Raw genomic sequence first — 461,373 nt, forward strand, 5'->3', positions numbered from 1 at the left:
TCATCATCTTCACCGCGGTCCAGCATCACCTGCAAGCAGCCCAGCCCCAGCGCGATAAGCCCGATACCGATATAATCGATATTGAGCTTACCGTTCTTCACTTTGCGCTCCCACGGCGGATCCTCAAGCATCTGGTATATGGCCAGAAAGGTCAGCACGCCTACCGGGATGTTAATCAAAAACACCCACCGCCAGCTGTAGTTATCGGTTATCCAGCCCCCAAGGGTCGGGCCGACCACCGGCGCGACGATAATCGCGATGGAGGATAGGCCGAACGCTTTACCGCGATCTTCGGGTTTAAAATAATCGAGCAGTACCGACTGCTGGACAGGCTGCAGACCGCCGCCAAAAAAAACCTGCATGACGCGAAACAAGATCATCTGCCACAGCTCGGTGGTGATGCCGCACAAAAAAGAGCAGACGGTAAACATGGCCACGCAAATCAGGAAGTACTGTTTGCGTCCCCGCACGCGGCTGAGAAACGCCGAAATGGGCAGCACGATACCGTTCGCCACCAGGTAAGAGGTCAACACCCAGGTGGACTCGTCGTAACTGGAGGAGAGGGTACCGGCTACGTGGGGGAGTGCCACGTTGACAATGGTGGTATCCAGGATTTCCATGAACACCGCCAGGGTAACGACGATGGCGACCGCCCAGGGGTTGCTGGACGGCGTCCAGTGACGATCGCCGCTCATTCAAGCGTAACCTTCGGCTCGGCCGACAGCCCCAGCGGCAGCGGCGTGTTGGGATCCAGGCCGCTGTCGATGACGATTTTGACCGGTACCCGCTGAACTATTTTCACGAAATTGCCGGTGGCGTTTTCTGCCGGAAAGGTGGAAAAGCACGAGCCCGAGCCTTGCTGAATACTGTCGACATGGCCGTGCAAGGTCAGATTAGGATAGGCATCCACCGTCACCTCCACCTGATTGCCGGGGCGCATATGTTCAAGCTGGGATTCCTTAAAATTGGCGGTAATCCAGATGTCCGGCGAGACCGCCGAGAACAGCGAGCTGCCCGCCTGAACCAGCGTACCAAGCTGGACGTTGCGCCGGGTAACGAAACCGTCGAACGGCGCGCGGACATCGCTTTAGGAGAGATTCAGTTCGGCGGTTTCCAATTGTGCCTGCGCTTGACTGACCTGGCGTTCGCGCGCTTCGACGTTGGTCTCGACCTGACGCACCTGCAACTGCACCTGGGCGGCCACCTCGACCTGCGCTTGGGCGTTGGCCAGTTCGGCACGGGCCTGCTGTGCTTTGGCCTGGGCCAATTGGGCGGGATATTGCACCTTTGACAGCGCCAACTGCGCCTGCGCCAGACCCAGCTGCGCACGCGCGCGGCGGTGGCGTCGCGCGGGTCGATTTGCACCAGGAGATCCCCCTTACGGACCCGCTGATTATCCTTGATCAGCAATTTCACCACGTAGCCGGAGATTTTCGGCGCGATGGTCACCGCGTTGCCTTCGGTATAGGCGTCATCGGTGGTTTCCTGGTTACGGCTGGAAAGCCAGAACCACAGGCCGGCGATCAGCATCACGACCACCACGATGGCCAGGATAATCAGCGGCTTTTTGCCGGGGCGTTTGCGCTGATTGCCGCCGTCATCATCACCACCCCGGGCGCCGTCATCGTTATCCCGGTTGTCGTCCTGCCGGCGGCCATCCTCTGCGCGGCGCGCCCCGCTGTCCGTGCCGGCGGGAGGGGGAGAAGAGCGGTTGACATCATCGTTATCGTTGGGTCGGGATGTATCGGAAGTGTAATTGGGTTTGTGGCTATCCATAGGCTCCGTCTACTAACGTGGCAAGCGCTGCGCCAGAATAAAAGGAAACTGTGTCATTAAGGGTAAAAGGATTTTCGCTAAACGCCAGTCCGCGCACGACGTGAATTGCCGTTACGCCATTAAATGCTAAAACACAGGGATTAAGCATACGCAGCGGCGCAGAATTAACAAGACAACCGCTAACTATTTCCCTCTGTCAAGTCAACGATGCGGCAAAAAGGTGACAAAAAAATACATCTTCCTGATGATTCTCGTTTTTTGCTAATCGGATATACTAATGCGCAATTCACTGCGCTCCAGCGGTATTGATCGGGTAACGGATAATGCTTTCACTTTTACGTGTCGTTTATATTGGCGTGTCACTTTTGACCCTCGGCAATCTGGTTATCGGTCCCGCTCAGGCGGCGCAGCGCGCCCAGGCCCGCGCCGCCGCGTCACCCGGCCAGACTTGGGCGTGACGTTCCGCCAAATATTCCACGATGGCCAGCGAATCCCACCCCGTCCGCGCGCCATCGATCAACACCGGTACTTTGCCGGTAGGGGAAAAGCCGTGGAAGAGGGAGCCGGCCGCCGGGGGTTCAAAGGGGTGCAGACTCTCCTCGAACGGCAGCGCCAGCGCTTTCATCAGCACCCACGGCCGTAATGACCAGGACGAGTAGTTTTTATTGGCGATATGCAGTTGATACATCCTTGCGTTCTCCCATAGGGGTTAAAAACCGTGCGCCGATGCACAGGTCGATAGCGTTACCCGGAAACGAGGCTTGCGCCAGCCCGGTACCGTGACGGAATCTACGCTGCCTTCCTGGCGTGCGCCCATACGTTGATAAAAACCGGCGGCCAGCGGATCGGCGTCAATTAACAGCCGAGTCGCGCCGGCGCGGTGTGCCGCTTTGATCGACCAGCCGAACAGGGACTTGCCGATCCCCGCTTTTTGCCGCGCGGGTGAGACAAATAAGCGCGCCAGGAAAGCCTCATCCTCTTCCACCTGCAATTGGGCGACCCCCAGCAGTTGGCTATCGCTTTCCGCCACGCAAATCAGCGAATTTTCCATATCAGCCGGCCGAAAGGTCAGCTCTTGTCGGCAGCACTGCATAATCGCATCGTCATATCCCCATAACGCTTTGGATTGCAGACAGAGCTCAGTGAGTTGGGCCAACTCTTCAATGCGTGCTTCTCTGAGCTGATGCATTACTCTTTCCTCTCGTGCTGATGGTAAATCTGCAAAATGAGTTCGGTGGCGCGTCGAGCGTCGTCGTCGTCGGCCAACGGTGGCTCCCCCCCCCCGGCGACGGCCCGCTCGAAATCCGCCAGTATTGCCTGGTGGCGACGGCTGTCGTTGAGCGTTGCGTTGCTGGCGCCGTTATCCGCCACCGGCGGGCGCGGCTGCGCGGGATTGTCGACACCCTCAATCTGCCAGACGTCAATACAGTCGTTGAAAAGGGTAAACGTCCCTTTTTCACAGCACACCTCCAAACGCGGCGGATAGCCGGGCCGCACGCTGGTGAGCGCCATACAGGGGAAGCATCCTGATGATCGTCATTCGCTGATGACCAGCGTGAAACACTTCGCGCTTTATGGCGCGGTGGAAGGGGGCCGGGATTACAACACGGTAGATATGAGCCCGCAAAAAATGTTTCAGGATTACCTGCCCCCTTACAAAGCGGCGCTGGATGCCGGCAGCGGCGGGGTCATGGTGGCGCTAAATTCCATCAACGGGACGCCGGCCACCGTGGATCGCTGGCTGCTGCAGGATGTATTGTGCAAAGCGTGGCATTTTACCGGTATCACGGTCAGCGATCACGGCGCGATCAAGGAGCTCATCAAGCACGGCGTGGCGGCCGATCCTGAGCAGGCGGCGAAAATGGCGATCAACGCCGGCATCAATATGAGCATGAGAGATGAGTATTTTCTGAAATATCTGCCGGGGCTGATTCAGCGCGGCGAGGTGAGCCAGGCGACGCTCGACGACGCGGTGCGCCATGTATTGAACGTCAAATACGACATGGGCCTGTTCCGCGACCCCTATGTGCATCTGGGGCCGGCGGGCAGCGATCCGGCGGATACCAACGCGGAAAGTCGGCTGCACAGGGCCGAGGCGCGTCAGGTGGCGCGCGAGAGTGAAAAACCGCCTCAACACGCTGCCGCTGAAAAAACAGGGACGTTGGCGGTCATTGGCCCGCTGGCGGACAGTAAGCGCGATATCATGGGCAGCTGGTCCGCCGCGGGTCGCGCCGATCAATCCATTACCCTGCTGGAAGGGATCCGCCACGCGGTGGGGGAAGCGCAGGGTATGGCCCACGAAGCCTCCAGCCGCAGTGATATCACCATCCCGAAAAGCCAACGCAGGCTACTGCGCGCGCTCAAGGCCACCGGCAAGCCGCTGGTGGTTGTGCTGCTGAACGGGCGGCCTCTGGCGCTGGTGCGGGAAAACCAGTAGGCGGACGCGCTGCTGGAGGCGTGGTTCCCCGGTACCGAAGGGGGAAACGCCATAGCCGATGTGCTGTTCGGCGATCACAACCCGTCCGGCAAATTGCCCATGTCGTTCCCGCGCTCGGTGGGGCAAATTCCCATTTATTACAATCATCTGCCCACCGGTCGCCCCTACGACCCGCAGAAACCGGAGAAGTATACTTCTCATTATTATGATGAAGCCAACGGCCCGCTGTTTCCGTTCGGCTATGGCCTGAGCTACACCCATTTCACCTTGTCGCCGGTGACGTTGTCGGCGACGCAGTTGGCGCCGGCGGGCAGTCTGACCGCTACGGTCACGTTGACCAACGATGGCGACAGGGACGGCGCCACCGTGGTGCAGCTAGTATTTGCACGATGTCACCGCCTCCATCAGCCGGCCGGTGGCGACGCTACAGGGCTTCCACAAGGTCTTTCTGAAAGCGGGGGCGTCGCAATCCGTCCAATTTACCGTCACGCCGGCCATGCTGCGGTTTTATAATCAGCCAATGCAGCAGGTCACCGAGCCGGGTGAGGTGGACGTTATGATTGGCCTCGATTCCGCTAGAGTGAACCGTGCCCACTTTACGCTGCAATCCCGCTTTACGCTGCAATAAAGCGGACCGGCTGCTGGAACCGGTTCGGCGCCGCATCGAACAGCAGGTGCTGGGCCTGAGCGGCGTCGGTCTGGGCACCGTGGATTTCACGCAGCCCGCCAATGATCCGGGCCTCTGGCGGGTACACGGCGACTTTACCTCGATGCTGTGCGGCGGCATAAGCGCGCTATTGCTGCAAATGTTGCATCCCTCGGCGCTGGCGGGGTCTGGGATCACTCTCATTTTCGCAGCGACATGCTGGGACGGCTGCGGCGCACGGCGCAGTTTATTTCCGTTACCAGCTTCGGCCCCACCGCGGCGGCCGAATGGCTTATCGCGCGCGTGCGCCAAATCCATTTGCAGGTGAATGGCGTGGATCCTTCAGGTACCGCCTACCGGGTAAGCGATCCGGCCTTGCTCACCTGGGTGCATGTGGCGGAAGCGCGCAGCTTCCTGGCGGCGCATCTGCGCTTTCGCAATCCCCGCCTGAGCGGCGCCGACCAAGACGCTTACTATCGCCAGGCGATGAAGGTGGCCTGGGCCCTGGGCGCCCGCGACGTGTCTGCCAGCCGGGCCGAGGTAGAGGCCTATTTGCAGGCGATGCGGCCGCGGCTGGTGTGCGATGACCGCACCCGTGGGGTGACCCGGCTGCTGCTCTATGCGCCCATGCCGAGCCGATTGGCGCAGCCGGCGGGGTGGCTTTTGATGCGCGCCGGCATTGATCTTTTGCCGGACTGGGCTATTGACCAGTTGCACCTCGACGGCCCGGCCCTGCGGCGGGTTCTGGTGACCCCGGCGGTACATTCCCTGGCCCGCGTCCTGCGCTGGTCGGTACGCAGCGGCGCATGGCGCGCCAGCCCGCCTGACGGTTAACGCCGGCTTTCTTGCAAAAAAAGGGCATGGCGGACGGGAATGTCACTTCCTCGCACAGACATTATCGTCCCGGGCCGATAAACTAATCACTTCCACGAGCCGCGGGCAAAAATAGATGCCCCGGGCGATAACGCGTGCCCACAGGTGAATGGATGCCCGCGGGCAAACACAGGCCCGCGGGCAAAAATACCGGCTCAAAGGCATAATAGCGCCCCCGGGTAAAAATCGGTGCTTATGGATAAGCACGCCGATACGGGTGGCACGCAGCGAGGCGAATATGGCATTAACGGAAGTCATCCTGGTCGATGAACGGGACCGGGCGGTGGGCACTATGGAAAAACTGCAGACCCACCGTGAAGGCGCGCTGCACCACGCGGTGACCGTTTACTTGTTTAACCCCGACGGCCAACTGCTGTTGCAGCAGCGCGCGCGGAAGAAATACCACTGCGGCGGTCTTTGGAGCAACACCTGCTGCGGCCACCCCATGCCGGCGGAAGAGAGCGCTGCCGCCGCCCGCAGCCGTCTGTATGAAGAGATGGGGCTGCGGGTGGCGTTGACGCCGGTATTGCAATTGCGCTACCGCCTGCCGCTGCCCAATGGGCTGATTGAACACGAATACGGCCATGTGTTTTGTTTTTTGGCGTCACGCCGTTGGCGCCAACGCCTGATCCCGACGAAGCGATGGCCTGGCGCTGGCAAGCGATGCTGTCGGTGGTGGCGCAACTCGCCAGCGAACCCGAAGTGTTCACGCCCTGGTTCAGATTGACCATGGAGAAAATTCCGGCCCAGTACGCCGCGTTTCTACGCGCCCTGCAAGCCAGCTAATCCGATGCGGCAGAGCCTGTGTGCCAGCGCCTTCGCCGACTTTATGCTTTCCTGTCGGTAGGGTTCCGGCAAAGCTGAGCCCGCTTGCCGCCGAGGCCGTCGGCCGCCTCACCGTCAACCCGTGCCTGCGGGCGCTGGGCAACTGTGGCTGCCGCTGGCGCTGTTGCTCGCCAGCGGCCGGCTGGACGAATTGTCGCTGATGAAAGAGTATACCAACCGCGCGCAGGTGTTTCATCAGGCGTTGGGGGAGCATCTTACGCTGTTATTCGGTACATTAGCCCCGGCGCTGCTTATCGGTATCCCGTTGGGTTTCGTGTGCCACCGCTCGGCCAGGTGGCGTCCCTCGCTGTTCGCCATGCTAAATATCATCCAGACGCTGCCCGCCATCGCGCTGTTCGGTTTACTGATAGCGCCGCTAAGCGGTTTGGCCACCGCTTGGCCTTGGCTGCGCGAATTGGGCATCGGCGGGATCGGCTTGGCGCCGGCGTTGATCGCGCTGGTGCTGTATGCGCTGTTGCCGCTAGTACGCAGCGTGCATGCCGGTCTGGCACAGGTACCGGATAGCGTGGTTGACGTCGCGCGCGGCATGGGGTTGAGCCGCCGGCAGCTTTTTTGGCGGGTGGAAGTGCCGCTGGCGCTGCCGGTCATGCTGTCGGGAGTGAGGGTCATCTCCGTGCAAACGGTGGGCATGGGGATGGTTGCGGCGCTTATTGGCGCCGGCGGATTCGGCGCCCTGATGTTTCAGGGACTGTTGAGCAGCGCGCTGGAGCTGGTGCTGCTGGGGGTGATCCCGGCTATCGCGCTGGCGCTGTTGGTCGATACCCTGTTTAAAGTGATTATCTCGATGTTACAGAAGGTGCGCCTGTGATTGAATTTCAAGGGGTCAGTAAATTTTTCCACGGCAAGCCGACGGTGGAGGATGTGAGTTTCATGCTGCCCGCCGGTGACATCACGGTGCTCATCGCCCCCTCCGGATCCGGCAAATCCACCACTCTGAAGATGATAAACCGTCTGATAGAGCATGATACGGGTAACATTTTGTTTGCCGGCAAGGAGATAGGCCGCTGGCCCGCCGAGCAGCTTCGGCGGCGCATGGGCTACGCGATACAGTCTATCGGGTTATTTCCCCACTGGACCGTGGAGCAGAATATCGCCACCGTGCCGCAACTGCTGAAATGGCCGCGTCAACGCATTCACCAGCGCGTGGGCGAATTGCTGGCGCTGCTGCATCTCGATCCGGAGCAGTTTCGTCACCGCTATCCGCACCAGCTTTCCGGAGGCTGCTGATGGACGAGCCGTTCGGCGCGCTCGATCCGGTGACCCGCAGCGCCCTGCAGGGGGAAATTGCCCGCATCCACCAGATCTCCCGCCGCACCATCGTGCTGGTGATCCACGATATCGATGAGGCGCTGATCCTGGCTGACCGCATCCTGCTGCTGGACGGCGGGCGGATTGTGCGGCAGGGGACGCCGCAACAAATGCTGTTACGCCCGGCAAGCAGGCTGGTGCGAGATTTCTTCGGCGGCGGCGAGAGGGGGATCCGCCTGTTGTCGCTGGGCACCGCCGGTGAGCTTGCCCGTCCGGGGAGTCTCTGCCGGGACCGCCGATTTCGGCCGCGATGTCCCGACGCGCGGCGCTATCCGAATTCATCGCCCGCGCAACCGATCGACTCCCGGTGGTGGACGAACAGGGAGGCGCGCTGGGCGTGCTGCACTTCGCCGACCTCTTGCGCCCGCTTAAGGAAACGGAATGATGACGCGGCGCATTCTGACCGATCCGCTGTTATGGTGTCTGCTGTTGCTGCTGGCGCTGTTGTTTGGCATGCCGCATATGACGCGGCTCTTCGTGGCGCTCTTCCCCGCGCTCGATCGCCCGGTATACCGGCAGGACAGTTTCGCCTCGCTGGCCTTCGCCCACCTGTGGCTGGTGCTGGTGTCCAGTATGATTGCCGTGGTTATCGGCGTTGGCGCCGGCATCTGGGTGACGCGGCCGGCGGGCCGGGCGTTTCGCCCGCTGCTGGAAACCGTGGCGGCAGTGGGGCAAACGTTCCCGCCGGTGCCGGTCATGGGCTTTAGCGCCGAGCCGGCGGTAATCGCGCTGGTCCTCTATGGGCTGCGGCCCATCGTCCAGGCGACGATTGCCGGTATTGAGACGGTGCCGGCGTCCTTACATGATATCGCGACCGGGGCGGGCATGAGCCGCGGGCAAATTTTGCGACGGCTGGAACTGCCGCTGGCGGCGCCCGTTATCATCAGCGGCATTCGGACGTCGGTCATTATCAACATTGGCACTGCCGCGATAGCGTCCACCGTAGGGGTAAAAAGCCTGGGCTCACCGATTATTATCGGCTTGAGCGGCTTCAATATCGCCTATGTGCTACAGGGCGCGCTATTGGTGGCGCTGCTGGCGATCATCAGCGATATGCTGTTTGAACGCTGGCTGCGGGCGCTGGACGTTAGCTATGGACGATGATGATATAGCCCGCCAGCATGACGCCGCCGATGGCGCCGAGTGAGAGCAAGGAAATCACGCCGAAAACGGCGGTTTTGATAAGCTTCATGAGCATCCTTATATGCAGGGCATCAGACATTATAAATATTCGCCGCGGTGATACAAGGTTGACGCTACGGCGCCATCGCAGCCAGGGCTGAATGATGAGGGTAGAGAGGTTACATTCCCTGGGCGAAAGCAAAGGAGCGGGCGCTTGCCGTTAACAAGGAGCGGCGGGTGACGCCGACGCCGCTGGCGATCCGTCTAGCGTCGCCGCACAGCGCCGCGGCGCGCAGCCTAATGGATGAACTTTCCGCCGCCTTAAGCGCGCTGACCGGCGACGATGGCCGCACCTCATTCGATCCGGCGCAGACGTTCGGCGCGGGCGGCTGTTTCGCCATCGCCTACGCCGTGCCCGACGGTACCGCGCTGGGCTGCGGCGCGTTGCAACCGCTGGCGCCTTAGCGGCACTATCGCGACCGGCCGGCATCGCTCTGTTTGGGAAAAGCCCTGCAGTTTTATACAGCACAAAGCTGACGCCGCGCCGCGACTGTGGGACAATGCCGCATTCCCAAGCGATAAGGCCTGAACGATGGCGCTCTCCTTAGCAACCAAAGCGCAAATCCACGATTGGTATAAAGCGCTACAGCAGCATGTTCCCGATTTCATCCCCCGTGAACCGCAGCGGCAGATGATAGCGGAAGTGGCTCGCGCGCTGGCGGGGGATATCGAACGCCATCTGGTGATCGAAGCGCCCACCGGCGTCGGCAAAACGCTGTCGTATCTGATTCCGGGCATCGCCATCGGTCGCGCCGAGCAAAAACCGCTGGTGGTGAGCACCGCCAATGTCGCCCTACAGGATCAAATCTTCAGTAAGGATCTGCCGCTGCTGAGAAAGCTCATACCGGATTTGACCTTTATCGGCGCATTCGGACGTCGGCGCTATGTCTGCCCGCGCAATCTGGCGGCGGATGGCGTCAGTCAGGGCGATCTGCTGCTATTTCTCGATGACCCGCTGGCCCCCGCCAGCGGCGCCGAACATCAGCAATGTGTGGCGCTGCAAACGTCGCTGAATAACGCCAGCTGGGACGGCCTACGCGACCACTATCCCCAGGCCGTGAGCGATCCGCTCTGGGCCAGGCTCAGCACCGATAAAGCGAACTGTCTCGGGCGTAATTGCCACTATTTCCGCGACTGTCCGTTTTATCTGGCGCGCAAAGAGATAGAAAACGCCGATGTGGTGGTGGCCAATCATGCGCTGGTCATGGCGGCGCTGGAAAGCGAGTCGGTGCTGCCGGAGGCGAAAAACATGCTGCTGGTGCTTGATGAAGGCCACCATCTGCCGGACGTGGCGCGGGATGCGCTGGAAATGGACGGCGAGATATCCAGCCGCTTTTTTGCTCACCAGCTAGAGCAGTTTCGGCGGCAAACGGCGCTAATCCTGTCCCAGTTTCGACCCGCGCGCCCGCCGCAGCTCAGTCAGGAGACGCGTCTTCAGGCCCATTGCGACGAGCTGCTGGCGCTTATCGGCCTGTTCGAGCAGCAGGCCGAGGCTTATTTGCCTCACGACAGCGTGCAGGGTGAGCACCGCTTTGCGCTGGGCGTATTGCCGGCGCCGATGAGCGAGGCGGCGGCGCAACTCTGCAAACTGTCGGACAGGCTGCGGATGCTGGCTGAGTTTTTGCTGGCGGACCTGGGCGAAAAAACCGGCAAGCACGATATTGTGCGCCTGCGCCAGGCACTGCTGCAGACCAGCCGTATTCAGGGATTTTGGGAGGCCACCAGCCGGCTGTGGCGGCTGGCCGCGCTCGAGAAGGCTTCAAATGCGCCGATTTCCAAATGGTTGACCCGAAAACAGGGCGACAACGGCGCCCAACTCTTTTTGCACTGCGTCGGCATCCGCGTCAGCGATCAGTTGGAAAAACTGCTGTGGTCAAGGATCCCCCACGTGGTCATCACCTCCGCCACGCTGCGGTCCCTCGAAAGTTTCGCGCGTCTTCAGGAGCTGTCCGGCCTGCATGAGCGCAACGGCGATCGCTTCATCACGCTGGCGTCGCCTTTCGATCACCGCCACCAGGGCCGTCTGGTTATCCCCCGTATGCCGATGGATCCGGTCATGGCGCAGGAAGCGGACCATATCGCCTGGATGGCGCGCTATTTTCGCGCCGAATGGGAAAAGGCGTCGCACCGGGGCATGCTGGTACTGTTCGCCAGCCATCGCGCGCTGCGGCTGTTTTTGGACCAGGTGACCGATCTGCGCCCGCATTTGCTGGTGCAAGGGGATAAGCCCCGTTACCGTCTGGTGGAGGAACATCGCCGGCGCGTTGACCGCGGGCGGACCAGCGCGCTTTTGGGGCTGCAATCTTTCGCCGAAGGGTTGGATCTGAAAGGGGAATGGCTCACCCAGGTACATATTCATAAGGTGGCTTTTCCGCCGGTGGACAGTCCGGTGATATTGACCGAGGGCGAGTGGCTGAAAACTCAGCAGCGCCATCCGTTTGAGGTACAGAGTTTGCCCAGCGCCTCTTTCAATTTGATTCAGCAGGTCGGCCGTCTTATCCGCAGCCACGACTGTCACGGCGAGGTGATCATCTATGATCGGCGGTTATTGACCAAATCCTATGGCGCTCGTCTGCTGGCGGCGCTGCCGGTATTTCCTATTGTCCAGCCGGCGCTGGCCCCTGCGGCGGGGGCCAGTGCGCAACCGGCCACGTCGAGCGACTAAGAGCCGCAAACGCGCGGCCGGATGAATTGTTATTGCCTTAAGAGCAGGATAAAGTCAGTTTTGTAAGGCCTAGGCTTTAGTGTTCAGGAGAGCCACATGTATATTCCTCCCGCGCTCCGACAGACGGATGTCGAGGCGCAGCGCGCCCTTATCGCGGCCCATCCGCTGGCGCAGTTGATAAGCCTCGGCGAACAGGGCTTGCAGGCGGATCCGCTGCCGCTGCTGCTGGACAGTTATCCCGACGGCGCCTGGCGGCTGCGCGGGCATTTGGCGCGTGCCAATCCTCACGGTAAATCTTTGGCGCGCGATGGCACTTGTCTGGTGATTTTTCAAGGGGAGGCCGGCTATATTTCTCCCGGCTGGTATGTGGCCAAGGCGGAGCACGGCAAAGTCGTGCCGACCTGGAATTACCAAACGGTGCATTGCCACGGCCAGGCGCAGGTGATAAACGACCCGGCATGGCTGATGGCGTTGCTGCGGGTGTTGACCGACAACCAGGAGGCGCGGCGACAGGCGCCCTGGCGGGTTGAAGATGTCCCCCCCCCGGGCTTTATCGACACCCTGATAGGCGCTATTGTGGGGATTGAAATTCGCGTGACGCGCACCGAGGCAAAATGGAAATTGAGCCAAAACCGCAGCTGCGCGGACCGCGACGGCGCGATAGCCGGGCTGATGGCCGACGGTAATGGGCCGCTGGCCCGGGAGATGGGGCGCGGTTGACAGGCCTCTCCCCTGCCATGAACAGGTGATGAATGGATTACAACAAAATTATTAAAGAGATCGGGCGCGGCAAACATCACGCCCGGGATCTGGACCGCGAAACGGCCTATACCCTCTATCGCGCCATGTTGGCCGGCGACGTACCGGAGCTGGGGGCTTTGCTCATCGCCATGCGCATCAAGGCAGAAGCCCCCCGAGGAGTTGCTCGGTTTTTATCAGGCGATGCAGGAGCAGGTGATGGGGCTACAGGCCCCCGCATCGCTGCCGCCGCCTATCGTCATTCCCAGTTACAACGGCGCGCGTAAGCAGGCGAATCTGACCCCGCTGCTGGCGCTCGCCCGGCTCGGGTTTCCGGTCGTGGTGCATGGCGTGACCGAGGATCCCGGCCGGGGTGACCAGCGCCGCTATCTTCCGCGAGCTCGGCGTTCACGGCGTTACCTCGCGCGACGAGGCGCAGGCCGCGCTGGCGCAAGCGCCGCGGGTGCTGTTTATTCCGGTGGAGGTGCTCTCGCCGTCGTTGACGCGCCAGCTGAAGCTACGCTGGCGGCTGGGGGTGCGCAACAGCGCCCACACGCTGGCGAAACTGGCGACGCCGTTTCCTTCTCATCCCCATTGGCGGCTGTGCAGCGTTTCCCATCCGGAATACATACCGCGCGTCGCGGGATTTTTCAGCGCTATCAACGCCACTGCCCTGTTGATGAACGGCACCGAAGGCGAAAGCTATGCCAATCCCAAGCGCCTCACGCGTATCTATCATGTTCAAGGGGGCGAGCCGCGGCTGCTGCTGGATCCCGCACTCAATGCGCTGCCGCCGCTGGAAAGCCTGCCGGACAGCCGCGAGGCCGCCGCCACCGCCCGCTGGGTTGAATCCCGTCTGGACGGTCATCGGCCTTTGCCCGAGGCTATCCGTTTGCAGCTCGGGTGTTGTCTGATCGCCACCGGGCAGAGCGCCGACCTGCCGACGGCGCTCCACGACGTGGATAACCGACTGGCCCGCCGTTGAATACCCTTTTTGCCGCTAACCGGAAGCACACCACATGCCACATGCTATCGACTATTTCAACCGCCTGAATCAGGATTATCTGGCGGTGCACCAGGCCAAAGAAGACCTGTTCTGGCAACACTATATGGGCACGGGCGGAGCGGAGGTGTCAGGGCGATTCGCCGCGGCGGAAACTGCCTACAAACGCTTTATCGCCGAGCCAACGCGCCCCGCCGAGTTGCGCCATTTAATCAGCCAGCTGGCGACGGCGCCGTCTTCGCCCGAACGGGATCAGATGTTGCATGGCTTACGCGGCTGGGCGCGTTTTTTTGATTGCAACGTCATCGAAGATCCGCTGGCGCAGGGGTTGATGGATGAGATTATCGCCGCAGAGAACGATCTTTACGCGCGGCGTAAAACGCTCACGCTCAAGCATCTGTTGGCCGAGCAGGACCCACCCGTCGCCGCGACCCTGGGCGAATTGCTGACCAATCAGGCCAATAACGACAGCGAACGCTGCCGGCAAAGTTCGCAGCAGGCGCTACGGGATTTGGAGCAGTGGCTATTGCATAACGGTTTTCCCGAACTGGTCAGCCTGCGTAACCGCTTCGCCCGGCAGATGGGCTACCGCAATTTTTTTGATTATAAGGTAAACAAAACCGAGCAGATGACGCCGGAGCAGCTGTTCGCTATCCTCGACAGCTTCGAGCTGCAGACCCGCGACGGCATGCAGGCCAGCCTGCGGCGGCTGGCGAGCGAAAAGGGCGATGCGGCGCTGGCGCCCTGGAATATTCGCTACGCCAGCGCCGGCGATGTAACCCGGCAGTTGGATCCCTACTTGCCGTTTGCCGATTCGCTACGCAGCTGGGTGGACAGTTTCAAGCGGCTGCATATCGGTTTCAACGGCGCGCGCATGCAGCTGGATCTGCTGGTGCGGCAGGGTAAATATGAAAACGGTTTTATGCACGGCTCGGTGCCGTCGTTTCTGTCGCAGGGCACTTGGGTGCCGGCGCGTATCAATTTTACCAGCCTGGCGCGGCCCGATCAGCTCGGCAGCGGCATTAGCGGCATTGCCACCTTATTCCATGAAGGGGGACATGCTGCCCATTTCGCCAATATCCGCCAGAATGCGCCCTGCTTTTCACAGGAGTTTCCGCCCACTTCAATGGCCTATGCAGAAACGCAATCAATGTTTTGCGACAGTCTGCTTGACGATGCGGACTGGTTGAAACGCTACGCTGTCAACGATCGTGGCGAGGCGGTATCGGACGCGCTTATCCACGACGCTATCGCCGCGCGCCAGCCGATGCGCGCTTTTAACGAGCGCCATATTCTGCTGGTGCCCTATTTTGAGTGGGCGCTGTATCAATGGGATGACGCACAATTAACGCCTGAGGCCATCACCCGTCTGGCGCGGGACAATGAACGGCGCATCCTGGGCATCGACGGCAGTCCACGGCCAACCATGGCGATCCCACATTTGCTGTCGCAGGAGTCCGCCTGCTCCTATCAAGGCTACTTACTGGCGCTGATGGCGGTGGAACAGACCCGGCGTTTCTTTATGCAGCGTGACGGTTACCTGACCGATAATCCGGCGATTGGGCCGAGTTTGGCGCGGCATTATTGGCAACCGGGCAACAGCGTCAGCCATGACGCCACGCTGGTCAGTCTGACCGGCGAAGGCTTTAATCCGGCCTATCTGGCCAACGTCTGCAATCAGACCGTCGAGCAGGCGTGGCGGCAGGCGCAGGACTGCATGGCTCAGGCGCAGACGCGTCCCCAACCGCCGGTGGATTTCGCCTGGCAGGCCGAGATACAGGTCGTGGATGGCGATGAGGTGCTGGCAAGCAATGCCGAGGGAGATGACACGGTGTGCCGGCAATTCGCGCAAGCGATACAGCGGCGCTACGGCTGAGCAAAGGGCCGGGCGCTATGCGCCGCGCTGTTCGAGGGTACCCCGAGCGGTAGCCTTTGCTGGCCGGGTGAGTTGATTCTCGACGGCGAAGCGCGGGCAGTGCAGCGGCCGGCGGTGTCGGCGGTGGTCTGCACCATGCAGGCGCTGTCGCTGCGCGGATCGCGCGGCATATCCGTGAGACGGGAAGCGACCGCGCCCTGACTCAGGGCCACGGCGCAGAGAATAATACCAGCCTTAAAAGAGAGTTTAATACTAATAACTCTATAAACTATATCATAACGGAAGCGTATGATACGCTGGCTGATACGATTTTTCTTAGGAAATTTTTGAACGAGACCATCATTTTTTTGATAACACCGTCCCATTATCTTTACACCTGCCGCGGCGTCCGTAGGCGTCGGGTTAACGACGGTTGCGATCGTCGGGACGCACCAGGTCAAAGCGCTGCTGCGCGGAGATGCCAAAATAGGCGCTAGGACCGCCGCCGCGCAGTACCGGCTCCGCGGCGGCGGTCTGATATACTCCGTCGGCATCCAGTAGCCGGCGATCGATATGCACCGCCACCACTTCCCCTAATACCAGCCAACTGCCGGTTTCGTGGCCGCTGGCGTCCACCAGCGCAATACACTGACTCAGACGACATTCAAAATTGACCGGACTTTGGGCGACGCGATGGGCCTTCACCCGCTCCCTGCTGGTTCCGGTCACATCCGATCACTGATTCCGGTCGCCCGATCAGCGATTCCGATTCTGTCCGATCGCTCATCTTCTGTTCCGCCATACTCTGGAGACTTTTAGCTTCCGGGGGCATGGCATGGCACGTAAAAAGAAGAAAGCGAGAACGGAAATGTGCATCTATATTAATGTGTTACGTATGAAATCCGAGCAGCGTCGCTCGAATCGCACTATCGCAGCAGCGCTCGGCATAGGCTGTACTACCGTGCACGATATCCTCGGCCGATTCACGGTAGCTAACCTGGTCTGGCCATTGCCGGCGGAACTGTCCCCCGTCGACCTCGACCGCTTGCTCTATCCCGGCAAATCCGGAAAAGTTATCAATACCTTACCCAGCTGGCTTGATATCGATACCGAGTTAAGCCGCAAGGGCATGACCAAGCAGCTGCTCTGGATGGAAGATCAGTCCGCCGTGGGCGGTGATGCCCTCGGTTACTCACAGTTTTGTGCACTGTTCCGTGACTGGAAAAAGAAGCAGCGGCGTTCCATGCGCATGGAGCACAAGGCTGGCGAAAAGCTCTTCATCGACTTCTGTGGCCCCACCGTACCTATCGTCAACCCTGCGACCGATAGCGTACGCCAGGTCGCTATCTTCGTCGCTGCCATGGGCGTGTCAGGCTATGCGTATATCGAAGCCTGCGAAGGCCAGGACATGGCATCGTGGCTCAACACCAATAGCCGCTGCCTGCACTTCATGGGTGGGGTTCCGGAGCTGATGATACCTGATAATCTGCGCAGCGCTGTCAGCACCCCTGACCGCTATGAGCCGGTCATAAACCAGAGCTACCAGGCGCTGGCAAATCACTATGAGACAGTGGTGCTACCGGCGCGCCCGAGAAAACCGAAAGACAAGGCGAAGGCAGAATCAACTGTTCAGCTGGTAGAACGCTGGGTTTTGGCCCGGTTGCGTAAACGTAGGTTCTACTCGCTGGCCGAACTCAACCAGGTGATACGAGAACTCAATCATGAGTTGAATCTGCGCCCGATGCGTCATTACGGCGGACAAAGTCGCCTTGAACGCTTCGAGCAGCTGGACAAACCGGCTCTTGGGCCTCTACCGCCCACACAATGGGAATACAGTGAGTATCTCGTTGCCCGAGTGGGACCTGATTACCACATAGACTACGGCAAAAACTGGTACTCGGTGCCGCATCCGCTGGTTGGCGAGCGCGTTGACGTCATCGCCACCCAACGGCTGGTGCAAATCCACCATAAGGGCGTCTGCGTGGCTACGCACCCTCGCAGCGATAACGCCTATAGGCACACGACTCAGGCGGCGCACATGCCGGCTTAACCATAAGGGGCAGAGTCAGTGTACGCCGGAAAGGCTGTGCAGTTGGGCGCTGTCGGTGGGTGTGTGCACACTGAAAGTGGTCGAGTCCATCCAAAAGAGCAAAGCCCATCCGGAGCAGGCTTACCGCTCCGTGCTGGGGCTACTCAATCTGCAACGGCGCTATGAGACGACGCGACTGGAGAAGGCCTGCGCGCTGGCGTTGGAGAAAGGGTGCATTAACCGCTCTTTCATAGCCAACGTATTGAAACACGGTCGTGAAAGTGAGGTCACCCAGGACGGAGCCGGCGTATCAATGCTGGTTCACGAAAACCTCCGAGGTCCGGACAGTTATCACTAAGGAGAATAAATATGGATACACTGTTAATGGCTCTGCGAGAGCTGAAGTTGTCGGCAATGGTCCAGGCGTTGGAGACGCAACGCGAACTCCCGGGGAGTTATGGGGAGCTGGGGTTCGAGGAGCGGTTGTCGCTGATGGTAGAATCGGAAAATTTTCATAGAAAAAACAACTACATATTCCGTATTCGACGGCAATCGCAAATGCGCTTGCAGGCAAAACCGGAAGATATCCGTTATATCCCTAGCCGAGGAGTGACACCGGAACAGATGCGAGATCTGCTAGGGGGACAATATCTGAAATATCAGAAAAGCATACTCATCACGGGGCCGACAGGTACGGGCAAAACCTGGCTCAGTTGTGCGCTTGGTGAGCAGGCATGCCGGCAGCAATATAGCGTGCGTTACTGGCGAGTGGGTCGGTTGCTGGCCCATCTTCACCAGTGTCAGGTAGACGGGACCTATCTAAAACAGCTTAAGCAGTTAGAAAAAATAGAGTTACTGATCTTGGACGACGTGGGCCTAGAATCAATAAGTCCGATGCAGGCAACGATGCTGTTGGAGGTGATGGAAGATCGCTACGAGGCTTTGTTGAATAAATCGAACTTTTAGGTGACTGGCGGCTCTGATCACTACATTCGTTTCAACATCAGGTCCCCATGGCAAAGCAAAAGTTTAAAATTACCAACTGGCCCGCATACAACAATGCGCTCAGGCAGCGGGGGGACCTGACAGTATGGCTTGATGAGTCAGCCATTGCTGCATGGACTGAGAGTACACCACCTGAACATCGTGGCCGGCCGCTTCACTACACCGATATGGCCATTACCACGGTTCTGATGATAAAGCGCGTGTTTAACCTTTCGCTCCGGGCGTTACAGGGTTTCGTTGACTCAATTTTTAAACTGATGGGGCTGTCGCTGCGCTGCCCAGATTACTCTCTGGTCAGCCGGCGAGCAAAAACCGTCGACATCAGCATAAAAACGCCAACCCGCGGCGAAATCTCACACCTGGTCATCGATGGCACCGGCCTGAAAGTCTTCGGCGAAGGCGCATGGAAAGTCAGGCAGCATGGGGCTGAGAGGCGCAGAGTATGGCGCAAGCTTCATCTGGCAGTAGATAGCGTGACACATGAAATTATCTGTGCCGATTTATCGCTAAGCGGTACGACAGATGCGCAGGCGCTGCCCGGGCTGATTAACCAAACCCACCGGAAAATCAGGGAAGCGTCGGCTGACAGTGCTTACGATACGCGTTACTGTCATGATGCTCTGCTGAGGAAAAAAATAAAGCCGCTTATCCCACCGCGAAGTGGTGCGCAATATTGGCCAGCTCGATACTATGAGCGTAACCATGCGGTGGCAAATCAGCATCTGAGCGGCAATAACGATACCTGGAAAAAGAAAGTAGGTTATCACCGGCGTTCACTGGCTGAAACGGCCATGTTCCGGTTTAAAACACTTCTGGGTGGTCATCTGAGTCTGCATGACTATGACGCGCAGGTAGGTGAGGCAATGGCAATGGTTAAAGCACTTAACCGGATCACACTGTTAGGAATGCCAAACAGCGTCCGCATCATGTAACAATCGCCCTGATAGGGAGGAAGTCGTCACAAATTTCGGATTTATTCAACAAAGCGTCGCTACGACAAAAGCAGCAGCATCCTGACTCAGTCAACTGCCGGTGAAAAAATGGTATGGACTGATAGAAAACCCCACGACAGCTGACGCGTTACTCGATCGGTTAGTACATCCCAGCTATAGACTGGAACTTAAAGGCGAATCACTACGCAAAGAGCAAGGAGTAGCCAGCACAGGAAAAATAACTAAACCTGAGTCAGAAGATGAGCGAACACGTGATCGAATATCACTGGAATGGGTGATCGGAAAATATCGGAATAACTGATCGGATGTCGCCGGAACAGCTGATCGGATACGTCGGAATCTGCACTCCCCTTGGACAGGCGTCAGGCCGGCAACGGCAAACTCGTCCTCGCCGGCGGGAAGCGAGGCGGAGGTCTCGTTCATGGTGGCGGCCAGGGGACGCATGACCAGATTCCAGACGAATTCGCCGGTGGCGTGGATATTCGCCACGCTATCTTTCCAGCCGGCGCTGGAAAAGCCGATGATCGGCGGATGATAGTTGAAACAATTGAAAAAGCTGTAGGGTGCCAGATTGCGCTGTCCTTTGGCATTAACCGACGCTATCCAGCCAATGGGCCGCGGGCCGATGATGGCGTTTAACGGGTCGTGCGGCAAACCGTGGCCTTGCGCCGGTTCGTAAAAGTAGTGCGAGCTGCGGGTCATATCGGCATCCTCCAGCCAATGCTTACGCCACCATGCGGCTCACCCGTGCGCAGGCCACATGTCGAATCGTAAAACGTCGATTATAGGCGGCCTGCGGCAGGGCGTGCTTATCCGAGGGTGCCAAGAGCGGGGCCAGACCGCGCAGGTCATTCCCGCTCCTGCGCCTTCGATGCGCCCTCTGCACCGGACGTGTGCCGCGTTGGTGCGGCACGGCCGCCATGCGCTGTCAGCGCTACCTTAGCGCAGCTGGCTATCCTTACTGCCGCGGCGATTGTAGCCGGCATAACTCGCTCGATGTTTATCTTGTTCGCGTTGGCAGGTCAGACACAACTGCACGCCAGGCACCGCAGCACGGCGCGGCTCGGGAATGGGATCGCCGCATTCCTGACAATATTGCGCGCTTACGCCGCCGGTAAGCCCCTGTCGAACGCGCTGTACCGCATCGTTGAGAGTGGCATCAATTTGATCCTGCACGGCACCCTTCGGCGCCCATCCACTTGCCATGGTGTCACCTCCGGCCATTAAGTCAGTGAAAAAATGAGTCAGTATAACAAGGCCGACGATCGTGCCGTCAGCCTTTAGGGTATTACGCAAGCCCGTGCCAACCCGCGTTGGCACTGACGCGGATTTATTCGATGTTAGACTTGATAAACCACAGGAATTTATCCAGGTCACGGGAAGCCGCGGTGAAGATATCAGCCGTATCCTCATCCTCAACTTCGGTGATCGCCTTGCGTACATCGTTAGCGACAATACCATAACGGTCGGCCAGGGCTTTCAAATGATCCTGCACCGTATGGATGGTGGTCGGATAGCTTTTCAGCGGGGTTTTATCATTGGTCACCTGTAACGTACCCAACGCGACCCCGCCCAATTGCACCACGCGTTCGGCAATCGTATCCTGATGGTCAAGAATAGCGGTACGGAAACCGTCCAGCATTTCATGCACGCCAATAAAGTTGTTCCCACGCATATTCCAATGCGCCTGTTTTGTGATTAGCGCCAGATCCACCAGTTCAATCACAATACGGTTAAGCGTGGCGATAGTCGAGGTTTTAACCTGTTCGTCCACATCATTGCGCGTAAAAATGAGTTCAGAAGATTTCGTTTTAACCAGTTTAGCGGTACTCATAATTACTCATCCTCTTATTAGTTCGTAACGGCTCGTTTTTAATTTCATTCAGATAATAATTATAGCAGCGATTTAGAATCTTACTCCCTATCAAAGCTATCGCTGATTTATTATCTTAATTGACTTGGCCGCGGCCGCATCCGCTGCCACGACAGTCTCTCGCCTATTACCGCCGGAAATGACGGTGAGGCAATGACACCCTCTGGCGCCGTCCACGCCGGCGTGATTGGCGCTGCAGGCCCAGCGTACGGCGCTGGCGACGCGCGGTAGTATTACTCGCCGCAACGCTGCCGGCCATGCCATTTATTGCAGGACGCGTCATCCCTATCGGCAACATCAGCTCATCAAGCAAGTTGGACATGTCATCCACAGCGGCAACGTTAGCGCATCAAATATGATGGATATGTCATCGATACCGGCATCTGCCGCCGCATACAGGATGGCGGAGACATTATTTCTACCGACAATATCAGCGCATCAAGCATGCCGACCGTTTGCGCCATGCAGCAGACGGGGGCGCAACAGCAATGCCGGCTGACAGTCAGACCTGTTTATCAGCACTGGCCATGCGCGCGCGTTTTTCGGATGCCGCTACGACGCCGGGGTTTTGCGCTATCGTCCGCGCTAGCGCCGGTAGGCTGCGCTGCCACGCCCTGCCGACGAGGATGCGGGTAGGGAGTAAGGGCATATTCTATCCTCCTACGATTCTTCCCCTTGCGCAACCGCCTCTCACGGGGGCATGATCGCGATAAGGTAGCCAATTTCATAATCAGGGCGCGACTTAGCCGATAGCCAGCGCCATGAGAGCCAAAATTAGCCGATAGCCAGCGCCATAAGGCGCCAAAAAATTTGAGCAAAGGCTGCGGGGAGCGGCATCAAGACGTATCCCCCCAGCTTCGGCCAATGCCCCAGCGCGCGCAGGGCCGCCTCGCGCCGCGAGCAACGGTAATGAGGCTAGGGGCGATGAGGTTATAGCCAGCGGGAATAAAAAGCGGCGGGTTTAATGAAGACATCTTATATTTTCAGTGCAGGTGGCGCTTTTATTCCCCGCTCTTTGGCTCTATTCTTTCCTCGGCAGCGGGATAACGCCCAGGCGGTGGGCGAGATATAACTACCGTTTCGGCACCGCGCCGCCACTATTTCTTAAAGGAAGGGAATATATTTTTGGAAACCCACAGAGTGAAGCTGGGTTGGGAATAATTATTATTTCGTTTTAAGACCTTTTGCGCGCGGCGCAAAGGTGCTTTTTTCTGCCGTTGAGTGCGAAAATAAGCCCGCCGGCAAGGCATGAAATTAAATACTTATTAAATAAGATTTCTTTTTATGCCGTTTCGCCTGTACGGAAGCGTGAAAAAAACGTAAAAAGATAGGAAAAATCATCGGTAAAGGTCTATTTTTTAAACGGTCGATTCGGAATGTTCTGGATATGTTGTAAGGATAAGTAAAGGTCCTTTTGGGACGGCGGTTCAAAACATAAGTAAAATGAATAGGATAGAAGTGTCTGAAAACTTATGTTACACGATACCTTTATTTAGACAACAATTATTAAGCAAAGTTTCATGCTAGGTTTTGGTATATTTTCATGGTTAGGACGTACATTCACATTTGAGGTGGTTATGAAAAAAATTGCATGTCTTTCAGCTTTAGCTTGCGTTTTGGCAGTGGCAGCAGGTTCCGCAACAGCAGGTGAAAGCACCGTTTCCGCCGGTTATGCACAGGGTGACCTGCAGGGCGTAGCGAACAAAGCTAACGGCTTTAACTTAAAATACCGCTACGAGTGGGACAATGACCAGCCGCTGGGCGTAATCTCCTCGTTCACCTATATCGAAAAAAACCGCGCTGAAAGCGGCGATTACGATAAAGGTCAATACTACGGCTTCACCGCTGGTCCGGCTTGGCGCATCAATGATTGGGCCAGCCTGTACGGCGTCGTCGGTCTGGGCTATGGCAAATCCATCTCGAATGCCCAGGACGGTAATCGCCGTGGCAGCAGCAGCGATGTCGGCGTTGCCTATGGTGCCGGTCTGCAGTTCAACCCGATGGAAAACGTTGCGCTTGACGTCTCCTATGAACAAAGCCGTATCCGTTCCACCGACGTCGGTACCTGGATTGCCGGTGTAGGTTACCGCTTCTAAGTCTCATGCGGGCGGCGGCCCTTTGTGGCTTTGCCGCCTGATGGCTGCTCCGGTGGAAGGTTTGATGTTTCACCGGGTGAAGGCGCGCCGTTTTGGCGCGCCTTATGATCGCCGCGCTCCTTGGCAACCGTTTCTCCCTCGAGCCAGACGCCTCTACTTGGCTATACCCGCAATCTGCCTGACTACACCCTTCCTGAAGCGAAGAGCACCCATGCTTGACGCGTCGCTGTCATGCATCACTTAACCGCAGCGTGATTTGACTCCTAACTCCTTCGTGCCTGACATAAGGCCACTGGCGTTTCCCTTTGGTTACCCGTAATGCTCTTTGGGTTTATCGACTCAACCCGCTCGCGGGGCTCGCTGATAAGCGCGTGGCCTAGACCCTTTCGCCTCTGGCGAATTTCCCCCTCCCCCCTGCGTTCGGTCCTCCTTCTCTAGGGTGGGGCTTAGCCATTTTGCGGCCCGGCTTGCGAAACGGCCCTGTTGAGAGTCGTGTCGTCATCCTGTCGCGACAGACCACAGATTAGGCGCCATCTCGCGCCGCTTTATGGCATAATATGGTGAATGTCACACTTTATTAAGAGTCTCTCCTTTGCTGATAAGTAATAACATCACCATGCAATTCGGCAGTAAACCGCTGTTCGAGAACATTTCCGTCAAGTTTGGCGGCGGCAACCGCTACGGCCTCATTGGCGCCAACGGCTGCGGTAAATCTACCCTGATGAAAATTCTGGGCGGCGATTTGACGCCTACCGCCGGCAATGTCAGCCTGGATTCCAACGAGCGCCTCGGTAAATTGCGTCAGGATCAATTCGCTTTCGAACAAAATAGCGTGTTGGATACCGTTATCATGGGCCATGGGGAGTTGTGGGCGGTCAAACAGGAGCGCGATAGCATTTACGCCCTGCCGGAGATGAGCGAAGCGCAGGGATACCGGGTGGCGGATTTGGAAGTGCTGTACGGTGAAATGGATGGCTATCCCGCGGAAGCGCGCGCCGGCGAGCTGCTGCTGGGGGTCGGCATTCCGCTGGAACAGCATTACGGCCCAATGAGCGAAGTGGCGCCCGGCTGGAAGCTGCGCGTGCTGTTGGCGCAGGCGCTGTTTGCCAATCCAGACATTCTGTTGCTTGACGAACCGACCAACAACCTGGATATCAATACCATCCGCTGGCTGGAGCAGGTGTTGAATGAGCACAACAGCACGATGATCATCATCTCCCATGACAGGCATTTCCTGAACATGGTCTGCACCCATATGACGGATTTGGATTATGGCGAGTTGCGCATCTATCCGGGCAACTATGACGAGTATATGACGGCATCGACGCAGGCGCGCGAGCGGCTGGTGGCGGATAATGCCAAGAAAAAAGCCCAGATTGCCGAGCTGCAGTCGTTCGTCAGCCGCTTTAGCGCCAACGCATCCAAATCGCGCCAGGCGACCTCACGCGCCCGGCAGATCGATAAGATCAAGCTTGACGAAATCAAAGCCTCCAGCCGGCAAAATCCGTTTATCCGCTTTGAGCAAGAGAAGAAACTGTTTCGCAATGCTCTACAGGTAGAGCAGGTGACCCAGGGCTTCGAGGCGGCGGCGGCGCTATTTCGCGCCCTGAATATGATGGTGGAGGTGGGTGAGAAAGTGGCGATTCTCGGCGCCAACGGTATCGGTAAGACCACCCGGCTCAGAACGCTGATGGGCGAGCTGGCGCCGCAAAGCGGTGAGATAAAATGGTCGGAAAACGCCAATATCGGCTATTACGCCCAGGATCACGCCGCCGAGTTCGCCGAGATGATGACGGTGTTCGACTGGATGAGCCAGTGGAAACAGGCCGGTGACGATGAGCAGGCGGTGCGCGGCATCCTTGGCCGGCTGCTGTTTGGCCAAGATGATATTAAAAAGCCGGTTGGCGTGCTGTCCGGCGGCGAGAAGGGCCGGATGCTGTTTGGTAAGCTGATGATGCAAAAGCCCAATATCTTGCTGATGGACGAGCCCACCAACCATCTGGATATGGAGTCCATCGAATCGCTGAATGCCGCCCTTGAGCTGTATCAGGGAACGCTGCTGTTTGTCTCTCATGACCGGGAATTCGTCAGTTCGCTGGCAACGCGGATCGTGGAAATCCTGCTGGACAGGGTGGTCGATTTTAGCGGCAACTATGAAGACTACCTGCGCAGTCAGGGTGTGAACTGAATCGGTAATGGCCTTTCCTTGCGCGGCCAAGGTTTGCCTTACCCCGCGCCGGCGTCCCGCACTTGCGGGCGCCGGCCGTTAGCCCAATGAGTTTGCCGTGAAAAAATCCGTTCTGCCCACAGCGGAAAAGACGTCCTTACATCCGCGCAATCGCCACCGTGGCCGCTATGATTTCGCCGCGCTGGTGGTCGCTTGCCCGCCGCTGGCCCCGTTTGTCCGACCGACGCCCGGCGGCACGCCCTCGGTGGATTTCGCCTCGCCGGCGGCGGTGACCCTGCTCAACCGCGCGCTGTTGCCACCATTACGGCCTGCGGCACTGGGATATCCCCGCCAGGTTTCTCTGCCCGCCGGTTCCGGGACGGGCGGATTATCTGCATCACCTGGCGGACCTACTGACGGCCGGCAACGGCGGCAACATTCCGCGCGGTCGGCGCGTGATGCTGCTGGATATCGGCGTCGGCGCCAATTGTATTTACCCCATCATAGGCCATCATGAATACGGCTGGCGCTTTACCGGTTCGGATATCGATCCGCCCTCGCTGCGCTGGGTGTGACACATCGCCGACATGAATCCCTCGCTGGCGGGCGCGTTGCGCCTGCGTCGACAATCCCAACCGGCGGCTATCTTCAACGGTATCATTGGTGCGGCGGAACGATTCGATACCACCTTGTGCAATCCGCCGTTTCACGCATCGGCGCGCGAGGCCGAGGCCAGCACGCGACGTAAGCAGATTCAATTGGCACGGTCGACGCAGCGCCGGCGGGAAAACACCTTCGGTGCGGGGGATCTGGGTGGCGCATCGGGCGACGGTTTCTCGGTGCGCCAGACCGACGCGGCGGCAGCCAATTTTGGCGGTCGGCATAATGAACTATGGTGTCCAGGCGGCGAGCTGGCATTTGTCCGCCGTATGGTCGCGGAAAGCGTCGCCTATGCGCGTCACTGCCTGTGGTTCACGACGTTGTTGTCGAAGAGCAGTTCGTTAGCGCCGCTGTATCGCACTATCGAGCAGGCGGGCGCCAGCGCGGTGCGCACGATGCAAATGGGGCAGGGACAGAAAATCAGCCGTTTTGTCGCCTGGAGTTTTTATGATGCGGTGGGCCAGGCGGAGTGGGCCGCGCGCCGCTGGCGCGACTGATGGCGCGGCGGGGGCTAGGGCGCGCCGCACACCTCGCAATCGGGATGACGCGGTAGCCGCATTTCCCGCAGTTGCAGCGTCATCGCATCCAACATTAGAAGTTTACCCGAGGGCGATTGCCCGTAATCGGTTAGCACCTTGATGGCTTCCATCGCCTATAGCGCGCCGATGATCCCCACCAGCGGCCCCATCACCCCCGCTTCGGCGCAGGTCAGGCTTTCGGCGCCGAATAACCGGCTCAGACAGCGATAGCAGGGTTCATCCGGCCGATAGCGAAAGACGCTGATTTGCCCCTCCATTCGGATCGCCGCGCCGGAAATGAGCGGCAGGCGTTGCGGATAACAGCAGCGGTTGAGCTGTTCGCGCGCCGCAACATTATCGGTGCAATCCAGCGCGATATCGCATTCGGCCAGTGGCGCGGACAGCCCGTCATCGTCCAGCACGTCGTCCACCGTGGTCAGCGTGACGTGCGGATTGACCGCCGCGCTGCCCAGCCCGCCCAGGCTGGCAATCAGCGCACAGCTGGCTTTTAACCGTTCCTGACCGGCGAAATCGAAGCCGCGCAGCATTATCTGGCGATTATAGCGCAGCATTTCCTGATGACTCAATTCCTCCGCCACGCTGCCTCCTTAGCCCTGCAACAAGGCGTTAAGCGGTTCAATCGTCACCCATTCGCCGGCGGCGACGTCGCCGCGCGCCTGCTCCAGCACGATAAAGCAATTGGCGCTGGCGAAAGAGCTAAAGACATGGGATCCCTGCGGCCCGGTGGTTTCGACCGTGAGCTCGCAGGTGTCGTCGAGGCGGTAGCGGCCGCGCTGGAAATCCAGGCGGCCGGGGGTTTTACCGAGCGGCGTGAGCGCGCGCGCAGGCGCGGCGGCGTGCGCCAGTCCCGACGGCCCCCCCCCCCCCAAGACGGGCAATGAGCGACTGCACCAACTGATAAAACGTGATCGCTGCCGATACCGGATTGCCCGGCAGGCCGCAAAACCAGGCCTGGCCCAGGCGTCCAAAGGCAAAGGGTTTACCGGGCTTCATCGCCAGTTTCCAGAAATGAATTTGCCCCAACTCTTCCAGCATGGTTTTGGTATAGTCCGCTTCGCCGACCGACACGCCGCCGCTGGTGATGAGGAGGTCCGCCCGGCTGTCCGCTTGGCGAAACGCTTCGCGCAAGGCGGCGGCGTCATCGGCGATAACGCCCAAATCGATAACCTCGCAGCCCAGTTGTGTGAGCATCAGCCTGATGGCGAAGCGATTGGTATCGTGGATCTCGCCGGCGGCCAGCGGCGCGCCGATAGGCCGCAATTCGTCGGCGGTGGAAAACAGGGCCACGCGCAGGCGGCGGCAAACGCGCACCGAGGCAATGCCCAGGGATGCGAGCAGCGGCAGCTCCGCCACCTGCAACAGCCAGCCCGCCGGCAACACCTCATCTCCCTGGCGAATATCATCGCCCACCCGGCGAATATGCTCGCCGGTGGCCGGGGCAACGCTAAACCGTACGCCCTGTTCATCGACCTGGGCATATTCCTGCATGATCACCGCCTCGGCGCCCGCCGGGGTGGGGGCGCCGGTCATGATGCGCAGCGCGCTGCCCGCAGGCCATTGGCCGGTGAAGGGGACGCCCGCCAGCGCCCGGCAGGAGAGCGCCCGGCGTAAGGTCTGCCAGCCTGACGGCATAGCCATCCAGCGCGGCGTTATCGAACGGCGGGACGTTGACCGGCGACACGATTAGCTCGGCGCTGATACGGCCGCAGGCATTGGTTAACGGCACATTTTCGGTGTCGGCCACAGTGACGGGGTCTACGGCGTCGAGCATAGTGGCCAACGCCTGCTCAAGCGTCAGCAGAGAAGAAGAGGGGGTAACCATGACAACTCCTGTAGGCGGCGAGTATTCCTCGCTAGCCGCCGGGTTTTAAGCTGCCCCTATTATGGCAGAGAACTCGATACCAGAGAACCGAGCCAGCGATGCTGCGCTCAGGCTCAGGTCGTGATGCCCGGCGCGCTGGCAGAGCATCGCGCTCTGAAACAATATCACCTCAGTGATTAATATCACGTATTTCTACTTTACAGCAGCCAAGCGCGTCCATATAGTCAAAATCGATAACATGTTAACGTTTAGCCTAACACTTAATAGCCTGAACCGTTATTGTCCGCGGCCCGTGCCGGAACCCTGGCAGGGCGAGCCCATCATTACGTATCGACAGGGTAACCGTTGCAATGAGCAAAGCAGTGATAGCACTCCACGGTGGCGCCGGCGCACTGTCGCGTCAGACGATGAGCGCTGAAAAAGAACGCGACTACCGCCGGGCGCTTGACGCTATCACCCGCAGCGGCCAAGCGATCCTGGCCGACGGCGGTAGCGCTCTGGACGCCGTTACGGAAGCGGTACGGTTGCTTGAGGAGTGCCCGTTGTTCAACGCCGGCATCGGGGCGGTGTTCACCCATCAGGGCGCCTACGAACTCGACGCCAGCATCATGGACGGCCGCAGCCGCGCGGCGGGCGCCGTCTGCGGGGTCAGGCATATTCGCAATCCCATCTTGGCCGCGCGGGCGGTCATGGAGTACAGCCCCCATGTCATGTTTACCGGCGAGGGCGCGGAACAGTCCGCGTTCAACCGGGGGTTGGCGCGCGTGGAGAACGACTTTTTCTCGACGCCTGAAAGGTATCAGCAACTCCAGCGCGCCCTGGCCGCGGACAGCGGGGCGCTGCTTGATCACGACGGGGCGGCCGCCTCGACGGACCCTATCGACCCGGACCGGAAATTGGGTACCGTCGGGGCCGTGGCCTGCGATAGCCAGGGTAATCTGGCAGCCGCCACCTCCACCGCCGGAATGACCAATAAGCAGGCGGGGCGGGTCGGAGATTCGCCGATCATTGGCGCCGGCTGTTATGTCGATAACGCCACCGTTGCCGTCTCCTGCACCGGCAGCGGCGAAATGTTTATCCGCACCGCCGCGGCGAATGAAGTGGCGGCGCTGGTGGCCTATGCCGGCTTGACGCGGGAGCAGGCGGCCGCGCGGGTAATATTTGATCAAATCTTGCCCTTGGGCGGGTCGGGCGGGCTTATTGCGGTGGACGTCGCCGGTCATGTGGCGCTGCCGTTCAGCAGCGAAGGCATGTATCGCGCGGTCGGCTATGTGGGCCAGGCGCCGGACGTGGGGATTTACCGCTGATGGCGCCGTCAGATGCCGCCGCGACGTTCGCCGCCGACAACGGCGCCCTGGCGCTGCCGGAGGACCGGGTATTATCGGTGCGCAATCTCAGCGTCCAGTTCCAGCGGGAAGGACGGCGTATCGAAGCGGTGCGTAACCTCTATTTCGACGTCAACCGCGGTGAGACGCTGGCTATCGTCGGCGAGTCGGGGTCGGGGAAATCCGTCACGTCGCTGTCGGTCATGCGTTTGGAGGAGCTCGGTGGCGGGCGCATCGAGGGCGGTACGCTGCTGTTCCGCCGGCGCTCGGGGCAGCTGGTGGATCTGCGCCGCGCCTCTGCGCCGACGTTGCGCTCGCTGCGCGGCGCGGATATGGTGATGATTTTCCAAGAGCCGATGACCTCGTTGAATCTGGTGTTCCCGGTCGGGGAACAAATAGCGGAATCCCTACGTATGCACCAGAGCAAGGATCATCGCAGCGCCAGACAAGAAGCCCTGCATATGCTGGATTTGGTGCGGATCCCCGAAGCGCGCAATATTCTCGATCGCTACCCGCATCAGCTTTCGGGTGGGATGCGCCAGCGGGTGATGATTGCCATGGCGCTGTCGTGCCGGCCGGCGCTGCTTATTGCCGATGAGCCCACGACCGCGCTGGATGTCACCATTCAGGCGCAAATCCTGCAATTGATTCGGCTGCTGCTGTAGGAGATGCGCATGGGGGTGATGTTTATTACCCACGATATGGGCGTGGTGGCGGAAATGGCGGATCGGGTGCTGGTGATGTATCAGGGCAATGACGTGGAATCCGCCGCGGCCAGCGAAGTGTTTCACCGGCCGCGCCATCCCTATACGCAGGCGCTGCTGGCCGCCGTGCCGCGGCTGGGTTCGATGGCGGACAGCGATTTCCCGGCGAAATTCCCGCTCCTGCGCGCGGCCACCGCCGTGGCCGTCTGTTCCCGCTAAGGCGCCCGTTGACGCCGCGGCGCACTCCCTTTGGCCGCAGGATACGGTGCGCACCGACGGCGGTCCGACACTGGAGGTGCGCAATCTGGTCACGCGCTTCGATATCCGCGGCGGTATCTTTAACCGCATCCAGCGCCGGGTACACGCGGTGGAAAAGGTCAGCTTTTCCCTCTATCCCGGCGAGACGCTGGGGCTGGTGGGAGCATCCGGCTGCGGTAAATCCACCACCGGCCGCGCGCTATTGCGTCTGGTGGAAAGCCAGGGCGGCGATATCGTGTTTGACGGCCAGTCCATCAACCGCCTGCACGGTAACGCGTTGCAGCATTTGCGGCGCAATATTCAGTTTATTTTCCAAGATCCCTACGCATCACTGGATCCGCGCTTCACGGTAGGCTATTCCATTATGGAGCCGCTGCTGGTACACGGCGTGGCGCAGGGCAAGCAGGCCGAGCTGCGCGTCGCGGCGCTGCTTGAACGTGTCGGCCTGTTGCCTGAGCACGCTGCGCGCTATCCCCACAAATTCTCCGGGGGACAGCGGCAGCGGATTTGTATTGCTCGCGCGCTGGCCCTTAATCCCAAGGTGGTGATTGCCGACGAATCGGTGTCGGCGCTGGATGTCTCCATCCAGGCCCAGATAGTCAATCTGATGCTGGATCTGCAGCGGGAATACGGCATCGCGTTTTTATTTATTTCCCACGATATGGCGGTGGTGGAGTGGGTCAGCCACCGGGTGGCAGTGATGTATTTGGGGCAGATCGTGGAAATCGGTTCGCGCCGGCAGGTCTTCGAGCATCCCAGCCATCCCTATACCCGCAAATTGATGTCCGCGGTACCGGTGGCCGATCCCGACCGCTGTCTCCGCGATCGCGTGTTACAGGCAGACGAAATCCCCAGCCCCATCCGGGCGCTGGATGATGAACCGGTGGTTGCGCCGCTCGAACGGGTGGGCGAGGGACATTATGTCGCCCGCCACGCGATAGGAGGTGCTTACTGACAGATCTTTTCAAGGAGAGAGTAGCGAATGATGCAGCAACATGGTAAGCGTAACTGGCTGATGGCCACGGCGGTGTTAACCACGCTGGTCGCTGCGCCGGCCTGGGCGCCAAAGATGTCGTCGTGGCGGTGAACTCTAATTTCACCACCCTGGATCCCTATGACGCCAACGACACGCTGTCGCAGGCGGTGGCCAAATCGTTTTATCAGGGATTGTTCGACTTCGATAGAGATATGAAGCGGCAAAATGTCCTGGCGGAGAGTTATACCGCCAGCGATGACGGCCTGACCTACACCTTCAAGCTGCGCCAAGGAGTGAAATTCCAGGACGGCACCGATTTCAACGCCGAAGCGGTGAAAGTGAACCTGGATCGCGCCAGCAACCCGGATAACCATCTCAAGCGCTATAACCTAACCTGTTTAAAATGATCGCCAAGACCGAGGTCATTGATCCCTATCAGGTTAAAGTCACCCTGAAAACCCCGTTCTCGGCCTTCATCAATAACCTGGCACACCCGGCGGCGGCCATGATCTCTCCTGCGGCGCTGAAACAATACGGCAAAGAGATCGGTTTCCACCCGGTCGGTACCGGTCCCTATCGGTTCGATACCTGGAATCAAACCGATTTCGTCAAAGTCACGCGCTTCGACGGCTACTGGCAGCAGGGGGAAAACAAGCTAGACAGCATCACTTGGCGCCCGGTGGTGGATAACAACACGCGCGCGGCCATGTTGGCGACCGGCGAAGCGACCTTCGCGTATCCGATTCCCTATGAGCAGGCCAAGGTACTGGACGATAATAGCAAGGTGGAGCTTATCTCCGCGCCGTCGATTGTGCAGCGCTATATCAGCCTCAACGTCACGCAAAAGCCGTTTGATAACGTCAAAGTGCGCCTGGCGTTAAACTACGCCATCAATAAAGACGCGCTGATTAAAGTGGCGTTCTCCGGCTACGCCACGCCGGCGCAGGGGCCGGTGCCGAAAAGCATTGATTTCTCGACGCAATACCAGCCCTGGCCTTATGACGTGGCCAAGGCGCGCGCGTTACTGAAAGAAGCCGGCTATCCCAACGGTTTCTCCACCACGCTGTGGTCTTACAACAGCAGCAGCACCAGCCAGAAAGTGTTGCAGTTCGTGCAACAGCAGTTGAATCAGGTGGGGGTGAAAACCACGGTAACGGCGATGGACGCCGGCCAACGCGTGGCGCAGGTGGAGAGCAAGGGCGTGAAAGAGACCGGCGTGCGGATGTTCTACTCCGGCTGGTCCGCGTCCACCGGCGAGGCGGATTGGGCCATTTCACCGCTGTTCGCCAGCCAGTCGGCGCCGTCGGCGTTATTCAACACCGCGTTTTACAGCAGTCCTAAAGTGGATCAGAATTTGGCCGCCGCGCTGAAAACCACCTCGCGCGAGGAAAAATCCCGGCTGTATAAAGACGCGCAGGATACCCTCTGGGCCGACGCCCCCTGGATTTTCCTGGCGGCCGAAAAGCTGGGGTATGCGCGCAATAAAAACCTGAGCGACTTCTATGTGATGCCGGACGGCTCCTTCGAGTTCTCGCACGCCGATATGAAATAACCCAGGCCGTTATGCTGAATTATTTCATCAAGCGATTGTTAGGGCTCATCCCGACGCTGCTGATTGTGGCGGTGCTGGTGTTCGGGTTTGTCCATCTGTTGCCGGGCGATCTCGCCCGGCTGGCGGCGGGGCCGGAAGCGGATGCGTCGGTGGTGGCTCTGGTGCGCCACGATCTCGGGCTGGATCAACCGCTGCCGACGCAGTTCTGGCGCTTTCTCACCCATGCGGTGCGGGGCGATTTTGGTACCTCGATGGTTTCCAAGCGGCCGGTAAGCAGCGAGATAAGCAGCCGGTTTATGCCCACGCTGTGGCTGACCGTGACCAGTATGGTCTGGTCGGTTATCTTCGGCATGCCGCTGGGCATTCTGTCCGCGGTGTGGCGCAACCGTTGGCCCGATCGATTAGGGATGACGCTTGCGGTATCGGGTATCTCCTTTCCCGCTTTCGCGCTCGGCATGCTATTGATGCAAATTTTCTCGGTGCAGCTGGGCTGGCTACCCACGGTCGGGGCGGACTCGCTGCGCCACTATATCCTGCCGTCGATTACCCTTGGCGCGGCGGTGGCGTCGATTATGGCGTGTTTTACCCGTGCTTCGTTTATCGAGGTGATGCAAGAAGATTATATGCGCACCGCCCGTGCCAAAGGGGTGCGCGAAAGTCTGGTGGTGGTTAAGCACGGCCTGTGCAACGCCATGATCCCGGTGGTGACCATGATGGGTTTACAATTCGGGTTCCTGCTGGGGGGATCGATCGTGGTGGAGGCAGTATTTAACTGGCCCGGCCTGGGTCGTCTGCTGGTGGATTCGGTCACGCTGCGCGATTATCCGGTTATCCAGGCCGAGGTTCTGTTGTTTTCCCTGGAGTTTATCCTCATCAATCTGATGGTGGACATGCTGTATGCCGCCATTAACCCCTCCATTCGCTACAGGTAACGAAACGTGATGCAATTTTGGCGACGCAACGCCGCGCTGGCGGCGGTGGTGACGGGGATATTCGTGGTGCTGCTGGCGCCCTGGCTGGTGCCGTTTGACGCCGAAAACTACTTTGATTACGACCGCCTGAACGAGGGGCCCTCGGCCGTTCATTGGCTGGGGGTGGATTCGCTGGGACGGGATATTTTTAGCCGGATACTGATGGGCGCCCGCATTTCTTTGGCGGCGGGGGTGTTTTCAGTCATCATCGGTATGGCCGCTGGCACCTTTTTCGGCCTGCTGGCCGGCTATTATGAAGGCGCCTGGGACCGCATCATCATGCGTATCTGCGATGTGCTGTTCGCCTTCCCGGGTATTTTGCTGGCGATTGCGGTGGTGGCTATCATGGGCAGCGGCATGTCGAATGTGATTGTCGCGGTGGCCATATTCAGCATCCCGGCTTTCGCCCGTCTGGTGCGCGGCAATACGCTGGTGCTCAAGCACCAGACCTATATCGAATCCGCCCGCAGTATCGGCGTGACGGACACGACCATTCTTCTGCGCCATATTCTGCCGGGCACGCTGTCGTCCATTGTGGTGTTTTTCACGATGCGTATCGGCACGTCGATCATTACCGCCTCCAGCCTGCCCTTCCTGCAGATTCCGACGTATCCGATCAGCTGTTCCGGCGACATCCGATCAGTTATTCCGATATTTTCCGATCACCCATTCCAGTGATATTCGATCACGTGTGCGCTCATCTTCTGACTCGGGTTTAGTCTATTTTTCCTGTGCTGGCTACTCCTTGCTCTTTGCGTAGTGATTCGCCTTTAAATTCCAGTCTATAGCTGGGATGTACTAACCGATCGAGTAACGCGTCAGCTGTCGTGGGGTTTTCTATCAGTCCATACCATTTTTTCACCGGCAGTTGACTGATCAGGATGCTGCTGCTTTTGTCGTAGCGATCTTCCATCACCTCCAACAGCATCGTTGCCTGCATCGGACTTATTGATTCTAGGCCCACGTCGTCCAAGATCAGTAACTCTATTTTTTCTAACTGCTTAAGCTGTTTTAGATAGGTCCCGTCTACCTGACACTGGTGAAGATGGGCCAGCAACCGACCCACTCGCCAGTAACGCACGCTATATTGCTGCCGGCATGCCTGCTCACCAAGCGCACAACTGAGCCAGGTTTTGCCCGTACCTGTCGGCCCCGTGATGAGGATGCTTTTCTGATATTTCAGATATTGTCCCCCTAGCAGATCTCGCATCTGTTCCGGTGTCACTCCTCGGCTAGGGATATAGCGGATATCTTCCGGTTTTGCCTGCAAGCGCATTTGCGATTGCCGTCGCAGACAGTATATGTGGTTGTTTTTACTATGCAAATTTTCCGATTCTACCATCAGCGACAACCGCTCCTCGAACCCCAGCTCCCCATAACTCCCCGGGAGTTCGCGTTGCGTCTCCAACGCCTGGACCATTGCCGACAACTTCAGCTCTCGCAGAGCCATTAACAGTGTATCCATATTTATTCTCCTTAGTGATAACTGTCCGGACCTCGGAGGTTTTCGTGAACCAGCATTGATACGCCGGCTCCGTCCTGGGTGACCTCACTTTCACGACCGTGTTTCAATACGTTGGCTATGAAAGAGCGGTTAATGCATCCTTTCTCCAACGCCAGCGCGCAGGCCTTCTCCAGTCGCGTCGTCTCATAGCGCCGTTGCAGATTGAGTAGCCCCAGCACGGAGCGGTAAGCCTGCTCCGGATGGGCTTTGCTCTTTTGGATGGACTCGACCACTTTCAGTGTGCACACACCCACCGACAGCGCCCAACTGCACAGCCTTTCCGGCGTCCACTGACTCTGCCCCTTATGGTTAGCCGGCATGTGCGCCGCCTGAGTCGTGTGCCTATAGGCGTTATCGCTGCGAGGGTGCGTAGCCACGCAGACGCCCTTATGGTGGATTTGCACCAGCCGTTGGGTGGCGATGACGTCAACGCGCTCGCCAACCAGCGGATGCGGCACCGAGTACCAGTTTTTGCCGTAGTCTATGTGGTAATCAGGTCCCACTCGGGCAACGAGATACTCACTGTATTCCCATTGTGTGGGCGGTAGAGGCCCAAGAGCCGGTTTGTCCAGCTGCTCGAAGCGTTCAAGGCGACTTTGTTCGCCGTAATGACGCATCGGGCGCAGATTCAACTCATGATTGAGTTCTCGTATCACCTGGTTGAGTTCGGCCAGCGAGTAGAACCTACGTTTACGCAACCGGGCCAAAACCCAGCGTTCTACCCTACCAGCTGCACAGTTGATTCTGCCTTCGCCTTGTCTTTCGGTTTTCTCGGGCGCGCCGGTAGCACCACTGTCTCATAGTGATTTGCCAGCGCCTGGTAGCTCTGGTTTATGACCGGCTCATAGCGGTCAGGGGTGCTGACAGCGCTGCGCAGATTATCAGGTATCATCAGCTCCGGAACCCCACCCATGAAGTGCAGGCAGCGGCTATTGGCGTTGAGCCACGATGCCATGTCCTGGCCTTCGCAGGCTTCGATATACGCATAGCCTGACACGCCCATGGCAGCGACGAAGATAGCGACCTGGCGTACGCTACCGGTCGCAGGGTTGACGATAGGTACGGTGGGGCCACAGAAGTCGATGAAGAGCTTTTCGCCAGCCTTGTGCTCCATGCGCATGGAACGCCGCTGCTTCTTTTTCCAGTCACGGAACAGTGCACAAAACTGTGAGTAACCGAGGGCATCACCGCCCACGGCGGACTGATATTCCATCCAGAGCAGCTGCTTGGTCATGCCCTTGCGGCTTAACTCGGTATAGATATCAAGCCAGCTGGGTAAAGTATTGATAACTTTTCCGGATTTGCCGGGATAGAGCAGGCGGTCGAGGTCGACGGGGGACAGTTCCGCCGGCAATGGCCAGACCAGGTTAGCTACCGTGAATCGGCCGAGGATATCGTGCACGGTAGTACAGCCTATGCCGAGCGCTGCTGCGATAGTGCGATTCGAGCGACGCTGCTCGAATTTCATACGTAAGACATTAATATAGATGCACATTTTCGTTCTCGCTTTCTTCTTTTTACGTGCCATGCCCCCGGAAGCTAAAAGTCTCCAGAGTATGGCGGAACAGAAGATGAGCGATCGGACAGAATCGGAATCGCTGATCGGGCGACCGGAATCAGTGATCGGATGAAATCAGAATTAGTGATCGGGTGAAATCGGAATCAGTGATCGGATGTGACCGGAACCAGCACTTCCTCAGCCTCGGGGCACAGCCGCCGACGCCGGAGTGGGGCGCGATGCTTAATGAAGCGCGGGCCGATATGGTCGTTGCGCCCCATGTCGCGCTATTTCCCAGTCTGGCGATATTTCTGACCGTCCTGGCGTTTAATCTGCTGGGGGATGGTTTACGCGATGCGCTGGACTCGCGGCTAAAGGGCTGAGGGACCGCGCGATGACCGCGCCGGCGTCACCCGGCGCGACGCGGGTTATTTGCCGTCCCAGGCATCAATGCGCTCGGCGCGGATTTTCAGCTTCTGCTCATCGCTGGCGGGCCAATAATCCTTCGACAACCCGCCTTCCCAATCGCCGTAACTCGGGTTAGGCAGCACAATGTATTTACGGCCGAAATCGCCCTGATGGCGGTTGACGAAATCCCGACGTTTGCTATTAAGCCGGTGATACGGCTCGCCGCTGAAATCGTTCAGATTGTCCCCGACATAGACGACAATGTCGTAGCCCTGCTGTTCCACCTCGTGGAAGCGGGCGGTTTTGTCGGAACTGCCGCCGGTGGGTTTTAGCAGCAGACTTTGCGGCGTCACGTCGGCAAAGCCCAGTGCTTTCAGATTATCCACGGTGGCGGCGAAATCCGCTTGCGCGCGGTTGGAGACGTAAAACATGCGTCCGCCATGCTGGGCCACGAATTGGGAAAAGGCCACGGCGCCCGGCATGGCTTTGGCTTCGCGCGCCTGGGTCCATTGACTCCAGGTTTTCTCGCTAAACGGTTGCGCGTGTTTAATCTGCCAACCGGCATAAGCGCTGTTGTCGATCATGGTTTCATCCAAATCCACCACCACGGCTTTCTTCATCCACGGCCGCGCCTTGGCTTGTAAAAACGACGTTTGGGCGCTGTTAAACGCTTGATAGGCGAGCGCGCTGATTTCGCCGGATTGCTGCATCCAGTTCACCGCCATGACCGTTTGACTGGTCAATTGCGCCTGGGCCGTCGACGCCGTCGCGGCGGGTGGCTGCCGCGGGGCGCAGCCGCTTATTAGGCAGCCAAGGGCGAGTAGGGCGATACCGCGGGTTAACCTCTGCATTGTCACTCCTGTTGCTTTCCCAACATCATCCACCGCCGCTGCGGGAAGGGTCGCGCCGGCGCAAATAAGCGCATTGTGCAATAAAATCCTTAAATAATTAATAACACGCTAGTTATTAATCACAAATAGTAAAGCCCGCAACGATGGAAAGTCCAGTGTCAGTAAATGTAAAGCCGCCGTTTCGTTGTCGCGGATCCGACGCAACATTTCTACGCTTAACACATCATGTCACCGAGAGAATTCATCATGCGAGGGTTGCTCGTTTTGTTATTTGCCACCGGCCTGCTGGGATTGCCCCTGGCGGCCAACGCCGCCCGCACCCAGGTCACGGAAGTGCTCGGCGGTTTGGAACACCCTTGGTCTTTGGCGTTTCTAAACGATGCCGGCGGGATTCTTATCACCGAACGACCGGGCCGGCTGCGCTATTGGCAGCCCGGTGCGTCGCTGTCGCCTCCGATTAGCGGCGTGCCGGCGGTGTATGCCCACGGGCAGGGAGGGCTGTTCGACGTCCTGCCCGCGCCGGATTTCGCCCAATCCCGGCGGATTTACCTCAGCTTCGCCGAGCAGGGCAAACAGGATGCGGGCACCGCGGTCGGCTATGGTCGTCTGTCGGAAGACAACCGCCATCTCGCCGATTTCAACATCATCTTCCGCCAGGGGCCGAAACTGTCCAGCGGCGAGCATTTCGGCGGCCGGCTGGCGTTTGATCGCCAAGGCATGCTCTATATCAGCTTGGGGGAAAACAATCGCCGCCCTACCGCTCAGTCCCTCAGCAAGCATCAGGGCAAAGTAGTGCGCCTGCACGCCAACGGCGAGGTGCCGGAGGACAATCCCTTTGTGCATCAGGAAAACGCGTGGCCGGAAATCTGGACCTACGACCACCACAACCCGCAGGGGCTGGCCATGAATCCCTGGACCGGCGATATGTGGGAGAATGAACACGGCCCGCGCGACGGAGACGAAATAAACATCCTGCATAAAGGCGCCAATTACGGCTGGCCGATCGCCACTTATGGCATCAATTATTCCGGGTTGAAGATCCCCGAGGCGCGCGGCGGCATCGTCGAGGGGACCGATCAGCCGGTTTGGTTCTGGCAACATTCACCGGCGGTAAGCGGAATGGCGTTTTATCAAAGCGAGCGCTTTCCCGCCTGGCGCCATTCGCTGTTCATCGGCGCGCTAAAAACCAAGGCGCTGTTGCGCCTAAGCCTGAAGGGAAATGATGTGGTGTCGGAGCAGCGCTTGCTAACGGATCGCGCCGAGCGTATCCGCGATGTCCGCGCCGGCCCCGACGGTTACCTCTATGTGCTGACCGATGATCGCAACGGTAAGCTGTTGCGGGTGGGCCTGGAGGAGGACTAAGCCGCGCGCCGGTTTCAATTGAGCGGCAGCATGACCCGCTGTTGATAGGCCGTTCGCTCGCACAACGTCTGATACCAGGCCTCCAAGCGCGGGCGGGGTTGCCGCTTGATGGCCAGGTTGAACCAATTATAGGCCAGGCATCCGAGAGGAATATCGCCAATGCCGAAAGCGTCGCCGGCGAACCACGGCTGCTTCTCCAGCGCGCCGTCGGCGATGGCGAACAGCTTCTCACAGGCCGCGATACCGCGCTCGATGGCCGCCGCGTCGCGTTGTTTGGCGGGCGTGCGCACCAGGCTGACAAACAGCGGTTGCAGCGCGGGGGCCAGTAAAGAGACCCTGTACACGATTCTGTGTAAATGCCTTTTCTCAGAAGTGACCATCCAGGCGGTCACCGAACTCGATAATAAAGCGGCTCATTGCCATGAGCCAGTCCCTCAAAGGCATTGTCCATTTCTGTGAGGCCGCCTGTATCGCCAGCCACACCACCTTTTTCACTGCGTCGTCGGTCGGGAACACCTTGCGCTTTTTGATGGCATGCCGGATCACGCTGTTTAACGACTCGATGGCGTTGGTCGTGTAGATTACCTTGCGGATGTCCGTTGGGTAGGCAAAGAACGTGGCCAGATTGGCCCAGTTTGCCTGCCAGCTTCGACTTATTTGCGGGTAGCGGATGTCCCAGGCACTGGAGAATGCTTCCAGCGCCTGCAAGCCGGCTTCTTCCGTAGGGGCCTGATAGATAGCTTTCAGGTCGCGGGTGACGGCCTTGTAGTCCTTCCAGGAGACGAACCGCAGGCTGTTGCGCACCATACTGTACGATACACAGCTGGAGCCGCGCCTCCGGATACACCGCGTTAATAGCGTCAGGGAAACCTTTCAGCCCGTCTACGCAGGCGATAAGGATATCGTTCAGGCCGCGGTTTTTCAGCTCTGTCAGCACGTTCAGCCAGAACTTTGCGCCTTCATTTTCGGCCAGCCACATACCTAGCAACTCTTTCTGGCCTTCGATGTTGATGCCCAGCGCCAGGAACACAGATTTGTTGATGATGCGGCTGTCATGCCGGACTTTTAGAACGATACAGTCAAGATAAACAATGGGATAGACTGCATCCAGAGGCCGGTTTTGCCATTCGACAACCTGCTCCATGACCGCATCGGTGACCTTTGAGACCAGCGCCGGCGAGACATCGGCGTCATACAGCTCTTTGAACGCGGCGGCGATCTCGCGGGTGGTCATCCCTTTGGCGTACAACGATAAAATCTGGTTATCCATCCCGGTAATCCGGGTCTGGTTCTTCTTCACCAGTTGCGGTTCAAAGGAACCGTCACGATCGCGCGGAGTACGCAGCGCCAGCGGGCCATCGCCAGTGGTAACGGTTTTTGTGGAATAGCCGTTGCGGGCGTTGGTCCCCGGTTTAGGCTGATTTTATCGTAGCCGAGGTGATGGGTCATTTCGGCATTGAGAGCTGCTTCGACGCTGATTTTTTTCAGCAGCCGATCGAAGTGACTGAGATCTTCAGGGGTTTTGAGATTTTTGGCCAGTTCGTTAGCCAGAGCCTGCAACTGTTTTTCGTCCATAAATTAACCTGTTTTTGATGTTGGATTGAACATATCAAAATCAGGCAAATACACAAATTTCTAAACAGGCTTCAGTAAAGACAGCGTCCAGTCCATCCATTTTTCATTGCGCGCCCGCTCCGCGGCATCGCTGAGCAGCCAGACATCCTGACCGTAGCGAGCGGCGAGGTAGCGTACAATGGTATTGGATTCCCACAGGACCAAATCGTTTTCATCATCCTGCAGACAGGGGACCAGCCCGTTGGGATTCAGCGACAAGAAGGGCGCATCCTGATTCTTACCGTATTGGCCCCCGCCGGAATGAAATTAAACACCAGCTGCAGCTCCGCCGCGCACCAGAGTACCTTTTTGACGTTGACCGAATTTTCACGACCCCAAATCGTTAACATAACGCCTCCACAGCGAAATGATGGTTGTTACGCTTTTACTGTCGGCAATTACGGCGGGTAGGCTGCGTTCAGCGATGCGCCCTGCCCAAGCCGCGGCGCCGACGGCCGCGCGCCGATCGCCAGAAAACACGGCAGACGGCGCGGGCGGGTTCTTGGACGCTACGCAGGTGATGATGTCTCGTCCGGCGCGGGGATGCCGCCGGCTTGACTGATTATGTCCATTCGCAATCTATTTGATTGCAAATGGAGTTATTGGTTAATAATTCTTATGCTGTGACGTATTAGCGGCGTTTAATCAATTGCCCGCGCTGGAAGGGTTTTATTTCCTCAATACCGCGTGGTCACTGAAAAAATTGACAATAAAAGGGCTGACAGGCGCGCGCCAATGCGGCAAAGTTAAACGGTTTCGATTAGAGTAAATTTGCTAGAACATGATATAGACATGTGCGCGGCCCCTGCCGGCCATGCGCGCAACATCCGCCACCGGATTACCCGCGGTGACTCTTATTGAATGGATACTCTGGCCTCGTCATGATGAAACCTGTTTTCAGCACTCAATGTTATGCCCTCGCTTTGGGCACCTTACTGGTTCTTGCCATCCCTGTTGCCCACGCCGCTGAGGCCCCGCCCGCCGCGCCGGAAATCAACGCCCGCGCGTATATCCTGATGGATTACCAAAGCGGCAAGGTGCTGGCGGAAGCCAATGCCGATCAGCGCCTAGACCCCGCGAGCCTCACCAAAATCATGTCCAGCTATGTCATTGGACAGGCGATGAAAGCCGGCAAAATTCATCCGGCGGACAAAGTGACGATCGGTAAAGACGCCTGGGCCACCGGCAATCCGGTTCTGCGCGGCTCGTCGCTGATGTTCCTGAAACCGGGCGAACAGGTGACGGTCGATGATCTCAATAAAGGCATTGTTATCCAATCCGGCAATGACGCCAGCATCGCGCTGGCTGACCACGTTGCCGGTAGCCAGGACGCCTTTGTCAGTTTGATGAATCAGTACGCCGCGGCGCTGGGGCTGAAGAACACCCATTTTCTGACGGTACACGGCCTCGATGCGCAAGGGCAGTACAGTACCGTGCGGGACATGACCATTCTCAGTCAGGCGCTGATTCGCAATGCGCCGGACGAGTACGCGCTGTACAAAGAGAAAGAGTTCACCTACAACAAAATCAAACAGCCTAACCGTAATCGTCTGTTGTGGAGCGGTAATTTGGCCGTCGATGGCGTGAAAACCGGTTATACCAGCGGCGCCGGTCACAATCTGGTGGCGTCGGCCACCGATAACGGCATGCGGCTTATTTCCGTGGTGCTGGGCGCTCCGACCGATGGTATTCGCTTTCGCGAGAGTGAGAAGTTGTTGACCTGGGGATTCCGGTTTTATGAAACCGTGATGCCTATTCCAAAAGACCGCCCCTTTACTCAACAGCGGGTGTGGTTTAGCGATCGCAGCCAGGTGAATTTAGGCGTCGCGCAGGATGCGGCGATTACCTTGCCGAAAGGGCAATTGAAAAACCTGAAGGCGTCCTTCACGCTCTCCTCCCCGCATCTGGAAGCGCCGCTGGCCAAGGATCAGGTGGTGGGCACCATCAACTTCAGTCTGGACGGCAATGTCATCGAGCAGCGCCCGCTGGTGGTGATGGAGGAGGTGAAGAAAGGCGGCATTTTCCGCACGCTGTGGGACTGGATCTTACTGAAGATCCACGGTTTGTTCAGCTAAACCCCGCCGCCGCCGATGCGATCTGCCGAAGCTGGCACCGCCGCAGGCGCCTACCGTCAGCGCCCGTCGGCTGATAGCGCCGGCGCTGTGCCGTCGGGCGACGCTGCCGCTTTAGACAGACATCGCCGGCGCAACGCCTCACATGAGCTTATAGACGGTCGCGGTCAGCGCGACGAGCCCAACCGCCCAAACAAAATAATTGCTCGCCAATCCGCGATAGCGCGCCATGGCGAGCACTTTGTTGATGGCGTACATCGGCATCAAGAACAGCAGCATGGCGATAACCGGGCCGCCCAAGGTTTCAATCATCCCGAGAATGCTTGGGTTGATAGTGGCGACCAGCCAAGCGGTTAAGAGCATGAATACAGCGGTTATCTTGCCCATGGCGCCGGCGGAAATTTCCTTGCCGCGCGCCTGCAGGGCCGAGGTCACCAGCCCGCTAAACCCTTCGCGGGCGCCGAGATAGTGCCCCAAAAAGGATTTGGCGATGGCGACAAAAGCGATAATCGGCCCGAGTGAGGCGATAAAGGGATTATCAAAATGGTTGGCCAGATAGGACAGCATAGAAATATTTTGCTCTTTGGCCTCCTGCATGTTTTCCGGCGAAAGGCTTAAAGCGCAGCTAAAAACGAAAAACATCACGGTCAGCACCATCATCACATGGCTACAGGCCAGGATGCGGGAGCATTTCGATTCGGCCGCATCGCCATATTCTTCGCGTTTAGACATGGCGAATGACGAGATGATAGGGGAATGATTAAAGGAAAACACCATGACCGGCACCGCTAACCACAGGGTGCTGAGCAGCCCGCCGCCGTCGGCCTGCGGCTGCACCAGCGGCGCATGAAATATCGCGCCGCTTCAGTACGGGATTAAATAGAACGACAAAAACACCAGCACCGTGACGAAAGGGAACACCAGCACGCTCATTGACTTGACGATAATGTCCTTCCCGAGCCAGATAATCATCATCAGCCCCACTATTAACAGCAGCGCCAGCAAAGCCCGCGGCGGCGTGCTGTAGCCGAGCTGATGCACAATGAAACTCTCGACGGTATTGGTGATAGCGACACTGTAGACTAGCAGGATCGGATAGATGGCGAAGAAATACAGTAGCGTAATGAAGTTACCCATGCGGTTACCGAAATGCTCCTTCACCACATCGGTAATGTCGTTGCATTTACCGTTGCCCGACAGCACGAACCGCGTCATGCCCCGGTGGGCGAAAAAGGTAATGGGAAAGGCGATAAGCGCCATGATAAGCAGCGGCAGCAGCCCGCCGATACCCGCATTAATGGGCAGGAACAAAACGCCGGCGCCGATAGCCGTGCCATAAAGTCCCAACATCCATACCGTATCGGTTTTGCGCCAGGCCGCGTCGAACGGGATAGCCCGCGCGCGGGAAGCTTTTGTTATGTCCATAAATTCTCCGAATAAAACGCAAAGGCTGGCGGGCAATAAATTCTCGCAGCCGCCGTTACTCTGTTTTGAATAATTATATCGAGGTGGTTCAATTATTCGTCTTGGATTTATCGAAAATCTTCGGGGGAATAATAATGCGTTTATTTGCCACTTCCAGCGTTAATGCCATTTTTTTTGACACCGGTCGAATATTTAATTGCAATAACCGATTATGGCATAATATTCTCTGGCATGAGTCAATCATTGAGCGAATGCATTGGCGTTCATGATATAAAAGTTTAAAGGTAGTGCTTATATTTTAATAGGTAAAATTTAGTTTTCTCTTTTTCGTCTCTAGGTTATTTTTTGTTAATTGCGCACGTTACATGTAAAATTTACGTGTCATGAAGAATGGCTAAATAATACGCATAACGGGACTCTATTCCGGGAAATATATCACGTGAAGAAAATACACCCCAGTTATGGTGTTTAATTGCGCAACAAGGGCAATAGCGCATGAAATGACTGGCTTTGTTTTGTCGATAACACACCTTTCGCGGTCGCTATTGACGGGTTAGTGCCTGTGACGCTACCGTTTGGCGCATTTTGCTGGCGATCGCCGTGTCTATTGGTGTAACGCAAACCGATATTGCGACCAAGGAAGTAGCGGCGGCGAGAGTGATAAAAGGATAGGGACGAAGCAAAATAAAAAACCCGAGCGTCTTGAACCTAATAGGCGGGACGCTCGGGCTCCTCAAAATGGGGACATCAAAGAAAAGCAGTGGCATAAAGTAGGACCGGGAGGCGGGGCAAAAGTTCTGCCGCCGCGAGAAATAATTTTTTACTCTCCGTTAAGCCGCCCGCGTAGCCTGACAGCAAATACCCCTAACCCGCTTCTGAGGATGACGCTTGCGTAACGTTGTCGCCACGGCGTCTGGCGGCTGCCGCACTCCTTGCTTGACAAGGTAACTGAACCAGACTGGCGGTAATAGCCGTACCGCGATGGATCGCACCCGCCCAATGCCCCTTGCCTGATTGAACGTCCATGTATTAGGGAAATTTCCGAAAATTGCGCTCGCCGGGCGCTTTGTTGAATAAATCCGAAATTTGTGACGACTTCCTCCCTATCAGGGCGATTGTTACATGATGCGGACGCTGTTTGGCATTCCTAACAGCGTGATCCGGTTAAGCGCTTTGACCATTGCCATAGCCTCACCTACCTGCGCGTCATAGTCATGCAGACTCAGATGACCACCCAGAAGTGTTTTAAACCGGAACATGGCCGTTTCAGCCAGTGAACGCTAGTGATAACCTACTTTCTTTTTCCAGGTATCGTTATTGCCGCTCAGATGCTGATTTGCCACCGCATGGTTACGCTCATGGTATCGAGCTGGCCAATATTGCGCACCACTTCGCGGTGGGATAAGCGGCTTTATTTTTTTCCTCAGCAGAACATCATGACAGTAACGCGTATCGTAAGCACTGTCAGCCGACGCTTCCCTGATTTTCCGGTGGGTTTGGTTAATCAGCCCAGGCAGCGCCTGCGCATCTGTCGTACCGCTTAGCGATAAATCGACACAGATAATTTCATGTGTCGCGCTATCTACTGCCAGATGAAGCTTGCGCCATACTCTGCGCCTCTCAGCCCCATGCTGCCTGACTTTCCATTCGCCTTCGCCGAAGATTTTCAGGCCGGTGCCATTGATGACCAGGTGTGAGATTTCGCCGCGGGTTGGCGTTTTTATGCTGATGTCGACGGTTTTTGCTTGCCGGCTGACCAGAGAGTAATCTGGGCAGCGCAGCGACAGCCCCATCAGTTTAAAAATCGCGTCAACGAAACCCTGTAACGCCCGGAGCGAAAGGTTAAACACGCGCTTTATCATCAGAACCGTGGTAATGGCCATATCGGTGTAGTGAAGCGGCCGGCCACGATGTTCAGGTGGTGTACTCTCAGTCCATGCAGCAATGGCTGACTCATCAAGCCATACTGTCATGTCCCCCCGCTGCCTGAGCGCATTGTTGTATGCGGGCCAGTTGGTGATTTTAAACTTTTGCTTTGCCATGGGGACCTGATGTTGAAACGAATGTAGTGATCAGAGCCGCCAGTCACCTAAAAGTTCGATTTATTCAACAAAGCCCTCGCCGGGGCAAAAGTCCCTCAAAAACGGTGACAGTCCGTTAACCAGTAAATAACCCCCGGGAATGTCGCCGGAAAAAATAGCGCAGGCGTTGATGGCGTTGGGCCATCGGGTTAATAGGGGAAAAGCTCAATCCTTTTATCGTGTTGGCGGGACGTTGCGCTGTCGTCACCGCGATTGACGCCCGCGCCCGGCAGCAAATCACTAATACTTTTGCAGCACGCCGTAACAAAAATATGACCGGATGTACCCGAACGTGTAACCGATATTTTACCTGAAACGCCTTGATATAGTTGAAGTTAACCGTTAAATTTACTTGACCAATTTCACCGGCGGCCAGGCTTGCCTGACCTCCCGCGACGTTACTTGCTGCGACGCGCATATAGGCACATGAATGCCAAAAGTCAGACGGGCGTAACGGCCGTCTGCCGGGATTTCTGCCCCCTCCACCCGGGGGCGCTTGCTTTTTTTCACCGGGAAACAGGCATTATTGCCGCCATCGTGGCGGGTATCTATGAGGGAGGCAACTATGGTGATTCATCAGTATAACGCAGGCATTGCGGTCAGCTCGCTGGTTTTTGTGCTTATTTTCATCAGTCAAAAAACCGCTCTGGTGTCCTTGGCCACATAGGGCCACGGCGGGCAATTCGGCCTGCTGCTGTTTATGCTGCCCGGTATACTCGGCGCACTGCTGGCCGCGGCGGTCTGTTGGCTGCTGTTCAATATCGGCGTCACGACCAGCTACAGCCTGTGGCACCAGCTGACTTATCTGCTGAGCGCCGTGTTCTGGTGCGGTTTTGGCGCGCTGGGCTGCTGCTTCGCCGGGATGCTGATGCACCATCCGGCCCATTGAAGCGCCGGCTGAAACGGCGGCGTGGACCGGGTCAAAGCATCCCACCGGCGGGCGGTAGCCGCCGTCAGGACGGGTACAGGCTCAGATTTTCCTTGGCATAGGCTTCAAAATCGGTGCAGCCGCCAATATGAATTTGATCAACAAAAATTTGCGGCACCGTTTCCACCGGTTTTGGACAGATCGGCCTTGGAGATGCCTTCGGCGTGGATATCAACATAACGGTAGGTGAAGTCATCCCGTTCCGCGGTCAGTTTTTCAGCCAACGATTTAGCGCGAACACAATAAGGACAACCCGGACGACCGAAAATGACTGCAAACATAACCACTCCTCTTACATGAACGAATATCGAAACGGCAAGCGCGACGTACGCCGCTGTTTTGCCGCGATTCACTATGCCTGCCCCGGCGGGTAAAAAAAAGCAGAAATTACCTCTCGATTTCATGGCCGTAGCCAATCTTTGGCGTCAAGCGGGCGCCCGCGGGGCGTGAACCGCGGGCGCAACGCTGCCCTGAGGCAGCCCCAGGCGCCGCCCGAATCTTTTCTCGACCCCCGCCGGCGGGGGGATTATGATGTCGCCAACGCGATATTTTGCCTGGATAAAGTGTGAAACTAGCCATTCTCTCCCGCGATGGGACCCTGTTCTCCTGCCGCCGGCTGCGCTCAGGCCAGAGGCCATAAGGTCGACATTATCGATCCGCTTTCCTGTTATATGAATATCAATAGCGCGGCCCCTTCGATTCACTATCGCGGCCAGCGGCTTAAGTTTTACGATGCCGTCATTCCGCGTATCGGTCCCTTGACGACCTTTTACGGTACCGCGGTGCTGCGCCAGTTCGAGATGCTGGGCAGCTATGCCCTGAACGAGTCCGCCGCCATTACCCGCGCGCGCGACAAACTGCACTCCCTACAGCTGCTGGCGCGCCAGGGCATTGACATGCCTATCACCGGTTTCGCCGACTCGCCGGACGATACCGGCGATTTGATAACGATGGTGGGGGGGCGCGCCGCTGGTGGTCAAACTGGTGGAGGGGACGCAGGGGATAGGCGTGGTGCTGGCAGAGACCCGACAGGCGGCGGAAAGCCTCATCGATGCGTTTCGCGGCCTGAAAGCGCAGTTTCTGGTGCAGGAGTTTATCGCCGAAGCCGATGGGCGCGATGTCCGCTGTCTGGTGATAGGCGATACAGTCGTGGCGGCGATTGAGCGCCAGGCCAAAGCGGGCGATTTTCGTTCCAATTTGCATCGCGGCGGCAGCGCGCGGCCAGTAATCATCAGCGAAGCGGAGCGGGCGATGGCGATTCGCGCGGCGGCAACGCTGGGCCTGAACGTGGCCGGCGTGGATATCCTGCGTGCAAAGCGGGGGCCGTTGATCATGGAGGTGAATGCGTCACCGGGGCTGGAAGGCATAGAAACCGCGAGCGATCTCGATATTGCCACGCTGATGATCGCCTTTATTGAAGCCCGTCTCGCCGCTCGACCCTGCCGGTAAGCTAGAACAACCCGTTTTTCGGATAAAACCGGCGCGCGGGGCGTCGTCGCCGCCGCGCGCCTGGGGATTGCTTAAAAATCAATCGCCTGTTCCCCGGCCGACGCGGTCAGCGGCGGCCGGATTTGCGTCGTCGTCGCCAATCTCCGGTAAGGGAAGGTGAAATTGCTGCATTTGACCATAGCGCTACTATTTATTATTCCGTAAGCTATGCCCCGTTTCATACTAGAGAAGAGGTTGGCCTTATATGGATTCACTTGTCGTACCGGATCTGGATATCCTGAGGCGCTGGCTGGAGAAGCTGAATTTATCATTCTATGAATGTGACTCTTGCCAGGCGTTGCACTTGCCGCATATGCAGAATTTCGACGGTATTTTTGATGCCAAGGTCGATCTGGTTGACAATGTCATCTTGTTTTCCGCTATGGCGGAGGTACGGCCGACGGCCCTTATCGCCCTGGTGGGGGATTTGAGCCAGATCAACGCCAGTTCGCTGACGGTGAAAGCGTTCATCGATATTCAAGACGACAACCCGCCCAAACTTGTGGCCTGCCAGGCCCTGGTCAGCGCTGCCGGGGTGACCCTCGGCCAGTTTCGCCACTTTATGCAGCAGGCGGAGGAGCAGATTTCTATGCTGATTATGGAGGCGCGCGCCAACGATCTGTTATTTATGGGCGAAGAGGACGACAGCGACGCCCATGCCCCTTCAACGCCGGTGATTCATTAAGCCGCCTCTGGTCCGCGCGCCCGGCATTCCTCATGGTTTGCCGCGTCATGGCCGATGGCCACATCGGCCGCGCCAAGGTGTTATCCTGCCGATCGCAAGCGTCGTATGCCTTTATACTGCATAAGGGATATTATGCGCTATTTTATTTGCCTTTCGCCGGCCGGTTACACCCGAAAATGCGGGGAAATGCATAATTAATCATTTAAAGTCGTTTTTTACGCCGAATACTGGCGCGGGAACGCCTGTACGGTTATGCTGGCGATCGGCTTTGTGGACGCCTGACGCGGGAGGTTAGCGCGTGCAACCGCGGCGCTACCTCGTGCAAGCCACCGGCCGTTGTGCGGCGGGTTCACCGCACAGGCCACCCTTGAATGCCGGGATCGCGCTTATTGCCAATCGGCGGGATCGGTGCAGCGACATTAACGCCGCCTTTAGATGAAGGTTTAGGGAGGAAGTAACGGATGTTCACCCAACGTCAAACATGGCTTACTGGTGCGATTGCCGGCTTACTGATGGCCGTTTCCGCCTCTGCGTTCGCGGAGCAGAAAACGCTGCACGTGTATAATTGGTCGGACTATATCGGGCCGAATACGGTGCCTGATTTTGAAAAGAAAACCGGCATCAAGGTGGTCTATGACGTTTTCGATTCCAATGAGGTGCTGGAAGGGAAACTTATGGCTGGCAGCACCGGCTTCGATATCGTTGTGCCCTCCGCCAGTTTCCTGGAGCGCCAGCTGTCGGCCGGGGTATTCCAGCCGCTGGATAAGAGCAAACTGCCCAATTACAAAAACCTCGACCCGGAGTTGCTCAAGCTTATCAGCCGCCACGATCCCGATAATAAATATGCCGTTCCCTATATGTGGGCTACCACCGGCATCGGCTATAACGTCGATAAGGTGAAGGCGGTGCTGAGCAAAGATGCGCCGGTTAACAGCTGGGATCTGGTGTTCAAGCCGGAGAACCTGGAGAAGCTGAAAAGTTGCGGCGTCTCGTTCCTCGACGCCCCTTCCGAGATTTACGCAACGGTGCTCAACTACTTGGGTAAAGACCCCAACAGCGACAACGCTGCTGATTACACCGGGCCGGCCACCGATTTGCTGCTGAAACTGCGGCCGAGCATTTGCTACTTCCACTCCTCGCAGTACATTAACGATCTGGCCAACGGTGATATTTGCGGCGCCATCGGTTGGGCAGGTGATGTTATGCAGGCCACCAACCGGGCCAAGGAAGCGAAAAACGGCGTTAATATCGCCTATTCAATTCCGAAAGAGGGGGCGCAGGCGTTCTTTGACGTGCTGGCTATTCCGGCGGACGCCAAAAACCTCGATGAAGCCTACCAGTTCATCAACTATCTGCTGGAGCCGCAGGTCATTGCCGACGCCAGCAATCAGATTTTCTACGCTAACGGCAATAAAGCGGCCACGGCGCTGGTAAACCCGGAAGTGCGTGACAACCCAGGTATTTACCCGCCGGCGGAGGTGCGCGCTAAACTGTTTACCCTGAAAGTGCAGCCGCCGAAAATCGACCGTGTGATTACCCGCTCCTGGACGAAAGTAAAAAGCGGCAAATAACCCGGCGAATTACGCTACGCTTACCTTAACCGACAGGCGGCTCACCCCCGCCTGTTATGCTTTGTTCGCGGCAATGCGCCGGCCGAGCCGGTCCGCTGTCCCCGCCGATACCGGAGAGTGATGTTAGTGAACGATGCACTACCCCGTCCGCCGTCCAACAGCGCCCGCAAAATGGTGACGCCTTTGCTGGAAATCCGCAATCTGACCAAAAACTTTGACGGACAGATGGCGGTGGATGATGTCAGTCTGACTATCTATAAAGGGGAGATGTTCGCCCTGTTGGGGGCTTCCGGCTGCGGCAAATCCACTCTACTGCGGATACTGGCGGGATTCGAGACGCCGACCCACGGCGCCATTGTTCTTGATGGCCAGGACCTCTCCCATACGCCGCCCTATCAGCGTCCGATCAATATGATGTTCCAATCCTATGCGCTGTTCCCCCACATGACGGTTGAGCAGAATATTGCCTTCGGCCTGAAACAGGACAAGCTGCCGCGCGCGGAGATAAAACAGCGGGTGGATGAGATGTTGGCGATGGTGCATATGCAGGAATACGCGGCGCGTAAACCCCATCAGCTGTCCGGCGGCCAGCGGCAACGGGTGGCGCTGGCGCGCAGCCTGGCCAAACGGCCCAAGTTGCTGCTGCTGGATGAACCGATGGGCGCGCTGGATAAGAAACTGCGCGATCGCATGCAGCTGGAAGTGGTGGATATTCTCGAACGGGTCGGCGTGACCTGCGTCATGGTCACCCACGATCAGGAAGAAGCGATGACCATGGCGGGCCGTATCGCCATCATGAACCGCGGCAAGTTTGTGCAAATCGGCGAGCCGGAGGAAATTTATGAGCACCCCAACAGCCGGTTCAGCGCCGAATTCATCGGCTCGGTAAATATGTTCGAGGGGTTGCTTAAAGCGCGTTCCGACAACGCGCTGATTTTGCAAAGCCCGGGCCTGCTGTCTCCGCTTCGGGTCAATACCGATGTTTCGGTGGTGGACGGCGTGCCGGTTCACGTGGCGCTGCGGCCGGAAAAAATTATGCTGTGCGAGGGCGCGCCGGCGGACGGCTGCAACTTCGCCGTCGGGGAAGTGATCAATATCGCCTACTTGGGGGATTTGTCCATTTACCACGTCCGTCTGAACAGCGGGCAGATTATCAGCGCCCAGCTGACCAATGCCCACCGTTACCGCAAGGGCACGCCCACCTGGGGCGACCAGGTAAACCTGTGCTGGGATGCGGACAGCTGTATTGTGCTTACCGTATAGGGGAGGGGAATTGTATGTCCAACGCCAACCCTAAATCGCCGACCGGCGGCGCGCGGCGCGTGGTGATCCCGGGCCTGTTGACGCGCTTGCAGATGGCCCACGGCCGCAAGGCGGTGATTCTCCTGCCGTACCTGTGGCTGCTGCTGCTGTTTATGTTGCCGTTTTTGATTGTATTTAAAATCAGTCTGGCCGAAATGGCACGCGTCATTCCGCCCTATACCGATCTGGTTGCGTGGCTGGACGGTACGCTGACCGTTTCGCTCAATCTCGCCAATTTCATGCAGCTGCTGGACGATCCGCTCTACATCGAAGCCTATCTGCAATCCCTGCAAGTCGCGGCGGTGTCGACCTTTTTTTGCCTGCTGCTGGGCTATCCCATGGCCTGGGCGGTGGCGCACAGCCGGGCATCGACGCGTAATATTTTGCTGCTGCTGGTGATTTTACCCTCCTGGACCTCGTTTCTGATTCGGGTCTATGCCTGGATGGGCATTTTGAAAAATAACGGCGTGCTGAATAATGTGTTGATGTGGCTTGGGGTTATCGACCAACCGCTGGTCATTTTGCACACCAATCTGGCGGTGTATATTGGCGTGGTATACGCCTATTTGCCCTTTATGATCCTGCCTATCTATACCGCGCTGACCCGCCTGGATTATTCGCTGGTGGAAGCTTCGCTAGACCTGGGCGCGCGGCCGCTGAAAACTTTTTTCCAGGTTATTGTGCCGCTCACCAAAGGCGGCATTATCGCCGGTTCGATGCTGGTCTTCATTCCGGCGGTGGGGGAGTATGTGATCCCCGAGCTGCTCGGCGGGCCCGACAGTATTATGATCGGACGGATCTTGTGGCAGGAGTTTTTCAATAACCGCGATTGGCCGGTGGCTTCGGCGGTGGCGGTGGTGATGTTGGTGCTGCTGATAGCGCCCATCATGTGGTTCCATAAACATCAGAACAAAGCCATGGGGGATCAGCGATGAATCAGTTACCGGTGGTCCGTTCGCCCTGGCGCATCGTGATCTTGCTGGTGGGCTACACCTTTCTCTACGCGCCGATGCTGATGCTGGTGATTTATTCCTTCAACAGCTCGCGGCTGGTCACGGTCTGGGCCGGCTGGTCCACCCAGTGGTACCTCGTGCTGGTGCATGACAACGCGATGATTAGCGCCGTGACGCTGAGTATGACCCTGGCGGCGTCGACCGCCACCATGGCGGCGGTGCTGGGGACCCTGGCGGCGGTGGTGATCGTCCGCTTCGGCCGTTTTCGCGGCGCCGGCGGGTTTGCCTTTATGCTGACCGCGCCGCTGGTGATGCCGGACGTGATAACCGGTCTGTCCCTGCTGCTGCTGTTTGTGGCGCTGGGGCACGCGATAGGCTGGCCCGCCGAGCGCGGTATGTTTACCATCTGGCTGGCGCATGTCACCTTTTGCACCGCGTATGTGGCGGTGGTGGTGAACTCGCGCTTGCGCGAGCTGGATCAGTCGATTGAAGAGGCGGCGATGGATTTGGGCGCGACCCCGGTGAAAGTGTTTTTCATCATTACGCTGCCGATGATCGCCCCGGTCATCATCTCCGGCTGGCTTCTGGCGTTTACCCTGTCCCTTGACGATTTGGTTATCGCCAGTTTCGTCGCCGGTCCCGGCTCCACCACGCTGCCGATGCTGGTTTTCTCCAGCGTGCGCATGGGGGTCAATCCGGAGATTAATGCGTTGGCCACGCTCATCCTGGCGGTGGTGGGGGTGATAGGCCTTATTGCCTGGTGGCTTATGTCCCGGAAGGAAAAACAGCATCAGCGCGATCGTCAACGCGCCGCGCGTGGCTGATAAACGGAATCGTTGCTAATCTTAGGGAGTGCGCCGGCGGCAAACGGCGCGAGCGTGAAGGAGAGAGGCGATGTCGGAGATACTGAGAAACAGCACCACCGTTGGCGCCCGTCCCCGGGTTCGGGTGCCCATCGGCGCGCCGGTGGCGGTGATGATAGCCGGGATCGCGCTGATTACCATTCGTTGTCTGGACGTGGTGGTGCTGTTTAATGCGTTTGGCGTCAACGGGATGCACAGTTTTGTCAGCAACAGCAGCCGCGCTTGGGATCTGACCGGCCTCTTCCTGGCCAGCCTGACCATGGTATTCATCGAAATCCGCTGCGGCTTTGGTGTCTGCGCGCCGTGCCCTGGACCCGCTGGTGCTATTTAGGCTGCCAGATTATAAGCGCCCTCTATCTGTTTTTCGCCACCTGGCGGGGGTTTTATCCGGAAATGTTTATGCTGCCGGGCGACAGCGCCGGGCAAATCAGCTATGAGGTGTTGATGCTGAAATTGCCGGATCTGCTGATTATCGCGCTGCTGTTCGGTGCCCCGTCCAGCCACCGTTTTTTCGCCCGCCGTAGATGATTTGACGCGAGGGCGGTGCTACAATGCGCCCCCGTTCCGCCTGCCAATATCCGAAACCGCCCATGCATTGCGAACTTTTCACCTCCGAACGCTGCCGCTCTTGCCAGTGGCTTGCCATGCCCTATGGCCAGCAGCTCGCGGAAAAACAGCGCCGGCTGGCCGCGCTGTTGCCTGCCGTGCCCGACGACGGTTGGCAGCCGGCGATGGGCTCCGCGCCGCAGGGGATGCGCAATAAAGCCAAAATGGTGGTGAGCGGCAGCGTTGAGCGGCCGCTGCTGGGCATTGCCGATGGCGGGGTGGACTTGTGCGCCTGCCCGCTCTATCCGGCCAGTTTCGCGCCGGTGTTCGCCGTTGTGAAACAGTTTTTCCCGCGCGCGGGGCTGACGCCTTACCATGTGGCGCGTCGGTGCGGCGAACTGAAATTCCTGCTGTTGACCGAGAGCCGCCATGATGGCGCGATGATGCTGCGCTTTGTGCTGCGTTCCGAGGCCAAGCTGGCGCAGTTACGCGCGGCCTTGCCCTGGCTACAGGCGCGCTTGCCGCAGCTGCGGGTCATTTCGGTCAACCTACAGCCGGTACCGATGGCGGTCCTCGAAGGGGAGCGGGAAATCGTGCTGACGCCGGACCGTGCGCTGGAGGAGCGGCTTAACCAGGTGCCGCTGTATATACGGCCGAAGAGCTTCTTCCAGACCAACCCACAGGTCGCCGCCGGCCTGTACGCTACCGCCCGCGATTGGGTCGCCGCGCTGCCGGTGACGCGGTTTTGGAATCTGTTTTGCGGCGTGGGCGGCTTCGGTCTGCACCTTTGCCGTCCCGGCATGCAGCTGACCGGCATAGAAATTAGCGCGGAGGCCATCGCCAGCGCACGCCAGTCGGCACATCAATTAGGGTTGGAGCAGGTCTCGTTTCAGGCGCTGGATCCTGTACTCCAGCTGCCAGGCCGCGACGCTGGTGCGGGATCTCGGCGAGCTGGAGGATTACCGGGTGTGCCGCGTCCGGCTATTCGATATGTTTCCTCATACCGCTCATTATGAAACGCTGGTGCTGCTGGAGCGCCGCGCGGCGACGCCGGTAGCGGCAGGCTAAGTCCGCGGCCGCCCGCCAGTGTCAGAGGCGGTCTGGCCGTATCCCCTTAACGCGGTGCGGCCAGCGCGCCGGCCGCTCCAGCGTGCGCATCAGCAGCGTCAACACACCGTTGACGCACAGATAGATAATCCCCGCCGCGCCGAACACCATCACGTCATAGGTCCGGCCATAAAGCAGCTGACTCTGTCCCATCATGTCCATCAGGGTAATGGTATAGGCCAGCGAGGTGCTTTTGAACACCAGCACCACTTCGTTGGAGTAAGAGGAGAGGGCGCGCTTGATGGCAAACGGCATCAGCAGCCGCAGCGACTGGAACCGACTCATGCCCAGCGCCGCACAGGACTGCCACTGACCATCAGGAATGGCGCGCATCGCGCCGGCAAACAATTGCGTGCTGTAGGCCGCGCTGTTAAGCGCCAGCGCCACCATGGCGCATAACCAGGGCTGTGACAGTAGCGACCAGAGCCAGGGGATGGCGCACAGGGAGGCAGATTACTCCTTTTTTATAAATATAACTTATTTATATTTATTTATATTCACAATAAAAGATCCACAAAATGACATCATCTTGGTGCTAGTAGCCAATTTTATGGCTTTTCATGGGCAATCCCTCTTCCACGGAATCACCACGTAAAGCCTCATTCCGCACGTTACGCCAGTCGATTTCGTCACGTGACTGACGGCTCTGCTGTGGGGTGGCAAGCATTTCTGGACTCTCAGGGGGAACGATGGATTAGCCGGAAGCCCTTTACTGGCGCGGCTTACAGCCATTTTAAGGATTTTGGACTCGTCGCAAAAAAATGAGCGAAAAATGAGTTTTTTGCACTATATTCTGGACTGGATTGGTCGTGGTTTGAGTAAGTTTGAAAGCCGTTTAAACAGTTTCAATTAACGATTTTGTTGATAAACATACTCAATGCATTTATATTTTATATATTTCAACGGCTCTTTTGCTATAGTTTGTTAGGATTGACCCTGTACACGATTCTGTGTAAATGCCTTTTCTCAGAAGTGACCGTCCAGGCGGTCACCGAACTCGATAATAAAGCGGCTCATTGCCATGCGCCAGTCCCTCAAAGGCATTGTCCATTTCTGTGAGGCCGCCTGTATCGCCAGCCACACCACCTTTTTCACTGCGTCGTCGGTCGGGAACACCTTGCGCTTTTTGATGGCATGCCGGATCACGCTGTTTAACGACTCGATGGCGTTGGTCGTGTAGATCACCTTGCGGATGTCCGTTGGGTAGGCAAAGAACGTGGCCAGATTGGCCCAGTTTGCCTGCCAGCTTCGACTTATTTGCGGGTAGCGGATATCCCAGGCACTGGAGAACGCTTCCAGCGCCTGCAAGCCGGCTTCTTCCGTAGGGGCCTGATAGATAGCTTTCAGGTCGCGGGTGACGGCCTTGTAGTCCTTCCAGGAGACGAACCGCAGGCTGTTGCGCACCATATGCACGATACACAGCTGGAGCCGCGCCTCCGGATACACCGCGTTAATAGCGTCAGGGAAACCTTTCAGCCCGTCTACGCAGGCGATAAGGATATCGTTCAGGCCGCGGTTTTTCAGCTCTGTCAGCACGTTCAGCCAGAACTTTGTGCCTTCATTTTCGGCCAGCCACATACCTAGCAACTCTTTCTGGCCTTCGATGTTGATGCCCAGCGCCAGGAACACAGATTTGTTGATGATACGGCTGTCCAGCCGGACTTTTAGAACGATACAGTCAAGATAAACAATGGGATAGACTGCATCCAGAGGCCGGTTTTGCCATTCGAAAACCTGCTCCATGACCGCATCGGTGACCTTTGAGACCAGCGCCGGCGAGACATCGGCGTCATACAGCTCTTTGAACGCGGCGGCGATCTCGCGGGTGGTCATCCCTTTGGCGTGCAACGATAAAATCTGGTTATCCATCCCGGTAATCCGGGTCTGGTTCTTCTTCACCAGTTGCGGTTCAAAGGAACCATCACGATCGCGCGGAGTACGCAGCGCCAGCGGGCCATCGCCAGTGGTAACGGTTTTTGTGGAATAGCCGTTGCGGGCGTTGGTCTCCGGTTTAGGCTGATTTTTATCGTAGCCGAGATGATGGGTCATTTCGGCATTGAGAGTTGCTTCGACGCTGATTTTTTTCAGCAGCCGATCGAAGTGACTGAGATCTTCAGGGGTTTTGAGATTTTTGGCCAGTTCGTTAGCCAGAGCCTGCAACTGTTTTTCGTCCATAAATTAACCTGTTTTTGATGTTGGATTGAACATATCAAAATCAGGCAAATACACAAATTTCTAAACAGGCTTACCACTGAGATTATCGGCTATCGCCTTCACCGCCTTTGGCGTCGCTGCCATCGTCTCGCTGTCGCTGTGGGTGTCGCTTCTGAGTTGGGTGATGCCCGCAACCGAAGTGGTCGCATTCACGATACGCTGCACAAGCCGACTGCCATCGCCAGCAATCTCTCTCGACTCACCATTAGGTACGACAACCCCTGCGCCCGCTTTCGTGCGACAAATCAGCGAGCCACTGCCCGTGCATTGATTCACCACCGTCCAGCTCTTCTGCCACGCGGGGAAAATGACTGCCACGTTGGCCTTCAGATCGCCTGAGAGCACAATACGCGCTTTAGCCGCCTGTAGTGCGCTCAGTGCTACATCGCCTTTTGACAGCCCGGATAGCGTGGCAATACCGTAGTTTTCTGCCGGTACCCACCCCGTCAACGTGCCGTCTGTCACTTCGGGATTATCCAGATTGTTATCGACGCTGTTCAGCCAGAAGCCGCTGTTCTCCGAGTTCGGGATTTTCGCGCCCGCAGGGTAACCGCCGATGGCTTTGGCAAACACCGCATCAAACGGGTAGCCCGCCCCGGCATTGGCCCAGCGCCCCATCGCTGAGAGTTCATTGAGGATACTGTTAAAGTCCTTGCCGCTGGGCGGAATGCCGCCCGAGACTTTGGGCACCATCGTTTCCGGCGGAAAGCCCAGACTCAGCGAGGCCTCGCCGCTGCCGGTTTTGGTGTCCTGCGGAATATCACGCTTGTTGCCGTTCTGCCCGAACGGTATCGCGTGTTTGGTGGGGGTATGGCTGGATTTCATGTAAACTCCCATAAAAAAACCTGTATGTCGCAGGTCATTCAGTAAAATGTGCCCTCATCCATCGGATAGGTGTCTGCCGCAAAGCCCAGATTAGGCGTCGGCGCAATGATAAATCTCACCTCTACCCCGCTCGGTACCGGCATCACTGCCAGCGTTTTCAGTATCGCCAGATCAGACAGCGTTGGCGGAAACTCGAACACAAGGTTCATGGTCATATCCCGCCCGTCGGTGCAATACACCTTGCCCCGGTCGGTAAACAGAATACGCAGAAAGCGGTTAATCGACGGGATAGTGGCATCGGTAATATTGCTAAAGGCTTTCGCCAATATCAGCTTGCGGTAGGCGTCATCGGTTAATCTGACCACCGATGAGGGTTGCAGCAAGGCATAAAACGGTGACACATCGAACGGTTGCGGGTAACCATCAATGGCCGTGATTTCAGCTTCGTCAAAGCCCAGATAATCTGGGGTATCTTCCACCGTCAGATAGCGCGACACGCCGACAATTTTTCCCCAGATATCCAGGCTATAGGTTTGTGCCGTCTCGATATCCCATACCGCCGTTAAAAAAATGTCGGTAAAACGCTCGAGACTAACGGCCTGCTCAAAGGTGGCTATCACAGCGTTTAACGCCTTTGATGCCGCATACTGCGCCTGTATCGTCTTCAGGTAATTCATGCCGTCACCACCTGAATAGCCGTCTCTGACGTCACCGGCACCTGGTCAATACCCAGCGTCACCCCCGACGACCAGTGCTGGCCGTCCAGCGATAACTCTATCACCGCGATATTCAACCTGACCGGGTCAACCGCTGCCACACCGGCATAAAAACGCCCGGCAGGGATAAGTGCCCCGATGGTCGCCGCGGCGTTGATATCGTCCTGCCCGGTAAACGTGGTGATAATCGCCTGCTGAATACGATTATCGGTATCGGCGGGTAGCTCAGTGCGCTGATTTTGCAGCGTCACCCGAAAAGACACCGTGGTGGGCTTTGCCGTCTGCCACTGCAAGGCATACTCGGGATACGGTGGGCTGTAGTCCTCGGTATGTTGAACGGTGTAATCCGTATCGCCGTTCATCTCACAACCGGGGGCCTTGTTGTTGAAAATAGCCTGGGCAATATCGGCCTGTGCACCGCCATAAACACCAATGTAGACTGAATGCGGGGCCACGGAAAACCCCGTTGCACCCATTGTCACCGCCTCGCTCTTGCGATTTGACCAGACATAGGCGTCAGTGACGCCGGGCACCGCCAGCAACGCCGCCTGAAGAGACACATCCAGATTACGTGCATTTAACGCCACCGAGTGACGTCGACGGTGTTCAAAATCGGCGCGGCTCTCCTCAAGGTTGCCCGGCACCCCTGCCGTTGGGTTGCTCACCCCTGACCAGTCCGGTACCGCCTGGTACACACGGTTCAGCGTCTGCGCCGGGCAGGGCAGCGGACCCGGCGTCTGGTTCTGGAACACGACCGCCACACTCCCCGTGGGACCGATGGTGGTCGCCGCCAGGCTGCGATACTGATAGCCCGCCTCATCCTGCGCCACGCTGCCCACCGGCAGCTGCGTACCGGCCAGCCCCGTGCAGATAGCCGTCACCGTGGTACCGGTCGCGCCAAGGCGGTCAATAAAATATAGTCGCCCAATCGCGTCCTGAAACCGGCCACTGGCAAAATCCGGGTTAATCTGGTTAACCAACGCCAGCAGCTGGTCGTTTCTGGCGGTGATAATCGCTGCCTCACTGCTGGCCAGCTGGCCCTGCGGGGTCGTCAGGCTGGTGCTCATCGCACCGCCAAGCGCCGTGGAGAAATAGCTTAGCCGGCCGTTCAGGATATCGACTTCATCCGGTACCAGCAGGCCGGTCTTGGAAAAGGTGACCGCCGGCACTGCGGTGGTATGCGCCGAGGATTTCTCTGTCATAATAGCACCGTGGTTTGGTCAAAGTTGGTATCGATTATCGTCATGACGCCGCCCATACAGCGCTCGCCACCGGAAACGGCCGTGCAGCTTGCGGACGACACATAGGGCAGCTTCATCGCTTCCTGCTGCATTTTGGTGTTGATAAGCTGCGTCCCCGGCCACTGACCCAGGATGCGTGGGTAGTAAGGGATGCCCAGTGTGGTGTCGTACCAGCATTCTCCCAAAAAGGTGCTGCAGACACAGGCAACATCCTGGGCCACCGCGTAAGGGTTATCGGTGACCGCCAGATTGCCGGCACCGTCCAGCATCAGATCCCAGGTCTGCGTGTCGAGTCGCAGTGAACGTGTTTGCATGGCCCTCTCCTATTGGGGTTCTCCCGTCTGCGCCCCGCCCGACTGAACACCACCGTGTACGTGATCGCCAAAGGCAATACCGCCGATGATCGCACCGCCGGCGAGTGAAGCCTGCCCGGTTACCTTCAGGGTATTCGAGCTTTGCACCTCACCGTTCAGCAGGATGCTGTCTGCATTCACCGCAAAGCGTGAGGCATTGGCCTCAATATCTGGCGCGTTCAGTGAAATTTTCCAAGGTGAGGTGACATTGATTTGCTGATCGGCAAACGCAACAAACTGCACCGGCCGGCCGTTGAGTACGCCACCTAGGTAGAGGGCATCCGACAGATTGTGCGTGCGCCGGGAGCCGGGCATTGACGGCTGGCGCGTTGCCTTGACGCCACTGATATCCCGGTCGCAGATAGCCAGAAAACCGATATCACCGACCTTGGGCGGCATGATCACCGCGCTGTCGCCCCCTTGCAGACGCCAGACCGGGACGTTGTAAACCACCCCATGCGCGATGGGTGCACCATCGCCGGCGACCGCCATCACCATCGGGCGAATATCAATGGCACCCTCTTTCACGTTCACCACCTGCCCCAGCGTGATAAACACATGACGGCCTAAAAACTGGCTCAGGATAAACTCCTGCGCATTGCTATCGCCATTCAGATCGGTACCACTCACGTGTAACGGATGCATCTCATTCTCCCGGTAGTCGTAGCAGATCGCAGGCGGTACTCCACTGCCCGCCCTCCACCCATGACGTCAGCGTATGCACTGCGCCAATAACGCTGTATTGCCCGCTGGCATCGGGCAGCGCCGTCTCCAGCGACAGCTTGCGCCCGATGAAGATATCGGCACAGAACAGCGTGGTGATGCTGAGCCCCACGCTGGTAAAAATGGGATAGCCAATCAGCCCTTGCTGTGGTGAAACCCGCAATGCCGGCGCTTTTCTCGGCGTGCCCTTCGGCCAGATCATCACCTGTTCGACGTTGATGTCGATGTCTGCTTCAACGGCTTGGGCCGCCTCCAGCATCTGCCGGGTGATATCCCCCTGAAAATAGGGGTTTGGCAAGGCGCGTTTCACGCCCTGGTTTTCGTATTTCAGCCCAGCTACTGATGCCAGCGACGTAAAGATAGTGTCAATGCCAATGGTGCCTTCGGCACTGAACGGCGGCGCGGCTTTCGCCCGCAAATAAAACATCATGTTAGCGGTGATCATCAGCGGCACGTCTGGGGCCTGATTGTAATCGGCGTAGGCGTCGCTGATGAATCCCTCGAAGATTTGCTGATCAGCGGCCCAGAGGCGGATCCGGTTCGGCGCGGCCCCGTCGATCCAGACGCCCTTATAGCTCAGCACCGCCATGTGCTGTGGCGTCAGTCCCCAGAGATACAGGGTGATCTGCGTGCCGGCAATGCCGCCATAGGCTGCCAGGCTCACATAGCCGCGCACGTTATCGAGGGGCAGTACATTGCCCCGATCGTCAAAGGTCTTGCCTGCGGCAAGGGTGAACTCCACCCTAAGATGGCGTATCTGGTAGCTCATCGCAACGCCTCCGGCGTCAGATAGTAGAGTTTGAAGCGCTGCCCCAGCCCCGCCCATTCCGGATCGGCCTTCCCCTCAAGATCAGCGAAAAACAGCTCACCCGCGAACGGGAGATAGCCATAGCGCACGATTTTGTTGCCATTCAGGCACAACACCCCTGTAGGCACGGGGTATCATTCACGCTCAGATCGAGGTACAACCCCGTACTGCGCTGGTTCAGCCGGATGGCACAGGCCTGATTATTCAGGCTAACGATAAACTGTTGCGCCTTGAGCGGTTTTAAAACAATTTCCAGCATCAGGTTAAACTCCGTGCGAGCCAGTCTACTGCGTGGTCCAGCTTTTGCCGTGGGCTGATGACCACCTCACCCAGCGATTTTCGGACATCGTCAACCGCAGATGACACCGCGCCCGCGACACGCTGAAAGGCCGGGACAATACCTGTCTGCGCTTTTTTGACCTCGTCGAGGGTGGGGCCGGTCGTTGACGGCGTCACGCTCTCCGTCCGGGCGTTGGCCCCCTGCGTCCGGCGGTTATCCGTCGGGCTGGCCTGTGAGGTTTCGCTGCTGACCGTCACGTCGGCCACGTCCTGCACCGCCTGAAAAACCGCCGTTACCGTGAGCAACGTCGGGCCGCCATCGCTGCGGATGCGGTAGTCGTATTGTGTGAGATCGTAGCCGGCGTAGGTCTTGTCGGGGGTATCGATATCATAAACCGCCGCCGTGGTGTGCATCATTTCAAGCGTTGCCAGTACATCCGAGCGGGAGGTCAGCGTCAGATTAGTCAGGTTGGGCAGGCCGCCGGCGAACCCCGTCCAGCCCTCCACGGTAAAGGTCATATGCAGTTCTGCCGGGTGCTGCACCTTGTTGAAGGTGGTATACCCGCCTTTCTCGACAGGCGCCGTCCCCATCGCCGCCTCGCCCCCGACCTCAACCACCACGAATGACGTCGGTGAAAACGGTCGTCGGCCGATATTGTCGCCCGAGGCGTAGTAGATGCCGTACCCCGGCGACAGTACGCTGTTGACGACCGATAGCAAGCCGCCGCCGCGCACCGCATTAAGCACGGTGGCCTGATTCAGTGAAAACGTCATGTCGAGACTCCGAAAGCGTAGTGGGTCACCAGACTGGAGCGGTTAATTTTCGCCCGGGCGTCGTCGGTGACCCCTTTCAGATTGTTGGCCGTGGTGGTGGCGTTCAGTGTACCGATATGAATGGTCTCGTTGACCGTGGATTGCGCGCCCGCAACAGGCTGTCGCGATTGTGCCGCCATGCCGGCACCCGGTTGCGGCAAAGCCTGGGCGATATCTGCCCGGGTAAGATAGCCTGCGCCATTTTCATGACCAATGATGCCTTCCATCAAGGTGATCATCTGTTGGATATTGTCTGGATCAAGACGCGCATTCGCATCCAGCCCCAGTTTACGTGTCAGCGCCTGAATATAGGCGTTCACGTTGTTACCGTCGGCCGACGGCGCGTACTTTTGCACAATCGCCGCTACCGTGTTGATCCCTCGCCCCAAATACCGCTGCAGCTGCCGGTACAGCGCGGCGATGCCCGCCTGCATGGTCGAGAACACCGCAAAACGCCCCTGCTCCCCTGGCTCTTTCGTCGCACCCGCCTGCCCGGCATAGTTCAGATTACCGGGGTTATTGTTGCGAATACCGCGGGGTACGGCCCGGTAGGGCACGCCGGGGTTGTTCTTTGACCAGTTTTCGCGCTTGAGTCTCTCCAGCTCTTGCATCTCTTCGCCGGTGCTGGGCGTATTGTTGGTCGGTATGACGAGCGCCGCCCACGGTGCGATCCGAGTCAGCGCCGTTGCTATTCTCACGCCCACTGCACCTGTCGCCGCGCCCCCGCCTAGCCCTAGCATGGCGGCCACCGCGCGATACACGCCCCAGAGCCAACCCGCAAATTTTAGCCCTATCAGGGTCAAAATAACGTTTTTCCATCCCTCCATCGCCCCGGCTGCGTCGTTTGCCAGGGTGATCAGGCCCTTGAGGGTGTCCAGAAAACCGCGAACCGCGTTCTTGATGTCTTCCGGATGCGCAGCCATCCAGGCAGCCAGTTCATTCAGCCAATCGTTGAATTGCTTGAGGTACGGCGGCAGCGCCGTAAACAGGATATAGCCGGTCTTCTCGAAGGCCTGGCTGATTGCCGCCCACTGTTCCCGAAACCGTTTCGCTGCCGCAATGTCGTCCTCATCCACACCCGAACCGGCTGTAAAGCGCTCAACGTCCTGCAGTGCGTGCCCCGATCCCATCCACTGCTGCGCGGCGTACCCCAGCCCCAACTCACCGCCGTAAGCCTGCTGCTGCGCGGTATTCAGGTGGGGGAAGGCGGCGGTCAGTTTGCGCATAATGTCTTGTGTGCTGTCACGGCTGAGATCAACATTAACGTCGGCCTGGTTAGCCGCCAGCAACAGGCTCTGCAAATGGGGATCGAGCCCTAGCCCTGCCTGTAAACGCGCTTTGGCATCATTGATACGGGAAAAGGCACCAACAATCTCGTTGGCACTGACGCCAAAGACCTCACCGGCTTTTGTCCATCCGTCCAGCGACTTTGCCGACATCCCGAATGCGTCCGCCGCCGTTGCAAGCTGATTCAGATGCTGGGTGAAGCCCGTGACAAAATTTTTCAGGCCATGCAATGACAGAGTGACGCCGGCCAGCGCCAGCACCTGCGAACGAATGCTGGAGAAGAAAGAAGACGCCTTTTTGCCCGCGACCTCCATCCCCTTGGCCGTTTTATCCGCCTGCTTGCCGGTTTTATCCAGCGCCTCGCGGTTTTTTTTCTCGCCGTTGTCGAACGTCTCTACGACGCGCGCCATCACCGCCGTCAGCCGGTCAAGACCGGCAACCACAGCGTGTTCTCCCGCCTGAAACTGCTTGTCATCAATATCCAGTGCAAGGACCAGCTCATCGAGTATCTGCGCCACTATTTACCCTCCTGCATCACCCGCGCGTTATGCGCATCCACCCGGATAATTTCCAGTAAATCCCACAGATCCGGCACGCCAAGCACCGTATCCAGCTCAACCTTCGAGGCCTTGCCTGCGGACATCACGGTACCGAGGGTATGCGGAACGTTGGGGTATTCAACCAGGCCAAAGGGCTTATCCGGATGGCTATAGCGGGGAGGAATATCTAGCGGCCGGCGGGTGCGAAAAAATCCACATGTAACTTGAACACCTCTGCGCGCAGGGTTAACCGGGTCAGCACTTCTTCGATATCGCTTTCGAGGATAGGGCGCACCACCGACTTATCCGCCGGGTTGGGTACCGCCTGAACGCAGGCCATCAACTCATCCAGCAGGGGTTTCGCCTCGTCGGGTGGGATTTTCGCGATGGCTTTCAGCCCCTCCACCGCCATGGCCGCCATCCCCATGCTGCGCAGATCATCCGGGAGGTCGACGCCGCCACGCCCCATAGCCATCAAGGCTCGAATCGCTCACCACTCGGCCTGCGAAGCGGCCATTTCCTTGATGTAGAACATCTTGCCCTGGTCACGACCATCACGTTCAATGGTGATAAATGTCTCTTTACGCGCCATCAGTTAAACGCCTCCGCCGTAATCGATTCCCACTCGATGATCGCTTGACTGGCCTGCAGGATACGCGCCGCGTCCGGCAGGGCTTTCCACTGCTTCAGCACGCCATTCACACATTTGTACTGACGCTTGAGCGCCGGCAGGACCACCGTGGCGTTACAGCGAAAAACCGCCACACTGGCGCGCGATATCGCAGCCCAGGTGTCAAACACGTCACGGCTGGCGGAATCGGGCATAATATGGAACGTCTGGCTGATGTTGCCGCAAATGAAACCGGCGGACAGTTTCCCATCGGCCCCGCGCACGGTTTCAGCGAGGACCAGCGCGTCGGTACCGTATACGTTATCCGCGGCAAAGTCCTGCAGCTGTACACCTGACGGATAGAGATTTATCACGGACAACGTAATGATCGCGTCGGCAGCGGTAATGGTATTATTAGACATTATTGAACCTCCGTAGATGCCAGCATCAGCTTCTGGATACTGCCGCCGTCGCTGTACCACAGTGAGCAGCTCGGGCTGGTTCGTCCGGCGCGCAGGGCCGGCAGCATATCGCCGATATACAGGTAATACCCGGTGGCAAACAGCGTCGCGGACACGTCTTCCCCCACGGCATTGCTGATTTCCAGTTTCTGCGCCGCGGACAGCGTGACCCCGGCGCGAATACCGCCCCAGGCCTTGAACTGTTCGATCACATCGCTCATCGCAGTGGCAACAAGCGCCCGACCGGCGTTGTTATACGGGACGGTTTTGTTCGACTTGAACAACGCCAGCACCGCGCCCTGCAGATTGGCGTTCAACCAGATTTGACCGCAAAAGCTGTCCAGCCACTTGAAATCCCCTGTGATGGTGCCATCGGCCCAGTAGTCTTCGACGATATTGTTGGCCGCGTATTAGCCGTAAAATTGTATCCGTTGGCGATCAGCGCGTCGTATTCCGTCTCGTGCGTCACATCTGCCGCCAGGCCGTTATATTCGCGGAATTTAAACGGAACGCGCCCCGCGAGGCGGACAAAATCCAGTGCCGCGGCATAACTCATCACCGCAGCCGGTTTCTTTACGTCGGTACAAAACACCGGTACGATACTGCCGTAATTATTGAACGTAATGATCGCGTGGGCGATATGCTCTTCACTGCCGGCGACCTTTGCTGTTGCACGGGTCGTCCAGGCCACGTAAAAATACCGCTTGTTCTGGCTGCTGGCCCAGGCAGACAACGCTAAATGCTCGGCGTCTTCACACTCGAATACCGTCGAGAACGACGCCCATTGCGAAGACCTGGCCGTGATGGCGGTAAACATGTCCGGCACCACGGTTTTGCTCGCCCCCTGCGACACTTCAGCACCGGTACTGCGGGTAAGTTTCAACGGCTCGGCAGCCGAGCCTTGTCCGAAGGTGATTGACGTGGTTTCCGGTTGGGTGCCACCCACGGTAATGATGAATGCATGATGCAGGGTGTCATATGTCACGGCAGCTACCGCTGGCGTCAACGCGGTCTGAAGCACCGCGGCAGCGTCGGCAAAACTGGTCACCGCGCTGAAATTCACCTCGATACGGCGGCTTTTGCCGTTTATTGTGAGCGTCAGTGTGCCAGAAATCGCTTTTAACGCCTCAACCGTCATGCCCTTGAATGCGCCACTGCGCAACCAGGCCGCCACCGGTACCCGGTTAAAACACGAAAACAGCAGCTTGCCCGGGGTTTTCGTCGCGTTGTTGTACCCTTGAAAATACATCGCCGCCATGGTGTATTCGTCTGACTCGCCGCCGAAATAAGCCCCGACATCTGCCGCAGAAGAAAACGACAGCACCGCCCCCTGCGGTAGATACGCATTCGTGGTCAGCAGCAGGCCATTAAGGTCAACCACGTTCCCCGCCGCCGCCAATACTCCGGGGTTAATTTTCACATCTTTACTGATTGGAATGGCCATCGAGGGACTCCGTTATGGTCGTTTTGAGGGTCACGCTATCGAAGAAGGCCAGTGGCGCACTGACCACCGGATGAATTTGTGCGACGATATCCAACGTCCAGCGTGGTTCGTATTGCTGCTCACCGTTAATCATCGTAGTCTGGTGTGGCTCGCTGCAATACAGCGGGCAGATCACGTTGCCAGCCCGCCGGAAAACGTCGGTGCCGAGCTCAGAGCGGATCAGCGTGGCAAAAGTCAGCGCATGGCGCGCCGCCGTTTGACCGTAAAAATCCAGTTGACACCGCCACTGCGTGGTGCGGGTTATCTGTTGCGTGCCCGGTCCTGCCGCGACAGGTGCGGTATACGTCACCACGCCCGTGGAAAGGCCGGTCGAATGCAGTGAGGTCATGGTAATGAAGTCCCCGACAGGCATCGACACCGCGTTTTGCTGGCTACGCACGATTTTCACGTCAGTAAAAAGTCCCTGAAGAACATCCCCAAGGGCTTGGTAGAGATCGCTTTCGCTGAGGGAAAGCGCTATGTTTGCAGGCATACAATCACCCTCGTCCAGTCCGGCCAGTTCTCCGGCACAGCAACAACCAACCATTTTTCTTCACCAATCACAAACCGATCGCCGCCCTGTTGACGAGGACGATAAATACCGCACCAGTTGCCGTCGGTATATACCGAGGCAAACACGCCCTGAAGATTCAGGTTATCCAGGTGCCGGATATCGGACTGCGAGACGGCCTGCTTCTGCACCCGCATGACCACCGGCTCAGCGTACGTTGGGGTCTGCGAATAATCCGCCGATGTGACCTGACCGGTGGACCGGTAGATTTTCGCGTCAATAAACGGATTCACTGCTCCCACCGCGCGCAACGCAATGCCGTGTAAATTCATGTATCCCCACGGCATAATCAACACTGTTTAGCATATGGCTGCTGTCGATGAGCGGTTTGTCGAAGCCCTTGCGCTTGATGGTTGATTTAGCCAGCGGCGACGACGTCAGTTCACGAATGGCCTCCTGCAACTGGCCCTTTATTTGCTCACCCATCGCCTCAAGTGCTGCCCGCGTATCCAAATCGTTTTGTTGCATCAAGGACGTGATAGCGCCGCTCCAGGCCGCGCTTTTACTGGCAATCATGGTACGAAAATACGGACGGGGTGACACGGTAATGGTGTGTGCGGGGATCATGACGCTCTGCGCAAAGTTTGCTTTTGACGCTTTCACGAAACGCGTACCCACCTTGCCCGTGCGCGGGTTAGCGCGAAAATGCAGGGTCTGTTCGCGGGCGAGCACCGTGATACTGCCGCCAAACTCATTGACCGCGGCAATCATTGCCACCGGCATTCCCTCCGGGTAGGTCGCCCCTGCCAGAAAACCCACTTTAAGCGTTTTCCCTGTTGCCACGTTTTTCGCCCTCTGCGCCAGCCGTTGCCGAAAAGCATCGCTTCCCCTGATCTTGCCGGCCATATTACAACCCCAGTAGCGCTTTGATGGCGTCGGCGTCTTTGGCGGCCAGGATCTGCCGACCGATGGCACTGGCGTCACTGATATCCGCCACTTTTGGCCGGTAGTTGTCCGCCTTGGCACCGATGGCCTGTCGCGCGGCCGCCGCATCTTTCGCGGTCAGTAGCTGTTTACCGGTCTTCGTGGCATCGGTGATCTGCGCAGTGGTGATGGCAGTACCGCTGCCATCCTGAGGGGTCAGAACCTCTATCGGGTAGCCCCCCATCGACATGGCGCGTTGAGTCATTTCTGTTCTCCTCAAAAATAGTTAGCGCCAGCGGCGCAGGGCGCGATAGTAGTGTGCGGGGTAGCCGCCTGCGTAATAACGCCATGTCCGGTAGGACGCAGTCGCCTACCAGTAATCCGCCCCATACGGGGTTTGCAAGTACCACCAGGACGCGTCGTTACTGCCGCTGCTGTCCACCGACACCGAAACCGAGCCTTCTGACGCACTGGTAATACGCCCAACCAGCCCGTTATCCTCGCCACGCAGCGCGCAAAGATGCGCGACCAGCAGAAACAGTAACTGCTCCCGCTCCTTCAGATCGGCGATAAGACTCGCGTCGGTATTGTCGAGATAAAGCGTCGCTGCCTGATTAAACCGTGCCTGCAGCAGATCATTGCTGGCCGCTGCAAACATCGGATACAGTGCCCAAAACGCCTTACTATCAAACGTCACAACCCCATGGGTTACCCCTTCTGGCGCATCGCCTCATCATCCCGGGCGATGCCCGGTACCGGATTTTCCTGCGACAGCGGCTCCAATCCGAATACGGCTCCGGCCTGCTCCCTCGCCTGCGAGCGGGCACTGTTTTGGCTACTTTGGGCGAAAACCACCCCGTTTTTGATATAGGGTTGTTGGCCGTGTATCGACAACCAGGCATCGAAAAAGGCCTTGTCAACCTGGGTTAAGCCATATCCGCCGGTAACGTGCCCCGCTTCCTGACGATTACCGTTAAGGGTAACGGTCTGCCCTTCTACCTCAAGGACCAGGTCATTGGGCAGTTTGCAGCCCACAGTGACATGTTCAGCCATCGTTTACACTCCCACCATTTATGCAATGGCCTGCGGCTGACGGATGATCGCCCCCCAGGTGCCGGCGGATTTTTTCTGCTCCCAGGCCGAGGGTTTGACCACCACGCTATGCGCCCGCAGTTTTTCCGTAAAAGGCACAATACCCCACATCCTGACCGTCGAGCTTTTCTGCGATAAGCTGAAGGAGCTCACCGGCAGCGGTGGTGTATTCCACAGCGCTGACAGTCGTCAGCTCGGGGAAGTTTTTTGCCAGCAGATCGGAGACATTCACCTTATAGGCGTTCGTCTTGGTCAGGTGCACCTCAGCGGACGGCGACAAGCACAGCTTCATGCTGTCAGTGCGCTCAATCAGGCCTTTGGTCTGCGTCACCAATTGCTTGTAAAGACGCACGATGTCGTCATAGACTGCCTGACCGTCCTTGTCATCCCAACTGACTTTACCATTCACCGTCGCCGGCGTAATGGGTGCCGACAGGCTCGGGTCATTCAGCAGACCGTAGTTCTTCAAGCCGTCAATGCCGTAGAAATACGACTTGTTCTGAAACTTGTTGAGCACCAACGCCGACGCCACATTAAGTTCAGCCGCCCAGCCTATGCGCCCCTCGCCATACATATCCAGCTCGCGCTCACCCCACAGGGTAAAGGTCTGGTAATCTGGTAATGGTAGCTTTGCCGCGGCTCCCAGTTCACATTGGCGCTTACCGTACCGTTATGGCTGTAGTCACCGTAACTGCTGACCTGCCCGGTCGATTCCACAATGGGGAATTGCGCGGTCAGCGTGGTCCAGTCGCCTTTTTTGGTTTCGCCCATGATTTGCGACGCCTTCATTGGCGTTACCATCACGCGGATCAGCTCAGGGTCAACATAGTTAGTGAAGTACGCCGGAATACCGCCGTTGGTCTGGGTCACCATCTGCGGTTGTGCATCCATGGCCAACGCATAGTTACCCGCATAGTCAGCCGGCAGGTACGCCTGCGCACCCGGCAGGATAATGCCGTAATCGCGACGGGCGGTGGCATAGTGTTGCTTGAATTTATTCAGTACTTGCTCCAGGTGCTGATCATGATCAGGTCTTTCGCGGCCGCCTCACTGGCGGCATAAAAAGCGGTTTCGGCAAAGCTGTCCAGGCTGGCACCGGCGGCACCGGTGGCGATCTCACCGGTCGTCAGCGAGGCAAACACCTTCTGCCCGCGCGTGGCCGCCGTGGTGGTCCGCGCCCAGACATCGCCGGCGGTTATCAGAGTGCATTCACGGCCCGACTGGATCAGCATGGCGGCGGCAGCCAGCCACTCAACAATGGCGGCCTGCCCGTCCCGCGGTACAAATCCCGCCGGCGCGCCCGTGCCCTGGTTGGTCGCCACACCGTTAACGACCCAGGCAAAGCGGCCTATCGTCAACCCGACCTGACCCGTGACCAGCGCCCCTTCTCCCGCCACAAAGGACGTATACGGGTTTGCACTGGCAAACACGCCTTCCACGCCCGGCGCCGAATACTGGTTAATACGTGTTGGAAAACTCATCTCAGTAACCTCGTTTCAGTTTGCCCGCACTCGGGAAATCCGCCGCAAAAGACGATGCCGCGGCAGTGTCCATCGCGATACGCGGGGTCGCGACCGCCTGCTTTTGCTCTACGGCGTATTTCACCATACTGCGATACGCGCTGGGGTGGACGCCGTCGGTCTCAATACCGACTTGCGCCAGCGCCGTGCGATAGACCTCTTCTGCCGAATCCATCGCCACCACCTCGCCAATCAGGGGCCGCCCGTCACTTTCTGCCATCCGTACCGCACGGAAATTTTCGGCGGCGGCGCGGGTGGCGCTGTCCGTGGCCTGTTTAATCGCCGCATCCATCGCCGGTTTGCTGACCGTATCGGGTGCGGGTGGCTCGGGGGCATCATCTGCCGCCGGCATCAATGCCGCCCGGATTTTCTCCAGCACCGCTTCCGGCACCTTATCGCTCAGCAGGGCCAGTACCGTATCCAGCGGGTTATCATTATCCAGTGCCGGTGCTGCCTCTTCGGGTTCGACCACCGCTGCCGCGGCTTCCATCAGCTCGGCCAGTTCGGCCGGCTCAATCTCCATATCCTGCGCCAGATGTTCACCAAAGACGGCCTTGACCGCATTGGCAATCGCGTTTGGACGCTGATGGGCACCGACCAGCCGGGTCAAGTCCTTCGGTGACGCATCCTGCGCAAGCCGGGGCCTGAGATAGGCACCCAGCGCGGCGCGCATGGCGACACCCTTACGGTTTAATTTCATGTGTTGTAACTCCTGAGGAAGGGAATCAAAAACCAGTACATCCGACCCCGCCCGGCCATCACCGACCAGGGCCACATGGTTACCGACAATCTGGCGCATCACGCCGTCATAGCGGACACCGTCCGGCGTTTTACCAGGGGTCATGTCGGCAACGTAGGCATACGAAGACGACAGCTCACGTTGCTCACCGGTTTCGATACCGGCGATAGCGGCGTTGTCCCAGATGGACAGGCCATTCACCAGATAGGTGCCGTCAAATTCACTGCTGGCATGAGTGGTACCACAGCGGTATTCACGCGCCGGTGCCCCCGGATAGTCGGGCTGGTGCCGGCACAGCACGGGGATAGTGTTAAAGGTAGGCGCGCCTTGACGCAGCTCGTCCGGATCACGGTACAGCATGTAAAGTTTGTCAGGCTTAAGTCCGAGTACGTCGGATTGCGGGATTTCCCGCCCGTAATAGCCGCACACATTCGCCTTGCTGATGGCGCTGCGCGCCACCTGCAACCTGCCCACTTTGTCAAAGTGCCGTACCGAACGCCGGTCAAAAGCCAGTCGTTCCGTTGTCATTGATTACTCCAGTCCGGGTAAAATCGCCTCCCAGGTGCAGCGGCAGTTGATTTCCTCGCCCGGCATCACCCACTTGCCGTCCAAATACAGCCCTTTGGCCAGATCGAATGTCTGGCCGTCTGCTTTCACATGCGAGGACCTGGGCACCTTGCCGGCATGGGAGTGGCGCCAGCGGCCGTGCGTCATACCGAGCGCACGTTGGCGGGCGCACTGCATGGCCGACGTTGCCTTGTTGTTCTGATCCAAAGCGATAAACGCCGCCCGACGCCGGGCGACGCCATAGCGCTGTTGTAATGCTTTGGTCAGCGTGCCAAGATCACGCCCGTGAGAAACGGACTGCATCACCAGCGTTTCAACCTGGGTAAAATAGTGCTGAGGAATGGAGCGGATCAGATTGACGTTCTCGGTAAGGGTCGCCTGAAGCACGTTATTCATTTCCGACGCCATCTTGAACGGCACCGTGAACCCCGCCTGCTGTAACGCGGTGGCAAGGAAAGCGTCGCTGTTGTTTATCACATCGACGGCGAAACGTTCAGCCAGCTTTGCCGCCAGTACGTCGAATTTTTTACGCCAACGCCTGGACAGCTTGCCCATGGCGTCCCGCATCATGATAGCCGCAGAGGCATCTTGCGCCAGTCCCGTCTGCCGGTATTCCGCGCGCAGCCAATAAAGTGTGCTGCGGTGCAACTCCCGCACCGCCTTATCGAGCTGCCTACGGTACCCGGCTTCAATCCCGGCGTTCGGGCGGATCGACCTCAGGCGCTTTTCGTTCCTGCTCTTCCTTATCGTCGTCGAAAAGCGCTTCATCGTCGTCAATGTCGATATCCCCGCGCAAATCAAGGCGGCTGTACGGACTGTCCGGATCTGCGGCCAGTTTTTCGCGCACCTCGTTATTGGTCATCGCCCCTACGCTTGCGTAAATCTGGTCGGTCTCCGCCTCGATTTTACGCAGCGTCGCCTGTTGCTCCCGGGTCAGTTCATGAAGAGGCTCAAATTCAAAGGTGATATCTGGATCGATATCGCCAAATTCCGACAGCTGGATGATGTCAAGCACCCGTTTCAGGGGTTTACGAAAGAGTTTTTCCTGCAGGGCCGCGATGGTGTCGTAAAACACACGGATTTCTCCTTCACTGGAAGCATTGAGCCCGGTCGGACTGAGGCCGGCGAATTTCACCGAGGGGATCCCGCTGACAAAAAACATGTGCTCCTGGGCTTGCGCCTGCAACGTGTCCAGGCCACTCAGCGGCGTGTTAACCTGGAAGAAATCTTCTTCTTCCTTGTCAAGTATCAGCAGGCCGCGGTTATCCCGCGTCTGGTTAAACAGCTCGGCTCGCTGCGTGTAACCCGGATCGTATTTCCCCTGCAGGGCGGTACCCAGCTTGGTTTTGATGCCGCTTAATGAAAACGCATGCAGAGTATCGCCCACGCTGTCACGGGTGCGCAACCAGTTATTCACATACGGCTCCGCCATTTGCGTCAGTGATAACTCCCCAAAGTTATAGGCGGCCTTCAACATATCGGGAACCGGGCGTGAGACAAAATTCAGCAGGCGACTGGCATGGACCGTCTTCTCCATCACATACCATTCCGTCGGCTGGTAAAAATCATTACTCAACGGATTATCGGCGTTGTACATCCCCGGGTAGGTCCACACCGGGTCCACTACCCGCAAGGCATGCAGGGCACCGCGAGCGATTTTTTTAGCCGAAATAAACAGCGGCGATCGCAACTCTTCCGCCTCTGTCCAGGCCGACAGCCCTGTGGGCGAGCGCATGTCGAGATAAATCTGCCCGCGGCCAAAAAAGCCATCATGCCCCGCCGCCAGCCGAAACGCCTCCTGTACCCGGTAACGGGCCAGGGCGGCGGCAAGCTGCGTCACGCGCGCCGCCTTGCTCTCATCGCCGTCGCCGGCAACAGTGACGTTTATCCACTTGCGCGTCATCTCTTCGGCCATCACGCTGACCATACGGCGGTACTCGGGTAGCTGTGCCATCTGGGAAAGGTAGGGATAGCCCGGAAAACCGCCAATCACCGCATCGGGGTAGCTGCCGTTGAGCATATCGTAGGGGGTGGTGTCCATCGCCAGTACGGCAGGGCGAATAGCCTCTGGGATCACCCCCTTCGGCGGATCGTACGTCTCAAACCGCCGCCGTTGACGCCGTTGATTCTCTTCCAGCATCTGCGCATGTACGCGCATTGATGAAGGCGTTACCGGCACCGCCGGGGGTGCCGCGGTACCTACTGGCGGTTTTTTTGCTTTGAAGGGCTACATGAAACGCTCCTGATCAGTTCGGGGGACACGCTTATCGGGTGGTGCCGGCCGGTGATATACCCATCCAGTGAGTAGCGGATGGCGTCCCAGCAATGGTTGTGTTTATCCACCAACACCGGCAGCACCTCATGGGTTTGCCGGTCAACCTTGTACGAATACAACCGCGCTTCCTGTGCGGTATGCGCACACCGGCTATGAATAACGATATGCTCGAACCCCCGCAGGTAGGCAATCCCGTCCTCGACGCTGCCCGGCCATTTGGCGGCCGCGCTGATACGAAATCCCTGCCGCTCAAGGTAGCTGATGGTCTCCGGTCGGCTGTTGTCGCCTTTAATCAGCCAGTCATGGGCACCGGGCACCTTGTCGTAAAACGCCGGCAGGTGGTTGAGTTCGACGCTCACGCCGTACTGTTCATGCTCAATGTAAAGGGTTCGTCCAAGGATAAAACTGCGTATCAGCGTGCTGGGATCGTTGGCGAAGCCAAAGTCCGCACCGAAAAACAACCGGTCAGCCTGCTGCCACAGGTCGTCAGCGAAGGACTCCACTCTGTATTTGCCGGAAAACACCACCGCGTCGCTTATCGTGCGCGGTTTTCCCAGCCAGATATGCTCATAGGCGTCGTAATCAACCCGTTTCAGGTACTCCATTTCCTGCCGAAGTACCTTGGGGAACCAGGGGTTATCCGTGTAATTGACCTGCACCACCACGGCGCTCTCTGGGGGGGTGACAACAAAGCGCTGATACGTCGGGTCAGATTTTTCGCGGGGGTTAAAGCTGACCCAAATCTCAGACTGGCCCGTTTCATCTTCCTTACGGATGGTGGGAATGAGCACGTCCCATGACGCGGCGCTGACCGTCTGCGCTTCCTCCACCCAACAGATATCAACACCTTCGGTCGATTTGATCCCCTGGATGTCATAGCGCAGGCCTTTGAAAATAAACTCGGCACCGCAACGGCTACGAATGCTTTTCTCTTTGATGTCAAACCAGGCGGATAAACCGAGGGCGGCGATCTTGTCGGTCAACAGCCGGTGCACCGAGTCCTTGATGGTGTTCTGTACTTCACGCGTGCACAGCACCCTTAGCTTCTTTGACGCTGTCAGCACCACCAGGGCGCGAGCGATTTCCCACAACTTACCGCCCCCGCGCCCACCATGAAAAACCTTGTAACGCGCTGGCTGGAAAAGCACCTTGAACTTGGGGGAAAAGTCCAGATTAACCTTCACCCTCTCCACCCTTTTCACTGAACTGCACCACAAACGTCGGGGCCTGCCCGTCCACGCCCGTCAGTTCGTTTTTGACATTGTCTTTGAATGCTTGGACACTGACGTGTTTCCCTAGCAGCTCCAGGTTCTTCAGCTTGTCCGGCCATTTGATTTTTTTCAAAATACCAATGGCATCACGCGCCTCGCCCTTGCCCTCAAACATCTCGGCCAAATCAACGCCGCTCAGATAGCGGCACCAAGTGGCCGGCCATTCAGCCAGGGGCCTGACGCGGAGGTCTTCGTCAAGAATATCCGCCACATCCATGTTGTCGATTTCCAGCAGACGCTGGAGAACATAACAGGCATCGATATTTATCTGCACATTGCGCGCCTGCTTCAGTTCATCAATACGCTGCCGGACCGCCTCTTCCTGCAGCAGGTTATAACCATTCTGGTCAGCGCCGTTCTTGCTGTATCCTGCGCGTACGGCGGCCGGTCCCGCTTTGAGGTCGATAAGGTATTCATGGCAGAACATCTCTTTTCGGGGCGCTAGTTTTTGTGCGTTGGGTTTATCCCGTTTTTCCATCGTCATTATTCCTCGTGTTTTTCATTCTCTGTCACAGGCGTAGTAATAACACCATCGACCTGACTCAACGAGAAAACAATCTGCTCTCTATCTGTGGTCATGATAATCAGCATTCCTTTAGAAAACTGAGGGTAAGTCAGTGATTGAAATATTCGACATCCCAGATGACGAATACCTACATGAATCTCAAAATATTTCGTGGACATAGTGCATTTCCTGCTGTTTTATGTGCCCGCCCTGACGAACTTTGGTGCGGTTGGGGATAATCACAAAGCAATTACACACGGGTCTTCCGATGATTTAACATTCACTTATCTCGCTTAACCATCTGACGAATAGACCATAAAATAATCATGACGGCGAAGACGGTTCCCCAATTCACAGGAATTAGCATCCAGCCTGTATAAGAGGTCAGTAAGTTCCATGCCCACAAAAGCAGCCAGGCAAAGCCTAACTCCACACTGAACACGAATATCGTTAGGCCAGTAAGTACCATAATGGCTTGGCCTGTCGTTAATCCCGAAGGTTTCATTTCTTAATCGCCTCAATCTGCCTCAGCGCGGCCTTATCCTGATTACATATCTCCAATGCCAGTAGCAGCTTCTCGTTGAGTATCACGCTGTCGCCCCACGTCATGTTGTCGGGAATAACCGGCGGTGGGCAGTCATCGAGCAGGGTGGCCGGTATCGGCGCGGGCGGGATGGGCAGGTATCTTGTCTGCGTGCGCACGCAACCGGTTAACAGCGCCAGCAGGCACAGGCAAGCGAGCGCAGCGCTCAGAAGTCATGCCCTCGCGTATCTGTATGATACGCGGCTGAAAGTCCTGCACCGCTTGCTGATGTGCATCCTGTGTCGCTCCGGCTATCTGGTTGAACAGCGCTACTGCCTGTTCATAGTGGGTAAACTGTGCGCGGGCGGCGTCACGCTCGGCGACCATCGATTGATTCGCCTGCTTCAGGCGGGTGATTTCGACGTACTGGAGCCTGACCACGATGGCGAGAGAGGTAATCGTCGAGAGCATCGCGGCGAGCGTGAGGAGTTTCCAGCGCATCGCTTTTTATCCTTTCAGACACAATCGGCGCTCGGCTTCCCGGCGTGTTGTCAGACCGGGGTACTTGCCGCCATTGTTGAACTCTGGCAGACGCTCACACATCTCACGCCATTTTCCCTGCTGCGCCAGTTTATGAAGCGTCGTTTCATGGCGCTAGCCGTTCGTCCCTTTGTAAGTACGCAAGCCGTAGCAACCCGTAGTGAACGCGGCTGAAGTCATGGCGCTAAAGGTGTTGTCCGACATCTCACGCTCCCGGAAATAGGTGTTGATACAGTGCTCCGCATCCAGAATATTGCGCTGCCAGTCTGCCGTTATCTGCTGGTCGGTTTTGTGAATGCCGGGCTTGACGCCGTGGGTATTGCCAATGCCATCGGTTAATCGACCGGCGGGGCAACAATATGGATCCCGGAGGCAGCCTTCTGAATTGCCGATAAGCTTCAGTCCCTCGGTATTGGTGCGCACCTGTCCGTGTGAAACGACCAGAGCAATTATGGCGGTCACGGCACAGACAGGGCCGGCCGCGTGTTTAATGCTCATCGCGTTTCGTCCTGAAACGGTATTCCTTGTGTCGGTAAACCCAGTTCAGCAAGAAAGTAGCCAGCGTACAGGCGATACCGGTAATCAATGCCCATTCACTGAGCGAGAACGCACCCAGCAGGCACGTGACAAGGGCCCAGCTGTAGGCAGAGCCGGTAGTGTATTTTTCCATTGAGGGTATCGGGGTTATTGCGCCACCTCGTCCGGGGTGGCTATCGGTCAGAAAAAAGGCTGCATAGTGGTAGCCATACAATCAGGCATTCGCTGTCAACGTGTCGGCGCCAATGCCAACACAGGATAACGCCTTGATATCTCTGGAGGTGAGGTCTCTGTACCGCCGGATATCGGCGCCAGGGTCAACCAGCACGTCATAACACCCCAGACGCTCGTGCAAGGCGATGATTAAATCCTCAACAAAGAGCGGGTACTTATAGGCTGTAGATACCTTGACGGGGTCTTCCTCCGTCTGCCCCACCTGTTCGGCAGCGAAGTCCAGTACGCCCCGAAGGTGTTGACCGTATTCCCCTTCCAGATGCGCTAGCATCCGGGTACAGGCGTTAAACGATTGGCCTTCAAGTGCTGCCGTCAGCACGTTGCGGCTATAGCTGCGTCGGGCTACCTGGTCACACAGACGCTCAGGGTTATCGTCATTTACGTCTGCCCAGCCGATATCCGTTTCTTTGACCAGATGGTCAAGGTAGCGAAGTGTGCGCGCCGTTTGGGGAGTCTTCGTCATCAGGCCGCTAATGCGGATATCCAACGAGCAGGGAGCGGTTCGACACCTGACCAGCAAGGCCAACCCACGGGGGATAGCCTGAAACACACTGACAATGTGCCGAAAAACCGAGAGCGCCCCGCGCTTAGCAAACGACCAGCACGAGGGCTTGCTGTCAAAGTCCACCGACCGGTTACGAACACTGGCGATACTTCCTGCTAGCGGATTCAGCACCGTACGACCGGGCATGGGGCGAATAGCGGGTGTGATGGACGAATTTGCGCAGATAGCGGATAGCATGTTCGCTCCTTCAGTAAATTCCAACCAACAAAAAGGCCACGCCGGAGCGTAGCCTTGAAAAATGAGTCAAACGTGAATTGGAGCCTGTTTAGAAATTTGTGTATTTGCCTGATTTTGATATGTTCAATCCAACATCAAAAACAGGTTAATTTATGGACGAAAAACAGTTGCAGGTTCTGGCTAACGAACTGGCCAAAAATCTCAAAACCTCTGAAGATCTCAGTCACTTCGATCGGCTGCTGAAAAAAATCAGCGTCGAAACAGCTCTCAATGCCGAAATGACCCATCACCTCGGCTACGATAAAAATCAGCCTAAACCGGGGACCAACGCCCGCAACGGCTATTCCACAAAAACCGTTACCACTGGCGATGGCCCGCTGGCGCTGCGTACTCCGCGCGATCGTGACGGTTCCTTTGAACCGCAACTGGTGAAGAAGAACCAGACCCGGATTACCGGGATGGATAACCAGATTTTATCGTTGTACGCCAAAGGGATGACCACCCGCGAGATCGCCGCCGCGTTCAAAGAGCTGTATGACGCCGATGTCTCGCCGGCGCTGGTCTCAAAGGTCACCGATGCGGTCATGGAGCAGGTTGTCGAATGGCAAAACCGGCCTCTGGATGCAGTCTATCTCATTGTTTATCTTGACTGTATCGTTCTAAAAGTCCGGCAGGACAGCCGCATCATCAACAAATCTGTGTTCCTGGCGCTGGGCATCAACATCGAAGGCCAGAAAGAGTTGCTAGGTATGTGGCTGGCCGAAAATGAAGGCGCAAAGTTCTGGCTGAACGTGCTGACAGAGCTGAAAAACCGCGGCCTGAACGATATCCTTATCGTCTGCGTAGACGGGCTGAAAGGTTTCCCTGACGCTATTAACGCGGTGTATCCGGAGGCGCGGCTCCAGCTGTGTATCGTGCATATGGTGCGCAACAGCCTGCGTTTCGTCTCCTGGAAGGACTACAAGGCCGTCACCTGCGACCTGAAAGCTATCTATCAGGCCCCTACGGAAGAAGCCGGCTTGCAGGCGCTGGAAGCGTTCTCCAGTGCCTGGGACATCCGCTACCCGCAAATAAGTCGAAGCTGGCAGGCAAACTGGGCCAATCTGGCCACGTTCTTTGCCTACCCAACGGACATCCGCAAGGTGTTCTACACGACCAACGCCATAGAGTCGTTAAACAGCGTGATCCGGCATGCCATCAAAAAGCGCAAGGTGTTCTCAACCGACGACGCAGTGAAAAAGGTGGTGTGGCTGGCGATACAGGCGGCCTCACAGAAATGGACAATGCCTTTGAGGGACTGGCGCATGGCAATGAGCCGCTTTATTATCGAGTTCGGTGACCGCCTGGACGGTCACTTCTGAGAAAAGGCATTTACACAGAATCGTGTACAGGGTCGGGTTGATCAGGACTCGAACCTGCAGCTTACGGTTTAACAACTCGTACGCTCTTCCACACTGAGCTACCGACCCTAAAAATCACACCGCCGGATTAAGGTACTTATTACCTTGACGTGCGTCAAGCTTACCCCGGTAAATTTTTCATTAACTACAGGATGATTGCCATGCGCTATAGAGCACAGGGCAGTGTTACATTTTGAGAATGGCAGCAATAATACTGACGGCAGCAGCGACCATTAGCCCGAGCCGGATGGTCATCTGCATGCCAAGCTTCTCAAATTTATCGTTAATTTTATCGAAACGAGCATCAACCTTATCGAATCGAGCATCCATTTCCTTGCGTACATTGGCAATATCTGCCGATAAGTCTTTACGGACGTTGGCGATTTCTGCTGATAAGTCTTTGCGGACATCCTCGAGATCGCGCTTGGTTGCCACGTCAACGGCCTCATGCGATTCGCGCACAGCTTCAGAAAAAGCTTCAGCCTGTTTTGCCGGCACTCCAGCCAGTTCAAGCTTTTTCACAAATTTTAAGGTATCAAACGCGACTTGGCCCATAAGTGACTCCTCTGATTTTAAGCCGAGTGTAACCCAGTAATCTTATTGACGGAAGAATAACCCATGCGCTATAGTCAATCCGCACCTGCAAATTCAGGTGCCGGGATTAGCGTTCCGCTGAGGTTTACCGCGACAATGTGACACGCCGCGAGCGTGTTTTTTATTATCCAAAACATCCGTACGCCTTAACAATGGTGGACTGGATGGGGCAGCCGCAAGGCTGGCCGGTTGGTAAACCCGGTAACGCTAACTCCGTTCAGTTCACCGCCAATCAGAGATTAGCGTCTCTAGGTGGTGAGTAAATTTAGTTTACCGCTGGAGGTCAATATGACCACTACCTTAACTTTTCGTGATACCATTCTTGAAACCATTACCCACAACGGGCAATTCTGGTTTACTTCCGCTGAGCTTGCTAAAGCTCTTGAATATTCAGACGCTAAAAGCGTTTCTATCATATACAGCCGTAACAAAGACGAATTTACAGAACAGATGTCATTGGTTATCAATTTGATAACCAATGGGATAAACAGTAGGTTACGTGAAAAAGCAGTCCGCATCTTCTCACTGCGCGGCGCTCATCTGATAGCGATGTTCGCCAACACGCCGATCGCCAAAGAGTTCCGCAAATGGGTGCTGGATATTCTCGACCGCGAAGTCGGTCAGCCCGTTTACCAGCCTGAAGCCCCTGAACGTTTTACGCGCACCGATACCCGTAACCTTGCGCGTTTAGTCTGGTGGATCACCCAAGGTTTCCGTTTTGGACAGGCATGGACCAATGCCGTTTACTATTCCCTGCGTAATGTGACCGGCACCCCGTCGCCGATGCCTTTTGAAGCGCAGCATATCCCCCTGCTGGCCGAAGAGTGCCGCCGCATTTACTACGTTACCGAAAGCCTTCGGAAGATCACCCTCGAAGCAGAAAAGCAAACTCTCAAACGCATTCTGCGCAAGCGTGAAGACGTCCAAACCGTGCTGGCCGAAATACAGCAATTTTTTGAAAGCAGCCATCAACAGCAACAACAGGGCATCGCTGAGCACATTGACCACTGGTACGAAGACGAAGTTAAACACTTCCTGACGCGCCACTAACCCAGTAATTCCGCCTCGGGATCGCGCCGGGGCTTCATTAATCACATTGACTTGTGAGGAGCTTTAACATGCAAAATTTAATAAACGTACAAGATTTAACCATAAATAACAGTGACGGCATAGACTCGCAGCGGTTGCTAACTATGGTCAACGAAACGCGCAAGGAGTATGGCGAGAAGCCTATTCGTAACAACGACTTTATCAGTCGCGTCAAAGATGAACTTGAAAGCGTGACCTACGAAATTTTCGTAGGTCAAAAAAACGGCGCTGATATTGAAATTATCCATATGACGCTCAAGCAGGCCCTCCGCGTTGCAGCACGTGAATCCAAAGCAGTACGCCGCTCGCTGATTGATAAGCTGGAGCAACAGAGTACGCCGCAAAGCCCCAACGAAATCATTGCGGCTATGGCACTGGCGAACGTCGCCCAGGAGCGCCATCTGAAATCGGTGGAAACGCAAGTCGAGCAGGTTGCCGAGGAAATCGACCATATCAAGCAAGGCACGATCCCCGAGGGATATCAGGGCTACAGCTATCTGCAAGCCACTTACGGCCTCAGTAACGCCAAAAGCAAGCAACTGGTCATGGCGTGGAGCGTCCCGCATAAAAAGGTTCCCCATGTCGCGCCGGACGGTCAGGTCACACAGATGTCCGTTGTTCATGAAAATAATTTTGTTTCTGCACTGAGCAACATGATGTACGAGGCAGAGCAGCGCGGCACCCAATGGTATCACCCGAAAATAGGACGCTTTTCTATTGCCGGATGGGAAGCCGCTGAAAATAACGCTAACCCTTCTGTCTATAACGGCTCAACCAAACCGCTAGCGCATTAATTAAAAGGATAAACACCATGACCAAAATCATTGCCTACAAAGGCTTTAACGCCGACCTGACTTGCCGTGATTATCAGTTCGAGATCGGAAAAACCTACCATCACGAACGGCGTGGTAGAAGTTTGCGGCTCCGGTTTTCATGCCTGTGAATATCCACTCGATGTCTTCGGCTACTGCGGGCCAGTCAATCACCGTTTGCCGAGGTTGAAGTATCCGGCGATATCGCCCATAAAGAGGAGGGAGACAAACTCGCCAGTAGCACAATCACCATCAAGAAGGAACTGTCCCTCCACCAAATGGTTGACCGCGCCGTCAAGTGCATAGCAAGTAAAATTGATAAGTCCGCAGGACAGGTGACCATTGAAGGCAACCGGTCAGTCGCCATCCACACAGGCTACCGATCAGTCGCCACTAACACCGGCGACGGGTCAGCCGCAGACGTTAGCGGCTTCGGATCGGTTGCCGCCTCTATCGGCGCGCAGAGTAAGGCCAAGGCCTCCGAGGGCAGCGCAATCGTACTGTGCTACCGCAATAGTGAGGGCGATATTATCCACATCCGTGCCAGCAAGGTGGGTGATAACGGCGTGAAACCGGATACCTGGTATGTGCTTAATGCAAACAGCGAGTTTAAAGAGGCCGATGATTAACCTCTGGTTCAGTTTTGCACTGAAAGCATCTGCACGTCAGGAAGGGGATAAGTTGACGAGGATGTGCGTCAGCCGCCCCACAGTCTCGGAATAACATCTTTAAACAGGCTTTGTTGAATAAATCGAACTTTTAGGTGACTGGCGGCTCTGATCACTACATTCGTTTCAACATCAGGTCCCCATGGCAAAGCAAAAGTTTAAAATCACCAACTGGCCCGCATATAACAATGCGCTCAGGCAGCGGGGGGACCTGACAGTATGGCTTGATGAGTCAGCCATTGCTGCATGGACTGAGAGTACACCACCTGAACATCGTGGCCGGCCACTTCACTACACCGATATGGCCATTACCACGGTTCTGATGATAAAGCGCGTGTTTAACCTTTCGCTCCGGGCGTTACAGGGTTTCGTTGACTCGATTTTTAAACTGATGGGGCTGTCGCTGCGCTGCCCAGATTACTCTCTGGTCAGCCGGCGAGCAAAAACCGTCGACATCAGCATAAAAACGCCAACCCGCGGCGAAATCTCACACCTGGTCATCGATGGCACCGGCCTGAAAATCTTCGGCGAAGGCGAATGGAAAGTCAGACAGCATGGGGCTGAGAGGCGCAGAGTATGGCGCAAGCTTCATCTGGCAGTAGATAGCGTGACACATGAAATTATCTGTGCCGATTTATCGCTAAGCGGTACGACAGATGCGCAGGCGCTGCCCGGGCTGATTAACTAAACCCACCGGAAAATCAGGGAAGCGTCGGCTGACAGTGCTTACGATACGCGTTACTGTCATGATGCTCTGCTGAGGAAAAAAATAAAGCCGCTTATCCCACCGTGAAGTGGTGCGCAATATTGGCCAGCTCGATACCATGAGCGTAACCATGCGGTGGCAAATCAGCATCTGAGCGGCAATAACGATACCTGGAAAAAGAAAGTAGGTTATCACCGGCGTTCACTGGCTGAAACGGCCATGTTCCGGTTTAAAACACTTCTGGGTGGTCATCTGAGTCTGCATGACTATGACGCGCAGGTAGGTGAGGCAATGGCAATGGTTAAAGCACTTAACCGGATCACACTGTTAGGAATGCCAAACAGCGTCCGCATCATGTAACAATCGCCCTGATAGGGAGGAAGTCGTCACAAATTTCGGATTTATTCAACAAAGCGCTTTAAACAATAAACTCAGGACGCTCGCCAGCAGGAACCATTGCAGCAACGTCCATGCTCGAGGAGGTAGATATTGATAAATAATCTACACGGTAAAAAGGTTCACATAGACATAAGTCACAATCAGGAAGGTGGATTTTCTCTGCTCGTTTCTGATGACGTTATCGGGACTCGAATTGCCGGGGCTAAAGTTGGCGGCTGTAGGACCTTGGAACGATTTACTGTAGATGCCCAGGCGCTGATCGACGCAATAACGGAGCATGCCCATGTTTAAAACATTCTGGACAATGAAAATTGTCAATTGGTTTTTCACTGTTTCATGCGGTGCCTGTCTGGGTCTGGCGCTTATATCGTTCAGTGATACATCGCCACTCTATACAAAAATCAACGACGGCATATTGGCACTGCTAGCACTGCTCGGCGTTCGGCTGACGCTTGAATGTATTGCAGTGCAATTTGTTCAGGCCGAAATATTAAAGAAGATTCTTAACAAACTTGAAAATAAGGACACAAATCATGAATAACATTATTTGTAGCGACAGTATACGGGATATGGTTCTGTTCGATGGCGCCTCATCAAAATTATGCGCAAACGCCGACGACGAAATTATGACGATCAAGCGCGAACTGGCAAAATGGAAAACACTGGCTGAAGGGCAAGAATGGCTGTTAAAAGAGGGCGATGAATTCAAACGTTCGATAATCAGCATCTACGAAAAGGGTCTGAAAAATAAAACACCATCGTCTAAGATCCTTATCGACATTATCGTAGACACCTACGCGGCATTAGGGTATCAGGGAGATAGCCATGAGCCGGTATTATAATCAGACACGCGTTGTGCATAATGGCCTTGAAAAATGGGAATCAATTCACAATGGGCTTACTGTTTCTCGCATTGATGAAAGTCTTATCGTTATTGAATCTAGCGAGATGGGCGTTGCGCACGTTAAATTTGAACTCACCAATGAGCAACGCGACAAGTTAATAGCAATCCTCGCACGGGCATAGCCGCAAGACATAAACAAGTCAGACATCAATATGCGCAAAATAATCAGGCGTAGGAAATTCCGTCTTTACGGCGGACCTTACCACGGAGCTACTGTTATGCTGTATTCCGAAAACACATTAATTTTCACGGCGAAAGGCCAGCATGGAAGATACAAAGGCACCCACCCCGATTTATATTGGGAGGCACTGCGTGTCGGCTAAAAAAGTATTTACCCCGCGCCCTTATCAGGCGCGGATGGCGACACATATTCTCACGCATCCGCGCTGTAATATCTGGGCGGGCATGGGGATGGGGATGGGCAAGACCGTCGCCACATTAACGGCGCTGGACACCCTATTTAAATCGGGCAGCGAAACGCGACCCGCGCTGGTGCTGGCCCCTCTACGCGTTGCGACATCCACCTGGCCGGATGAAGCGCTGAAATGGACGCATCTGCGCAACCTTGTGGTGCAGCCCATCACCGGCACGCCAAAACAGCGGCAAGCGGCGCTGGCGAACAGCAACGCCAATGTATTTACCACCAACTACGATAACGCGCTATGGCTGGTTGAGACGCTGCGCGGGCGCTGGCCATTCGGTACCATTATCGCCGACGAGAGCACCCGGCTTAAATCTTTTCGGCGCTTTGTTGAATAAATCCGAAATTTGTGACGACTTCCTCCCTATCAGGGCGATTGTTACATGATGCGGACGCTGTTTGGCATTCCTAACAGCGTGATCCGGTTAAGCGCTTTGACCATTGCCATAGCCTCACCTACCTGCGCGTCATAGTCATGCAGACTCAGATGACCACCCAGAAGTGTTTTAAACCGGAACATGGCCGTTTCAGTCAGTGAACGCCGGTGATAACCTACTTTCTTTTTCCAGGTATCGTTATTGCCGCTCAGATGCTGATTTGCCACCGCATGGTTACGCTCATGGTATCGAGCTGGCCAATATTGCGCACCACTTCGCGGTGGGATAAGCGGCTTTATTTTTTTCCTCAGCAGAGCATCATGACAGTAACGCGTATCGTAAGCACTGTCAGCCGACGCTTCCCTGATTTTCCGGTGGGTTTGGTTAATCAGCCCGGGCAGCGCCTGCGCATCTGTCGTACCGCTTAGCGATAAATCGGCACAGATAATTTCATGTGTTACGCTATCTACTGCCAGATGAAGCTTGCGCCATACTCTGCGCCTCTCAGCCCCATGCTGCCTGACTTTCCATTCGCCTTCGCCGAAGACTTTCAGGCCGGTGCCATCGATGACCAGGTGTGAGATTTCGCCGCGGGTTGGCGTTTTTATGCTGATGTCGACGGTTTTTGCTCGCCGGCTGACCAGAGAGTAATCTGGGCAGCGCAGCGACAGCCCCATCAGTTTAAAAATTGAGTCAATGAAACCCTGTAACGCCCGGAGCGAAAGGTTAAACACGCGCTTTATCATCAGAACCGTGGTAATGGCCATATCGGTGTAGTGAAGCGGCCGGCCACGATGTTCAGGTGGTGTACTCTCAGTCCATGCAGCAATGGCTGACTCATCAAGCCATACTGTCAGGTCCCCCCGCTGCCTGAGCGCATTGTTGTATGCGGGCCAGTTGGTAATTTTAAACTTTTGCTTTGCCATGGGGACCTGATGTTGAAACGAATGTAGTGATCAGAGCCGCCAGTCACCTAAAAGTTCGATTTATTCAACAAAGCCACCTTGAGCGCCAATTTCAATGACCTTCAGTCGTTGCCGAATATGTTGCATACCGCCATTGCCACATTGCCCATCAGCAACAATTGGCTGGATCAGCTTGACGACGCGCTACCGAAAGACATCCTGTTCCTCGACGCGAGTTTCAACCAATTAACGCGTCTGCCGGACACCCTTGGCGAAAAGCAACCCAGACTGATGTTTCTTAATCTGAGCAATAATTCGCTGACCTTATTGCCGACTTGCCTGCCAGCGGGACTGACCCAAATTTATCTTGGCCATAATCAGCTTACCGCGTTGCCCCCTTGTCTGCCCGAGACGCTGGTTTATCTCCAGGTAAGAAATAATTTATTGCGCACGCTGCCGGCCAGCCTGCCTGAAGGTCTCGCGCGGTTGCAGGCGGAGAACAATCAGCTGGTCTCCCTACCGGAAACATTACCCGCCAGTTTAACTCACCTCAGTCTGACCAATAATCAACTTACCGCATTGCCAAAAACGCTGCTGACGGGCCTGGCGTATCTCAACATAGATAATAATCCGCTGCCCTCTTTTTAGGTCGTGTTGCCTAAACCCAATCGCCGTTGGCGGTTGTGCTTCATGCTAGTTGGCGCGCACGCGTCGGTTACTGGCACCGGCCCTGGCATACGGCGCGCGTTATCTGTTATCATAAAGCGCACTAGCCGGCCCTCATCTTTTCATCGCCCTGCCGGTAAACCGTCGTTCTGCCGCCAGCGCCGTTTTGCCTGAGGCGACATGACGCCGCTATCACGGAGCATTATGAACAAGAAACATACCGGCCTGATGCGCCTGTCGCGAGCCACTGTCTATTCGGTCCAGGGCATTCGCGCCGCCTGGCGCCATGAGGAGGCCTGTCGTCAGGAAATCGTCCTCGGCGCACTCGCCATTGCCGTCGCCTGCTGGCTGGATATTGATGCCATCAGCCGGTTATTATTAATCCTTCCCGTCATCTTGGTGGCGGTGGTGGAATTGCTTAATAGCGCCATCGAAGCGCTAATCGATCGGGTGAGTCCAGAACGGCATCCGCTGGCCGGACGCGCAAAAGATATGGGATCAGCTGCAGTCTTGATGGCGATCGTGCTGGCCGCGACCAGCTGGCTTACCCTGTTATGGCACCATTATGGCTGATTTTGCGGCCTGGCGCGTCAGGAGCGACGGATGAAAATTAATGTTGTCGGCACCAGCGGCAGCGGCAAATCCACCTTTTCCCGCCGTCTGGCGGCGCAGCTGGCGATCCCGTATATAGAAATGGACGCGCTGTTCTGGCAACCGAATTGGACCCCAAGCAGCGATGCTGCGTTTTTTTGCCCGCCTGGAACCGGCTTTGGCGCAGGCGCATTGGGTGCTGGACGGCAACTATCATCGCAGTTGCGGGATAAAATGGCGGCAGGCGCAGATGATAGTTTGGCTGGATTACAGCCTGACGCGCACCCTGTGGCAGGCCACCGCCCGCGCCTGGCGCCGCAGTTGGCGGCAGCAGGAGATTTGGCACGGTACCGGCAACCGGGTAAGTTTTCGGCGATCCTTTCTTAGCCGCGAATCCGTGGTGCTTTGGACGCTAAAAGCCTACCGCAGCAACCGCCGGCGCTACCTGGCGATTCAGCAAGGCCCACGCTATCGGCACGTGCAGTTTGTACCGTTGCGCTCACCGCGCCAAGCGGAGCGCTTTTTAAGTCAGCTGACCGCCAGCGTGAGCGGCCAGCCCTTGAGCGCCGCCGGCGGCGAGACCAGCCAATAGGACAGCGGCGGCGTCAGCGGCAAGGCAAACGGCGTGATGAGCCGCCCCGCAGCCAGCGCCCTTGCGACAAACGCCCGGCGCGCCGGCCTGGCCTTGTTGTCCACCGCTTTGGCCTATGTGCGGTTTTCAATTACAGGCGCGTGCCGGCACGCTGGATTTGATGCTAGTCACCTTTACTCCTTCCGGTCAGCGCCACTCTGCTTAGGGTGGGGGTGCTGCATGAGCGGTTACCGGGCACGGCGCTGGCGGGCATGGTCAACATCCTGCTGGTCCTGTTAGATCGACGGCCGGCAGGCATATTGGCCCGAGGAGGAGGGCAACGGCCCCGACCTGACAACACCGGACGGGGACCGGAACGGCTAGCCCAGTTTTTCAGGAACGGCGGTATCCCGCTTGGGGATGGGGCGTCCCGACCAGTAGCCCGCTAGCACCGAGCCAGACAGGTTGTGCCACACCGAGAACAGCGCGCCGGGCAATGCCGCCAGCGGCGTGAAATAGATCTTGCCCAGTGTCTCCGCCAGGCCCGAGTTCTGCATGCCGACTTCCATGGCCAGGGTACGGCAGGAGGTTTCGTCAAAACCGAACAGCCGGCCGCCCCAATACCCCGCCAGCAGTCCGATGCCGTTATGCAGGATCACCGCCACAATAACGATAAGACCCACCGAGCCGATAAAACTCTGGCTGCCCGCCACTACCGCGCTGATGATCAATAAGATACACACCATTGAGAAGGCCGGTAAAAACGGCTCGACCTTTTTGACCGTGGCGGTAAACAGATGATGGATCACCAGTCCAGCGAAAATCGGTATTACCACGATCTGTAGAATGCTCATCAGCATGCCCGCCACGTCCACCTTGATGTGCGTGTCGACATAGAGGCGCGTAAGCAGCGGCGTGGCGAAAACCCCCACCAGCGTCGACACGGCGGAGATAGTGACCGACAGCGCCACATCCCCCTTCGCTAGATAAATCATGACATTGGATGCGGTGCCGCTGGCGACCAAGATCATCCCCGCAGATAAATCCGGCGGCATACGAAAGAGCCAGGCCAAGACCCAGGCCGCCAGCGGCATGACCAAATAATGCAGGAAGGTGGCGGCGGCCACCGGCGCAGGGCGGGACAGTACGCGTTTAAAATCTGCGAAGCGCAGGGTCACGCCCATGGCGAACATGATAAGCATCAACAGCGTGCTCACCCAGGCGCCGATCGGTGTAAAACTGCCCGGCGTATAATAAGCGACGATGGACAATAAAATAGCCCACAGCGGGAACAGGCGGGTAATTTTGTTCAACATATTCGGGAGGATCCTTAATTGTTTTTTTTAATTGTCTGTGATGTTGCGGTCATGCCAGCGAAGACGCGACCCGTGCCATAGCGGCATTCGTTTTACCGTCTATTGTTACTAGTAGCAATAATTTCACGATAATTCCCCGCCCTGGCCGTTCCCGTCGCCAGCGAAAGCCGCCCTTCGCGGTCTTCATCCTTACGTCATCGCCGCCGAGGCGAAATGCAGCAGAAAATAAACGGTCAAATTAAGCGATAACCCGCGACATTTCGCTGACGGCCGAAGCAGTGATTTTAACTGGCAATACGCTGGCTTTCGGTTTCTAAAGGCGTTTTTCGATGATTGCCGTGATTTTTGAAGCACAAGCACGCCCTGACGCACAGGCGCGTTAGCTCCAGCTTGCCACTGAGCTCAAGCCGTTACTGGCAGAGATGCCGAGGTTTATCGCTATCGAACGTTTCCAGCGTCAGAATCTCCCCGGGAAAAGTCTTTCCCTTTCCTGGTGGGAAAATGAGGAGGCCGTGGCCGGTTGGCAACGTCATCGCATGCATCAGGCGGTCAGGAAGACGGGTAACGGCCGTTACGCGGCTTTTAGACAGGTAGAGAATCTCAGGCGAGCCTGCGCCATTGGCGGCCCGTCGCTAAACACCAAAGCGGGAAAGGTAGCGTAAACAGCAGCAGTAACCATATCAGGCTATAAACCGCATTGACGCCATCATTTTGCAGGTTGATATACAGCTTGATCGGTATCCCCTGCGGGAAATAGGAAAACACCAGCACGATGCCGAATTCACCGACGGCGCGCACCCAGGCGATCGCCCGCCCCGTGGCCAGACCGCGCCGACAGGATGAAATAAGGCTGCGCCCCGTAAACCTGCGCCAGCACAAAAGCCGCGGCATTGTTGGTCAGGGCCAGTCCCACCGTCGCCAGCGCTTCACCCAGAGTACTGTAGGGGCCGTAGGCCGATACCAGCAAAATACCCAGGGCCAGCCACAGCGCCAGCGGCGTGCCCAGCAATATGATGAGCGGCACGGAAACCGCGCTGAGGCCGAGCGACACCGCTACGGCATTCCAGTCGCCGTAGGCCAGATGAAACTTCCCCCACGAGGTCACGCCAATGAGGGTGATAAACGGCAGCGCCAGCAACAGCAGCGCCGGCACGCCGAACCAGCCGGCCGGCGACAACGGGCGTCGGATCATTAGCGGTTACGGATACAGCACGCCGCCTTTCAGCTAGCCATAACCGTTATCCTTCAGCAACTGTTGACCGGCCGCGCTTTGCATAAAGCTGATGAAGCGGCGCCCTGCCTGCGCATCGGGGGCATTTTTCAGCACCGCCGCATAGAACACCAGCGGCTGCGTGTGCAGCACTTTCTCTTTACCCGCCGCATCGCGCACCGGGAAGCTTACCTTGCTATACCATTGCTCGTTCATATCGGGATTACTCAGATTGATTTCGTCCGGCAGCGTGATATAGGGCAGCTTAGCGGAAATCGTCGCGCTCTCATAGCCGGAAGCCGCGTCCACCTGTCCGGCTTCCAGCCGGGTCAGCAATCCGCCTTCAGCAAACACCTGTTGCGGGTTTTGCACGTCGCCGAGGATACGGTGCGCCAAACCGGGCTGATGATAGAAATTTTCCGCCAGCAACAGCGTAAAGACGATGTTTTGCCCCTGCGGATCGCTGACCGGATCGGTGTGGCCAAAACGCAACCCGGGGCTTTGCAGCACTTTCCACCAGGGTTGCGCGTCCGCTTTGCCCTCTTTGGCGGCGGCCAGCGCCGGCGCAAATTTGCCTTTCGGATTGTAGGCTATCACCATGCGGGTACTGGCCACCGGCACGGCGCTGTCAATGAGCCCCGCCTGTTTGAGGATATCCATCGGCCCCGGCGTGATGGAAACAAAGACGTCCGCCACGACTTTTTTCGACACCAGCAGGCGCGCCATGCCGTAAGCACCCTGCCCCCGTCCTTGGTAAGTAAGGTGCTCTTTCTCGGCAAATGCCGGTCCCAGATGCTTATCCATGACCACGCCCATTGATCCCGCATAGGTCACGCGAATTTCATTCGCCGCCTGCGCCTGCAACGAGAGGAAAATGCCCAAGGTCCCTGCAAGTACCGTTTTAATTAGATGTCTTTTCATTGTCTCTGCTTATCGTTATATAAAAAGTTATATAACAATAGCGAATTTAATCCCTTGAAAGCAAGCGGTGTCCGCCGGGATCGCGACGCCTTTCGCGGTCTGAACGCCGTCTCACCTTGCGTCGGGCGATCATCATGCAATAACTCATTGATTGACGGGTCATTGCCCGCTGTTGGGATGCTGCCTACCCTTAAATTATTGTCAATCATCGCATTGTATTTCCATTCTTTCGCCAGGCGGTGTCGTGAGGTAAGCGGAGATGTCACCCGTAAGCGCATCGCCCATGCGCCTTCCGCGCTTGCCGAGCATCGACGGTACGCGCGGCGCCCGTTGAGGCGTCACGGCAGCATTCTCGCGACACGGATCACGGTCGTGATGGCGCGGGGTCGTGGAGAGACAAGGCAACAACCTTTCCGGTAGGAAACAAAGCAAAATGCACTAACGCATAAACGACAAGAAAAACGACAAACCTAGGGTCACCCGCGGTCGACGAGACCACGCCGACCGTCATGATAGGGTGGCAATTGACACTTATCCCTAATGAGAGAAACTATTATGAAAATGACATTTATTGCCGCGACGGCGCTTATTCTGGCAACCTTTTCGTTCCCCCTGCTTGCTGCGCAGGAAGTCACCTCGCCGCCGCCCGGACAGCAGCCGATGGGTACCGTTTCCGCCACGACGTAAAGCAGTAGCGTGACCGATTTACAGCAGCAGCTGGAGGCCAAGGCGGATGAGGCGAACGCCTCCTCCTATCGCATTACTTTCGCTGGCGGCACCGATACCATGAGCGGTACCGCAGAATTGTATAAATGATCCCCACGACCGGGGCGGGGGATGCTTCCCGCTCCGGTAATCCCCTCTCTCGCTGCGGCAAAACGCTCCCTCCTCGACAATCCCCCCCATACGCGGCGGCAAATACATCCCATCAGAGGCAATACCCCCCCCCGCCCGCGACGGCAGAAACCCTTATCAGCGACAATGAAACCTTATCGCCCGCTGCGGCCAGGACCTCTCATCCGCGACACTAAAGCCACCCCACCCGCGGGGGCGGTCACTCCTCATCCGGTACGGCAAAAAACAGGCCGGTGACTGCGCGCGTCATGGCCGCTGCTGATAGTGGAGCAGTGCCACGCGGTGATTACGGTGCACCATATCCGCCTTCGGCAGGCCGGGCGGCAGGTCCTGCCCGCGATCCAGCAACAGCAGCAGCGCCACGTCACCCTTATGGCGCATCCGCGCCAGCCACGCGGGAAAATCCTCCCGGCTCAGATGACGTCCCTGCGCATCGGCGTAAGTCAAACCGTAGGCTAACTCGTCTTTATCGTCATACATGACGATATCGTTGCGCTCCAGCTCCCAGGCCAGCGCCGTCGCTACGCCGACATGATTACTGAGCACATAGCGGCTTTGGTTGAGCGTGGTCTCATGACGGCGGATGAATTCCTGCGGCTGATTCCCATCAATGACGCGTTGGGGAATGATCTGCCCCACCAACAGGCTAAACAGTAGCGGACAAAGCGCCGCCAGCGCCCAACGGTCCCCCTGTGCCCGTCGCGACACCGCGGCAAAACACAGCCAACCGGCGAACGCCAGCGTACCGATGACAATGCGCGGCCACTCGCCGGTGGAGTAAATACGCGCGCACGGCAGCATACCGCTGCCCGCCAGCAACAGGGCGGCGATGGCGCCCAGCGCAAAGACGGTATTGATATTCGCGTTGGCGTTGAAGACCTTACCCCGCAGCGCGTCGGCGCACTCTCGCCCGTGGGCCGCCAGCAGCAACGCCAGCGGCGCCATACACGGCAGGATATAGGTCAGCAGTTTCCCTTTCGCCACGCTGAAGAACAGCAGCGGCATCACCACCCAGCACAGAAGCAAGAAGCGTTCCGGCTGCGTCTGGCGCGCGCACCAGACCGCGGCCAATGCGCCCGGCAGCAGCCCCAGCCAGGGCAACGACCCCAACACCAGCACCGGCAGGTAAAACCAAAGCGGGGCGCTGTGCTGGGCATTTTCCGCGGCGAAGCGCTGAATATGTTCCACCCAAAAAAAGTAGCGCCAGAAATCCGGCTCCAGTCGCGCCAGCCTCAGCGCCCAGGGCAAATTGACAAGCGCCGCCAACAGCGCTGCCAATGCGCCGTACCCTAACGTTGACTTAAACTGCCGGTAGTAAAGCGACACCGGCAGGACCGCGATAGCAGGTACCACCAGGGCGAGAAACCCCTTGGTCATAAAGCCCAGGCCGCATGCGAGGCCGAACACCAGCCAGGCGCAGAATCGCCCCGTCCGGCTGTTGGCGCGCAAGACGAAGACGTGCGCCGCCATGGCGGCGTTAAGCCAGAGGGCGAGCATCGGATCCAGCACGCTGTAGGTGCCGACGCCAAACACCAGCAGCAGCGACAGGAATATGAGCGCCGACAGCACAGACTGACGCAGTTGACGCCGCTGCGTCCACGCCAGACCGAACACCAGCAGCGCGCTTAGCCCGGTACTGAGCACCGAGGCGAATCGCACCGCAAAGTTGGTACTGCCAAACAGCCACTGACCGATGTTATTCATCCAGTATCCCGCCAGCGGTTTCTCAAAGTAGCGCAGCCCCAGTAAATGAGGCACCGTCCAGTCGCCGCTGGCCAACATTTCCCGGCTGATTTCGGCGTAGCGGGTTTCATCGGGCTGCCACAACAGCCTCCCTTCGAGCGGTACCAGATAGGTCAGCACGAAAAACACCGCCAGCAGACCCAGCCAGATCCCGGCCTTATCCCCGAAACTTCCCGGCCGGGCGCTACACAGGGAAGGATGAACGGCCGCCGGCACCGCACCGGTGGCGCAAACGCCGGGTTTTCCCCTGCGCCAGACGATGTCGCCCCGTTCCCCATCCGTCTTGTATTCGCCGCTCATGACGATATCTCGCCGAGCGCGGCCGGTGACGCGCCCACAACCTGCCGGATAACCGCACCGGGTCGATCGCGCAGGATCTGGTAGATGCGGCCGAGATACTCGCCGAGCAGCGCCAGAAGCTGTGCCCCGACGAAGGTGAAGAGAAAGGCGAAAAGCGTAAACACGCCGTCCCCGGCCCAGACCTGGCCCAGCAGCAGCATACCCAGCCCCATGCAGAATTCGGCCAGGGCGACGATACCGCCGATAACGCTAAGCAAACGCAGCGGGGCGGTAACCAGCGTCTCGGCCAGATCGCACAGACGGTGAAAGCCGCTCAGGGTTCTGCCACCTAACGTGCCGTGCTTTCGCAGCGCGTGGCTTATCTCTATATCGGTAATGCGCTCGGTCAATCTGTTCGACAGGATGGGAACGATGCCGCGCTCGCGACTTTGCAGCAGCGCCGTGACGATGGGCCGACGATAGGCGCGCAGTGCACAGCCATAGTCCGCCGTGCTTTTACCGGTGACGCGACGGATAATCCCGTTCACCGCAAAAGAGGCCAGCCGTCTCGGCGGTTGGCACGAATTGCGCCTACGATGTCATAGCCTTCGCTGGCAATGCTCACCATGCGCGGAATCTCTTCCGGCGGCGACTGCAGATCGGCGTCGAGGGTGATGATCACCTCTCCCCGCGCCTGGCTGAAGCCGGCCATGATGGCCGGGTGTTGCCCATAATTACGGTTGAGCAGCACCGCCACAAACCGACTGGCGGGCGCCTGGGCGGCGGCGCGCAACAGCGCGGAGGTGCCATCGCGGCTACCGTCATCCACCAGGATCATTTCGTAGGGCAGCCCAAGCTGGCGACAGGCGGCCTCGGTGCGCAGCAGCAGCGCCGGCAGGTTTTGTGCCTCGTTGAAAAGCGGAATGACGACCGAAACCGAGCTCAAACGCGCGACGTTAGACACCTGCCTGCTCCTGCAATGGCCAAAGGCGCCCAAAGTGCGACGCCCTATTATTTCCGTTGTCGGTCATGAGGGAAGAAAAAGACGGATAGAAGCTCACGGCAGTTACCCTATAAATATCATATTTCCGGGCACTATAAATCCTGACTCCTTAACGAAGAATAAACACCAAAAGGATCCGTTTAATATTGTACAGCGTTTATAGGGATTATTCCCGCCCTGTCGCACATAAAAATAATCCCGCACCACAAGGATATTAAAAAGGATAGTCATTGGCGGATATTGGCGATGGTAGTTCGCCAACCGCGGCCGGCGCCATGAGATATCCGCGGATTAAACGGGGTATAATGGCAATGTCATCTCGCCTATTATTGATGGAAAGCAACATTATTCTGACGTGGTGTTATTTATTACTGTAATTGAATAAAAGAGGTTTAATGATCCCGGGCCAAAACTATTTTTCACCCTCGCTGGTCGCGTTTTCCGTCTTCGTAAACATATCAATCTCCCGCCGGCGGCGTTTACTCTCTTATTCCCACGGGCGCCCCTTGCCCGCGCGGTGCGACCACGGGAGCAGTGACGCGCACGTTCACCCGTGAAGACGCTCCGGCAAGCCTATTTGCCACCGGGCGACGGGAAAACGCCCCCCTCACGGTTGCGGCTAAATTGGAAGCGCTTTGCGGCTGCGGCCAACCCTGCCGCCTGCGGCCTGACTCGGCAGGGGAACGACGCCGGGGGAGCGATGTGGACATCAAGGCCGCGGCACAGCCGGTTTGCCGTCGTGCTCGCCGAAAGGCAGGTCGGGATAATCCAACCAGCGGTCGGCGCGGCGCGCTTCATACTCGGGGTTCATGGGGTAGCGGATCCGGTTCTCCGGCTTGTCGGCCTCCCCCACCACCAGCAGCATCACATCGTCTGCGGTGTTATTAATGAAGGTATGGCAAATTCCGGTACCGGCCGGCAACCCGACCACATCACCCGGCGACAGAGGGTATAGCTCCCCGTTTAGCCAGACGTCGGGATTGCCCGCCAGGACATAGACGAATTCCTCTTCCTGGCTTTCCGCGTGGGGATAGGTGCTGCGCCGCCCGGGGGGCAAACGCTCATGGTGGATGCCGATACGCGTCAGCCCCAGCGCCCGCCCGAGCGGCGCACCGAAGCTGAAACGTTCGTTATCGCCTTCATAGGTGTCGTTGCCATCGTCTTCTAATTCTTGCCAGTGGCGGATAAAGTCGGGTCGTGTCATTGATGATACCGATGAGCTGACGACCCGAATGACGGATCGACAGACTACTGAAGTCGCGGGTTACTTACCAGCACGTAGCGGCCGGCGCCAAGCAGCATAATAATAATGCCGCCCATGAAGTATAGCGCTTCCGTTTCCAGCTTCCAGGCGCCGACCTGCGTACGGGTAAAGAAATCGGCGGTATGCACCAGCAGGGTCGCGACCACTAAATTGACGGCGTAAATCAGCGCGGCGGGACGGGTCATGAAACCAATGAGTATCATCAGTGGCGTCACGATTTCACCGATATAGGCGCCATAGGCGATGAACGCCGGCAACCCGTGCTGTGCCAGTAGGCCGCCGATCCAGCCCACGCCGTGCTGCAATTTGAACGCGCCGTGAAACAGCATGAGGATCCCGAAAGTCAGGCGCAGTAACAACTTGGCGAAGTCAGGATGGTCGGACAGCCTGGAAAAACCGTTATTCAGGGAAGCGAACATGGGAGATACCGCTCATAGGATTTACAGTAAAAAACAATCCTAACGATAAAGAGTATCAATCTCCAATCAAATTCCTTGACTAAGTTCTTCGAATAAATGCGCCGACAGCGGCGCCGATGGGGTAGGTTCGAGACATTATTGCGGACGCTGCTGACGTTTGATGTCTTCCAGTTGACGGGAAATATCCGCCAATTGCTCTTTAATCGAGGTAACGATATCGCCTTCCAGGTAATCAATTTTATCGTGCTGCGCGTACATTTCCAGATTCGATTTTACGTTAACGTTAGAGGCGATTTCCGCTCGATAGCGATCCACTTCCCCCTCCCTTTTCTGGCTCATCATAATCGCCGGCGCGGTATAGGCCGCCTGGAAGGATAAAAATAAATTCAGCAGGATAAAGGGGTACGGATCGAAGCCGCTTTTGCCCATCAGCAAGTTATAACCGGTCCAGCCAATAATGATGATGGTCTGGATAATAATAAAGGTCCAGGTCCCAATCACCGCGGTAATGGTATTGGCCATGCGCTGGCCCAAAGTCCGTGGCGCGATGGCATCTGAAGAAGGCATTAATAACGTTGCATGCTCACTGCGACTGCTCGTCCGTAATTCTTCAAGCTGTTTTTTTGATTTGGCGTCCATGGTGGCATCCCTGGTTAAATGTATTTTATTGATAATATTGATTATTATTTAAAATAAAGTATAAATGACTTCAACAAATTTGCCACTTTTCCGCCGAGGAATTGTATATATATTTGTTTCCGTTGCCTATTATGACATTAAAAATTCACAGGTTATCGGTTATTTTTCTTAAGCCAGCACGAAAACCCGCCGGCGGTTTTTTATGCAGAATTCATGGTAGAGTTGAGCCTAGGTAACCCTTTGCAGAGGTGACGGCAATGGAAAAACGCTGGTCAGATGTAGACCGTTATATCGCGGCAAAACTGATTCCTGACGATCCCGTGTTCAGCCAGACGCTGGCAGCCAACCAGCGCGCCGGGCTGCCGGCGCAGGATGTCGCCCCCAATCAGGGGAAATTTTTGCATATTGTGGCGCTGATGATTCAGGCCCGGCGCATATTGGAAATCGGCACGCTCGGCGGTTACAGCACCCTTTGGCTAGCGCGGGCGCTGCCGCCGTCAGGCCGGATTGTGACGCTTGAGGCCAACGCCCGCCATGCCGAGGTGGCGCGGGACAACCTCCGACGGGCCGGCGTCCTCGACCAGGTCGAACTGCGTACGGGTCCGGCGCTGGCCAGCCTACCGACGCTGACCGGGCCGTTCGATTTGATTTTTATTGATGCGGACAAACCCGCCAATCCCGAATACCTGGCCTGGGCCATTAAACTATCCCGCCCGGGCACGGTCATTATCGGCGACAATGTGGTGCGCGAAGGGGAACTGGTAAATGCGCACAGCAAGGATGAACGGGTCCAGGGCGTGCGGCGATTTTTTGACCGGCTTGGGGAAGATTACCGGCTTATCTCCACCGCGCTACAGACGGTGGGCAGCAAAGGTTGGGACGGTTTCAGCCTGACCTGAGTGCGCTAAGCGCTCCGCACGCGGCGCTTAGATGCCGCCCAGATAAGCTTTGCGCACCTCCTCGTTGCCGAGCAGCGCTTTGCCGGGACCGCTCATGCGAATCTGGCCGTTAACCATCACATAGCCGCGATCGGACAGCGTAAGCGCGTGATGCGCATTTTGCTCCACCAGGAAGAGGGTCATTCCGCCGGCCGCCAGCTCGCGCAAGATCTAGAAAATCTGCTTGACGATAATCGGCGCCAGCCCCAGGCTCGGTTCATCGAGCAGCAGCAGTTTGGGCCGGCTCATCAGCGCGCGGGCGATGGCCAGCATTTGCTGCTCGCCGCCGGACATCGTCATCGCGCGCTGGCCGCGTCGCTCCTTCAGCCGAGGAAACAGCTGATACATTCGCGCCAGATCCAAAGCCTGATAGCGGGTGCCGATGGAGATACTGCCCATCAATAAATTTTCCTCCACCGTCATATCGGGGAATACCCGCCGCCCCTCCGGCGACTGCGCGATGCCGTTGGCGGCCACGTAATGAGCGGATTTACAGCTGATATCTTCCCCTCGATAGAGGATCTGGCCGCCGCCGATACGAGGCTGTCCAAAGATGGACATCAACAGCGTGGATTTGCCGGCGCCGTTGGCGCCGATAAGCGCCACGGTTTCGCCTTCATCGATCCGTAGCGAAACCTTTTGCAGCACCTGGATGGGGCCATAGTTGACGTCCACCTCGCGAAATTCCCGTAAAGGTGTAGTCATAACGTCACCGCCTGTTCATCGGTGCCCAGATAGGCCGCAATAACCCGCGGGTCTTTTTGCACCTCCTGCGGCGGCCCCCGCTGGCGATGACGTCGCCGTGATCCAGCACGATAACCTGATCGGATATGTTCATCACTATGCCCATATCATGTTCAATCAACAATACGGTCATACCGTGATCATCGCGCAGCGTGCGGATAATACGGCTCAGCGCGCACGTTTCCACCGGGTTTAAGCCGGCCGCCGGTTCATCGAGGCAAATCATCTCAGGCCCGGTACACATCGCGCGGGCGATCTCCAGCCGCCGCTGCTGACCATAAGACATCTCGCCCGCCAACCGGTTGGCGCAGCTGACCAAATCCACCACCTCCAGCCAGTAAAAGGCGCGATCCAGCGCCTGGCTTTCCGCGCGGCGATAGGCTGGCGTATTTAATACCCCGGCCAACAGATTGCGGTTAATCTGCATATGCTGCGCCACCAGTAGGTTCTCCACCACCGACATCTCGCGGAACAGGCGGATATTCTGGAAGGTGCGCGCCAGACCGGCGCGATTGACCAGATGGGTGCCGCCGAACATTTTATAAAATAGCCGCCTGCCGAGCCGGGTGGAATGAAACCCGTCCGCCAAGCGCAGTCTCTCCCCCAACACCTTAATGACATTGATGCGCCGCCGCCGGGTGTTAAGCATGATCTGTCCGCCGCTGGCCCGATAGAATCCGGTCAGGCAATTGAAGACGGTGGTCTTGCCGGCGCCGTTCGGGCCGATAAGCGCGGTAATAGAGCCGCGCGCCACGTCCAGATTAACATCATTCAGCGCTTTGATGCCGCCAAATCGCATATGCAAATGCGCCACGCTCAGTATCGTTTCGCTCATGGCGCCACCCCCTTGCGCGGTGTAAACCCGCTGCGGCTGACGCGGATCAGGCCGCGCGGTCGCCAGATCATCATCAGCACCATCAGCACGCCGAACAACAGCACCCGATATTCGGCAAAGCCGCGCAGCAACTCGGGCGCGACCGTCAGTACAAAAGCGGCGATCACCACGCCGATAGTGGATCCCAACCCGCCCAGCACCACAATGGCCAGGATCAGCGCGGATTCAAAGAACGTGAACGAGGTGGGATTAACAAATCCCTGGTAGCTGGCGAAGAACACGCTGGCCAGACCGACGGTGGAGGCGCCGAGCGTAAAGGCGGACAGCTTGACCAGGACATGATTCAGCCCCATCGCGCGGCAGGCGATCTCATCTTCGCGCAGCGCTTCCCAGGCGCGGCCGATGGGCATCCGCGTCAACCGATGCTTGATATACAGGACCAACAGCACTACCAACACCAGCACCGTATAGATAAAAATAAACTTCAAATTCGGGTTATAGCTCATCCCGAAAAACTCATGAATAGGCACGCCGCCCTCCCTGGCGCGGCGGCCAAACTCCAGCCCGAAAAAGGTGGGCGACGGCACCGGGACGCCGTTAGGGCCGCCGGTAAACACCAGCCAGTTATTCAGAACCAACCTGATTATCTCGCCAAATCCCAGCGTCACGATCGCCAGATAATCACCGTGCATCCGCAGCACCGGGAAGCCGAGCAGCGCCCCCGCCGCTGCCGCCATGACGGCGGACAGCGGCAACATCGATCAGAATCCCAGCCCGAGATATTGGTATCCCAGCGCCAACCCGTAGGCGCCGATGGCGTAAAACGCCACATAACCCAAATCCAGCAGGCCGGCCAACCCCACCACGATATTCAACCCCAGACCCAGCAGGACATAAATCAGCCCCAGGATCCCCACCGTCAGCAGGTATTTGGTGGCCACGAAGGGAAACAGTATCGCCAGCAGCAGCAGCGACACTATCCAGCGCAGCCGGCTTTTCGCCTCCGGCGCGCGCACATAAACGCCATCTCTTTCCCCCTCGAAACGGGACAGCCAGCGTTTGCCCGGCGCCGTCTGCCAAAAAAGACTCAGCAACAGCCGCCCGACCACCACGGTCAATACCATTACCGCCAGGCGTAGGCCGTGAAAATCGAAGCGATAACCGTTCAATACCACGCCGACCATCGGGCCGAAAATGATAAGCGCGATTAAACCCGCCAACGCCACCTCCTTCAAAGCGTCCTTTAGCGCCATGTCGCGTTTTCCCGTCGTCGTTGTCATCGCGCCAGCTCCTATACTTTGGCGACCAAGGGCCGGCCCAACAATCCCTGGGGTCGGAAAATGAGGATCACCACCAGGAGAGAAAAGGAAAATACGTCTTTGTAATCGGAATTTACCATGCCGGAGAACTGCGCTTCCGCCACGCCGAGGATCAACCCACCCAGCATCGCCCCCGGTAAGGAGCCAATCCCGCCCAGCACCGCGGCGGTGAAGGCCTTGATGCCGATGATAAAGCCGGCGTAGAAATCGAAGGTGCCGTAGTTCATGGTTATTAATACGCCCGCCAAACCGGCCATGGCGGCGCCGATAACGAACACCGCCGAAATGACCCGATCGGTGTTGATCCCCAGAATGGCGGCCATCTTGCGGTCCTGTTGCGTCGCGCGGCACATCCGGCCGAGGCGGGTATGCCGGATGACCCAATTCAGTACCAGCATCCCTACTAGCGATGCCGCCAGGATAAACACCTTGGTATAGGTCAACTGCACCACGCTGTCGCTCAGTGAAAATTTGACGACGCCATCCAGCAATGTGGGAATGCCCTGCTGGCGGGGCCCTTGGCTGATTTGCGCATAGTTCTGCAATATCAGCGACATACCGATAGCGGAAATCAGCGGCACCAGCCGGGTGGAGTTGCGCAAGGGCCGGTAAGCGATACGTTCGATGACCCAGCCATACACCCCGGTGACCACCAGCGTGCCGAAAATCAGCAGCGGAAACGAGGACACCCCGAAGAAAGAGAGTAGCGCCAGGCCGATGGCGCACAGGTAGGCGGAGATCATATAGACTTCGCCATGGGCGAAATTAATCATGCCGATAATGCCATACACCATGGTATAGCCGATGGCGATAAGACCATATACGGCGCCCAGGGTTAAGCCGTTAAACATCTGCTGCCAAAAAAATGCTTCCATAGATAAGCGGTCCCGTCTGGTCCGACAGAACGCCTCGCGGCGCTCTGCGATTATGGCGCGCCGGGCTTATCATGCCGACGCGCCCCTCGAAGTGCATGCCGCGCGGTTAAGGCAACTGCTGATATTTACCCTGGCTATCCCATTGATAAACGACATAATCAGAGACTTTCAAATCCCCCTTGCTGTCCCAGCTTTTCTGCCCCATCACGGTGTCTACCTAATGGGATTTAAGCCAGTCGCTGGCCTTGGCGGAATCGCTACCGCCGGTGGCTTTGAAGGCGGCGGCAATGGCCTGTAGTGAGGCGTAAGCGTACAGAGTGTACCCCTCAGGCTCGAACTTGCTGGCGCGGAATTTCTCGATGACCGATTTGCCCGCCGGTATCAAACGCGGGTCCTGGCCAAAGGTCATCAGCCCGCCGTCGGTATATTGCGGTCCCCCCCGCCGCGGTCACCAGCTCTTCGGTGACAATGCAATCGCCGGAGAAAAATTTCGCCTTCACGCCCTGTTCACACATTTGACGAACCAACGGCCCGGCGGCTTCGGGATGGCAGCCACCGAAATACACCACCTGCGGGTCTACCGAGCGGATTTTGGTCACCAGGGCATTGAAATCTTTTTCGCCGCGCGATAACCCTTCGTACATGACCTCCTTCACGCCCGCTTTATTCAGCGCGGCCTTAGTGGCATCCGCCAGCCCCTGCCCGTAAGTATCTTTGTCGTGAATGATCGCCACTTTGGTCGCTTTTAATTTGTCGATGATGTAACTGGCGGCGATAGCGCCCTGCTGGTCGTCTCGGCCGCACATGCGAAACAGGTTGCTCATGCCGCGTTCGGTGATCTGCGGGTTGGTGGAACCGGGCGTGATGGCGAGAATGTCGGCATCGTCATACACCTCCGAGGCCGGCATCGTGGACGACGAGCAGAAATGGCCGATGATCGCCGCCACATGGGATTGATCCACCAGCCGGTTGGCAACCGCTACCGCCTGTTTGGGCTCGCAGGCGTCGTCCCCCTGCACCAAGGTAATTTTCTCGCCGTTAATCCTACCGGCGGCATTGATATCCGCCGCGGCCTGACTGGCGCCGCGCCAGTATTGATCCCCGTAGGTCGCGTTGGGACCGGAAAACGGCCCGGCGACGCCGACGGTGATATCGGCGTGGGCCGCAAACGCCGTTCCAAGACAGCCGATGATGAAAGCGGCAAGCGGAGAGGCTATCGGTTTCAATGACATTATCGTGTTCCTTAGTGCTGGGTTATTGGAACGACAAAGGGCGACAATTGGCAACAAACTCTGCAGTAACAACGTTTAACTAATGAAAACAGCTGATGACACGCAACCGCCGGTCACGATTGCTCAGTCAATTCAGCTAAGCAATATCTCTGCCAGGTCGGCGAAGGGTGGCCAGCCGTGGGCAAGCAACAATCTTGGCTCCCCTACCATTGGGGTTTGTTAAGCGTAGAGGGGCGAGCGCACCAATCCGGTGCGTGAGTTCTCATTTTAGGGAAATAATGGAAAATAAAGGTTGGGCGTGATACCCCCTCAAGCGCTTATCGCACGCCGTCATTCCCACCTGCGCTTCAGATGGGGGTGGCTGCATACCTTCAGGGCGACGCTATGACGACCGTGCCCCGTGCAGCCCAACACGCCGCTCCCGGGGTCTGACCTCTGATGCGAAAGCGGTGGGGTACCGCGGGTAAATGTGCGTTTGATGCGAAAGCGATGGGGTCCCGCGCGCAAATGTTGCTTTCTCCTTGCGCGCGGGAGACGACGTGCCCAACTCGGTGACGTTGTACCCGCGGCGTACACGCCCCGGGCGCGGTGACGCTAAATCAGATCGGCGCCCTAGCGCGACATCTGCGCGATGACGCCACCGGCATGATGGCGCCGCACCTGCACGCGGTCGTGCCGCTTTAGGTAAACGCGTCGGTTACCGTTTTGACGAAGCCGCCGGTCGGCAACGGCTAAGCGCGCCGCCGCGCCGACCCAGGTCGCATAAGCGATAAATCAGGGAGATACTGAGCAAAAACCCGCCGCCGACCGTTAGCGACATACGGGTGTCCGGGCTTAACGCCATCCCCAGCAACACACAGCCTAAGAAAGCCATGGTGAAATAATTTACCCATGGGAACAGCACCGATCGGAAAGGATGATCGACCAACGCTTGCCGATGGCGGCGGCGAAAGCGCAGCTGGCTTATCAACACCACGAACCACGGCACCATCCCCGGCAAAACGCTGGCGCTGTATACGTAGACAAAAACTTGCCGCGGATTGGGGATAATATAATTCGGACAGGAGCCCGCCAGTATGATTATCGACACCGTCACGCCCATCGCCGGCACGCCGCTCTGCGAAAGCCGCCCCATCGCCGCCGGCAGTTGGCGGTTATTCGCCAGGGCGTATAACATACGCCCGCAGCTGTACATCCTGCTGTTGCAACCCGATAGCGTCGCCGTCAGGATGACAAAGTTAATAATCCCCGCCGCGGCAGTGATCCCGATTTTCGCGAAGGTCAGTACGAACGGACTGCCGTTGGCGCCGATCTGGTTCCACGGGAACAGCTTGACGATGACAAAGATAGCGCCGACATAGAAGATCAGTATGCGCCAAAGAATATTGCCGATGGCGCGACGCAGCGTCACCTGCGGATCTTTCGCTTCGCCTGCGGTGATGCCCACCAACTCTACGCCTTGATAAGAAGCCACAACAATACACAGCGCGACGAGAAATCCCCGCCAGCCGCCGGTGAAGAAACCGCCGTGGGCGGTCAGATTTGCCAGCCCCACCGGCTGGCCGCCATTGCCGACCTCCAGGAAAATCACCCCCAGTCCCACCAGGATCATGACGATGATGGTGGTGATCTTTATCAAGGCGAACCAGAACTCGATCTCGCCATATAACCGCACCGCCACCACCAGGCCTACCGCCGCCAGCGCCGGGATCCACTGCGGCAAATCGGGAAACCAGAATTGCACATAGACACCAATCGCGGTGATTTCCGAAATCCCCACCGCCATCCACATAAACCAGTAACTCCAGGCGGTCAGGTAACCAAAGAAGGGGCTCATATAACTGTGGGCGTAGACGGCGAAAGAGCCAGTGACCGGCTCCAGATAGAGCATTTCCCCCATGGCGCGCATGATGAAAAACACAAAAATACCGGCGATAATGTAGGCCAGTAGAACCGACGCTCCGGCCCATTGCAGCGTGCTGGCCGCCCCCATGAACAGACCCACGCCGATGGTGCCGCCCAGCGCAATCAATTCTATGTGGCGGGCCTCGAGACCTCGGTTCAGCCCCTGATGTTCTACCGTCATAATCGCTCAATATCACCGCCGTTCCGGCAGTCCCGTTAAAAAATGGCGATAAGAGTAGCCTAAATTGCCGCCCAGCGCAGGTAGCAAAATGCCCGGTAGGCGAAAAAATATCCCTGCCCCCGCGTGGGTGCCGCCAGACGTAGCCTTTACAGCGAGTGGAGATTTAGCTGTTGGGATAGAGTAGTCACAGCGGCACAGCGGACGGTTTCGGCAGGTTAGCCAACGTTGGCGGCGTTATCAGAAGGGGCAAATTACATCGTAAAAAGTAAATAGCACGGGCAGATGGCGACTCATCGGCAGTTGGGGGATGAAAAGAGCCCACCCGTAACGCGAGGGATTCGAGACGCGCCACCCGCAGACAACAGGCCAGAACCCGTCGCCGACGGCAGCTTACGCTACACGATAACATCATAAATAGCCGGGGCTAGAGCGGTCGCCGCCGAAAGCAATCTACGTTCGGCCATCAGCAGCAGGGGACTATCAGACGCTGATGACACAAACCCATCATGTCACCAGACGTCAAGTAAGCTAAGCCGACCCCATAACCCGACGGCGGTAACGTAATGCCTATGGGTGACGAGGGCGAAAGGGGAGTGACGCCCTTCTGGAAGGGAGCGGCGCCATTTTAGAGGGTAATGACGCCGTTAAACCTACACGGCGTCAGTAGGGCGCCCCATCCCCCCAGCTCGCTTTAGGGAGGGTTAGCGAACGCTAACTTCAGGCGCTTGCGGGGTAAGGCGGTAGAGCGATGCCGCCTTGACGTCGTGCTACGCCGTTAACGCATAATCCGGAGCCTGTTTAGAAATTTGTGTATTTGCCTGATTTTGATATGTTCAATCCAACATCAAAAACAGGTTAATTTATGGACGAAAAACAGTTGCAGGCTCTGGCTAACGAACTGGCCAAAAATCTCAAAACCCCTGAAGATCTCAGTCACTTCGATCGGCTGCTGAAAAAAATCAGCGTCGAAGCAGCTCTCAATGCCGAAATGACCCATCACCTCGGCTACGATAAAAATCAGCCTAAACCGGGGACCAACGCCCGCAACGGCTATTCCACAAAAACCGTTACCACTGGCGATGGCCCGCTGGCGCTGCGTACTCCGCGCGATCGTGACGGTTCCTTTGAACCGCAACTGGTGAAGAAGAACCAGACCCGGATTACCGGGATGGATAACCAGATTTTATCGTTGTACGCCAAAGGGATGACCACCCGCGAGATCGCGACCGCGTTCAAAGAGCTGTATGACGCCGATGTCTCGCCGGCGCTGGTCTCAAAGGTCACCGATGCGGTCATGGAGCAGGTTGTCGAATGGCAAAACCGGCCTCTGGATGCAGTCTATCCCATTGTTTATCTTGACTGTATCGTTCTAAAAGTCCGGCAGGACAGCCGCATCATCAACAAATCTGTGTTCCTGGCGCTGGGCATCAACATCGAAGGCCAGAAAGAGTTGCTAGGTATGTGGCTGGCCGAAAATGAAGGCGCAAAGTTCTGGCTGAACGTGCTGACAGAGCTGAAAAACCGCGGCCTGAACGATATCCTTATCGCCTGCGTAGACGGGCTGAAAGGTTTCCCTGACGCTATTAACGCGGTGTATCCGGAGGCGCGGCTCCAGCTGTGTATCGTACATATGGTGCGCAACAGCCTGCGGTTCGTCTCCTGGAAGGACTACAAGGCCGTCACCCGCGACCTGAAAGCTATCTATCAGGCCCCTACGGAAGAAGCCGGCTTGCAGGCGCTGGAAGCGTTCTCCAGTGCCTGGGACATCCGCTACCCGCAAATAAGTCGAAGCTGGCAGGCAAACTGGGCCAATCTGGCCACGTTCTTTGCCTACCCAACGGACATCCGCAAGGTGATCTACACGACCAACGCCATCGAGTCGTTAAACAGCGTGATCCGGCATGCCATCAAAAAGCGCAAGGTGTTCCCGACCGACGACGCAGTGAAAAAGGTGGTGTGGCTGGCGATACAGGCGGCCTCACAGAAATGGACAATGCCTTTGAGGGACTGGCGCATGGCAATGAGCCGCTTTATTATCGAGTTCGGTGACCGCCTGGACGGTCACTTCTGAGAAAAGGCATTTACACAGAATCGTGTACAGGGTCGTCCGCTGGAAGTCTCGGTGTTACAAACGCTGTTCTAAGCGGCAGCCGCCAATGGTGCGGCGGTCCGTCCGGCAACGAGAGCGCTAACTGCAGATTCCGACGTATCCGATCAGCTGTTCCGGCGACATCCGATCAGTTATTCCGATATTTTCCGATCACCCATTCCAGTGATATTCGTTCACGTGTTCGCTCATCTTCTGACTCGGGTTTAGTCTATTTTTCCTGTGCTGGCTACTCCTTGCTCTTTGCGTAGTGATTCGCCTTTAAGTTCCAGTCTATAGCTGGGGTGTACTAACCGATCGAGTAACGCGTCAGCTGTCGTGGGGTTTTCTATCAGTCCATACCATTTTTTCACCGGCAGTTGACTGATCAGGATGCTGCTGCTTTTGTCGTAGCGATCTTCCATCACCTCCAACAGCATCGTTGCCTGCATCGGACTTATTGATTCTAGGCCCACGTCGTCCAAGATCAGTAACTCTATTTTTTCTAACTGATTAAGCTGTTTTAGATAGGTCCCGTCTACCTGACACTGGTGAAGATGGGCCAGCAACCGACCCACTCGCCAGTAACGCACGCTATATTGCTGCCGGCATGCCTGCTCACCAAGCGCACAACTGAGCCAGGTTTTGCCCGTACCTGTTGGCCCCGTGATGAGTATGCTTTTCTGATATTTCAGATATTGTCCCCCTAGCAGATCTCGCATCTGTTCCGGTGTCACTCCTCGGCTAGGGATATAGCGGATATCTTCCGGTTTTGCCTGCAAGCGCATTTGCGATTGCCGTCGCAGACGACATATATGGTTGTTTTTTCTATGCAAATTTTCCGCTTCTACCATCAGCGACAACCGCTCCTCGAACCCCAGCTCCCCATAACTCCCCGGGAGTTCGCGTTGCGTCTCCAACAACGCCTGGACCATTGCCGACAACTTCAGCTCTCGCAGAGCCATTAACAGTGTATCCATATTTATTCTCCTTAGTGATAACTGTCCGGACCTCGGAGGTTTTCGTGAACCAGCATTGATACGCCGGCTCCGTCCTGGGTGACCTCACTTTCACGACCGTGTTTCAATACGTTGGCTATGAAAGAGCGGTTAATGCACCCTTTCTCCAACGCCAGCGCGCAGGCCTTCTCCAGTCGAGTCGTCTCATAGCGCCGTTGCAGATTGAGTAGCCCCAGCACGGAGCGGTAAGCCTGCTCCGGATGGGCTTTGCTCTTTTGGATGGACTCGACCACTTTCAGTGTGCACACACCCACCGACAGCGCCCAACTGCACAGCCTTTCCGGCGTCCACTGACTCTGCCTCTTATGGTTAGCCGGCATGTGCGCCGCCTGAGTCGTGTGCCTATAGGCGTTATCGCTGCGAGGGTGCGTAGCCACGCAGACGCCCTTATGGTGGATTTGCACCAGTCGTTGGGTGGCGATGACGTCAACGCGCTCGGCAACCAGCGGATGCGGCACCGAGTACCAGTTTTTGCCGTAGTCTATGTGGTAATCAGGTCCCACTCGGGCAACGAGATACTCACTGTATTCCCATTGTGTGGGCGGTAGAGGCCCAAGAGCCGGTTTGTCCAGCTGCTCGAAGCGTTCAAGGCGACTTTGTCCGCCGTAATGACGCATAGGGCGCAAATTCAACTCATGATTGAGTTCTCGTATCACCTGGTTGAGTTCGGCCAGCGAGTAGAACCTACGTTTACGCAACCGGGCCAAAACCCAGCGTTCTACCAGCTGCACAGTTGATTCTGCCTTCACCTTGTCTTTCGGTTTTCTCGGGCGCGCCGGTAGCACCACTGTCTCATAGTGATTTGCCAGCGCCTGGTAGCTCTGGTTTATGACCGGCTCATAGCGGTCAGGGGTGCTGACAGCGCTGCGCAGATTATCAGGTATCATCAGCTCCGGAACCCCACCCATGAAGTGCAGGCAGCGGCTATTGGCGTTGAGCCACGATGCCATGTCCTGGCCTTCGCAGGCTTCGATATACGCATAGCCTGACACGCCCATGGCAGCGACGAAGATAGCGACCTGGCGTACGCTACCGGTCGCAGGGTTGACGATAGGTACGGTGGGGCCACAGAAGTCGATGAAGAGCTTTTCGCCAGCCTTGTGCTCCATGCGCATGGAACGCCGCTGCTTCTTTTTCCAGTCACGGAACAGTGCACAAAACTGTGAGTAACCGAGGGCATCACCGCCCACGGCGGACTGATATTCTATCCAGAGCAGCTGCTTGGTCATGCCCTTGCGGCTTAACTCGGTATCGATATCAAGCCAGCTGGGTAAGGTATTGATAACTTTTCCGGATTTGCCGGGATAGAGCAGGCGGTCGAGGTCGACGGGGGACAGTTCCGCCGGCAATGGCCAGACCAGGTTAGCTACCGTGAATCGGCCGAGGATATCGTGCACGGTAGTACAGCCTATGCCGAGCGCTGCTGCGATAGTGCGATTCGAGCGACGTTGCTCGAATTTCATACGTAAGACATTAATATAGATGCACATTTCCGTTCTCGCTTTCTTCTTTTTACGTGCCATGCCCCCGGAAGCTAAAAGTCTCCAGAGTATGGCGGAACAGAAGATGAGCGATCGGACAGAATCGGAATCGCTGATCGGGCGACCGGAATCAGTGATCGGATGAAATCAGAATTAGTGATCGGTTGAAATCGGAATCAGTGATCGGATGTGACCGGAACCAGCACTAACCTCTGCCGGGCACTGGCGTCCGGCGGCAAGAGGTACCCGCCCCCTGCCAGGGCGGGCTCGATGGCGGAAATGGGGTCAGCCGCAGGCTCGGTCGAGGTTGTCGACGGCCGCGCTGTCGCCGTCCGGCCTGTCGGTGCCTCGGGCTTTGCAAGCCAAACGTTGGCGTTATAAATGCTGTTTCAACCATTGTAATTGCAAGCCGATGACGTTCTCAAAATGTTTTCCCTTGAACATATCGAAGTGATAAGCCTGCGGTTCGATATGGCAGGCTTTCGGCGCGGTGATGGCCTGATACAGCGCCAAACCATGTTCCACCGGTATGACCTTATCCCATTCCGCCAGGACGACCAGCGTCGGCTGTGTAAGCTTCTGTGCATTAATTTTAGGCTGATACAATATCACCTCGAGTACGGTCAGATAAGGGACTTTGACGTTCAGCGAGGGATAATCGTGTATTGCATGCTCATAGAAACGTCGCGACTCTTCATCGGTCATCACTTTGATGATGGGAACCATCAGTTCACGCCCGGATTGGTTCTTTTTCTGCTGCATCCGTTCCATGGTGTTCATGAAACGCTCTCTTTCCTCTTCGGCCATATCGCCCGTCACTAGCCGATTGCCGCTGGAGAAGCCCATCAGGCTTATCACGCATTTCACCTCAGGACAGCGCACGGCCACATCGATAACCAGGCAACCGCCCAAAGAAGTGCCCCATAATGCGATACGTTTAGCATCTATACAGGACTGGGTTTTACTCCAGGCTAAGACCGCGATAATATCGTTATTTTGTTGTTCGGGAATGATCCGGCCCTGATCTCCCTCGCTTTCACCGAAACCACGGTAATCAAAGGTAATGGCATGGTAGCCGGCCTGGGTGAATGCTTGGGCATAAATGGGTAATAACAGATCCTGAATGCCATAGAAACCATGGCACAGCAGAACTACCGGTGCCGGCACCTTGCTGTTGGCACGGTATACACTTACAGCCAGTTTTTCATTTTGGCTAACGACATAGTGCCGTTCAGTGTTCATCGTCAAATCTCCTTGTATTACAAACAACATTCAACGTATGGCTATAATGATGATTAAGACGCCATACCCTTCAGAAAACACGACACCTGTCCCTCAACATCAAGCCGCAGACGACGCGCTTGAACGTTGAGGAAATAATGATGCAGCTTAACGCTTTCTGTTGACGCAAGGGGTAATAGTATTGATTCGCAAATCCGAAAAAGCTAATAAATACAATTTCAGATAATTTCAATCATATTAAACGTTAATCAATAGATTAACAGATAATAGTGCTACCAACTCTAGTTAAACACTTATTAATGCTGTCCGTGGTTGACATCATTTTGCAAGTGCCCTGCGGCCGGCGAGCGAAATAAAGAAACAATCGCGAACCGTTTATGTCAACGTTAACCGGTGGCGGCACACATGAAAGGGTAACGACGGATTCCCCCAGGCGCGACAAGATAATTAACCAAGCCTCTACTAACGAAAATAATAGCCGCCGTTATGGCTCATCTGTATGGTTTATGATTTTCCACCAAATAATTATTAAGATATTTATTAGTGGTAAATTTTTGTTAATAAACCGCCGACACACTAAAAATAACATATCCAGTAAGTCAATATCGTTAACGTCGTCACTGGCAATGGCTATTTAACCTGGCGGCAGGGCGTTTTTTTGTTTCGCGCCTGTATTCGCCAGTTGTGGTAAAGCGACAACAGCGGCGCTGCGCGAGTGATACCGCTGGCGATACCAGGCAGGATAGAAACGCCTGTAGCGGCAGCGGCTCGGCAAATAAATAGTCCTGCTGATAAACCACCCGCTTATTGAGCAGATAGTTTTTCTGCCATTCTGTCTCGACGCTTTCAGCAATCACATGCATCCGAAAGCGGTTGGCAAGATCGATGACCACGTCGACCAAATCGGTGGTGCTCTCGTCCTCCGCTATCATCGCGACAAAAGACCGATCGATTTTCAGAAGATTAATATGCATGCTGCCCAAGTATGAAAGCCCCGAATAGCCCGTGCCAAAATCGTCGATAGCGATGATAACACCGAGGGCCCGTAGCGAGGCCAGGACATTACGGGTAACGGCAGGCTTTGTTGAATAAATCGAACTTTTAGGTGACTGGCGGCTCTGATCACTACATTCGTTTCAACATCAGGTCCCCATGGCAAAGCAAAAGTTTAAAATTACCAACTGGCCCGCATATAACAATGCGCTCAGGCAGCGGGGGGACTTGACAGTATGGCTTGATGAGTCAGCCATTGCTGCATGGACTGAGAGTACACCACCTGAACATCGTGGCCGCCGCTTCACTACACCGATATGGCCATTACCACGGTTCTGATGATAAAGCGCGTGTTTAACCTTTCGCTCCGGGCGTTACAGGGTTTCGTTGACTCGATTTTTAAACTGATGGGGCTGTCGCTGCGCTGCCCAGATTACTCTCTGGTCAGCCGGCGAGTAAAAACCGTCGACATCAGCATAAAAACGCCAACCCGCGGCGAAATCTCACACCTGGTCATCGATGGCACCGGCCTGAAAGTCTTCGGCGAAGGCGAATGGAAAGTCAGGCAGCATGGGGCTGAGAGGCGCAGAGTATGGCGCAAGCTTCATCTGGCAGTAGATAGCGTGACACATGAAATTATCTGTGCCGATTTATCGCTAAGCGGTACGATAGATGCGCAGGCGCTGCCCGGGCTGATTAACCAAACCCACCGGAAAATCAGGGAAGCGTCGGCTGACAGTGCTTACGATACGCGTTACTGTCATGATGCTCTGCTGAGGAAAAAAATAAAGCCGCTTATCCCACCGCGAAGTGGTGCGCAATATTGGCCAGCTCGATACCATGAGCGTAACCATGCGGTGGCAAATCAGCATCTGAGCGGCAATAACGATACCTGGAAAAAGAAAGTAGGTTATCACCGGCGTTCACTGGCTGAAACGGCCATGTTCCGGTTTAAAACACTTCTGGGTGGTCATCTGAGTCTGCATGACTATGACGCGCAGGTAGGTGAGGCTATGGCAATGGTTAAAGCACTTAACCGGATCACTCTGTTAGGAATGCCAAACAGCGTCCGCATCATGTAACAATCGCCCTGATAGGGAGGAAGTCGTCACAAATTTCGGATTTATTCAACAAAGCGATTTTGCTGGGTAATAAACAGCAGCAGAACAAGAGAAAAAATAAAGAAAAGAAGAGGAATGACGCCCCATAGGGGCTTTGTTGAATAAATCGAACTTTTAGGTGACTGGCGGCTCTGATCACTACATTCGTTTCAACATCAGGTCCCCATGGCAAAGCAAAAGTTTAAAATCACCAACTGGCCCGCATATAACAATGCGCTCAGGCAGCGGGGGGACCTGACAGTATGGCTTGATGAGTCAGCCATTGCTGCATGGACTGAGAGTACACCACCTGAACATCGTGGCCGGCCGCTTCACTACACCGATATGGCCATTACCACGGTTCTGATGATAAAGCGCGTGTTTAACCTTTCGCTCCGGGCGTTACAGGGTTTCGTTGACTCGATTTTTAAACTGATGGGGCTGTCGCTGCGCTGCCCAGATTACTCTCTGGTCAGCCGGCGAGCAAAAACCGTCGACATCAGCATAAAAACGCCAACCCGCGGCGAAATCTCACACCTGGTCATCGATGCGATGGCACCGGCCTGAAAATCTTCGGCGAAGGCGAATGGAAAGTCAGGCAGCATGGGGCTGAGAGGCGCAGAGTATGGCGCAAGCTTCATCTGGCAGTAGATAGCGCGACACATGAAATTATCTGTGCCGATTTATCGCTAAGCGGTACGACAGATGCGCAGGCGCTGCCCGGGCTGATTAACCAAACCCACCGGAAAATCAGGGAAGCGTCGGCTGACAGTGCTTACGATACGCGTTACTGTCATGATGCTCTGCTGAGGAAAAAAATAAAGCCGCTTATCCCACCGCGAAGTGGTGCGCAATATTGGCCAGCTCGATACCATGAGCGTAACCATGCGGTGGCAAATCAGCATCTGAGCGGCAATAACGATACCTGGAAAAAGAAAGTAGGTTATCACCGGCGTTCACTGGCTGAAACGGCCATGTTCCGGTTTAAAATACTTCTGGGTGGTCATCTGAGTCTGCATGACTATGACGCGCAGGTAGGTGAGGCTATGGCAATGGTCAAAGCGCTTAACCGGATCACGTTGTTAGGAATGCCAAACAGCGTCCGCATCATGTAACAATCGCCCTGATAGGGAGGAAGTCGTCAAAAATTTCGGATTTATTCAACAAAGCGCCCCATAGGATAAAACGGTTGTTATTCATAACCTTTTCCAGCATCACGGTTTCAAATATCCTGCGCATGTTCTTTTTTCCTGATGTCGGTCTTGATGCGCGGGCATATCCCCTGATAAGGATGTCACCACAATGGCATGAAGAAGAAGTATAAGTTAAACCCGCTCTCGTGTCAGCTTCGCCGGATGCGTCATGGCCGCATCGTGGTGCAGGCGTAAAGTTAGCTGGCTAACCAGATGCATTATTCATTTTATGATATGCGCAAATTATAAATTCAATAATTATTTAAGTTGCTTTTAGGTTAATACCCTCCCAACAATAAAATTTGACTTATTGTGAAAATAACATGATACTGAATAGTAAATAATAGATACGTGGTATATTTAGCGGTATAAACATTAGCCAAATCTTTTCATTCTCGCTTACAATATAAAAACTAATAATCAAACAAATTGGTTATTTAAAAGCTATATCGCGTTAAGTGCGCACAACCGCTAACGAGCATGTTTTGCCTGTTGCTAATTTTTTCATGGCAGACAATGCCTGGAAAATATTTTCATGATTATCCTTTTGCGCCTCAATATACCGCCATTATCACTTAAATCAAACGATGAGAAGCAAAATGTTCTCTATAATTAAGCCATTTACGTCTCGGGAAAACGGTTTGATCATTGCAGAAATTCATGATCTCCTGCAGCATGAAATGAATATCGGTCAGCCCATCCGCTTCGCTTATTTTATTTTCAACAAATCGCAGGATGAAAAACCCGTCATCTATTCTAACTACCCAAAGGACTGGGTAGAAAAATACATGAAGAATGAATTATATAAGCAAGATCCCGTTCTGTTAGTCGCTAGCCAAAAGATTATGTCGTTCCCCTGGCACAAGAATTACTTCAAAAAAAACAAACGTCAGAAAAGCAATATTTTCATCCAAAGTTCAGAATACAATATCACCCGTGGCTATACTTTTCCGTTGCACGATTATGAAAATAATCTGGCTATGCTGAGTCTGTATACTGAAAGCGATCCCGACTTGCTGATGAAATGTATCAGCGACCACGAGGACCGTCTTTATCTGCTGTTTCTTTCCATTCATAACCGATTTCTAGCGGAGAAGGCGCAGCAGACCAATAAACTGCATGCTAAAGTGGAGAAAAGGCTTACATCCCGCGAAATCGAGGCGCTGCATTGGGCCAGTATCGGTAAAACCTATCGCGAGATCGCTATCATTATGGGCATTACCGAAAGCACCGTAAAATTCCATATCGGCAACCTCATCGTGAAGCTCGACGTCATTAACGCCAAACATGCCATAAAAAAGGCGACGGACCTGCACCTACTTAATTTCAATGAGTAGCTATCTAAATACATTGTCAATGGCTCAAGAAATAGCGTGGCGGAGTATATTCTTTTTGGCCTAGGATAGCTCATGCCATTGACAATCGATATCTGTCACAAGGCGGTCACGCTTTATCCACGAATAACTCTTTTAAAACGTCGCGATTACAGATAAACGGGCCATTTCTTTAGATAATACTCATCACAATAATGATAACGCCGGATATACTTTATTAAATTGGCCTGACTATCGTCATCGATGGCGAGTCGCAGCAGATAGACCGGTTCGTTTTTTTCAGAATTACCGATGGTTTCTACCTCAGTATTCCAGCCGCTGCGCTTGAGGATGGTGTACATCGATCGACTGCACACGGTGAGTATCCCTGTCATCCCGATGGCGCGCGTGTAGTTAATCATGCCTAAAAACAGCAGATGGCAAAAGGGCAGTTTGGTTTCCGTCAATGACTTAACTCTGTCTTTATCGACAAAAAAGCGGCTCGACTCCAATAGTGTATTGTCGGCTGGCGCAGTGTAATGAAAAAAGTCGCGAAAGGGGCCGGTAATCATGTTAGGGTATTTCATGCTGATAAATCGGACGCTGCAAATCAGTTCACCGTTATAGCACCCAAGCAAGTAGTGAGTGTTTTCATTATCGTACTCATCAAATTCACGTTCTCCTTTACAGGAAACCTTCCAATTCAAACGATCTTTAAACGTTCTTTTGCGCAGAAGATATAATTCTTCCAGCCTGTCATTTATTATGTCTTTGTATTCTACGTTGATCAAATTAAACATAGACCATCCTTTTATCATTATAAATAAAAATGAGCAGAAGATATTTAAAGCATATTTATAGTATCAGTAAAGAAATTGACTAACAACCTGTACTAAAGTTCAGGTTATTAACGCTGTTTCCCATCGCCATAGTTAAATTAATATACCGAAAAAGGAGTAAAAGACCAATCGGAAGGGAATGATAAGAATAATTACACTGATTTCCTCACAGCAAAAAAACACTCGCTGGAGTTACTCCCTTACACTGCAATAGCATTGCAGAGAGAACGCTATTTTCCGTCAGCATAATAGGGATGATGATACGGCAATTTTTCAGAAAGTGAATAAAAAATCACGCAACAACCCCTTACCTCAGATTATTATATCATTTACCTGGGTATAATTTGTTATCGATAAATTTACTTATTCTGATAGTGATTAGACAAATTCATAAACATTAACTAACCTTAATGCTACCTTTCGCCAAAACAGACACAGCACATGGAGAGAATAATGGCTGATTATGATCAATATAAAATGCAAAATCCGGTGACCCAATATTCAAAGGACGGCTTTCCTAAACAACAACAGAATCCGCCCGGCTTGCAAACCGACATGACCCCTGTTCCTGACTGTGGTGAAAAGAGTTATCGCGGCACCGGTCGCCTTGAAGGCCGTAAGGCATTGGTGACCGGCGTCGACTCCGGCATCGGACGCGCGGCGGCTATCGCCTTTGCCCGGGAAGGCGCCGATGTCGCTCTGGCCTATCATCCCAGCGAGCATAAAGACGTCGAGCAGGTCGCCGAATTGGTTAAAGAAGCCGGTCGTAAAGTGGTGCTGCTGCCGGGCGACTTGCGTGACGAATCGGTTAACGTGAAGGTCGTTGAGGATGCGCTGAATCAATTGGACGGCCTGGATATTCTGGCCCTGGTGGCCGGCAAGCAAACCGCCGTGGAAGATATCGCCGACCTCACCACCGAGCAGTTCCGCGAAACGTTTGAAACCAATGTTTTTGACCCTGTACACGATTCTGTGTAAATGCCTTTTCTCAGAAGTGACCGTCCAGGCGGTCACCGAACTCGATAATAAAGCGGCTCATTGCCATGCGCCAGTCCCTCAAAGGCATTGTCCATTTCTGTGAGGCCGCCTGTATCGCCAGCCACACCACCTTTTTCACTGCGTCGTCGGTCGGGAACACCTTGCGCTTTTTGATGGCATGCCGGATCACGCTGTTTAACGACTCGATGGCGTTGGTCGTGTAGATCACCTTGCGGATGTCCGTTGGGTAGGCAAAGAACGTGGCCAGATTGGCCCAGTTTGCCTGCCAGCTTCGACTTATTTGCGGGTAGCGGATGTCCCAGGCACTGGAGAACGCTTCCAGCGCCTGCAAGCCGGCTTCTTCCGTAGGGGCCTGATAGATAGCTTTCAGGTCGCGGGTGACGGCCTTGTAGTCCTTCCAGGAGACGAACCGCAGGCTGTTGCGCACCATATGCACGATACACAGCTGGAGCCGCGCCTCCGGATACACCGCGTTAATAGCGTCAGGGAAACCTTTCAGCTCGTCTACGCAGGCGATAAGGATATCGTTCAGGCCGCGGTTTTTCAGCTCTGTCAGCACGTTCAGCCAGAACTTTGCGCCTTCATTTTCGGCCAGCCACATACCTAGCAACTCTTTCTGGCCTTCGATGTTGATGCCCAGCGCCAGGAACACAGATTTGTTGATAATGCGGCTATCCTGCCGGACTTTTAGAACGATACAGTCAAGATAAACAATGGGATAGACTGCATCCAGAGGCCGGTTTTGCCATTCGACAACCTGCTCCATGACCGCATCGGTGACCTTTGAGACCAGCGCCGGCGAGACATCGGCGTCATACAGCTCTTTGAACGCGGCGGCGATCTCGCGGGTGGTCATCCCTTTGGCGTACAACGATAAAATCTGGTTATCCATCCCGGTAATCCGGGTCTGGTTCTTCTTCACCAGTTGCGGTTCAAAGGAACCGTCACGATCGCGCGGAGTACGCAGCGCCAGCGGGCCATCGCCAGTGGTAACGGTTTTTGTGGAATAGCCGTTGCGGGCGTTGGTCCCCGGTTTAGGCTGATTTTTATCGTAGCCGAGGTGATGGGTCATTTCGGCATTGAGAGCTGCTTCGACGCTAATTTTTTTCAGCAGCCGATCGAAGTAACTGAGATCTTCAGGGGTTTTGAGATTTTTGGCCAGTTCGTTAGCCAGAGCCTGCAACTGTTTTTCGTCCATAAATTAACCTGTTTTTGATGTTGGATTGAACATATCAAAATCAGGCAAATACACAAATTTCTAAACAGGCTCATGTTTTTTCCCTGTTTTGGATGACTAAAGCCGCGCTCCCTCATTTGCCCCCCGGCGCTTCGATTATCACTACATCGTCAATCCAGGCATACCAACCCAGCCCGACGCTGCTGGATTACGCCTCGACCAAAGCCGCCATCCTGAATTATACCCGCGGGTTGGCGAAACAAGTGGCGCAGAAAGGGATTCGCGTTAATTGTGTGGCCCCAGGGCCCATCTGGACTGTCCTGCAGGTGTCCGGGGGACAGCCAACGGATGCGCTCCCCTCTTTCGGTACCTCGACCCCGCTGGGCCGCGCTGGTCAGCCCGCGGAACTGGCGCCTATCTATGTTTACCTTGCCTCGCAGGAATCAAGCTATGTGACGGCGGAGGTACACGGCGTTACCGGGGGCAATCATTTGGGATAAGCGTCTGACTGCAGATTCCGACGTATCCGATCAGCTGTTCCGGCGACATCCGATCGGTTATTCCGATATTTTCCGATCACCCATTCCAGTGATATTCGATCACGTGTCCGCTCATCTTCTGACACGGGTTTAGTCTATTTTTCCTGTGCTGGCTACTCCTTGCTCTTTGCGTAGTGATTCGCCTTTAAGTTCCAGTCTATAGCTGGGGTGTACTAACCGATCGAGTAACGCGTCAGCTATCGTGGGGTTTTCTATCAGTCCATACCATTTTTTCACCGGTAGTTGACTGATCAGGATGCTGCTGCTTTTGTCGTAGCGATCTTCCATCACCTCCAACAGCATCGTTGCCTGCATCGGACTTATTGATTCTAGGCCCACGTCGTCCAAGATCAGTAACTCTATTTTTTCTAACTGCTTAAGCTGTTTTAGATAGGTCCCGTCTACCTGACACTGGTGAAGATGGGCCAGCAACCGACCCACTCGCCAGTAACGCACGCTATATTGCTGCCGGCATGCCTGCTCACCAAGCGCACAACTGAGCCAGGTTTTGCCCGTACCTGTCGGCCCCGTGATGAGTATGCTTTTCTGATATTTCAGATATTGTCCCCCCTAGCAGATCTCGCATCTGTTCCGGTGTCACTCCTCGGCTAGGGATATAGCGGATATTTTCCGGTTTTGCCTGCAAGCGCATTTGCGCTTGCCGTCGCAGACGGCATATATGATTGTTTTTTCTATGCAAATTTTCCGCTTCTACCATCAGCGACAACCGCTCCTCGAACCCCAGCTCCCCATAACTCCCCGGGAGTTCGCGTTGCGTCTCCAACGCCTGGACCATTGCCGACAACTTCAACTCTCGCAGAGCCATTAACAGTGTATCCATATTTATTCTCCTTAGTGATAACTGTCCGGACCTCGTAGGTTTTCGTGAACCAGCATTGATACGCCGGCTCCGTCCTGGGTGACCTCACTTTCACGACCGTGTTTCAATACATTGGCTATGTAAAGAGCGGTTAATGCACCCTTTTCTCCAACGCCAGCGCGCAGGCCTTCTCCAGTCGCGTCGTCTCATAGCGCCGTTGCAGATTGAGTAGCCCCAGCACGGAGCGGTAAGCCTGCTCCGGATGGGCTTTGCTCTTTTGGATGGACTCGACCACTTTCAGTGTGCACACACCCACCGACAGCGCCCAACTGCACAGCCTTTCCGGCGTCCACTGACTCTGCCCCTTATGGTTAAGCCGGCATGTGCGCCGCCTGAGTCGTGTGCCTACAGGCGTTATCGCTGCGAGGGTGCGTAGCCACGCAGACGCCCTTATGGTGGATTTGCACCAGCCGTTGGGTGGCGATGACGTCAACGCGCTCGCCAACCAGCGGATGCGGCACCGAGTACCAGTTTTTGCCGTAGTCTATGTGGTAATCAGGTCCCACTCGAGCAACGAGATACTCACTGTATTCCCATTGTGTGGGCGGTAGAGGCCCAAGAGCCGGTTTGTCCAGCTGCTCGAAGCGTTCAAGGCGACTTTGTCCGCCGTAATGACGCATCGGGCGCAGATTCAACTCATGATTGAGTTCTCGTATCACCTGGTTGAGTTCGGCCAGCGAGTAGAACCTACGTTTACGCAACCGGGCCAAAACCCAGCGTTCTACCAGCTGCACTGTTGATTCTGCCTTCGCCTTGTCTTTCGGTTTTCTCGGGCGCGCCGGTAGCACCACTGTCTCATAGTGATTTGCCAGCGCCTGGTAGCTCTGGTTTATGACCGGCTCATAGCGGTCAGGGGTGCTGACAGCGCTGCGCAGATTATCAGGTATCATCAGCTCCGGAACCCCACCCATGAAGTGCAGGCAGCGGCTATTGGCGTTGAGCCACGATGCCATGTCCTGGCCTTCGCAGGCTTCGATATACGCATAGCCTGACACGCCCATGGCAGCGACGAAGATAGCGACCTGGCGTACGCTACCGGTCGCAGGGTTGACGATAGGTACGGTGGGGCCACAGAAGTCGATGAAGAGCTTTTCGCCAGCCTTGTGCTCCATGCGCATGGAACGCCGCTGCTTCTTTTTCCAGTCACGGAACAGTGCACAAAACTGTGAGTAACCGAGGGCATCACCGTCCACGGCGGACTGATATTCCATCCAGAGCAGCTGCTTGGTCATACCCTTGTGGCTTAACTCGGTATCGATATCAAGCCAGCTGGGTAAAGTATTGATAACTTTTCCGGATTTGCCGGGATAGAGCAGGCGGTCGAGGTCGACGGGGGACAGTTCCGCCGGCAATGGCCAGACCAGGTTAGCTACCGTGAATCGGCCGAGGATATCGTGCACGGTAGTACAGCCTATGCCGAGCGCTGCTGCGATAGTGCGATTCGAGCGACGCTGCTCGAATTTCATACGTAAGACATTAATATAGATGCACATTTCCGTTCTCGCTTTCTTCTTTTTACGTGCCATGCCTCCGGAAGCTAAAAGTCTCCAGAGTATGGCGGAACAGAAAATGAGCGATCGGACAGAATCGGAATCAGTGATCGGATGTGACCGGAACCAGCATCTGACCGGATACAGACCGGCGCGTTCAACGCTTCAAACGCCAAGAGGCCCCAGGTGAGCATCGACGTTCGAGCTTAAGATGGGACATTGCAACGACAGGCTGCTGCACGTTAGGCCATAGGCATTAGACGCTGGATGTCAAGCGTTATTCATGAGGCGTTCAGTGTAAAATGTTCGGCGGAGCGTGTTCTTATTAAGTGCACGACGTTAAGCATTGGGCGCTAAGCGTAGGTGTAAGGGCTGAGTCATGACACTCGGTAAGGTTGCCTACCGCTATGGATCGCTCATAGCGTCGGCCATTCGCATACCTTAGCTTAAGGCGCAGGAGGGATAGTGCGTTGATCGATGACACAACCGGCCGAGCATGACACCCAGCGCTAACGGCGCCGGCGGCCGTCCGCCGCCGAAGAGCTATCCCTGTCCGGGGGATTCCAACCCTACCAGCCCAACTTTGAAATACCCCGCCTTACGCAGGTTATCCATCACCGACATCAGCGTGGCGTAGTCCACGCTCTTATCGGCTTGGAAAAATATCGGCGTGTCTTTATTGCCCTGAGTCTGTTCGTCCAGCGTCTGGGAGAGCGTCGCTATCGTTACCGTCCGATCGCCTATAAACAGCTGTTTATCCGCTTTAACCGATAAATATAAAGGCTTGTCAGGCCGCGGTTGAGGCGCGGCGGTGGAGTTGGGTAAATCCACCCGGATATCTACCGTTGCCAGCGGCGCGGCGACCATAAAGATAATCAGCAGCACCAGCATAACGTCGATAAAAGGCGTAACGTTGATATCGTGCATTTCGCCGTCGGTATCAACATCCTCGTTTAAATGCATCGCCATGACTTATCCAACCCGAAACTTGGTCACCTGTGCGGACACTTGGCTGCCCGCTTCTGCGGCCAGATCCAAATCGCGGCCGAGCAACAGCAGCAGCTGTGCGGCGCAGTCCCCCACCATCGCTTTGTAGCTGGCGATGGTACGGGCAAAGATATTATAAATAACCACTGCCGGAATCGCGGCAAACAGGCCAATGGCCGTCGCCAGCAGCGCTTCGGCAATACCGGGTGCCACTACCGCCAGATTGGTGGTCTGGGTGTGGGCGATGTCGATAAAACTGTTCATGATGCCCCAAACGGTGCCGAACAGGCCGATAAAGGGGGAGATGGCGCCGATAGTGGCGAGAAAGCCGTTACCTTTCCCCATGGCGCGGCTAACGCCGGCAACCCGGCGCTCCAGGCGAAACGCCACGCGCTCTTTAATCCCGTTGTTATCGCTGAGGCGGGCCGACAGGTCGAGTTCGTTGGCGGTTTCGGCCAATAAACGGGCGCTCAAGCTGCGGGGAGAGAAATTGGCCGCCACCGTCGTGGCTTGATCCAGGCTGCGCACGTCTTTTAGCAGCTGCAACTCGCGGCGCACCCGGCGTTTGACCGCCAACAATTCTGCCCCTTTACCGAAAAACAGTGCCCAGGTGACGACCGAGGCCAGCAGCAGGCCAATCATAACGATTTTCACTACGATATCGGCGTGCTGGTACATGCCCCAAACGGAGAGGTCCATCTGCATTAATTGCCGCTGCGCGGGCGTAGCCGACACCGAAGCCGGCAGCGACAACGGGCTGTTGGCCGCGGTCTGATCGGCGGTAGGCGTTGGGGTCGTATCGGCGGCGGCCTCGGCCGAAGCGGCAGTGGCTTGCGGCGCGGCAGTGGTCGGCGCGGCAATGGCGCTACCCGCCACGCCCGCCCCCAAAAGCAGGCTCAGGAAAATGCTGCGCCGTGTCCGGCTAATGCGCCGTCAAATGATAAACTCTGTTGCTTAACAGCCGATTTCACGCTGTGCCTCCACCCAATACTCACCCAAAATTAATTCAGCCAGAATAATAGCAAATGGGATAGGAATTGATAGTGGTTATTATTATTATTTATGCTATGCACCCGTCACCTTCGGGGTAATATCATAGTAAAATTTTCACCCGCGCAATAAAACCCCATGGTGTCTGTGGAACCGCCGTCGAGGTCGAAACCGATATTCGCTGTTGATACCGCGCGGCCATAATAGCGCGGTAGCGCCAAACGGCGAAAACGCCGGCGCAACGTCTGCACCGCGCCCGGCATTAGTGATAACCTGAATCGCATGACACACCTCCCGCCGCCACGTACGATATTTATCATCTCTGCTAGAAGGCAAAGCGCGAATAATGACGTCGAAGAAATTGGAAACGGTGCTGGTCAGCGCCGGCAGAAAACCCTCGTTTACCCATGGGTCGGTAAATCCGGTAATCCAGCGGGCATCCTAGCTGGTTTTTGACTCAGTCCAGCATAAGAAAAAGGCGACGGCGGGACGCGCCAGCGGCGAGCTGTTTTATGGCCGGCGCGGCACGCTTACTCATTTCTCATTGCAGCAAGCGATGGTGGAGTTGGAAGGGGGTGCCGGCTGCGCGCTCTATCCCTGCGGTACCGCAGCGGTCAGCAATGCGATTCCTTCCTTCGTCTCGGCGGGCGATCATATATTGGTGACCAATTCAGCCTATGAACCGACGCAAGACTTCTGCCGGCATATCCTTGGCAAAATGAATATCGCCACCACGTGGTTTGATCCGCTTATCAGTACGGATATCGGCTCTCTGATTCAGGATAATACGCGAGTGGTGATGCTGGAATCCCCCGGTTCGATTACCATGGAAGTGCAGGATATCCCGGCCATCGTGCGCGCGGTGCGGGCCAGAAATCCGGATATAGTCATTATGCTGGATAATACCTGGGCGGCAGGCATATTACTTAAGGCGCTGGATTTGGGCGTCGATATCTCCCTTCAAGCCGGCACTAAATATCTGATCGGCCATTCCGATGCGATGATCGGTACCGCGGTAGCCAACGCGCGCTGCTGGGACCAGTTGCGCGAGCAATCCTATCTGATGGGACAAATGGTTGACGCCGATACCGCGTATATGGCCGCACGGGGGCTGCGTACGCTCGGCATCCGGCTAAAGCAGCATGAGGAAAACGGCCTGCGTGTGGCGCGCTGGCTGGCGCAGCGGCCAGAGGTGGCGGTAGTCAATCACCCGGCGCTGCCGGGCAGCAAAGGGCATGACGTCTTCGTGCGCGACTTCACCGGGGCCAGCGGGCTGTTTTCTTTTGTGCTAAATCAACGATTAAGCGATCAGCAACTGGCAAATTACCTGGACCACTTCACGCATTTCAGCATGGCTTACTCATGGGGCGGTTTCGAGTCGCTGATACTGGCGAATCAGCCGGAAGAACTGGCGGCCATACGACCCGCGGGCGGTGTCGATTTCACCGGCACGCTGGTGCGGCTGCACATCGGGCTGGAAAACGGCGATGATCTCATCGACGATTTGGCCGCCGGCTTCGCCCGCATCGCGCAAGGAGAGCGATAAAATCACGTTTATGCGCCGATTAATCGCCGGTTGACGCTTTGCTGACTAAAATAGATTGAAAAAAGTGTTTGGTTGGGTGATGGATCAAGGACTGGGAACCGGTGTAACGCTAAGCTGTCGATAAAATGTGAGTAAGCAGGTTGAAATGAATCCACTAGAAGAGATTATCCGGGCGCTTTGGCATCAGGATTTTGCCACTTTGGCCGATCCCCGGATGATCTGGGTGGTCTATGGGGTAATGTTTACCACGCTGTTTTTAGAAAATGGATTGCTACCGGCCTCCTTTTTGCCGGGTGATAGTTTACTGCTGCTCTCGGGCGCGATGGTCGCCAAAGGCGTCATGGCGTTTTTTCCCACGCTCATCATTCTCAGCGCGGCGGCGGGTTTCGGCTGCTGGTTCAGCTACCTGCAGGGGCGCTGGCTGGGTGATACGCGCATCGTCAGAAGCTGGTTGCTCCATCTGCCCGCTCACTGTCACCTGCGCGCTTACACCATGTTTAATCGTCACAGGCTGACCGCGCTGCTGGTCGGCCGTTTTCTGGCTTTTGTGCGTACGCTGCTGCCGACGATGGCCGGCATTTCCGGCCTCAGCAATACCCGTTTTCAGCTGTTCAATTGGTTAAGCGCGCTAATCTGGGTCACCGTGCTGGTGACCCTTGGCTATGCTATCAGCCATGTGCCGGTGGTGAAACATCATGAAGATCAGGTGATGATGGCGCTAATCGTCCTGCCCGTGGTGGTGCTGGTCACCGGTCTGATAGGCAGCGTGCTGCTGACTATCCGCCGGCGGCGGGTGAAAAACGCCTAGGCCCGTCATGCAGTAACGCAGGCAAATCTGTTGCGGCCGGCCGTTTTCCCCATCGTCGCGGCGTGAAGAGGATCACCGCCTAACATCACTGCGCACACACAGGCCCTAACGCATCGCCGACGCCGCGGCAGGCTCTTTTTTCTGCTAAAATTAAACTTATCCCATCACTCATGGCCCTCGCCGTCCCGCACGGGCGCGGCGCTTGGACAAAAAGGAGAAAGCATGACAACGCAACCTACGGTCACATTCCACGATGGACATACCATGCCGCAGTTGGGTTTGGAGGTCTGGAAAGCCAGTAACCAGGAAGTGGTCACCGCAATCGAGGCAGTGTTGGAGGCCGGCTATCGCTCCATTGATACCGCGGCTATTTACAAAAACGAAGAGGGTGTCGGTCAGGCGCTGCAGGGCGCCACGGTGGCGCGGGAAGATCTGTTTATTACCACTAAACTGTGGAACGGCTATCAAACCATGGCCCAAAAGGCTATCGGGCAAAGTCTGGCCAAACTACGCCTGGACTATATCGATCTTTATTTAATGCACTGGCCGGTGCCGAGCAAGGATAACTATGTACAGGCCTGGCGCGACATGGTGAAACTGAAGAAAGAAGGGCTGGCGAAAAGCATCGGGGTGTGTAATTTCGAGCCGCACCATCTTCAGCGCCTGCTGGATGAAACCGGCGTGGTGCCGGTGATAAACCAAATTGAGCTGCATCCGCTGTTGCAGCAGCAGGCGTTACGAGATTTCGATGCCCGGTATTAGATTTTGACCGAATCCTGGAGTCCTCTGGCGCAGGGCGGTAAGGGGGTGTTTGACCAGGCGATTATCCGAGAGCTGGCGGACAAATACGGTAAAACGCCGGCGCAGATTGTTATCCGCTGGCATATCGATAACGCCTTGGTGGTGATCCCGAAATCGGTCACGCCGGCGCGGATACGCGCCAACTTCGACGTACTCGACTTCAGCCTGACGCAGGATGATCTAGATACCATTGCCACATTGGACAGCGGCAAACGGCTGGGTTCGCATCCGGATACCATGGCTATGGTCTGAGACCGGAGCCAAATCCAGCGCCGCGAGGGTAGCAGGCCGCGCTAGCTCTCATCGCAGGGATAGTGCTGGTTACCCCTGCCCCGTCTTCACGCACTGGCCGCCTTGTCGACGCGCGCCACGCCCACGGTTTTGCGGTCGCGGCGGCACCTCACGGCCGGTGGCGCACTCTGCGCCGCCGTTAGCCCAGGGCCGCGGGCCGTACGACAAATTGCCCCGCGGCGCCGCGATCGGCCATTTCCAGCGTCTGGCTGTAATAGAGATAAGGAAAGTGCTCCGGCGCCACCTGTGGGAACCAAACCAGCAGTTCCACTTCGTTATCGACCCACACCGTATCTTTCCAACCCTGATCTTCCGGCAATGGCGTGCTGCCATTGACGCGTTTAATCAGAAAAGCCACTCCCTGAATATGGAACTCCTGTGGGGTGTTGGTATGGACTATCCAGCGCTCAAAACTGCCCTGTAAACTTTGAAAGTCGTTACGGTTCATATTCCATAACGCACCGTTGATATCGGGGGTAGCCCCCCCCCCGAGGGAGAATTCGCGGGTGCGGCTAATGCCGCCGTCGATCAGCTGATCGGACAACAAGCGCATCGGCAGATTATCGGTGACCAAGGGTAACAGCCCGGTCGGTTTAAGCGTCAGCACCGTGGTATTGACCAGTATCGATGAGGGTTCAAAAAAGCCGCGTACCCGATCCATCAGACCGGCCGCTTCGCCGGCGGTGATGACCACGTCTTCCCCTTTGGACATATCGATAAGAATTTCACGCCGCTCGCCAGGCGCCAGCGACAGCCAGGTGACCGGCACCGGCGCAGGCAAGAACCCCTGGTCGCCGGCAACGACTTGCATGGCGCGGCCGTCGCTGAGTTGCAACTGATAACGCCGAGCGTTGGAGGCATTGAGCAGCCGCAGACGCACCCAACCGCGCGACACTTCCACAAAGGGGCTCTGCGCGCCGTTCACCAGCAGAGTATCGCCGAGGAAACCGCCGCTGGCGGGTGGGTTGTACACCGGCTGGCCGAAATTATCCAGCCGTTTGTCCTGGATGATAAGCGGGAAGTCATCGACGCCATAATGATTCGGCAGCGGCAGCACTTTGCTTAGCGCATCCTCCACCAGCCATAGCCCCGCCAGGCCGTTATAGACATGCGGCGCCATACGATTAGGGGTATTGGCATGGTACCAACAGGTGGCCGCCGGCTGACGGATCGGCAGCACCGGTGACCAGTCCGCGCCCGGCGACATCATCCGCGCCGCTCATTAGCGTACCGGGCATCTGCAGACCGCTGACGGTCATCGCCACGGGTTCATTCAGCCGATTGTTATAAATAAGCTTGACGTCATCACCGTTGAACACCCGTACCGTCGGGCCGAGATAACCGCCGTTGATGCCCCAGGTGGCGGCGCGTCGGCCGGCGGCAAAGGTCCAGTGCGAACGCTGCAGCGTCAGAAATAACGGCGGCCCGCGGCGTGATTCCAGCAAGGGTGGGATCGGCAGCGCCACGGGCGCATCGGCGGCTCGCGCCCGCAGCGGCAGCGCGCTGGCCGCAAGCGTAACCCCGGTTGCCTGAATAAACCGACGCCGACTGAGTGACATATCTGCTCCATTAGACACGGCAAAGCTTTTCTCGTCATGTCCGGCCTGCGTCAGGCCGGGAAATCATCAACCGTACACCGGGACCGAATTGGCGCCTGGGCCTCTATTCGTCCCGGCCACGGTCTTATTGTTACGGACCCGGCCGGCATTAAGCATTAAGGGGAAAGGCTTTCGCCATTGCAGCACCCGCCGTTCGTCAAGTCGCGACCGACGGTCTGGGGTCGAAAACTTTCAGCGCTCCAGCGTTTCTCGCCTGGCCACTTCCGCGTTCAAATCGTCGAGCTTGTTTTTCATCACTTCCCGACAGTGTCGGGTCAATGCGCGCACCTGCTCACGGCTATAACCGGCCGTTTCAACCGGCGGCAAAATTTCGATGATGACCAAGCCGTTGGACCAGCGATTGAGTTTGATTTTGTTCGAGGTATTGGAAACGCAAATTGGCACAATAGGAACCTCGGCGGCAATCGCGGTGTAGAACGCCCCGGTTTTAAAGGGCAGCAAACCGCGACCGCGGCTTCGGGTCCCTTCTGGAAACATCCAGATGGAAATATTGCGCTTTTTGATACTCTGTACGGTTTCGGTAAGCGTGCTATGGGCGCGGGCGCTGTTATCGCGATCGATAAGCAAATTGCCGGTCAACCAGTAAAGCGGTCCAAACAGCGGGATCCATAGCAGGCTTTTTTTTCCCACCGTTACGGTACGCGGCTGCACGACATAGGCCGCGGTCACCATATCGTAGTTGTTCTGATGATTGGCAATATAAATGCAATTTTGCGGCAGCGTCACGCCTTCAGGATGGCGAACTTCCACCCGGATGCCAAACAGGGGCGACATACGGCCAAACCAGCGGCCGAAGGTGGCGACATGACGAGGGTCTCGCGGGCTGAACAAGCAATAAATCAAGCCAAAAACGCAGATGATTATTGACAACAGCACCACCAAAATGGTGCGAACAATAGCGAGCATAGTTACCCCTTAACCTTCAGCCGTCGCTAGTATACCGGCTTCCTGACAAAATACACGGTTATTCCCCCGGCCGTCGGGCGGTATTAAAAAACACGGAGGATCATCACCTGTCACCACAGAGAAAACCGGCCGGGGGATGCCCGGCCGGCGCAGGTATTACGCCGTTTCCTCTTCGCCGGCGCCGGCCAGCGGATCGTTGATTTCCACCCGATCGATTTGTTGCAGTCCGCGCGGCAACAAAGTTCCCTTACGCCCGCGTTCAGCGCTGAATTTCTGCAAGTCTTCCGGGCGAAGAGTGAGCTTGCGTTTGCCGACATAAAAAGTAACGGAGGCTTTGGTGGACAGCAGATACAGACCGGCGAGACGATCCTTGCCCGCCGCCGCATCCGCGGAGGGGATGGAGATGATTTTATTGCCTTTTCCTTTCAACAGCTGCGGCAGATCGTCGACCGGGAACATCAGCAGACGCCCGGCTTGGGTGAACGCCAACAGCTTATCGGCGGCGCCTTTTATCCATAGCGGCGGCATGACTTTGGCATTTTCCGGCAGCGTCAACAGCGCCTTACCGGCGCGATTGCGCGCCACTAAATCGCTAAAACTGCACACGAAACCGTAGCCGGCATCGGAGGCCATCAGCAATTTCTGATCGTCAGCGCCGGTGAGCATTTGCTCGACCGAGGCGCCCGGCGGTAGCGTTAGTTTACCGGTCAGCGGTTCACCCTGGCCGCGCGCCGACGGTAGACCGGCGGGCTCTAAGGCGTAGCTGCGTCCGGTGGAGTCGATGAACACCACCGGTTGGTTGCTCTTGCCGCGCACCGACGACAGGTAATTGTCGCCGGATCGGTAACCGAGCCCGCTCGGATCGATATCGTGGCCTTTGGCGCTGCGCACCCAGCCCATGATCGACAGGCTCACCGTCACCGGCTCCGACGGAATCAGCTCATTTTCGCTCAGCGCTTTCGCCTCGTCGCGTTCCACCAGCGGCGAGCGGCGCGCATCGCCGTAAGCGGCGGCATCCGCCTCGATTTCTTTTTTCAGCAGGTTGCTCAGCTTGCGTTCCGAGGCCAGGATCGCCTGGATTTTGTCGCGTTCCTTCTCCAACTCATCCTGTTCGCTGCGGAGCTTCATTTCTTCTAATTTGGCCAAGTGGCGGAGTTTTAATTCGAGAATGGCGTCAGCCTGGGTTTCGCTCAGCTCGAATCGCTGCATCAGAACCTGTTTCGGCTCATCCTCGGTGCGGATAATGTGGATAACCTCATCCAGGTTGAGGTAGGCCACCAACAGGCCGGTCAGGATATGCAACCGGCGCAGGACTTTCTCCAGGCGGAAGTTCAGCCGGCGGCGTACGGTGTCGCGACGATAAACCAACCACTCCGACAGAATCTCGTGCAGGTTTTTCACCGCCGGACGGCCGTCCAGCCCGATCATGTTCATATTGACGCGATAGCTGCGTTCCAAATCGGTAGTGGCGAAAAGATGGTTCATGACCTGCGCCAGGTCAACGCGGTTGGAGCGCGGGACGATGACCAGGCGGGTCGGGTTTTCATGGTCCGATTCGTCGCGCAAATCCTCCACCATCGGCAATTTTTTCGCGCGCATCTGACTGGCTATCTGTTCCAGAACCTTAGCGCCGGACACCTGATGCGGCAACGCGCTGATAACCGCCTCGCCCTCCTCGATGGTCCACAGCACGCGCATGCGCACGGAGCCGCGGCCGGTCTGGTAAATCTTGCGTAGATCGTCATGGGGAGTAATGATTTCCGCCTCGGTGGGAAAATCCGGCCCCTTTACATGTTCCAGCAAGTTTTCCAACGTGGCGGAAGGATTGCCCAGCAGCGCAATCGCCGCGGCCGCCACTTCGTTGATGTTATGAGGCGGTATCGCGGTCGCCATCCCGACCGCGATACCGGTCGTGCCGTTCAGCAACACATTCGGCAACCGCGCCGGCAGCATCTTCGGCTCTTCTAGCGTCCCGTCGAAGTTGGGTACGTAATCCACCGTGCCTTGCCCCAATTCGCCGAGCAGTACTTCGGCATAGCGGGACAGGCGCGATTCCGTGTAGCGCATGGCGGCGAAGGATTTGGGATCGTCCGGCGCCCCCCAGTTACCCTGGCCATCCACCATCGGATAGCGATAAGAGAAGGGTTGCGCCATCAGCACCATGGCTTCGTAGCAGGCGCTATCGCCGTGGGGATGATATTTCCCCAGTACGTCGCCGACGGTGCGCGCCGACTTTTTGTATTTCGCGCTGGCGTTCAGCCCCAGTTCCGACATCGCATAAACGATGCGGCGTTGCACCGGCTTGAGCCCGTCGCCGATAAACGGTAGCGCACGATCCATGATGACGTACATGGAATAATTGAGGTACGCGTTTTCGGTAAATTTATGCAGCGCCAGGCGTTCGACACTGTCATGAGTCAGCTCGCTCATTGATTATTGTTTCCTCTGACCGCGGTATGGCCACGTGAGCAGTCACATCCCATACGCCGCGGGTATGGGGTTCGTGAGCATGATACTACCCTATCCGCCCCCTCGCTGTCACAGGACTCGCGCGGGTGCCAATACGTCAGCGTGGCTTAGGCCCCGCTGCGTTCAGTATAATAAGTGGTCGAATCACGGATGCGATAAAATATCACGAGCATCCGGCCCGCGTCTTTGGTTAACTAATGGCGCCCCCGAACGAAAGTGAAACAGAGGAAGCGATGATCACGGTAATTGCAGAAATCAAAGTCAAACCGGGACGAAGAGAAGCGGTTTTAGCCGCTATCGAAGCGCTCAGGCCGAACGTGCTGGCCGAAGACGGATGCGGCGAATACACTTTGCTCACCGACTATAAAGCGCAAGTACCGTGGCGTAAAACCGCTCCCGACTCCATTTTTATGCTGGAACAATGGAAGAGCATTCGGCATTTGGAGCAGCACCAACAAACGGCACATATGGATGCCCATCGCGCCAATATTCGCGATGACGTGATGGATGTCACATTTCATATTTTAGAGAGACGCTCGGGAGCGTAATAGGCGCCATACATATGGGCCGGGCGCGACGACATTATTGTCGTTGATCGCGCCAAAACAAGGGGAAGAGAGGCTGGCGCTAACGGGCGTGCCGTTAGCGCCGGTCGGAATCAAAAGATCAATTTAAAGACACCGGTCAACGTCAGCAGGCCGACGATAAAAATAATGGCAATTATCCACAGAAATATTTTCATTCCCTGTTCCTTCTCGTTAAGTGATTATCGTTTTGACCATAAGTCGATGATATCGTTATTTGAGTATAGAAGAGGAATCAGGATTTACCGTATCGGCCGCAAGAAAATTGTCCGTCGCGCAAGGGACACCGCCTGACAGAAAGCCGTCTTGCGCGGACCGGGACCGGGCGCGCGGGAAAACCCCGCGGCGGCGGCCCGGCCGCTTAGGCATGTTGACGTATACGGGCGTCCAACGCGGCGGCGTCGGCGATGTGCGGCGCGGATCAACATTTTGCCCAGCGTCAGCGCCCGTCGCTGGCAAGCGTGGCGCATTTCGGCGTCTTGAATCCCGTCCAGATCGCTAACGTGGGCCAGCCCCACCGTACGCCGGATAAGCTCTGTGCCGCAGTACCCTATCGCGTCCTGTAACACTTCACGCAAAAACAGCTGTACATAACCGGGCTCCGCCAAGGTGTGGTCACGGCTTTTTTCCGCCGCCAGGCCGTGAAATCCCTCACTGAATGCCTGCCAGACTTCCTGCACATCGCGCAGGCGATGCTCGCGTCCCGCTGCGGCTTCGCGCGGCGGCAAGAGCCCCGGCAAACCGCAGTAATTGAGCAACAAATTACCCACCGCGGTGCCGATATCGAACCCCACGGGACCATAGTAGCCAAATTCAGCATCGATCACCTTTAGGCGCTCGCGGGCGACGAAAAGGGAACCGCTGTGGATATCTCCATGCAGCAGCGCTTCCGCTTTCGTCAAGAAACGGTGTTTGAGCACCGCCACCCTGAGCTTCAGCTCCCGATCGTCGCGCAGCGCGGCCGCTTCCAGTTCGGGCTCATAGGCGTTGCGCTCATGGACCCGATAGGGGTCGGTAAAGAACAGATCTTCCGTTATGCGGCACATTTCAGGGTTGGAAAAACGGGCGACTTCGCTTTTTTTCTCCTCGGGCGGCTGAAAGAAATCAGAGGTGTGAAACAATGTCTGCGCCAGATACTCGCCCAGCTGACGGGCGGCATCAGGATACCACGCCCCCTTCACCAGCTCGTTGCGCCAGATGAGATGATCGGAAAGATCTTCCAGCACCATCGTCGCCTGGAGCGGATCGTGATGTATCACCCGCACCGTGTGCTGCAGGCAATAGCGGCCATGAATCAGCAGCGTTTCCGCTTCGATACGCGCCCGATCGAGCGTCAGCGGCCAGGATTCCCCGACGCAGCGCACGTACGGCAGCGCCTGTTTGACGATGACCCGGCTGACGCCGTCAGCCTGTAAAATTTTGAATACCAGATTGAGATTGCCGTCACCAATCTCCTGCGCGGCAATAAGCGCGCCGGGGTCGCTTACGCCGGCGAACCGGCGGGCATAGGCCACCGCGTCAGCGGCGGTAAGCTGTCATATCGACTTCCCTGATTAGCTGCTAAAAGGCCGTAAAGGCGTAAAACTATTTAGACGTCTATATATCTTGATGGCATGCTGGCAGAATAGTAAACTAGATGCAATAACCAGTAAGGGACAACAGCAATGCTGACGTTTAGCACCACCAGCCTGCGGGTCAGGGAAAATCAATTATGGATTTTGGATCAGCAGGCGTTGCCGCAGCAACAACGCTGGCATCCTGCGCAGACGGTGGCGCAATTGGTGGATCACATCCGCGCGCTGCGCGTGCGCGGCGCGCCGCTTATCGGTCTGTCCGCCAGCCTGCTGTTGGCCTGTAGCGATGCAATCAATTCTGGACTAATTTGCAAACAATTCTGGACTCCCATAACCCCTAAAAAATGGCTATTTTGGACAGTCCAGAATTGTTTGCAAACAGGAAATCAGGCGAAATTACGAATGACCAACTCGCGTCTACTATGACGGTTCTTGCCTAATGAGTATTTTAGGTCAACAACGTCGATATGAAGGTTTTTGAAGATGAGCCTCATTTCTGGGATATCATTAACTGAAATCACCATTCTTCCTGCTATTGAATGAGCAAGGCTATCAATGATGCTGTATTGCTCCAGGCCAAACGCTGCGCCATAGCCTTGAGTCTTCCAGTAAGGTGGATCAAGATAGAACAATGAGTGTGGCCTATCATATTTTTCAATACAAGCCTGCCACCCAAGATGCTCTATGGTTGCATGGGATAAACGCAGGTGAGCCTGTGATAGCTGTTCTTCGATTCTTAAGAGGTTCAATGACTGTGATCGCACAGCCGAAGTACCAAAGTTCTGCCCGCTCACTTTGCCACCAAATGTGAGCTGCTGAAGACAGTAAAAGCGGGCGGCTCGCTGTATATCGGTCAGCGTTTGCGGAGGTATTTCTTTCAGCCAATCAAACAGCTGCCTGCTGCTCAAGGCCCACTTGAACTGGTGGACGAATTCCTCCAAATGGTACTTGACTACCCGATAGAGGTTTATCAAATCCCCGTTGATATCGTTCAACACTTCGACTGTGGATGGATCCTTGCTGAAAAACAGCGCAGCTCCTCCACAGAATGGTTCAACGTAGAATTTGTGCGCAGGAAAGCACGGTAAAATATGTTTAGCCAGCCTCCGCTTTCCTCCCACCCATGGTATGATTGGTGTATTCATCAATATAGTTCCTACATATAAATATAAGTTTTACCGATCAATTATTGGTTATTGATCGTCAAAATAATTATCACTCATGCAGAAATATACAGATACAAACAGAGCCGTAGAGTATAAATATCGCTATTCATTTTTCTGTGTCACTGCTGCTGGTTCCGGTCACATCCGATCACTGATTCCGATTTCACCCGATCACTAATTCTGATTTCATCCGATCACTGATTCCGGTCGCCCGATCAGCGATTCCGATTCTGTCCGATCGCTCATCTTCTGTTCCGCCATACTCTGGAGACTTTTAGCTTCCGGGGGCATGGCACGTAAAAAGAAGAAAGCGAGAACGGAAATGTGCATCTATATTAATGTTTTACGTATGAAATTCGAGCAGCGTCGCTCGAATCGCACTATCGCAGCAGCGCTCGGCATAGGCTGTACTACCGTGCACGATATCCTCGGCCGATTCACGGTAGCTAACCTGGTCTGGCCATTGCCGGCGGAACTGTCCCCCGTCGACCTCGACCGCCTGCTCTATCCCGGCAAATCCGGAAAAGTTATCAATACCTTACCCAGCTGGCTTGATATCGATACCGAGTTAAGCCGCAAGGGCATGACCAAGCAGCTGCTCTGGATGGAATATCAGTCCTCCGTGGGCGGTGATGCCCTCGGTTACTCACAGTTTTGTGCACTGTTCCGTGACTGGAAAAAGAAGCAGCGGCGTTCCATGCGCATGGAGCACAAGGCTGGCGAAAAGCTCTTCATCGACTTCTGTGGCCCCACCGTACCTATCGTCAACCCTGCGACGACCCTGTACACGATTCTGTGTAAATGCCTTTTCTCAGAAGTGACCGTCCAGGCGGTCACCGAACTCGATAATAAAGCGGCTTATTGCCATGCGCCAGTCCCTCAAAGGCATTGTCCATTTCTGTGAGGCCGCCTGTATCGCCAGCCACACCACCTTTTTCACTGCGTCGTCGGTCGGGAACACCTGGCGCTTTTTGATGGCATGCCGGATCACGCTGTTTAACGACTCGATGGCGTTGGTCGTGTAGATCACCTTGCGGATGTCCGTTGGGTAGGCAAAGAACGTGGCCAGATTGGCCCAGTTTGCCTGCCAGCTTCGACTTATTTGCGGGTAGCGGATGTCCCAGGCACTGGAGAACGCTTCCAGCGCCTGCAAGCCGGCTTCTTCCGTAGGGGCCTGATAGATAGCTTTCAGGTCGCGGGTGACGGCCTTGTAGTCCTTCCAGGAGACGAACCGCAGGCTGTTGCGCACCATATGTACGATACACAGCTGGAGCCGCGCCTCCGGATACACCGCGTTAATAGCGTCAGGGAAACCTTTCAGCCCGTCTACGCAGGCGATAAGGATATCGTTCAGGCCGCGGTTTTTCAGCTCTGTCAGCACGTTCAGCCAGAACTTTGCGCCTTCATTTTCGGCCAGCCACATACCTAGCAACTCTTTCTGGCCTTCGATGTTGATGCCCAGCGCCAGGAACACAGATTTGTTGATGATGCGGCTGTCCTGCCGGACTTTTAGAACGATACAGTCAAGATAAACAATGGGATAGACTGCATCCAGAGGCCGGTTTTGCCATTCGACAACCTGCTCCATGACCGCATCGGTGACCTTTGAGACCAGCGCCGGCAAGACATCGGCGTCATACAGCTCTTTGAACACGGCGGCGATCTCGCGGGTGGTCATCCCTTTGGCGTACAACGATAAAATCTGGTTATCCATCCCGGTAATCCGGGTCTGGTTCTTCTTCACCAGTTGCGGTTCAAAGGAACCGTCACGATCGCGCGGAGTACGCAGCGCCAGCGGGCCATCGCCAGTGGTAACGGTTTTTGTGGAATAGCCGTTGCGGGCGTTGGTCCCCGGTTTAGGCTGATTTTTATCGTAGCCGAGGTGATGGGTCATTTCGGCATTGAGAGCTGCTTCGACGCTAATTTTTTTCAGCAGCCGATCGAAGTGACTGAGATCTTCAGGGGTTTTGAGATTTTTGGCCAGTTCGTTAGCCAGAGCCTGCAACTGTTTTTCGTCCATAAATTAACCTGTTTTTGATGTTGGATTGAACATATCAAAATCAGGCAAATACACAAATTTCTAAACAGGCTCGTCGGAATCTGCAGCTGCTCCAAAACTGACCCACTGTGCCAATTTAAGCGCTACCACCTCCTGCGGAAAAATCTCAAGAAAAATGCCCATAGGAGACAATGAAAACCCAAGACAACAGATGCTGGTCAGCACATGCATATTTAGCCTCTCTGCTATGCCAAAAGGCGGCTCAGCTGGACACCTGTCGCGGTTTACGGGAATGACAGTGAAAATTCGCTTTGCCCTCACGTATCGGCGCGTTGAAGCTCCTGAGGGAATTTTAAGTGCTTTTCGCGCTTCTCTCGTCTGCGGCATAGGCCACATCAAACAGAAGTAGGTCGGTTGGTTTTACTTTGGTAGGATGGTGCAGATTTCAATTGACACTGACAAATTGGCACTGATATGCGTCGCCTTCTGCATTGAAGATTATGCATATAGCCGCATTAAACGATCGTTTTTAACGATCGATGTCACTGTATCGATCGCCCGTAGCAATTTGAAACGAACGTGTGACAGTCGTTAAATAGGCGGCGTCTTTGTAAAAATATAAATACACCCACAATGTTTTCATGTAGAGAAAAAATGAATAACAAACATATTGAAGAATGCTTTAATGCTGAAGTGCTTATATCTGGCAAAAAATTTTCATGGCTGAAACTGCTACGCCGTGCTATTAAATGCCCTGAAAGAAGATTTTATTTTTGGCTCAGGGTGTGCCAATTGGCGTCTTGTCGTAAAAATTACCTCATCAATAAATTAACATGTAAAATACACCGAAATTTAAATCGAAAATAGGCTTTGTTGAATAAATCGAACTTTTAGGTGACTGGCGGCTCTGATCACTACATTCGTTTCAACATCAGGTCCCCATGGCAAAGCAAAAGTTTAAAATCACCAACTGGCCCGCATATAACAATGCGCTCAGGCAGCGGGGGGACCTGACAGTATGGCTTGATGAGTCAGCCATTGCTGCATGGACTGAGAGTACACACCTGAACATCGTGGCCGGCCGCTTCACTACACCGATATGGCCATTACCACGGTTCTGATGATAAAGCGCGTGTTTAACCTTTCGCTCCGAGCGTTACAGGGTTTCGTTGACTCGATTTTTAAACTGATGGGGCTGTCGCTGCGCTGCCCAGATTACTCTCTGGTCAGCCGACGAGCAAAAACCGTCGACATCAGCATAAAAACGCCAACCCGCGGCGAAATCTCACACCTGGTCATCGATGGCACCGGTCTGAAAGTCTTCGGCGAAGGCGAATGGAAAGTCAGGCAGCATGGGGCTGAGAGGCGCAGAGTATGGCGCAAGCTTCATCTGGCAGTAGATAGCGTGACACATGAAATTATCTGTGCCGATTTATCGCTAAGCGGTACGACAGATGCACAGGCGCTGCCCGGGCTGATTAACCAAACCCACCGAAAAATCAGGGAAGCGTCGGCTGACAGTGCTTACGATACGCGTTACTGTCATGATGCTCTGCTGAGGAAAAAAATAAAGCCGCTTATCCCACCGCGAAGTGGTGCGCAATATTGGCCAGCTCGATACCATGAGCGTAACCATGCGGTGGCAAATCAGCATCTGAGCGGCAATAACGATACCTGGAAAAAGAAAGTAGTTTATCATCGGCGTTCACTGGCTGAAACGGCCATGTTCCGGTTTAAAACACTTCTGGGTGGTCATCTGAGTCTGCATGACTATGACGCGCAGGTAGGTGAGGCAATGGCAATGGTTAAAGCACTTAACCGGATCACACTGTTAGGAATGCCAAACAGCGTCCGCATCATGTAACAATCGCCCTGATAGGGAGGAAGTCGTCACAAATTTCGGATTTATTCAACAAAGCGGGTTTTAGGTTAAAAAAACAACCCAGCCTTAAACCTAGCTATGTTGCTGGGAAAAATCAAAAAAAGCAGAAAAACTACTAGCGTGTCAAATCATTCAACTCACGGTCGGACAACCCGGTAAACTGTTTCACCGCAGTCCGAGTTAGGCCGCTGTCGGGCATATGTTGGGCAATCTTGAGCGAGGCAAGCTTTTCACCTTCTTGCAGCCCTTCCTGCCGACCTTTCTGCTCACCAAGCTGGATGCCTTCTTGACGTCCGAGTTGGATGCCCTTCTGGATGCCCTTAGCTTCAAGCTGCTCTGCAATGGCCATGATGTCCTCCCGGTAGTCAGTGGTTTTGGCGGCGATATGCTGTAGGAATTGCGATTCATCCGAAGTATTTCCCCATTCTGCAATATAGTACATCAGGCTACGGAACTGCTCTTTCGGTATCGCCCATAGATTGAGTAGACGGGCGATATCAGTGGCTAGTTCTAACATGTCCCGCGTTCGGATGTGCTTCTGTACTAACTCTACAGAGCTACCCGCCGATGAGACAGTATTTCATCATCCGGCATAGCGGTGATATCAACCAGCGGGAATGCTTGCCTGTAGACTGATTCTGCCAGTTCAGGGTCAGCAAAGCAATCGAGCCATTGGGTGCTGTACGGGTAGGGCGATGTGATACCGTGGTAGAACAGGAGTGGAATCACCACCGGCAAAGAGTCATTGCCTTGCTCAAGGTGCCGCTGCATGGCAGCTACCGCATACCGCATCAGGCGAAACGCCATCAGCTTTTCCGGGCGGCTCTGGTGTTCGATGAGGCAGTAGACGTAACCATCATGGCCGGTCGTGGTCTTCATCGAATACAGCATGTCCGAGCATTGGCTCTTTAGGTCGTCTTCGATGAAGCTGCCCGATTCCATCGCTAGTGTGCCGAAATCGCAGCGCTCACGCAGATGGGGTGGCAAATGCACTTCCAGAAAGTCTCTGGCTACAGCAATATCGCCGAGGAACTTTTTGAACAGGGAGTCATGTTGAGATAGTGAGGATTTTGTCATCGGCGCAGTATACCTTGCTCCGGTTACGGTATGCCATCGAAATCCCCGACCCCTCAACGAGCCGGGGCGACCGTCAGTGCCTCTGTGCGAACTGGCCGAGTTCGGACTTATGCCAGCGGGTCAGGGTATCGGTGAGCATGAAGGTGTTGCTCTGGCTGGCTTCAGCAAGCAAGTTATCAATTTCACTCATCACGCTACCCACGTTCTCACGTTTGCGCACAAGCTGCCGGATGGTTCGTCTCTCAGCGTCCACGATGGCAGATTGCTGATGCGATTAGGTGCTTTTATCGAGGCGAGGAATGCAAACTGTACTGCATGGTTATGCAAATTACTGAACGGGGTATTCTGAAATATTCTGAAGGGTAAGGGGCTACTTACGTAACTCCTTGATAAATATGGCTGGGGTACCAGGATTCGAACCTGGGGTGCCGGAATCAGAATCCGGTGCCTTACCGTTTGGCGATACCCCAAAAATATGGTGGCTACGACGGGAATCGAACCTGTGACCCCAGCATTATGAGTGCTGTGCTCTAACCAGCTGAGCTACGTAGCCGTTTTATTACCGTTTTTAGCAACAGACCTTGAATTCGGCAGATCATATTGGCTGGGATACCAGGATTCGAACCTGGGGGGGATCAAAACCCGCTGCCTTACCGCTTGGCTACATCCCATCTAAGCCGTAATTGCAGCGCTTTTCGCCCGTGAAACTAAGCGAGATGGCTGGGGTACCAGGATTCGAACCTGGGCGTGGCGGGATCAAAACCCGCTGCCTTACCGCTTGGCTATACCCCATTTGCTGCTAACCGAAACAATGGTGCGGGAGGCGAGACTTGAACTCGCACACCTTGCGGCGCCAGAACCTAAATCCGGTGCGTCTACCAATTTCGCCACTCCCGCAAAGAAAGTATGGTGGCTACGACGGGATTCGAACCTGTGACCCCAGCATTATGAGTGCTGTGCTCTAACCAGCTGAGCTACGTAGCCAACTTTCCGCATGACCTACATTATTTATTCGGCGCTGCGGGGCAGCATTATGCGGAGTTGATGAACTTCAGTCAACCCCTTTTTTTTCGCTAAACCGGCATTGCGCGGGCCGTTTGTCTGGCTTATGAACAACCTGACGATAAAAGCGGCTAACGCAATGATTTTCCCGCGCTCCCGGGCGTAAATCGCGGGTCGGCATGGGGGCTTTTTGACCAGGGCAACAAGGATGATTAACGAGGGCGGCAGAGCTCCTGTTCGCGGGGGTGATTACCCGCGAGCGAAGCTCAGCACGACACCCGCCTCACCTCATGCAAACGCCAGCGGAAGCCCAGCCTGCCCTACGGCGATGGGGGCCCGTTCGGCTGCCGACCTGCGTCGAGGGGCAAAGGCCCAGGGGACACCTGCCCGCGACCTGCTCGACAGAACGGCGGTGCGGGCGGGTGCCCGTCAATAGGCCGAAGCGTGTACACCCACCGCGCGACCGGAGGGATCGTCCATTTTCTTGAAGGATTCATCCCATTCAATGGCCTTGGCGGAAGAGCAGGCCACGGACGGACCGCCCGGGACGCATTCCGCGGCGCTCGGTAACGGGAACAGCGCTTCAAACATCTCCCGGTACAGATAACCTTCTTTGGAGGTGGGCGTGTTGTACGGAAAACGGAAATGCGCATTGGCCAACTGCCGATCGCTGATTTGCTCCGCGGCGATGACTTTCAGGCTATCGATCCAGCTGTAGCCCACGCCGTCGGAGAACTGCTCTTTTTGCCGCCAGGCGACGCTCTCCGGCAGGTAATCGGCGAAGCACTCGCGCAAAACGTGTTTTTCAATTTTGCCGTTGCCACACATCTTATCCTGCGGGTTGATTCGCATAGCCACGTCCAGGAATTGCTTATCAAGGAAGGGAACACGCGCTTCGACGCCCCAGGCGGACATCGTTTTGTTGGCGCGGGCGCAGTCATACATATGCAGGGCCTGTAGCTTACGCACCAGCTCTTCGTGGAACTCTTTCGCGTTCGGCGCCTTGTGGAAATAGAGGTAGCCACCGAAAACTTCATCGGCGCCTTCGCCGGACAGGACCATTTTGATGCCCATCGCTTTGATCTTGCGCGACATTAAATACATTGGCGTCGAAGCGCGAATGGTGGTGACATCATAGGTTTCGATGTGGTAAATCACGTCGCGAATCGCGTCCAGCCCTTCTTGCACCGTGAAATGGATTTCATGATGCACCGTGCCCAGCGCCGCCACCACTTTACTGGCGGCGCTCAGATCCGGCGAGCCTTCCAGGCCCACGGCGAAGGAGTGCAACTGCGGCCACCAGGCTTCGCTTTTGGCCTGGTCTTCCACCCGGCGGGCGGCGTATTTTTTGGTGATGGCGGAGATAATGGAAGAATCAAGCCCGCCGGACAAGAGTACGCCGTAAGGCACGTCGGACATCAGATGGCTTTTCACCGACTCCTCAAGCGCCGCCTTCAGCGCCGCCTTATCGGTAACGTTGTCCTTCACCCGATCATAGTCGAACCAATCACGCTGATAGTACTGGCGCATTTCGCCGTCCTGGCTCCAGAGATAGTGGCCGGGAGGAAATTCCTGTAGCGTGCGGCAGACCGGAACCAGCGCTTTCATTTCCGATGCGACGTACAGGTTACCGTGCTCGTCATGACCTATATACAGAGGAATGATGCCCATGTGATCGCGGCCGATCAAATAGGCGTCTTTTTCCGTGTCGTACAGGATAAAAGCGAACATGCCGCGCAGTTCATCCAAAAATTCCGGACCTTTTTCCTGATACAGGGCCAGGATCACCTCACAATCGGAACCGGTTTGAAAAGCGTAGCGATCGCCTAGCTGTTCGCGGATAAGCTGATGGTTATAGATCTCGCCATTGACCGCCAGCACATGGGTGTGCGCCGCGTTATAAAGGGGTTGGGCGCCGGTATTGACGTCGACGATAGACAGACGCTCATGGGCCAGTATCGCTTTATCGCCCTCATAGACACCGGACCAGTCGGGGCCGCGATGACGCATCAAGCGGGAGCATTCCAACGCCTGTTTACGCAGTTCGACCGGATCGGTCTTCAGATCCAGCACCCCAAAAATAGAACACATAGCTTTTCCCTCATGATTAATCCCGGCGGTCGCCGCGTCGCCGCTTGCGCCGTCACGTTAGCAACGATTTAGCACCAAAACGGTCTAACAATTCAATATCCATACAGAAATAAACCCTATCAGCCAGATAATATCTAATAAAATGGGCAATAAATTACATAAAAAGCAGCAAAGCAGAAGAAAAAGGCGCGTTCATTGCGAATTCAATAATGGGTTTTTTACCGCCGGCGGTCATGACCCGGGTGCAGCGCGTGACCGCCTTGCCGATCCAGCAGGCCAAACGGGCCCTCTGAACGAGGGAATGGAGAAAGCATCACGGAGCAAACCGGGCAGGGCCGCGTTCGCCGGGCAGGGGCCTCCCAGCCGGGCAGCGCCGGGAAAGAATGGGGAAAACCGGCTACGGGTTGCTTCGCCGGGCGGTCCTTAAGGTAAGGCGCAGCGGTGTTACAGTCTTGGCCAAGAGGCGATGTCCGCACCGCGCCACGTGCCCCGGAGGGGTAGATCAGCGGTGCGCGGGCGAATCGTTTTCCAACAGCCGCTGTAGCAGCACACCGTTAAGCATAGCGCGTTTGACCAGGGCAAACGCGCCGATGGCCGAACTGTGGTCCAGCGCCGAGATGACGACCGGTAAATTTTGCCGGAAGGCTTTCAGCACCTGATTGTCGATACAGCGCTGTACGGCCGGCAGCAAAATTTTGTGGGCTTCGGTGATTTCACCCGCCAGTACCACTTTTTGCGGATTGAACAGATTGATGCTCAGGGCGATTACCTTGCCCAATTGGCGCCCCACTTGTTCGATGACTTCCACCGCCAGCCCGTCGCCGCGGTTGGCGGCCTGGCAAATGGTGTCTATCCGACAGTCGTCCGCCGTCAGTTTGCTGGCATAACCCTGGCTGAGCAACAGACGCACCCGTTGCTCTATCGCGGCATTGGCGGCAATGGTTTCCAGACAGCCAAAATTGCCGCAGTGGCAGCGCTCTCCCAGCGGGTCGACCTGAATATGGCCCATTTCACCGACGTTGCCGTTGCTGCCAAGGAATATCTGGCCATTAATCAAAATCCCCGCGCCGGTACCGCGGTGCAGACGTACCAAAATAGAATCGACGCAGTCCTGGGTTGCACCAAAATAGTGCTCCGCCAGCGCCAAACTGCGTATGTCGTGGCCTACAAACGCGGTAAGATTGAAGCGCTGTTCTAACTGCTCGACCAGGGGCCAATGGTGAACCTGTATATGGGGCATGTAGCGGACAATGCCGGAGAAGGGATCGACCAGCCCCGGTAAAATCACCGAGATAGCGATAAGCTCGCGGATTTTACGTTGCGCCTGTTTGAGAAAGTCGGCGATAGCCTCCATGAGCGCCAGCTCTAAGGTCTGCTGTGTCCGCTGCGGAAGCGGGAAGTACGCCTCCATTAGGGCCTTGCCGCTCAAATCATAGAGCATGATGGTCGCATCGTGCCGGCCGAGGCGCACGCCGATGGCCTGGAAGGCGCGGGTCTCGGCCACGATAGAGATCGCCCGCCTGCCGCCGGTGGACGCTTGCTGATCCACTTCGCGAATCAAGCCGCGTTCCAGCAATTGGCGGGTAATCTTGGTGATACTGGCGGGCGCGAGCTGACTCTGTTCGGCTATCTGGATGCGGGAAATTGGCCCCATTTGATCGATGAGACGGTAGACCGCCGCGCTATTCAACTGTTTAACAAGGTCCATATTGCCTATCGGGGTCTGTCCGCCTGGTGTCATCGCTTACTCGCTTATGGTCAAACTTCGTTGCCGTTAACGATAGTTTTACTGATATTATAATCGCGGGTGAAGGCGGTTAAATTGGCGATTTTGCCCACCGTCAGCGTCCCTAACCTCGCGTCCGCGCCCATTGCCCGTGCCGGGTAAAGGGTGGCCATGCGCAACGCCTCATCCAGCGCGATACCGGCGCATTCGACACTATTGCGCACCGCTTCAATCATGGTAAGCGCCGAGCCGCTGAGGGTACCGTGCTCATCCACGCACAGGCCATCGCGATAGTATATTGTTTTGCCGGCAAAAATGAACCGATCAATATTCTCGGCGCCGGCCGGGGCGGTGGCATCGGTGACCAGCACCAGGCGATCGCCCTTGATGCGTTTGGCGTTACGCACGTTGGCCCAGTTCACGTGCAGGCCGTCGGTAATAATGCCGCAGTAAATTTCGGGGGCGTCGAACAGGGCGCCGATGACCCCCGGTTCGCGTCCGACCAGCGGCGGCATAGCGTTAAACAGATGGGTGGCGAAGCTGACGCCGGCGGCGAAACCCGCCTTGGCCTGATCATAGGTGGCGTTGGAATGACCGATGGAAACGCGGATACCGGCAGCGCTGAGCCGACGGATCACCAGGGGGTCCACCTGCTCGGGGGCCAGGGTCATTTTGCTGATCACATCGCTGTTCGCGCAAAGAAATTCCACCATCTCTTTCGTTGGCGCGCGCATTAATGCCGGGTCATGGGTACCTTTCTTGGCCGGGCTGAGGTACGGGCCTTCCAGATGCAGTCCCAGCGCCTGATGTTTATGCTGCGCCAAAAAAGCGCGCATCACTTCCACCGCCCGACGCATAAATTCATCGGTACTGGTAATCAGGGTCGGCAGGAAACTGGTGCAGCCGGAACGCTGGTTGGCGGCCTGCATCGTTTCCAGCGTTTCGACAGACAACGCCGCCAGGCTGTCGTTAAACTGCACGCCGCCGCAGCCGTTTAGCTGCAGATCGATGAAACCGGGCGCCAGCGCGGCACCGGCCAGATCGCGGCGTTCAATGCCGGCAGGCAGGCTGTCGGCGGGGCAAATGGCGTCGATAACGCCGTCCGCGACCACCAGGGCGTGGTGATCGAGAATCTCGCTGCCGGTATAGATGCGGCCATTGGTTAAAGCATACATAGTCAGCTCCGGGAGGTTAGTCGGCGGTGTTCAGATTGTCTTGTTCCAGTTCACGGAAGTAGTTGACCGTTTTCACCTTTACTTCCTGAGTGGACGGTTCATCGCACACCATCACGGCTTTAGCATGCAACTGTAGACAGGTAATGGTCCACATATGATTGACGTTTCCCTCTACCGCGGCCTGTAGCGCCTGAGCCTTATTATGCCCTATCACCAGAATCATCACTTCTTCCGCATCCAGCAGCGTACCGACACCCACCGTCAGTGCGTAGCGGGGAACTTGCTCAATGTCGTTATCAAAAAAGCGCGAGTTGGCCCGGCGCGTCTCCTGGGTCAGGGTTTTGATGCGCGTGCGCGACGCCAGGGAAGAACCGGGTTCGTTGAAGGCGATGTGCCCGTCATTGCCGACGCCGCCCATGAACAGGTGAATTTTGCCATAGGATTTGATCTTCTCTTCATAACGGCGGCATTCGGCGTCAATATCCGGTGCGTTGCCGTTCAGGAGATTGATGTTTTCCCGTGGAATGTCGATATAATTAAATAAATTATTATACATGAAGGAATGATAGCTTTCGGGATGTTCGGCGGGCAGACCGACATATTCATCCATGTTGAATGTCACCACCTGCTTGAAACTGACCTGGCCCGCTTTATGCATCTCAATCAGGCTTTTATAGGCCTCCAACGGCGTGCTGCCGGTGGGAAGGCCGAGAATAAACGGACGATCGGCGCTGGGATTGAACGCCTTGATACGGTTGACAATGTGACGGGCGGCCCATTGGCCAACTTGAGCGGCGGTATGTAATGGAATCAGTCTCATGTTTTACCTCGTAAAATGTTGCGGGGCAGTGTATGACCGGGGAGTATAACCGCTGGGCGCCGATGCCGAAATCCGACGTATCGTCCCTCTCTTCGGGGCAACTGCACATTGATTTTTTTTGTATTGAAAAATAAGTTTGCGCTAAATAATAGAATAAGTCACAAAATAGAGCGATTCAAGATGAAATTTTGTAGGAAAACGGCTATTATTTTGCGAAGAGAATTAAATCTTTCGCCGGCGGTGCAAACGTGCTGCCGACGATTGCCACAACAAAGGCGGGGTGCCAGCAGACCTGCCGGTAAAAAAAGTCATGCTAATAGGGAGAAAAGATGAATATACTCAGTTACTTGCAGAAAATAGGCCGGGCGCTGATGGTCCCGGTGGCGACACTGCCCGCCGCCGCTATCCTGATGGGGGTGGGCTATTGGATCGACCCGGTTGGCTGGGGGGGCAGCAATGCGTTGGCGGCCTTTTTCATTAAATCCGGCTCGGCGATTATTGAAAATATGTCGGTGCTGTTCGCCATCGGCGTTGCCTATGGCATGTCGAAAGACAAAGATGGCGCCGCGGCGCTTACTGGTTTCGTCGGCTTCTTGGTGGTCACCACCTTGTGCGCGCCGGCCTCGGTGTCAATGATACAGAAAATTCCCTTGGATCACGTCCCGGCGGCGTTCGGCAAAATCAATAACCAGTTCGTCGGCATCCTGGTGGGGATTATTTCCGCCGAGCTTTACAACCGTTTCAGCCACGTCGAGCTCACCAAAGCGTTGTCGTTTTTCAGCGGACGCCGCCTGGTGCCGATCCTGGTGTCGTTCGTGATGATCTTCATCGCCTTTAACCTGATGTACATTTGGCCGTTGATCTTCAATGCGCTGGTGGCGTTCGGCGAGCATATCCAACAGCTGGGTTCGGTGGGAGCAGGTATCTACGCCTTCTTTAACCGGCTCTTGATTCCGGTCGGTCTGCACCACGCTCTGAATTCGGTGTTCTGGTTCGATGTCGCCGGCATTAACGATATTCCCAAATTCATCGGCGGCCAGCAGTCCATCGAAGCCGGTACCGGTATTATCGGTATTACCGGCCGCTATCAGGCGGGCTTCTTCCCCATCATGATGTTCGGTCTGCCCGGCGCGGCGCTGGCGATTTATCACTGCGCCCGGCCAGAGAACCGCAGTAAAGTCGCGGGAATTATGCTTGCCGCGGCTTTCGCCTCGTTTTTTACCGGCATCACCGAACCGCTGGAATTCTCCTTTATGTTCGTTGCGCCGGTGCTGTATTTCCTGCACGCGCTGCTGACCGGTTTGTCGGTATTTATTGCCGCCAGTATGCATTGGATTGCCGGATTCGGCTTTAGCGCCGGGCTGGTGGATATGGTGCTCTCAAGCCGCAACCCGCTGGCGGTACAGTGGTATATGCTTATCCCGCAAGGGCTGGTGTTCTTCGTTGTGTACTATCTGGTGTTTCGTTTCACCATCAAACGCTTCAATTTGCTCACCCCGGGCCGCGAGTTGCAAATGGCCGGCGATGAGGCCGATGGCTACGACGTGAACATTGATGCCGCCGGCGAGGGCAAAGGGGATGAGACGCAAATTCTGGCGCGTCGGTATATCAGCGCCATTGGCGGCTCGGATAATCTGACCGGCATTGATGCCTGTATTACCCGTCTGCGTCTTAGCGTGAAAGATAGCTCGCTGGTCAATGATGCGGTCGCGAAAAATCTTGGCGCTCAGGGTGTGATCCGACTGAATAAAGAAAGTCTACAAATCATCGTCGGCACCCGCGCGGAAATTATCGCTGGCGCCATGCGTACCGTGCTGGCGAGCGGCCCGGTCAGCGCGGCGCGCGCGGTATCGCCCGCGTCGGTCGCGGCCCCCGCGCCCCGCGTGGAATCGGCCCCCGCCGCGGTGAAGCCGGTGGTGGTATCGCTGATATCGCCGATAACCGGTGAAGTGGTTCCGCTGGACCAGGTGCCGGATGAAGCGTTCGCCAGCCGTGCCGTGGGTGAGGGTATTGCCGTACGCCCCACCGATAAACTGGTGCTATCGCCGGCGAACGGCACGCTGGTAAAAGTATTTAATACGCATCACGCTTTCTGCCTGGAAACCGACGGCGGCGCTGAAGTGGTGGTGCATATCGGTATCGATACCGTGGCCCTTAACGGGCAGGGTTTTACTTGCCTGGTGGAAGAGGGCAGTAAGGTGACACAAGGACAGCCTATTCTGGAGCTGGACCTGGCCTACTTGAACGCTAACGCGCGCTCGATGATAAGCCCGGTGGTCGTGAGCAACATGGAGGAGTTCGGCGCCCTGACCGCCACCGCCAATACCACGGTGGTGGCCGGTCAAAGCCGGCTTTTGGATCTCACCGGCAAGTAATCGCGCCCGGTGCTGCCGTTAAGGGGCCAGGCGTTTTCCGTTCTGTCTTTCCCTCGCCGCGCGCGATGCCTTAACCGCACCAACCGGCCGTGCCGGTAAGCCGTAATGGAGAATTTCTCTAACAAACGGTTGTGTCCTGGCGTGGCATGTTGGAACATAAGAGCAATGAATGTCGTGCTGTTGTGTAGAGGAATATCAACATGAGTGAGGCTGAAGCCCGCCCAACTAATTTTATTCGTCAAATTATCGACGAAGATCTGGCTTCGGGGAAGCATACATCGGTGCATACCCGTTTTCCGCCGGAGCCCAATGGCTATTTGCATATCGGCCATGCAAAGTCCATTTGCCTCAATTTCGGCATCGCCCAGGATTATCAGGGCCAATGCAACTTGCGTTTCGACGATACCAATCCCGTGAAAGAGGATAGGGAATATGTCGATTCCATCAAGTACGACGTGCAGTGGTTGGGTTTCAACTGGAGCGGTGACATTCACTACTCCTCCGATTATTTCGACCAGCTGCATGACTATGCGTTGGAGCTTATCGACAAAGGGCTGGCCTATGTCGACCAACTGTCGCCGGACGAAATTCGCGAACATCGCGGCACGCTGACGCGCCCGGGTAAAGATAGCCCCTATCGGGATCGTAGCGTGGAAGAAAACCGCGCGCTCTTCGCCAAAATGCGCAACGGCGAATTTGCCGAGGGCAGCGCCTGCCTGCGGGCGAAAATCGATATGGCGTCGCCGTTTATGGTGATGCGCGACCCGGTGCTGTACCGCATTAAATTCGCCGATCATCATCAGACCGGCAACGCGTGGTGCATTTATCCGATGTATGACTTTACCCACTGCATCTCCGATGCGCTGGAAGGGATAACCCATTCGTTATGCACCCTGGAGTTTCAGGATAATCGCCGGCTGTATGATTGGGTGCTGGAAAATATCACCATTGATGTGCATCCCCGGCAGTATGAATTTTCCCGGCTGAATCTCGAATACGCCATCATGTCCAAGCGTAAGCTGAATCTACTGGTGACGGAAAAAATTGTCGAGGGCTGGGACGATCCGCGTATGCCGACCATTTCCGGCCTGCACCGCCGCGGCTATACGGCGGCCTCGATTCGCGAATTCTGCCGCCGTATCGGCGTGACGAAGCAGGACAATAATGTGGAGATGGCCGCGCTGGAAGCCTGTATTCGCGAAGATTTGAACGAGCGCGCGCCGCGCGCCATGGCGGTGATCGACCCCGTACGGGTGGTCATCGAAAGCCTGCCGGCGGGGCATGAACAGGATATCACGATGCCAAACCATCCCAATAAACCGGAGATGGGGACCCGCCAGGTCGCGTTCAGCCGCGAAATCTATATCGATCGCGCCGATTTTCGTGAAGAAGCCAACAAGCAATACAAGCGTTTAGTGCTGGGTAAGGAAGTTCGCCTGCGCAATGCCTATGTGATTAAGGCTGAGCGCGTGGAAAAAGACGCCCAGGGGCAGATCACCACCATCATCTGCCGCCACGATCCCGATGCGCTAAGTAAAGATCCCGCCGACGGGCGCAAGGTGAAAGGCGTGATCCACTGGGTATCGGCCACCCGCGGCGTCGCGGCGGAGTTTCGTCTATATGACCGGTTGTTTAGCGAGGCCAATCCGGCGGCGGCGGAAGATTTTCTCTCTACGCTGAACCCGGATTCGCTGGTTATCCGTCAGGGCTTTGTCGAAGCCGGCGTGCCGGCAGCCAATGCGGATGAACCTTTCCAGTTTGAGCGCGAAGGCTATTTTTGCGCCGACAGCCGCTACTCCAGCCCCTCCCATCCTGTGTTCAACCGCACCGTGGGGCTGCGCGACACCTGGGCCGCAAAAGCCGGGATGTGATCTTATCCCCCCCGCGCGGTGATCTTTCCGTTTCTGGCGCAGGGGGGAGCGGTTACGCTGCGCCGCTTATTCCTCTTTCTGCCCGCGCTGCAATGCTTTCGGCAAGTTTTCAAGCTTATCCAAGCTATAGGCGTGCGGATTGTGCCTGAGGCGTAGCTGATAATGGTTGGGCTTGTCGGCCCAGATGTAGCTGTTATCTAACGCATCGGCCGGCGGCGCATATTTGCACGGGATCACCTTGTCATCCACCAGTTGCTTAACGCGGGATGTCAACGCCTTGAACGCCGCATGCTTTTTTCTCTCGACGCTAAAATCGATCCAGGAATGCACCCTCCCCTCTGGGGCCCTATGGACGTTAGAGATGAGGGGCTCAGGGCCGTGCAGAGCGGCGTAAACGGTTTTGTCGTAGGGAACGAACGTGATACCCGTTGAGCGAAACGTGGGCAGGCCCTCATGATCGATTTGCGCATATAATGAGGGCCCTATCGCCGCAGGTGCGTGCCGTCAACGGCGAAGGTTTCGGCGGCCGCGGCGGAGCCTGGCTCGCCACTGCCGCGACGGGATCCCGCGGACGCCTGAGGGTCACCGGCGATGAGGGCGATTGCCTAGACGGGTATGCACCGGCCGCGGTATCGCGTTGCGGGTTGCGTAACCGTCGCGGCGGGGAGCCAGATTGCGTGGCCGGGTGCCTAGCGGTCGCGGCGTCGTGTTGGGCGTTTTTGCTGGGGCGCGACGGTGCGGGAGTAAGCAGGGTGGTGACGTTGGCAAGCGCCACATCAATACGCAAGGGGCGCGGGGATGCCGGGGGTGTGCTCCTCGCCGCGGTGGCTGGGCGTAACAATTTTGCTTGCCTTACGCCGTTGGGTTCAGACGTGAGCGGCGCTCGCGCGGCGGGAGACGCTTCCAGCGATGAGACAGCAGGGGTGTCTTGCAGGATAGGTTTCATCATCGGGATACCTGTAGGTCGACCAAAGACGTTAGGAGACAGCGTTACCGCTTCCAGGGAGGGCTCGGCGGGTAAGCGCTGTGAACGGATCCCTGCTCCCCTGTTTTTTTGAGGGCAGGGCCGGGCTAGGGGCTGATAATAATTTATCGGCATATAAGCCCACCGCCCAATAGCCTAAGAAGTTAACTTCTCCGCCGTCATCGGGTAAAAGGCTGATTCAGTACGGGAGAATAGCGGGGCGGTGGTATGACAAAACGGGGAAGTCAGGGGACGATGAAACCGTTAAACGGCGAAACAAACTAAACCCTAGGGCCGTGGCATGATGCCGCTCGTCAAAGAGAGGGACGAGGGCAAGGCGGTGTGGCGAGCGGGAGACATAATGGAACACTGAGACAGCACAAGCCTGTCTTGGCGGCAAGTAAGAAAAAAAGGGGCGTTATGCGGTGTAAAAGCAAGGCGAAAAAAACCGCCGGCGGCGGTTTCTCTTTATACGGTCGTGATTGTATGGCGGTAACGTGACGGCATAGGACGGGTGTCAGAATTTTACGACGTGCGGATCATCTATATCATGCAAGGTTTCATCTTCACGGCAGTCGTCTTCCGCGCAATGGCCATAAAGATAGAGGCTGTGGTTGGTCAGTTTGATATTGTGCTTTTTCGCGATGTCGCGCTGGCGCGCCTCGATAAACTCATCGCGAAATTCGATGACCTTGCCGCAATCCAGGCAAATAAGGTGATCGTGATGGTGTTGCTGGGTGAGCTCGAAAACCGATTTGCCGCCCTCAAAATTGTGGCGGGTGACAATGCCGGCGTCATCGAACTGATTGAGTACGCGGTAAACGGTGGCCAGCCCGATTTCCTCACCCATGTCGATCAGCTTTTTATACAGATCTTCCGCACTGACGTGGTGGCATTTCGGGTCTTGCAACACTTCCAGGATTTTGAGCCTGGGAAGGGTCACTTTCAGGCCGGCCTTCTTTAATGCGATGTTATTGTCAGTCATGCGGGTTTGGTCCTGTTACTTGATAATCAAGTTATAAGCGAACATAGCCTATAACAATCGTCGGCCCGAAAAATGTATCACTGTCTCATTATAGAGCTCGCGGTCAGAAATGAAAAAGAGACTCATTTTCATTATAGCCCACTCAGCGAGTAAGGACTATGTTACCTCTTTAGGTTTAAAAAATCATACAAAGTGTGGTGCCATTGTACTGCTTTGGCGAAAAAAAAAAATTTACAAAATTGTAGCTATCAATTTGAAAGGAATTATTTATCAAGCATACAATGCGGCGTCATGCCGTCCGGGGAGGCCGGACGGCGGTAAGGCGTTAAGCCAAATTCATCTCTTCGCGAACCTGTTTGACCCAGCCGTCGACGCGTTCGGCGGTAAGCTCGGGCTGGCGGTCCTCATCAATGGCCAGACCAATAAAGTGGTCGTCGTCCGCCAGCCCTTTGGACGCCTCGAAATGATAGCCGGCGGTAGGCCAATGGCCGACCAGCGTGGCGCCGTGGGGTTCAATAATGTCCCGCAGGGTGCCCATCGCGTCGCAGAAATACTCCGCGTAATCTTCCTGATCGCCGCAGCCGAGCAGCGCAACTATCTTGCCGCTGAAATCGACATCTTCCAACGTGGGGAAAAAATCATTCCAGTCGCACTGCGCTTCGCCGTAATACCAGGTCGGGATACCCAGCAGCAGCCGGTCGTACTGTTCCAGATCTTCTTTGCTGCTTTTGGCGATGTCAAAAACATCAGCAACATCGGTACCCAGTTGCTTTTGGATCATCTTGGCAATATTTTCGGTATTGCCGGTATCACTGCCAAAGAAAATGCCTACACTCGCCATGAATATCAAAACCTCATAAAAATTAAGGGTATGCCCAATCGTCAACCTTAAGCTGATAAGGGCAATGATAGCAGACCCTCACTTAAGGAGATACCTGCCGGCGGGGACTTTTTGCGTCAATTGCGCCCGCCGTGCCGTGGCCGGCGTGACGTGTACGCCGCAGGTACAAAGGCGCGCCGGCGTGATGCCTGTGCCATAGATGAGCGGCAGGCAGACGCGCGGCCTGCTTCACGGCCAGCGATCGGTCTGCTTACTGCCTGTGCCACAAATGACGCTCCACTGCCGCGGGACCCCTCCTTCAGCCGGCGGGCCGCTGGCGCTCAAGCTCCACCAGCAGGATAAGTTCGATAAGCTCACTGCGGGAAATATCCCGCTGATCGGCCAGTTTATTCAGCGCATCCACCGCCTGCGCATTGATTTTCAACTCCACTCGACGCAGCCCGCGCACTTTATCGCGCCGCAGCTGGTTACGCTTATTGATTCTGAGCTGCTCATCCCGAGAAAGAGGACTGGTTTTCGGCCTTCCCGGGCGGCGTTCATCCGTAAATAAATCCAGCGTAGTGCGGTCCGTTTGTTCTTTTGCCATAGTTGATGAAGGGAATATGCAACCGTAAGCGCCGGGGTCGCCGGCGGCTGGCCTGAGCCCTGGCCGGCGTCCTCCGTAGCGTTAGTTTCACTGGTCCCTGGAGGTAGCCGGCATCCAAAAACCCGTCATCTTACCCCAGTGAAGCGGGTGGCGACAATGGCTAACAACTGCCGCGTCCGGCTTATGCTTCCGTCAGAAAACGCGCGACGGCGCGCACTACCGCCTCCGGTTTTTCGGCATGCACCCAATGGCCGGCGCCGGCCACCACATGGGCGCGGGCGCGGGGAAATTGCTGGCGGAGAGTCTCGTGGTAGCGGTCATCCAGATAGGGGGAATTACCGCCGCGGATAAACAGTATCGGCCCCGGCCAAGGGGGCAGTGTTCGCCAGCCGATAATGTCGGCGTAATTATGCTGGATGCTGTCAAGAGCGAAACGCCATTGTCCCTGATCAAACGATTTCAGTAGAAACTGAATGGTGCCCGGATCGTCAATATCCTGTTCCATCAGCCGCGCGGCGTCGCTGCGCTGCGTTATCCCAGCCTCGCTGACGCGCGCCAGGGCGGCGAAAATGGCGTCATGGCGGCGGACCTGATAGGCCACCGGCGCCATATCGATCACCACCGCCGGCGCAATGCGCGCCGGCGCCAGCGCGCAAAGCGTCATTGCCACCTTGCCGCCCATCGAATGACCGATGACGATACAGCACTCAATAAGCAGCGCGTCCAGTAACGCCAGCACATCCCACGCCATTTCGTCATAGCCCATGGTGGGGGCGCGGGGGACAGGCCGTGGTTGCGCAAATCAATTTGCAGCGTGCGATGATTTTCACCCAGGGGACGGGCCAGTACGCCCAAATTATCCAGACTGCCGAACAAACCGTGGATCAGCACCACCGGCAGACCCTGTTCCGGCTGGCGCGCCGCCTGCAGCCGATAGTTCAATTTCATAGCGCTCCTTTTGCTGCGGATAAAAGCTATAGCCTAGCATGAGTTTGGCGCCGCCAACGCCGCAATGGGAAAAAAAGGTGGGTGCGCGGGCGGGCCGATCGCCCGGGCAGATTCTGACTTTTTCACCGCAACGGCGGTTGGTGCTGTTCGTTGCCCGGGTTTAACTTGTATAATCGGGGCGATTGATTTATGTGGAAATTAACGGATTACAATGAAAACTATTGAAGTCGATGAAGATCTTTATCGCTATATTGCCGGCCATACGCAGCACATTGGCGAAAGTGCCTCTGATATTCTGCGCCGTATGTTGAAGTTCACCCCCGGCGTTGACCAAGCGTCAACTCCCGCACCGGCGGTGACTTCTGGGGCAAAAGCCTCAGAAAAATCGGAATCTGTTCGTCCACTGCCCGAGAGGGTTCGCGCAATGCGTGAATTATTGCTCTCAGACGACTATGCTTTGCAACGCAAGATAGTGGATCGTTTCATGCTGGTGTTGACCACCCTGTACACCTTGTCGCCGCAGGCCTTCGCCGCGTCTACCGAAACACTGCACGGCCGTACCCGCACGTATTTTGCCGGCGACAGGCAAACGCTGCTGCAAAGCGGCCACCAGACCAAACCCAAACAGGTGCCCGGTACGCCTTATTGGGTCATTACCAATACCAATAGCGACCGCAAACGGAGCATGATTGAACATATTATGCTGGCGATGCAGTTCCCAACGGAGCTGATAGAAAAAGTTTGCGGCACTCTTAAATTTAATTGACTAGCAACGGAGAAGTGCCGATGGCCAATCACCCCCGCGCCGGGCAGCCCGCTCGCCAGAGTGATTTAATCAATGTGGCACAATTAACGTCGCAATATTATGTATTGCGGGCCTGAGCCGGGCAACAGCGCCCAGGCGGTAAAGTTTGGCACCTCGGGACATCGCGGCAGCGCCGGGCGCCATAGCTTCAACGAAGCCCACATTCTGGCCATTAGTCAGGCTATCGTCGAAGAGCGCGCCAAGCAGGGTATCAAGGGGCCTTGCTACGTGGGTAAAGATACCCATGCGCTCTCCGAACTGGCGTTTATCTCGGTGCTGGAAGTGCTGACCGCCAACGGCGTGAACGTGATTGTGCAGGCGGATAATGGCTATACGCCGACGCCGTCGATTTCCAATGCCATCCTGAGCCACAATCGCGGCGGCGGCGCGCAGGCCGACGTCATTGTTATCACGCCTTCCCATAATCCGCCAGAGGATGGCGGTATCAAATACAATCCGCCCAACGGCGGGCCGGCCGACACTAATGTCACTCGGGTTATAGAAGAGCGCGCCAATGCGCTTTTGGCGGATAATCTGCACGACGTCAAACGCCTGACGCTCGACAAAGCCTGGCAAAGTGGTCATATCCACGCCAAGGATCTGGTGCAGCCCTATGTTGAGGGATTGGCCAGCGTGGTGGATATGCCGGCCATTCAACGCGCCGGGCTGAAGTTGGGCGTCGATCCGCTGGGCGGCTCCAGCATCGCCTATTGGCAGCGCATTGCCGAGCACTACCGGCTGGATTTGACGTTGGTCAATGAAGAGATCGACCAGACGTTCCGCTTTATGCATCTCGCTCATGACGGCATCGTTCGCATGGACTGTTCGTCGGAATCGGCGATGGCGGGGCTGTTGGCGCTACGCGATAAATTCGATTTGGCCTTCGCCAACGATCCGGACTATGACCGGCACGGTATTGTCACCCCGGCGGGCTTGATGAATCCGAACCATTACCTGGCGGCGGCGATCAACTATCTGTTTCAGCACCGCCCTCAATGGGGCGATGAGGTGGGCGTGGGTAAGACGTTGGTGTCTAGCGCCATGATTGACCGGGTGGTTGACAGTCTCGGCCGCCGGCTGGTGGAAGTGCCGGTAGGCTTCAAGTGGTTTGTGGATGGCCTGTTTGACGGCAGCCTGGGTTTCGGCGGCGAAGAGAGCGCCGGGGCGTCATTTTTGTGTTTTGACCGTCAGCCCTGGTCCACCGACAAAGACGGGATCATCATGTGCCTGCTGGCGGCGGAAATTACCGCCGTGACCGGCAAAAATCCCCAGCAGCATTATGATGAACTGGCGAAGCGCTTTGGCGCGCCCAGCTACAACCGCATTCAGGCGCCGGCCACCCACGCGCAGAAAGCGGTTTTGTCCAAGCTCTCTCCCGAGCAGGTCAGCGCCAGCACGCTGGCGTGCGATGCGATCACCGCGCGCTTGACGGCGGCGCCGGGCAATGGCGCGTCCATTGGCGGGCTGAAGGTAATGACGCAAAACGGCTGGTTCGCGGCCCGTCCTTCCGGCACGGAAGAAGCCTACAAGATCTATTGCGAAAGTTTCCTCGGCGCAGAGCACCGCCAACAGATCGAGAAAGAGGCGGTGGATATCGTGAGCGACGTGCTGGCAGGGGCGAAATAACCCCCCCACCCCGCGGCGGCGGGTCTTGGCTAATGGGGCGTTCAGCGAACCCAACGGCGATGATCGCGCAAAGCGAATGCGGTTCGCGAACTCGGCCGGCGTAAATATTGCCCGCTCAGGCGTGCAGCAAACCAAGCGGGCACGCTTCGCGACCTCGATAAGGTACTCACCACCCGGCCATCCTCCGATGGCCGTTTTTTTTGGCTGCGGTTAACCCGTCCCGGCGGGGGGGGGGCGCCGGCAATATGTTATTGCCCGCCAGCGGAAACGGTGAAATTTGGCTACGCTTTGCCTACCCAAAACTCTCCGCAGGAGCCGAGCATGAGCAGTAAGATCCCCGTCGGTATTAGCGCCTGTCTGATGGGTGAAAAGGTCCGCTTTGACGGCGGCCATAAACGCCTGACGTTTGCTATGGATGACATGGTCTCGTTTGTCGCCTTCACCGCCATCTGCCCCGAAATGGCTATCGGTCTGCCGGCGCCGCATCCGGCGTTAAAGCTGGTAAAAAATCCCAACGACCACATCGCGTTGCGCATCAGCAAAGAGACGAGCCCTGTGGATTACACCGCCAGCATGGAGGCATTCGCGCGCCAACGGGTGCGTCAACTCGCCGATCTCTGCGGCTACATCGTCTGCGCCAAATCGCCGAGCTGCGGTATGGCGCGGGTGCGGGTATATGAAGCTCAGGGGGTGCAGAAAACCGGCGTGGGCCTGTACACCCGGATATTACAGGAGCAAATGCCCTGGCTGCCGGTAGAAGAGGACGGCCGGTTACAGGATGTACAATTGCGTGAGAACTTCGTGGCGCGCATATTCACCCTGTGGGAATTCAACCAGTTGCTGCGCCATCCGGCAACCCGCTGCAACCATACGAATGTGCTGATGCATGCGCAGGGATATTTTTACCGTTACCTCACCCGCGCGCAGCGCAGTGAACTCACCGGCTTGATTGACAGCTATCGCCAGGGGTTGCAGTCGTTGCTGGCGCCCATCACGCTGCTGAAACATTATATGGCCGAATATCCTAATGCCTGGCTCGCGCAGCAGCGCTATTTTGAACCCTATCCCGAAGCGCTGCGGCTGCGTTACGGACATTAACCCTACGGAAGTGTTATGACAACCCATCTGGTCTGGCTGCGCAACGACCTGCGCATGCACGATAATTCTGCGCTTTATGCGGCTTGTCAGGATCCCCGCGCGCGGGTGCTGGCGGTGTTTATCGCCACGCAGCAGCAGTGGCGGGATCACGACATGAGCCCGCGCCAGGCGAAATTTATCCGCCAACATCTGTGTCATCTGGCCGACGACCTGGCGGCGCGCGGCATCGAGTTGCACTACCAGCAATGCGCGGATTTCGCCGCCCAGGTGGAGTGGCTGGCGGCGTTTTGCCAGCGCGAACGGGTGGATCGGCTGTTTTATAACTATCAATATGAATTCAACGAGCGGGAGCGTGACCGGCAACTGGAGCGGCGGATCGGCGACGACACGTTGTGCCAGGGTTTCGATGATGGCGTGCTGCCGCCGCCGGGCAGCGTCCACACCGGCAACCAGCAGATGTACAAGGTCTATACGCCGTTTCGTAACGCCTTTCTGCGCCGGCTTGAGGAGCACGATCCGGCCTGTCTGCCGGCGCCGCGAGCGGGGGCGCCCTGCGGTAACACGGGCGAGATCGCGCCGTTTGATTACCCCACCACGCCCCCCGGGCAAGATTATCCCGCCGGTGAAGCGGCCGCGCGCTCCCGTCTGCGTACCTTTTGTCATCAACATTTGCAGGATTATCACCGCGGCCGCGATATTCCGGCGTTGGACGCCACCAGCCGGCTGTCCGCCTGGCTGACGATCGGCGTGCTATCGCCGCGCCAGTGTTATCAGCGGCTGCGCCAGGCGTCTCCCCAAGCGCTAACGCCGGGGAAGAGCGGCGCCTTCACCTGGCTCAATGAATTGATATGGCGCTATTTTTATCGCCATCTGCTGGTGGCCTGGCCGGCGCTGTCCCGCCATCAGCCGTTCATTCCCTGGACGCGCCATGTCGCCTGGCGGCAGGATGATGACCTGTTCGACGCCTGGTGTGCGGGCCGCACCGGCTATCCCATTGTCGATGCCGCCATGCGGCAACTGGCGCAGACCGGTTGGATGCACAATCGGTTGCGAATGATCAGCGCCAGTTTTCTGGTCAAGGATCTGCTTATCGACTGGCGCCGGGGCGAGCGCTATTTTATGTCGCAGCTTATCGATGGCGATCTGGCGGCCAATAACGGCGGCTGGCAATGGGCAGCCTCCACCGGCACCGACGCCGCGCCTTATTTCCGCATTTTCAACCCCACCACGCAGGGCGAGCGTTTCGACGCCGACGGCGCCTTTATCCGCCGCTGGCTGCCGGCGCTCAAACCGGTGCCGGATAATTATTTGCATCAGCCGCATCGTTGGCCCGACGCGCCGCGCGCCGGACTGGATTATCCGCCGCCGATCGTCGATCATGGCAAAGCGCGCGTACGCGCCCTGGAGGCTTATGAAGCGGCTAAAGCCCGGGGCGGGGCGCGGGACGAACCACGATAAGAGAGGCGAATCGATGCGCAATACCGAGCTTGAAAAACTGATTAATCAAAAACTTAATAGCAGAGCGCTGGAGGATTATGCCCCCAACGGCCTACAGGTGGAGGGCCGCCAGGAAGTAAAACGCATCGTCACCGGCGTCACCGCCTGTCAGGCGCTGCTGGATAGCGCTCTGGCGCACGGCGCCGACGCGGTCATGGTCCACCACGGCTATTTCTGGAAAAACGAGTCACCGGTGGTTAGCGGTATGAAACGCCGGCGGCTGAAAACCTTACTGGCTAACGATATCAATTTGTACGCCTGGCATTTGCCGCTGGATGCCCACGCTGAATTGGGCAATAACGCGCAGCTGGCGGCGGCGCTGGACATTCGGGTGACCGGCAGTCTGGAACCGCTGCTGCCGTATGGGGAGTTCGCGACGCCCCTTAGCGGTGAAGCGCTGCGCCTGCGCCTTGAACAGACGCTAGGACGCAGCGTCCTGCACTGCGGCGACGGCGGGCCGGCGCAGATAAAGCGATTGGCCTGGTGTAGCGGCGGCGGTCAGGGATTTATCGAGATGGCGGCGCAGGCGGGGATGGACGCGTTCATTACCGGCGAGGTATCCGAGCAGACCATCCATATCGCTCGTGAAGAGGGGCTGCATTTTTATGCCGCCGGCCACCACGCCACCGAACGCGGCGGGGTCCGCGCGCTTGGGGAGTGGCTGGCCCAACAGTATGATTTTGATGTCACTTTTATCGACATTCCCAACCCTGTGTAACGGCGTAACCCGACCATTCTCCCATTGACAGCGCTGCCCGGGATGCGCATGCTCATTAACTATTAATGAGCAAGGCTATGAATTCGGCATAGGCTGGTTTCCAGGAGGCGGGGTTGCAACGGGCGCGATGTTATTTGTTGGGAGAACGGGCGGTGGTGCTAGAGTTGGAGCCGCCGATTAGCCTGGAAAGTCAGCGCCGCATTTGGGGGTTGGCGCAGCGTATCGCGCCGCACCCGGACGTCCGCGAAGCCATTCCCGGCATGAACAATTTGACGGTGCTGCTGACCCAACCGCAGCACACGGCGCTGGATGCGATAGATCGCCTACAGCGCTGGTGGGAAGAGAGCGAATCGGCGCTGCCCAAGGCGCGACAAATCACGATTCCGGTCATCTATGGCGGCGCCGCTGGTCCCGATCTGGCGCGGGTGGCGGAGCATACCGGCATGACGCCGCGCCAGGTGGTGGAGTGCCACGCCGGCGCGAACTACGTTGTCTATTTCCTCGGTTTCCAGCCGGGGTTTCCCTACCTCGGCGGATTGCCGGAGGCGCTTGCCACGCCGCGGCACGCTGAGCCGCGTCTGCAGGTGCCCGCCGGATCGGTTGGCATCGGCGGCGGCCAGACCGGCATCTATCCGCTAGAAAGCCCCGGCGGCTGGCAATTGATTGGCCATACCGCCGTGGCGCTATTCACCCCCCAGGCGGCATCGCCGACGTTGTTGCGTCCCGGCGATAACCTGCGCTTCGTGCCGCAAAAGGAGGGGATATGCTGAAGGTGATTCGTGCCGGTATGATGACCGCGGTACAGGACGGCGGCCGCGACGGCTACCGCAACCTGGGTATCAGCCAGGGCGGGGGGCTGGACGCGCCGGCGATGAAGATGGCCAATTTGTTGGTGGGCAATGCCCAGGACGCGGCGGTGCTGGAAATTACCCTGGGCCAGTTTTGCGCCGAGATAACCCGTCCGGGCTGGCTGGCGCTGACCGGCGCCGATTGTCACGCCCGGCTGGATGATAAACCGCTTTGGACCGGCGGGCGCTTTGCGGTGCGGCCGGGTCAGCAGGTGAAACTGGCGCTGCCGAAACACGGTATGCGCAGTTATCTGGCGGTATCGGGCGGTTTTGACGTCCCGCCGGTGCTGCAATCGCGCAGCACCGATATTAAAGCGGCGATAGGCGGTCTGAAGGGGCGATGGGTGCGCGACGGCGATCGGCTGCCGACGCGGCAAATGGGCATTAAGCAACTGCTGTTCGGCAACCGGGTGCGGGCGCTACCGGGGTCGGAGTACCAGGAATTCAGCGCCGAGGCGCGCGAAGCATTCTGGCGTGTGGCCTGGCAGCTCAGTCCGCAGAGTAACCGCATGGGTTATCGGTTGCAGGGCAGCGCGCTTCTGCGCACCGCCGACCGGGAACTGTTTTCGCACGGCGTATTGCCCGGGGTGGTGCAGGTGCCCCCCGGCGGCCAGCCCATCGTCCTGATGGCTGATGCCCAGACCACCGGCGGTTATCCGCGCATCGCCTGTGTTATTGAGGCCGATTTGTACCATCTGGCGCAGATTCGCCTGGGCGAGCCGATCCATTTTGTGCAATGCTCGCTGGATGAAGCACATCTAGCCTGGCAACAGCAAAGGCGCTATCTGGAGCAGTTGGCCTGGCGGCTGGCCCAGGACGACTAACTCAGCAAGGCGCAAGACTCAGCAATAAGGGGGCGGAAGGCGGGGTTATTTGCTCTGGCTGTGGAAGTCCCGCTGGGCATAGCCGGTGTAGAGCTGGCGCGGACGGGCGATTTTCAGACCATCATCGTGCATCTCTTTCCAGTGGGCTATCCAGCCAACGGTACGCGCCATGGCGAAAATGACCGTGAACATGGTCGAGGGGATCCCCATGGCCTTCAAAATGATGCCCGAGTAGAAATCGACGTTGGGATACAGCTTGCGCTCTTTGAAGTACGGGTCATGTAGCGCGATATGTTCAAGCTCCATGGCCACCGCCAGTAAATCATCCGAAAGCTTGAGCTCTTTTAAGACTTCATGGCAGGTTTCCCGCATCACGGTCGCGCGCGGATCGTAATTTTTATACACGCGATGGCCGAACCCCATCAGGCGGAACGAATCGTTTTTATCCTTGGCGCGTTTGATGAACTCAGGGATATGTTCCACTTTGTTGATCTCTTCGAGCATCCGCAGACAGGCCTCGTTGGCGCCACCGTGGGCTGGCCCCCACAGCGAGGCGATGCCCGCCGCGATACGGGCGAACGGATTGGCGCCGGAGGAGCCGGAGGTGCGCACCGTCGAAGTAGAGGCGTTCTGTTCATGATCGGCATGCAAAATGAGAATACGATCCATGGCGCGCTCCAGCACCGGATTGACCTCATAGATTTCGCACGGCGTGGCGAACATCATATGCAGAAAGTTGCCGGCATAGGACAAATCATTGCGCGGGTAGATAAACGGCTGGCCGAGGGAATACTTGTAGCACATAGCGGCCACGGTAGGCATTTTCGACAGCAGGCGGAACGCGGCGATTTCGCGGTGGCGTTCGACGTTGACATCCAGCGAGTCGTGATAGAACGCCGCCAGCGCACCGGTGACCCCGCACATGACCGCCATCGGATGGGAATCGCGCCGAAAACCGTGGAACAGCCGGGTAATCTGTTCATGAATCATGGTATGGCGGGTGACGATAGTGCGGAACTCATCGAATTGCTCACGGGTCGGCGCTTCGTCGTTCAGCAGGATATAGCAGACCTCAAGATAGTTCGACTCCAGCGCCAGCTGGTCGATCGGGAAGCCGCGGTGCAGCAAGACGCCTTTGTCGCCGTCGATATAGGTGATTTTCGATTCACAGGAGGCGGTGGAGGTGAAGCCGGGATCGAAGGTGAAATACCCTTGGCTTCCCAGACTGCGGATGTCGATTTCTTTTTCGCCCATGGTGCCCGTTAGCAAATCCATGGCGATGGGGTCGTGCCCCTCAGGGGTAAAAGTTGCTTTACTTTCAGCCATTATATTCTCCTTAGCGCGTATAAACTCAATCTTTCACCGCAGGCGGCTCATAAGGCCCCGCGTTTATTTTCCGTCCGCCTGGCGTGACGCATGCCGGGCGCAGAGCGCAGTCTGACGCTTTACCCGAAAGGGTGAACGAACGGTTTGCCTTGGTGGGTGAAGATTAATTGAAAATATTATTTGCTATTAATGGGCATCTTAACCTGCGGGTCAAGGCGCTTTTTACACAGTTGCATAAACTGAATCACGGAGGAAGTGTACCGCCACCCGATAAGCGTGTTATAGCATATAAACGGGATCATTTGTAATCAAAATGTTTCTTTATTGTCAATGTAGATGTAGATGTATACCCTAATAGGAAATGTGAGAATCGTGACGGTGCTCACTAATTCGTCCAAATGTTAACAAACTATTTGTATGTTAATTGTAATCATAATGTGAAAGCCATATACTTCAACAAGGTCTCCGGAACTCCCTGTAGTAGGAGCACCCAGCGTTATTTAACGCGTCATTTACGCACAAGGAATTGTGGTTTTAGCACATGACGTCGCATGGTTTATCCCGTTAACGCTGTCTGATCCAGCCAGGACCGGAGGAAGGAATATAATAATAGCTGTGTGGGAAAAACCGTGAAAAAACAAAGTCCTGTCAACTTGGATCTACAAACGATCCGGTTCCCCGTAACTGCAATAGCATCCATTCTTCATCGCGTGTCCGGCGTCATCATGTTTGTGGCTATCGGCATTCTGCTTTGGGTTCTCAGATTATCTCTCTCTTCCCCCGAAGGCTTCATTCAGGCTGCCGCCATGATGGATAGCTTCATCGTTAAATTTATTTTTTGGGGCATATTGACCGCGCTGGCCTACCACACCCTCGGCGGAATTCGTCACATGCTGATGGATTTCGGCTATCTGGAAGAAACGTTGGCGATGGGTAAAACCACCGCAAATGTTACATTTTTGCTAACTGTCGTGCTATCTATTTTGGCTGGAGTCCTCGTATGGTAAGCAATGCTTCGGCATTAGGACGTAACGGAGTACATGAGTGGTTATTGGTTCGTGCATCCGCCATCGTAATTTGCCTTTACATTATTTACCTGCTCGGTTTTATCCTGATTGCAGATACTCTCACCTATGACGTCTGGCGCGGTTTTTTCGCCACTCCCATGACGAAAGTCTTTACCCTGCTAACCCTGTTTTCCATCCTGGTGCACACCTGGATAGGCATGTGGCAGGTATTAACGGATTACATCAAGCCCCTGGCGCTGCGGCTGCAATTGGTCATCGTTATCGTGATTATGGTGTATTTACTTTATGTAACTGTTGTGGTGTGGGGGGCGTAGTCGATGACATTGCCGGTAAGAGAGTTTGACGCCGTGGTTATCGGCGCGGGAGGCGCGGGCATGCGCGCCGCGCTACAGATCTCCCAGATGGGGCTGTCGTGCGCGTTAATTTCCAAAGTGTTTCCAACTCGTTCCCATACGGTATCGGCGCAGGGCGGCATCACCGTCGCGCTCGGCAACAGCCATGAAGACGACTGGCAGTGGCACATGTACGATACGGTAAAAGGGTCCGACTATATCGGCGACCAGGACGCTATCGAGTATATGTGCAAAACCGGCCCGGAAGCGGTGCTGGAGCTAGAACATATGGGGCTGCCGTTTTCCCGTCTTGACAACGGACGTATCTATCAGCGCCCGTTCGGCGGCCAGTCGCTGAATTACGGCGGCGAACAGGCCGCGCGCACCGCCGCCGCCGCCGACCGTACCGGACATGCGCTGCTGCATACCCTTTATCAGCAGAACCTGAAAAACCACACGACCATTTTTTCCGAATGGTATTCCCTTGATCTGGTGAAAAATCAGGATGGGGTGATCGTGGGCTGCACCGCGCTGTGTATTGAAACCGGCGAAGTGGTGTATTTCAAAGCGCGCGCGACCATTCTCGCCACCGGCGGCGCCGGGCGCATCTATCAATCCACCACCAATGCCCATATCAATACCGGCGATGGTGTCGGCATGGCGCTTCGCGCCGGCGTGCCGGTCCAGGATATGGAAATGTGGCAGTTCCATCCCACCGGCATCGCCGGCGCGGGGGTGCTGGTAACCGAGGGTTGCCGCGGTGAAGGCGGTTACCTGCTGAATAAACACGGCGAGCGTTTCATGGAGCGTTATGCGCCCAACGCCAAAGATTTGGCGGGCCGCGACGTGGTGGCGCGTTCGATTATGATTGAAATCCGCGAAGACCGCGGCTGCGAAGGTCCCTGGGGGCCGCACGCGAAATTGAAGCTGGATCATTTGGGGAAAGAAGTTTTGGAATCGCGTCTGCCCGGAATTCTGGAGCTGTCGCGTACCTTCGCCCACGTGGACCCGGTCAAAGAACCGATTCCGGTCATCCCCACCTGCCATTATATGATGGGCGGCATTCCGACCAAGGTAAGCGGCCAGGCGATTACCGTCAACGCCCAGGGCGAGGATGTGGTGATCCCCGGCCTGTTCGCGGTGGGCGAAATCGCCTGCGTGTCGGTACACGGCGCCAACCGGTTGGGCGGCAATTCCCTGCTGGATTTGGTAGTGTTTGGCCGCGCGGCGGGGATGCATTTGCAGGAGTCGCTGCAAGAGCAGGGGCCGTCCCGCGATGCCAGCGGCGGCGACATCGACGCGTCGCTCAGCCGCTATCACCACTGGAACAACAATCGTAGCGGCGAAAATCCGGTTGAGATCCGTAAAGCGTTACAGGCCTGTATGCAAAACAACTTCTCGGTATTCCGTGAAGGCGACGCGATGGCCAAGGGGCTGGCGGAGCTGAAAGAGATCCGCGAGTGTTTGCATCATGCCCGTTTGGATGATACCTCGACGGAATTCAACACCCAGCGCGTAGAGTGCCTGGAGCTGGATAACCTGATGGAAACCGCTTACTCCACCGCGCTCTCGGCAAATTTCCGCACCGAAAGCCGCGGCGCCCACAGCCGTTTCGACTTCCCGGACCGCGACGATGAAAACTGGCTGTGCCACTCGCTGTATCTCCCTGAAAGCGACAGCATGACGCGTCGTAAGGTCAACATGCAACCGACATTACGCCCGGCGTTCCCGCCGAAAGTGCGTACCTACTAAGGTGGAGGATGAATCATGAAGGTTGAATTTTCCATCTATCGCTACAATCCCGATGTCGACGATAAGCCGCGCATGCAGGACTATACCCTCACCGTGGAGGAGGGGCGCGATATGATGCTGCTGGATGCATTAATCCAGCTGAAAGAGCAGGATCCGAGCCTGTCGTTTCGCCGATCCTGCCGTGAAGGGGTTTGCGGCTCCGACGGCGTTAATATGAACGGTAAAAACGGTCTGGCGTGCATTACGCCGTTGTCGATGCTGCGTAAGGGCGACCATAAAATCGTCATCCGCCCGTTGCCCGGCCTGCCCGTCGTCCGCGATCTGGTGGTGGACATGGGGCAGTTCTATGCCCAGTACGAGAAGATCAAGCCCTTCTTGATTAACGACGGCCGCAATCCGCCGGCGCGTGAACATCTGCAATCGCCAGAACAGCGCACCAAGCTGGACGGGCTGTATGAGTGCATTCTCTGCGCCTGCTGCTCCACGTCCTGCCCCTCTTTCTGGTGGAACCCCGATAAATTCATCGGGCCGGCGGGGCTTTTGGCCTCTTATCGTTTCCTAATCGACAACCGCGATACCCATCAGCAGGCGCGGTTGGATGATCTGAACGACGCTTTCAGCGTTTTTCGCTGTCACAGCATTATGAATTGTGTCAGCGTATGCCCCAAGGGACTTAACCCCACCAAGGCTATCGGTCATATCAAGAGTATGTTGGTGAACTACAGCGCCTAACGGGCGCGGCCTGCTCCCCGTCCGCTGCGGCGGGGGCAGCGCAGGAAGCCTTTGAAAACCGGTTAGCGGCCTCGCGGCCAGCCGCTTTTCAAAGGTTCCTTCGGATACGATGACCTCGCAGGGGTGATCTGCCGGCTGAACCGCTTATATGTTATCCGATTACGGGTTAACCATGGCGAAAACTGAAGCTTAACAAGCTTAAGGGATCATGATGCAGAACGGCGCAATGAAGGCCTGGCTGGATTCCTCCTATCTGGCGGGCGCAAACCAGTCCTACATAGAGCAGCTCTATGAAGATTTTTTGACGGATCCCGACTCTGTCGATGTGAGCTGGCGTGCAATTTTTAAACAGCTACCGACCGCGGGCGTCAGTCCCGATCAACTCCATTCCAAAACGCGGGAATACTTCCGCCGCCTGGCCAAGGACGCAACACGCTATACCGCCTCGGTCAACGATCCGGATATCGACTCCAAGCAGGTGAAAGTCCTACAGCTCATCAACGCTTTCCGCTTCCGCGGTCATCAGCACGTCAATCTGGATCCTCTGGAGTTATGGAAACAGGAAACGGTTCCTGATCTGGACCCCGCTTTCCATCACCTCACCGACGTCGACTTCCAGGAAACGTTTAACGTCGGTTCGTTCACCATCGGCCGTGACACCATGAAATTGGCGGATTTGTACGAGGCGCTGAAAAAGACCTACTGCGGCGCTATCGGCGCCGAATATATGCACATCACCAATACCGAAGAGAAACGCTGGATCCAGCAGCACATCGAGTCGGTGGTGGGACAGCCGAGCTTCAGCCGCGAAGAGAAAAAGCGTTTTCTCGCCGAGCTGACCGCGGCGGAAGGGATAGAACGTTATTTGGGGGCCAAATTCCCCGGCGCCAAGCGTTTCTCGCTGGAAGGCGGTGACGCGCTGATCCCCATGCTGAAAGAGATGGTGCGCTATGCCGGCAGCAATGGCACGCGGGAAGTGGTACTGGGGATGGCGCATCGCGGCCGCCTGAACGTGCTGGTCAATGTGCTGGGCAAAAAGCCGCAGGATCTGTTCGACGAGTTCGCCGGCAAGCACAAAGAGCACTTGAGCACCGGTGACGTGAAGTACCATCAGGGCTTCTCCTCCGACGTTGAAACCGAGGGCGGGCTGGTGCATCTGGCGCTGGCGTTCAACCCCTCGCATCTGGAAATCGTCAGCCCGGTGGTGATGGGATCGGTACGGGCGCGTATCGACCGGCTGGATGAACAAAGCAGCAGTATGGTACTGCCCATCACGTTGCACGGTGATGCGGCCATCAGCGGCCAGGGCGTGATGCAGGAAACCCTGAACATGTCCAAGGCGCGCGGCTACGACGTCGGCGGGACGGTGCGCGTCGTGATTAACAACCAGGTCGGTTTCACCACCTCCAATCCGCACGACGCCCGCTCCACGCAATATTGTACCGATATCGCCAAAATGGTGCAGGCGCCGATTTTCCACGTCAACGCCGATGACCCCGAAGCGGTGGCGTTCGTTACCCGCGTGGCGCTGGATTTCCGCAATACCTTCAAGCGCGACGTCATGATTGACCTCGTGTGCTATCGCCGTCACGGCCACAACGAGGCCGATGAACCGAGCGCCACTCAGCCGCTGATGTACCAGAAGATCAAAAAACACCCCACGCCGCGCAAAATCTACGCCGACCGTCTGGAGCGCGACGGCATTATCACCCTCGCCGACGCCACCGAAATGGTTAATGTGTTCCGCGACGCGCTGGATCAGGGCGAGTGCGTGGTGAAAGAGTGGCGGCAGATGAATATGCACTCCTTCGCCTGGCAGCGCTATCTCAGTCATGACTGGGACGAAGAGTACCCCAGCCAGGTGGAGGGTAAGCGTTTGCAGGCGCTGGCGCATCGTATCAGCGAGGTGCCGGCCGGCGTCGAAATGCAGCCGCGGGTTGCCAAGATTTATCACGACCGCGCCGCGATGGCGCGCGGTGAAAAGCCTTTTGATTGGGGCGGCGCCGAAACGCTGGCCTATGCCACGCTGGTGGACGAGGGGATCCCCATTCGTTTATCGGGGGAGGACACCGCTCGTGGTACATTCTTCCACCGCCATGCGGTGGTGTATAACCAAAAAAACGGATCGAGCTATACTCCGCTGGCCCATGTCCACAACGGTCAGGGCAGTTTCCGCGTTTGGGACTCGGTACTATCCGAGGAGGCGGTGTTGGCGTTTGAATACGGTTACGCCACCGCCGAGCCGCGTACCTTGGTGATTTGGGAAGCGCAATTCGGCGACTTCGCCAACGGCGCGCAGGTGGTTATCGATCAATTTATCAGTTCCGGCGAACAGAAATGGGGACGGATGTGCGGTCTGGTGATGCTGCTGCCTCACGGCTATGAAGGGCAGGGGCCGGAGCACTCCTCCGCCCGCCTGGAGCGCTATCTCCAGCTGTGCGCGGAACAAAATATGCAAGTCTGCGTCCCGTCGACGCCGGCGCAGGTCTATCATATGCTGCGGCGTCAGGCGCTGCGCAATATGCGCCGGCCGCTGATTGTCATGTCGCCCAAGTCGCTGCTGCGTCATCCGCTGGCCATCTCCTCCCTGGATGAACTGGCTAACGGCACGTTCCAGCCCGCCATCGGCGAAGTCGACGATCTTGATCCGCAGGGCGTCAAGCGCGTCGTGATGTGCTCCGGCAAAGTCTATTATGATTTGTTGGATCAACGGCGCAAAAACGGGCAGCAGGACGTGGCCATCGTACGCATTGAACAGCTCTATCCGTTCCCGCTGCAGGCGGTTCGGGAGGTGCTAGCCCCCTATGCGCACGTTCAGGATTTCGTCTGGTGCCAGGAGGAGCCTCAGAATCAGGGCGCCTGGTATTGCAGCCAGCACCATTTCCGCGAAGTGATATCCAAGGGCGCCGCGCTGGATTATGCCGGTCGTCCCGCTTCCGCCTCGCCGGCGGTAGGGTATTTGTCCGTGCACCAGACCCAGCAAAAAAATCTGGTCAACGACGCGCTGAACGTTAATTAACAATAAGGATAGAGAATGAGTAGCGTAGATATTCTGGTGCCTGACCTGCCTGAATCGGTCGCGGATGCCACCGTCGCCACCTGGCATAAAAAGCCCGGTGACAGTGTTCAGCGTGATGAAGTGCTGGTCGAGATTGAAACCGACAAGGTGGTGCTGGAAGTTCCGGCGCCCGAAGCCGGCGTTCTGGAAACATTGTTGGAAGACGAAGGCGCTACCGTTACCGCCCGTCAGGTGCTGGGGCGTCTGCGCCCGGGCGATAGCACCGGCCAGGCGACGACCGAGAAATCCCAGAGCCAGGAGGCCACCCCGGCCCAGCGCCACACGGCAGGTCTGGAAGAGGGGAGCAACGACGCGCTAAGCCCGGCCATTCGCCGCCTCATCGCCGAGCACGATGTTAATCCCGAGGCCATCAAAGGCAGCGGCGTAGGCGGACGTCTCACCCGTGAAGATGTTGAAAAACATATCGCCGGGCGGCAGAGCGCTGCGCCGGCCCCGGCCGCCGCTCAGGCTGAAACCGAGGCGCCGGCGCTCGGCAACCGCAGCGAAAAACGCGTACCGATGACCCGCCTGCGTAAGCGCGTGGCCGAACGCTTGCTGGAAGTAAAAAACAGCACCGCTATGCTGACCACCTTTAATGAGGTGAACATGCAGCCGGTGATGGATCTGCGCAAGCAATACGGCGACGCGTTTGAAAAACGTCACGGTATCCGTCTGGGCTTCATGTCCTTCTACATCAAGGCGGTATTGGAGGCGTTAAAACGATTCCCGGAAGTGAATGCCTCCATTGACGGCGAAGATGTGGTTTACCACAACTATTTTGACGTCAGCATCGCGGTGTCTACGCCGCGCGGTCTGGTGACGCCGGTGTTAAAGGATATCGACGCGCTGGGCATGGCTGATATCGAGAAGAAAATCAATGAATTAGCCATTAATGGCCGCGCCGGAAAACTGAAGGTCGAGGAGCTGACCGGCGGTAACTTCACCATTACCAACGGCGGCGTATTTGGCTCGCTGATGTCGACGCCCATCATCAACCCGCCGCAAAGCGCGATCCTGGGCATGCATGCCATCAAGGATCGGCCGATGGCGGTGGGGGGGCAGGTGGTCATTCTGCCAATGATGTATCTGGCGCTTTCCTATGACCACAGGCTTATCGACGGAAAAGAATCCGTAAGCTTCCTGGTTACGGTGAAAGAGATGCTGGAAGACCCCACTCGCCTGTTGTTGGACGTTTAGCGCATGACCGCGGCGGCCCAAAGCCGCCGCCCGAGGTCCACGGCTTTGGTGCCGAATTAGGGCGACGCGCCGCCGCGCCGCTGATACTCTCCAGACGAAGATGGAAATAACATCATGAATTTACATGAATATCAGGCAAAACAGCTATTTGCTCGGTATGGTCTGCCGGCCCCGACGGGATACGCCTGCAATACGCCGCGCGAAGCGGAAGAGTCCGCCTCGAAAATCGGCGCCGGTCCCTGGGTGGTGAAATGCCAGGTACATGCGGGCGGCCGCGGTAAATCCGGCGGCGTCAAAGTGGTGAAATCGAAAGAAGAGATCCGCGCCTTCGCGGAACAGTGGCTTGGCAAGCGTCTGGTGACGTACCAGACGGACGCGCTGGGTCAACCGGTCAATCAGATTCTGGTGGAAGCGGCCACCGACATCGCCAAGGAGCTGTATCTGGGGGCGATCGTCGACCGCGTCACGCGCCGCGTGGTGTTTATGGCGTCCATCGAGGGTGGGGTGGAAATTGAAAAAGTGGCGGAAGAGACGCCGCATTTGATTCACAAAGTGGCGCTGGATCCGCTTACCGGCCCGCAGCCTTATCAGGGCCGCGAACTGGCGTTTAAATTGGGCTTGAGCGGCAAGCAGGTCACCCAGTTCAGTAAAATTTTCATGGGCCTGGCGACGCTGTTTTTAGAGCGCGATCTGGCGCTGGTGGAAATCAACCCGCTGGTGATTACCGGCGCCGGCGATCTTATCTGCCTTGACGGTAAACTGAGCGCCGACGGTAACGCACTGTTTCGCCAGCCGGAACTGCGCGAAATGCGCGATCACAGTCAAGAAGACGAACGTGAAGCGCACGCCACCCAATGGGAGCTGAACTATGTGGCGCTGGACGGCAATATCGGCTGTATGGTGAACGGGGCCGGCCTGGCGATGGGGACGATGGATATCGTCAAACTGCACGGCGGCGAACCGGCCAACTTCCTTGACGTGGGCGGCGGCGCCACCAAGGAGCGCGTGACCGAAGCGTTCAAGATAATCCTGTCGGATGAGAAGGTGAAAGCGGTGCTGGTCAATATTTTCGGCGGTATCGTTCGCTGCGATTTGATTGCCGACGGCATCATCGGCGCGGTATCCGAGGTGGGCGTCAGCGTCCCCGTGGTGGTGCGTCTGGAAGGGAACAATGCCGAACTGGGCGCCAAGCGATTGGCCGACAGCGGGCTGAACATTATCGCCGCCACAAGTCTGACCGACGCGGCTCAACAGGTTGTCGCCGCGGTGGAGGGTAAGTAATGTCTATTTTGATTGATAAAAAAACCAAAGTTATTTGCCAGGGCTTTACCGGCAGCCAGGGGACCTTTCACTCCGAGCAGGCGCTGGCCTACGGCACCAAAATGGTCGGCGGCGTCACGCCCGGCAAAGGCGGTACCGAGCATCTCGGTCTGCCGGTGTTCAATACCGTGCGCGAAGCTGTTGACAAAACCGGCGCCACGGCATCGGTTATCTATGTGCCGGCGCCGTTCTGCAAGGACTCGATCCTTGAGGCGATCGATGCCGGCATCGAGCTGATTATCTGCATTACCGAGGGCATCCCGACGCTAGATATGCTGACGGTGAAAGCCAAGCTTGAGCAAAGCAAGGCGCGCATGATCGGGCCGAACTGCCCGGGCGTTATCACCCCGGGAGAATGCAAAATCGGTATTATGCCGGGGCATATCCATCAGCCTGGCCGGGTGGGTATCGTTTCCCGTTCCGGCACTCTGACCTATGAAGCGGTGAAGCAAACCACCGACACCGGCCTCGGGCAGTCCAGCTCCGTGGGCATCGGCGGCGACCCGATCCCAGGCTCGAACTTTATTGACATCCTGAAGCTGTTTGAAGAGGATCCGCAGACGGAAGCCATCGTGATGATAGGCGAAATCGGCGGCAGCGCGGAGGAAGAGGCCGCCGCTTATATCAAGGATCACGTCACCAAACCGGTGGTCGGCTATATCGCCGGCGTCACGGCGCCGAAGGGCAAACGTATGGGCCATGCCGGCGCAGTTATCGCTGGCGGTAAAGGCACGGCCGATGAAAAATTCGCCGCGCTGGAGGCGGCGGGCGTCAAAACCGTGCGCAGCCTGGCCGATATTGGTGAAGCGTTAAAGCGCATTTTGCCGAACTGATACGGCAGCGCCGGAAGCCGGCGGAAATACCTGCCGCCCGCTGCGGCGACAACAATGCACTAAGCTGCCCACGGGCGGCTTTTTTTTACCCTAACGGCCACGTCTACGGCCGTTGTTCCGCGCATTGCCCCACGGCCTCGTCGTCTAGGCTTAAGCTCGGGCCGGCTATTCGCCGCGAGAGGCAGTGCAGACGATGAAAAAGCGTTTTCCGGCAAAGCGGAAATAACGTCACACCACAATAATGACGAAGTGATGACAGATTTTTTCGCTATTTTAATAAACGCGCGCTATCGCGCGATGAGCCTATTTAATTGCGCAGGCACGTTAGGGACAAGGAGGAACCCTTATTATTTTCACTTTATGTCATCACTGTATTTTATTAATCACACTTTAGCAACATTTCGGTGATATTGCCTTTTTTTGGCTACCAATATTTAACAAAAAGAACCAAACATTGCGTTAAATCAATATTTATCCGCTCATCATATACTGTGCCGGCCGGAATGTTGCGTCAGCGCAATTTCAATCGGGGCGAGCCCGTACCGGATTCTGTGTAAATGCCTTTTCTCAGAAGTGACCGTCCAGGCGGTCACCGAACACGATAATAAATCGGCTCATTGCCATGCGTCAGTCCCTCAAAGGCATTGTCCATTTCTGTGAGGCCGCCTGTATCGCCAGCCACACCATCTTTTTCACTGCGTCGTCGGTCGGGAACACCTTGCGCTTTTTGATGGCATGCCGGATCACGCTGTTTAACGACTCGATGGCGTTGGTCGTGTAGATCACCTTGCGGATGTCCGTTGGGTAGGCAAAGAACGTGGCCAGATTGGCCCAGTTTGCCTGCCAGCTTCGACTTATTTGCGGGTAGCGGATGTCCCAGGCACTGGAGAACGCTTCCAGCGCCTGCTAGCCGGCTTCTTCCGTAGGGGCCTGATAGAATAGCTTTCAGGTCGCGGGTGACGGCCTTGTAGTCCTTCCAGGAGACGAACCGCAGGCTGTTGCGCACCATATGCACGATACACAGCTGGAGCCGCGCCTCCGGATACACCGCGTTAATAGCGTCAGGGAAACCTTTCAGCCCGTCTACGCAGGCGATAAGGATATCGTTCAGGCCGCGGTTTTTCAGCTCTGTCAGCACGTTCAGCCAGAACTTTGCGCCTTCGTTTTCGGCCAGCCACATACCTAGCAACTCTTTCTGGCCTTCGATGTTGATGCCCAGCGCCAGGAACACAGATTTGTTGATGATGCGGCTGTCCTGCCGGACTTTTAGAACGATACAGTCAAGATAAACAATGGGATAGACTGCATCCAGAGGCCGGTTTTGCCATTCTACAACCTGCTCCATGACCGCATCGGTGACCTTTGAGACCAGCGCCGGCGAGACATCGGCGTCATACAGCTCTTTGAACGCGGCGGCGATCTCGCGGGTGGTCATCCCTTTGGCGTACAACGATAAAATCTGGTTATCCATCCCGGTAATCCGGGTCTGGTTCTTCTTCACCAGTTGCGGTTCAAAGGAACCGTCACGATCGCGCGGAGTACGCAGCGCCAGCGGGCCATCGCCAGTGGTAACGGTTTTTGTGGAATAGCCGTTGCGGGCGTTGGTCCCCGGTTTAGGCTGATTTTTATCGTAGCTGAGGTGATGGGTCATTTCGGCATTGAGAGCTGCTTCGACTCTGATTTTTTTCAGCAGCCGATCGAAGTGACTGAGATCTTCAGGGGTTTTGAGATTTTTGGCCAGTTCGTTAGTCAGAGCCTGCAACTGTTTTTCGTCCATAAATTAACCTGTTTTTGATGTTGAATTGAACATATCAAAATCAGGCAAATACACAAATTTCTAAACAGGCTCATCGGGACGCCGTATCGCGCCGGGTTTGATCATTATGCGGTTTTAATACCTCCATCACTAAAAATATATTTATCCTGAGGACATTGAGGGGTACTATACGGGCATTCCCAACCGGTTATGTTGGTATTTCTTTAATCCGTCTGTGGCGCCGCTGACCTTCTTCCCCTCAAGAGTCCGAGGCAGCAGGCGGTTAATGATAACTATAAAGCCTTTATTATTCACCGCGCCTTTCCGGCTGTCCTGCTCATGGGTACGGCCGCAGCGACGCATGTGGGATCCTTCCCTGCGAGGAGCAAGGAGTCATCATGTTTGATGTCGTCGAACTATCACGATTACAGTTTGCTTTAACGGCGATGTACCATTTCCTGTTTGTGCCGCTAACGCTCGGTATGGCGTTTTTGCTGGCCATCATGGAAACGGTGTATGTGCTCTCCGGCAAACAGATCTATAAAGATATGACCAAGTTCTGGGGCAAGTTGTTCGCTATCAACTTCGCCCTCGGCGTCGCTACCGGTCTTACCATGGAGTTCCAGTTCGGTACCAACTGGTCATACTTCTCCCATTATGTCGGCGACATCTTCGGCGCACCGCTGGCCATTGAAGGGTTGATGGCCTTCTTCCTGGAATCCACCTTCGTCGGGTTGTTCTTTTTCGGTTGGGATCGCCTCGGTAAAGTGCAACATATGGCCGTGATCTGGCTGGTGGCGCTCGGCTCCAACCTGTCCGCGCTGTGGATCCTGGTCGCCAACGGCTGGATGCAAAATCCCATCGCGGCGGATTTCAACTACGAAACCATGCGTATGGAGATGGTCAGCTTCGCCGACCTGGTGCTCAATCCGGTGGCGCAGGTGAAATTCTTGCATACCGTGGCCGCGGGTTACTGCACCGGCGCAATGTTCGTCCTTGGCATCAGCTCTTACTATCTGCTGAAGGGGCGCGATATCGCCTTCGCCAAACGCTCGTTCGCCATCGCCGCCTCTTTCGGCATGGCGGCGGTGCTGTCGGTCATCGTGCTGGGGGATGAGTCCGGCTATGAAATGGGCGACGTGCAAAAAACCAAGTTGGCCGCTATCGAGGCGGAATGGAATACCGAGCCGGCGCCGGCCTCCTTCACCCTGTTCGGCCTGCCGAATCAGGAAGACCAGACCAACCATTTCGCGGTACGGATCCCTTACGCGCTGGGCATTATCGCCACCCGTTCCACCGATCGCCAGGTCACTGGCCTGAAAGATCTGATGACGCAGCATGAGGTGCGCATCCGCAACGGCATGAAGGCCTACAGCCTGCTGCAACAGCTGCGCGAAGGCAGCACCGATCCCGCGGTGCGTGCAGCGTTCAACAGCGCTAAACAGGATCTGGGTTACGGGCTGTTGCTTAAACGCTACACCGATGACATCACCCAGGCCAGCGAGCAGCAGATTCGCCAGGCTACCAGCGATTCCATCCCGCGCGTTGCGCCGCTGTATTTTTCTTTCCGTATCATGGTGGGCTGCGGCGTGCTGCTGCTGCTGCTGATCGCCGCCTGTTTCTGGACCGTGCTGCGCAACCGCATCGGTCAACCCCGCTGGCTGCACCGCGCCATGCTTTATGGCATCCCGTTGCCGTGGATCGCCATCGAGTCCGGCTGGTTTATCGCCGAATATGGCCGTCAGCCCTGGGCTATCGGTGAAATCCTGCCGACCGCGGTCGCCAACTCGACGCTGACCGCCGGCGACATCCTGTTCTCAATGGGGCTGATTTGCGGACTGTACACGCTGTTTTTGGTGGCCGAAATGTATCTGATGTTCAAATTCGCGCGTCTGGGGCCGAGCAGCTTGAAAACCGGCAACTACCATTTTGAACAATCGTCCGTTTCCTCGGTGAGCGCACGGTAATACAGGAGCGAATGACTATGTTTGATTACGAAGTATTACGTGTTGTCTGGTGGGTGCTGATTGGCGTACTGCTCATCGGCTTCGCCGTCACCGACGGTTTTGATATGGGTGTCGGCATGTTAATGCGCCTGTTTGGCCGCAACGACGTTGAGCGTCGGGTCATGATCAATACCATCGCCCCGCACTGGGACGGTAACCAGGTGTGGCTCATCACCGCCGGCGGCGCCCTGTTCGCCGCCTGGCCGATGGTCTATGCCGCGGCGTTCTCCGGCTTTTACATCGCCATGATCCTGGTGCTGGCCTCGCTGTTCTTCCGCCCGGTCGGTTTCGACTACCGCTCGAAAATCGATGACGCCCGCTGGCGCAATATGTGGGACTGGGGCATCTTCATCGGCAGCTTCATTTCGCCGGTGGTGATTGGGGTGGCGTTTGGCAATCTGCTCCAGGGTGTGCCGTTCCATGTCGACGAGTATTTACGTTTGTATTACACCGGTAACTTCTTCCAGCTGCTTAACCCGTTCGGCCTGCTGGCGGGCATCGTCAGCCTGGCGATGTTCCTGACCCAGGGCGGCACCTATCTGCAAATGCGCACTGGCGGCGATTTGCAGGTGCGGATGCGCGGCATCACCCAGCTTACCGCGCTGGTCACCCTGCTGACGTTCCTGTTGGCCGGTATTTGGGTCGTCAACGGCATCGACGGTTATACCGTGACCTCGGTTATCGACAGGGCCGCGCAGTCCAACCCGCTGCATAAAGAAGTGGCGCACCAGGCCGGCGCATGGATGGCGAATTACCACGCCTATCCGGGATTATGGATCGTGCCGGCGCTGGGCGTGCTGCTGCCGCTACTGACTATCGTCTTTAGCCGCGCGGGGCGCAGCGCCTGGGCGTTTATCTTCTCTTCGTTGACCGTGGCCTGCATCATCCTGACCGCGGGGATCACGCTGTTTCCGTTCATCATGCCGTCGAGCACGATGCCCAACGCCAGCCTGACCCTGTGGGACGCGACGTCGAGTCTGGGGACGTTGAAAGTCATGACGGTGGTGGCGATCATTTTCGTGCCGATTGTGCTGCTCTATACCATCTGGTGCTACTACAAGATGTTCGGTCGCATCACTAAAGAACATATTGAACAAAACACGCATTCGCTGTATTGAGTTAAGGAGCTTAACCATGTGGTATTTCGCCTGGATTTTAGGAACGCTGTTGGCCTGCGCCTTCGGCATCATTACCGCGCTGGCGCTTGAGCATCTGGAAGATACCCGCGGCAAAGATGCCCTGAAATGACAGGGCAGACCCTTGCGGCCCTGTATGATCTGACGGATAAGCGCCCTCTGCGGGCGCTTTCCCTGGTCATGGCGCTCACCTTTGCGGGCTGTGTTTTCTGGACGCCTTCGCGTTTCGCCGCTCAGACCAGTCCGCTGTCCTGGTGGCAGGGAATGGTCATCGTTTGGGCGGTTTGCGCCGGTGTCGTGCATGGTACCGGCTTTCGACCGCGCCGGCGTCTGGTTTTTCTGCCGCTGCCGGCGATGTTGATCATGATCGGCGCCTTGATTTACAGTTTCTCATAATAACTTTACGGTCCTTTAAGCCCGCAATGTAAGGGACCTAAAATATTTTCTTTCCCCCCGGCTTACCTATTCCCAATGTGATCTGTCTTGCGTATAGTAAGCACCGTTGTTTTTGCGTTGTTGGACGGTGGAGTGAGTATTTCGTATTTCCAATGGCCGGTTCGCGTCTATTATGAGGATACCGACGCTGGCGGCGTGGTCTACCATGCACGTTACGTCGCCTTCCTATGAACGCGCGCGCACCGAAATGCTACGCGAGCACAATTTCCATCAGCACGCGCTCATGCGCGCGAACGTGGCGTTCGTGGTGCGGCGCATGGCGGTGGAGTATTTTGCCCCTGCGCGCCTGGACAATTTACTGCAAGTAGAAAGCGAAATCGTCTCCCTCAAGCGCGCCTCTCTGACCTTTGCACAACGCATCCTGAATGCCTACGGGCGGTTGCTCAGCCAGGCGGATGTCGTGATCGCATGTGTCGATCTACAGCAATTGAAGCCGATTGCGCTTCCTACGTCTTTTGTCGCGGAGTTCAAGCAGTGACTGACATGAACATCTTTGATCTGTTCCTGAAAGCGGGCTTTTTGGTAAAACTGATCATGCTGATTTTGATATGCTTTTCCATCGCTTCCTGGGCGATCATTATTCAGCGTTCCCGTATTCTGACCTCCGCCGCACGTGAAGCGGAAGCCTTTGAGGATAAATTCTGGTCCGGTATCGAATTGTCCCGCCTGTATCAGGAAAGCCTGACGCGGCGCGACAGCCTGAGCGGCTCCGAGCAGATTTTCTATGCCGGCTTCAAAGAGTTCGCGCGCCTGCATCGCGCCAACAGCCACGCCCCCGAGGCGGTGGTGGAGGGCGCCTCGCGCGCCATGCGTATTTCGATGAACCGTGAGCTGGAAGCGCTGGAAACCCATATTCCGTTTCTCGGCACCGTCGGCTCCATCAGTCCGTATATCGGTCTGTTCGGCACGGTATGGGGCATCATGCATGCTTTCATCGGGCTTGGCGCGGTCAAACAGGCCACGCTACAGATGGTCGCACCGGGGATAGCCGAAGCGCTCATCGCCACCGCCATCGGTCTTTTCGCCGCCATTCCCGCGGTCATGGCGTTCAACCGCCTGAGCCTGCGCGTCAACAAGCTTGAGCAGAACTACGACAACTTTACCGAAGAGTTCATCGCCATCCTGCATCGGCAGGCTTTCGCCAGCGATAGCGCTAAGTAAGCAGGAGGGTAGAGGATGGCCAGAAGACGCTCGCGTAGAAAAATCAAGTCCGAGATTAACATCGTCCCCTTGCTCGATGTGCTGCTGGTGTTGGTGTTAATTTTTATGGCGACGGCGCCGATTATAACCCAGAGCGTTGAGGTGGATTTGCCCGATGCGACCGACTCCAAAACCGTCGGCAACGATGATAATCCGCCGGTGATCGCCGAGGTGGTGGGTATCGGCCAATACAGTCTGGTGGTCGATCACCAGCGCCAGGAGCAACTGCCCTCCGAACAGGTAGTTTCCGAGGCGCGCGCCCGTATCACCGCCAATCCCAAGACGGTGTTTCTGATAGGCGGCGCCAAGGACGTGCCTTATGATGAGATCATCAAGGCGCTGAACTTACTGCATCAGGCCGGCGTGAAGTCGGTCGGTCTGATGACGCAACCTATCTGACGGTCGGCTGGTGACGCGAGTTATTACCGGCCAACCCCTTTTTGGGAATAGATTGTGTTGAAGGCTACCGAACAGAACGACAAGCTCAAACGTGCCATTATTCTGTCGATTGCGCTGCATTGCGTCCTGATCGCCGTATTGATCTGGAGCTCGATCCATCAGCCGCAAGAATCCAGCGCGGGCGGCGGCGGGTCGTCTATTGACGCCGTGATGGTCGATCCCGGCGCCGTGGTGCAGCAATATAACCGTCAGCAGCAGCAAACCGATGCGCAGTGGGCACAGCAGCAGCGCGACAAGCAGGCTCAGCAGCAGGCAGAAGAGCTTCAGCAAAAGCAGGCGGCGGAGCAGCAGCGCTTAAAAGCGCTGGAAAAACAGCGTCTGGCCGCGCAGGAAGCGGCCGCGGCGAAACAGCAGGCGGAGGCGCAAGCCAAGCAGGCCGCGGCTGAAGCCAAGAAGCAGGCGGAGGCGAAAAAGGCCGCCGCTGCCGACGCCAAAGCCGATCAGGCGGCGAAAGATAAAGCCGCCGCCGCACAGGCCGCCAAGCAGTCCAGCGATGTGGATGCATTGCTGGGCGGCCTGACCGAAGCCAAAAACGCGCCCAAAGCCGGTGGCGCGCCGGCGGGGGCCGGTAAGGCTAAACTAAGTGGCGCTAGCGGGGCGGAAGTGGATGCCTATAAAGCTCAAATACAGGCGGCTATCCAGAATAAACTGTATGACTATAACAACTATAGCGGCAAAACCTGCGATATCCGCTTTAAACTGGCGCCGGACGGCTTTTTGATCTCGGTGAATGCCCTCGGCGGCGACCCGGCGCTATGCCAAGCGGCGATCTCCGCGGCGAAATTAGCCAATATTCCCCGGCCGCCCAGCAAACAGGTCTATGAAGCGGCTAAAGAAGGGGTGATTACGTTTAAGCCTGACTAATAACCTTGTGGCGGAGCGCGAGGGTTAATAAATAGTCCTGTTTAGGTTTAAGATTTATACTATGTTGTCTAATGGGAAGATGTAGTGTTGTTTAACCCGACAAGTTTACAATTCTGCAATTGCGACCGCCGCCCTGGCGTCGGTTTGGGAGATGAAATGAAGCAGGCATTTCGAGTAGCGTTAGGTTTGTTGGTTTTATGGGCTTCCGTGTTGCATGCGGAAGTGCGTATTTTGATCACCCAAGGGGTGGATTCCGCCCGGCCCATCGGCGTGGTGCCGTTTAAGTGGGCGGGGCCCGGCGCGGCGCCCGAAGATATCGGTGGCATTGTCGCCGCCGACCTGCGCAACAGCGGTAAATTCAACCCGCTAGACACCTCCCGCCTGTCGCAGCAGCCTGCCACCGCGGCGGAAGTTACCCCGGCCGCCTGGACGGCGTTGGGTATCGACGCCGTGGTGGTGGGGCAGGTGCAGCCGAGCGCGGACGGCAGCTATATGGTGTCTTATCAATTGGTGGATACCTCGGGTAATCCCGGCGCGATTTTAGCGCAAAACCAATTTAAAGCGCCGCGCAAATGGCTGCGTTGGTCAGCGCACACCGTTAGCGATGAAACTTTTGAAAAGTTGACCGGTATCAAGGGCGCGTTCCGCACGCGCATCGCCTACGTGGTGCAAACCAACGGCGGCCAGTTCCCCTACGAATTGCGGGTAGCGGATTACGACGGTTATAACCAGACGCCGGTGCACCGTTCGCCGCAGCCGCTGATGTCGCCGGCCTGGTCCCCAGACGGCAGCAAGCTGGCCTATGTCACCTTTGAAAGCGGGCGCTCGGCGTTGGTTATCCAGACACTGGATAGCGGCGCTGTTCGTCAGGTGGCGAGTTTTTCGCAGCATAACGGCGCGCCGGCTTTCTCGCCGGACGGCAGCAAGCTGGCTTTTGCGCTGTCGAAGACCGGCAGCCTGAATTTGTATGTGATGGATTTAGGATCGGGTCAGATTCGTCAGGTGACCGACGGTCGCAGTAATAATACGGAGCCGACCTGGTTCCCGGACAGCCAGACGCTGGCGTATACCTCCGACCAGGGCGGCCGTCCGCAGGTGTATAAAATCAATATTAATGGCGGTACGCCGCAGCGCCTGTCCTGGGAAGGCTCCCAGAATCAGGATGCCGATGTGAGCTCGGACGGCAAGTTCCTGGTTATGGTCAGCAGCAACAATGGCGCGCAGCATATCGCTAAACTGGATCTGGCAACGGGAGCCGTACAAGTATTGACGGACACGTTTCTGGATGAGACGCCTAGCGTCGCTCCCAATGGCACAATGGTTATCTACAGCGCTTCGCAAGGGCTGGGTTCCGTGTTACAGCTGGTCTCGACTGATGGGCGTTTCAAAGCGCGTCTTCCGGCAACCGATGGACAGGTCAAATTTCCTGCCTGGTCGCCGTATCTGTGATGCATGTGTAAATGTGTATGGCAAACTATAAAAGGAATATGAGATGCAACTGAACAAAGTGCTGAAAGGGCTGATGTTGGCGGTGCCAGTCTTGGCGATTGCCGCATGTAGTTCTCACAAAAGCGCCAACAATGGCGACGAATCTGCCATGGGCGCCGGTGCTGGCACTGGCATGGACATGAACGGCAACAACGCGTCGTCCGACGAGCAGGCTCGTCTGCAGATGCAAGAGCTTCAGCGCAACAATATCGTTTACTTCGATTTGGATAAATACGATATCCGCTCTGAATTCGCTCAGATGCTTGACGCTCACGCCAATTTCTTGCGCAGCAACCCGTCCTACAAAGTGACCGTTGAAGGCCACGCGGATGAACGCGGTACGCCGGAATACAATATCGCCCTGGGCGAACGCCGCGCCAATGCCGTGAAGATGTATCTTCAGGGTAAAGGCGTTTCCGCCGATCAGATCGCTATCGTATCTTACGGTAAAGAGAAACCGGCCGTACTGGGTCACGACGAAGCGGCTTACGCCAAAAACCGTCGGGCCGTCCTGGTTTACTAAGAGTCTTGCATGAGCAATAACTTCAGACCTTATCTGTTGAGTCTGTCGTTATTGGTTGGCGTAGCGGTCCCCTGGGCCGCTACCGCTCAAGCGCCAATCAGTAATGTCGGCTCCGGCTCGGTAGATGACCGGGTCACTCAACTTGAGCGTATTTCCAATGCGCACAGTCAACTGCTAACCCAACTTCAGCAGCAGCTCGCCGATAATCAGCGCGACATCGACTCGCTGCGCGGCCAGATTCAGGAAAACCAATACCAGCTGTCGCAGGTCGTCGAGCGGCAAAAACAGATCTACCAGCAGATGGACAGCCTCTCTAGCCAAGCGCCGGCCGCTTCCCAAGACGGTCAGCCCCAGGCGTCCACGTCCACCGACGGCGGCAGCCAAGGCGCGACGCCGGCAGCCAGCACGGCCACCGCCGGCAGCGGCGACGCCAACACCGACTACAATGAGGCGGTGGCGCTGGTGCTGGAGAAAAAACAGTACGACCAGGCCATAAGCGCGTTCCGCAACTTTGTTAAACGTTACCCTTATTCCACCTATCAACCCAACGCCAATTACTGGCTTGGGCAGCTCAATTATAATCAGGGTAAAAAAGACGACGCGCTCTATTATTTCGCCCTGGTGGCTAAGACCTACCCCAAATCCCCCAAAGCACCCGACGCATTGTTGAAGGTGGGCGTCATCATGCAGGAGAAAGGCCAGAAAGATAAAGCCCGGGCGGTTTATCAGCAGGTCGGAAAACTGTATCCCAGTGCCGAGGCGGCCAAACAGGCGCAAAAACGGCTGGCGGGTCTGTAACCATGACGGGTCTAAACGGGGCAGGGCGGCGTAAAACGGGTCAGAATGCTCGAAGATCAGGCAGTTGGCCGCGCTTGAACTAATTAATGGTTGCGTCAAAATTTATAATAAGTAATATATGCCGCCGTTGCCCGGGGAAAGCTGATTTCCTCTGGCCGCGGTTGTCATCGGGTATCGGGGTCGTTAGCTCAGTTGGTAGAGCAGTTGACTTTTAATCAATTGGTCGCAGGTTCGAATCCTGCACGACCCACCATTCTTTTGATTACCTTAACTCTCACTCTCTGTGTTAGCCGCCGCTGTCCGCGCGAATGAGTAAATGACGCACGATTTGAAGACGTGTCTGTGTTACCCACTAAACAATTTTTCGCCATAACGCACAAAATAGGCGCGACAACCGGCCATAAATCTCGTATTTTGTTTAGCATACAAAACCCAGATCTTCGCCAGCCGGTCACTTGTCTCTTAAAGGGCCCGGTGCGGCGACTGCGTAGCGCCAGAGAGCAGCGATGAGTGAACTAATCGACGACTTTGCCACCCTTTATCCTTTCCCGCCCAAACCGGCGGCGTTGAACGAGGAGGAAAAGGCCGGCTTGCGGGAGCGCATTGCACGTCTGCTAAAGGCGCGCAACGCGGTTATCGTGGCCCACTACTATACCGATCCGGAAATTCAGGCGCTGGCGGAAGCAACCGGCGGCTGCGTGGCGGATTCGCTGGAGATGGCGCGTTTTGGCAGCAGCCACCCGGCCACCACGCTACTGGTGGCCGGCGTGCGCTTCATGGGTGAAACCGCCAAGATCTTAAGCCCGGAAAAAACCGTGCTGATGCCGACGCTGCACGCGGAATGCTCGCTCGATCTCGGCTGCCCGGAGGCGGCGTTCAGCGCGTTTTGCGACGCTCACCCGGATCGAACGGTGGTGGTGTACGCCAACACCTCCGCTGCGGTCAAAGCGCGCGCCGACTGGGTAGTGACGTCCAGTATCGCGGTTGAGCTTATCGATCATCTCGACAGCCTGGGAGAGAAGATTATCTGGGCGCCGGACCGCCATCTTGGCCGCTATGTGCAAAAACAGACCGGCGCGGATATGCTGTGCTGGCAAAGCGCCTGTATTGTGCATGATGAGTTTAAGACCCAGGCGCTACGCCGTATGAAAAGACTTTATCCCGACGCGGCCGTGCTGGTCCATCCCGAATCACCGCAGGCGGTGGTCGATTTGGCCGATGCGGTCGGTTCCACCAGCCAGCTGATTCAGGCGGCCAAGACATTGCCGCAGCAGCAGATGATTGTGGCCACCGATCGCGGCATTTTTTTCAAAATGCAGCAGGCGTGCCCGGAGAAGACCTTATTGGCGGCCCCGACCGCCGGGGAGGGTGCCACCTGCCGTAGCTGCGCGCATTGCCCGTGGATGGCGATGAACGGGCTCAAGGCTATCGCGGCGGGGCTTGAACGGGGCGGCGTGGAGCATGAGATACGGGTCGAGGAAGCCGTACGTCAGCGGGCGCTGGTACCGTTGAATAGGATGCTGGCTTTCGCGGCCGACCTTAAGCGCCCCTAAGATTATAGCGCGGGGTCGCGCCTGGGCGGGCCGCCGTGCAGACGGGGGCCCTGGCTGAGCTATACAGGCTGCCTCGTAAATTGATGCCTGAGCTGACAGCCACGCAGAGTGGTGCGCTGGTTGCGCCTGAGCGGGCGAGCTCGGCTTAGCAGGCCGCAAACCGGCGGCACGTGGCCGTAGCGGGCGCGATGACAGGGCCGCTATGCGCACCGTCTTGAACGCGTGCTACTGGATCGACGGGGGAAAGGGGCCGCTACATTTTGCGGTGGATTTCAGAGAATTGCGACTTATCGGCCTGGATACTACCGTGGAGGGAACCGCGGCGGGTCAGGTGGCGGAACATCTGCCGTGGCTGCGCGATGCGTTGTCGGCAAAAGGGCCCGCGGCGTCAATGCTGTTTTTACATCATCACGTGTTCGAGTGCGGTATCGCGCCCATGGATCGCATCATGTGCGGAGGATCGGCGGCGTTGGGCACGCTACTGCGCGATCATCCGCGTCGACCGCTTGCGCTGGCGACAGGCCATGCGCATCGCCCCGCGGCAGGCACGCTGGCGGGCATACCCGCCTACCTCTCTGGCTCGATTTGCCCCGCCAACCCGTTGTGGTTGGGGTCGGCGACAATACCCCCGTGGCCGATCCCCCCGCGCTGATGATCCACCGCCTGGCAAACGGCTCCCTGGCGAGCCACTTTATTGTCGTTTGATTCCGCCGCCACGTTCGGTTTAACCTTGTTCGGCAATCGGCAATCGGCAATCGGCAATCGGCAATCGGCAATCGGCAATCGGCAATCGGCAATCGGCCAACACCCTTTGTTTTTGGCTATCGGCTATCGAGAATCAGCAGACAATCTTCGGCTTTGGATTACCGGCTATCGGCGAACAACCCTTGGTTTTGGCTACGGGCCACCCCCTTCGGCGTGCGATTAGCGGTTGCCTACAAAAAGGGAAAGAGTCAGCGGCAACGTCAGCCCTCTGGCCGGGTTATGGCCCGGCCGAGGATCCAGCGAGGTTAATGATGGTGATGGGCGTGCAGGTTCACCGCACTCTGATGGATCACGCAATGATCCTCTTCGCAGCGCTGATACTCCATTTGGATGGTCGCGTGCCCGATGTGATAGTGCTCCAGCAGATAATCCTGAATGCGGTGCAAGAGCCCGTCGTGGTCGCGGGGTGGAATGACCTGCACATGCAGCGTCATTAACGGCCGCTCGCCGACCTGCCAGAGATGGACATGATGAATATTGCGCCCTTCGGGGATATTGCGCGTCATTTCGCGCTTGAGTTTCTCAATATCAAACTGCTGTGGAGTACCTTCCAACAGCTCGTGCAGACTTTCACGCAGCAACCACCAGCCGCTGCGCAGCACCAGACAAGAAACCAGAATCGACAGCAGCGGGTCGATGGGTAGCCAACCGGTATAGAGGATCACCAGCGCGGCGATAATGGCGCCGACCGAGCCGAGCAAATCCCCCAAAACATGCAGCGCCGCCGTGCAGCAGCCAGAACGAGACTATGTTCGCCACCAGCCCGGCGACGGCGATGGACATCATGGTCCAGCCGGCTATGGGTTGGGGGGCGAGAAAGCGATGCGCGGCTTCCCAGACGATCATCACCGTGATAAACAGCAGCGCCAGCGCATTGAGAAACGCCGCCAGCGTGGTCAAACGCAGATAATCGAAGGTGTGGCGGATATTGGGTCGGCGGGCGGCAAAACGTACCGCCAGTAACGCCATCAGCAGCGCGGCGGTATCGGTCAGCATATGCCCGGCGTCCGCCAGAAACGCCAGCGATCCCGATAGCCAGCCGCCGACCGCCTCGACAAGCATGAACAGCACCGTGACGACAAAAGCCGCCAGCAGGCGTTTATGCGCGCCCGTTTGCGCATCAGGGGACGGGTGGTCATGTCCGTGCCCACGGTGACCGCCGTGGTGCGCCTGCGTTGCGGCTACAGGTGCGTGGGAATGGAGAGGATCTGCCTGTGGGGTGGCAATCATTTCTGGACTCTCAAGGGGAACGATGGATTAAGCCGGAAGCCCTTTACTGGCGAGGCTTACAGCGATTTTAAGGATTCTGGACTCGTCGCAAAAAAATGAGCAAAAAATGATTTTTTTGCACTATATTCTGGACTGGATTGGTCGTAGTTTGAGTAAGTTTGAAGGCCGTTTAAACAGTTTTACACTTGCTATTTTAACAAAAAATAAACAAATAATTTCCGCTTGTTTAAATGGCCTGCTTGTGATTGTGTGTTAAATTAGGTCTGTTGTGTCTTTCTTCCTCAGCAGGAGCACACACGTTGTTGTCAGCGATGGATTTCTGCTTATCTCCAGTGACATACTCAGTAATTATATGCTCTTTGAGAGTCTCTGGAAGCTGTATCAGTGTGCGATTCTGCTCATCAAAGAAGGACCCTGTACACGATTCTGTGTAAATGCCTTTTCTCAGAAGTGACCGTCCAGGCGGTCACCGAACTCGATAATAAAGCGGCTCATTGCCATGCGCCAGTCCCTCAAAGGCATTGTCCATTTCTGTGAGGCCGCCTGTATCGCCAGCCACACCACCTTTTTCACTGCGTCGTCGGTCGGGAACACCTTGCGCTTTTTGATGGCATGCCGGATCACGCTGTTTAACGACTCGATGGCGTTGGTCGTGTAGATCACCTTGCGGATATCCGTTGGGTAGGCAAAGAACGTGGCCAGATTGGCCCAGTTTGCCTGCCAGCTTCGACTTATTTGCGGGTAGCGGATGTCCCAGGCACTGGAGAACGCTTCCAGCGCCTGCAAGCCGGCTTCTTCCGTAGGGACCTGATAGATAGCTTTCAGGTCGCGGGTGACGGCCTTGTAGTCCTTCCAGGAGACGAACCGCAGGCTGTTGCGCACCATATGCACGATACACAGCTGGAGCCGCGCCTCCGGATACACCGCGTTAATAGCGTCAGGGAAACCTTTCAGCCCGTCTACGCAGGCGATAAGGATATCGTTCAGGCCGCGGTTTTTCAGCTCTGTCAGCACGTTCAGCCAGAACTTTGCGCCTTCATTTTCGGCCAGCCACATACCTAGCAACTCTTTCTGGCCTTCGATGTTGATGCCCAGCGCCAGGAACACAGATTTGTTGATGATGCGGCTGTCCTGCCGGACTTTTAGAACGATACAGTCAAGATAAACAATGGGATAGACTGCATCCAGAGGCCGGTTTTGCCATTCGACAACCTGCTCCATGACCGCATCGGTGACCTTTGAGACCAGCGCCGGCGAGGCATCGGCGTCATACAGCTTTTTGAACGCGGCGGCGATCTCGCGGGTGGTCATCCCTTTGGCGTACAACGATAAAATCTGGTTATCCATCCCGGTAATCCGGGTCTGGTTCTTCTTCGCCAGTTGCGGTTCAAAGGAACCGTCACGATCGCGCGGAGTACGCAGCGCTAGCGGGCCATCGCCAGTGGTAACGGTTTTTGTGGAATAGCCGTTGCGGGCGTTGGTCCCCGGTTTAGGCTGATTTTTATCGTAGCCGAGGTGATGGGTCATTTCGACATTGAGAGCTGCTTCGACGCTGATTTTTTTCAGCAGCCGATCGAAGTGACTGAGAGCTTCAGGGGTTTTGAGATTTTTGGCCAGTTCGTTAGCCAGAGCCTGCAACTGTTTTTCGTCCATAAATTAACCTGTTTTTGATGTTGGATTGAACATATCAAAATCAGGCAAATACACAAATTTCTAAACAGGCTTAATAGCGATATTTATACTCTACGGCTCTGTTTGTATCTGCATATTTCTGCATGAGTGATAATTATTTTGACGATCAATGACCAATAATTGATCGGTAAAACTTATATTTATATGTAGGAACTATATTGATGAATACACCAATCATACCATGGGTGGGAGGAAAGCGGAGGCTGGCTAAACATATTTTACCGTGCTTTCCTGCGCACAAATTCTACGTTGAACCATTCTGTGGAGGAGCTGCGCTGTTTTTCAGCAAGGATCCATCCACAGTCGAAGTGTTGAACGATATCAACGGAGATTTGATAAACCTCTATCGGGTAGTCAAGTACCATTTGGAGGAATTCGTCCACCAGTTCAAGTGGGCCTTGAGCAGCAGGCAGCTGTTTGATTGGCTGAAAGAAATACCTCCGCAAACGCTGACCGATATACAGCGAGCCGCCCGCTTTTACTGTCTTCAGCAGCTCACATTTGGTGGCAAAGTGAGCGGGCAGAACTTTGGTACTTCGGCTGTGCGATCACAGTCATTGAACCTCTTAAGAATCGAAGAACAGCTATCACAGGCTCACCTGCGTTTATCCCATGCAACCATAGAGCATCTTGGGTGGCAGGCTTGTATTGAAAAATATGATAGGCCACACTCATTGTTCTATCTTGATTCACCTTACTGGAAGACTCAAGGCTATGGCGGAGCGTTTGGCCTGGAGCAATACAGCATCATTGATAGCCTTGCTCATTCAATAGCAGGAAGAATGGTGATTTCAGTTAATGATATCCCAGAAATGAGGCTCATCTTCAAAAACCTTCATATCGACGTTGTTGACCTAAAATAGGCTTTGTTGAATAAATCGAACTTTTAGGTGACTGGCGGCTCTGATCACTACATTCGTTTCAACATCAGGTCCCCATGGCAAAGCAAAAGTTTAAAATCACCAACTGGCCCGCATATAACAATGCGCTCAGGCAGCGGGAGGACCTGACAGATATGGCTTGATGAGTCAGTCATTGCTGCATGGACTGAGAGTACACCACCTGAACATCGTGGCCGGCCGCTTCACTACACCGATATGGCCATTACCACGGTTCTGATGATAAAGCGCGTGTTTAACCTTTCGCTCCAGGCGTTACAGGGTTTCGTTGACTCGATTTTTAAACTGATGGGGCTGTCGCTGCGCTGCCCAGATTACTCTCTGGTCAGCCGGCGAGCAAAAACCGTCGACATCAGCATAAAAACGCCAACCCGCGGCGAAATCTCACACCTGGTCATCGATGGCACCGGCCTGAAAGTCTTCGGCGAAGGCGAATGGAAAGTCAGGCAGCATGGGGCTGAGAGGCGCAGAATATGGCGCAAGCTTCATCTGGCAGTAGATAGCGTGACACATGAAATTATCTGTGCCGATTTTCGCTAAGCGGTACGACAGATGCGCAGGCGCTGCCCGGGCTGATTAACCAAACCCACCGGAAAATCAGGGAAGCGTCGGCTGACAGTGCTTACGATACGCGTTACTGTCATGATGCTCTGCTGAGGAAAAAAATAAAGCCGCTTATCCCACCGCGAAGTGGTGCGCAATATTGGCCAGCTCGATACCATGAGCATAACCATGCGGTGGCAAATCAGCATCTGAGCGGCAATAACGATACCTGGAAAAAGAAAGTAGGTTATCACCGGCGTTCACTGGCTGAAACGGCCATGTTCCGGTTTAAAACACTTCTGGGTGGTCATCTGAGTCTGCATGACTATGGCGCGCAGGTAGGTGAGGCAATGGAAATGGTTAAAGCACTTAACCGGATCACACTGTTAGGAATGCCAAACAGCGTCCGCATCATGTAACAATCGCCCTGATAGGGAGGAAGTCGTCACAAATTTCGGATTTATTCAACAAAGCGCCTTGACGGATAAAAACTCCCTCATCCATAATTTGTTCACGTTGAAGTGCAAGAACATCACCTTGGCGTGCGCAGCACAAGTATGAAATTTCCATAGTCACTTTAATTAATGTATCAGCTGATTCATATAGCGCGCTGTAATATAGCGTTCACGGAGTTTTTCGCTAAACTGACGAACTCCTTGGCATGGGTTTGTGGCTACCAGTCCCCCGCTCATAACCCCATCTAAAAACCCGTGACAAAAACGGCTTTTCCCGATTTGCTTGAACTTGACTTTTCATACCACGAATATCCATGTACTTTCTGATATGAATAGGCTTAATGTCGTTTGGTAACATTTTGCCGAAAGGTTTCATTACAAACTTTGAATATCCTTTATAGTCAATACGTGTGCGTTTACTCAACGCGTTAAAGTCAGCTGATTCAAAGAATTGGTTAATAAGTTTTTCAAAGGTATCGCCGTGCGTGTTATTGTCAATCGACTTAATGTATTCTTCGTAAGCTACCCACACCTCAGCGTAGCTGGCGTTTAGCGGGCAGAGGCGTTTTGTTTCGCCGTTTTTATGTTTGTATTCAAACGCGCTTCTCCCACGGGATACGCGTTTCGGTAACTTCGCATCATCAGGATTTTTACGTGGCCTTCCCATTTCCCATTGCTCCCCAGTCTGGCTCAGATACTGAATTTGTTGCCCTGAACTTGAGCGGATGATTAAAGTGGTACCATGTGGTGCGAGGCTTACCATCGCGATTTTTTACAAACCACACGCCAGCCTCGGTTAATTTTTCCACTTGTTTATTGGCAACCTGAAAGCTTGTGATTTTTTCAAGTTCATCGTCCGTAATAATGTCGTTTTCATTTTTCATAGAGCTACTTCAAACCCCTCTTCTTTTTCCGCTTCATCGCCTCTAATAAAATGTCCTGCACCTTGCGCTTCGAGTCGCGCCGCTCCATGACCAGTTCATCGACGGTATCGGTGGCGACAATATGGTGGATAAATACCGGGCGCGGGTGCCCGGCCTGTGCCTGCCGGGTAGGGCCGATGCGCTCGATAATCTGCTGGTACTGCTCAAGGCCCCACCAGTGGGAGCAAAACACCAGGACATTACCGCCGTCCTGCAGGTTCAGCCCGTGTCCTGCGCTGGCAGGGTGCGCGAACAGTAGCGGTATCCGTCCGGCGTTCCAGTCGCTGATGGTCTGCGGATTAGCGTCCAGATGACGGCCATCGGGAAAGGCTTTAAGCAGACGTTCAAGGTCGTGCTTCCAGTGATAGGCGACCAGCACGGGCGTACCGCCGGATTCGCTGATGATACTCTCCAGCACCTTGAGCTTTTCATCGTGCACGTTCAGCCACCCGTCGCTGTCATCGGTATACACAGCGCCACTAGCAAGCTGTAGGCACTTCATGGTGCGGGCAGCGGCGTTAGGTGCTTCGATACCGATATCTTCCAGTTCGAGGAACATCTCCTGCTCCATCTCCTCGTACTGCTTGCGGGCTTTTGGCGGTAGGTTGACGTTAACGGTGTTGTGGATAGGCTGGTCGATGTCGAACCAGTCGGCAGGGTTGAGTGATAGCGTGAATTCGGCCAGCGCTTCGTGTATCTGCTCTTGCGCGTACTCCAGTGGTATCAGCTTTGAGAAGTGTTGACCGGGGAACAGTAGTTTCCTGAACCAGCGGCTTTCAAACGAACCGAACGTGCGTCCAAGCTCCTTGCCCTGGTCAACAAACCACGCTTGCCCCCACAGGTCGATTAAACCGTTAGGGGCGGGGGTGCCGGTCAGATTGACCCAGCGGTCAACGTATTTATGTGCGACCTTAGCCAGCGCTGCAGCACGTTTGCCCCCTGAGTTCAGCCGAAAAGAGGCTTTGTTGAATAAATCGAACTTTTAGGTGACTGGCGGCTCTGATCACTACATTCGTTTCAACATCAGGTCCCCATGGCAAAGCAAAAGTTTAAAATCATCAACTGGCCCGCATACAACAATGCGCTCAGGCAGCGGGGGGACATGACAGTATGGCTTGATGAGTCAGCCATTGCTGCATGGACAGAGAGTACACCACCTGAACATCGTGGCCGGCCGCTTCACTACACCGATATGGCCATTACCACGGTTCTGATGATAAAGCGCGTGTTTAACCTTTCGCTCCGGGCGTTACAGGGTTTCGTTGACGCGATTTTTAAACTGATGGGGCTGTCGCTGCGCTGCCCAGATTACTCTCTGGTCAGCCGGCGAGCAAAAACCGTCGACATCAGCATAAAAACGCCAACCCGCGGCGAAATCTCACACCTGGTCATCGATGGCACCGGCCTGAAAATCTTCGGCGAAGGCGAATGGAAAGTCAGGCAGCATGGGGCTGAGAGGCGTAGAGTATGGCGCAAGCTTCATCTGGCAGTAGATAGCGCGACACATGAAATTATCTGTGCCGATTTATCGCTAAGCGGTACGACAGATGCGCAGGCACTGCCCGGGCTGATTAACCAAACCCACCGGAAAATCAGGGAAGCGTCGGCTGACAGTGCTTACGATACGCGTTACTGTCATGATGCTCTGCTAAGGAAAAAAATAAAGCCGCTTATCCCACCGCGAAGTGGTGCGCAATATTGGCCAGCTCGATACCATGAGCGTAACCATGCGGTGGCAAATCAGCATCTGAGCGGCAATAACGATACCTGGAAAAAGAAAGTAGGTTATCACCGGCGTTCACTGGCTGAAACGGCCATGTTCCGGTTTAAAACACTTCTGGGTGGTCATCTGAGTCTGCATGACTATGACGCGCAGGTAGGTGAGGCTATGGCAATGGTCAAAGCGCTTAACCGGATCACGCTGTTAGGAATGCCAAACAGCGTCCGCATCATGTAGCAATCGCCCTGATAGGGAGGTAGTCGTCACAAATTTCGGATTTATTCAACAAAGCGGCTTCCCGTATGAAAAGCAGGGCAACCACAAAAAGAAGAAAGTTTGTCCTGGCCCACGCCAGTGAGGTTCTCTCGGGTTGTAAACCAGGGTCCCGCATCGGCTGGCCTCGTTCAGTCAATAAAGGTCAAATAGATAAATACCAAGACAATAAACAGCAGGTATAACGAGAGCGCAATAAGAAGCTTTGAATAGGGCATATCGCGGTCCGTGCGCATCGCTTTTTCATTTTCTTTCCAGCGATACCAGGCCAGGCCACCCAGTAAACCGGCACCGATGGCAAGGGAAAATGAGAGAATATGGCTGGTGCGGGACGAATCGAAATGAGCGGTAAACTGTTCCAGTCCCACCGTGCCGGCAAGAAGCGCCAGGGCAGTGCGGATCCAGGCGAGAAAGGTTCTTTCATTCGCCAGGAGCCTGTTTAGAAATTTGTGTATTTGCCTGATTTTGATATGTTGCTGGTTCCGGTCACATCCGATCACTGATTCCGATTTCACCCGATCACTAATTCCGGTCGCCCGATCAGCGATTCCGATTCTGTCCAATCGCTCATCTTCTGTTCCGCCATACTCTGGAGACTTTTAGCTTCCGGGGGCATGGCATGGCATGGCACGTAAAAAGAAGAAAGCGAGAACGGCAATGTGCATCTATATTAATGTGTTACGTATGAAATTCGAGCAGCGTCGCTCGAATCGCACTATCGCAGCAGCGCTCGGCATAGGCTGTACTACCGTGCACGATATCCTCGGCCGATTCACGGTAGCTAACCTGGTCTGGCCATTGCCGGCGGAACTGTCCCCCGTCGACCTCGACCGCCTGCTCTATCCCGGCAAATCCGGAAAAGTTATCAATACCTTACCCAGCTGGCTTGATATCGATACCGAGTTAAGCCGCAAGGGCATGACCAAGCAGCTACTCTGGATGGAATATCAGTCCGCCGTGGGCGGTGATGCCCTCGGTTACTCACAGTTTTGTGCACTGTTCCGTGACTGGAAAAAGAAGCAGCGGCGTTCCATGCGCATGGAGCACAAGGCTGGCGAAAAGCTCTTCATCGACTTCTGTGGCCCCACCGTACCTATCGTCAACCCTGCGACCGGTAGCGTACGCCAGGTCGCTATCTTCGTCGCTGCCATGGGCGTGTCAGGCTATGCGTATATCGAAGCCTGCGAAGGCCAGGACATGGCATCGTGGCTCAACGCCAATAGCCGCTGCCTGCACTTCATGGGTGGGGTTCCGGAGCTGATGATACCTGATAATCTGCGCAGCGCTGTCAGCACCCCTGACCGCTATGAGCCGGTCATAAACCTGAGCTAACAGGCGCTGGCAAATCACTATGAGACAGTGGTGCTACCGGCGCGCCCGAGAAAACCGAAAGACAAGGCGAAGGCAGAATCAACTGTGCAGCTGGTAGAACGCTGGGTTTTGGCCCGGTTGGTAAACGTAGGTTCTACTCGCTGGCCGAACTCAACCAGGTGATACGAGAACTCAATCATGAGTTGAATTTGCGCCCGATGCGTCATTACGGCGGACAAAGTCGCCTTGAACGCTTCGAGCAGCTGGACAAACCGGCTCTTGGGCCTCTACCGCCCACACAATGGGAATACAGTGAGTATCTCGTTGCCCGAGTGGGACCTGATTACCACATAGACTACGGCAAAAACTGGTACTCGGTGCCGCATCCGTTGGTTGGCGAGCGCGTTGACGTCATCGCCACCCAACGGCTGGTGCAAATCCACCATAAGGGCGTCTGCGTGGCTACGCACCCTCGCAGCGATAACGCCTATAGGCACACGACTCAGGCGGCGCACATGCCGGCTAACCATAAGGGGCAGAGTCAGTGGACGCCGGAAAGGCTGTGCAGTTGGGCGCTGTCGGTGGGTGTGTGCACACTGAAAGTGGTCGAGTCCATCCAAAAGAGCAAAGCCCATCCGGAGCAGGCTTACCGCTCCGTGCTGGAGCTACTCAATCTGCAACGGCGCTATGAGACGACGCGACTGGAGAAGGCCTGCGCGCTGGCGTTGGAGAAAGGGTGCATTAACCGCTCTTTCATAGCCAACGTATTGAAACACGGTCGTGAAAGTGAGGTCACCCAGGACGGAGCCGGCGTATCAATGCTGGTTCACGAAAACCTCCGAGGTCCGGACAGTTATCACTAAGGAGAATAAATATGGATACACTGTTAATGGCTCTGCGAGAGCTGAAGTTGTCGGCAATGGTCCAGGCGTTGGAGACGCAACGCGAACTCCCGGGGAGTTATGGGGAGCTGGGGTTCGAGGAGCGGTTGTCGCTGATGGTAGAAGCGGAAAATTTGCATAGAAAAAACAATCATATATGCCGTCTGCGACGGCAATCGCAAATGCGCTTGCAGGCAAAACCGGAAGATATCCGCTATATCCCTAGCCGAGGAGTGACACCGGAACAGATGCGAGATCTGCTAGGGGGACAATATCTGAAATATCAGAAAAGCATACTCATCACGGGGCCAACAGGTACGGGCAAAACCTGGCTCAGTTGTGCGCTTGGTGAGCAGGCATGCCGGCAGCAATATAGCGTGCGTTACTGGCGAGTGGGTCGGTTGCTGGCCCATCTTCACCAGTGTCAGGTAGACGGGACCTATCTAAAACAGCTTAAGCAGTTAGAAAAAATAGAGTTACTGATCTTGGACGACGTGGGCCTAGAATCAATAAGTCCGATGCAGGCAACGATGCTGTTGGAGGTGATGGAAGATCGCTACGACAAAAGCAGCAGCATCCTGATCAGTCAACTGCCGGTGAAAAAATGGTATGGACTGATAGAAAACCCCACGACAGCTGACGCGTTACTCGATCGGTTAGTACACCCCAGCTATAGACTGGAACTTAAAGGCGAATCACTACGCAAAGAGCAAGGAGTAGCCAGCACAGGAAAAATAGACTAAACCCGAGTCAGAAGATGAGCGAACACGTGAACGAATATCACTGGAATGGGTGATCGGAAAATATCAGAATAACTGATCGGATGTCGCCGGAACAGCTGATCGGATACGTCGGAATCTGCATGTGTGCAACATTTTTGTACCGCTCTATGATTTTGCACTCCCCAATATCGGGGAGCTCAAATTTTGAGCGGTGCGATAACCGTCGCACCGGGTAACCAAGGCAATAATATTGACTAGGTTCGTTGAGACGTTTTGCGAGTCAACGATATTGACGCACAAAGTTTGAGCCGTGCGACAAATGTCGCGCCGGTCTGCACAAATTACCAATCGGCATTGATATTCAATAGGTTATCTGCACATACCCCACGAACTGCCTACGTTTAAAACGGAGTCAGTGAATTGTTGGCCTCCATTTTTTTATGGAAGCGGCAAAGTCTTCAGGTGCAATAATTTTTGCATCTGCCCCGCACTAGGACAGGTCATCGACGTGGTTAGTCGTGCTGCACAAATCGAAAATATCTTAGCTATTTCAATCTATTATCTGCACACAACCCCATACGGATTCCAAATCCCTATCGTCGCTGCAATAATCGTTGCGCTGGTAGACGAGGCTCCGATACCGGAGGCTCTTCTGGATTCGAGCGGGGCATAGTGCATCTATGCTGCTGCACAAATCGAAAATATTCCCTTACGTTCATATAGTTATCTGTGCGCAAGCCCCCTATGGCGGCTTGGTGGCGACATTTTAATCAGCCCGTTTGAAACGGAGGGATGGCTCCGTGGGGTGGTAAAAGATAAACGAACACTAAACACGCGACGGCAACTTTTTTTGTAATATAAGCATAAGCAAAAGGGGGTGGTTTGAGTGGTTTAGAAACTCATATCTTATTGAAATATAATGAAATGATTGAGATTTTCTAAACCACTCACCCCAGTTTTTAAACCACTGGCACCCGCCTTAAAACCACTTCCCCATCGACGATTGAGATAGAATATCTAGGGAGAAGCTCCCTCTCTGGCTGGCTCATGTGCTGGACAACTGCCCCGGAAACCTTGTCGGCTGCGGCTTTTGCTGCACACACCCCTGTGCCACCTTCGAAAGTAGTACTTATCGGCAGCTTTTACCGTATTTTTGCAAAACTCCACCACCGGGCAATCGTGGATGCTGATTCTTGCTTGAAAATTGAACTACAAAATTTTCGTAGTTCAAAATATAGCCAAGCACATACCAACTGACAGAGGCAATCGCCTCAATTGCTTACGCCAGGATGCCTGATGGCGCCTGTACGCCATCAGGCGAGTTTTATCTGCCAACCAAGGGTTTTTGAATGGAGAGCAAAGAAAATCGCTTACAGCGCCAACACGTGCGCTAAGTGGGGGTTGCTGGAGACTGTTGGGGATGTCCCTGAAATGCGGGTGATGGGTGGTATAATGAGTGTGGTCTTTATTTCATGTAAGGGATTGCAGCAACGGTGAGGCCGAAGCCAGTCAGAGCAACGCCTTCATGCTCACCGATACGCTGACCCGCTGGCACAAATCCGAACTCGGTCAGTTCGCGCAGAGGCACTGATGGCTGCCCCGGCTCGCTGAAGGGCCGGGGATTTCTATGGCGTACCATAAGCTCTGCAAGGTATACTTCGCCGATGACAAAATCCTCACTATCCCAACACGACTCCCTGTTCAAAAAGTTCCTCGGAGACATTGCTGTAGCCAGGGACTTTCTGGAAATCCATCTGCCGCCACATCTGCGGGAGCGCTGCGATTTCGGCACGCTGGCGATGGAATCGGGCAGCTTCATCGAGGACGACCTTAAGGGCCAATGCTCGAATATGCTCTACTCGATGAAGACCACGGCGGGCCATGATGGCTACGTCTACTGTCTTATCGAGCACCAGAGCCGACCGGAAAAGCTGATGGCGTTCAGGCTATTGAGGTATGCGGTAGCGGCGATGCAGCGCCATCTCGAGCAAGGCAATGACTCTTTGCCGGTCGTGATTCCACTCCTGTTCTACCACGGCACCACATCGCCGTATCCCTACAGCACCCAATGGCTGGATTGCTTTACTGACCCTGAACTGGCAGAATCAGTCTACAGGCAAGCATTCCCGCTGGTTGATATCACCGCTATGCCGGATGATGAAATACTGTCTCATCGACGGGTAGCTCTACTAGAATTGGTGCAGAAGCACATTCGTACCCGTGATATGCTGGAATTGGTTAACGAACTGGCCGGATTGCTCGAACAGTGGGCCTACCCCAAAGAGCAGTTTCGCAGCTTGTTGTACTATCTGGCCGAGGCGGGAAACACCGTTGAAGGGGAAAAATTCATTCGCGCGCTGGCAGAAAAAACGCCACGCTATCGGGAGGACGCAATGACGATTGCAGAACAGTTGAGAGAGAAAGGTCGCCAAGAAGGTCGCCAAGAAGGTCGCCAAGAGACGACCACCGAACTTGCACGAAAGTTCCTCGCTAACGGTGTCGATCGCTCATTTGTTAAGCTATCCACTGGCCTCTCCGACCAAGAGTTGGATGAGTTGGCGCGCCAATAGTTTTCGGCGTGACCCTGTACACGATTCTGTGTAAATGCCTTTTCTCAGAAGTGACCGTCCAGGCGGTCACCGAACTCGATAATAAAGCGGCTCATTGCCATGCGCCAGTCCCTCAAAGGCATTGTCCATTTCTGTGAGGCCGCCTGTATCGCCAGCCACACCACCTTTTTCACTGCGTCGTCGGTCGGGAACACCTTGCGCTTTTTGATGGCATGCCGGATCACGCTGTTTAACGACTCGATGGCGTTGGTCGTGTAGATCACCTTGCGGATGTCCGTTGGGTAGGCAAAGAACGTGGCCAGATTGGCCCAGTTTGCCTGCCAGCTTCGACTTATTTGCGGGTAGCGGATGTCCCAGGCACTGGAGAACGCTTCCAGCGCCTGCAAGCCGGCTTCTTCCGTAGGGGCCTGATAGATAAGCTTTCAGGTCGCGGGTGACGGCCTTGTAGTCCTTCCAGGAGACGAACCGCAGGCTGTTGCGCCCCATATGCACGATACACAGCTGGCGCCGCGCTTCCGGATACACCGCGTTAATAGCGTCAGGGAAACCCTTCAGCCCGTCTACGCAGGCGATAAGGATATCGTTCAGGCCGCGGTTTTTCAGCTCTGTCAGCACGTTCAGCCAGAACTTTGCGCCTTCATTTTCGGCCAGCCACATACCTAGCAACTCTTTCTGGCCTTCGATGTTGATGCTCAGCGCCAGGAACACAGATTTGTTGATGATGCGGCTGTCCTGCCGGACTTTTAGAACGATACAGTCAAGATAAACAATGGGATAGACTGCATCCAGAGGCCGGTTTTGCCATTCGACAACCTGCTCCATGACCGCATCGGTGACCTTTGAGACCAGCGCCGGCGAGACATCGGCGTCATACAGCTCTTTGAATGCGGCGGCGATCTCGCGGGTGGTCATCCCTTTGGCGCACAACGATAAAATCTGGTTATCCATCCCGGTAATCCGGGTCTGGTTCTTCTTCACCAGTTGCGGTTCAAAGGAACCGTCACGATCGCGCGGAGTACGCAGCGCCAGCGGGCCATCGCCAGTGGTAACGGTTTTTGTGGAATAGCCGTTGCGGGCGTTGGTCCCCGGTTTAGGCTGATTTTTATCGTAGCCGAGGTGATGGGTCATTTCGGCATTGAGAGCTGCTTCGACGCTGATTTTTTTCAGCAGCCGATCGAAGTGACTGAGATCTTCAGGGGTTTTGAGATTTTTGGCCAGTTCGTTAGCCAGAGCCTGCAACTGTTTTTCGTCCATAAATTAACCTGTTTTTGATGTTGGATTGAACATATCAAAGTCAGGCAAATACACAAATTTCTAAACAGGCTCAGCGCTGGGGTGAAAACACAAAAGCACGGATACTCACCTATTCCACAAAAACCGTTACCACTGGCGATGGCCCGCTGGCGCTGCGTACTCCGCGCGATCGTGACGGTTCCTTTGAACCGCAACTGGTGAAGAAGAACCAGACCCGGATTACCGGGATGGATAACCAGATTTTATCGTTGTGCGCCAAAGGGATGACCACCCGCGAGATCGCCGCCGCATTCAAAGAGCTGTATGACGCCGATGTCTCGCCGGCGCTGGTCTCAAAGGTCACCGATGCGGTCATGGAGCAGGTTGTCGAATGGCAAAACCGGCCTCTGGATGCAGTCTATCCCATTGTTTATCTTGACTGTATCGTTCTAAAAGTCCGGCAGGACAGCCGCATCATCAACAAATCTGTGTTCCTGGCGCTGAGCATCAACATCGAAGGCCAGAAAGAGTTGCTAGGTATGTGGCTGGCCGAAAATGAAGGCGCAAAGTTCTGGCTGAACGTGCTGACAGAGCTGAAAAACCGCGGCCTGAACGATATCCTTATCGCCTGCGTAGACGGGCTGAAAGGTTTCCCTGACGCTATTAACGCGGTGTATCCGGAGGCGCGGCTCCAGCTGTGTATCGTGCATATGGGGCGCAACAGCCTGCGGTTCGTCTCCTGGAAGGACTACAAGGCCGTCACCCGCGACCTGAAAGCTATCTATCAGGCCCCTACGGAAGAAGCCGGCTTGCAGGCGCTGGAAGCGTGCTCCAGTGCCTGGGACATCCGCTACCCGCAAATAAGTCGAAGCTGGCAGGCAAACTGGGCCAATCTGGCCACGTTCTTTGCTTACCCAACGGACATCCGCAAGGTGATCTACACGACCAACGCCATCGAGTCGTTAAACAGCGTGATCCGGCATGCCATCAAAAAGCGCAAGGTGTTCCCGACCGACGACACAGTGAAAAAGGTGGTGTGGCTGGCGATACAGGCGGCCTCACAGAAATGGACAATGCCTTTGAGGGACTGGCGCATGGCAATGAGCCGCTTTATTATCGAGTTCGGTGACCGCCTGGACGGTCACTTCTGAGAAAAGGCATTTACACAGAATCGTGTACAGGGTCCCAGCGCTTGTTATTGGCGTGCCACTCTCGGGCAATGTACTCAAATGTAAATTCTCCTGTTGCTTCGGCCATCTCCTCCTGTTGAACTTTCTTTGGATCTACGTTTTTTGCCAATAGCTTCTTGGCTTCATCCCGTTTTGCTCTTGCCTCTGCCAATGAGACAGTGGGGTAAACTCCAAAAGCTAGTTTATCCTCTTTTTTGTCTCCTGGGCGTCGGTACTTCATGCGCCAGTACTTGGAGCCGCGTGGCACAACTTCAAGATACATTCCGCCACCGTTGACAATTTGTAGGGCTTTTCTTTGGGTTTGGCGGTCTCTACCTGCCGAGGATTTAGCTTCATAGGGGGCCTTTTTGCATCGAACCGAAATGGATCCACAAACAAATAGTGCCCCCAACTAAGGGTAGATTGCAATAGACCTCAGTCTTACTCTATAAGAGTGAATGTTCTTTTTAGATAAGGCTTTGTGGGAGGGTTGTAGACTTTAGAATACCACTATAAACGTGTTAGTGGTGCCCGGACTCGGAATCGAACCAAGGACACGGGGATTTTCAATCCCCTGCTCTACCGACTGAGCTATCCGGGCAACGGGCCGCATTAAACCGTATTGGCTCGATTTCGTCAACGGGTTTATCCGAGAATTACGTGAAACCGCCGTCAATTGCTGAGTTTTCAGGCAAAACGCGGAAAATTCAACTCAAAGCGCCGTTTTTCCGGCACAGTGCCAGACGTAAAATATCTTCCGCCAGACGGCGCGCTACCGCTACATCCTGAGCGTTGTGTTTGACCAGCAGTTTGCTCAAGCAGCCCTCTAACACCAGCTCCATTTGCTGGGCGACCATGGTCGGATCGTCAGCCTCAAGCTCTACCAGTAGCGCCCGGGTGTAGCGGTAGGACGCCTGTTTTTGCTGGTCCGCCAGTTGATGGATGGGGTGCGCCGTTGCGGGATAAAAGCTGCAGGCGGCGATAAACAGGCAGCCAGGATAACGCTGTTGCTCAACATGTTCCGCCAAGATCTGATAGCGCGCCAGCAATTTTTGCTGCGCATCCATCGCATCATCTTGGCGTACGCGGTTGCGCCATTCGTCCACTTGGCCGGCATGGTAGCGCAAGCAGTCATAATGCAGCGCCTCGCGATCCGGCCAGTAGACGCTCAACTGCGCTAGCGGCAGCGCCAGCTCATCGGCCAGCATCGGCAGTGATACCCGCGCGAAACCCCGTTGCTCAAGCAGGCTCAGCGCCCGGTCCCGTATATGTTCTCGTTGCACATTTCCTCCTGGTTAACCGGCGGTTGCCTAACTGAGTGTCGCTCACGGCGCCAGTTTCCGCAAATGCTGCGCAAAATCCGCCGCGTTCATAAAACCGGTTACCCGCGAGCCGGGGATCTCGTTGCAGCGGCTATCGAAAAACAAAATTGTCGGCAGCCCCATCACCTGCAGCTGGCTGAGCAGCATTTTTTGCGCGGGCGCATTAGCGGTAACATCCGCCTGAAGCAGAGTCAGGCGATGCATTTGCTCGGCCACGGCGGGATCGCTGAAGGTGTATTTATCGAACTCTTTACAGGCCACGCACCAATCGGCGTACACATCCAGCACCACCGGCTTGCCGGGGGCGGCATTTAGCGCCCGCGTGATTTGCTCAAGCGTTTGCACCGGCTGGAATGCCGGCGCCGCGCCGGTGGTCAACGGCGTGCCAGAGGGCGCTCCCCATAGCCAATCCTGCAGCGGCCGCGCGCCTATCAGCGTCAGGCCAAGCAGCAGCACCGCCAGCAGGCGGCCGCGGGCCTGCAGGCACAGCATAAATCCCCAGCCGAAAAACGCGACCGCCAGGAGGCTCCATAGCCGCGCCCCCCAGTTATCGCCCAAGATGCGCTCCAGCAAGAATACCGGCAGCGCCAGAATAACAAAACCGAACCCCTGTTTGACCTGTTGCATCCAGGGGCCGCTTTTGGGCAGCATTCGATGGCCGAACAGCGCAACCAGCACCAACGGAATACCCATGCCTACCGCATACAGCCACAGCGTAAAACCGCCGAACCACAGATTACCGCTTTGGGCGATGTACAGCAAAATGGCGCTCAGGGGCGCGGTGGTGCAGGGGGAGCAAAACAGGCCCGCCAGCGCGCCCATGATAAAGACGCCGGGTAAGGTGCCTTGACGCTGACGGTTGCTCCAAAGCGTCAGGCGGGTCTGTAGCGCCGGAGGGAGTTGCAGGGTAAACACGCCGAACATCGACAACGCCAGCAGGATAAACAGCACGGCAAGTCCAATCAGCAGCGCGGGCTGTTGCAGCGCCGCCTGGAATTGCAGGCCGGCGGCCGCCACCGCCACGCCCAGCAGGGTATAGGTAATGGCCATCCCCATAACGTAGACCACCGCCAACAGGAGTACCCGGGTGGCGCTAAGCCGCACTCGATTGCCGAGAATGACGGCGGAAATCAGCGGATATATCGGCAGCACGCAGGGCGTGAAGGCGATACCGATGCCAATAAGCAGTGCCCACAGCGGCGAAAACGGCACTCTGTCGCTTTGGGGCGAAGGTGTCGGGACGAGGGCGGTGCTGCCGGGGCCTTTCGCGTCAGCCGGCGCCGCGACGACGGCTGATAAGGGAATGACCTGGGTTTCCGGCGGGTAGCAAAAGCCCGCTTCCGCGCAGCCTTGCCAACTGACGCGCAGCTGGCTGTCGTTTTGCGCCTGCGTCAGCGGCAGCGTGATGCGCAGGTCATCGCGGTAGATCGCCACATCGCCGTAAAACTCATCGTGATGGCGGCTGCCGGCGGGCAGCGTGAAGGCGCCAAGGGTGGCGTTTATCGGCTCCAGCCGGATCTGCTGACGGTACAAGTAGTAGCCGGGATGGACGTCCCAGCTCAGCGTCAATTGCGATCCCTGCTGACGAAAATCGAAGCGGAACGCCTGATCCACCGGAATGAACTGGTTGCCGTGAGTATTGCCGAACAAGGCGGCCTGGGCGGGCGGCGGCAGGCATGCCAGCCACGCCAGCAAGATCAGCGTAAAGAGTCGTTGAGCCATGATAGATAATCGGGGTCGCTGCCGGTGACGGGCAGTACCAATAACTCCGGGGTTTGATAGGATGATGGGATTTGATGTGCGTGAATACCGCCTGCCGCAGGGCCATGCGGCTTTTGATAAGTAGTTGCACCTCGGCCTGCTGTTCGAGCTCTCCCTGCCAGTAGTAAAGCGACGTGGCGCCAGGCAATAGCGTGACGCACGCGGCGAGGTTGCCGGCCAATAAGCGCTGGGCGATGGCGCGGGCGCAGGCGTCGTCGGGCGCGGTGCAAAGAATGATACACAATCCGGCATCGTCGGGCTGTGGGAGAACGCCTTCCGGCTTGCCGTCTGGGTTATCTGCCATTATCACCCCCTGTGTGGAAAACGCCGGCGGGCATTATAGCCTGTTCGCGCCGCCGGCGACAGTGCAGGGTCAGGACGGGGTATCCTCAGGATAGCGTTTGGCTTTGTATTCAGGATGCATCAAGTTTTGCAGCGAGAAGATATCATCCAGTTGCGCCGCGGTGAGCAGGCCGCGCTCGAGCACGACCTCGCGCACGCTTTTACCGGTCTCGGCACAGATTTTACCGACGATATCGCCGTTGTGGTGGCCGATAAACGGGTTAAGATAGGTCACGATACCGATGGAATTAAAAACATATTGTTCGCAAATAGCCTGGTTGGCGGTAATCCCGCCAATGCATTTGTCCTGTAGATTGAAGGGTCTTCCCCTGTTGTGGTGGCTAAGGGCATTATGATGGCAGTCTTGATTTTTGAGGAGTCTGCCATGGACGAAAAGTCCCTCTATGCCCATATCCTTAACCTGTCCGCACTGTGGCAGGTACAATCCCTTTCTCTTGATGAAAAATCTGGATCAGTGACGGTAATTGTCGGCATTGCCGAGCACACACAACTGGCCTGCCCAACCTGCGGTAAATCCTGCTCCATACATGATCACCGGCGTCGTAAATGGCGTCACCTCGATACCTGTCAGTTCACCACGCTGGTTGAGGCTGATGTCCCCCGCGTTGACTTCCCCGAGCACGGTTGCCAGACACTGCCTGTTCCCTGGGCAGGGTCAGGCAGCCGCTACACCTTGTTGTTCGAAGCCTTTGTTCTTTCATGGCTGAAAGTCAGCACCGTGGATGCTGTCAGAAAGCAGCTCAAACTCAGTTGGAATGCCGTTGACGACATCATGATGCGCGCAGTCAAACGAGGCTTGGCCCGGATAAAACAACCCTTATCCGCCCGTCACCTCTGCGTGGATGAAGTCGGGTTCAAAAAAGGACACCAGTACGTCACCGTTATCTCTGACAGGCAGGGACGCGCTTTGCAACTGACCGACGACCGCGGTGTAGAAAGCCTTGCCAGTTATCTGCGCAGCCTGAGAGATCACCAGCTTGATGAGATAAAAACGCTGTCTATAGACATGAACATGGCCTATATCAGTGCAGCCCGCATCCATCTCCCCAATGCCGTCGATAAAATCGCTTTCGATCACTTCCATGTGGCAAAAATGTTGTGCGCCGTCGTTGATAAAACCCGTCAGGCTGAGATGAAACAGATCCCGTCGTCAGACAGGAAAGACGCCCACCGCTCACGCTATCTATGGTTTTACAGCAAACAAAATCGCCTCGGGTGCCGGGCAGAGAGGTTAGAAGTTGCCCGGCCGGTGTTACCCCAAACGAGCCAGTGCTGGGTAATGAAAGAGCTTGCTCGCGATCTGTGGCACCGCCGCTATGACAATCATAGCCGTAAGCTGTGGCAGGAATGGATGGCGATGGCTAAAGACACCGGCATACCGCTCATGGCCAGCATTGCCCGCATGGTGGCAAAACGCCTTTACGGCATTCTGAATGCAATGAAAAACCGGGTATCAAATGGGAATGCGGAGTCCCTGAACAGCAAAATACGGCTGCTCAGGATCAAGTCACGGGGCTTCAGGAACAAAGAACGTTTCAAGCTGGGCGTAATGTTCCACTATGGGAAACTAAATATGAATTTTTGAGCAATCATTTAAGGGAGTTATAAAATTTTTTTTGCTGGTGATGTTGTATTCGCTCGTCATTCTCCTTTTCTTTTTCCTTTTGCCACATATTGCTGCATCCCGGATCGCTAGGGGTAAGACAATATGGAGTTTTATCAACTTGAGACTCACTTTTCTCCCAAGATAATTTTGGCGTTACCTCTGGTGACAGTGAATAGTCTTTCTTATCAGTGTCATACATCATATTTGGTGAGACCTATGCTGCAACACCATGAAGCAGTAAGATAAATGGGGCATATGCATATTTTTTTAAGCATGACATGAACGTTATTCCTTTAAACGTAAATACGTTTGACATCCATATAGAAGTCCAAGTTCCAGCCAAAAGAATAAGTAAAGTAAAAATGCAGAACTGTCGATTGAGCCACCACAACAGGGGAAGACCCAGATTGAAACAGACATTGGTAAGAATATGCATCGACTCGAACATGGCCTGGCCGATAACCGGCTCCATGACGTTTAACTGCAACTGCCCCGCTTCCGCCGCCATGGTGATGCAGGTATCGTTGCCGATCACCTTGAAGCACACCTGATTTACCACCTCCGGCAGCACGGGGTTGACCTTGGCGGGCATGATAGATGATCCCGCCTGTAGTCGGGCAGATTGATCTCATTCAAGCCAGCTCGCGGGCCAGAAGACAGCAACCGCAGGTCGTTGCATATCTTGGACAGTTTCACCGCCAGGCGTTTCAGCGCGCTGTGGACCATGACATAGGCGCCGCAGTCGGAGGTGGCCTCAATTAAATCCTCGGCCGGGATGCAGGGCAGCCCGCTTATCTCCGCCAGCTTCTCCACCGCCAGCGTCTGGTACCCTTCAGGGGTGTTCAGGCGGGTACCGATAGCGGTCGCGCCGAGGTTCACCTCTAGCAGCAATTGCGCGGTGCGCAGCAGGTTTTTGTTCTCTTCCTTCAGCAGCACGTTAAAGGCGTGGAACTCCTGGCCGAGCGTCATTGGAACCGCGTCCTGCAACTGGGTTCTGCTCATCTTGAGAATGCCGTTGAATTGCTGCGCTTTTTTCTCAAAACCCGCCCCCAGATAATCTATCGCTTCCACCAAGCGCTGGAGCGCGTGATAGACCGCCAGGAGGAAACCGATGGGGTAGGCGTCATTGGTGGACTGACATAAGTTGAGGTGATCGTTGGGATTAAGGAATTGGTATTCCCCTTTTTGGTGCCCCATCAGCTCCAGGCCGATATTCGCCAGCACTTCATTGGTATTCATATTAACGGAGGTGCCGGCGCCACCCTGAAATACATCCACCGGAAACTGATCCATGCAGCGGCCCCGGACCAGAACTTCATCACAGGCGCGGGCGATGATATCGGCGATATCCCGCGGTAGCGTCTTAAGATCTTTATTGGCCAGTGCAGCGGCTTTTTTGACCATCACCATACCGCGTACCAGCTCGGGAATATCGCTGATACGCGTATTGCTGATGTAGAAATTTTCACTGGCGCGCAGGGTATGAATGCCATAATAGGCGTCGGCCGGCACTTCACGGGTGCCGAGCAGGTCTTCTTCTATACGGATGAGGGTTGACATGCGTCTTCCTTGTAATTGTCGGTCTTTATCATTAATGTTAAAAGAAAATGGGTTAATATCTACTCTATATAGTGTCTTAAACTGACGTTGGTTTTATTTTTGCCATTATATTCTGTCATTAAGACAAGACCATTAAGCCGATCACGCTTAGTTAATCGTTTTTACTTAACCAGTTAGCGCGGGAGGTGAAGGGCGCTTGCAGGCCACGACTCGGCGTATCGCTTGAAAATTGTCTTAAGGGATACCATTACATTAAGACAAGCCGGCAACAAGGCGCATTTTTTGCGGTGGCGAATTTTATCGCTTTGGGCGGATACTCTCGCGGCGGCAATCGATAACACAGGAGAATTCGGTGCGTTGGATCCCGTTATTAATCATTTTTATCATCACCTACATTGAGATTTCCTTTTTCATCCAGGTCGCCCATGTGCTTGGCGTACTGGCAACGTTGCTGCTGGTGATCGCGACGTCATTTATCGGTGTATTGCTGGTACGGGCCCAGGGGCTGCGTTTTCTGGGGCAAATGCAGATCAAGCTGGCCCGCGGTGAGAGTCCCGCCGGCGAGATGATCAAAAGCGTCTCGCTGTTGCTCGCGGGATTTCTGCTGCTGCTGCCCGGCTTTTTCACTGATTTCCTCGGCCTGCTGCTGTTATTGCCGCCGATACAGAATCTGTTGACGCTGCGCCTGCTGCCTTATTTGCGTTTTCAGCGCGGTCCCGGCGCCGGCGGTGAGACCTTTGAGGGCGAGTACCACCGTCATGATCTTCCTCACGACAGATTAAACGACCGGCGTGACGATGAAAAATAGGTAAAAAAAGAGGGTGGGGTGATAACATGTAACATGTTGATTAAAATAATGTTAAATTTTTTATGGCTAAAATTCCATCGCTTAAGTGAAAAAATTTTTTTTCCCCCCTTGAAGTTTCTCTGAACGCCCCCATCTTATTCACCACGAGGCCGGGCATGGCATCGTGCCGAGTATTCATCCCAAAAAAACTGATACGGACTTTCTCAAAGGAGAGCTATCAATGAAAATTCGTCCATTACATGATCGCGTTATCGTCAAGCGTAAAGAAGTTGAAGCCAAGTCTGCGGGCGGCATCGTGCTGACCGGTTCCGCAGCGGGCAAGTCCACTCGCGGTGAAGTACTGGCTGTGGGCCACGGCCGTATTCTGGAAAACGGCGAAGTGAAAGCGCTGGACGTGAAAGTTGGCGACATCGTGATTTTCAATGACGGATATGGAGTGAAGGCTGAGAAAATCGACAACGATGAAGTGCTGATTATGTCCGAAAGCGACATTCTGGCTATCGTTGAGCAGTAATCCGCGAGTAATCATCTGAACTGAACGAATTTAAGGGAAATCGAAATGGCAGCTAAAGACGTAAAATTCGGTAACGACGCTCGCGTAAAAATGCTTCGCGGCGTAAATGTTCTGGCCGACGCGGTAAAAGTGACCCTGGGTCCTAAAGGCCGTAATGTAGTGCTGGACAAATCCTTCGGCGCGCCGGTCATCACTAAAGACGGCGTATCAGTCGCACGTGAAATCGAACTGGAAGATAAATTCGAGAACATGGGCGCCCAGATGGTGAAAGAAGTTGCCTCTAAAGCCAATGACGCTGCAGGCGACGGCACCACCACCGCGACCGTGCTGGCTCAGTCTATCGTTAACGAAGGCCTGAAAGCCGTGGCCGCCGGCATGAACCCGATGGACCTCAAGCGCGGTATCGATAAAGCCGTTATCGCCGCTGTAGAAGAGCTGAAAAAACTGTCCGTACCTTGCTCCGATTCCAAAGCGATCGCTCAGGTGGGTACTATCTCCGCCAACTCCGATGAAACCGTCGGCACCCTGATTGCTGAAGCCATGGCGAAAGTCGGCAAAGAAGGCGTCATCACCGTGGAAGAGGGTTCGGGTCTGCAGGATGAGCTGGACGTGGTTGAAGGGATGCAGTTCGATCGTGGTTATCTTTCCCCTTATTTTGTCAACAAGCCGGAAACCGGCGCCATTGAACTGGAAAGCCCGTTCATTCTGCTTGCCGACAAGAAAATCTCCAATATCCGCGAAATGCTGCCAGTGCTGGAAGCCGTTGCCAAAGCAGGCAAACCGTTGTTGATTATTGCTGAAGATGTTGAAGGCGAAGCGCTGGCTACGCTTGTGGTAAACACCATGCGCGGTATCGTTAAAGTCGCTGCCGTGAAGGCGCCGGGCTTCGGTGATCACCGTAAGGCCATGCTGCAGGATATCGCTATCCTGACCGCGGGTACCGTTATTTCCGAAGAAATCGGCCTTGAGCTGGAAAAAGCTACCCTGGAAGATATGGGGCAGGCCAAGCGTGTTGTTATTACCAAAGACACCACCACCATCATCGACGGCGTGGGCGACAAGGCCCTTATCGATAGCCGCGTTACGCAAATCAACCAGCAGCGCGACGAAGCCACCTCCGATTACGATCGTGAAAAACTGCAAGAGCGCGTGGCCAAACTGGCTGGCGGCGTTGCGGTTATCAAAGTAGGTGCCGCTACCGAAGTCGAAATGAAAGAGAAGAAAGCCCGCGTTGAAGACGCCCTGCACGCTACCCGCGCCGCAGTGGAAGAAGGCGTGGTCGCCGGCGGCGGCGTGGCGCTGATTCGCGTAGCCAACAGCATTGCTGAACTGCGTGGCGACAATGAAGATCAGAACGTCGGCATCAAAGTTGCGCGTCGCGCGATGGAAGCGCCGCTGCGTCAGATCGTCGCCAACGCCGGTGAAGAGCCGTCCGTCATCGCCAATAAAGTGAAAGCGGGTGAAGGTAATACCGGTTACAACGCGGCGACCGAAGAGTACGGCAACATGATCGACATGGGTATCCTGGATCCGACCAAGGTAACCCGTTCCGCGCTGCAGTATGCGGCTTCCATCGCCGGTCTGATGATCACCACCGAATGTATGGTGACCGATCAGCCGAAGGAAGACAAACCTGACCTGGGCGGCATGGGCGGCATGGGCGGCATGGGCGGTATGGGCGGTATGATGTAATCCTCCCGTATCGCTAATGGCGTTGAAACCCCCGGCAAGCCGGGGGTTTTTGTTTTTTTGGTAAAAAATTATCAACCAAGCGGGATTTAGGGTATAAATTCAGGGCGTCCACAGGACGGGCCGCCGGATAAAACGCGCCAGCGGGGAGCGTGGCGCGCACAGCAAATTTGCCATACCCTTCAGGAATTCATTAGGAAAAAGATGCGGACCAAATTCTTAATGATGTTTTGTGCCGGCAGTCTGTTGGTAGCGGGATGCAGCAGTACGCATGATTTAACGGCAGCCGGCCAATCGGTGCGTTTCACCGATACCCAGCCCGGTAGCGAGTGCCGCCTTTTGGGCGAGCTTACCGGTACTCAGAGTAACTGGTTTTCCGGCCAGAACGGCGAAAACAGCGCCATGCGTGGGGCCGCGAATGATTTGAAGAACCGCGCGGCCACAATGGGCGGCAACGTTATCTACGGCGCCACCAGCCCGGTCAGTAAAAAAGAAACCTACCTGGCGAGCTTTGTGCCGCTGGACAGCAAGATTCAGGGCCAGGTGTATAACTGCCAGTAAAGCCCGGAGCTGCTGATATGCCCGGTGGCCACGGTAGAGACCGTTTACCGCCTGTTGTGCACCGCCGGCAGGCATCGGGCCATGACGCGCCCTCTCCGGGAAGCCTAGGGTAATGGCGCGCCGCTCGACCTAGGCTGGCTGGGCCGCGACCCGGCAATCCCGCACGCACCGGCGCCAGTCTCCGGGCAGCCACTAACGCCAGGCTGGGGGCCATTCTTCCCACTCTGGCGCGTAGCCGCTGGGCAGCCAATGCCGTCAGCGTTGCCGCAGTCCCAGATCCAGCGGTGTCTTGCTGCGCTCGCCGCCGATTTCCCGCGCTAGCCGTGGCACCAGATAGCCTGATACTTTCTCCAGCAGTTGCCGCATAATCTCTCGTGCTTGGGTATCCTGCACCATAAAATGCGCAGCCCCCTGTACCCTATCCAGCACATGCAGGTAATAGGGCAAAATGCCGGCGGCGAAAAGCGTTTCACTGAGCGCGGCCAGCGTAGCCGCGTTGTCATTGACGCCGCGCAGCAGTACGCTTTGGTTGAGTAATGTCACCCGCGCATTGCGCAACCGTGTCATACTGTCGCACACGGCGGCATCGATTTCGCGGTCGTGGTTGATGTGGGTCACTAGCACCACCTTCAGCCGGCAGCCGGCCAGGCGCTGGCAAAGACGCGCAGTAATACGTGCCGGGATGACGACCGGCAGCCTGCTGTGAATGCGTAGGGTGGTCAGGTGGGGGATTTCTTCCAACAAACAAATCAGCTCATCCAGCTCATGATCTTTAGCCATTAACGGGTCGCCACCGGAAAGAATGATCTCATTCAGTTCAGGATGTTGCCGGATATAGGCCACGGCGCGCAGCCAATTCGTTTTGTTGCCCTGATTTTTCTGATAGGGAAAATGGCGCCGAAAACAGTAGCGGCAATTGACCGCGCAGCCGCCTTTCACCAGCATCAGCGCGCGGTTTTGGTATTTATGCAGCAGGCCGGGCACCACGCTGTGCTGCTCGTCCAGCGGATCGGTGCTGAATCCCGGCGCTCGATCGAATTCCTCACGTGCCGTAATCACCTGGCGCAAGAGCGGATCGTTCGGGTCGCCCGGCAGCATGCGCGCCGCAAAAGCTCGGGGAACGCGAAACGGGAACAGGCGCCGCGCCTCGGCGCCCTCGCGCAGGTCAGGGTGTTGCTCGAGCCCAAGGTGCTCTAGGAGTTGCACGGGGTCGGTGATGACATCGGCAAGTTGATGTAACCATTGTTCTCTAGCGGGCGTATTTCGGGTTATAATATGTGCCATTTTTTGGCTTAATGACCAAGTTTATATTTAAGAGGACCACCATGGCGTCTTATAGTAGTACCAATGAATTCCGTTCCGGTCTTAAAATCATGCTTGATGGCGAGCCGTGCGCGATCATTGAGAATGAATTCGTGAAGCCCGGCAAAGGCCAGGCGTTCAACCGGGTCCGTCTGCGCAAGCTGGTTTCCGGCAAAGTGCTGGAAAAAACCTTCAAATCCGGTGACTCGGTGGAAGCCGCCGATGTGATGGATATCAACCTGACTTACCTGTACAACGACGGTGAGTTTTGGCATTTCATGAATAATGAAAACTTTGAACAGCTGGCCGCCGATGCCAAAGCCGTCGGCGACAATGCCAAATGGCTGGTCGAACAGGCCGAATGCGTGCTGACATTGTGGAACGGCCAGCCGATTGCCGTGACGCCGCCTAACTTCGTGGAGCTGGAAATCACCGAAACCGATCCGGGCCTCAAAGGCGATACCGCCGGCACCGGCGGCAAACCCGCCATGTTGACCACCGGCGCGGTGGTGAAAGTACCGCTGTTCGTTCAGATTGGTGAAGTGATCAAAGTCGATACGCGCTCCGGCGAGTATGTCTCCCGGGTTAAATAACGCGTTACGGGAAACGCCGTCCCAGAGGCGGCGGTAGCTGACTTTGGCATTCGTGGATTTTTGGAACCTGGTTGGCAAAATGACCAAGCTATTGTTGCTCGTCGTTCTGGCATTAAGAGCCTGTTTAGAAATTTGTGTATTTGCCTGATTTGATATGTTCAATCCAACATCAAAAACAGGTTAATTTATGGACGAAAAACAGTTGCAGGCTCTGGCTAACGAACTGGCCAAAAATCTCAAAACCCCTGAAGATCTCAGTCACTTCGATCGGCTGCTGAAAAAAATCAGCGTCGAAGCAGCTCTCAATGCCGAAATGACCCATCACCTCGGCTACGATAAAAATCAGCCTAAACCGGGGGAGCCCGTACCGGATTCTGTGTAAATGCCTTTTCTCAGAGTGATCGTCCAGGCGGTCACCGAACTCGATAATAAAGCGGCTCATTGCCATGCGCCAGTCCCTCAAAGGCATTGTCCATTTCTGTGAGGCCGCCTGTATCGCCAGCCACACCACCTTTTTCACTGCGTCGTCGGTCGGGAACACCTTGCGCTTTTTGATGGCATGCCGGATCACGCTGTTTAACGACTCGATGGCGTTGGTCGTGTAGATCACCTTGCGGATGTCCGTTGGGTAGGCAAAGAACGTGGCCAGATTGGCCCAGTTTGCCTGCCAGCTTCGACTTATTTGCGGGTAGCGGATGTCCCAGGCACTGGAGAACGCTTCCAGCGCCTGCAAGCCGGCTTCTTCCGTAGGGGCCTGATAGATAGTTTTCAGGTCGCGGGTGACGGCCTTGTAGTCCTTCCAGGAGACGAACCGCAGGCTGTTGCGCACCATATGCACGATACACAGCTGGAGCCGCGCCTCCGGATACACCGCGTTAATAGCGTCAGGGAAACCTTTCAGCCCGTCTACGCAGGCGATAAGGATATCGTTCAGGCCGCGGTTTTTCAGCTCTGTCAGCACGTTCAGCCAGAACTTTGCGCCTTCATTTTCGGCCAGCCACATACCTAGCAACTCTTTCTGGCCTTCGATGTTGATGCCCAGCGCCAGGAACACAGATTTGTTGATGATGCGGCTGTCCTGCCGGACTTTTAGAACGATACAGTCAAGATAAACAATGGGATAAACTGCATCCAGAGGCCGGTTTTGCCATTCGACAATCTGCTCCATGACCGCATCGGTGACCTTTGAGACCAGCGCCGGCGAGACATCGGCGTCATACAGCTCTTTGAACGCGGCGGCGATCTCGCGGGTGGTCATCCCTTTGGCGTACAACGATAGAATCTGGTTATCCATCCCGGTAATCCGGGTCTGGTTCTTCTTCACCAGTTGCGGTTCAAAGGAACCGTCACGATCGCGCGGAGTACGCAGCGCCAGCGGGCCATCGCCAGTGGTAACGGTTTTTGTGGAATAGCCGTTGCGGGCGTTGGTCCCCGGTTTAGGCTGATTTTTATCGTAGCCGAGGTGATGGGTCATTTCGGCATTGAGAGCTGCTTCGATGCTGATTTTTTTCAGCAGCCGATCGAAGTGACTGAGATCTTCAGGGGTTTTGAGATTTTTGGCCAGTTCGTTAGCCAGAGCCTGCAACTGTTTTTCGTCCATAAATTAACCTGTTTTTGATGTTGGATTGAACATATCAAAATCAGGCAAATACACAAATTTCTAAACAGGCTCGCCTACCAGGGGAAAGGGATCTGTTCATCCGACGCGAATGAAACCAAGCACTCGGCAAACTTATGGCAATCGTCGTTAAGCGTGGAGGACCCATTTGGTCAACAGCAAACGCTGTTCCAAGGCATTCGCCACGGCGTGCTGTCACCCTTCGCATTGCCGGCGAGATCCGCGGAACGCATTGACGGGGCGCAGAATCGTGCTAAAGAAGTCGTCACGGCGGCGTTCTACTCTCGCCCTGAACTGATGGCACGGGCGCTGAAAGGGGAGACTGTACCCTTGCAGCTGGTCTCAGCCTCACTTTTGACGCCCACTAAAATAAGCATCTTCGGCAAGGAAAGGGAGATGCTGCGCGACCAAATGCAGGCCTGGCAAACCTTATGCAAGGCTGAATCGCAGCGGGACGGCGCGCTTACCTTAACGGTCCATAACGATAAGGGAGAAGCCCAAGACGTCAAAGTTGCTCTGGACGTCGCCGAATTTAACTTCGGCGTCGATGAATTTTCATTGAAACTCGGCTTGGGCAACGACACTTCTGATAGTTATAACGCCGTAGCATTAAACCAGCTCCTCGGTAACGATTTGCGGCCAGAAGCTGAGCCGGGAGGCTGGGTCGGTCGCTACCTGGAAGGCAAGCCGACGCCGGAAAACGCCAACAAGGTCATTACCCTCAGTAAGCAATTGAAGAATATCTGGAATGGGAAACTGCACCGCAGCGACGGTGGAGAGCCTTATAAAACGCCGCAGAGTCTGATGATGCTGGCGTATGAAATAGGTGCGGTACCTTGCTGGAACTGTAAAAGCAGCAAAGATCGCACCGGCATGCTTGATGCCGAGGTGAAACGGGAAGCGATTGCCTATCACAATCAACAGCCGCTGAAAGACCCGCAAGAGAGGCTCAATGAAAAAGACATTCAGTTGCTGCAGACGGTGGTGCTGCAAAGCGGGAATTTGGAAGTACAAAAACAAAACACTGGTGTTAAAGGCAACAAGGTTGCCAAAACATTTAAGCTGTCCAGCATGAATTTATCTTTAACGAAACGTCTTGGACTGGGTGATGTTTGGTCCAAAGTAAAAGGATTGGCCCAATTCGCCAAGTCATCCTCTAAAAGGAGTCTTTAATGCAAAATTTATTGTTAGATCTTTATGAATGAGCCTGTTTAGAAATTTGTGTATTTGCCTGATTTTGATATGTTCAATCCAACATCAAAAACAGGTTAATTTATGGACGAAAAACAGTTGCAGGCTCTGGCTAACGAACTGGCCAAAAATCTCAAAACCCCTGAAGATCTCAGTCACTTCGATCGGCTGCTGAAAAAAATCAGCGTCGAAGCAGCTCTCAATGCCGAAATGACCCATCACCTCGGCTACGATAAAAATCAGCCTAAACCGGGGACCAACGCCCGCAACGGCTATTCCACAAAAACCGTTACCACTGGCGATGGCCCGCTGGCGCTGCGTACTCCGCGCGATCGTGACGGTTCCTTTGAACCGCAACTGGTGAAGAAGAACCAGACCCGGATTACCGGGATGGATAACCAGATTTTATCGTTGTACGCCAAAGGGATGACCACCCGCGAGATCGCCGCCGCGTTCAAAGAGCTGTATGACGCCGATGTCTCGCCGGCGCTGGTCTCAAAGGTCACCGATGCGGTCATGGAGCAGGTTGTCGAATGGCAAAACCGGCCTCTGGATGCAGTCTATCCCATTGTTTATCTTGACTGTATCGTTCTAAAAGTCCGGCAGGACAGCCGCATCATCAACAAATCTGTGTTCCTGGCGCTGGGCATCAACATCGAAGGCCAGAAAGAGTTGCTAGGTATGTGGCTGGCCGAAAATGAAGGCGCAAAGTTCTGGCTGAACGTGCTGACAGAGCTGAAAAACCGCGGCCTGAACGATATCCTTATCGCCTGCGTAGACGGGCTGAAAGGTTTCCCTGACGCTATTAACGCGGTGTATCCGGAGGCGCGGCTCCAGCTGTGTATCGTGCATATGGTGCGCAACAGCCTGCGGTTCGTCTCCTGGAAGGACTACAAGGCCGTCACCCGCGACCTGAAAGCTATCTATCAGGCCCCTACGGAAGAAGCCGGTTTGCAGGCGCTGGAAGCGTTCTCCAGTGCCTGGGACATCCGCTACCCGCAAATAAGTCGAAGCTGGCAGGCAAACTGGGCCAATCTGGCCACGTTCTTTGCCTACCCAACGGACATCCGCAAGGTGATCTACACGACCAACGCCATCGAGTCGTTAAACAGCGTGATCCGGCATGCCATCGAAAAGCGCAAGGTGCTCCCGACCGACGACGCAGTGAAAAAGGTGGTGTGGCTGGCGATACAGGCGGCCTCACAGAAATGGACAATGCCTTTGAGGGACTGGCGCATGGCAATGAGCCGCTTTATTATCGAGTTCGGTGACCGCCTGGACGGTCACTTCTGAGAAAAGGCATTTACACAGAATCGTGTACAGGGTCGTTAAAAGCACTTAACCGGATCACACTGTTAGGAATGCCAAACAGCGTCCGCATCATGTAACAATCGCCCTGATAGGGAGGAAGTCGTCACAAATTTCGGATTTATTCAACAAAGCGGCGCTCACGCTGAACGGTATTGCTTTGGTCTTAACCGCTTTCGTCATGATGCCAGTATGTCAGAATATTAGCCGGTATATCGAAACGCACCAGACCAATTTCAATAACATCGAATTTACGATGCAATTTGTCGACCAAGGCTTGGGAAGTTATCGCGACTATCTGGTGCGTTATTCGGATAAAAAACTGATTCGCTTCTTTTGTGAAACCCAGCATCGGCAAAGCGGCGATGAGCAGTCGACGGATTTGGAATGTAGCGAAGACAATATGACATCCTTACCTCTAATGACGCTGATGCCGGCCTATGCGCTCAGTGAGGTACAGAGTGCATTTAAAATCGCCTTCTTTTTGTATGTCCCGTTCGTGGTTATTGATATGGTGGTTTCCAGTATATTGCTCGCGCTGGGGATGATGATGATGAGCCCGGTCACTATCTCAATACCTATTAAATTGATCCTTTTTGTGGCTTTGTTGAATAAATCGAACTTTTAGGTAACTGGCGGCTCTGATCACTACATTCGTTTCAACATCAGGTCCCCATGGCAAAGCAAAAGTTTAAAATCACCAACTGGCCCGCATATAACAATGCGCTCAGGCAGCGGGGGGACCTGACAATATGGTTTGATGAGTCAGCCATTGCTGCATGGACTGAGAGTACACCACCTGAACATCGTGGCCGGCCGCTTCACTACACCGATATGGCCATTACCACGGTTCTGATGATAAAGCGCGTGTTTAACCTTTCGCTCCGGGCGTTACAGGGTTTCGTTGACTCGATTTTTAAACTGATGGGGCTGTCGCTGCGCTGCCCAGATTACTCTCTGGTCAGCCGGCGAGCAAAAACCGTCGACATCAGCATAAAAACGCCAACCCGCAGCGAAATCTCACACCTGGTCATCGATGGCACCGGCCTGAAAGTCTTCGGCGAAGGCGAATGGAAAGTCAGGCAGCATGGGGCTGAGAGGCGCAGAGTATGGCGCAAGCTTCATCTGGCAGTAGATAGCGTGACACATGAAATTATCTGTGCCGATTTATCGCTAAGCGGTACGACAGATGCGCAGGCGCTGTCCGGGCTGATTAACCAAACCCACCGGAAAATCAGGGAAGCGTCGGCTGACAGTGCTTACGATACGCGTTACTGTCATGATGCTCTGCTGAGGAAAAAAATAAAGCCGCTTATCCCACCGCGAAGTGGTGCGCAATATTGGCCAGCTCGATACCATGAGCGTAACCATGCGGTGGCAAATCAGCATCTGAGCGGCAATAACGATACCTGGAAAAAGAAAGTAGGTTATCACCGGTGTTCACTGGCTGAAACGGCCATGTTCTGGTTTAAAACATTTCTGGGTGGTCATCTGAGTCTGCATGACTATGACGCGCAGGTAGGTGAGGCAATGGCAATGGTTAAAGCACTTAACCGGATCACACTGTTAGGAATGCCAAACAGCGTCCGCATCATGTAACAATCGCCCTGATAGGGAGGAAGTCGTCACAAAGTTCGGATTTATTCAACAAAGCGTCGGTAATATCGAAAATCACCAGGGCGACCAACACGTACCATTACCCTAGCGCTTCCCCAGGCAATGAAAATGTCGGCGGGAAACCATCGAGTAATGACGCTAGCAAAAATGCCTCCACGACAGAGCAGACGAAGCGAGACGCGCCCCCTGCTGCCGAGCCCGGTCCGAGCACCACGACCACTAACCGTGCCGAGACAAAAGATAAAAGCATTGGAACCGATTCGCCTGAGGACGGTGCGAAGGGGGACGGTAAGCAACTCCGCGACATGTTTGACTCGCAGCCGTTAACGCCTAAAGGCAATGACGTGCCTGATGCGAACAAGGCACGTCTGATAACAGACGACGAGCAATTTATCGATAGCAGTGAACTCTCTCCCGGCCCAAGAGAGATCAAAAGGGCGGATTTGAAAATAAATGTTGATGGCTTTGACGAGCTGCCGAAAGGCGATGACGTGCCTGACGCGAACAACAACCGTCTGATAGCAGACGACGAGCAATTTATCGATATCAGTAAACTCTCTTACGGCCCAAGAGAAATCAAAAGGGCGGATTTGAAAATAAATGCTGATGGCTTTGACGAGCTGCCGAAAGGCGATGATGTGCCTGACGCGAACAACAACCGTCTGATAACAGGCGACGAGCAATTTATCGATAGCAGTAAACTCTCTTACGGCCCAAGAGAGATCAAAAAAGCGCATTTGAAGAGTAATGTTAATGGCTTTGACGAGCTGCCGAAAGGCTATGAACCCGCTTTCGCGAACAAAGTCGTATCGGTGAGGATGAAGAATAAAGCCAATACCCTGTTATTCCAGCCGCAGAACGCTATCCAGCCCCAATATGCCAGCAATCTTAGGCCGTCTCGCCCGCTAGGCCAGGAGGAAGTCGGGAATGTGGCTGAACCGCCTCGGGGTGAAATCAAAGGTGTGAAAGCACTTCGTGATTTCTTTGAAAACGAAGCATTTAAAGACCGCAACGGGCTCGTTCTCGACAATGGCGCAGCTCATAATCGCAGTCCAGGGTACGGGAGCGCAGCTCATAGCCGCAGTTCAGGATACGAGAGCGCAGATGATGACAGCGTTTCGGATATGAGCGATGTTGAAAGTTATCTTTCCACCGATGATGACAGCTATGGCGATGCCGTCCGCCGTGATAATCGCCCGCTTATGAACTCGAGCTCAGTTGATGACAGCGGCTACGAAAGCGATGGTAGCACTAACGATTCTGTAAGCACAAAGGACCTGTATCACGCACGCAGGGTGCATGTTGATGAAACCGATGCTTCACGCGATGAGACTGACAGCGTCACCCTTGGCACCGATGAAATCTCAGAGGTAAAAAAGAAAATTGCGCTGTTCAATAAGGAAAATGTTGTTGCTACAAAGCCGACTCCCAAAGAATACCAATTCAAGGTAAAAGAGAGTGATCGCGTACATTTGACGGAGGCTAAAGCCATTACCTTGTCAACGTCCGGCATGTTTAAAAAATAACGAAAATATAAAGTGATCTTATTATATCACCATACACTATTATAGTTAGATCATTATCTGCTGTCACCGGCCGGCCCATATCGGAAATTAAAATGGAGGACGAATTATTCTTTGATCTTGAGATGGACTCAGTTGACCTTATCGATGTTATTATAAGGTTGGAAGATCAGGGTATAATTATTAATGAAAAGGACTTAACGCTTAAATTAAATGTTTCTGACCTGATTCAGGTGGTTTCCTCCGGCGGCGAGATAATGAATTAGTTATCAGGATTTGCGGGCTTCTTATTAGTGGTTTGTCACTTGATATGAATTTTCGCTTGAAAATTCTCGCTCAAAACATTAGTGTAGTTACAAAAACAACATCGACCCGGAATAAGATCTGTGACCGAAGCTAAGTTAGTTAATGTTTATAAATAACCAATTAAGGTAATTACATCATGTTTTACCTTTTATCCAAAAAAACGCTGCTTGGAATTAGAGGGCACTCTCCATCAGCTACGCAAGAAAGAGTCCGAGGTCTTGGCTCTGCTCTGCAAGAAATATCCAAATCCGGTGCATCACTCAGAGTTTTTGGATGAGGTGTGGGGCGGTGGATATGTCACGTCCCATAGCATCGCGTAGGTCATTCGCTCTTTAAGGAAGTTGCTTGAGAAAAATGGGAAAAACATCATTTTAACGATCCCTAAATTAGGCTATCGTTTAGGGATTGAACCTCAGTACGAGGAAGAAAACGACGTTAAAATAATTGATTTTTCTGAAGAAAATAATGATGTTGTTCCCGACGAAGACTATTTTGTTCCTTCCGAAGATCGGCATCCCTCAACGCCGCCGCCACCCCACTATCCGCCTGGCGGTAGAGTGGGGGAATGGGCGTGTAGATTGTTGATTTTATTGTTATTAATATCGGCATCCTACGGGGTGTATTGCAGTTTAAAGCCTAAAACACCCCTAGTTTATCAACCTCAGGATAAAGAGGTTATCATGGTAATCCCTCGCTCGGAAGTAAAGAATGTTGAAGTGAAGGATGATTATGTGATCTTATATGGCGATGTTACAAAAACAGCTATGTTAAGCACCATTGTGAAGTCAGAGTTAACGAAATGCTATACCGGAAGTGATATTTTCAATATTCATTAAGAAAATTCTGCCAGACCCTGTTGTCGTTATATCTTCAGGCATCGCGTTATTGTTTCTACTACATTCTAACTTAGTTGACTATTCTCTTTAGCTAGCCGCGCATCGATCTCAACGGCTTCTTAGTCAAATGTGGGCTTTGTTGAATAAATCGAACTTTTAGGTGACTGGCGGCTATGATCACTACATTCGTTTCAACATCAGGTCCCCATGGCAAAGCAAAAGTTTAAAATTACCAACTGGCCCGCATATAACAATGCGCTCAGGCAGCGGGGGGACCTGACAGTATGGCTTGATGAGTCAGCCATTGCTGCATGGACTGAGAGTACACCACCTGAACATCGTGGCCGGCCGCTTCACTACACCGATATGGCCATTACCACGGTTCTGATGATAAAGCGCGTGTTTAACCTTTCGCTCCGGGCGTTACAGGGTTTCGTTGACTCGATTTTTAAACTGATGGGGCTATCGCTGCGCTGCCCAGATTACTCTCTGGTCAGCCGGCGAGCAAAAACCGTCGACATCAGCATAAAAACGCCAACCCGCGGCGAAATCTCACACCTGGTCATCGATGGCACCGGCCTGAAAGTCTTCGGCGAAGGCGAATGGAAAGTCAGGCAGCATAGGGCTGAGAGGCGCAGAGTATGGCGCAAGCTTCATCTGGCAGTAGATAGCGTGACACATGAAATTATCTGTGCCGATTTATCGCTAAGCGGTACGACAGATGCGCAGGCGCTGCCCGGGCTGATTAACCAAACCCACCGGAAAATCAGGGAAGCGTCGGCTGACAGTGCTTACGATACGCGTTACTGTCATGATGCTCTGCTGAGGAAAAACATAAAGCCGCTTATCCCACCGCGAAGTGGTGCGCAATATTGGCCAGCTCGATACCATGAGCGTAACCATGCGGTGGCAAATCAGCATCTGAGCGGCAATAACGATACCTGGAAAAAGAAAGTAGGTTATCACCGGCGTTCACTGGCTGAAACGGCCATGTTCCGATTTAAAACACTTCTGGGTGGTCATCTGAGTCTGCATGACTATGACGCGCAGGTAGGTGAGACAATGGCAATGGTTAAAGCACTTAACCGGATCACACTGTTAGGAATGCCAAACAGCGTCCGCATCATGTAACAATCGCCCTGATAGGAAGGAAGTCGTCACAAATTTCGGATTTATTCAACAAAGCGTCAAATGTGCATGGTGTTTCTTCTGAGCGTATATTAGAAAGGATTAGTTTAGCGCAACGCGTAACTTTTCAAATTATCGTCGGGAGTTAACGGTCCCTTTGGGAATCTTCACGGAAGAATAGACAGCGCAGGGTTTAAACAAGCTGAACAGCAAAAAACGGCTTTTAGCCTGTGGCGGCAAACGAGGTTTTAACCGCTAGCGCGTAATGAAATAGAGAAAGCGATAACCGTCGAGAGCAACGGTCTACGTTTTCAGAGATTGTAAGTTTTTTTGACTTCATGTTGCGTTAATATCTCACGACCGAATGAATGTTATTGAGAATAGCACGAGCTATTATTCCATAATAATAGAATAGTCCTGACGCTGAGCAGCAAAAATGAGAAAACGGCAGGAGTAATTGTTATTCCGCTGACGCTTGTTTATTAGCGGCTAACCTGCCCTCGATCGACATCAATCAGTCCGGGCATCAAAGAAGGCCTATTACGGCTAAGGCGTCACGGGCGGGGCAAGCACATTGCCCAGTCGGCGCCGGGGATAACATGGGTTAACTCAACCGCGCCATTATGCATTGTTAAAGCCAGCAGCGTCGCTGTGCGTTAATGGCTAGCGCGATCCATTCCCGTTTGCCATTGTTGCCGTAATAGCTCGGCGTTGGCGATACCATCGCAGCTGGTCGGGAAGTTACGGCCTTTTTCTCCCCACGCACGCAGCGTGGCCGAGCGGCAGAGTTCGGCCTGTCCCGCTGAGTATCCCGATAAATAGTCCTCACGATCGACCTGAAGGGTGCCATACCACTCCGTCAGGGTATCGTTGTCGCGCACGGCTTTACCCGCTACAGCATCGCGATAGCCTGCCTGATGCCATGTAGAATCTCGTGATGGGGCACTGGCGGCGAGATCGTCGCCGCTACAGCCTGCCAGCAAGAGCAATGCCCAAGGAATGAGAAATAGTTTTATCATCATCAAGCTAATCACTAGTGAATGACGTCGTTAAGCATAGAACACACTCGCGTTGACAGGATACAGACCCTTTGCCGCTAGAAGGGCGGATGCGCCTATAAGCCGCTTTTTGCCTAAAACCGTGTCGACGCAGTGTAAACTGTACGGTGAGTGTAATTTATTTTTTACACTCGGACCAGCGGTTTGACGCGCTAAGAGCAATAATAGGTTTAAATTTTGTCTTGTCGCGGCTTGCGTATCATAGTGCCTTATCTCGCGATCGCGCGCCTTCAGCGAATTTATTGCGACCCGACGCCGCCTTGAAAAGAGAGGCCTGCCGTCTCTGTCCGTGTCAGTTTTGGGCCTAATGAGTAATAATTTATTTACATTATTGGATTGAAAACTTTATGATTGCTGGTAAGGTAGCTTTCTATACGCTTCGGCGTAATGGTTTAATGTAACGCCTTACGGCCACCTCACAGAGTCAGGATCAGTATCATGCAAAAAGACGCGCTCAATAATGTCCATATCAGTGATGAACAGGCAATGATCACACCCGAAGAATTAAAACGTCAGTTTCTTTTAAGCGAGACTGAGCAGCACGCTATCGCTGAATCCCGGCGCACGATTGCGGATATCATCCACGGCCGCGATCCGCGTCTGTTGGTGGTCTGCGGACCTTGTTCCATTCATGATACCGATGCTGCCCTTGACTATGCCCGCCGCCTGCAAGCCCTGTCAGCTGAATTGAGCGATCAGCTGTATATCGTTATGCGCGTCTATTTTGAGAAACCCCGTACCACTGTCGGCTGGAAGGGCCTGATCAACGATCCTTACATGGATGGATCTTTTGATGTCGAGGCCGGGCTGCAAATCGCCCGTGGTTTGTTGCTGGAATTGGTCAGAATGGGGCTGCCTTTGGCAACGGAAGCGCTGGATCCCAATAGCCCGCAATACCTGGGCGATCTCTTCAGCTGGTCGGCTATTGGCGCCCGTACGACGGAATCCCAGACCCACCGGGAGATGGCGTCGGGCCTGTCCATGCCGGTAGGCTTTAAAAACGGCACCGACGGCAGCCTGGCCACCGCGATTAATGCGATGCGCGCCGCGGCTATGGCCCATCGCTTTATGGGCATTAATCAGGCGGGTCAGGTTTGTCTGCTGCAAACGCGCGGTAATCCTGACGGACACGTTATTCTGCGCGGCGGCAAGCAGCCTAATTATCATCCGCACGATATCGCTGACTGTGAGCAACAAATTGCGGCCGCAGGTCTCGCGGCGGCGTTGATGATCGATTGCAGCCACGGCAACTCCAATAAAGACTATCGCCGTCAGGCAGAGGTGGCGCAGTCGGTGCTGGCGCAAATCAAGGCCGGTAATCGTTCCATTATTGGTTTGATGCTGGAAAGCCATATTCATGCCGGTAACCAGTCCTCGGAACTATCGCGTGAGAACATGCGCTACGGCGTATCGGTGACCGACGCCTGTATTGACTGGGAAAGTACCGACAGCTTGCTGCGCCAGCTGCACGGCGAATTGCTGACGGTGTTGCCGCTGCGGTAGGCAGGGGGAGAAGTCGCGGCATGGTAGCAGAGCTTAACGTCCTGCGGGACAAGATCGATGAGGTTGACAAGGTATTATTGGATCTGCTGGCGAAACGCCTGTCGCTGGTTGCCGAGGTCGGCGAGGTCAAGAGCCGCGCTGGTCTGCCTATCTATGCCCCCGATCGTGAAACGGCGATGCTGGCGTCTCGCCGCCGGGAAGCCGCGGCATTAGACGTACCGCCGGATTTGATTGAAGACGTGTTGCGTCGCGTAATGCGAGAATCCTACGCCAGCGAAAACGATAAAGGTTTTAAGACGCTGTGCCCGCAGTTGCGACCGGTAGTGATCATTGGCGGTCAGGGACAAATGGGGCGTTTGTTTGGAAAAATGCTGACGCTTTCCGGATACCAGGTCCGCACTCTGGAGAAAGAGGACTGGCCGCGCGCCGACGCCTTGCTGGCGGATGCGGGAATGGTGATTGTCAGCGTGCCTATTCATTTGACGGTGCCGGTTATTGAGCAATTGCCGACGCTACCGGAAGATTGCCTCCTGGTCGATCTGGCCTCGGTAAAAAACGCGCCGCTACAGGCGATGCTGGCGGCGCACAATGGGCCGGTTCTTGGTCTGCATCCGATGTTCGGCCCCGATAGCGGCAGTCTGGCAAAGCAGGTGGTTGTGTACTGCGAAGGGCGCCAGCCGGAGGCCTATCAGTGGTTCCTGGAACAGATCCAGGTATGGGGCGCGCGGTTGCACCGCAGCAGCGCCGTCGAGCACGATCAAAACATGTCCTTCATTCAGGCGCTGCATCATTTCGCCACTTTTGCCTACGGCATGCATCTGGCGGAGGAGAATGTCGATCTGGAACAATTGTTGGCGCTGTCCTCGCCGATTTACCGGCTTGAGTTAGCGATGATTGGACGCCTCTTCGCGCAGGATCTCCAGTTGTATGCCGATATCATTATGGCTTTCGAGGACAATCTGGCGTTGATCAAGCGCTATTACCGGCGTTTCGGCGCGGCGATCGCGTTGCTGGAGCAGGGCGATAAACAGGCGTTCATCGCGCGATTCACCCAAATCGACCGCTGGTTCGGCGATTATGCCGACCATTTCCTTGCGGAAAGCCGCGTGTTATTGCGTCAGGCCAACGATAGCCGCAAATAAGGCGTTATCATGCAGGGCGTGGCGGATGCCGCCGACGCCCCCCGCACAGGTTATTCAGGATCCACCGGCAGGACATTTTCACTCGGGTAGCAGCCCAAGACCTTCAGCGACCGCGTAATTGCCTGCAGCTCGCGCAATGCTTTTTGCATTTTCGTACTGCGCAAATTGGCCTGCACATCAATATAAAACATCTCTTCATGGGCATTGCCGTGTATCGGCCGGGATTCCAGGCGCGTCATCACAATACCGTGGGTCCGCAGCACTAGCAGCGCCTCGACAAGCGCGCCGGACTGCTGGCCGGTGGCCATGATAAGCGTGGTTTTCGCCGGCACCTGCTCGGTGACGTCGATAGATTTGCGGGCCAGCACGATAAAACGGGTAATGTTCTCCTGCTGGTTGGCCAGGTTATTTTCCAGCACCTGCAAACCGTACAAAGCCCCGCCCTGTCCGCTGCCCAGCGCGGCGACGGTGGGTCGGTTAAGCTGTGCCACTTTTTCCATGGCCGCGGCGGTGCTTTCGCAGTACTCGAATTCCCACTGCGGGAAACGTCCCAGGAACTGGCTGCACTGTTGAAAAGGCTGCGGATGGCTGTAGACCACCTCGATACGATCCAGATCGGTACTGCCGCTAACTAATACGCAGTGATCGATTGGAATAGCGATTTCTCCCACCAAAGACAGGTGGGTGTGCTGTAGCAGATCGTACACTTCGTTGATTGAACCCGAACTGCTGTTTTCAATCGGCAAAATACCGTATTCCGCCTGGCCCGTTTCCACTAACTGAACGATATCGCCGAATTTTTGGCAACCGCACTCTATAACCTGCTCAAAATAGCGCGCGCCATACTGCCGCGCCGCCAGGTGGGAATAGGAACCTTTAGGGCCAAGAAACGCGATGCGCGCAGAGCGCTCCTCTTGATGATTAAGATCCAGTTGCAGCAGGGCCTGCTGTGTTAACACGGAATCTTCGATAATCATTTGAAACAGTCGGGTCACGTAAAAACCGTCGAGGTCGAGTTTCTGGCCTTCGGTGACTAAGCGTTTCAGCAGTTCGCGCTCGCGCGCGATATCGCGTATCGGCCGTTGCGAGGCTATCTTGCTACGCGCAACATCCAGTGCCAGAGCGCGCCTTTCCGCCAGTAAAGACAGCAATTTGAGATCCAGCGCGCTTATCCGATCGCGCAGCGTCAATAAAGTGTTGTTATTCATAATATTGGTTACCTTTCACGCCAACAAAAAAAGCCCACTGGTTCAGGAGGCTTTGCGGTTCGTCTTCGCTTTATTTCTCACACGACGCGCGCCAGCCTCCTAGCATCGGAAGATAAAAAAGAAAGCGAAGAAAAACGGGGTGGTCGGCATAGTCAACTCTTTGGAAATAAGGATAAGGGGTACAGTAACCGCTCGCTTTTCCCCCTGTCAATATAAAACGCGCCCTGAGGGCGCGCTATCGAGGGGTAACGTTGCCGTGCGCGGGTAGATCCGCCGGCTTAGGGGGTTATACCGCCATAAAATTCGCGGTCTTAACACATTCCGCGGCGCGCTTCCCCTTTATGCTGGACTTTATTGATTTGACGTTCAAGTTTCGCCAGCAGCTCGTTTATCGCCAGATACATGTCCTGATGGGTCGCGCTGGCCACCAGTTGCCCATTGGGCGTGCTCAGCGTCGCGTCGGCAACAAAACCCTGCGGCTGTTTGGAGAGGATAATATGCGGATTAATCAGCTGGGTCTGCCATTTTGCCAGTTTTGCCAGGCGCTCTTCCGCGTGTTGACGAATGGCGGGAGTGATCTCCATTTGCTTACCGGTAATGTTGATTATCATAGAACTACCTCTCTGCGTGTTTCCGTCTACATAGTTTAAGCATACCCGCGAGGGGCATCTTTTGTGTGATTTGGATCACTTTTTTTTCGGCAAGGCGGCTGAGGGGATGGGTTCTGTGAACAGGGGTCAGTAACGGGTTTTATCTTCTTGTCAGCGCCAGCGCAATGGGGCAATATTGTTAAGTTAACCATACCGAAACGACAGCCGAGGCTGCCGTCTGGATTGGGCCGCGCCGTTAGGCCGGGTTTGACGCGATAATCTTCGTCACTTTGTCCGCCTGGCCGTTCAACTGTAATTCCCGATAGGCTTTTTCCATATAGGGCAGCGCCTGGCGCGTCGCCTGCGTATCGGGGAAGTCGCGCAGCATTTGCTCAACGCGGTTGGCCACCGCCACATAGGCGCCGCGTTTGTTATAGTACTCCACCACCGACAGTTCATGCTTGGCCAGCCGGTCTTTGAGATAAACCAGACGTTTGGTGGCATCCATGGCATACTGGCTGTTCGGATAACCCCGAATCAGCTGCGTGAAATCGCGAAACGCCGCGCGCGCATGCTCCGGGTTGCGATCGGAACGGTCCACGCCGAAGAATCCCTGTAATGTGCTGTCGTCCAGCGCCATATCAGTCAAACCACGCATGTAGAGTACGTAGTCGACATTCGGATGGGTGGGATTAAGCCGCAGAAAACGGTCGATGGAGGCTTGCGCCAGCGGCAGGTCGGCGGATTTGTAGTAAGCATAAATCAAGTCAAGCTGAACCTGTTGCGCGTAGGGACCGAACGGATAGCGGTTATCCAGCGCCTCCAGCTCCTTGATAGCGCCTTTATAATTACCGTCCTGCAGCTTTTGCTGCGCGGAAGCATAGATCTCGGAGGGGGGATTATCGGGAACGGCGTCTTTGTTACTGGAACAACCCGCCAGCACCAGGCTCAGTGTGGCGGCTGCCACCAGATATTTCATACGCATCATGACGTTTTGCTTATCCTCAGAGTGTTATTCCGGGAGACTGTCCGTTTAGCTCCCGGATGAGACCAGCTACAATAGCATACTATTTTAAACGGCATCGCCGTGAAAACCCAACGTTAACGAAGATACATTATATGGCACAGCATCAACACCTCACCGGAACGGTGAATGAATCACAACTCGGGCAACGTTTAGATCAGACTTTGGCTGAAATGTTCCCTGATTATTCACGATCGCGGATAAAAGCCTGGATCTTTGACGGCCGGGTGAGGGTGAACGGACGGGTCACGGCGGTGCCAAAAGAGAAAATGTTTGGCGGTGAATTCGTTGAAATACAAGCTATTATCGAAGAAGAGCCGCGCTGGGAAGCGCAAGCTATCCCGTTGAATATTGTTTATGAAGATGACGATATTCTTGTCATCAATAAACCCCGCGATTTGGTGGTCCATCCTGGCGCCGGCAATGCCGATGGCACCGTGTTGAACGCGTTCTTGCACTATTTCCCTCCCATCGTGGATGTGCCCCGAGCGGGGATCGTTCATCGTCTGGACAAAGATACCACCGGTTTGATGGTGGTGGCCAAGACCGTGCCGGCGCAAACCCGCCTGGTGGAATCGCTCCAGACGCGGGAAATTACCCGCGAATATGAAGCTGTGGCTATCGGCACCATGACCGCCGGCGGCACCGTGGAGCAGCCAATCGCCCGCCACTCTACCAAGCGGACGCATATGGCGGTCCATCCGATGGGAAAGCCAGCGGTGACCCATTACCGCATTATGGAGCATTTTCACGCCCATACGCGCCTGCGCCTGCGTCTGGAGACCGGCCGCACCCATCAGATCCGCGTCCATATGGCGCATATCAACCATCCGCTGGTGGGCGATCCCCTTTATGGCGGCCGTCCTCGACCGCCGAAAGGCGCTAGTGAAGCGTTTAACGAAGTGCTGCGCCGCTTTGATCGCCAGGCGCTGCATGCCACCTTGCTGCGGCTTTACCATCCCATCACCTCGATTGAAATGGAATGGCATGCTCCGCTGCCGCAGGATATGGTGGCGCTGATAGCGGCGTTGAAAGAGGATACGGAACTGTTTAAAGAAAGTATGGATTGGCTGTGAGCCGGCTTATTCTGCCCGACTGGCCCGCGCCTTCCCAGGTTGGCGCCTGTAGCACGACCCGCGAGGGCGGCGTGAGCCAAGCGCCTTGGCATTCGCTCAACCTGGGGGATCATGTCGGGGATGATCCCGACGCCGTTGCCGAAAATCGCCCTCGGCTGAGGGCGCTGGCGCATCTTCCCGCCGCGCCGCACTACCTGACCCAGGTGCACGGCGTCGATGTGGTGGTGTTAGAGGACGCGGCGCCGACGTCGCTGCGCGGGGATGCGGTCTACACCCGCAGGCCGGGCGAGGTTTGCGTCGTGATGACCGCCGATTGTTTGCCGGTGCTGTTTTGCGATCGCGGAGGGCGGGAGGTGGCCGCGGCGCATGCCGGTTGGCGGGGATTATGCGCCGGCGTGCTGGAGCAGACGCTGGCGGCGTTTCAGGCGCCGCGCGCGGACATACTCGCCTGGCGGGGTCCGGCCATTGGGCCAACGGCGTTTGAGGTGGGCGCTGAGGTTAAAGACGCCTTTACCCGTCACGACCCCGCGGCCGCCGGCGCGTTCGTCCCGCGGGGCGAAAAATATCTGGCCGATCTCTATCAATTGGCGCGTTTACGTCTGAGAACGGCCGGAATCCGCGCCATATATGGCGGTAAGCATTGCACAGTGCAGGAAAACAACACTTTTTTCTCCTATCGGCGCGATGGTGTCACCGGACGTATGGCAACTTTGGTCTGGCTGATATAATCTCTTGCCCAAGACGATCCAGGATGGATAGCAACAATCTTCCCGCTTATTGGCGAAATATCCCTTGAATTTTAAATAAACGACCTTATTTAATCTCCAGAGTAGCAATTTTGACCAATATGGGAGGAGTTATGCGTCTGGATCGTCTTACCAATAAATTCCAGCTTGCCCTCGCCGATGCCCAGTCCATGGCCCTCGGGCGCGACAATCAATTTATCGAACCTTTACACGTGATGACGGCCCTGCTGAAGCAGGAAGGCGGCACCGTGCGTCCGCTGCTGCAATCCGCCGGCGTCAACATCGTGCCGTTTATCAGCGCGGTGGCGCAGGCCTGCGAGCGCCTGCCGCAGGTGGAGGGCACCGGGGGCGATGTGCAGCCTTCGCAAGATCTGGTGCGCGTGCTGAACCTGTGCGACAAGCTGGCGCAAAAACGCGCCGACAGTTTCATCTCATCAGAACTCTTTGTTCTGGCCTCGCTGGAATCGCGCGGTACGCTGGCCGAGCTGCTGAAGTCGGCGGGCGCCACGACGGCGACGATTACCCAAGCGATTGAGCAAATGCGCGGCGGTGAGCAGGTAAACGATCAGGGCGCGGAAGATCAGCGCCAGGCGCTGAAAAAGTTCACCATCGACCTGACCGAGCGCGCCGAGCAGGGCAAACTCGACCCGGTGATTGGCCGTGACGAAGAAATTCGCCGCACGATTCAGGTGTTGCAACGTCGTACCAAAAATAATCCGGTTCTCATCGGTGAACCCGGGGTGGGTAAAACCGCCATTGTCGAGGGGCTGGCGCAGCGTATCGTCAACGGCGAAGTACCCGAAGGCCTAAAAAACAACCGGGTGTTGTCGCTGGATATGGGCTCGCTGGTGGCCGGCGCGAAATACCGCGGTGAATTTGAAGAGCGGCTGAAAGGCGTATTGAGCGATTTGTCCAAGCAGGAAGGCAATGTCATCCTGTTTATCGACGAGTTGCATACCATGGTGGGCGCCGGCAAGGCCGACGGTGTGATGGACGCCGGTAACATGCTCAAACCCGCGCTGGCGCGCGGCGAATTGCATTGCGTGGGGGCGACGACGCTTGACGAATACCGCAAATTTATCGAGAAGGACGCGGCGCTGGAACGGCGTTTCCAAAAGGTCTTTGTCGCCGAGCCGAACGTTGAAGATACCATCGCTATCCTGCGCGGATTGAAAGAGCGTTATGAGCTGCATCACCATGTGCAGATAACCGACCCGGCCATTGTCGCCGCCGCGACGCTGTCCCATCGCTATATTGCCGACCGGCAACTGCCGGACAAAGCGATTGACCTTATCGATGAAGCCGCATCCAGCATTCGTATGCAAATAGACTCCAAACCGGAAGAGCTGGATCGTCTTGAGCGCCGAATCATTCAACTGAAGCTGGAACAGCAGGCGCTAAAGAAAGAATCGGATGACGCTAGTCTCAAACGGCTGGCGATGCTCAATGATGAACTGGCGCAAAAAGAGCGCGCTTATTCTGAACTTGAAGAGGAATGGAAAGCGGAAAAAGCCTCTTTGTTGGGCACGCAGCATTTGAAAGCGGAACTGGAACAGGCAAAGATCTCGATTGAGCAGGCGCGTCGCGTCGGTGATCTGGCGCGGATGTCTGAATTGCAGTATGGCAAAATCCCCGAGCTGGAAAAACAGCTGGCGGCGGTTTCCCAATCCGAGGGCAAAGGTCTACGCCTGCTGCGTAACCGGGTGACCGATATTGAGATAGCCGAAGTGCTGGCCCGCTGGACGGGTATCCCGGTATCGCGGATGCTGGAAAGCGAGCGGGCGAAGCTGCTGCGTATGGAGCAGGATTTGCACCAGCGGGTTATTGGCCAGAATGAGGCGGTGGAAGCGGTGTCTAACGCCATTCGCCGCAGCCGTGCGGGACTGGCGGATCCTAACCGGCCCATCGGTTCCTTTATGTTCCTGGGGCCGACCGGGGTAGGTAAAACGGAGCTATGCAAAGCGCTGGCGACATTCTTGTTCGATAGCGACGATGCCATGGTGCGTATCGACATGTCCGAATTTATGGAAAAACATTCGGTGTCGCGGTTGGTTGGCGCCCCTCCTGGCTATGTCGGTTACGAAGAAGGGGGCTATCTGACCGAAGCGGTGCGCCGTCGGCCTTATTCGGTGATTCTGCTGGATGAGATCGAAAAAGCTCATCCGGATGTCTTCAATATTCTGCTGCAAGTATTGGATGACGGACGTCTGACCGATGGTCAGGGACGTACGGTGGATTTTCGCAATACCGTGGTGATCATGACCTCTAACCTGGGGTCGGACATCATTCAAGAGCGTTTCGGCCAGATGAACTATCAGGAGATGAAGGATGTCGTGCTGGAAGTGGTCAGCCATCATTTCCGGCCGGAGTTTCTCAACCGTGTGGACGAAGTTGTCGTCTTCCATCCGCTGAGCCGCGAGCACATCACCGAGATTGCGCAGATTCAGCTGCGGCGTCTGTACCAGCGTTTGGAAGAGCGGGGTTATACTGCCACCATCAGCGATGAGGCATTGGCGCTGCTCGGCAAATCCGGTTTCGATCCGGTGTATGGCGCACGACCGCTGAAGCGCGCCATTCAGCAAGAGATCGAAAACCCGCTATCACAGCAGATCCTATCTGGTCAGTTGTTGCCGGGTAAACCGGTTAAGCTTGAGGTACGAGACGATCATATCGTCGCCAGCCAATAATCCACGCCCGGCGGGCAGGGGGGAATTACCGCGGGCCCCCCGTCGGGCCGGAGCTTGATATCGGCCAGCCGTGCTAACCTGGGCGGTGTCAAATGCAGCGGTTAGCCGTGCTGATCTTGGCGGCGTTTAATGCAGGGATTAGCCGCGCTGACCTTGGCGACGTTTAATGCATTGGTTAACCGCGCTATTGGGGCAGTGCTTCGTGCGCAGTCTCGTCGGCTTTTTTATTGAACCGCATCTCGACTGTGGCCAGGCGGCGTTCGGGGCGCTTTTTTTTGTCCGAATGCGCCTCTATTGCCAACGGCGGTTTTGTCGCGGTTGCTGCATATTTCGCCAGTTAAAACTTATTTTGCATTTAGCGCTTGCCACCATCCGGGAAGGCCCTATAATGCGCCTCCACTGACCGGGAACAGTCGCTACGACCCACCGGCTCAGCCAGAGGCAAGCGGCCCGCGACGGGCAAATAAAAGCTTGACTCTACAGCGGGAAAACGTAATATGCGCCACCCGCGCCGGTAGAGAAAATACCCTTCCGACCACGCTCTTTAACAATTTATCAGACAATCTGTGTGGGCACTCACAAGACGATATCGATACACGAAATATCAAGTCTTGGAGAGTGAACAACGAATATTCATAAGAATACCAGTTTTAATTCTTTGAGCATCAAGCTTTTAATTGAAGAGTTTGATCATGGTTCAGATTGAACGCTGGCGACAGGCCTAACACATGCAAGTCGAGCGGCAGCGGGAAGAAGCTTGCTTCTTTGCCGGCGAGCGGCGGACGGGTGAGTAATGTCTGGGGATCTGCCCGATGGAGGGGGATAACTACTGGAAACGGTAGCTAATACCGCATAACGTCGCAAGACCAAAGGGGGGGACCTTCGGGCCTCACACCATCGGATGAACCCAGATGGGATTAGCTAGTAGGTGGGGTAATGGCTCACCTAGGCGACGATCCCTAGCTGGTCTGAGAGGATGACCAGCCACACTGAAACTGAGACACGGTCCAGACTCCTACGGGAGGCAGCAGTGGGGAATATTGCACAATGGGGGAAACCCTGATGCAGCCATGCTGCGTGTGTGAAGAAGGCCTCCGGGTTGTAAAGCACTTTCAGCGGGGAGGAAGGCGATGGCGTTAATAGCGCCATCGATTGACGTTACCCGCAGAAGAAGCACCGGCTAACTCCGTGCCAGCAGCCGCGGTAATACGGAGGGTGCGAGCGTTAATCGGAATTACTGGGCGTAAAGCGTACGCAGGCGGTCTGTTAAGTCAGATGTGAAATCCCCGGGCTCAACCTGGGAACTGCATTTGAAACTGGCAGGCTAGAGTCTCGTAGAGGGGGGTAGAATTCCAGGTGTAGCGGTGAAATGCGTAGAGATCTGGAGGAATACCGGTGGCGAAGGCGGCCCCCTGGACGAAGACTGACGCTCAGGTACGAAAGCGTGGGGAGCAAACAGGATTAGATACCCTGGTAGTCCACGCTATAAACGATGTCGATTTGAAGGTTGTGGCCTTGAGCCGTTGGCTTTGAGCCTGTTTAGAAATTTGTGTATTTGCCTGATTTTGATATGTTCAATCCAACATCAAAAACAGGTTAATTTATGGACGAAAAACAGTTGCAGGCTCTGGCTAACGAACTGGCCAAAAATCTCAAAACCCCTGAAGATCTCAGTCACTTCGATCGGCTGCTGAAAAAAATTAGCGTCGAAGCAGCTCTCAATGCCGAAATGACCCATCACCTCGGCTACGATAAAAATCAGCCTAAACCGGGGACCAACGCCCGCAACGGCTATTCCACAAAAACCGTTACCACTGGCGATGGCCCGCTGGCGCTGCGTACTCCGCGCGATCGTGACGGTTCCTTTGAACCGCAACTGGTGAAGAAGAACCAGACCCGGATTACCGGGATGGATAACCAGATTTTATCGTTGTACGCCAAAGGGATGACCACCCGCGAGATCGCCGCCGCGTTCAAAGAGCTGTATGACGCCGATGTCTCGCCGGCGCTGGTCTCAAAGGTCACCGATGCGGTCATGGAGCAGGTTGTCGAATGGCAAAACCGGGCCTCTGGATGCAGTCTATCCCATTGTTTATCTTGACTGTATCGTTCTAAAAGTCCGGCAGGACAGCCGCATCATCAACAAATCTGTGTTCCTGGCGCTGGGCATCAACATCAAAGGGCAAAAAAAATTTGTTAGGTATGATGGCTGGCCGTAAAACGAAAGCGCAAAATTCCTGGCTGGAACGTGCCTGACAGAACTGAAAAACCGCGGCCTGAACATCTCCTTATCGCCTGCGTAGACGGGCTGAAAGGTTTCCCTGACGCTATTAACGCGGTGTATCCGGAGACGCGGCTCCAGCTGTGTATCGTGCATATGGTGCGCAACAGCCTGCGGTTCGTCTCCTGGAAGGACTACAAGGCCGTCACCCGCGACCTGAAAGCTATCTATCAGGCCCCTACGGAAGAAGCCGGCTTGCAGGCGCTGGAAGCGTTCTCCAGTGCCTGGGACATCCGCTACCCGCAAATAAGTCGAAGCTGGCAGGCAAACTGGGCCAATCTGGCCACGTTCTTTGCCTACCCAACGGACATCCGCAAGGTGATCTACACGACCAACGCCATCGAGTCGTTAAACAGCGTGATCCGGCATGCCATCAAAAAGCGCAAGGTGTTCCCGACCGACGACGCAGTGAAAAAGGTGGTGTGGCTGGCGATACAGGCGGCCTCACAGAAATGGACAATGCCTTTGAGGGACTGGCGCATGGCAATGAGCCGCTTTATTATCGAGTTCGGTGACCGCCTGGACGGTCACTTCTGAGAAAAGGCATTTACACAGAATCCGGTACGAGCTCTATCGTTCAGGCCGCGGTTTTTCAGCTCTGTCAGCACGTTCAGCCAGAACTTTGCGCCTTCATTTTCGGCCAGCCACATACCTAGCAACTCTTTCTGGCCTTCGATGTTGATGCCCAGCGCCAGGAACACAGATTTGTTGATGATGCGGCTGTCCTGCCGGACTTTTAGAACGATACAGTCAAGATAAACAATGGGATAGACTGCATCCAGAGACCCTGTACACGATTCTGTGTAAATGCCTTTTCTCAGAAGTGACCGTCCAGGCGGTCACCGAACTCGATAATAAAGCGGCTCATTGCCATGCGCCAGTCCCTCAAAGGCATTGTCCATTTCTGTGAGGCCGCCTGTATCGCCAGCCACACCACCTTTTTCACTGCGTCGTCGGTCGGGAACACCTTGCGCTTTTTGATGGCATGCCGGATCACGCTGTTTAACGACTCGATGGCGTTGGTCGTGTAGATCACCTTGCGGATGTCCGTTGGGTAGGCAAAGAACGTGGCCAGATTGGCCCAGTTTGCCTGCCAGCTTCGACTTATTTGCGGGTAGCGGATGTCCCAGGCACTGGAGAACGCTTCCAGCGCCTGCAAGCCGGCTTCTTCCGTAGGGGCCTGATAGATAGCTTTCAGGTCGCGGGTGACGGCCTTGTAGTCCTTCCAGGAGACGAACCGCAGGCTGTTGCGCACCATATGCACGATACACAGCTGGAGCCGCGTCTCCGGATACACCGCGTTAATAGCGTCAGGGAAACCTTTCAGCCCGTCTACGCAGGCGATAAGGATATCGTTCAGGCCGCGGTTTTTCAGCTCTGTCAGCACGTTCAGCCAGAACTTTGCGCCTTCGTTTTCGGCCAGCCACATACCTAACAACTCTTTCTGGCCTTCGATGTTGATGCCCAGCGCCAGGAACACAGATTTGTTGATGATGCGGCTGTCCTGCCGGACTTTTAGAACGATACAGTCAAGATAAACAATGGGATAGACTGCATCCAGAGGCCGGTTTTGCCATTCGACAACCTGCTCCATGACCGCATCGGTGACCTTTGAGACCAGCGCCGGCGAGACATCGGCGTCATACAGCTCTTTGAACGCGGCGGCGATCTCGCGGGTGGTCATCCCTTTGGCGTACAACGATAAAATCTGGTTATCCATCCCGGTAATCCGGGTCTGGTTCTTCTTCACCAGTTGCGGTTCAAAGGAACCGTCACGATCGCGCGGAGTACGCAGCGCCAGCGGGCCATCGCCAGTGGTAACGGTTTTTGTGGAATAGCCGTTGCGGGCGTTGGTCCCCGGTTTAGGCTGATTTTTATCGTAGCCGAGGTGATGGGTCATTTCGGCATTGAGAGCTGCTTCGACGCTAATTTTTTTCAGCAGCCGATCGAAGTGACTGAGATCTTCAGGGGTTTTGAGATTTTTGGCCAGTTCGTTAGCCAGAGCCTGCAACTGTTTTTCGTCCATAAATTAACCTGTTTTTGATGTTGGATTGAACATATCAAAATCAGGCAAATACACAAATTTCTAAACAGGCTCAATGCCTGGGTTCGAGTCCCGTCCGCACCGCCACTCCCATTGAAAGCCCTTAACATTGGTTCAGGGCTTTTTTGCCTTGTTTTTTCGCCGGTGAGTGAAGGCTTACCTAGCTAATCCTCAGGCTGCTAGGTCTTAGGTTGCCACAGCCATCGACGGTCGCGGCGAGGTGGGCTCAGGGGGCGGTTTCGGGCACTGGCGCAACATAACGCTCTGGGGAAGTGTCCGGATTGAGGCTGGCAATCTCCGCAAAGGACTCCTCAACGGAGGCATAGCGCCGCTGGCTAAGAAAGCTGCGCCAGGCGTGCCAGCGGTAATGCGGCTCGCCGAGTTCACCCTGATGCTTACCGAGCAGGTAGAGAGTAAATCTCACCGGCAGTAGCGTATACAGATTAACGCCATATTTTGCGCTTTGACAAGATAGTAACGCCTACCATCGTGAAACAAGCGGTTGACCAACACTTTGGCTGAGCTGGCGGTGAGGCGACTATCGAGCCAAACGAACTTATCGCTGTTGGCGATGGGCACCATGCTGAATCCGCCGTCCGGGTGGTGAATAAAAAAGCTGATGCCGTGGCAATTATGCGTGTGATTGTTATCGAATTGCCCCAGAATTACCAGATCGGGTTTGCCATTGCCATCAATGTCTACCCGATTATCGCCCGGTACTAACGGAACCGGCGTCAGGTTGGTGCCCGCCGCACCGGCGGAGACAAACAGCGCAAGCAGTAACGCCTTCATTGAATCCCGCCCTCTATCGACAGCGGCATTTTTGCCGGGCGCAATAATTGCCGACTCTCGCAGACTTCACAGTCGGCGTTGCTAAAGCGAAATACGTTAAGCGTTCCCGGTAGAATGCGCTGAATATGGCAGCCTACGCTCGGGGTCGTTTCGCTTCCCTGCGGGTCGTGCTGAATATCGCGGTCATGTAGCGCGCTGATAAGTTTTAGTTTATCAGTAATCCAACGATCGCCGATGTTGACCAAATAAACAGGATTTTGACCGCGGGCATCGGTCAGCAGCGTCAAAGTGCCATTGCGATCCTCGATAAAGAAGCAAAAGTCGCCCTCGGCAAGACCAAGGGCGGCCGAGCCCAATTGCGTGCTAAGCTGGTAGAGCACTTCAGCCCCGTTAACCACCGGTACGCCACCGGTAAAATGTGTCGCCAGATGGCGCAGTAGGCGCTTGTTACGCAGCGATCCAATGAGATAAGCGCTACCGGTTGCAAAGCGATAACTTTGCACCGGCGTTTTGCGGCCGGTAAACAGGCAGCCGTTGCGCAGCATTTCGATATTACCGCTGCAGCAATGTGCCAACAGACTGATATCTTTATTGATATTACCATGAATAATGCAAAAGCCGTTGTCCACCATCTCTCAACTCCTCTTGATTATGCTATCGATTGCAGCGCGTTGCCGGCTGCTCGACTTTTAAACTCTCACGATAAACAAGTTTGGCAGTAGTGAATACTGGACTATAGTGCAGTACTTGGTGGCGGCACGCTTCACTCCCGGCTGATCAAGCCAGCCAAGTAGAGAGGGAGCGAGGCGGGGCGAACACGCCCAGAGCGTCGTCGTTGCCGCAGCAGGCGGTCTCGTCCAAGGCAGGGGCGCTTTTGTGATATACTGTGTGGGGCGGGTCAATATGTCATGGCCCCACATTGAATTTGCCGGGTCGAGAGCTTATAAAAGCGTAGGGTAGTCAGGTGTCTGTGGACTAAAACAGCGGGAATTAACTCAAACACCGCCACAGGCGCAAAACTTAGTTGAATAGGCGGTAACCGTGCCAAAAAAAATATATGCCGTCAGGTATGTCGCGGGCCAGCCAGTCGAGCGTATCTTTCCACCTCTTGCCTCTGGCCAGTTAGGTCAGGCGCTACCGGCGGGAGAACCTTTGCCGGGCTCGCGCATTTTGCGGGTGATGGTATGGAATATCTATAAACAGCAGCGCGCCAATTGGTTGTCGGTACTCCAAGGGTTTGGTAAAGATGCCCAGTTGGTCCTGTTACAGGAAGCGCAGACCACACCTGAGCTGGTCCGATTCGCTACCTCGCATTATTTGGCGGCGGACCAGGTTCCCGCACTCATTTTTCCGCAGCATCCGTCGGGGGTCATGACCCTTTCCGCCGCGCATCCGGTCTATTGTTGTCCGCTGCGCGAGCGCGAGCCCCTGTTGCGGTTAGCCAAGTCGGCTCTGGTCACCGTGTATCCCATCTATAACGGGCAACTGCTCATGGTGGTCAATATCCACGCGGTAAATTTCAGCCTGGGCATTGATGTGTACAGTAAACAGCTCGACCCCATTGGTGAGCAGATCCGCAATCATAGCGGCCCGGTTATCATGGCGGGGGATTTCAATGCCTGGAGCCGGCAGCGTATGCTGGCGCTCTACCGGTTCGCGGAACGGATGGGGCTGGGCGAGGTGCGATTTGTCGACGATCAGCGCAAACGGGCGTTTGGCCGGCCGCTGGATTTCGTCTTTTACCGCGATATGAACGTCTGCGAGGCGTCGGTGCTGGTAACCGAGGCTTCTGACCATAACCCTTTGCTGGTCGAATTCGAGCCCGCTCGGACACAACTTACCGTCGTCTAACACCGCCGCGGGCAGGGTGTGGCAAGCGATAGATTAAGAGTCCGTGGACTTGCCGTTGACGAACAGTGTCAGATTAAGCCCCGGCTGCAGGTTGTTGGCATTGTCCAACGCATCGTTCCAGCGCATGACGTCCTTGATATCGACGCCGTGCCGGCGGGCGATGCTCGCCAGAGAATCCCCTTTGCGTACCTGATAGGTGATGCTGTTGTTATTGGCAATCTGCATCGAGCCGCTGCCAACTTTCAGCGTTTGGCCCACTTTCAGGCTGCGCGCGTTGCGCAGGTTATTCCATTTCTGCAAATCAGCGGTTTTGACGTTCAACCGCTTGGCGATGCCGGATAAGGTATCACCGGCACACACCTCATAGCTGCCGCTGCCGAGGTTGTTATCCGCCAACTGCGTGGACTGCACCGTCGCAATATCGCCTTCCGCCAGCGAGGTGCACAACTGTGAAACATGCGCCTTGGGCAGCATGATATAATGCGGTCCGTTTGGCGCCGTCACGTTGCGCTTATAGCCGGTATTAAAGCTTTTCAGCTTGGTCAGCGACAGGCCGGACATTTCCGCCGCCTGCGTCAGACCCATTTGCTGGCCGACTTCCACCCGCGCCAGTGCGCGTTGTGCATTCGATTTAGGCAACGCGATGCCAAATTGTTTGCTATTCTTAATGAGGTTGCTGAGCGCAAGCATCTTCGGAACATAGATGGTGGTTTCACGCGGCAGCGCCAACGGCCAGAAGTCGGTGGGGCGGCCTTTGGCCTTATTACGCTTGATGGCCTGCATAATACGACCTTCACCACTATTATAGGCGGCAATAGTCAATAACCAGTCGCCGTCGAACATACGGTTAAGCCGCTGCATCATATCCAGCGCCACGGTGGTGGACGCCACCACATCACGGCGGCCGTCATACCATTGGTTCTGCTTCAGGCCATAATTCTTGCCTGTTTGGGGAACTATCTGCCAAAGGCCAGCCGCGTTAGAGGCGGATGTTGCCTTCGGGTCAAAAGCGCTCTCCACTATGGGTAGCAGTACTAGTTCCATCGGCATCTTACGTTGCTTAATCTGCTCGACTATCCAGTACATGTACGGCTCTGCCCGTAATGTTACATCGTGGAGATAGCTCTTCTGTTTCAAATAACGCTTTTGTTGCTCGAGGACCCGGGCGTTATCCGGTATCTGCATTTTCAGCTCGTCGCCAATGAAGTTCCACAAATCGCCTTGCGGCAGGCTGTTGTTGATATCATGCCATCGTGCGGTACCCGCTCGATCATCTGTGTACTTTCCCGCTTCACCTTGACCTGCCGAAGAAACACTCTGTGCATGCTGTTCGGGGGGCGGTGTGTCCTGCCTGGACGCCTGACACCCCACCAGCAAGACCGAGGCGAATAAGATCGCATGAGTCTTCATCTGTATGTCATCTGTATGTCAATAGTCGCTTAGCTTAAAAGACGCGCAATGATACTTTGAAGGCTGGGATATTACAACTAAAACCTTCAGAAATGATCCTTCTTCTCGCGTAATGCCGCAAAAACACGCCATTCCTCGCCGGAAGCAGGGTGAGCGTTTAATTTATTTTGTAAATCAATGTCATGGCAACGTAAGAAAAGATTAATTTGCCGCTCTAAATGCAGCGTTGTGGGCAGGCTAGGCTGGTTTTTCAGACGTAACTCTTTAATTTCACGTTGATAACCTGTGATAACGCTATCTTGAGGCAAGAGGGCGGCGGCGAAGTCCAAATTGCTTGAAGTATACTCATGAGCGGCGCAGATCAGGGTATCGGGGGGAAGCTGATTAACCTTTTGAAAAGATGCGTACATTTGCTTGGGCGTGCCCTCGAAAAGTCGACCGCAACCTGCGGAAAAAACCGTGTCGCCGCTAAAAAGCCAGGGGGCGCCGTAAAATCCGATATGTCCGAGTGTATGACCGGGCAATGCCATTATGCTGAAGGTATGACCCAGTAAGGTCAGTGTATCGCCTTCGTTAACAATCCGGGTCGAGCCCTTGGCGCGGGTTTCCTCCGGGCCATAGACCGGCACCGGGAAATGCCGCAGCAGCTCGGCGACACCGCCCACATGGTCATGATGATGATGGGTCAATAAAATAGCTACAGGGATTAAGTGGCGGTCGGCAAGTGCCTGTAACACCGGCGCCGCCTCGCCCGGATCGACCACCAGGCATTGGCTGTCGTCATTGTGTAAAAGCCAAATGTAATTATCCGCCAGTGCGGGAATGCTGATAAGATTCATTGTTAACCTCGTTATTTCTCTATGGCCCTTAGAAGATAGACAAACATGAAACCAGCGCAAAGTAACAAGACTATTGTGGCGCCTGCCTCATGGGACGATATTCCCTGCGGGGCTTACTACCGCCAGGCGCTGGAGCAGGGTTTGAAAGCGTGGTGGCCTAAACTGTTCGGGTTTCATTTACTCAAAATCGGCGCGTTGAGCGCGGATCTGGATACCGGTGATTGTGCGATTTCCCACCAGGTCAACGTGGGACTCGAGGGCGAAGGTTTGCACGTTATCGCCGATCCTTACCAACTGCCGTTCGCCAATAAGTCGGCAGACGCTTGCTTACTGGCCCATACCTTATCCTATACCGGCGATCCGCACCGGCTGCTGCGGGAGGTCGATCGGGTCCTCATTGATGACGGCTGGCTCGTCATCTCGACGTTCAACCCGGTGAGCATGCTGGGGCTTGGTAAGATCTGCCCGATCCTTTTTCGTCGCCAGCCGTACAGAAGCCGAATGTATACGCAGATGCGGCTGTTGGATTGGCTGGGGGTGCTTAATTTTGAGGTGTTGCACCGTACCCATCTGCAGGTGTTGCCATGGCGACGCCAAGGGGGGCGGCTACTCAGTACCCATTTCCCCGCAATTGGTTGCCTGAGCGTGATAGTCGCGCGCAAGCGCACGTTTCCCCTCAGCCTGACGCCGCTGAAAAACAAAGCGTCCACGCGGGGTTTGCGCCGGCCGGTAAACGCCACCACCCGCAGTTGCCGGCAGCGGCATTCCTGGAAAGAGGAGTAAGACAGCTTTAATCCGCCCGGCCGCCGCCCGTTTGCGCTTCCACCCGATAGCCGATGTCCTCCAAAGCCGGATGGCCGGCGGCGGTGCGCGCCAGCTCGTCGCAGCGTTCGTTTTCCGGATGGCCCGCATGGCCCTTCACCCAATTCCAGCGCAGGGTATGAGGCTGAATGGCTGCGTCCAGCCGCTGCCATAAATCGACGTTTTTCACCGGTTTCTTCTCGGCGGTTTTCCAGCCGCGTTTTTTCCAGTTATGAATCCATTGGGTAATCCCTTGACGGACGTACTGGCTGTCGGTGCTGAGCACGACCTCGCAGGCGTCCGTCAGCGCTTCCAGCGCCACGATGGCCGCCATCAACTCCATACGGTTGTTGGTGGTCAGGCGATAACCGGCGCTGAAGGTTTTTTCATGCTGTTTATAGCGCAATATTGCGCCATAGCCGCCGGGGCCGGGATTACCCAGGCACGAACCGTCGGTGAAAATTTCAACCTGTTTGCGCATCTCTGGTAAACTTGCTCCATGTTAAAAGTCCAAGTCTGACATAAACGAGCATTATGAGCACTGACATTACGCGACAGATTGTTCTGGATACTGAAACCACCGGCATGAACAAGTTGGGTGTCCACTACGAAGGACACCGAATTATCGAAATCGGCGCGGTGGAGGTCATTAATCGCCGCCTGACCGGTCGGCACTTCCACGTCTATCTGAAACCGGACCGTCTGGTAGACCCTGAAGCGTTCAATGTCCACGGCATCAGCGACGAGTTTCTGGCGGATAAACCGACGTTTGCCGGCGTGGCGGATGAATTTTTACAGTTCATTCGCGGCGGCGAATTGGTCATTCATAACGCCCCCTTCGATATTGGCTTTATGGACTATGAGTTTGCGATGCTTAATCGCGGTATCGCTAAAACCGACACCTTTTGCAAGGTGACGGACAGCCTGCTGCTGGCGCGCAAAATGTTCCCCGGGAAGCGCAATAGTCTGGACGCGTTGTGCGACCGCTATCTGATCGATAACAGTAAGCGTACCCTGCACGGCGCTTTGCTCGACGCCGAAATCCTGGCGGACGTTTTCTTGTTGATGACCGGCGGCCAGACCGCCATGCGTTTTGCGATGGAAGGGGAGCAGGAGCAGCGCGAGGTGGGCGACACCGTGAAAATTCAGCGGGTGCAGCGAGCCCAAACGTCGCTGAAGATCGTTTACGCCAGCGATGAGGAAGTCGTAGCCCATGAGCAGCGGTTGGATCTGGTGCAGAAAAAGGGCGGCAGCTGTCTGTGGCGGGAAGACAGCCCTGCACAAAGCGAATAAAACCGTCCCGTCAGGTCAAAATGAGCGCAGGGTGCTGCATTTTATCAGCAAACGATTTTGCAGCGCATGAAAAGCATTGACGTTACTCAGTCGTGACTTTACTATTCGCCTCGCTTTCTCGACAAAGCACAAGTGCGGTGCGGTAGTTCAGTCGGTTAGAATACCGGCCTGTCACGCCGGGGGGCGCGGTTTCGAGTCCCGTCCGCACCGCCAACCATTCAAAAACTCCGTGTTTCCCAAAGCACGGGGTTTTGTCTTTTCCAGCGCGGCGAACATATCTTCGTGCGCTGTCTCAGTCTCTGTCTCGATTTTTCAAATCGAAGTCTACGTCTTGACCAAGATCTGCGCCTTAGCCTTCGTCGCGCGGCGCAAACGCAAACCGTGGCGTAGTGGGCAATCGTACGGTTGTTACGCGATCCATTGTTCACCCTGAATTTTTGCGCAGCAGATGGCGGCAGCGACGTGGTACGGGTGGCATGAGCGGGAGAATGCCGGTCATCGTTAAGGTGCGCGCGGCGCTGAATTTACCGCTTCTGTACGGGGTTTCGGCCCTATCGCCAGCGGTGAAAACAATCGCGATTTTCCGATACAAAAAGAACTAACCCCGCGCGTTATAGGACTAAACTAAAACACCGGCTCACAAAAAAGGAACTGACAATGAGTGACGCGACCGAGAACAAAAGTTTCGCTTTTAACGCCAATTACCCGCGCGATCTTATCGGTTATGCCGGAAAGCCCCCGTATGCCGGCTGGCCTGGGCAGGCCCGTATCGCGGTGCAATTTGTTCTGAATTATGAAGAAGGGGCCGAAAGTCATGTTCTGCATGGGGACGCGGGTTCCGAACTGTTCCTTTCCGATATCATTGGCGCTGCCAGTTATCCGGAAAGACACATGTCGATGGATTCGCTCTATGAATACGGCTCCCGGGCCGGTTTTTGGCGGATCCACCAGGAATTCAGCCGCCGCGGTCTGCTTTGGCGTAGCCATGGCGCTGGCGCGCAACCCGGCGGCGGTGGAGGCCATCAAAGCGGCTGACTATGATGTGGTCAGCCACGGCTGGCGCAGGCTGCATTATCAAGGGGTCGACGCCAAAACCGAACGGCAACATATGCAGCAGGCGGTGAACGTGTTGACGCAACTGTTTGGTACACCGCCGCGGGGTTGGTATACCGGCCACGACAGCCCTAACACCCGACGGTTGGTGGTTGAGCAGGAGGGCTTCCAATACGACAGCGATTATTACGGCGACGATCTGCCGTTCTGGACGCAGGTAACCCGGCAGGACGGCACGGTCAAACCGCATTTGATCATCCCCTATACGCTGGAGGCGAACGATATGCGCTTCACCACGCCCCAGGGGTTCAACTGCGGCGATCAGTTCTTCACCTATCTGCGGGACAGCTTTGACGTGCTCTACGCCGAAGGGGAGACGTCGCCGAAGATGCTTTCCATCGGCATGCACGGCTGGATTTTGGGCCGTCCGGGACGTTTTCGCGCGCTCCAGCGGTTTCTCGATTATATCCAGCAGCACGAACGGGTATGGATTTGCCGTCGCCAGGATATCGCCGATCACTGGATTGCCCATCATCCCTACCAGGAAGCGCACCCGGCGCAGGAAGGATAACGAAAAGGGGCTCGCCCCGCTAAGGCAGTACACCGGCGCAGGCGCTCTCCCTTGTTTTAGCAGATTGACATGAACGCCCCGGCAGGCGCGGACGCCGTGCCGGGGCGTTAGCGCGCCCGGGGTTACGGTTTCAGGCTGAAACGGTCAGCATCGCGCCAGGCTGGAAACGCTTCTCGGTATTGGCGCAGCGTCGCCAACGACAGGCGGGCCTGCAGGCAGGCCGCCACGGCCTGCGCCAGCACCGCTCCCTGGGGGTCAATGATCAGGCTGTTGCCGCTATAATGATGCTGATTGCCGTCGTTGCCTACGCGGTTGCAGCCGGCGACGTAGGCTTGGTTTTCGATGGCGCGCGCCGCCAGCAGCGTTTGCCAATGAGCGGCGCGTGGCGCGGGCCAGTGTTGGCTACGTAGAGCGCCAAATCGTAGTCCTGCTGATTGCGTGACCAGAGCGGGAAGCGCAGATCATAACACACCTGCGGTAAAATGCGCCAGCCGCGCCAGTCCACCACCACCCGTTCCTGGCCGGCCTGATAATGGCGATGCTCGTCGGCCATTCTGAACAGATGGCGTTTATCATAGCGGTACGTCACGCCGTCGGGCTGCACCACTAAGAAACGATTCACCGCGCCAGCCGGGGTGGCGATGGCCGCGCTGCCGCCTACCATCGCGCCGGTGTGCCGCGTCCATTGCGCCAGCCACGCCAATATGCGCGTTTCTGGCAAGGCATTGCCGGCCGCTTCCATGGCAAAACCGGTGGTAAACATTTCCGGCAGCACAATCAGATCCTGGTCGTCGATCGGCGCCAGCAAACGGTCAAAGTGGGCCAGGTTCGCCTCGCCGTCCATCCAGACCAGCGGCTGTTGTAGCAGACTCAGCGCTAAAGTCGACATAAGCGCTCCGCGGCGGCATCCAGCGTCTGATCGCCTTTGGCAAAGCACAGGCGGATCAGTTTATGCGGGAAGGGGGCGGCGCAGAATACCGATAACGGAATGGCGGCCACGCCGACCTGGGTGGTGAGCCACTGACAAAAGGCCACGTCGTCTTTATCGGAAACGGCGCTGTAATCCGCCAGCAGGAAATAGGTGCCTTCACAGGGCAGCAGTTTCAGCCGGCTGGGCGCCAGCGCCTGTACCAGGTGGTCGCGCCGCTGGCGGTAGAACGCCGGCAACGTCTGCCAGTGCGCCGGCTCCTGGCGAAGCATATCGGCGAGAGCCAGCTGCGCGGGCGTATTGACCGCAAAGGTCAGGTATTGATGAATCTTGCGCACCTCGGCGCTCAGGGCCGGCGGCGCCACGCAATAGCCGACTTTCCAACCGGTCATATGGTAAGTCTTGCCGAAGGAGGAGACGGCGATGGCGCGCTGGCGCAGGCCGTCATGCGCCAGCACGCTCTGATGGCAGCCGGGGGCAAAGCAGATATGTTCGTAGACTTCATCGCTCAATACATAGATTTCCCGTGCGGCGATGGCCTGCCACAGCTGCTGGAAATCGTCCGCCGGCCAGCTCGATCGCCGGCCCGTAGCTGTCATAGCTGGGATCGAAACAGATCACTTCATCCCCCGGGCGCACCAGCGCGCTGATGGCGGCAAACAGCGCCTCGGTCGCGCCGGCGGTGACCGTCACCTCGGCCTCGACGTCGGGACGCCAGCCGTAGAGCTCTGCCGTTTTATCGGCGATGGCTTCGCGCAGCGGCGCAACGCCGGTCATAGGGGCATATTGATTGGCGCTCTGGCTGACGTGCCAGGCCAGCCGGAATTTCAAATAGTCGGGACCGTCAAAATCGGGAAAACCCTGGGACAGGTTAATCGCCTGATGGCGTTGCGCCAGCGCGCTCATCTGGGTAAAGATGGTGGTGCCCAGGGCGGGGAGTTTACTTTGCGGGATAAGCGGGGTACTCATGGCTAATATGACTCCTGATAGCCGGATTTTGTGCCAATATAACATGCTGGCGATAATAGACAATCAAGACGTGTAGACGGCTAAATGTCCGTGGCGATTTTGGTCAAAATTATTGAAGATAGTCAACAAATATATTCAGTGACAATCCCTGCCGAAAGCCTTCATGATGAAGGTCCTTTCGGCAATATGACGGACAGAATTGGCATGATTACGATGAAAAAGACGTTGTTACCGCTGGCCATCGGGCTGCTGGAGCCTGTTTAGAAATTTGTGTATTTGCCTGATTTTGATATGTTCAATCCAACATCAAAAACAGGTTAATTTATGGACGAAAAACAGTTGCAGTCTCTGGCTAACGAACTGGCCAAAAATCTCAAAACCCCTGAGATCTCAGTCACTTCGATCGGCTACTGAAAAAAATCAGCGTCGAAGCAGCTCTCAATGCCGAAATGACCCATCACCTCGGCTACGATAAAAATCAGCCTAAACCGGGGACCAACGCCCGCAACGGCTATTCCACAAAAACCGTTACCACTGGCGATGGCCCGCTAGCGCTGCGTACTCCGCGCGATCGTGACGGTTCCTTTGAACCGCAACTGGTGAAGAAGAACCAGACCCGGATTACCGGGATGGATAATCAGATTTTATCGTTGTACGCCAAAGGGATGACCACCCGCGAGATCGCCGCCGCGTTCAAAGAGCTGTATGACGCCGATGTCTCGCCGGCGCTGGTCTCAAAGGTCACCGATGCGGTCATGGAACAGGTTGTTGAATGGCAAAACCGGCCTCTGGATGCAGTCTATCCCATTGTTTATCTTGACTGTATCGTTCTAAAAGTCCGGCAGGACAGCCGCATCATCAACAAATCTGTGTTCCTGGCGCTGGGCATCAACATCGAAGGCCAGAAAGAGTTGCTAGGTATGTGGCTGGCCGAAAATGAAGGCGCAAAGTTCTGGCTGAACGTGCTGACAGAGCTGAAAAACCGCGGCCTGAACGATATCCTTATCGCCTGCGTAGACGGGCTGAAAGGTTTCCCTGACGCTATTAACGCGGTGTATCCGGAGGCGCGGCTCCAGCTGTGTATCGTGCATATGGTGCGCAACAGCCTGCGGTTCGTCTCCTGGAAGGACTACAAGGCCGTCACCCGCGACCTGAAAGCTATCTATCAGACCCCTACGGAAGAAGCCGGCTTGCAGGCGCTGGAAGCGTTCTCCAGTGCCTGGGACATCCGCTACCCGCAAATAAGTCGAAGCTGGCAGGCAAACTGGGCCAATCTGGCCACGTTCTTTGCCTACCCAACGGACATCCGCAAGGTGATCTACACGACCAACGCCATCGAGTCGTTAAACAGCGTGATCCGGCATGCCATCAAAAAGCGCAAGGTGTTCCCGACCGACGACGCAGTGAAAAAGGTGGTGTGGCTGGCGATACAGGCGGCCTCACAGAAATGGACAATGCCTTTGAGGGACTGGCGCATGGCAATGAGCCGCTTTATTATCGAGTTCGGTGACCGCCTGGACGGTCACTTCTGAGAAAAGGCATTTACACAGAATCGTGTACAGGGTCCGACCTGGCGTACGCTACCGGTCGCAGGGTTGACGATAGGTACGGTGGGGCCACAGAAGTCGATGAAGAGCTTTTCGCCAGCCTTGTGCTCCATGCGCATGGAACGCCGCTGCTTCTTTTTCCAGTCACGGAACAGTGCACAAAACTGTGAGTAACCGAGGGCATCACCGCCCACGGCGGACTGATATTCCATCCAGAGCAGCTGCTTGGTCATGCCCTTGCGGCTTAACTCGGTATCGATATCAAGCCAGCTGGGTAAGGTATTGATAACTTTTCCGGATTTGCCGGGATAGAGCAGGCGGTCGAGGTCGACGGGGGACAGTTCCGCCGGCAATGGCCAGACCAGGTTAGCTACCGTGAATCGGCCGAGGATATTGTGCACGGTAGTACAGCCTATGCCGAGCGCTGCTGCGATAGTGCTATTCGAGCGACGCTGCTCGAATTTCATACGTAACACATTAATATAGATGCATATTTCCGTTCTCGCTTTCTTCTTTTTACGTGCCATGCCCCCGGAAGCTAAAAGTCTCCAGAGTATGGCGGAACAGAAGATGAGCGATCGGACGACCGGAATCAGTGATCGGGTGAAATCGGAATCAGTGATCGGATGTGACCGGAACCAGCAGATGTCACGATACCGGTTAAAACCGTGGATACCCATGTGCAGGCGCTAAACGATGAATTCCAAGGCGCAGAGTATTTTGATCAGAAACAGTACCCCAACACGACTTTTCATAGCACCAAAATCGTCAGCAAAGGCGATAATCGCTATCAAGTCTTTGGCGATCTGACCATTAAGGGCATCAGCCGTCCGGTGATATTGGATGCGGTACTGAATAAACAGGGCGAGCATCCGATGGCCAAAAAAGCCGCCGTGGGTTTCAATGCCACCACCACCATCAAGCGTTCAGAATTTAAAATGGGGCAGTTCGTGCCCAACGTCAGCGATGACATCACCATCAGCATTTCGACGGAAGCGCTGGTCAAATAATATCGCGCGCGCCGCTCCTGTCGCCCCGCCTCCTTGTGACGCGGGGCTTTTTTTGCCCAGGACCTAGACTGCGACGCACGATCCCTCGACCGTGCGGGGCCTCGGCAGACAAAGAAAACGGTGGGGTGGCCCTATTAGCGCGTTAAGCGATGAAATGGGGTGGGGCTCCTATCTGCTTTCGTCGCCCTATGCGCCATGACCATGTCCTCTAGGCACCATTATGCGGTACAATTATCAACAGATTTATTATCTGCCTCTTTTATGAGATAGCGCAAAACCACCGCCTGAACGGCGCTTCTCGCAATAGGGGCATTCCGGTAAACTGCAGCCGGAAAATTTCATCCATTCGCCAGCCTTGAGTGAGGGACGACCCCATGTATCAGGATTTGATCCGCAACGAACTTAACGAAGCCCTGCAAACGCTGCAAAATTTCCTTAGCGACGAGCGCCATATCCAGTCTATTGAAGATGCGGCCAAATTGATTGCCGATACTTTTAAAGCCGGCGGCAAAGTGCTTTCCTGCGGCAACGGCGGTTCCCACTGCGACGCGATGCATTTTGCCGAAGAATTAACCGGCCGCTATCGCGAAAACCGCCCGGGCTATCCCGCTATCGCCATTTCCGACCCCAGCCATCTCTCCTGCGTGAGCAACGATTTTGGTTATGAGCAGGTCTTTTCCCGTTATGTTGAAGCGGTGGGCAATCGGGGCGATGTCCTGGTCGGTATTTCCACCTCCGGCAACTCGGCGAATATTATCCGCGCCATTGACGCCGCGCGCGCCAAAGGGATGCGGGTTATCGTCCTGACCGGCAAGGAGGGCGGTAAAATGGCCGGCAGCGCGGATGTAGAAATCCGTGTCCCCCATTTCGGTTATGCCGATCGCATTCAGGAAATCCATATCAAGGCCATTCATATTCTAATACTGCTCATCGAGAAAGAAATAGCGGCGCAGGGGTAACCCAGTCCGGCAGGGGATCGACAGGAGAGGGACATGTGTGAATTACTCGGCATGAGCGCTAATGTACCAACGGATATTTGTTTCAGTTTTTCCGGCCTGGTGCAGCGTGGCGGCGGGACCGGACCGCACAAGAACGGCTGGAGAATCACCTTTTACGAAGGATTGGGCTGCCGTACGTTCAAAGATCCGTTGCCCAGTATCGACTCGCCCATCGCCCGTTTGGTGCAGGATTATCCTATCAAATCCTGCGCGGTGGTCTCCCATATTCGCCAGGCTAATCGCGGCAGGGTAGCGCTTGAGAATACCCACCCGTTTACCCGCGAACTCTGGGGCCGTCACTGGACCTTTGCCCACAATGGCCAGTTGCGCGGCTATCGGACGCTGAAAACCGGCAATTTTCGTCCGGTGGGGCGCTTTGTTGAATAAATCCGAAATTTGTGACGACTTCCTCCCTATCAGGGCGATTGTTACATGATGCGGACGCTGTTTGGCATTCCTAACAGCGTGATCCGGTTAAGCGCTTTGACCATTGCCATAGCCTCACCTACCTGCGCGTCATAGTCATGCAGACTCAGATGACCACCCAAAAGTGTTTTAAACCGGAACATGGCCGTTTCAGCCAGTGAACGCCGGTGATAACCTACTTTCTTTTTCCAGGTATCGTTATTGCCGCTCAGATGCTGATTTGCCACCGTATGGTTACGCTCATGGTATCGAGCTGGCCAATATTGCGCACCACTTCGCGGTGGGATAAGCGGCTTTATTTTTTTCCTCAGCAGAGCATCATGATAGTAACGCGTATCGTAAGCACTGTCAGCCGACGCTTCCCTGATTTTCCGGTGGGTTTGGTTAATCAGCCCGGGCAGCGCCTGCGCATCTAACGTACCGCTTAGCGATAAATCGGTACAGATAATTTCATGTGTCGCGCTATCTACTGCCAGATGAAGCTTGTGCCATACTCTGCGCCTCTCAGCCCCATGCTGCCTGACTTTCCATTCGCCTTCGCCGAAGATTTTCAGGCCGGTGCCATCGATGACCAAGTGTGAGATTTCGCCGCGGGTTGGCGTTTTTATGCTGATGTCGACGGTTTTTGCTCGCCGGCTGACCAGAGAGTAATCTGGGCAGCGCAGCGACAGCCCCATCAGTTTAAAAATCGCGTCAACGAAACCCTGTAACGCCCGGAGCGAAAGGTTAAACACGCGCTTTATCATTAGAACCGTGGTAATGGCCATATCGGTGTAGTGAAGCGGCCGGCCACGATGTTCAGGTGGTGTACTCTCAGTCCATGCAGCAATGGTTGACTCATCAAGCCATACTGTCATGTCCCCCCGCTGCCTGAGCGCATTGTTGTATGCGGGCCAGTTGGTGATTTTAAACTTTTGCTTTGCCATGGGGACCTGATGTTGAAACGAATGTAGTGATCAGAGCTGCCAGTCACCTAAAAGTTCGATTTATTCAACAAAGCCCCATAGGATCATAACGGCCATCGTACATGGTCAATTGAACATCACCGCTTTTCACCGCCGGATGCTCTTTCGCCGCTTTCTCCATCAACTGAACAAACTCCGCTTTCATGCCATACATCAATACGGCGATTTTTACCGGCGCGGCCTGAGCCACAACGCTATTGGCAAAAAACAGGCTTGAAGTCAGTAACGCTATTTTTGTCATCTTATTCATGGAAGCTCCTGGTCATGTAGGGAAACCGCGTGAAGTTATTTGTGTTTTAATCGCGCTGTTGCTTGCGCGATGGGTCGAGCAATACCGCCACAACGATTAATGCGCCTTTGATAATCTGCTGGTAGTAAGACTGCACCCCCAGCAGGTCAAGCCCGTTATTCATTACGCCGATAATTAAAATACCGAAGAAGGTGCCGACCAGCGTACCGACCCCGCCCGCCATACTGGTGCCGCCAATCACCACGGCCGCAATGGCGTCCAGCTCGTAGGCGGCCCCCGCGCTGGTCTGCGCAGAGCCGGTGCGGGCGGTCAGAATAAGACCGGCGATACCCGCCAGCGCGCCGCACAGGGTGTAGACCAGGACTTTGACTTTTACCACGCTGATGCCCGAGGTACGGGCGCTCTTCTGATTGCCGCCGACGGCATAGACATAGCGTTCAAACAGGGTTTTATTCAACAGCACCCAGCCCAGGGCGAATATCGCGATAAACAGGATGACCGGCACCGGAATCCCCAGTACGTCGCCATTGTCCAGCCAACGAAAATCCGAATTCAACTGCGAGACCAGGTTGCCGTCGGTGGTCAGCAGCGCCAGACCGCGGGCCGCCGAGAGCATGCCCATGGTGACGATAAACGGCTGCAACCGGTAGCGCGCCAGGATAGTGCCGTTGATAAGGCCGCAGACGATACCGATGGCCAGCGCCACCAGCATAATTAGCGCGTGGGCGCTGTCGCCTATCGATAGGCCGCTATTGGTGGTAGCGAATCGCGCCGCCACAATACCGCTCAGCGCCAGCACCGAACCAACGGACAGATCGACGCCTGCGGTAATAATCACAAACGTCATACCGATGGCCAGAATGCCGTTAATTGAAATCTGGCGTAATACGATCAGCATATTTTCATTGCTGAGAAAATAATTATTACTCCAGGCGCCGTTCGCCACCTGAACCTCACCAATAATGGTCACGACAAGGCATAGAACAAAAAACGCGATGATAATGCCGTATTTGTGCAGGCGCCGCTTATTGCGCGCAATAAACGTCAGTCCCTGGGTCAGTGAATGCGTACTGTCTATAATGAAGGTTCTCGTTAAGGTAAATGATGCCGGCTTTAAACCGCCAGCTTCATCAATTCCGCCTGAGTAGACTGCCCGGCCTGTACTTCCCCCGCCAGACGGCCGTCTTTAAATACGATGATTCTGTCGCTCATGCCGATTATTTCGGGCAGTTCGGAGGACACCATGATGATGCCTTGATCCTTCAACGCGAATTCGGACATAAAACGGTAGCTCTCTTTTTTGGCGCCCACGTCGATCCCGCGCGTGGGCTCATCCAGCAACATGACCTGCGGGTCAAGCAGCGCCCAACGCCCGAGCACCACTTTCTGCTGATTACCGCCGCTTATGTTGCCGACGATATGGTCTCCGTCCGGCGTTTTGACGTTAAACCTTTTAATCATCTCCGCTGAACGTTGCCGCTCTAGCCTATCGTTAATAAAGCCGCCGCGGCTGATGGCGGTAAACGAGGGGATGTTGATGTTTTCCATAACCGATCGGCACAGCACCAGGCCGGTCTCCTTGCGATCTTCGGTCACGTAGGCGATGCCGCTGGCGATCGACTCTTTGGGCGAATGACGGGCAAGCTGTCTGTCGCCGATAGCCACCGATCCGCTGTCGGCATGCTTGATGCCGAAAATCAAATCAAGGAATTCGCTGCGCCCCGACCAGACCAGACCATAGATACCGAGAATTTCCCCTCCGCTTGAGCGTTAGGCTGATATCGCGGATCTTGCTGCCCCAGCTGAGGTTTTTCACCTCCATGATCACGTCTTCGCCCTGTTGGTTGAATTTGGCGAACTCGTCCTTGAACTCCCCGCCGATGATGTGCTCAATCAGCTGTTCACGCGTGATGTCGCGCAGGAACCCCTTATGGATGTAGGCGCCGTCGCGAAAAATGGTATAGCTGTCGGCAATTTGAAAGATTTCGGACAGGCGGTGGGACACGTAAATGATGCCTTTTCCCCTCTGTGCCAGGCGGGTAATGACCTGGAAAATCTTCTACACGTCCTCTTCGCCTATCGCCGAGGTAGGTTCGTCCATGATGATAATATCGGCATCGGCATGGGACAGCGCCTTGGCGATTTCCACCAATTGCTATTCGGCCACGCTGAGATTGCGCATTTTCTCCGTCGGCGACAGGGCGAACTGCAAATCGTCGAGCAGCGCCGCGGTCTGTTGATTCATTTTGCCGAAATCGACAAAACCGAGCCGGCGCGGCTCGCATCCCAGCCAGATATTTTCCGCAACCGTCAGGTCGGGGATCGCGCTCAGCTCCTGCTGGACGATCGCGACGCCCGCTTCCAGGGCCTCTTTCGGATGGGAGAGCTCACAGCGTTTACCGTTGATAAAAATATCGCCGCCGTCCGGCTGAATGAAACCCATCAAAATGCTGAGAAAAGTGGATTTGCCGGCGCCGTTGCCGCCGCACAGGGCATGAATCGACCCTCGCCGCAGACAAAACTCGGCGTTTTTCAGCGCCACCACGGGGCCAAAGCTTTTCCTTACCCCCGTGACTACCAACAAATAGGCCGCTTCGCCGCCGGCGTGTTCCTGGCTCATAGGCTTACCTCATATTCGTGTTGCAGCAGATGCAGATAGCGCGGATAAAGCTCGCCATAGCGCTACTGGCGCGCTGGATCGGGGCGGCAACGGGGCTTTGTTGAATAAATCGAACTTTTAGGTGACTGGCGGCTCTGATCACTACATTCGTTTCAACATCAGGTCCCCATGGCAAAGCAAAAGTTTAAAATCACCAACTGGCCCGCATATAACAATGCGCTCAGGCAGCGGGGGGACCTGACAGTATGGCTTGATGAGTCAGCCATTGCTGCATGGACTGAGAGTACACCACCTGAACATCGTGGCCGGCCGCTTCACTACACCGATATGGCCATTACCACGGTTCTGATGATAAAGCGCGTGTTTAACCTTTCGCTCCGGGCGTTACAGGGTTTCGTTGACTCGATTTTTAAACTGATGGGGCTGTCGCTGCGCTGCCCAGATTACTCTCTGGTCAGCCGGCGAGCAAAAACCGTCGACATCAGCATAAAAACGCCAACCCGCGGCGAAATCTCACACCTGGTCATCGATGGCACCGGCCTGAAAATCTTCGGCGAAGGCGAATGGAAAGTCAGGCAGCATGGGGCTGAGAGGCGCAGAGTATGGCGCAAGCTTCATCTGGCAGTAGATAGCGCGACACATGAAATTATCTGTGCCGATTTATCGCTAAGCGGTACGACAGATGCGCAGGCGCTGCCCGGGCTGATTAACCAAACCCACCGGAAAATCAGGGAAGCGTCGGCTGACAGTGCTTACGATACGCGTTACTGTCATGATGCTCTGCTGAGGAAAAAAATAAAGCCGCTTATCCCACCGCGAAGTGGTGCGCAATATTGGCCAGCTCGATACCATGAGCGTAACCATGCGGTGGCAAATCAGCATCTGAGCGGCAATAACGATACCTGGAAAAAGAAAGTAGGTTATCACCGGCGTTCACTGGCTGAAACGGCCATGTTCCGGTTTAAAACACTTTTGGGTGGTCATCTGAGTCTGCATGACTATGACGCGCAGGTAGGTGAGGCTATGGCAATGGTCAAAGCGCTTAACCGGATCACGTTGTTAGGAATGCCAAACAGCGTCCGCATCATGTAACAATCGCCCTGATAGGGAGGAAGTCGTCACAAATTTCGGATTTATTCAACAAAGCGCGGCAACGGCTGTCCTCGTCCAGATGGACGAAGCGATCGCACAACGCCTGTAACTGCTCGCGAGCCGGATGCTGCGGCTGTTGCGCCACGCGTACGGACCAAATGGCCTGGATAGCCGCGCCCAATGCGGCGGCTTCTTTCTCCACCGGGCAGTTCATGACGTCCGCCACAATCTGCCGCCAGCGCGGGCTGCGGGCGCCGCCGCCGGTCAGGCGGATTTCCGTGACCGCGATCCCTTGCTGGCGGAACAAGTCCATTCCGAAACGCAGTCCATAAGTGGCGCTTTCCACCACCGCCAAACAGATATTGGCCGCGGTAAAATTATCCGCATCCAGATTGTGCAGGCTGGCCTTGGCCGCAGGCAGTTGCGGTACCCGTTCGCCGTTGAAGAATGGCAGCATCAACATGCCGCCGGCACCCGGTTCCGCCTGCCCCAGCGCCCGATTGAAGGCGTTGACGTCCATATCTAGCAATTTCTGCACCGCGCCGCTGGCGGAGGTGACGTTCATGGTGCAGATAAGCGGCAACCAGCCGTTGGTGCTGGAGCAGAAACCGGCAATCATCTCCGAATCCGCCACCACCGGCGCATCCGCGCAGGCAAACAGCGTGCCCGACGTTCCCAGGCTCATGGTTAGGATCCCCGGCAGAATATTGCCGGTGCCGATCGCCGCCATCATATTATCGCCGCGGCCGTCACCCCGCCTATGCAGGTTTCAGCGCTGACCAGCGGCGGCAGTGCCCGCCACAGCCGGCCTCTGCTGTCGATGTGATCCACGACGAAGCGATCCCAACAGCGGTTGCGAATATCGAACAAACCGCTGCCGGAGGCATCGCCGTATTCGGCCACGCGCTGCCCGTTAACCAAAAATTGAGATAATCGTGGGGCAGCAATACCGTGGCCAGCCGCTGCCACAGTTCCGGGTGATGCTGCTTGAACCAGACGATTTTGGACGCGGTATAGCCCGTAGCCACCATCAGCCCCAGCCGCGCCAGCGAGCCGCTGATACCGCCGAGCTGCTCCAGCAGCCAGTCGTTCTCCGGCGCGGTTTCGGTATCGCACCACAGCTTGACCGTATGCAGAACGTCGTCCGCATCGTCCAGCGCCACGAAACCGTGCTGCTGGCCCGACAAGGCCAGCCCCTGGATATCCGCCGGATTGACCGCCGCCGCATCGACGGCCCGCTTGAAGGCGCTTATCAGCGCGTCGACCCACCACTGCGCCTGCTGCTCACGTCGGCCGAAGGCATTGCTTATCAGCGGATGCGGGGCGCTTCCTTCACCGAGGATCCTTCCGCTGTCGTCATCGACGATCACTACCTTCGTCCCCTGCGTACCGCAGTCGATACCGGCAAAGAGCGCCATGTGTCACTCCATTTCCAGCATGATTTTGATATCGCCCGGATTGCCCGAGGCGGCGCGGTCGAACGCCTCGACGGCGTCGTTGAGCTTATAGGTCTGCGAAATCAACGGCTGCACCTTCAGTTTGCCGGCGCTCAGCAGCCGCAGCGTGCGGGGATACATGTTGGCATAGCGGAAAATGGTCTTGAAAGTGACTTCCTTCGCCTGCGCGGCGACGATATCCATCGGCTGCTGGTTCCGGTCACATCCGATCACTGATTCCGATTTCACCCGATCACTAATTCTGATTTCATCCGATCACTGATTCCGGTCGTCCGATCAGCAATTCCGATTCTGTCCGATCGCTCATCTTCTGTTCCGCCATACTCTGGAGACTTTTAGCTTCCGGGGGCATGGCACGTAAAAAGAAGAAAGCGAGAACGGAAATGTGCATATATATTAATGTCTTACGTATGAAATTCGAGCAGCGGCGCTCGAATCGCACTATCGCAGCAGCGCTCGGCATAGGCTGTACTACCGTGCACGATATCCTCGGCCGATTCACGGTAGCTAACCTGGTCTGGCCATTGCCGGCGGAACTGTCCCCCGTCGACCTCGACCGCCTGCTCTATCCCGGCAAATCCGGAAAAGTTATCAATACCTTACCCAGCTGGCTTGATATCGATACCGAGTTAAGCCGCAAGGGCATGACCAAGCAGCTGCTCTGGATGGAATATCAGTCCGCCGTGGGCGGTGATGCCCTCGGTTACTCACAGTTTTGTGCACTGTTCCGTGACTGGAAAAAGAAGCAGCGGCGTTCCATGCGCATGGAGCACAAGGCTGGCGAAAAGCTCTTCATCGACTTCTGTGGCCCCACCGTACCTATCGTCAACCCTGCGACCGGTAGCGTACGCCAGGTCGCTATCTTCGTCGCTGCCATGGGCGTGTCAGGCTATGCGTATATCGAAGCCTGCGAAGGCCAGGACATGGCATCGTGGCTCAACGCCAATAGCCGCTGCCTGCACTTCATGGGTGGGGTTCCGGAGCTGATGATACCTGATAATCTGCGCAGCGCTGTCAGCACCCCTGACCGCTATGAGCCGGTCATAAACCAGAGCTACCAGACGCTGGCAAATCACTATGAGACAGTGGTGCTACCGGCGTGCCCGAGAAAACCGAAAGACAAGGCGAAGGCAGAATCAACTGTGCAGCTGGTAGAACGCTGGGTTTTGGCCCGGTTGCGTAAACGTAGGTTCTACTCGCTGGCCGAACTCAACCAGGTGATACGAGAACTCAATCATGAGTTGAATCTGCGCCCGATGCGTCATTACGGCGGACAAAGTCGCCTTGAACGCTTCGAGCAGCTGGACAAACCGGCTCTTGGGCCTCTACCGCCCACACAATGGGAATACAGTGCGTATCTCGTTGCCCGAGTGGGACCTGATTACCACATAGACTACGGCAAAAACTGGTACTCGGTGCCGCATCCGCTGGTTGGCGAGCGCGTTGACGTCATCGCCACCCAACGGCTGGTGCAAATCCACCATAAGGGCGTCTGCGTGGCTACGCACCCTCACAGCGATAATGCCTATAGGCACACGACTCAGGCGGCGCACATGCCGGCTAACCATAAGGGGCAGAGTCAGTGGACGCCGGAAAGGCTGTGCAGTTGGGCGCTGTCGGTGGGTGTGTGCACACTGAAAGTGGTCGAGTCCATCCAAAAGAGCAAAGCCCATCCGGAGCAGGCTTACCGCTCCGTGCTGGGGCTACTCAATCTGCAACGGCGCTATGAGACGACGCGACTGGAGAAGGCCTGCGCGCTGGCGTTGGAGAAAGGGTGCATTAACCGCTCTTTCATAGCCAACGTATTGAAACACGGTCGTGAAAGTGAGGTCACCCAGGACGGAGCCGGCGTATCAATGCTGGTTCACGAAAACCTCCGAGGTCCGGACAGTTATCACTAAAGAGAATAAATATGGATACACTGTTAATGGCTCTGCGAGAGCTGAAGTTGTCGGCAATGGTCCAGGCGTTGGAGACGCAACGCGAACTCCCGGGGAGTTATGGGGAGCTGGGGTTCGAGGAGCGGTTGTCGCTGATGGTAGAAGCGGAAAATTTGCATAGAAAAAACAACCACATATGCCGTATGCGACGGCAATCGCAAATGCGCTTGCAGGCAAAACCGGAAGATATCCGTTATATCCCTAGCCGAGGAGTGACACCGAAACAGATGCGAGATCTGCTAGGGGGACAATATCTGAAATATCAGAAAAGCATACTCATCACGGGGCCGACAGGTACGGGCAAAACCTGGCTCAGTTGTGCGCTTGGTGAGCAGGCATGCCGGCAGCAATATAGCGTGCGTTACTGGCGAGTGGGTCGGTTGCTGGCCCATCTTCACCAGTGTCAGGTAGACGGGACCTATCTAAAACAGCTTAAGCAGTTAGAAAAAATAGAGTTACTGATCTTGGACGACGTGGGCCTAGAATCAATAAGTCCGATGCAGGCAACGATGCTGTTGGAGGTAATGGAAGATCGCTACGACAAAAGCAGCAGCATCCTGATCAGTCAACTGCCGGTGAAAAAATGGTATGGACTGATAGAAAACCCCACGACAGCTGACGCGTTACTCGATCGGTTAGTACACCCCAGCTATAGACTGGAACTTAAAGGCGAATCACTACGCAAAGAGCAAGGAGTAGCCAGCACAGGAAAAATAGACTAAACCCGAGTCAGAAGATGAGCGAACACGTGATCGAATATCACTGGAATGGGTGATCGGAAAATATCGGAATAACTGATCGGATGTCGCCGGAACAGCTGATCGGATACGTCGGAATCTGCATCGGCGACGCATCAATGGGCATACCGACCAGCACCGCGGTACCGCCGGGGGCGACATGGTCGCTGATGCTCGCGACAGCCTGTTTCGCTCCGCTGCACTCAAATACCACATCCGCGCCGTTGCCGGAGGTCAGCGCGGCGACTTTCTCCGCCAGATTGCCGGTTTTGATATTGACCGCGTGCAGGCCCGGATAACGTTCGGCGACCTTTAATTTTTCCTCGAACAGATCGCAGATAATGACATCGGAACACCCGCCCGTCAGCGCGGCAAGGGCCGTCACCACCCCGATGGGACCGGCGCCGATGACCAGCGCGATATCGCCGGGTTTAATGCCGGCCTTGGTAGCGGCATGCATACCAATGGCCAGCGGCTCCACCATTGCGCCTTCGGTAAAGCTGACGTTGTCCGGCAATTTGAAGGTGAACGCGGGCGAATGCACCACCGTTTCCCGCAGACAGCCATCAATCGGCGGAGTGGCCCAGAAACGTACCGCCAGATCCAGGTTATAAATGCCGGCGCGGGATTGGGCGGATTGCATATCGGGGATCCCTGGCTCCATACAAACTCGATCGCCCTGGCGTAAATGGTGGACATTCTTCCCCACCGCCAGTACGATGCCGGCGGCTTCGTGACCCAGTACCATCGGCGCTTTGACCACGAACGGGCCGATGCGGCCATGCTGGTAGTAATGGACGTCGCTGCCGCAAATGCCGACAGAATGAATTTTTATCAGCACCTCGTCGTCGCCAGGCTGCTCGTTGAATTCGCGATCCTGGATAGAGATTTTCCCCGCTTCTTTCAAGCACTAATGCTTTCATCACACGTTTCTCCTGATCATTTTTATAATATCGATATCATTCGCATGCGGCGGATAGTAAATGAGTTATCGCCGAAAATGTGTGAAGCGCGTTAAAAAATGAAGAAATTTGTAAACATCAAGATTATTTTGGCCGTAATAATAGCCGAACACGCCGCGCATAAGCGGTGGCAACGGCTTTCTTCAATGATACCGGTAACATTCACTCTCCTGGAGGAGATCATGACAACTCACGAAAAAGCACGGGAAAAAACGGCATCCATGCTGCAAGAAGCGGGCATGGTTATCACCGAAGCTGAAAAGGAAAAAATCGAAATCGCGGAATTCGGTCTGCCAGGTTATCCCTTGTCCGGCCTACAGTTGTTAACCAATTTCAATTCGCCACGCTATTGCGCAAAGGAGCTGGTGCTGTTTCCCGGACAAACCTGCCCGGAACATTTACATCCGCCGTTCAACGGCACCCCAGGGAAACAGGAAACCTTTCGTTGCCGCTGGGGGGAGGTGTATTTATTTGTCGACGACCCCGCGCTGGCGCTGAACCACGGCGAGGTCGCCTCGGAATTCTCATCGGAAAGCCGGGACGATCTCGATATTTTTACCGACCCGCGAGTACGGCGCGTGGCGTAAAAGCGGCAAGATCATTCGCTTCCGGCGAAGGGATATGTCATGATAGTCTAATGATACAAAATGATAACGACACGGGAGCGTAAATTGGCGCCAGGTAGGAAGGTCAAGGCTACGCTTGCAAGCGTAGCCGCGCAGTCCAACGTCAGCAAAATCACCGTATCACGCGCGTTTTCCCATCCGGAGAAAGTCCATCCGGATACGCTTAGGCGGGTGCTGGAGACCGCGGAAGAGATGGACTACGTTGTGAATACGGCGGCGCGAAATCTGCGCGCCCGAGCCAGTAAGACTATCGGCATTGTCAATCCCGATATGGGCAACCCCTTCTTCGGTAAGCTGATGACGCTTGAAGCGCAAAAGGCCGGCTACGACACGCTGGTCTTCGATTCGTGGGAATCCCAAGAGCAGGAAAACCGCATCATCGACAAGCTGATTGGCTACGGCGTGGATGCGATAGTGTTATCGGTCATCTCCGCCGACCAAAATTATCGGCCGGCATACTTCGAGCGGCTGGCGTTGCTGAATATTCCGGTCATTCTGGTAGACCGCGAACTTGATATCGCCTCATGCAGCGGCGTTTATATCGATAATCTCGATTGCGGCCTGCAGGCGGGCCGGTTTTTGCAGGAGCAGCAGGCCCAGCGGGTGGTGGTGGTGGTCTCCGGCCCAGACGATTCGAATGTCGCCCGTAAAAGGGTGACCGGCGTAAGCGCCGCCCTGCAGGGCAAAATAGCGCACCTGGATATTTTGTATGCCGACTTTTATATGGATGTGGCCTGGCAGGTCACCACGGATTATCTCAATCATCAGCCAATCATCAGCCGGCGCCGGATTATTTCGTAGGCTGTAATAACCTGATCTCGCAGGGTATTATAAAATCCTGTATTGACCATCGATTGCGGCCGATGCAGGATGTTAGCGTCTTCAGCATTGATGAAATTCCCCATGCCGCGGTATTCGGTTTCAATTTCCCCTGCATCTCCCACGATTTAAATGAGATGGCTTGGCAAGCGATTAATCTGGCGGTGCGCCGCGCCGCGGATAGCCAAATTAAACCGGGCAAAGTGATCATTCGCGGTAAAATGATGGTGTGACGCGGCGCGGACCGCCGTTGGTCATGGCTGTTGTCGTCCGCGCAAGGGAGACATTCCCGGCCGGCCCGGCGCCCACTCACCCCGCGGCGCAGGCAGCCCGTCCCGCACCGGTTTCCTCCTCGCGCTCCCCCGCATTGTCATCCACCGCCGAGCGGCGTTGCTCTGCGCGACGGGACGGCCCGCTCCTGTGCTGCCTTCAGCAATAACTTGTTAGTAAGCGCTTTTAGCCTTTTCCTTACAATTAGAAGGGATTAATACTATCTTCGCAGCACGGTGCAATGACCCATCCCTCAAATACACTATGCAGGAGATTATCGATGCCCATCATCACTTCCCTCGTATTGAGTCATCCGCACATCACCTTTCATAAGGTTGCTCTCAGTGCAGCAGAGAAAATTGAAACACATCCAGCCGCCATCGCAGAAAAGGGACACTTTATTCTGCCGCTTGCGTATTCTCGCCAGGCGCCGGTTGCCGCGCCAGAACGGTATCAACAGGAGGAGCCCAAGCGCTTGCCGGGCCGGTGGGGCGGTCTGTGGCACAGTGCCACCGCCTGGCGGCGAATGAATGAGGATCTCTGCCAAAAAGATCCCCCGGCGCCGCTTTGTTGAATAAATCCGAAATTTGTGACGACTTGACCCTGTACACGATTCTGTGTAAATGCCTTTTCTCAGAAGTGACCGTCCAGGCGGTCACCGAACTCGATAATAAAGCGGCTCATTGCCATGCGCCAGTCCCTCAAAGGCATTGTCCATTTCTGTGAGGCCGCCTGTATCGCCAGCCACACCACCTTTTTCACTGCGTCGTCGGTCGGGAACACCTTGCGCTTTTTGATGGCATGCCGGATCACGCTGTTTAACGACTCGATGGCGTTGGTAGTGTAGATCACCTTGCGGATGTCCGTTGGGTAGGCAAAGAACGTGGCCAGATTGGCCCAGTTTGCCTGCCAGCTTCGACTTATTTGCGGGTAGCGGATGTCCCAGGCACTGGAGAACGCTTCCAGCGCCTGCAAGCCGGCTTCTTCCGTAGGGGCCTGATAGATAGCTTTCAGGTCGCGGGTGACGGCCTTGTAGTCCTTCCAGGAGACGAACCGCAGGCTGTTGCGCACCATATGCACGATACACAGCTGGAGCCGCGCCTCCGGATACACCGCGTTAATAGCGTCAGGGAAACCTTTCAGCCCGTCTACGCAGGCGATAAGGATATCGTTCAGGCCGCGGTTTTTCAGCTCTGTCAGCACGTTCAGCCATAACTTTGTGCCTTCATTTTCGGCCAGCCACATACCTAGCAACTCTTTCTGGCCTTCGATGTTGATGCCCAGCGCCAGGAACACAGATTTGTTGATGATGCGGCTGTCCTGCCGGACTTTTAGAACGATACAGTCAAGATAAACAATGGGATAGACTGCATCCAGAGGCCGGTTTTGCCATTCGACAACCTGCTCCATGACCGCATCGGTGACCTTTGAGACCAGCGCCGGCGAGACATCGGCGTCATACAGCTCTTTGAACGCTGCGGCGATCTCGCGGGTGGTCATCCCTTTGGCGTACAACGATAAAATCTGGTTATCCATCCCGGTAATCCGGGTCTGGTTCTTCTTCACCAGTTGCGGTTCAAAGGAACCGTCACGATCGCGCGGAGTACGCAGCGCCAGCGGTAACGGTTTTTGTGGAATAGCCGTTGCGGGCGTTGATCCCCGGTTTAGGCTGATTTTTATCGTAGCCGAGGTGATGGGTCATTTCGGCATTGAGAGCTGCTTCGACGCTGATTTTTTTCAGCAGCCGATCGAGGTGACTGAGATCTTCAGGGGTTTTGAGATTTTTGGCCAGTTCGTTAGCCAGAGCCTGCAACTGTTTTTCGTCCATAAATTAACCTGTTTTTGATGTTGGATTGAACATATCAAAATCAGGCAAATACACAAATTTCTAAACAGGCTCCTCAGATGCTGATTTGCCACCGCATGGTTACGCTCATGGTATCGAGCTGGCCAATATTGCTCACCACTTCGCGGTAGGATAAGCGGCTTTATTTTTTTCCTCAGCAGAGCATCATGACAGTAACGCGTATTGTAAGCACTGTCAGCCGACGCTTCCCTGATTTTCCGGTGAGTTTGGTTAATCAGCCCGGGCAGCGCCTGCGCATCTGTCGTACCGCTTAGCGATAAATCGGCACAGATAATTTCATGTGTCGCGCTATCTACTGCCAGATGAAGCTTGCGCCATACTCTGCGCCTCTCAGCCCCATGCTGCCTGACTTTCCATTCGCCTTCGCCGAAGATTTTCAGGCCGGTGCCATCGATGACCAGGTGTGAGATTTCGCCGCGGGTTGGCGTTTTTATGCTGATGTCGACGGTTTTTGCTCGCCGGCTGACCAGAGAGTAATCTGGGCAGCGCAGCGACAACCCCATCAGTTTAAAAATCGCGGCAACGAAACCCTGTAACGCCCGGAGCGAAAGGTTAAACACGCGCTTTATCATCAGAACTGTGGTAATGGCCATATCGGTGTAGTGAAGCGGCCGGCCACGATGTTCAGGTGGTGTACTCTCAGTTCATGCAGCAATGGCTGACTCATCAAGCCATACTGTCAGGTCCCCCCGCTGCCTGAGCGCATTGTTGTATGCGGGCCAGTTGGTGATTTTAAACTTTTGCTTTGCCATGGGGACCTGATGTTGAAACGAATGTAGTGATCAGAGCCGCCAGTCACCTAAAAGTTCGATTTATTCAACAAAGCCCAAAGCCCTTTATATCCCTCGGCGACTTCTTCAACAACCTCAAGCCGTCAGTGATAACGTTAACGCCGCCCGTTGACATATTCTCCGCTAAAGAACTGGACGTAATCTTTTACGCGATACAGAAAATACCGGCGAAAGAAATGTCGCCTAAGCTTTTCATTTCACATAGAACAATTGAAAATAGATTACAAAAAATTTATAGCAAAATCGGCACTAACTCATTTAACGGGCTGATTGAGTATTGCCACAGTGTTGACCTGAATCATTACATACCGCCAAAACGCCTTAAAGAAGGCGTTAATGTCTGTTGGTAATCACGATGAAATCGGAATGCACCGCTAGCCCGGCCGGCGTGAGTGGACCTCTACCTATGCCACAACGGCAATGACAAAGGTAAAGGGGTGATAGGTCAAAAATAGCGGACACGTTCTCTTGTCATCCCGTTGCTTAAGGCCGCCCGCTATGATGAGGAGGGGCATACGGCGGTTTTGCGGCCCCACCCCTTCGCGAACGTACGGACCCGCTCGGTGATATGCGCGAGCATACGTTTAGTCCGATTGCAGGCTTTGCGGCGTAAAACTCAACGTCACGTCGCTCTTTATATCTTGAGCCTGGCTGATAAAGAGCCAATCGGGGGTTCCGAGCGCCAAGGACGTTGTCAAATGCGGGTTAAGGGTGAACGTTAACGCCTTGCTGCCGGCGCTAACCGGTACGCTCAGGTCCAGGGTTCCCCCCGGGGCAATGCTCGTGCCGCTGTAAGAAACGCCAACGCCCAGCCCTGTTTTATCAGTGGCAAAATAACCGCTATTACCGCTGAATGGCGACCCATTGACCTTAAGAGTACCGAAAACATGACTAATATGAACTCAAGACGGTCGTTGACTCACTGCTACAGCTGAGCTTAACCGACCCCACGGTGCTTTCTTCCGATGCCGAACCGGCTAACGCCTTGTCGGTATCGATTGAGGAGAGCTTGGCATTGTTACTGACGAAAGAGCTATCGCAGCTCACGCTGCCAATATTATCCCAACCGTCGATGGAGAAAGCATAGTTTGAATCGCGCAGCGATATTTTGCCATCCAATTGGAAAAGAGTCAAATTCGTCACGCCCTGAGTGCTGATCTCACCTTGCTTTACCAGATAGACCTTAAAAGAAACATTGATCTTCTTGGTTTCATCTTTGGCGATGACATAGTCAGTCATGACTTTACTGTCATACGCATTCTCATCGGCGTCAAATAAACCGAGATCTTTACCATCAAAAATTAATCCCAATTTAACCCCTTCAGGTAATTGCTGAGTGCCCCATCTTGGATAAGGATAAACATATAAATTTTCCTCACCCGAGTTAAGTTGACTTTTGCAGGTGACGTTTCTCGTGTAAGTTTGCGATTCCCAAATTCTGTCCCCATTGGACGCGCCCTTCAGATAAGCCACCGCGCCCAACGTCACCGACTCGGCCATGGCGGTCGAGTCATCGCCGATATAGCAGGCTAGCGCGTACGCATTTGATGTCGCGAACATCCACATGCAAAGTGACGCGAATATCGATAAATAAGTCTTACTGATTCTAATCTTCATGTCATAATCCTCGCACCGCGGTAGCGACCGCAATGCTGTGTAATTAAACGAGGTTCATGGGGGGCCGGTTTTCCCGTACGGCGCCCCAGCGAACATTAAGAGCTGGCATTGACCGACAGTGACAATGTCGACGAATAAACACCCGCATCAACCGCCTTAAGCTCCTCTAGCCGGGTACCGTTAACCGAAACGGCGATGCTGCCTACGCCAGGTTTGGTGGAGGTAAAGATCGCGGTATAAACACCGTCATGCTCGCTGACCGCGCTTATTTGGCCCTCAACGTCATCCGGTACAAATGCCACCGTCAAGCCCGTCACGGCATTATTATTCTCATCACGCGCGGTGAACGTCAGATTGATGGCGCGGCTACCGTCAGAGACAATCAGGGTTTTATCCGCTTGCAGCGTGGATTTAACACCCACCACCTCGCCGGCAACAAAGGTAATAGAGGCCGATTTAGCATGACCGTTCGTCGTCGCGGTAACCTTGAACGTACCGGACGTGGTACTCATGGCGCTAAACGTTGCCGCCCCCTCTTTATCCGTCGTGACGCTGTCGGAAGATAATGTCACACCGCTTTCGACCTTTAGCGTTACGGGCGTATTGTCGATGACATTACCATTGGCGTCCGTTACGCTGACTTTAAGCTGATTTTCGGTTTTACCGTCGGCGGTCGCGTTATCAGAGACCACGTTCAACTCGGCGATTACCGCCGATTTTTCATCGCTGACAAAGGTCGTTTTGACCGTTTTAGTCGTCTTATTTTCGAGCGCCGCGGTAACGATAGCCTCGCCTGCTTTCAAACTGGTAAGACTGGCTATGGCTAATCCGTTGGCATCGGTCGTGGCATTGTCGATAATGGTTACGCCATTATCCGCAGTGAACGTCACCGTTTGATTCGGTACCGGGTTGTCATGGGCATCCACGACGGCCACTTTGACCTGATTAGTTTCCGTACCGTCGGCGGCGGCATTATCCGAAACGACTTCCAGGGTTTTGATCTGCGCCGTCGCGTTGTCAGCCTCCACCGTCACGCTGGCGGGTGTAAAGGTCACCGCGCGGGCGCTGGGCGTTATTTTAACCACATCGGTTCCCGTTCCTGCCGTCACCACCAACGTGAATATACCGCTCTCCTGACGTTGTAGCGTGGAGACCTTGGCGCCAGAATTCTCCTGCTCATTTTTGGTGGTAATCGTAATCTCGTCCTCGCCAATATCGACGGGATTACCCTGTATATCCTTTACCTGCAAGGTCAGCGTTTGCTGCGAGGCATTATCGGCCGGCAGGGTGCTTTCGCCGGCGTAAACTCGCTGGTGGTATTGTTAATAGCGGGCTGCGTGACGGTGAGGGTTGTCTTCGCTTTTTTAGACGCGTTGCCGTGGGTATCAATAGCAACACCGCTAATTTCATAGACATTCCCATGTGCTCCGCTGCACGCCGCCGGACACCGCATTATCATCGTCACCTCCGGCGCCATTGCCGCCGGACGGGAGTACCTCAATTATCCCGACCTGCCCACCACCATAGCCTCCAAGCAGCTATTGGCGGCGGTAGGGCAGAGCCGCTTGATTCAGTTTTGGGAGCAGCTGTTTTCCCTCTACAATATCCATATTGGTCAAATGTTGCTGACTCGTGCCGACATGGAAGATCTAGAACGTTTTCTCAACGCCCGCGACACGCTGCGCGCCCTGCTGGATAACGGCATCGTGCCGGTGATTAATGAAAATGATGCGGTTGCCACCGCTGAAATCAAAGTGGGCGACAACGATAATCTTTCGGCGCTGGTGGCGATCCTTGCCGACGCTGACAAGTTGCTACTGCTAACCGATCAGCCGGGGCTGTTTTCCGCCGATCCGCGCACCCACCCCGACGCCGAGCTGATTCGCGAAGTCGAAGGCATCAATGACGCGCTGCGCAAGATGGCCGGCGGCAGCGTTTCCGGCCTCGGTACCGGCGGCATGGCAACCAAATTGCAGGCGGCGGAAGTTGCCAACCGCGCGGGAATCGAAGTCGTGATTGCGGCCGGCGGCAAACCGGGCGTGATTGGCGATGTGATGGTGTGTGAATCGGTAGGCACCCGTTTCCATGGGCAAAAAATGCCGCTGGAGAACCGCAAACGCTGGCTGTTCGGCCCGCCGCCGGCGGGGGACATCACCGTCGACGATGGCGCGCAAAAAGCGATATTACAGCGCGGCAGCTCGCTGTTGCCCAAAGGGATCCTGGTGGTGGAAGGTGATTTTTCCCGCGGGATTGTGGTCCGTATCCTCAGCTCCGACGGTCGCGATATCGCTCATGGCATCAGCCGTTACAACAGCGATGCCCTGCGCATGATTGCCGGTCAACACTCCCAGGACATCAGTGATATTCTGGGCTATGAATATGGGCCCGTGGCCATCCACCGTGACGATATGATTTTATGTTAAGGAACGCACATGCTTGAGCAAATGGGCAAAGCGGCGAAACAGGCTTCATGGTAGCTCGCGGTATTGAGCAGCGCGCAAAAGGATCGGGCGCTGGAGGCGATTGCCGATAGCCTGGAGGCCAATAGCCAAAGCATCCTCGATGCCAACACGCAGGATATGGCGGAGGCGCGCCGTAACGGCCTGAGCGATGCGCTACTGGACCGCCTGCTTTTAAATCCGGCGCGCCTTAGCGCTATCGCCGCGGACGTGCGACAGGTGTGCCGCCTTACCGATCCGGTGGGCCAGGTTATCGGGGGCCAGCGGTTGGACAGCGGGCTGTCGCTGGAGCGTCGCCGGGTACCGCTCGGCGTGGTGGGCGTGATTTATGAAGCTCGCCCCAACGTGACCGTCGATGTCGCGGCGCTGTGCTTGAAAACCGGCAACGCGGTGATTTTGCGCGGCGGTAAGGAAACCTACCGCACCAATGCCGCTACGGTAAAGGTCATACAGCAGGCGCTGACGGGCTGCGGCCTGCCTGCAAGCGCGGTGCAGGCCATCGAAAACCCGGATCGCGCGCTGGTCAACACGTTGCTGCGCCTGGATCGCTACGTCGATATGCTGATCCCGCGCGGCGGTGCAGGCCTGCACAAGCTGTGCCGCGAACAGTCCACGATTCAGGTTATCACCGGTGGGATCGGCGTTTGCCATATCTATGCCGATGACACTATTGATTTCGAGCAGGCGCTGCCGGTGATTGAAAACGCCAAAATACAGCGCCCCTGCGCCTATAACTCGCTTGAAACGCTGCTGGTAACACCAGCTGTATCGCCGAACGTTTCCTGCCGCGTCTGAGCCGCCATATGCATGCGCTGGGCGTCACGCTACACGCCGATGACAACGCGCGTCCCTATCTGGCTGACGGTCCCGCGACCTGTGTTACCGTGACCGAGGCCGATTACCATGACGAATGGCTGTCCCGCGACTTGAATGTCAAGCTGGTGGACGGTTTCGACCAGGCGGTGGAACATATTCGTCATTACGGCACTCAGCATTCTGACGCCATTCTGACCCAATCGATTCAGGCGGCTGAAAGCTTCGTACGCGAAGTGGACTCCTCGGCGGTCTATGTTAATGCCAGCACCCGTTTTACCGACGGCGGACAGTTTGGCCTTGGCGCCGAAGTGGCGGTCAACACCCAAAAACTGCACGCCCGCGGGCCAATGGGTCTGGAAGCGTTAACGACTTACAAATGGATCGGTTACGGCGACAACCTCAGCCGGCCCTGAGTACTGCGGCGGTTTTTCGGCCAACAAAACCGCGTTGGTCGCCCCCCACGACTGGCGCTGGAAAACACGCCTGCGATACACGCAAGCAGCCCGGCCAGGGTAACCACGCCGCTGTGCGGCACGAGGCTCTTAGGCTATCGCGGCGGCGAGTCTGTTGTCTCGGTAGGGTTACCTCGAAAGGGGCAAGATGCTGCAATTATCAGCACTTGCACGCGCGCCTATTGACTCTTTTCCCAGTTTTGCATAACGTGTGTACTCAGATTAACGCCCGCATGATCATTTCCCCATGCCGATATAGCTCAGTTGGTAGAGCAGCGCATTCGTAATGCGAAGGTCGTAGGTTCGACTCCTATTATCGGCACCAGTAAAATCAATAAGTTAAGAATCATTGGTACCATCGTACTTACTGCTGTAGGACAAATTTGGGACATGCTTATTAAAAATGGCGTCTATTTGCTTAGCGTGCTCAGTTAAATGATTCGGTGCTAGGTGTGCATATCTGCGAACCATTTGAGCCTGTTTAGAAATTTGTGTATTTGCCTGATTTTGATATGTTCAATCCAACATCAAAAACAGGTTAATTTATGGACGAAAAACAGTTGCAGGCTCTGGCTAGCGAACTGGCCAAAAATCTCAAAACCCCTGAAGATCTCAGTCACTTCGATCGGCTGCTGAAAAAAATCAGCGTCGAAGCAGCTCTCAATGCCGAAATGACCCATCACCTCGGCTACGATAAAAATCAGCCTAAACCGGGGACCAACGCCCGCAACGGCTATTCCACAAAAACCGTTACCACTGGCGATGGCCCGCTGGCGCTGCGTACTCCGCGCGATCGTGACGGTTCCTTTGAACCGCAACTGGTGAAGAAGAACCAGACCCGGATTACCGGGATGGATAATCAGATTTTATCGTTGTACGCCAAAGGGATGACCACCCGCGAGATCGCCGCCGCGTTCAAAGAGCTGTATGACGCCGATGTCTCGCCGGCGCTGGTCTCAAAGGTCACCGATGTGGTCATGGAGCAGGTTGTCGAATGGCAAAACCGGCCTCTGTATGCAGTCTATCCCATTGTTTATCTTGACTGTATAGTTCTAAAAGTCCGGCTGGACAGCCGCATCATCAACAAATCTGTGTTCCTGGCGCTGGGCATCAACATCGAAGGCCAGAAAGAGTTGCTAGGTATGTGGCTGGCCGAAAATGAAGGCGCAAAGTTCTGGCTGAACGTGCTGACAGAGCTGAAAAACCGCGGCCTGAATGATATCCTTATCGCCTGCGTAGACGAGCTGAAAGGTTTCCCTGACGCTATTAACGCGGTGTATCCGGAGGCGCGGCTCCAGCTGTGTATCGTGCATATGGTGCGCAACAGCCTGCGGTTCGTCTCCTGGAAGGACTACAAGGCCGTCACCCGCGACCTGAAAGCTATCTATCAGGCCCCTACGGAAGAAGCCGGCTTGCAGGCGCTGGAAGCGTTCTCCAGTGCCTGGGACATCCGCTACCCGCAAATAAGTCGAAGCTGGCAGGCAAACTGGGCCAATCTGGCCACGTTCTTTGCCTACCCAACGGACATCCGCAAGGTGATCTACACGACCAACGCCATCGAGTCGTTAAACAGCGTGATCCGGCATGCCATCAAAAAGCGCAAGGTGTTCCCGACCGACGACGCAGTGAAAAAGGTGGTGTGGCTGGCGATACAGGCGGCCTCACAGAAATGGACAATGCCTTTGAGGGACTGGCGCATGGCAATGAGCCGCTTTATTATCGAGTTCGGTGACCGCCTGGACGGTCACTTCTGAGAAAAGGCATTTACACAGAATCGTGTACAGGGTCGCCTCTGGATACGTTTGTGGAATGGCAAACTGGCTGGCGCGCTCTTCAAGCTCATGCCAGCTTTTAATAACACGCATGCGGTGGACGACGCTGTATTCTATGAGTAAGCATTCTGTATGGTCACGATCGAGGAGATACTCCATTTGTTGGCAGTTCATGGAGTCCAAATAGATGTGCTCAAAAGTGAGCGCATCTTCCCGAGGTCAACGAGCATTTTTTCAATATCACGTTTAACGTTTTTATGTTGTTTATCTGCCAGTTTCGCAATCTCACGGCTAGACATGGTTAAAATATGTTCAGAAACTAAATTTTGCACGTGAACATTCCTCGTGGCTAAGCAATTGATGGAAAAGGATTTAGTTATGCCGGTTCGAGGCAGAAAGTTTGAGAAAGTTTCGCCAGTCCCTTAGGCGTCACTATCACCTACTCACGAATCTTGTCGGTGCCATCGTTGCAGGGGACAATCGAGATTTTATGCTCAAGGTAGCCGGACTGGATTCTGCTCTGGTAGGCCATCCAGTTCTTTCCTCCAACACGGCGATATATCCAGCCACGCTCGCGGAGGAAAGCGAACAGGTCTTTGGGGCGCACCTGCAACTCTTTGGCGGCGTTCGTGATGCGCATGCCGCCGTCAGATTTGGCGATGCGGTGCAGTGCTTTGACATCAGGGGTCATCTCTTCAACTTTGCTTTCGAGGGCGATAACCTTTTCGGTGTAGGTAAGCAGGATGCAGCGCATGGCCGCCGGGTCGTTGAGCATCTGAATTGGGTCGGCGGGGATGGCTAACTGTTTTTCCAGCTCTTGCCAGCGGTCAACCAGACGGGCCGTGAACTCGGGGCAAAGTTGAGCAACGACGATAATGCTGTCGCGCTTTGTCACTACCGATCCAAAACTGACCCACTGTGTCAATTTAAACGCTACCACCTGCGGAAAAACCTCAAAGAAAAAAGCCCATAGGAGACAATAAAAACCCAACACAATATATGCCCGTCAGCAGATGCATATTTAGCCTCTCGCCGTCGCCATTTCGATATGTCAAAAAGCGGCTCAGCAGGGAGCTGGCGCGGTTTCCGGGGCCATGCTAGTACAGAAGTTCGCTTCGCTCACGTATCGGCGCGCAGAAGCTCCTATACACCTCTGTAAGCTATTTTCGCGTCTTGTATGCCTGCGGCATAGACCACCCAAAACAGAAGCAGGTGGGTCAGTTTTACTTCGGCAGGGTGGGTCAGATTTCAATTGGCGCTGACAGCGCTTACCCTGTTCGCCCTCAAACATATAAACTGTCGTTGGGCGGCCTGCGGTGGGCTTTTCCTCAATTTGAGGAGAAGTGATTACGCCTTTGCTAATCAGCGTTTCGATAGTCCGTTTTACGTTGTCGTGACGTTTGTTAACCAGCTCAGCAATTTCAAGGCTGGACATGGTTAATGTTTGCGCAATGATTAAATTTTGTATAAGTAAAGTCCTCGCTAGTAAAAACGATGAAGATATAACCCCGGTGTATTACCGGGGCAGGAAGGAAATTTTAGTGACGTTGCAGGAACTGGCTAACGTTTGCTTGTTGCCACTTAGTCAGAGCGTGGGACATAACACTGGAGTGCTGTTGGCAGGACCCTGTACACGATTCTGTGTAAATGCCTTTTCTCAGAAGTGACCGTCCAGGCGGTCACCGAACTCGATAATAAAGCGGCTCATTGCCCATGCGCCAGTCCCTCAAAGGCATTGTCCATTTCTGTGAGGCCGCCTGTATCGCCAGCCACACCACCTTTTTCACTGCGTCGTCGGTCGGGAACACCTTGCGCTTTTTGATGGCATGCCGGATCACGCTGTTTAACAACTCGATGGCGTTGGTCGTGTAGATCACCTTGCGGATGTCCGTTGGGTAGGCAAAGAACGTGGCCAGATTGGCCCAGTTTGCCTGCCAGCTTCGACTTATTTGCGGGTAGCGGATGTCCCAGGCACTGGAGAACGCTTCCAGCGCCTGCAAGCCGGCTTCTTCCGTAGGGGCCTGATAGATAGCTTTCAGGTCGCGGGTGACGGCCTTGTAGTCCTTCCAGGAGACGAACCGCAGGCTGTTGCGCATCATATGCACGATACACAGCTGGAGCCGCGCCTCCGGATACACCGCGTTAATAGCGTCAGGGAAACCTTTCAGCTCGTCTACGCAGGCGATAAGGATATCGTTCAGGCCGCGGTTTTTCAGCTCTGTCAGCACGTTCAGCCAGAACTTTGCGCCTTCATTTTCGGCCAGCCACATACCTAGCAACTCTTTCTGGCCTTCGATGTTGATGCCCAGCGCCAGGAACACAGATTTGTTGATGATGCGGCTGTCCTGCCGGACTTTTAGAACGATACAGTCAAGATAAACAATGGGATAGACTTCATCCAGAAGCCGGTTTTGCCATTCGACAACCTGCTCCATGACCGCATCGGTGACCTTTGAGACCAGCGCCGGCGAGACATCGGCGTCATACAGCTCTTTGAACGCGGCGGCGATCTCGCGGGTGGTCATCCCTTTGGCGTACAACGATAAAATCTGGTTATCCATCCCGGTAATCCGGGTCTGGTTCTTCTTCACCAGTTGCGGTTCAAAGGAACCGTCACGATCGCGCGGAGTACGCAGCGCCAGCGGGCCATCGCCAGTGGTAACGGTTTTTGTGGAATAGCCGTTGCGGGCGTTGGTCCCCGGTTTAGGCTGATTTTTATCGTAGCCGAGGTGATGGGTCATTTCGGCATTGAGAGCTGCTTCGACGCTGATTTTTTTCAGCAGCCGATCGAAGTGACTGAGATCTTCAGGGGTTTTGAGATTTTTGGCCAGTTCGTTAGCCAGAGCCTGCAACTGGTTTTCGTCCATAAATTAACCTGTTTTTGATGTTGGATTGAACATATCAAAATCAGGCAAATACACAAATTTCTAAACAGGCTTCTGTTGGCTACTATCCTCGATCATCCGTTGCATCTCGCCAAGTACGAGATTTGCGTCTTCTTGCTGACGGAGTACTCGCTTTATAGCTTGTCGTTCTGCCTCAAAGATTGTTTGCTTTAGCTGGGTGGTCATAGAGTAGATACGGCTGCACTCTTCGGCTAATAATGGTATCTGCCGAACTTCAAAGTGCTGTGACGATGGTACGCCGGTAACGAGCCGTAGAGCATGCCAGATCCCTTGAGTCCATGCTTTTTAAAAACGGAAGCCGTTAGCCATACTCCAAACAAGATGTGTTAATCTACGAAGTTCATCGTCGGTGAATAGCTCGGCTGCTGAGGAGTTATATCTCGGCATGGCATAAAGCTCAGCTTCCATGCGGTTAAACTCTGCGATGTAGGTCTCTTTGAATGCTGCTGCCTTTTTGCCGGTAAAACCCATGACGAGGAAGACGAAGCCGTCCTTGGTCATAGTATACATCGGGAGTTTTCGGCCTGTGCTGTCGGTGTATTCACTCACCTCAAAATTGAGGGTAGTAAATTTTTCGCTTTGTTGAATAAATCCGAAATTTGTGACGACTCCCTCCCTATCAGGGCGATTGTTACATGATGCGGACGCTGTTTGGCATTCCTAACAGTGTGATCCGGTTAAGTGCTTTAACCATTGCCATTGCCTCACCTACCTGCGCGTCATAGTCATGCAGACTCAGATGACCACCCAGAAGTGTTTTAAACCGGAACATGGCCGTTTCAGCCAGTGAACGCCGGTGATAACCTACTTTCTTTTTCCAGGTATCGTTATTGCCGCTCAGATGCTGATTTGCCACCGCATGGTTACGCTCATAGTATCGAGCTGGCCAATATTGCGCACCACTTCGCGATGGGATAAGCGGCTTTATTTTTTTTCTCAGCAGAGCATCATGACAGTAACGCGTATCGTAAGCACTGTCAGCCGACGCTTCCCTGATTTTCCGGTGGGTTTGGTTAATCAGCCCGGGCAGCGCCTGCGCATCTGTCGTACCGCTTAGCGATAAATCGGCACAGATAATTTCATGTGTCACGCTATCTACTGCCAGATGAAGCTTGCGCCATACTCTGCGCCTCTCAGCCCCATGCTGCCTGACTTTCCATTCGCCTTCGCCGAAGACTTTCAGGCCGGTGCCATCGATGACCAGGTGTGAGATTTCGCCGCGGGTTGGCGTTTTTATGCTGATGTCGACGGTTTTTGCTCGCCGGCTGACCAGAGAGTAATCTGGGCAGCGCAGCGACAGCCCCATCAGTTTAAAAATTGAGTCAACGAAACCCTGTAACGCCCGGAGCGAAAGGTTAAACACGCGCTTTATCATCAGAACCGTGGTAATGGCCATATCGGTGTAGTGAAGCGGCCGGCCACGATGTTCAGGTGGTGTACTCTCAGTCCATGCAGCAATGGCTGACTCATCAAGCCATACTGTCAGGTCCCCCCGCTGCCTGAGCGCATTGTTGTATGCGGGCCAGTTGGTAATTTTAAACTTTTGCTTTGCCATGGGGACCTGATGTTGAAACGAATGTAGTGATCAGAGCCGCCAGTCACCTAAAAGTTCGATTTATTCAACAAAGCCCCCATATACAGCAATCAAAAACAGAAGTCCCCCGCCCTCATTGACGCAAGGATAAACCATGCGCTATAGCCATCGCGTTATACACATCTTATGAAAGTCTTTATAAATCAATTTGTTACTCAAAAAATTTTTAATAACTCATTGTTTTGAAAGGCTTTTATGAAGATGTGTATAACGCGATGGCTATAGAGCACAGGCCAGTGCTACATTTTAAGAATGGCGGCTATGATGCTGACACCGGCAGCGACCATCAACCCGAGCCGGACTGTCATCTGCAAGCCAAGCTTATCGAAACGAGCCTCGATTTTGTCAAAGCGTGCCTGCATCTGGACTTCGTTTTTTTCAAAACGGGCATCCATATCTTTACGGACATCAACAATATCGTGCTTCACATCGCTGATATCACGTTTTACGTCATTGATATCAGCTTTCGTAGCAATATTAGCCACTTCGTGCGACTTACGTACAACAAGCGATATGGCTTTGGCTTGCTCTTTCTTCAGGCCAGATTTTTCCAGCGTCTCGACAAATTCTTGAGTATCAAATGCAACTTGACCCATAGGGGATGCCTCCTCTTTTGGGCAAGTGTAACCTAGCAATCGTATTGACGGAAGATCAACCCATGCGCTATAGTCACTCTGCATTTGCAAATTCAGGTGCCGGGTTTAGCACCCCGTTGAGATCATCGCGACAGAAATGACACGCCGCGAGCGTGTTTTCTTATGTCGCACCGAGTCACATATCAATGGTGAACTGAGGAGGGCAGCCGTAAGGCTGGCCGTATGATGATCCCGGTAGTGCTAACCCTATTCAGTTCACCACCAGCGAGTTTAGCACCTCAGGGGCTTTGTTGAATAAATCGAACTTTTAGGTGACTGGCGGCTCTGATCACTACATTCGTTTCAACATCAGGTCCCCATGGCAAAGCAAAAGTTTAAAATTACCAACTGGCCCGCATATTAACAATGCGCTCAGGCAGCGGGGGGACCTGACAGTATGGCTTGATGAGTCAGCCATTGCTGCATGGACTGAGAGTACACCACCTGAATGAACATCGTGGCCGGCCGCTTCACTACACCGATATGGCCATTACCACGGTTCTGATGATAAAGCGCGTGTTTAACCTTTCGCTCCGGGCGTTACAGGGTTTCGTTGACTCGATTTTTAAACTGATGGGGCTGTCGCTGCGCTGCCCAGATTACTCTCTGGTCAGCCGGCGAGCAAAAACCGTCGACATCAGCATAAAAACGCCAACCCGCGGCGAAATCTCACACCTGGTCATCGATGGCACCGGCCTGAAAGTCTTCGGCGAAGGCGAATGGAAAGTCAGGCAGCATGGGGCTGAGAGGCGCAGAGTATGGCGCAAGCTTCATCTGGCAGTAGATAGCGTGACACATGAAATTATCTGTGCCGATTTATTGCTAAGCGGTACGACAGATGCGCAGGCGCTGCCCGGGCTGATTAACCAAACCCACCGGAAAATCAGGGAAGCGTCGGCTGACAGTGCTTACGATACGCGTTACTGTCATGATGCTTTGCTGAGGAAAAAAATAAAGCCGCTTATCCCACCGCGAAGTGGTGCGCAATATTGGCCAGCTCGATACCATGAGCGTAACCATGCGGTGGCAAATCAGCATCTGAGCGGCAATAACGATACCTGGAAAAAGAAAGTAGGTTATCACCGGCGTTCACTGGCTGAAACGGCCATGTTCCGGTTTAAAACACTTCTGAGTGGTCATCTGAGTCTGCATGACTATGACGCGCAGGTAGGTGAGGCTATGGCAATGGTTAAAGCACTTAACCGGATCACACTGTTTAGGAATGCCAAACAGCGTCCGCATCATGTAACAATCGCCCTGATAGGGAGGAAGTCGTCACAAATTTCGGATTTATTCAACAAAGCAGCGGCAAGCCCGTTCGCGCTGTATGGAAACACTTAGACGCGCAGCCCGAGGCGGGCGTTTTTTTCCCGCCAGCCATATTTGAAGGTCGGGAATATTTGGTTGACGAAGACGCTGAGAAGCTTACCCGAAACAATACCTTCAGCCCATCCAGAACTGTTCACCCCGCATTACTATCGAGAATTGCTGGTTCCGGTCACATCCGATCACTGATTCCGGTCGCCCGATCAGCGATTCCGATTCTGTCCGATCGCTCATCTTCTGTTCCGCCATACTCTGGAGACTTTTAGCTTCCGGGGGCATGGCATGGCACGTAAAAAGAAGAAAGCGAGAACGGAAATGTGCATCTATATTAATGTCTTACGTATGAAATTCGAGCAGCGTCGCTCGAATCGCACTATCGCAGCAGCGCTCGGCATAGGCTGTACTACCGTGCACGATATCCTCGGCCGATTCACGGTAGCTAACCTGGTCTGGCCATTGCCGGCGGAACTGTCCCCCGTCGACCTCGACCGCCTGCTCTATCCCGGCAAATCCGGAAAAGTTATCAATACTTTACCCAGCTGGCTTGATATCGATACCGAGTTAAGCCGCAAGGGCATGACCAAGCAGCTGCTCTGGATGGAATATCAGTCCGCCGTGGGCGGTGATGCCCTCGGTTACTCACAGTTTTGTGCACTGTTCCGTGACTGGAAAAAGAAGCAGCGGTGTTCCATGCGCATGGAGCACAAGGCTGGCGAAAAGCTCTTCATCGACTTCTGTGGCCCCACCGTACCTATCGTCAACCCTGCGACCGGTAGCGTACGCCAGGTCGCTATCTTCGTCGCTGCCATGGGCGTGTCAGGCTATGCGTATATCGAAGCCTGCGAAGGCCAGGACATGGCATCGTGGCTCAACGCCAATAGCCACTGCCTGCACTTCATGGGTGGGGTTCCGGAGCTGATGATACCTGATAATCTGCGCAGCGCTGTCAGCACCCCTGACCGCTATGAGCCGGTCATAAACCAAAGCTACCAGGCGCTGGCAAATCACTATGAGACAGTGGTGCTACCGGCGCGCCCGAGAAAACCGAAAGACAAGGCGAAGGCAGAATCAACTGTGCAGCTGGTAGAACGCTGGGTTTTGGCCCGGTTGCGTAAACGTAGGTTCTACTCGCTGGCCGAACTCAACCAGGTGATACGAGAACTCAATCATGAGTTGAATCTGCACCCGATGCGTCATTACGGCGGACAAAGTCGCCTTGAACGCTTCGAGCAGCTGGACAAACCGGCTCTTGGGCCTCTACCGCCCACACAATGGGAATACAGTGAGTATCTCGTTGCCCGAGTGGGACCTGATTACCACATAGACTACGGCAAAAACTGGTACTCGGTGCCGCATCCGCTGGTTGGCGAGCGCGTTGACGTCATCGCCACCCAACGGCTGGTGCAAATCCACCATAAGGGCGTCTGCGTGGCTACGCACCCTCGCAGCGATAACGCCTATAGGCACACGACTCAGGCGGCGCACATGCCGGCTAACCATAAGGGGCAGAGTCAGTGGACGCCGGAAAGGCTGTGCAGTTGGGCGCTGTCGGTGGGTGTGTGCACACTGAAAGTGGTCGAGTCCATCCAAAAGAGCAAAGCCCATCCGGAGCAGGCTTACCGCTCCGTGCTGGGGCTACTCAATCTGCAACGGCGCTATGAGACGACGCGACTGGAGAAGGCCTGCGCGCTGGCGTTGGAGAAAGGGTGCATTAACCGCTCTTTCATAGCCAACGTATTGAAACACGGTCGTGAAAGTGAGGTCACCCAGGACGGAGCCGGCGTATCAATGCTGGTTCACGAAAACCTCCGAGGTCCGGACAGTTATCACTAAGGAGAATAAATATGGATACACTGTTAATGGCTCTGCGAGAGCTGAAGTTGTCGGCAATGGTCCAGGCGTTGGAGACGCAACGCGAACTCCCGGGGAGTTATGGGGAGCTGGGGTTCGAGGAGCGGTTGTCGTTGATGGTAGAAGCGGAAAATTTGCATAGAAAAAACAACCACATATGCCGTCTTCGACGGCAATTGCAAATGCGCTTGCAGGCAAAACCGGAAGATATCCGCTATATCCCTAGCCGAGGAGTGACACTGGAACAGATGCGAGATCTGCTAGGGGGACAATATCTGAAATATCAGAAAAGCATACTCATCACGGGGCCGACAGGTACGGGCAAAACCTGACTCAGTTGTGCGCTTAGTGAGCAGGCATGCCGGCAGCAATATAGCGTGCGTTACTGGCGAGTGGGTCGGTTGCTGGCCCATCTTCACCAGTGTCAGGTAGACGGGACCTATCTAAAACAGCTTAAGCAGTTAGAAAAAATAGAGTTACTGATCTTGGACGATGTGGGCCTAGAATCAATAAGTCCGATGCAGGCAACGATGCTGTTGGAGGTGATGGAAGATCGCTACGACAAAAGCAGCAGCATCCTGATCAGTCAACTGCCGGTGAAAAAATGGTATGGACTGATAGAAAACCCTACGACAGCTGACGCGTTACTCGATCGGTCAGTACACCCCAGCTATAGACTGGAACTTAAAGGCGAATCACTACGCAAAGAGCAAGGAGTAGCCAGCACAGGAAAAATAGACTAAACCCGAGTCAGAAGATGAGCGAACACGTGATCGAATATCACTGGAATGGGTGATCGGAAAATATCGGAATAACTGATCGGATGTCGCCGGAAAAGCTGATCGGATACGTCGGAATCTGCAAGAATAAAAAATGGCACGCCGCCGGAGAAGCTATAAGAACCGCGATTTGCCGCCAAACTTGCAACTCCGAAATGGTGGCTATTTTTGCTACCGAGATCCGCGCACAGGGAAAGAGTATGGCATTGGGCGAGATAAACGAGAGGCAATAACAGAAGCTATCTCTACCAATATGGTAATTTATGGATTGGCGAGAAAAGCAAGCTTGCTTGACCGTATTAACGGCACATCTCGAGTAACCCTCAGTGAATTGATATCACGCTATCTAATAATACTAGAAAGAAGAAACATTAAACCAAAAACAATGACAGAATACAAGGGATATCTAGGAACAATCAAAGGATATCTGGGAGAATATCCAATTCAACAAGTAGAAACCAAAGATATCGCCGTTTTTCTTGAACAGTGGGGGCAAGCAGGGAAAGCGACGATGGCTAATAAACTAAGAATGGCTGCCATCGATTTATTTCGTGAAGCAATCGCTGAAGGAATTATCACACAAAATCCAGCAGAAGCGACTCGCAATCAGCGGGTAACAATACGGCGTGAGCGTATAACACTAGAGGAATATGATGTTATCCGTGACGCCGCAGACACATATCTGCCTGCATGGATTGCCCCCTATTTTGACCTCGCTTTGGTTACAGGTCAACGACTGGGCGACATACAGGCGCTACGCTGGGAGAATTTTAAAGACGGACGCCTTTATATCAAACAAGAAAAAACGACCCTGTACACGATTCTGTGTAAATGCCTTTTCTCAGAAGTGACCGTCCAGGCGGTCACCGAACTCGATAATAAAGCGGCTCATTGCCATGCGCCAGTCCCTCAAAGGCATTGTCCATTTCTGTGAGGCCGCCTGTATCGCCAGCCACACCACCTTTTTCACTGCGTCGTCGGTCGGGAACACTTTGCGCTTTTTGATAGCATGCCGGATCACGCTGTTTAACGACTCGATGGCGTTGGTCGTGTAGATCACCTTGCGGATGTCCGTTGGGTAGGCAAAGAACGTGGCCAGATTGGCCCAGTTTGCCTGCCAGCTTCGACTTATTTGCGGGTAGCGGATGTCCCAGGCACTGGAGAACGCTTCCAGCGCCTGCAAGCCGGCTTCTTCCGTAGGGGCCTGATAGATAGCTTTCAGGTCGCGGGTGACGGCCTTGTAGTCCTTCCAGGAGACGAACCGCAGGCTGTTGCGCACCATATGCACGATACACAGCTGGAGCCGCGCCTCCGGATACACCGCGTTAATAGCGTCAGGGAAACCTTTCAGCCCGTCTACGCAGGCGATAAGGATATCGTTCAGGCCGCGGTTTTTCAGCTCTGTCAGCACGTTCAGCCAGAACTTTGCGCCTTCATTTTCGGCCAGCCACATACCTAGCAACTCTTTCTGGCCTTCGATGTTGATGCCCAGCGCCAGGAACACAGATTTGTTGATGATGCGGCTGTCCTGCCGGACTTTTAGAACGATACAGTCAAGATAAACAATGGGATAGACTGCATCCAGAGGCCGGTTTTGCCATTCAACAACCTGCTCCATGACCGCATCGGTGACCTTTGAGACCAGCGCCGGCGAGACATCGGCGTCATACAGCTCTTTGAACGCGGCGGCGATCTCGCGGGTGGTCATCCCTTTGGCGTACAACGATAAAATCTGATTATCCATCCCGGTAATCCGGGTCTGGTTCTTCTTCACCAGTTGCGGTTCAAAGGAACCGTCACGATCGCGCGGAGTACGCAGCGCCAGCGGGCCATCGCCAGTGGTAACGGTTTTTGTGGAATAGCCGTTGCGGGCGTTGGTCCCCGGTTTAGGCTGATTTTTATCGTAGCCGAGGTGATGGGTCATTTCGGCATTGAGAGCTGCTTCGACGCTGATTTTTTTCAGCAGCCGATCGAAGTGACTGAGATCTTCAGGGGTTTTGAGATTTTTGGCTAGTTCGTTAGCCAGAGCCTGCAACTGTTTTTCGTCCATAAATTAACCTGTTTTTGATGTTGGATTGAACATATCAAAATCAGGCAAATACACAAATTTCTAAACAGGCTCGAGCACCATTGGCGCACCAGTTCGACAATGTGCGCGATTAAGCCGGCGCGAACCGCCGGTGAGGACACTGGTGCCTAATTTTACCACCAGGGTCTGGCTGCTGTTCATAACGATATCTGCCGTTAAGGATGTTGATTGACTTAATGGTTGCCTGCCGCCGAGGGGGTTCAAGCGCTATGCCAGCCAGCATAGCGCGAAACGAATGAGAAAGCAGGAGCGGAAAATCAGGCGGTTAGGCTGAATGGCTGTTCTTTAAACGCGTCGGCAGGCTCCAGCTTCATATTCATCGTTGCGATATAGGCGCGCAGTCGGGTATGAAAGGCGCGCAGTGAACTCTCCAATTTATCGATGACTTCCTGGTCGCTGAATTCGCTCTCGGTCCACTTGCCTTCTTTGTCAAATTTACCCAGATGGTACGTATAAGTATAACGCTTCGCTTCCGCTTCCAAATTGATCCACCAGCCCCAAAACTCACGTTTCTCAGGCGCAGGCTGCATGTTGATGCAAACGGCGAGACAGTCGAAGAAAAAATGGTTGTCGCTGCACTGACCTTCACGGATATACGGGCCGAGGGCGGTAAAGCCTTTCAACACTTTGCCCCGGGGATGTCCACTCACTAACGCCATGCTATAACCTCACTTTGCTTATTGTTCACCTTAAAGAGCAAACAAACGATAGTGCTATATTAATGTTTCAAATTGTTTTCAGCCAGCGGCTGATCTCCGCGAGCGACAGATGGAAATTGCGGTACAGCGGCGATTCCTTAATCGGCAACAGCTTTCCCGCCCGCGAAGAGGAGACAATCAGCTGCGCCTCGGCCGGCGGGCTAAAGGGGTCGTCGGGCCAGCAGCCCGCCAGAATCGGCGTGGGACAACTGCGGCCGAGCAGGCCCTGCACTTTAAGGGAGTAACTATTAAGCTCGGTTTTCAACGCGCCATCAGCGACCCCCGCCATGCCGATGCGGCTCGCCAGCACATCGAGATACATGTTCGGCGCCCTAGCCTGGCGTTCGCCGTCGGTCAGTAACGCATGCACCACCGGACCGAGGCAGGCGACGCCCCTGAGCCGCTGCGGTCCAAGGTAGGCGAGTCTTACCGCGATATTGGCGCCAAAGCGGAAGCCGAAAGCGCTAACGCGGCGCGAGTCAACCCAGTGAACGGCTGCCAGGCCACGCAATACCTGCTGATGGAGAAAACTGGTGTCCTGACTGAGTTTCCATTTGGCGGAGAAGCCGATCGAGGGCATATCGATAGTCAACATCGCCAGACCGGCGGGGGCGAAGTAGTCGTGAAACAGCCGATAGGTATCGTTTTGCAGCATATCCAGACTGCCGCACATCAACACAGTTGGATAAGGCGCTCGCCCCGTCGGCGGCAGATGCAAGAAACCGGTAACATTGCCGCCGCCGCTGACCGGGAAATCCAGCTGCTTGATTTCATGCGGCAGGTGCTTGGCCGCTTCTTCCCAGGCGTGGTTGGCCAGCGTCTGCGCCTGTTCCGCCAGCATATCCCCTTTCAAATGCGGATAGCTGGCGATGCTGTAAAAGCGGGCCGCCTGTAGCCAGTCGCGCGCCGCAGTAGCGCCGTCGACGTTCTCCATAGCACGCTGCTGCCAGGCCATGCCCTGGTGCGACCATTCGTAGATCCAGTTGCCGCCGCGGTAGCCGAACACGGTATCCAGCAGCCGGTCGTCGGTGTGGGGCGCGCGACTGGCGGCGATACGCGCCAGCACTTCTTCTATATTCCCACGGGTTGATGCCGCGCCAAATCCACATCAGGCGGTTGATTAACCGGTACCAGTTGCCGGGATTAGCGCCGTCCAGCGCCGACAATATGCTTTTTTGCCCGCCGTGATGGACCCGAGCCACCAGCGTGGAGGTTTCGCGGTGTTTGACCGAGGGTTTGAATAGGGTTTCGCTCAGATTGTTTTCTGCTACCATTGAGCATCGTCTCCAAAGACGGGTTCTGGAATACCGGAACGATGCCTGCAAGGTTAACCATTCAAACAAACGCCCGGCGATGCCGGGCGTCAGGAAAACGGTGTTTGTCGCCGCACAAGGGAATACCGTGGCAACAATGAACCCGGAGTTCCAAGCGATGATTGCGCTAACGCATTAAGCGGCCGTCGCACCGTAGGCCCGCCGCGGGTTTAACGGCCTGAAGCGGCCTATACACTCGTTAGCCGCCACCGGTAACAGGCGAACGCTTTGCGCAACTGCGCCCCCCCCCCCCACCTGGCGGGCAGAAGGACTATCGTGTGCATGTCCCTGGCGGCAGAAGGACTATTTGCCCGCCAGCGGCGACACAAACACCACGCCCATATCCCAAGGCTGCTCAATCCAAGTGTTCTGCGGAATATCGATGATGTAATCATCCACCAGCGGTCGGCCGGCTGGTTTGGCGAAAATGGTGACAAAATGCGCCTTGGGGTACATCTCGCGAATCGCTTTGGCGGTCCCGCCGGTGTCCACCAGATCGTCAACCACGATACACCCTTCGCCGTCCCCTTCCGCGCGTTTTAACACGTTCAAATCGCGCTGGTTGTCGTGATCATAGCTGGAGATGCACACGGTATCCACATGGCGGATGCCCAGCTCGCGGGCCAGCAATGCGCCCGGCACCAGACCGCCACGGCTGACCGCAATAATCCCATTCCATTGTTCAGCGGGCAGCAGGCGTTTGGCCATGGTACGCGCATGGATTTGCAACATGTCCCAGGTAACGACGTATTTTTCGCTCATAAATTCAGTCCCAGCCGGCTTGGGTCGGCTTAAAAAGTCTCAGGGGAAAAAAAGGTTGCGCGGGATTATAGAGACGCAGCCGTCTAAATACCAGTATCTCCCCCTTTTTAACCTCAGTTTCACCCTCTGGTAAAGTAAAGTGGTATTCTGGGTTGACTCGGGTTGCTCCGCTGCTGGCCGCTCGCCGCCGCCAGCGCGGTTTTTACGATATCACAGGAGTTTTTTATCGTGTCTGAATTGTCTCAACTTACGCCCCAGCCGCTGTGGGATATCTTCGCCAACATTTGCGCAATCCCACACCCGTCCTACCATGAGGAAGCGCTGGCCACGCATATCCTACAGTGGGCGCAGGGAAAGGGTCTGTTCGCCGAACGCGACCAGGTTGGCAATATCCTGATTCGCAAGCCGGCAACGCCGGGTTATGAAAATCGCCGTCCGGTGGCGATGCAGGCGCACCTGGACATGGTGCCGCAGAAAAACAGCGATACCACTCATAATTTTACCCAAGATCCCATCCAGCCTTGGATAGACGGCGAATGGGTCAAGGCGCGCGGCACGACGCTCGGCGCCGATAACGGTATCGGCATGGCGTCGGCCCTGGCGGTGCTGGCCGACGACAGCGTAGAACATGGTCCGCTGGAAGTGCTGCTGACCATGACCGAAGAAACCGGGATGGAAGGCGCTTTCGGCCTGCAGCCCGGTTGGCTGCAGAGCGAGATCCTCATCAATACCGACTCCGAAGAGGAAGGCGAAATCTATATGGGCTGCGCCGGCGGCGTTGACTTCAAAACCCAGCTGCCGCTCAGCCGCGAAACGGTGCCGGCCGGATATCACAAGGTGCGGGTGGCCTTGACGGGTTTAAGAGGCGGCCACTCCGGCGGCGATATCCATCTGGGGCTTGGCAACGCCAATAAGCTGCTGGCCCGCTTCCTGGCGGATTTTTGCGCTACGCTGGACATTCGTCTGCTGGATATTAACGGCGGAACGCTGCGCAACGCCATTCCGCGCGAAGCGTTTGCTATCCTGGCGCTGCCGCGCGAGGATGTCGACACCCTGCGCGCCCAGGCGCGTGCCTATCTGGCGATGATTGAGAGCGAATTGGCGGCAGTCGAGAAAAAAACGGTGCTGGACGTCAGCGACAGCCAGCACGACGGGCAGGCGCTGACCAAAGCCTGCGGCGACCGGCTTATCGCGTTGCTCCATGCGATGCCGAACGGCGTTATTCGGATGAGCGATGACGTGAAAGGCGTCGTTGAAACCTCGCTAAACGTCGGCGTAGTGTCGATGGATGCTGACAAAGCCGAAATCCGCTGTCTGATCCGCTCGCTTATCGACAGCGGCAAGCTGCAAGTGGAAGGGATGCTGCATGCGCTGGGACGGCTGGCCGGCGCCACCACGGTTGCCAAGGGGAGCTATCCCGGATGGAAACCGGACGCCAACTCGCCGGTGATGCATGTGGTGCGCGATACCTATCGGCAGCTGTTTAACAAAACGCCCAATATTCAGGTCATCCATGCGGGTCTGGAATGCGGGCTGTTCAAAAAACCCTACCCCGATATGGATATGGTTTCCATCGGGCCGACCATTACCGGTCCGCATTCGCCGGATGAACAAGTGCATATCGCGAGCGTTGGCCAATACTGGACGCTGCTGACCGCGCTGCTAAAAGCGATTCCCATCAAGGCATGAACCAGCCCGGCGCTGGCCTGGTAGCCGGCGCCGGACACTATCTTTTACGTAGCCTATCAACCCGCCGGCCCCGACGCCCAGAGCGACCCACTTATGGGTCAGAGGGTGACGTTTTCACCGCCCGCGCCTGAGGCGTGTGGCCAGTGGCCGCTACTGGCCTAAAGGGAGGGGGGTTCCGCTCCTCTTCCCAATTCAGCAGCAATTGACGTTCCAGCTGCGGATCCATTAACATGACATGTAACCCCACCAGCCGAACGCCGCGATCACCGCGGCGCTGTTCCCAGGCCTGACGCGCGATGGCTATCAGATCCGTTTTATTAAGCCGCGGCCAGACATGCTCTTGCGTCGTCTGCTGAAAATCGGCGAACTTAAGTTTAATACCTTGACGGGCAATCTGTAGATCGGGACGCACCCGGGCGAGGCGCCGCTCCAGCTCGGGGTAGAGGTGGTCGATAATATCCTCGCACGCTTCCCAGCGGGTGATATCTTGCGCCAGGGTGCGTTCGACGCCGACCGACTTGCGCAGCCGGTCGGCGGACACTTGCCGTTCATCAATGCCGTGCGAGCGTTCCCAAATTACCCGGCCGAATTTGCCAAATTGGCGCAGTAGCGTCGCCAAATCAAATTGCTGCACGTCGGCGCAGGTGACAAGCCCCATCTCGCCGAGTTTTTTGGCGGTCACCTTGCCGACGCCCGGGATCTTCGCCAACGGCAGTTGCAGCAAGAACGCCGGCATGGCGGCAGGGGTAATGACATATTGGCCGTTGGGTTTATTGAGATCGGAGGCGATTTTCGCTAAAAACTTAACCGGCGCCACGCCCGCCGAGGCCGTTAGCCGCAGCTCATCGGCAATCTCCTGACGGATAGCGCGCGCCATCAGGGTGGCGGAACCATCGCAGCAATCGCTGTCGGTAACGTCCATAAACGCCTCATCCAGCGACAGCGGCTCGATGAGCGAGGTATAGCGGGCGAAAATGGAGCGGATATGATCCGAAGCCTCTTTATACACCGCCATGCGGCCGGGGATCACCGTCAGATGGGGGCAGAGTTTTAGCGCCATGGCGGTGGACATAGCGCTATGCACGCCATAGCGCCGCGCCGGATAATTGGCGGTACTGATGACGCCGCGGCGATCGGCGCTGCCGCCGATCGCCAGCGGGATGTCGCGCAGGTGCGGATTATCGCGCATTTCGACCGCGGCAAAAAAGCAGTCCATATCGACATGTATGATTTTACGCATCCTGCCCCCTTAACCTGTACAAGTATGGGTCTTCCCCTGTTGTGGTGGCTAAGGGCATTATGATGGCAGTCTTGATTTTTGAGGAGTCTGCCATGGACGAAAAGTCCCTCTATGCCCATATCCTTAACCTGTCCGCACCGTGGCAGGTACAATCCCTTTCTCTTGATGAAAAATCTGGATCAGTGACGGTAATTGTCGGCATTGCCGAGTACACACAACTGGCCTGCCCAACCTGCGGTAAATCCTGCTCCATACATGATCACCGGCGTCGTAAATGGCGTCACCTCGATACCTGTCAGTTCACCACGCTGGTTGAGGCTGATGTCCCCCGCGTTGACTGCCCCTAGCACGGTTGCCAGACACTGCCTGTTCCCTGGGCAGGGTCAGGCAGCCGCTACACCTTGTTGTTCGAAGCCTTTGTTCTTTCATGGCTGAAAGTCAGCACCGTGGATGCTGTCAGAAAGCAGCTCAAACTCAGTTGGAATGCCGTTGACCGCATCATGATGCGCGCAGTCAAACGAGGCTTGGCCCGGATAAAACAACCCTTATCCGCCCGTCACCTCTGCGTGGATGAAGTCGGGTTCAAAAAAGGACACCAGTACGTCACCGTTATCTCTGACAGGCAGGGACACGCTTTGCAACTGACCGACAACCGCGGTGTAGAAAGCCTTGCCAGTTATCTGCGCAGCCTGAGAGATCACCAGCTTGATGAGATAAAAACGCTGTCTATGGACATGAACATGGCCTATATCAGTGCAGCCCGCATCCATCTCCCCAATGCCGTCGATAAAATCGCTTTCGATCACTTCCATGTGGCAAAAATGTTGTGCGCCGTCGTTGATAAAACCCGTCAGGCTGAGATGAAACAGATCCCGTCGTCAGACAGGAAAGACGTCCACCGCTCAAGCTATCTATGGTTTTACAGCAAACAAAATCGCCTCGGGTGCCGGGCATGCTGGTTCCGGTCATATCCGATCACTGATTCCGATTTCACCCGATCACTAATTCTGATTTCATCCGATCACTAATTCCGGTCACCCGATCAGCGATTCCGATTCTGTCCGATCGCTCATCTTCTGTTCCGCCATACTCTGGAGACTTTTAGCTTCCGGGGGCATGGCACGTAAAAAGAAGAAAGCGAGAACGGAAATGTGCATCTATATTAATGTCTTACGTATGAAATTCGAGCAGCGTCGCTCGAATCGCACTATCGCAGCAGCGCTCGGCATAGGCTGTACTACCGTGCACGATATCCTCGTCCGATTCACGGTAGCTAACCTGGTCTGGCCATTCCCGGCGGAACTGTCCCCCGTCGACCTCGACCGCCTGCTCTATCCCGGCAAATCCGGAAAAGTTATCAATACATTACCCAGCTGGCTTGATATCGATACTGAGTTAAGCCGCAAGGGCATGACCAAGCAGCTGCTCTGGATGGAATATCAGTCCGCCGTGGGCGGTGATGTCCTCGGTTACTCACAGTTTTGTGCACTGTTCCGTGACTGGAAAAAGAAGCAGCGGCGTTCCATGCGCATGGAGCACAAGGCTGGCGAAAAGCTCTTCATCGACTTCTGTGGCCCCACCGTACCTATCGTCAACCCTGCGACCGGTAGCGTACGCCAGGCCGCTATCTTCGTCGCTGCCATGGGCGTGTCAGGCTATGCGTATATCGAAGCCTGCGAAGGCCAGGACATGGCATCGTGGCTCAACGCCAATAGCCGCTGCCTGCACTTCATGGGTGGGGTTCCGGAGCTGATGATACCTGATAATCTGCGCAGTGCTGTCAGCACCTCTGACCGCTATGAGCCGGTTATAAACCAGAGCTACCAGGCGCTGGCAAATCACTATGAGACAGTGGTGCTACCGGCACGCCCGAGAAAACCGAAAGACAAGGCGAAGGCGAGCCTGTTTAGAAATTTGTGTATTTGCCTGATTTTGATATGTTCAATCCAACATCAAAAACAGGTTAATTTATGGACGAAAAACAGTTGCAGGCTCTGGCTAACGAACTGGCCAAAAATCTCAAAACCCCTGAAGATCTCAATCACTTCGATCGGCTGCTGAAAAAAATCAGCGTCGAAGCAGCTCTCAATGCCGAAATGACCCATCACCTCGGCTACGATAAAAATCAGCCTAAACCGGGGACCAACGCCCGCAACGGCTATTCCACAAAAACCGTTACCACTGGCGATGGCCCGCTGGCGCTGCGTACTCCGCGCGATCGTGACGGTTCCTTTGAACCGCAACTGGTGAAGAAGAACCAGACCCGGATTACCGGGATGGATAACCAGATTTTATCGTTGTACGCTAAAGGGATGACCACCCGCGAGATCGCCGCCGCGTTCAAAGAGCTGTATGACGCCGATGTCTCGCCGGCGCTGGTCTCAAAGGTCACCGATGCGGTCATGGAGCAGGTTGTCGAATGGCAAAACCGGCCTCTGGATGCAGTCTATCCCATTGTTTATCTTGACTGTATCGTTCTAAAAGTCCGGCAGGACAGCCGCATCATCAACAAATCTGTGTTCCTGGCGCTGGGCATCAACATCGAAGGCCAGAAAGAGTTTCTAGGTATGTGGCTGGCCGAAAATGAAGGCGCAAAGTTCTGGCTGAACGTGCTGACAGAGCTGAAAAACCGCGGCCTGAACGATATCCTTATCGCCTGCGTAGACGAGCTGAAAGGTTTCCCTGACGCTATTAACGCGGTGTATCCGGAGGCGCGGTTCCAGCTGTGTATCGTGCATATGGTGCGCAACAGCCTGCGGTTCGTCTCCTGGAAGGACTACAAGGCCGTCACCCGCGACCTGAAAGCTATCTATCAGGCCCCTCGGAAGAAGCCGGCTTGCAGGCGCTGGAAGCGTTCTCCAGTGCCTGGGACATCCGCTACCCGCAAATAAGTCGAAGCTGGCAGGCAAACTGGGCCAATCTGGCCACGTTCTTTGCCTACCCAACGAACATCCGCAAGGTGATCTACACGACCAACGCCATCGAGTTGTTAAACAGCGTGATCCGGCATGCCATCAAAAAGCGCAAGGTGTTCCCGACCGACGACGCAGTGAAAAAGGTGGTGTGGCTGGCGATACAGGCGGCCTCACAGAAATGGACAATGCCTTTGAGGGACTGGCGCATGGCAATGAGCCGCTTTATTATCGAGTTCGGTGACCGCCTGGACGGTCACTTCTGAGAAAAGGCATTTACACAGAATCCGGTACGGGCTCGCCTTTCCTGCAAAGAGCCAGCTCGCCGGACCGTGACGATAATAGACACGGCCCGGCACCCTCGCATTAAGACCGCCTGTCCGTCACTTTCGGCAATCAGCCGGTCCGTTGATTATGGCAATCAATCTGTCCCTTCACCTCGACAAAAGGTCTATCCGTTAACCTCAACAATCAGATAAAGTCATCATCGTCATTGCTAAAATCGTCAGCACCGAAATCGTTATAATCTGTATTGCTGCCGTCATCCGTTTGATCAAAAAAATGGCTGTCGGAGACGTTATTGAACGTATCGAGATTATCGGCATTAAAGTCTTGATTGAGTAACGGGTCGCTAGCGCCGGAAAGCGATGCGGCGGGATCATTGATGATGTTAACAATCTCTTGCGGTGCGGAATGATGGAACATGTTGGTGAGCATATTCCCCAGCACCACCCCGCCGGCGACGCCCGGGCCGTTTGTAGCGCGCCGGACAGAAAACCCCCGCCGTGCGGAGCATTGTACGGCTGCGTATAGCCGCTGTAGCCTGCCTGCTGCTGCTGCTGCTGCTGCTGCTGCTGCTGCTGGGAAGAGGAGCCCCAAGCGGATGCCCCCGGCTGCTGAGGCGGTTGACTGCCCCAGGTCGCTGCCCCCGGTTGCTGGCGGCCCGCGCCGAACAGTCCACTGAGAAAGCCGCCGCTGGCGGGGCGCTGCTGTGCCGCCGCCTTCAATTGCGCCACTTCATTTTGCAGTTGCTGCACTTGCTGACCCAGCCGGTTCAGCGCGGCTTCCTGAATCAAGATGGATTGTGCCATATAATAAGGAGCCGCGGGCTGTTGCTGAACAAAACCCTGAATCTGCCGGTCCGCCTCGACATCACGAGGGCCTGCGCTTTGTTCCGCCTGCTTCAGACGTTGAAACAGGCCTTCGATAAGACGTTGCTCTTCAGATTGCATAAGTCAGGTTCCCATTAATGATGTGCCAAAGTGGCCGTGACGGCCTAGCGTTAAATTTAGCCTTATCCCGCCGAGGCGGAAAGGCCCCCCGCGTAAAGGTTTATGGGAAATTGTTACCAGTTGGCATCCACGGCGAACGCTAACCCCCCCCCCCCCCCGACCGACGCGAGTGGGAGCAAACTGTGGTCTTTTTTGTGCTACCATTGCCGCCAATGACCGCCTATTTTGCCGCCAGAGAGAGTGTTTTTTATGGCCGAATTCAACCGTCCCGTCTTAACGTTGCCCAACGGCGCCGACAAACTGCTGCTTCATTCATGCTGCGCCCCGTGCTCGGGAGAGGTCATGGAAGCGATCACCGCTTCAGGCATTGATTACACGATTTTCTTCTACAACCCCAACATTCACCCGCAGCGGGAATATCTGATCCACAAGGACGAGAATATCCGCTTCGCGCAGAAGCATAAGGTGCCGTTTGTTGATGCCGATTACGACAGCGACAATTGGTTTGCCCGTGCCAAAGGCATGGAACAGGAACCGGAGCGGGGTATCCGCTGCACCATGTGCTTCGATATGCGTTTTGAACGTACCGCGCTCTTCGCCGCTGAAAATGGTTTCAGCGTGATTTCCAGCTCGCTCGGTATTTCCCGCTGGAAAAATATGCAGCAGATTAACGAATGCGGCAGGCGTGCCGCGGGCCATTATAACGGTATCACTTATTGGGAATATAATTGGCGTAAACAGGGCGGCTCCGCGCGAATGATTGATATCAGTAAGCGTGAGCGTTTCTATCAACAGGAATATTGCGGTTGCATTTATTCTTTGCGCGATACCAATAAACACCGTCGTTCGCAGGGCAGGGATATTATCCGTATCTGCACTAAATATTATGGCGACGAAGAATAATCTTGGTTGATGCCCTATTAACCTTGTGAAGCGGCTAAATTTATTACATTACTCGCCGATGACCCGGTGGACACATCAGACCTGCGGCGTTGTCCGCGTGGCTCCAGCAGTGGGCCGTCGAGAAATTGCGCATTGCGCCGATGTGCGCATTTTCTCCTGGCAGCGCGCCGCTCATTCAGGCGCGTTGGCGCGGGGTAACTAAAGGCAGGCCGCCGGGCGGCAAATATCACCGGTAAAAAGCGCAGTCCCGATAGCCGGCGTGAGCGTCCGTCATGCCGGGAACCGCGCCAATCCTATTAGCGGGCGCACGATGGTAATGCGCAGCACGTTATTATAAACAGGATGTTAAAAATGTTATTTGCATGAGTGATATTGACAGGGGATGATAATAGCTGTTTAATTTTCCCTATACCGAGACGGTTTTAATGATGACACCCGCTCGCCGCTGCCGGTAAATGTCATTCATACCCTATTTAATGCATTTCATTCCCTCTTCCTGACAACTCATTCCCGTTTTGCTCCCGTTGGCGCCAAATGATCTTATAGTGCCCGCAATAACCCTTAGGGGAATAAATTCATTTTTTGAATTGTTTATGCGAGGCAAAGCATGATAACGCAATCATCCCGATTCATTCGTTGGTTTACCCTGGCTGGCACCATTATTACCCAGTTTGCTCTGGGGTCGGTGTATACTTGGAGTTTGTTTAATGGTCCCCTGGCGCAGAAATTGGGTCAGCCCATTAGCCAGGTGGCTTTCGCTTTTGGCTTGCTGAGCATGGCGATGGCGGTGGCGTCGACCACCGCAGGTAAATTTCAGGAGCGCTTTGGCGTGCACAAAGTCACGATCGGCGCCGGCGTATTGCTGGGCATCGGACTTTGCCTGACCGGGTGGTCCAATTCCATTATCATGCTTTGGCTGTGCGCCGGAATTTTAGTCGGACTAGCGGACGATATCGGGTATCTGTTGACGTTGTCTAACTGTGTTAAATGGTTTCCCGAACGCAAGGGCCTGATTTCTGCCTGCGCTATTGGCGCCTATGGGTTGGGCAGTCTGGGCTTCAAATACATCAACAGCCAGCTGCTGGACCGCTATAGTCTGCCGTTGACGTTTGCATTATGGGGCGGTATCGCAGTGATAATGGTCGTGGCCGGCGCTCTTATGATGAAAGACGCGCCGCGCCAGGAAGTCCGGCAGCGTGCCGGGGTCCGGGATTACACCTTGGCCGAATCCATGCGTATGCCGCAATATTGGTTATTGGCGCTGATGTTTGTTACCGCCTGTATGAGCGGGTTATATGTTATCGGCGTTGCCAAAGATATCGGCGAGAATCTGGTCCATTTATCGACGGCGGTGGCGGCCAATGCGGTCACTATTATTGCCGTCGCCAATCTTAGCGGGCGCCTGGTGCTGGGCGTCCTGTCCGATAAAATGTCCCGCCTTCGGTTCGTCTCACTGGCCCAGGTCATCGCCATGGCGGGGATGAGCATGCTGTTATTCGTTCATCCGCTTTGTTGAATAAATCCGAAATTTGTGACGACTTCCTCCCTATCAGGGCGATTGTTACATGATGCGGACGCTGTTTGGCATTCCTAACAGCGTGATCCGGTTAAGCGCTTTGACCATTGCCATAGCCTCACCTACCTGCGCGTCATAGTCATGCAGACTCAGATGACCACCCAGAAGTGTTTTAAACCGGAACATGGCCGTTTCAGCCAGTGAACGCCGGTGATAACCTACTTTCTTTTTCCAGGTATCGTTATTGCCGCTCAGATGCTGATTTGCCACCGCATGGTTACGCTCATGGTATCGAGCTGGCCAATATTGCGCACCACTTCGCGGTGGGATAAGCGGCTTTATTTTTTTCCTCAGCAGAGCATCATGACAGTAACGCGTATCGTAAGCACTGTCAGCCGACGCTTCCCTGATTTTCCGGTGGGTTTGGTTAATCAGCCCGGGCAGCGCCTGCGCATCTGTCGTACCACTTAGCGATAAATCGGCACAGATAATTTCATGTGTCGCGCTATCTACTGCCAGATGAAGCTTGCGCCATACTCTGCGCCTCTCAGCCCCATGCTGCCTGACTTTCCATTCGCCTTCGCCGAAGATTTTCAGGCCGGTGCCATCGATGACCAGGTGTGAGATTTCGCCGCGGGTTGGCGTTTTTATGCTGATGTCGACGGTTTTTGCTCGTCGGCTGACCAGAGAGTAATCTGGGCAGCGCAGCGACAGCCCCATCAGTTTAAAAATCGCGTCAACGAAACCCTGTAACGCCCGGAGCGAAAGGTTAAACACGCGCTTTATCATCAGAACCGTGGTAATGGCCATATCGGTGTAGTGAAGCGGCCGGCCACGATGTTCAGGTGGTGTACTCTCAGTCCATGCAGCAATGGCAGACTCATCAAGCCATACTGTCAGGTCCCCCCGCTGCCTGAGCGCATTGTTGTATGCGGGCCAATTGGTGATTTTAAACTTTTGCTTTGCCATGGGGACCTGATGTTGAAACGAATGTAGTGATCAGAGCCGCCAGTCACCTAAAAGTTCGATTTATTCAACAAAGCCTCGTTCATCTTAACGAGACACTGTTCTTTATCTCACTGGCCTGCGTGGCGTTCAGTTTTGGTGGGACCATTACGGTATACCCGTCGCTGGTCAGCGATTTCTTCGGACTGAATAATCTAACCAAGAATTACGGTATTATTTATCTGGGTTTCGGCGTGGGTAGCATTATCGGCTCCCTTGTGGCGTCGCTGTTCGGCGGATTTATGGTGACGTTCCAACGGATAGCGGCTCTGCTGGTGATCGCGTTGATGATTTCGCTGACCCTGCGCCAGCCGGGGGCTGTCGATAAGCGCGGCTACCTTTTAGGGCATGCCCACGGCGAATAACAACCTGCCCCGGCCTCCGGTCGGCGGGCTTTTGCCATTATCGCCGGTCTTGGCATGCGCCGCGCCATTATCGCAGGCCTTGGTCCGCACTGCGCCGTTACGGCTGGCCTTGGCTTGCGCCGTGCCGTTACCACCGACCTCGTCTTGCCCCAAGCCGCCGGCGCCGGCTGGGGCTGAGCGCCTTTTATCAATTTGCTGCTAGGCTTACTGATAGTGCTTTAAACAGTAAGGTTTTATAAAATTAGTAAGGAGCCTATCGTGGCCTATGAGCAAATAATGCCGTTATCCTCCCTGTCGCAAATGACTCCTTGCAAAATAACCGTCGGAAAGACCGATATACTGGTAATCCGCCGCGGTGAAGAGGTCTATGCCCTGGAAGCCACCTGCCCGCACTCCGGCGCGCCGCTGGAAAAGGGGGCGCTGTGCGAAGACAAACTGGTCTGCCCGTGGCATAAATCGGTGTTCGCCATCACTGAAAGTCGCCCGGGCTCTCTGCTGGAACCGCCCTCACTGCGGGCACTGAAACGCTTCCCGGTGAAGGTGGAGCAAGATGCCGTCTGGATCGACCCGCAACCGCTTGACGAAGCCACTCCCTTGCAGGCGGCGGATAAACAGCCTACCTATGTGGTATTGGGCCCCGGCGCCGGCGGTAGCGCGGCGATAAAAGCGCTGCGTGAGAATGGTTTTACCGGCAGGCTGGTGGTGGTTGAACGTGAAAAACAGGCCCCCTACGATCGTACCGCGCTATCGAAATTTGTGCCGCAGGGCGATATGGATATCCACGACGTGCCCTCCCTGCTGCCGGAATCCTACTATCAGCAACAACAGATAGAGCGCATCAATGGCAATGTGGAAGAACTGGACAACCAGCGCCATCGTTTACGTCTGGAAGACGGTAAGACCCTTTCCTATGATCGTTTACTGTTAGCCACCGGCGCCACGCCGCCGCGCCGGACCTGCCTGGCAAAGCGCTACGCGGCGTGGAGGTATTGCGCAGCTGGGAACAGGCGGCGACGCTGGTTGCCACCGTCGAGCGGGAGCACCGGCTGGTCATTATCGGCAATAGCTTTATCGGTATGGAGGTGGCGGCGGCGCTGCGTAAACAAGCCGTAGAGGTCACGGTCGTTTCGCCCCATCCTTTACCGTTTGAAAAACAATTCGGTACCGAGTTGGGCCGCTTTTTCCGCCGCCGTCACCAGGAGAAAGGCGTCACCTTTGTCGACGGCGATCCGGCCGCTTTTGAAGGGGAAAAAGCGTCAGCGCGGTGACACTGAAAGACGGCCGACGTATTGATGCGACGCTGGTTCTGCTGGCGACGGGCGTGGCGCCGGCGACTCGATTCATCCACGATCTGCCGCTCAATGACGACGGCAGCCTGACCGTTGACCGGACGATGAAGGTGTCCGCAGACATTTATGCCATCGGTGACATCGTAACGTTCCCGCTGGACGGCAATCCTACCCGCATTGAACACTGGCGCGTGGCGCAGCAGCACGGACGTGTCGCCGCCGGTGCGATGATGGATAAGCCACACCCCTATGATGCCGTACCCTTTTTTTGGACCCAGCATTACGGCGTTCGCTATGAATATTTGGGCCATGCCGCTAAATGGGATCAGCAGGAAATTATCGGCTCGCCGGATGAGGATAACTTCGTCTCGCTGTATGGCCTGAAAGGAAATCTGGTGACGGTCGTGGCGGTCGGCCGGATGCGCACGACCGGCGTGCTATTGATTAAAATGGGCGAAAAACTCGGTTTTACCGAGGCGCAGCGCATCGTCGCCGACACCCACGAAGCGGAAAGTTGACCGCGCGCCGGCGCCGTAGCGGCAATGCCCGCGGCCTTCGCGGCGCCGATTCCCTTTACCGTAGCGCAAAATTTTGCCGGCAAACATGTGCGCCGCCATAGGTCGATGATATGATGCGCTGCCGGCACGCAACGGGGCGGCGACTCTCCGCCTCATCCTGCTCCGGCCCAGGGACGATGAACGTTCTCGTCCGCTATTTCAGGTAAGGAAAAGGACAGACAGGCAATGACACAGCCCCTATTTATGGTTGGTGCGCGCGGATGCGGCAAGACCACGGTGGGTCAGGCATTAGCGCGGGTATTGGGATATGCATTTACCGATACCGACGAGATGTTGTGGCGGTCTACCGGCAAGACTGTGGCAGAGATCGTCGCTGACGAAGGCTGGGCGGGCTTTCGGGCAAGGGAGAGCGAAATCCTGACAAGCGTTATGCAAGGGCAAACCGTGGTGGCCACGGGCGGCGGTATTATTTTATCGGCGGCTAACCGACATTTCATGCGCGCGCGCGGCACCGTGGTGTATCTGCACGTGTCGGCGCAGGAGCTTGCGCACCGTCTACAGGCGTACCCCGATGAGGAGCAGCGGCCCAGTTTGACGGGGAAACCGATGATTGAAGAAATCGCCGACGTGCTCGCCGCACGTGAAAAACTCTATCAAGAAGCGGCACACCACATATTGGACGCCAGTCAGGCGCCGGACGATGTGGTCTACGCCATTTTACAACAGCTCTATCCCAGCGCGGCGAGTTGATAATCGGGCGACTTGGGGAGGCGTGATGAGAGGTTAATCGCTTCAGCCGACGAGGCGCGGGGTGTTGGCTATACTTACCTTACGTGAGCACAACTATAAGGAAGTAACTATGGCAAGCAAACCTCCCTATCCGCGCGAAGCGCACATCGTTAAAAAAGAGAAGGGGCCGGCCGGCAAGAGCAAAACCGTCTATGAGTTGCGTGCCGACCATCCCCATCCCAATACCCTTATCAGTGAACACGACACTGAGCAAGAAGCGCTGGATTCCAAAGAGCGCTATGAGGATGAAAGCAAAAGCTGATCTTCCGGCGGCAGGACCTCGCGTCCTGCCGTTTCTACACGCTTTCCACCGTCGCGCATCACGCTTTGTCACATCATCGGCGTAAAAGATAATTCATGCTACTCTGCTGCCGTCATGGCCCAATAGGGTCAAGTGGTTGAGAATGAAGCGTATTGCTCGCGCGCGGGTCGTTATCGTTAAGATCAACACGATAGTGTTTAAATTTCTAATTAATAGCGATAAACCGATATGTGTGAGGCAGCCGGCGCACCGCGGACGGGGCGCGCAAACCGGTGAAATATTGTCTTGACGCCGACGCGCAGGCGATGAATGATAAAAACTCCGACATCAGTTCACCTGCAAAAAAATAACATTATGTCGACATTGGAAAACGCCGCCGCGGTGTTAACGTTGTTCGTCCAGCTGGGTACGGATGCGCTGCCGGAAAGTCTGTCCTTCAGCGACATGGCCCGTCGTCTCCCCTTGCCAAAAAGTACGCTTTCCCGGCTGCTTATCGCAATGGAATCGCAGGAACTGCTCGCGCGGGATCCCCACAACCGCCATTACCGGGTCGGCCACCTGCTGCGCTCATTGAGCCCGCCTGCACCGCAGAGCGGGCCGGCTACGCTTGCTGAGCGGTCGGCAGAGCGTTGTTGGCCTGTTTTTCCGAGCGGGAAGTCATAGCGCGGTTGATGCCACGCCAGGGTAGGCTGGGGGGATTTAATCAGCCCGGCATTGTCCGCTTGCTGCAGCGATTGTCATTGGGGCGCGGGCAGGGCTGTGACTTCAATCGCAATGAAACCCGCTCGGGTTACAGCGCGCTCGCAACGGCGCTGGCGGACAGCGAGCGGAGTGAGCAGATCGGCTTATGTCTGTCTTTCGTGAACGCCGGCGATAAAGGTGCCTTCCCGACCGATAAGTTGGCGGGTTTGCAGTTCGCTACGCGGATGATTGCCCAACGAATCTATCAGTAAATCGGCGGCGCAAAATTTGTTTGTCCCGGCCGGGGTTTTTGTAGAAAAAGGCGTGACGCCCGCCGAGTCGCCTTTTACACTGGTATGACATTAATTGATTAGGAAAAGACCGATGCTGAAGGTGAATGACTATTTTGCAGGGAAAGTGAAGTCCATTGGATTCGACGCCGCCAGCACGGGCCGTGCCAGCGTTGGCGTTATGGAGGCAGGGGAGTACACCTTTACCACCGGCCAGCCGGAAGAAATGACGGTTGTTAGCGGCGCGCTTAAGACGCTGCTGCCCGGCGCCAACGATTGGCAGGTTTTTATGCCGGGGGGAGTCGTTCTACGTGCAGGCACACAGCGAATTTTGCCTGCAGCTGGCGGAAACCAGCAGCTATTTATGCAGGTATCTTAGCCACTCGCGCTGAACGGGTTGGCGCAAGGCCTGCGCCGTCCCGTCCACCGTTGACGCCGCTGGGCCGAGAGGGGGCAATCTTTGCTCTCATCCCGCTTCGTTCGCGCCAGGCATACGACATTGCGTAACCTGCGCTGGCCGCGAGCCCGGCGGCATTGCCGCCTCTGCGCCGCCGCGTCCTGAAGCAATCGGTTAGGGCCATCGCCGCGCCGATTCGTCTCAGGGTTAACCGGCGGGCGGGTCAACCGTGCTTTTTCCCTGCGGCCGCCTCGGTTAGCCCTGACGCTGCGGCCTCGCCTCCCAGCCCCGCAATCAGCTCAGTGATTAAAGCCGCCAATTCACCGGTCATGAGGGTAAAATCGGCGTCGAAACGGGCGGCAAAATGGTCGCGATCGATATCATCATTTTGCTCGCGTAGCGTATCGGCGAATTTTAACCGTTTAACCGTGCCATCATCGCCCAGCACAAACTGCACTCGCTCCCGCCAATCCAGCGCCAGCTTGGTCACCAGCTTGCCTGCCTCGATATGCACCGCGATTTCGTCGCTGGACAAATCCTGCTTTTTACAGCGAACGATGCCGCCTTCTTCCAGCAGCGCTTTTAGCTCAGCCTCATCTTGCATGGCGAAGCCGGCGGCAGGATCGCCGTTGCGTACCCATTCGGTCAGGGTCATTTCAATCGGTTTTTCCATAGTCAGCGGCACCACCGGCAACGAGCCGATAGATTTGCGCAGCAGCGCCAGACAATCTTCCGCTTTTTTGGCGCTGCCGGTGTCGACCAGTACCAGATTATTGACCCGATCCAGCCACAATAACGTTTGGCCAAAACGACTGAAGGCGCGAGGCATCAATGTGTGCAGCACTTCGTCCTTGAGCGCGTCTTTTTCGGTTTTACGCAGTTTCCGGCTTTGTTCATTTTCCAGTTTGTCGATTTTGCCCTGTAGCTCCTGCTTTATCACCGAGGACGGTAGAATTTTTTCTTCCTTGCGCAGGCAAAGCAGGACATGTCCCGGTATCGCATGGGTCAGCACGTCGCTCTTGGCGCCCATGGGCGGAACCCAGCCGGATTTCGCCATATCCTGACTGCCGCAGGGAGTGAAGGCGAAGGCGGACAATTGCTGTTCGATCTGCTCCACCGACAGCTCGATCGGCCGGTTCAAACGGTAAATCATGACATTCTTAAACCACAACATAATAGATATCCCTGACCTGAGGCACCTCAACCGGCGCGATTTGCCAACAAACGCAGCTCGCATGATAACGAATTGCAGGCGCTTCCCCTAGGAAAAAGCGCACAGAGTTGTCCGTATTTGACGTTGAAGCGTGGTGTGTAACGGGCGGGGCAGGCACCGCCTGCGTTTGTCACAGGTTAAAAAAAAGGGCGCTCGGCATACCGAAGGTTCTGGAGAGGAGACCGGGGAGAGGCGCTTGCCGTAGCGCGTTAGAGGTGATTTCGCCTGTTACCGGCGTCGAAAATGCCTGATGATTTTATGATTATTAATTACCTATTAATTTAAGTTTATCAAAAAGCCGTATTACTGATGTAACCCATGCGCCAAGCGATAGCAAAAAGATAATAATTATTATTATAAAATAAATGATTCTCAAAATGCGGTATTCTTGTATTACCGTAAACATAGACTAACTTAATGGCGTAGCATCATTCTACTTTGTAAAAAATAAAGGAGTTAGCTTATGGAAACGCGGGATGTGGCTATCTGCGCCAACCGGGTGTCATGGGGATCACTTTTCAGTGGCGTTCTTACGGCATTCTCTATTTCACTCTTATTAGCGCTGCTCGGTAGCGCACTAGGATTTAGCATGGTCGATCCCTGGGCGCTATCGCTGCTGTTGGCGGTTATCATTAGTGGCTTCATTATTAGTGGTGCATTACGTTTGGCGGGAAATATGCTCGGCGCAGCGGGCAGCGCCGCCGGAAATATCGTTACGGCGGTGGGAAATAATAGCGATGAATTAGCGGGGGCGTTGAACAATGGGTTGGGGAAATTAACCCTGGACGATTCTCTGCCCGCCGATGCGTCGCCAAAAAATATTACCGATGCGCTGCAAAACAGTGAAGTTGAAGCGCTGCATCTCGACTATCTTCAGCGCCAGCTTAAGGAAATACGTGCGGAAGTCAGCCAGGCGGTCGCCGAGGCGATGCGCGCCCCTGAGCGCAGTGAGCAGATTATGGCAGGGCTGGCTGAGAGGTTGAAGTAGCGCACGGATGCCGTAGCCGACGATATCAAGCGCGACGACGTGCATCAGGCGCTGGCCAATAGTAATCGTACTATGACGCCGGAGGCGTTGAATCAGGCGACCGATAAGGTGATGCGCGATAAACAGCAGGCGGCAGAAACGATAAAACAACGGATCGATACGCTGCAGCAGAACGTCAGCCACGCGCGGGAAGATTTGCAGCGCTGGCGCGAGGAAATGAAACAACGCGCCGATAAGGCCGCTGCCGCCAGCGCCAAGTCCGCGCTTTGGTTATTCATTACCCTATTGCAGGGGGCGATAGTCAGCGCCGCCGGCGGCTGGTGGGGAGTAAGAAGTGGCGATCGCTATCACGTTCTCTAACCCTGCCACCGTTGCACGCACGGGGTGATGGGCGCCACAAAGCCAGGCTGAAACGTTACCCCACGGCGGGAATAGCTCAACTTTTTCCGGCGAATATCCTATGCTGATCCCCAAATAGTGCGCCGTGCTGCTTCCTGCCGCTTATCGCGGGGGCCACGGCGCCGGTAGATAACCGAAGCGGGGGCTGGCAACGTGCGTATCGGCATTGATTTGGGGGGTACCAAAATCGAGGTAATAGCGCTGGATGATGAGGGTCAAGCGATATTACGCAAACGGGTCGCGACGCCGCGCGATGATTATCCGGGGACGGTGGAGACCATCGTGGCGCTGGTCGAGCGGGTGGAACAGGAGACAGGCCAGCGCGGCAGCGTCGGCGTTGGTATTCCCGGAACCCTGTCGCCCTATACCGGCAAAGTGAAAAATGCCAATTCAGTATGGCTTAACGGTCAGCGTCTGGATAAGGACTTGCAGACCCGGCTGCAGCGGTCGGTAAGGATGGCCAACGACGCCAATTGCATGGCGGTGCCGGGATGGGTATGAGTACCGTGTTTGCAGTGATAATCGGTACCGGTTGCGGTTCGGGTATCGCCCTTAATGGCAAAGTGCACAGCGGCGGCAATGGCGTGGCGGGGGAGTGGGGACATAATCCGCTGCCCTGGATGGATGAGGATGAAGGGCGCATTAAGCAAAAGGTTCCCTGCTACTGCGGAAAATCCGGCTGTACCGAAACTTTCATCTCCGGCACCGGTTTTATGCAGGATTACGCGAGGCTCAGCGGGCAACAGCGCAGCGGCGCGGAGATCGTCCATCTCGTCGCAGAAGGCGATAAATGGGCTGAGCGGGCGCTGAGTAATTATGAGCGACGGCTGGCCAAGGCCCTTGCGTAGGTAATCAATTTGCTCGATCCGGATGTCGTCGTGTTGGCGGGTGGAATGAGCAATGTCGACAGACTGTACGATTCGCTGCCGAGCTTAATAACGCCTTGGATATTTGGCAACGAATGCCAGACGCCGATTCGTAAGGCGGTTCATGGCGACTCCAGCGGCGTGCGCGGCGTGGCTTTGGCCTCAGGAAGAAGCGCGCTGACTCGCGAACGATGCCAGCGTCACCCGCGCGGCGGCAGGTCGGGTTTACATAGCGCACCGGCGGAGCGTAGGGCTCCCGCCTGAGCGGCTCTCTTCGCGGCGACAGGCACCCGGCACCGCCTCTGGCACCGCCGCCTCGCCTCCGGCAGAGGCGTCAACGGCGGGCGGGGTGCAGTTGCCGTGGGCATAGGTTGCCAACTGCGTCAATAACGGTTCTGGTGGCGTTGCCGCCGGCAGAGGGGCCGGCCGTGCCAATGGTGGGTTGGGTGTCGTTGCCGCCAGCGGTCTCAATCGTCCACATCTTTGACCGGCGCATTGTCCGCCACCGCAAATTGTCGCTGAAGGCGACTGATGCCCAATCCATTAATCTTACTAACTTTTATCTGCACTGGGATACGCTCCTTCATCGCTTCCACGTGGCTTATCACGCCGATCATTTTATCGCTGGCGTTGAGGGTATCCAGCGCGTCCAGGGCGATATCCAGCGTCTGGGCGTCAAGGGTGCCGAATCCCTCGTCAAGGAACAGCGAGTCGATGCCCGTCTTATGACTGATCAAATCCGATAACACCAGCGCCAGACTGACCAGAAAACTCTCCCCGCCTGACAGCGTCCGAGTATCACGTATGGCGTCCGCCTGCCAGGTGTCCATCACTTCCAGCTCCAGCTCTTCGTGCGTTTTGCGTTGCAGTTGATAACGGCCGTGCAGGCGCGCCAACTGCTGGTTAGCCAGATAAATAAGGTGTTCTAACGTTAAACCCTGTGCGAATTTACGAAATTTATTCCCCTCCTTCGACCCGATGAGCTCATTGAGATAGGCCCAATCCTGACAACGGTCGCGGCTCTCTTCTATCTGCCACAGCAGCAGATGCTGTTCCCGCTGTCGCTGTTGATGGCTGCCCAACTGCTGCTGTATTTCCCCTTGCCTGCGGGCAAGTTGGCGCAGTTGGTCATCCAACTCGGCCAGGCGCTCCGCCACCGCGGCGTCATCCTCCTCGGGCGACAGGGTAGGCGGACGGGCGGCCTCCACTGTGCCAGCGCCTCGGCGGCCTGCTGCTGGCGGGCATCAGTACGCTGCTGCTGCGCGTTAAGCCGATCGCGACGTTCGCGCAGCGCATCCCGCTCGCCTGTGGGCAGCAGCGCAGCATCCAGGGCAGCGCTATCGGCAAACGAAGAGGTGCTCAACGCCTGTTGCAGCTGACTTGTGTTGGACGATGCCTGCTGAGCCAGCGTCTGCCGCTGGCGCGCCAGCGCGCTGAGGCTGCCCGCCAGTTCATGCAGCTGACGCTGCGCTGCTTGTAGCTGTTGGCCGGCCTGAAGCTGCGCTTGTCGCAGCCGTTCACCGGTGCGGCGCAGCCGCGCGCCGAACTCGACGGTCGAGACATCGCCGGCCAGGGCGTCGACGCTGCTGTTCAGCGAGGTGATTTGGCTTATTAGCCGCTGCGCCTGTTCATGGCGCTGCTGCCACCTCTGCCACAGTTCCCGGCGAGCATCGAGCCACGCCGCGGTTTGCATCGGCTCCGGCACCGTTAACGCTGCCGCGTCGAGGGCGGCGGCAATCTCCTCGTTAAGCCGCGCGAGATCGGTTTGCTGCTGGGTCAGACTCAAGGTGGAGGCTTGCAGATTCTCCTCCAGGTCGCGTTGCTGCTGACCGTTTAGCGCCAGCGCCGACAGGCTGCGATCGTGGACAAGCTCGGCGGCGCTTAGTGCATCGCGCGCCGACTGCCACGCCAGGGTCGCCTGCTGTAGCTGTTCGAGCCGCTGCGCCGGTTGAGTCTCTTCCCGTTCATAAGCCGCCAGCGCGTCTGCGGCCGCCTGCAGAGTCTCGGGCGTTAGCGTCGCCAGCTCGGGAAGGCGCAGGTTTTCGTCAGGCGCAATCGCCAGTTGCTTTACCGCCTGCCGCCAGCGTTGTTGTAGCTCGTCGCGCTGATGCGCCAAGGCCGTCAGCGTTTCCTCGCCCTGTTGGCACTGCGTAACCAGCAGGTGCAAACGGGTATCCCCCTCGATCTTCGCCGCGGCGCATTGGTCTACCTCGGTCTGCTGCTGCTGCAACTGCTGCTCGGTGCGCCCGAGAGACAACGTCTGATAGGCATTTATCGCTGGATGCTGGGTGGCGCCGCACAGCGGGCACGGTTCACCGGCGCGCAGGGCGCGGCGCTCATCCTCCAGCCGGACAATACGCCGTTCCAGCTCCAGCGTGGTTTTCGTCTGCCTCAGCAGCCGGGTTTTGTCCTCCAGCCTGGCGTACAGCGCCGCTTGCTCCTGGCTTAACGTAAACCGCGTTTGCAGGCGTTGGGACTGCTGCGCCTCCTCCTGCCGGAGCCTATCCGCCAGCCCCGAGAGCTGCGGCAGCAGGGTGGTCAGCAACAGATAATGGGGCTGCTGCCCCTGCCGCCGTTTCCAGCGCGTCTCGAACGTGGTGCCGCTCTGCGCGTGGGCCTGTTCTTCCCGCCGCCGTTGCGCCTCGGCAAAGCTCAAGCTTAGCGCCTCGCGCTGCTGTGCCAGCCGCTGACTCTCCGTTAATCGCTGCTGACCTTCCGTTTGTAAAGCGGTAAGCCGCAACCGTTGCTGCGCCATGCGCTGTTCCAGGTTGCGGCAATGGGTTTGCGCTTCATCGCGGCGAGCGAACTGCTCACGTCACAGCGGGCGCTGCTTACCCCACAGGTGGCATGCGGCATGGCGGTCCAGCCAGTCACTCTCCTCCTGCGCCTGCTGACGAGCCTGCTGCTGTGTCGCCAGAGCCGCGCTTTCCTGACGATGGCGTTGCTGCAGCGGCAGAAGCTGACGCTTGAGGTCCTCTTGTTGTTGCCGCAGCGTGGCGATCTGCTGATCCAGCGGGATAAGCTGCTCCTCTATTATTTGCTGCTGCCGGCGCTGATCTTCCTCGTGCGCTGCCAGTTGTTCATCGGCGAGGCGCAGCGCTTGCGCCAGCGGCTGCAGCCGCGCCTGATCCTGCTTCTGGCGCTATTGCAACTGGGCCAGCTCCCTCTCGGCGCGGGTACAGGCCTGCGCGTCGCGCCGCTGCTGGTCCAGCAAAGGGCGCAACGCCTCCGCCGGCTCCGCCGCGGCAAGGCGAGCCAGATCCGGCGCTGCGGCCTGCAAGGACGCCTGCTGCGTCTGCGCCAGCGCCGTCTGCCGCTGCGCCCGTTCATTCAGCCAAGTCTGATGGCGCTGCGCGTTCAGCCGCTGTTCCTCCTGCTGCCGCTGCGTCAGTTCGTCCTCGAGCGCCGCCTGCTGCTCACCGGTCAGCATTTCAATGGCGCCCGCGCGGGCTTCCCACTGCGCCAACTCGTTGCGGACCGCTTTATTACGTTCAAATACATCGGCGGAGATGCGGCCATAGATATCGGTGCCCGTCAGCTCCTCGAGCAGCCCGGCGCGGCTTTTGGCGTCAGCATTCAAAAACGCGGCAAAATCGCCCTGCGCCAGCAAAATGGATTTGGTAAACCGCGCAAAATCCAGCCCCGTCAGTTCGGCTATCAGGCGTTTTTTATCGCTGATTTTATCCGCCAGAATCAGGCCGTCGCTGATGCGGGCCAGCTCCACTTTCGCTTCCTGCAGATTACCGTTAGGTTGATTTTTCGCCCGGCACTGGCTCCAAAACGCACGATAGCCGACCCCTTTAACGGCAAACTCCACTTCGGCAAGCGCTTCCGCGGTATGGCGTGTCATCAGCTCCGGGCCGGGGTTGTTCTTAAGGCGCGGCGTCTGGTGATAAAGTGCCAAACTGATGGCATCGAGCAGCGTGGTTTTCCCCGCGCCGGTCGGGCCGGTAATGGCGAACAAGCTACTGCGATCAAAGGGGGCGGCGGTAAAGTCGATTTTCCATTCGCCCTGCAGCGCATTCAGGTTTTTTAGGCGCAGCGTCCGAATTTTCATGCTTCCGCTTCCTCCCGGCCATCGTGTACATCGCCGACCACCTGTTCAAACAGGCCCCGGATGCGCTGGCAGCGGGGTTCATCCGGCGCCTCCTCCAGCGCCAGCCGCCGTTCAAACACCTCGCTCACGCTCAATTCTCTAAGCGTCTCCTGCTGTAACGGATGAAGGCCGCTAGACCGCTGCTCGCGGCTGCGGCGCAGCAATACCACCTCTACCGGTAACGGCTCCGCCAACGCCTGGAGATGCTGCTGTATGTCGGTGAGATAGCCGTCGGCCACAACCTCAATGTCCAGCCACACCGGGCGTTCGCCGCGATAATCAGCATAGCCGCGCAACTGCCGCTCTATCTCATCCACAGGGCCTTTGATAAGCCGCATTGGCTGCGTTTCGGGCACCGTCAGCGGCGTTATCCGCGGCGGCAGACCGTCCTGAAAGGTGACCAGATTGACCTGTTTCGGCTGACCCGCTTCATCAAAACTTAGCGGTATCGACGAGCCGCAATAGCGGATGCAGTCATTGCCGCCGATAATCTGCGGCCGGTGGATATGGCCCAGGGCGATATAATCCGCGGGCGGGAACAACCGCGCGGGAAAAGCATCGAGAGCGCCGATGTAAATATCGCGCACCGAGTCGCGGTGGTGCTGGCGCCGACCGTCGTGAGATGGCCGGTGGCGATAATCGGGACCGGGGAGGGGAGCGCGTCGCGCAACCGCTGCGCGCGTTGATACAGCTGCTGATAGCGCTCGGCGATGGCATCAAGCAACGCCTACTGCTTTTCACCTCCCGACAGGCCGCCGCGGCTGACCAGTACATCCCGCGGCCGCAGAAAGGGAACGGCGCACAGCACCGCGCCCGGCGCGCCGTGGCGATCGTCTAGCACCCACACCTGGTCCTCGCCGTTGCCGCCGGCCACAATGCGCGTATTCAGGCACGCCAGCAGCGCGCAGAATTCATTGAGCGTCGCGACCGCGTCATGATTGCCCGCCAGCGCCACCAGACGACAGCCGGTCGGCTGCAGCGACACGGCGAAACGGTTGAATAATTCGCGGGCATAGCTGGGCGGTGTACCGGTATCGAATACATCGCCCGCTACAATTGCTGGTTCCGGTCACATCCGATCACTGATTCCGATTTCACCCGATCACTAATTCTGATTTCATCCGATCACTGATTCCGGTCGCCCGATCAGCGATTCCGATTCTGTCCGATCGCTCATCTTCTGTTCCGCCATACTCTGGAGACTTTTAGCTTCCGGGGGCATGGCATGGCACGTAAAAAAAAGAAAGCGAGAACGGAAATGTGCATCTATATTAATGTGTTACGTATGAAATTCGAGCAGCGTCGCTCGAATCGCACTATCGCAGCAGCGCTCGGCATAGGCTGTACTACCGTGCACGATATCCTCGGCCGATTCACGGTAGCTAACCTGGTCTGGCCATTGCCGGCGTAACTGTCCCCCGTCGACCTCGACCGCCTGCTCTATCCCGGCAAATCCGGAAAAGTTATCAATACCTTACCCAGCTGGCTTGATATCGATACCGAGTTAAGCCGCAAGGGCATGACCAAGCAGCTGCTCTGGATGGAATATCAGTCCGCCGTGGGCGGTGATGCCCTCGGTTACTCACAGCTTTGTGCACTGTTCCGTGACTGGAAAAAGAAGCAGCGGCGTTCTATGCGCATGGAGCACAAGGCTGGCGAAAAGCTCTTCATCGACTTCTGTGGCCCCACCGTACCTATCGTCAACCCTGCGACCAGTAGCGTACGCCAGGTCGCTATCTTCGTCGCTGCCATGGGCGTGTCAGGCTATGCGTATATCGAAGCCTGCGAAGGCCAGGACATGGCATCGTGGCTCAACGCCAATAGCCGCTGTCTGCACTTCATGGGTGGGGTTCCGGAGCTGATGATACCTGATAATCTGCGCAGCGCTGTCAGCACCCCTGACCGCTATGAGCCGGTCATAAACCAGAGCTACCAGGCGCTGGCAAATCACTATGAGACAGTGGTGCTACCGGCGCGCCCGAGAAAACCGAAAGACAAGGCGAAGGCAGTATCAACTGTGCAGCTGGTAGAACGCTGGGTTTTGGCCCGGTTGCGTAAACGTAGGTTCTACTCGCTGGCCGAACTCAACCAGGTGATACTAGAACTCAATTATGAGTTGAATCTGCGCCCGATGCGTCATTACGGCGGACAAAGTCGCCTTGAACGCTTCGAGCAGCTGGACAAACCGGCTCTTGGGCCTCTACCGCCCACACAATGGGAATACAGTGAGTATCTCGTTGCCCGAGTGGGACCTGATTACCACATAGACTACGGCAAAAACTGGTACTCGGTGCCGCATCCGCTGGTTGGCGAGCGCGTTGACGTCATCGCCACCCAACGGCTGGTGCAAATCCACCATAAGGGCGTCTGCGTGGCTACGCACCCTCGCAGCGATAACGCCTATAGGCACACGACTCAGGCGGCGCACATGCCGGCTAACCATAAGGGGCAGAGTCAGTGGACGCCGGAAAGGCTGTGCAGTTGGGCGCTGTCGGTGGGTGTGTGCACACTGAAAGTGGTCGAGTCCATCCAAAAGAGCAAAGCCCATCCGGAGCAGGCTTACCGCTCCGTGCTGGGGCTACTTAATCTGCAACGGCGCTATGAGACGACGCGACTGGAGAAGGCCTGCGCGCTGGCGTTGGAGAAAGGGTGCATTAACCGCTCTTTCATAGCCAACGTATTGAAACACGGTCGTGAAAGTGAGGTCACCCAGGACGGAGCCGGCGTATCAATGCTGGTTCACGAAAACCTCCGAGGTCCGGACAGTTATCACTAAGGAGAATAAATATGGATACACTGTTAATGGCTCTGCGAGAGCTGAAGTTGTCGGCAATGGTCCAGGCGTTGGAGACGCAACGCGAACTCCCGGGGAGTTATGGGGAGCTGGGGTTCGAGGAGCGGTTGTCGCTGATGGTAGAATCGGAAAATTTACATAGAAAAAACAATAACATATGCCGTATTCGACGGCAATCGCAAATGCGCTTGCAGGCAAAACCGGAAGATATCCGCTATATCCCTAGCCGAGGAGTGACACCGGAACAGATGCGAGATCTGCTAGGGGGACAATATCTGAAATATCAGAAAAGCATACTCATCACGGGGCCGACAGGTACGGGCAAAACCTGGCTCAGTTGTGCGCTTAGTGAGCAGGCATGCCGGCAGCAATATAGCGTGCGTTACTGGCGAGTGGGTCGGTTGCTGGCCCATCTTCACCAGTGTCAGGTAGACGGGACCTATCTAAAACAGCTTAAGCAGTTAGAAAAAATAGAGTTACTGATCTTGGACGATGTGGGCCTAGAATCAATAAGTCCGATGCAGGCAACGATGCTGTTGGAGGTGATGGAAGATCGCTACGACAAAAGCAGCAGCATCCTGATCAGTCAACTGCCGGTGAAAAAATGGTATGGACTGATAGAAAACCCCACGACAGCTGACGCGTTACTCGATCGGTCAGTACACCCCAGCTATAGACTGGAACTTAAAGGCGAATCACTACGCAAAGAGCAAGGAGTAGCCAGCACAGGAAAAATAGACTAAACCCGAGTCAGAAGATGAGCGAACACGTGATCGAATATCACTGGAATGGGTGATCGGAAAATATCGGAATAACTGATCGGATGTCGCCGGAACAGCTGATCGGATACGTCGGAATCTGCAACATCAAGGCGTCCACCTGGTGTTCATCCACCTGGCTGATCAGCCACGTCAAAAACGCCTGATGTTCGTCGACGCGGTTTTTGGTGAAAAACGACTGACCCAGATGCCAATCAGAAGTGTGAATAATGCGCATGACGCTCCAGCGGCAAACAAATCGATGGGGCAGTATAAACCGTGACGCCGGCGCCTGTCGTCCGACAGGGGGAATTTTGCGGCGCCGGTTCCCGAAAAGGGGATAAGTCCTCCCGTGCGACCTCTTTCCGCGCTGAGCAACCGCGCGCTTGCTTGCACTCTCCGCCGTTGCCGTGGCGCTATACGCTCCGCCACCCCCTGACGCTCTCGGTTACCCGAAAGGAAACAAGATCCTGCGTAAGGCGCTGACGGCGCGGCTGCGGCGCATTGATTAATAATATTCGCTAATTTTTAGTGGGTTATGGTATTTAGACGTCGTCTGTTGCCGCCGGGTGCCTGCATCAGTTAACGATAAAATCTATTTCTTTTAAGATAAATGAGTTTTAATAAATATGTCACAAAAGTGACGCATAATGCCGGCACCTTAATCATGACGATTTATGGCGGAGAAACGATGGCGAGACGCATACTGGTGGTGGAAGACGAAGTGCAGATTCCGACGTCCGATGAGCCTGTTTAGAAATTTGTGTATTTGCCTGATTTTGATATGTTCAATACAACATCAAAAACAGGTTAATTTATGGACGAAAAACAGTTGCAGGCTCTGGCTAACGAACTGGCCAAAAATCTCAAAACCCCTGAAGATCTCAGTCACTTCGATCGGCTGCTGAAAAAAATTAGCGTCGAAGCAGCTCTCAATGCCGAAATGACCCATCACCTCGGCTACGATAAAAATCAGCCTAAACCGAGGACCAACGCCCGCAACGGCTATTCCACAAAAACCGTTACCACTGGCGATGGCCCGCTGGCGCTGCGTACTCCGCGCGATCGTGACGGTTCCTTTGAACCGCAACTGGTGAAGAAGAACCAGACCCGGATTACCGGGATGGATAACCAGATTTTATCGTTGTACGCCAAAGGGATGACCACCCGCGAGATCGCCGCCGCGTTCAAAGAGCTGTATGACGCCGATGTCTCGCCGGCGCTGGTCTCAAAGGTCACCGATGCGGTCATGGAGCAGGTTGTCGAATGGCAAAACCGGCCTCTGGATGCAGTCTATCCCATTGTTTATCTTGACTGTATCGTTCTAAAAGTCCGGCAGGACAGCCGCATCATCAACAAATCTGTGTTCCTGGCGCTGGGCATCAACATCGAAGGCCAGAAAGAGTTGCTAGGTATGTGGCTGGCCGAAAATGAAGGCGCAAAGTTCTGGCTGAACGTGCTGACAGAGCTGAAAAACCGCGGCCTGAACGATATCCTTATCGCCTGCGTAGACGGGCTGAAAGGTTTCCCTGACGCTATTAACGCGGTGTATCCGGAGGCGCGGCTCCAGCTGTGTATCGTACATATGGTGCGCAACAGCCTGCGGTTCGTCTCCTGGAAGGACTACAAGGCCGTCACCCGCGACCTGAAAGCTATCTATCAGGCCCCTACAGAAGAAGCCGGCTTGCAGGCGCTGGAAGCGTTCTCCAGTGCCTGGGACATCCGTTACCCGCAAATAAGTCGAAGCTGGCAGGCAAACTGGGCCAATCTGGCCACGTTCTTTGCCTACCCAACGGACATCCGCAAGGTGATCTACACGACCAACGCCATCGAGTCGTTAAACAGCGTGATCCGGCATGCCATCAAAAAGCGCAAGGTGTTCCCGACCGACGACGCAGTGAAAAAGGTGGTGTGGCTGGCGATACAGGCGGCCTCACAGAAATGGACAATGCTTTTGAGGGACTGGCGCATGGCAATGAGCCGCTTTATTATCGAGTTCGGTGACCGCCTGGACGGTCACTTCTGAGAAAAGGCATTTACACAGAATCGTGTACAGGGTCTACGCGGGCTGGAAGTCGGGGCCGACGATTATATTACCAAACCCTTTTCTCCCAAAGAGCTGCTGGCGCGGATAAAAGCGGTGCTGCGGCGCATCTCCCCGATGGAGACGGAAGAGCGAATCGAGCTTCAGGGCCTGAGTCTGGATCCCGCCTCGCATCGGGTGACCGCCAACGAGCAGGCGCTGGACATGGGGCCGACCGAATTCAAGCTGCTGCATTTCTTTATGACCCATCCTGAGCGCGTCTATAGCCGCGAGCAATTGCTGAATCATGTATGGGGCACGAATGTCTATGTGGAGGATCGCACGGTGGATGTCCATATCCGCCGTTTGCGTAAAGCGCTTGAATCGGGGGGCATGATCGTATGGTGCAAACGGTGCGCGGTACCGGTTACCGCTTCTCCGGGCGCTATTAAATTCGGCGCAGGCGGGCAGCGCACGCGGCCTCCTCAAACCTTGCCGCCGCGATAGCGGCCATTGATGGTACGCTTGCGCACCGGCGATGACACCGCGCAGAGGCGGAACATGAGTCAGATGGAAAGGATGTGATGCCCGCGGTCAGCGGACGCATGATGAGCCGGTGGCCGCGCTACAGGGGCCGTCGCGAAGGAGATGCCGTTGCTTGAACCTATTACCTGGCGCAGATTGTTACTGGAAGGGGTGCTGTTTTGCCTGCCGGCGCTGCTGTTGTTGTTGTTCATCGGCCACTTGGGCTGGCTCTTGGCGCCGCCGACGGGCGGGGGCAGCTGGATTTCGCTATTCTATGGTTTGCACCGTATGCAACTGCGTCAACGCCGTCGGCGGCGCGAGCTGGCGATGTTGTTTAAACGCTTTCGCAGCGGCGCCGACTCGCTGCCCGATACGCTGGTGATGTTAACGGGTGACGGTCATATTTTCTGGTGCAACGGCCTGGCTCAACAATTGCTCAGTTTCCGCTGGCCGGAGGATAACGGACAACCGATCCTCAATTTGTTGCGTTATCCAGAGTTTAATGATTATTTGCAGCGGCAAGCGTTTCAGCGACCGCTTACATTGCAGCTGAATAATCAGCACTGGGTGGAGTTTCGCGTTATGCCCTATACCGACGATCAGCGATTGATGGTGGTGCGTGACGTCACGCAAATGCAGCAACTGGAAGGGGCGCGGCGTAACTTTTTCGCTAACGCCCGCCACGAATTGCGCCCGCCGCTGACGGTATTGCAGGGGTATCTGGAAATGATGACCGACGATAGCCTTGACGCCCACATGCGGCAGCGGGCGGTGCAGACTATGCAGGATCAATCTCGGCGCATGGAGCGCCTGGTCGCCCAATTGTTGGAGCTGTCGCGTATCGAAGCGGCGCCGCAGGGGGAAACCCACACGCCGGTTGATATGCCGACCTTGCTCAAGCGTTTGCAGGCCAGCGTCGAGGGGCTCAGCCAAGGACAGCATCCGCTGGTGCTGCGCGTCAATCCACAATTATGGGTCAACGGCAATGAAGAGCAACTGCGCAGCGCGGTATCGAATCTGATGTACAACGCGGTTATTCATACGCCTCCCGGCACCCGCATCGAGGTCAGTTGGCAGCGCAGCGCCGAGGGGGCGACGTTTCAGATTAGCGACAACGGGCCGGGTATTGCGCCGGAATATTTGCCGCGCCTGACGGAGCGCTTTTATCGTGTGGATAAAGCCCGTTCGCGTCAAACCGGCGGTAGCGGCCTGGGTCTGGCCATTGTCAAACATGCGTTAAGCCATCACGATGCGCGGCTGGATATCAGCAGCGCGCCGGGCGAGGGCACCCGTTTCGGTTTTACCCTGCCGGCGCGGTTGATTACCCTGCCGCCGCGGGTGGACCCTAGCGTTTCTCCTCTTTCACCCCAGGCCAGAGAGTGATGCGCTGTTTTTCCCTCTTGGCCGGCGCCTTGTTCGCTAGCTGCCTGCTGGGTGTGCATAGCGCGGTGCTGCGCGCGCAGCCTGTTACGCCGGCGGCGCCGATTCCGCTCTTGACCGGTACGTTAACCAGTACCGGCTCGGATACGCCGCCGCCGCGCTGGCGGCCGGCACGACGCAGCTGGGCCCCATGAGCCGACCGATGAGCGAGCCGGAAATCGCCGGCTTTCGTCAGCGTTACGGCTATGCGCCGCTGGCGCTACCGGTGGCGCAGGATGCGCTGGTGGTCATGGTTAATCAGGCCAATCCGCTAGAGGCGATTAGCCAGCGTCAGCTGGATGCGATCTTTTCCGTCACTCGCCAGTGCGGACAGGCGGCACCGATACGGCGTTGGGGTTACCCGGGGAATGGCGCATGCTGTCGCTACTGCGCTATGGCCGTAACACCGCCTCCGGCACCCAGGGATTTTTTCGCCTTCGGGTGCTTTGCGGCGGGGATATGCAGCCAACGGTCAACGAACTGCCCGGATCGGCGGCGGTCGCGCAGGCGGTGGCCGCTTCGGTGAACGCGATTGGCTATACCAGCATGGGGTTCCACGCCCGCGGGGTGAAGCGGCTGGCGATTATCGATGCGGCTGGCCACACGTTAACCGCCGATGCGCAGATATTGCGCCGCGGGGAGTACCCCTTCACCCGCCCGCTCTATCTCTACGTCAACAAACCGCCGGGTAAATCCCTTGACCCTCTGACATTGGCATTTCTGGCGCGCGTTTTGTCCCCCGAGGGACAAGAACAGGTTAGCCAGGCGGGATATGTGCCTTTGACGCAATCCCAACTGCTGACGGCGCGGCGGGCCGCCGGATTGCCTTAAATCGCCAAAGTGAAAGTCTTACAACGATCATGAATAAAATTCAATAGCGTTGAAATTTTCTCGTTTGTGCGGCATTAGGTGAAGTGACACACTGCGCCTGAGACGCATAGAGCATAGAGCATAGAGCATAGACGTCTAGATGTCCATTAATTGCGAAGCGTGACTATACCGTCACTAAATTAACGCGATCATCATGAGGATGACGCCCTCCTGGAGCAGTAAAATGCAAAGAACCCAAGCCCCTTTCCGCGCCGATGTGGTCGGCAGTCTGTTACGTCCCGCCGTGATAAAGCAGGCCCGCCAGCGTTTCACCGATGGCGAGATAGATGTCGCGCAGCTGCGCGCCGTGGAAGACAATGAGATTGCCCGCGTCGTCGCGGAGCAGCGCGCGCTGGGGCTGCAGGTCGTTACGGACGGGGAGTTCCGCCGCGCCTGGTGGCATATGGATTTCTTTGAAGGATTGGACGGGGTGGAAGGGTACCAGCCCGACCACGGCATTCAATTTCAGGGCGTGCAGACCAAAGCCCGTAGCGTCAAGGTCACCGGTAAACTGGGATTTCGCCATCACCCGATGCTGGAGGATTTTCGTTTTCTGAAAAGCGTGGCCGGCGACGCGGTGCCGAAAATGACCATTCCCAGTCCGAGCGTCTTGCATTTCCGCGGCGGGCGCGCGGCGATCGATAAGGCCGTCTACCCCGATCTGGCGGAATACTTCGACGATCTGGCACAAACCTGGCGCGATGCCATTGCCGCGTTTTATGCCGCCGGCTGCCGCTATTTGCAGTTGGACGATACCGTCTGGGGCTATCTGTGCTCGGAAGATCAAAAGCGTCAAATGCGCGAACGTGGCGATGATCCGGACGCTCTGGCGCAGATTTACGCTGAGGTGCTGAATAAAGCGCTGGCCGGTAAGCCGGAGGATTTGGTGGTGAGCCTGCACGTTTGCCGCGGGAACTTCCGCTCCACCTGGATTTCCGAAGGGGGTTATGAGCCGGTCGCGTCCATCCTGTTCGGCCAGGTGAAGGTGGATGCCTTTTTCCTGGAGTACGATACCGAACGTGCTGGCGGCTTTGAACCGCTGCGCTTTATCAAACCCGGACATCAGCAGGCGGTGCTGGGGCTTATTACCTCGAAAACGCCGACGCTGGAAGACCCCCAGGCGGTGCTGGAACGCATCCGTGAAGCCAACCAGTATGTGAGCCTGGATCAGCTGTGCCTGAGCCCGCAATGCGGTTTCGCCTCTACCGAAGAGGGCAATAAGCTGAGCGAACAGCAGCAGTGGGATAAGTTGAAGTTAGTGCTTGATATCGCTCGCCGCGCTTGGTGATAACGCGTGCGCGGGCGGTTCTTCTCGGCCCGCGCTCAAGTCGTTTCCACCTTCTGCGTAAATGGAAGTCTGAACCTCGTTTTGAACCAAAGCCACAGCCAGAGTCCGTGCCAGATTTTGAACTACGCAGCGGTTCGCGCGCTACCTTAAGATCTGTTCATCGGCTGAAACGACCGTCCACGCGTTTACCCGTACTTTTAAGGATGTGACCGTAGGGCAAACACCGGGTGTTGCGCCCGTGCGCGGGAGGGAAGTGTGTGTCCCCGTCGGCTTCGCGGTACGCTATTCAGCGTAAGCAGGCGTGAACGCTATACCCGGAGGTGTTACCCGCCGGAACGGTCGCGGACCCGGGTCCGCTCGCCCCTATGTCGCCCGCACGCCGCGTGTCCATGTCGTCCATCGCAATTTCTTATGTCGCGCTGGCGATTTTCGTCGTCAGACGGGTTATCATGTAGCGCAGAAAAGGGAATATTTGAATACTTAACCTAAATATTATTCAAAAAGCAGATTTTAGTGCCAGTTTTGCCTGATGGACTTGCCAGCAACCGCTATAAACTATTAAATTAGCCGCCGTTGCGCCGCCCGTCAGTATTGCTTCCCCGCATGATTATTCTGTCCGGCTTAACGGCCGTTCACGCGATGCCGATCGTTTCGGCCAAAGGTGTGTCGATCACCGCGCAGTCATAAGAATTTCTTATTAGGATTTACTACAGGCTTTAATACTAACCCATGACTAAACGTTTAACCTCCAAAGACATCCTCGCGCTGGGTTTTATGACCTTTGCTCTGTTTGTCGGCGCCGGGAATATTATTTTTCCGCCCATGGTGGGCCTGCAATCCGGTCAGCACGTTTGGCTGGCGGCGGCGGGCTTTTTGATTACCGCGGTCGGTCTGCCGGTCATTACCGTTATCTCGCTGGCGCGGGTCGGGGGCGACATTGATGCGCTCAGTTCCCCTATCGGCCATAAAGCCGGTCTGCTTCTGGCTGTCGTGTGTTATCTGGCGGTGGGCCCGCTGTTTGCTACACCGCGCACCGCGACCGTCTCATTTGCGGTCGGCGTGGCCCCCTTCACCGGCAACGGCGAACTGCCTTTGCTGATTTACAGCCTGATCTATTTCGCAGTGGTCATCGGTATTTCCCTGTACCCCGGCCGCTTGCTGGATACGGTGGGCCATGTCCTGGCGCCGCTTAAGATCATCGCGCTCGCGGTATTGGGCATTGCGGCGATGCTGTGGCCGGCGGGCCAGCCGTTGCCGGTGTCCGCGGGCTATAGTCACCTGCCGTTTTCCAGCGGATTCGTGAACGGCTATCTCACCATGGATACCCTGGGCGCGATGGTATTCGGCATCGTTATCGTCAACGCCGCCCGTTCGCGCGGCGTGGAGAGCGCCCACTTTCTGACCCGTTATACCATTCTGGCCGGACTGATTGCCGGTATCGGTTTGACGGCGGTCTATCTGACGCTGTTCAAGTTAGGTTCAGGCAGTGGCGTGCTGGTGCCGGGGGCGCAAAACGGCGCCGAAATCCTGCACGCCTATGTGCAGTACACCTTCGGCGCCGCCGGTAGCGGTTTTTTGACGGTGCTAATAACGATAGCCGGTTTGGTGACCGCGGTGGGCCTGACCTGCGCCTGCGCTGAATTTTTCAGCGAACATACCGGCATTGGCTATGGCAAGTGGGTGTTCCTGCTGGGGCTGTTCTCCATGTTGGTTTCCAACCTGGGCCTTAGCCATTTGATCAGCATTTCCGTACCGGTGCTTACCGCTATCTATCCACCGTGCATCGTCCTGATCCTGCTGAGTTTTACGCTACGCTGGTGGCATTCCAGCGCCCGCCTCGTTGCGCCCGGCATGCTGGTCAGTCTGGTGTTTGGCTGCCTAGATGGCATCAAGGTGTCGGCCTATCCCGACATTCTCCCGGCCTGGGTGGATCGCCTGCCGCTGAGCGCGCCGGGACTGGCCTGGCTACCGCCGACGCTGGTCATGCTTGTCGTCGCGGCGGCTTACGATCAATCCCGCGGACGGCAGCAAATCTCCGTTCTTTGAGCGTCGGTGAGGCAATCAACTGACCACGGACACCGTTCCGTGGTTTTTTCTTGTGCAATAAAAGGTAATGGGTCATGCAATCTTCCACCCCTTCGCTGAAGCGGGGGCTGTCCACCCGGCATATTTGCTTTATGGCGCTTGGCTCCGCCATCGGTACCGGGTTGTTCTATGGTTCCGCTGATGCGATACAAATGGCCGGTCCTAGCGTGCTGCTGGCTTATTTAATAGGCGGCCTAGCGGCCTATGTTATCATGCGCGCCCTGGGGGGAAATGTCCGTGGAAAACCCCAATGCCGGTTCGTTCTCCCGCTATGCGCAGGATAATTTGGGCCCCATGGCGGGCTACATTACCGGCTGGACCTACTGTTTTGAAATCCTGATTGTCGCCATTGCCGATGTGACCGCCTTCGGTATCTATATGGGCGTGTGGTTCCCGCTGGTACCGCATTGGGTCTGGGTGTTAAGCGTGGTGCTATTCATCGGCGCGATCAATTTACTGAGCGTCAAAGCGTTTGGCGAGCTGGAGTTCTGGTTCTCATTTTTCAAAGTTGCCATCATTATCGTCATGATCCTCGCCGGCATCGGCATTATCCTGTGGGGCATCGGCATCGGCATCGGCATCGGCATCGGCATCGGCATCGGCATCGGCATCGGCATCGGCATCGGCATCGGCATCGGCATCGGCATCGGCATCGGCATCGGCATCGGCATCGGCATCGGCATCGGCATCGGCATCGGCATCGGCATCGGCATCGGCGGCCAACCTACCGGTGTGGCGAATTTGTGGCGCCACGGCGGCTTCTTCAGCCACGGCGTCGGGGGGATGATTCTTTCGCTGCAAATGGTGATGTTTGCTTACGGCGGTATTGAAATCATCGGCATCACCGCCGGCGAAGCGCGGGATCCAGAGCGCTCTATCCCGCGGGCCATCAACTCCGTTCCCTGGCGTATCCTGCTATTTTATGTCGGCACCCTGGCGGTTATCATGTCCATCTATCCGTGGAATCAGGTGGGTACGGGCGGTAGCCCGTTTGTACTGACGTTCCAGAATTTGGGCATTCCTGTCGCCGCCGGCCTGTTGAATTTCGTCGTGCTGACGGCGTCGCTCTCGGCCATCAACAGCGATGTGTTTGGCGTCGGGCGCATGTTGCACGACATGGCGGGGCAGGGGCATGCGACGCGCATCTTTCGGCGCGTATCGCGTCACGGCATTCCCTGGATCACGGTGCTGGTGATGATGATGGCGATGCTGGTGGCGGTCTACTTGAATTACCTCATGCCGGAAAATGTCTTCCTGATGATCGCCTCGCTGGCCACGTTTGCCACCATATGGGTGTGGATCATGATCTTGTGTTCGCAAATCGCCTTTCGCCGCAGGCTCAAGCCCGAGCAGGTGAGGGCGCTGAAATTCCCTTTGCCCGGCGGCGCTATCACCGCGGGCCTCGGCGTCGTCTTTCTGCTGTTTATTATCGGCTTGATTGGCTACTTCCCTACCACCCGGGTGTCGTTATACGTGGGAGCGGTGTGGGTTTTACTGCTCTTGCTGGGATACCGCTGGGTAAAAACGAAGCGCGTGACCGCCTCCTGAGCGCAAAGCCCAGGCAGGGGATGCGAGGGCGGCCTTATCGGGTTAGCTACCGGGCAGGCCGCGGGCGCAGGGTATAAAAAAGCCGGTCAGCCTGGCTGACCGGCGCTAGACGGACAGGGCGCGTGCCCTCTCTGCTCTGGCGGAAGCTGATTACAGTCTGGTCAGGTTCTCAGACAGATATTTGGCGACACCTTCCGGTGAAGCACCCATCCCTTCCTGCCCTTTTTCCCACTGTGCCGGGCAAACTTCGCCGTGTTCTTCATGGAATTGCAGGGCGTCGACCATGCGCATCATTTCGTCGATATTGCGGCCCAGCGGCAGGTCGTTAACGACCTGATGGCGAACAATCCCGTCTTTGTCGATGAGGAACGAACCGCGCAGCGCGACGCCGGCGTCCGGATGCTCAATGCCATAGGCTTTGATGATTTCGCGTTTGATGTCCGCTACCATCGGATACTTGACCGGTCCAATACCGCCCTTGTCGGTGGGGAACTGGCGCCATGCGTTGTGTACAAACTCTGAGTCAAAAGAGACGCCGATGATTTCCACGCCGCGCTTCTGGAATTCTGCGTAACGTTTGTCAAAAGCAATCAGTTCGGACGGGCAGACGAAGGTGAAGTCCATCGGCCAGAAGAAAATGACCGCCGGTTTACCCTGGATGTGGGATTTAAGATTGAAATTGTCAACGATTTCACCCGTGCCGAGCACGGCGGCGGCGGTAAAATCGGGGGCTTGACGAGTGACCAGAACCATATTTACTCCTGTAAAATAGCGTTTGCGGATTGATAGGATTTGAGCCGGCTTAGTATAAGGCCGTGCCGGAGGGGGAATAAAGTCAACCGTACCGATTGGTTAAATAGGTTATGCCTATCGAAGCGATAGGTGAACCTTGTCATCATAGCGGTGCCTTCCTTATTGACCGTTGAACAGGCGCGTTCAGCGCATGCCTATGCGGCCGGCCACCTCATTGCTGGTCGGTGGGCCAGGAGAGTGAGGAAAAGGGCACTAACGGATCACGTTGCCAGGGCTGCCGGACGGCGGTATTTACGTGGCCGGGATTGAACGGTGACGGGGATGCACGGTGACTAGCGTTGCTACGGCTATGGCTTGGCGCGCACGCGGGGGCAGGTTTCGTGTTTTCAACTTGACCTTCATTGGCCTAGGAGCGCCGCTCACGATGAAAAAAATACCGCCCTAGCGAAAAGAACTGGCGCGAAATAGCGGCGGGTCAAAAAAGGCGGGATTCCCTATTTCTCTTCTCGCCTGTTCATTGAAGGGGAAACGATAAACTCACTCAGGCTGTTCCTCACGCCGCCGCGATAACCTTTACCTCGGGCGGCGAACGATGCCGCAGCGGGATGTCGCCGCCAAGAGCGCTGATAACGGCATGGCGAGAGCAAGGCCCATAGCGCGCGTAATTTTAGCGGTTGTCGCGACGTCTGCGTTCGGCAATACTCTCTTTGGGAGAACCGATCGCGGAAAAGATGGCGTGTCGGGGTAATTTCAGACCAGCGCGCTTGATGGAATGGAAAGAGGAAATAAAAGTCAATGAGAATGACAAATGGAATAATTATGGCGGCATGCTGTTTATGTTTATCACTTCATGCGGGAACAATTATGGCAAAAACGGTGCATCTTATTTCCAGCTCATCTGAATATGACGAGCACAACATCCCGGATATTGCTACGGTGTTTAAGCGGCAAGGTTTTCAGGTCAATAGAGGCTTTGTTGAATAAATCGAACTTTTAGGTGACTGGCGGCTATGATCACTACATTCGTTTCAACATCAGGTCCCCATGGCAAAGCAAAAGTTTAAAATTACCAACTGGCCCGCATATAACAATGCGCTCAGGCAGCGGGGGGACCTGACAGTATGGCTTGATGAGTCAGCCATTGCTGCATGGACTGAGAGTACACCACCTGAACATCGTGGCCGGCCGCTTCACTACACCGATATGGCCATTACCACGGTTCTGATGATAAAGCGCGTGTTTAACCTTTCGCTCCGGGCGTTACAGGGTTTCGTTGACTCGATTTTTAAACTGATGGGGCTGTCGCTGCGCTGCCCAGATTACTCTCTGGTCAGCCGGCGAGCAAAAACCGTCGACATCAGCATAAAAACGCCAACCCGCGGCGAAATCTCACACCTGGTCATCGATGGCACCGGCCTGAAAATCTTCGGCGAAGGCGAATGGAAAGTCAGGCAGCATGGGGCTGAGAGGCGCAGAGTATGGCGCAAGCTTCATCTGGCAGTAGATAGCGCGACACATGAAATTATCTGTGCCGATTTATCGCTAAGCGGTACGACAGATGCGCAGGCGCTGCCCGGGCTGATTAACCAAACCCACCGGAAAATCAGGGAAGCGTCGGCTGACAGTGCTTACGATACGCGTTACTGTCATGATGCTCTGCTGAGGAAAAAAATAAAGCCGCTTATCCCACCGCGAAGTGGTGCGCAATATTGGCCAGCTCGATACCATGAGCGTAACCATGCGGTGGCAAATCAGCATCTGAGCGGCAATAACGATACCTGGAAAAAGAAAGTAGGTTATCACCGGCGTTCACTGGCTGAAACGGCCATGTTCCGGTTTAAAATACTTCTGGGTGGTCATCTGAGTCTGCATGACTATGACGCGCAGGTAGGTGAGGCTATGGCAATGGTCAAAGCGCTTAACCGGATCACGTTGTTAGGAATGCCAAACAGCGTCCGCATCATGTAACAATCGCCCTGATAGGGAGGAAGTCGTCAAAAATTTCGGATTTATTCAACAAAGCGCATTGATACCATCATCAGTGCCAACCTCATACCCATTAGTCATAGGGTTGAAGTTTTCATAATCAGAGGCGACTGAAAACCAAAGCTTATGTCGTCCAGCAAAGACTAAGTGTCCTTTATAAAAGGCTACTTTGGTAGGAAATCCCATTGCATCAGACCAGTCACCGAAGGCCCATTTATATGTCGCGCCAGTCGATTCGATCAACGATGGAGGGAGCTCGCTCAAAATCTTGCCTTGGGCTTGTGTGGCACTATTGACAGCAGTGATTAAAATTACTCCCCATCCGCCGTTAGAGTAACGCCAAAGTGTACCGTCTGAACCATCTACGTGGGCTCCTGCGGTCCATGTCGGTTGCGTTGAGCCCGTCGAGGTACCTTTCATATCCTCGTAATATTTTCCATCACTGCGGCAGAATCTTCCGACTGCAAAAGTTGAATCAGTGCTTGATTGCCATGCGGGTATATGCCCATTCTTCCCTATAGTGGTATCGGAGATAGCATCCGTAGACGATTCAATGTAAAACAGTCCGCCTATATGACAAGACTCAAAAATGTCGCTGCTGGCAGTTAGATTGCATAAGCTGGTTGTGGTCGGCGTCCCGTCAGCACGATCAGCTCCATCTGCTGAATAGATGCGAAATTGGTCAGTGTAAACTGTAACACTGCGATCTAAATTGATATCATCGAAGGGACCCATAGAGACAGAATAATCTAAAGCTTCCAAGATCCAATCGGTGTTGCTATTGCGCGATAGCTTGTAGGGTGGCTGTTCTCCCGAGTAAGTGCTTTGTTGAATAAATCCGAAATTTGTGTGACGACTTCCTCCCTATCAGGGCGATTGTTACATGATGCGGACGCTGTTTGGCATTCCTAACAGCGTGATCCGGTTAAGCGCTTTGACCATTGCCATAGCCTCACCTACCTGCGCGTCATAGTCATGCAGACTCAGATGACCACCCAGAAGTGTTTTAAACCGGAACATGGTCGTTTCAGCCAGTGAACGCCGGTGATAACCTACTTTCTTTTTCCAGGTATCGTTATTGCCGCTCAGATGCTGATTTGCCACCGCATGGTTACGCTCATGGTATCGAGCTGGCCAATATTGCGCACCACTTCGCGGTGGGATAAGCGGCTTTATTTTTTTCCTCAGCAGAGCATCATGACAGTAACGCGTATCGTAAGCACTGTCAGCCGACGCTTCCCTGATTTTCCGGTGGGTTTGGTTAATCAGCCCGGGCAGCGCCTGCGCATCTGTCGTACCGCTTAGCGATAAATCGGCACAGATAATTTCATGTGTCGCGCTATCTACTGCCAGATGAAGCTTGCGCCATACTCTGCGCCTCTCAGCCCCATGCTGCCTGACTTTCCATTCGCCTTCGCCGAAGACTTTCAGGCCGGTGCCATCGATGACCAGGTGTGAGATTTCGCCGCGGGTTGGCGTTTTTATGCTGATGTCGACGGTTTTTGCTCGCCGGCTGACCAGAGAGTAATCTGGGCAGCGCAGCGACAGCCCCATCAGTTTAAAAATCGAGTCAACGAAACCCTGTAACGCCCGGAGCGAAAGGTTAAACACGCGCTTTATCATCAGAACCGTGGTAATGGCCATATCGGTGTAGTGAAGCGGCCGGCCACGATGTTCAGGTGGTGTACTCTCAGTCCATGCAGCAATGGCTGACTCATCAAGCCATACTGTCAGGTTCCCCCGCTGCCTGAGCGCATTGTTGTATGCGGGCCAGTTGGTGATTTTAAACTTTTGCTTTGCCATGGGGACCTGATGTTGAAACGAATGTAGTGATCAGAGCCGCCAGTCACCTAAAAGTTCGATTTATTCAACAAAGCCGTATCAATGTTCAAATTGAGGGGGATTCTACCAACTCTATTCAGTGGCTGGCATGAGCCCGTACCGGATTCTGTGTAAATGCCTTTTCTCAGAAGTGACCGTCCAGGCGGTCACCGAACTCGATAATAAAGCGGCTCATTGCCATGCGCCAGTCCCTCAAAGGCATTGTCCATTTCTGTGAGGCCGCCTGTATCGCCAGCCACACCACCTTTTTCACTACGTCGTCGGTCGGGAACACCTTGCGCTTTTTGATGGCATGCCGGATCACGCTGTTTAACGACTCGATGGCGTTGGTCGTGTAGATCACCTTGCGGAATGTCCGTTGGGTAGGCAAAGAACGTGGCCAGATTGGCCCAGTTTGCCTGCCAGCTTCGACTTATTTGCGGGTAGCGGATGTCCCAGGCACTGGAGAACGTTTCCAGCGCCTGCAAGCCGGCTTCTTCCGTAGGGGCCTGATAGATAGCTTTCAGGTCGCGGGTGACGGCCTTGTAGTCCTTCCAGGAGACGAACCGCAGGCTGTTGCGCACTATATGCACGATACACAGCTGGAGCCGCGCCTCCGGATACACCGCGTTAATAGCGTCATGGAAACCTTTCAGCCCGTCTACGCAGGCGATAAGGACATCGTTCAGGCCGCGGTTTTTCAGCTCTGTCAGCACGTTCAGCCAGAACTTTGCGCCTTCATTTTCGGCCAGCCACATACCTAGCAACTCTTTCTGGCCTTCGATGTTGATGCCCAGCGCCAGGAACACAGATTTGTTGATGATGCGGCTGTCCTGCCGGACTTTTAGAACGATACAGTCAAGATAAACAATGGGATAGACTGCATCCAGAGGCCGGTTTTGCCATTCGACAACCTGCTCCATGACCGCATCGGTGACCTTTGAGACCAGCGCCGGCGAGACATCGGCGTCATACAGCTCTTTGAACGCGGCGGCGATCTCGCGGGTGGTCATCCCTTTAGTGTACAACGATAAAATCTGATTATCCATCCCGGTAATCCGGGTCTGGTTCTTCTTCACCAGTTGCGGTTCAAAGGAACCGTCACGATCGCGCGGAGTACGCAGCGCCAGCGGGCCATCGCCAGTGGTAACGGTTTTTGTGGAATAGCCGTTGCGGGCGTTGGTCCCCGGTTTAGGCTGATTTTTATCGTAGCCGAGGTGATGGGTCATTTCGGCATTGAGAGCTGCTTCGACGCTGATTTTTTTCAGCAGCCGATCGAAGTAACTGAGATCTTCAGGGGTTTTGAGATTTTTGGCCAGTTCGTTAGCCAGAGCCTGCAACTGTTTTTCGTCCATAAATTAACCTGTTTTTGATGTTAGATTGAACATATCAAAATCAGGCAAATACACAAATTTCTAAACAGGCTCGTCCAGTTTGAGTCCGGGATGTTCTGCACTCAACGTTGCCAGAACAGGCATGACACAGAGCCTTCCATATGAGACAGGAAGGCTGATCCGCAGCGTACCTGAAACCACCTGCCTGCGGGAGGTCAGCAGGGATTCCGTTTCATCCAGTTCATCCATAACCCTGAGACAGCTTCGGTAATAAAGCTCGCCTTCTTCCGTCAGACTCATGCTTCGGGTCGTACGGTTCAGCAGTTTCACCCCCAGTCGTTGCTCAAGGCGGGCAACATTTTTTCCTGCTGCAGATTTCGACATTCCCATCCGGGCTGCTGCAGCTGTAAAGCTCCCCGTTTCAACGGTATGCACAAAAGCCGCCATACAAAGCAACTGTGAGTGTAGAATGAATTCCATTATATTGTATCCATCATGGAGTAAATGTTACTCCTTTATATCGCGATACACGCCATATTATTATCAATAAAATGATTTTTCCGATTTACAGGAGAAATCACCATGACCCAACTAATGAAACGCTGGCAGTTAAGTGCTTTCGGCACTGAAAATTTACATATCGCAGATGTGCCTCTGCCGGAGCCCGGATTTAACGAGTTACTGATAAAAGTCTCAGCAGTTTCCCTTAACTACAGGAACAAACTGGTGCTGGAGGGGAAACTTCTGCCTGACGTCCCTAAAATGCCTTTTACGCCCGTATCTGATATGATGGGGGTTGTTGTATCTGCAGGGCCGGGCGTCTCACGTTTCCGCCCGGGAGATCGCATTGTGGGTAATTTCTGGACTCAGTGGCTGGATGGTGATGCCCCGGAGGACATGGTTCGTCACGGGCGATCACTGGGTGGACCACTACCTGGGATGCTGTCAGAATACGTTGTATTATATGAAGATATGGCGGTCGCATCACCGGGAAATCTGAGTGAAGAAGAAGCTTCAACTTTACCTGTTGCAGCACTTACCGCCTGGTTTGCACTGGTCGAAACAGGAAAGATCAGGCGTGGACAAAAGGTTCTTGTTCAGGGAACCGGCGGCGTGGCGCTGGCAGGACTTCAGCTTGCCCGGGCTTTTGGCGCTGAGGTGACCGTCCTGTCCCGTAGTGAGGAAAAGCTGCAGCGAGCAAAATCGTTAGGCGCTGCGCACTTAATTAATATCCGTACTGTGCCCGAATGGTCAAAACAGGCAGATGAAATCACCGGAGGGCATGGCTTTGATCACATACTGGAGCTCATCGGAGGGGATAATCTTCGCCATTCAGCTGATGCTCTTGCGCCCGGGGGCGTATTGCGCAGATTGGTTTCCTGGGAGGGGACCAAATTGTTCTTTCAGCAATTCCTCTTATGCTTAAAAGAGCCATTATTCAGGGAATCACCGTAGGCCACCGACGGGCCCTTGAGGATTTGTGCCGGGCCGTTGAACATCATCAGATTAAACCTGCTATTGATAAAGTTTACAGTTTTTCAGAGGCAAAAACTGCCTTTTCTCATCTGGACAGGGGTCCGTTCGGGAAGATCGTTATTCGTATTGGATAGCCAGTTCTGACTGAATGTTCGCTTCAGCTAAGACAATTGTCGTAGATATGCAGGGAACAATGTTTCCCTGCTTTTTTTCACCCATGCGTTATGGATAATTGAGCGTCTACGTTGGTTGATTTTCAATTCCACATAATCTCTGTTGCGCGCGACGATGGCGCCATCGTTGTTGGATAACACGACAACTGGCTTGCCACGCAGATCTGGACGGAATACTTGTTCGCAGCTGGCGTACATTGAATTCACATCAGCAAGAGCAAACATCATAGTAGTCCATGAATCACATTAGTCACCACCCCCCAGATTACCAGATCATCACTTACAGGTAGTGGCCGGTAAGCACTATTGACTGGCTCAAGGCTCGGTTTTGGCCGTAAGATGAGTCGTTTAACGGTGAACTGGCCGTCAATCTCTGCAACAACGATATGGCCATGCTCTGGTTTCAGGGATTTATCTACGACCAGCAGATCGCCGTCAAAGATACCGACTCCGATCATCGAATCACCCGATGCACCGACGAAATAAGTGGCGCTGGGATGTCGGATGATGTGCTCGTTGATGTCTAGCGAGGCATCTTCATACCCCGCGGCCGACGATGGAAACCCAGCGGGAACGTAATCGATAAAAAAAGGCAAACATAGCCGTCGTATCTCCACGGCCACAGGCCGGAATGGCATGTTTATCTGCATAGCTAACTCATTAGTACTGTTTATTTATGGGTCTTCCCCTGTTGTGGTGGCTCAATCGACAGTTCTGCATTTTTACTTTACTTATTATTTTGGCTGGAACTTGGACTTCTATATGGATGTCAAACGTATTTACGTTTAAAGGAATAACGTTCATGTCATGCTTAAAAAAATATGCATATGCCCCATTTATCTTACTGCTTCATGGTGTTACAGCATCGGCCTCACCAAATATGATGTATAACACTGATAAAAAAGACTATTCACTGTCACCAGAGATAACGCCAAAATTATCTTGGGAGAAAAGTGAGTCTCAAGTTGATAAAACTCAATATTGTCTTACCCTTAGCAATCCGGGATGCAGCAATATGTGGCAAAAGGAAAAAGAAAAGGAGAATGACGAGCGAATACAACATCACCAGCAAAAAAATTTTATAACTCCCTTAAATGATTGCTCAAAAATTCATATTTAGTTTCCCATAGTGGAACATTACGCCCAGCTTGAAACGTTCTTTGTTCCTGAAGCCCCGTGACTTGATCCTGAGCAGCCGTATTTTGCTGTTCAGGGACTCCGCATTCCCATTTGATACCCGGTTTTTCATTGCATTCAGAATGCCGTAAAGGCGTTTTGCCACCATGCGGGCAATGCTGGCCATGAGCGGTATGCCGGTGTCTTTAGCCATCGCCATCCATTCCTGCCACAGCTTACGGCTATGATTGTCATAGCGGCGGTGCCACAGATCGCGAGCAAGCTCTTTCATTACCCAGCACTGACTCGTTTGGGGTAACACCAGCCGGGCAACTTCTAACCTCTCTGCCCGGCACCCGAGGCGATTTTGTTTGCTGTAAAACCATAGATAGCGTGAGCGGTGGGCGTCTTTCCTGTCTGACGACGGGATCTGTTTCATCTCAGCCTGACGGGTTTTATCAACGACGGCGCACAACATTTTTGCCACATGGAAGTGATCGAAAGCGATTTTATCGACGGCATTGGGGAGATGGATGCGGGCTGCACTGATATAGGCCATGTTCATGTCCATAGACAGCGTTTTTATCTCATCAAGCTGGTGATCTCTCAGGCTGCGCAGATAACTGGCAAGGCTTTCTACACCGCGGTCGTCGGTCAGTTGCAAAGCGCGTCCCTGCCTGTCAGAGATAACGGTGACGTACTGGTGTCCTTTTTTGAACCCGACTTCATCCACGTAGAGGTGACGGACGGATAAGGGTTCTTTTATCCGGGCCAAGCCTCGTTTGACTGCGCGCATCATGATGCCGTCAACGGCATTCCAACTGAGTTTGAGCTGCTTTCTGACAGCATCCACGGTGCTGACTTTCAGCCATGAAAGAACAAAGGCTTCGAACAACAAGGTGTAGCGGCTGCCTGACTCTGCCCAGGGAACAGGCAGTGTCTGGCAACCGTGCTCGGGGCAGTCAACGCGGGGGACATCAGCCTCAACCAGCGTGGTGAACTGACAGGTATCGAGGTGACGCCATTTACGACGCCGGTGATCATGCATGGAGCAGGATTTACCGCAGGTTGGGCAGGCCAGTTGTGTGTGCTCGGCAATGCCGACAATTACCGTCACTGATCCAGATTTTTCATCAAGAGAAAGGGATTGTACCTGCCACGGTGCGGACAGGTTAAGGATATGGGCATAGAGGGACTTTTCGTCCATGGCAGACTCCCCAAAAATCAAGACTGCCATCATAATGCCCTTAGCCACCACAACAGGGGAATACCCATATAATAACAATGAAAATGGATTACCATCAGTGCATAAACCGTTGTCCGCCGCGCGCCGGGAATTTGATCCCGTCGAAGCTTATCAATACCCGGAGCATCTTCGTCCTTTTATTGTCGATCTGCCTTCCTCCCCCGGCGTCTATGTCTTCCACAGCGACAGCGACGTGATGCCGCTTTATGTCGGCAAAAGCGTCAATATTCGCAGCTGGGTGATGTCGCATTTGCGAACCGCGGAAGAAGCCCGCATGCTACGCCAGGCCCGCCGTCTCAGCTTTCACCGTACCGCTGGCGAAATCGCGCGCGCTACTGCTCGAAGCACAAATGATAAAGCAGCTTCAGCCTTTGCATAATAAACGGCTGCGTCGCAACCGTCAGCTTTGCTCCATCCAGGTGGTACAGGGCGTGCCGTCCATCGTCAGCGCCAAAGAAATTGACTTTGCCCGCACGCCGGATCTCTACGGCCTGTATTCCAGCCGTCGCGCGGCGCAGCAATCGCTTCTCGCTATCGGCGACAGCGAGCAATTATGCTATTCCCTACTTGGACTGGAGCGTGTAAGCCGCGGCCGTCCGTGTTTTCGCCATCATCTTGGCCGCTGCGCCGGAACCTGTTGCGGCCGGGAGTACCGGGAAGAGCATCACCTAAGACTGATGGATGCGCTGGGGCAGATGCGGATTTTCTGTTGGCCTTTTTCGGGCCCGGTGGGACTGGTGGAAACGCTGGCGCAAGCCGCCGGGCTGCGCACGGTATCCCCCAGTTTTGACAGCGACGGTTATAAAATTTTGTGCGGGCCTATCATGAGCGGCCGCCATGACATCATCGAACTGAACTGACGCCCTCGCGCCAGGTCGGCACCCCCTTCCCGGCCTCTGCTTGCGCTGAGGCGCCCACAGCGAGTGACGGAGACCCGGTCGCCGCTTTTGCCCCCCGCGGCGATAAGGGTAAGCGGCGCTAACGCCCCTAAAGCTTCCAACATTGGCGCAGGGCCCTTCACCAGCCAACACCGGCGGCGCGATCGCAGGTGGAGCACCGTTGAGCGCCGTTGAGCACCGTCTATTAGATGCCCATAAGCGATCGACCGTCAAGCTAACCGTCCTCAGCCTACAGGGTTAATGCCACTTTTTCGCGACGTGCTCGGGCGTCTCACCCCTGCCCGGTCGCCAGCACCGAAAAGGCGCTGAGCAGACCGACCAACGACGCCATATCCTCGCGGGTATAATGCACCGTTAACGCATCGCTACGGCCGACGCCGGGCACCAGGCAAAAAAGATCCTTCAACGCAGGCCGCGCTACCATCACTTCCAACCGGTAAGGTGGGGCGATCCGCGACGCCAGCGTGTCGCCTCCCTCCCGTACGGCGCGCTCGGCGGCTTGGCGAATTACGGCCTGCGCCTGCGCTGGGCTAAGGGACTCCGCCGCATTTTGCGAAATGGCGCGTTTCACGCAGGCGTAACCGGCAAAGGGATAATACCGCGCGATCCATCGCTGTAGCATGTCGTCCCCGCTGACCAGCCACAGCGGCGTCTTCAACTCCGCGCCCAGGGCAGCGTAAATGTCGCTTTCCGCCATCACTTCGCCATTATTAGTCACGCGGTAAAAAGCCCGGCCGTTAATGGTGTGAGCCAGAACACCGAATTCGCCGGCGGCGCTGTGATAGCCGATAAACATCATACCGTCGAAAGGCTGTTGCTGAAGCCCTTCCGCCATTGAGAGCGGCCGCGGTTTACCCTGCAACAGCCGCAGCGCGGGGCGATGATGCCCGCGAAAACCGGTAACGGGGGTAGCGCTCAACAACGCATCCACCACCACATGCTCGGTGGCGTCGGCCGCCGCGGCCAGCAGTGGCTCCAGCGCATCATCCGCCGGCGGCCTGGGTAAGGGATCGGTTGAGAACGCCAGGGCGATATCGCCCGAACCGTGCCCCCAATAACTGCCGATACGCCCTAGTCCCGCGCCGGCGCGCCGGGCGATCCGTGACAGCTGGCAACCGTCGAGCGGCGCGTCGGTCGCCATGATAACGATTACCGAGCCGGCATCCTGCTGGGGCGCCAACTCCGGCAACAGCGGCGCGACGGCGGCCCCCAATTGAACGCCGTCCAGCGTCAAAGAGGAGAGCGTGCCGAAATTGGCCAACACCAGCACGCCCAGCGTGGCGTTTAACGACGAGCACCGCCGCGAAGCGCTGCCGATCCCCCCTTTTAGGCCGAAACAGCTCATGCCGCGCCCGGCGCCAACGCTACCGCGTGCTATCTGTTCCGAAGCCTGGGACAGCGCCTGACGCGCCACCTCTTCAGTGACGGCCAGCGCCTGGATATCGTTAAGCCAGCCGTCGTTGCATTCCAGCGCCAGCGTGTTCACCGTCGGCAGCGTGCGGCCGAGTTCGGGGTTGCGCGCGATAGCCTCGCGCACAAGCGTAGTAAACAGCGTGCCGACAACCAGGGTATTACTTAATAAAATCGGCGTTTGCAACAACCCCAGCTCCGCAACCTGTACCAGCCCGACGGGCTTGGCAAAACCGTTCAACACCGCTGCGCCGCACGGCAGCGGTGCGGTAAAGAGATTGTCTCCCGGCGGCACGATAGCCGTCACGCCGGTCTGGATGTCCCCCGCGGCCAGCGTCGCATGGCCGACGGTTACCCCCGCCACATCGCTGATATCGTTACGAGCGCCGCAGCTGCTGATGCAAATAATCGTCCATCGTCACGCCCCGCCGTTTGCGGTGAGCTGGGCGCCCGCCAACGGCACCCAGCTCACCTGACCCTGGCCATATTGCAAGTGCGGCGCCGCGTCCTGCGCGAGCCACAAAGGCCCATCCAAATCGACGAATTCCGCGTCAATTGCCACCGGCAACGCCGCCTCCATCGCCAGCGAAGAGCCCAGCATACAACCCACCATCACCCGCATGCCCTGTAACTTGGCTTCCGCCACCATCGCCAGCGCTTCGGTAAGGCCGCCGCACTTGTCCAGCTTAATATTGATCATGTCATAACGGCCGCGCCAGCGGCAGCTCGAGCGTTTCAATCGTTAGCGTTCGCATGTCACCCTTGCTCCTGGAGCAGGCGAGCGATGCCCTCGATGCCAAAACGTACCGGATCGGTTGCCGGTACCCCAAATTGTTCACTCAGCCGGCGCCTCGCCGGCGCGGGAGGTGTTGAGAGCGAATCCTGCCAGCTTCACCCCGGGGCTGGTGACCGCCGCGGCGCGTAAATTGGCTTCGACACAGGTCTCCAACGTCACCATCGGTTGATGAGGGAGGTGGCGCATGTGGGGACGATCCATTTCGTGGCACATCACCAACCAGTGCGGTTGGGCGCCATGGAGCAAGCCCATGCTGACCCCGGCATTAGGAAGGATGAAACAGCGACCCCTGCCCTTCAACAATATCCCAATGATCGGCATCATTAGCCGGCGACGGCGCCTCCGCGGCGCCAGCGATAAAATCGGCCACCACGGCGTCGATGGCAATCCCTTCTCCCGCCACCAGAATGCCGGTCTGGCCGGTGGCGCGGAAATCGGCTTTCATCCCGCGCTCGCGCATGGCCGCTTCCAGCGCCAGCGAGGTATATATTTTGCCCACCGAGCAGTCGGTACCCACCGTCAGCACCCGTTTACCGGCGCGGGGTTTCCCGCTGCCGACCGCCAGGGCCGGCCGCTGATGACGCACATCAAATAACCTGACGCCGTGCTGCTCCGCCAGCGTCGCCAAACCCGGCGTCGCGGACAGTTGCTCATGAAGGCCGCTGGCGACATTCATACCAGCGCGAATAGCCGAACGAACCGTTTCCAGCCAGTGCGGCGGCAGGAAACCGCCGGCGTTGGCGGTACCTAGCACCAGGGTGCGAGCGCCTCGCGCCGCAGCATCCTCAATGCCGATCTCCTCAAGACCGAGGGAAACCGTGCAGCCTGGCAAACGCAACTGGCCAAGGCAGTGATCGGGACGCCACACTTGAATGCCGCGGGCGGTTTTCGCCGCCAGCGGGTCGGTGACATCGCCGAGAAAAAGCAGATAGGGTTGCGGAATCAGCATAGAGGTACTCTCAATAAACTAAACCGACCTCCACTATTCCACCACATCCAGCGAAAAACGAATACCCGTTTAGCGGCAGGGTATAACCTCAGGCTATCCCCTGGCAGCCACTCGCCGGCCTAAATCGCTCAAGACAAGACGCTAGGTCGGCGCAGGCACCCGCGCCGGGCTTGTTTAGGAAAAGAACATTTCCTATAATCATGCCATGCGCAAAACCCCTGAATACGTCGGCCCTGCCGGCACAGCGACAACGCGTCCGTCCACGGGCGGTCACCAGCGTCGGACGGGCGCGGCCGGCCGCACGGCGCAATTATCCGCGCTGGAGGATGCGCTGGCGCGGCTGGTACGTCAGGCGCTGGACGCCAACCAAAGCCGCCTTGCGGCGTTTATCCGCCTGGGTCAGGAGGATGGCTCGGTGGATCCGGCGCTGAATGTGGAGCATAGCGCCTTACTCATGCTGGCGGTGCTACAGGGGATGCGCGTGGTTGGCAAAGCCGGCCGGCAACATGAAGAGATGACGGCGGTCGCCGCGCTGGCGCTGCGTTTGCTGGACCGTCCCATGACGGCCCTTCCGGCTACAGCGCCTTGCTCAAAATGAGCAAAGGCGTATAGCGACTTTCGCGCTCGTAAGCGGTTTCACCGCTGACCGCCATCTGCTGGCTGAGGTAAAAAGCTTTGGCCTGGTGATTTTGCGGTAGCACCTCCAGCCATAGCTGCGTTTGCCGAGCTTCTCTGGCCAGCATTTCCACCGCGCTAAACAGCGGCCTGCCGTACTCGCGGCCGGTAAATTCCCGCAGAAAATAGATCTTTTTCAATTGACCGCCTAGAGCGCCGGTATCCGGTCTCGGCATCTCACACAACAGCTTCGCCAGACCGACATCCTGACCGTCAAAGCTGGCTATCAGCCAGTGGCAATGTGGCTCTGCAAAGCTTTTCTCCAGCGATGGCGCCGTGAAATCATCCGCCAGAAAATCCGCCAGCGCCTGTTTCTCCGGCCAAAGATGGCCAAAATGTCCGATGTAACTCTCATAACCCAGCGCGGTCAGGGAATCGGCATCCTTGCGGCGGGCGAGGCGAATTTCCAGCATGATTTCGTCCAGTAATTGATGGGGAAGTCTCGGCCAGTCATCATAAAGGCAGACGCGTCGGGATCTAATGCCGGCAACCTCAAAAGGTTATTGCCGGCAGCGCCGGAGAAAGGCGCTAGCGGTGTCGTCCCGCGCCCCTGACGCAGCACGTCAAGCGCGACCGAACGTTACACAACCCGGCGGCATAATTTTGCGCAAAAAAGGCAAATAGGGTGGCGAACAATGCCAGATACAAGGTGATCCCCCAAAACTGCCACGACGCGGGCAAGGGTGGCGGCTGTCGAAAAGTGAAGAGCAGCAGCAGCCAACTGCCGGCCGCGACGACCCCGGTCTGGACCGCGGTTAACGCCAGCGCCGGTACCGGCCGCTGCGCGCTCCCACCGCACAACCAATAAACGCCCAGCAACGACAGCAGCGCCGCCAGTATCAATCTTCCGTCGAGCCGTCCTCGACACACCAACCATTCCACCAACGGAGTGAAAATGACGAACAGGCTGATTAGAAAGGCCGCATTTCCGGCGCTGATAATCGCCACACCCTGTGTTTCGCAAATAAATACCCCAAGCAGAATCAGCCCCAGCGGAAGCCCGGGACGCAGGGCCGTCAAGCCGGCGCCGCGCAGTTGCGGCACCAGCACCAGTAAGGTCAAGGTAAAGCGCAGCGCGATAAAACCCAGAACCGGATAAAACGCGAGCGCCTGTTTGGTGGCGGCATAGCTGCTGCCCCAAATAACCGCCACCAGCAACAGCATGGCATCGGCAAGCTGTGGCGCCGTACGGCTTTGGCGCGCTAACGCGATATTCAGCATTTCAACATCCGTAATCGATGATCTTTAGCAAGGGTTGCAGTATATTCTTTTGTTGCACCGGCAATAATTGCCTAAAAATGCACAACACTTATTCCCTATGAGAACAAATCAACTTCTCCCTCTGCTGCCCAATATGGTGATATTGGTCAAAGTGGTGGAAAAAGGCAGCTTCTCCGCCGCCGCCCGCGAATTAGGCACCACCGCCTCGGCGGTAAGCCGGCAGATAGCCAGACTGGAGCAAGCGCTGGGATTGCGGCTTTTGGAACGCAGCACACGCCGCTTGCGCCTGAACGAGGCGGGTCATGAGGTATACCTGTGCTGTCAGCGGATCCTGACCAGCGCCAGCGATGTGCTGGCGATTTCCGACAGCGCGATGTCCGCCCCGCAGGGGCAGGTGCGGCTAAGCGTGCCCAAGGCGCTGGGCAAATTCGTTATCGGCCCGTTAATCGGCCCTCTTTTGCAGCGTTATCCACAGGTGGACGTTGCCTTACAGTTGACCGATACCCTGCCGGATTTGTTGGCCAGCGACCTGGACATGCTTATCGCCATCGGCGACCGGCAGCCGGACAATCTGGCGGGGCGGCCGCTGACATTTGTTCGGCAGTTGCTCTGCGCCACACCGCTTTACCTCAACCGGCGCGGCACGCCGCAACAGCCGGAGGATTTAGCGCAGCACGATTGTATTTGGCTGGGCGAAACGCCCGAGGATAACCAGCTGGCGATTCCGCCAGGGTGAACAGCGGCGGCAGGTCGAGGTGCACGGCCGTTTTGTGAGCAACCACAGCGAAGCGCGTATGGCGGTAGTCCTCGAGCATTTGGGCATTACCTGCCTGCCGCACTTTACCGCCGCCGCGCTGGAGGAGGGGACACTGGTGCCGGTATTGCCCCAATGGCGTTACGATGGCCCCTATCAAGGTATGGCCTGGGTGCTGTATCGCCCCAATCCCCAGTTGCCGCCAAAAATGCGGGTATTCATAGATTTTCTGGCGGCGGCCTTGGCCGATAACGCCGGCGACCGCTCTTCCTCGTCACCGGTGCAATAACCCTGTACGGCGCCGACGAACGAAAGACGCCGGTGGGGATAAGCGGTCACTTCAATCGCTTTCCAGCCCAATCAACGCACAGGAAAAATGTGTTTATCACACCTCTGCGCGGGTAGGCTTTATTCACCGCTACCGCGCGTTTTGCTTACGCAACGGGAGACCGCTACGGTATTTTTTCCGCGCGCGAAAAGTGGTAGTATTGAGGTTTAATTACTTGGTTAGAGTCATCTATGGCTTATCTCTATTTATTTGTTGCTATCATTGCGGAAGTCATTGCCACCTCGTCTATCAAAGCGTCGGCGGGCTTTAGCAAACTGGTGCCTTCTCTTTTAGTGATAATCGGTTACGCCATCTCGTTTACGCTGTTGTCGCTGGTCCTTAAAACCGTACCTGTCGGCATCGCTTATGCCAGTTGGTGCGGTTTAGGCATTGTTTTTGTCGCCATCGTAAGCTATTTCCTGTATGGGCAAAAATTGGATGCCGTGGTAATATGCGGTATTGCCATGATCATCGCCGGCGTTTTGATTATTAATTTATTCTCCAAAACCGCCGGTCATTAATCAGCCTCATTATGTCTTAACTCAAGTAATCGAGAATATGTTAATGAAAACAACAAGCCAAGTTTCAGAGGATCATCATATTAAGCTGCGCCCGTTGGAACGTGAAGATCTGCACTTTATTCATCAGCTCAATAATAATGAGGTGATGATGCGCTACTGGTTTGAGGAACCACACGAAGCCTATGTGGAGTTAAAAGATCTTTATCAAAAAAATATCCACAACATCAGCGAGCGGCGGTTCATTATCGATAAACTGGGCGTCAGCGTTGGGCTGGTCGAATTGGTGGATATCGATCATATCCACCGCCGCGCCGAATTTTCTATTCTGGTGGCACCCGAGCACCAGGGAAAAGGCTATGCCAGTGTAGCGACTCATCTGGCGCTGAATTTCGGCTTTATGGTACTCAATCTGCATAAGCTGTATTTGATCGTTGATGAAGAGAACACCAAAGCCATCCATATCTATACCAAGTTGGGTTTCAAACAAGAAGGGGTTTTGTTGCAGGAATTTTTCATCAACGGCCAATACCGCAATACGCTGAGAATGTGCCTGTTCCAGCACGAATATCAGAATGCCCGCGCGACGGCGCTTGAGCAAAAACGCTAACTGGCCTCCGGGGCCAGCGCTGGAAAATGGCCGCACGCCAACGCGCAACGGTACCTGGCTTATCATGAAAAGACGCGGCGCGCGGCAGCCTCTGGGGATTAGAAATTATACCCCACTACCAGATAATACCCCCAGCCGGTAGAAGCAACGCTGAACGGCCCATCGCCAAAATCCAGCTGGCTGCCGTCGCGCCACTGGCCACCGTGGTGGAAATAGCGGGCGACCAGCAAGTAATGCAGATGGTCATAGGCCAGGGCCAGAATATGGCTGGAGGCGATAGCATTATTACTGCGTACACCGCCGGCGTTATCGGCTAAATCTGAGCCAAAGTCAAAATTGGTGAAACCGATATAACTTAGACCGCCGCCCCATAATGTGGTGAGAGGATAGAAATATTTCACTTTGACGCGATACCCGTCCCAGCTATTTTCATTGCTGGCGCCATAATTTTGCCACTGATATTTTGCGTAAATATTCAATGACAGCGCCAGATCGCTGTGGGTAGCGATATCGGTGCCGACCCCCATATACCAAATACTTTGGCGGGACGCGGCACTGCGGTCCATATCGTAAATGTAATTATTGGCGAAGAACCACTCTTTGAAAGGCCCCATACTGAGATCGGACCCCATCAGCTTGTCGATGGAGAAACGGGGCTCTATTTCCATGAACAGCGGCGACCCTTTATCCCAAAGACCGCGATCGGCGCCATTACCGACGCCAAATGATTTAGGTACATCCAGATAACCATAAAAGTCAAACCACTCTTTACAGGTCAACGCCTCATATTCCAGATAAATGTCATTATTTAGCTGTGGACCGAAGCGGGTATGATAGCTACCGACAACGTTTACGCTCTGGTGCCACCAATCAGAAAAATATTGATCGCTGTGGTTACCGTTATCCGCCGCTGCTGAGAAGCTACAGGTTAAGGCGAAAAGTGCCCCCACCGCTTTATTTTTTATTTTCATTTTATCGCCAGAAATATTAACCATCCCAAAACAGCCGGGAGAATTGAACATATAATATAATGATGAAACGTTTCAAAAGGAGAATCATCGTAATATCAGTCGGTCATAACTCCAAACACCTTTAGCGGCTTCTCGCCGCCGTGTTTTCCCTGACTAAATAAGCTTTTAATCCAGCGTTGTCAATCTATTTCCCGATTACCGTTTACGGTTCAGCATTACCCTGAAATGAATTGTCTTTTAAGACAAAATCACCAGGATATATCGCAGATAAAATAACCAGAATGGACAATTATGCTGGCTTTGTTGAATAAATCGAACTTTTAGGTGACTGGCGGCTCTGATCACTACATTCGTTTCAACATCAGGTCCCCATGGCAAAGCAAAAGTTTAAAATCACCAACTGGCCCGCATATAACAATGCGCTCAGGCAGCGGGGGGACCTGACAGTATGGCTTGATGAGTCAGCCATTGCTGCATGGACTGAGAGTACACCACCTGAACATCGTGGCCGGCCGCTTCACTACACCGATATGGCCATTACCACGGTTCTGATGATAAAGCGCGTGTTTAACCTTTCGCTCCGGGCGTTACAGGGTTTCGTTGACTCGATTTTTAAACTGATGGGGCTGTCGCTGCGCTGCCCAGATTACTCTCTGGTCAGCCGGCGAGCAAAAACCGTCGACATCAGCATAAAAACGCCAACCCGCGGCGAAATCTCACACCTGGTCATCGATGGCACCGGCCTGAAAATCTTCGGCGAAGGCGAATGGAAAGTCAGGCAGCATGGGGCTGAGAGGCGCAGAGTATGGCGCAAGCTTCATCTGGCAGTAGATAGCGCGACACATGAAATTATCTGTGCCGATTTATCGCTAAGCGGTACGACAGATGCGCAGGCGCTGCCCGGGCTGATTAACCAAACCCACCGGAAAATCAGGGAAGCGTCGGCTGACAGTGCTTACGATACGCGTTACTGTCATGATGCTCTGCTGAGGAAAAAAATAAAGCCGCTTATCCCACCGCGAAGTGGTGCGCAATATTGGCCAGCTCGATACCATGAGCGTAACCATGCGGTGGCAAATCAGCATCTGAGCGGCAATAACGATACCTGGAAAAAGAAAGTAGGTTATCACCGGCGTTCACTGGCTGAAACGGCCATGTTCCGGTTTAAAACACTTCTGGGTGGTCATCTGAGTCTGCATGACTATGACGCGCAGGTAGGTGAGGCTATGGCAATGGTTAAAGCGCTTAACCGGATCACGCTGTTAGGAATGCCAAACAGCGTCCGTATCATGTAACAATCGCCCTGATAGGGAGGAAGTCGTCACAAATTTCGGATTTATTCAACAAAGCGAATTATGCTTCATCCGGCTTCAAGCCTAATAGTCTATTTGGCGCGGAAATAACCTGGTTATGAATACCGCGTTACTTTCCCGCTAATTGTTCGCGGGTAACCGCCGTCCCCGGTGCGGATAACCATTCTGAAACCATGCCGGAACCGCGAAAGAGAGAAGCCATGTCACCGTTTCGCCTTCCGAATTCGTCCGGGAGAATGACCGGCCCAACGCCACCGACCGCCTCCCCCTGTCATCTGGCCAGCCAGAGGAATGCTATCCGCCGGACATCCTCTGCGCCGGCAACGTTAAAAGTGAATTATTGCCAATCAGCGCCGGAGGCGCTCCTCATGACGCTGTTTGATGCGTGTCTTAAGCGCGGCATTGGCGCGGTTAGCCGTAGTGAAATGCCTTTTGGCGTCAACGCATGTCATTGAGTAACGGGGAATTGCCCTACCGCATCGCGATCACTTCGCGTGCTAACAACATCATAGACGCACCAAGAGCTTTCACCTATGATGCCTGTTCATCTATTATCGAGCCACGCTCATTCGGCCCGCGCAGGGCGCCGTTACAGGAGTTTTGTCATGTCAGACGTTGCAGCGAGTTCCCGTATCTTCACCACCCATGTCGGTAGCCTGCCGCGCCAGGTTGCCTTGCTGGATCTGATGAAAGCCAATATAGATGGTCAGGATAATCAGGCAGAGCTGGATAGCGCCATTCGTCAGGCCGTCAGCCAGTCCGTCGAGGAACAGGTGGCGGGCGGCATCGATATTGTCACCGACGGCGAACAATCCAAGACCGGTTTCTTTTTCTACGTTCGTGAGCGCATTGAGGGTTTTGAACCTCGGCCGGGCGCGGGCTATGCGGCGTTTGATGCCGAAGTTGAAGCGTTTCCTGAGTACTATAAACACTATTTCGGCGAAGCGATGCTGGGCGGCAATTTGACGCCGTTCGTGCCGGTGGCCTGTACCGGCCCGGTCCGCTATGTAGGCCTGCCGCAGGACAAAATCCGCTACCATACCTGCTACAGCATCAATGAGGGTCCGCGTATCCACGACGTCCCGTTCATTGAGTTCGTCCGCTTCATGTTGCGCATTAACGCCAGCAACTACTCATTCGAGGCGGGCAATGTACGCCATGAACACGAATACCACCTTTGGGAACAGGTTAAACTGCCGGAAGGGAAACGCCTGATCCCGGGCGTTATCTGCCATGCGAGCAACACCGTGGAGCATCCTGAGCTTATCGCAGAGCGACTGGTTCGTTTCGCGGAACGTGTGGGCCGGGACAACGTGATAGCCAGCGTCGACTGCGGTTTCTCTTCCCAAGCCACCTACCGTACGGAAGTGCATCCGACGGTTATCCGCGAGAAGTTTCGAGCGCTGCGCGCCGGCGCGGCGCTGGCCAGCGAGCGGCTGTGGCGCGATTGATGCCGCGGGCGAGTGTGCCGAGCCGGCCAATAAACGCTGCCCGCGTCAGTTGACACAGCGGGCGGGCATCCTCGCGGCCTCGGCAGCGAAGCGGGCGGGCCGCTTTATGCGCTGACCCGCCCCGCTGGTTCCACTGTCCAACCGGCCGATTAAGGTCCGGCCTTTGTTTCGACCAAGCGGACGCCAGGCCACCTTGCTCGTTACCGTCGCCGCCGGCCCAGGGCGCGGCGTGTCAGGCGACCACCATCGACGATTTGCTATTCACCAGTTCGAATAACACCACGGTACGTGATGGGCAGGTGTAATGGTGGCCGAAATCAAAGGTGTGCTCGCTGATATCATCCGACTGGAAGGTATCGAAGATATGGCGCCAGCCGCGGCCGTGCGCCACCTCCGGCAGGGTGAACACGACGTCTTCGTGCGAGGCGCTGAACAGCTGCAGCACGGTACTTTGTGACCCCACCCGCAGCAACCCCGTCGTCTGTGAACGCCCGTCCAGCAACATACCGATACTTTTTAAGTGAGCATCGCCCCACGTCGCTTCATTCATCTCCTCGCCGCCGGGCTGAAACCAGGTGACATCTTTGATGTTCAGCTTACCGGTGAAGAAGCGGCCGCGGTGCAGGATGGGGAAACGCTTACGCAGCGCGATAAGCCGGTAGGTAAACAGGATAAGCGATTGGCCTTTGTCGTTGATATTCCAATCGACCCAGCTGATTTCGCTGTCCTGGCAATAGCCGTTATTGTTGCCCTGCTGGGTACGGGCAAACTCATCGCCCGCCAGCAGCATCGGCGTGCCCTGGGAAAACATCAGGGTCGCTAGCATATTGCGCATTTGCCGCAATCGCAGCGCATTTATCGCCGGGTCGTCGGTCAAACCTTCCGCGCCATAATTGGCGGAAATATTTTCGCTGTGTCCGTCGCGGTTATCCTCGCCGTTGGCCTCATTATGCTTGTGTTCATAGGAGACGATATCGTTCAGGGTGAAGCCATCATGCGCGGTAATGAAATTGACCGAGGCGTGCGGCTTGCGGCCACGATGATTAAAAATATCGGCCGAGCCCGCCAGACGGGTGGTGAATTCCGCCAGTTGCCCCTCATCGCCGCGCCAGAATTTCCGCACCGAATCACGATAACGATCGTTCCATTCGGCCCAGCCCGGCGGAAAATCGCCTACCTGATATCCGCCCGGGCCGCAGTCCCAGGGTTCCGCTATCAGCTTGCATTGGCTGAGGATAGGATCCTGGCGACAGGTATCCAGAAAGCCGCAGCTTTCGTCAAAACCGTAGCTTTCGCGGCCGAGAATTGTCGCCAAATAGAAACGGAAACCGTCAATTTGCATCTCCGTCGCCCAATAGCGTAGAGAGTCGGTCACCATTTGCAGCACGCGCGGATGACTCAAATTCAGCGTATTGCCGGTACCCGTATCGTTAATGTAATAGCGCTTTTCTTCGGGAAACAGGCGGTAATAGCTGGCGTTGTCGATCCCCTTTAGCGACAATGTCGGCCCCAGCTCATTCCCTTCGGCGGTGTGGTTATACACTACATCCAGAATGACTTCGATGCCGGCGGCGTGCAGGGTGGCAATCATCTTCTTGAATTCGTTAACGGTCGAGGTGGCCATATATTTGGGGTGCGGCGCGAAAAAGCCGAGGGTGTTGTACCCCCAAAAATTGTGTAGCCCTTTCTCCTGTAGATGGCGGTCATCGACGAAGGCGTGGACCGACATCAGTTCAATGGCGGAGACGCCAAGCGTCTTTATATAGTCGACAATTTGCGGCACGCTCAGCGCGGAAAAGGTGCCGCGTAAATGCTCAGGCACCGCCGGATGACGCATGGTATAACCGCGCACGTGCGTTTCATACACGAGGGTTTTTTCCCACGGAATAAAGTTTTTACCGTTGATGGGCCAAGAGAACACCGGATCAATCACCCGGCATTTCGGCATAAACGGCGCGCTGTCGCGCTCGTCCAGGGTCAAATCTTTGTCTTCGCTGGCTATGTCATAGGCAAACAGGGCATCATCCCATTTCAATTCGCCCCAGATTTGTTTCGCGTAGGGGTCGAGCAGCAACTTGGCCGGATTAAAGCGATGCCCCTGCTCCGGCTCAAACGGGCCATGTACCCGGTAACCGTACAGCAGCCCCGGACGCGCGTCAGGCAAATAACCGTGCCATACCTCATCGGTATATTCCGGTAGTTCAATTCGGTCATACTCTTCGCCGTCCTCATTGAACAAGCACAGTTCCACGCGCGTCGCATGAGCGGAAAAAATAGCGAAATTGACCCCAGGCCAGACCCTGTACACGATTCTGTGTAAATGCCTTTTCTCAGAAGTGACCGTCCAGGCGGTCACCGAACTCGATAATAAAGCGGCTCATTGCCATGCGCCAGTCCCTCAAAGGCATTGTCCATTTCTGTGAGGCCGCCTGTATCGCCAGCCACACCACCTTTTTCACTGCGTCGTCGGTCGGGAACACCTTGCGCTTTTTGATGGCATGCCGGATCATGCTGTTTAACGACTCGATGGCGTTGGTCGTGTAGATCACCTTGCGGATGTCCGTTGGGTAGGCAAAGAACGTGGCCAGATTGGCCCAGTTTGCCTGCCAGCTTCGACTTATTTGCGGGTAGCGGATGTCCCAGGCACTGGAGAACGCTTCCAGCGCCTGCAAGCCGGCTTCTTCCGTAGGGGCCTGATAGATAGCTTTCAGGTCGCGGGTGACGGCCTTGAAGTCCTTCCAGGAGACGAACCGCAGGCTGTTGCGCACCATATGTACGATACACAGCTGGAGCCGCGCCTCCGGATACACCGCGTTAATAGCGTCAGGGAAACCTTTCAGCCCGTCTACGCAGGCGATAAGGATATCGTTCAGGCCGCGGTTTTTCAGCTCTGTCAGCACGTTCAGCCAGAACTTTGCGCCTTCATTTTCGGCCAGCCACATACCTAGCAACTCTTTCTGGCCTTCGATGTTGATGCCCAGCGCCAGGAACACAGATTTGTTGATGATGCGGCTGTCCTGCCGGACTTTTAGAACGATACAATCAAGATAAACAATGGGATAGACTGCATCCAGAGGCCGGTTTTGCCATTCGACAACCTGCTCCATGACCGCATCGGTGACCTTTGAGACCAGCGCCGGCGAGACATCGGCGTCATACAGCTCTTTGAACGCGGCGGCGATCTCGCGGGTGGTCATCCCTTTGGCGTACAACGATAAAATCTGGTTATCCATCCCGGTAATCCGGGTCTGGTTCTTCTTCACCAGTTGCGGTTCAAAGGAACCGTCACGATCGCGCGGAGTACGCAGCGCCAGCGGGCCATCGCCAGTGGTAACGGTTTTTGTGGAATAGCCGTTGCGGGCGTTGGTCCCCGGTTTAGGCTGATTTTTATCGTAGCCGAGGTGATGGGTCATTTCGGCATTGAGAGCTGCTTCGACGCTGATTTTTTTCAGCAGCCGATCGAAGTGACTGAGATCTTCAGGGGTTTTGAGATTTTTGGCCAGTTCGTTAGCCAGAGCCTGCAACTGTTTTTCGTCCATAAATTAACCTGTTTTTGATGTTGGATTGAACATATCAAAATCAGGCAAATACACAAATTTCTAAACAGGCTCGTCGGAATCTGCAGAATGCCTTGTACAGGTAATTCAACCCCATATGCCGATAAAGATAATTATGAAAACGCGTGCCAAAATTGCCCGGGCGTCCGGCCAATGACATGCACAGCTGGGTGTCTTTGTTAATCTCCATTGTTGCTCCCTGGTTAAGGATAATCCGCTGTGGCGGCGAAACGTCACGCACGATAATCATTACAGGTTAACCGATTCCGCGAAAAATGAAACCGCACCCCCTTGGCTATCTGCGCCTATGCGTCACGGCGAGACGCCCGCGCGGACGGGGCAGATTATCCGGCGCCGCGGGCGCAGAACCTGCAATTGAGCGCCATCGCCGGCAGTGAGGCGCCACGGTCAAGCTTATGTGGCGGCTCTGGCATAACCTCCAAAGTCGACTACACTCAGAGCTTATATACAGGCCAGGCGCGGTGTCTTAAGTCAGCTGCGGTACCCCATGCGCGGGTGCGGTGTCCCGAGGCGACGCGGTACCCAAGCCTGGATCCGGTATTCCGAGTCGGACGCGGTCTTCTGTGTCAGAACGCATATGACAAATCACTTACGTTTAACGCCGGGCGCAGGCGGCGCCGGCGAAGGTAGACGATGAGGCCGCCGGCATCAGCGACGCCAGGCGCGTTTACGGCGCTAGTATTGTGACGCCGCCGTAGCGCGTCGCCTGTAGCGGGCGTAATTCAAGCGGGCGGTGTGCTTTCACCGACCGCGCCTGCGTCGGCGTTAGCTATGTGCAGATTCCGACGTATCCGATCAGCTGTTCCGGCGACATCCGATCAGTTATTCCGATATTTTCCGATCACCCATTCCAGTGATATTCGCTCACGTGTTCGCTCATCTTCTGACTCGGGTTTAGTCTATTTTTCCTGTGCTGGCTACTCCTTGCTCTTTGCGTAGTGATTCGCCTTTAAGTTCCAGTCTATAGCTGGGGTGTACTAACCGATCGAGTAACGCGTCAGCTGTCGTGGGGTTTTCTATCAGTCCATACCATTTTTTCACCGACAGTTGACTGATCAGGATGCTGCTGCTTTTGTCGTAGCGATCTTCCATCACCTCCAACAGCATCGTTGCCTGCATCGGACTTATTGATTCTAGGCCCACGTCGTCCAAGATCAGTAACTCTATTTTTTCTAACTGCTTAAGCTGTTTTAGATAGGTCACGTCTACCTGACACTGGTGAAGATGGGCTAGCAACCGACCCACTCGCCAGTAACGCACGCTATATTGCTGCCGGCATGCCTGCTCACCAAGCGCACAACTGAACCAGGTTTTGCCCGTACCTGTTGGCCCCGTGATGAGTATGCTTTTCTGATATTTCAGATATTGTCCCCCTAGCAGATCTCGCATCTGTTCCGGTGTCACTCCTCGGCTAGGGATATAGCGGATATCTTCCGGTTTTGCCTGCAAGCGCATTTGCGATTGCCGTCGCAGACGGCATATGTGGTTGTTTTTTCTATGCAAATTTTCCGCTTCTACCATCAGCGACAACCGCTCCTCGAACCCCAGCTCCCCATAACTCCCCGGGAGTTCGCGTTGCGTCTCCAACGCCTGGACCATTGCCGACAACTTCAGCTCTCGCAGAGCCATTAACAGTGTATCCATATTTATTCTCCTTAGTGATAACTGTCCGGACCTCGGAGGTTTTCGTGAACCAGCATTGATACGCCGGCTCCGTCCTGGGTGACCTCACTTTCACGACCGTGTTTCAATACGTTGGCTATGAAAGAGCGGTTAATGCACCCTTTCTCCAACGCCAGCGCGCAGGCCTTCTCCAGTCGCGTCGTCTCATAGCGCCGTTGCAGATTGAGTAGCCCCAGCACGGAGCGGTAAGCCTGCTCCGGATGGGCTTTGCTCTTTTGGATGGACTCGACCACTTTCAGTGTGCACACACCCACCGACAGCGCCCAACTGCACAGCCTTTCCGGCGTCCACTGACTCTGCCCCTTATGGTTAGCCGGCATGTGCGCCGCCTGAGTCGTGTGCCTATAGGCGTTATCGCTGCGAGGGTGCGTAGCCACGCAGACGCCCTTATGGTGGATTTGCACCAGCCGTTGGGTGGCGATGACGTCAACGCGCTCGCCAACCAGCGGATGCGGCACCGAGTACCAGTTTTTGCCGTAGTCTATGTGGTAATCAGGTCCCACTCGGGCAACGAGATACTCACTGTATTCCCATTGTGTGGGCGGTAGAGGCCCAAGAGCCGGTTTGTCCAGCTGCTCGAAGCGTTCAAGGCGACTTTGTCCGCCGTAATGACGCATCGGGCGCAAATTCAACTCATGATTGAGTTCTCGTATCACCTGGTTGAGTTCGGCCAGCGAGTAGAACCTACGTTTACGCAACCGGGCCAAAACCCAGCGTTCTACCAGCTGCACAGTTGATTCTGCCTTCGCCTTGTCTTTCGGTTTTCTCGGGCGCGCCGGTAGCACCACTGTCTCATAGTGATTTACCAGCGCCTGGTAGCTCTGGTTTATGACCGGCTCATAGCGGTCAGGGGTGCTGACAGCGCTGCGCAGATTATCAGGTATCATCAGCTCCGGAACCCCACCCATGAAGTGCAGGCAGCGGCTATTGGCGTTGAGCCACGATGCCATGTCCTGGCCTTCGCAGGCTTCGATATACGCATAGCCTGACACGCCCATGGCAGCGACGAAGATAGCGACCTGGCGTACGCTACCGGTCGCAGGGTTGACGATAGGTACGGTGGGGCCACAGAAGTCGATGAAGAGCTTTTCGCCAGCCTTGTGCTCCATGCGCATGGAACGCCGCTGCTTCTTTTTCCAGTCACGGAACAGTGCACAAAACTGTGAGTAATCGAGGGCATCACCGCCCACGGCGGACTGATATTCCATCCAGAGCAGCTGCTTGGTCATGCCCTTGCGGCTTAACTCGGTATCGATATCAAGCCAGCTGGGTAAGGTATTGATAACTTTTCCGGATTTGCCGGGATAGAGCAGGCGGTCGAGGTCGACGGGGGACAGTTCCGCCGGCAATGGCCAGACCAGGTTAGCTACCGTGAATCGGCCGAGGATATCGTTCACGGTAGTACAGCCTATGCCGAGCGCTGCTGCGATAGTGCGATTCGAGCGACGCTGCTCGAATTTCATACGTAAGACATTAATATAGATGCACATTTCCGTTCTCGCTTTCTTCTTTTTACGTGCCATGCCATGCCCCCGGAAGCTAAAAGTCTCCAGAGTATGGCGGAACAGAAGATGAGCGATCGGACAGAATCGGAATCGCTGATCGGGCGACCGGAATCAGTGATCGGATGAAATCAGAATTAGTGATCGGATGTGACCGGAACCAGCACCAGTCCCTCAAAGGCATTGTCCATTTCTGTGAGGCCGCCTGTATCGCCAGCCACACCACCTTTTTCACTGCGTCGTCGGTCGGGAACACCTTGCGCTTTTTGATGGCATGCCGGATCACGCTGTTTAACGACTCGATGGCGTTGGTCATGTAGATCACCTTGCGGATGTCCGTTGGGTAGGCAAAGAACGTGGCCAGATTGGCCCAGTTTGCCTGCCAGCTTCGACTTATTTGCGGGTAGCGGATGTCCCAGGCACTGGAGAACGCTTCCAGCGCCTGCAAGCCGGCTTCTTCCGTAGGGGGCCTGATAGATAGCTTTCAGGTCGCGGGTGACGGCCTTGTAGTCCTTCCAGGAGACGAACTGCAGGCTGTTGCGCACCATATGCACGATACACAGCTGGAGCGCGCCTCCGGATACACCGCGTTAATAGCGTCAGGGAAACCTTTCAGCCCGTCTACGCAGGCGATAAGGATATCGTTCAGGCCGCGGTTTTTCAGCTCTGTCAGCACGTTCAGCCAGAACTTTGCGCCTTCATTTTCGGCCAGCCACATACCTAGCAACTCTTTCTGGCCTTCGATGTTGATGCCCAGCGCCAGGAACACAGATTTGTTGATGATGCGGCTGTCCCGCCGGACTTTTAGAACGATACAGTCAAGATAAACAATGGGATAGACTGCATCCAGAGGCCGGTTTTGCCATTCAACAACCTGCTCCATGACCGCATCGGTGACCTTTGAGACCAGCGCCGGCGAGACATCGGCGTCATACAGCTCTTTGAACGCGGCGGCGATCTCGCGGGTGGTCATCCCTTTGGCTTACAACGATAAAATCTGGTTATCCATCCCGGTAATTCGGGTCTGGTTCTTCTTCACCAGTTGCGGTTCAAAGGAACCGTCACGATCGCGCGAAGTACGCAGCGCCAGCGGGCCATCGCCAGTGGTAACGGTTTTTGTAGAATAGCCGTTGCGGGCGTTGGTCCCCGGTTTAGGCTGATTTTTATCGTAGCCGAGGTGATGGGTCATTTCGGCATTGTGAGCTGCTTCGACGCTGATTTTTTTCAGCAGCCGATCGAAGTGACTGAGATCTTCAGGGGTTTTGAGATTTTTGGCCAGTTCGTTAGCCAGAGCCTGCAACTGTTTTTCGTCCATAAATTAACTGTTTTTGATGTTGGATTGAACATATCAAAATCAGGCAAATACACAAATTTCTAAACAGGCTCGACCGTCCAGGCGGTCACCGAACTCGATAATAAAGCGGCTCATTGCCATGCGCCAGTCCCTCAAAGGCATTGTCCATTTCTGTGAGGCCGCCTGTATCGCCAGCCACACCACCTTTTTCACTGCGTCGTCGGTCGGGAACACCTTGCGCTTTTTGATGGCATGCCGGATCACGCTGTTTAACGACTCGATGGCGTTGGTCGTGTAGATCACCTTGCGGATGTCCGTTGGGTAGGCAAAGAACGTGGCCAGATTGGCCCAGTTTGCCTGCCAGCTTCGACTTATTTGCGGGTAGCGGATGTCCCAGGCACTGGAGAACGCTTCCAGCGCCTGCAAGCCGGCTTCTTCCGTAGGGGCCTGATAGATAGCTTTCAGGTCGCGGGTGACGGCCTTGTAGTCCTTCCAGGAGACGAACCGCAGGCTGTTGCGCACCATATGCACGATACACAGCTGGAGCCGCGCCTCCGGATACACCGCGTTAATAGCGTCAGGGAAACCTTTCAGCCCGTCTACGCAGGCGATAAGGATATCGTTCAGGCCGCGGTTTTTCAGCTCTGTCAGCACGTTCAGCCAGAACTTTGCGCCTTCATTTTCGGCCAGCCACATACCTAGCAACTCTTTCTGGCCTTCGATGTTGATGCCCAGCGCCAGGAACACAGATTTGTTGATGATGCGGCTGTCCTGCCGGACTTTTAGAACGATACAGTCAAGATAAACAATGAAATAGACTGCATCCAGAGGCCGGTTTTGCCATTCGACAACCTGCTCCATGACCTCATCGGTGACCTTTGAGACCAGCGCCGGCGAGACATCGGCGTCATACAGCTCTTTGAACGCGGTAGCGATCTCGCGGGTGGTCATCCCTTTGGCATACAACGATAAAATCTGGTTATCCATCCCGGTAATCCGGGTCTGGTTCTTCTTCACCAGTTGCGGTTCAAAGGAACCGTCACGATCGCGCGGAGTACGCAGCGCCAGCGGGCCATCGCCAGTAGTGGTAACGGTTTTTGTGGAATAGCCGTTGCGGGCGTTGGTCCCCGGTTTAGGCTGATTTTTATCGTAGCCGAGGTGATGGGTCATTTCGGCATTGAGAGCTGCTTCGACGCTGATTTTTTTCAGCAGCCGATCGAAGTGACTGAGATCTTCAGGGGTTTTGAGATTTTTGGCCAGTTCGTTAGCCAGAGCCTGCAACTGTTTTTCGTCCATAAATTAACCTGTTTTTGATGTTGGATTGAACATATCAAAATCAGGCAAATACACAAATTTCTAAACAGGCTCGGCCTTTAGCTAATTTCGACAAACAGGCGCTGGCTGTAGATGAGCTTAATAATGATTAATTTTAATGTATATTTAAATCACTATTACGAGAACTAACACCAATACATCAAAATCTTTATCTTAAGATGAAGGATCATAAAAGCCAATCCGGTCATATGCTGAATGCCGACATTGCTTACCACTATCGTTCCAAGCTTGTTGAGCAGGCTCACATCCGGCAATTGCTCTCAACAGTGAACTTTTGCTATAACCATGCCGTAGAGGATATTAATGCGAAGTTCAATAAGCAGACCTTAGCGTTGATTATGTCGTCTAGTTTGTTTGCAAAAACTACGCCGCAGTCGCCCAATGAATTCAAGCAGGACATGCCCGACCTGTTCAAAGAGATATTCGCTATTGGCCCGTAACAACCACCAGTGTTGCAGGCGTGCCTTCCTCATCAAGCAGCATCCCCTTGCCGGGCCCAAGCCATCCGATGGGTGCCGCTGGAAAACAGGTGACACCGGTTAAATCAGAGCGGGCAATTCGGCAACAAGGTTCGGGGAGGTTGTCGGTAGCAGAATTACGCAAGTTTTTTTCTAACGAATAGAATCTTAACCAGTAAGCATTGAAACGACTTGGCGTTTGCCGCGCAATTGGGGCAAACGCCATTGCGTTGAGAACGTCTGATCGATACCGCCAACCGGTACCCACTCGCCGGCGTTTGTACCGAAGCATGCCGCCAGCCGATTTATGGCTGGCATCTTGGTAACGGCCACTTTATCATCGTCCCGGCGCCGATACCTTTCAGGTACCGTACGCCGCAGCTTGTCCAACCCACCTGTGAGGAGTAACAGTCCGTGAAAGAGTACCAGCGTAAATTTATCGAGTATGCGTTAAACAAACAGGTATTAAAATTTGGCGAATTTACGCTCAAATCGGGTCGTATCAGTCCCTATTTCTTTAATGCCGGTTTGTTCAATACCGGGTGCGATCTGGCATTTTTGGGGCGGGTTTATGCCGCGGCGTTGGTGGATTCAGGCGTGCCATTCGATCTGTTGTTCGGGCCTGCTTACAAAGGCATTCCGATTGCGACCACCACCGCGGTGGCGCTGGCGGAGCAGCATCAACGGGACGTCTCCTATTGTTTCAATCGTAAGGAAGCCAAGGATCACGGTGAAGGCGGGACGCTGGTCGGTAGTCCGCTCCAGGGTAAAGTGATGCTGGTTGACGACGTTATCACCGCGGGCATCGCTATCAGCGAGTCGATGGCCATTATTGCCGCCCATCAGGCAACGCTTGCCGGGGTGATGATTTCGTTGGATCGGCAGGAAAAGGGCCGCGGCGAGATTTCTGCCATTCAGGAAGTGGAGCGGGATTATCACTGCAAGGTTTTAGCTATAATCACGTTGGCAGATCTGATCGCCTATCTGGAAGAAAAAGGCGAAATGGCCGACCATCTCGCCGCGGTCCGCGCCTATCAGCAGCAGTACGGCATCTGAGCCGACCGGGTATTTAATGCCGGTAGTGAAGCGCTCACGTTGACGGGCGGTGGAGCGCCGCTATCCACCGCGCCGCTCAGTGGAGCTGCGCCACTAAAAGCGGCCAACGCAGCTCGAACTCCTGCGTGGGCCGGTATTTGAATTCAGTACGCACAAAGCGCGATAGCATGCCTTCGCAAAAAGCCAGCAGCTGGCTGGCGAGCAGCGACTCATCCAGCTCAAACGCTTCCCCTTCGCGCAGTTTGCGCTCGCGCAATACCTGGCGCAGCTGCACTTCGATACGCTCATACAACTGATTGATGCGCCCCTGAAGTCGGTCTTGTTCAAACATTAGCGCGTGGCCGCTCATAATGCGCGTAAGACCCGGATTTCGTTCGGCGAAGCCTAAAATCAACAACAATATCAGACGAAGTCGATTCAGAGTCTCTTTCTCATCTTGTAGGATCAAATTAATCCGGCTAATCAGACTGTCCTCGATAAATTCGATAAGGCTGTCAAACATCCGGGTTTTGCTGGGAAAGTGGCGGTAAAGCGCGGCTTCCGAAACGCCAACATTGGCTGCCAGTTTTGCGGTGGTAATACGTTGGCTGCCGTCGCTGGATTCAAGCATCTGTGCCAATGCCTGCAGAATCTCCTCGCGGCGGTTGCGTTTCGTATTCTCTTTTTCTGCCATGCTGAATAGGTCCCTGAGTAATCACTGTCAATAATGGTTAAACACCAGGCATCGGCCATAGCGCCCGTGGCGCTATGGCGTTAATGGATTTGTATTCGATGCCGGGTAATGGGCCGAATCGTCAGGGGCTATTGTCGCCCGGAGTGGCCGAAGCCCCCCTCGCCGCGTTCGCTGGTATCGAAGGATTCCACCAGGTTAAACTCCGCCTGCACGACCGGCACAAAGACCATTTGCGCCATGCGCTCCCCCGGTTCAACGGTGAAAATGTCCTGGCCGCGGTTCCAGACCGAGACCATCAGCGGCCCTTGGTAGTCCGAATCGATAAGCCCCACCAGATTGCCCAGCACGATACCGTGCTTATGACCCAGACTGGATCGCGGCAGGATAACCGCCGCCAGATCGGTATCGGCAATGTGAATCGCCAGCCCGGTCGGGATCAAGGTGGTTTCACCCGGCGCCAGCACCACCGGCTCATCGATACAAGCGCGTAAATCCAGACCGGCGGACCCCGCGGTGGCGTAAGCCGGCAGCGGGAAACGATCGCCAATGCGGCGGTCCAGGATCTTAACGTCGATTTTTTTCATCATAACGGCTGACAATCTCGTCAATTAGTTGTTGAGCGAGCAGTGATTTATCGCTCAGAGGTAACAGGGTTTCCCCATCCTGCCAGAACAGATGCAACGCATTGTTATCACTGTTAAACCCTTGGCCGGTTTGGGAAACGTCATTGGCGCAAATCAAATCCATTTGCTTATTGATACGCTTTTGCCGGGCGTATTCTTCCATATTGTGGGTTTCGGCGGCAAATCCGACGACATAGGGACGTTGTTTGGTTAGTGCGCCCACGGCCGCCACAATATCAAGATTTTTAATCAGGGTGATCATCAGGTCATCGCCCTGTTTTTTGATTTTTTCCGGTGAAAAACGGCTGGCGCGGTAGTCCGCCACCGCCGCGCAGCCGATGAAAATGTGTTGTTGGTGGATGGAGCGCATTACCGCATCCTGCATCTCCAGCGCGCTGGTCACGTCGATACGCTCCACATCCGCAGGCGTTGGCAGGGAGACCGGGCCCGCTATCAGCGTGACCCGCGCGCCTTTGGCCGCGGCGGCGCGGGCGATGGCGAAGCCCATCTTACCCGAGCTGTGATTACTGAGAAAACGTACCGGATCCAGCGCTTCTCGGGTCGGCCCGGCGGTTATCATGATATTGAGGTGGCTTAGCGAGCGATCGGGGGTGAAATGCTGCGCCACGTGGTCCACCAGCACCAGCGGATCGGGCATCCGCCCCGGGCCGATATCGCCGCAGGCCTGGCTGCCGCTATCGGGTCCCCACAGCAGCACGCCTCGGCCGTTCAACGTGGTCAGGTTCGCCTGCGTGGCCGCCGCCCGGTACATTTGTTGGTTCATGGCCGGCGCCGCCGCGACGGGGGCCGCCGTCGCCAGGCAGAGCGTGGTGAGCAGATCGTTAGCCATTCCCGCCGCCAGGCGCGCCAGCAGATCGGCGGTCGCGGGCGCCAGCAGCACCAGATCGGCCCATTTTGCCAGCTCAATATGGCCCATCGCCGTCTCTGCAGCGGGATCCAGCAGGTCGTCCGCCACCGGGTAGCCCGATACCGCCTGCAGGCTCAAGGGGGTAATAAATGCCTTCGCTGCCGCCGTCATCACCACGCGCACCTCGGCGCCCCGCTCGCGCAAACGGCGCACCAGTTCGGGGCCCTTGTAGGCGGCGATACCGCCGCTTACGCCCAGAACAATATGTTTACCGGCCAGTTCCGTCATCTCGCATGTCCAGGTGAAAATATGGTTATAGGCATTTTATCATAACCCTCAGCGCCACGGTCATTTGTCTGTTTACGGCTGTTTTGGAATCGTCATTCGGCTTTTCACCGTGCCATGTCGAACACCGGTGTTGCTGCTGGTATTATAAAGCTAGGGGTGAACGGTGCCCGGGGAGGTCCGCACAATGGAAAAGGTGAGTAACAAAAGTTGGCCGTCAACGCTGGCACCGCGTGAGAAGCTGATTGCCCTCGGTCCCGACGCGCTGACGGACATTGAATTACTGGCGCTGTTTTTACGCACCGGCACTCGGGGAAAACATGTGCTGTAGTTCGCGGAAGAACTGCTGGCGCAGTTCGGTTCGTTCGATAAATTGATGACTGCCGCCCACCAAACACTGAGCGCTACGTACGGTCTGGGGGTCTCAAAATGTACGCAGCTGCGGGCGATTGGCGAAATGGCGCAGCGCATTTTTCGTTCGCATCTGATGCGCGAGGATGCAATGACCAGCCCGGATATGGCCCGACGTTACCTGCAGCAAATTCTAGTGTGCCGGGAAAGAGAGGTGTTCGTGGTCATGTTTCTCGACAACCGCAATCGCCTTATCAATCATCAGGAGTTGTTTCAGGGTACGGTGAACAGCGTAGAGGTCCATCCGCGGGAAATTGTCCGCGCGGCGCTCAAGATCAATGCGGCGGCGATTATTATTTTGGCGCACAATCATCCCTCTGGTAACGCTGAACCGAGCCGCGCCGAGCGCGAGGTAACGGCACGGGTGGTTAAAGCCTGCCTGTAAGCCTGTTTCCGGCGATCCTGCGGGATCTTTAGCCGTGCGGGACTTGAGCAGTCGCGCGTCAAAGCGTATACTACGCCACCTTTGAGAATCTTGGGTGTAGCGTTGAGAGCCTATCTCAGCAGAGTAGTCTCTCTGTTGGAAGTCTCTCCTCAGTGAATATGCTGAGATGGGCTCTAAAGCCTGACGAGGCGGCTACCACCTTTCTTAGAGCTCGAGCTGATTTGATTTTTGGAGGATAGACATGTCCCGAGTCTGCCAAGTTACTGGCAAGCGCCCGGTGAGCGGCAACAACCGCTCCCACGCAATGAATGCGACCAAACGCCGTTTTCTGCCTAACCTGCACTCTCACCGTTTTTGGGTTGAGAGCGAAAAACGCTTTGTCACGCTGCGCGTATCTGCTAAAGGTATGCGTGTAATCGATAAGAAGGGCATCGAAACGGTTTTGGCCGATCTCCGTGTCCGCGGTGAGAAGTATGTAAGGTAAGGAACTAAATCATGGCTAAGGGTGTTCGCGAGAAGATCAAGCTGGTTTCTTCTGCTGGTACTGGTCACTTCTATACTACCACGAAGAACAAGCGTACCAAACCTGAAAAGATGGAATTGAAAAAATTCGATCCGGTTGTACGCCAGCATGTGATTTACAAAGAAGCCAAAATCAAATAATTTTGGCGACTGGCTAAAAACCCGGCTCCGGCCGGGTTTTTTTATGGGCCGTCGGACGTGCTATTCTCGACCGGCGGACATCTCGCTGACAGGGAGCATCAGATGCCGGAATTACCGGAAGTGGAAACCAGCCGCCGAGGGATTGAACCTTGGGTCGCGGGGCAGACGATTTTGCGGGCGGAGGTGCGTAATGCGCGGCTGCGCTGGCCGGTGGACGAAGAAATTATCGCGCTGCGGGACAGGCGGGTGCTGAGCGTACAGCGCCGGGCGAAATATCTGCTGTTGGAGCTGGATCAGGGCTGGATCATTATCCATCTCGGTATGTCGGGACGTTTGCGGGTGCTACCGCAGCCGCAGCCGCCTGAAAAGCACGATCATGTCGATCTGGTCATCAGCAACGGCTGTGTCATCCGCTATACCGATCCGCGGCGTTTTGGCGCCTGGTTATGGAGCGATAATCTGCTCACCAGCCGCGTGCTGGCTCACTTGGGGCCTGAACCTCTCAGCGATGAGTTTGACGGCCGCTGGCTGTACGAGAAGTCGCGCAATAAACGCACGCCAATCAAGCCGTGGCTGATGGATAATAAGCTGGTGGTTGGCGTCGGCAATATTTACGCCAGCGAATCGCTGTTCGTCGCCGGCATTTTGCCCTGCCGCGCCGCCAATTCCTTAAGCGAAGAAGACGCTGCGCTGCTGGCGCAGAGCATCAAGGCGGTATTGCTGCGCTCGATTGAGCAGGGCGGCACCACGCTGCGAGATTTCCTGCAGTCAGACGGCAAGCCGGGCTATTTCGTGCAAGAGCTGCAGGTTTACGGCCGGGCGGGCGAACCCTGCCGAGCGTGCGGAACGCCGATACAGGCCGCCAAGCACGGCCAGCGAAGCACGTTTTTCTGCCCCCAATGTCAGCACTGAAAGGTGCGATACCGCGCCCCCCTTTAGTGGCGCGGCGTTGCGCGCCGCCCGTTAGGGGTGCAGCCGTGCCCGGACCTCTTTGGCGATAGGCGCGGGCAGAAAGTGATCTACATCGCCGCCGTGCAGCGCCACCTCTTTCACCAGCGTGGAGGAGATATAAGACCAGGCTTCGGCGGGTATCATAAACACGGTCTCGAGCGTCGGCATTAAATGACGATTCATTTTTGCCAGTTGCATCTCATATTCGACATCCGTCATCGCACGTACGCCGCGGATGAGGATATTTGCCTGCTGCTGGCGAGCAAAATCGGCCATCAAATCGCTAAAGCCGGTTACCGTCACATTGGGCAGGTGGGCCGTCACCTGGGTTGCCAGCGCCACCCGTTCATGCAAATCAAACAGCGGCCGTTTACTGGGGCTGGCGGCGATCGCCAGCACGACTCCATCAAACATCTGCGCGGTGCGGGTCACTAAATCCAGATGGCCATTGGTCAGCGGATCGAAGGTGCCGGGATAGATGGCTTTGGTGGTCATAGGTCATTTTCCCTCTCGGCGTGGTTTAAGGCCCACAGCGTGGCGTATTTATTGAAAGTATATTGTGCGTTCACCACCGCAAGCAACCAGCCCTGTCTGCCGTCCAGAAAACCGGCGCGCAGCAGCCAGGTTTTAAGGAAAGCACCATAGGTGTGGCTAATAATGGCCAACATGCCGCATCGCCGCCCCTGGCGATGGCGTTCCCGCGCCCAGGCTTCGGCGTACAGCAGCTGTTTACGCTGAAAAGCCGGCAAATCGTGACACGTTAGATGCTGTAAATCACCCGCCAGGGCAACGATGCCGGCGCCGCTCGTCTCAAGGGATTCATGAACCGGTAGCGCGTTGTAGCGATAACGCTCGCGTGCATACAGCCGCACCACCCGGTCAGGGTACCAGCCGCTGTGGCGCATAAAGCGGCCAAGAAACAGATTGCGCCGCGCGCAGCTGTAGACCACCTCCGGGTCGGGCTGTCGCAGCACCTCCTGAATCGCCCGGCGCAGCGGCGGCGTGACGCGCTCGTCGGCGTCAAGCATCAGGATATAATCGCCGCTAGCATAGGCCTGTGCCCGCTGGCGCTGTATACCGAAGCCCGGCCAGTCTGTGGACTGGAAAACGCGTGCGCTCGCCTGCGCGGCGATATGGCGCGTTTGGTCGCTGCTGCCGGCATCCAGCACCACGATTTCATCGGCCCAGCTTACCGACGCCAGACAATCCGGCAGGAGCTCAGCCTCGTTACGGGTAATGAGCACCACCGACAGACGCTTTCTTTGCGACATTCACTGACTCCGTTGCGGCAGATGGCAGATAAGGCTCAAGCAGATTCAGCAGGCGCTGCAGCGCGCCCTGGTTCTGGTGCAGAACCTCGACGGCGTGACGGCCGTAATACAGGCGATAGTCCTCATCGGTCAACAACGTGGAGACCGCGTTGACCAGCGACGGCACGTCGGTGACGGTAATCAACCCGCCGGCTTCATCCAGTTTGCTGCAAATATCGCGGAAATTCAAAGTATGCGGCCCCATTAGCACCGGAATGGCGTGCGCCGCCGCTTCCAGGGGATTATGGCCGCCTCGCGCCACCAGGCTGCCGCCAACGAACGCCAGGTCGGCGATGCCGTACAGTAGCATCAGCTCGCCCATGGAATCGCCCACCACCACCTGCGTACTGGCGGACGGAATTTCACCGCTGCTGCGCATGATGTAACTGAAGCCGGCCTTCATGGTCATCTCCCGCGCCGCCGGAAAACGCTCCGGGTGGCGCGGGACCAAGATAAGCAACAGATCGGGAAAGTTGGCCAGCAGCTGGCGATGCGCCTGCAATAATAGCGTTTCTTCACCTTCATGGGTGCTGGTGGCTATCCATACCGGGCGCCGCGACGCCCACTGGCGGCGCAGAGTAAGCGCCCGCGCCGCCAGCTCGGGGGTCACGGAAATATCGAATTTCAGGCTGCCGGTGACCGCCAGCTGGTTCTTTTTCAGGCCAAGCTCGAGGAAGCGTGCGCCATCCTCTTCGTTTTGCGCCGCGATGAGGGTAATGCGGCGCATGATCTCGGCGACAAAGCCGCTAAACCTTTTATAACCGGCGGCGGAGCGGGCCGAGAGGCGCGCGTTGGCGACCACCAGCGGGATACTGCGGCGGTGCAGCGCCTTGATAAGGTTTGGCCACAGCTCGGTTTCCATAATGATGACCAGCTTGGGATTGACTCGATCGAGGAAACGGTTCATCGACCCGGGCAGATCATAGGGCAGGTAGACATGATGGACATCATTGCCGAACGCCGACTGTACCCGTTCGGAGCCGGTGGGCGTCATCGTGGTGACGGTAATAGGCAGCAACGGGTAGCGGTGGCGCAGGGCGCGCACCAGCGGTATGGCCGCCAGTGTCTCGCCTACCGACACGGAATGCAGCATGATACCGCCGGGTTTCACCTTGCCCAGGCAAAAGCCGTAACGTTCGGGCCAGCGGCGGCGGTAGGCGGGCGCTTTTCTACTGCGCCATAATAACCGTATCCACATCAGCGGCTGGATTAAATATATGATTATGTTGTAGATCATTATAATTAATTATTGTAAGGCACAGCGACCCATGTGCTGAGTGAGTTTTTAACCAGATAATGTGAATTTCCCCAAAATCGGGAACATGCTAGCAGATAAGTCATTATCCCTCATTAGCGGGCAGGCATTTATCTGATTAGTGCTGATTGCCGGCGTGGCGCGCGAGCCACCCTAGACCGACGCACGGCTATGATAACAGTTGCCGATAAAGACCCATAAGCTGACGTGAAAGATTTGCCGGCGTGCAAGTGCTTACCCGCTGGCGCGCGGCGGCGCCCATGGTGGGATCTCGCTCACGGGACGGCATCTCGGCGGCGAACGTCTTCAGGCTGGCGATATCCAGCGCATCGCAGACAAAGCCCTCGCGGCCCTGCTCAATAAATTCCGCGCCCCCGCAGCGTTGGCTGGTGATGACCGGCAGGCCGCAGGACATGGCCTCAAGGATCACGTTGGGGAACGGGTCGTACAGCGTCGGCAGGATGAGCGCGTCCGCGGCGTGGTAACAGGGCAGCACATCTTGGCGGACCCCTGTGAAACGCACGCGCGACAGGCAGCCCAAGCTTTGCGCCAGGGCCTGATAGCGCCGCTGGTGTTTGTCTTGTCCGACGACAATCAGGTAGCGATCGGTGTCGGCTACCGCGCTAAGGGCCTGTCGTAGCCCTTTGCGCGCAAAACCGGAGCCGACGAAAATCAGCGCGCAGGCCTGTTCAGGAATCGATAGCGCTTCCCGGGCCGCCCGGCGTTGCGCGCCGTCGGCGGGAGCGAACCGATTTGGATCGATGGCGTTGTAAATTAGAGCGAACTTATCCTCCGCTACGCCGTAATAGTGCATGATATCGTCCCGAACCATCGCCGAATTGCAGATGATTTTCTTTAGCTGCGGGGATTGAAACATGTCGCGTTCCGCCGACAGCACATAGCGGTGATAACGGCTGATTTGCGTCAGCCAGCGCTGATGGGCGGGAATGATGCGCGCGCGCTGCGCCAGCCACGCCCGGTGGACGCCATCGCCGGCGCGGAACACATCACAGCCGGCGATGCGCTCATGGCTTTGCACCAGATCGAAATGGTGCTGTTGCCAGTACCGCCGGGCGGCATCGGCGAAACCGCGCTCGCGTGCGATGCGGCCGCCACCGCGCGGGTTACAGATATGCACATGCCAGTCGGGCTGCGGTTCGCCTGACCACTGGCGCGTAATGATGTTCAGCTCCAGTCCGCTGTTATCAAGCGCTTCCAAGGCGCGGGAGATAAAGCGTTCCGCGCCGCCGTCGGGACGGTATTTTTGCCGTACTATCGCCAGGCGGATAGTTGTCATGTCGGAGTTTCCCTTGCCGCCGCGATCCACGGGCGGCCGTTTGCGATGGCGCAAATGCCCTTGCCGGCACCGCGCGGTAGGCTGATGGCGCGTTTCCGCCGGCGTCGCGCGTTTACGGCGCAAGATCTCTTACCGTCAGCGGGTCGGGTGCTGATAAATAGCTTCTCGCTGCCGCCAGCACCGGCTCAAGTGGTATCGCGCTGAGGTAGCGCTGTCGGGTTTGGGTATCAATCGTATCCGGATCCGGCAGTTCGGCATAATCGCCGGCCCACAGCACGGTACTCTTTTCGCTCCAGGGACGCCAGCGCTGCAGTTTAGTTGGGCCGAACAGCGCCACGCAGGGGGTGTCCAGCGCCGCCGCCATATGCATAGGCGCAGAATCGACGCCGATAAACAGGCGTGCACCCTCTATGACCGCCGCCAGCTGAGGCAGCGAGAGCTGCCCGGCCAGGGAGGCGGGTTTCACTGCGCGGCAAAGCGAAATGATATGATCAACCATCTCCAATTCTTTTTTGTCAGGCGCAACGGTCAGCACCACCGGCAACCTGCTGGTTGCCAATCCTTCAATCAGCTGCGCCATTTTGGCGTCGTCCCAGCATTTATACAACCAGCGCGCGGTCGGCTGGATAACGATATAGTCGCCCGACACCTCTTGTTCGCGCAATAACGTTTCGCCCCGGACTTTATCCGCCGCCGTAGAGTACATGCTGCAACTGCGGTCGGTAATGGCAAGGTTAAGCGGTTCCAGAATACTGAGATTTTGTTCCACGGTGCAGTTGCGCGTGATTGGTGGTAGCCACTAGACGGTTGTGCGCCAGGCGCCAGAGAAAAGAACGCCGCTTGGTGTAGTTAAAACCGATGCGCCACCTCGCGCCGTTGAACAGCGTGATAATCGCGCTGCGCCATTGATCGGCAAGATTGATGACAAGATCATAATGGCGCGCGCGTAGGGTTTGCGCTAACGCGAATTCCTGTTCCAACTGACGCAGCGGGCCCTGTTTTTTCCACTGACGATCGATGACGTGGATCTGGGCTATCGCCGGATAATGCTGGCGCAGATTATTAATCACCGGCGTGGTCAAAATCATATCGCCATGGTGTCGTAATTTAATCAGTAAGATCTTGCGGGGCAGGAGGAGGGGCGTATCGTCGTGACGCGTGGGCATGGTAGCGCGGACCTGTATCAAACAGTGGATTACTGAGCAGGACCGGCCAGGAAATGAGAATCGCCAAGGGTGAACACCTGCTTTATCCGGTAAATTCCGGTAATGAATACCATTATTATATAATTATAAGTATCTAAAATGGTATCGACAACCTCTATTCATCAAGCAAACGTTAGTCAGAGAAGCGGGGTAAACGCGGCAAACTGGGCGATGGACGCCCCAGTCCGCGCTCAGGGCGGGGATTACGGGGGGGGGGGTGCTGGTTCCGGTCACATCCGATCACTGATTCCGATTTCACCCGATCACTAATTCTGATTTCATCCGATCACTGATTCCGGTCGCCCGATCAGCGATTCCGATTCTGTCCGATCGCTCATCTTCTGTTCCGCCATACTCTGGAGACTTTTAGCCTCCGGGGGCATGGCATGGCACGTAAAAAAAAGAAAGCGAGAACGGAAATGTGCATCTATATTAATGTCTTACGTATGAAATTCGAGCAGCGTCGCTCGAATCGCACTATCGCAGCAGCGCTCGGCATAGGCTGTACTACCGTGCACGATATCCTCGGCCGATTCACGGTAGCTAACCTGGTCTGGCCATTGCCGGCGGAACTGTCCCCCGTCGACCTCGACCGCCTGCTCTATCCCGGCAAATCCGGAAAAGTTATCAATACCTTACCCAGCTGGCTTGATATCGATACCGAGTTAAGCCGCAAGGACATGACCAAGCAGCTGCTCTGGATGGAATATCAGTCCGCCGTGGGCGGTGATGCCCTCGGTTACTCACAGTTTTGTGCACTGTTCCGTGACTGGAAAAAGAAGCAGCGGCGTTCTATGCGCATGGAGCACAAGGCTGGCGAAAAGCTCTTCATAGACTTCTGTGGCCCCACCGTACCTATCGTCAACCCTGCGACCAGTAGCGTACGCCAGGTCGCTATCTTCGTCGCTGCCATGGGCGTGTCAGGCTATGCGTATATCGAAGCCTGCGAAGGCCAGGACATGGCATCGTGGCTCAACGCCAATAGCCGCTGTCTGCACTTCATGGGTGGGGTTCCGGAGCTGATGATACCTGATAATCTGCGCAGCGCTGTCAGCACCCCTGACCGCTATGAGCCGGTCATAAACCAGAGCTACCAGGCGCTGGCAAATCACTATGAGACAGTGGTGCTACCGGCGCGCCCGAGAAAACCGAAAGACAAGGCGAAGGCAGAATCAACTGTGCAGCTGGTAGAACGCTGGGTTTTGGCCCGGTTGCGTAAACGTAGGTTCTACTCGCTGGCCGAACTCAACCAGGTGATACGAGAACTCAATCATGAGTTGAATCTGCGCCCGATGCGTCATTACGGCGGACAAAGTCGCCTTGAACGCTTCGAGCAGCTGGACAAACCGGCTCTTGGGCCTCTACCGCCCACACAATGGGAATACAGTGAGTATCTCGTTGCCCGAGTGGGACCTGATTACCACATAGACTACGGCAAAAACTGGTACTCGGTGCCGCATCCGCTGGTTGGCGAGCGCGTTGACGTCATCGCCACCCAACGGCTGGTGCAAATCCACCATAAGGGCGTCTGCGTAGCTACGCACCCTCGCAGCGATAACGCCTATAGGCACACGACTCAGGCGGCGAATCATAAGGAGCAGAGTCAGTGGACGCCGGAAAGGCTGTGCAGTTGGGCGCTGTCGGTGGGTGTGTGCACACTGAAAGTGGTCGAGTCCATCCAAAAGAGCAAAGCCCATCCGGAGCAGGCTTACCGCTCCGTGCTGGGGCTACTCAATCTGCAACGGCGCTATGAGACGACGCGACTGAAGAAGGCCTGCGCGCTGGCGTTGGAGAAAGGGTGCATTAACCGCTCTTTCATAGCCAACGTATTGAAACACGGTCGTGAAAGTGAGGTCACCCAGGACGGAGCCGGCGTATCAATGCTGGTTCACGAAAACCTCCTAGGTCCGGACAGTTATCACTAAGGAGAATAAATATGGATACACTGTTAATGGCTCTGCGAGAGCTGAAGTTGTCGGCAATGGTCCAGGCGTTGGAGACGCAACGCGAACTCCCGGGGAGTTATGGGGAGCTGGGGTTCGAGGAGCGGTTGTCGCTGATGGTAGATGCGGAAAATTTGCATAGAAAAAACAACCACATATGCCGTCTTCGACGGCAATTGCAAATGCGCTTGCAGGCAAAACCGGAAGATATCCGCTATATCCCTAGCCGAGGAGTGACACCGGAACAGATGCGAGATCTGCTAGGGGGACAATATCTGAAATATCAGAAAAGCATACTCATCACGGGGCCGACAGGTACGGGCAAAACCTGGCTCAGTTGTGCGCTTAGTGAGCAGGCATGCCGGCAGCAATATAGCGTGCGTTACTGGCGAGTGGGTCGGTTGCTGGCCCATCTTCACCAGTGTCAGGTAGACGGGACCTATCTAAAACAGCTTAAGCAGTTAGAAAAAATAGAGTTACTGATCTTGGACGATGTGGGCCTAGAATCAATAAGTCCGATGCAGGCAACGATGCTGTTGGAGGTGATGGAAGATCGCTACGACAAAAACAGCAGCATCCTGATCAGTCAACTGCCGGTGAAAAAATGGTATGGACTGATAGAAAACCCCACGACAGCTGACGCGTTACTCGATCGGTCAGTACACCCCAGCTATAGACTGGAACTTAAAGGCGAATCACTACGCAAAGAGCAAGGAGTAGCCAGCACAGGAAAAATAGACTAAACCCGTGTCAGAAGATGAGCGAACACGTGATCGAATATCACTGGAATGGGTGATCGGAAAATATCGGAATAACTGATCGGATGTCGCCGGAACAGCTGATCGGATACGTCGGAATCTGCAGGGGGGGGGGCGCGCTTCGCAATATCTCATTAATCATTGCGAGCGGTATCGACAGGCTGTGGTATGGGGGGGCGAAGCGCCATCGTGGTTAAACGGCAGCCAAAGGGTGCCAGCAGGGCAGTCGCCGGATGTGGCGGGGTCAAATGGCAAAGGCTAAGCTTTCACCGCCGTAGGATAGGGACCCTGGGGCAGATGATGCAGAAAAGACCCTGCCGCCGGAGGTGAGGCGTCGCGCTAACGGAGGAACAAAAAAACCGGCGGCGTATTGCGCCGGGCATTCAGCTATCGCTATACTGCCGGAGGGCGGTAATGGCGCACGGGTTATCGCCGGCGCCAGGCGTAGAGACGGCACAGCCACAGCAGCAGCTGGTACCACTGGCGGATGCAGCGTGCATTCCGGATCATGCGTTTATGGGTGCCGCTGCTGAAAATATCGCTAATGATCATCCGCCGCGCCGCATGGCAAACGGACAGCGCTTCATGGGTCACCTGCCGCGCAAACTCAGGGTAAAGATGGATTTTGCCGCGATAGCGCTGGTTGATGCCTTCGAGTAACTCGGTGATGCGCAAATAATGCCGCTGATATTCGACGTTTTTAACGCCGGTTCGTTTGCGATTGCTGATGGACCTCTCGTGGATATAATAGCGATACAGCACGTCCTGGGTGTAGCGCACGCGGCGGGCGTTGAACATCAGCTCGGTGGTCCAAGGTATATTCTGATGATGCAGCCCCGGCTCAAAGCGCAAATCCAACTGCTTTATCAACGACAGGCGATAGATGCCCAGCCAGACCACGTGCAGGTAACGCCGGGTGGCCAGCGCTCGGCGCAGCCATTGGCTACAGCTCAGTACGCCGGTCGAGCTCAGGCGATCAAGGGGAATAAGCGTCTTAATCCGCTGCGAGCCGGCGAAAAAACGCTCGCCGTTGCATTGCGCCACATCCAGGTCATCCTGCTCCGCCATCGTTAACAGCCGCTGATATAGGGTGAGATAGAGCATATCGTCGGCGTCGGGAAAAGTGACATAGACGTTGCGCGCCGTCACCAGACCGGCGTTGCGTGCGCGCGATACCCCACCGTTGGGCTGGTCAATTACCCGGACATGGGCATAGCGCTCGGCGTATTCATGCGCCAGCACTTCCGAACCATCCGTCGAACCGTCGTTGACCAAGATGATTTCCAGGTCAGTAAGCGTTTGCGCCAACAGGGAAGACATAAATGTGTGAAACATGGCGCCGGCGTTATACAGAGAAACGATAACGCTAAGCTTAATCGTTGCGGATTCCGGTTGTGTCATTGTCGTCATGGGTCTTTTATCGGATGAAAAGCGCCTGGCGCTGCCGCCGGCGTCAGGACGCACCTTGCGCCAAGGCGATATATTGCCGGCAAATCGTCGCTATCTCGTAGGCTTGCAGACGGGAAGAGGAAATCGCCGGCGGCCGGTCATAAACCGCGCGCATGGTTTTCGCCAGCGAAACGCTGCTCAACTCCGCCAGCCCCGCGGAAAGCTCGCCGTCCAGAATTTCCTCCGGACCGCCGGGACAGCGGGTGCTGACCACCGGCGTGTCACAGATAAGCGCTTCCACCAGCACATTACCAAACCCTTCGCTATCGGAGCTTAAGATCAGCATACGGGCGTGGCGGATATAGGGATAAGGATTGGTATTGAACGCTTTGAACAGCACCCGATCGGTAATTTGCAGATCTTGCGCCAAGGACTTAAGCCGCCTCAGCATAGCGTCGCTGCTTTTGCCCAGAATAACCAGCGGCGCCTGAATGCCGCTTTCGGCGTAGGCTTTTAGCAACCGATCCTGACGTTTATTTTCATGCAAACGGCCAACGTGAATGAGGTAATCCTGACCGGCCAGTTCACAAGGCGCCTCGGCCAGCTGACGGATAGCGCTGAAATCGAAGGGGTTATAAATCACCTCGGCATGGCGCGGCATAACGTTGAAGGCCTGGCGCATATCATCCAGGACGCCGCGCGAGACGGCGATAATATTGCGGTTTTGGTAGAGCGCATGAATTTTCTGGCGTTTCAGCCAGCGGGAGAAGCCCGTGCGATGGCCCAAATAGCCCAACGAGAACATGGTATGCAGGCAAAACCAGATGCGATCCCGCGGTAACACGCGGCTGAGCGCCACGATGCGGTCGGTTTTGTGCAGATGGGAGACCACCAGATCGAACTCGCCGTTGCGCTGTTGCGATGCCAGCACCGCCTTATCCAGCGCCCACGCCCGGCGCGATAGCTCCGTCAGTTTGCGCCAGGGGGTGCTGGCGTGGTCAGCGATAATCTGATACTCAATGCCGTCCGGTAGCGCGTAGTCGCACACTCCCCGCAGAGAAAATATCGACACCCGATGGCCCTGGGACGCTAACCCCTGCGCGAGCGTTAGCAGCACTTTCTCTGCGCCCCCGCCGGGTAAACCATCAATGATCATCAATATACGCATGCTGATTTCCGCTGTATGCCGCTGTACACGGTCTGTTTTCTCGGTGATCCTACCCTAAGGCGAGATGAAAATCTCCTTAAGTTTCATCGAGTCTATGAAGGTATCCATCACATTGGCGCACCTGTTGGGTAGATTATCGCGAACAATCCAGTTTGCGCTGTTAACGGCGGCTGCGTAACATGGATTTCTCTGATTTCAGACTGGACTCGGTATGGCTACCCCTGCTTTTATTATTACTATAGACACAGAAGGCGACAATCTCTGGCAAAACCATGGGCATATTACTACCGAAAACGCCCGTTTTCTGCCGCGTTTCCAGGCATTATGCGAAAAGTATCGCTTCAAGCCGGTGTATCTCACCAATTATGAAATGGCGATGGACGACGCCTTTGTGGACTTCGCCCGCGACGCCATAGCGCGCGGCAACGCGGAAATCGGCATGCATCTGCACGCCTGGAATAGCCCGCCTGCCCACGATCTCACCGGCAATGACGGGCGTCATAAGCCTTACCTGATTGAATATCCCGAGGCGGTGATGCGGGAGAAAATTCTGTTTATGACGCAGCTGTTGGAAGAGACTTTCCAGACAAAGATGTTAAGCCATCGCGCCGGCCGCTGGGCGTTTGACGAGCGCTACGCCGCGATGCTGCTTGAGCTGGGCTATCAGGTGGACTGCTCCGTCACTCCGCGGGTGGACTGGAGTCGCTCCCCCGGCGCGCCGTCAGGGGCGGGCGGCAGCAATTACCGTCATTTTCCCGATCGCGCCTATTTTATCGATCCCGAGGATATTTCACGTTCTGGCGCCTCATGGCCGCCGGAAGTGATTATGTGGAGTTTATGCTACATTCGTCCGAGTTTATGCCGGGCGGTAGCCCGACGTTCAAGGACAAGGCCGCCATAGAGCGGCTATATCACGATTTGGAGGTGCTGTTCGACGGGTTGCAAAACCGGGTAATCGGTATGACTCTGGCGCAGTATTATCAGCACCGCCTGGGGCAATCGGCAACCTCGGTCTGAGGGGCGGGCGACGGCAGCGTCAGCACCACCGCCAGCGGGAACCAGAACATGTACCAGGCGACGTTGGGATTGCCGATGATAAACATGCCCTGGGTAAGGTAAAACCCGACGGCGAACAGGAATAGCGCCCCCTCCAGCCCCTGATGACGATCGCACTGCTGTTTGGCCATGATGAAGCCGTAGCTTATGACCAGCGCCAGCAGCAATGCGCCGGTTGCGCCGCCTTTCAGCAGCGCGGCCAGATACAGGCTATGGGTAGTGGTGATGCTATCGCCCAACAGGTTGATAAACGGCAGCTGTTCATCCAGTCCCCAGCCGAAAAAGGGTTTTTGCGCCGCCAGCTCCAACGTGTGGCGCCAAATGCCGAAACGGATGAAACTTTGCAGGTAGCCGTTCGCCATGCGCTGCAAAAAGATATCGCCAAAGCGGGTCATAAACAGCAGGGCTGCCACCCCTACCCCTATCAGCGCCACCACCACGAGATGGCGCCGACACACTGACGATCGTAAGGTCAACAGAACGGCCAGCGCGCAGAGCAACGACAGCAAAGGGCCGCGGCTTTGGGTAAGCAAGAGGGCCAGCAACAGCATGGCGACCGGCAAATAGAGCCAGCGCGCGCCCGTGTCGCGCATAATGATAAGGCACATAAAGATGCCCAACGCGAAATAGCCCGCCAGATCGATAACGTTAGCCGGCGCGCCGAAAAAACCGTCCGTCAGGCGATTGCTTAGGATAGTCTGGGTATTGACGGTCAAAAACGTCAGCGCTACCAGCACCATCATCCCGGCGGCCACGGCCCATAGCGCGATCGACCGATGGCCCTGAAGGACCATAGATCGGTACATAATCATAAACAGCAGCAGATAGAGAGCGTGGGTGAGGTCGGAAACCAGGTCGTTTGGCTGGGCGGACCATAGCGTGGTAAGGCAAAAGTAGCCCAGCATCAAAGCGGTCAGCGACAGCCCAGTATTGAATCGGCGGTCGTTGAAGAGTCGACGTCGCAGGACGTGATTGCCCGCCAGCATCCCCAACAGGCACAGAGCGGACAGGTGAAAGAGATTATTGACTCGCGTATAACCGCAAAAAATAGCGCTGGAGAAAAGAAATAGCGGAAACAACACCTCGAAGCCCTTCTCCGCATAAACGCTAATCCTGAAAAGCATCATCAAAACTGACCTTCTCGAAAGTCTCGCTGCTTAACGCGCTGTTCAATGATAAGTTTTTCACCTCTACCCCGTGGTGGTGCAGCACCTCGCTGGCCAGAGTAAAGGCGGGAACAATGATCGATGCAAATTTCTCCGCCAGGAACGACGGCAGCTTATCATGATCGGTTTCATAAAAGCGTGGCTGGTGGAAGTTGGTCATGTCCAGCCCGGCGATGTACAAACGCGTGAACCCCAGATAAAGCAAGATTTGCAGCGCCCAGAACACCACCGTGCCTGCATCGAATATGCCGCTGCGAATATCGGTGGTAAAGGCGATATCAGGATGGTCCGGACTGAACCGAATGTGGGGTTCCTGGCCGAAGTGACGGCCTACACCCTCGCCGGGTACCCGGGGTTGATAGATGCGATAACAGGCGTCTTCAATCAGCGCCAGTCGGCAGCGCACCGCCGCCAGCGTGAACCGATCGATAATCCGCGCGATACCGTGCAAGGTCGTGAATAAGGTCAGCATCGGATCGGCAATGATGGCCCGCACAACGTCGGTGCGGCGGTCGATAAAGCTCATATCGACGATGATATACAATTGAAAATCCAACCGATCCTTAAGCGCGTAAGCGCCGTTTACGCCCACGACGGTCATCGGCGGCAGCCCGGCGAAATCCATCTCGTTGATCGAGGGGCCGGTGGCGGTGATAAGCGCATCGCTGCTGAAACGGTGATGCCAGTCGGTCAGCGGCACCAGCGGCACCGGCTGCCCCTTATAGCGCAGTTGGGTGATGTCGCCTGTCGTCGAGGCGCGGGTGATGCGGCAAAAGGGCCAGAGGTTTTCGTTGTGCCGGTAAGCGCGCGGTCGGGTATAGCGGTATATCTGCTTAAAAAATGTGCTCATTTCTCGATTCTTACGCCATAGCGTTCAGGTTAGCGCAGACAGCAAAGGGACCATTCAAGAGGCAGGCGCATCCGACCGCTTAGCGGTCAGCCGCTGTCTGGCGGGCAGGCTCCCCACAAAATTGACAATATTCACCCGACCCTCCGCGGTTAGCGCGTAAATTTCCGTCGCCGGGTGAGCGAAATGATACAGCGCGGCGAAGACAAAAGATGAGGGAGCAATAGCGTCGGGGCGAATTATCAGAGCATTGTTTAGCGGCCGTTGTTCTTCAGCCTCGCAGGGACCTGCAAAGCAGATCACCGGTACACGTAACGCATCGGCAATATAAATATTGCCGGAATCGGTAGCGATCTAGCAGTCCATGCGGTGAATGGTATCCGGGACCTCCTCCAGGGGCAGCAAACCTATCAGGCTGACGATATCCGCCTCGGCGCCGGCGTCGCGAATAAGCGCATCAAGATAGCCCTGTTCATTGGCGGGACCGAAAACATAATAACGGCACGGCAGGCTGGCCAGCAGCGTAAAAATTTCTCCTCACACCGACGGCGGCAGCGTCTTGGCTTTATTCCCGGCGGAGATGCTGATGCCGATATTAAGGGTATCAGAGGGAACGGCCAGCTCCGGGCGTGGCGTTGAGGGTTTCCACAGCGGTGAGGTGGCGTGTTTAGGCTGGCTGCGCCAGCTAAGGGAGCGGTCCGCCAGCCGCAGATAGTTTTGCAGGGTCAGCGTATCGCGCCGATGCTCGACCACGCCGCTGGCGGTGAGATAAAATAACCTGTGGTACCAGCGCCGCGTGTAGGTGCTGAGAAACTGTTTGTTAGGCGCGTTGCACAGGGCGGCATAAAACAAATTACCATTGTTGGGATGCAGCAGGTAGACGTGGCTATAGCGGTTTATTAGCCGTAAGCCCAGGCGGATCTTGCTAAACAGATTTTGCTTGTAGTCTTCGATATACAGGCACTTCGCCAGCGTGTCGTCATGTTCCGCTAGCGGCTGGACCGTGCAGCTGAGCAGCGCGTCCGACCGCTTCAGATGGCGCAGCAGCGGGGTAATGTTGACGTAATCGCCGATTTTCGCCGTCTGGATAACCAGATTTTTGCCCGTAGGCCGCTGAATCAGCTTTAGCAGCAGCTTCACCGGCAGTAGCAGCAGAAAGATGAACAGATAATTCATGATGAGCTATCCCTGTTCCTTTGGCGGCAGCATCGGTTGCAACGTCCGCCAGACGTGCTCCGCCGTCAGACTCTCCATATTGCCGTCGTCCGCGCGCCGCGCCTGCTGGTGGCGCCCGTAACCGCCGATAAGTCCGGGATCGGTAGGGCCGTACAGCGTCAGGTTCGGCCGGTCGAGGGCCGCGGCCAAATGACCGAGGCCGGTATCCACCGACACAATCGCCCTCGCGCCCGCCAGCTGCGCCGCCACCTCCGCCAGCGACAATGGCGGGAGCACTTTCGCGGCGCTAAATCCCTCGGCCAGACGCCGGGCGCGTAGCTGCTCCTGCTCCGTCCCCCAGGGCAACTTGATGCGATAACCGGCGTCAGCGGCAAGCTGGATAAGCGTGCGCCAGTGGGCTTCAGGCCAGTGTTTGCCGGCACGGGTGGTGGCGTGCAGAAAGACCAGGTAGGCTTCGCCGCCGGTCGCAGGGGTAAAGTGGCCGGCAATGGCGTAATCGCCGGCTGTTGTGGGAAGCGGGTAATCCAGACTGGCGGCGAACAGCTGGCGGATGCGCTCTATGGCGTGCTGTTGCTTGCTCACGTCGTGCCGCTGGTGGTAAAACCAGCTGGCGAAGGGTTCGCGCGCGCTTTTGCAGTCAAGGCCGTGTTTTTCGCCGCGCGCCACGCGGGTGACGAGTGCGGCGCTTTTCATCAGGCCCTGCGCGTCGATAACCGCGTCGTAACGCTCTTGCTGCAACTGCCGTTTAAAGTCGCAGCGCTCCTGCCGCGTGGCCGTGCCGAACCAGTTTTTACGCCAGCGGCGAATCGCCACCGAAATGACCCGCCGCACCGCCGGATGCCAGGTGGGGATCTGGGCGAAATTTTCTTCCACCACCCAGTCGAAACGGATCTCCGGCAAGGCGTGCGCCGCATCGGTCAGCGCAGGCAGCGTATGCAATACATCACCCATCGAGGACGTTTTGACGATCAGAACCTGCATTAATTCTCCTCTCAGGGGGGCAATAATGTTTTCAGTTCGCTCAGCACCTGGGCAGGTTGGATAGCGATCAGGCTCTGATGATAGCCTTGTTCGTCGTCACCTTTTCGTATTTTATGGTAACCGCTGATTAAGCGAATCACCCGGGCCTGGTGGGAAAGCGGCGGGGTGAAATCCGGACTGCTGGGACCGTACAGTGCCACCAGAGGACGGTCCAGCGCGCTGGCCACATGCATCAGGCCGGAATCGTTGCTGACGATCCCCTGGCAGGCGGCGATAAGCGCTACCGCCTGCTCCAGCGAAGTTTTGCCGGCCAGGTTGTGGCAGTGGCCGCGACACTCCGCGGGCAGCGCGGCGCCTATCGCCTCTCCAGCCGCCTGGTCCTTGGCGGAGCCGAACAGCGCTATCTGATAGCCGCGGCGTATGAGCGCCTCGGCCAGCGCGGCATAATGATAATGCGGCCAACGTTTGGCGGGGCCAAATTCCGCGCCGGGGCAAAAGCCGATAAACGGGCGCGCGCCGTCGGGCACAAAAGTGCTCAGGGCCAGATCGATGTCCGTCGCGCTGACCGTCAGGCGCGGCCAGGGCAGCGGCGTGGGTAAATCGGCTGCACTGCGCATCTCCTGGCGATCGAAGGCCAGGGCGGCGTAGCGCTGCACCATCAGCGGAAAGGCCTGCTTATCCAGCGTGCGGATGTCGTTAAGCAGACCATAACGCATCTCGCCGCGCCAGCCAGTGCGTTGCGGGATGCCGGCGAAAAACGGCACCAGCGCTGATTTGAACGAATTAGGCAAGACCAGCGCCTGCTGATAGCCGCTTTCCCGCAGCGCCCGCCCCAGCCGGCGGCGCTCCCCCAGCGCCAGGGCGCCGTGGCCGAGCGGCATCGCCAGCGCCTGGTTGACCTCCGGCATGCGGTTAAGCAAAGGGCGGCACCAGGCCGGGGCCATCACATCGATCTGCACGTCGGGATGGCGCTGCGCCAACAGGCGATACAGGCTCTGGGACATCATCATATCGCCGACCCAGGATGGTCCGATCACCAGTATTTTCATGCCGTCGCTCTCTTTCGTGCCCTGAAGGATATCAACGGTTATGGTTCAACCAGCGTAAATATTCCGCGACCCCTTCGGCGACGGTTTTAAACGGTTGCTGATAGCCGGCGGCGCGTAGCTGGGTGAGATCCGCCTGGGTGTAGGCCTGATAGCGCCCTTTCAGTTTTTCAGGGAACGGAATGTATTCTAATTGGCCTTTTTTATGATAATCCAGCACGGCGTCCGCGACGGCCTGGAAAGATTCTGCTCGGCCGGTGCCGCAATTAAAAATCCCCGAGACGCTGTTTTGCCAGAACCAAAGATTTACCGCCACCACGTCGCCCACATAGACGAAATCGCGTTTGAAACCTTCGCTGCCGGCAAACAGTTTTGGATTTTCACCGGCGTTGATTTGGTTATTCAAATGGAAGGCCACGCTCGCCATGCCGCCTTTATGCCCTTCGCGCGGGCCATACACATTGAAATAACGGAAGCCGCAAATTTGCGACTCGGCCTGCGGCAACAGCGCACGCACATACTGATCGAAGAGAAATTTGGAATAGCCGTAAACATTCAACGGCTGTTCGTACTGCCGATCCTCAATGAAGTTTTCCGTCCGACCGCCGTAAGTTGCCGCGGAAGAGGCGTACAGGAAGGGAATGGTGCGTTCCATGCAATAGTGCAACAGTTCTTTAGAGTACTGATAATTGTTATCCATCATGTACTTGCCGTCCCACTCGGTGGTGGAAGAACAGGCGCCTTCATGAAATACCGCATCAATATCGCCGGCGACGATACTGGCGATGAAATCCTCTTTATCCATATAATCAGTGATATTGAGGTCGACCAGATTGGCATATTTGGTGCCGTCTTTCAGGTTATCCACCACCAAAATATCGTTGTAGCCGATCTGATTTAACGCCTTGACGATATTACTGCCGATAAAACCGGCCCCACCAGTGACAACTATCATGGGTTACCCTTGCGTGACTGTCGGAGCCGGCACAACGTCAGCTCCTGATAACGGTCTTATCATAGCATTTCCTCCCCCGGCTTTATATCTTCCCGGTTGACCGCGAATGCGGTGCCGCAGCACGCGCAAGCCGTTCTTCATCGCTTAGATAACGTACTTTACGGGTGTAGGTTTGCGGTTTGAACAGCAGCGGGGTCTCCCGTGATTGCAGATATTTCTGCCATTCCGACAGAGGGAAGCCGCCGTGAGCCCCCACCATCTGCGGTGAAATGACCGAGGGCGTGCCGCCAATGCGTTTCGCCACCGGCCAGTTCATCCATTCGCCCAGATTGACGGTGCGGATGTCCAGCGTATCCAGCATCGCCGCCAGCGGCAGCTGATCGGTCGGCGGCTGGGAGCCGGCCATGCGCGACCAGGTGTCGCGGAAAAACGCGATCCATATCGGGCACATGCGCAGTCAGGTCTGGCGGGTGGCGGCGAGAAAGGCGCCGTTAACATGGTCCACCAGTTTCGGCCGCACCGCATCGCGATAATAAGCCGGCACCGCCTCCGGTGCGAGGCCGCTCAGTTTGTCGATCATTTTCCCGCGGCGAAAGCTGGAGTAGAGATGATCATCATGTAGCGCAATATGCGGCATCGATAGCAAATTCAGATCCGAATCGATCATCAGGATGCCATCGGTGCGGGCCTGTAGCGGTGCCTGCATTTTGACCAGGCGGCTGAGAAAAATTTGCTTATAGGGGTAATCGCCGCCGCGGGTTTCATCGCTGAGCGTGGCGACGCGGGTTTTGGCCGGCAGGGCGAGAAAGGCGGCGGCGCTCTGATCGGTGACGATCACTATCTCGGCCAAGTCCGGCGCATAGAGCGCGGCAAACGTCGCGCTGAGCAGCGCTTCCTCAACATAATCGGCGCCCACGGAGGGGATCACCACCGACGAGACCGGCAAACCGCCGGCGACCGGTTGATAGGGCCTGTCGTGGCGCGCGCGGATGCGGCGGTATTTGGCATTGAACAAAGTAAACATACCCAATCTCAGGATGAATATCCGCCTACGAGTATGGCCTCGACGCCGGCGACATAGTTTTCAATGGTAAGCTGCCGGCGAAGGCGCTCATTGGCGCGCCGGGCCAGCAAACGACGCTGGTCGGCGTCGCTGTAAAGGGTGGCCAGATGGTGCGCCAACTGCGCCACGTCGCCATAGGGGAAGAGCAGGCCGGTGTCCTGATGGCGCACCAATTCGGCGGTGCCGGTGACCGCTGAGCCGATGACCGGCGTCCCGAGCAGCATGGCTTCCAACACCACCCGCGGCAGCCCCTCGCTGCGCGAGGCAAGTATCAGCGTGTCGAAGGCGGCCAGGTATTCCATGGCATTGCGCTGAAAGCCGGTGAAGATCACGCGATCGCCGAGACCCAATTGCGCCGCTTGGCGGGCCAGATTGGTCTGCTCGCTACCCCACCCCACCAGTACCATTTTCCAGCGTGCGTCGGGGTGGGCCTGTTGGAACGCCCCCAGCACCTGCAGCGTATGGTCATGCGCCTTGCGCGCGATGAGCGAACCGATACTGCCGAACAGAAAAGTGCGCGCGTCGGCGCCAAGGGACTCGCGTAGTCTCGCGCCATCCGGCAGCGGCTGGTGAATATCGATGCCGTTGAACACCGTTTGGCACAACGCCGGACGGACGCCGCCCTGGACCAGGGTTTGCCGCACGCCGTCGGAGACTGCAATGACGCAGCGCACGCCCCGGTTGACGCGTGCGACAATAGGCGGGTCGAGTAGCGGCTCGATGCGGCAATGTTGCACCATCGCTACCGGTAGGCTCTCGGCCGCGAGATACCCTGCTACATTGGAGTTGGGCTGATTGTTCATATACAGCAGCTGATATTTCCCTGCGCGCAGCAGGTCGGCAATACGGCGGGCGTTCGGCGCGACGCGCCAGCGCTGGTCGATGGCTTGCACGGCGCGTTTGCGCCAGTCGGCGTTGAACAGCAATAGGCCGCGCAAGATCTCCTTGCTCAGTTTGGCCCAAAACGGCTGCCGGCGCTGGACAATGAACCGCGTCGGAATACCCATGGCGTTCAGGACGTCGCCGATGGTTTCTTCGTTGTCGCGCCGATAATTATGGTAAAAACAGCACGTAATCTCAAAGCGGTCGCGGTCGATACGTTTGAGAAGCTCCAACAGGCTGTTGGTGCCGCCGCCCCATTCTTTGCCGTTATCCAACAGCAGAATTTTCAACCGACCTTGTGGCATCGTCATGCTTTCCCACCGGACAGACCATCCATAAGTTGGGCGCATAGTAACATAGATGCACAACCACACACTATGTCACCGCGGTAAGGTGGCGATCGCCGGTTGTTGTCGCCGGGCAGGAAAATGGCGAGTTGCGCCGGCTAAACGTACGGCGTTGCGGTCGCGGTTCCAGGGGGGGGGGGCAAGCGGGCTACCTTTTTCCCCCTGACGGCCTTGCGCTGGCAAGACCTCCCCTTCGCCTGAAGGGCTGGAACGGGTCGCGCGGTTTGTCGGTCGGCTATTTACCGACGCCAGTTTTGCCTGCGTCGGGTTTACCGAGATCAAGCTTACCTGTCTCGGGCGTGGTCTCATCGCGCAAAATCCCCCGCCAGGTCTCGGCGACGCTTGATGCGATGGCGCTTACCATGGCGTCGGCATAGACCGGCGGCTGCGCCTGGCGGCTCGAACAGTAGGGCACGCCGCGGAAAGGAGGCCGGCGCGGCGGCGCCGGTTTGCCCACCGGCGCCGCCGCGGTAACCGGCTCGGGCCGTTCGTTGAGCAGCATACTCGGACGCACCAGCACAATATCGCCGGGCAGGGACGGCAGCATCTGTTGCAGCACGCGCACGGTGGCGGGATGGGGGTGACCGATAGCGATAGCGGATCCGTTGCGGCGGGCCAAGGTCACCGCGCGGTTGAACTGCGCGCGGATGTTGGCCTCGTTATCGGTGTCGTCCAGGAATACCCGCCGTTTGAGCACCCGAACGCCCGGTGCCGGCGGCGGCGAGTACCGACTGGCTGTTGCCGATGGTCATGCTATCGAGGAAATAATAGGAATAGCGACTCAATGCCTGCATGACGTTTTGCATGCCGCTGAGACTGGAGGTCATGGCGCTGCCCATATGGTTATTCAGCCCCACGGCGTAAGGCACTTTCTGGCTCGCCTGGTGAATGATGTCCGCCACCTGTTCGCGGCTCATCGCCGGCGTAAGCGTATTGCGTTCCAGAGGTTGTTTGCTCAACGGCGCCATCGGCAAATGTATCAGGATTTCGCGCCCCTGTTGGTGGGCTTTCACCGCCATCGCATGGGCATAGGGCGCATCGGGCAGCACCGCGATGGAAATATTGACCGGCATGGTCAATACCTGATTTTCGGTCGCGGGCCGGTAACCGAAATCATCAATGACGATGGCCAATTTCCCGGCCTGTGCCACAGCGCTTGCCAGCAGCAGAAGTATGACTATCGCGGTGCTGAACGTTTTAATCGACAAACTACCTTCCTAACCAGGGTATGGGATTGACCGCCTGGCCCTGGCGGCGAATTTCAAAATAAAGCGACGGCGTGCCCTGGCCGCCGCTGGCGCCGACCAGGGTGATAGATTGCCCGGCCTTGACCTGGTCGCCGACGTTGACCAGCGCGCTCTGGTTATAACCATACAGGCTCATATCGCCCTTGCCGTGTTCAATCACGACCATCAGCCCATAACCTTGCAACCAGTCGGCCATCAGTACCCGGCCGGCGGCGATTGCTTTCACCTCGCTGCCTTCCGGCGCCGCAATCACCAGCCCTTTATAACGCAGTTCTCCCTGCTGAGGCTCGCCGAAGCTGTGCAGCGTGCGGCCCCGCACCGGCCAGAGATCTTGTCCCGCCGGACGACCGAGGCCGCCGGTACGGGCGACCAGCGCCAGCTCGCTTGCGCTGGGTTTATAAGTGCTGCCGCGGCTTTTCGCCTGGGCTTCCCGGTCTCGCACCCGCTGCGCTTCCCGCGCTTCGCGCTCCGCGCGGGCGATGGTATCGCGCAGTCGCGCCTCGTTTTGGTGCAGCTCCGCCAGACGCTGCTTATCTTCCGCGATAGACGAATTTAGGCCGCTCAAGGTTTTCTGACGCGCGGCGCGGGCGCTTTGCAACGTTTGCTGTTGCTGTTGTTGCTGCTGCAACACCTGCTGTTGCTGCTGTTGTTTCTGCTGCTGCTCGCGCTTTTGCGCCGCGAGGTCGGTACGGGTCTGGCGCAGATCATTAATGGTTTTCGCGCGCGCTTCGTTAAGGTAGCTGAAATAGGCCAGAATGCGTTCACTGCGCATGCTTTCCTCGTTGCTGAGGATCAACTGTAGCCCGGAATGCTGCCCCTGGCGAAAAGCGGCGTCCAACTGCTGTGCCAGCAATTTCTGCTGCGCGGCCTGACGGTCCTGCAACTGGCGTAGGGAGCGCGTCAGCCGATCGATGTCGCGGTTCAGCGTCTCCAGCGTGCGCTGGGTATCCCGCAGGGCGCGGGAGGAGCGGGCGATGGACTGCTCTTGCTGCTTGAGTTGGCCGAGCAAAGCGGTGCGCTGTTTTTGCTGTTGCTGAATGCTTTTTTCTTTGGCGAGAATAGATTGTTGCACCGTTTCAAACTGCTGCTTGTTATCCGCGGCGTGGCCGGCGACAGGCGACAGCAGTGCGCCGGCGTAAAGCATACCGGCGCATAGACGATACCTGAATCCGGTGGCGCGCTGCCGATCGCCGGCGCGCATAGGATATGAATTTTTCAACGGTGCTTTTTCCCTCATGGCGGCGATTATTTCACGTTGAACAGCGGCTTACCAGTCATCTATTAACGCTTTGGCATCGATTTCATCCGAGATTTTTGCGTCGAGACGCGCATTGCCGTCAGTTTTTTGGCGATGTATCGGTATATTGGCTGAATTTGCCCGACGGCGAGGGTATACTCGAATGCTTTGACGTGTGGACATTTACTAACAGGAGTCTTTTCACCCCATGCAAGAAATTATGCAATTTGTCGGCAATCATCCCATGCTTAGTTTAGCGTGGGTGGTCCTTTTGGGTGCCGTAATTTTTACCACTTTCCAAAGCCGGTTTTCCAAGGTGGGCGACATCGCCCGCGGTGAAGCTATCCGCCTGATCAACAAGGAAGACGCGGTGATTGTTGATCTGCGCAACCGGGATGATTACCGTAAAGGGCATATTGCCAATAGCCTGAAGCTGGCGGCGTCGGACATCAAATCCGGCAATCTGGGCGAGCTGGAGAAAGCGAAGGGTAAACCGGTCATTGTCGTTTGCGCCAGCGGCACCACCTCGCGCGATCCGGCGCAAAACCTGATCAAAGTCGGCTTTGAGAGAGTTTATGTGCTTAAAGAAGGCATATCCGGCTGGAGCGGGGAAAATTTACCGCTGGTCCGGGGTAAATAACTCTTTTTCCATTAAGAAGGGAAGACCATGGCCAATATCGAAATTTATACCAAAGCAACCTGCCCCTATTGTCATCGAGCTAAAGCGTTATTCACCCGCAAACAGGTGCCGTTTCAGGAAATCCCCATCGATGGCGACGTGGATCTGCGGGAAGAGATGATTAAGCGCAGCGGCCGCACCACGGTGCCGCAGATTTTTATTGATGGCAAGCATGTGGGCGGCTGCGATGATCTGCACGCGCTTGATGCGCGCGGCGGCCTGGATCCCCCTGCTTAAAGAAACAGAAATCACGGGGCGGGTGCCTTGGCGCCCGTACCCGGCACTTTAACCAAAGGGTTTTTCAATGTCAGAACAAAATAATACTGAGATGGTGTTTCAGATTCAGCGCATTTACACCAAGGATGTTTCGTTTGAAGCGCCGAACGCGCCCAAGGTGTTCCAGCAGGAGTGGCAGCCTGAAATCAAACTGGATCTTGATACCGCGTCTAGCCAGTTGGCGGAAGAGATTTATGAAGTCGTGCTGCGGGTCACCGTGACGGCGACGCTGGGGGACGACACCGCGTTTTTATGCGAAGTCCGGCAGGCGGGCATCTTTACCATCTCCGGCATTGACGGCACCCAAATGGCGCACTGCCTCGGCGCCTACTGCCCGAACATTTTGTTCCCCTACGCCCGCGAGTGCATCACCAGTCAGGTGTCCCGCGGTACCTTCCCGCAGCTGAACCTGGCGCCGGTCAACTTTGACGCGCTGTTCATGAACTACCTGCAGCAGCAGGCCGACGGCGAAGGCAGCCAGCCGGCTCAGGACGCCTAATTATGCCTGGCGATGCTTCAATGATTGTTATCGGTGCCGGCTCTTACGGTACGGCCCTGGCTATCACCCTGGCGCGTAACGGTCATGAGGTGTTGCTGTGGGGGCACGATCCGGCCCATATCCAGGCGCTGGAGGCGGCGCGCTGCAATCAGGCTTTTTTGCCCGATGTGCCCTTTCCGCCGACGCTTCGCCTGGAAGCATCGCTGCCGACGGCGCTGGCCGCCAGCCGTGATGTGCTGATTGTTGTCCCGAGCCACGTATTTGGCAGCGTGCTTACGCAACTCAAACCGCATCTGCGGCAGGATGCGCGCATTGTCTGGGCCACCAAGGGACTGGAGGCGGATACTGGGCGGCTATTGCAGGAGGTGGCGCGGGAGGTGCTGGGCGACGAGATATCGCTGGCGGTTGTGTCGGGGCCGACATTCGCGCGCGAATTGGCGGCCGGTTTGCCCACCGCCATCGCATTGGCCGCCACCGACGCTACGTTCAGCGCCTATTTACAGCGGTTGTTACATTGCGGTAAAAGTTTTCGGGTTTACAATAATCCCGACCTTATTGGCGTTCAGCTCGGTGGCGCGGTGAAGAACGTTATTGCTATCGGCGCCGGCATCTCCGACGGCATCGGTTTCGGCGCTAACGCGCGCACCGCATTGATCACCCGCGGTCTGGCGGAAATGTCGCGCCTTGGCGCGGCGATGGGAGCCGAGTCCGGCACCTTCATGGGCATGGCGGGGCTGGGGGATTTGGTGCTTACCTGTACCGACAATCAGTCGCGCAATCGCCGTTTCGGCATGCTGCTGGGGCAGGGCGCCGGTGTCGAGGACGCGCAGGAAAAGATTGGGCAAGTGGTGGAGGGCTACCGCAATACCAAGGAGGTATTAGCGCTGGCCAATCGTTACGGGGTGGAGATGCCCATTACCGAACAGATTTATCAGGTGCTGTATCAGAACAAAAACGCGCATCAGGCGGCGCTGACGCTGCTGGGCCGCGCGCAGAAAGATGAAAGGGCCGGTGGCTAAGGTCGGTCACCCAGCAAAAGAAGAAAAAGGCGGGCGGTATGTCGACAGAAGAATTGGAACTTGTATGGAATAACATTAAAGCTGAAGTACGATTGCTGGCCGATTGTGAACCCATGCTGGCCAGTTTTTTTCATGCTACCCTGCTAAAGCATGAAAACCTGAGCAGTGCATTGAGCTATATGCTGGCCAATAAACTTAGCAATCCCATCATGCCGGCCATCGCCATCCGTGAGGTGGTGGAGGAGGCCTACAGCGCCGACCCGGGCATGATATTCTCCGCCGCGCGCGACATCCATGCGGTGCGGCTGCGCGACCCGGCGGTGGATAAATATTCCACGCCGCTGCTGTATCTTAAGGGATTCCACGCCCTACAGGCTTACCGTATAGGCCATTGGCTGTGGTATCAAAACCGCCAGGCGCTGGCGATTTATTTCCAAAATCAGATTTCCGTCTCCTTTGGCGTGGATATACATCCTGCGGCCTGCATCGGCTGCGGCATTATGCTCGACCACGCCACGGGGATCGTCATTGGCGAAACCGCGGTGGTGGAAGATGATGTTTCCATTCTGCAATCCGTTACGCTCGGCGGCACGGGCAAGACCAGCGGCGATCGCCACCCCAAGATCCGCGAAGGGGTGATGATCGGTGCCGGCGCCACCATCCTCGGCAATATCGAGGTAGGGCGGGGGGCGAAAATCGGCGCCGATTCGGTCGTCTTGCGCGCGGTACCGGCCCATACCACCGCCGCCGGCGTACCGGCACGAGTGGTGGGCAGACCGGATAGCGACCGGCCGTCGGAGGAGATGGATCAGTCTTTCAGCAGTCCCGGTTTTGAATTCGGCGACGGCATCTGACGGCGTTTATTGCCTTGCGCCAGCGTAGTCCAGCTGGCGCAAGGCCTCGTCGTACACCACGACCGACACCGCATTGGACAGGTTCATGCTGCGGCTGTCCGGTTGCATCGGAATGCGGATTTTCTGCGCCATGGGCAGCGCGTCAAGAATCGATGGCGGCAGCCCGCGGGTTTCCGGCCCGAACATCAAATAGTCTCCAGCCTGATAGCTTACCGCGCTGTGAGCCGGCTGGCCCTTGGTCGTTAGCGCAAACAGCCACGCCTGCGCCAGGAAGGCGGCGTAATCTCGATAATGCTGAATCGCGGCGAATTCATGATAATCCAGCCCCGCACGGCGCAGGCGCTTATCGTTCCAGGTAAATCCCAGCGGTTCAATGAGGTGAAGGTGAAAACCGGTATTCGCGCACAGGCGGATGATGTTGCCGGTGTTGGGCGGTATTTCCGGTTGGTATGACACAATGTTCAGCATGATGCCCCCTTAAGCAGGGCGCAGAATAGCAAAAATAGTTCGCTCCCGCCGCCTCTTCCTGTTGCGCCTGGAAAAGCGCGGGACGCTGAGGGTCAGCGGCGCGCGGTTGCCTCCTCCTGTCGCGCCAGGGAAAGCCCCCTGGCGAACGGCGGCGGACATGCCGCCGCCCACGGTCAGAAGTCCGCGCCTGAACGCCCTCAGCGCTGGGGCAAAAGGGGGAGCCAGATAATCAGCCGCAGCCCGCCGAGCGGGCTGTCCTCGGCCTTTACCCAGCCTCGGTGCTGCATAACGGCGGTTTCGACTATCGCCAGCCCCAGGCCGGTGCCGCCGGACTCGCGGTCTCGCGCTTCATCGGTGCGGTAGAACGGTCGGAAAATCTTCTCGCGGTCATCCTCGCTGACGCCGGGGCCATCATCGTCCACGGTAATGGTGATGCCTTGCTGATCGGCGCTAAACCCGACCGAGATGCGCTGGTGCGAATAACGCAGGGCGTTGCGCACGATATTCTCCAGCGCGCTGTCCAGCGCGGAAGGATTCCCCATCAGTGTCCAGTTGCCCGGTGGCGAGGTAAGTTCAAGGCTTTTGCCCATTTGCTCCGCTTCAAACTGGGCGTCGCTCAGTACATCCGACCATAGATCGTTGGTCTTCAACACCTCACGCGACAGCTCGTTTTTATGCTGATTGCGGGACAGCACCAGCAGATCGTTAATCATTGAGTCGAGCCGCTGCGCCTCGGTCTCGATGCGCGCGAGTTCATGTCCTTCGCCGTGCCGCCGGCGCATCAGCGCGGTGGCCAGCTGTAGTCTGGTTAACGGCGTGCGCAGCTCATGAGAGATGTCGGACAGCAAACGCTGCTGGGCGGTCACCATGCGCTCCAGCGCGCTGACCATCTGATTGAAACTGACGCCGGTCGCCAAGAATTCCTGCGGCCCCGCTTCCAGCTCAGGATGCTGGCGCAGATTGCCGCGCGCCACTTCATCGGCGGCATGCTTCAGTTTACGCGCCGGTTTGGCCAGGCTCCAGGCCAGCCATAACAGCAGCGGGATGCTGATAAGCATGGTGACAATCAGCAATAGCAGCGGGCGATCGAACAGCAGGCTAATGAAGTCCGACTGGGCGCTGCCGGCCGGCCGAATCTGGTAAAGCTGATAATTGTCCTCGCCGTCGCGAATGGCGAAAGGCCCCACCAGTTCCGCGCGGCCATATTTTTTCTTCTGCGGATGATCGGCATTGTCAGATTGGCCGATGAAATTGCGGATGATCTGCATCTCGTTGCGCTGGGCGCCGATGACCCGCCCTTCGCTGGTCACCAGAATCAAACGCTGGCCGGGCGGCGCCCATTTATCGATGGCGCGGAACAGCCGGTGCCACCACATCAAATCGTTAGCCGGATCGGCGGCCAGCTCCGCCTCCACATGCTGTTGCAACATCACGCCCTGACGCTGCTCGCTGTCGAGCAACTGCGTCATCTGGCGAGAGTCTAGCTTGGGCACCATAAGCACCAACATAAGCACCAGGGCAAGGGTCAACCAAAATATGGCGAATATGCGTGCGGTCAATCTATTGATCATGCAGCGGATACCATCAAATAGCCCCGGCCGCGCAGCGTTTTGAACCAGGGATGCCCGTCTTTGCGTTCCGGCAGCTTGCGACGCAAATTGGAAATATGCATATCAATCGCCCGGTCAAACGGCGTCAATCGTTTGCCCAGGATCTCCTGGCTTAAATGCTCGCGCGACACGACCTGGCCCAGATGCTGCGCCAACAAATACAGCAAAGTAAATTCGGTTCCGGTCAATTCCAGCGGCGTACCGTCGAAGGTCGCCTCCTGCCGGCCTGGATTCAGGCGCAGAAAATCCACCTCAAGGGACGGGGTGCCCGCCTCGCCGGTCTGCTGTTGCTCCGTCCAGTGCGAGCGGCGCAGAATTGCCCGTATGCGCGCCACCAATTCGCGATCGTTAAACGGTTTGGGCAAATAATCATCTGCCCCCAACTCCAGGCCCAAAACGCGATCCAGCTCGCTGCCGCGGGCGGTCAGCATAATCACCGGCGTCTGATGCTGCTGACGCAGCTCTTTCAGGGTGTCAATGCCATTCTTGCGCGGCATCATCACATCAAGAAGCAATAAGTCAATGGAACTGTCCAACTGGCTCAACGCCTGTTCCCCGTCATGGGCCACCTGGACGTTAAAGCCTTCCATTTCCAATAGTTCCTTCAACAACGACGTTAATTCGCGGTCATCATCAACCAAAAGGATTTTATTCATTTTATTCACCTCCTGACGCAAAATACGTCATCAATCCCTTCCAATCCATGACTTTACGTAGCTTTACACCGCCTGACGCATGTTTGCAGCGGCTTGGGTAAACTAACTTCCATCATATAGCGACAAAGAAACATGCCAAGGGGGCCGGGATGCACAAATACATCCTCTTGTTCATCGCCGCCACGCTGGTCTCTGTTAATACTGTAGCCGCTGAAAAGAATACTTTGGAAAATTGGCAACAGGATGCCCTTACGCACCGGATACAGGATAGCCATTACAGCATGTTCGATGGCGTTAAGCTTACGGAACAGCAGCGGCAGCAGTTACGGGATCTCATGAGCCTCGCAAGTCGCGATACGCCCCGCATCAATATTAGCGAAATGGAACGCCTGCATACGCTGGTGACCGCTAAAACTTTTGACGAGGCCGCCGTTAGGGAACAAACGGAAAAAATGGCCCAGGAGCAGGTTGCTCGTCAGGTTGAAATGGCTCGGGTGCGCAACCAAATGTATAACTTGCTTACGCCGGAACAGCAACAGATTCTAGTGCAAAAGCATCTGCAGCGGATCAATGATTTAAAGTTGCAGATGGTGGACAGGATTTCGACTTCTGCCCAGAAGCCAGCAGTAAATGAATAAAGATTCACTTTTTTATTCCTTGCCATAGACACCATCCCTGTCTTTCCCCGCCTCATCAGCGGGGTTTTTTTTATTGTGGCAGATGAAAAACCCTGCAAACCAACCAAAGCGGATTGTCGGGCTCGCCGAGCATTGTGAATAACCGTGTGCCGCGAGTCTGTAAGCGGACCTCAGGTGTGCCCCAGGGAAACCACACAGGATTGTGCCTAAGGGCAACGTTACAGAGGATCCTTGGCGACTCTGAGTCGACGAGCCCAATGTCGTTTTGCCGCCTTGTTTCTGGCAAAGACGCACCCGCATCCTGACGCAAAAGCGGTGCCGACGGGCTCATGGGTTAATCGGCGTCTTTGCTTTCATTAGCAAAGGTAGAAGTTGCTTCTGAGTAAGGGGCGCCAGTGGGATACTTTCGCTGGCTGACGGACTAAGCCAAATAACGTCTTCTATCTCCGCGGAGGCCGTGACGATATGGGCGGGTGCCGGCACGGCAAAAACATCCGCAATCAGCCTGTAGCCGGGTTCGTTGGCGGCGATATCGGTGAATTGCCCGAGAAAAGCGGCGTCCTCCTGCTTCGCAACCTGCATCTGAAGCTCCTCATGCAGTTCACGCACCAACGCCGTTGCCGGCCGCTCGCCCGCCTCGATTTTGCCCCCCGGCTGCATAAAAAAGGCCGTATTCCGTTTCCTCACCAGCAATACGCGGCCCAACGGGTCAGTGATTACCGCCGCAGCGATATGGATTACTTTTTCATCCGCCATGTTCTTTTCTCTTATCTAGACCATTTGACGTCTGGCGCGCGGTAATCAGCGAAATATTCCGTAATTTCTGACATATTTTCCGAAAAAAAAGGAGCATATCTTCATAGTTCTTTTTCAGGAGGCCTTTGCTGACCATTTGACGAATCATATCTTGCAGCGGGCGGTAAAAACCGTTGACATCAAAAAAGGCACAGGGCTTGGCATGAAGCCCGAGCTGAGCCCATGTCCATTGCTCGAAAATCTCTTCCAGCGTCCCGGCACCGCCAGGTAGCGCGATAAAAGCATCCGCCAGCTCAGCCATTTTCATTTTTCGTTCGTGCATGTTCGCGACGACGTGAAGGTGGGTTAATCCGGTATGGGCGATTTCACGCGCGACCAACGACTGCGGAATCGCCCCGATGACAGCGCCTCCGTACTGTAACGCCGCGTCAGCAACGGCCCCCATCAGTCCGACCTTTGCCCCGCCGTAGATGATACCCACCCCCTGTTTGGCTAACCGCTGGCCGACCTGGCTGGCGGCTTTGCTGTAAACTGGATCATTGCCGTTAGCGGAGCCGCAAAATATTCCTACACTACTCATATGATTAACCTGTAATTTAGCTGGCTGTATGCGGTTTCCCCCTGTGGGTGGCCGCTCGTGCCGAACGTTTCTAACATCCGTTTGCCCTCAACATAACGTGAATCAGGGCGCAAATGCAGCGTTAAGCCGATCGCAAACGACGACGATGCCAGGCCCATGTTGAGGCTGCACTTGCCGCCTAACGCAGCGTTTAAGGGTTGCAGACCCTATGTTTAGGGTAATGGCCCGGAGCTGTCTTTTATGGCCGCGATGCGGTACGCAACGATTTGGCGCGATGGCAGCGCTTTGGCCCCGCCATCTCGGCATGATTTTATCGTTTACCGCCTCTGTTCGCCAGATAAAGCCGGGGTTGGGGCTGGAGCAAAAACAGGCGGAAAATTTATCCACCGCGATCAAATGAAATGAAGGGATGATGCCCTCATAGGCGCCGCTTTTCCGCGCATCTTTATCCTGATGCCCCTTATTTCAGCTCAGCATTTGACCTAGTGTCTTTCTTGTCCGCCCTATTTGGCGCCAAGGGTTCCGCCGTCGTGCCACAACAGCCGTCTTGAGGGGGAGACGTTACGATAGTTTCTTGACGATAATAGGAAAAGATGACGCCTGGGATCCATTCTTTCGACGGTCTCCACGGCAGAGCGTCTTCGCTTCGGTAGCCCGAGAGCAACGTTATTTCACTTTGCAGATGTGCTTTTATTTTAAGATCGATATCATAGTCATTAATATAGGGATAGAGTAAGAAAATGAGTTGAGGCGAGGTCAAACTCAATGCGGCGGCGGGATCGATGCTTGTCCGGGCTATGATGAATGTACGTGCGTATTTATCACCATTTATATAATTCCAATTATCACGGCTCGGCATAATCGAATAGCATGAGTTCAAGTGTTAAATAGAACAAAGCACGGTGAATCACTTTCTGTTTGTCAAGGTGAACAAGATTTTCAAGGCTTTGTTGGTGGAAGTGCTCGAGTAAAATAGCGCACTGTAATTTTTTGAATGCTAACAGGGTAATTCTATTCATCTTTTCTTGTTTAATAAGCATAAAAAATCCTCATAATCATTGACGGGTATTCGTAAGTGATAAAACTGGAATGAATCAGCAAAAAGGTTACTGGAAAAAAACGATAGCGAATAGCGTTTATTCTAGACATTGGCGAAGCGTGACCTTTTCATTTAAGAAACACATTCCCGGCGTCAATAGAGTTTTGACGAATGCTAAGTGAGTAATAAACCTATGGCGGAAATCTTACCATGGCACATCGGCCATGAGGCATCCGGCGACGGAGGAGGTGTCGGGCTGACATTAGGCTGAAGATGCCCGCGGGATGTCGTTGATCAGGGCCTTGTAAAGATTGTTGAGAGCAGTAAAATATATCTCAAAGCCTTTGCATAACGTCTTGCAATAAAAAATAACTCAATAAGGATTATGACGATGGGAAATTATGTTTACTGCCGGGGCTGTGGGAAGGAAATCCATGAAACAGCAAGAAGTTGCCCGCACTGTGGCGCCATCATTAGCGTCATCGGGGCTTTGTTGAATAAATCGAACTTTTAGGTGACTGGCGGCTATGATCACTACATTCGTTTCAACATCAGGTCCCCATGGCAAAGCAAAAGTTTAAAATTACCAACTGGCCCGCATATAACAATGCGCTCAGGCAGCGGGGGGACCTGACAGTATGGCTTGATGAGTCAGCCATTGCTGCATGGACTGAGAGTACACCACCTGAACATCGTGGCCGGCCGCTTCACTACACCGATATGGCCATTACCACGGTTCTGATGATAAAGCGCGTGTTTAACCTTTCGCTCCGGGCGTTACAGGGTTTCGTTGACTCGATTTTTAAACTGATGGGGCTGTCGCTGCGCTGCCCAGATTACTCTCTGGTCAGCCGGCGAGCAAAAACCGTCGACATCAGCATAAAAACGCCAACCCGCGGCGAAATCTCACACCTGGTCATCGATGGCACCGGCCTGAAAATCTTCGGCGAAGGCGAATGGAAAGTCAGGCAGCATGGGGCTGAGAGGCGCAGAGTATGGCGCAAGCTTCATCTGGCAGTAGATAGCGCGACACATGAAATTATCTGTGCCGATTTATCGCTAAGCGGTACGACAGATGCGCAGGCGCTGCCCGGGCTGATTAACCAAACCCACCGGAAAATCAGGGAAGCGTCGGCTGACAGTGCTTACGATACGCGTTACTGTCATGATGCTCTGCTGAGGAAAAAAATAAAGCCGCTTATCCCACCGCGAAGTGGTGCGCAATATTGGCCAGCTCGATACCATGAGCGTAACCATGCGGTGGCAAATCAGCATCTGAGCGGCAATAACGATACCTGGAAAAAGAAAGTAGGTTATCACCGGCGTTCACTGGCTGAAACGGCCATGTTCCGGTTTAAAATACTTCTGGGTGGTCATCTGAGTCTGCATGACTATGACGCGCAGGTAGGTGAGGCTATGGCAATGGTCAAAGCGCTTAACCGGATCACGTTGTTAGGAATGCCAAACAGCGTCCGCATCATGTAACAATCGCCCTGATAGGGAGGAAGTCGTCAAAAATTTCGGATTTATTCAACAAAGCGCGTCATCGGCAGTAAAAACCGCATTGCCGCCGCGCTGTTGGCGTTTTTTCTGGGTGGCCTTGGTGTTCATAAATTTTATCTGGGCAAAATTGGGCAAGGGGTGCTTTACCTGCTGTTTTGCTGGACCTTCATTGCCGCATTTATCGCGTTCATCGAATTTATCGTCTATTTATGCACTTCTGATGAAAAATTCGCCAGAAAGTATGGTTGACCGCCGGCCGTCGAATAAACCCTGCACGTCATCAAGCGTCTCGCTGGCGATGAATTCCTGGTGGATGAATTGTTTTAGCCAGCAGCAAGAGTCCTTGGCCTGTTCGACCTGCTCGCTTTGATCGTTAACGTGCGCCACATCGCTTACGCCCGAGGCCACTACCCTGCTATCGGCCAACATTAGCACCGCGGCGCGCAAAAAGATGAACGGCGAAGGGAAAATCAGCGCCGCCGCTGCCGCGAACCATGATTTCATCCGATAAGGAGTAAACTATGTCTAAGCACGCGATGTTGCGCTCGGCGCTCAACGGCCGGCGGTTTTTCACCGTCATGGCCGCCCATAATCCCTTGTGTGCGCGGCTTGCTGAAGAGGCGGGTTTTGACGGCATCTGGGGCAGCGGTTTCGAGTTGGCGGCCAGCTATGCGGTGCCGATTTTGCCCATGGGGATTCATCTGGAGATGATGCGCGCCATCGCATCCGTCGTCGCGACGCCTGTGATTGCGGATATCGATACCGGCTTTGGTAACGTGGTGAATGTCAGCTATGTTATCCCGCAGTATGAGGCGGCCGGCGTTTCAGCGGTGGTGATGGAGGATAAAACCTTTCCCAAAGACACGAGCCTGCGCGCCGGTGGGCGGCAAGAATTAGTCAATACCGAGACGTTTCAGGGTAAGATTGGCGCCGCTATCGACGCCCGACAGAATAATAATTTAGTGATCATCGCCCGGGTTGAGGCGTTGATTGCAGGGCTGGGCCAGGAAGAAGCATTGCGCCGGGCTTACGCATACCAGGAAGCGGGCGCGGATGCGATCCTCATCCATTCCCGGCAGAAAACGCCCGCCGAGATCCTCGCTTTCATCGATGCCTGGGCCGGCCGGGTTCCGCTGGTGCTAGTGCCTACGGCCTATCCACAGCTTACCGAGTCGACCATTGCCGCCAGCGGCAAAGTGGGGATCGTCATTGATGGGAATCACGCTATCCGCGCCGCAGTGGGGGCGATGCGCAGTCTCTTTGGGTAGATACGGCGCGATGGCGGCATTCATCGCGTGGATGCCGCATTACCTACCGTGAGCGATATTATCGCGCTGCAAGGCGACGCCAGAATGCGCGCGGTGGAGAGCAAATTCCTCAAATAAAAGCGACGGCGAAAACCGGGCTGGATAGCAGCGGTGCGGATGATAGCGCTCACCGCAAAAAATCGGGAGCCGCCCGGGCCTATTCGCGCATCAGTCTCGAGCTATTGGCCAGCCACAATGTCACCACCAATATCAAAATGGCGGAGGAATAACATAGCGTATCCAACGGGTTTTCATGATCGACGACGATGAGTTGGATGATGGCCGTGATGCCTATATAAATAAAGTAACGTAGGGGAAAGTGATATCCGGACTGGAAATATTTCACTATCAGAGCGATAAATTCAAAGTAAAGAAAATAAGTGACAATGCCTTCGATAAGCAGGTAGGTGGAACTTTGCTCTCTAGCGTTGAGCAGCACCCGTGCCAAATCGAAGGTTTTCCTGCCCAAGAAAATAATCAATATTATACTCAAGCATACCAGGCCGATATTCAAAATCATTTGCAGTGCATCGGCAATACGCGTTCCGGAAATCATGGTGTCATTACCCTGCGTTAACAGTATCTGGGGATCTCAGCGGCAGTATAACGCTTTTCAATGTGACTTATGTCACAAAATAAGACTGAGGCGGTTAACCGGCGTCCGGTTTAACTGCGGTTTAAATTAAGGCGAGGGTTGATACCATGGTAGACGGGCTATCGCGCCGTGCGAAGGCGGTTGGTACTAAAATGGTATATAAACAGCACCTTGTTAGCACCGGTGCATGCTTGACGGCAGGGATTTATGCTGCCGATGTGGTGCCGGTGGCCACATTAAAGCGGAAGCGGTCGGGTACGTTTTACAGTATGATATGTACCGTGAAACGGGTATTTATTCGCTGAGTATTGGAAAGTAGTCTGACATGAATCAATTCAGCTTTGGCGTTTTGTCATACTCTTTCATCACAAGCCCCGGCATTCGTTGCTGATGGGAAAAGCGGTAACAAACGTATTGTATTCTACAAGCAGTATTTTAAGTTCAGAGGTAGTCATGATTAAAAAAATCGGTGTACTGACAAGCGGCGGTGATTCACCAGGAATGAATGCGGCCATCCGGGGCGTCGTGCGGGCCGGGCTTTCCGAAGGCCTGGAAGTTTACGGAATTTATGATGGTTACCTGGGCCTATTTCAGGATCGGATGGCGAAACTGGACCGCTATAGCGTCTCGGATATGATTAACCGCGGCGGTACCTTTCTCGGCTCCGCTCGTTTTCCAGAATTCCGAGAGGAGGGCACGCGCGCTATCGCTATTGAAAACATGACCAAGCGCGGCCTGGATGCACTGGTGGTGATCGGCGGCGACGGCTCCTATATGGGCGCCAAGCGCTTGACTGAAATGGGTTTCCCCTGTATTGGCCTGCCTGGCACGATTGATAATGACGTGGCGGGCACCGATTACACTATTGGCTATTTTACCGCGCTGGAAACCGTCGTCGAGGCTATCGACCGCCTGCGCGACACCTCTACGTCCCATCAACGTATCTCCATCGTGGAAGTCATGGGCCGGTATTGCGGTGATTTGACCATGGCGGCGGCCATTGCCGGCGGCTGCGAATTCATTGTGCTACCTGAAGTGGAATTCAAACCGGAAGACCTGGTTTACGAAATCAAGGCGGGTATTGCTAAGGGTAAAAAACACGCCATTGTCGCTATCACCGAACACGTCTGTAATGTCGCCGAGTTGGCGCAATACATCGAAAAAGAAACGGGACGGGAAACCCGCGCCACGGTGCTGGGCCATATCCAGCGCGGCGGCAGTCCGGTGGCGTACGATCGTATTTTGGCCTCGCGCATGGGCGCGTATTCCATCGAACTGCTGTTGCAGGGCTATGGTGGCCGTTGTGTTGGGGTGCAAAATGAGCGGTTGGTGCATCACGATATCGTTGACGCCATCGAAAATATGAAACGGCCCTTCCGCAGCGATATTCTGGAAACGGCAAAAAAACTCTTCTGATTTCGCCGGCTGGCTTGCCCTCGCTGCTGGGGGCAAGCGCTTTGGCGCGCCGTGCGCCGGCTCCCCTCATGCTTCATGCTGACAATTCACATTATATTCTTTGGTTATATAAACTATTTTTATATTCTTTTAGCTGGCTATATTTTTCTGCCACTCTCTGCAAAAAACGTTTTCAATTCCAAACATTTCCAGAGGGAGTGAAAGATGTCCAAATGGCGTGCCGGCGTATTACTCATGTTGCTGTCAGGAAGCGTAATGGCTAAGGATGTACAGCTTCTGAATGTTTCCTATGATCCTATCCGTGAATTCTATCAGCAATACAATAAGGCGTTTAGCCAATACTGGCAGCAAAAAACCGGCGATCATGTTACGGTGCGCCAGTCTCATGGCGGTTCCGGTAAACAGGCGACTTCCGTTATCAATGGCATTGAGGCGGATGTGGTCACGCTGGCGCTGGAGTCGGATGTGGACGCTATCGCCGAACGTGGACGCATTGATAAAAACTGGATTAAGCGCCTGCCCGACAATTCCGCGCCTTACACATCAACCATCGTTTTCCTGGTGCGTAAAGGCAACCCGAAACAGATTCATGATTGGCCCGATCTAATCAAACCCGGCGTGTCGATTATTACGCCTAACCCGAAAACCTCTGGCGGTGCGCGCTGGAACTATTTGGCGGCCTGGGGCTATGCGCTGCACCAGAATAATAACGATCAGGCCAAAGCGCAGGCGTTTGTGAAAGTGCTGTTCAAAAATGTGGAAGTGCTCGATTCCGGCGCCCGCGGCGCAACCAATACCTTCGTTGAGCGCGGCCAGGGGGATGTGCTTATCGCTTGGGAAAATGAAGCGTTGTTGGCGATCAATGAATTGAACAGTAAGGATCAATTTGAAATCGTCACCCCGAGTGAATCGATTTTAGCCGAGCCGTCGGTGTCGGTGGTGGATAAAGTGGTGGATAAGCGCGGAACCCGCGATGTCGCCACGGCGTACCTTAACTATCTCTATTCAACCGAGGGGCAGCGTATCGCGGCGCAAAACTATTATCGCCCGCGCGACGCGGCTGTAGCGAAGGAATACGCCAAAGAGTTTCCGACGCTGAAGCTGTTCACCCTGGCTGAAACCTTCGGCGATTGGACCAAAGTTCAGAAGGAACACTTCGCCAGCGGCGGCAGTTTCGATCAGATTAGCCAACGCTAACGATTGACGGGCGGCGAGCCGCCGGCTTGTCGCCATCAATAATACCGGGCCGGTCAGCGAGTGACCGGCCCGGTTGTTTTCAGGATGACGGTGAACCCCGTCGTCGGCTGTAGGCCGTCAGTCTTGTTTCGCTTGCGCCGCGGCTTTAACGATTACGGCGAAAGCGTCAGCTTTCAGCGATGCGCCGCCGACCAAGGCGCCATCAATATCCGGCTGGGTAAACAGTTCAGCGGCATTGCCGGCGTTGACCGAGCCGCCGTACTGAATAATGACCTGCTCCGCGATTGCCGCATCATGTTTGGCGATATGGCCGCGGATGTATTTATGCACCGCCTGCGCCTGCGCAGGGGTGGCGGATTTGCCGGTGCCGATAGCCCAGATGGGCTCATAAGCGATAACGGTATTCTCGAACGCTTTGGCGCCGAGGCTGTTCAGTACCGCATCAATCTGACGAGCGCATACCGCTTCAGTTTGTCCGGCTTCGTTTTCCGCCTCGCTCTCACCGATACACAAAACCGGAATCAGACCCGCTTCTTTCAGCACGGCGAATTTTTCGGCGATAACCTCATCGCTTTCTTTATGATAGGTGCGGCGTTCGGAATGACCGATGATGATATATTTCGCGCCGATATCTTTGAGCATTTCGGCGGAAACTTCGCCGGTGAAGGCGCCCGAAAGATGGGTGTCAACGTTCTGTGCCCCGAGAGCGATTCGGCTGCCGCCCAAATGATGTTTCGCCAGGTCGAGATAGGCCACCGGCGGGGCGATGGCCACGTCGCAGCCGACAACGCTGCTGAGTTCATTGCGCAGCGCCGCGATCAGTTCGTTGACCATGTGTTTGCTGCCGTTAAGTTTCCAGTTACCCATCACTAACGGATGTCGCATTGTTATTCCTCCATTCAGGGAACGCGAGAGATGAAAATGAGTGCCAAAGGGCAAGTTTTACCTGACCTCAGTATAAAGAGGAAATACTAAGGTGGCTTTGTTTTTTGTCATTTATCGTGCATGAATCAGGGCTCGGCCAGCGCAAGTTTGACGGGTTCAACGGCAAAGGTCAGCCCTTTATCGCCATTGTCCGCCACGACATAGCGCAGCGCGCCCCATTGCTGTTGGAAAAAGCGTGAACCCTGTCCGCGGCTTAGCAGATCTAACACCCGCGCCGTGCTCTGTTCCGCGCTTATCGTCGGTTCAAACTCGCGCAGCAGCGCCGCCATGTAGGCAATGGCGGTCGCGCGAGCGGCCTTTTCGGTACCACCTTCCACCGGCAGATAGGTCAGCTGTAGCGTTTTGATCTTGCCGCTGCCTTTCTCTAGCGCCGTGGAGGCGTACAATGTCTCATTAATCTTGCTGGTGGCGCGAGTGAGATTCGCCGGTTCGCTCGGGCCCTCCAGCGCGCGGAATTCACCGATGGGCAAGGTCGGATTATGGCTATTGTACCGTTCGCGGAATTGCGTCACCGTGGTATCAAAAGTGGGCGCACCGGCCAGCAGATACGGGGCGGTCGGGGCGGTGCCGGCGGGCGTCGCTTCCCCATGGGCGACGCCGATGCTCGTCGCGCAGAGCATCACCAGCAGCCAGGCGCTACGGCAGCGTGCGGCCCGGCGGTTCGGCGCAGAGGACGGCGCCGCCATTACCAGTAATGCTCGCTGGTCATATGGCCCGGTTTGCGCTTGAAATGTTTGCGCATGCCGCGGCTGTCCTTCAACATCTGCTGCGTGTCGCGCACCATTTGCGGGTTGCCGCACAGCATGACGTGGCTGTTTTCGGCGTCCAGCCGCAGATCCACCGCGGCCTCCAGTGAGCCATCGGCAATCAGGGCGGGGACGCGACTGGTGAGCGATCCGGGAGCCTGCTCGCGGCTGACCACCGTTTGGACGCGCAGCTTACCATTATAGCGCTGCTGTAGCTCCAGCATCTGCGGCAGATAGCTAAGGTCCTGAGCAAAGCGCGCCGCGTGCACCAGAATAATCTGCTGGAAGCGCTCAAGCCCCTCGCCCTGCTCGAGAATCGATAGATACGGACCTAGCGCGGTGCCCGTCGCCAGCATCCACAGATTGTCACAGGGGGGAATCTCGTCCAGCACGAAGAACCCCGCCGCCTCCTTGGTCACCATCAGGCTGTCGCCGGGTGCAAGCGCATGCAGCGGCGGGCTGAGTTTCCCCTCCGGCACGGTGACAAGGTAAAATTCCAGGTTGTCATTTCGCGGCGCGTTAACGTAGGAATAGGCGCGCTGAATCTTTTCGCCGTTGATTTCCAGCCCAAGCTTGGCGAATTGTCCGGCGGTAAAGGGGTCGATTGGCGCATGCACAATGAGACTAAAAAGACTCTCTGTCCAGTGCTTCACCTGCACCACGTGACCCGTTACCCATTCAGCCATAGTGTTTAACTCCCCTTGATCCTGCCGGATGTTCCCCGGTCGACATGCGTTTATCCGCTCTGTCACAGCGGCTGAGATTTGTGCCTCAGAACGCGCCGGCGTCCGGCGCGCGGCCTGAACCGCCAATCCGCGGACTTGCCATTATCGGCTAATTTCGTTAGCGCATCCAGTCCACGGCGCGGCGATGGCGAATTAGGGCGCACGTACAGAAAAATTTACCTTCTGTCCACCGGACATTACAGCCAGTACGGCGAGATAATGAAGATATTAACTGGACTTGTGGCCTGAATATGGTATTTATGTCGGAAAATTAATCAATATTCTGTATATATCACTACTTATAAGCAATATACAGAATTAATCAGCTATCTAAGTAATATCTATGATGAACACGCGTGCGATATCCGTGCTAATGCTTTTGATTATTTTGGTGGCCGTTGGGCAGATGGCTCAGACCATTTACGTACCGAGCATACCGCTTATCGCCCGCGATTTGATGGTTCGCGAGGGCGCGATACAGCGGCTGATGGCCGCCTACCTGCTATGCTATGGCGGCTCGCAGCTCATTTATGGTCCGCTCTCCGATCGGGTCGGGCGCCGGTCGGTCATCTTGAGCGGTATGGCGATCTTTTGTCTGGGGACAATGCTCGCCATGTTCAGCCAATCGCTGTCGCTGATGACATTCGCCTGCGGTATTCAGGGTATCGGTACCGGCGTCGGTGGCGTGATGGCGCGGACATTGCCGCGCGACATCTGCGATGGTCGCTCGCTGCGGCGGGCTAACGGCCTGCTCAATATGGGCATTTTGATTAGTCCGCTGCTGGCGCCGCTAATCGGCGGCGTGCTTGCCGACTGGCTGGGCTGGCGCGCGTGCTTCGCGTTTTTGCTGCTGCTGAGCTGCAGCGTCAGTCTACTGGTCTGGTTTCGTCTACCGGAAACGCGTCCGATGCGGCCGGCCAGCAGCGGCCGAAGCCTTGGGTTTTGGACGCTGCTGAGTGAGAAGGTGTTCAATCATTATCTGTTGATGCTGGTCGGCGGACTGGCGGGGATTGTCGCTTTCGAGGCCGGTAGCGGCGTGCTGTTGGGCAGTATGGAGCTGAGCGGCCGGCAGGTCAGCCTGTTATTTATCCTGCCGCTGCCGGGTACGTTTCTTGGCGCCTGGTATGCGGGGCGCGCGGTCAGGCCGTTCAGCGCGCTGATGTGGCGGGCGGTGCTGAGCTGCCTACTGGCGGGGATATTGATGTGGCTGCCGGCCTGGTTCGGCATCATGACCCTTTGGACACTGCTGTTGCCCGCCGGCCTGTTCTTTTTCGGCGCCGGCATGCTGTTTCCGCTGGCCACCACCGGCGCGATGGAGCCTTATCCCTATCTGGCCGGCACCGCGGGCGCGCTTGTCGGCGGCCTGCAAAACATCGGCTCAGGCGTGGTAGCCGGCTTCTCCTCGCTGCTGCCGCAGCAAGGGCAGTTCAGCCTGGGGATGATTACCTTCGCCATGGGTATGCTGATTCTGCTGTGCTGGTTGCCGTTGTCGCAAACCATGCCCCGCCAGGGTTCGGAAATCGTTTAGAGATACGCAGCGGCTGGCCGGGCGGTGGTTCATAGGATAAAGGGATGCAGCGCGGCATCCTTGCGATCGAGATAGTGAATCGAAGTAATGCGGCGAATGGTGCGGTTTTTGCCGCGGATAAGCAGCGTTTCGGTAGTGGCGATATTGCCTTTGCGCGTGATGCCGTTCAGCAGGTCCCCTTTGGTAATGCCGGTGGCGGAAAATATGACGTTATCGTTGTGCGCCATCCTTCCAGCCGCAGCACCTGATTTGCCATGATGCCCATCTCCGCGCAGCGGGCCAGCTCATCCGCGCCGATCCGGCGGTTCTCTTCGCTGTCGCCTTTTACCTGATGCCGTACATGACGTCAACTTCGCTATCGGGCATGCAGGTGAGGATAGACGCGGCAACGTCGCCATCGGGGAAGGTGAAAACGCGCACTCCAAGCCGTTGCAACGCTTGAATGCACGCATCATGACGCGGCTTGGCCAGCAGCGACACCGTCAGCTCCGACAGGGTTTTTCCCAGACGGCTGGCCACCGCGCGTAAATTATCTTCCATCGGGGCGGCGAGATCGATGACGCCCCGCGCCGCTGGCCCGACCACCAATTTTTCCATGTACATATCCGGCGCGTGTAAAAATGCGCCTTTTTCAGCGACCGCCAGCACCGTCAGGGCGTTGGCCTGCCCCAGGGCGGTCATGCGGGTGCCTTCGATGGGGTCGAAGGCGATATCCACCGCCGCGCCGGCGCCGGTACCGACCGCTTTACCGATGTAGAGCATCGGCGCTTCATCGATCTCCCCTTCGCCTATCACAATGCGGCCATTGATCGGCACCTGATTCAGCACAATGCGCATAGCCTGAACCGCGGCGTTGTCCGCGGCGTTTTTATCGCCGCGGACAAGCCAGCTGTAGCCGGCCAAAGCGGCGGCTTCGGTGACGCGGGAGAATTCAATGGCTAATTCACGTTTCATGACTTTGGGTTTCCTGACGGCAAAGAGGAATATTGCCGTCAGTTTACCACACTCCGCCGCTCCCCTCGGGGATGCCGGCTGGGGTTGATGGGGCCGTTACTTCTCGTCCTGCTCTTCCCAGGCGCGTGCGCGCGCCACCGCTTTCTTCCAGCCTTCGTAGCGATAATTGCGTTCCACGGTTTCAATACCGGGACGGAATTCTCGTTCGATAACCGCTTTGCTGCGCACCTCTTCCAGATCGCTCCAAAAGCCAACCGCCAGACCCGCCAGGTAAGCGGCGCCGAGTGCGGTGACTTCCCGCACTTCCGGGCGTTCGACGCGGGTGCCGAGAATATCGGACTGGAACTGCATCAGGAAATTGTTGGCGACCGCACCGCCGTCCACCCGTAGCGCTTTCAGCCGCTCGCCGGAATCCGCCTGCATCGATTCGATCAGATCGCGCGTTTGGAAGGCAATCGACTCAAGCGTCGCGCGGATGATGTGGTTGGCGTTCACGCCGCGCGTAATGCCGAAGATGGCGCCGCGGGCGTAAGGGTCCCAATAGGGAGCGCCGAGACCGGTAAAAGCCGGCACCACATACACGCCGTTGGTGTCTTTCACCTTGCCGGCGAAATATTCCGAATCGGTGGCGTCGTTAATCAGTTTCATCTCATCACGTAGCCATTGAATGGCGGCGCCGGCGACAAACACCGCGCCTTCCAGCGCGTAATTCACTTCGCCGCGCGGTCCGCAGGTGATGGTGGTCAGCAGACCGTGGCGCGACTGTACCGCTTCGGTGCCGGTGTTCATCAGTAGGAAGCAGCCGGTGCCGTAGGTATCGCCATGCCGGGCGTTACGCACAGCTGGCCGTACAACACCGCCTGCTGATCGCCGGTGATACCGGCGATGGGAATGCGGGTGCCGCCTTTCCCGTCGATATTGGTCTGGCCGTAAATTTCCGAGGAGGGCCGTACCTTGGGCAGCATGGAGCGCGGAATATCCATGATATCCAGCAGGCGGTCATCCCACTCCAGTTCATGGATATTGAACAGCATGGTACGGGAGGCGTTGGTGTAGTCGGTGACGTGGACCCGTCCCTGGGTCATTTTCCAAATGAGCCAGCTATCAACGGTGCCGCACAGCAATTCGCCGCGCTTGGCGCCCTCCATGTGGTCGAGGATCCATTTGACCTTGGTGCCGGCGAAATAGGGGTCAATGACCAGACCCGTAGTGTGGCGCACATATTCTTCGAGGCCGTCGCGTTTCAGTTTCTCGCAGATGTCCGCAGTGCGTCGGCACTGCCATACAATGGTGTTATAAATGGGTTTACCGCTCTCTTTATCCCATACCACCGCGGTTTCCCGCTGGTTGGTGATGCCGATGCCGGCGATTTGGTCGGAGCGGATATCGGCTTTGGCCAGCACCTCCACCAGGGTTGAACTCTGGCTGGCCCAAATTTCCATTGGGTCATGTTCCACCCAGCCGGGTTTAGGATAAATTTGCGTAAACTCCCGTTGGGAAACGCTGACAATGTTGGCGTCGTGGTCGAGCACGATCGCGCGCGAGCTGGTGGTTCCCTGGTCGAGCGCGACGATATATTTTTTTTCTGCTGACATAAGAGTTTCTCGCTATTTTAGACGTTCAACAAAGGAAATCAGGTCTTGGGTTCGGAGCGCGCGGCGCGACTTTGGGCAACGGCGACATCATCGGCCTCTTCGCCGCTCAGTTGGCCGGGCAAATGCGGCCCAATCAGCGCGCGGTAGCCGAAGGCGCCCAGACAGGCGCCGACCACCGGGGCGATCAACGGAATCAAGAAGTAAGGGATCTCCCGGCCGCCGGTATAGGCGACTTTGCCCCAGCCGGCTAGGAAAGCGAAGGTTTTGGGGTCGAAATCGCGGGCGGGATTCAGGTCGAAGTCCGTCAGCGGCCCCATCGCGGCGCCTATCACCGCGATAAGAATACCGATCAGCAACGGCGCCAGCGGGCCGCGCGGAATGCCGTTGCCGTCGTCGGTCAGCGCCAGGATCAGGCACAGCAGGATGGCGGTCATCACCATTTCCACCAAAAACGCCTGGGCTACCGAGATATGCGGATTAGGATAGGTTGAGAAAATGCCGGCGAGATCCAGGCTTTCGACGCTACCGCGAACCATATGGTGTGCCTGCTCATAATCAAAAAACAGATTATAGTAAAGGCCGTAAACCAGCGCCGCGGCGCAAAAGGCCCCCAGCATCTGCGCCACAATATACGGTAGCACTTTGCGTCGCTCGAAGCTGGCGAACAGCCAGAGCGCAATGGTGACCGCCGGGCTAAGGTGCGCACCGGAAACGGCCGCGGTGAGGTAGACCGCCATTGCCACGCCCATGCCCCAGATAATGCTGATTTCCCACTGGCCGAAAGATGCCCCGGCCAATTTCATGGCGGCGACACAGCCGGCACCGAAGAAAATCAGTAATCCTGTCCCGAGGAATTCGGCGTTGCATTGCCCTTTTATTGTCGGTGATGTTAATTGGTTTATAAACGGTTCCTGTGGCTGGAAAGGTGTCGAGCCAGGCTGATGCAACACCCTTGTCATTGATAAAATATAGGGTAATAACTTATGTAGTTATAATATGAATTTATCGTTAACGAGCAAAAACGAGAAATATCGAAATCTAAATGTGTGGGCCGTGTCATAAAAATGCGCGTATTCGCTTAAAAATTGGTTCCTAAACACCCATTTCTTACGCCGCTAAGTACTTTAATTTTTTTGCCGCGTTTCCCTCTCAAAGAAAAACGCACGCGCCGCCGCCGGCCGGAAGCAAGAAGTCGCCATGGCCGGTTTTCCCGCCGCAGGGCGAACCGGCGGCATAGGCGGGGGGCTAATGTCCTAATTGAGACAATGTGTATGGACACGGGCAGGCAGGCTACTTAAAATCCTGTATCAGTCACGGCAAAAGGCAGCGGCAACACGCCTGGGCGGTCGGCTTTTTCGAGTTACACAAGGGTGTGTAGCGACCACTGACCAAGACGCCTTGTGTCTTTAAGGGGAAACAAATGGCATTTGAAGTATTTGAGAAACTGGAAGCGAAAGTCCAACAGGCTATTGATACCATCACGCTTCTGCAGATGGAAATCGAGGAGCTAAAAGAAAAGAACACGAGCCTGAGCCAGGAAGTGCAGCAAGCGCAGAGCAACCGTGAGTCGCTGGTAAATGAAAACGAGCAGCTAAAGCAGGAGCAGCATGTGTGGCAAGAGCGCTTGCGCGGCCTGTTGAGCAAAATGGATGAGGTTTGAACCCCTAGGGTTTCCCTGCGGGCGGTGCGTGCATCGCCTTGCGCGTCCGGGCAGCGGCGCTGTGCATCCTGACCTGACGTACTCCGGCGGTGATCTCCGCTGAGCCGCTCGCTGGCATCGGGCGTTGCCCCGGAGATTACCACGCCGGGCCGAGATAGGACGCCGGCCCGGCTATTGACGGCGCGCGTGGAGCCGTTGACGTTATTCCAAATCTAGCGCGTCTTCGGACAGGATGACCCCGGTATTGTCGGCATAGAGATGATCGCCGGAAAAGAAGGTGACGCCGCCGAAATTTACCCGGATATCGCTTTCGCCAATACCTTCGCCGGCGAAGGTGGCGGCCATAGCTTGAATGCCCAGATCCAGCTCTTCCAGGTCGTCCACCTGGCGCACCGCGCAGTAAACCACGATCCCTTCCCACACGTTCTGTACGGCCAGATTGCCCAGTTCGGCATCAATGAGCGCCCGTCGTACCGATCCGCCGCCGTCCACCAGCAGGACGCGGCCCCGCGACCGTTTTCTTCCAGCAGCTCGTAGAGCAATCCGTTATCCTCAAAACACTTCACGGTCGTTATCTGACCGCCGAAAGAGGTTCTGCCGCCAAAATTAGTGAAAAGAGGCTCAACAACGTTCACGTTTTCCTGATAAATGTCACATAATTCTGAGGTATCGTATTTCATAGGATTTACGTCGGTTTGCCACTGAAGTCGCAAGTATATCGCGTTCTCGGCAGAGTTGCCAAAGTCATCAAAGGCGAACTTGACGCACGTCAGAAAAGCGGCGGCGTTAGGCCAGCAGCAAGCCCAGCACGAACAGAATATTCACGATCAACACGCATTTCACGGTTTTCTCCAGCATCGGCCTGATACCGGACGGATCCGTTTCGTGCAGGACGTAGCGCGCCTGCATATACAGCGCCGGGACCGCGAGCAAAAACAGCCAACCGGTGAGATTATGCAGCTCCAGCAGCGCAAAAATCGCTAGGCACAACACGGCGCCGGCCAGCAGGCAAACGTGATAATAGCGCGCCCGTTGCGGTCCCAGGCGTACCGCCAGGATATTTTTGCCGTTTTGACGATCGCTTTCGATATCGCGCAAATTATTAATATTCAGCACCGCCGCGGCCAGTAAGCCGCAGGCGGTGGCGGGCAAGATCACCACGGCGTGAAAGGCGCCGGTTTGCAGGTAATAGCTCCCCCCCCACGCTCAGCCACCCGAAGAAAATCAGCACCGACAAATCGCCGAGCCCCATATAGCCATAGGGGCGGGTGCCGACGGTATAGGTGATAGTGGCGATGATCGACAAGATGCCCAGACACAAAAAGCCGAGCACGTCCGCTGCGGTGTTGCAGGCCACGAAAATCAATAGCGCGCCCGACACCAGCGATAATGCCACCGCCAGCAGCAGCGCGAATTTCATCTGCTCGCGGGAAATCAGCCCCAGTTGCATACCGCGCAGGGGACCAATCCGGCCGCGGTCGTCGCTGCCTTTCACCGCATCGCCATAATCGTTGGCCAGATTGGAGAGAATTTGCAGCATGGAAGCGGTTAATAGCGCCAGCGGCAGGGTGCGTAGCCGCAGGCTGATCATCCAGGCTTTTGTCGGGCTGAGTGTGGCTGTGTCGCTCATGTTTGCACTCTTCTCTACGGTGGCGGGAACGCCAAAAAAAACGGGAGGCCTGAGCCTCCCGCTGCGGATGTCGATTACCCTGAGATGGGTTACAGGATAAAGCGGCTCAAATCTTCATCAGATACTAACTCATCCAGGTGACTGCGAACATAATCTGCATCAATAGAAATAGTTTTACCGTTCCACTCGCTGGCGTCATAGGAAATATCTTCCATTAAACGCTCCAGGACGGTGTGCAAACGGCGGGCGCCGATATTCTCGGTGCGCTCGTTCACCTGCCAGGCCGCTTCGGCGATACGCTTGATGCCGTCCTCGGTGAAGGCGATGCTCACCCCTTCCGTCGCCATCAGGGCGATATATTGAGTGGTGAGCGAAGCGCTGGGCTCGGTCAGGATGCGTTCAAAATCCTCGGTGGTCAGGGCTTCTAGCTCGACGCGGATCGGCAGACGCCCCTGTAGCTCGGGAATGAGATTCGACGGGCTGGAAACCTGAAACGCGCCGGAGGCGATAAACAGAATATGGTCCGTCTTCACCATCCCGTGCTTGGTAGAAACGGTACAGCCTTCCACCAGCGGCAGCAGATCCCGCTGCACGCCTTCCCGGGAAACATCCGGTCCAGACACTTCGCCGCGCTTACAGATTTTATCGATCTCGTCGATAAATACGATGCCGTGCTGCTCCACCGCCTCGATCGCTTTTTCTTTCAGCTCTTCCGGATTAACCAGCTTGGCGGCTTCTTCTTCCATCAAAAGCTTCAGGGCCTCTTTGATCTTTATCTTGTGCGGCTTCTGTTTTTGGCCGGCCAGATTTTTGAACATCGATTGCAGCTGGTTGGTCATTTCCTCCATGCCGGGAGGGGCCATAATTTCCATCCCCATCGGCGCCGCGGCGAGATTGATTTCTATCTCTTTATCATCCAGCTGACCTTCGCGCAATTTTTTGCGGAAATTCTGGCGCGCGCTGTAGGGCTCGCCGCTCTCCTCCGGCTGTCTCCAATTATTCTTGGCCGGCGGGATCAAGACGTCAAGCACCCGTTCTTCCGCCAGTTCTTCTGCACGGAAACGGTTTTGCTCAATGGATTGCAGCCGTACCATTTTGACGGACGCGTCGGTCAAATCGCGGATGATGGAATCCACTTCTTTACCTACGTAGCCGACTTCGGTGAATTTGGTGGCCTCGATTTTGATAAACGGGGCGTTGGCCAGTTTTGCTAGGCGGCGGGCGATTTCCGTTTTCCCGACGCCGGTGGGGCCAATCATCAGAATATTTTTCGGTGTCACTTCATGGCGCAATGCTTCGTCCAGTTGCATGCGGCGCCAGCGGTTGCGCAACGCGATGGCCACCGCCCGCTTGGCGTTGTGCTGGCCTACAATATAGCCATCGAGTTCACTGACGATTTCCCGTGGAGTCATTTCAGACATTTTCAGGATCCTTACGCTTTGGACGTTAATTCTTCAATGGTTTGGAAATGGTTGGTGTAGATGCAGATATCACCGGCAATACCCAACGCTTTTTCGACGATCTCACGTGCGCCGAGATCGGTATTTTCCAACAGCGCGCGCGCTGCAGATTGGGCATACGGGCCGCCAGATCCGATAGCGATCAGATCGTTTTCCGGCTGTATGACATCGCCATTCCCGGTAATGATGAGCGAGGCGTTTTCATCGGCCACCGCTAGCAAGGCTTCCAGACGGCGCAGCATGCGGTCGGTGCGCCAGTCTTTGGCTAATTCAACGGCCGCTTTGACCAGATGGCCTTGGTGCACTTCCAATTTACGTTCAAACAGCTCAAATAGGGTGAAAGCATCCGCGGTGCCGCCGGCGAAGCCGGCGATAACTTTTTCATTATACAGGCGACGGACTTTGCGCACGTTACCTTTCATGACGGTATTACCCAGAGTAGCCTGTCCATCACCACCGATGACGACATGCCCATTGCGGCGTACGCTTACGATTGTTGTCACGAGCAACCCCTTGGAATGGAAATAGTGAGCGCCCCGCAAAGAATACGGGGCGAGGATAACTATTAAATGGGGCGGGAATTCGGGTTTTCAACCCCCGGCGGCAACGGGGATGCAATTTGATACTCCGGCGGCGCGTACGCTCTGCAAGATTTTATCGGCGCCGGCGCGGTTGGAATAGGGGCCCAGCAAGACGCGGTTCCAGCCGCCGCCGGTGGTGATGCGGCTTTCGATGCCGGCGAAGGCCAGTTGGGCACGCACCGACTCCGCCTGGTCCATCGCTTTGAACGAACCGCACTGGACCAGCCAGCACTGCGGCTTCTCTTTTGGCGACTCTTTAGCCGCATTCGGCTCGGCGCTCTTCTGAACCGGCTGAGGCGCAACCGTGGACGGCGGCGTTTGACGCGGAGCCTGCACCGGTTGCTGACTGAACGGATTGCGCGGCGTTTGGGTGGTTGGCCGGGGTTGGGCCGTGCCCGCTGCGGGCGCTTTGCTTTGATCGTTATAAGGCACTTCGTTCAAATGCGTGGGCTCACGGCGCATATCCGCCTGCATCTGTTCTAACAGTTGACGCTGCTCATCGGTCAGCTGCGCCGGCGAATTCACCTCTCCGCCCGCGGTTGGCTCGGTGGGGGACTGCACCCCGATCTGACGATTTTCCAGCTCTTTAATATAACGCCAGCGTTCTTCCGGCTTGGGTGGTAATCCGCTGCCGGCGTTTTTGCCGCGATTAGGCACAATCACCGCTTCATCCGATTTGTTATGCGCGATGAAATAGAGACCGCCAATAAACGTAATCAGTACGGCCGCCGCCAGTGGGATCATCGTTTTGGACGTGCCGGAGGAGGAACGTTTCTTTTTACGGTTGGTCGTTTTACGCCGCGTGCCCGAGGACTTGCCACGGCCTACATAGTCTCTTTGTGCCACTATCGTTTCGCTAAATTTGAGATAATCATCAGGCCGTCATGTTACTGAAGGCAATAATATTTGACCAGCGTCAGCATTCCGAAATGCGCATCAGTGACGTGTCTGGGGCAGAGCGCTGGACCCGCGGATGACCAATTCACTGTCGAGCATGACAGAGGCTGCCGCCCTTGTCGCATGTTGCCTGAGTTGGCGCAAGAGTAACAGCACTGCTTCGCGGCCTATGTAATAACTGGGGGGCGCCACCGTCGTGAGCGGTGGGCAACAGTGGGCCGCCGCCGTTAAATTGCCAAACCCGGTCAGGGATAATTCTTCCGGTACTCTGAGGCCGAGCACTTTCGCCAGCGCCCCTAGCGCTATCATATCGCTATGGCAAAAGATAGCGGTAGGCGGCTGTGGTCGTGAAATCAACATGTTAAGTCCCGCTTTGCCGGTCTGGCAATTTAGCGCGTCCTGAAAGACACCTTGTTTCCGCGGCGTGATGCCGTGCAAAACCTCGCTGAGATGCGGGTCGCCGCTATTGGGCACCAACGCCAGAAGCGTAGCGCTCTTGTCGTGTTTTATCAGGCGGCCCGGCGTAAGCGGCGCATAACTGATGCTGCCCGCCGCCCGCGCTGCAGCGTTGCCGGCGACACTTTTTCTGGACGCATCAGCGCCCGTGAGACGGTCGCGGTGGAAACGCCTGCCTGCAGCGCCACATCTCGCATTGTCGCGGCGCAGCAGGTACGGCTTCTTTTCTGTTCCACGCATTACTCCTGGGGGCACTGTGGCCCTATTCATGCTCAACGGCCCTCCCTTTGTATCAGATCACACGTCGACGAGCAGAGGGCAATTTCACGCTGATTTTTATCTTTACGCTATTGCCGAAGCGCGATCGCAAAACCTGCGGCGTCAGCCGTCGAGGGGATCCACATCCAGCGACCATTTGACCTTGCGCGCCTGGGTCAGGGTGCTTATCAGCGGTAAACTGGCGGCCACCAGGCGTTGCAATTGCGGACGCGAGGGGTGCGATAACAGCAACTGCCAGCGAAAACGCCCGCCGCGCTTGGGCGCCAGCGCGGGGATAGGCCCCATGATCCACAGGGCGTTATCCCGCAGCGGGCTGGCGTCCAGCAGCTGGCGTAATTGATCAAGGAACAGCCCCGCCTGGCGGTTGTCGTGATCGTCCGCGCGAAACAGGATATGACTGGTAAAGGGAGGCAGGCCCGCCTGGCGGCGTTCCTCTAGCGTTTGATTGGCGAAGTCCATATAACCGTGATGCAGTAACGTTTGCAGCAGGGAATGCTCGGGATGGTGGGTTTGCAGTAAAACCTCCCCTTGTTTTCCGGCGCGGCCGGCGCGGCCGGCAACCTGGGTATAAAGTTGGGCGAAACGTTCGGCGGCGCGGAAATCGCCGGAGAACAGCGCGCCATCCACGTCCAGCAGCGAAACCAGCGTAACATCTGGAAAGTGGTGACCTTTGGCCAGCATTTGGGTGCCGATTAAAATCCGCGCGCCGCTGCGCTGTACCTGGGCCAGATAGTCCTCAAGCGCGCCTTTGCGCGCCGTGGTGTCGCGATCGATACGCGTTACCGGCACATCTGGAAACAGCGGCGTCAGCGCTGCCTCCAGCTGTTCAGTGCCTAACCCGACGGCGACCAACTGGGTGGAGCCGCACTGTGGGCATTGATGCGGCAGCGGGCGCTGGCTGTCGCAGTGGTGGCAGTGCAATTGACGCTGATGCTGATGTAGCGTGTAGTAGTGATCGCAGCGTTGGCATTCGGCGATCCAGCCGCATTCATGGCACAGCAGCGCAGGCGCGAAGCCGCGCCGGTTAAGAAACAGCATGACCTGATTGCCGGCCTGCAGATGCGCGTGCATTTTATCCAGCAGCGGCGTTGAGAGGCCATGGGTCAGCGGCAGCCCCTTCATATCCAGCAGGTGTTGGCCGGCCGGCCGGGCGCTGCCGGCACGTTTGGCCAAGGTGAGCCGGCGGTATTTTTTCTGCTGCACATTATAAAGGGTTTCGAGGGACGGCGTGGCGGTGCCGAGCACTATCGGTATATTTTCTTCCCGCGCGCGAAAAACCGCCAGGTCGCGGGCGTGGTAGCGCCAGCCTTCGTGCTGCTTATAAGAACTATCGTGCTCCTCGTCGATGACAATAATCCCCAGCCGGGCGAACGGGGTGAACAACGCCGAACGGGTTCCGATGACGATAGCGCATTCGCCGCGTCGCGCTTTAAGCCAGACCGCTAGCCGTTCGCTGTCGTTGAGCCCAGAATGCAGGACCTCTACCGGCGCATTGAAGCGCTCACGAAAGCGGGCGATAGTTTGCGGCGTCAGACCAATTTCCGGTACTAGCACCAGCGCCTGCTGCCCTTTGGCCAGAATATTCTCCAGCACCGTCAGATAAACCTCGGTCTTGCCGGAGCCGGTCACGCCGGCCAGCAGCCAGGCGGTGAACCGATCGTCCTCGCTGCGAATAGCGCCCACGGCGGTGGCCTGTTCGGTGTTCAGCCGCAACCGTTCGCCGTTAACGCCGAACCCTGGCCGCCAGTCGCTTGCCTCCACCGCTTGGGGCCGCAGATCGCATAATCCTTTGGCGCGCAGCGCCTGCAGCGCCGGGTCGGTAAGCAGCAGCTCGCCTACCTGGTGACGATAAACCGGCCCGCGCAGCAGCGCCGCTAGCGCCTGTTGCTGTTTGGGCGCTCGCTTCAGACTATCGGGCAGTGTGCTGCGCCCCTGTTCCGTGGCGAACCACTGCCATAGCGGCGCCATCTCAGCGGGCTTGCCCTGACGAAGCAGGATCGGCAGAGCGTGGAACAGCACTTCGCCGGCGGGGTAATGGTAGTAGCCGATGGCCCAGTTCAGTATGCGCCAGAGGCTGTCGGAAAATAGCGACCGGTCGTCGAGCACTTCGCTGATAGGCTTTAACTTGTCCAGGGCCACGTCGCTGTGCTCGCGGATGGCGGTGACGATACCAATGGCTTGGCGTTGACCAAACGGAACCCGCACCCGTCCCCCAACCGCAGGCGCGGCGTTAGCGGGCAAAAGGTAATCAAAAGTCCGAGCCAGCGGCACCGGTAACGCGACGTTTACAACGGGCATCCATCCATCCTGGGTGTCAAAAAAGCGCTGATAGTGTACACTGTATTGCCTTTGATGTGCGGATTGTGTTTGCAAAGATTGGCGGCATTCTGTATGATTCGCCGCCTTTGATGTCATCCGGCATTAAAGCGATAAACTCCATTCGCGTGGTGTCTGGTTATAAAGTAGACCGGATAGCGACGCGGCCTTACGAAGAGGTTTTCCATGCAAACAGATATCCACCCGAAATACGTAGAAATTACTGCAACCTGTTCCTGCGGTAATGTCATCAAGACCCACTCTACCCTGGGCCACGACCTTAACCTGGACGTATGCAGCGCTTGCCATCCGTTCTATACCGGTAAACAACGTGTTGTTGATACCGGTGGTCGTGTTGATCGCTTCAACAAACGTTTCAGCATTCCGGTCGGCAAGAAATAATTTCCCCACCAGAAGAAAAAGGCGCCAGTAGCCGCCTTACCTCCGGACGATGAATCGCGTCGCCGATGTAATCGACCAATTGCAGGAGATGGGGCCGGGCAAGATATTTCAGCAGCGTATCCTCTTTGGTCATGTAGCCCACCAGGCAAAGCGCTCGCAAATTAGGGTAGTCGGTGGTTAGCAGCGCCGTTTTTAACCGGCTGCCGCGAAATTCGTCGTGGGTGGCGCAGCGATTGGCAAAGGCAAAACTGTCATGACGATAATGCGCCAGAATACAGGCGCTATCGTCGCCGTGCAGAGAGCCTGTTTAGAAATTTGTGTATTTGCCTGATTTTGATATGTTCAATCCAACATCAAAAACAGGTTAATTTATGGACGAAAAACAGTTGCAGGCTCTGGCTAACGAACTGGCCAAAAATCTCAAAACCCCTGAAGATCTCAGTCACTTCGATCGGCGGCTGAAAAAAATTAGCGTCGAAGCAGCACTCAATGCCGAAATGACCCATCACCTCGGCTACGATAAAAATCAGCCTAAACCGGGGACCAACGCCCGCAACGGCTATTCCACAAAAACCGTTACCACTGGCGATGGCCCGCTGGCGCTGCGTACTCCGCGCGATCGTGACGGTTCCTTTGAACCGCAACTGGTGAAGAAGAACCAGACCCGGATTACCGGGATGGATAACCAGATTTTATCGTTGTACGCCAAAGGGATGACCACCCGCGAGATCGCCGCCGCGTTCAAAGAGCTGTATGACGCCGATGTCTCGCCGGCGCTGGTCTCAAAGGTCACCGATGCGGTCATGGAGCAGGTTGTCGAATGGCAAAACCGGCCTCTGGATGCAGTCTATCCCATTGTTTATCTTGACTGTATCGTTCTAAAAGTCCGGCAGGACAGCCGCATCATCAACAAATCTGTGTTCCTGGCGCTGGGCATCAACATCGAAGGCCAGAAAGAGTTGCTAGGTATGTGGCTGGCCGAAAATGAAGGCGCAAAGTTCTGGCTGAACGTGCTGACAGAGCTGAAAAACCGCGGCCTGAACGATATCCTTATCGCCTGCGTAGACGGGCTGAAAGGTTTCCCTGACGCTATTAACGCGGTGTATCCGGAGGCGCGGCTCCAGCTGTGTATCGTACATATGGTGCGCAACAGCCTGCGGTTCGTCTCCTGGAAGGACTACAAGCCCGTCACCCGCGACCTGAACGCTATCTATCAGGCCCCTACGGAAGAAGCCGGCTTGCAGGCGCTGGAAGCGTTCTCCAATGCCTGGGACATCCGCTACCCGCAAATAAGTCGAAGCTGGCAGGCAAACTGGGCCAATCTGGCCACGTTCTTTGCCTACCCAACGGACATCCGCAAGGTGATCTACACGACCAACGCATCGAGTCGTTAAACAGCGTGATCCGGCATGCCATCAAAAAGCGCAAGGTGTTCCCGACCGACGACGCAGTGAAAAAGGTGGTGTGGCTGGCGATACAGGCGGCCTCACAGAAATGGACAATGCCTTTGAGGGACTGGCGCATGGCAATGAGCCGCTTTATTATCGAGTTCGGTGATCGCCTGGACGGTCACTTCTGAGAAAAGGCATTTACACAGAATCGTGTACAGGGTCCCGTGCAGATTCCGACGTATCCGATCAGCTGTTCCGGCGACATCCGATCAGTTATTCCGATATTTTTCGATCACCCATTCCAGTGATATTCGTTCACGTGTTCGCTCATCTTCTGACTCGAGTTTAGTCTATTTTTCCTGTGCTGGCTACTCCTTGCTCTTTGCGTAGTGATTCGCCTTTAAGTTCCAGTCTATAGCTGGGGTGTACTAACCGATCGAGTAACGCGTCAGCTGTCGTGGGGTTTTCTATCAGTCCATACCATTTTTTCACCGGCAGTTGACTGATCAGGATGCTGCTGCTTTTGTCGTAGCGATCTTCCATCACCTCCAACAGCATCGTTGCCTGCATCGGACTTATTGATCCTAGGCCCACGTCGTCCAAGATCAGTAACTCTATTTTTTCTAACTGCTTAAGCTGTTTTAGATAGGTCCCGTCTACCTGACACTGGTGAAGATGGGCCAGCAACCGACCCACTCGCCAGTAACGCACGCTATATTGCTGCCGGCATGCCTGCTCACCAAGCGCACAACTGAGCCAGGTTTTGCCCGTACCTGTTGGCCCCGTGATGAGTATGCTTTTCTGATATTTCAGATATTGTCCCCCTAGCAGATCTCGCATCTGTTCCGGTGTCACTCCTCGGCTAGGGATATAGCGGATATCTTCCGGTTTTGCCTGCAAGCGCATTTGCGATTGCCGTCGCAGATGGCATATGTGATTGTTTTTTCTATGCAAATTTTCCGCTTCTACCATCAGCGACAACCGCTCCTCGAACCCCAGCTCCCCATAACTCCCCGGGAGTTCGCGTTGCGTCTCCAACGCCTGGACCATTGCCGACAACTTCAGCTCTCGCAGAGCCATTAACAGTGTATCCATATTTATTCTTCTTAGTGATAACTGTCCGGACCTCGGAGGTTTTCGTGAACCAGCATTGATACGCCGGCTCCGTCCTGGGTGACCTCACTTTCACGACCGTGTTTCAATACGTTGGCTATGAAAGAGCGGTTAATGCACCCTTTCTCCAACGCCAGCGCGCAGGCCTTCTCCAGTCGTGTCGTCTCATAGCGCCGTTGCAGATTGAGTAGCCCCAGCACGGAGCGGTAAGCCTGCTCCGGATGGGCTTTGCTCTTTTGGATGGACTCGACCACTTTCAGTGTGCACACACCCACCGACAGCGCCCAACTGCACAGCCTTTCCGGCGTCCACTGACTCTGCCCCTTATGGTTAGCCGGCATGTGCGCCGCCTGAGTCGTGTGCCTATAGGCGTTATCGCTGCGAGGGTGCGTAGCCACGCAGACGCCCTTATGGTGGATTTGCACCAGCCGTTGGGTGGCGATGACGTCAACGCGCTCGCCAACCAGCGGATGCGGCACCGAGTACCAGTTTTTGCCGTAGTCTATGTGGTAATCAGGTCCCACTCGGGCAACGAGATACTCACTGTATTCCCATTGTGTGGGCGGTAGAGGCCCAAGAGCCGGTTTGTCCAGCTGCTCGAAGCGTTCAAGGCGACTTTGTCCGCCGTAATGACGCATCGGGCGCAAATTCAACTCATGATTGAGTTCTCGTATCACCTGGTTGAGTTCGGCCAGCGAGTAGAACCTACGTTTACGCAACCGGGCCAAAACCCAGCGTTCTACCAGCTGCACAGTTGATTCTGCCTTCGCCTTGTCTTTCGGTTTTCTCGGGCGCGCCGGTAGCACCACTGTCTCATAGTGATTTGCCAGCGCCTGGTAGCTCTGGTTTATGACCGGCTCATAGCGGTCAGGGGTGCTGACAGCGCTGCGCAGATTATCAGGTATCATCAGCTCCGGAACTCCACCCATGAAGTGCAGGCAGCGGCTATTGGCGTTGAGCCACGATGCCATGTCCTGGCCTTCGCAGGCTTCGATATACGCATAGCCTGACACGCCCATGGCAGCGACGAAGATAGCGACCTGGCGTACGCTACCGGTCGCAGGGTTGACGATAGGTACGGTGGGGCCACAGAAGTCGATGAAGAGCTTTTCGCCAGCCTTGTGCTCCATGCGCATGGAACGCCGCTGCTTCTTTTTCCAGTCACGGAACAGTGCACAAAACTGTGAGTAACCGAAGGCATCACCGCCCACGGCGGACTGATATTCCATCCAGAGCAGCTGCTTGGTCATGCCCTTGCGGCTTAACTCGGTATCGATATCAAGCCAGCTGGGTAAGGTATTGATAACTTTTCCGGATTTGCCGGGATAGAGCAGGCGGTCGAGGTCGACGGGGGACAGTTCCGCCGGCAATGGCCAGACCAGGTTAGCTACCGTGAATCGGCCGAGGATATCGTGCACGGTAGTACAGCCTATGCCGAGCGCGGCTGCGATAGTGCGATTCGAGCGACGCTGCTCGAATTTCATACGTAAGACATTAATATAGATGCACATTTCCGTTCTCGCTTTCTTCTTTTTACGTGCCATGCCCCCGGAAGCTAAAAGTCTCCAGAGTATGGCGGAACAGAAGATGAGCGATCGGACAGAATCGGAATCGCTGATCGGGCGACCGGAATCAGTGATCGGATGAAATCAGAATTAGTGATCGGGTGAAATCGGAATCAGTGATCGGATGTGACCGGAACCAGCACGCCGTTGGTAATACCCAGCAAGTTCTCACGACCGTAGGCGGGATCGTCAAGTACGGCGTGTATTTTTTGCCGCACCGCCGGCACGTCGGCCATGCTTTCGATTTGCGATTGGATATACCGTTCCGGCGTCAGCTGTTCACGGATTTCCGCCAAAACATCGTCCAGCGACTGGCAGACTTTCATCGTGCACACTTCCGCAAAGTGATTGTCCAAACGGTAATCCAGCGGCGGCGATTGATAGATTTGATAGTCACCGATTTGCATCAGATAGGACCAGGGCGCCTGCTCCAGCGGATCATAGCGTAGCGATAGCTGAAAAACCTTACGGTACTCGCTGTTGGCATAGGCACGCAACTGCATAAAACGGGCAACCATCGTTGTCGGCGTGAGATCGTGCGGCTCTCCGGCGCCGGGCTGGCTCAGTTGCCGGTAGAGTCGGGTGATGGCGGCGCACTTGCCGCCTTGGCGGAAAAATCTGTCGTACAGTCGATCGATAAGCCCCATATGGCTGGCGTCGTCCAGCGTTCTGGCTTGAATAATACGCGTAATGCGACTGCTGGTCAGCGCCCAACCGCTGTTCAGGATAATACTGAGGGGGGGGGGACTAGAGATGATATCCATATCATGTTGCCTCCGTCGTAAAGGGCAACCATCTAATGCTAACCCCCCGCGATTGGCAAACCGTAATTGGCGTTACTGGTCGCTTTTTGCAACTCGGTGGTGAACGGGTCAGCGAGGGCGAACGGGGGGCTGACGCGGCCGCCGATCGTGGCTGAAACGGTTGATGAACGCGCGTGGTCAGCGCTAGGCGTGGCGCGTCGCCGTCAAAAGGTTGGGGCGTCGCACAAGGCCTACCAAAAGAACGCCTCCCCGATGGCCACCGGCACGCCGTTGGAAATCGGCTGCGCGCGAGGCCTCACCCGGGGAGAGGCGTTAGCATGCCATAGCGTAGGTGTTTGTCTCGGCTCAGCTACGGCCGCGACGTTGCCTTCAGCTACGGCATGCGTTACGGCTTGGGCTACGGCCTCGGCCTCGGTTTCAGCTTCAGCTTTGGTCTCGGCAACGGCCTCGGCTTCGGTTTTAGCGATGCCATTAACCAGGGCTTCGGTTTTGGCCTCTGTTTCGGCATGCGTTACGGCTTCAGTTTTGGTCTCAGCTTCATCTACGGTGCCGGCAAAGGCATCACCTTACGCCACGATGGCGTTAGGGATATCGGCCTGCGTCTGCGCCACGGCGGGCGTTAACGCGTCGGCGGTTTCACTAGCGGTCGCGGCAATGCTGCCCGCTGTCACCTCCCCGGCTGGCGCGGAGATCGTTGAGGCGCTGGCGACGGCGGCTTCAATCTCTTTCGCGCACCATTGCGGCGATGAGGTCACCTCGGCCGGCGGCGTTTTCTACTGCGCGTCCACCACCTCAACCGTATTTGGCAACGTAGGCACGGACGCGCTTAGCGCGCCAGCCAGGAAGTTGAGGGTATATTTGCCGACCGTGCGCTGCTCAGGATTGCTGCTGCTCCCGGGGTCGACATAATCGAAATCGGAGGGGACGTCGCGGTTCAGCGACCAGAGCGAGAGCGAAGATAATCCATGCTGGGCGGCAAAGGCGCCTACGTCAAAGGCGTTGGCCAGCGTAAACATCGAACCATCATCGTTACGGCCGATCATCGGCGTTATGCCTACTTTGGCAAAACGCGCCGTCTCGGATAACTCGGGGTAAATACTTTGGAGTTGGGCGACGATATTGGTGACCGCATCCTTCGCCGCCTGCCCCATTTCCCCGGCTATGCCGGGCTGATAGAAATCCATCGTCATGGCGTTCACGATAAAATCGACTTTCGCGGCGGCCAGTTGTTCCACCAGCGTTATTTGCTCGGGCTTAAGCCCGGTGGGGGCGGTCGGGAGCGTCAACGAAATCGGCAGGTTCGGGTACTCCGGCTGTAGGCGGGCCAGCGCCGCGCTGATTTTCCCTATATCGAACAGATTGTTTTCCAGATCGAAATCCAACCCCTGCGGTTGATAGAGGGTAATCGCCTGGCGATAGGCTTCCAGTAATTCATCCTCGGACAGGGCGGTGGAGATATCGGCATTGCTGGCGCCGCCGAAGGACAATTTAAAACCCTTTCCGGCTTCGACCAGGGCATCGGCCAGCGGTTTGGCCCATGCCAGCGGTGTGGTGGCCTGCCCGGACCAACAAGGGGTGTTATCTTGGCCAAGGGTGATGTAAAAGAGAGCGTTAGGCCATCGGTCTTCAAGGCGGCGGCAAGTTCGGCATACACGGGGTTCGGGCGTCCTGCGGGAAAATCGCTATCATTCCATTTCGCGTTATTCGATACATCCGTATAGGGCATACAAGTTAGGGTGTACATTCAGTCTCCTTACTTTGGGAATTAATAATTGCGCGCGCCAGAGGAGTATTGTTGAAAAAAAAGGGCGTGAGGTATTAACTCTTGAACGAAAGCGCCGCGGCAGAGAGAACGGCAGGCAGGCGCCATAGGGCGAAAACGACTGGCGTGTAGCGTCTTTGGCGGCGCCGGCGATGATATGCGCGCCATTGCGGGCGCGCTGGCGCTTTGCTTCGGCACGCTTTCATGTCAAAGTGATTCGTCAGGCGGCACGCGGTTATCGCCGCGCCGCCGCCGGCCTTAGAAGGTATCGCTAAAGCCTTATCGTTTCAGCCAAATATCATGTTGCTTTTATGTAAACAAATTAACAAGACGGTTAAATACTGATAAACTGGCGCTTACCCAGCCGGATAACAACGAACTTTTTCTAATTAATGTATCGCCGGTAGGGAACGGAAAGCCAGGCACTACCTATGACAATGAAAGCGAGGAGAACGTCGTGCTAGAAGATTATCGTAAGCACGTTGCCGAGCGTGCTGCACAGGGCATTGTCCCTAAGCCACTCGATGCTGTACAAATGGCGGCGCTGGTTGAGCTGCTGAAAAACCCGCCGGCGGGTGAAGAAGCGTATCTGCTGGATCTGTTGACCAATCGGGTACCGCCGGGCGTGGACGAAGCGGCCTACGTTAAAGCAGGTTTCCTTGCGGCCGTTGCCAAAGGCGAGGCGTCTTCCCCGCTGGTGACGGCGGAAAAAGCCATTGAGTTGCTGGGCACCATGCAGGGCGGCTATAACATCTCGCCGCTGGTGGACGCGTTGGACAAGGATGCGCTGACGCCTATCGCCGCCCGCGCGCTAAAATCCATGCTGCTGATGTTCGACAACTTCTATGATGTCGAAGAGAAAGCCAGGGCCGGTAATGCCCACGCGCAAGATGTCATGACGTCCTGGGCCGAGGCGGAATGGTTCCTGTCCCGTCCGCCGCTGGCGGAAAAAATGACCGTTACCGTGTTCAAGGTCACCGGCGAAACCAATACCGATGACTTATCGCCGGCCCCCGACGCCTGGTCGCGGCCGGATATCCCGCTGCATGCGCTGGCGATGCTGAAAAACGCCCGTGACGGCATTATCCCCGACCAGCCCGGCAACGTCGGTCCCATCCAGCAGATCGAGGCGCTGAACGGCAAAGGCTTCCCGTTAGCCTATGTCGGCGATGTCGTGGGCACCGGCTCCTCGCGCAAATCTGCCACCAACTCGGTGCTGTGGTTTATGGGTGACGACATTCCGTATGTGCCGAACAAACGCGGCGGCGGGGTGGTGCTGGGCAGCAAAATCGCGTCGATTTTCTTCAACACTATGGAAGATGCCGGCACCCTGCCGATCGAAGTAGACGTGTCCGATTTGAACATGGGCGACGTCATTGATATCTACCCGTTCGCGGGGGAAATCCGTCATCACGAGACCGGGGCGCTGCTGGCCAGTTTCACGCTGAAAACGGATGTGCTGGTGGACGAAGTGCGCGCCGGCGGCCGTATTCCGCTCATCATCGGCCGTGGTCTTACCGCGCGCGCGTGAATCTCTGAGTCTGTCGCCCAGCACCATTTTCCGCCACGTCCGCTATGTCGCCGCCAGCGACAAAGGATATACGCTGGCGCAGAAAATGGTCGGCCGTGCCTGCGGCGTGCCGGGGGTACGTCCCGGCCAGTATTGCGAGCCGAAAATGACCTCGGTGGGGTCGCAGGATACGACCGGCCCTATGACGCGCGATGAGTTAAAGGATCTGGCGTGCCTGGGCTTCTCCGCCGACCTGGTAATGCAATCATTCTGCCACACCGCCGCCTATCCCAAGCCGGTGGACGTGCAGACCCACCATACGCTGCCGGACTTCATCATGAACCGCGGCGGCGTCTCCCTGCGTCCGGGCGACGGTATCATCCACTCCTGGCTGAACCGCATGTTACTGCCCGACACCGTCGGCACCGGCGGCGATTCCCATACCCGTTTCCCGATTGGCATCTCGTTCCCGGCGGGGTCCGGGCTGGTGGCCTTCGCCGCCGCGACCGGGGTCATGCCGTTGGATATGCCTGAGTCGGTGCTGGTTCGTTTTAAAGGCGCCATGCAGCCGGGCATTACCCTGCGCGATCTGGTGCATGCGATCCCGTATTATGCCATCAAGCAAGGGCTGCTGACGGTGGAGAAAAAGGGCAAGAAAAACATTTTCTCCGGCCGCATCCTGGAAATCGAGGGGCTGCCGGAACTGAAGGTGGAACAGGCTTTTGAACTGGCGGACGCCTCGGCGGAACGCTCCGCCGCCGGTTGTACCATCAAGCTTGACCAGGCGCCGATTACCGAATATTTAAATTCCAATATCGTGCTGCTGAAATGGATGATTTCGGAAGGTTACGGCGATCGCCGCACGCTGGAACGGCGTATCAAAGGCATGGAGAGCTGGCTGGCGAATTCGTCTCTTCTGTCGGCGGATGCCGATGCCGAGTATGCGGCAGTGATTGAGATTGATCTGGCCGAAATCAGCGAACCGATCCTGTGCGCACCAAACGATCCGGATGACGCCCGTCTGCTGTCTGACGTGGCCGGCAGCGAAATCGATGAAGTCTTTATCGGCTCCTGCATGACCAATATCGGCCACTTCCGCGCCGCCGGTAAGTTGCTGGATAGCCACAAGGGCCAGCTGCCGACCCGCCTGTGGGTCGCGCCGCCAACCAAAATGGACGCCGCCCAGCTCACCGAAGAGGGCTACTATAGCGTCTTTGGCAAAAGCGGCGCGCGTATGGAAATCCCGGGTTGCTCGCTGTGCATGGGTAACCAGGCGCGGGTAACGGATGGCGCGACGGTGGTGTCCACCTCTACCCGTAACTTTCCGAACCGTTTAGGCAACGGCGCCGACGTTTATCTGGCCTCTGCGGAGCTGGCGGCGGTCACCTCGCTGCTGGGCCGTCTGCCGACGGTGGAGGAGTATTTGCAGGCGATGGCGCTGGTGGATCAGACGGCGGTGGATACCTACCGTTATCTGAATTTCGACTGCCTCAGCGAATACACCGACAAAGCCGATCAGGTCATTTTCCAAACCGCGGTTTAACTCCGCCCGCGTACGGCGTGCGGCCGGGGTAACCGCCGTCCCCGGCGGCGATAATCGTGACGCAGACTTTGGCGGGCGCGGTAAAAACGCGTAAAATCCGATTATCTTCCACCGCCATTTTTCATAAAGATACGGCATAGCGCCCCGACGGGGTGGACGGCAACGATGGACTACGAATTTTTACGCGACACCACCGGTCTCAGGTCATCGTCAAATTCTCCATGGGCCATGAGGCCATCGGGCATTGGCTGAATGACGAAGTAAAGGGCGATATGGCGCTGCTGGCTGATGTGGAGCGGCGTTTACTGAGCCTATCCGGCTCCCTGGCGCAGTGGCAGCACATCGGCCATGAATATACCCTGCTTATTGACGCTGAAGAGGTCATGGTGCGCGCCAACGGCATATCGGTGGAGTGCGACGATCTGGAAGAGGGGCTCAGTTATTACGATGAAGAAAGTCTGTCGCTGTGCGGCAGCGACGATTTTCTGCTGATGCTGAAGCGGTATCGCCAGTTTATTCATACCGGCGGATGAAGCGCGGGCCGAGGTTGCTTACCCCGGCCCGCCTGAGTTTCTCGTGGCTTGCTTTGAACCGCGCGGCCAACGTTACCGGCAAGGCCGGGGGTTATATTACGGGCAGGTTGCGGCCGTAATAAATTTCCTGCATCTCTTTGTAAAGGAGATCGGTAATTGCTTTGCGCTCGTCCGCGCTGAGATCGTCCGGCCTGGCATTGAAAAGATAGTGTTTTAGATCGAAATCTTTCAGCATCATCTTGGTGTGAAAAATATTCTCCTGATACACATTGACGTCCATCATGTGATAGAGCGCTTTCATGTCCTTGGACATAAAATTCTGAATCGAGTTGATCTCATGGTCGATATAATGTTTTACCCCGTTGATATCGCGGGTAAAGCCGCGCACGCGGTAATCCATGGTGACAATATCCGACTCCAACTGATGGATCAGGTAATTAAACGCTTTTAACGGGGAAATGACGCCGCAGGTCGATACTTCTATATCGGCGCGGAAAGAGTGCACAGGCCGCCCTCGGGATGGTTTTCCGGGTAGGTATGCACACAAATATGGTTTTTATCCAGATGCGCCACCACCGATTCCGGCAGCGGCCCGGGATGTTCGGACGTGTCGATGCTGCCGGGGTCGACCGACTCCTCGCTGACCAATATGGTCACGCTCGCGTCCTGCGGCTCGTAGTCCTGGCGGGCAATGTTCAGGATATTGGCGCCTATCATCGAGCAGGTTTCGTTGAGAATTTCCGTCAGACGATTGGCGTTATATTGTTCGTCAATGTAGGCGATATAGCCGTCACGGTCGTCCGCCGTTTTGGCATAACAAATATCGTAAATACAAAAACTCAGGCTCTTGGTCAGATTATTAAAGCCGTGTAGTTTTAGCTTCTGCAATTTGGTTCACCCCCTTATAAATACCGTTTCAGCGGGAAGCTGATAAGGCATTCAGCAAATATTGCGGCAGGGCGAAGCTGCCGTTATGGATCGCCGCATTATAGTAGCGGCAGGTCAGGCCGGTCTTGTCGATACGCGCCGCCAGGGTCGTGGTGTCGAGCTGGCGTAGCGCCGGATTTTGACTGGCCCAGGCGAAGGTCATAATACCACCGTAATAGGTCGCACCGCCGCCTGATAAAAACTGACGTCGCTAAAATAGTGACGAAGTTTCCGGTGGCTATTGACCGATTCCTCCTGCTGTAAAAAACACACGCCGTTCTGCGCGACGAAAATGCCGTCTTGATTAAGACAGCGCGCGCAGCCCTGATAGAAATCAGAGGTAAACAGGCTTTCTCCCGGCCCGATAGGGTCGGTGCAGTCGGAAATGATGGTATCGAATTTCTCGCTGCTTTGGGAAACAAAATCCACACCGTCGGCGATCACCAGCGTAAAACGTGGGTCGTCAAACGCGCCCGCGTTGTGGCTTGGCAAATATTTTTGGCAGAAGGTCACCACGCCGGCATCGATCTCAACCATGGTTATTTGCTCTACGCCGGGATGACGGCTGACTTCACGCAGCATCCCGCCGTCGCCGATGATGAGCACTTTTTTGGCGTTGCCATGGGCGATGAGCGGCACATGGGCCATCATCTCATGATAGATAAACTCATCGCGCTCGGTGGTCTGTACCACGCCGTCCAGTGCTATGACCCGGCCCAATGCGGCGTTTTCAAATATCACCAAATCCTGCTGGCCGGTGGTTTCCCGGTACAGGACGTTATCCACGGCAAAATATTGGCCGAAATGATCGTGTAACGTTTCGTGCCAGGTTTCTTGGTTGGACATGTCTGGCTGCTCCTTGGCAAGTCCGCCATGAAAAAACAGCGCAATATGATAGCTAACTCTGCCCGCGGTTGCACGGTTAAATTTCGTGCAAAGGGGCTTTGAGAGCGTATTATTTGGCGTAGGCGAGTAAACCGAGAGAGTTAGTCGCCAGCGATTTGCATTTTTTCGCCGATGGTAAGGGGATGCCGCTGAGGTCACGGTAGCTGTCGCTTTGTTGAATAAATCCGAAATTTGTGACGACTTCCTCCCTATCAGGGCGATTGTTACATGATGCGGACGCTGTTTGGCATTCCTAACAGCGTGATCCGGTTAAGCGCTTTGACCATTGCCATAGCCTCACCTACCTGCGCGTCATAGTCATGCAGACTCAGATGACCACCCAGAAGTGTTTTAAACCGGAACATGGCCGTTTCAGCCAGTGAACGCCGGTGATAACCTACTTTCTTTTTCCAGGTATCGTTATTGCCGCTCAGATGCTGATTTGCCACCGCATGGTTACGCTCATGGTATCGAGCTGGCCAATATTGCGCACCACTTCGCGGTGGGATAAGCGGCTTTATTTTTTTCCTCAGCAGAGCATCATGACAGTAACGCGTATCGTAAGCACTGTCAGCCGACGCTTCCCTGATTTTCCGGTGGGTTTGGTTAATCAGCCCGGGCAGCGCCTGCGCATCTGTCGTACCACTTAGCGATAAATCGGCACAGATAATTTCATGTGTCGCGCTATCTACTGCCAGATGAAGCTTGCGCCATACTCTGCGCCTCTCAGCCCCATGCTGCCTGACTTTCCATTCGCCTTCGCCGAAGATTTTCAGGCCGGTGCCATCGATGACCAGGTGTGAGATTTCGCCGCGGGTTGGCGTTTTTATGCTGATGTCGACGGTTTTTGCTCGTCGGCTGACCAGAGAGTAATCTGGGCAGCGCAGCGACAGCCCCATCAGTTTAAAAATCGCGTCAACGAAACCCTGTAACGCCCGGAGCGAAAGGTTAAACACGCGCTTTATCATCAGAACCGTGGTAATGGCCATATCGGTGTAGTGAAGCGGCCGGCCACGATGTTCAGGTGGTGTACTCTCAGTCCATGCAGCAATGGCAGACTCATCAAGCCATACTGTCAGGTCCCCCCGCTGCCTGAGCGCATTGTTGTATGCGGGCCAATTGGTGATTTTAAACTTTTGCTTTGCCATGGGGACCTGATGTTGAAACGAATGTAGTGATCAGAGCCGCCAGTCACCTAAAAGTTCGATTTATTCAACAAAGCCGGTAGCTGTCTTCGCCCAGTGCGCGCATATCATAGGCGGCGTAATTGCTCAAATCCCAGCGGTTTTGCTGGGCGAAAATCAAGATGGCGCGGCGGATTTGCTCATTGGGCATATCCGCATAGCCGCAATTATTCTTGAGATAGACGAACACCGCCGTCAGGTCGGCCATATCTTCCGCTTCGTTTTCCGTCAGCGCCTGCGCGGCACTGGATATCCCCAGCAGGCCCAGCAATAACATCACCAATAAGGTGTTTTTCATAGTGAAACTCAATTCAATCATTATACTTTGACGTTATCATATTTCAAGATAGACGCCTTCAATTATTTAAATCGCAGGGCGGTCATTCCTCATTATGGAACATGAAAAGGAACTTGCACCACAGCGGCCACTCTCTTCCCGGTTCTGCTCACGCCGACACCTACCCTTCGGCACGCTAACAAGGTTCCATTAGGGCAATGGCAGGGGGTGTCGCGCCTCGGTTGCAGTTTAAGCCAGGCGTTCGAGCCTATCACAGGCCCAGCGCCATTGGCGATTGACGGCGCGCAGCCTAACCTCATCGGAAACCAGCTCCGCCAGCGCGAGCAGCGTTTGCGCCTGCGTGGCGTCCAGCGCGCGGGGTTGATAATCAATAACGCATAATGACCCCAACGCAAAGCCATCGGGATCGACTATCGGCGCGCCCGCATAGAAGCGAAAGTTAGGCGGGTTCGCCACCGCCGGGTTGTCAGCAAAAAGCGTCTCGCGCGACAGGTCGTTGACGGCGAACACGTCTTTTTGCAAGACGGTGTGATTGCAAAAAGCCCAACTGCGCGGCGTTTGCGTCAGTTTCAGCCCCTGTCGTGACTTAAACCACTGGCGTGTGGGGGTCAGTAGCGTCATCAGCGCGACAGGCATGTGCAAATTCTGGCTGGCAAGCCAGGTTAACCGGTCAAAAGCTGCCTCGGGGGCGGTGTCCACCAAACCGGAGCGGTCCAACGCTTCCAGCCGTTGGCTTTCATTAGCGGCCAGGGGGAAGGACACCGGCAATTCCATGCGTTCAATCGGGGGCGTGATATCGCTTAAGGCATCGCGAATGGCCAGAGGGAGCTGCTCGGCGGAGGTTACCTGGACCGCGATGGCGGGGCGCGATTGGCGTCCGTTGCTGTGGCGTCGGCGTCGTTCACGGCCATTAGCCGCGTCAGTCCCAGAGCGGGATGGGCCGCCAGATGAGACAGCAGAGAAAGTCGCTCCGCGCGCGCGTCCGCCAGATCGACCACCACCACCGCCGGCAGCCGGTGGCCGATGGCGAAAGCGGTCGCGTAAACGTCGTCAACGGCGCCTTCGCCGACCGTGGACAGCAGCCCTTCAAGCAGCGGGCGGCGCGCCGGCGAGGCGAGCAGGATGACCCGTGCCGATGAAAGCTTCGGTGCCCGATCGTTCTTCTTCGCCATAAAGGCCAGGACATCGGCGCGGTGGACGCGGCGATGGCCCCCGGGGGTTTTCCACGAGGCCAAGGCCCCGCCTTCGATGAACAGTTGGGCGGTACGTACCGAAATACCGAGCAACTGCGCGGCCTGGGTCGTGGTCAGGATATCGTTAGCCATAATTTCTACTGCCGGAAATGGGTTCTTCTCTGAAGCTTGATGCATTTTTTCTCAATGATCAATTTTTATGTAAATTAACTCAAATTTGATATATTTGACAAATTTGATAGCCGATCTTATAGTCTCTTCGCGCGGCCTGTGCCGCGACGTTGCAGTTCTCTGGCAGCGGGCGCCGGAGTTGTCGTCTCTTCATTTCAAGGTTGGTCCGCCTTCACGCTGCCTCACGGTCCCTAAAGAAGACTTGCAGACGGAGTGACCTGATAAGTGATTTTTTCGCTGAAAAATCCTATGCGGCCATGACGACGGACGTCGGCGGCAACGAGGTGCATGGACGATTCGATTTTATCGTGTGCGGCGCAGGACCTTCCGGTTCGGTCGTCGCGGCGCGCCTGGCGGAAAACCCGCACGTGCGCGTACTGCTCGTCGAAGCCGGGGGTGGCGACGACGTGCCCGAAGTGATGGATCCGGCCAAATGGCCCCTGAATCTGGGTTCGGAGCGCGACTGGGCCTTCGTCGCACAGCCCAACTCACATTTAAACGGTCGGGCCATTCCGCTTAACATGGGTAAGGTGCTCGGCGGTGGATCGAGCATCAATGTCTGCGTCTGGGCGCGCGGTCATCAAAACGATTGGGAAAACTACGCCGCCGATGCGGGGGATAAAGACTGGGGCTATGAATCGGTCCTCGGCATCTATCGCCGTATCGAGGACTGGCAGGGAGCGCCCGATCCGCTGCGCCGCGGCGTGGGGGGACCGGTGCATGTACAGTCCGCCGGCAACCCGCAGCCGATTGCCAGGGCAATGGTGGACGCCGCCCGCTCTCTGGGCGTGCCGGCGTTCGACAGCCCCAACGGGAAAATGATGGAAGGGCGGGGCGGCGTGGCGATAAACGATTTGATCATTAAGAACGGGTGGCGCTCCTCCATCTTCCGTTCTTATGTGTATCCGCTCATGGGGCGGCCCAATCTGACGGTTTTAACGCGCACCCTGGTAAGCAAGCTTATCTTTCAGGGCAAGAGCGTGGTCGGCGTGGAGGTGATAGAGGCGTCGGCGACGCGTCGCTACTGGGCAGAGCATGAAGTCATACTTTCACTGGGCGCCATCCATACGCCCAAAGTATTGATGCAGTCCGGCATCGGTCCGGCGGACGAGTTGCAGCGCCACGACATCCCGGTGGTGCAGCATTTACGGGCGTGGGTCAGAACCACCAGGACCATGTCTCCTTTGGTTGTATCTTCGTGTATCGCACACCGCAGCCGATCGGGCATGGCGGTTCCGAAACCACTCTGTATTGGAAAAGCGAAGTCGGGCTGGCGCGTCCCGATATGTTCCATTGTCAGGTCGAGTTTCCCGTGCCGAGCGCGGAAACGGCGGCCCTGGGGGTGCCCGAGCATGGATGAACGATGTTCGCGGGCCTTACCCATCCAAAAAGCCGCGGGCTACTGCTGCTTTCCGGCCCTGATGTGGACGATCCGATACGCATAGAGGCCAACACGCTATCGCATCCCGACGATCTCAGGATGGCGTTTGCCAACATCGCGCTTTGCCGGGAGCTGGGCAACTCATCCGTCTTTCACCGCTTGGTCAAGGGCGAGTCACTACCGGGCAATCTCAGTCCCCAGGCGATGAAGGCTTATGTGCATAATTCGGCGGTGACCTACTGGCACCAATGCTGCACGGCCAAAATGGGGCGGGACGCGATGTCGGTGGTAAACAGCCGCTTAAAGGTCTACGGCATCGATAGGCTTCGCCTCGCCGATGCGTCTATTTTGCCTAATGTCCCTAGCGGCAATACCATGGCGCCGTGCGTGGTGATAGGCGAAAGGACGGCGCACATGATTAAGGCCGACCACCGTCTCTAGCGATGGGGCGGTGCGACTAAAGGCGTCCATGAGCGCTCATTGGCGCCTTCATCGCATCGTTGATGGCGTGCTCATATGCGCTAGGTCCATCACGCCCTTACCTCCGCCGTTAGCTCAACTGGCGGCGCTTCGGGTGGCCAAACGGCAGCGAAAAGCAGCAGTTTGTTGTTATGTTTTCAGCCCATCCGGCCACCTTCCCTGATATAATCCCTCGCCTAAAGAGGCTCTCATGCAGGTTGCGTTGTGCCTGATTGTGCAAGACTCCCTAGAGCAATCGAGCAATAACGAGTATTCCTGTCTGCCTGCTAGCGTTTTAACTGAATAATATCAGTGTTATAGGTAATTTATGGAACATCATGTGGAAGTCATGATCTCCGTACAAGAGATCGCCAAGCGCATCGCCGAACTGGGGCAGTCCATCAGTGAACATTATCGCGATAGCGGCAGCGAAATGGTGCTGGTCGGTTTATTGCGGGGGTCGTTCATGTTTATGGCCGATCTCTGCCGCGCGGTCACCGTGTCGCATGAAGTGGATTTCATGACCGCTTCCAGCTACGGCAGCGGCATGAGCTCAAGCCGCGATGTGAAAATCCTGAAAGATCTTGATGAGGATATCCGCGGCAAGGATGTGTTGATTGTCGAAGATATCATCGATTCCGGCAACACCCTGAGCCGGGTGCGCGAGATCCTCGCTTTGCGCCAGCCAAAATCCCTCGCCATTTGCACATTGCTGGATAAACCGGATCGCCGAGAAGTCAAGGTAACGGTGGAGTGGGTGGGCTTTACCATTCCCGATGAGTTCGTCGTCGGTTACGGTATCGATTATGCCCAGCGTTACCGCCATTTACCTTATGTTGGCAAAGTAGTGACGGCTGTAGAATCCGCCTAAGCCGATAGGTCGTGCAGGAAGATTGGCGACCGGGTAAGCAAGACCACAGGGAGGATGGGCGCGGCACGCCTGTGGGAAGCGGCCAAGGTATTTGCCACCAATAAACGGGCGCCAGGCATGGAAAACTTGCGTTCCCTTATGGGGTCATTGGCATAGCAAACCGTTCGCTCTAACCGCGCGCCCGGGGGGGGGATGCGCGGGGGGGGGGGGTCAATGACAATCATCACTGAGGCTGAGTGGTATAAATAGAGTTTATACTGCTACGTTATAAAATGTGCTGTTGCCTCAATAAACATCACAACAGCCTGTCGATCCTGAACCACAAATCCCGCTTGACAGCGCTTTGTTGAATAAATCCGAAATTTGTGACGACTTCCTCCCTATCAGGGCGATTGTTACATGATGCGGACGCTGTTTGGCATTCCTAACAACGTGATCCGGTTAAGCGCTTTGACCATTGCCATAGCCTCACCTACCTGCGCGTCATAGTCATGCAGACTCAGATGACCACCCAGAAGTGTTTTAAACCGGAACATGGCCGTTTCAGCCAGTGAACGCCGGTGATAACCTACTTTCTTTTTCCAGGTATCGTTATTGCCGCTCAGATGCTGATTTGCCACCGCATGGTTACGCTCATGGTATCGAGCTGGCCAATATTGCGCACCACTTCGCGGTGGGATAAGCGGCTTTATTTTTTTCCTCAGCAGAGCATCATGACAGTAACGCGTATCGTAAGCACTGTCAGCCGACGCTTCCCTGATTTTCCGGTGGGTTTGGTTAATCAGCCCGGGCAGCGCCTGCGCATCTGTCGTACCGCTTAGCGATAAATCGGCACAGATAATTTCATGTGTCGCGCTATCTACTGCCAGATGAAGCTTGCGCCATACTCTGCGCCTCTCAGCCCCATGCTGCCTGACTTTCCATTCGCCTTCGCCGAAGATTTTCAGGCCGGTGCCATCGATGACCAGGTGTGAGATTTCGCCGCGGGTTGGCGTTTTTATGCTGATGTCGACGGTTTTTGCTCGCCGGCTGACCAGAGAGTAATCTGGGCAGCGCAGCGACAGCCCCATCAGTTTAAAAATCGCGTCAACGAAACCCTGTAACGCCCGGAGCGAAAGGTTAAACACGCGCTTTATCATCAGAACCGTGGTAATGGCCATATCGGTGTAGTGAAGCGGCCGGCCACGATGTTCAGGTGGTGTACTCTCAGTCCATGCAGCAATGGCTGACTCATCAAGCCATACTGTCATGTCCCCCCGCTGCCTGAGCGCATTGTTGTATGCGGGCCAGTTGGTGATTTTAAACTTTTGCTTTGCCATGGGGACCTGATTTTGAAACGAATGTAGTGATCAGAGCCGCCAGTCACCTAAAAGTTCGATTTATTCAACAAAGCCGCTTGACAGTAGAATCTGATGTCAAAGCAGACCTTGAGAATACCAAGACGCTCGATGGTGGATCAAAGTCTATTATAGCGTAAACATTTTTGGCAATTGCAATTAAAACCCTATGCATGTAAGCAATCAGAGGGCGATTACTGTCATTGTTAGCGCAATTGCCGCGACGCTGCCATGGCGCAATATGGGTAACGGTAGTTTAGAGGTTAAGATTTAGCTTGCTAAAGTCTCTACCAAGCTCTTTACTCCGTTCCGCTAATAAAAAAGCCCGTTCTCTCTCTCCGAGGCGAGCGAAAGTAAAGATAAATTCCGTGTCGAACCCCTCTCCATGGAGATAATGGACGTTTTTCACTATGAAATTCTGTACTGTTTCTTCTTGACTGGATAGATAAAAGATAAGGTTCACGCTGACGCCTGCGTTATGCAGAAATTTAAAGTGTTTCAATACAAAATTCTGCTCAGCTACGCTACGTCCGGCAAGGTGTTCAATATTGACCAGATCCAATCCCGCTTCATGTAGACTATCAAAATTGTTTAAAATGAAATTATGAACTTCAATGCTTTTTTGCGACAAAGTCTGCGCGTGAAACAAGTTGAATCCCATTTTAAGTAGAGCATTTCCGTTTTCTACCATAAACGTTTGTGTGCTTGGGTCTTTGCTGGCAAGGTAATAAATATACTCCATGTCAGCCCCCATCTCATGTAGGACTTTAAAATTATTCAATACAAATGACTGAGTTTTAAGTTCTTTTTGAGCGAGCGTGAAGATTTTACCCATGTCAAACCCTGCTTTATGCAGAGTTTGACAGTTTTTAAGGACAAAGTTTGTCTTGTTCTCTTTGTTTGATAAGCTCATTAATTAATTTTGCATTAAATCCTGATTCACTCAGGCGTTCGCTATGTGTGATTTTGAATAATTCATCTTCAGTAAGCATTTCATCAACTACATCGTTGAATGCATGGCAGGTTAAGCGCACGTTGAATTTGTCGTTGCCGATATACTTAAAGATATGCTCGAGCATTTCAGGGGGTAAATCATTTATATTTTTTTGCTTGGCGTTTCTAAGCGTAGTTTTACAGCCGAGTTGTCGACGTTTATGGGTTCAGGGATACCTGGTTGTGTATTGGATAATCTATTTTGCAGGCTTGCCGTGTTTGAAATAGCCGGCGTTGAGTTTACATTCATGCATTGACCTATCTTTTAGTAAAGGACCGTTGTAGGCAGTAGATTTAATGGTTTTATAACACATAGGTATGAATAAAACTTCAACGTAATTAACTATTGCCGCTATGCCCCAATAACAATGAATATCCGGTGAACGACACGCCAAGCTGCACTAGCACTTAACGCAGTTGAAGCTGCAAAAGGATTAATCGAAGCGCTTTTCGGTGGTGCTTACTGCTGGATAGAGGACGAGATCTTAAAAATTGCCCCTAACCCAAAATACAATGAACCTGACTTTCGACACTACCGCAAGAAATCTCGGCCGCGCCACCGAGGTCGACCTGGGGGCGGTCACACGGCACTCATGACAGGGCTTGTGCGGTTAAAGACCGCACGTGGAGATAGTCTATACTGTACTGAATGGTGTGGATGTGGGTTGGCAGAGGCTATTGGCCGGAGCGATAACCGGATCCCAGGCGATAACGCGAACGCCGGTGGGGTTAGTGAACGTCAATGGGTTCAGCGGACGCCCATCGGTTAAGCTAACGTCAGGCGGATGCAGGTCGATTAAAAGGCCATCGGTGGGTTAAGTGAACGTCTGTCGATTGAACGGACGTCCGCCGAATTAACTGCCGTAGCGTTGCAGCAGGGTGGCCATACCCTGACGATAACGCTGTTCCAGCGTCTCGCGGCTGGTGGCGGTGATTTCCAGATCGCGGAGCAGACCGTCGTGCAGGGCGTACACTCAGCCGTGGATAGTCACCTTCTGGCCCCGTTTCCAGGCAGAGCGCATAATGGTTGAGTGTCCCAGGTTATACACCTGCTCAATCACATTAATCTCGCTGAGGATGTTGGCGCGATCCTCGGGATGAAGCTCACCCAGCAGTGAGCTATGCTTGTACCACAAATCACGGATATGCAGCAGCCAGTTGTCGATGAGCCCCAGTTCGGGGTTGTCGATGGCCGCCTGTATGCCGCCGCAGCCGTAATGGCCGCAGATGATGATATGCTCGACCTCCAGCACGTCGACCGCATATTGCACGACCGACAGGCAATTGAGATCGGTATGGATAACCAGGTTGGCGACATTGCGATGCACAAACAGCTCGCCTGGCTCCAGTCCGGTCAATCTTTCCGCCGGGACGCGGCTGTCGGAACAGCCAATCCACAAAAAGCGCGGCTTTTGCGCCAGCGACAGCTTCTCAAAGAAGCCCGGATCCTCTTCATGCAGAAGCTTGGACCAATCCTGGTTGTTACTGATAAGGGTTGAAATGTCTTTCATTGATGTTAATAGCCCGTAACTGTCATAATGCGATAGGTTAATATAGGTCAAGCGCTGGCGTTTTAAAATCAGTTCCTGAAAACCGTTTAGAATAAGGTAACCCGTCACAAATGACATATGCATTGGAGTTGGAGCAGTTGACCAAGACCTAAGCAGGAGGCGTACAGGCTCTAAAAGGGATCGATCTGAACGTGGAAGCCGGCGATTTCTATGCGCTGCTTGGCCCCAACGGGGCGGGAAAATCCACCACCACCGGTATTATCAGCACTCTGGTGAACAAGACCGCCGGCAAAGTGCGGGTGTTCGGCTACGATACCGATAAGGACATCGTCAATGCGAAACGCCAGTTAGGACTGGTACCGCAGGAGTTCAATTTCAATCCGTTTGAAACCGTCTATCAAATCGTGGTGCATCAGGCCGGCTACTACGGCGTGGAGCGCAAGCAGGCCGCGGCAAGCGCGGAGAAGTATCTGCGCCAGCTGGATTTGTGGGATAAGCGCGACGAGCGTGCCCGCATGCTCTCAGGCGGTATGAAGCGCCGTTTGATGATAGCCCGTGCGCTGATGCATGAGCCGAAGCTCCTTATTCTCGACGAACCCACCGCGGGGGTCGATATCGAGCTGCGGCGCTCCATGTGGGGTTTTCTGCGCGAGCTGAACAACAGCGGCACCACGATTATCTTAACGACCCATTACCTGGAAGAGGCGGAAATGCTGTGTCGGCATATCGGTATCATCCAGCACGGCAGGCTGGTGGAAAACACCTCTATGCGGGAACTGTTGTCAAAGCTGAAATCCGAAACCTTCATCCTGGATTTAGCGGCAAAAAGCGCGCTGCCCAAGCTGAACGGTTATCGCAGCCAATTGCTCGACACCAGCACGCTGGAGGTGGAGGTGATGCGCGAACAGGGCCTTAACAGCCTGTTTAACCAGCTGAGCGCCCAAGGGGTGCAGGTGCTGAGTATGCGCAATAAAGCCAACCGCCTGGAGGAGCTATTTGTAACCCTGGTCTCGGACGGCAAAGTAAGGAGTCAACGGACATGATGCAGCTGTATTGGGTGGCATTAAAAAGCATTTGGCGTAAAGAGATCAACCGTTTCGCCCGGATCTGGATACAAACCCTGGTGCCGCCGGTGATTGCCATGACGCTGTATTTTATCATTTTCGGCAATCTTATCGGATCGCAAATCGGCGCTATGCACGGTTTCTCGTACATGCAATTTATCGTGCCGGGCCTGATTATGATGGCGGTGATTACCAACGCTTACACCAACGTCGCGTCGTCGTTCTTCAGCGCCAAATTCCAGCGCAATATCGAAGAGCTGCTGGTGGCGCCGGTCCCCACCCATGTGATTATCGCGGGCTATGTCGGCGGCGGGGTGGCGTGCGCGATTTGCGTCGGTATTCTGGTCACCGCGGTGTCGCTGTTCTTTGTGCCGCTACAGGTCCATGCCTGGTGGATGGTGGTCGTGACGCTTTTGTTGATCGCGGTGCTGTTTTCGCTGGCGGGATTGCTCAATGCCGTGTTCGCCAAAAGTTTCGACGACATTAGTACATCCCCACCTTCGTACTCACGCCGCTGACCTATCTGGGCGGAGTGTTCTACTCGCTGTCGCTGCTGCCGCCGTTTTGGCAAGTGGTGTCGCGACTGAACCCGGTGGTCTATATGATTAGCGGCTTCCGTTACGGCTTTTTGGGCATCAGCGACGTGCCGCTGGCGCTTGCGGTACTGGTGGCTTTCATCGTGGTGTTTTATCTGCTGTGCTGGACGCTCATCCAGCGCGGACGCGGTTTGCGCACCTAATCTCCGCGCCGGTGTTGACCCTACCGTCGGTCAGGCCTGACCTGCTTTGGTGCAGGCTGACCGGCGGTGCGTTGGCGCGCCGCGTTCAGGCCATTTGCACCGGTAGCGCTTTGACGGTGCGCTGTAGCTGATTGTGCTCGTCAAAATAGGCGACCTTCGGGGCGTGGCGACGCGCCTCTTCATCCGGCATTTGCACATAGGCACAGATAATCAGCAGATCGCCGATGCAGGCGCAGCGCGCAGCGGCGCCGTTCACCGAAATGATGCGCGAGCCGCGTTCGGCGGCAATCGCATAGGTGGAGAAACGTTGGCCGTTATCGACGTTATAAATATCAATCGCTTCATACTCCAAGATCCCCGCCGCATCCAGAAAGTCCTGATCGATGGCGCAGGAGCCTTCGTAATGGAGATCCGCCTGGGTGACATGCACCCGGTGCAGCTTGCCTCGTAACATCGTGCGTTGCATGAGCTTAAGCCTTCTTACCGTTATGAAATGAGATCCACTTGCGCATTATCGATTAGCCGAGTCTTACCCAGCCAGGCGGTGAATAACACCACCGCCCGCCGGCTGTCGACCGTTAATGGCAGCAGGGTTTCGGCGTCGTGGATAACCAGCGTATCCGGCGTGAGACCGGCCTGTAGCAGTTGCTCCGCCGCCGCCGCCAGCAGACCGTCGATATGGCGCTCCCCGGCGCCGAGCTGCGCCACCAGCCGCGTGAGCACCTCCTTGAGCTGCGGCGCCAGACGGCGCTCTTCGGCGCTCAGATAACCGTTGCGCGAACTGAGCGCCAGACCATCGGCGGCGCGGACTGTCGGTACGCCGATAATGTCGATATCATAGCTCATGTCCCGCACCAGTTGACGAATAAGCGCCAATTGCTGAAAGTCCTTTTCGCCAAAGCAGGCCACGTCCGGTTGCACCAGATTGAACAGTTTGCTGACAATCGTGGCCACGCCGCGGAAATGGCCCGGGCGGCTTTCGCCTTCCAGGATATTGGCGAAGCGCGGCACATCGACAAAGGTCTGACTGTCCAAACCGTCAGGATAAATCACCGCGGTCGCCGGAGCGAATACCATGTCCACGCCGCGCCGGGTCAACTGTTCACAGTCTTCTTGCAGCGTGCGCGGATAAGCCGCCAGATCTTCCGGGCGGTCGAACTGCATCGGATTGACGAAAACGCTCACTACGACTTTATCCGCGCGGGCGCGCCCGGCGTCAATCAGCGTCATATGCCCTTCATGCAAATTGCCCATTGTCGGAATGAGGGCGATACGTTTATGTTCCTGACGCCACTGTTTAACCGTCTGACGCAGCGTCGGCGGCGTTTCGATAATCAGCACGCGAGTCTCCTTCATGAGTGAAAGCTGTGTTCGGCGGCGGGAAAGTGGCCGGCTTCAACCTCTTGCACATAGCGGCGCACGGCGGCGGCAATATTGCCGCCCGCCGCGAGAAAATTTTTGGCGAAGGAGGGCGCGCTATCGCCGGTGATGCCGAGCGCGTCCTGCATGACCAAAATCTGGCCGTCGGTAACGGCGCCGGCGCCGATGCCGATAACCGGGATGCCCAACGCCTGGGTGACGCGCTCCGCCAGCGCCCCCGGCACGCATTCCAGCACCAGCAATTGGGCGCCGGCCTGTTCCAGCGCCAGCGCATCGGCCAGCAGCTGCTCGGCGCCGGCCGGATCGCGACCCTGAATTTTATAGCCGCCGAAAATATTTACCGACTGCGGCGTCAGGCCCAGGTGTCCGCAGACGGGAACCGCCCGCGCGGTCAGACCGCTAACGGTATCGGCCAGCCACGCGCCGCCCTCCAATTTCACCATGTTGGCGCCCGCGCGCATCAGCGCCGCCGCATTGTCATAGGCCTCAGACGGCGTCGCGTAGCTCATGAACGGTAGATCGGCCAGCAGCAGGCAGGAGGGGGCGCCGCGCCGCACGCAGCGGGTATGATAAACCATATCCTCTACGGTAACTGGCAGCGTAGAGTCGTGGCCCTGCATCGTCATGCCCAAGGAGTCGCCCACCAGCATCACCTTGATCCCCTGTTCAGCGAACAGGCGAGCAAAGGCGGCGTCGTAGGCGGTAATGGAGGCGAATTTGCGCTGTTGTTGCTTCCATTTGCGCAAATGAGAAATGGTGGTCATGGTATACAACCTCTGTACCGCGGGCGTGCCCGCGCTTTGTTGAATAAATCCGAAATTTGTGACGACTTCCTCCCTATCAGGGCGATTGTTACATGATGCGGACGCTGTTTGGCATTCCTAACAGTGTGATCCGGTTAAGTGCTTTAACCATTGCCATTGCCTCACCTACCTGCGCATCATAGTCATGCAGACTCAGATGACCACCCAGAAGTGTTTTAAGCCGGAACATGGCCGTTTCAGCCAGTGAACGCCGGTGATAACCTACTTTCTTTTTCCAGGTATCGTTATTGCCGCTCAGATGCTGATTTGCCACCGCATGGTTACGCTCATGGTATCGAGCTGGCCAATATTGCGCACCACTTCGCGGTGGGATAAGCGGCTTTATTTTTTTCCTCAGCAGAGCATCATGATAGTAACGCGTATCGTAAGCATTGTCAGCCGACGCTTCCCTGATTTTCCGGTGGGTTTGGTTAATCAGCCCGGGCAGCGCCTGCGCATCTGTCGTACCGCTTAGCGATAAATCGGCACAGATAATTTCATGTGTCACGCTATCTACTGCCAGATGAAGCTTGCGCCATACTCTGCGCCTCTCAGCCCCATGCTGCCTGACTTTTCATTCGCCTTCGCCGAAGACTTTCAGGCCGGTGCCATCGATGACCAGGTGTGAGATTTCGCCGCGGGTTGGCGTTTTTATGCTGATGTCGACGGTTTTTGCTCGCCGGCTGACCAGAGAGTAATCTGGGCAGCGCAGCGACAGCCCCATCAGTTTAAAAATCGAGTCAACGAAACCCTGTAACGCCCGGAGCGAAAGGTTAAACACGCGCTTTATCATCAGAACCGTGGTAATGGCCATATCGGTGTAGTGAAGCGGCAGGCCACGATGTTCAGGTGGTGTACTCTCAGTCCATGCAGCAATGGCTGACTCATCAAGCCATACTGTCAGGCCCCCCCGCTGCCTGAGCGCATTGTTATATGCGGGTCAGTTGGTGATTTTAAACTTTTGCTTTGCCATGGGGACCTGATGTTGAAACGAATGTAGTGATCAGAGCCGCCAGTCACCTAAAAGTTCGATTTATTTAACAAAGCCGCGTGCCCGCTGTAAGCTTAAGGAGTGGGGCTTATTTTAATGGAAGCTTTGCCGGGAGTATAGCGTTTATCGCACAAAACATTTGGGTATTTGACTAGACTTGCGCAAGGCGCGCGGTGACCCGGTAAAGGAGGCTAAGGCCTTACGCCGCGCCGGCGCACGTTAATGCGTCGCGTCGGCGCCGGACGGGCGGAGGGCGTTTACGCCTTGCGGTAGCGGTGCTCCTCATCCCAATAGACAAGACCATTGCGCGGCACCTGACGTAGTCGCTCGGCCAGCGTGCCGCCGTCGGGGAAGCGCCGCTCCGGCGCCAGCTCGGCGAGGGGATACAGCATGAATTCGCGGTTGCACATGTCGTAATGCGGCACCGTTAGGCGGTTGGTGGCGATAATGCGATCGCCGAAGAGCAGAATATCCAGATCCAGCGTGCGGGGTCCGAAGCGATGCGCCTTGCGGGTGCGTCCCTGACGTAATTCGATCGACTGAGTGTGATTAAGCAGCGTTTCCGGCGCGAGGGCGGTGTCCAGCGCCACCACGGCGTTCAGGAAATCGGGCTGATCCTGCGGGCCGAGCGGGCGGCTGCGGTAGTAGGATGAACAGGCGACAAGGTGGGTGTGCGGCAAGCTCGCCAGCGCCTCGAGAGCGGCGCTTACCTGCTGCAACGGTTCGGACAGGTTGCTGCCCACAGCCAGCCAGACGCGTTCCATCAGGCGCTGTCGCGGTTGGGTGCCCGACGGCGCGGACGTGCGCGGGCCGGCGCGTCATCGCCGAGCGTGGTCAACATGTTCTTTTGCCGCGGCGGCGCGGCCACTTGGAACTCCCCCCACCAGCGGCTGAGCCGCTGCAGTTCGGCGTTGTTTTCCACGTCGGCGCGCAGCGTCAGCAAATCATAGGCGGCACGGAATTTGGGATGTTCCATCAGCTTGTGGGCGCGCTTGCCCTGGCGGCGAGAGAGCCGCAGCTGAAGTTGCCACATATCGCGCATCAGGGCGGTTAAGCGTTTGGGTATCGCCAGCGTGCGGCACTGTTCGTCGAGAATGTCGTTCATCGCCAGCGAGAAAGCGTCAAAATAGGACAGGCCGCTTTCCTGGGTCAGTTTCTGCGCATGTTCTAACAGCGGATACCACAGCATGGCGGCGAATAAGTAAGCCGGATTGACCCGCATATCATTGCGCAAACGCTGATCGGTGTTGGCCAGTACGCGGATCACCATCTGTTCCATATAACTGTCGCCATGCTCGGTAAAGTTACGGCTTATCAACGGAAACAGCGGTTGGAACAGTTGGTATTCGCACAGCAGGCGGTAGGTGGCTTCACCGTAGCCTGCCTGTAGCAGCTTGAGGGCTTCTTCAAACAGCCGCGCCGGGGGAATATCGTGCAGCAGCGCCGCCAGTCGGGGGATCGGTTCGGCGGTTTCGCGGCTGATGGTCATGTCCAGCTTGGCGGCAAAGCGTACTGCGCGCAGCATGCGGACCGGGTCTTCCCGATAGCGGGTTTCCGGATCGCCAATCAGGCGAATCGTCCCTTCGCGTAAATCTTTCAGTCCGCCGGTATAGTCGCGCAGCGTAAAATCGGCCACGCTGTAATACAGGCTGTTCACCGAGAAGTCGCGGCGCTGGGCGTCTTCTTCGATGGAGCCGAAAATATTGTCGCGCAGCAGCATGCCGTTGTGGCCGGTGAGGGCGGCCCCCGTGGCGCCTTCCTCGGGCTCCAGCACCTGATGATGGCCGCGAAACGTGGCGACTTCGATAATCTCAGGCCCGAACATGACGTGGGCCAGCCGAAAACGGCGGCCAACCAGTCGGCAGTTGCGAAACAGTTTACGCATCTGCTCCGGCGTGGCGCTGGTCGTGATGTCGAAGTCCTTGGGTTTTTTACCCAGCAGCAGATCGCGAACGCCGCCGCCGACCAAATAGGCTTCGTATCCCGCTTTGTTCAAGCGGTAAAGCACCTTTAAAGCATTTTCACTGATCTCTTTACGAGAGATGGAGTGCTGGTCGCGCGGGATAATCGTCAAAGGGCGTCTATCCTCTGATGCCGTTTCCACGCTTTCACGATTGAGCACCTTGCGACAGAAGTTGGCTACTCGGGTAAAAATAGTACACCTCAATAGTAACAAATAAACAGGAACAACGTAAAACAGCGGCTAATGATAGCTCACCCCGCCAAGCTTGAGAATGGGCGGGTGCATTGTCCCTTACGGGGCGGGGGTGGTCGGCACGGCGTCAAGCCGCCAGTGGTCCACCGCCCAGTTTAACATACTCTCAAGGCGCATAGCGCGCCATTGCGGCGGCAGCGGCTGATTTAACAGCCCTAGCGCCTGCGCCAGCAGCGGCCGGGGATCGCTCATCGGCAGCGCCGGCGCGTGATTTTGTTTCAACAGCCTCAGCCCCGCCGGCGACAGCGCCAGCGGCAGATGGACATAATCAGGTTCTTTATAATCTAATTGACGATAGAGCGACAATTGGCGCACCGTCGGCGCGATGAGATCGGCGCCGCGCACCACCTCCGTCACGTCCATGGCGGCATCATCCACCACCACCGCCAGATTATAAGCGAACAGCCCATCGCGGCGGCGGATGATAAAATCCTCCCGCGCCAACGCAGGGTCGGCCTCGATTCGGCCCCGCAGCCGGTCGTGGAAATGGAACACCGGCGCGGTTTGACGCAGACGAATGGCCGCGCCCTCGGCGGGGATCCGCCTATCGCGGCAGTGACCGTCGTAATGACAGCCCAAACTTTGGATACGGCTGCGCGTACAGTCGCAATAGTAGCTCAGGCCGCGTTGGCGCAGCGTCGCCAGCACTCTGAGATAGGCCTCGTGCCGCTGCGACTGATACATGACCGGCCCGTCCCAATGCAGGCCGTAATGGTTGAGCTGGGGTAAAAGGGTATCGGCGGCGCCGGGCACTTCCCGCGGTGGGTCGATATCCTCAATGCGCACCCGCCATTGGCCACCACAGGCGCGCGCCTGCAAATAGCTGTCGAGGGCGGCGACGAGAGAACCGAAATGAAGCGCGCCGGACGGCGAAGGGGCGAAACTCCCGATGTAGGGAGCAGAGGTTGGCATGATGGTGAAAAAGGCGTAACTACGCAGCTACCGCGATGTCATGATTTTCCCTAAACGACACCGCAGTAATCCGGGTTCACACTTACCCTGCCATCTGTTTTTCGCGAATTTCGGCGAGAGTCTTGCAGTCGATGCACAAATCGGCGGTCGGACGCGCTTCCAGGCGACGAATACCGATTTCCACCCCGCAGGATTCGCAGAAGCCGAAATCGTTATCTTCCACTTTCTTGAGGGTTTTCTCAATTTTCTTGATGAGTTTACGTTCCCGGTCACGATTACGCAGCTCAAGACTGAACTCTTCTTCCTGCGCGGCACGGTCTACCGGATCGGGGAAGTTGGCGGCCTCATCCTGCATATGCGAGACGGTACGCCCCACTTCATCTCTGAGTTGATTACGCCACGCTTCAAGAATGCGCTTGAAATGCAGAAGCTGGGCTTCATTCATGTACTCTTCACCAGGCTTTTGCTGGTATGGTTCCACCCCGGCGATGGCGAGAATGCTCAAGGAGGATGTCTTACGGTTTTGCCCTTCTTGCATGTTGCTTCTCCTTCTAATACGCACTAGCGATCCCCAACGTGGGGAAAAAAACAGGCCGCTATAAATAGCAGATGACGTTAAGGTTGGCAATTATTCCTAACGCCTACTTGACAACGGTGTCAGGAAAGGCGTATTTGGCGCGACGGTAAACTTTGGAAAACTGATGCATTTTACACCATTTCACGGTTCACCGCCCTATGAAATAATTATCGGCAGCGGCGCGTGGATCCGCATGCCGTGCCGGGATAGCTGACAACCATAGCACAGGACTTCTACGCCTGACTGCTGAGTCTGTAATACCAGATCGGCATAGTGGGGGTCAATGTGGCGGGCCGGCGACACCCGGTCGATACCCGAATGCAGCACGGCGAAAAACAGCACCGCACGATACCCCATTTCCGCCATTGCCTGTAATTCTCGTAAATGTTTTTGACCCCGTAGCGTTACCGCATCCGGGAAATAGCCCGACTGGTGTTGCAATAACGTCACGGATTTCACCTCAATATAGCAGTCCGCGCGGTCTTCTGCCGATAATAACCAATCTATCCTGCTGTTCTCTGCGCCATATCGCACTTCGCCGCGAAGACGCGCGTAGCCCGCCAGCTTGGGAATCGTTTCAGCCCGCAGCGCTTCCCCAACCAAGGCGTTGGCGCGCAGCGTATTGATCCCTATCAATTGACCGCTGGCGGTTTCAGTTAGTTCCCAACTGTGCGGATAACGACGTTTGCGATTATCCGAGGTGGAGTACCAAACCGTATCGCCAGGGGTGGCGCAGCCGGTCATAGCGCCGGTGTTGGCGCAGTGAACCGTTAAGGCTTCCCCATCGGGCGTCACCACATCGGCAAGAAAACGTTTATAGCGCTGTATGAGTCGGGCAGGCTTGAGGGCGGGCTCGAATTGCATGGGTTTTCCTTACTGTGGGCCGTCGCGGCGCAGGGGCCAGTCCTGCATCAGCCTATAGCGCACGCGCCGTTGTCAAACGCCGATAGCCAGAGTCCGAATCGGCTTACGCGGGTCGTCCAGCCCGGCGTGTCCGGCGGTAGCGCCACCGGTTGGGTCGCCTGTCGCCAGAGCGAAATGTGCGGATGAAACGGCAGCGAACTTTGGTAACAACCGTTGCGGGCCGGCCGGTTTCAGCGGGAAAGCGCGCCGCGCGCCAGTCCACCAACTGACGGCGCCGCGCGGGCGACAGCGTCAGGGCGAAGAACAGTCGGCGCGGTGCGCAAGACGCGTCGGCGGGCCGGCGGGGGCTCAATGCGGGCATAAGCGGGCTTTTTATCATGAGGTGGCACCCGCGGCCGCGTTCGCTACGCGCGGCGGGCGGAACCGATCATTGTTCCAGGATGCAGCGATGCTACAATGCCTGCCCTGGAATGTTAACCTTTTCGCGGAGACGTTGTGGCGTTATTACCGGTCAGTGCCGTGGTTGATGAATTGCTCGCCGCCCTGCAAAGCGCCGCGCAGGTGATGCTGCACGCGCCGACCGGCGCCGGCAAATCGACCTGGCTGCCGCTGGAAATTCTGCGCAGCGGTGGCCTGCCGGGCAGGGTGGTGATGCTGGAGCCGCGGCGCCTGGCGGCTAAGAACGTAGCGCTGCGGCTGGCGGAATAGTTGGGCGAGCGTCCGGGCCAGACGGTCGGCTACCGGATGCGCAACGAGAGCCGCTGCTGTCCAGCAACCCGGCTGGAGGTGGTTACCGAGGGCATTTTGACGCGGCAATTGCAGCAGGATCCGGCGCTCGACGGCGTCTCGTTGGTGATCCTGGATGAATTTCACGAGCGCAGCCTGCAGGCGGATCTGGCGCTGGCGCTGCTGCTGGATGTGCAGCGCGGCCTGCGAGACGATCTGAAGGTGCTTATTATGTCCGCGACCCTTGACGATCGCCGGCTCAGCCAGCTGTTGCCGCAGGCGCAGGTGATCCGCTCCGCCGGGCGTAGCTTTCCGGTGGAGCGCCGCTATCAGGCGCTGCCGGCCCAGACGCGAACGGAAGAGGCTATTGCCGGCGCGGCGCAGCAACTGCTGCGACAGCAGGCCGGTTCGCTGCTCCTGTTTTTGCCCGGCGTGGCGGAAATCAACCGGGTGCAGGGGCTGCTTGGCGAGCGGGTGGCGGAGGAGGTGATGCTGTGCCCCCTTTACGGCGCCTTGCCCCTGGAGGCCCAGCAGCGCGCCATCCGCCCGGCGCCCGAAGGACGCCGCAAGGTGGTGCTGGCCACCAATATCGCCGAGACCAGCTTAACCATTGAGGGCATTCGCCTGGTGGTGGACAGCGGCCTGGAGTGGCTGATAGCCCCCGGTCTGCTGCAACTGAGCCAGAGCCCGGACGCCCGTATCCGTCTGGCGCTGCCGCTGGATATCGCCCGTCCACCGGCCGCTGCAAATCACCCGTGATTTAGCGGCGTTTTGGCGCGGCGCCTATCGCGAGGTGCAAAAAGAGATGAAAGGGCGTTATCCGAAACACCCCTGGCCGGACGATCCGGCGCGGGCGCTGCCTACCCGGCGTACCCGTAAAACGTCATAACGGAAATTCAGAGGTTTCCGCTTTCGGCCAGGCCGGGGTGGGAACAGAGTAGACGGTTTAGCCGTCGGCAGTAGGGAGAGTAATTAACGATGTCTGGGGATGACCGTGAACCTATCGGACGTCATGGACGACCGTCAGGCCGCAAGGCTCCGCGCAAGGCTGCACCGCGCCGCCGGCGGGATGATGATTATGATGATGATGACGAAGAGGAGTACGTGATGCCGCCGCGAAAGGAAAGGGGAGGCGCGCCGCGCAAGAAACGCCGGCTGCTGGGCTGGTTTATCCGCCTCGTGCTGCTGTTCGTCGTCGTTATCGCTATCTATGGCGTGTATTTGGATGCGCAGGTCCGTCACCGCATCGATGGCAAAGTCTGGCAACTCCCGGCGGCGGTTTATGGCCGCATGGTGAGTTTGGAGCCGGGAATGTCCTACAGCCGCAGCGACATGGCGACGCTGCTCGAAGGCATGCAGTACCGCGAGGTGTCGCGAATTACCCGGCCGGGCGAATTCACCGTGCGCGGCAACAGCATTGAGCTGCTGCGCCGGCCGTTCGATTTCCCGGACGGCAAAGAGGGGCAAATCCATGCCCGTATGACGTTCGCCAAGAATCAGCTCCTGGAGATCAAAAACCAGGACACCCAGCGTAATTTCGGCTTTTTCCGCCTCGATCCGCGTTTGATCACCATGTTGCAATCGTCCAAGGGCGAACAGCGGCTGTTCGTACCGCGCGCCGGTTTCCCGGACCTGCTGGTGGATACCCTGATAGCCACCGAAGACCGGCATTTCTACGAGCATGACGGTATCAGCTTCTCCTCCATCGGCCGCGCCTTGCTGGCCAATATTACCGCCGGTCGCGCGGTGCAGGGGGGGAGTACGCTAACGCAGCAGCTGGTGAAAAACCTGTTTTTGACCAACGAACGCTCGCTGTGGCGCAAGGCCAATGAAGCCTATATGGCGTTGATCGTCGATTACCGTTACAGCAAGGATCGCATCCTGGAGCTGTATCTGAACGAGGTGTATCTCGGCCAGAGCGGCGGCGATCAGATTCGCGGTTTCCCGCTGGCCAGCCTGTACTATTTCGGCCGTCCGGTGGATGAACTCAGTCTCGATCAGCAGGCGATGCTGGTGGGGATGGTGAAAGGAGCGTCGCTGTATAATCCTTGGCGCAACCCCAAGCTGGCGCTGGAGCGCCGCAATCTGGTGCTGAAACTGCTGGAGAATCAGCAAATCATCGACGGCGAGCTGTATAACATGCTCAGCGCCCGCCCGCTGGGGGTGCAGCCGCGCGGGGGGGTATTGACGCCGCAGCCGGCTTTCATGCAGATGGTGCGCGAAGAGCTGCAAAGCAAGCTGGGCGACAAATTCAACGATCTGTCCGGCGTCAAGATCTTCACCACCTTGGATTCCCTGTCGCAGGATGCGGCGGAAAAAGCGGTGGAGGCGGGCGTGCCCGCGTTGCGCGCCGGGCGCGGCGTTAAGGATCTGGAGGCCGCGATGGTGGTAGTCGATCGCTTCAGCGGCGAAGTGCGCGCCATGGTCGGCGGGGCGGAGCCGCAATTCGCCGGCTTTAACCGCGCAATGCAGGCGCGGCGCTCGGTGGGATCGCTGGCAAAACCGGCCACCTATCTGACCGCGCTGAGCGAGCCGGATAAATATCGGCTCAATACCTGGATTGCCGATGAACCGATTACCCTCAAGCAGCCGAACGGCAGCCTATGGTCGCCCAAAAACTATGATCGGCAGTTCCGCGGTAAAGTGATGCTGGTGGATGCGTTGACCAATTCGCTTAACGTGCCGACGGTCAACCTCGGCCTGTCGGTGGGGCTTGATCGTATTACCTCTACCCTGGTGAAGCTTGGCATACCGTCCTCGGTGCTGAACCCGGTCCCCTCCATGCTGCTTGGTGCCATCAGCCTCACGCCGATGGAAGTGGCGCAGGAGTTCCAGACCATCGCCAGCGGCGGTAACCATGCCACGCTGTCGGCGGTGCGATCGGTGATAGAGGAGGACGGCACCGTGCTGTATCAAAGCTTCCCGCAGGCGGAGAGGGTGGTACCGGCCCAGGCCGCTTACTTGACGTTGTATGCGATGCAACAGGTGGTGGCGCGCGGGACATCGCGTTCGCTGTCGGTGAAATTCCCGTCTTCGCATCTGGCGGCGAAAACCGGGACCACTAACGATTTGCGCGATAGCTGGTTCGCCGGTATCGACGGCAAAGAGGTGTCCATCGCTTGGGTCGGCCGCGATAACAACGGTCCCGCCAAGTTGACCGGCGCCAACGGCGCGCTGACGCTGTATCGTCGTTATCTGGAGAACCAGGCGCCGTTGACGCTGAACTTGACGCCGTCGGAGGGTATCAGCCAGATGTCCATCGACTATGCCGGCAATTTTGTCTGTAACGGCGGCAGCGTGATGCGCACGTTGCCGGTGTGGACGGACGATCCGCAGTCGCTATGCCAGCCGGCCCAGGCGCAGGTGCAACCACAGTCTGACGCCGCGCCCAGCGGGCAACCACAGCAAAGCGCCCCGCCGCAGGATGAGCAGAAAGACAGCAACGGCGTGGCGAACTGGATTCGGGAGATGTTCGGCAAATAAGCCCCGCAGGCGGGCGCTGCCCTATTCTGGCGCCGCCCGGCAAAGAACCTAGGGTCCCGGCAGCGCGGAGGGTGACGGCAGTAGCCGCATCGCCCCGGCGGCGGGTGGATAGTCGCGCCAGTGGCCGTGTGGGCCCTGCGGTAATAAATTACGTTTCGTTGTCGCCGCGCGTTGGCGGCTCAAGAGTGTAGACGGGGATAACACCACCCGGGAGAAAGCGGTGAAGAATTGCTCCAGGCGCGCAAAGCTCCCCGCATCCTGGGCAAACACCGATGAGTTGTCCACCAAATTGGTCAGCAAAAATACCAAATCCTGCCGTGGCGTATCGACCTTTAGCTGTCCCTGCTGCCAGGCATATTCCACCGCCTGGCTAATCACGTCCTGCATAGTCTGCGTGAACGACGCCAGGGAGCGACAGGCGGCTTCGGAAAGCACATCGCTCTCAAGGCGCAGCCGGCCAATCAAACTCCAGGGATGTCTGCCCTTATCATCAGGGGTATATTTGCGATACAGCCGGTAGTTATACGCCACCACCTGGGCGACTTTTTGTTCGAGCGTGGTGGTGGTATCCAGCCAGATAATACTGTGATTCTTCTTGGCTTCGGCCACATATTCCCGCACCACGATTTCCACGAGATGATTTTTATTGCCGAAATGATAATGAATATTGGTGGTGGTGATCTTTAAGGCTTTAGCGATAACGCCAAAGGTGGTCTTATGGTAACCATGAGCAATCAGCAAGTTGCGCGTGACCTCTTTGATCTTTTCTTGCATTGAGCTGCTGGTTGTCAGGCCCTGGTTGTATTCTGGTTTTGACATAATCCCCTCTAGGCCAGCGAATGCCACTGCTCCCTGCAACACCTATGGCTTTATCTGCATATTATGATTAATGGGTGACGGTAGGCAGAATATTTAGCGTTTTTTCAGGGGGATAGCAAAACACCGCGCGTTATTTTGCGCGAGGAGAATGGCGGCGCTTCAAAGCGAAGACGCCGCGCCGGCGGCCTGTAGCGATCCTATTGCTGCATCATTAACTGGGTTTCGCCCTGCTGCACGACAGCCTCATGCTGATTGATCATCCGCAGGGCAAAGGTCACGATACCTCTATCGGCCCGCTTGGTCGGCCGCTTGCTCACCACGGTAATTTCGGCATAAATGCGATCGCCCGGCAGCAGCGGCGCGCAGAATGACCAGTTCCAGCCCAGGGTCGCGATGCCGCACAGCCGCACCGTCGAACGGGTTTTCAAGCCGTCGATGAGCGCCAGCCCTAATAAACCTTGGGCGATGCGGCCGGGAAACCCCTGCTGGCGGGCGAAAGTATCCATCCATATGCACGTCAAAAAATCGCCGGTAATGCCCGCGAACGCGACAATATGCGACTCCGTGAGGGTTATCGCCTGGGTATCATAACGATCCCCCGGCTGCAAAGCGCCATAACCGTATTCGCCGGCCGGTAACTGCCGTCCCGTGTCGGGGACGGTAGCGGATGGTGACATACTACCTCCTTTATTTGCGCCGCGCCCGCTTGCGGCTGGCGCGGATCTATAGGCGTTGCAGGGTTAACCCGCCGTCGGCGTGGATAACCGAGCCGGTGGCGAAAAACGCCTCGGGTTTGATAAGCATGGCGACAGCTGCGGTGATATCATCGCCTTGTCCCCAGCGCTGTGCGGGGACCAGACCGTCGCCGATAAGACGGTCATATTTCTCATTCACGCCGGCGGTCATATCGGTACGGATGATGCCGGGACGGACCTCAAAAACCCCGATACCGTCAGCGGCCAGACGCGCTGCCATTCCCTGCGCCACTATGGCGAGTCCCGCTTTGGCGACGCAATATTCCAGCCGGTTCACCGACACCATTTGCGCGGAACAGGAAGAAATAAAAACGATGCTGCGCGCGCCTTCCGCGGCTGGCCTGGTCAGCATGCGTTTGGCGACCGCTTGGGCGAAAAAAAACGCCCCACGCAGATTGGTGTTCAGTACCGCATCAAAATTTGCCGTCGTGGTGTCGAGCACATCCAACCGCTCAGGGGGCGCAATGCCGGCATTGGAAACCAGTACCGCAATCGGTCCCAACTGCCGCTCAATGCTATCAAGCACGGCGGCATGGCCCGCCGTCGAGGCAATGTCGCTGGCGAAATAGCCGACCGGTACGCCGTACTTTTCCAGCTCTGCCACGGCGGCGCGCGTGGGCGCATCGGCCTCACCGATGCCGGTCACCGCGATGGGATGGCCGCCAGCCGTCTGGCGATGGCCAAACCAATGCCCAGGCGCCCGCCGGTGATTAATGCGGTAGCGGCCTGACGTTGCTGAGGCATCATGCGTCTCCTAGGGGGCTGAAAAACGTCAGATAGGGGCCATTTTCCGCCATTCGCTGCACATAAAGCGCCAGCTCGCGCAGATGATAATTCCCCCACATGGTGGCTTCGCCGAACGGGTTGCGGTGGCCTTCCGGCACATAATCCCAGCCGTTGGGGCGATGGTATTGGCTGTGCAGCAAGAGGCCTTGATGCTGCGGCGACAGACTGAGATAGCGGTCGTCCAGCAGCGTCTGCAGCACGGTCAATCCGGCCTGGCGGTAGCGGTCCGCGCCGGGGCGGTGTTGGCCGTCGAGCCAGGCGCCGAATCGCAACAGGCCCTGCGCCGCAATCGCCGCGGCGGAGCTGTCCACGGGCTCGACGGCGTTGGCGGGATCCGAGTCTTTTTCATAGGGCGCCTCGAGCGTGGCCAGGCCGGGGGCGCCGGTATCCCAATAGGGAATGCCGTCGAGGGTGGTAAACGCCAGATAAAAATCGCAAACGGCGGCGGCCTTTTCCAACGCCGCCATGGTGTGGGTTCTGTCCTGCGAGGCGCGCCATGTCTCGGCGGGCAGCGCCTGCAAATACTCCAGCAGCTCCGCGAAACCGCATATCGCCCAGCTCAGACCGCGGGTCCAGGTAGAGAAGCCGGAGTAGCCTTGCTGGGTGCCGACGCAGCGAAATGCGCCGTTGCGCGGGTTGAAGATTGCCTCGTGGGCCGATCGGCCGCGGATATCATAAATATCCCGACCTTCGCCGTAGAATACGCAATAGCGCGCTGGTGAGGGCATGGGCCAGGAAGCGATCCAACAGTGAGATGGCCTCATCGCCCTCGACTTTCATTTACTGCCCCAGATCGTGTGCCAACAGCAACACCCGCAGGGTACGCAGCGTGTCGATAAACAGCGAGTGTGCCCCGTTAAAGGAGTGGATATAACCTTCACCGGCGCCGAGAGAGGTCCAGCGGTAGGCTTGCACCGCCCCTGAACAGCGAAGCGCCAACCGGTAATAATCTTGGCGGCCCGGATCGGCCGGCAGCTTTCCTTCTGCCATCAGGCGCAGCAAATTACCGTAAGTGCTCACTTGGTTGAAACCGTGATCATGCTCGCCGAAATGGGTAATATGCTGCGGCATATCGACGCGGATGCGCGTCAGCGCCCGATCCAGAAAAGCCTGCTCGCCGGTGGCATCGAATTGCAGCAGCGCGCTGCCGTATTCAAATCCCTGCGTCCAATCCGTCCAGCCTTTGGGCTGATAGCGTCCGGCGACGGTATGCACCGGCGCGCCCTGGGCGCGATCGAAATCGGCATCTATGGCGCTGATTTTGCTGGCCGATAGCGCCCACATACGGTTTATCGCGGGCAGCAAACGGGCCGGGGTCAGGGTGTGATTTTCATTACGATCCTCTTTACTGCCTAGTACAGGCAATCGTTGAATGATGGTGCTTAACGTCACATCCACCGGCTGCCGCCACCAGGCGTCGGCGGAGAAAATTTCCACTTCACACAGGCCGCGATAGCCATCGTCGGCCACGCGTTGGCACAACCGCGGCAAATCGATGACGCCGTCGCCTATCATGCCGCGATCGGTCAGCAGATGACGGGTCGGCACCAACCAATCGCTGAGATGGAACGCCAGCAGGCGCTGGGCCTGGGCGATCCGCTATAGTTGATGTAGGACGTCGGGATCCCACCAAATATGATAAACGTTGGCGGCAATCCCCACTTCCGGCCCCAGACGCTCGCAAAGCGCCAACGCCTGGGCGAGCGTATTGACGCAGGCGCGGTCCCCGGCGTACATCGGATGTAGCGGCTCAATCGCCAGGGACACCCCGGCCGCGCGCGCCGGCGCCAGCATCTGTGCGATGCCCTTCTCGACCTGGCGGTGCGCGCTGTCCAGATCTTTATCTCCCGCAGGCAGTCCGCCGACTACCAGCACCAGACACGCCGCCTCCAGCGCCGCGGCTTCCTCAATGGCCCGCAGGTTATCGGCGCGGATTTTTGCCCGCGCCGAGCGGTCCGCGGCGGGAAACAGACCGCCGCGCCACAGTCCGTTGACGGTAAGACCGGCCTTTTTTATTAGACGGCAGGCCTGCGCTAATCCCACTTCGGCGACTTTGTCCCGCCAGGGCGCGATGCCGCCAAAGCCATATTTAACGCAGCCGCGCACGGCATCCTCTAACGACGCGTTGGGGCCGAGGGTGGCGGTATTCAACGATAACTGCTTTGGTGTCAAGGTTAATGGCGGCATGGCGATGCCTCGGCATACAGATCGAAAAATCGCAAGAAGGTCGTCAGCTGTCCTTCAATCATCGGTCTGCCGTTGGTCGCCCGACAGCCCGCCCGGCGCGCGTGGGCGATAAGGGGCGTTTCGGGCGGATGCATGATGATATCCACCACCTGCAACGCGGGATCGAAGTCGGCAAACGGCGCGGGAAGCCCATCATCCGGCTTCATGCCGATGGGAGAGCAATTGATAAGCAGGTTGATGCCCTGCAGTTCGGCGGGTGCGGTGCTCACCCGCGCCGGCCGTTGCGGATACTGGGCGTTGATGCGTGCCGCCAGCGCCTGCGCCGTCGAACATATCGCCAAACCAGGCCCCTTGCGCGTCGCGCCGAAGCACGTTCACGGCGCCGACTTGCCGCGCCTGCGCGGAAAGCGCATCCGCCAGGGCGCCGGCGCGTATTTTATGGGGTACGGTGATGACCAGGCCCGCGATATTGCCCAGCGCCATGATGCCGCGCAGACTGGCCTCGAACGTTGCCGTGGCAACCTGCAACGGCACGCAGACCGCGTTGATGCCCTGCTGCTGGAAATAAGCGTTCATTAACTGAGGCGTTTTCACCTGGGAAATGGGATCGCCCACAATACCGTACAGCCGCGTGCTGCTGTCGATGGTTAACGCATTCATAGCGCGGCCTGCGGCGGAAGTTGCGCAAGGCGCGGATGCCGTTGGCGCGTTTTCGCCGCCATCTCGCGGTGCAGGCCCATGGGCTGCGGCGAGAACAGCCGGGCATCCATCGTTTTAAGCTCGGCGGAGATACGGGGGCGAAAACCCATCTGCTGCAAAATATCGCGCTCGAGATCGATACCCGGCGTGATTTCCGTTAATTCCAGCGCGCCGTCGACCACCCGGAAAACGGCGCGCTCGGTGACAAACAGCACTGTCTGGCCCCGCTGGCTGGCGTAGGGACCGCTGTAGGAGACCTGTT

Annotated in this window: 331 protein-coding genes, 10 tRNA genes, 154 pseudogenes and 2 other annotated features (2 of these 497 running past the window's edge); of the genes and pseudogenes, 229 read left to right on the top strand and 266 right to left on the bottom strand. The window is 55.9% G+C overall.

Annotated features, from left to right (window positions below):
- From SOPEG_RS02690 to SOPEG_RS02710, 5 genes and pseudogenes are all read right to left on the bottom strand, one after another.
- A protein-coding gene (locus tag SOPEG_RS02690; RefSeq protein ID WP_025244206.1) for a DHA2 family efflux MFS transporter permease subunit crosses the window boundary here: on the bottom strand, positions 1 to 695 show its start. The gene continues 874 nt to the left of window position 1, outside the view; only the first 695 of its 1,569 coding nucleotides appear in the window; the start codon lies at positions 693 to 695; its stop codon lies off the left edge, out of view.
- Positions 692 to 1,776, bottom strand: a pseudogene (locus SOPEG_RS02695) (efflux RND transporter periplasmic adaptor subunit). Before SOPEG_RS02695 ends, SOPEG_RS02690 begins: the two are co-directional and overlap by 4 nt.
- A 400-nt stretch (positions 1,777 to 2,176) precedes the next feature.
- Positions 2,177 to 2,464: pseudogene (locus SOPEG_RS02700) on the bottom strand (glutathione S-transferase N-terminal domain-containing protein); the annotation flags it as partial.
- Between the two features lie 21 nt (positions 2,465 to 2,485).
- The gene (locus SOPEG_RS02705) at positions 2,486 to 2,827 is read right to left on the bottom strand and encodes a GNAT family N-acetyltransferase (RefSeq protein WP_158382324.1); all 342 of its coding nucleotides are present in this window, start codon (positions 2,825 to 2,827) and stop codon (positions 2,486 to 2,488) included.
- A 137-nt stretch (positions 2,828 to 2,964) separates the two neighbouring features.
- A complete protein-coding gene (locus SOPEG_RS02710) occupies positions 2,965 to 3,288 on the bottom strand; it encodes a hypothetical protein (protein WP_051419404.1) in 324 nt (107 codons plus the stop codon).
- On the opposite strand from SOPEG_RS02710, the pseudogene SOPEG_RS25885 reads away from it, so the two are divergent.
- A pseudogene (locus SOPEG_RS25885) lies at positions 3,266 to 4,841 on the top strand (glycoside hydrolase family 3 C-terminal domain-containing protein); the annotation flags it as partial. The gene SOPEG_RS02710 and the pseudogene SOPEG_RS25885 sit on opposite strands and share 23 nt — an antisense overlap.
- On the opposite strand, the gene SOPEG_RS29090 reads toward SOPEG_RS25885, so the two are convergent.
- A complete protein-coding gene (locus SOPEG_RS29090) occupies positions 4,828 to 4,968 on the bottom strand; it encodes a hypothetical protein (protein WP_236851872.1) in 141 nt (46 codons plus the stop codon). The pseudogene SOPEG_RS25885 and the gene SOPEG_RS29090 sit on opposite strands and share 14 nt — an antisense overlap.
- A 41-nt stretch (positions 4,969 to 5,009) precedes the next feature.
- Between SOPEG_RS29090 and SOPEG_RS02720 the strand changes: the two genes are divergently transcribed.
- From SOPEG_RS02720 to SOPEG_RS02740, 5 genes and pseudogenes are all read left to right on the top strand, one after another.
- Positions 5,010 to 5,693 (top strand): oxygenase MpaB family protein, encoded by a 684-nt coding sequence (locus SOPEG_RS02720; RefSeq protein WP_236851761.1) that lies wholly within the window; start codon positions 5,010 to 5,012, stop codon positions 5,691 to 5,693.
- Positions 5,694 to 5,970: 277 nt separating this feature from the next.
- Positions 5,971 to 6,518, top strand: a pseudogene (idi, locus tag SOPEG_RS02725) (isopentenyl-diphosphate Delta-isomerase).
- 142 nt (positions 6,519 to 6,660) lie between these two features.
- Positions 6,661 to 7,386, top strand: a pseudogene (locus SOPEG_RS02730) (ABC transporter permease); the annotation flags it as partial.
- Positions 7,383 to 8,271: pseudogene (locus tag SOPEG_RS02735) on the top strand (ABC transporter ATP-binding protein). The pseudogenes SOPEG_RS02730 and SOPEG_RS02735, both read left to right, overlap by 4 nt.
- Positions 8,268 to 8,990, top strand: coding sequence for an ABC transporter permease (locus SOPEG_RS02740; RefSeq protein WP_025244212.1), 723 nt, complete (start codon positions 8,268 to 8,270; stop codon positions 8,988 to 8,990). Before SOPEG_RS02735 ends, SOPEG_RS02740 begins: the two are co-directional and overlap by 4 nt.
- Here the strand turns inward: SOPEG_RS02740 and SOPEG_RS31115 are convergent.
- Positions 8,974 to 9,078 carry a membrane protein gene (locus SOPEG_RS31115; protein WP_025244213.1) on the bottom strand — a complete coding sequence of 35 codons (105 nt, stop codon included), beginning with the start codon at positions 9,076 to 9,078 and terminating at the stop codon, positions 8,974 to 8,976. The two genes, SOPEG_RS02740 and SOPEG_RS31115, sit on opposite strands and share 17 nt — an antisense overlap.
- Before the next feature lie 167 nt (positions 9,079 to 9,245).
- Here SOPEG_RS31115 and SOPEG_RS02750 point away from each other — a divergent pair, with 167 nt between their 5' ends.
- The 5 genes and pseudogenes from SOPEG_RS02750 (at position 9,246) to SOPEG_RS02770 (ending at position 15,350) form a co-directional block, all read left to right on the top strand.
- Positions 9,246 to 9,473 (top strand): hypothetical protein, encoded by a 228-nt coding sequence (locus SOPEG_RS02750; protein ID WP_025244214.1) that lies wholly within the window; start codon positions 9,246 to 9,248, stop codon positions 9,471 to 9,473.
- A gap of 127 nt (positions 9,474 to 9,600) precedes the next feature.
- Positions 9,601 to 11,733 (top strand): ATP-dependent DNA helicase DinG, encoded by a 2,133-nt coding sequence (gene dinG, locus SOPEG_RS02755; RefSeq protein WP_038468113.1) that lies wholly within the window; start codon positions 9,601 to 9,603, stop codon positions 11,731 to 11,733.
- A 96-nt stretch (positions 11,734 to 11,829) separates the two neighbouring features.
- A complete protein-coding gene (locus tag SOPEG_RS02760; protein WP_038468116.1) occupies positions 11,830 to 12,453 on the top strand; it encodes an FMN-binding negative transcriptional regulator in 624 nt (207 codons plus the stop codon).
- 32 nt (positions 12,454 to 12,485) lie between these two features.
- Positions 12,486 to 13,456 (top strand): annotated as a pseudogene (ybiB, locus tag SOPEG_RS02765) (DNA-binding protein YbiB).
- 34 nt (positions 13,457 to 13,490) lie between these two features.
- Complete coding sequence (locus SOPEG_RS02770) at positions 13,491 to 15,350, top strand: M3 family metallopeptidase (protein WP_025244215.1); 1,860 nt, start codon at positions 13,491 to 13,493, stop codon at positions 15,348 to 15,350.
- 402 nt (positions 15,351 to 15,752) lie between these two features.
- Here the strand turns inward: SOPEG_RS02770 and SOPEG_RS02780 are convergent.
- Positions 15,753 to 16,034: pseudogene (locus SOPEG_RS02780) on the bottom strand (flavin reductase family protein); the annotation flags it as partial.
- A 130-nt stretch (positions 16,035 to 16,164) separates the two neighbouring features.
- Between SOPEG_RS02780 and istA (SOPEG_RS02785) the strand changes: the two are divergent.
- The 4 genes and pseudogenes from istA (SOPEG_RS02785) to SOPEG_RS30525 all read left to right on the top strand — a co-directional run.
- Positions 16,165 to 17,716, top strand: a pseudogene (istA, locus tag SOPEG_RS02785) (IS21-like element ISSoEn3 family transposase).
- Positions 17,717 to 17,727: 11 nt separating this feature from the next.
- Positions 17,728 to 18,297, top strand: a pseudogene (gene istB, locus SOPEG_RS02790) (IS21-like element ISSoEn3 family helper ATPase IstB); the annotation flags it as partial.
- Positions 18,298 to 18,371: 74 nt separating this feature from the next.
- The gene (locus SOPEG_RS02795; protein WP_025243983.1) at positions 18,372 to 19,295 is read left to right on the top strand and encodes an IS5 family transposase; all 924 of its coding nucleotides are present in this window, start codon (positions 18,372 to 18,374) and stop codon (positions 19,293 to 19,295) included.
- A 57-nt stretch (positions 19,296 to 19,352) separates the two neighbouring features.
- Positions 19,353 to 19,536: pseudogene (locus SOPEG_RS30525) on the top strand (ATP-binding protein); the annotation flags it as partial.
- On the opposite strand, the gene SOPEG_RS25890 reads toward SOPEG_RS30525, so the two are convergent.
- From SOPEG_RS25890 to dps, 3 genes are all read right to left on the bottom strand, one after another.
- Entirely contained in the window at positions 19,470 to 20,018 is a 549-nt protein-coding gene (locus SOPEG_RS25890) for a flavin reductase family protein (RefSeq protein WP_025244219.1), read from the bottom strand. The pseudogene SOPEG_RS30525 and the gene SOPEG_RS25890 sit on opposite strands and share 67 nt — an antisense overlap.
- 237 nt (positions 20,019 to 20,255) lie before the next feature.
- Complete coding sequence (locus tag SOPEG_RS02810; RefSeq protein WP_025244221.1) at positions 20,256 to 20,522, bottom strand: DksA/TraR family C4-type zinc finger protein; 267 nt, start codon at positions 20,520 to 20,522, stop codon at positions 20,256 to 20,258.
- Between the two features lie 124 nt (positions 20,523 to 20,646).
- Positions 20,647 to 21,150, bottom strand: a complete 504-nt coding sequence (dps, locus tag SOPEG_RS02815; protein WP_025244222.1) for a DNA starvation/stationary phase protection protein Dps — start codon at positions 21,148 to 21,150, stop codon at positions 20,647 to 20,649.
- Positions 21,151 to 22,766: 1,616 nt separating this feature from the next.
- Between dps and ompX the strand changes: the two genes are divergently transcribed.
- The 3 genes and pseudogenes from ompX to rlmF all read left to right on the top strand — a co-directional run bounded on the left by ompX (position 22,767) and on the right by rlmF (position 26,609).
- Positions 22,767 to 23,285, top strand: coding sequence for an outer membrane protein OmpX (ompX, locus tag SOPEG_RS02820; protein ID WP_025244223.1), 519 nt, complete (start codon positions 22,767 to 22,769; stop codon positions 23,283 to 23,285).
- A 592-nt stretch (positions 23,286 to 23,877) separates the two neighbouring features.
- On the top strand, positions 23,878 to 25,473 hold the full coding sequence (locus SOPEG_RS02825; RefSeq protein ID WP_025244224.1) for an ABC-F family ATPase: 1,596 nt from the start codon (positions 23,878 to 23,880) through the stop codon (positions 25,471 to 25,473).
- Positions 25,474 to 25,570: 97 nt separating this feature from the next.
- Positions 25,571 to 26,609 (top strand): annotated as a pseudogene (rlmF, locus tag SOPEG_RS02830) (23S rRNA (adenine(1618)-N(6))-methyltransferase RlmF).
- A gap of 14 nt (positions 26,610 to 26,623) precedes the next feature.
- Here rlmF and SOPEG_RS02835 read toward each other — a convergent pair.
- A pseudogene (locus tag SOPEG_RS02835) lies at positions 26,624 to 27,229 on the bottom strand (ThiF family adenylyltransferase).
- A 9-nt stretch (positions 27,230 to 27,238) separates the two neighbouring features.
- Positions 27,239 to 28,473 (bottom strand): annotated as a pseudogene (moeA, locus tag SOPEG_RS02840) (molybdopterin molybdotransferase MoeA).
- A 350-nt stretch (positions 28,474 to 28,823) separates the two neighbouring features.
- Here moeA and SOPEG_RS02845 point away from each other — a divergent pair.
- The 5 genes and pseudogenes from SOPEG_RS02845 to SOPEG_RS02865 all read left to right on the top strand — a co-directional run.
- The gene (locus tag SOPEG_RS02845; RefSeq protein WP_025244225.1) at positions 28,824 to 29,780 is read left to right on the top strand and encodes an isoaspartyl peptidase/L-asparaginase family protein; all 957 of its coding nucleotides are present in this window, start codon (positions 28,824 to 28,826) and stop codon (positions 29,778 to 29,780) included.
- Positions 29,780 to 31,715 (top strand): annotated as a pseudogene (locus SOPEG_RS02850) (dipeptide ABC transporter ATP-binding protein). Before SOPEG_RS02845 ends, SOPEG_RS02850 begins: the two are co-directional and overlap by 1 nt.
- A 30-nt stretch (positions 31,716 to 31,745) precedes the next feature.
- Positions 31,746 to 33,288 (top strand): annotated as a pseudogene (gsiB, locus tag SOPEG_RS02855) (glutathione ABC transporter substrate-binding protein GsiB).
- Between the two features lie 11 nt (positions 33,289 to 33,299).
- Positions 33,300 to 34,220: a glutathione ABC transporter permease GsiC gene (gene gsiC, locus SOPEG_RS02860; protein WP_025244226.1), complete on the top strand. Its 921-nt coding sequence runs from the start codon at positions 33,300 to 33,302 to the stop codon at positions 34,218 to 34,220.
- A gap of 9 nt (positions 34,221 to 34,229) precedes the next feature.
- Positions 34,230 to 34,874 (top strand): annotated as a pseudogene (locus SOPEG_RS02865) (ABC transporter permease subunit); the annotation flags it as partial.
- A 100-nt stretch (positions 34,875 to 34,974) separates the two neighbouring features.
- Here the strand turns inward: SOPEG_RS02865 and istB (SOPEG_RS02870) are convergent.
- Both istB (SOPEG_RS02870) and istA (SOPEG_RS23910) read right to left on the bottom strand, forming a co-directional pair.
- The gene (gene istB / locus SOPEG_RS02870) at positions 34,975 to 35,724 is read right to left on the bottom strand and encodes an IS21-like element ISSoEn3 family helper ATPase IstB (RefSeq protein WP_025244228.1); all 750 of its coding nucleotides are present in this window, start codon (positions 35,722 to 35,724) and stop codon (positions 34,975 to 34,977) included.
- An 11-nt stretch (positions 35,725 to 35,735) separates the two neighbouring features.
- Positions 35,736 to 37,291 (bottom strand): annotated as a pseudogene (gene istA / locus SOPEG_RS23910) (IS21-like element ISSoEn3 family transposase).
- 164 nt (positions 37,292 to 37,455) lie between these two features.
- On the opposite strand from istA (SOPEG_RS23910), the pseudogene SOPEG_RS02885 reads away from it, so the two are divergent.
- A pseudogene (locus SOPEG_RS02885) lies at positions 37,456 to 37,644 on the top strand (glutathione ABC transporter permease GsiD); the annotation flags it as partial.
- A gap of 45 nt (positions 37,645 to 37,689) precedes the next feature.
- Here SOPEG_RS02885 and SOPEG_RS02890 read toward each other — a convergent pair.
- The gene (locus tag SOPEG_RS02890) at positions 37,690 to 38,520 is read right to left on the bottom strand and encodes a 5'-nucleotidase, lipoprotein e(P4) family (protein WP_025244230.1); all 831 of its coding nucleotides are present in this window, start codon (positions 38,518 to 38,520) and stop codon (positions 37,690 to 37,692) included.
- Between the two features lie 246 nt (positions 38,521 to 38,766).
- Between SOPEG_RS02890 and SOPEG_RS02895 the strand changes: the two genes are divergently transcribed.
- The gene (locus SOPEG_RS02895; protein ID WP_200867854.1) at positions 38,767 to 39,882 is read left to right on the top strand and encodes a PQQ-dependent sugar dehydrogenase; all 1,116 of its coding nucleotides are present in this window, start codon (positions 38,767 to 38,769) and stop codon (positions 39,880 to 39,882) included.
- 14 nt (positions 39,883 to 39,896) lie between these two features.
- On the opposite strand, the gene SOPEG_RS02900 is transcribed toward SOPEG_RS02895, so the two are convergent.
- The 3 genes and pseudogenes from SOPEG_RS02900 to SOPEG_RS25895 all read right to left on the bottom strand — a co-directional run.
- A complete protein-coding gene (locus SOPEG_RS02900; RefSeq protein WP_025244232.1) occupies positions 39,897 to 40,226 on the bottom strand; it encodes a glutathione binding-like protein in 330 nt (109 codons plus the stop codon).
- Between the two features lie 22 nt (positions 40,227 to 40,248).
- Positions 40,249 to 41,457, bottom strand: a pseudogene (locus SOPEG_RS02905) (IS256-like element ISSoEn2 family transposase).
- 72 nt (positions 41,458 to 41,529) lie between these two features.
- Positions 41,530 to 41,846: pseudogene (locus SOPEG_RS25895) on the bottom strand (glutathione S-transferase N-terminal domain-containing protein); the annotation flags it as partial.
- 531 nt (positions 41,847 to 42,377) lie between these two features.
- On the opposite strand from SOPEG_RS25895, the gene SOPEG_RS02925 reads away from it, so the two are divergent.
- On the top strand, positions 42,378 to 43,571 hold the full coding sequence (locus SOPEG_RS02925; RefSeq protein ID WP_025244236.1) for a serine hydrolase: 1,194 nt from the start codon (positions 42,378 to 42,380) through the stop codon (positions 43,569 to 43,571).
- A 138-nt stretch (positions 43,572 to 43,709) separates the two neighbouring features.
- Here the strand turns inward: SOPEG_RS02925 and SOPEG_RS02930 are convergent.
- The 3 genes and pseudogenes from SOPEG_RS02930 to SOPEG_RS27025 all read right to left on the bottom strand — a co-directional run bounded on the left by SOPEG_RS02930 (position 43,710) and on the right by SOPEG_RS27025 (position 47,492).
- Positions 43,710 to 44,993: pseudogene (locus tag SOPEG_RS02930) on the bottom strand (serine/threonine transporter).
- A gap of 1,118 nt (positions 44,994 to 46,111) precedes the next feature.
- A pseudogene (locus SOPEG_RS02940) lies at positions 46,112 to 47,035 on the bottom strand (IS5-like element ISSoEn1 family transposase).
- Between the two features lie 115 nt (positions 47,036 to 47,150).
- Entirely contained in the window at positions 47,151 to 47,492 is a 342-nt protein-coding gene (locus SOPEG_RS27025; protein ID WP_148296981.1) for a hypothetical protein, read from the bottom strand.
- Positions 47,493 to 47,774: 282 nt separating this feature from the next.
- On the opposite strand from SOPEG_RS27025, the gene ybjM reads away from it, so the two are divergent.
- Complete coding sequence (gene ybjM, locus SOPEG_RS02945; RefSeq protein WP_025244238.1) at positions 47,775 to 47,963, top strand: inner membrane protein YbjM; 189 nt, start codon at positions 47,775 to 47,777, stop codon at positions 47,961 to 47,963.
- A 64-nt stretch (positions 47,964 to 48,027) separates the two neighbouring features.
- Here the strand turns inward: ybjM and SOPEG_RS02950 are convergent.
- Positions 48,028 to 48,283 (bottom strand): annotated as a pseudogene (locus SOPEG_RS02950) (GrxA family glutaredoxin).
- A gap of 284 nt (positions 48,284 to 48,567) precedes the next feature.
- On the opposite strand from SOPEG_RS02950, the pseudogene rimK reads away from it, so the two are divergent.
- The 8 genes and pseudogenes from rimK to rlmC all read left to right on the top strand — a co-directional run bounded on the left by rimK (position 48,568) and on the right by rlmC (position 56,478).
- A pseudogene (rimK, locus tag SOPEG_RS02955) lies at positions 48,568 to 49,451 on the top strand (30S ribosomal protein S6--L-glutamate ligase).
- Positions 49,452 to 49,695: 244 nt separating this feature from the next.
- The gene (locus tag SOPEG_RS02960) at positions 49,696 to 50,175 is read left to right on the top strand and encodes a type III secretion system chaperone family protein (RefSeq protein WP_025244239.1); all 480 of its coding nucleotides are present in this window, start codon (positions 49,696 to 49,698) and stop codon (positions 50,173 to 50,175) included.
- Positions 50,176 to 50,636: 461 nt separating this feature from the next.
- The gene (potF, locus tag SOPEG_RS02965; protein ID WP_025244240.1) at positions 50,637 to 51,746 is read left to right on the top strand and encodes a spermidine/putrescine ABC transporter substrate-binding protein PotF; all 1,110 of its coding nucleotides are present in this window, start codon (positions 50,637 to 50,639) and stop codon (positions 51,744 to 51,746) included.
- A gap of 126 nt (positions 51,747 to 51,872) precedes the next feature.
- The gene (potG, locus tag SOPEG_RS02970) at positions 51,873 to 53,009 is read left to right on the top strand and encodes a putrescine ABC transporter ATP-binding subunit PotG (protein WP_025244241.1); all 1,137 of its coding nucleotides are present in this window, start codon (positions 51,873 to 51,875) and stop codon (positions 53,007 to 53,009) included.
- 14 nt (positions 53,010 to 53,023) lie between these two features.
- The gene (gene potH, locus SOPEG_RS02975; RefSeq protein WP_025244242.1) at positions 53,024 to 53,983 is read left to right on the top strand and encodes a putrescine ABC transporter permease PotH; all 960 of its coding nucleotides are present in this window, start codon (positions 53,024 to 53,026) and stop codon (positions 53,981 to 53,983) included.
- Positions 53,980 to 54,825, top strand: coding sequence for a putrescine ABC transporter permease PotI (gene potI, locus SOPEG_RS02980; RefSeq protein WP_025244243.1), 846 nt, complete (start codon positions 53,980 to 53,982; stop codon positions 54,823 to 54,825). The genes potH and potI overlap by 4 nt, the downstream gene beginning before the upstream one ends.
- 151 nt (positions 54,826 to 54,976) lie before the next feature.
- Positions 54,977 to 55,392: pseudogene (locus tag SOPEG_RS29100) on the top strand (YbjO family protein).
- Positions 55,393 to 55,454: 62 nt separating this feature from the next.
- Positions 55,455 to 56,478: pseudogene (rlmC, locus tag SOPEG_RS02990) on the top strand (23S rRNA (uracil(747)-C(5))-methyltransferase RlmC).
- Between the two features lie 21 nt (positions 56,479 to 56,499).
- Here the strand turns inward: rlmC and artM are convergent.
- The 34 genes and pseudogenes from artM to SOPEG_RS03170 all read right to left on the bottom strand — a co-directional run.
- Positions 56,500 to 56,952 (bottom strand): annotated as a pseudogene (artM, locus tag SOPEG_RS02995) (arginine ABC transporter permease ArtM); the annotation flags it as partial.
- Positions 56,953 to 57,483: 531 nt separating this feature from the next.
- Entirely contained in the window at positions 57,484 to 58,692 is a 1,209-nt protein-coding gene (locus SOPEG_RS03005; RefSeq protein ID WP_025244246.1) for an IS256 family transposase, read from the bottom strand.
- 60 nt (positions 58,693 to 58,752) lie between these two features.
- Positions 58,753 to 59,568 (bottom strand): phage tail protein, encoded by an 816-nt coding sequence (locus tag SOPEG_RS22490; protein WP_081742910.1) that lies wholly within the window; start codon positions 59,566 to 59,568, stop codon positions 58,753 to 58,755.
- A 26-nt stretch (positions 59,569 to 59,594) separates the two neighbouring features.
- On the bottom strand, positions 59,595 to 60,233 hold the full coding sequence (locus tag SOPEG_RS03015; RefSeq protein WP_025244248.1) for a DUF2612 domain-containing protein: 639 nt from the start codon (positions 60,231 to 60,233) through the stop codon (positions 59,595 to 59,597).
- Entirely contained in the window at positions 60,230 to 61,474 is a 1,245-nt protein-coding gene (locus tag SOPEG_RS03020; RefSeq protein ID WP_025244249.1) for a baseplate J/gp47 family protein, read from the bottom strand. Before SOPEG_RS03020 ends, SOPEG_RS03015 begins: the two co-directional genes overlap by 4 nt.
- Positions 61,471 to 61,827: a contractile injection system sheath initiator gene (locus tag SOPEG_RS03025; RefSeq protein WP_025244250.1), complete on the bottom strand. Its 357-nt coding sequence runs from the start codon at positions 61,825 to 61,827 to the stop codon at positions 61,471 to 61,473. The genes SOPEG_RS03020 and SOPEG_RS03025 overlap by 4 nt, the downstream gene beginning before the upstream one ends.
- A gap of 9 nt (positions 61,828 to 61,836) precedes the next feature.
- Positions 61,837 to 62,511 (bottom strand): Gp138 family membrane-puncturing spike protein, encoded by a 675-nt coding sequence (locus SOPEG_RS03030; protein WP_038468135.1) that lies wholly within the window; start codon positions 62,509 to 62,511, stop codon positions 61,837 to 61,839.
- A 1-nt stretch (position 62,512) separates the two neighbouring features.
- Positions 62,513 to 63,358: a baseplate hub protein gene (locus tag SOPEG_RS03035; RefSeq protein WP_025244252.1), complete on the bottom strand. Its 846-nt coding sequence runs from the start codon at positions 63,356 to 63,358 to the stop codon at positions 62,513 to 62,515.
- Positions 63,355 to 63,656 (bottom strand): annotated as a pseudogene (locus SOPEG_RS03040) (phage baseplate plug family protein). The gene SOPEG_RS03035 and the pseudogene SOPEG_RS03040 overlap by 4 nt, the downstream one beginning before the upstream one ends.
- Complete coding sequence (locus SOPEG_RS03045) at positions 63,656 to 64,450, bottom strand: hypothetical protein (RefSeq protein ID WP_025244253.1); 795 nt, start codon at positions 64,448 to 64,450, stop codon at positions 63,656 to 63,658. The pseudogene SOPEG_RS03040 and the gene SOPEG_RS03045 overlap by 1 nt, the downstream one beginning before the upstream one ends.
- Positions 64,447 to 66,294 carry a hypothetical protein gene (locus tag SOPEG_RS03050; RefSeq protein ID WP_025244254.1) on the bottom strand — a complete coding sequence of 616 codons (1,848 nt, stop codon included), beginning with the start codon at positions 66,292 to 66,294 and terminating at the stop codon, positions 64,447 to 64,449. The genes SOPEG_RS03045 and SOPEG_RS03050 overlap by 4 nt, the downstream gene beginning before the upstream one ends.
- The gene (locus SOPEG_RS03055) at positions 66,294 to 66,419 is read right to left on the bottom strand and encodes a transcription elongation factor GreA (protein WP_417903433.1); all 126 of its coding nucleotides are present in this window, start codon (positions 66,417 to 66,419) and stop codon (positions 66,294 to 66,296) included. Before SOPEG_RS03055 ends, SOPEG_RS03050 begins: the two co-directional genes overlap by 1 nt.
- A gap of 83 nt (positions 66,420 to 66,502) precedes the next feature.
- A complete protein-coding gene (locus SOPEG_RS03060) occupies positions 66,503 to 66,790 on the bottom strand; it encodes a hypothetical protein (RefSeq protein ID WP_236851599.1) in 288 nt (95 codons plus the stop codon).
- A gap of 116 nt (positions 66,791 to 66,906) precedes the next feature.
- Positions 66,907 to 67,347 (bottom strand): phage tail fiber protein, encoded by a 441-nt coding sequence (locus SOPEG_RS03065; protein WP_025244256.1) that lies wholly within the window; start codon positions 67,345 to 67,347, stop codon positions 66,907 to 66,909.
- Positions 67,347 to 68,830, bottom strand: a pseudogene (locus tag SOPEG_RS03070) (DUF3383 domain-containing protein). The gene SOPEG_RS03065 and the pseudogene SOPEG_RS03070 overlap by 1 nt, the downstream one beginning before the upstream one ends.
- Positions 68,811 to 69,362, bottom strand: coding sequence for a phage neck terminator protein (locus tag SOPEG_RS03075; protein WP_025244257.1), 552 nt, complete (start codon positions 69,360 to 69,362; stop codon positions 68,811 to 68,813). The pseudogene SOPEG_RS03070 and the gene SOPEG_RS03075 overlap by 20 nt, the downstream one beginning before the upstream one ends.
- Positions 69,347 to 69,712: a hypothetical protein gene (locus SOPEG_RS03080; RefSeq protein ID WP_025244258.1), complete on the bottom strand. Its 366-nt coding sequence runs from the start codon at positions 69,710 to 69,712 to the stop codon at positions 69,347 to 69,349. The genes SOPEG_RS03075 and SOPEG_RS03080 overlap by 16 nt, the downstream gene beginning before the upstream one ends.
- Positions 69,657 to 70,286, bottom strand: coding sequence for a hypothetical protein (locus tag SOPEG_RS03085; protein WP_025244259.1), 630 nt, complete (start codon positions 70,284 to 70,286; stop codon positions 69,657 to 69,659). The genes SOPEG_RS03080 and SOPEG_RS03085 overlap by 56 nt, the downstream gene beginning before the upstream one ends.
- Position 70,287: 1 nt before the next feature.
- Positions 70,288 to 70,569, bottom strand: a complete 282-nt coding sequence (locus SOPEG_RS03090) for a hypothetical protein (RefSeq protein ID WP_025244260.1) — start codon at positions 70,567 to 70,569, stop codon at positions 70,288 to 70,290.
- A gap of 21 nt (positions 70,570 to 70,590) precedes the next feature.
- Positions 70,591 to 71,001, bottom strand: a pseudogene (locus SOPEG_RS03095) (DUF4054 domain-containing protein).
- An 11-nt stretch (positions 71,002 to 71,012) separates the two neighbouring features.
- Positions 71,013 to 71,357: a hypothetical protein gene (locus tag SOPEG_RS03100; RefSeq protein ID WP_025244261.1), complete on the bottom strand. Its 345-nt coding sequence runs from the start codon at positions 71,355 to 71,357 to the stop codon at positions 71,013 to 71,015.
- An 18-nt stretch (positions 71,358 to 71,375) separates the two neighbouring features.
- Positions 71,376 to 72,398, bottom strand: a pseudogene (locus SOPEG_RS03105) (DUF2184 domain-containing protein).
- Complete coding sequence (locus tag SOPEG_RS03110) at positions 72,395 to 72,877, bottom strand: structural cement protein Gp24 (protein ID WP_025244262.1); 483 nt, start codon at positions 72,875 to 72,877, stop codon at positions 72,395 to 72,397. Before SOPEG_RS03110 ends, SOPEG_RS03105 begins: the two are co-directional and overlap by 4 nt.
- A gap of 1 nt (position 72,878) precedes the next feature.
- The gene (locus SOPEG_RS03115; protein ID WP_025244263.1) at positions 72,879 to 74,183 is read right to left on the bottom strand and encodes a DUF2213 domain-containing protein; all 1,305 of its coding nucleotides are present in this window, start codon (positions 74,181 to 74,183) and stop codon (positions 72,879 to 72,881) included.
- Positions 74,184 to 74,186: 3 nt separating this feature from the next.
- Positions 74,187 to 74,870: a phage head morphogenesis protein gene (locus SOPEG_RS03120; protein ID WP_025244264.1), complete on the bottom strand. Its 684-nt coding sequence runs from the start codon at positions 74,868 to 74,870 to the stop codon at positions 74,187 to 74,189.
- A gap of 40 nt (positions 74,871 to 74,910) precedes the next feature.
- Complete coding sequence (locus SOPEG_RS03125; RefSeq protein WP_236851602.1) at positions 74,911 to 76,362, bottom strand: DUF1073 domain-containing protein; 1,452 nt, start codon at positions 76,360 to 76,362, stop codon at positions 74,911 to 74,913.
- Between the two features lie 59 nt (positions 76,363 to 76,421).
- On the bottom strand, positions 76,422 to 77,681 hold the full coding sequence (locus tag SOPEG_RS03130) for a PBSX family phage terminase large subunit (protein WP_025244265.1): 1,260 nt from the start codon (positions 77,679 to 77,681) through the stop codon (positions 76,422 to 76,424).
- Positions 77,671 to 78,252 carry a terminase small subunit gene (locus SOPEG_RS03135; RefSeq protein ID WP_025244266.1) on the bottom strand — a complete coding sequence of 194 codons (582 nt, stop codon included), beginning with the start codon at positions 78,250 to 78,252 and terminating at the stop codon, positions 77,671 to 77,673. The genes SOPEG_RS03130 and SOPEG_RS03135 overlap by 11 nt, the downstream gene beginning before the upstream one ends.
- Entirely contained in the window at positions 78,252 to 78,452 is a 201-nt protein-coding gene (locus tag SOPEG_RS03140) for a hypothetical protein (protein WP_025244267.1), read from the bottom strand. The genes SOPEG_RS03135 and SOPEG_RS03140 overlap by 1 nt, the downstream gene beginning before the upstream one ends.
- Before the next feature lie 322 nt (positions 78,453 to 78,774).
- Positions 78,775 to 78,975, bottom strand: a complete 201-nt coding sequence (gene lysC / locus SOPEG_RS31120) for an Rz1-like lysis system protein LysC (RefSeq protein ID WP_038468138.1) — start codon at positions 78,973 to 78,975, stop codon at positions 78,775 to 78,777.
- Complete coding sequence (locus SOPEG_RS03155) at positions 78,911 to 79,297, bottom strand: hypothetical protein (RefSeq protein WP_025244269.1); 387 nt, start codon at positions 79,295 to 79,297, stop codon at positions 78,911 to 78,913. The genes lysC and SOPEG_RS03155 overlap by 65 nt, the downstream gene beginning before the upstream one ends.
- A gap of 6 nt (positions 79,298 to 79,303) precedes the next feature.
- Positions 79,304 to 79,834: pseudogene (locus tag SOPEG_RS03160) on the bottom strand (lysozyme).
- On the bottom strand, positions 79,824 to 80,006 hold the full coding sequence (locus SOPEG_RS03165; RefSeq protein WP_200867884.1) for a phage holin family protein: 183 nt from the start codon (positions 80,004 to 80,006) through the stop codon (positions 79,824 to 79,826). The pseudogene SOPEG_RS03160 and the gene SOPEG_RS03165 overlap by 11 nt, the downstream one beginning before the upstream one ends.
- Positions 80,007 to 80,087: 81 nt before the next feature.
- Complete coding sequence (locus SOPEG_RS03170; RefSeq protein ID WP_148296984.1) at positions 80,088 to 80,594, bottom strand: hypothetical protein; 507 nt, start codon at positions 80,592 to 80,594, stop codon at positions 80,088 to 80,090.
- A gap of 407 nt (positions 80,595 to 81,001) precedes the next feature.
- Here SOPEG_RS03170 and SOPEG_RS03175 point away from each other — a divergent pair, with 407 nt between their 5' ends.
- Positions 81,002 to 82,210 carry an IS256 family transposase gene (locus SOPEG_RS03175; protein ID WP_025244272.1) on the top strand — a complete coding sequence of 403 codons (1,209 nt, stop codon included), beginning with the start codon at positions 81,002 to 81,004 and terminating at the stop codon, positions 82,208 to 82,210.
- A gap of 225 nt (positions 82,211 to 82,435) precedes the next feature.
- On the opposite strand, the gene SOPEG_RS03185 is transcribed toward SOPEG_RS03175, so the two are convergent.
- Positions 82,436 to 82,804 (bottom strand): CCDC90 family protein, encoded by a 369-nt coding sequence (locus SOPEG_RS03185; protein WP_025244273.1) that lies wholly within the window; start codon positions 82,802 to 82,804, stop codon positions 82,436 to 82,438.
- A 327-nt stretch (positions 82,805 to 83,131) separates the two neighbouring features.
- Here SOPEG_RS03185 and SOPEG_RS03190 point away from each other — a divergent pair, with 327 nt between their 5' ends.
- From SOPEG_RS03190 to SOPEG_RS03235, 10 genes and pseudogenes are all read left to right on the top strand, one after another.
- The gene (locus tag SOPEG_RS03190) at positions 83,132 to 83,893 is read left to right on the top strand and encodes a BRO-N domain-containing protein (protein ID WP_025244274.1); all 762 of its coding nucleotides are present in this window, start codon (positions 83,132 to 83,134) and stop codon (positions 83,891 to 83,893) included.
- A gap of 68 nt (positions 83,894 to 83,961) precedes the next feature.
- Complete coding sequence (locus SOPEG_RS29110) at positions 83,962 to 84,726, top strand: hypothetical protein (RefSeq protein WP_025244275.1); 765 nt, start codon at positions 83,962 to 83,964, stop codon at positions 84,724 to 84,726.
- 17 nt (positions 84,727 to 84,743) lie between these two features.
- A pseudogene (locus tag SOPEG_RS31125) lies at positions 84,744 to 84,818 on the top strand (DUF7666 domain-containing protein); the annotation flags it as partial.
- An 81-nt stretch (positions 84,819 to 84,899) separates the two neighbouring features.
- Positions 84,900 to 85,019: pseudogene (locus tag SOPEG_RS31130) on the top strand (DUF7666 domain-containing protein); the annotation flags it as partial.
- Positions 85,020 to 85,022: 3 nt separating this feature from the next.
- Complete coding sequence (locus SOPEG_RS30530) at positions 85,023 to 85,373, top strand: hypothetical protein (RefSeq protein WP_335334072.1); 351 nt, start codon at positions 85,023 to 85,025, stop codon at positions 85,371 to 85,373.
- A gap of 181 nt (positions 85,374 to 85,554) precedes the next feature.
- Positions 85,555 to 86,478 (top strand): annotated as a pseudogene (locus SOPEG_RS23930) (IS5-like element ISSoEn1 family transposase).
- Between the two features lie 322 nt (positions 86,479 to 86,800).
- Positions 86,801 to 87,058 (top strand): hypothetical protein, encoded by a 258-nt coding sequence (locus SOPEG_RS03225; protein WP_025244277.1) that lies wholly within the window; start codon positions 86,801 to 86,803, stop codon positions 87,056 to 87,058.
- Positions 87,051 to 87,359, top strand: a complete 309-nt coding sequence (locus SOPEG_RS03230) for a hypothetical protein (protein WP_025244278.1) — start codon at positions 87,051 to 87,053, stop codon at positions 87,357 to 87,359. Before SOPEG_RS03225 ends, SOPEG_RS03230 begins: the two co-directional genes overlap by 8 nt.
- Positions 87,343 to 87,543, top strand: a complete 201-nt coding sequence (locus SOPEG_RS27030; protein WP_025244279.1) for a hypothetical protein — start codon at positions 87,343 to 87,345, stop codon at positions 87,541 to 87,543. The genes SOPEG_RS03230 and SOPEG_RS27030 overlap by 17 nt, the downstream gene beginning before the upstream one ends.
- Positions 87,544 to 87,685: 142 nt before the next feature.
- Positions 87,686 to 88,165: pseudogene (locus SOPEG_RS03235) on the top strand (SNF2-related protein); the annotation flags it as partial.
- 56 nt (positions 88,166 to 88,221) lie between these two features.
- Here the strand turns inward: SOPEG_RS03235 and SOPEG_RS03240 are convergent.
- Positions 88,222 to 89,145 (bottom strand): IS5 family transposase, encoded by a 924-nt coding sequence (locus SOPEG_RS03240; RefSeq protein WP_025244281.1) that lies wholly within the window; start codon positions 89,143 to 89,145, stop codon positions 88,222 to 88,224.
- Positions 89,146 to 89,223: 78 nt separating this feature from the next.
- Here SOPEG_RS03240 and SOPEG_RS03245 point away from each other — a divergent pair, with 78 nt between their 5' ends.
- The 3 genes and pseudogenes from SOPEG_RS03245 to SOPEG_RS03255 all read left to right on the top strand — a co-directional run bounded on the left by SOPEG_RS03245 (position 89,224) and on the right by SOPEG_RS03255 (position 90,973).
- Positions 89,224 to 89,772: a leucine-rich repeat domain-containing protein gene (locus tag SOPEG_RS03245; protein WP_025244282.1), complete on the top strand. Its 549-nt coding sequence runs from the start codon at positions 89,224 to 89,226 to the stop codon at positions 89,770 to 89,772.
- Between the two features lie 222 nt (positions 89,773 to 89,994).
- On the top strand, positions 89,995 to 90,363 hold the full coding sequence (locus SOPEG_RS03250) for a diacylglycerol kinase (protein WP_025244283.1): 369 nt from the start codon (positions 89,995 to 89,997) through the stop codon (positions 90,361 to 90,363).
- 30 nt (positions 90,364 to 90,393) lie between these two features.
- A pseudogene (locus SOPEG_RS03255) lies at positions 90,394 to 90,973 on the top strand (P-loop NTPase family protein).
- A 359-nt stretch (positions 90,974 to 91,332) separates the two neighbouring features.
- On the opposite strand, the gene panS reads toward SOPEG_RS03255, so the two are convergent.
- Positions 91,333 to 92,268, bottom strand: coding sequence for a ketopantoate/pantoate/pantothenate transporter PanS (panS, locus tag SOPEG_RS03260; protein ID WP_025244284.1), 936 nt, complete (start codon positions 92,266 to 92,268; stop codon positions 91,333 to 91,335).
- A gap of 329 nt (positions 92,269 to 92,597) precedes the next feature.
- Here panS and SOPEG_RS23940 point away from each other — a divergent pair.
- Positions 92,598 to 92,930 (top strand): annotated as a pseudogene (locus SOPEG_RS23940) (antibiotic biosynthesis monooxygenase family protein).
- On the opposite strand, the pseudogene SOPEG_RS03265 reads toward SOPEG_RS23940, so the two are convergent.
- A pseudogene (locus tag SOPEG_RS03265) lies at positions 92,869 to 93,460 on the bottom strand (ABC transporter permease). The pseudogenes SOPEG_RS23940 and SOPEG_RS03265 overlap by 62 nt on opposite strands.
- A 33-nt stretch (positions 93,461 to 93,493) precedes the next feature.
- On the bottom strand, positions 93,494 to 94,399 hold the full coding sequence (locus SOPEG_RS03270) for an extracellular solute-binding protein (protein WP_038468147.1): 906 nt from the start codon (positions 94,397 to 94,399) through the stop codon (positions 93,494 to 93,496).
- 555 nt (positions 94,400 to 94,954) lie between these two features.
- Between SOPEG_RS03270 and SOPEG_RS30355 the strand changes: the two genes are divergently transcribed.
- Positions 94,955 to 95,086 carry a hypothetical protein gene (locus SOPEG_RS30355; RefSeq protein ID WP_257720368.1) on the top strand — a complete coding sequence of 44 codons (132 nt, stop codon included), beginning with the start codon at positions 94,955 to 94,957 and terminating at the stop codon, positions 95,084 to 95,086.
- A gap of 9 nt (positions 95,087 to 95,095) precedes the next feature.
- Positions 95,096 to 95,215, top strand: a complete 120-nt coding sequence (locus SOPEG_RS29115; RefSeq protein ID WP_236851603.1) for a YdgH/BhsA/McbA family protein — start codon at positions 95,096 to 95,098, stop codon at positions 95,213 to 95,215.
- A gap of 285 nt (positions 95,216 to 95,500) precedes the next feature.
- On the opposite strand, the gene arnT is transcribed toward SOPEG_RS29115, so the two are convergent.
- From arnT to SOPEG_RS03300, 5 genes and pseudogenes are all read right to left on the bottom strand, one after another.
- Complete coding sequence (gene arnT / locus SOPEG_RS03280) at positions 95,501 to 97,297, bottom strand: lipid IV(A) 4-amino-4-deoxy-L-arabinosyltransferase (protein WP_081742913.1); 1,797 nt, start codon at positions 97,295 to 97,297, stop codon at positions 95,501 to 95,503.
- A pseudogene (locus SOPEG_RS03285) lies at positions 97,294 to 98,240 on the bottom strand (glycosyltransferase). Before SOPEG_RS03285 ends, arnT begins: the two are co-directional and overlap by 4 nt.
- A 748-nt stretch (positions 98,241 to 98,988) precedes the next feature.
- Positions 98,989 to 99,483 carry a cupin domain-containing protein gene (locus tag SOPEG_RS03290; RefSeq protein WP_025244286.1) on the bottom strand — a complete coding sequence of 165 codons (495 nt, stop codon included), beginning with the start codon at positions 99,481 to 99,483 and terminating at the stop codon, positions 98,989 to 98,991.
- A 44-nt stretch (positions 99,484 to 99,527) separates the two neighbouring features.
- Positions 99,528 to 99,962, bottom strand: coding sequence for a DoxX family protein (locus SOPEG_RS03295; protein WP_025244287.1), 435 nt, complete (start codon positions 99,960 to 99,962; stop codon positions 99,528 to 99,530).
- 135 nt (positions 99,963 to 100,097) lie between these two features.
- Positions 100,098 to 100,601 (bottom strand): DUF1003 domain-containing protein, encoded by a 504-nt coding sequence (locus tag SOPEG_RS03300; RefSeq protein ID WP_025244288.1) that lies wholly within the window; start codon positions 100,599 to 100,601, stop codon positions 100,098 to 100,100.
- Between the two features lie 257 nt (positions 100,602 to 100,858).
- On the opposite strand from SOPEG_RS03300, the gene SOPEG_RS03305 reads away from it, so the two are divergent.
- Positions 100,859 to 101,500: an O-methyltransferase gene (locus tag SOPEG_RS03305; RefSeq protein ID WP_025244289.1), complete on the top strand. Its 642-nt coding sequence runs from the start codon at positions 100,859 to 100,861 to the stop codon at positions 101,498 to 101,500.
- Between the two features lie 27 nt (positions 101,501 to 101,527).
- Here the strand turns inward: SOPEG_RS03305 and SOPEG_RS03310 are convergent.
- The 6 genes and pseudogenes from SOPEG_RS03310 to thrP all read right to left on the bottom strand — a co-directional run bounded on the left by SOPEG_RS03310 (position 101,528) and on the right by thrP (position 108,630).
- Positions 101,528 to 102,244, bottom strand: a pseudogene (locus tag SOPEG_RS03310) (ABC transporter ATP-binding protein).
- Positions 102,241 to 103,118 (bottom strand): annotated as a pseudogene (locus SOPEG_RS03315) (ABC transporter ATP-binding protein). The pseudogenes SOPEG_RS03310 and SOPEG_RS03315 overlap by 4 nt, the downstream one beginning before the upstream one ends.
- A pseudogene (livM, locus tag SOPEG_RS03320) lies at positions 103,115 to 104,371 on the bottom strand (high-affinity branched-chain amino acid ABC transporter permease LivM). Before livM ends, SOPEG_RS03315 begins: the two co-directional pseudogenes overlap by 4 nt.
- A gap of 38 nt (positions 104,372 to 104,409) precedes the next feature.
- Positions 104,410 to 105,312, bottom strand: coding sequence for an ABC transporter permease subunit (locus SOPEG_RS03325; RefSeq protein ID WP_025244290.1), 903 nt, complete (start codon positions 105,310 to 105,312; stop codon positions 104,410 to 104,412).
- A 106-nt stretch (positions 105,313 to 105,418) separates the two neighbouring features.
- Positions 105,419 to 106,544, bottom strand: a pseudogene (locus tag SOPEG_RS03330) (branched-chain amino acid ABC transporter substrate-binding protein).
- Positions 106,545 to 107,241: 697 nt separating this feature from the next.
- Positions 107,242 to 108,630, bottom strand: a complete 1,389-nt coding sequence (thrP, locus tag SOPEG_RS03335; RefSeq protein WP_025244291.1) for a bifunctional threonine/serine APC transporter ThrP — start codon at positions 108,628 to 108,630, stop codon at positions 107,242 to 107,244.
- 862 nt (positions 108,631 to 109,492) lie between these two features.
- On the opposite strand from thrP, the gene SOPEG_RS03340 reads away from it, so the two are divergent.
- Complete coding sequence (locus SOPEG_RS03340; RefSeq protein WP_025244292.1) at positions 109,493 to 110,701, top strand: IS256-like element ISSoEn2 family transposase; 1,209 nt, start codon at positions 109,493 to 109,495, stop codon at positions 110,699 to 110,701.
- 242 nt (positions 110,702 to 110,943) lie between these two features.
- Here the strand turns inward: SOPEG_RS03340 and istB (SOPEG_RS03345) are convergent, their stop codons facing one another.
- The 4 genes from istB (SOPEG_RS03345) to SOPEG_RS03360 form a co-directional block, all read right to left on the bottom strand.
- Positions 110,944 to 111,696 carry an IS21-like element ISSoEn3 family helper ATPase IstB gene (istB, locus tag SOPEG_RS03345; protein WP_025244293.1) on the bottom strand — a complete coding sequence of 251 codons (753 nt, stop codon included), beginning with the start codon at positions 111,694 to 111,696 and terminating at the stop codon, positions 110,944 to 110,946.
- Between the two features lie 11 nt (positions 111,697 to 111,707).
- Entirely contained in the window at positions 111,708 to 113,258 is a 1,551-nt protein-coding gene (gene istA, locus SOPEG_RS03350) for an IS21-like element ISSoEn3 family transposase (RefSeq protein ID WP_025244294.1), read from the bottom strand.
- A gap of 333 nt (positions 113,259 to 113,591) precedes the next feature.
- Positions 113,592 to 114,458 (bottom strand): alpha/beta hydrolase, encoded by an 867-nt coding sequence (locus SOPEG_RS03355; protein ID WP_025244295.1) that lies wholly within the window; start codon positions 114,456 to 114,458, stop codon positions 113,592 to 113,594.
- A 617-nt stretch (positions 114,459 to 115,075) separates the two neighbouring features.
- Positions 115,076 to 115,552: an EAL domain-containing protein gene (locus SOPEG_RS03360; RefSeq protein ID WP_081742915.1), complete on the bottom strand. Its 477-nt coding sequence runs from the start codon at positions 115,550 to 115,552 to the stop codon at positions 115,076 to 115,078.
- Between the two features lie 58 nt (positions 115,553 to 115,610).
- Between SOPEG_RS03360 and SOPEG_RS03365 the strand changes: the two are divergent.
- From SOPEG_RS03365 to SOPEG_RS03380, 3 genes and pseudogenes are all read left to right on the top strand, one after another.
- Positions 115,611 to 116,533 (top strand): annotated as a pseudogene (locus tag SOPEG_RS03365) (IS5 family transposase).
- A gap of 204 nt (positions 116,534 to 116,737) precedes the next feature.
- Positions 116,738 to 117,666: pseudogene (locus SOPEG_RS23945) on the top strand (IS5-like element ISSoEn1 family transposase).
- Between the two features lie 719 nt (positions 117,667 to 118,385).
- The gene (locus SOPEG_RS03380; RefSeq protein ID WP_158382326.1) at positions 118,386 to 119,081 is read left to right on the top strand and encodes a LuxR family transcriptional regulator; all 696 of its coding nucleotides are present in this window, start codon (positions 118,386 to 118,388) and stop codon (positions 119,079 to 119,081) included.
- A 146-nt stretch (positions 119,082 to 119,227) separates the two neighbouring features.
- On the opposite strand, the gene SOPEG_RS03385 is transcribed toward SOPEG_RS03380, so the two are convergent.
- The gene (locus SOPEG_RS03385; protein ID WP_038468156.1) at positions 119,228 to 119,857 is read right to left on the bottom strand and encodes an acyl-homoserine-lactone synthase; all 630 of its coding nucleotides are present in this window, start codon (positions 119,855 to 119,857) and stop codon (positions 119,228 to 119,230) included.
- Between the two features lie 492 nt (positions 119,858 to 120,349).
- Here SOPEG_RS03385 and SOPEG_RS03390 point away from each other — a divergent pair.
- Positions 120,350 to 120,850: pseudogene (locus tag SOPEG_RS03390) on the top strand (SDR family NAD(P)-dependent oxidoreductase); the annotation flags it as partial.
- Between the two features lie 34 nt (positions 120,851 to 120,884).
- Here SOPEG_RS03390 and SOPEG_RS03395 read toward each other — a convergent pair.
- Positions 120,885 to 122,093: an IS256-like element ISSoEn2 family transposase gene (locus SOPEG_RS03395; protein WP_025244301.1), complete on the bottom strand. Its 1,209-nt coding sequence runs from the start codon at positions 122,091 to 122,093 to the stop codon at positions 120,885 to 120,887.
- 71 nt (positions 122,094 to 122,164) lie between these two features.
- Here SOPEG_RS03395 and SOPEG_RS03400 point away from each other — a divergent pair.
- A pseudogene (locus tag SOPEG_RS03400) lies at positions 122,165 to 122,572 on the top strand (SDR family oxidoreductase); the annotation flags it as partial.
- Positions 122,573 to 122,701: 129 nt separating this feature from the next.
- Here SOPEG_RS03400 and istB (SOPEG_RS03405) read toward each other — a convergent pair.
- The 4 genes and pseudogenes from istB (SOPEG_RS03405) to exbB form a co-directional block, all read right to left on the bottom strand.
- Positions 122,702 to 123,452: pseudogene (istB, locus tag SOPEG_RS03405) on the bottom strand (IS21-like element ISSoEn3 family helper ATPase IstB).
- 11 nt (positions 123,453 to 123,463) lie between these two features.
- Positions 123,464 to 125,017, bottom strand: a pseudogene (gene istA, locus SOPEG_RS03410) (IS21-like element ISSoEn3 family transposase).
- A gap of 507 nt (positions 125,018 to 125,524) precedes the next feature.
- The gene (gene exbD, locus SOPEG_RS03415; protein ID WP_025244304.1) at positions 125,525 to 125,950 is read right to left on the bottom strand and encodes a TonB system transport protein ExbD; all 426 of its coding nucleotides are present in this window, start codon (positions 125,948 to 125,950) and stop codon (positions 125,525 to 125,527) included.
- Positions 125,951 to 125,953: 3 nt separating this feature from the next.
- The gene (gene exbB / locus SOPEG_RS03420; protein ID WP_236851765.1) at positions 125,954 to 126,895 is read right to left on the bottom strand and encodes a tol-pal system-associated acyl-CoA thioesterase; all 942 of its coding nucleotides are present in this window, start codon (positions 126,893 to 126,895) and stop codon (positions 125,954 to 125,956) included.
- Positions 126,896 to 127,304: 409 nt separating this feature from the next.
- Between exbB and metC the strand changes: the two are divergent.
- The 3 genes and pseudogenes from metC to dkgA all read left to right on the top strand — a co-directional run bounded on the left by metC (position 127,305) and on the right by dkgA (position 130,365).
- Positions 127,305 to 128,504, top strand: a pseudogene (metC, locus tag SOPEG_RS03425) (cystathionine beta-lyase).
- A 145-nt stretch (positions 128,505 to 128,649) separates the two neighbouring features.
- Positions 128,650 to 129,312 carry a DedA family protein gene (locus SOPEG_RS03430; RefSeq protein ID WP_025244306.1) on the top strand — a complete coding sequence of 221 codons (663 nt, stop codon included), beginning with the start codon at positions 128,650 to 128,652 and terminating at the stop codon, positions 129,310 to 129,312.
- A 222-nt stretch (positions 129,313 to 129,534) separates the two neighbouring features.
- Positions 129,535 to 130,365 (top strand): annotated as a pseudogene (gene dkgA / locus SOPEG_RS03435) (2,5-didehydrogluconate reductase DkgA).
- A 178-nt stretch (positions 130,366 to 130,543) separates the two neighbouring features.
- Here dkgA and ftsP read toward each other — a convergent pair.
- From ftsP to parC, 3 genes and pseudogenes are all read right to left on the bottom strand, one after another.
- Positions 130,544 to 131,810: pseudogene (gene ftsP, locus SOPEG_RS03440) on the bottom strand (cell division protein FtsP).
- A 384-nt stretch (positions 131,811 to 132,194) separates the two neighbouring features.
- Complete coding sequence (locus tag SOPEG_RS03445) at positions 132,195 to 132,929, bottom strand: 1-acylglycerol-3-phosphate O-acyltransferase (RefSeq protein ID WP_025244307.1); 735 nt, start codon at positions 132,927 to 132,929, stop codon at positions 132,195 to 132,197.
- A 156-nt stretch (positions 132,930 to 133,085) separates the two neighbouring features.
- A complete protein-coding gene (parC, locus tag SOPEG_RS03450; protein WP_025244308.1) occupies positions 133,086 to 135,359 on the bottom strand; it encodes a DNA topoisomerase IV subunit A in 2,274 nt (757 codons plus the stop codon).
- Between the two features lie 272 nt (positions 135,360 to 135,631).
- Here parC and SOPEG_RS03455 point away from each other — a divergent pair, with 272 nt between their 5' ends.
- Positions 135,632 to 135,946 carry a putative quinol monooxygenase gene (locus SOPEG_RS03455; RefSeq protein WP_025244309.1) on the top strand — a complete coding sequence of 105 codons (315 nt, stop codon included), beginning with the start codon at positions 135,632 to 135,634 and terminating at the stop codon, positions 135,944 to 135,946.
- A gap of 110 nt (positions 135,947 to 136,056) precedes the next feature.
- On the opposite strand, the gene SOPEG_RS31135 is transcribed toward SOPEG_RS03455, so the two are convergent.
- Together SOPEG_RS31135 and mtnK are read right to left on the bottom strand one after the other, a co-directional pair.
- Positions 136,057 to 136,140: a small membrane protein YohP gene (locus tag SOPEG_RS31135; protein ID WP_442976089.1), complete on the bottom strand. Its 84-nt coding sequence runs from the start codon at positions 136,138 to 136,140 to the stop codon at positions 136,057 to 136,059.
- A 203-nt stretch (positions 136,141 to 136,343) separates the two neighbouring features.
- A pseudogene (mtnK, locus tag SOPEG_RS03460) lies at positions 136,344 to 137,496 on the bottom strand (S-methyl-5-thioribose kinase).
- Positions 137,497 to 137,646: 150 nt separating this feature from the next.
- On the opposite strand from mtnK, the pseudogene SOPEG_RS23950 reads away from it, so the two are divergent.
- A pseudogene (locus SOPEG_RS23950) lies at positions 137,647 to 137,835 on the top strand (S-methyl-5-thioribose-1-phosphate isomerase); the annotation flags it as partial.
- 107 nt (positions 137,836 to 137,942) lie between these two features.
- Here SOPEG_RS23950 and SOPEG_RS03470 read toward each other — a convergent pair.
- Positions 137,943 to 138,701 carry a DNA adenine methylase gene (locus SOPEG_RS03470; RefSeq protein WP_038468165.1) on the bottom strand — a complete coding sequence of 253 codons (759 nt, stop codon included), beginning with the start codon at positions 138,699 to 138,701 and terminating at the stop codon, positions 137,943 to 137,945.
- Positions 138,702 to 139,011: 310 nt separating this feature from the next.
- On the opposite strand from SOPEG_RS03470, the pseudogene SOPEG_RS23955 reads away from it, so the two are divergent.
- Positions 139,012 to 139,503: pseudogene (locus tag SOPEG_RS23955) on the top strand (IS21 family transposase); the annotation flags it as partial.
- Positions 139,504 to 139,533: 30 nt separating this feature from the next.
- Here SOPEG_RS23955 and SOPEG_RS03475 read toward each other — a convergent pair.
- The gene (locus tag SOPEG_RS03475) at positions 139,534 to 140,742 is read right to left on the bottom strand and encodes an IS256-like element ISSoEn2 family transposase (RefSeq protein WP_025244312.1); all 1,209 of its coding nucleotides are present in this window, start codon (positions 140,740 to 140,742) and stop codon (positions 139,534 to 139,536) included.
- A 920-nt stretch (positions 140,743 to 141,662) separates the two neighbouring features.
- Between SOPEG_RS03475 and SOPEG_RS03480 the strand changes: the two are divergent.
- A pseudogene (locus SOPEG_RS03480) lies at positions 141,663 to 142,585 on the top strand (IS5 family transposase).
- Between the two features lie 133 nt (positions 142,586 to 142,718).
- Here the strand turns inward: SOPEG_RS03480 and SOPEG_RS03485 are convergent.
- From SOPEG_RS03485 to nagB, 13 genes and pseudogenes are all read right to left on the bottom strand, one after another.
- A pseudogene (locus SOPEG_RS03485) lies at positions 142,719 to 143,680 on the bottom strand (Rpn family recombination-promoting nuclease/putative transposase).
- A 73-nt stretch (positions 143,681 to 143,753) separates the two neighbouring features.
- Positions 143,754 to 143,933, bottom strand: coding sequence for a hypothetical protein (locus SOPEG_RS03490; protein WP_038468168.1), 180 nt, complete (start codon positions 143,931 to 143,933; stop codon positions 143,754 to 143,756).
- Between the two features lie 143 nt (positions 143,934 to 144,076).
- Positions 144,077 to 144,150 (bottom strand) — tRNA-Gln (locus tag SOPEG_RS03495).
- A 6-nt stretch (positions 144,151 to 144,156) separates the two neighbouring features.
- Positions 144,157 to 144,233 (bottom strand) — tRNA-Met (locus SOPEG_RS03500).
- A 48-nt stretch (positions 144,234 to 144,281) separates the two neighbouring features.
- A tRNA-Gln gene (locus SOPEG_RS03505) sits at positions 144,282 to 144,351 on the bottom strand.
- 46 nt (positions 144,352 to 144,397) lie between these two features.
- Positions 144,398 to 144,472, bottom strand: a tRNA-Gln gene (locus SOPEG_RS03510).
- Between the two features lie 20 nt (positions 144,473 to 144,492).
- Positions 144,493 to 144,577: transfer RNA gene (locus SOPEG_RS03515), tRNA-Leu, on the bottom strand.
- Between the two features lie 10 nt (positions 144,578 to 144,587).
- Positions 144,588 to 144,664 (bottom strand) — tRNA-Met (locus tag SOPEG_RS03520).
- Positions 144,665 to 145,111: 447 nt separating this feature from the next.
- Positions 145,112 to 146,773: an asparagine synthase B gene (gene asnB / locus SOPEG_RS03525; RefSeq protein WP_025244313.1), complete on the bottom strand. Its 1,662-nt coding sequence runs from the start codon at positions 146,771 to 146,773 to the stop codon at positions 145,112 to 145,114.
- A gap of 154 nt (positions 146,774 to 146,927) precedes the next feature.
- Positions 146,928 to 147,053 (bottom strand): hypothetical protein, encoded by a 126-nt coding sequence (locus SOPEG_RS30360; RefSeq protein ID WP_257720369.1) that lies wholly within the window; start codon positions 147,051 to 147,053, stop codon positions 146,928 to 146,930.
- Positions 147,054 to 147,275: 222 nt separating this feature from the next.
- Positions 147,276 to 148,514, bottom strand: coding sequence for a DNA-binding transcriptional regulator NagC (gene nagC / locus SOPEG_RS03530; RefSeq protein WP_025244314.1), 1,239 nt, complete (start codon positions 148,512 to 148,514; stop codon positions 147,276 to 147,278).
- A gap of 17 nt (positions 148,515 to 148,531) precedes the next feature.
- The gene (gene nagA, locus SOPEG_RS03535; protein WP_025244315.1) at positions 148,532 to 149,674 is read right to left on the bottom strand and encodes an N-acetylglucosamine-6-phosphate deacetylase; all 1,143 of its coding nucleotides are present in this window, start codon (positions 149,672 to 149,674) and stop codon (positions 148,532 to 148,534) included.
- A gap of 16 nt (positions 149,675 to 149,690) precedes the next feature.
- The gene (nagB, locus tag SOPEG_RS03540) at positions 149,691 to 150,494 is read right to left on the bottom strand and encodes a glucosamine-6-phosphate deaminase (RefSeq protein ID WP_025244316.1); all 804 of its coding nucleotides are present in this window, start codon (positions 150,492 to 150,494) and stop codon (positions 149,691 to 149,693) included.
- 329 nt (positions 150,495 to 150,823) lie between these two features.
- Between nagB and nagE the strand changes: the two genes are divergently transcribed.
- Positions 150,824 to 152,869, top strand: a complete 2,046-nt coding sequence (nagE, locus tag SOPEG_RS03545) for an N-acetylglucosamine-specific PTS transporter subunit IIBC (protein ID WP_025244317.1) — start codon at positions 150,824 to 150,826, stop codon at positions 152,867 to 152,869.
- Positions 152,870 to 153,069: 200 nt separating this feature from the next.
- Positions 153,070 to 154,740: a glutamine--tRNA ligase gene (gene glnS / locus SOPEG_RS03550; protein ID WP_025244318.1), complete on the top strand. Its 1,671-nt coding sequence runs from the start codon at positions 153,070 to 153,072 to the stop codon at positions 154,738 to 154,740.
- 66 nt (positions 154,741 to 154,806) lie between these two features.
- On the opposite strand, the gene SOPEG_RS03555 is transcribed toward glnS, so the two are convergent.
- The 5 genes and pseudogenes from SOPEG_RS03555 to SOPEG_RS03580 form a co-directional block, all read right to left on the bottom strand.
- Positions 154,807 to 155,070 carry a hypothetical protein gene (locus tag SOPEG_RS03555; protein ID WP_025244319.1) on the bottom strand — a complete coding sequence of 88 codons (264 nt, stop codon included), beginning with the start codon at positions 155,068 to 155,070 and terminating at the stop codon, positions 154,807 to 154,809.
- Positions 155,071 to 156,221: 1,151 nt separating this feature from the next.
- Positions 156,222 to 156,689 carry a ferric iron uptake transcriptional regulator gene (gene fur, locus SOPEG_RS03565; protein WP_025244321.1) on the bottom strand — a complete coding sequence of 156 codons (468 nt, stop codon included), beginning with the start codon at positions 156,687 to 156,689 and terminating at the stop codon, positions 156,222 to 156,224.
- Between the two features lie 325 nt (positions 156,690 to 157,014).
- On the bottom strand, positions 157,015 to 157,530 hold the full coding sequence (fldA, locus tag SOPEG_RS03570; RefSeq protein WP_051419992.1) for a flavodoxin FldA: 516 nt from the start codon (positions 157,528 to 157,530) through the stop codon (positions 157,015 to 157,017).
- A gap of 298 nt (positions 157,531 to 157,828) precedes the next feature.
- Positions 157,829 to 158,116 (bottom strand): LexA regulated protein, encoded by a 288-nt coding sequence (ybfE, locus tag SOPEG_RS03575; protein ID WP_025244322.1) that lies wholly within the window; start codon positions 158,114 to 158,116, stop codon positions 157,829 to 157,831.
- Between the two features lie 181 nt (positions 158,117 to 158,297).
- A pseudogene (locus SOPEG_RS03580) lies at positions 158,298 to 158,992 on the bottom strand (alpha/beta fold hydrolase).
- Between SOPEG_RS03580 and SOPEG_RS30735 the strand changes: the two are divergent.
- The 8 genes and pseudogenes from SOPEG_RS30735 to pxpC all read left to right on the top strand — a co-directional run bounded on the left by SOPEG_RS30735 (position 158,906) and on the right by pxpC (position 166,480).
- Complete coding sequence (locus SOPEG_RS30735; protein WP_417903462.1) at positions 158,906 to 159,106, top strand: hypothetical protein; 201 nt, start codon at positions 158,906 to 158,908, stop codon at positions 159,104 to 159,106. The pseudogene SOPEG_RS03580 and the gene SOPEG_RS30735 sit on opposite strands and share 87 nt — an antisense overlap.
- A 169-nt stretch (positions 159,107 to 159,275) precedes the next feature.
- The gene (gene seqA, locus SOPEG_RS03585; RefSeq protein WP_025244323.1) at positions 159,276 to 159,830 is read left to right on the top strand and encodes a replication initiation negative regulator SeqA; all 555 of its coding nucleotides are present in this window, start codon (positions 159,276 to 159,278) and stop codon (positions 159,828 to 159,830) included.
- 20 nt (positions 159,831 to 159,850) lie between these two features.
- Positions 159,851 to 161,495: pseudogene (pgm, locus tag SOPEG_RS03590) on the top strand (phosphoglucomutase (alpha-D-glucose-1,6-bisphosphate-dependent)).
- A gap of 321 nt (positions 161,496 to 161,816) precedes the next feature.
- On the top strand, positions 161,817 to 162,593 hold the full coding sequence (locus SOPEG_RS03595) for a YbgA family protein (RefSeq protein ID WP_025244324.1): 777 nt from the start codon (positions 161,817 to 161,819) through the stop codon (positions 162,591 to 162,593).
- A 15-nt stretch (positions 162,594 to 162,608) separates the two neighbouring features.
- The gene (gene phrB / locus SOPEG_RS03600) at positions 162,609 to 164,051 is read left to right on the top strand and encodes a deoxyribodipyrimidine photo-lyase (RefSeq protein ID WP_025244325.1); all 1,443 of its coding nucleotides are present in this window, start codon (positions 162,609 to 162,611) and stop codon (positions 164,049 to 164,051) included.
- A gap of 13 nt (positions 164,052 to 164,064) precedes the next feature.
- On the top strand, positions 164,065 to 164,808 hold the full coding sequence (locus tag SOPEG_RS03605) for a type 2 GTP cyclohydrolase I (protein WP_025244326.1): 744 nt from the start codon (positions 164,065 to 164,067) through the stop codon (positions 164,806 to 164,808).
- Between the two features lie 113 nt (positions 164,809 to 164,921).
- Positions 164,922 to 165,578: a 5-oxoprolinase subunit PxpB gene (gene pxpB, locus SOPEG_RS03610; protein WP_025244327.1), complete on the top strand. Its 657-nt coding sequence runs from the start codon at positions 164,922 to 164,924 to the stop codon at positions 165,576 to 165,578.
- Entirely contained in the window at positions 165,572 to 166,480 is a 909-nt protein-coding gene (pxpC, locus tag SOPEG_RS03615; protein WP_025244328.1) for a 5-oxoprolinase subunit PxpC, read from the top strand. The genes pxpB and pxpC overlap by 7 nt, the downstream gene beginning before the upstream one ends.
- Before the next feature lie 45 nt (positions 166,481 to 166,525).
- Here the strand turns inward: pxpC and SOPEG_RS03620 are convergent, their stop codons facing one another.
- Positions 166,526 to 167,806 (bottom strand): citrate synthase, encoded by a 1,281-nt coding sequence (locus tag SOPEG_RS03620; RefSeq protein WP_025244329.1) that lies wholly within the window; start codon positions 167,804 to 167,806, stop codon positions 166,526 to 166,528.
- Between the two features lie 617 nt (positions 167,807 to 168,423).
- Here SOPEG_RS03620 and sdhC point away from each other — a divergent pair.
- The 8 genes from sdhC (at position 168,424) to sucD (ending at position 178,058) form a co-directional block, all read left to right on the top strand.
- Positions 168,424 to 168,813, top strand: coding sequence for a succinate dehydrogenase cytochrome b556 subunit (gene sdhC, locus SOPEG_RS03625; RefSeq protein ID WP_025244330.1), 390 nt, complete (start codon positions 168,424 to 168,426; stop codon positions 168,811 to 168,813).
- Positions 168,807 to 169,148, top strand: a complete 342-nt coding sequence (gene sdhD, locus SOPEG_RS03630) for a succinate dehydrogenase membrane anchor subunit (protein WP_025244331.1) — start codon at positions 168,807 to 168,809, stop codon at positions 169,146 to 169,148. The genes sdhC and sdhD overlap by 7 nt, the downstream gene beginning before the upstream one ends.
- 3 nt (positions 169,149 to 169,151) lie before the next feature.
- Entirely contained in the window at positions 169,152 to 170,918 is a 1,767-nt protein-coding gene (sdhA, locus tag SOPEG_RS03635) for a succinate dehydrogenase flavoprotein subunit (RefSeq protein ID WP_025244332.1), read from the top strand.
- 15 nt (positions 170,919 to 170,933) lie between these two features.
- Positions 170,934 to 171,650, top strand: a complete 717-nt coding sequence (locus SOPEG_RS03640; protein ID WP_025244333.1) for a succinate dehydrogenase iron-sulfur subunit — start codon at positions 170,934 to 170,936, stop codon at positions 171,648 to 171,650.
- Positions 171,651 to 171,861: 211 nt separating this feature from the next.
- Positions 171,862 to 174,669, top strand: a complete 2,808-nt coding sequence (gene sucA / locus SOPEG_RS03645) for a 2-oxoglutarate dehydrogenase E1 component (protein ID WP_025244334.1) — start codon at positions 171,862 to 171,864, stop codon at positions 174,667 to 174,669.
- A gap of 15 nt (positions 174,670 to 174,684) precedes the next feature.
- Positions 174,685 to 175,905 (top strand): 2-oxoglutarate dehydrogenase complex dihydrolipoyllysine-residue succinyltransferase, encoded by a 1,221-nt coding sequence (odhB, locus tag SOPEG_RS03650; protein WP_025244335.1) that lies wholly within the window; start codon positions 174,685 to 174,687, stop codon positions 175,903 to 175,905.
- 114 nt (positions 175,906 to 176,019) lie between these two features.
- Positions 176,020 to 177,186 carry an ADP-forming succinate--CoA ligase subunit beta gene (gene sucC, locus SOPEG_RS03655; RefSeq protein WP_025244336.1) on the top strand — a complete coding sequence of 389 codons (1,167 nt, stop codon included), beginning with the start codon at positions 176,020 to 176,022 and terminating at the stop codon, positions 177,184 to 177,186.
- Positions 177,186 to 178,058: a succinate--CoA ligase subunit alpha gene (gene sucD, locus SOPEG_RS03660; protein ID WP_025244337.1), complete on the top strand. Its 873-nt coding sequence runs from the start codon at positions 177,186 to 177,188 to the stop codon at positions 178,056 to 178,058. The genes sucC and sucD overlap by 1 nt, the downstream gene beginning before the upstream one ends.
- Positions 178,059 to 178,685: 627 nt before the next feature.
- Here sucD and SOPEG_RS25925 read toward each other — a convergent pair.
- Positions 178,686 to 179,835, bottom strand: a pseudogene (locus SOPEG_RS25925) (IS256 family transposase).
- A gap of 377 nt (positions 179,836 to 180,212) precedes the next feature.
- Between SOPEG_RS25925 and cydA the strand changes: the two are divergent.
- From cydA to SOPEG_RS29120, 14 genes and pseudogenes are all read left to right on the top strand, one after another.
- Positions 180,213 to 181,781, top strand: coding sequence for a cytochrome ubiquinol oxidase subunit I (cydA, locus tag SOPEG_RS03670; RefSeq protein WP_025244338.1), 1,569 nt, complete (start codon positions 180,213 to 180,215; stop codon positions 181,779 to 181,781).
- A gap of 17 nt (positions 181,782 to 181,798) precedes the next feature.
- Positions 181,799 to 182,938 (top strand): cytochrome d ubiquinol oxidase subunit II, encoded by a 1,140-nt coding sequence (cydB, locus tag SOPEG_RS03675; protein WP_025244339.1) that lies wholly within the window; start codon positions 181,799 to 181,801, stop codon positions 182,936 to 182,938.
- 16 nt (positions 182,939 to 182,954) lie between these two features.
- Positions 182,955 to 183,068, top strand: coding sequence for a cytochrome bd-I oxidase subunit CydX (gene cydX, locus SOPEG_RS23970; RefSeq protein ID WP_071882029.1), 114 nt, complete (start codon positions 182,955 to 182,957; stop codon positions 183,066 to 183,068).
- Complete coding sequence (ybgE, locus tag SOPEG_RS03680; RefSeq protein ID WP_025244340.1) at positions 183,065 to 183,352, top strand: cyd operon protein YbgE; 288 nt, start codon at positions 183,065 to 183,067, stop codon at positions 183,350 to 183,352. The genes cydX and ybgE overlap by 4 nt, the downstream gene beginning before the upstream one ends.
- 132 nt (positions 183,353 to 183,484) lie before the next feature.
- Positions 183,485 to 183,890 (top strand): annotated as a pseudogene (ybgC, locus tag SOPEG_RS03685) (tol-pal system-associated acyl-CoA thioesterase).
- Positions 183,887 to 184,573 (top strand): Tol-Pal system protein TolQ, encoded by a 687-nt coding sequence (gene tolQ, locus SOPEG_RS03690; RefSeq protein WP_025244341.1) that lies wholly within the window; start codon positions 183,887 to 183,889, stop codon positions 184,571 to 184,573. The pseudogene ybgC and the gene tolQ overlap by 4 nt, the downstream one beginning before the upstream one ends.
- 15 nt (positions 184,574 to 184,588) lie before the next feature.
- Entirely contained in the window at positions 184,589 to 185,011 is a 423-nt protein-coding gene (tolR, locus tag SOPEG_RS03695; protein ID WP_025244342.1) for a colicin uptake protein TolR, read from the top strand.
- A 54-nt stretch (positions 185,012 to 185,065) separates the two neighbouring features.
- The gene (tolA, locus tag SOPEG_RS03700; protein WP_025244343.1) at positions 185,066 to 185,935 is read left to right on the top strand and encodes a cell envelope integrity protein TolA; all 870 of its coding nucleotides are present in this window, start codon (positions 185,066 to 185,068) and stop codon (positions 185,933 to 185,935) included.
- A gap of 156 nt (positions 185,936 to 186,091) precedes the next feature.
- Complete coding sequence (gene tolB, locus SOPEG_RS03705) at positions 186,092 to 187,384, top strand: Tol-Pal system beta propeller repeat protein TolB (protein ID WP_025244344.1); 1,293 nt, start codon at positions 186,092 to 186,094, stop codon at positions 187,382 to 187,384.
- Between the two features lie 43 nt (positions 187,385 to 187,427).
- On the top strand, positions 187,428 to 187,946 hold the full coding sequence (gene pal / locus SOPEG_RS03710; protein ID WP_025244345.1) for a peptidoglycan-associated lipoprotein Pal: 519 nt from the start codon (positions 187,428 to 187,430) through the stop codon (positions 187,944 to 187,946).
- Positions 187,947 to 187,955: 9 nt separating this feature from the next.
- Positions 187,956 to 188,744, top strand: coding sequence for a cell division protein CpoB (cpoB, locus tag SOPEG_RS03715; protein ID WP_025244346.1), 789 nt, complete (start codon positions 187,956 to 187,958; stop codon positions 188,742 to 188,744).
- Positions 188,745 to 188,921: 177 nt separating this feature from the next.
- A tRNA-Lys gene (locus SOPEG_RS03720) sits at positions 188,922 to 188,997 on the top strand.
- A gap of 253 nt (positions 188,998 to 189,250) precedes the next feature.
- Positions 189,251 to 190,297 carry a quinolinate synthase NadA gene (nadA, locus tag SOPEG_RS03725; RefSeq protein ID WP_025244347.1) on the top strand — a complete coding sequence of 349 codons (1,047 nt, stop codon included), beginning with the start codon at positions 189,251 to 189,253 and terminating at the stop codon, positions 190,295 to 190,297.
- A gap of 202 nt (positions 190,298 to 190,499) precedes the next feature.
- The gene (locus SOPEG_RS29120) at positions 190,500 to 190,949 is read left to right on the top strand and encodes a metallophosphoesterase family protein (RefSeq protein WP_051419427.1); all 450 of its coding nucleotides are present in this window, start codon (positions 190,500 to 190,502) and stop codon (positions 190,947 to 190,949) included.
- Between the two features lie 358 nt (positions 190,950 to 191,307).
- On the opposite strand, the pseudogene zitB reads toward SOPEG_RS29120, so the two are convergent.
- Together zitB and SOPEG_RS03740 are read right to left on the bottom strand one after the other, a co-directional pair.
- A pseudogene (zitB, locus tag SOPEG_RS03735) lies at positions 191,308 to 192,124 on the bottom strand (CDF family zinc transporter ZitB).
- 612 nt (positions 192,125 to 192,736) lie between these two features.
- Positions 192,737 to 193,945, bottom strand: coding sequence for an IS256 family transposase (locus SOPEG_RS03740; RefSeq protein ID WP_025244348.1), 1,209 nt, complete (start codon positions 193,943 to 193,945; stop codon positions 192,737 to 192,739).
- A gap of 200 nt (positions 193,946 to 194,145) precedes the next feature.
- On the opposite strand from SOPEG_RS03740, the gene SOPEG_RS03745 reads away from it, so the two are divergent.
- Both SOPEG_RS03745 and SOPEG_RS03760 read left to right on the top strand, forming a co-directional pair.
- Entirely contained in the window at positions 194,146 to 194,847 is a 702-nt protein-coding gene (locus SOPEG_RS03745) for a DNA adenine methylase (protein WP_051419429.1), read from the top strand.
- 74 nt (positions 194,848 to 194,921) lie between these two features.
- A pseudogene (locus SOPEG_RS03760) lies at positions 194,922 to 195,845 on the top strand (IS5 family transposase).
- A gap of 220 nt (positions 195,846 to 196,065) precedes the next feature.
- Here the strand turns inward: SOPEG_RS03760 and SOPEG_RS03765 are convergent.
- The 3 genes and pseudogenes from SOPEG_RS03765 to SOPEG_RS03775 all read right to left on the bottom strand — a co-directional run.
- Positions 196,066 to 196,548 (bottom strand): hypothetical protein, encoded by a 483-nt coding sequence (locus SOPEG_RS03765; RefSeq protein ID WP_051419434.1) that lies wholly within the window; start codon positions 196,546 to 196,548, stop codon positions 196,066 to 196,068.
- Positions 196,532 to 196,765, bottom strand: coding sequence for a DUF4224 domain-containing protein (locus tag SOPEG_RS03770; protein WP_025244350.1), 234 nt, complete (start codon positions 196,763 to 196,765; stop codon positions 196,532 to 196,534). Before SOPEG_RS03770 ends, SOPEG_RS03765 begins: the two co-directional genes overlap by 17 nt.
- A gap of 4 nt (positions 196,766 to 196,769) precedes the next feature.
- Positions 196,770 to 197,762: pseudogene (locus tag SOPEG_RS03775) on the bottom strand (ATP-dependent helicase); the annotation flags it as partial.
- Between the two features lie 75 nt (positions 197,763 to 197,837).
- Here SOPEG_RS03775 and SOPEG_RS03780 point away from each other — a divergent pair.
- Positions 197,838 to 198,761 carry an IS5-like element ISSoEn1 family transposase gene (locus tag SOPEG_RS03780; RefSeq protein WP_025243939.1) on the top strand — a complete coding sequence of 308 codons (924 nt, stop codon included), beginning with the start codon at positions 197,838 to 197,840 and terminating at the stop codon, positions 198,759 to 198,761.
- On the opposite strand, the gene SOPEG_RS30365 is transcribed toward SOPEG_RS03780, so the two are convergent.
- Both SOPEG_RS30365 and SOPEG_RS03785 read right to left on the bottom strand, forming a co-directional pair.
- Positions 198,754 to 198,915 (bottom strand): DUF202 domain-containing protein, encoded by a 162-nt coding sequence (locus SOPEG_RS30365; RefSeq protein ID WP_081742918.1) that lies wholly within the window; start codon positions 198,913 to 198,915, stop codon positions 198,754 to 198,756. The two genes, SOPEG_RS03780 and SOPEG_RS30365, sit on opposite strands and share 8 nt — an antisense overlap.
- 13 nt (positions 198,916 to 198,928) lie before the next feature.
- Positions 198,929 to 199,360 (bottom strand): YidH family protein, encoded by a 432-nt coding sequence (locus tag SOPEG_RS03785; RefSeq protein ID WP_025244352.1) that lies wholly within the window; start codon positions 199,358 to 199,360, stop codon positions 198,929 to 198,931.
- A gap of 61 nt (positions 199,361 to 199,421) precedes the next feature.
- Here SOPEG_RS03785 and istA (SOPEG_RS23980) point away from each other — a divergent pair.
- From istA (SOPEG_RS23980) to SOPEG_RS03810, 3 genes and pseudogenes are all read left to right on the top strand, one after another.
- Positions 199,422 to 200,971: pseudogene (gene istA / locus SOPEG_RS23980) on the top strand (IS21 family transposase).
- Positions 200,972 to 200,982: 11 nt separating this feature from the next.
- Positions 200,983 to 201,732, top strand: a complete 750-nt coding sequence (gene istB / locus SOPEG_RS03800; RefSeq protein WP_025244354.1) for an IS21-like element ISSoEn3 family helper ATPase IstB — start codon at positions 200,983 to 200,985, stop codon at positions 201,730 to 201,732.
- Positions 201,733 to 203,375: 1,643 nt separating this feature from the next.
- Positions 203,376 to 204,281 carry an Rpn family recombination-promoting nuclease/putative transposase gene (locus tag SOPEG_RS03810; RefSeq protein WP_025244355.1) on the top strand — a complete coding sequence of 302 codons (906 nt, stop codon included), beginning with the start codon at positions 203,376 to 203,378 and terminating at the stop codon, positions 204,279 to 204,281.
- A gap of 44 nt (positions 204,282 to 204,325) precedes the next feature.
- Here the strand turns inward: SOPEG_RS03810 and SOPEG_RS03815 are convergent.
- A pseudogene (locus SOPEG_RS03815) lies at positions 204,326 to 205,535 on the bottom strand (IS256-like element ISSoEn2 family transposase).
- Positions 205,536 to 205,645: 110 nt separating this feature from the next.
- On the opposite strand from SOPEG_RS03815, the pseudogene SOPEG_RS03820 reads away from it, so the two are divergent.
- Positions 205,646 to 206,665: pseudogene (locus tag SOPEG_RS03820) on the top strand (IS256 family transposase); the annotation flags it as partial.
- Between the two features lie 34 nt (positions 206,666 to 206,699).
- Here SOPEG_RS03820 and SOPEG_RS03825 read toward each other — a convergent pair.
- The 6 genes and pseudogenes from SOPEG_RS03825 to aspA all read right to left on the bottom strand — a co-directional run.
- Positions 206,700 to 207,040: pseudogene (locus SOPEG_RS03825) on the bottom strand (Arm DNA-binding domain-containing protein); the annotation flags it as partial.
- Between the two features lie 168 nt (positions 207,041 to 207,208).
- Positions 207,209 to 207,284 (bottom strand) — tRNA-Phe (locus SOPEG_RS03830).
- 106 nt (positions 207,285 to 207,390) lie between these two features.
- Entirely contained in the window at positions 207,391 to 207,966 is a 576-nt protein-coding gene (gene dicD, locus SOPEG_RS03835) for a division control transcriptional repressor DicD (RefSeq protein WP_025244359.1), read from the bottom strand.
- A 42-nt stretch (positions 207,967 to 208,008) separates the two neighbouring features.
- On the bottom strand, positions 208,009 to 209,727 hold the full coding sequence (locus SOPEG_RS03840) for a protein-disulfide reductase DsbD (protein ID WP_025244360.1): 1,719 nt from the start codon (positions 209,725 to 209,727) through the stop codon (positions 208,009 to 208,011).
- Positions 209,703 to 210,070, bottom strand: a pseudogene (gene cutA / locus SOPEG_RS23985) (divalent cation tolerance protein CutA). The gene SOPEG_RS03840 and the pseudogene cutA overlap by 25 nt, the downstream one beginning before the upstream one ends.
- Positions 210,071 to 210,139: 69 nt before the next feature.
- Positions 210,140 to 210,427, bottom strand: a pseudogene (aspA, locus tag SOPEG_RS03845) (aspartate ammonia-lyase); the annotation flags it as partial.
- Positions 210,428 to 210,493: 66 nt separating this feature from the next.
- Between aspA and SOPEG_RS03850 the strand changes: the two are divergent.
- Complete coding sequence (locus tag SOPEG_RS03850) at positions 210,494 to 211,714, top strand: ISL3 family transposase (RefSeq protein ID WP_025244362.1); 1,221 nt, start codon at positions 210,494 to 210,496, stop codon at positions 211,712 to 211,714.
- 424 nt (positions 211,715 to 212,138) lie between these two features.
- On the opposite strand, the pseudogene SOPEG_RS03855 reads toward SOPEG_RS03850, so the two are convergent.
- Positions 212,139 to 213,295, bottom strand: a pseudogene (locus SOPEG_RS03855) (aspartate ammonia-lyase); the annotation flags it as partial.
- A gap of 352 nt (positions 213,296 to 213,647) precedes the next feature.
- Between SOPEG_RS03855 and SOPEG_RS03860 the strand changes: the two are divergent.
- The 4 genes from SOPEG_RS03860 to SOPEG_RS03875 all read left to right on the top strand — a co-directional run bounded on the left by SOPEG_RS03860 (position 213,648) and on the right by SOPEG_RS03875 (position 216,867).
- Positions 213,648 to 214,103: an FxsA family protein gene (locus tag SOPEG_RS03860; protein ID WP_025244363.1), complete on the top strand. Its 456-nt coding sequence runs from the start codon at positions 213,648 to 213,650 to the stop codon at positions 214,101 to 214,103.
- A gap of 220 nt (positions 214,104 to 214,323) precedes the next feature.
- Positions 214,324 to 214,617 carry a co-chaperone GroES gene (locus SOPEG_RS03865; RefSeq protein WP_025244364.1) on the top strand — a complete coding sequence of 98 codons (294 nt, stop codon included), beginning with the start codon at positions 214,324 to 214,326 and terminating at the stop codon, positions 214,615 to 214,617.
- Between the two features lie 45 nt (positions 214,618 to 214,662).
- Complete coding sequence (gene groL / locus SOPEG_RS03870; protein ID WP_025244365.1) at positions 214,663 to 216,309, top strand: chaperonin GroEL; 1,647 nt, start codon at positions 214,663 to 214,665, stop codon at positions 216,307 to 216,309.
- A gap of 201 nt (positions 216,310 to 216,510) precedes the next feature.
- A complete protein-coding gene (locus SOPEG_RS03875; protein ID WP_025244366.1) occupies positions 216,511 to 216,867 on the top strand; it encodes a DUF4156 domain-containing protein in 357 nt (118 codons plus the stop codon).
- 255 nt (positions 216,868 to 217,122) lie between these two features.
- Here the strand turns inward: SOPEG_RS03875 and epmB are convergent, their stop codons facing one another.
- Entirely contained in the window at positions 217,123 to 218,151 is a 1,029-nt protein-coding gene (epmB, locus tag SOPEG_RS03880) for an EF-P beta-lysylation protein EpmB (protein WP_025244367.1), read from the bottom strand.
- A gap of 41 nt (positions 218,152 to 218,192) precedes the next feature.
- On the opposite strand from epmB, the gene efp reads away from it, so the two are divergent.
- Positions 218,193 to 218,762, top strand: a complete 570-nt coding sequence (efp, locus tag SOPEG_RS03885; RefSeq protein WP_025244368.1) for an elongation factor P — start codon at positions 218,193 to 218,195, stop codon at positions 218,760 to 218,762.
- A 397-nt stretch (positions 218,763 to 219,159) separates the two neighbouring features.
- On the opposite strand, the pseudogene SOPEG_RS03890 reads toward efp, so the two are convergent.
- A pseudogene (locus tag SOPEG_RS03890) lies at positions 219,160 to 220,362 on the bottom strand (IS256-like element ISSoEn2 family transposase); the annotation flags it as partial.
- Between the two features lie 39 nt (positions 220,363 to 220,401).
- Between SOPEG_RS03890 and SOPEG_RS03895 the strand changes: the two are divergent.
- The 8 genes and pseudogenes from SOPEG_RS03895 (at position 220,402) to SOPEG_RS03920 (ending at position 228,292) form a co-directional block, all read left to right on the top strand.
- A complete protein-coding gene (locus SOPEG_RS03895; RefSeq protein ID WP_081742920.1) occupies positions 220,402 to 221,553 on the top strand; it encodes an inositol phosphate phosphatase SopB in 1,152 nt (383 codons plus the stop codon).
- 102 nt (positions 221,554 to 221,655) lie between these two features.
- Positions 221,656 to 222,864, top strand: a complete 1,209-nt coding sequence (locus tag SOPEG_RS03900) for an IS256-like element ISSoEn2 family transposase (protein WP_025244371.1) — start codon at positions 221,656 to 221,658, stop codon at positions 222,862 to 222,864.
- Between the two features lie 154 nt (positions 222,865 to 223,018).
- A pseudogene (locus SOPEG_RS03905) lies at positions 223,019 to 223,507 on the top strand (EscR/YscR/HrcR family type III secretion system export apparatus protein); the annotation flags it as partial.
- 47 nt (positions 223,508 to 223,554) lie between these two features.
- On the top strand, positions 223,555 to 224,478 hold the full coding sequence (locus SOPEG_RS03910; RefSeq protein WP_025244373.1) for an IS5 family transposase: 924 nt from the start codon (positions 223,555 to 223,557) through the stop codon (positions 224,476 to 224,478).
- A gap of 323 nt (positions 224,479 to 224,801) precedes the next feature.
- The gene (locus SOPEG_RS03915) at positions 224,802 to 226,022 is read left to right on the top strand and encodes a hypothetical protein (RefSeq protein ID WP_025244374.1); all 1,221 of its coding nucleotides are present in this window, start codon (positions 224,802 to 224,804) and stop codon (positions 226,020 to 226,022) included.
- 41 nt (positions 226,023 to 226,063) lie between these two features.
- A complete protein-coding gene (locus SOPEG_RS23995; RefSeq protein ID WP_257720377.1) occupies positions 226,064 to 226,285 on the top strand; it encodes an acyl carrier protein in 222 nt (73 codons plus the stop codon).
- Between the two features lie 381 nt (positions 226,286 to 226,666).
- Positions 226,667 to 227,161 (top strand): hypothetical protein, encoded by a 495-nt coding sequence (locus tag SOPEG_RS27040; RefSeq protein ID WP_236851607.1) that lies wholly within the window; start codon positions 226,667 to 226,669, stop codon positions 227,159 to 227,161.
- A 207-nt stretch (positions 227,162 to 227,368) separates the two neighbouring features.
- Positions 227,369 to 228,292 (top strand): IS5 family transposase, encoded by a 924-nt coding sequence (locus tag SOPEG_RS03920; protein ID WP_025244375.1) that lies wholly within the window; start codon positions 227,369 to 227,371, stop codon positions 228,290 to 228,292.
- Between the two features lie 653 nt (positions 228,293 to 228,945).
- Here the strand turns inward: SOPEG_RS03920 and SOPEG_RS03925 are convergent.
- On the bottom strand, positions 228,946 to 229,311 hold the full coding sequence (locus SOPEG_RS03925) for a DUF2799 domain-containing protein (RefSeq protein ID WP_071882125.1): 366 nt from the start codon (positions 229,309 to 229,311) through the stop codon (positions 228,946 to 228,948).
- A gap of 474 nt (positions 229,312 to 229,785) precedes the next feature.
- On the opposite strand from SOPEG_RS03925, the gene SOPEG_RS03930 reads away from it, so the two are divergent.
- Both SOPEG_RS03930 and tyrA read left to right on the top strand, forming a co-directional pair.
- Entirely contained in the window at positions 229,786 to 230,850 is a 1,065-nt protein-coding gene (locus tag SOPEG_RS03930; protein WP_025244377.1) for a 3-deoxy-7-phosphoheptulonate synthase, read from the top strand.
- 20 nt (positions 230,851 to 230,870) lie between these two features.
- The gene (tyrA, locus tag SOPEG_RS03935; RefSeq protein ID WP_025244378.1) at positions 230,871 to 231,992 is read left to right on the top strand and encodes a bifunctional chorismate mutase/prephenate dehydrogenase; all 1,122 of its coding nucleotides are present in this window, start codon (positions 230,871 to 230,873) and stop codon (positions 231,990 to 231,992) included.
- Between the two features lie 50 nt (positions 231,993 to 232,042).
- Here the strand turns inward: tyrA and pheA are convergent, their stop codons facing one another.
- The 3 genes from pheA to bamD form a co-directional block, all read right to left on the bottom strand.
- Positions 232,043 to 233,200, bottom strand: coding sequence for a bifunctional chorismate mutase/prephenate dehydratase (pheA, locus tag SOPEG_RS03940; protein ID WP_025244379.1), 1,158 nt, complete (start codon positions 233,198 to 233,200; stop codon positions 232,043 to 232,045).
- 23 nt (positions 233,201 to 233,223) lie between these two features.
- Positions 233,224 to 233,351: a sequence feature (Phe leader region), on the bottom strand.
- Positions 233,352 to 233,511: 160 nt separating this feature from the next.
- Positions 233,512 to 233,811, bottom strand: coding sequence for a ribosome-associated translation inhibitor RaiA (raiA, locus tag SOPEG_RS03945; protein WP_038468194.1), 300 nt, complete (start codon positions 233,809 to 233,811; stop codon positions 233,512 to 233,514).
- 235 nt (positions 233,812 to 234,046) lie between these two features.
- Complete coding sequence (gene bamD / locus SOPEG_RS03950) at positions 234,047 to 234,778, bottom strand: outer membrane protein assembly factor BamD (protein ID WP_025244380.1); 732 nt, start codon at positions 234,776 to 234,778, stop codon at positions 234,047 to 234,049.
- Positions 234,779 to 234,909: 131 nt separating this feature from the next.
- Here bamD and rluD point away from each other — a divergent pair, with 131 nt between their 5' ends.
- The 4 genes and pseudogenes from rluD (at position 234,910) to SOPEG_RS25955 (ending at position 242,141) form a co-directional block, all read left to right on the top strand.
- Positions 234,910 to 235,890: a 23S rRNA pseudouridine(1911/1915/1917) synthase RluD gene (gene rluD, locus SOPEG_RS03955; protein ID WP_025244381.1), complete on the top strand. Its 981-nt coding sequence runs from the start codon at positions 234,910 to 234,912 to the stop codon at positions 235,888 to 235,890.
- A complete protein-coding gene (gene yfiH / locus SOPEG_RS03960; RefSeq protein ID WP_025244382.1) occupies positions 235,887 to 236,618 on the top strand; it encodes a purine nucleoside phosphorylase YfiH in 732 nt (243 codons plus the stop codon). The genes rluD and yfiH overlap by 4 nt, the downstream gene beginning before the upstream one ends.
- Positions 236,619 to 236,749: 131 nt before the next feature.
- Complete coding sequence (gene clpB / locus SOPEG_RS03965; RefSeq protein WP_025244383.1) at positions 236,750 to 239,323, top strand: ATP-dependent chaperone ClpB; 2,574 nt, start codon at positions 236,750 to 236,752, stop codon at positions 239,321 to 239,323.
- A 674-nt stretch (positions 239,324 to 239,997) separates the two neighbouring features.
- Positions 239,998 to 240,903, top strand: a sequence feature (16S ribosomal RNA rRNA prediction is too short).
- 23 nt (positions 240,904 to 240,926) lie between these two features.
- Positions 240,927 to 242,141, top strand: a pseudogene (locus SOPEG_RS25955) (IS256 family transposase).
- Positions 242,142 to 242,176: 35 nt separating this feature from the next.
- On the opposite strand, the pseudogene SOPEG_RS24025 reads toward SOPEG_RS25955, so the two are convergent.
- The 4 genes and pseudogenes from SOPEG_RS24025 to SOPEG_RS03990 form a co-directional block, all read right to left on the bottom strand.
- A pseudogene (locus SOPEG_RS24025) lies at positions 242,177 to 242,386 on the bottom strand (transposase); the annotation flags it as partial.
- 35 nt (positions 242,387 to 242,421) lie between these two features.
- Positions 242,422 to 243,630, bottom strand: coding sequence for an IS256-like element ISSoEn2 family transposase (locus tag SOPEG_RS03980; protein ID WP_025244388.1), 1,209 nt, complete (start codon positions 243,628 to 243,630; stop codon positions 242,422 to 242,424).
- 438 nt (positions 243,631 to 244,068) lie between these two features.
- On the bottom strand, positions 244,069 to 244,440 hold the full coding sequence (locus SOPEG_RS03985) for a carbapenem self-resistance protein CarG family protein (RefSeq protein WP_051419445.1): 372 nt from the start codon (positions 244,438 to 244,440) through the stop codon (positions 244,069 to 244,071).
- Positions 244,437 to 245,072: a carbapenam-3-carboxylate synthase domain-containing protein gene (locus SOPEG_RS03990; RefSeq protein WP_025244389.1), complete on the bottom strand. Its 636-nt coding sequence runs from the start codon at positions 245,070 to 245,072 to the stop codon at positions 244,437 to 244,439. Before SOPEG_RS03990 ends, SOPEG_RS03985 begins: the two co-directional genes overlap by 4 nt.
- A 409-nt stretch (positions 245,073 to 245,481) precedes the next feature.
- On the opposite strand from SOPEG_RS03990, the gene SOPEG_RS03995 reads away from it, so the two are divergent.
- Entirely contained in the window at positions 245,482 to 246,291 is an 810-nt protein-coding gene (locus SOPEG_RS03995; protein WP_025244390.1) for an endonuclease/exonuclease/phosphatase family protein, read from the top strand.
- 33 nt (positions 246,292 to 246,324) lie between these two features.
- Here the strand turns inward: SOPEG_RS03995 and mltD are convergent, their stop codons facing one another.
- Together mltD and gloB are read right to left on the bottom strand one after the other, a co-directional pair.
- On the bottom strand, positions 246,325 to 247,701 hold the full coding sequence (gene mltD / locus SOPEG_RS04000) for a murein transglycosylase D (RefSeq protein WP_025244391.1): 1,377 nt from the start codon (positions 247,699 to 247,701) through the stop codon (positions 246,325 to 246,327).
- A gap of 86 nt (positions 247,702 to 247,787) precedes the next feature.
- Entirely contained in the window at positions 247,788 to 248,540 is a 753-nt protein-coding gene (gloB, locus tag SOPEG_RS04005) for a hydroxyacylglutathione hydrolase (RefSeq protein WP_025244392.1), read from the bottom strand.
- Between the two features lie 45 nt (positions 248,541 to 248,585).
- Here gloB and SOPEG_RS04010 point away from each other — a divergent pair, with 45 nt between their 5' ends.
- Positions 248,586 to 249,323 (top strand): class I SAM-dependent methyltransferase, encoded by a 738-nt coding sequence (locus SOPEG_RS04010; RefSeq protein ID WP_025244393.1) that lies wholly within the window; start codon positions 248,586 to 248,588, stop codon positions 249,321 to 249,323.
- A 7-nt stretch (positions 249,324 to 249,330) separates the two neighbouring features.
- Here SOPEG_RS04010 and rnhA read toward each other — a convergent pair whose 3' ends face one another.
- Positions 249,331 to 249,822 carry a ribonuclease HI gene (gene rnhA / locus SOPEG_RS04015; protein ID WP_025244394.1) on the bottom strand — a complete coding sequence of 164 codons (492 nt, stop codon included), beginning with the start codon at positions 249,820 to 249,822 and terminating at the stop codon, positions 249,331 to 249,333.
- A gap of 53 nt (positions 249,823 to 249,875) precedes the next feature.
- Between rnhA and dnaQ the strand changes: the two genes are divergently transcribed.
- From dnaQ to puuE, 3 genes and pseudogenes are all read left to right on the top strand, one after another.
- Positions 249,876 to 250,634: a DNA polymerase III subunit epsilon gene (gene dnaQ, locus SOPEG_RS04020; RefSeq protein ID WP_025244395.1), complete on the top strand. Its 759-nt coding sequence runs from the start codon at positions 249,876 to 249,878 to the stop codon at positions 250,632 to 250,634.
- A 136-nt stretch (positions 250,635 to 250,770) separates the two neighbouring features.
- Positions 250,771 to 250,847: transfer RNA gene (locus SOPEG_RS04025), tRNA-Asp, on the top strand.
- A gap of 444 nt (positions 250,848 to 251,291) precedes the next feature.
- Positions 251,292 to 252,258 (top strand): annotated as a pseudogene (gene puuE / locus SOPEG_RS04030) (allantoinase PuuE).
- A 122-nt stretch (positions 252,259 to 252,380) separates the two neighbouring features.
- On the opposite strand, the pseudogene SOPEG_RS04035 reads toward puuE, so the two are convergent.
- Positions 252,381 to 253,147: pseudogene (locus tag SOPEG_RS04035) on the bottom strand (amidohydrolase).
- Positions 253,135 to 254,155 (bottom strand): annotated as a pseudogene (locus SOPEG_RS04040) (aminotransferase class I/II-fold pyridoxal phosphate-dependent enzyme). Before SOPEG_RS04040 ends, SOPEG_RS04035 begins: the two co-directional pseudogenes overlap by 13 nt.
- Before the next feature lie 84 nt (positions 254,156 to 254,239).
- Here SOPEG_RS04040 and SOPEG_RS04045 point away from each other — a divergent pair.
- The gene (locus tag SOPEG_RS04045) at positions 254,240 to 254,419 is read left to right on the top strand and encodes a hypothetical protein (RefSeq protein ID WP_025244396.1); all 180 of its coding nucleotides are present in this window, start codon (positions 254,240 to 254,242) and stop codon (positions 254,417 to 254,419) included.
- 60 nt (positions 254,420 to 254,479) lie between these two features.
- Positions 254,480 to 255,687: pseudogene (locus tag SOPEG_RS04055) on the top strand (IS256-like element ISSoEn2 family transposase).
- A gap of 35 nt (positions 255,688 to 255,722) precedes the next feature.
- Here SOPEG_RS04055 and SOPEG_RS04060 read toward each other — a convergent pair.
- Positions 255,723 to 256,229, bottom strand: a pseudogene (locus SOPEG_RS04060) (IS21 family transposase); the annotation flags it as partial.
- A 117-nt stretch (positions 256,230 to 256,346) separates the two neighbouring features.
- Here SOPEG_RS04060 and SOPEG_RS04065 point away from each other — a divergent pair.
- The 3 genes and pseudogenes from SOPEG_RS04065 to SOPEG_RS04075 all read left to right on the top strand — a co-directional run.
- Positions 256,347 to 256,712: pseudogene (locus SOPEG_RS04065) on the top strand (YceI family protein); the annotation flags it as partial.
- Between the two features lie 374 nt (positions 256,713 to 257,086).
- On the top strand, positions 257,087 to 257,671 hold the full coding sequence (gene lpcA, locus SOPEG_RS04070) for a D-sedoheptulose 7-phosphate isomerase (protein WP_025244398.1): 585 nt from the start codon (positions 257,087 to 257,089) through the stop codon (positions 257,669 to 257,671).
- Positions 257,672 to 257,704: 33 nt separating this feature from the next.
- Positions 257,705 to 258,085 (top strand): annotated as a pseudogene (locus tag SOPEG_RS04075) (class II glutamine amidotransferase); the annotation flags it as partial.
- 53 nt (positions 258,086 to 258,138) lie between these two features.
- On the opposite strand, the gene SOPEG_RS04080 reads toward SOPEG_RS04075, so the two are convergent.
- From SOPEG_RS04080 to SOPEG_RS04095, 4 genes and pseudogenes are all read right to left on the bottom strand, one after another.
- Positions 258,139 to 259,062 carry an IS5 family transposase gene (locus SOPEG_RS04080; protein ID WP_025244400.1) on the bottom strand — a complete coding sequence of 308 codons (924 nt, stop codon included), beginning with the start codon at positions 259,060 to 259,062 and terminating at the stop codon, positions 258,139 to 258,141.
- A 76-nt stretch (positions 259,063 to 259,138) separates the two neighbouring features.
- A pseudogene (locus SOPEG_RS04085) lies at positions 259,139 to 259,342 on the bottom strand (substrate-binding domain-containing protein); the annotation flags it as partial.
- A 55-nt stretch (positions 259,343 to 259,397) separates the two neighbouring features.
- Complete coding sequence (locus SOPEG_RS04090; RefSeq protein WP_038468198.1) at positions 259,398 to 260,429, bottom strand: ABC transporter permease; 1,032 nt, start codon at positions 260,427 to 260,429, stop codon at positions 259,398 to 259,400.
- Positions 260,430 to 260,464: 35 nt separating this feature from the next.
- Positions 260,465 to 261,971: pseudogene (locus SOPEG_RS04095) on the bottom strand (sugar ABC transporter ATP-binding protein).
- A gap of 168 nt (positions 261,972 to 262,139) precedes the next feature.
- On the opposite strand from SOPEG_RS04095, the gene SOPEG_RS04100 reads away from it, so the two are divergent.
- Complete coding sequence (locus SOPEG_RS04100; RefSeq protein ID WP_025244151.1) at positions 262,140 to 263,063, top strand: IS5-like element ISSoEn1 family transposase; 924 nt, start codon at positions 262,140 to 262,142, stop codon at positions 263,061 to 263,063.
- A gap of 55 nt (positions 263,064 to 263,118) precedes the next feature.
- On the opposite strand, the pseudogene xylB reads toward SOPEG_RS04100, so the two are convergent.
- Together xylB and SOPEG_RS04110 are read right to left on the bottom strand one after the other, a co-directional pair.
- Positions 263,119 to 264,481: pseudogene (gene xylB, locus SOPEG_RS24030) on the bottom strand (xylulokinase); the annotation flags it as partial.
- Between the two features lie 3 nt (positions 264,482 to 264,484).
- A pseudogene (locus tag SOPEG_RS04110) lies at positions 264,485 to 264,709 on the bottom strand (NAD(P)-dependent alcohol dehydrogenase); the annotation flags it as partial.
- A gap of 161 nt (positions 264,710 to 264,870) precedes the next feature.
- On the opposite strand from SOPEG_RS04110, the gene istA (SOPEG_RS04115) reads away from it, so the two are divergent.
- Together istA (SOPEG_RS04115) and istB (SOPEG_RS04120) are read left to right on the top strand one after the other, a co-directional pair.
- A complete protein-coding gene (istA, locus tag SOPEG_RS04115; protein ID WP_025244404.1) occupies positions 264,871 to 266,421 on the top strand; it encodes an IS21-like element ISSoEn3 family transposase in 1,551 nt (516 codons plus the stop codon).
- Between the two features lie 11 nt (positions 266,422 to 266,432).
- On the top strand, positions 266,433 to 267,182 hold the full coding sequence (gene istB, locus SOPEG_RS04120) for an IS21-like element ISSoEn3 family helper ATPase IstB (protein ID WP_025244405.1): 750 nt from the start codon (positions 266,433 to 266,435) through the stop codon (positions 267,180 to 267,182).
- A 112-nt stretch (positions 267,183 to 267,294) separates the two neighbouring features.
- Here istB (SOPEG_RS04120) and SOPEG_RS04125 read toward each other — a convergent pair.
- A pseudogene (locus SOPEG_RS04125) lies at positions 267,295 to 268,120 on the bottom strand (NAD(P)-dependent alcohol dehydrogenase); the annotation flags it as partial.
- Positions 268,121 to 268,341: 221 nt separating this feature from the next.
- Between SOPEG_RS04125 and SOPEG_RS04130 the strand changes: the two are divergent.
- From SOPEG_RS04130 to SOPEG_RS04140, 5 genes and pseudogenes are all read left to right on the top strand, one after another.
- Positions 268,342 to 268,746 (top strand): cupin domain-containing protein, encoded by a 405-nt coding sequence (locus tag SOPEG_RS04130; RefSeq protein ID WP_025244406.1) that lies wholly within the window; start codon positions 268,342 to 268,344, stop codon positions 268,744 to 268,746.
- 60 nt (positions 268,747 to 268,806) lie between these two features.
- A pseudogene (locus SOPEG_RS30740) lies at positions 268,807 to 268,935 on the top strand (hypothetical protein); the annotation flags it as partial.
- Positions 268,936 to 268,956: 21 nt separating this feature from the next.
- Positions 268,957 to 269,586 (top strand): LacI family DNA-binding transcriptional regulator, encoded by a 630-nt coding sequence (locus SOPEG_RS30745; protein ID WP_417903444.1) that lies wholly within the window; start codon positions 268,957 to 268,959, stop codon positions 269,584 to 269,586.
- 62 nt (positions 269,587 to 269,648) lie between these two features.
- Positions 269,649 to 269,837, top strand: coding sequence for a hypothetical protein (locus SOPEG_RS30750; protein WP_470251555.1), 189 nt, complete (start codon positions 269,649 to 269,651; stop codon positions 269,835 to 269,837).
- 317 nt (positions 269,838 to 270,154) lie between these two features.
- The gene (locus SOPEG_RS04140; RefSeq protein WP_025244407.1) at positions 270,155 to 270,448 is read left to right on the top strand and encodes a hypothetical protein; all 294 of its coding nucleotides are present in this window, start codon (positions 270,155 to 270,157) and stop codon (positions 270,446 to 270,448) included.
- 59 nt (positions 270,449 to 270,507) lie between these two features.
- On the opposite strand, the pseudogene SOPEG_RS04145 reads toward SOPEG_RS04140, so the two are convergent.
- Both SOPEG_RS04145 and SOPEG_RS24035 read right to left on the bottom strand, forming a co-directional pair.
- Positions 270,508 to 271,702: pseudogene (locus SOPEG_RS04145) on the bottom strand (IS256 family transposase).
- Between the two features lie 74 nt (positions 271,703 to 271,776).
- Positions 271,777 to 272,493 (bottom strand): annotated as a pseudogene (locus SOPEG_RS24035) (IS5 family transposase); the annotation flags it as partial.
- Between the two features lie 83 nt (positions 272,494 to 272,576).
- Here SOPEG_RS24035 and SOPEG_RS04160 point away from each other — a divergent pair.
- A pseudogene (locus tag SOPEG_RS04160) lies at positions 272,577 to 272,882 on the top strand (helix-turn-helix transcriptional regulator); the annotation flags it as partial.
- Between the two features lie 541 nt (positions 272,883 to 273,423).
- Here SOPEG_RS04160 and SOPEG_RS04165 read toward each other — a convergent pair.
- Entirely contained in the window at positions 273,424 to 274,092 is a 669-nt protein-coding gene (locus tag SOPEG_RS04165) for a hypothetical protein (protein WP_158382328.1), read from the bottom strand.
- A 152-nt stretch (positions 274,093 to 274,244) separates the two neighbouring features.
- Positions 274,245 to 275,399: an Ig-like domain-containing protein gene (locus SOPEG_RS04170; RefSeq protein ID WP_025244410.1), complete on the bottom strand. Its 1,155-nt coding sequence runs from the start codon at positions 275,397 to 275,399 to the stop codon at positions 274,245 to 274,247.
- Positions 275,400 to 275,570: 171 nt separating this feature from the next.
- On the opposite strand from SOPEG_RS04170, the pseudogene proB reads away from it, so the two are divergent.
- The 3 genes and pseudogenes from proB to SOPEG_RS04185 form a co-directional block, all read left to right on the top strand.
- Positions 275,571 to 276,572: pseudogene (gene proB / locus SOPEG_RS04175) on the top strand (glutamate 5-kinase); the annotation flags it as partial.
- 63 nt (positions 276,573 to 276,635) lie between these two features.
- A pseudogene (proA, locus tag SOPEG_RS04180) lies at positions 276,636 to 277,837 on the top strand (glutamate-5-semialdehyde dehydrogenase).
- A gap of 288 nt (positions 277,838 to 278,125) precedes the next feature.
- Positions 278,126 to 278,201 (top strand) — tRNA-Thr (locus SOPEG_RS04185).
- A 14-nt stretch (positions 278,202 to 278,215) separates the two neighbouring features.
- On the opposite strand, the pseudogene SOPEG_RS29130 reads toward SOPEG_RS04185, so the two are convergent.
- Positions 278,216 to 278,350 (bottom strand): annotated as a pseudogene (locus SOPEG_RS29130) (integrase); the annotation flags it as partial.
- A gap of 71 nt (positions 278,351 to 278,421) precedes the next feature.
- Between SOPEG_RS29130 and SOPEG_RS04190 the strand changes: the two are divergent.
- Complete coding sequence (locus tag SOPEG_RS04190) at positions 278,422 to 279,630, top strand: IS256-like element ISSoEn2 family transposase (protein ID WP_025244411.1); 1,209 nt, start codon at positions 278,422 to 278,424, stop codon at positions 279,628 to 279,630.
- A 188-nt stretch (positions 279,631 to 279,818) separates the two neighbouring features.
- Here SOPEG_RS04190 and SOPEG_RS27045 read toward each other — a convergent pair whose 3' ends face one another.
- The 7 genes and pseudogenes from SOPEG_RS27045 to SOPEG_RS04215 form a co-directional block, all read right to left on the bottom strand.
- Positions 279,819 to 279,980: a Rha family transcriptional regulator gene (locus SOPEG_RS27045; RefSeq protein ID WP_200867855.1), complete on the bottom strand. Its 162-nt coding sequence runs from the start codon at positions 279,978 to 279,980 to the stop codon at positions 279,819 to 279,821.
- Positions 279,981 to 280,087: 107 nt separating this feature from the next.
- Positions 280,088 to 280,537 (bottom strand): annotated as a pseudogene (locus tag SOPEG_RS04195) (phage antirepressor KilAC domain-containing protein); the annotation flags it as partial.
- Positions 280,538 to 280,912: 375 nt separating this feature from the next.
- Positions 280,913 to 281,083: pseudogene (locus SOPEG_RS24055) on the bottom strand (Rha family transcriptional regulator); the annotation flags it as partial.
- A 222-nt stretch (positions 281,084 to 281,305) separates the two neighbouring features.
- Positions 281,306 to 282,515: pseudogene (locus SOPEG_RS04200) on the bottom strand (IS256 family transposase).
- Between the two features lie 60 nt (positions 282,516 to 282,575).
- Positions 282,576 to 283,133, bottom strand: a pseudogene (locus tag SOPEG_RS30755) (Rha family transcriptional regulator); the annotation flags it as partial.
- A gap of 52 nt (positions 283,134 to 283,185) precedes the next feature.
- Positions 283,186 to 284,109: an IS5 family transposase gene (locus SOPEG_RS04210; RefSeq protein WP_025244413.1), complete on the bottom strand. Its 924-nt coding sequence runs from the start codon at positions 284,107 to 284,109 to the stop codon at positions 283,186 to 283,188.
- A gap of 278 nt (positions 284,110 to 284,387) precedes the next feature.
- On the bottom strand, positions 284,388 to 284,744 hold the full coding sequence (locus tag SOPEG_RS04215; RefSeq protein WP_025244414.1) for a CCDC90 family protein: 357 nt from the start codon (positions 284,742 to 284,744) through the stop codon (positions 284,388 to 284,390).
- Positions 284,745 to 285,102: 358 nt separating this feature from the next.
- Between SOPEG_RS04215 and SOPEG_RS04220 the strand changes: the two are divergent.
- The 4 genes and pseudogenes from SOPEG_RS04220 (at position 285,103) to SOPEG_RS24065 (ending at position 289,673) form a co-directional block, all read left to right on the top strand.
- Positions 285,103 to 286,032, top strand: a pseudogene (locus SOPEG_RS04220) (IS5 family transposase).
- Positions 286,033 to 286,391: 359 nt separating this feature from the next.
- Positions 286,392 to 287,942 (top strand): IS21-like element ISSoEn3 family transposase, encoded by a 1,551-nt coding sequence (gene istA, locus SOPEG_RS04225; RefSeq protein ID WP_025244416.1) that lies wholly within the window; start codon positions 286,392 to 286,394, stop codon positions 287,940 to 287,942.
- 11 nt (positions 287,943 to 287,953) lie between these two features.
- A pseudogene (gene istB / locus SOPEG_RS04230) lies at positions 287,954 to 288,703 on the top strand (IS21-like element ISSoEn3 family helper ATPase IstB).
- A gap of 130 nt (positions 288,704 to 288,833) precedes the next feature.
- Entirely contained in the window at positions 288,834 to 289,673 is an 840-nt protein-coding gene (locus tag SOPEG_RS24065) for a phage integrase Arm DNA-binding domain-containing protein (protein ID WP_071882127.1), read from the top strand.
- Here the strand turns inward: SOPEG_RS24065 and SOPEG_RS04240 are convergent.
- The 3 genes and pseudogenes from SOPEG_RS04240 to frsA all read right to left on the bottom strand — a co-directional run bounded on the left by SOPEG_RS04240 (position 289,581) and on the right by frsA (position 292,800).
- Positions 289,581 to 290,789: an IS256-like element ISSoEn2 family transposase gene (locus SOPEG_RS04240; RefSeq protein WP_025244030.1), complete on the bottom strand. Its 1,209-nt coding sequence runs from the start codon at positions 290,787 to 290,789 to the stop codon at positions 289,581 to 289,583. The two genes, SOPEG_RS24065 and SOPEG_RS04240, sit on opposite strands and share 93 nt — an antisense overlap.
- Before the next feature lie 296 nt (positions 290,790 to 291,085).
- Positions 291,086 to 291,487: a sigma factor-binding protein Crl gene (gene crl / locus SOPEG_RS04245; protein WP_025244418.1), complete on the bottom strand. Its 402-nt coding sequence runs from the start codon at positions 291,485 to 291,487 to the stop codon at positions 291,086 to 291,088.
- Between the two features lie 67 nt (positions 291,488 to 291,554).
- A pseudogene (frsA, locus tag SOPEG_RS04250) lies at positions 291,555 to 292,800 on the bottom strand (esterase FrsA).
- On the opposite strand from frsA, the gene SOPEG_RS28485 reads away from it, so the two are divergent.
- Complete coding sequence (locus SOPEG_RS28485) at positions 292,751 to 292,978, top strand: hypothetical protein (protein ID WP_162149696.1); 228 nt, start codon at positions 292,751 to 292,753, stop codon at positions 292,976 to 292,978. The pseudogene frsA and the gene SOPEG_RS28485 sit on opposite strands and share 50 nt — an antisense overlap.
- 164 nt (positions 292,979 to 293,142) lie before the next feature.
- Here the strand turns inward: SOPEG_RS28485 and gpt are convergent, their stop codons facing one another.
- Positions 293,143 to 293,601, bottom strand: coding sequence for a xanthine phosphoribosyltransferase (gene gpt, locus SOPEG_RS04255; protein ID WP_025244419.1), 459 nt, complete (start codon positions 293,599 to 293,601; stop codon positions 293,143 to 293,145).
- Positions 293,602 to 293,829: 228 nt separating this feature from the next.
- Here gpt and pepD point away from each other — a divergent pair, with 228 nt between their 5' ends.
- On the top strand, positions 293,830 to 295,290 hold the full coding sequence (pepD, locus tag SOPEG_RS04260; protein WP_025244420.1) for a beta-Ala-His dipeptidase: 1,461 nt from the start codon (positions 293,830 to 293,832) through the stop codon (positions 295,288 to 295,290).
- A gap of 193 nt (positions 295,291 to 295,483) precedes the next feature.
- On the opposite strand, the pseudogene dinB reads toward pepD, so the two are convergent.
- Positions 295,484 to 296,530, bottom strand: a pseudogene (dinB, locus tag SOPEG_RS04265) (DNA polymerase IV); the annotation flags it as partial.
- Positions 296,531 to 296,622: 92 nt separating this feature from the next.
- Here dinB and SOPEG_RS04270 point away from each other — a divergent pair.
- The 3 pseudogenes from SOPEG_RS04270 to SOPEG_RS04280 all read left to right on the top strand — a co-directional run.
- Positions 296,623 to 297,456: pseudogene (locus SOPEG_RS04270) on the top strand (ISL3 family transposase); the annotation flags it as partial.
- Positions 297,457 to 297,646: 190 nt separating this feature from the next.
- A pseudogene (gene istA, locus SOPEG_RS04275) lies at positions 297,647 to 298,429 on the top strand (IS21 family transposase); the annotation flags it as partial.
- Positions 298,430 to 298,500: 71 nt separating this feature from the next.
- Positions 298,501 to 299,708 (top strand): annotated as a pseudogene (locus SOPEG_RS04280) (IS256 family transposase).
- Positions 299,709 to 299,913: 205 nt separating this feature from the next.
- On the opposite strand, the pseudogene SOPEG_RS04290 reads toward SOPEG_RS04280, so the two are convergent.
- Positions 299,914 to 300,674: pseudogene (locus SOPEG_RS04290) on the bottom strand (DUF2076 domain-containing protein).
- Positions 300,675 to 300,923: 249 nt separating this feature from the next.
- Here SOPEG_RS04290 and SOPEG_RS04295 point away from each other — a divergent pair.
- The gene (locus SOPEG_RS04295) at positions 300,924 to 301,577 is read left to right on the top strand and encodes an epoxyqueuosine reductase QueH (RefSeq protein ID WP_025244425.1); all 654 of its coding nucleotides are present in this window, start codon (positions 300,924 to 300,926) and stop codon (positions 301,575 to 301,577) included.
- A gap of 607 nt (positions 301,578 to 302,184) precedes the next feature.
- Positions 302,185 to 303,078, top strand: a pseudogene (locus SOPEG_RS04300) (MFS transporter); the annotation flags it as partial.
- Between the two features lie 60 nt (positions 303,079 to 303,138).
- On the opposite strand, the gene SOPEG_RS04305 reads toward SOPEG_RS04300, so the two are convergent.
- Positions 303,139 to 304,062, bottom strand: a complete 924-nt coding sequence (locus SOPEG_RS04305) for an IS5-like element ISSoEn1 family transposase (RefSeq protein ID WP_025244427.1) — start codon at positions 304,060 to 304,062, stop codon at positions 303,139 to 303,141.
- 80 nt (positions 304,063 to 304,142) lie between these two features.
- Here SOPEG_RS04305 and SOPEG_RS04310 point away from each other — a divergent pair.
- The 9 genes and pseudogenes from SOPEG_RS04310 to ppnP all read left to right on the top strand — a co-directional run.
- Positions 304,143 to 304,463, top strand: a pseudogene (locus SOPEG_RS04310) (oxalate/formate antiport family MFS transporter); the annotation flags it as partial.
- Positions 304,464 to 304,763: 300 nt separating this feature from the next.
- Positions 304,764 to 304,967, top strand: a pseudogene (locus SOPEG_RS30160) (Rieske 2Fe-2S domain-containing protein); the annotation flags it as partial.
- 120 nt (positions 304,968 to 305,087) lie between these two features.
- Positions 305,088 to 305,731 (top strand): annotated as a pseudogene (locus SOPEG_RS30165) (FAD-dependent oxidoreductase).
- Positions 305,728 to 306,270: an FAD-dependent oxidoreductase gene (locus tag SOPEG_RS30170; protein ID WP_051419463.1), complete on the top strand. Its 543-nt coding sequence runs from the start codon at positions 305,728 to 305,730 to the stop codon at positions 306,268 to 306,270. Before SOPEG_RS30165 ends, SOPEG_RS30170 begins: the two are co-directional and overlap by 4 nt.
- Positions 306,271 to 306,495: 225 nt before the next feature.
- Entirely contained in the window at positions 306,496 to 307,020 is a 525-nt protein-coding gene (gene aroL / locus SOPEG_RS04320) for a shikimate kinase AroL (RefSeq protein WP_025244429.1), read from the top strand.
- A 109-nt stretch (positions 307,021 to 307,129) separates the two neighbouring features.
- Positions 307,130 to 307,321 (top strand): hypothetical protein, encoded by a 192-nt coding sequence (locus tag SOPEG_RS04325; RefSeq protein ID WP_025244430.1) that lies wholly within the window; start codon positions 307,130 to 307,132, stop codon positions 307,319 to 307,321.
- A 309-nt stretch (positions 307,322 to 307,630) separates the two neighbouring features.
- Entirely contained in the window at positions 307,631 to 307,984 is a 354-nt protein-coding gene (locus SOPEG_RS04330) for a helix-turn-helix domain-containing protein (protein ID WP_025244431.1), read from the top strand.
- A gap of 59 nt (positions 307,985 to 308,043) precedes the next feature.
- Positions 308,044 to 308,274: a hypothetical protein gene (locus SOPEG_RS04335; protein WP_025244432.1), complete on the top strand. Its 231-nt coding sequence runs from the start codon at positions 308,044 to 308,046 to the stop codon at positions 308,272 to 308,274.
- 112 nt (positions 308,275 to 308,386) lie between these two features.
- Positions 308,387 to 308,684: pseudogene (gene ppnP, locus SOPEG_RS04340) on the top strand (pyrimidine/purine nucleoside phosphorylase).
- Positions 308,685 to 308,912: 228 nt separating this feature from the next.
- Here the strand turns inward: ppnP and rdgC are convergent.
- A complete protein-coding gene (gene rdgC, locus SOPEG_RS04345; protein WP_025244433.1) occupies positions 308,913 to 309,863 on the bottom strand; it encodes a recombination-associated protein RdgC in 951 nt (316 codons plus the stop codon).
- 502 nt (positions 309,864 to 310,365) lie between these two features.
- On the opposite strand from rdgC, the gene SOPEG_RS04350 reads away from it, so the two are divergent.
- The 3 genes and pseudogenes from SOPEG_RS04350 to mak form a co-directional block, all read left to right on the top strand.
- A complete protein-coding gene (locus SOPEG_RS04350) occupies positions 310,366 to 310,890 on the top strand; it encodes a hypothetical protein (protein ID WP_025244434.1) in 525 nt (174 codons plus the stop codon).
- A 39-nt stretch (positions 310,891 to 310,929) separates the two neighbouring features.
- The gene (locus tag SOPEG_RS04355) at positions 310,930 to 311,250 is read left to right on the top strand and encodes a hypothetical protein (RefSeq protein ID WP_038468223.1); all 321 of its coding nucleotides are present in this window, start codon (positions 310,930 to 310,932) and stop codon (positions 311,248 to 311,250) included.
- A gap of 192 nt (positions 311,251 to 311,442) precedes the next feature.
- Positions 311,443 to 312,311: pseudogene (mak, locus tag SOPEG_RS04360) on the top strand (fructokinase); the annotation flags it as partial.
- A 311-nt stretch (positions 312,312 to 312,622) separates the two neighbouring features.
- Here mak and SOPEG_RS27060 read toward each other — a convergent pair.
- From SOPEG_RS27060 to sbcD, 3 pseudogenes are all read right to left on the bottom strand, one after another.
- Positions 312,623 to 313,476 (bottom strand): annotated as a pseudogene (locus SOPEG_RS27060) (SbcC/MukB-like Walker B domain-containing protein); the annotation flags it as partial.
- 2,010 nt (positions 313,477 to 315,486) lie between these two features.
- A pseudogene (locus tag SOPEG_RS27065) lies at positions 315,487 to 316,212 on the bottom strand (AAA family ATPase); the annotation flags it as partial.
- Positions 316,209 to 317,308: pseudogene (gene sbcD, locus SOPEG_RS25970) on the bottom strand (exonuclease subunit SbcD); the annotation flags it as partial. The pseudogenes SOPEG_RS27065 and sbcD, both read right to left, overlap by 4 nt.
- A gap of 168 nt (positions 317,309 to 317,476) precedes the next feature.
- Here sbcD and istA (SOPEG_RS04375) point away from each other — a divergent pair.
- Positions 317,477 to 319,027, top strand: a pseudogene (gene istA / locus SOPEG_RS04375) (IS21-like element ISSoEn3 family transposase).
- 11 nt (positions 319,028 to 319,038) lie between these two features.
- Positions 319,039 to 319,788, top strand: coding sequence for an IS21-like element ISSoEn3 family helper ATPase IstB (gene istB, locus SOPEG_RS04380; RefSeq protein WP_025244436.1), 750 nt, complete (start codon positions 319,039 to 319,041; stop codon positions 319,786 to 319,788).
- A 118-nt stretch (positions 319,789 to 319,906) separates the two neighbouring features.
- Here the strand turns inward: istB (SOPEG_RS04380) and SOPEG_RS27070 are convergent.
- A pseudogene (locus SOPEG_RS27070) lies at positions 319,907 to 320,041 on the bottom strand (exonuclease subunit SbcD); the annotation flags it as partial.
- Between the two features lie 579 nt (positions 320,042 to 320,620).
- Between SOPEG_RS27070 and SOPEG_RS04390 the strand changes: the two are divergent.
- The 9 genes and pseudogenes from SOPEG_RS04390 to SOPEG_RS29150 all read left to right on the top strand — a co-directional run bounded on the left by SOPEG_RS04390 (position 320,621) and on the right by SOPEG_RS29150 (position 329,561).
- Positions 320,621 to 321,829, top strand: a complete 1,209-nt coding sequence (locus SOPEG_RS04390) for an IS256-like element ISSoEn2 family transposase (RefSeq protein WP_025244438.1) — start codon at positions 320,621 to 320,623, stop codon at positions 321,827 to 321,829.
- 33 nt (positions 321,830 to 321,862) lie between these two features.
- Positions 321,863 to 322,278 (top strand): annotated as a pseudogene (locus SOPEG_RS27075) (winged helix-turn-helix domain-containing protein); the annotation flags it as partial.
- 202 nt (positions 322,279 to 322,480) lie between these two features.
- Positions 322,481 to 323,734 (top strand): phosphate regulon sensor histidine kinase PhoR, encoded by a 1,254-nt coding sequence (phoR, locus tag SOPEG_RS04400; protein WP_025244439.1) that lies wholly within the window; start codon positions 322,481 to 322,483, stop codon positions 323,732 to 323,734.
- Between the two features lie 199 nt (positions 323,735 to 323,933).
- Positions 323,934 to 324,056: pseudogene (locus tag SOPEG_RS29140) on the top strand (phosphate ABC transporter substrate-binding protein); the annotation flags it as partial.
- 65 nt (positions 324,057 to 324,121) lie between these two features.
- Positions 324,122 to 324,601, top strand: a complete 480-nt coding sequence (locus tag SOPEG_RS29145; protein WP_236851874.1) for a PstS family phosphate ABC transporter substrate-binding protein — start codon at positions 324,122 to 324,124, stop codon at positions 324,599 to 324,601.
- 223 nt (positions 324,602 to 324,824) lie between these two features.
- Positions 324,825 to 325,928 carry a cobalamin-independent methionine synthase II family protein gene (locus SOPEG_RS04415; protein ID WP_025244440.1) on the top strand — a complete coding sequence of 368 codons (1,104 nt, stop codon included), beginning with the start codon at positions 324,825 to 324,827 and terminating at the stop codon, positions 325,926 to 325,928.
- Between the two features lie 729 nt (positions 325,929 to 326,657).
- Positions 326,658 to 327,974 carry a branched-chain amino acid transport system II carrier protein gene (brnQ, locus tag SOPEG_RS04420; RefSeq protein ID WP_025244441.1) on the top strand — a complete coding sequence of 439 codons (1,317 nt, stop codon included), beginning with the start codon at positions 326,658 to 326,660 and terminating at the stop codon, positions 327,972 to 327,974.
- A 131-nt stretch (positions 327,975 to 328,105) separates the two neighbouring features.
- Positions 328,106 to 328,297: a hypothetical protein gene (locus SOPEG_RS30175; RefSeq protein WP_250635981.1), complete on the top strand. Its 192-nt coding sequence runs from the start codon at positions 328,106 to 328,108 to the stop codon at positions 328,295 to 328,297.
- Positions 328,251 to 329,561 carry an amino acid permease gene (locus SOPEG_RS29150; protein WP_250635976.1) on the top strand — a complete coding sequence of 437 codons (1,311 nt, stop codon included), beginning with the start codon at positions 328,251 to 328,253 and terminating at the stop codon, positions 329,559 to 329,561. Before SOPEG_RS30175 ends, SOPEG_RS29150 begins: the two co-directional genes overlap by 47 nt.
- 150 nt (positions 329,562 to 329,711) lie before the next feature.
- Here SOPEG_RS29150 and SOPEG_RS04435 read toward each other — a convergent pair whose 3' ends face one another.
- Positions 329,712 to 330,314, bottom strand: coding sequence for a peroxiredoxin C (locus tag SOPEG_RS04435; RefSeq protein ID WP_025244442.1), 603 nt, complete (start codon positions 330,312 to 330,314; stop codon positions 329,712 to 329,714).
- 1,044 nt (positions 330,315 to 331,358) lie between these two features.
- On the opposite strand from SOPEG_RS04435, the gene SOPEG_RS04440 reads away from it, so the two are divergent.
- Positions 331,359 to 332,282, top strand: coding sequence for an IS5-like element ISSoEn1 family transposase (locus SOPEG_RS04440; RefSeq protein ID WP_025243834.1), 924 nt, complete (start codon positions 331,359 to 331,361; stop codon positions 332,280 to 332,282).
- 45 nt (positions 332,283 to 332,327) lie between these two features.
- Here the strand turns inward: SOPEG_RS04440 and SOPEG_RS27095 are convergent, their stop codons facing one another.
- The 4 genes and pseudogenes from SOPEG_RS27095 to SOPEG_RS04455 all read right to left on the bottom strand — a co-directional run bounded on the left by SOPEG_RS27095 (position 332,328) and on the right by SOPEG_RS04455 (position 335,890).
- Positions 332,328 to 333,062, bottom strand: coding sequence for a phage tail protein (locus SOPEG_RS27095; protein ID WP_148296991.1), 735 nt, complete (start codon positions 333,060 to 333,062; stop codon positions 332,328 to 332,330).
- A gap of 117 nt (positions 333,063 to 333,179) precedes the next feature.
- Positions 333,180 to 334,103 (bottom strand): IS5-like element ISSoEn1 family transposase, encoded by a 924-nt coding sequence (locus SOPEG_RS04445; RefSeq protein WP_025244443.1) that lies wholly within the window; start codon positions 334,101 to 334,103, stop codon positions 333,180 to 333,182.
- 163 nt (positions 334,104 to 334,266) lie between these two features.
- Positions 334,267 to 335,476, bottom strand: a pseudogene (locus SOPEG_RS04450) (IS256 family transposase).
- 60 nt (positions 335,477 to 335,536) lie between these two features.
- Positions 335,537 to 335,890 carry a LysR family transcriptional regulator gene (locus SOPEG_RS04455; RefSeq protein WP_236851613.1) on the bottom strand — a complete coding sequence of 118 codons (354 nt, stop codon included), beginning with the start codon at positions 335,888 to 335,890 and terminating at the stop codon, positions 335,537 to 335,539.
- A gap of 147 nt (positions 335,891 to 336,037) precedes the next feature.
- Here SOPEG_RS04455 and SOPEG_RS04460 point away from each other — a divergent pair.
- A pseudogene (locus tag SOPEG_RS04460) lies at positions 336,038 to 337,065 on the top strand (zinc-dependent alcohol dehydrogenase family protein).
- 137 nt (positions 337,066 to 337,202) lie between these two features.
- On the opposite strand, the pseudogene SOPEG_RS28615 reads toward SOPEG_RS04460, so the two are convergent.
- Both SOPEG_RS28615 and umuD read right to left on the bottom strand, forming a co-directional pair.
- A pseudogene (locus tag SOPEG_RS28615) lies at positions 337,203 to 337,329 on the bottom strand (Y-family DNA polymerase); the annotation flags it as partial.
- A complete protein-coding gene (gene umuD / locus SOPEG_RS04465) occupies positions 337,329 to 337,754 on the bottom strand; it encodes a translesion error-prone DNA polymerase V autoproteolytic subunit (protein WP_025244445.1) in 426 nt (141 codons plus the stop codon). The pseudogene SOPEG_RS28615 and the gene umuD, both read right to left, overlap by 1 nt.
- A 26-nt stretch (positions 337,755 to 337,780) precedes the next feature.
- Here umuD and SOPEG_RS27100 point away from each other — a divergent pair, with 26 nt between their 5' ends.
- Positions 337,781 to 338,224, top strand: a complete 444-nt coding sequence (locus SOPEG_RS27100) for a hypothetical protein (RefSeq protein WP_148296992.1) — start codon at positions 337,781 to 337,783, stop codon at positions 338,222 to 338,224.
- On the opposite strand, the gene SOPEG_RS04470 is transcribed toward SOPEG_RS27100, so the two are convergent.
- The gene (locus SOPEG_RS04470) at positions 338,207 to 339,427 is read right to left on the bottom strand and encodes an ISL3 family transposase (protein WP_025244446.1); all 1,221 of its coding nucleotides are present in this window, start codon (positions 339,425 to 339,427) and stop codon (positions 338,207 to 338,209) included. The two genes, SOPEG_RS27100 and SOPEG_RS04470, sit on opposite strands and share 18 nt — an antisense overlap.
- Before the next feature lie 97 nt (positions 339,428 to 339,524).
- Here SOPEG_RS04470 and SOPEG_RS04475 point away from each other — a divergent pair.
- A pseudogene (locus SOPEG_RS04475) lies at positions 339,525 to 340,326 on the top strand (endonuclease).
- Positions 340,327 to 340,636: 310 nt separating this feature from the next.
- Here the strand turns inward: SOPEG_RS04475 and SOPEG_RS30765 are convergent.
- From SOPEG_RS30765 to dgcN, 3 genes and pseudogenes are all read right to left on the bottom strand, one after another.
- Positions 340,637 to 342,139 (bottom strand): P1 family peptidase, encoded by a 1,503-nt coding sequence (locus SOPEG_RS30765; RefSeq protein WP_025244447.1) that lies wholly within the window; start codon positions 342,137 to 342,139, stop codon positions 340,637 to 340,639.
- A 54-nt stretch (positions 342,140 to 342,193) separates the two neighbouring features.
- Positions 342,194 to 342,490: pseudogene (locus tag SOPEG_RS04485) on the bottom strand (enolase C-terminal domain-like protein); the annotation flags it as partial.
- Between the two features lie 41 nt (positions 342,491 to 342,531).
- Positions 342,532 to 343,520: pseudogene (gene dgcN, locus SOPEG_RS04490) on the bottom strand (N-acetyltransferase DgcN).
- A gap of 205 nt (positions 343,521 to 343,725) precedes the next feature.
- On the opposite strand from dgcN, the gene SOPEG_RS22550 reads away from it, so the two are divergent.
- Complete coding sequence (locus SOPEG_RS22550; RefSeq protein WP_025244449.1) at positions 343,726 to 344,118, top strand: hypothetical protein; 393 nt, start codon at positions 343,726 to 343,728, stop codon at positions 344,116 to 344,118.
- Here the strand turns inward: SOPEG_RS22550 and SOPEG_RS04500 are convergent.
- Both SOPEG_RS04500 and SOPEG_RS04505 read right to left on the bottom strand, forming a co-directional pair.
- Complete coding sequence (locus SOPEG_RS04500) at positions 344,096 to 344,608, bottom strand: GNAT family N-acetyltransferase (RefSeq protein ID WP_025244450.1); 513 nt, start codon at positions 344,606 to 344,608, stop codon at positions 344,096 to 344,098. The two genes, SOPEG_RS22550 and SOPEG_RS04500, sit on opposite strands and share 23 nt — an antisense overlap.
- Positions 344,609 to 344,723: 115 nt before the next feature.
- On the bottom strand, positions 344,724 to 345,416 hold the full coding sequence (locus SOPEG_RS04505; RefSeq protein WP_025244451.1) for a DMT family transporter: 693 nt from the start codon (positions 345,414 to 345,416) through the stop codon (positions 344,724 to 344,726).
- A gap of 133 nt (positions 345,417 to 345,549) precedes the next feature.
- Here SOPEG_RS04505 and SOPEG_RS04510 point away from each other — a divergent pair, with 133 nt between their 5' ends.
- The 4 genes from SOPEG_RS04510 to speG all read left to right on the top strand — a co-directional run bounded on the left by SOPEG_RS04510 (position 345,550) and on the right by speG (position 347,626).
- Entirely contained in the window at positions 345,550 to 346,152 is a 603-nt protein-coding gene (locus SOPEG_RS04510) for a LysR family transcriptional regulator (protein ID WP_250635977.1), read from the top strand.
- Between the two features lie 19 nt (positions 346,153 to 346,171).
- Entirely contained in the window at positions 346,172 to 346,459 is a 288-nt protein-coding gene (locus tag SOPEG_RS30180) for a LysR substrate-binding domain-containing protein (protein ID WP_250635978.1), read from the top strand.
- Between the two features lie 230 nt (positions 346,460 to 346,689).
- On the top strand, positions 346,690 to 347,019 hold the full coding sequence (locus SOPEG_RS04515; RefSeq protein WP_025244452.1) for a DMT family transporter: 330 nt from the start codon (positions 346,690 to 346,692) through the stop codon (positions 347,017 to 347,019).
- 43 nt (positions 347,020 to 347,062) lie between these two features.
- Entirely contained in the window at positions 347,063 to 347,626 is a 564-nt protein-coding gene (speG, locus tag SOPEG_RS04520; RefSeq protein WP_025244453.1) for a spermidine N1-acetyltransferase, read from the top strand.
- Positions 347,627 to 347,724: 98 nt separating this feature from the next.
- Here speG and SOPEG_RS04525 read toward each other — a convergent pair whose 3' ends face one another.
- Positions 347,725 to 348,597: a nucleoside-specific channel-forming protein Tsx gene (locus SOPEG_RS04525; protein WP_025244454.1), complete on the bottom strand. Its 873-nt coding sequence runs from the start codon at positions 348,595 to 348,597 to the stop codon at positions 347,725 to 347,727.
- Positions 348,598 to 348,968: 371 nt separating this feature from the next.
- Between SOPEG_RS04525 and SOPEG_RS04530 the strand changes: the two genes are divergently transcribed.
- Both SOPEG_RS04530 and SOPEG_RS04535 read left to right on the top strand, forming a co-directional pair.
- A complete protein-coding gene (locus tag SOPEG_RS04530; protein ID WP_025244151.1) occupies positions 348,969 to 349,892 on the top strand; it encodes an IS5-like element ISSoEn1 family transposase in 924 nt (307 codons plus the stop codon).
- Between the two features lie 623 nt (positions 349,893 to 350,515).
- Complete coding sequence (locus SOPEG_RS04535) at positions 350,516 to 351,361, top strand: uroporphyrinogen decarboxylase/cobalamine-independent methonine synthase family protein (RefSeq protein ID WP_025244455.1); 846 nt, start codon at positions 350,516 to 350,518, stop codon at positions 351,359 to 351,361.
- A gap of 232 nt (positions 351,362 to 351,593) precedes the next feature.
- Here the strand turns inward: SOPEG_RS04535 and glgX are convergent, their stop codons facing one another.
- The 7 genes and pseudogenes from glgX to SOPEG_RS04575 all read right to left on the bottom strand — a co-directional run bounded on the left by glgX (position 351,594) and on the right by SOPEG_RS04575 (position 360,714).
- Positions 351,594 to 353,669, bottom strand: a complete 2,076-nt coding sequence (gene glgX, locus SOPEG_RS04540) for a glycogen debranching protein GlgX (RefSeq protein ID WP_025244456.1) — start codon at positions 353,667 to 353,669, stop codon at positions 351,594 to 351,596.
- Between the two features lie 22 nt (positions 353,670 to 353,691).
- Positions 353,692 to 354,900: an IS256-like element ISSoEn2 family transposase gene (locus SOPEG_RS04545; protein ID WP_025244457.1), complete on the bottom strand. Its 1,209-nt coding sequence runs from the start codon at positions 354,898 to 354,900 to the stop codon at positions 353,692 to 353,694.
- An 85-nt stretch (positions 354,901 to 354,985) separates the two neighbouring features.
- Positions 354,986 to 355,108, bottom strand: a pseudogene (locus tag SOPEG_RS27105) (shikimate 5-dehydrogenase); the annotation flags it as partial.
- 725 nt (positions 355,109 to 355,833) lie between these two features.
- Positions 355,834 to 356,583, bottom strand: a complete 750-nt coding sequence (gene istB, locus SOPEG_RS04550; RefSeq protein WP_025244458.1) for an IS21-like element ISSoEn3 family helper ATPase IstB — start codon at positions 356,581 to 356,583, stop codon at positions 355,834 to 355,836.
- 11 nt (positions 356,584 to 356,594) lie between these two features.
- Entirely contained in the window at positions 356,595 to 358,145 is a 1,551-nt protein-coding gene (gene istA, locus SOPEG_RS04555) for an IS21-like element ISSoEn3 family transposase (protein ID WP_081742930.1), read from the bottom strand.
- 145 nt (positions 358,146 to 358,290) lie between these two features.
- Positions 358,291 to 359,439: pseudogene (locus SOPEG_RS25990) on the bottom strand (IS256 family transposase); the annotation flags it as partial.
- Positions 359,440 to 359,478: 39 nt separating this feature from the next.
- Entirely contained in the window at positions 359,479 to 360,714 is a 1,236-nt protein-coding gene (locus tag SOPEG_RS04575) for an IS256-like element ISSoEn2 family transposase (protein WP_025244461.1), read from the bottom strand.
- Positions 360,715 to 360,941: 227 nt separating this feature from the next.
- Here SOPEG_RS04575 and SOPEG_RS04580 point away from each other — a divergent pair, with 227 nt between their 5' ends.
- Together SOPEG_RS04580 and pyrE are read left to right on the top strand one after the other, a co-directional pair.
- Positions 360,942 to 361,193 carry a hypothetical protein gene (locus SOPEG_RS04580; protein WP_025244462.1) on the top strand — a complete coding sequence of 84 codons (252 nt, stop codon included), beginning with the start codon at positions 360,942 to 360,944 and terminating at the stop codon, positions 361,191 to 361,193.
- A 432-nt stretch (positions 361,194 to 361,625) separates the two neighbouring features.
- Entirely contained in the window at positions 361,626 to 362,267 is a 642-nt protein-coding gene (gene pyrE / locus SOPEG_RS04585; protein WP_025244464.1) for an orotate phosphoribosyltransferase, read from the top strand.
- Positions 362,268 to 362,343: 76 nt separating this feature from the next.
- On the opposite strand, the gene slmA is transcribed toward pyrE, so the two are convergent.
- The 3 genes from slmA to coaBC all read right to left on the bottom strand — a co-directional run bounded on the left by slmA (position 362,344) and on the right by coaBC (position 364,719).
- Positions 362,344 to 362,940, bottom strand: coding sequence for a nucleoid occlusion factor SlmA (slmA, locus tag SOPEG_RS04590; protein ID WP_025244465.1), 597 nt, complete (start codon positions 362,938 to 362,940; stop codon positions 362,344 to 362,346).
- Between the two features lie 128 nt (positions 362,941 to 363,068).
- A complete protein-coding gene (dut, locus tag SOPEG_RS04595; RefSeq protein WP_025244466.1) occupies positions 363,069 to 363,527 on the bottom strand; it encodes a dUTP diphosphatase in 459 nt (152 codons plus the stop codon).
- Complete coding sequence (coaBC, locus tag SOPEG_RS04600) at positions 363,505 to 364,719, bottom strand: bifunctional phosphopantothenoylcysteine decarboxylase/phosphopantothenate--cysteine ligase CoaBC (protein WP_025244467.1); 1,215 nt, start codon at positions 364,717 to 364,719, stop codon at positions 363,505 to 363,507. Before coaBC ends, dut begins: the two co-directional genes overlap by 23 nt.
- Positions 364,720 to 364,903: 184 nt before the next feature.
- Between coaBC and radC the strand changes: the two are divergent.
- The 4 genes and pseudogenes from radC to mutM form a co-directional block, all read left to right on the top strand.
- Positions 364,904 to 365,509, top strand: a pseudogene (gene radC, locus SOPEG_RS04605) (RadC family protein); the annotation flags it as partial.
- 244 nt (positions 365,510 to 365,753) lie between these two features.
- Positions 365,754 to 365,996 carry a 50S ribosomal protein L28 gene (rpmB, locus tag SOPEG_RS04610; RefSeq protein ID WP_025244468.1) on the top strand — a complete coding sequence of 81 codons (243 nt, stop codon included), beginning with the start codon at positions 365,754 to 365,756 and terminating at the stop codon, positions 365,994 to 365,996.
- 11 nt (positions 365,997 to 366,007) lie between these two features.
- On the top strand, positions 366,008 to 366,175 hold the full coding sequence (rpmG, locus tag SOPEG_RS04615; protein WP_011412018.1) for a 50S ribosomal protein L33: 168 nt from the start codon (positions 366,008 to 366,010) through the stop codon (positions 366,173 to 366,175).
- A 102-nt stretch (positions 366,176 to 366,277) separates the two neighbouring features.
- Positions 366,278 to 367,087 (top strand): bifunctional DNA-formamidopyrimidine glycosylase/DNA-(apurinic or apyrimidinic site) lyase, encoded by an 810-nt coding sequence (mutM, locus tag SOPEG_RS04620; protein ID WP_025244469.1) that lies wholly within the window; start codon positions 366,278 to 366,280, stop codon positions 367,085 to 367,087.
- 51 nt (positions 367,088 to 367,138) lie between these two features.
- Here mutM and coaD read toward each other — a convergent pair whose 3' ends face one another.
- The 5 genes and pseudogenes from coaD to rfaQ all read right to left on the bottom strand — a co-directional run bounded on the left by coaD (position 367,139) and on the right by rfaQ (position 372,154).
- Positions 367,139 to 367,621 carry a pantetheine-phosphate adenylyltransferase gene (coaD, locus tag SOPEG_RS04625; protein WP_025244470.1) on the bottom strand — a complete coding sequence of 161 codons (483 nt, stop codon included), beginning with the start codon at positions 367,619 to 367,621 and terminating at the stop codon, positions 367,139 to 367,141.
- Positions 367,618 to 368,397 carry a glycosyltransferase family 2 protein gene (locus SOPEG_RS04630; protein ID WP_025244471.1) on the bottom strand — a complete coding sequence of 260 codons (780 nt, stop codon included), beginning with the start codon at positions 368,395 to 368,397 and terminating at the stop codon, positions 367,618 to 367,620. Before SOPEG_RS04630 ends, coaD begins: the two co-directional genes overlap by 4 nt.
- Entirely contained in the window at positions 368,354 to 369,673 is a 1,320-nt protein-coding gene (waaA, locus tag SOPEG_RS04635; RefSeq protein WP_417903434.1) for a lipid IV(A) 3-deoxy-D-manno-octulosonic acid transferase, read from the bottom strand. The genes SOPEG_RS04630 and waaA overlap by 44 nt, the downstream gene beginning before the upstream one ends.
- A gap of 187 nt (positions 369,674 to 369,860) precedes the next feature.
- Positions 369,861 to 370,988 carry a glycosyltransferase family 4 protein gene (locus SOPEG_RS04640; protein ID WP_025244473.1) on the bottom strand — a complete coding sequence of 376 codons (1,128 nt, stop codon included), beginning with the start codon at positions 370,986 to 370,988 and terminating at the stop codon, positions 369,861 to 369,863.
- 112 nt (positions 370,989 to 371,100) lie between these two features.
- A pseudogene (gene rfaQ / locus SOPEG_RS04645) lies at positions 371,101 to 372,154 on the bottom strand (putative lipopolysaccharide heptosyltransferase III).
- Between the two features lie 425 nt (positions 372,155 to 372,579).
- Here rfaQ and istA (SOPEG_RS04650) point away from each other — a divergent pair.
- A complete protein-coding gene (gene istA, locus SOPEG_RS04650; RefSeq protein WP_081742931.1) occupies positions 372,580 to 374,118 on the top strand; it encodes an IS21 family transposase in 1,539 nt (512 codons plus the stop codon).
- 11 nt (positions 374,119 to 374,129) lie between these two features.
- A complete protein-coding gene (gene istB / locus SOPEG_RS04660) occupies positions 374,130 to 374,879 on the top strand; it encodes an IS21-like element ISSoEn3 family helper ATPase IstB (protein ID WP_025244475.1) in 750 nt (249 codons plus the stop codon).
- A 441-nt stretch (positions 374,880 to 375,320) separates the two neighbouring features.
- Here istB (SOPEG_RS04660) and SOPEG_RS04665 read toward each other — a convergent pair whose 3' ends face one another.
- Entirely contained in the window at positions 375,321 to 376,295 is a 975-nt protein-coding gene (locus SOPEG_RS04665; RefSeq protein ID WP_038469605.1) for a glycosyltransferase, read from the bottom strand.
- 52 nt (positions 376,296 to 376,347) lie between these two features.
- The gene (locus SOPEG_RS04670; protein WP_025244477.1) at positions 376,348 to 377,451 is read right to left on the bottom strand and encodes a glycosyltransferase; all 1,104 of its coding nucleotides are present in this window, start codon (positions 377,449 to 377,451) and stop codon (positions 376,348 to 376,350) included.
- A 211-nt stretch (positions 377,452 to 377,662) separates the two neighbouring features.
- On the opposite strand from SOPEG_RS04670, the pseudogene SOPEG_RS04675 reads away from it, so the two are divergent.
- A pseudogene (locus tag SOPEG_RS04675) lies at positions 377,663 to 378,468 on the top strand (polysaccharide deacetylase family protein).
- Here the strand turns inward: SOPEG_RS04675 and SOPEG_RS04680 are convergent.
- The 10 genes and pseudogenes from SOPEG_RS04680 to envC form a co-directional block, all read right to left on the bottom strand.
- On the bottom strand, positions 378,432 to 379,634 hold the full coding sequence (locus SOPEG_RS04680) for an O-antigen ligase family protein (protein WP_025244478.1): 1,203 nt from the start codon (positions 379,632 to 379,634) through the stop codon (positions 378,432 to 378,434). The pseudogene SOPEG_RS04675 and the gene SOPEG_RS04680 sit on opposite strands and share 37 nt — an antisense overlap.
- Positions 379,615 to 380,523 carry a sugar glycosyltransferase gene (locus SOPEG_RS04685; protein WP_025244479.1) on the bottom strand — a complete coding sequence of 303 codons (909 nt, stop codon included), beginning with the start codon at positions 380,521 to 380,523 and terminating at the stop codon, positions 379,615 to 379,617. Before SOPEG_RS04685 ends, SOPEG_RS04680 begins: the two co-directional genes overlap by 20 nt.
- A 54-nt stretch (positions 380,524 to 380,577) precedes the next feature.
- Positions 380,578 to 381,696: pseudogene (locus SOPEG_RS30770) on the bottom strand (glycosyltransferase family 9 protein).
- Positions 381,697 to 381,702: 6 nt separating this feature from the next.
- Positions 381,703 to 382,677, bottom strand: a complete 975-nt coding sequence (rfaC, locus tag SOPEG_RS04695) for a lipopolysaccharide heptosyltransferase RfaC (RefSeq protein WP_025244480.1) — start codon at positions 382,675 to 382,677, stop codon at positions 381,703 to 381,705.
- A gap of 11 nt (positions 382,678 to 382,688) precedes the next feature.
- Positions 382,689 to 383,726: an ADP-heptose--LPS heptosyltransferase RfaF gene (gene rfaF / locus SOPEG_RS04700; protein WP_038468248.1), complete on the bottom strand. Its 1,038-nt coding sequence runs from the start codon at positions 383,724 to 383,726 to the stop codon at positions 382,689 to 382,691.
- A 31-nt stretch (positions 383,727 to 383,757) separates the two neighbouring features.
- Positions 383,758 to 384,678 carry an ADP-glyceromanno-heptose 6-epimerase gene (rfaD, locus tag SOPEG_RS04705; protein ID WP_025244481.1) on the bottom strand — a complete coding sequence of 307 codons (921 nt, stop codon included), beginning with the start codon at positions 384,676 to 384,678 and terminating at the stop codon, positions 383,758 to 383,760.
- Positions 384,679 to 384,760: 82 nt separating this feature from the next.
- Positions 384,761 to 385,702 (bottom strand): annotated as a pseudogene (locus SOPEG_RS04710) (hypothetical protein).
- An 8-nt stretch (positions 385,703 to 385,710) separates the two neighbouring features.
- Positions 385,711 to 386,928 (bottom strand): glycosyltransferase, encoded by a 1,218-nt coding sequence (locus SOPEG_RS04715; RefSeq protein ID WP_025244482.1) that lies wholly within the window; start codon positions 386,926 to 386,928, stop codon positions 385,711 to 385,713.
- 277 nt (positions 386,929 to 387,205) lie between these two features.
- A pseudogene (locus SOPEG_RS04720) lies at positions 387,206 to 388,178 on the bottom strand (divergent polysaccharide deacetylase family protein).
- Between the two features lies 1 nt (position 388,179).
- Entirely contained in the window at positions 388,180 to 389,418 is a 1,239-nt protein-coding gene (gene envC, locus SOPEG_RS04725; protein ID WP_051419486.1) for a murein hydrolase activator EnvC, read from the bottom strand.
- Between the two features lie 244 nt (positions 389,419 to 389,662).
- Here envC and SOPEG_RS04730 point away from each other — a divergent pair, with 244 nt between their 5' ends.
- From SOPEG_RS04730 to cysE, 5 genes are all read left to right on the top strand, one after another.
- The gene (locus tag SOPEG_RS04730) at positions 389,663 to 390,094 is read left to right on the top strand and encodes a rhodanese-like domain-containing protein (RefSeq protein ID WP_025244484.1); all 432 of its coding nucleotides are present in this window, start codon (positions 389,663 to 389,665) and stop codon (positions 390,092 to 390,094) included.
- Between the two features lie 27 nt (positions 390,095 to 390,121).
- The gene (gene grxC / locus SOPEG_RS04735) at positions 390,122 to 390,370 is read left to right on the top strand and encodes a glutaredoxin 3 (protein ID WP_025244485.1); all 249 of its coding nucleotides are present in this window, start codon (positions 390,122 to 390,124) and stop codon (positions 390,368 to 390,370) included.
- A gap of 67 nt (positions 390,371 to 390,437) precedes the next feature.
- Positions 390,438 to 390,908 carry a protein-export chaperone SecB gene (gene secB, locus SOPEG_RS04740; RefSeq protein ID WP_025244486.1) on the top strand — a complete coding sequence of 157 codons (471 nt, stop codon included), beginning with the start codon at positions 390,438 to 390,440 and terminating at the stop codon, positions 390,906 to 390,908.
- 2 nt (positions 390,909 to 390,910) lie between these two features.
- Positions 390,911 to 391,927 carry an NAD(P)H-dependent glycerol-3-phosphate dehydrogenase gene (gene gpsA / locus SOPEG_RS04745; RefSeq protein ID WP_038468251.1) on the top strand — a complete coding sequence of 339 codons (1,017 nt, stop codon included), beginning with the start codon at positions 390,911 to 390,913 and terminating at the stop codon, positions 391,925 to 391,927.
- A 38-nt stretch (positions 391,928 to 391,965) separates the two neighbouring features.
- Positions 391,966 to 392,781: a serine O-acetyltransferase gene (cysE, locus tag SOPEG_RS04750; RefSeq protein WP_025244488.1), complete on the top strand. Its 816-nt coding sequence runs from the start codon at positions 391,966 to 391,968 to the stop codon at positions 392,779 to 392,781.
- A gap of 6 nt (positions 392,782 to 392,787) precedes the next feature.
- Here cysE and trmL read toward each other — a convergent pair whose 3' ends face one another.
- From trmL to cpxR, 3 genes are all read right to left on the bottom strand, one after another.
- The gene (gene trmL / locus SOPEG_RS04755) at positions 392,788 to 393,249 is read right to left on the bottom strand and encodes a tRNA (uridine(34)/cytosine(34)/5-carboxymethylaminomethyluridine(34)-2'-O)-methyltransferase TrmL (protein ID WP_025244489.1); all 462 of its coding nucleotides are present in this window, start codon (positions 393,247 to 393,249) and stop codon (positions 392,788 to 392,790) included.
- Positions 393,250 to 393,446: 197 nt separating this feature from the next.
- On the bottom strand, positions 393,447 to 394,820 hold the full coding sequence (gene cpxA, locus SOPEG_RS04760) for an envelope stress sensor histidine kinase CpxA (protein ID WP_025244490.1): 1,374 nt from the start codon (positions 394,818 to 394,820) through the stop codon (positions 393,447 to 393,449).
- Positions 394,817 to 395,515 (bottom strand): envelope stress response regulator transcription factor CpxR, encoded by a 699-nt coding sequence (cpxR, locus tag SOPEG_RS04765; RefSeq protein ID WP_025244491.1) that lies wholly within the window; start codon positions 395,513 to 395,515, stop codon positions 394,817 to 394,819. Before cpxR ends, cpxA begins: the two co-directional genes overlap by 4 nt.
- 149 nt (positions 395,516 to 395,664) lie before the next feature.
- On the opposite strand from cpxR, the gene cpxP reads away from it, so the two are divergent.
- Entirely contained in the window at positions 395,665 to 396,153 is a 489-nt protein-coding gene (gene cpxP, locus SOPEG_RS04770; RefSeq protein WP_025244492.1) for a cell-envelope stress modulator CpxP, read from the top strand.
- Between the two features lie 327 nt (positions 396,154 to 396,480).
- On the opposite strand, the gene SOPEG_RS04775 is transcribed toward cpxP, so the two are convergent.
- The 3 genes and pseudogenes from SOPEG_RS04775 to SOPEG_RS04790 all read right to left on the bottom strand — a co-directional run bounded on the left by SOPEG_RS04775 (position 396,481) and on the right by SOPEG_RS04790 (position 398,529).
- On the bottom strand, positions 396,481 to 396,909 hold the full coding sequence (locus tag SOPEG_RS04775) for an NUDIX hydrolase (protein WP_025244493.1): 429 nt from the start codon (positions 396,907 to 396,909) through the stop codon (positions 396,481 to 396,483).
- Positions 396,910 to 396,920: 11 nt separating this feature from the next.
- Positions 396,921 to 397,489 (bottom strand): annotated as a pseudogene (locus SOPEG_RS04780) (LOG family protein).
- Between the two features lie 845 nt (positions 397,490 to 398,334).
- Entirely contained in the window at positions 398,335 to 398,529 is a 195-nt protein-coding gene (locus SOPEG_RS04790; RefSeq protein ID WP_025244495.1) for a hypothetical protein, read from the bottom strand.
- A 390-nt stretch (positions 398,530 to 398,919) separates the two neighbouring features.
- On the opposite strand from SOPEG_RS04790, the gene SOPEG_RS27115 reads away from it, so the two are divergent.
- The 3 genes and pseudogenes from SOPEG_RS27115 to SOPEG_RS24120 all read left to right on the top strand — a co-directional run.
- Positions 398,920 to 399,042: a zinc-ribbon domain-containing protein gene (locus SOPEG_RS27115; protein ID WP_236851618.1), complete on the top strand. Its 123-nt coding sequence runs from the start codon at positions 398,920 to 398,922 to the stop codon at positions 399,040 to 399,042.
- 47 nt (positions 399,043 to 399,089) lie between these two features.
- Positions 399,090 to 400,013, top strand: a complete 924-nt coding sequence (locus tag SOPEG_RS04795; RefSeq protein ID WP_025243834.1) for an IS5-like element ISSoEn1 family transposase — start codon at positions 399,090 to 399,092, stop codon at positions 400,011 to 400,013.
- A gap of 63 nt (positions 400,014 to 400,076) precedes the next feature.
- Positions 400,077 to 400,280: pseudogene (locus SOPEG_RS24120) on the top strand (TM2 domain-containing protein); the annotation flags it as partial.
- On the opposite strand, the gene SOPEG_RS04800 reads toward SOPEG_RS24120, so the two are convergent.
- Positions 400,239 to 400,535 carry a hypothetical protein gene (locus SOPEG_RS04800; protein WP_025244496.1) on the bottom strand — a complete coding sequence of 99 codons (297 nt, stop codon included), beginning with the start codon at positions 400,533 to 400,535 and terminating at the stop codon, positions 400,239 to 400,241. The pseudogene SOPEG_RS24120 and the gene SOPEG_RS04800 overlap by 42 nt on opposite strands.
- 17 nt (positions 400,536 to 400,552) lie before the next feature.
- Between SOPEG_RS04800 and SOPEG_RS04805 the strand changes: the two genes are divergently transcribed.
- Positions 400,553 to 401,299, top strand: a complete 747-nt coding sequence (locus tag SOPEG_RS04805; RefSeq protein ID WP_200867856.1) for a phosphonopyruvate hydrolase — start codon at positions 400,553 to 400,555, stop codon at positions 401,297 to 401,299.
- Positions 401,300 to 401,495: 196 nt separating this feature from the next.
- Here the strand turns inward: SOPEG_RS04805 and psiE are convergent, their stop codons facing one another.
- Positions 401,496 to 401,894 carry a phosphate-starvation-inducible protein PsiE gene (psiE, locus tag SOPEG_RS04810; RefSeq protein WP_025244497.1) on the bottom strand — a complete coding sequence of 133 codons (399 nt, stop codon included), beginning with the start codon at positions 401,892 to 401,894 and terminating at the stop codon, positions 401,496 to 401,498.
- A 492-nt stretch (positions 401,895 to 402,386) separates the two neighbouring features.
- Here psiE and pfkA point away from each other — a divergent pair, with 492 nt between their 5' ends.
- Together pfkA and SOPEG_RS04820 are read left to right on the top strand one after the other, a co-directional pair.
- Complete coding sequence (pfkA, locus tag SOPEG_RS04815) at positions 402,387 to 403,349, top strand: 6-phosphofructokinase (RefSeq protein WP_025244498.1); 963 nt, start codon at positions 402,387 to 402,389, stop codon at positions 403,347 to 403,349.
- 204 nt (positions 403,350 to 403,553) lie between these two features.
- On the top strand, positions 403,554 to 404,546 hold the full coding sequence (locus SOPEG_RS04820) for a sulfate ABC transporter substrate-binding protein (protein ID WP_025244499.1): 993 nt from the start codon (positions 403,554 to 403,556) through the stop codon (positions 404,544 to 404,546).
- A 117-nt stretch (positions 404,547 to 404,663) separates the two neighbouring features.
- Here the strand turns inward: SOPEG_RS04820 and tpiA are convergent, their stop codons facing one another.
- From tpiA to fpr, 3 genes are all read right to left on the bottom strand, one after another.
- Positions 404,664 to 405,431: a triose-phosphate isomerase gene (tpiA, locus tag SOPEG_RS04825; RefSeq protein ID WP_025244500.1), complete on the bottom strand. Its 768-nt coding sequence runs from the start codon at positions 405,429 to 405,431 to the stop codon at positions 404,664 to 404,666.
- Between the two features lie 125 nt (positions 405,432 to 405,556).
- Positions 405,557 to 406,111, bottom strand: a complete 555-nt coding sequence (locus SOPEG_RS04830) for a DUF1454 family protein (RefSeq protein ID WP_038469614.1) — start codon at positions 406,109 to 406,111, stop codon at positions 405,557 to 405,559.
- 65 nt (positions 406,112 to 406,176) lie between these two features.
- Complete coding sequence (gene fpr / locus SOPEG_RS04835) at positions 406,177 to 406,923, bottom strand: ferredoxin--NADP(+) reductase (protein ID WP_025244502.1); 747 nt, start codon at positions 406,921 to 406,923, stop codon at positions 406,177 to 406,179.
- Positions 406,924 to 407,305: 382 nt separating this feature from the next.
- Here fpr and emrD point away from each other — a divergent pair, with 382 nt between their 5' ends.
- Entirely contained in the window at positions 407,306 to 408,490 is a 1,185-nt protein-coding gene (gene emrD / locus SOPEG_RS04840) for a multidrug efflux MFS transporter EmrD (RefSeq protein WP_025244503.1), read from the top strand.
- 29 nt (positions 408,491 to 408,519) lie between these two features.
- Here emrD and glpX read toward each other — a convergent pair.
- The 3 genes and pseudogenes from glpX to SOPEG_RS04855 form a co-directional block, all read right to left on the bottom strand.
- Positions 408,520 to 409,444: pseudogene (glpX, locus tag SOPEG_RS04845) on the bottom strand (class II fructose-bisphosphatase).
- A 96-nt stretch (positions 409,445 to 409,540) separates the two neighbouring features.
- Positions 409,541 to 411,039: pseudogene (gene glpK / locus SOPEG_RS04850) on the bottom strand (glycerol kinase GlpK).
- 38 nt (positions 411,040 to 411,077) lie between these two features.
- Entirely contained in the window at positions 411,078 to 411,941 is an 864-nt protein-coding gene (locus SOPEG_RS04855; protein WP_025244504.1) for an MIP/aquaporin family protein, read from the bottom strand.
- Between the two features lie 518 nt (positions 411,942 to 412,459).
- Between SOPEG_RS04855 and zapB the strand changes: the two genes are divergently transcribed.
- A complete protein-coding gene (zapB, locus tag SOPEG_RS04860; protein WP_025244505.1) occupies positions 412,460 to 412,699 on the top strand; it encodes a cell division protein ZapB in 240 nt (79 codons plus the stop codon).
- 201 nt (positions 412,700 to 412,900) lie between these two features.
- On the opposite strand, the pseudogene rraA reads toward zapB, so the two are convergent.
- From rraA to priA, 7 genes and pseudogenes are all read right to left on the bottom strand, one after another.
- Positions 412,901 to 413,379: pseudogene (rraA, locus tag SOPEG_RS04865) on the bottom strand (ribonuclease E activity regulator RraA).
- A 106-nt stretch (positions 413,380 to 413,485) separates the two neighbouring features.
- Positions 413,486 to 414,329, bottom strand: a pseudogene (locus tag SOPEG_RS04870) (1,4-dihydroxy-2-naphthoate polyprenyltransferase).
- Between the two features lie 89 nt (positions 414,330 to 414,418).
- Complete coding sequence (hslU, locus tag SOPEG_RS04875) at positions 414,419 to 415,750, bottom strand: HslU--HslV peptidase ATPase subunit (protein ID WP_025244506.1); 1,332 nt, start codon at positions 415,748 to 415,750, stop codon at positions 414,419 to 414,421.
- A gap of 11 nt (positions 415,751 to 415,761) precedes the next feature.
- Complete coding sequence (gene hslV / locus SOPEG_RS04880; RefSeq protein WP_025244507.1) at positions 415,762 to 416,292, bottom strand: ATP-dependent protease subunit HslV; 531 nt, start codon at positions 416,290 to 416,292, stop codon at positions 415,762 to 415,764.
- An 87-nt stretch (positions 416,293 to 416,379) separates the two neighbouring features.
- Positions 416,380 to 417,216 (bottom strand): cell division protein FtsN, encoded by an 837-nt coding sequence (ftsN, locus tag SOPEG_RS04885; RefSeq protein WP_025244508.1) that lies wholly within the window; start codon positions 417,214 to 417,216, stop codon positions 416,380 to 416,382.
- Between the two features lie 90 nt (positions 417,217 to 417,306).
- Entirely contained in the window at positions 417,307 to 417,963 is a 657-nt protein-coding gene (locus SOPEG_RS31140; protein WP_025244509.1) for a substrate-binding domain-containing protein, read from the bottom strand.
- 141 nt (positions 417,964 to 418,104) lie between these two features.
- Complete coding sequence (gene priA, locus SOPEG_RS04895; protein WP_025244510.1) at positions 418,105 to 420,300, bottom strand: primosomal protein N'; 2,196 nt, start codon at positions 420,298 to 420,300, stop codon at positions 418,105 to 418,107.
- A gap of 204 nt (positions 420,301 to 420,504) precedes the next feature.
- On the opposite strand from priA, the gene rpmE reads away from it, so the two are divergent.
- Both rpmE and SOPEG_RS04905 read left to right on the top strand, forming a co-directional pair.
- Complete coding sequence (gene rpmE / locus SOPEG_RS04900) at positions 420,505 to 420,720, top strand: 50S ribosomal protein L31 (RefSeq protein ID WP_025244511.1); 216 nt, start codon at positions 420,505 to 420,507, stop codon at positions 420,718 to 420,720.
- Positions 420,721 to 421,091: 371 nt separating this feature from the next.
- Positions 421,092 to 422,299 (top strand): annotated as a pseudogene (locus SOPEG_RS04905) (IS256-like element ISSoEn2 family transposase).
- Between the two features lie 157 nt (positions 422,300 to 422,456).
- Here SOPEG_RS04905 and istB (SOPEG_RS04915) read toward each other — a convergent pair.
- From istB (SOPEG_RS04915) to SOPEG_RS04925, 3 genes are all read right to left on the bottom strand, one after another.
- Complete coding sequence (gene istB / locus SOPEG_RS04915; protein ID WP_025244512.1) at positions 422,457 to 423,206, bottom strand: IS21-like element ISSoEn3 family helper ATPase IstB; 750 nt, start codon at positions 423,204 to 423,206, stop codon at positions 422,457 to 422,459.
- Positions 423,207 to 423,217: 11 nt separating this feature from the next.
- Positions 423,218 to 424,768, bottom strand: a complete 1,551-nt coding sequence (gene istA / locus SOPEG_RS04920) for an IS21-like element ISSoEn3 family transposase (RefSeq protein WP_081742933.1) — start codon at positions 424,766 to 424,768, stop codon at positions 423,218 to 423,220.
- 134 nt (positions 424,769 to 424,902) lie between these two features.
- Entirely contained in the window at positions 424,903 to 425,553 is a 651-nt protein-coding gene (locus tag SOPEG_RS04925; protein WP_025244514.1) for a hypothetical protein, read from the bottom strand.
- Between the two features lie 380 nt (positions 425,554 to 425,933).
- Here SOPEG_RS04925 and SOPEG_RS28630 point away from each other — a divergent pair, with 380 nt between their 5' ends.
- The gene (locus tag SOPEG_RS28630; RefSeq protein ID WP_200867858.1) at positions 425,934 to 426,176 is read left to right on the top strand and encodes a hypothetical protein; all 243 of its coding nucleotides are present in this window, start codon (positions 425,934 to 425,936) and stop codon (positions 426,174 to 426,176) included.
- A 150-nt stretch (positions 426,177 to 426,326) separates the two neighbouring features.
- On the opposite strand, the gene SOPEG_RS04940 is transcribed toward SOPEG_RS28630, so the two are convergent.
- Positions 426,327 to 427,040, bottom strand: a complete 714-nt coding sequence (locus tag SOPEG_RS04940) for a glycoside hydrolase family 18 protein (protein ID WP_025244516.1) — start codon at positions 427,038 to 427,040, stop codon at positions 426,327 to 426,329.
- Positions 427,041 to 427,772: 732 nt separating this feature from the next.
- Between SOPEG_RS04940 and acnB the strand changes: the two are divergent.
- Positions 427,773 to 430,368, top strand: a pseudogene (gene acnB / locus SOPEG_RS04945) (bifunctional aconitate hydratase 2/2-methylisocitrate dehydratase).
- Between the two features lie 165 nt (positions 430,369 to 430,533).
- A pseudogene (locus SOPEG_RS04950) lies at positions 430,534 to 430,901 on the top strand (YacL family protein).
- A 91-nt stretch (positions 430,902 to 430,992) separates the two neighbouring features.
- On the opposite strand, the pseudogene speD reads toward SOPEG_RS04950, so the two are convergent.
- From speD to SOPEG_RS28640, 7 genes and pseudogenes are all read right to left on the bottom strand, one after another.
- Positions 430,993 to 431,789: pseudogene (gene speD, locus SOPEG_RS04955) on the bottom strand (adenosylmethionine decarboxylase).
- A 28-nt stretch (positions 431,790 to 431,817) separates the two neighbouring features.
- A pseudogene (gene speE / locus SOPEG_RS04960) lies at positions 431,818 to 432,674 on the bottom strand (polyamine aminopropyltransferase).
- A gap of 109 nt (positions 432,675 to 432,783) precedes the next feature.
- Positions 432,784 to 432,882 (bottom strand): annotated as a pseudogene (locus SOPEG_RS29170) (YacC family pilotin-like protein); the annotation flags it as partial.
- A gap of 55 nt (positions 432,883 to 432,937) precedes the next feature.
- A complete protein-coding gene (locus SOPEG_RS04965; RefSeq protein WP_025244427.1) occupies positions 432,938 to 433,861 on the bottom strand; it encodes an IS5-like element ISSoEn1 family transposase in 924 nt (307 codons plus the stop codon).
- Positions 433,862 to 433,934: 73 nt separating this feature from the next.
- Positions 433,935 to 434,195 (bottom strand): annotated as a pseudogene (locus SOPEG_RS04970) (YacC family pilotin-like protein); the annotation flags it as partial.
- Positions 434,196 to 434,423: 228 nt separating this feature from the next.
- A complete protein-coding gene (locus tag SOPEG_RS28635; RefSeq protein WP_200867859.1) occupies positions 434,424 to 434,969 on the bottom strand; it encodes a GAF domain-containing protein in 546 nt (181 codons plus the stop codon).
- 68 nt (positions 434,970 to 435,037) lie between these two features.
- A complete protein-coding gene (locus tag SOPEG_RS28640) occupies positions 435,038 to 435,565 on the bottom strand; it encodes a helix-turn-helix domain-containing protein (RefSeq protein ID WP_200867860.1) in 528 nt (175 codons plus the stop codon).
- Positions 435,566 to 435,816: 251 nt separating this feature from the next.
- On the opposite strand from SOPEG_RS28640, the gene SOPEG_RS04980 reads away from it, so the two are divergent.
- The 3 genes from SOPEG_RS04980 (at position 435,817) to hpt (ending at position 438,270) form a co-directional block, all read left to right on the top strand.
- The gene (locus tag SOPEG_RS04980; RefSeq protein ID WP_200867861.1) at positions 435,817 to 437,004 is read left to right on the top strand and encodes a GMC family oxidoreductase; all 1,188 of its coding nucleotides are present in this window, start codon (positions 435,817 to 435,819) and stop codon (positions 437,002 to 437,004) included.
- Positions 436,983 to 437,381, top strand: coding sequence for a GMC oxidoreductase (locus tag SOPEG_RS28645; protein ID WP_200867862.1), 399 nt, complete (start codon positions 436,983 to 436,985; stop codon positions 437,379 to 437,381). Before SOPEG_RS04980 ends, SOPEG_RS28645 begins: the two co-directional genes overlap by 22 nt.
- Before the next feature lie 346 nt (positions 437,382 to 437,727).
- Positions 437,728 to 438,270, top strand: coding sequence for a hypoxanthine phosphoribosyltransferase (gene hpt, locus SOPEG_RS04985; RefSeq protein WP_025244518.1), 543 nt, complete (start codon positions 437,728 to 437,730; stop codon positions 438,268 to 438,270).
- A gap of 395 nt (positions 438,271 to 438,665) precedes the next feature.
- Here the strand turns inward: hpt and SOPEG_RS04990 are convergent, their stop codons facing one another.
- The 4 genes and pseudogenes from SOPEG_RS04990 to can form a co-directional block, all read right to left on the bottom strand.
- Positions 438,666 to 439,589, bottom strand: coding sequence for an IS5-like element ISSoEn1 family transposase (locus SOPEG_RS04990; RefSeq protein ID WP_025243926.1), 924 nt, complete (start codon positions 439,587 to 439,589; stop codon positions 438,666 to 438,668).
- 274 nt (positions 439,590 to 439,863) lie between these two features.
- Complete coding sequence (locus SOPEG_RS04995) at positions 439,864 to 440,442, bottom strand: hypothetical protein (protein WP_025244519.1); 579 nt, start codon at positions 440,440 to 440,442, stop codon at positions 439,864 to 439,866.
- A gap of 34 nt (positions 440,443 to 440,476) precedes the next feature.
- Positions 440,477 to 440,707, bottom strand: coding sequence for an F-box protein (locus tag SOPEG_RS05000; RefSeq protein WP_257720378.1), 231 nt, complete (start codon positions 440,705 to 440,707; stop codon positions 440,477 to 440,479).
- Between the two features lie 747 nt (positions 440,708 to 441,454).
- Positions 441,455 to 442,111: pseudogene (can, locus tag SOPEG_RS05005) on the bottom strand (carbonate dehydratase).
- Positions 442,112 to 442,221: 110 nt separating this feature from the next.
- Between can and SOPEG_RS05010 the strand changes: the two are divergent.
- Both SOPEG_RS05010 and SOPEG_RS05015 read left to right on the top strand, forming a co-directional pair.
- Positions 442,222 to 443,154, top strand: a pseudogene (locus SOPEG_RS05010) (ABC transporter ATP-binding protein).
- Positions 443,154 to 443,914: pseudogene (locus SOPEG_RS05015) on the top strand (ABC transporter permease). Before SOPEG_RS05010 ends, SOPEG_RS05015 begins: the two co-directional pseudogenes overlap by 1 nt.
- 85 nt (positions 443,915 to 443,999) lie before the next feature.
- Here the strand turns inward: SOPEG_RS05015 and panD are convergent.
- The 9 genes and pseudogenes from panD to sfsA form a co-directional block, all read right to left on the bottom strand.
- Positions 444,000 to 444,380 (bottom strand): aspartate 1-decarboxylase, encoded by a 381-nt coding sequence (gene panD, locus SOPEG_RS05020; protein WP_025244521.1) that lies wholly within the window; start codon positions 444,378 to 444,380, stop codon positions 444,000 to 444,002.
- 20 nt (positions 444,381 to 444,400) lie between these two features.
- On the bottom strand, positions 444,401 to 445,255 hold the full coding sequence (gene panC, locus SOPEG_RS05025) for a pantoate--beta-alanine ligase (RefSeq protein WP_025244522.1): 855 nt from the start codon (positions 445,253 to 445,255) through the stop codon (positions 444,401 to 444,403).
- An 11-nt stretch (positions 445,256 to 445,266) separates the two neighbouring features.
- Positions 445,267 to 446,058: a 3-methyl-2-oxobutanoate hydroxymethyltransferase gene (panB, locus tag SOPEG_RS05030; protein ID WP_025244523.1), complete on the bottom strand. Its 792-nt coding sequence runs from the start codon at positions 446,056 to 446,058 to the stop codon at positions 445,267 to 445,269.
- 88 nt (positions 446,059 to 446,146) lie between these two features.
- A pseudogene (locus tag SOPEG_RS28650) lies at positions 446,147 to 447,070 on the bottom strand (IS5 family transposase).
- A 275-nt stretch (positions 447,071 to 447,345) separates the two neighbouring features.
- Positions 447,346 to 447,852, bottom strand: a complete 507-nt coding sequence (folK, locus tag SOPEG_RS05045) for a 2-amino-4-hydroxy-6-hydroxymethyldihydropteridine diphosphokinase (RefSeq protein ID WP_025244524.1) — start codon at positions 447,850 to 447,852, stop codon at positions 447,346 to 447,348.
- Positions 447,852 to 449,243 carry a polynucleotide adenylyltransferase PcnB gene (pcnB, locus tag SOPEG_RS05050; protein ID WP_206777781.1) on the bottom strand — a complete coding sequence of 464 codons (1,392 nt, stop codon included), beginning with the start codon at positions 449,241 to 449,243 and terminating at the stop codon, positions 447,852 to 447,854. The genes folK and pcnB overlap by 1 nt, the downstream gene beginning before the upstream one ends.
- Positions 449,244 to 449,342: 99 nt before the next feature.
- The gene (gluQRS, locus tag SOPEG_RS05055) at positions 449,343 to 450,215 is read right to left on the bottom strand and encodes a tRNA glutamyl-Q(34) synthetase GluQRS (protein ID WP_038468272.1); all 873 of its coding nucleotides are present in this window, start codon (positions 450,213 to 450,215) and stop codon (positions 449,343 to 449,345) included.
- 82 nt (positions 450,216 to 450,297) lie between these two features.
- On the bottom strand, positions 450,298 to 450,753 hold the full coding sequence (dksA, locus tag SOPEG_RS05060; RefSeq protein ID WP_025244526.1) for an RNA polymerase-binding protein DksA: 456 nt from the start codon (positions 450,751 to 450,753) through the stop codon (positions 450,298 to 450,300).
- Between the two features lie 195 nt (positions 450,754 to 450,948).
- Positions 450,949 to 451,656, bottom strand: coding sequence for a DNA/RNA nuclease SfsA (gene sfsA, locus SOPEG_RS05065; protein WP_025244527.1), 708 nt, complete (start codon positions 451,654 to 451,656; stop codon positions 450,949 to 450,951).
- Positions 451,657 to 452,151: 495 nt separating this feature from the next.
- On the opposite strand from sfsA, the pseudogene SOPEG_RS05075 reads away from it, so the two are divergent.
- The 3 genes and pseudogenes from SOPEG_RS05075 to mrcB all read left to right on the top strand — a co-directional run.
- A pseudogene (locus tag SOPEG_RS05075) lies at positions 452,152 to 453,030 on the top strand (DEAD/DEAH box helicase); the annotation flags it as partial.
- A 100-nt stretch (positions 453,031 to 453,130) separates the two neighbouring features.
- On the top strand, positions 453,131 to 453,271 hold the full coding sequence (locus tag SOPEG_RS30785; protein WP_417903446.1) for an ATP-dependent helicase C-terminal domain-containing protein: 141 nt from the start codon (positions 453,131 to 453,133) through the stop codon (positions 453,269 to 453,271).
- An 89-nt stretch (positions 453,272 to 453,360) separates the two neighbouring features.
- Positions 453,361 to 455,865, top strand: a complete 2,505-nt coding sequence (gene mrcB, locus SOPEG_RS05080; RefSeq protein WP_025244530.1) for a bifunctional glycosyl transferase/transpeptidase — start codon at positions 453,361 to 453,363, stop codon at positions 455,863 to 455,865.
- Positions 455,866 to 455,913: 48 nt separating this feature from the next.
- Here the strand turns inward: mrcB and SOPEG_RS29180 are convergent, their stop codons facing one another.
- The 8 genes and pseudogenes from SOPEG_RS29180 to SOPEG_RS05120 form a co-directional block, all read right to left on the bottom strand.
- On the bottom strand, positions 455,914 to 456,684 hold the full coding sequence (locus SOPEG_RS29180; RefSeq protein ID WP_236851621.1) for a TetR/AcrR family transcriptional regulator: 771 nt from the start codon (positions 456,682 to 456,684) through the stop codon (positions 455,914 to 455,916).
- Positions 456,685 to 456,881: 197 nt separating this feature from the next.
- Positions 456,882 to 457,361 carry a MaoC family dehydratase gene (locus SOPEG_RS05090; RefSeq protein ID WP_025244532.1) on the bottom strand — a complete coding sequence of 160 codons (480 nt, stop codon included), beginning with the start codon at positions 457,359 to 457,361 and terminating at the stop codon, positions 456,882 to 456,884.
- 46 nt (positions 457,362 to 457,407) lie between these two features.
- A complete protein-coding gene (locus SOPEG_RS05095; RefSeq protein WP_200867863.1) occupies positions 457,408 to 458,085 on the bottom strand; it encodes a 3-ketoacyl-ACP reductase in 678 nt (225 codons plus the stop codon).
- A gap of 97 nt (positions 458,086 to 458,182) precedes the next feature.
- On the bottom strand, positions 458,183 to 458,953 hold the full coding sequence (locus SOPEG_RS28655; RefSeq protein WP_200867864.1) for a glycoside hydrolase family 88 protein: 771 nt from the start codon (positions 458,951 to 458,953) through the stop codon (positions 458,183 to 458,185).
- 52 nt (positions 458,954 to 459,005) lie between these two features.
- Positions 459,006 to 460,412, bottom strand: a pseudogene (locus tag SOPEG_RS30535) (sugar phosphate isomerase/epimerase family protein).
- Entirely contained in the window at positions 460,400 to 460,618 is a 219-nt protein-coding gene (locus tag SOPEG_RS28665; protein ID WP_025244533.1) for a Rossmann-fold NAD(P)-binding domain-containing protein, read from the bottom strand. Before SOPEG_RS28665 ends, SOPEG_RS30535 begins: the two are co-directional and overlap by 13 nt.
- A complete protein-coding gene (locus SOPEG_RS05115) occupies positions 460,605 to 461,072 on the bottom strand; it encodes a shikimate dehydrogenase family protein (protein WP_025244534.1) in 468 nt (155 codons plus the stop codon). The genes SOPEG_RS28665 and SOPEG_RS05115 overlap by 14 nt, the downstream gene beginning before the upstream one ends.
- On the bottom strand, positions 461,069 to 461,373 hold the 3' portion of the coding sequence (locus SOPEG_RS05120; RefSeq protein WP_025244535.1) for a hypothetical protein. Its footprint extends 109 nt past the window's final position; only the last 305 of its 414 coding nucleotides appear in the window; its start codon lies beyond the right edge, outside the window; the stop codon is at positions 461,069 to 461,071. Before SOPEG_RS05120 ends, SOPEG_RS05115 begins: the two co-directional genes overlap by 4 nt.

The sequence above is a fragment of the Candidatus Sodalis pierantonius str. SOPE genome (assembly GCF_000517405.1).
GTDB lineage: Bacteria > Pseudomonadota > Gammaproteobacteria > Enterobacterales > Enterobacteriaceae > Sodalis_C > Sodalis_C pierantonii.

Bases quoted from the DNA above. Each gene is read 5' to 3' on its own strand.
- SOPEG_RS02705 (WP_158382324.1), bottom strand. From the start codon at position 2,827: ATGGAAAATTCGCTGATTTGCGTGGCGGAAAGCGATAGCCAACTGCTG.
- SOPEG_RS02710 (WP_051419404.1), bottom strand. From the start codon at position 3,288: ATGGCGCTCACCAGCGTGCGGCCCGGCTATCCGCCGCGTTTGGAGGTG.
- SOPEG_RS02740 (WP_025244212.1), top strand. From the start codon at position 8,268: ATGATGACGCGGCGCATTCTGACCGATCCGCTGTTATGGTGTCTGCTG.
- SOPEG_RS31115 (WP_025244213.1), bottom strand. From the start codon at position 9,078: ATGAAGCTTATCAAAACCGCCGTTTTCGGCGTGATTTCCTTGCTCTCA.
- dinG (WP_038468113.1), top strand. From the start codon at position 9,601: ATGGCGCTCTCCTTAGCAACCAAAGCGCAAATCCACGATTGGTATAAA.
- SOPEG_RS02760 (WP_038468116.1), top strand. From the start codon at position 11,830: ATGTATATTCCTCCCGCGCTCCGACAGACGGATGTCGAGGCGCAGCGC.
- SOPEG_RS02770 (WP_025244215.1), top strand. From the start codon at position 13,491: ATGCCACATGCTATCGACTATTTCAACCGCCTGAATCAGGATTATCTG.
- SOPEG_RS02795 (WP_025243983.1), top strand. From the start codon at position 18,372: ATGGCAAAGCAAAAGTTTAAAATTACCAACTGGCCCGCATACAACAAT.
- SOPEG_RS25890 (WP_025244219.1), bottom strand. From the start codon at position 20,018: ATGACCCGCAGCTCGCACTACTTTTACGAACCGGCGCAAGGCCACGGT.
- SOPEG_RS02810 (WP_025244221.1), bottom strand. From the start codon at position 20,522: ATGGCAAGTGGATGGGCGCCGAAGGGTGCCGTGCAGGATCAAATTGAT.
- dps (WP_025244222.1), bottom strand. From the start codon at position 21,150: ATGAGTACCGCTAAACTGGTTAAAACGAAATCTTCTGAACTCATTTTT.
- ompX (WP_025244223.1), top strand. From the start codon at position 22,767: ATGAAAAAAATTGCATGTCTTTCAGCTTTAGCTTGCGTTTTGGCAGTG.
- SOPEG_RS02845 (WP_025244225.1), top strand. From the start codon at position 28,824: ATGAGCAAAGCAGTGATAGCACTCCACGGTGGCGCCGGCGCACTGTCG.
- gsiC (WP_025244226.1), top strand. From the start codon at position 33,300: ATGCTGAATTATTTCATCAAGCGATTGTTAGGGCTCATCCCGACGCTG.
- istB (WP_025244228.1), bottom strand. From the start codon at position 35,724: ATGGATACACTGTTAATGGCTCTGCGAGAGCTGAAGTTGTCGGCAATG.
- SOPEG_RS02890 (WP_025244230.1), bottom strand. From the start codon at position 38,520: ATGCAGAGGTTAACCCGCGGTATCGCCCTACTCGCCCTTGGCTGCCTA.
- SOPEG_RS02895 (WP_200867854.1), top strand. From the start codon at position 38,767: ATGCGAGGGTTGCTCGTTTTGTTATTTGCCACCGGCCTGCTGGGATTG.
- SOPEG_RS02925 (WP_025244236.1), top strand. From the start codon at position 42,378: ATGATGAAACCTGTTTTCAGCACTCAATGTTATGCCCTCGCTTTGGGC.
- SOPEG_RS27025 (WP_148296981.1), bottom strand. From the start codon at position 47,492: ATGCGCGTCGCAGCAAGTAACGTCGCGGGAGGTCAGGCAAGCCTGGCC.
- ybjM (WP_025244238.1), top strand. From the start codon at position 47,775: ATGCTGCCCGGTATACTCGGCGCACTGCTGGCCGCGGCGGTCTGTTGG.
- SOPEG_RS02960 (WP_025244239.1), top strand. From the start codon at position 49,696: ATGGATTCACTTGTCGTACCGGATCTGGATATCCTGAGGCGCTGGCTG.
- potF (WP_025244240.1), top strand. From the start codon at position 50,637: ATGTTCACCCAACGTCAAACATGGCTTACTGGTGCGATTGCCGGCTTA.
- potH (WP_025244242.1), top strand. From the start codon at position 53,024: ATGTCCAACGCCAACCCTAAATCGCCGACCGGCGGCGCGCGGCGCGTG.
- potI (WP_025244243.1), top strand. From the start codon at position 53,980: ATGAATCAGTTACCGGTGGTCCGTTCGCCCTGGCGCATCGTGATCTTG.
- SOPEG_RS03005 (WP_025244246.1), bottom strand. From the start codon at position 58,692: ATGGACGAAAAACAGTTGCAGGCTCTGGCTAACGAACTGGCCAAAAAT.
- SOPEG_RS22490 (WP_081742910.1), bottom strand. From the start codon at position 59,568: ATGGGAGTTTACATGAAATCCAGCCATACCCCCACCAAACACGCGATA.
- SOPEG_RS03015 (WP_025244248.1), bottom strand. From the start codon at position 60,233: ATGAATTACCTGAAGACGATACAGGCGCAGTATGCGGCATCAAAGGCG.
- SOPEG_RS03020 (WP_025244249.1), bottom strand. From the start codon at position 61,474: ATGACAGAGAAATCCTCGGCGCATACCACCGCAGTGCCGGCGGTCACC.
- SOPEG_RS03025 (WP_025244250.1), bottom strand. From the start codon at position 61,827: ATGCAAACACGTTCACTGCGACTCGACACGCAGACCTGGGATCTGATG.
- SOPEG_RS03030 (WP_038468135.1), bottom strand. From the start codon at position 62,511: ATGCATCCGTTACACGTGAGTGGTACCGATCTGAATGGCGATAGCAAT.
- SOPEG_RS03035 (WP_025244252.1), bottom strand. From the start codon at position 63,358: ATGAGCTACCAGATACGCCATCTTAGGGTGGAGTTCACCCTTGCCGCA.
- SOPEG_RS03045 (WP_025244253.1), bottom strand. From the start codon at position 64,450: ATGACGTTTTCACTGAATCAGGCCACCGTGCTTAATGCGGTGCGCGGC.
- SOPEG_RS03055 (WP_417903433.1), bottom strand. From the start codon at position 66,419: ATGTCCGCAGGCAAGGCCTCGAAGGTTGAGCTGGATACGGTGCTTGGC.
- SOPEG_RS03060 (WP_236851599.1), bottom strand. From the start codon at position 66,790: ATGGCTATGGGGCGTGGCGGCGTCGACCTCCCGGATGATCTGCGCAGC.
- SOPEG_RS03065 (WP_025244256.1), bottom strand. From the start codon at position 67,347: ATGTCTAATAATACCATTACCGCTGCCGACGCGATCATTACGTTGTCC.
- SOPEG_RS03075 (WP_025244257.1), bottom strand. From the start codon at position 69,362: ATGCCTGCAAACATAGCGCTTTCCCTCAGCGAAAGCGATCTCTACCAA.
- SOPEG_RS03080 (WP_025244258.1), bottom strand. From the start codon at position 69,712: ATGAATTTACACGGCATTGCGTTGCGCGCGGTGGGAGCAGTGAATCCG.
- SOPEG_RS03085 (WP_025244259.1), bottom strand. From the start codon at position 70,286: ATGGCCGGCAAGATCAGGGGAAGCGATGCTTTTCGGCAACGGCTGGCG.
- SOPEG_RS03090 (WP_025244260.1), bottom strand. From the start codon at position 70,569: ATGACTCAACGCGCCATGTCGATGGGGGGCTACCCGATAGAGGTTCTG.
- SOPEG_RS03100 (WP_025244261.1), bottom strand. From the start codon at position 71,357: ATGGCTGAACATGTCACTGTGGGCTGCAAACTGCCCAATGACCTGGTC.
- SOPEG_RS03110 (WP_025244262.1), bottom strand. From the start codon at position 72,877: ATGAGTTTTCCAACACGTATTAACCAGTATTCGGCGCCGGGCGTGGAA.
- SOPEG_RS03115 (WP_025244263.1), bottom strand. From the start codon at position 74,183: ATGACAACGGAACGACTGGCTTTTGACCGGCGTTCGGTACGGCACTTT.
- SOPEG_RS03125 (WP_236851602.1), bottom strand. From the start codon at position 76,362: ATGCTGGAAGAGAATCAACGGCGTCAACGGCGGCGGTTTGAGACGTAC.
- SOPEG_RS03135 (WP_025244266.1), bottom strand. From the start codon at position 78,252: ATGACGATGGAAAAACGGGATAAACCCAACGCACAAAAACTAGCGCCC.
- SOPEG_RS03140 (WP_025244267.1), bottom strand. From the start codon at position 78,452: ATGTCCACGAAATATTTTGAGATTCATGTAGGTATTCGTCATCTGGGA.
- SOPEG_RS03155 (WP_025244269.1), bottom strand. From the start codon at position 79,297: ATGCGCTGGAAACTCCTCACGCTCGCCGCGATGCTCTCGACGATTACC.
- SOPEG_RS03165 (WP_200867884.1), bottom strand. From the start codon at position 80,006: ATGGAAAAATACACTACCGGCTCTGCCTACAGCTGGGCCCTTGTCACG.
- SOPEG_RS03175 (WP_025244272.1), top strand. From the start codon at position 81,002: ATGGACGAAAAACAGTTGCAGGTTCTGGCTAACGAACTGGCCAAAAAT.
- SOPEG_RS03185 (WP_025244273.1), bottom strand. From the start codon at position 82,804: ATGGGCCAAGTCGCGTTTGATACCTTAAAATTTGTGAAAAAGCTTGAA.
- SOPEG_RS03190 (WP_025244274.1), top strand. From the start codon at position 83,132: ATGACCACTACCTTAACTTTTCGTGATACCATTCTTGAAACCATTACC.
- SOPEG_RS29110 (WP_025244275.1), top strand. From the start codon at position 83,962: ATGCAAAATTTAATAAACGTACAAGATTTAACCATAAATAACAGTGAC.
- SOPEG_RS30530 (WP_335334072.1), top strand. From the start codon at position 85,023: ATGGTTGACCGCGCCGTCAAGTGCATAGCAAGTAAAATTGATAAGTCC.
- SOPEG_RS03225 (WP_025244277.1), top strand. From the start codon at position 86,801: ATGTTTAAAACATTCTGGACAATGAAAATTGTCAATTGGTTTTTCACT.
- SOPEG_RS03230 (WP_025244278.1), top strand. From the start codon at position 87,051: ATGAATAACATTATTTGTAGCGACAGTATACGGGATATGGTTCTGTTC.
- SOPEG_RS27030 (WP_025244279.1), top strand. From the start codon at position 87,343: ATGAGCCGGTATTATAATCAGACACGCGTTGTGCATAATGGCCTTGAA.
- SOPEG_RS03240 (WP_025244281.1), bottom strand. From the start codon at position 89,145: ATGGCAAAGCAAAAGTTTAAAATTACCAACTGGCCCGCATACAACAAT.
- SOPEG_RS03250 (WP_025244283.1), top strand. From the start codon at position 89,995: ATGAACAAGAAACATACCGGCCTGATGCGCCTGTCGCGAGCCACTGTC.
- panS (WP_025244284.1), bottom strand. From the start codon at position 92,268: ATGTTGAACAAAATTACCCGCCTGTTCCCGCTGTGGGCTATTTTATTG.
- SOPEG_RS03270 (WP_038468147.1), bottom strand. From the start codon at position 94,399: ATGAAAAGACATCTAATTAAAACGGTACTTGCAGGGACCTTGGGCATT.
- SOPEG_RS30355 (WP_257720368.1), top strand. From the start codon at position 94,955: ATGAAAATGACATTTATTGCCGCGACGGCGCTTATTCTGGCAACCTTT.
- arnT (WP_081742913.1), bottom strand. From the start codon at position 97,297: ATGAGCGGCGAATACAAGACGGATGGGGAACGGGGCGACATCGTCTGG.
- SOPEG_RS03290 (WP_025244286.1), bottom strand. From the start codon at position 99,483: ATGACACGACCCGACTTTATCCGCCACTGGCAAGAATTAGAAGACGAT.
- SOPEG_RS03295 (WP_025244287.1), bottom strand. From the start codon at position 99,962: ATGTTCGCTTCCCTGAATAACGGTTTTTCCAGGCTGTCCGACCATCCT.
- SOPEG_RS03300 (WP_025244288.1), bottom strand. From the start codon at position 100,601: ATGGACGCCAAATCAAAAAAACAGCTTGAAGAATTACGGACGAGCAGT.
- SOPEG_RS03305 (WP_025244289.1), top strand. From the start codon at position 100,859: ATGGAAAAACGCTGGTCAGATGTAGACCGTTATATCGCGGCAAAACTG.
- SOPEG_RS03325 (WP_025244290.1), bottom strand. From the start codon at position 105,312: ATGGAAGCATTTTTTTGGCAGCAGATGTTTAACGGCTTAACCCTGGGC.
- thrP (WP_025244291.1), bottom strand. From the start codon at position 108,630: ATGACGGTAGAACATCAGGGGCTGAACCGAGGTCTCGAGGCCCGCCAC.
- SOPEG_RS03340 (WP_025244292.1), top strand. From the start codon at position 109,493: ATGGACGAAAAACAGTTGCAGGCTCTGGCTAACGAACTGGCCAAAAAT.
- istB (WP_025244293.1), bottom strand. From the start codon at position 111,696: ATGGATACACTGTTAATGGCTCTGCGAGAGCTGAAGTTGTCGGCAATG.
- istA (WP_025244294.1), bottom strand. From the start codon at position 113,258: ATGGCACGTAAAAAGAAGAAAGCGAGAACGGAAATGTGCATCTATATT.
- SOPEG_RS03355 (WP_025244295.1), bottom strand. From the start codon at position 114,458: ATGAACACTGAACGGCACTATGTCGTTAGCCAAAATGAAAAACTGGCT.
- SOPEG_RS03385 (WP_038468156.1), bottom strand. From the start codon at position 119,857: ATGTTTAATTTGATCAACGTAGAATACAAAGACATAATAAATGACAGG.
- SOPEG_RS03395 (WP_025244301.1), bottom strand. From the start codon at position 122,093: ATGGACGAAAAACAGTTGCAGGCTCTGGCTAACGAACTGGCCAAAAAT.
- exbD (WP_025244304.1), bottom strand. From the start codon at position 125,950: ATGGCGATGCATTTAAACGAGGATGTTGATACCGACGGCGAAATGCAC.
- SOPEG_RS03430 (WP_025244306.1), top strand. From the start codon at position 128,650: ATGAATCCACTAGAAGAGATTATCCGGGCGCTTTGGCATCAGGATTTT.
- SOPEG_RS03445 (WP_025244307.1), bottom strand. From the start codon at position 132,929: ATGCTCGCTATTGTTCGCACCATTTTGGTGGTGCTGTTGTCAATAATC.
- parC (WP_025244308.1), bottom strand. From the start codon at position 135,359: ATGAGCGAGCTGACTCATGACAGTGTCGAACGCCTGGCGCTGCATAAA.
- SOPEG_RS03455 (WP_025244309.1), top strand. From the start codon at position 135,632: ATGATCACGGTAATTGCAGAAATCAAAGTCAAACCGGGACGAAGAGAA.
- SOPEG_RS31135 (WP_442976089.1), bottom strand. From the start codon at position 136,140: ATGAAAATATTTCTGTGGATAATTGCCATTATTTTTATCGTCGGCCTG.
- SOPEG_RS03470 (WP_038468165.1), bottom strand. From the start codon at position 138,701: ATGAATACACCAATCATACCATGGGTGGGAGGAAAGCGGAGGCTGGCT.
- SOPEG_RS03475 (WP_025244312.1), bottom strand. From the start codon at position 140,742: ATGGACGAAAAACAGTTGCAGGCTCTGGCTAACGAACTGGCCAAAAAT.
- asnB (WP_025244313.1), bottom strand. From the start codon at position 146,773: ATGTGTTCTATTTTTGGGGTGCTGGATCTGAAGACCGATCCGGTCGAA.
- nagC (WP_025244314.1), bottom strand. From the start codon at position 148,514: ATGACACCAGGCGGACAGACCCCGATAGGCAATATGGACCTTGTTAAA.
- nagA (WP_025244315.1), bottom strand. From the start codon at position 149,674: ATGTATGCTTTAACCAATGGCCGCATCTATACCGGCAGCGAGATTCTC.
- nagB (WP_025244316.1), bottom strand. From the start codon at position 150,494: ATGAGACTGATTCCATTACATACCGCCGCTCAAGTTGGCCAATGGGCC.
- nagE (WP_025244317.1), top strand. From the start codon at position 150,824: ATGAATATACTCAGTTACTTGCAGAAAATAGGCCGGGCGCTGATGGTC.
- glnS (WP_025244318.1), top strand. From the start codon at position 153,070: ATGAGTGAGGCTGAAGCCCGCCCAACTAATTTTATTCGTCAAATTATC.
- fur (WP_025244321.1), bottom strand. From the start codon at position 156,689: ATGACTGACAATAACATCGCATTAAAGAAGGCCGGCCTGAAAGTGACC.
- fldA (WP_051419992.1), bottom strand. From the start codon at position 157,530: ATGGCGAGTGTAGGCATTTTCTTTGGCAGTGATACCGGCAATACCGAA.
- ybfE (WP_025244322.1), bottom strand. From the start codon at position 158,116: ATGGCAAAAGAACAAACGGACCGCACTACGCTGGATTTATTTACGGAT.
- seqA (WP_025244323.1), top strand. From the start codon at position 159,276: ATGAAAACTATTGAAGTCGATGAAGATCTTTATCGCTATATTGCCGGC.
- SOPEG_RS03595 (WP_025244324.1), top strand. From the start codon at position 161,817: ATGAGCAGTAAGATCCCCGTCGGTATTAGCGCCTGTCTGATGGGTGAA.
- phrB (WP_025244325.1), top strand. From the start codon at position 162,609: ATGACAACCCATCTGGTCTGGCTGCGCAACGACCTGCGCATGCACGAT.
- SOPEG_RS03605 (WP_025244326.1), top strand. From the start codon at position 164,065: ATGCGCAATACCGAGCTTGAAAAACTGATTAATCAAAAACTTAATAGC.
- pxpC (WP_025244328.1), top strand. From the start codon at position 165,572: ATGCTGAAGGTGATTCGTGCCGGTATGATGACCGCGGTACAGGACGGC.
- SOPEG_RS03620 (WP_025244329.1), bottom strand. From the start codon at position 167,806: ATGGCTGAAAGTAAAGCAACTTTTACCCCTGAGGGGCACGACCCCATC.
- sdhD (WP_025244331.1), top strand. From the start codon at position 168,807: ATGGTAAGCAATGCTTCGGCATTAGGACGTAACGGAGTACATGAGTGG.
- sdhA (WP_025244332.1), top strand. From the start codon at position 169,152: ATGACATTGCCGGTAAGAGAGTTTGACGCCGTGGTTATCGGCGCGGGA.
- SOPEG_RS03640 (WP_025244333.1), top strand. From the start codon at position 170,934: ATGAAGGTTGAATTTTCCATCTATCGCTACAATCCCGATGTCGACGAT.
- sucA (WP_025244334.1), top strand. From the start codon at position 171,862: ATGCAGAACGGCGCAATGAAGGCCTGGCTGGATTCCTCCTATCTGGCG.
- odhB (WP_025244335.1), top strand. From the start codon at position 174,685: ATGAGTAGCGTAGATATTCTGGTGCCTGACCTGCCTGAATCGGTCGCG.
- sucC (WP_025244336.1), top strand. From the start codon at position 176,020: ATGAATTTACATGAATATCAGGCAAAACAGCTATTTGCTCGGTATGGT.
- sucD (WP_025244337.1), top strand. From the start codon at position 177,186: ATGTCTATTTTGATTGATAAAAAAACCAAAGTTATTTGCCAGGGCTTT.
- cydA (WP_025244338.1), top strand. From the start codon at position 180,213: ATGTTTGATGTCGTCGAACTATCACGATTACAGTTTGCTTTAACGGCG.
- cydB (WP_025244339.1), top strand. From the start codon at position 181,799: ATGTTTGATTACGAAGTATTACGTGTTGTCTGGTGGGTGCTGATTGGC.
- cydX (WP_071882029.1), top strand. From the start codon at position 182,955: ATGTGGTATTTCGCCTGGATTTTAGGAACGCTGTTGGCCTGCGCCTTC.
- ybgE (WP_025244340.1), top strand. From the start codon at position 183,065: ATGACAGGGCAGACCCTTGCGGCCCTGTATGATCTGACGGATAAGCGC.
- tolR (WP_025244342.1), top strand. From the start codon at position 184,589: ATGGCCAGAAGACGCTCGCGTAGAAAAATCAAGTCCGAGATTAACATC.
- tolB (WP_025244344.1), top strand. From the start codon at position 186,092: ATGAAGCAGGCATTTCGAGTAGCGTTAGGTTTGTTGGTTTTATGGGCT.
- pal (WP_025244345.1), top strand. From the start codon at position 187,428: ATGCAACTGAACAAAGTGCTGAAAGGGCTGATGTTGGCGGTGCCAGTC.
- cpoB (WP_025244346.1), top strand. From the start codon at position 187,956: ATGAGCAATAACTTCAGACCTTATCTGTTGAGTCTGTCGTTATTGGTT.
- nadA (WP_025244347.1), top strand. From the start codon at position 189,251: ATGAGTGAACTAATCGACGACTTTGCCACCCTTTATCCTTTCCCGCCC.
- SOPEG_RS29120 (WP_051419427.1), top strand. From the start codon at position 190,500: ATGCGCACCGTCTTGAACGCGTGCTACTGGATCGACGGGGGAAAGGGG.
- SOPEG_RS03740 (WP_025244348.1), bottom strand. From the start codon at position 193,945: ATGGACGAAAAACAGTTGCAGGCTCTGGCTAACGAACTGGCCAAAAAT.
- SOPEG_RS03745 (WP_051419429.1), top strand. From the start codon at position 194,146: ATGAATACACCAATCATACCATGGGTGGGAGGAAAGCGGAGGCTGGCT.
- SOPEG_RS03765 (WP_051419434.1), bottom strand. From the start codon at position 196,548: ATGGGAAGGCCACGTAAAAATCCTGATGATGCGAAGTTACCGAAACGC.
- SOPEG_RS03770 (WP_025244350.1), bottom strand. From the start codon at position 196,765: ATGAAAAATGAAAACGACATTATTACGGACGATGAACTTGAAAAAATC.
- SOPEG_RS03780 (WP_025243939.1), top strand. From the start codon at position 197,838: ATGGCAAAGCAAAAGTTTAAAATCATCAACTGGCCCGCATACAACAAT.
- SOPEG_RS30365 (WP_081742918.1), bottom strand. From the start codon at position 198,915: ATGCGGGACCCTGGTTTACAACCCGAGAGAACCTCACTGGCGTGGGCC.
- istB (WP_025244354.1), top strand. From the start codon at position 200,983: ATGGATACACTGTTAATGGCTCTGCGAGAGCTGAAGTTGTCGGCAATG.
- SOPEG_RS03810 (WP_025244355.1), top strand. From the start codon at position 203,376: ATGACAAAATCCTCACTATCCCAACACGACTCCCTGTTCAAAAAGTTC.
- SOPEG_RS03840 (WP_025244360.1), bottom strand. From the start codon at position 209,727: ATGGCTCAACGACTCTTTACGCTGATCTTGCTGGCGTGGCTGGCATGC.
- SOPEG_RS03850 (WP_025244362.1), top strand. From the start codon at position 210,494: ATGGACGAAAAGTCCCTCTATGCCCATATCCTTAACCTGTCCGCACTG.
- SOPEG_RS03865 (WP_025244364.1), top strand. From the start codon at position 214,324: ATGAAAATTCGTCCATTACATGATCGCGTTATCGTCAAGCGTAAAGAA.
- groL (WP_025244365.1), top strand. From the start codon at position 214,663: ATGGCAGCTAAAGACGTAAAATTCGGTAACGACGCTCGCGTAAAAATG.
- SOPEG_RS03875 (WP_025244366.1), top strand. From the start codon at position 216,511: ATGCGGACCAAATTCTTAATGATGTTTTGTGCCGGCAGTCTGTTGGTA.
- epmB (WP_025244367.1), bottom strand. From the start codon at position 218,151: ATGGCACATATTATAACCCGAAATACGCCCGCTAGAGAACAATGGTTA.
- efp (WP_025244368.1), top strand. From the start codon at position 218,193: ATGGCGTCTTATAGTAGTACCAATGAATTCCGTTCCGGTCTTAAAATC.
- SOPEG_RS03900 (WP_025244371.1), top strand. From the start codon at position 221,656: ATGGACGAAAAACAGTTGCAGGCTCTGGCTAACGAACTGGCCAAAAAT.
- SOPEG_RS03910 (WP_025244373.1), top strand. From the start codon at position 223,555: ATGGCAAAGCAAAAGTTTAAAATCACCAACTGGCCCGCATATAACAAT.
- SOPEG_RS03915 (WP_025244374.1), top strand. From the start codon at position 224,802: ATGTTTGACTCGCAGCCGTTAACGCCTAAAGGCAATGACGTGCCTGAT.
- SOPEG_RS03920 (WP_025244375.1), top strand. From the start codon at position 227,369: ATGGCAAAGCAAAAGTTTAAAATTACCAACTGGCCCGCATATAACAAT.
- SOPEG_RS03925 (WP_071882125.1), bottom strand. From the start codon at position 229,311: ATGATGATAAAACTATTTCTCATTCCTTGGGCATTGCTCTTGCTGGCA.
- SOPEG_RS03930 (WP_025244377.1), top strand. From the start codon at position 229,786: ATGCAAAAAGACGCGCTCAATAATGTCCATATCAGTGATGAACAGGCA.
- tyrA (WP_025244378.1), top strand. From the start codon at position 230,871: ATGGTAGCAGAGCTTAACGTCCTGCGGGACAAGATCGATGAGGTTGAC.
- pheA (WP_025244379.1), bottom strand. From the start codon at position 233,200: ATGAATAACAACACTTTATTGACGCTGCGCGATCGGATAAGCGCGCTG.
- raiA (WP_038468194.1), bottom strand. From the start codon at position 233,811: ATGATAATCAACATTACCGGTAAGCAAATGGAGATCACTCCCGCCATT.
- bamD (WP_025244380.1), bottom strand. From the start codon at position 234,778: ATGATGCGTATGAAATATCTGGTGGCAGCCGCCACACTGAGCCTGGTG.
- rluD (WP_025244381.1), top strand. From the start codon at position 234,910: ATGGCACAGCATCAACACCTCACCGGAACGGTGAATGAATCACAACTC.
- clpB (WP_025244383.1), top strand. From the start codon at position 236,750: ATGCGTCTGGATCGTCTTACCAATAAATTCCAGCTTGCCCTCGCCGAT.
- SOPEG_RS03980 (WP_025244388.1), bottom strand. From the start codon at position 243,630: ATGGACGAAAAACAGTTGCAGGCTCTGGCTAACGAACTGGCCAAAAAT.
- SOPEG_RS03985 (WP_051419445.1), bottom strand. From the start codon at position 244,440: ATGAAGGCGTTACTGCTTGCGCTGTTTGTCTCCGCCGGTGCGGCGGGC.
- SOPEG_RS03990 (WP_025244389.1), bottom strand. From the start codon at position 245,072: ATGGTGGACAACGGCTTTTGCATTATTCATGGTAATATCAATAAAGAT.
- mltD (WP_025244391.1), bottom strand. From the start codon at position 247,701: ATGAAGACTCATGCGATCTTATTCGCCTCGGTCTTGCTGGTGGGGTGT.
- gloB (WP_025244392.1), bottom strand. From the start codon at position 248,540: ATGAATCTTATCAGCATTCCCGCACTGGCGGATAATTACATTTGGCTT.
- SOPEG_RS04010 (WP_025244393.1), top strand. From the start codon at position 248,586: ATGAAACCAGCGCAAAGTAACAAGACTATTGTGGCGCCTGCCTCATGG.
- rnhA (WP_025244394.1), bottom strand. From the start codon at position 249,822: ATGCGCAAACAGGTTGAAATTTTCACCGACGGTTCGTGCCTGGGTAAT.
- dnaQ (WP_025244395.1), top strand. From the start codon at position 249,876: ATGAGCACTGACATTACGCGACAGATTGTTCTGGATACTGAAACCACC.
- SOPEG_RS04045 (WP_025244396.1), top strand. From the start codon at position 254,240: ATGTCCGTGGCGATTTTGGTCAAAATTATTGAAGATAGTCAACAAATA.
- lpcA (WP_025244398.1), top strand. From the start codon at position 257,087: ATGTATCAGGATTTGATCCGCAACGAACTTAACGAAGCCCTGCAAACG.
- SOPEG_RS04080 (WP_025244400.1), bottom strand. From the start codon at position 259,062: ATGGCAAAGCAAAAGTTTAAAATCACCAACTGGCCCGCATACAACAAT.
- SOPEG_RS04100 (WP_025244151.1), top strand. From the start codon at position 262,140: ATGGCAAAGCAAAAGTTTAAAATCACCAACTGGCCCGCATATAACAAT.
- istA (WP_025244404.1), top strand. From the start codon at position 264,871: ATGGCACGTAAAAAGAAGAAAGCGAGAACGGAAATGTGCATATATATT.
- istB (WP_025244405.1), top strand. From the start codon at position 266,433: ATGGATACACTGTTAATGGCTCTGCGAGAGCTGAAGTTGTCGGCAATG.
- SOPEG_RS04130 (WP_025244406.1), top strand. From the start codon at position 268,342: ATGACAACTCACGAAAAAGCACGGGAAAAAACGGCATCCATGCTGCAA.
- SOPEG_RS30750 (WP_470251555.1), top strand. From the start codon at position 269,649: ATGCAGGATGTTAGCGTCTTCAGCATTGATGAAATTCCCCATGCCGCG.
- SOPEG_RS04140 (WP_025244407.1), top strand. From the start codon at position 270,155: ATGCCCATCATCACTTCCCTCGTATTGAGTCATCCGCACATCACCTTT.
- SOPEG_RS04165 (WP_158382328.1), bottom strand. From the start codon at position 274,092: ATGTTCGCGACATCAAATGCGTACGCGCTAGCCTGCTATATCGGCGAT.
- SOPEG_RS04190 (WP_025244411.1), top strand. From the start codon at position 278,422: ATGGACGAAAAACAGTTGCAGGCTCTGGCTAGCGAACTGGCCAAAAAT.
- SOPEG_RS04210 (WP_025244413.1), bottom strand. From the start codon at position 284,109: ATGGCAAAGCAAAAGTTTAAAATTACCAACTGGCCCGCATACAACAAT.
- SOPEG_RS04215 (WP_025244414.1), bottom strand. From the start codon at position 284,744: ATGGGTCAAGTTGCATTTGATACTCAAGAATTTGTCGAGACGCTGGAA.
- istA (WP_025244416.1), top strand. From the start codon at position 286,392: ATGGCACGTAAAAAGAAGAAAGCGAGAACGGAAATGTGCATCTATATT.
- SOPEG_RS24065 (WP_071882127.1), top strand. From the start codon at position 288,834: ATGGCACGCCGCCGGAGAAGCTATAAGAACCGCGATTTGCCGCCAAAC.
- SOPEG_RS04240 (WP_025244030.1), bottom strand. From the start codon at position 290,789: ATGGACGAAAAACAGTTGCAGGCTCTGGCTAACGAACTAGCCAAAAAT.
- crl (WP_025244418.1), bottom strand. From the start codon at position 291,487: ATGGCGTTAGTGAGTGGACATCCCCGGGGCAAAGTGTTGAAAGGCTTT.
- gpt (WP_025244419.1), bottom strand. From the start codon at position 293,601: ATGAGCGAAAAATACGTCGTTACCTGGGACATGTTGCAAATCCATGCG.
- SOPEG_RS04295 (WP_025244425.1), top strand. From the start codon at position 300,924: ATGGCCGAATTCAACCGTCCCGTCTTAACGTTGCCCAACGGCGCCGAC.
- SOPEG_RS04305 (WP_025244427.1), bottom strand. From the start codon at position 304,062: ATGGCAAAGCAAAAGTTTAAAATCACCAATTGGCCCGCATACAACAAT.
- aroL (WP_025244429.1), top strand. From the start codon at position 306,496: ATGACACAGCCCCTATTTATGGTTGGTGCGCGCGGATGCGGCAAGACC.
- SOPEG_RS04325 (WP_025244430.1), top strand. From the start codon at position 307,130: ATGGCAAGCAAACCTCCCTATCCGCGCGAAGCGCACATCGTTAAAAAA.
- SOPEG_RS04330 (WP_025244431.1), top strand. From the start codon at position 307,631: ATGATAAAAACTCCGACATCAGTTCACCTGCAAAAAAATAACATTATG.
- rdgC (WP_025244433.1), bottom strand. From the start codon at position 309,863: ATGTTGTGGTTTAAGAATGTCATGATTTACCGTTTGAACCGGCCGATC.
- SOPEG_RS04350 (WP_025244434.1), top strand. From the start codon at position 310,366: ATGGAAACGCGGGATGTGGCTATCTGCGCCAACCGGGTGTCATGGGGA.
- istB (WP_025244436.1), top strand. From the start codon at position 319,039: ATGGATACACTGTTAATGGCTCTGCGAGAGCTGAAGTTGTCGGCAATG.
- SOPEG_RS04390 (WP_025244438.1), top strand. From the start codon at position 320,621: ATGGACGAAAAACAGTTGCAGGCTCTGGCTAACGAACTGGCCAAAAAT.
- SOPEG_RS04415 (WP_025244440.1), top strand. From the start codon at position 324,825: ATGCAAAGAACCCAAGCCCCTTTCCGCGCCGATGTGGTCGGCAGTCTG.
- brnQ (WP_025244441.1), top strand. From the start codon at position 326,658: ATGACTAAACGTTTAACCTCCAAAGACATCCTCGCGCTGGGTTTTATG.
- SOPEG_RS30175 (WP_250635981.1), top strand. From the start codon at position 328,106: ATGGCGCTTGGCTCCGCCATCGGTACCGGGTTGTTCTATGGTTCCGCT.
- SOPEG_RS04435 (WP_025244442.1), bottom strand. From the start codon at position 330,314: ATGGTTCTGGTCACTCGTCAAGCCCCCGATTTTACCGCCGCCGCCGTG.
- SOPEG_RS04440 (WP_025243834.1), top strand. From the start codon at position 331,359: ATGGCAAAGCAAAAGTTTAAAATTACCAACTGGCCCGCATATAACAAT.
- SOPEG_RS04445 (WP_025244443.1), bottom strand. From the start codon at position 334,103: ATGGCAAAGCAAAAGTTTAAAATCACCAACTGGCCCGCATACAACAAT.
- umuD (WP_025244445.1), bottom strand. From the start codon at position 337,754: ATGCAGATAAACATGCCATTCCGGCCTGTGGCCGTGGAGATACGACGG.
- SOPEG_RS27100 (WP_148296992.1), top strand. From the start codon at position 337,781: ATGGGTCTTCCCCTGTTGTGGTGGCTCAATCGACAGTTCTGCATTTTT.
- SOPEG_RS04470 (WP_025244446.1), bottom strand. From the start codon at position 339,427: ATGGACGAAAAGTCCCTCTATGCCCATATCCTTAACCTGTCCGCACCG.
- SOPEG_RS22550 (WP_025244449.1), top strand. From the start codon at position 343,726: ATGCGCAAAACCCCTGAATACGTCGGCCCTGCCGGCACAGCGACAACG.
- SOPEG_RS04500 (WP_025244450.1), bottom strand. From the start codon at position 344,608: ATGCTGGAAATTCGCCTCGCCCGCCGCAAGGATGCCGATTCCCTGACC.
- SOPEG_RS04505 (WP_025244451.1), bottom strand. From the start codon at position 345,416: ATGCTGAATATCGCGTTAGCGCGCCAAAGCCGTACGGCGCCACAGCTT.
- SOPEG_RS04510 (WP_250635977.1), top strand. From the start codon at position 345,550: ATGGTGATATTGGTCAAAGTGGTGGAAAAAGGCAGCTTCTCCGCCGCC.
- SOPEG_RS04515 (WP_025244452.1), top strand. From the start codon at position 346,690: ATGGCTTATCTCTATTTATTTGTTGCTATCATTGCGGAAGTCATTGCC.
- speG (WP_025244453.1), top strand. From the start codon at position 347,063: ATGAAAACAACAAGCCAAGTTTCAGAGGATCATCATATTAAGCTGCGC.
- SOPEG_RS04525 (WP_025244454.1), bottom strand. From the start codon at position 348,597: ATGAAAATAAAAAATAAAGCGGTGGGGGCACTTTTCGCCTTAACCTGT.
- SOPEG_RS04530 (WP_025244151.1), top strand. From the start codon at position 348,969: ATGGCAAAGCAAAAGTTTAAAATCACCAACTGGCCCGCATATAACAAT.
- SOPEG_RS04535 (WP_025244455.1), top strand. From the start codon at position 350,516: ATGTCAGACGTTGCAGCGAGTTCCCGTATCTTCACCACCCATGTCGGT.
- SOPEG_RS04545 (WP_025244457.1), bottom strand. From the start codon at position 354,900: ATGGACGAAAAACAGTTGCAGGCTCTGGCTAACGAACTGGCCAAAAAT.
- istB (WP_025244458.1), bottom strand. From the start codon at position 356,583: ATGGATACACTGTTAATGGCTCTGCGAGAGCTGAAGTTGTCGGCAATG.
- istA (WP_081742930.1), bottom strand. From the start codon at position 358,145: ATGGCACGTAAAAAGAAGAAAGCGAGAACGGAAATGTGCATCTATATT.
- SOPEG_RS04575 (WP_025244461.1), bottom strand. From the start codon at position 360,714: ATGGACGAAAAACAGTTGCAGGCTCTGGCTAACGAACTGGCCAAAAAT.
- SOPEG_RS04580 (WP_025244462.1), top strand. From the start codon at position 360,942: ATGCTGAATGCCGACATTGCTTACCACTATCGTTCCAAGCTTGTTGAG.
- slmA (WP_025244465.1), bottom strand. From the start codon at position 362,940: ATGGCAGAAAAAGAGAATACGAAACGCAACCGCCGCGAGGAGATTCTG.
- dut (WP_025244466.1), bottom strand. From the start codon at position 363,527: ATGATGAAAAAAATCGACGTTAAGATCCTGGACCGCCGCATTGGCGAT.
- coaBC (WP_025244467.1), bottom strand. From the start codon at position 364,719: ATGACGGAACTGGCCGGTAAACATATTGTTCTGGGCGTAAGCGGCGGT.
- rpmB (WP_025244468.1), top strand. From the start codon at position 365,754: ATGTCCCGAGTCTGCCAAGTTACTGGCAAGCGCCCGGTGAGCGGCAAC.
- rpmG (WP_011412018.1), top strand. From the start codon at position 366,008: ATGGCTAAGGGTGTTCGCGAGAAGATCAAGCTGGTTTCTTCTGCTGGT.
- mutM (WP_025244469.1), top strand. From the start codon at position 366,278: ATGCCGGAATTACCGGAAGTGGAAACCAGCCGCCGAGGGATTGAACCT.
- coaD (WP_025244470.1), bottom strand. From the start codon at position 367,621: ATGACCACCAAAGCCATCTATCCCGGCACCTTCGATCCGCTGACCAAT.
- SOPEG_RS04630 (WP_025244471.1), bottom strand. From the start codon at position 368,397: ATGTCGCAAAGAAAGCGTCTGTCGGTGGTGCTCATTACCCGTAACGAG.
- waaA (WP_417903434.1), bottom strand. From the start codon at position 369,673: ATGATCTACAACATAATCATATATTTAATCCAGCCGCTGATGTGGATA.
- SOPEG_RS04640 (WP_025244473.1), bottom strand. From the start codon at position 370,988: ATGACAACTATCCGCCTGGCGATAGTACGGCAAAAATACCGTCCCGAC.
- istA (WP_081742931.1), top strand. From the start codon at position 372,580: ATGGCACGTAAAAAAAAGAAAGCGAGAACGGAAATGTGCATCTATATT.
- istB (WP_025244475.1), top strand. From the start codon at position 374,130: ATGGATACACTGTTAATGGCTCTGCGAGAGCTGAAGTTGTCGGCAATG.
- SOPEG_RS04665 (WP_038469605.1), bottom strand. From the start codon at position 376,295: ATGACACAACCGGAATCCGCAACGATTAAGCTTAGCGTTATCGTTTCT.
- SOPEG_RS04670 (WP_025244477.1), bottom strand. From the start codon at position 377,451: ATGCGTATATTGATGATCATTGATGGTTTACCCGGCGGGGGCGCAGAG.
- SOPEG_RS04680 (WP_025244478.1), bottom strand. From the start codon at position 379,634: ATGATGCTTTTCAGGATTAGCGTTTATGCGGAGAAGGGCTTCGAGGTG.
- SOPEG_RS04685 (WP_025244479.1), bottom strand. From the start codon at position 380,523: ATGAGCACATTTTTTAAGCAGATATACCGCTATACCCGACCGCGCGCT.
- rfaC (WP_025244480.1), bottom strand. From the start codon at position 382,677: ATGCAGGTTCTGATCGTCAAAACGTCCTCGATGGGTGATGTATTGCAT.
- rfaF (WP_038468248.1), bottom strand. From the start codon at position 383,726: ATGAAAATACTGGTGATCGGACCATCCTGGGTCGGCGATATGATGATG.
- rfaD (WP_025244481.1), bottom strand. From the start codon at position 384,678: ATGATAGTTGTCACTGGTGGGGCCGGTTTTATCGGCAGTAATATCGTC.
- SOPEG_RS04715 (WP_025244482.1), bottom strand. From the start codon at position 386,928: ATGCCACAAGGTCGGTTGAAAATTCTGCTGTTGGATAACGGCAAAGAA.
- envC (WP_051419486.1), bottom strand. From the start codon at position 389,418: ATGCGCGCCGGCGATCGGCAGCGCGCCACCGGATTCAGGTATCGTCTA.
- SOPEG_RS04730 (WP_025244484.1), top strand. From the start codon at position 389,663: ATGCAAGAAATTATGCAATTTGTCGGCAATCATCCCATGCTTAGTTTA.
- grxC (WP_025244485.1), top strand. From the start codon at position 390,122: ATGGCCAATATCGAAATTTATACCAAAGCAACCTGCCCCTATTGTCAT.
- secB (WP_025244486.1), top strand. From the start codon at position 390,438: ATGTCAGAACAAAATAATACTGAGATGGTGTTTCAGATTCAGCGCATT.
- gpsA (WP_038468251.1), top strand. From the start codon at position 390,911: ATGCCTGGCGATGCTTCAATGATTGTTATCGGTGCCGGCTCTTACGGT.
- cysE (WP_025244488.1), top strand. From the start codon at position 391,966: ATGTCGACAGAAGAATTGGAACTTGTATGGAATAACATTAAAGCTGAA.
- trmL (WP_025244489.1), bottom strand. From the start codon at position 393,249: ATGCTGAACATTGTGTCATACCAACCGGAAATACCGCCCAACACCGGC.
- cpxA (WP_025244490.1), bottom strand. From the start codon at position 394,820: ATGATCAATAGATTGACCGCACGCATATTCGCCATATTTTGGTTGACC.
- cpxR (WP_025244491.1), bottom strand. From the start codon at position 395,515: ATGAATAAAATCCTTTTGGTTGATGATGACCGCGAATTAACGTCGTTG.
- cpxP (WP_025244492.1), top strand. From the start codon at position 395,665: ATGCACAAATACATCCTCTTGTTCATCGCCGCCACGCTGGTCTCTGTT.
- SOPEG_RS04775 (WP_025244493.1), bottom strand. From the start codon at position 396,909: ATGGCGGATGAAAAAGTAATCCATATCGCTGCGGCGGTAATCACTGAC.
- SOPEG_RS04790 (WP_025244495.1), bottom strand. From the start codon at position 398,529: ATGCTTATTAAACAAGAAAAGATGAATAGAATTACCCTGTTAGCATTC.
- SOPEG_RS27115 (WP_236851618.1), top strand. From the start codon at position 398,920: ATGGGAAATTATGTTTACTGCCGGGGCTGTGGGAAGGAAATCCATGAA.
- SOPEG_RS04795 (WP_025243834.1), top strand. From the start codon at position 399,090: ATGGCAAAGCAAAAGTTTAAAATTACCAACTGGCCCGCATATAACAAT.
- SOPEG_RS04800 (WP_025244496.1), bottom strand. From the start codon at position 400,535: ATGAAATCATGGTTCGCGGCAGCGGCGGCGCTGATTTTCCCTTCGCCG.
- SOPEG_RS04805 (WP_200867856.1), top strand. From the start codon at position 400,553: ATGTCTAAGCACGCGATGTTGCGCTCGGCGCTCAACGGCCGGCGGTTT.
- psiE (WP_025244497.1), bottom strand. From the start codon at position 401,894: ATGATTTCCGGAACGCGTATTGCCGATGCACTGCAAATGATTTTGAAT.
- pfkA (WP_025244498.1), top strand. From the start codon at position 402,387: ATGATTAAAAAAATCGGTGTACTGACAAGCGGCGGTGATTCACCAGGA.
- SOPEG_RS04820 (WP_025244499.1), top strand. From the start codon at position 403,554: ATGTCCAAATGGCGTGCCGGCGTATTACTCATGTTGCTGTCAGGAAGC.
- tpiA (WP_025244500.1), bottom strand. From the start codon at position 405,431: ATGCGACATCCGTTAGTGATGGGTAACTGGAAACTTAACGGCAGCAAA.
- SOPEG_RS04830 (WP_038469614.1), bottom strand. From the start codon at position 406,111: ATGCTCTGCGCGACGAGCATCGGCGTCGCCCATGGGGAAGCGACGCCC.
- fpr (WP_025244502.1), bottom strand. From the start codon at position 406,923: ATGGCTGAATGGGTAACGGGTCACGTGGTGCAGGTGAAGCACTGGACA.
- emrD (WP_025244503.1), top strand. From the start codon at position 407,306: ATGATGAACACGCGTGCGATATCCGTGCTAATGCTTTTGATTATTTTG.
- zapB (WP_025244505.1), top strand. From the start codon at position 412,460: ATGGCATTTGAAGTATTTGAGAAACTGGAAGCGAAAGTCCAACAGGCT.
- hslU (WP_025244506.1), bottom strand. From the start codon at position 415,750: ATGTCTGAAATGACTCCACGGGAAATCGTCAGTGAACTCGATGGCTAT.
- SOPEG_RS31140 (WP_025244509.1), bottom strand. From the start codon at position 417,963: ATGCGTGGAACAGAAAAGAAGCCGTACCTGCTGCGCCGCGACAATGCG.
- priA (WP_025244510.1), bottom strand. From the start codon at position 420,300: ATGCCCGTTGTAAACGTCGCGTTACCGGTGCCGCTGGCTCGGACTTTT.
- rpmE (WP_025244511.1), top strand. From the start codon at position 420,505: ATGCAAACAGATATCCACCCGAAATACGTAGAAATTACTGCAACCTGT.
- istB (WP_025244512.1), bottom strand. From the start codon at position 423,206: ATGGATACACTGTTAATGGCTCTGCGAGAGCTGAAGTTGTCGGCAATG.
- istA (WP_081742933.1), bottom strand. From the start codon at position 424,768: ATGGCACGTAAAAAGAAGAAAGCGAGAACGGAAATGTGCATCTATATT.
- SOPEG_RS04925 (WP_025244514.1), bottom strand. From the start codon at position 425,553: ATGGATATCATCTCTAGTCCCCCCCCCCTCAGTATTATCCTGAACAGC.
- SOPEG_RS28630 (WP_200867858.1), top strand. From the start codon at position 425,934: ATGCGTTACGGCTTGGGCTACGGCCTCGGCCTCGGTTTCAGCTTCAGC.
- SOPEG_RS04965 (WP_025244427.1), bottom strand. From the start codon at position 433,861: ATGGCAAAGCAAAAGTTTAAAATCACCAATTGGCCCGCATACAACAAT.
- SOPEG_RS28635 (WP_200867859.1), bottom strand. From the start codon at position 434,969: ATGGAATTGCCGGTGTCCTTCCCCCTGGCCGCTAATGAAAGCCAACGG.
- SOPEG_RS28640 (WP_200867860.1), bottom strand. From the start codon at position 435,565: ATGCATCAAGCTTCAGAGAAGAACCCATTTCCGGCAGTAGAAATTATG.
- SOPEG_RS04980 (WP_200867861.1), top strand. From the start codon at position 435,817: ATGACGACGGACGTCGGCGGCAACGAGGTGCATGGACGATTCGATTTT.
- hpt (WP_025244518.1), top strand. From the start codon at position 437,728: ATGGAACATCATGTGGAAGTCATGATCTCCGTACAAGAGATCGCCAAG.
- SOPEG_RS04990 (WP_025243926.1), bottom strand. From the start codon at position 439,589: ATGGCAAAGCAAAAGTTTAAAATCACCAACTGGCCCGCATACAACAAT.
- SOPEG_RS04995 (WP_025244519.1), bottom strand. From the start codon at position 440,442: ATGGGTAAAATCTTCACGCTCGCTCAAAAAGAACTTAAAACTCAGTCA.
- panD (WP_025244521.1), bottom strand. From the start codon at position 444,380: ATGCAACGCACGATGTTACGAGGCAAGCTGCACCGGGTGCATGTCACC.
- panB (WP_025244523.1), bottom strand. From the start codon at position 446,058: ATGACCACCATTTCTCATTTGCGCAAATGGAAGCAACAACAGCGCAAA.
- folK (WP_025244524.1), bottom strand. From the start codon at position 447,852: ATGGAACGCGTCTGGCTGGCTGTGGGCAGCAACCTGTCCGAACCGTTG.
- gluQRS (WP_038468272.1), bottom strand. From the start codon at position 450,215: ATGCCAACCTCTGCTCCCTACATCGGGAGTTTCGCCCCTTCGCCGTCC.
- dksA (WP_025244526.1), bottom strand. From the start codon at position 450,753: ATGCAAGAAGGGCAAAACCGTAAGACATCCTCCTTGAGCATTCTCGCC.
- sfsA (WP_025244527.1), bottom strand. From the start codon at position 451,656: ATGCAATTCGAGCCCGCCCTCAAGCCTGCCCGACTCATACAGCGCTAT.
- mrcB (WP_025244530.1), top strand. From the start codon at position 453,361: ATGTCTGGGGATGACCGTGAACCTATCGGACGTCATGGACGACCGTCA.
- SOPEG_RS29180 (WP_236851621.1), bottom strand. From the start codon at position 456,684: ATGTCAAAACCAGAATACAACCAGGGCCTGACAACCAGCAGCTCAATG.
- SOPEG_RS05090 (WP_025244532.1), bottom strand. From the start codon at position 457,361: ATGTCACCATCCGCTACCGTCCCCGACACGGGACGGCAGTTACCGGCC.
- SOPEG_RS28655 (WP_200867864.1), bottom strand. From the start codon at position 458,953: ATGCCCTCACCAGCGCGCTATTGCGTATTCTACGGCGAAGGTCGGGAT.
- SOPEG_RS28665 (WP_025244533.1), bottom strand. From the start codon at position 460,618: ATGAAGCCGGATGATGGGCTTCCCGCGCCGTTTGCCGACTTCGATCCC.
- SOPEG_RS05115 (WP_025244534.1), bottom strand. From the start codon at position 461,072: ATGAATGCGTTAACCATCGACAGCAGCACGCGGCTGTACGGTATTGTG.